The 461,373-nt window shown below is 66.6% G+C and carries 394 protein-coding genes, 2 tRNA genes, 2 pseudogenes and 1 riboswitch (2 of these 399 cut by a window edge); of the genes and pseudogenes, 161 read left to right on the top strand and 237 right to left on the bottom strand.

Annotated features, from left to right (window positions below; all coding sequences use genetic code 11):
- Both KV110_RS06440 and KV110_RS06435 read left to right on the top strand, forming a co-directional pair.
- On the top strand, window positions 1-840 hold the 3' portion of the coding sequence (locus KV110_RS06440) for an FAD-binding oxidoreductase (RefSeq protein WP_218478214.1). Its footprint begins 504 nt before the window's first position; the window shows 840 of its 1,344 coding nt (coding positions 505-1,344); its start codon lies off the left edge, out of view; the stop codon is at window positions 838-840.
- A gap of 37 nt (window positions 841-877) precedes the next feature.
- Window positions 878-1,171: pseudogene (locus KV110_RS06435) on the top strand (GNAT family N-acetyltransferase); the annotation flags it as partial.
- 66 nt (window positions 1,172-1,237) lie between these two features.
- Here the strand turns inward: KV110_RS06435 and KV110_RS06430 are convergent.
- The 4 genes from KV110_RS06430 to KV110_RS06415 form a co-directional block, all read right to left on the bottom strand.
- Entirely contained in the window at window positions 1,238-2,395 is a 1,158-nt protein-coding gene (locus tag KV110_RS06430) for an acyl-CoA dehydrogenase (RefSeq protein WP_218474275.1), read from the bottom strand.
- A 132-nt stretch (window positions 2,396-2,527) separates the two neighbouring features.
- Window positions 2,528-3,211 (bottom strand): TetR/AcrR family transcriptional regulator, encoded by a 684-nt coding sequence (locus KV110_RS06425; RefSeq protein WP_218474274.1) that lies wholly within the window; start codon window positions 3,209-3,211, stop codon window positions 2,528-2,530.
- 150 nt (window positions 3,212-3,361) lie between these two features.
- Entirely contained in the window at window positions 3,362-3,862 is a 501-nt protein-coding gene (gene purE, locus KV110_RS06420) for a 5-(carboxyamino)imidazole ribonucleotide mutase (RefSeq protein WP_218474272.1), read from the bottom strand.
- 18 nt (window positions 3,863-3,880) lie between these two features.
- Complete coding sequence (locus KV110_RS06415; protein ID WP_218474271.1) at window positions 3,881-5,104, bottom strand: 5-(carboxyamino)imidazole ribonucleotide synthase; 1,224 nt, start codon at window positions 5,102-5,104, stop codon at window positions 3,881-3,883.
- A 109-nt stretch (window positions 5,105-5,213) separates the two neighbouring features.
- On the opposite strand from KV110_RS06415, the gene KV110_RS06410 reads away from it, so the two are divergent.
- Window positions 5,214-5,753, top strand: coding sequence for a GtrA family protein (locus KV110_RS06410; RefSeq protein ID WP_218474269.1), 540 nt, complete (start codon window positions 5,214-5,216; stop codon window positions 5,751-5,753).
- 9 nt (window positions 5,754-5,762) lie between these two features.
- On the opposite strand, the gene KV110_RS06405 is transcribed toward KV110_RS06410, so the two are convergent.
- The 3 genes from KV110_RS06405 to KV110_RS06395 are packed head-to-tail and all read right to left on the bottom strand — an operon-like array spanning window position 5,763 to window position 8,314.
- Entirely contained in the window at window positions 5,763-7,070 is a 1,308-nt protein-coding gene (locus KV110_RS06405; RefSeq protein WP_218474267.1) for a sensor histidine kinase, read from the bottom strand.
- A gap of 1 nt (window position 7,071) precedes the next feature.
- Window positions 7,072-7,749: a response regulator transcription factor gene (locus KV110_RS06400; protein WP_150408010.1), complete on the bottom strand. Its 678-nt coding sequence runs from the start codon at window positions 7,747-7,749 to the stop codon at window positions 7,072-7,074.
- A gap of 16 nt (window positions 7,750-7,765) precedes the next feature.
- The gene (locus KV110_RS06395) at window positions 7,766-8,314 is read right to left on the bottom strand and encodes a PH domain-containing protein (RefSeq protein WP_218474265.1); all 549 of its coding nucleotides are present in this window, start codon (window positions 8,312-8,314) and stop codon (window positions 7,766-7,768) included.
- Window positions 8,315-8,497: 183 nt separating this feature from the next.
- Between KV110_RS06395 and KV110_RS06390 the strand changes: the two genes are divergently transcribed.
- Window positions 8,498-9,451, top strand: coding sequence for an acyl-ACP desaturase (locus tag KV110_RS06390; RefSeq protein ID WP_218474263.1), 954 nt, complete (start codon window positions 8,498-8,500; stop codon window positions 9,449-9,451).
- A gap of 94 nt (window positions 9,452-9,545) precedes the next feature.
- Here KV110_RS06390 and KV110_RS06385 read toward each other — a convergent pair whose 3' ends face one another.
- Window positions 9,546-10,346 (bottom strand): biotin--[acetyl-CoA-carboxylase] ligase, encoded by an 801-nt coding sequence (locus KV110_RS06385; protein WP_218474262.1) that lies wholly within the window; start codon window positions 10,344-10,346, stop codon window positions 9,546-9,548.
- A 29-nt stretch (window positions 10,347-10,375) separates the two neighbouring features.
- The gene (locus KV110_RS06380) at window positions 10,376-10,564 is read right to left on the bottom strand and encodes a hypothetical protein (protein ID WP_218474260.1); all 189 of its coding nucleotides are present in this window, start codon (window positions 10,562-10,564) and stop codon (window positions 10,376-10,378) included.
- A 206-nt stretch (window positions 10,565-10,770) separates the two neighbouring features.
- On the opposite strand from KV110_RS06380, the gene KV110_RS06375 reads away from it, so the two are divergent.
- The 3 genes from KV110_RS06375 (at window position 10,771) to KV110_RS06365 (ending at window position 13,528) form a co-directional block, all read left to right on the top strand.
- Window positions 10,771-12,411 carry an acyl-CoA carboxylase subunit beta gene (locus KV110_RS06375; protein ID WP_218474258.1) on the top strand — a complete coding sequence of 547 codons (1,641 nt, stop codon included), beginning with the start codon at window positions 10,771-10,773 and terminating at the stop codon, window positions 12,409-12,411.
- 170 nt (window positions 12,412-12,581) lie between these two features.
- Window positions 12,582-12,896: an acyl-CoA carboxylase subunit epsilon gene (locus tag KV110_RS06370; protein WP_425518152.1), complete on the top strand. Its 315-nt coding sequence runs from the start codon at window positions 12,582-12,584 to the stop codon at window positions 12,894-12,896.
- Window positions 12,893-13,528: a Maf family protein gene (locus KV110_RS06365; protein WP_218474254.1), complete on the top strand. Its 636-nt coding sequence runs from the start codon at window positions 12,893-12,895 to the stop codon at window positions 13,526-13,528. Before KV110_RS06370 ends, KV110_RS06365 begins: the two co-directional genes overlap by 4 nt.
- On the opposite strand, the gene KV110_RS06360 is transcribed toward KV110_RS06365, so the two are convergent.
- On the bottom strand, window positions 13,454-14,266 hold the full coding sequence (locus KV110_RS06360; protein WP_218474252.1) for a helix-turn-helix transcriptional regulator: 813 nt from the start codon (window positions 14,264-14,266) through the stop codon (window positions 13,454-13,456). The two genes, KV110_RS06365 and KV110_RS06360, sit on opposite strands and share 75 nt — an antisense overlap.
- A 166-nt stretch (window positions 14,267-14,432) precedes the next feature.
- Between KV110_RS06360 and KV110_RS06355 the strand changes: the two genes are divergently transcribed.
- From KV110_RS06355 to KV110_RS06345, 3 genes are all read left to right on the top strand, one after another.
- Window positions 14,433-15,398, top strand: coding sequence for a sulfurtransferase (locus KV110_RS06355; RefSeq protein ID WP_218474250.1), 966 nt, complete (start codon window positions 14,433-14,435; stop codon window positions 15,396-15,398).
- Window positions 15,399-15,558: 160 nt separating this feature from the next.
- Window positions 15,559-17,361, top strand: a complete 1,803-nt coding sequence (locus KV110_RS06350; protein WP_218474248.1) for an acetyl/propionyl/methylcrotonyl-CoA carboxylase subunit alpha — start codon at window positions 15,559-15,561, stop codon at window positions 17,359-17,361.
- A gap of 95 nt (window positions 17,362-17,456) precedes the next feature.
- Window positions 17,457-18,395: a patatin-like phospholipase family protein gene (locus KV110_RS06345; protein WP_246634371.1), complete on the top strand. Its 939-nt coding sequence runs from the start codon at window positions 17,457-17,459 to the stop codon at window positions 18,393-18,395.
- A gap of 16 nt (window positions 18,396-18,411) precedes the next feature.
- Here the strand turns inward: KV110_RS06345 and KV110_RS06340 are convergent, their stop codons facing one another.
- Window positions 18,412-20,232, bottom strand: a complete 1,821-nt coding sequence (locus KV110_RS06340; protein WP_218474244.1) for a serine/threonine-protein kinase — start codon at window positions 20,230-20,232, stop codon at window positions 18,412-18,414.
- Window positions 20,233-20,422: 190 nt separating this feature from the next.
- The gene (locus KV110_RS06335) at window positions 20,423-21,964 is read right to left on the bottom strand and encodes a protein kinase domain-containing protein (protein ID WP_218474242.1); all 1,542 of its coding nucleotides are present in this window, start codon (window positions 21,962-21,964) and stop codon (window positions 20,423-20,425) included.
- Window positions 21,965-21,994: 30 nt separating this feature from the next.
- Between KV110_RS06335 and KV110_RS06330 the strand changes: the two genes are divergently transcribed.
- Together KV110_RS06330 and KV110_RS06325 are read left to right on the top strand one after the other, a co-directional pair.
- Complete coding sequence (locus KV110_RS06330) at window positions 21,995-22,405, top strand: DUF1707 SHOCT-like domain-containing protein (RefSeq protein WP_218474240.1); 411 nt, start codon at window positions 21,995-21,997, stop codon at window positions 22,403-22,405.
- Window positions 22,405-22,746, top strand: coding sequence for a hypothetical protein (locus KV110_RS06325; RefSeq protein ID WP_218474238.1), 342 nt, complete (start codon window positions 22,405-22,407; stop codon window positions 22,744-22,746). Before KV110_RS06330 ends, KV110_RS06325 begins: the two co-directional genes overlap by 1 nt.
- 197 nt (window positions 22,747-22,943) lie before the next feature.
- Here KV110_RS06325 and lat read toward each other — a convergent pair whose 3' ends face one another.
- Together lat and KV110_RS06315 are read right to left on the bottom strand one after the other, a co-directional pair.
- The gene (lat, locus tag KV110_RS06320) at window positions 22,944-24,278 is read right to left on the bottom strand and encodes an L-lysine 6-transaminase (RefSeq protein ID WP_218474236.1); all 1,335 of its coding nucleotides are present in this window, start codon (window positions 24,276-24,278) and stop codon (window positions 22,944-22,946) included.
- Window positions 24,279-24,342: 64 nt separating this feature from the next.
- Complete coding sequence (locus KV110_RS06315) at window positions 24,343-24,795, bottom strand: Lrp/AsnC family transcriptional regulator (protein ID WP_150404358.1); 453 nt, start codon at window positions 24,793-24,795, stop codon at window positions 24,343-24,345.
- A 145-nt stretch (window positions 24,796-24,940) separates the two neighbouring features.
- On the opposite strand from KV110_RS06315, the gene amaB reads away from it, so the two are divergent.
- Window positions 24,941-26,473, top strand: coding sequence for an L-piperidine-6-carboxylate dehydrogenase (gene amaB / locus KV110_RS06310; protein ID WP_218478213.1), 1,533 nt, complete (start codon window positions 24,941-24,943; stop codon window positions 26,471-26,473).
- A gap of 66 nt (window positions 26,474-26,539) precedes the next feature.
- Here amaB and KV110_RS06305 read toward each other — a convergent pair whose 3' ends face one another.
- From KV110_RS06305 to KV110_RS06290, 4 genes are all read right to left on the bottom strand, one after another.
- Window positions 26,540-27,793 (bottom strand): cytochrome P450 family protein, encoded by a 1,254-nt coding sequence (locus KV110_RS06305; RefSeq protein WP_218474234.1) that lies wholly within the window; start codon window positions 27,791-27,793, stop codon window positions 26,540-26,542.
- Entirely contained in the window at window positions 27,790-29,178 is a 1,389-nt protein-coding gene (locus KV110_RS06300; RefSeq protein ID WP_218474233.1) for a hypothetical protein, read from the bottom strand. The genes KV110_RS06305 and KV110_RS06300 overlap by 4 nt, the downstream gene beginning before the upstream one ends.
- On the bottom strand, window positions 29,178-30,002 hold the full coding sequence (locus KV110_RS06295) for an acyl-CoA thioesterase (RefSeq protein ID WP_218474231.1): 825 nt from the start codon (window positions 30,000-30,002) through the stop codon (window positions 29,178-29,180). The genes KV110_RS06300 and KV110_RS06295 overlap by 1 nt, the downstream gene beginning before the upstream one ends.
- Window positions 30,003-30,445: 443 nt before the next feature.
- Window positions 30,446-32,173 (bottom strand): MDR family MFS transporter, encoded by a 1,728-nt coding sequence (locus tag KV110_RS06290; RefSeq protein WP_218474229.1) that lies wholly within the window; start codon window positions 32,171-32,173, stop codon window positions 30,446-30,448.
- Window positions 32,174-32,474: 301 nt separating this feature from the next.
- On the opposite strand from KV110_RS06290, the gene KV110_RS06285 reads away from it, so the two are divergent.
- Window positions 32,475-32,548, top strand: a tRNA-Met gene (locus KV110_RS06285).
- Window positions 32,549-32,712: 164 nt separating this feature from the next.
- Here the strand turns inward: KV110_RS06285 and KV110_RS06280 are convergent.
- Together KV110_RS06280 and KV110_RS06275 are read right to left on the bottom strand one after the other, a co-directional pair.
- Window positions 32,713-33,477, bottom strand: a complete 765-nt coding sequence (locus KV110_RS06280; protein WP_218474227.1) for a helix-turn-helix transcriptional regulator — start codon at window positions 33,475-33,477, stop codon at window positions 32,713-32,715.
- Between the two features lie 427 nt (window positions 33,478-33,904).
- On the bottom strand, window positions 33,905-37,378 hold the full coding sequence (locus KV110_RS06275; protein WP_218474225.1) for an indolepyruvate ferredoxin oxidoreductase family protein: 3,474 nt from the start codon (window positions 37,376-37,378) through the stop codon (window positions 33,905-33,907).
- A gap of 739 nt (window positions 37,379-38,117) precedes the next feature.
- Between KV110_RS06275 and KV110_RS06270 the strand changes: the two genes are divergently transcribed.
- Window positions 38,118-39,284, top strand: a complete 1,167-nt coding sequence (locus KV110_RS06270) for a lipase family protein (protein WP_423710055.1) — start codon at window positions 38,118-38,120, stop codon at window positions 39,282-39,284.
- A gap of 60 nt (window positions 39,285-39,344) precedes the next feature.
- Here the strand turns inward: KV110_RS06270 and KV110_RS06265 are convergent, their stop codons facing one another.
- Both KV110_RS06265 and KV110_RS06260 read right to left on the bottom strand, forming a co-directional pair.
- Window positions 39,345-40,181 carry an SDR family oxidoreductase gene (locus KV110_RS06265; protein WP_218474222.1) on the bottom strand — a complete coding sequence of 279 codons (837 nt, stop codon included), beginning with the start codon at window positions 40,179-40,181 and terminating at the stop codon, window positions 39,345-39,347.
- Window positions 40,178-41,125 (bottom strand): patatin-like phospholipase family protein, encoded by a 948-nt coding sequence (locus KV110_RS06260; protein ID WP_218474220.1) that lies wholly within the window; start codon window positions 41,123-41,125, stop codon window positions 40,178-40,180. The genes KV110_RS06265 and KV110_RS06260 overlap by 4 nt, the downstream gene beginning before the upstream one ends.
- Window positions 41,126-41,193: 68 nt before the next feature.
- Here KV110_RS06260 and KV110_RS06255 point away from each other — a divergent pair, with 68 nt between their 5' ends.
- The gene (locus tag KV110_RS06255; RefSeq protein ID WP_218474218.1) at window positions 41,194-41,820 is read left to right on the top strand and encodes a TetR/AcrR family transcriptional regulator; all 627 of its coding nucleotides are present in this window, start codon (window positions 41,194-41,196) and stop codon (window positions 41,818-41,820) included.
- 12 nt (window positions 41,821-41,832) lie between these two features.
- Here the strand turns inward: KV110_RS06255 and KV110_RS06250 are convergent, their stop codons facing one another.
- Window positions 41,833-42,378: a histidine phosphatase family protein gene (locus tag KV110_RS06250; protein WP_246634370.1), complete on the bottom strand. Its 546-nt coding sequence runs from the start codon at window positions 42,376-42,378 to the stop codon at window positions 41,833-41,835.
- Window positions 42,379-42,495: 117 nt separating this feature from the next.
- Here KV110_RS06250 and KV110_RS06245 point away from each other — a divergent pair, with 117 nt between their 5' ends.
- The 5 genes from KV110_RS06245 (at window position 42,496) to KV110_RS06225 (ending at window position 50,463) form a co-directional block, all read left to right on the top strand.
- The gene (locus tag KV110_RS06245) at window positions 42,496-47,121 is read left to right on the top strand and encodes an ATP-dependent helicase (protein WP_218474216.1); all 4,626 of its coding nucleotides are present in this window, start codon (window positions 42,496-42,498) and stop codon (window positions 47,119-47,121) included.
- A 72-nt stretch (window positions 47,122-47,193) separates the two neighbouring features.
- A complete protein-coding gene (locus tag KV110_RS06240) occupies window positions 47,194-47,988 on the top strand; it encodes a DNA-formamidopyrimidine glycosylase family protein (protein WP_218474214.1) in 795 nt (264 codons plus the stop codon).
- Between the two features lie 191 nt (window positions 47,989-48,179).
- Window positions 48,180-48,362: a hypothetical protein gene (locus KV110_RS06235; RefSeq protein ID WP_218474212.1), complete on the top strand. Its 183-nt coding sequence runs from the start codon at window positions 48,180-48,182 to the stop codon at window positions 48,360-48,362.
- Window positions 48,363-48,418: 56 nt separating this feature from the next.
- Window positions 48,419-49,780, top strand: coding sequence for a hydroxysqualene dehydroxylase HpnE (hpnE, locus tag KV110_RS06230; protein WP_218474210.1), 1,362 nt, complete (start codon window positions 48,419-48,421; stop codon window positions 49,778-49,780).
- 113 nt (window positions 49,781-49,893) lie between these two features.
- The gene (locus KV110_RS06225) at window positions 49,894-50,463 is read left to right on the top strand and encodes a TetR/AcrR family transcriptional regulator (protein ID WP_218478211.1); all 570 of its coding nucleotides are present in this window, start codon (window positions 49,894-49,896) and stop codon (window positions 50,461-50,463) included.
- 75 nt (window positions 50,464-50,538) lie between these two features.
- Here KV110_RS06225 and KV110_RS06220 read toward each other — a convergent pair whose 3' ends face one another.
- Complete coding sequence (locus tag KV110_RS06220) at window positions 50,539-52,305, bottom strand: glycerol-3-phosphate dehydrogenase/oxidase (protein ID WP_218474209.1); 1,767 nt, start codon at window positions 52,303-52,305, stop codon at window positions 50,539-50,541.
- A 282-nt stretch (window positions 52,306-52,587) separates the two neighbouring features.
- On the opposite strand from KV110_RS06220, the gene glpK reads away from it, so the two are divergent.
- Complete coding sequence (gene glpK, locus KV110_RS06215; RefSeq protein ID WP_218474207.1) at window positions 52,588-54,087, top strand: glycerol kinase GlpK; 1,500 nt, start codon at window positions 52,588-52,590, stop codon at window positions 54,085-54,087.
- A 184-nt stretch (window positions 54,088-54,271) separates the two neighbouring features.
- Here glpK and KV110_RS06210 read toward each other — a convergent pair whose 3' ends face one another.
- From KV110_RS06210 to KV110_RS06195, 4 genes are all read right to left on the bottom strand, one after another.
- Entirely contained in the window at window positions 54,272-55,450 is a 1,179-nt protein-coding gene (locus KV110_RS06210; RefSeq protein ID WP_218474205.1) for an aminotransferase-like domain-containing protein, read from the bottom strand.
- A gap of 59 nt (window positions 55,451-55,509) precedes the next feature.
- Window positions 55,510-56,517, bottom strand: a complete 1,008-nt coding sequence (locus tag KV110_RS06205) for a DUF8176 domain-containing protein (protein WP_218474203.1) — start codon at window positions 56,515-56,517, stop codon at window positions 55,510-55,512.
- 99 nt (window positions 56,518-56,616) lie between these two features.
- Window positions 56,617-57,660, bottom strand: a complete 1,044-nt coding sequence (locus KV110_RS06200) for a hypothetical protein (protein ID WP_246634369.1) — start codon at window positions 57,658-57,660, stop codon at window positions 56,617-56,619.
- A 251-nt stretch (window positions 57,661-57,911) separates the two neighbouring features.
- Window positions 57,912-59,315, bottom strand: coding sequence for an NAD(P)H-quinone dehydrogenase (locus KV110_RS06195; protein WP_218474201.1), 1,404 nt, complete (start codon window positions 59,313-59,315; stop codon window positions 57,912-57,914).
- 212 nt (window positions 59,316-59,527) lie between these two features.
- Here KV110_RS06195 and KV110_RS06190 point away from each other — a divergent pair, with 212 nt between their 5' ends.
- Window positions 59,528-60,001: a gamma-glutamylcyclotransferase family protein gene (locus KV110_RS06190; protein WP_218474199.1), complete on the top strand. Its 474-nt coding sequence runs from the start codon at window positions 59,528-59,530 to the stop codon at window positions 59,999-60,001.
- A gap of 83 nt (window positions 60,002-60,084) precedes the next feature.
- Here KV110_RS06190 and KV110_RS06185 read toward each other — a convergent pair whose 3' ends face one another.
- The 3 genes from KV110_RS06185 to KV110_RS06175 form a co-directional block, all read right to left on the bottom strand.
- Window positions 60,085-61,233 carry a M20 family metallopeptidase gene (locus KV110_RS06185; RefSeq protein WP_218478209.1) on the bottom strand — a complete coding sequence of 383 codons (1,149 nt, stop codon included), beginning with the start codon at window positions 61,231-61,233 and terminating at the stop codon, window positions 60,085-60,087.
- 125 nt (window positions 61,234-61,358) lie between these two features.
- Window positions 61,359-62,531 carry a M20 family metallopeptidase gene (locus KV110_RS06180; RefSeq protein WP_218478207.1) on the bottom strand — a complete coding sequence of 391 codons (1,173 nt, stop codon included), beginning with the start codon at window positions 62,529-62,531 and terminating at the stop codon, window positions 61,359-61,361.
- A 203-nt stretch (window positions 62,532-62,734) separates the two neighbouring features.
- Window positions 62,735-63,439, bottom strand: coding sequence for an enoyl-CoA hydratase-related protein (locus KV110_RS06175; protein WP_218474198.1), 705 nt, complete (start codon window positions 63,437-63,439; stop codon window positions 62,735-62,737).
- 392 nt (window positions 63,440-63,831) lie between these two features.
- On the opposite strand from KV110_RS06175, the gene KV110_RS06170 reads away from it, so the two are divergent.
- Genes KV110_RS06170 through KV110_RS06160 form a run of 3 tightly spaced genes read left to right on the top strand, consistent with a single transcriptional unit; the run spans window position 63,832 to window position 66,354 of the window.
- Window positions 63,832-64,611, top strand: a complete 780-nt coding sequence (locus KV110_RS06170) for a purine-nucleoside phosphorylase (RefSeq protein WP_218474196.1) — start codon at window positions 63,832-63,834, stop codon at window positions 64,609-64,611.
- A complete protein-coding gene (locus KV110_RS06165; protein ID WP_218474194.1) occupies window positions 64,612-66,108 on the top strand; it encodes a phospho-sugar mutase in 1,497 nt (498 codons plus the stop codon).
- 21 nt (window positions 66,109-66,129) lie between these two features.
- Window positions 66,130-66,354: a hypothetical protein gene (locus KV110_RS06160; RefSeq protein WP_218474192.1), complete on the top strand. Its 225-nt coding sequence runs from the start codon at window positions 66,130-66,132 to the stop codon at window positions 66,352-66,354.
- Between the two features lie 7 nt (window positions 66,355-66,361).
- Here KV110_RS06160 and upp read toward each other — a convergent pair whose 3' ends face one another.
- Window positions 66,362-66,985 carry a uracil phosphoribosyltransferase gene (gene upp / locus KV110_RS06155; protein WP_218474190.1) on the bottom strand — a complete coding sequence of 208 codons (624 nt, stop codon included), beginning with the start codon at window positions 66,983-66,985 and terminating at the stop codon, window positions 66,362-66,364.
- A 146-nt stretch (window positions 66,986-67,131) separates the two neighbouring features.
- Here upp and KV110_RS06150 point away from each other — a divergent pair, with 146 nt between their 5' ends.
- The 5 genes from KV110_RS06150 to KV110_RS06130 are packed head-to-tail and all read left to right on the top strand — an operon-like array spanning window position 67,132 to window position 70,557.
- Entirely contained in the window at window positions 67,132-67,455 is a 324-nt protein-coding gene (locus tag KV110_RS06150) for a DUF2563 family protein (protein ID WP_218474189.1), read from the top strand.
- 3 nt (window positions 67,456-67,458) lie between these two features.
- A complete protein-coding gene (locus KV110_RS06145; RefSeq protein ID WP_218474188.1) occupies window positions 67,459-68,586 on the top strand; it encodes a C40 family peptidase in 1,128 nt (375 codons plus the stop codon).
- The gene (locus KV110_RS06140; RefSeq protein ID WP_218474187.1) at window positions 68,583-68,936 is read left to right on the top strand and encodes a hypothetical protein; all 354 of its coding nucleotides are present in this window, start codon (window positions 68,583-68,585) and stop codon (window positions 68,934-68,936) included. The genes KV110_RS06145 and KV110_RS06140 overlap by 4 nt, the downstream gene beginning before the upstream one ends.
- Window positions 68,933-69,280 (top strand): YbaB/EbfC family nucleoid-associated protein, encoded by a 348-nt coding sequence (locus KV110_RS06135; protein ID WP_218474186.1) that lies wholly within the window; start codon window positions 68,933-68,935, stop codon window positions 69,278-69,280. The genes KV110_RS06140 and KV110_RS06135 overlap by 4 nt, the downstream gene beginning before the upstream one ends.
- Window positions 69,281-69,306: 26 nt before the next feature.
- Window positions 69,307-70,557 carry a primosomal protein gene (locus KV110_RS06130; RefSeq protein ID WP_218474185.1) on the top strand — a complete coding sequence of 417 codons (1,251 nt, stop codon included), beginning with the start codon at window positions 69,307-69,309 and terminating at the stop codon, window positions 70,555-70,557.
- Window positions 70,558-70,718: 161 nt separating this feature from the next.
- Here the strand turns inward: KV110_RS06130 and KV110_RS06125 are convergent, their stop codons facing one another.
- The 3 genes from KV110_RS06125 to KV110_RS06115 all read right to left on the bottom strand — a co-directional run bounded on the left by KV110_RS06125 (window position 70,719) and on the right by KV110_RS06115 (window position 74,424).
- A complete protein-coding gene (locus tag KV110_RS06125; RefSeq protein WP_218474184.1) occupies window positions 70,719-71,375 on the bottom strand; it encodes a hypothetical protein in 657 nt (218 codons plus the stop codon).
- Between the two features lie 341 nt (window positions 71,376-71,716).
- On the bottom strand, window positions 71,717-72,814 hold the full coding sequence (locus KV110_RS06120; protein ID WP_218474183.1) for an adenosine deaminase: 1,098 nt from the start codon (window positions 72,812-72,814) through the stop codon (window positions 71,717-71,719).
- A gap of 320 nt (window positions 72,815-73,134) precedes the next feature.
- Complete coding sequence (locus tag KV110_RS06115; RefSeq protein ID WP_218474182.1) at window positions 73,135-74,424, bottom strand: thymidine phosphorylase; 1,290 nt, start codon at window positions 74,422-74,424, stop codon at window positions 73,135-73,137.
- A gap of 99 nt (window positions 74,425-74,523) precedes the next feature.
- Here KV110_RS06115 and KV110_RS06110 point away from each other — a divergent pair, with 99 nt between their 5' ends.
- Window positions 74,524-74,793: a hypothetical protein gene (locus KV110_RS06110; RefSeq protein ID WP_218474181.1), complete on the top strand. Its 270-nt coding sequence runs from the start codon at window positions 74,524-74,526 to the stop codon at window positions 74,791-74,793.
- A gap of 10 nt (window positions 74,794-74,803) precedes the next feature.
- The gene (locus tag KV110_RS06105; RefSeq protein ID WP_218474180.1) at window positions 74,804-75,067 is read left to right on the top strand and encodes a hypothetical protein; all 264 of its coding nucleotides are present in this window, start codon (window positions 74,804-74,806) and stop codon (window positions 75,065-75,067) included.
- Between the two features lie 8 nt (window positions 75,068-75,075).
- Here the strand turns inward: KV110_RS06105 and KV110_RS06100 are convergent, their stop codons facing one another.
- Window positions 75,076-75,477: a cytidine deaminase gene (locus KV110_RS06100; RefSeq protein WP_218474179.1), complete on the bottom strand. Its 402-nt coding sequence runs from the start codon at window positions 75,475-75,477 to the stop codon at window positions 75,076-75,078.
- A gap of 278 nt (window positions 75,478-75,755) precedes the next feature.
- Here KV110_RS06100 and sdhC point away from each other — a divergent pair, with 278 nt between their 5' ends.
- The 7 genes from sdhC (at window position 75,756) to KV110_RS06065 (ending at window position 83,513) form a co-directional block, all read left to right on the top strand.
- Window positions 75,756-76,154 (top strand): succinate dehydrogenase, cytochrome b556 subunit, encoded by a 399-nt coding sequence (gene sdhC / locus KV110_RS06095; protein WP_218474178.1) that lies wholly within the window; start codon window positions 75,756-75,758, stop codon window positions 76,152-76,154.
- Window position 76,155: 1 nt separating this feature from the next.
- On the top strand, window positions 76,156-76,587 hold the full coding sequence (locus KV110_RS06090) for a succinate dehydrogenase hydrophobic membrane anchor subunit (RefSeq protein ID WP_218474176.1): 432 nt from the start codon (window positions 76,156-76,158) through the stop codon (window positions 76,585-76,587).
- Window positions 76,588-76,617: 30 nt separating this feature from the next.
- A complete protein-coding gene (gene sdhA / locus KV110_RS06085; protein WP_218478205.1) occupies window positions 76,618-78,369 on the top strand; it encodes a succinate dehydrogenase flavoprotein subunit in 1,752 nt (583 codons plus the stop codon).
- Window positions 78,370-78,473: 104 nt separating this feature from the next.
- Window positions 78,474-79,184, top strand: a complete 711-nt coding sequence (locus KV110_RS06080) for a succinate dehydrogenase iron-sulfur subunit (protein WP_246634694.1) — start codon at window positions 78,474-78,476, stop codon at window positions 79,182-79,184.
- A 217-nt stretch (window positions 79,185-79,401) separates the two neighbouring features.
- A complete protein-coding gene (locus KV110_RS06075) occupies window positions 79,402-80,454 on the top strand; it encodes a hypothetical protein (protein ID WP_218474172.1) in 1,053 nt (350 codons plus the stop codon).
- A gap of 222 nt (window positions 80,455-80,676) precedes the next feature.
- Complete coding sequence (locus KV110_RS06070) at window positions 80,677-81,780, top strand: alkaline phosphatase PhoX (protein ID WP_218474170.1); 1,104 nt, start codon at window positions 80,677-80,679, stop codon at window positions 81,778-81,780.
- Between the two features lie 230 nt (window positions 81,781-82,010).
- A complete protein-coding gene (locus tag KV110_RS06065) occupies window positions 82,011-83,513 on the top strand; it encodes an alpha/beta hydrolase (RefSeq protein ID WP_218474168.1) in 1,503 nt (500 codons plus the stop codon).
- Window positions 83,514-83,530: 17 nt separating this feature from the next.
- On the opposite strand, the gene KV110_RS06060 is transcribed toward KV110_RS06065, so the two are convergent.
- Both KV110_RS06060 and KV110_RS06055 read right to left on the bottom strand, forming a co-directional pair.
- Window positions 83,531-85,351 carry a hypothetical protein gene (locus KV110_RS06060; protein WP_246634368.1) on the bottom strand — a complete coding sequence of 607 codons (1,821 nt, stop codon included), beginning with the start codon at window positions 85,349-85,351 and terminating at the stop codon, window positions 83,531-83,533.
- A gap of 99 nt (window positions 85,352-85,450) precedes the next feature.
- Complete coding sequence (locus KV110_RS06055; RefSeq protein WP_218474166.1) at window positions 85,451-85,846, bottom strand: PPOX class F420-dependent oxidoreductase; 396 nt, start codon at window positions 85,844-85,846, stop codon at window positions 85,451-85,453.
- 180 nt (window positions 85,847-86,026) lie between these two features.
- Here KV110_RS06055 and KV110_RS06050 point away from each other — a divergent pair, with 180 nt between their 5' ends.
- Entirely contained in the window at window positions 86,027-86,809 is a 783-nt protein-coding gene (locus tag KV110_RS06050; RefSeq protein ID WP_218474165.1) for a hypothetical protein, read from the top strand.
- Window positions 86,810-86,844: 35 nt separating this feature from the next.
- A complete protein-coding gene (locus KV110_RS06045) occupies window positions 86,845-88,497 on the top strand; it encodes an alkaline phosphatase D family protein (RefSeq protein ID WP_218474164.1) in 1,653 nt (550 codons plus the stop codon).
- Between the two features lie 81 nt (window positions 88,498-88,578).
- Here KV110_RS06045 and KV110_RS06040 read toward each other — a convergent pair whose 3' ends face one another.
- Window positions 88,579-89,268 carry a DUF4386 domain-containing protein gene (locus KV110_RS06040; RefSeq protein ID WP_218474162.1) on the bottom strand — a complete coding sequence of 230 codons (690 nt, stop codon included), beginning with the start codon at window positions 89,266-89,268 and terminating at the stop codon, window positions 88,579-88,581.
- Window positions 89,269-89,378: 110 nt separating this feature from the next.
- Between KV110_RS06040 and KV110_RS06035 the strand changes: the two genes are divergently transcribed.
- Window positions 89,379-90,086, top strand: coding sequence for a TetR/AcrR family transcriptional regulator (locus KV110_RS06035; RefSeq protein WP_218474161.1), 708 nt, complete (start codon window positions 89,379-89,381; stop codon window positions 90,084-90,086).
- On the opposite strand, the gene KV110_RS06030 is transcribed toward KV110_RS06035, so the two are convergent.
- Together KV110_RS06030 and KV110_RS06025 are read right to left on the bottom strand one after the other, a co-directional pair.
- Window positions 90,083-90,841 (bottom strand): DUF6008 family protein, encoded by a 759-nt coding sequence (locus KV110_RS06030; protein WP_218474159.1) that lies wholly within the window; start codon window positions 90,839-90,841, stop codon window positions 90,083-90,085. The genes KV110_RS06035 and KV110_RS06030 overlap by 4 nt on opposite strands.
- A 192-nt stretch (window positions 90,842-91,033) precedes the next feature.
- A complete protein-coding gene (locus tag KV110_RS06025) occupies window positions 91,034-91,714 on the bottom strand; it encodes a JAB domain-containing protein (RefSeq protein WP_218474158.1) in 681 nt (226 codons plus the stop codon).
- Between the two features lie 162 nt (window positions 91,715-91,876).
- Between KV110_RS06025 and KV110_RS06020 the strand changes: the two genes are divergently transcribed.
- A complete protein-coding gene (locus KV110_RS06020; RefSeq protein ID WP_218474156.1) occupies window positions 91,877-93,403 on the top strand; it encodes an alpha/beta hydrolase in 1,527 nt (508 codons plus the stop codon).
- An 8-nt stretch (window positions 93,404-93,411) separates the two neighbouring features.
- On the opposite strand, the gene KV110_RS06015 is transcribed toward KV110_RS06020, so the two are convergent.
- Window positions 93,412-93,615, bottom strand: coding sequence for a type II toxin-antitoxin system VapB family antitoxin (locus tag KV110_RS06015; RefSeq protein ID WP_218474155.1), 204 nt, complete (start codon window positions 93,613-93,615; stop codon window positions 93,412-93,414).
- A 379-nt stretch (window positions 93,616-93,994) separates the two neighbouring features.
- On the opposite strand from KV110_RS06015, the gene KV110_RS06010 reads away from it, so the two are divergent.
- Entirely contained in the window at window positions 93,995-94,894 is a 900-nt protein-coding gene (locus KV110_RS06010; RefSeq protein WP_218474153.1) for a phenylalanine 4-monooxygenase, read from the top strand.
- 50 nt (window positions 94,895-94,944) lie between these two features.
- On the opposite strand, the gene KV110_RS06005 is transcribed toward KV110_RS06010, so the two are convergent.
- Both KV110_RS06005 and KV110_RS06000 read right to left on the bottom strand, forming a co-directional pair.
- Window positions 94,945-95,562 (bottom strand): acyl-CoA-like ligand-binding transcription factor, encoded by a 618-nt coding sequence (locus tag KV110_RS06005; RefSeq protein WP_218474151.1) that lies wholly within the window; start codon window positions 95,560-95,562, stop codon window positions 94,945-94,947.
- Window positions 95,552-97,102 carry an MFS transporter gene (locus KV110_RS06000; RefSeq protein WP_218474150.1) on the bottom strand — a complete coding sequence of 517 codons (1,551 nt, stop codon included), beginning with the start codon at window positions 97,100-97,102 and terminating at the stop codon, window positions 95,552-95,554. Before KV110_RS06000 ends, KV110_RS06005 begins: the two co-directional genes overlap by 11 nt.
- Before the next feature lie 162 nt (window positions 97,103-97,264).
- Between KV110_RS06000 and KV110_RS05995 the strand changes: the two genes are divergently transcribed.
- The 5 genes from KV110_RS05995 to KV110_RS05975 all read left to right on the top strand — a co-directional run bounded on the left by KV110_RS05995 (window position 97,265) and on the right by KV110_RS05975 (window position 102,132).
- Window positions 97,265-98,554 (top strand): D-alanyl-D-alanine carboxypeptidase family protein, encoded by a 1,290-nt coding sequence (locus KV110_RS05995; protein ID WP_218474148.1) that lies wholly within the window; start codon window positions 97,265-97,267, stop codon window positions 98,552-98,554.
- A 110-nt stretch (window positions 98,555-98,664) separates the two neighbouring features.
- Window positions 98,665-98,961, top strand: a complete 297-nt coding sequence (locus KV110_RS05990; protein ID WP_218474146.1) for a hypothetical protein — start codon at window positions 98,665-98,667, stop codon at window positions 98,959-98,961.
- 73 nt (window positions 98,962-99,034) lie between these two features.
- Window positions 99,035-100,321 (top strand): hypothetical protein, encoded by a 1,287-nt coding sequence (locus tag KV110_RS05985; RefSeq protein WP_218474144.1) that lies wholly within the window; start codon window positions 99,035-99,037, stop codon window positions 100,319-100,321.
- 28 nt (window positions 100,322-100,349) lie between these two features.
- Window positions 100,350-100,979: a hypothetical protein gene (locus tag KV110_RS05980; RefSeq protein ID WP_218474143.1), complete on the top strand. Its 630-nt coding sequence runs from the start codon at window positions 100,350-100,352 to the stop codon at window positions 100,977-100,979.
- Between the two features lie 10 nt (window positions 100,980-100,989).
- Window positions 100,990-102,132: an RDD family protein gene (locus KV110_RS05975; RefSeq protein WP_218474142.1), complete on the top strand. Its 1,143-nt coding sequence runs from the start codon at window positions 100,990-100,992 to the stop codon at window positions 102,130-102,132.
- Between the two features lie 21 nt (window positions 102,133-102,153).
- Here the strand turns inward: KV110_RS05975 and yhjD are convergent, their stop codons facing one another.
- Genes yhjD through KV110_RS05960 form a run of 3 tightly spaced genes read right to left on the bottom strand, consistent with a single transcriptional unit; the run spans window position 102,154 to window position 105,207 of the window.
- Complete coding sequence (gene yhjD, locus KV110_RS05970) at window positions 102,154-103,179, bottom strand: inner membrane protein YhjD (RefSeq protein WP_218474140.1); 1,026 nt, start codon at window positions 103,177-103,179, stop codon at window positions 102,154-102,156.
- A 41-nt stretch (window positions 103,180-103,220) separates the two neighbouring features.
- Window positions 103,221-104,252, bottom strand: a complete 1,032-nt coding sequence (trpS, locus tag KV110_RS05965; protein WP_218474138.1) for a tryptophan--tRNA ligase — start codon at window positions 104,250-104,252, stop codon at window positions 103,221-103,223.
- Window positions 104,253-104,274: 22 nt separating this feature from the next.
- Complete coding sequence (locus KV110_RS05960) at window positions 104,275-105,207, bottom strand: oxygenase MpaB family protein (RefSeq protein ID WP_218474137.1); 933 nt, start codon at window positions 105,205-105,207, stop codon at window positions 104,275-104,277.
- Window positions 105,208-105,483: 276 nt separating this feature from the next.
- Between KV110_RS05960 and KV110_RS05955 the strand changes: the two genes are divergently transcribed.
- Window positions 105,484-106,146: a TetR/AcrR family transcriptional regulator gene (locus tag KV110_RS05955; RefSeq protein ID WP_218474135.1), complete on the top strand. Its 663-nt coding sequence runs from the start codon at window positions 105,484-105,486 to the stop codon at window positions 106,144-106,146.
- Between the two features lie 10 nt (window positions 106,147-106,156).
- Here KV110_RS05955 and KV110_RS05950 read toward each other — a convergent pair whose 3' ends face one another.
- The 3 genes from KV110_RS05950 to KV110_RS05940 are packed head-to-tail and all read right to left on the bottom strand — an operon-like array spanning window position 106,157 to window position 107,843.
- A complete protein-coding gene (locus KV110_RS05950; RefSeq protein ID WP_218474133.1) occupies window positions 106,157-106,645 on the bottom strand; it encodes a barstar family protein in 489 nt (162 codons plus the stop codon).
- Window positions 106,645-107,127 (bottom strand): guanyl-specific ribonuclease, encoded by a 483-nt coding sequence (locus KV110_RS05945; protein ID WP_218474132.1) that lies wholly within the window; start codon window positions 107,125-107,127, stop codon window positions 106,645-106,647. Before KV110_RS05945 ends, KV110_RS05950 begins: the two co-directional genes overlap by 1 nt.
- Complete coding sequence (locus KV110_RS05940) at window positions 107,124-107,843, bottom strand: exodeoxyribonuclease III (protein WP_246634693.1); 720 nt, start codon at window positions 107,841-107,843, stop codon at window positions 107,124-107,126. The genes KV110_RS05945 and KV110_RS05940 overlap by 4 nt, the downstream gene beginning before the upstream one ends.
- A gap of 122 nt (window positions 107,844-107,965) precedes the next feature.
- Between KV110_RS05940 and KV110_RS05935 the strand changes: the two genes are divergently transcribed.
- Both KV110_RS05935 and KV110_RS05930 read left to right on the top strand, forming a co-directional pair.
- Window positions 107,966-108,874 carry an alpha/beta fold hydrolase gene (locus tag KV110_RS05935; protein ID WP_218474128.1) on the top strand — a complete coding sequence of 303 codons (909 nt, stop codon included), beginning with the start codon at window positions 107,966-107,968 and terminating at the stop codon, window positions 108,872-108,874.
- Between the two features lie 166 nt (window positions 108,875-109,040).
- On the top strand, window positions 109,041-109,535 hold the full coding sequence (locus tag KV110_RS05930; RefSeq protein ID WP_218474127.1) for a hypothetical protein: 495 nt from the start codon (window positions 109,041-109,043) through the stop codon (window positions 109,533-109,535).
- Window positions 109,536-109,542: 7 nt separating this feature from the next.
- Here the strand turns inward: KV110_RS05930 and KV110_RS05925 are convergent, their stop codons facing one another.
- The 6 genes from KV110_RS05925 to KV110_RS05900 form a co-directional block, all read right to left on the bottom strand.
- Window positions 109,543-110,403 (bottom strand): alpha/beta fold hydrolase, encoded by an 861-nt coding sequence (locus tag KV110_RS05925; RefSeq protein ID WP_218474125.1) that lies wholly within the window; start codon window positions 110,401-110,403, stop codon window positions 109,543-109,545.
- 122 nt (window positions 110,404-110,525) lie between these two features.
- Complete coding sequence (locus KV110_RS05920) at window positions 110,526-111,788, bottom strand: acyl-CoA dehydrogenase family protein (RefSeq protein WP_218474124.1); 1,263 nt, start codon at window positions 111,786-111,788, stop codon at window positions 110,526-110,528.
- Window positions 111,789-111,814: 26 nt separating this feature from the next.
- Window positions 111,815-112,693: an SDR family oxidoreductase gene (locus tag KV110_RS05915; protein WP_218474122.1), complete on the bottom strand. Its 879-nt coding sequence runs from the start codon at window positions 112,691-112,693 to the stop codon at window positions 111,815-111,817.
- Window positions 112,694-112,772: 79 nt separating this feature from the next.
- On the bottom strand, window positions 112,773-113,651 hold the full coding sequence (locus tag KV110_RS05910) for a MaoC/PaaZ C-terminal domain-containing protein (RefSeq protein WP_218474120.1): 879 nt from the start codon (window positions 113,649-113,651) through the stop codon (window positions 112,773-112,775).
- Window positions 113,652-113,688: 37 nt separating this feature from the next.
- Window positions 113,689-114,126, bottom strand: coding sequence for a type II toxin-antitoxin system Rv0910 family toxin (locus tag KV110_RS05905; protein ID WP_107654289.1), 438 nt, complete (start codon window positions 114,124-114,126; stop codon window positions 113,689-113,691).
- A 96-nt stretch (window positions 114,127-114,222) separates the two neighbouring features.
- Window positions 114,223-115,428 (bottom strand): lipid-transfer protein, encoded by a 1,206-nt coding sequence (locus KV110_RS05900; RefSeq protein ID WP_218474119.1) that lies wholly within the window; start codon window positions 115,426-115,428, stop codon window positions 114,223-114,225.
- A 395-nt stretch (window positions 115,429-115,823) separates the two neighbouring features.
- Between KV110_RS05900 and KV110_RS05895 the strand changes: the two genes are divergently transcribed.
- Together KV110_RS05895 and KV110_RS05890 are read left to right on the top strand one after the other, a co-directional pair.
- Window positions 115,824-117,476, top strand: a complete 1,653-nt coding sequence (locus tag KV110_RS05895; protein ID WP_246634367.1) for a purine-cytosine permease family protein — start codon at window positions 115,824-115,826, stop codon at window positions 117,474-117,476.
- Window positions 117,477-117,607: 131 nt separating this feature from the next.
- A complete protein-coding gene (locus tag KV110_RS05890) occupies window positions 117,608-118,768 on the top strand; it encodes a serine hydrolase domain-containing protein (protein ID WP_218474117.1) in 1,161 nt (386 codons plus the stop codon).
- A gap of 12 nt (window positions 118,769-118,780) precedes the next feature.
- Here KV110_RS05890 and KV110_RS05885 read toward each other — a convergent pair whose 3' ends face one another.
- From KV110_RS05885 to KV110_RS05875, 3 genes are all read right to left on the bottom strand, one after another.
- On the bottom strand, window positions 118,781-119,425 hold the full coding sequence (locus KV110_RS05885; protein ID WP_218474115.1) for a TetR/AcrR family transcriptional regulator: 645 nt from the start codon (window positions 119,423-119,425) through the stop codon (window positions 118,781-118,783).
- Window positions 119,426-119,477: 52 nt separating this feature from the next.
- On the bottom strand, window positions 119,478-120,644 hold the full coding sequence (locus KV110_RS05880; RefSeq protein WP_218478202.1) for an MFS transporter: 1,167 nt from the start codon (window positions 120,642-120,644) through the stop codon (window positions 119,478-119,480).
- 325 nt (window positions 120,645-120,969) lie between these two features.
- Window positions 120,970-121,971, bottom strand: a complete 1,002-nt coding sequence (locus KV110_RS05875; protein WP_218474113.1) for a helix-turn-helix domain-containing protein — start codon at window positions 121,969-121,971, stop codon at window positions 120,970-120,972.
- 123 nt (window positions 121,972-122,094) lie between these two features.
- Between KV110_RS05875 and KV110_RS05870 the strand changes: the two genes are divergently transcribed.
- Entirely contained in the window at window positions 122,095-123,006 is a 912-nt protein-coding gene (locus KV110_RS05870) for an NAD(P)-dependent oxidoreductase (protein ID WP_218474111.1), read from the top strand.
- Window positions 123,007-123,107: 101 nt separating this feature from the next.
- Here the strand turns inward: KV110_RS05870 and KV110_RS05865 are convergent, their stop codons facing one another.
- Window positions 123,108-124,325, bottom strand: a complete 1,218-nt coding sequence (locus tag KV110_RS05865) for an NADP-dependent isocitrate dehydrogenase (protein ID WP_218474109.1) — start codon at window positions 124,323-124,325, stop codon at window positions 123,108-123,110.
- Window positions 124,326-124,630: 305 nt separating this feature from the next.
- Entirely contained in the window at window positions 124,631-126,127 is a 1,497-nt protein-coding gene (locus KV110_RS05860; protein WP_246634366.1) for an MFS transporter, read from the bottom strand.
- Between the two features lie 133 nt (window positions 126,128-126,260).
- On the opposite strand from KV110_RS05860, the gene KV110_RS05855 reads away from it, so the two are divergent.
- The 3 genes from KV110_RS05855 to metX all read left to right on the top strand — a co-directional run bounded on the left by KV110_RS05855 (window position 126,261) and on the right by metX (window position 129,732).
- The gene (locus KV110_RS05855; protein ID WP_218474108.1) at window positions 126,261-126,983 is read left to right on the top strand and encodes a TetR family transcriptional regulator; all 723 of its coding nucleotides are present in this window, start codon (window positions 126,261-126,263) and stop codon (window positions 126,981-126,983) included.
- A 41-nt stretch (window positions 126,984-127,024) separates the two neighbouring features.
- Window positions 127,025-127,135, top strand: a riboswitch (SAM riboswitch).
- A gap of 93 nt (window positions 127,136-127,228) precedes the next feature.
- Window positions 127,229-128,575, top strand: a complete 1,347-nt coding sequence (locus KV110_RS05850) for a bifunctional o-acetylhomoserine/o-acetylserine sulfhydrylase (RefSeq protein WP_218474106.1) — start codon at window positions 127,229-127,231, stop codon at window positions 128,573-128,575.
- Window positions 128,576-128,613: 38 nt separating this feature from the next.
- On the top strand, window positions 128,614-129,732 hold the full coding sequence (gene metX / locus KV110_RS05845) for a homoserine O-acetyltransferase MetX (RefSeq protein ID WP_218478200.1): 1,119 nt from the start codon (window positions 128,614-128,616) through the stop codon (window positions 129,730-129,732).
- 107 nt (window positions 129,733-129,839) lie between these two features.
- Here the strand turns inward: metX and KV110_RS05840 are convergent, their stop codons facing one another.
- Complete coding sequence (locus tag KV110_RS05840; protein ID WP_218474105.1) at window positions 129,840-130,505, bottom strand: TetR/AcrR family transcriptional regulator; 666 nt, start codon at window positions 130,503-130,505, stop codon at window positions 129,840-129,842.
- A 161-nt stretch (window positions 130,506-130,666) separates the two neighbouring features.
- Here KV110_RS05840 and KV110_RS05835 point away from each other — a divergent pair, with 161 nt between their 5' ends.
- Window positions 130,667-131,620 carry an oxygenase MpaB family protein gene (locus KV110_RS05835; protein ID WP_218474103.1) on the top strand — a complete coding sequence of 318 codons (954 nt, stop codon included), beginning with the start codon at window positions 130,667-130,669 and terminating at the stop codon, window positions 131,618-131,620.
- 5 nt (window positions 131,621-131,625) lie between these two features.
- On the opposite strand, the gene KV110_RS05830 is transcribed toward KV110_RS05835, so the two are convergent.
- A complete protein-coding gene (locus KV110_RS05830) occupies window positions 131,626-132,003 on the bottom strand; it encodes a winged helix-turn-helix transcriptional regulator (RefSeq protein WP_218474102.1) in 378 nt (125 codons plus the stop codon).
- Between the two features lie 69 nt (window positions 132,004-132,072).
- Between KV110_RS05830 and KV110_RS05825 the strand changes: the two genes are divergently transcribed.
- Window positions 132,073-132,720: a nitroreductase family protein gene (locus KV110_RS05825; protein ID WP_218474100.1), complete on the top strand. Its 648-nt coding sequence runs from the start codon at window positions 132,073-132,075 to the stop codon at window positions 132,718-132,720.
- Between the two features lie 68 nt (window positions 132,721-132,788).
- On the opposite strand, the gene KV110_RS05820 is transcribed toward KV110_RS05825, so the two are convergent.
- Window positions 132,789-133,034: a DUF3017 domain-containing protein gene (locus KV110_RS05820; protein WP_246634692.1), complete on the bottom strand. Its 246-nt coding sequence runs from the start codon at window positions 133,032-133,034 to the stop codon at window positions 132,789-132,791.
- A 123-nt stretch (window positions 133,035-133,157) separates the two neighbouring features.
- Window positions 133,158-133,562, bottom strand: a complete 405-nt coding sequence (locus tag KV110_RS05815) for a RidA family protein (protein ID WP_218474097.1) — start codon at window positions 133,560-133,562, stop codon at window positions 133,158-133,160.
- A gap of 131 nt (window positions 133,563-133,693) precedes the next feature.
- Between KV110_RS05815 and KV110_RS05810 the strand changes: the two genes are divergently transcribed.
- The 3 genes from KV110_RS05810 to KV110_RS05800 all read left to right on the top strand — a co-directional run bounded on the left by KV110_RS05810 (window position 133,694) and on the right by KV110_RS05800 (window position 135,780).
- On the top strand, window positions 133,694-134,239 hold the full coding sequence (locus KV110_RS05810) for a carboxymuconolactone decarboxylase family protein (RefSeq protein WP_218474095.1): 546 nt from the start codon (window positions 133,694-133,696) through the stop codon (window positions 134,237-134,239).
- Window positions 134,240-134,321: 82 nt separating this feature from the next.
- Window positions 134,322-135,248: an SMP-30/gluconolactonase/LRE family protein gene (locus KV110_RS05805; protein ID WP_246634365.1), complete on the top strand. Its 927-nt coding sequence runs from the start codon at window positions 134,322-134,324 to the stop codon at window positions 135,246-135,248.
- Between the two features lie 67 nt (window positions 135,249-135,315).
- Window positions 135,316-135,780, top strand: coding sequence for a tRNA (cytidine(34)-2'-O)-methyltransferase (locus KV110_RS05800; protein WP_218474093.1), 465 nt, complete (start codon window positions 135,316-135,318; stop codon window positions 135,778-135,780).
- 81 nt (window positions 135,781-135,861) lie between these two features.
- Here the strand turns inward: KV110_RS05800 and KV110_RS05795 are convergent, their stop codons facing one another.
- The 3 genes from KV110_RS05795 to KV110_RS05785 all read right to left on the bottom strand — a co-directional run bounded on the left by KV110_RS05795 (window position 135,862) and on the right by KV110_RS05785 (window position 140,960).
- Window positions 135,862-136,905, bottom strand: coding sequence for a DUF4349 domain-containing protein (locus tag KV110_RS05795; RefSeq protein WP_246634364.1), 1,044 nt, complete (start codon window positions 136,903-136,905; stop codon window positions 135,862-135,864).
- A 93-nt stretch (window positions 136,906-136,998) separates the two neighbouring features.
- Window positions 136,999-140,484, bottom strand: coding sequence for an error-prone DNA polymerase (locus KV110_RS05790; RefSeq protein WP_218474091.1), 3,486 nt, complete (start codon window positions 140,482-140,484; stop codon window positions 136,999-137,001).
- Between the two features lie 20 nt (window positions 140,485-140,504).
- Complete coding sequence (locus KV110_RS05785) at window positions 140,505-140,960, bottom strand: hypothetical protein (RefSeq protein ID WP_218474089.1); 456 nt, start codon at window positions 140,958-140,960, stop codon at window positions 140,505-140,507.
- A 157-nt stretch (window positions 140,961-141,117) separates the two neighbouring features.
- On the opposite strand from KV110_RS05785, the gene KV110_RS05780 reads away from it, so the two are divergent.
- Window positions 141,118-142,098: an SDR family NAD(P)-dependent oxidoreductase gene (locus KV110_RS05780; protein WP_218474087.1), complete on the top strand. Its 981-nt coding sequence runs from the start codon at window positions 141,118-141,120 to the stop codon at window positions 142,096-142,098.
- A 137-nt stretch (window positions 142,099-142,235) separates the two neighbouring features.
- Here the strand turns inward: KV110_RS05780 and KV110_RS05775 are convergent, their stop codons facing one another.
- Together KV110_RS05775 and KV110_RS05770 are read right to left on the bottom strand one after the other, a co-directional pair.
- Entirely contained in the window at window positions 142,236-143,141 is a 906-nt protein-coding gene (locus KV110_RS05775) for a ferredoxin family protein (RefSeq protein ID WP_218474085.1), read from the bottom strand.
- Window positions 143,142-143,163: 22 nt separating this feature from the next.
- On the bottom strand, window positions 143,164-143,973 hold the full coding sequence (locus tag KV110_RS05770) for an alpha/beta fold hydrolase (protein WP_218474083.1): 810 nt from the start codon (window positions 143,971-143,973) through the stop codon (window positions 143,164-143,166).
- Between the two features lie 204 nt (window positions 143,974-144,177).
- On the opposite strand from KV110_RS05770, the gene KV110_RS05765 reads away from it, so the two are divergent.
- Window positions 144,178-144,879, top strand: coding sequence for a class I SAM-dependent DNA methyltransferase (locus tag KV110_RS05765; protein ID WP_218474081.1), 702 nt, complete (start codon window positions 144,178-144,180; stop codon window positions 144,877-144,879).
- On the opposite strand, the gene KV110_RS05760 is transcribed toward KV110_RS05765, so the two are convergent.
- Both KV110_RS05760 and KV110_RS05755 read right to left on the bottom strand, forming a co-directional pair.
- Entirely contained in the window at window positions 144,880-146,403 is a 1,524-nt protein-coding gene (locus KV110_RS05760) for a DNA polymerase Y family protein (protein WP_246634691.1), read from the bottom strand. It abuts the gene before it with no gap.
- A gap of 94 nt (window positions 146,404-146,497) precedes the next feature.
- Window positions 146,498-147,286, bottom strand: coding sequence for a hypothetical protein (locus tag KV110_RS05755; RefSeq protein WP_218474077.1), 789 nt, complete (start codon window positions 147,284-147,286; stop codon window positions 146,498-146,500).
- Between the two features lie 373 nt (window positions 147,287-147,659).
- Between KV110_RS05755 and KV110_RS05750 the strand changes: the two genes are divergently transcribed.
- Complete coding sequence (locus KV110_RS05750) at window positions 147,660-148,781, top strand: serine/threonine-protein kinase (RefSeq protein ID WP_218474076.1); 1,122 nt, start codon at window positions 147,660-147,662, stop codon at window positions 148,779-148,781.
- Window positions 148,782-148,795: 14 nt separating this feature from the next.
- Here KV110_RS05750 and KV110_RS05745 read toward each other — a convergent pair whose 3' ends face one another.
- Together KV110_RS05745 and KV110_RS05740 are read right to left on the bottom strand one after the other, a co-directional pair.
- Window positions 148,796-149,431 (bottom strand): response regulator, encoded by a 636-nt coding sequence (locus KV110_RS05745; protein WP_218478197.1) that lies wholly within the window; start codon window positions 149,429-149,431, stop codon window positions 148,796-148,798.
- Window positions 149,432-149,576: 145 nt separating this feature from the next.
- The gene (locus KV110_RS05740; RefSeq protein ID WP_246634689.1) at window positions 149,577-150,839 is read right to left on the bottom strand and encodes an ATP-binding protein; all 1,263 of its coding nucleotides are present in this window, start codon (window positions 150,837-150,839) and stop codon (window positions 149,577-149,579) included.
- Between the two features lie 279 nt (window positions 150,840-151,118).
- Here KV110_RS05740 and KV110_RS05735 point away from each other — a divergent pair, with 279 nt between their 5' ends.
- Complete coding sequence (locus KV110_RS05735; RefSeq protein WP_393537169.1) at window positions 151,119-152,792, top strand: PspC domain-containing protein; 1,674 nt, start codon at window positions 151,119-151,121, stop codon at window positions 152,790-152,792.
- Complete coding sequence (locus tag KV110_RS05730) at window positions 152,785-152,997, top strand: hypothetical protein (protein ID WP_218474074.1); 213 nt, start codon at window positions 152,785-152,787, stop codon at window positions 152,995-152,997. The genes KV110_RS05735 and KV110_RS05730 overlap by 8 nt, the downstream gene beginning before the upstream one ends.
- A gap of 62 nt (window positions 152,998-153,059) precedes the next feature.
- Here the strand turns inward: KV110_RS05730 and guaA are convergent, their stop codons facing one another.
- Window positions 153,060-154,634, bottom strand: coding sequence for a glutamine-hydrolyzing GMP synthase (gene guaA / locus KV110_RS05725; RefSeq protein WP_378737361.1), 1,575 nt, complete (start codon window positions 154,632-154,634; stop codon window positions 153,060-153,062).
- Window positions 154,635-154,763: 129 nt separating this feature from the next.
- Between guaA and KV110_RS05720 the strand changes: the two genes are divergently transcribed.
- A complete protein-coding gene (locus KV110_RS05720) occupies window positions 154,764-155,564 on the top strand; it encodes an alpha/beta fold hydrolase (protein ID WP_218474071.1) in 801 nt (266 codons plus the stop codon).
- A gap of 3 nt (window positions 155,565-155,567) precedes the next feature.
- On the opposite strand, the gene KV110_RS05715 is transcribed toward KV110_RS05720, so the two are convergent.
- Together KV110_RS05715 and guaB are read right to left on the bottom strand one after the other, a co-directional pair.
- Entirely contained in the window at window positions 155,568-156,722 is a 1,155-nt protein-coding gene (locus KV110_RS05715; protein WP_218474069.1) for a GuaB3 family IMP dehydrogenase-related protein, read from the bottom strand.
- 295 nt (window positions 156,723-157,017) lie between these two features.
- A complete protein-coding gene (guaB, locus tag KV110_RS05710) occupies window positions 157,018-158,562 on the bottom strand; it encodes an IMP dehydrogenase (RefSeq protein ID WP_218474067.1) in 1,545 nt (514 codons plus the stop codon).
- 226 nt (window positions 158,563-158,788) lie between these two features.
- Between guaB and KV110_RS05705 the strand changes: the two genes are divergently transcribed.
- Window positions 158,789-159,202, top strand: a complete 414-nt coding sequence (locus KV110_RS05705; RefSeq protein ID WP_022567296.1) for a DUF5319 domain-containing protein — start codon at window positions 158,789-158,791, stop codon at window positions 159,200-159,202.
- 193 nt (window positions 159,203-159,395) lie between these two features.
- Here KV110_RS05705 and KV110_RS05700 read toward each other — a convergent pair whose 3' ends face one another.
- The 3 genes from KV110_RS05700 to KV110_RS05690 all read right to left on the bottom strand — a co-directional run bounded on the left by KV110_RS05700 (window position 159,396) and on the right by KV110_RS05690 (window position 162,104).
- On the bottom strand, window positions 159,396-160,466 hold the full coding sequence (locus KV110_RS05700) for an anti-sigma-D factor RsdA (RefSeq protein ID WP_218474065.1): 1,071 nt from the start codon (window positions 160,464-160,466) through the stop codon (window positions 159,396-159,398).
- The gene (locus tag KV110_RS05695; RefSeq protein WP_218474064.1) at window positions 160,459-161,037 is read right to left on the bottom strand and encodes a sigma-70 family RNA polymerase sigma factor; all 579 of its coding nucleotides are present in this window, start codon (window positions 161,035-161,037) and stop codon (window positions 160,459-160,461) included. Before KV110_RS05695 ends, KV110_RS05700 begins: the two co-directional genes overlap by 8 nt.
- A 191-nt stretch (window positions 161,038-161,228) precedes the next feature.
- On the bottom strand, window positions 161,229-162,104 hold the full coding sequence (locus KV110_RS05690) for a hypothetical protein (RefSeq protein WP_218474062.1): 876 nt from the start codon (window positions 162,102-162,104) through the stop codon (window positions 161,229-161,231).
- A gap of 628 nt (window positions 162,105-162,732) precedes the next feature.
- Here KV110_RS05690 and KV110_RS05685 point away from each other — a divergent pair.
- The 3 genes from KV110_RS05685 (at window position 162,733) to KV110_RS05675 (ending at window position 164,217) form a co-directional block, all read left to right on the top strand.
- Entirely contained in the window at window positions 162,733-163,026 is a 294-nt protein-coding gene (locus KV110_RS05685) for a WhiB family transcriptional regulator (RefSeq protein WP_014981828.1), read from the top strand.
- Between the two features lie 362 nt (window positions 163,027-163,388).
- Window positions 163,389-163,964 carry a sigma-70 family RNA polymerase sigma factor gene (locus KV110_RS05680; protein ID WP_218474060.1) on the top strand — a complete coding sequence of 192 codons (576 nt, stop codon included), beginning with the start codon at window positions 163,389-163,391 and terminating at the stop codon, window positions 163,962-163,964.
- Between the two features lies 1 nt (window position 163,965).
- On the top strand, window positions 163,966-164,217 hold the full coding sequence (locus tag KV110_RS05675; protein WP_218474058.1) for an RskA family anti-sigma factor: 252 nt from the start codon (window positions 163,966-163,968) through the stop codon (window positions 164,215-164,217).
- A gap of 64 nt (window positions 164,218-164,281) precedes the next feature.
- Here the strand turns inward: KV110_RS05675 and groL are convergent, their stop codons facing one another.
- Together groL and groES are read right to left on the bottom strand one after the other, a co-directional pair.
- Window positions 164,282-165,892 carry a chaperonin GroEL gene (gene groL, locus KV110_RS05670; protein WP_218474056.1) on the bottom strand — a complete coding sequence of 537 codons (1,611 nt, stop codon included), beginning with the start codon at window positions 165,890-165,892 and terminating at the stop codon, window positions 164,282-164,284.
- A 175-nt stretch (window positions 165,893-166,067) separates the two neighbouring features.
- Window positions 166,068-166,367 carry a co-chaperone GroES gene (gene groES / locus KV110_RS05665; protein WP_014981824.1) on the bottom strand — a complete coding sequence of 100 codons (300 nt, stop codon included), beginning with the start codon at window positions 166,365-166,367 and terminating at the stop codon, window positions 166,068-166,070.
- A 755-nt stretch (window positions 166,368-167,122) separates the two neighbouring features.
- Here groES and KV110_RS05660 point away from each other — a divergent pair.
- Window positions 167,123-168,682, top strand: a complete 1,560-nt coding sequence (locus tag KV110_RS05660) for a DUF7159 family protein (protein WP_218474054.1) — start codon at window positions 167,123-167,125, stop codon at window positions 168,680-168,682.
- A 463-nt stretch (window positions 168,683-169,145) separates the two neighbouring features.
- Here KV110_RS05660 and tsaD read toward each other — a convergent pair whose 3' ends face one another.
- The 7 genes from tsaD to KV110_RS05625 form a co-directional block, all read right to left on the bottom strand.
- Window positions 169,146-170,189: a tRNA (adenosine(37)-N6)-threonylcarbamoyltransferase complex transferase subunit TsaD gene (gene tsaD / locus KV110_RS05655; protein ID WP_218474052.1), complete on the bottom strand. Its 1,044-nt coding sequence runs from the start codon at window positions 170,187-170,189 to the stop codon at window positions 169,146-169,148.
- Window positions 170,186-170,680, bottom strand: a complete 495-nt coding sequence (gene rimI, locus KV110_RS05650) for a ribosomal protein S18-alanine N-acetyltransferase (protein ID WP_218474050.1) — start codon at window positions 170,678-170,680, stop codon at window positions 170,186-170,188. The genes tsaD and rimI overlap by 4 nt, the downstream gene beginning before the upstream one ends.
- Before the next feature lie 4 nt (window positions 170,681-170,684).
- Window positions 170,685-171,413 (bottom strand): tRNA (adenosine(37)-N6)-threonylcarbamoyltransferase complex dimerization subunit type 1 TsaB, encoded by a 729-nt coding sequence (gene tsaB / locus KV110_RS05645; protein WP_218474049.1) that lies wholly within the window; start codon window positions 171,411-171,413, stop codon window positions 170,685-170,687.
- A gap of 55 nt (window positions 171,414-171,468) precedes the next feature.
- Window positions 171,469-171,894, bottom strand: a complete 426-nt coding sequence (tsaE, locus tag KV110_RS05640) for a tRNA (adenosine(37)-N6)-threonylcarbamoyltransferase complex ATPase subunit type 1 TsaE (RefSeq protein WP_218478196.1) — start codon at window positions 171,892-171,894, stop codon at window positions 171,469-171,471.
- Between the two features lie 13 nt (window positions 171,895-171,907).
- Window positions 171,908-172,996 carry an alpha/beta fold hydrolase gene (locus tag KV110_RS05635; protein WP_218474047.1) on the bottom strand — a complete coding sequence of 363 codons (1,089 nt, stop codon included), beginning with the start codon at window positions 172,994-172,996 and terminating at the stop codon, window positions 171,908-171,910.
- Window positions 172,993-174,168, bottom strand: coding sequence for an alanine racemase (gene alr / locus KV110_RS05630; RefSeq protein WP_393538158.1), 1,176 nt, complete (start codon window positions 174,166-174,168; stop codon window positions 172,993-172,995). The genes KV110_RS05635 and alr overlap by 4 nt, the downstream gene beginning before the upstream one ends.
- A 201-nt stretch (window positions 174,169-174,369) precedes the next feature.
- Window positions 174,370-175,836: an NAD(P)H-hydrate dehydratase gene (locus KV110_RS05625; RefSeq protein ID WP_218474045.1), complete on the bottom strand. Its 1,467-nt coding sequence runs from the start codon at window positions 175,834-175,836 to the stop codon at window positions 174,370-174,372.
- Window positions 175,837-175,948: 112 nt separating this feature from the next.
- Between KV110_RS05625 and KV110_RS05620 the strand changes: the two genes are divergently transcribed.
- Window positions 175,949-176,368: a cupredoxin domain-containing protein gene (locus KV110_RS05620; RefSeq protein ID WP_246634362.1), complete on the top strand. Its 420-nt coding sequence runs from the start codon at window positions 175,949-175,951 to the stop codon at window positions 176,366-176,368.
- A 220-nt stretch (window positions 176,369-176,588) separates the two neighbouring features.
- Here KV110_RS05620 and KV110_RS05615 read toward each other — a convergent pair whose 3' ends face one another.
- The gene (locus KV110_RS05615; protein ID WP_218474044.1) at window positions 176,589-177,080 is read right to left on the bottom strand and encodes a MarR family winged helix-turn-helix transcriptional regulator; all 492 of its coding nucleotides are present in this window, start codon (window positions 177,078-177,080) and stop codon (window positions 176,589-176,591) included.
- Between the two features lie 138 nt (window positions 177,081-177,218).
- On the opposite strand from KV110_RS05615, the gene KV110_RS05610 reads away from it, so the two are divergent.
- Window positions 177,219-178,427, top strand: a complete 1,209-nt coding sequence (locus tag KV110_RS05610) for an MFS transporter (protein WP_218474042.1) — start codon at window positions 177,219-177,221, stop codon at window positions 178,425-178,427.
- Here KV110_RS05610 and glmS read toward each other — a convergent pair.
- Entirely contained in the window at window positions 178,414-180,297 is a 1,884-nt protein-coding gene (gene glmS / locus KV110_RS05605; protein WP_218474040.1) for a glutamine--fructose-6-phosphate transaminase (isomerizing), read from the bottom strand. The genes KV110_RS05610 and glmS overlap by 14 nt on opposite strands.
- A 36-nt stretch (window positions 180,298-180,333) precedes the next feature.
- Between glmS and KV110_RS05600 the strand changes: the two genes are divergently transcribed.
- Complete coding sequence (locus tag KV110_RS05600) at window positions 180,334-181,191, top strand: dienelactone hydrolase family protein (RefSeq protein WP_218474038.1); 858 nt, start codon at window positions 180,334-180,336, stop codon at window positions 181,189-181,191.
- Between the two features lie 151 nt (window positions 181,192-181,342).
- Here the strand turns inward: KV110_RS05600 and KV110_RS05595 are convergent, their stop codons facing one another.
- The 5 genes from KV110_RS05595 to KV110_RS05575 form a co-directional block, all read right to left on the bottom strand.
- Window positions 181,343-181,690 carry a hypothetical protein gene (locus tag KV110_RS05595; protein WP_218474036.1) on the bottom strand — a complete coding sequence of 116 codons (348 nt, stop codon included), beginning with the start codon at window positions 181,688-181,690 and terminating at the stop codon, window positions 181,343-181,345.
- 149 nt (window positions 181,691-181,839) lie between these two features.
- Window positions 181,840-183,693 (bottom strand): NADH-quinone oxidoreductase subunit E, encoded by a 1,854-nt coding sequence (locus KV110_RS05590; RefSeq protein WP_218474035.1) that lies wholly within the window; start codon window positions 183,691-183,693, stop codon window positions 181,840-181,842.
- Between the two features lie 12 nt (window positions 183,694-183,705).
- Window positions 183,706-184,032 carry a hypothetical protein gene (locus KV110_RS05585; protein WP_218474033.1) on the bottom strand — a complete coding sequence of 109 codons (327 nt, stop codon included), beginning with the start codon at window positions 184,030-184,032 and terminating at the stop codon, window positions 183,706-183,708.
- 176 nt (window positions 184,033-184,208) lie between these two features.
- Window positions 184,209-184,517 (bottom strand): DUF6802 family protein, encoded by a 309-nt coding sequence (locus tag KV110_RS05580; protein ID WP_218474031.1) that lies wholly within the window; start codon window positions 184,515-184,517, stop codon window positions 184,209-184,211.
- A gap of 106 nt (window positions 184,518-184,623) precedes the next feature.
- Window positions 184,624-184,815, bottom strand: coding sequence for a PspC domain-containing protein (locus KV110_RS05575; RefSeq protein WP_218474029.1), 192 nt, complete (start codon window positions 184,813-184,815; stop codon window positions 184,624-184,626).
- A 188-nt stretch (window positions 184,816-185,003) separates the two neighbouring features.
- Here KV110_RS05575 and KV110_RS05570 point away from each other — a divergent pair, with 188 nt between their 5' ends.
- Complete coding sequence (locus KV110_RS05570) at window positions 185,004-186,659, top strand: ABC-F family ATP-binding cassette domain-containing protein (RefSeq protein WP_218474028.1); 1,656 nt, start codon at window positions 185,004-185,006, stop codon at window positions 186,657-186,659.
- 52 nt (window positions 186,660-186,711) lie between these two features.
- On the opposite strand, the gene glmM is transcribed toward KV110_RS05570, so the two are convergent.
- The 7 genes from glmM to KV110_RS05535 form a co-directional block, all read right to left on the bottom strand.
- Window positions 186,712-188,088: a phosphoglucosamine mutase gene (gene glmM / locus KV110_RS05565; protein WP_218474025.1), complete on the bottom strand. Its 1,377-nt coding sequence runs from the start codon at window positions 188,086-188,088 to the stop codon at window positions 186,712-186,714.
- Between the two features lie 217 nt (window positions 188,089-188,305).
- On the bottom strand, window positions 188,306-188,821 hold the full coding sequence (gene rpsI, locus KV110_RS05560; protein ID WP_218474023.1) for a 30S ribosomal protein S9: 516 nt from the start codon (window positions 188,819-188,821) through the stop codon (window positions 188,306-188,308).
- Window positions 188,818-189,261, bottom strand: coding sequence for a 50S ribosomal protein L13 (rplM, locus tag KV110_RS05555; RefSeq protein WP_218474021.1), 444 nt, complete (start codon window positions 189,259-189,261; stop codon window positions 188,818-188,820). Before rplM ends, rpsI begins: the two co-directional genes overlap by 4 nt.
- Before the next feature lie 159 nt (window positions 189,262-189,420).
- Window positions 189,421-191,229, bottom strand: coding sequence for a hypothetical protein (locus tag KV110_RS41340; RefSeq protein ID WP_393537185.1), 1,809 nt, complete (start codon window positions 191,227-191,229; stop codon window positions 189,421-189,423).
- A gap of 85 nt (window positions 191,230-191,314) precedes the next feature.
- Complete coding sequence (locus tag KV110_RS05545) at window positions 191,315-193,798, bottom strand: FHA domain-containing protein (RefSeq protein ID WP_218474019.1); 2,484 nt, start codon at window positions 193,796-193,798, stop codon at window positions 191,315-191,317.
- A gap of 235 nt (window positions 193,799-194,033) precedes the next feature.
- Window positions 194,034-195,056: a site-specific integrase gene (locus KV110_RS05540; RefSeq protein ID WP_218474017.1), complete on the bottom strand. Its 1,023-nt coding sequence runs from the start codon at window positions 195,054-195,056 to the stop codon at window positions 194,034-194,036.
- A gap of 298 nt (window positions 195,057-195,354) precedes the next feature.
- On the bottom strand, window positions 195,355-195,552 hold the full coding sequence (locus KV110_RS05535) for a helix-turn-helix transcriptional regulator (RefSeq protein WP_218478191.1): 198 nt from the start codon (window positions 195,550-195,552) through the stop codon (window positions 195,355-195,357).
- Between the two features lie 215 nt (window positions 195,553-195,767).
- Here KV110_RS05535 and KV110_RS05530 point away from each other — a divergent pair, with 215 nt between their 5' ends.
- Window positions 195,768-196,235 carry a DUF2637 domain-containing protein gene (locus KV110_RS05530; RefSeq protein ID WP_218474016.1) on the top strand — a complete coding sequence of 156 codons (468 nt, stop codon included), beginning with the start codon at window positions 195,768-195,770 and terminating at the stop codon, window positions 196,233-196,235.
- A gap of 220 nt (window positions 196,236-196,455) precedes the next feature.
- On the opposite strand, the gene KV110_RS05525 is transcribed toward KV110_RS05530, so the two are convergent.
- The 28 genes and pseudogenes from KV110_RS05525 to KV110_RS05395 all read right to left on the bottom strand — a co-directional run bounded on the left by KV110_RS05525 (window position 196,456) and on the right by KV110_RS05395 (window position 215,127).
- Entirely contained in the window at window positions 196,456-197,721 is a 1,266-nt protein-coding gene (locus tag KV110_RS05525) for an RNA ligase family protein (RefSeq protein ID WP_218474014.1), read from the bottom strand.
- 1 nt (window position 197,722) lies between these two features.
- Window positions 197,723-198,637: a phosphatase domain-containing protein gene (locus tag KV110_RS05520; protein ID WP_218474013.1), complete on the bottom strand. Its 915-nt coding sequence runs from the start codon at window positions 198,635-198,637 to the stop codon at window positions 197,723-197,725.
- Window positions 198,634-199,359, bottom strand: coding sequence for a cutinase family protein (locus tag KV110_RS05515; RefSeq protein ID WP_218474011.1), 726 nt, complete (start codon window positions 199,357-199,359; stop codon window positions 198,634-198,636). Before KV110_RS05515 ends, KV110_RS05520 begins: the two co-directional genes overlap by 4 nt.
- Window positions 199,360-199,513: 154 nt before the next feature.
- Window positions 199,514-199,849, bottom strand: coding sequence for a hypothetical protein (locus KV110_RS05510; protein ID WP_218474010.1), 336 nt, complete (start codon window positions 199,847-199,849; stop codon window positions 199,514-199,516).
- A gap of 195 nt (window positions 199,850-200,044) precedes the next feature.
- Entirely contained in the window at window positions 200,045-201,859 is a 1,815-nt protein-coding gene (locus tag KV110_RS05505; protein ID WP_218474008.1) for a DNA polymerase, read from the bottom strand.
- On the bottom strand, window positions 201,856-202,095 hold the full coding sequence (locus KV110_RS05500) for a hypothetical protein (protein ID WP_218474007.1): 240 nt from the start codon (window positions 202,093-202,095) through the stop codon (window positions 201,856-201,858). Before KV110_RS05500 ends, KV110_RS05505 begins: the two co-directional genes overlap by 4 nt.
- A 90-nt stretch (window positions 202,096-202,185) precedes the next feature.
- Entirely contained in the window at window positions 202,186-202,665 is a 480-nt protein-coding gene (locus tag KV110_RS05495; RefSeq protein ID WP_218474006.1) for a hypothetical protein, read from the bottom strand.
- Window positions 202,662-202,823 carry a hypothetical protein gene (locus KV110_RS05490; protein ID WP_218474004.1) on the bottom strand — a complete coding sequence of 54 codons (162 nt, stop codon included), beginning with the start codon at window positions 202,821-202,823 and terminating at the stop codon, window positions 202,662-202,664. The genes KV110_RS05495 and KV110_RS05490 overlap by 4 nt, the downstream gene beginning before the upstream one ends.
- Window positions 202,820-203,389: a hypothetical protein gene (locus KV110_RS05485; protein ID WP_218474002.1), complete on the bottom strand. Its 570-nt coding sequence runs from the start codon at window positions 203,387-203,389 to the stop codon at window positions 202,820-202,822. Before KV110_RS05485 ends, KV110_RS05490 begins: the two co-directional genes overlap by 4 nt.
- Entirely contained in the window at window positions 203,386-204,150 is a 765-nt protein-coding gene (locus tag KV110_RS05480) for a metallophosphoesterase (RefSeq protein WP_218474001.1), read from the bottom strand. The genes KV110_RS05485 and KV110_RS05480 overlap by 4 nt, the downstream gene beginning before the upstream one ends.
- Window positions 204,147-204,590, bottom strand: a complete 444-nt coding sequence (locus KV110_RS05475) for a hypothetical protein (RefSeq protein ID WP_218473999.1) — start codon at window positions 204,588-204,590, stop codon at window positions 204,147-204,149. Before KV110_RS05475 ends, KV110_RS05480 begins: the two co-directional genes overlap by 4 nt.
- Window positions 204,591-204,684: 94 nt before the next feature.
- Window positions 204,685-204,927: a glutaredoxin family protein gene (locus tag KV110_RS05470; RefSeq protein ID WP_246634360.1), complete on the bottom strand. Its 243-nt coding sequence runs from the start codon at window positions 204,925-204,927 to the stop codon at window positions 204,685-204,687.
- Between the two features lie 7 nt (window positions 204,928-204,934).
- A complete protein-coding gene (locus tag KV110_RS05465; RefSeq protein ID WP_218473998.1) occupies window positions 204,935-205,606 on the bottom strand; it encodes a toprim domain-containing protein in 672 nt (223 codons plus the stop codon).
- A gap of 34 nt (window positions 205,607-205,640) precedes the next feature.
- Window positions 205,641-205,820 (bottom strand): annotated as a pseudogene (locus tag KV110_RS42015) (CHC2 zinc finger domain-containing protein); the annotation flags it as partial.
- Complete coding sequence (locus tag KV110_RS05460; protein WP_218473996.1) at window positions 205,820-206,179, bottom strand: DUF6197 family protein; 360 nt, start codon at window positions 206,177-206,179, stop codon at window positions 205,820-205,822. The gene KV110_RS05460 and the pseudogene KV110_RS42015, both read right to left, overlap by 1 nt.
- 4 nt (window positions 206,180-206,183) lie before the next feature.
- Window positions 206,184-206,594, bottom strand: coding sequence for an endonuclease VII domain-containing protein (locus KV110_RS05455; protein WP_246634359.1), 411 nt, complete (start codon window positions 206,592-206,594; stop codon window positions 206,184-206,186).
- A gap of 16 nt (window positions 206,595-206,610) precedes the next feature.
- Window positions 206,611-207,363, bottom strand: a complete 753-nt coding sequence (locus KV110_RS05450; RefSeq protein ID WP_281427815.1) for an AAA family ATPase — start codon at window positions 207,361-207,363, stop codon at window positions 206,611-206,613.
- 123 nt (window positions 207,364-207,486) lie between these two features.
- Window positions 207,487-208,308, bottom strand: coding sequence for a RecB family exonuclease (locus tag KV110_RS05445; RefSeq protein ID WP_218473992.1), 822 nt, complete (start codon window positions 208,306-208,308; stop codon window positions 207,487-207,489).
- Window positions 208,309-208,338: 30 nt separating this feature from the next.
- A complete protein-coding gene (locus KV110_RS05440; protein ID WP_218473990.1) occupies window positions 208,339-208,617 on the bottom strand; it encodes a hypothetical protein in 279 nt (92 codons plus the stop codon).
- Window positions 208,618-208,636: 19 nt separating this feature from the next.
- A complete protein-coding gene (locus KV110_RS05435; RefSeq protein WP_218473989.1) occupies window positions 208,637-209,146 on the bottom strand; it encodes an XRE family transcriptional regulator in 510 nt (169 codons plus the stop codon).
- Between the two features lie 858 nt (window positions 209,147-210,004).
- Window positions 210,005-210,235, bottom strand: coding sequence for a hypothetical protein (locus KV110_RS05430; RefSeq protein ID WP_218473987.1), 231 nt, complete (start codon window positions 210,233-210,235; stop codon window positions 210,005-210,007).
- An 83-nt stretch (window positions 210,236-210,318) separates the two neighbouring features.
- Window positions 210,319-211,404: a DUF932 domain-containing protein gene (locus tag KV110_RS05425; protein ID WP_218473985.1), complete on the bottom strand. Its 1,086-nt coding sequence runs from the start codon at window positions 211,402-211,404 to the stop codon at window positions 210,319-210,321.
- A gap of 70 nt (window positions 211,405-211,474) precedes the next feature.
- Window positions 211,475-211,798 carry a hypothetical protein gene (locus KV110_RS05420; RefSeq protein ID WP_218473983.1) on the bottom strand — a complete coding sequence of 108 codons (324 nt, stop codon included), beginning with the start codon at window positions 211,796-211,798 and terminating at the stop codon, window positions 211,475-211,477.
- Between the two features lie 603 nt (window positions 211,799-212,401).
- Entirely contained in the window at window positions 212,402-212,680 is a 279-nt protein-coding gene (locus tag KV110_RS05415) for a hypothetical protein (protein WP_218473981.1), read from the bottom strand.
- Window positions 212,681-212,797: 117 nt separating this feature from the next.
- Entirely contained in the window at window positions 212,798-213,148 is a 351-nt protein-coding gene (locus tag KV110_RS05410; RefSeq protein ID WP_218473979.1) for a hypothetical protein, read from the bottom strand.
- A gap of 849 nt (window positions 213,149-213,997) precedes the next feature.
- Window positions 213,998-214,228 carry a hypothetical protein gene (locus KV110_RS05405; RefSeq protein WP_218473977.1) on the bottom strand — a complete coding sequence of 77 codons (231 nt, stop codon included), beginning with the start codon at window positions 214,226-214,228 and terminating at the stop codon, window positions 213,998-214,000.
- A gap of 211 nt (window positions 214,229-214,439) precedes the next feature.
- The gene (locus KV110_RS05400; RefSeq protein WP_218473975.1) at window positions 214,440-214,880 is read right to left on the bottom strand and encodes a hypothetical protein; all 441 of its coding nucleotides are present in this window, start codon (window positions 214,878-214,880) and stop codon (window positions 214,440-214,442) included.
- Between the two features lie 58 nt (window positions 214,881-214,938).
- On the bottom strand, window positions 214,939-215,127 hold the full coding sequence (locus KV110_RS05395; protein ID WP_218473973.1) for a hypothetical protein: 189 nt from the start codon (window positions 215,125-215,127) through the stop codon (window positions 214,939-214,941).
- Between the two features lie 761 nt (window positions 215,128-215,888).
- On the opposite strand from KV110_RS05395, the gene KV110_RS05390 reads away from it, so the two are divergent.
- From KV110_RS05390 to KV110_RS05265, 26 genes are all read left to right on the top strand, one after another.
- Entirely contained in the window at window positions 215,889-216,131 is a 243-nt protein-coding gene (locus tag KV110_RS05390) for an HNH endonuclease (protein ID WP_218478185.1), read from the top strand.
- Window positions 216,132-216,165: 34 nt separating this feature from the next.
- Window positions 216,166-216,588: a phage terminase small subunit gene (locus KV110_RS05385; RefSeq protein WP_218473972.1), complete on the top strand. Its 423-nt coding sequence runs from the start codon at window positions 216,166-216,168 to the stop codon at window positions 216,586-216,588.
- An 86-nt stretch (window positions 216,589-216,674) separates the two neighbouring features.
- Window positions 216,675-216,747, top strand: a tRNA-Asn gene (locus KV110_RS05380).
- Window positions 216,748-217,021: 274 nt separating this feature from the next.
- Window positions 217,022-217,735: a peptidoglycan recognition protein family protein gene (locus tag KV110_RS05375; protein WP_246634357.1), complete on the top strand. Its 714-nt coding sequence runs from the start codon at window positions 217,022-217,024 to the stop codon at window positions 217,733-217,735.
- Window positions 217,732-218,142, top strand: coding sequence for a phage upper tail fiber protein (locus KV110_RS05370; protein ID WP_218473970.1), 411 nt, complete (start codon window positions 217,732-217,734; stop codon window positions 218,140-218,142). Before KV110_RS05375 ends, KV110_RS05370 begins: the two co-directional genes overlap by 4 nt.
- An 8-nt stretch (window positions 218,143-218,150) precedes the next feature.
- Complete coding sequence (locus KV110_RS05365; RefSeq protein ID WP_218473968.1) at window positions 218,151-218,585, top strand: hypothetical protein; 435 nt, start codon at window positions 218,151-218,153, stop codon at window positions 218,583-218,585.
- Window positions 218,586-219,242: 657 nt separating this feature from the next.
- A complete protein-coding gene (locus tag KV110_RS05360; protein WP_246634685.1) occupies window positions 219,243-220,496 on the top strand; it encodes an SGNH/GDSL hydrolase family protein in 1,254 nt (417 codons plus the stop codon).
- A 17-nt stretch (window positions 220,497-220,513) separates the two neighbouring features.
- Window positions 220,514-222,190, top strand: a complete 1,677-nt coding sequence (locus tag KV110_RS05355; protein WP_218473965.1) for a hypothetical protein — start codon at window positions 220,514-220,516, stop codon at window positions 222,188-222,190.
- On the top strand, window positions 222,187-223,605 hold the full coding sequence (locus KV110_RS05350; protein ID WP_218478184.1) for a phage portal protein: 1,419 nt from the start codon (window positions 222,187-222,189) through the stop codon (window positions 223,603-223,605). Before KV110_RS05355 ends, KV110_RS05350 begins: the two co-directional genes overlap by 4 nt.
- Window positions 223,602-224,534 (top strand): VG15 protein, encoded by a 933-nt coding sequence (locus KV110_RS05345; protein ID WP_218473964.1) that lies wholly within the window; start codon window positions 223,602-223,604, stop codon window positions 224,532-224,534. The genes KV110_RS05350 and KV110_RS05345 overlap by 4 nt, the downstream gene beginning before the upstream one ends.
- A gap of 55 nt (window positions 224,535-224,589) precedes the next feature.
- Complete coding sequence (locus KV110_RS05340; RefSeq protein ID WP_218473962.1) at window positions 224,590-225,093, top strand: hypothetical protein; 504 nt, start codon at window positions 224,590-224,592, stop codon at window positions 225,091-225,093.
- A 15-nt stretch (window positions 225,094-225,108) separates the two neighbouring features.
- Window positions 225,109-226,107, top strand: coding sequence for a phage major capsid protein (locus KV110_RS05335; protein WP_218473961.1), 999 nt, complete (start codon window positions 225,109-225,111; stop codon window positions 226,105-226,107).
- Between the two features lie 147 nt (window positions 226,108-226,254).
- Window positions 226,255-226,665: a Gp19/Gp15/Gp42 family protein gene (locus tag KV110_RS05330; protein ID WP_218473959.1), complete on the top strand. Its 411-nt coding sequence runs from the start codon at window positions 226,255-226,257 to the stop codon at window positions 226,663-226,665.
- A complete protein-coding gene (locus KV110_RS05325; RefSeq protein ID WP_218473958.1) occupies window positions 226,662-227,021 on the top strand; it encodes a hypothetical protein in 360 nt (119 codons plus the stop codon). The genes KV110_RS05330 and KV110_RS05325 overlap by 4 nt, the downstream gene beginning before the upstream one ends.
- Window positions 227,021-227,347, top strand: a complete 327-nt coding sequence (locus KV110_RS05320) for a DUF5403 family protein (protein ID WP_218473956.1) — start codon at window positions 227,021-227,023, stop codon at window positions 227,345-227,347. The genes KV110_RS05325 and KV110_RS05320 overlap by 1 nt, the downstream gene beginning before the upstream one ends.
- Window positions 227,348-227,379: 32 nt before the next feature.
- Window positions 227,380-227,763, top strand: a complete 384-nt coding sequence (locus tag KV110_RS05315) for a hypothetical protein (protein ID WP_343224167.1) — start codon at window positions 227,380-227,382, stop codon at window positions 227,761-227,763.
- A 12-nt stretch (window positions 227,764-227,775) separates the two neighbouring features.
- Window positions 227,776-228,666 (top strand): phage tail tube protein, encoded by an 891-nt coding sequence (locus KV110_RS05310; protein WP_218473954.1) that lies wholly within the window; start codon window positions 227,776-227,778, stop codon window positions 228,664-228,666.
- Between the two features lie 91 nt (window positions 228,667-228,757).
- Window positions 228,758-229,117, top strand: a complete 360-nt coding sequence (locus KV110_RS05305; RefSeq protein ID WP_218473952.1) for a phage tail assembly protein — start codon at window positions 228,758-228,760, stop codon at window positions 229,115-229,117.
- A 388-nt stretch (window positions 229,118-229,505) separates the two neighbouring features.
- On the top strand, window positions 229,506-232,871 hold the full coding sequence (locus KV110_RS05300) for a hypothetical protein (protein WP_218473950.1): 3,366 nt from the start codon (window positions 229,506-229,508) through the stop codon (window positions 232,869-232,871).
- Window positions 232,872-232,900: 29 nt separating this feature from the next.
- Window positions 232,901-233,785 carry a phage tail family protein gene (locus KV110_RS05295; protein WP_246634355.1) on the top strand — a complete coding sequence of 295 codons (885 nt, stop codon included), beginning with the start codon at window positions 232,901-232,903 and terminating at the stop codon, window positions 233,783-233,785.
- Window positions 233,770-235,425 (top strand): Gp37-like protein, encoded by a 1,656-nt coding sequence (locus KV110_RS05290; RefSeq protein WP_246634354.1) that lies wholly within the window; start codon window positions 233,770-233,772, stop codon window positions 235,423-235,425. Before KV110_RS05295 ends, KV110_RS05290 begins: the two co-directional genes overlap by 16 nt.
- The gene (locus KV110_RS05285; RefSeq protein ID WP_218473949.1) at window positions 235,422-235,823 is read left to right on the top strand and encodes a phage gene 29 protein family protein; all 402 of its coding nucleotides are present in this window, start codon (window positions 235,422-235,424) and stop codon (window positions 235,821-235,823) included. The genes KV110_RS05290 and KV110_RS05285 overlap by 4 nt, the downstream gene beginning before the upstream one ends.
- A 7-nt stretch (window positions 235,824-235,830) precedes the next feature.
- The gene (locus KV110_RS05280; protein WP_218473947.1) at window positions 235,831-236,034 is read left to right on the top strand and encodes a hypothetical protein; all 204 of its coding nucleotides are present in this window, start codon (window positions 235,831-235,833) and stop codon (window positions 236,032-236,034) included.
- Window positions 236,031-236,399, top strand: a complete 369-nt coding sequence (locus KV110_RS05275; RefSeq protein ID WP_218473945.1) for a hypothetical protein — start codon at window positions 236,031-236,033, stop codon at window positions 236,397-236,399. Before KV110_RS05280 ends, KV110_RS05275 begins: the two co-directional genes overlap by 4 nt.
- An 11-nt stretch (window positions 236,400-236,410) precedes the next feature.
- Window positions 236,411-237,145, top strand: a complete 735-nt coding sequence (locus tag KV110_RS05270; RefSeq protein WP_218473943.1) for a hypothetical protein — start codon at window positions 236,411-236,413, stop codon at window positions 237,143-237,145.
- Complete coding sequence (locus KV110_RS05265) at window positions 237,142-238,008, top strand: hypothetical protein (RefSeq protein ID WP_218473941.1); 867 nt, start codon at window positions 237,142-237,144, stop codon at window positions 238,006-238,008. Before KV110_RS05270 ends, KV110_RS05265 begins: the two co-directional genes overlap by 4 nt.
- Here KV110_RS05265 and KV110_RS42010 read toward each other — a convergent pair.
- From KV110_RS42010 to KV110_RS05230, 8 genes are all read right to left on the bottom strand, one after another.
- Window positions 237,986-238,237, bottom strand: coding sequence for a DUF6374 family protein (locus KV110_RS42010; protein WP_357940895.1), 252 nt, complete (start codon window positions 238,235-238,237; stop codon window positions 237,986-237,988). The genes KV110_RS05265 and KV110_RS42010 overlap by 23 nt on opposite strands.
- Window positions 238,238-240,206: 1,969 nt before the next feature.
- On the bottom strand, window positions 240,207-241,463 hold the full coding sequence (locus KV110_RS05260; protein WP_218473939.1) for a hypothetical protein: 1,257 nt from the start codon (window positions 241,461-241,463) through the stop codon (window positions 240,207-240,209).
- A 33-nt stretch (window positions 241,464-241,496) separates the two neighbouring features.
- Window positions 241,497-242,012: a hypothetical protein gene (locus tag KV110_RS05255; RefSeq protein ID WP_218473937.1), complete on the bottom strand. Its 516-nt coding sequence runs from the start codon at window positions 242,010-242,012 to the stop codon at window positions 241,497-241,499.
- Between the two features lie 31 nt (window positions 242,013-242,043).
- Complete coding sequence (locus KV110_RS05250; RefSeq protein WP_218473935.1) at window positions 242,044-242,313, bottom strand: hypothetical protein; 270 nt, start codon at window positions 242,311-242,313, stop codon at window positions 242,044-242,046.
- Window positions 242,310-242,612: a hypothetical protein gene (locus tag KV110_RS05245; protein ID WP_218473933.1), complete on the bottom strand. Its 303-nt coding sequence runs from the start codon at window positions 242,610-242,612 to the stop codon at window positions 242,310-242,312. The genes KV110_RS05250 and KV110_RS05245 overlap by 4 nt, the downstream gene beginning before the upstream one ends.
- 118 nt (window positions 242,613-242,730) lie before the next feature.
- Window positions 242,731-243,084 (bottom strand): hypothetical protein, encoded by a 354-nt coding sequence (locus KV110_RS05240; protein ID WP_218473931.1) that lies wholly within the window; start codon window positions 243,082-243,084, stop codon window positions 242,731-242,733.
- Window positions 243,085-243,136: 52 nt separating this feature from the next.
- Window positions 243,137-243,364 (bottom strand): hypothetical protein, encoded by a 228-nt coding sequence (locus KV110_RS05235; RefSeq protein WP_218473929.1) that lies wholly within the window; start codon window positions 243,362-243,364, stop codon window positions 243,137-243,139.
- Window positions 243,364-243,576 carry a hypothetical protein gene (locus tag KV110_RS05230; protein ID WP_218473927.1) on the bottom strand — a complete coding sequence of 71 codons (213 nt, stop codon included), beginning with the start codon at window positions 243,574-243,576 and terminating at the stop codon, window positions 243,364-243,366. Before KV110_RS05230 ends, KV110_RS05235 begins: the two co-directional genes overlap by 1 nt.
- A gap of 933 nt (window positions 243,577-244,509) precedes the next feature.
- On the opposite strand from KV110_RS05230, the gene KV110_RS05225 reads away from it, so the two are divergent.
- From KV110_RS05225 to KV110_RS05210, 4 genes are all read left to right on the top strand, one after another.
- Window positions 244,510-245,787, top strand: coding sequence for an NsdA family TPR-like regulatory protein (locus KV110_RS05225; protein WP_218473925.1), 1,278 nt, complete (start codon window positions 244,510-244,512; stop codon window positions 245,785-245,787).
- 12 nt (window positions 245,788-245,799) lie between these two features.
- Window positions 245,800-246,270, top strand: coding sequence for an SAM-dependent methyltransferase (locus tag KV110_RS05220; RefSeq protein ID WP_218473923.1), 471 nt, complete (start codon window positions 245,800-245,802; stop codon window positions 246,268-246,270).
- Window positions 246,271-246,372: 102 nt separating this feature from the next.
- On the top strand, window positions 246,373-246,651 hold the full coding sequence (locus KV110_RS05215; RefSeq protein ID WP_218473921.1) for a recombinase family protein: 279 nt from the start codon (window positions 246,373-246,375) through the stop codon (window positions 246,649-246,651).
- Window positions 246,652-247,184: 533 nt separating this feature from the next.
- Window positions 247,185-248,633, top strand: a complete 1,449-nt coding sequence (locus KV110_RS05210) for a neutral zinc metallopeptidase (RefSeq protein WP_218473919.1) — start codon at window positions 247,185-247,187, stop codon at window positions 248,631-248,633.
- Between the two features lie 12 nt (window positions 248,634-248,645).
- Here the strand turns inward: KV110_RS05210 and KV110_RS05205 are convergent, their stop codons facing one another.
- A complete protein-coding gene (locus KV110_RS05205) occupies window positions 248,646-249,932 on the bottom strand; it encodes an FHA domain-containing protein (RefSeq protein ID WP_218473917.1) in 1,287 nt (428 codons plus the stop codon).
- Window positions 249,933-250,076: 144 nt separating this feature from the next.
- Between KV110_RS05205 and KV110_RS05200 the strand changes: the two genes are divergently transcribed.
- The 8 genes from KV110_RS05200 to KV110_RS05165 all read left to right on the top strand — a co-directional run bounded on the left by KV110_RS05200 (window position 250,077) and on the right by KV110_RS05165 (window position 259,067).
- Window positions 250,077-251,282 carry a DUF7373 family lipoprotein gene (locus KV110_RS05200; protein WP_218473915.1) on the top strand — a complete coding sequence of 402 codons (1,206 nt, stop codon included), beginning with the start codon at window positions 250,077-250,079 and terminating at the stop codon, window positions 251,280-251,282.
- 85 nt (window positions 251,283-251,367) lie between these two features.
- Window positions 251,368-252,579, top strand: coding sequence for a DUF7373 family lipoprotein (locus tag KV110_RS05195; RefSeq protein ID WP_218473913.1), 1,212 nt, complete (start codon window positions 251,368-251,370; stop codon window positions 252,577-252,579).
- Entirely contained in the window at window positions 252,576-253,799 is a 1,224-nt protein-coding gene (locus KV110_RS05190) for a DUF7373 family lipoprotein (protein WP_218473911.1), read from the top strand. The genes KV110_RS05195 and KV110_RS05190 overlap by 4 nt, the downstream gene beginning before the upstream one ends.
- A gap of 76 nt (window positions 253,800-253,875) precedes the next feature.
- On the top strand, window positions 253,876-255,420 hold the full coding sequence (locus tag KV110_RS05185; protein WP_218473909.1) for a serine/threonine-protein kinase: 1,545 nt from the start codon (window positions 253,876-253,878) through the stop codon (window positions 255,418-255,420).
- A 143-nt stretch (window positions 255,421-255,563) separates the two neighbouring features.
- Complete coding sequence (locus tag KV110_RS05180) at window positions 255,564-256,757, top strand: DUF7373 family lipoprotein (RefSeq protein WP_218473907.1); 1,194 nt, start codon at window positions 255,564-255,566, stop codon at window positions 256,755-256,757.
- 5 nt (window positions 256,758-256,762) lie between these two features.
- Window positions 256,763-258,022: a DUF7373 family lipoprotein gene (locus KV110_RS05175; RefSeq protein WP_218473904.1), complete on the top strand. Its 1,260-nt coding sequence runs from the start codon at window positions 256,763-256,765 to the stop codon at window positions 258,020-258,022.
- 384 nt (window positions 258,023-258,406) lie between these two features.
- Window positions 258,407-258,724 (top strand): WXG100 family type VII secretion target, encoded by a 318-nt coding sequence (locus KV110_RS05170; protein ID WP_218473902.1) that lies wholly within the window; start codon window positions 258,407-258,409, stop codon window positions 258,722-258,724.
- A gap of 40 nt (window positions 258,725-258,764) precedes the next feature.
- Window positions 258,765-259,067 (top strand): WXG100 family type VII secretion target, encoded by a 303-nt coding sequence (locus KV110_RS05165; RefSeq protein ID WP_218473899.1) that lies wholly within the window; start codon window positions 258,765-258,767, stop codon window positions 259,065-259,067.
- Window positions 259,068-259,142: 75 nt separating this feature from the next.
- On the opposite strand, the gene KV110_RS05160 is transcribed toward KV110_RS05165, so the two are convergent.
- Window positions 259,143-260,603, bottom strand: a complete 1,461-nt coding sequence (locus KV110_RS05160; protein WP_218473897.1) for a type VII secretion-associated protein — start codon at window positions 260,601-260,603, stop codon at window positions 259,143-259,145.
- Entirely contained in the window at window positions 260,603-264,634 is a 4,032-nt protein-coding gene (eccCa, locus tag KV110_RS05155) for a type VII secretion protein EccCa (protein ID WP_218473895.1), read from the bottom strand. Before eccCa (KV110_RS05155) ends, KV110_RS05160 begins: the two co-directional genes overlap by 1 nt.
- A gap of 277 nt (window positions 264,635-264,911) precedes the next feature.
- Here eccCa (KV110_RS05155) and eccD (KV110_RS05150) point away from each other — a divergent pair, with 277 nt between their 5' ends.
- The 3 genes from eccD (KV110_RS05150) (at window position 264,912) to KV110_RS05140 (ending at window position 268,736) form a co-directional block, all read left to right on the top strand.
- On the top strand, window positions 264,912-266,378 hold the full coding sequence (eccD, locus tag KV110_RS05150) for a type VII secretion integral membrane protein EccD (protein WP_218473892.1): 1,467 nt from the start codon (window positions 264,912-264,914) through the stop codon (window positions 266,376-266,378).
- A 17-nt stretch (window positions 266,379-266,395) separates the two neighbouring features.
- Entirely contained in the window at window positions 266,396-267,790 is a 1,395-nt protein-coding gene (mycP, locus tag KV110_RS05145; protein WP_246634352.1) for a type VII secretion-associated serine protease mycosin, read from the top strand.
- A 139-nt stretch (window positions 267,791-267,929) separates the two neighbouring features.
- Window positions 267,930-268,736, top strand: a complete 807-nt coding sequence (locus KV110_RS05140; RefSeq protein WP_218473890.1) for a potassium channel family protein — start codon at window positions 267,930-267,932, stop codon at window positions 268,734-268,736.
- A gap of 4 nt (window positions 268,737-268,740) precedes the next feature.
- Here KV110_RS05140 and eccB (KV110_RS05135) read toward each other — a convergent pair whose 3' ends face one another.
- A complete protein-coding gene (eccB, locus tag KV110_RS05135) occupies window positions 268,741-270,228 on the bottom strand; it encodes a type VII secretion protein EccB (RefSeq protein ID WP_218473888.1) in 1,488 nt (495 codons plus the stop codon).
- A gap of 111 nt (window positions 270,229-270,339) precedes the next feature.
- Here eccB (KV110_RS05135) and eccE (KV110_RS05130) point away from each other — a divergent pair, with 111 nt between their 5' ends.
- Window positions 270,340-271,992, top strand: coding sequence for a type VII secretion protein EccE (eccE, locus tag KV110_RS05130; RefSeq protein ID WP_218473886.1), 1,653 nt, complete (start codon window positions 270,340-270,342; stop codon window positions 271,990-271,992).
- Here the strand turns inward: eccE (KV110_RS05130) and KV110_RS05125 are convergent.
- The gene (locus KV110_RS05125) at window positions 271,989-272,549 is read right to left on the bottom strand and encodes an NADPH-dependent FMN reductase (protein ID WP_218473884.1); all 561 of its coding nucleotides are present in this window, start codon (window positions 272,547-272,549) and stop codon (window positions 271,989-271,991) included. The genes eccE (KV110_RS05130) and KV110_RS05125 overlap by 4 nt on opposite strands.
- Before the next feature lie 38 nt (window positions 272,550-272,587).
- Here KV110_RS05125 and KV110_RS05120 point away from each other — a divergent pair, with 38 nt between their 5' ends.
- Window positions 272,588-273,421 carry an NAD(P)H-binding protein gene (locus KV110_RS05120; protein ID WP_218473882.1) on the top strand — a complete coding sequence of 278 codons (834 nt, stop codon included), beginning with the start codon at window positions 272,588-272,590 and terminating at the stop codon, window positions 273,419-273,421.
- 106 nt (window positions 273,422-273,527) lie between these two features.
- Window positions 273,528-274,523: a GAF domain-containing protein gene (locus KV110_RS05115; RefSeq protein ID WP_218473880.1), complete on the top strand. Its 996-nt coding sequence runs from the start codon at window positions 273,528-273,530 to the stop codon at window positions 274,521-274,523.
- A 93-nt stretch (window positions 274,524-274,616) separates the two neighbouring features.
- On the opposite strand, the gene KV110_RS05110 is transcribed toward KV110_RS05115, so the two are convergent.
- Together KV110_RS05110 and KV110_RS05105 are read right to left on the bottom strand one after the other, a co-directional pair.
- Entirely contained in the window at window positions 274,617-275,633 is a 1,017-nt protein-coding gene (locus KV110_RS05110; protein ID WP_218473878.1) for an NAD-dependent epimerase/dehydratase family protein, read from the bottom strand.
- A gap of 32 nt (window positions 275,634-275,665) precedes the next feature.
- Window positions 275,666-276,475 (bottom strand): S-methyl-5'-thioadenosine phosphorylase, encoded by an 810-nt coding sequence (locus tag KV110_RS05105; protein ID WP_218473877.1) that lies wholly within the window; start codon window positions 276,473-276,475, stop codon window positions 275,666-275,668.
- A 156-nt stretch (window positions 276,476-276,631) separates the two neighbouring features.
- On the opposite strand from KV110_RS05105, the gene KV110_RS05100 reads away from it, so the two are divergent.
- Entirely contained in the window at window positions 276,632-276,955 is a 324-nt protein-coding gene (locus KV110_RS05100; RefSeq protein WP_218473875.1) for a metal-sensitive transcriptional regulator, read from the top strand.
- Between the two features lie 20 nt (window positions 276,956-276,975).
- Here KV110_RS05100 and KV110_RS05095 read toward each other — a convergent pair whose 3' ends face one another.
- The 5 genes from KV110_RS05095 to KV110_RS05075 all read right to left on the bottom strand — a co-directional run bounded on the left by KV110_RS05095 (window position 276,976) and on the right by KV110_RS05075 (window position 282,538).
- Window positions 276,976-277,890, bottom strand: a complete 915-nt coding sequence (locus tag KV110_RS05095; RefSeq protein ID WP_218473873.1) for a TAXI family TRAP transporter solute-binding subunit — start codon at window positions 277,888-277,890, stop codon at window positions 276,976-276,978.
- A 65-nt stretch (window positions 277,891-277,955) separates the two neighbouring features.
- Window positions 277,956-279,386, bottom strand: coding sequence for a sensor histidine kinase (locus KV110_RS05090; protein ID WP_218473871.1), 1,431 nt, complete (start codon window positions 279,384-279,386; stop codon window positions 277,956-277,958).
- A gap of 13 nt (window positions 279,387-279,399) precedes the next feature.
- The gene (locus tag KV110_RS05085) at window positions 279,400-280,059 is read right to left on the bottom strand and encodes a response regulator transcription factor (RefSeq protein WP_218473869.1); all 660 of its coding nucleotides are present in this window, start codon (window positions 280,057-280,059) and stop codon (window positions 279,400-279,402) included.
- Window positions 280,060-280,105: 46 nt separating this feature from the next.
- Window positions 280,106-281,584, bottom strand: a complete 1,479-nt coding sequence (locus KV110_RS05080; protein WP_218473867.1) for an MFS transporter — start codon at window positions 281,582-281,584, stop codon at window positions 280,106-280,108.
- Window positions 281,585-281,704: 120 nt separating this feature from the next.
- On the bottom strand, window positions 281,705-282,538 hold the full coding sequence (locus KV110_RS05075; protein ID WP_218473865.1) for an LLM class F420-dependent oxidoreductase: 834 nt from the start codon (window positions 282,536-282,538) through the stop codon (window positions 281,705-281,707).
- Between the two features lie 170 nt (window positions 282,539-282,708).
- On the opposite strand from KV110_RS05075, the gene KV110_RS05070 reads away from it, so the two are divergent.
- Complete coding sequence (locus KV110_RS05070; protein WP_218478179.1) at window positions 282,709-283,152, top strand: Hsp20/alpha crystallin family protein; 444 nt, start codon at window positions 282,709-282,711, stop codon at window positions 283,150-283,152.
- Between the two features lie 70 nt (window positions 283,153-283,222).
- Here KV110_RS05070 and truA read toward each other — a convergent pair whose 3' ends face one another.
- From truA to infA, 8 genes are all read right to left on the bottom strand, one after another.
- A complete protein-coding gene (gene truA / locus KV110_RS05065) occupies window positions 283,223-284,092 on the bottom strand; it encodes a tRNA pseudouridine(38-40) synthase TruA (protein WP_218478178.1) in 870 nt (289 codons plus the stop codon).
- A gap of 98 nt (window positions 284,093-284,190) precedes the next feature.
- Window positions 284,191-284,730, bottom strand: coding sequence for a 50S ribosomal protein L17 (gene rplQ / locus KV110_RS05060; RefSeq protein ID WP_218473864.1), 540 nt, complete (start codon window positions 284,728-284,730; stop codon window positions 284,191-284,193).
- A gap of 49 nt (window positions 284,731-284,779) precedes the next feature.
- On the bottom strand, window positions 284,780-285,838 hold the full coding sequence (locus KV110_RS05055) for a DNA-directed RNA polymerase subunit alpha (RefSeq protein ID WP_014981770.1): 1,059 nt from the start codon (window positions 285,836-285,838) through the stop codon (window positions 284,780-284,782).
- 150 nt (window positions 285,839-285,988) lie between these two features.
- Window positions 285,989-286,594: a 30S ribosomal protein S4 gene (rpsD, locus tag KV110_RS05050; RefSeq protein WP_218473862.1), complete on the bottom strand. Its 606-nt coding sequence runs from the start codon at window positions 286,592-286,594 to the stop codon at window positions 285,989-285,991.
- A gap of 20 nt (window positions 286,595-286,614) precedes the next feature.
- Window positions 286,615-287,028, bottom strand: a complete 414-nt coding sequence (gene rpsK, locus KV110_RS05045) for a 30S ribosomal protein S11 (RefSeq protein ID WP_040731638.1) — start codon at window positions 287,026-287,028, stop codon at window positions 286,615-286,617.
- Window positions 287,029-287,038: 10 nt separating this feature from the next.
- A complete protein-coding gene (gene rpsM, locus KV110_RS05040) occupies window positions 287,039-287,413 on the bottom strand; it encodes a 30S ribosomal protein S13 (RefSeq protein ID WP_218473860.1) in 375 nt (124 codons plus the stop codon).
- Between the two features lie 216 nt (window positions 287,414-287,629).
- Complete coding sequence (gene rpmJ, locus KV110_RS05035; protein ID WP_011207363.1) at window positions 287,630-287,743, bottom strand: 50S ribosomal protein L36; 114 nt, start codon at window positions 287,741-287,743, stop codon at window positions 287,630-287,632.
- Between the two features lie 306 nt (window positions 287,744-288,049).
- Entirely contained in the window at window positions 288,050-288,271 is a 222-nt protein-coding gene (infA, locus tag KV110_RS05030) for a translation initiation factor IF-1 (RefSeq protein ID WP_003418601.1), read from the bottom strand.
- Between the two features lie 315 nt (window positions 288,272-288,586).
- On the opposite strand from infA, the gene KV110_RS42000 reads away from it, so the two are divergent.
- Complete coding sequence (locus tag KV110_RS42000) at window positions 288,587-291,970, top strand: MinD/ParA family ATP-binding protein (RefSeq protein WP_246634351.1); 3,384 nt, start codon at window positions 288,587-288,589, stop codon at window positions 291,968-291,970.
- Window positions 291,971-292,184: 214 nt separating this feature from the next.
- Here the strand turns inward: KV110_RS42000 and KV110_RS05020 are convergent, their stop codons facing one another.
- Window positions 292,185-292,577: a DUF4254 domain-containing protein gene (locus tag KV110_RS05020; protein ID WP_218473858.1), complete on the bottom strand. Its 393-nt coding sequence runs from the start codon at window positions 292,575-292,577 to the stop codon at window positions 292,185-292,187.
- Window positions 292,578-292,855: 278 nt separating this feature from the next.
- Between KV110_RS05020 and KV110_RS05015 the strand changes: the two genes are divergently transcribed.
- Complete coding sequence (locus KV110_RS05015) at window positions 292,856-293,665, top strand: GntR family transcriptional regulator (RefSeq protein WP_218473856.1); 810 nt, start codon at window positions 292,856-292,858, stop codon at window positions 293,663-293,665.
- Window positions 293,662-294,228, top strand: a complete 567-nt coding sequence (locus KV110_RS05010) for a GNAT family N-acetyltransferase (protein WP_218473854.1) — start codon at window positions 293,662-293,664, stop codon at window positions 294,226-294,228. Before KV110_RS05015 ends, KV110_RS05010 begins: the two co-directional genes overlap by 4 nt.
- Window positions 294,229-294,292: 64 nt before the next feature.
- Here the strand turns inward: KV110_RS05010 and eccCa (KV110_RS05005) are convergent, their stop codons facing one another.
- Genes eccCa (KV110_RS05005) through eccD (KV110_RS04995) form a run of 3 tightly spaced genes read right to left on the bottom strand, consistent with a single transcriptional unit; the run spans window position 294,293 to window position 301,255 of the window.
- On the bottom strand, window positions 294,293-298,333 hold the full coding sequence (gene eccCa / locus KV110_RS05005) for a type VII secretion protein EccCa (protein ID WP_218473853.1): 4,041 nt from the start codon (window positions 298,331-298,333) through the stop codon (window positions 294,293-294,295).
- Between the two features lie 7 nt (window positions 298,334-298,340).
- On the bottom strand, window positions 298,341-299,783 hold the full coding sequence (gene mycP, locus KV110_RS05000; protein WP_218473851.1) for a type VII secretion-associated serine protease mycosin: 1,443 nt from the start codon (window positions 299,781-299,783) through the stop codon (window positions 298,341-298,343).
- On the bottom strand, window positions 299,780-301,255 hold the full coding sequence (gene eccD / locus KV110_RS04995; RefSeq protein ID WP_218473849.1) for a type VII secretion integral membrane protein EccD: 1,476 nt from the start codon (window positions 301,253-301,255) through the stop codon (window positions 299,780-299,782). The genes mycP (KV110_RS05000) and eccD (KV110_RS04995) overlap by 4 nt, the downstream gene beginning before the upstream one ends.
- 284 nt (window positions 301,256-301,539) lie before the next feature.
- Between eccD (KV110_RS04995) and eccA the strand changes: the two genes are divergently transcribed.
- On the top strand, window positions 301,540-303,363 hold the full coding sequence (gene eccA / locus KV110_RS04990; protein WP_218473847.1) for a type VII secretion AAA-ATPase EccA: 1,824 nt from the start codon (window positions 301,540-301,542) through the stop codon (window positions 303,361-303,363).
- A gap of 38 nt (window positions 303,364-303,401) precedes the next feature.
- On the opposite strand, the gene eccE (KV110_RS04985) is transcribed toward eccA, so the two are convergent.
- Entirely contained in the window at window positions 303,402-305,165 is a 1,764-nt protein-coding gene (gene eccE, locus KV110_RS04985) for a type VII secretion protein EccE (protein WP_246634350.1), read from the bottom strand.
- 313 nt (window positions 305,166-305,478) lie between these two features.
- On the opposite strand from eccE (KV110_RS04985), the gene eccB (KV110_RS04980) reads away from it, so the two are divergent.
- Window positions 305,479-306,972 carry a type VII secretion protein EccB gene (gene eccB / locus KV110_RS04980; protein WP_218473845.1) on the top strand — a complete coding sequence of 498 codons (1,494 nt, stop codon included), beginning with the start codon at window positions 305,479-305,481 and terminating at the stop codon, window positions 306,970-306,972.
- A gap of 72 nt (window positions 306,973-307,044) precedes the next feature.
- On the opposite strand, the gene KV110_RS04975 is transcribed toward eccB (KV110_RS04980), so the two are convergent.
- The 16 genes from KV110_RS04975 to KV110_RS04900 all read right to left on the bottom strand — a co-directional run bounded on the left by KV110_RS04975 (window position 307,045) and on the right by KV110_RS04900 (window position 353,661).
- Window positions 307,045-307,341, bottom strand: coding sequence for a WXG100 family type VII secretion target (locus KV110_RS04975; protein WP_218473844.1), 297 nt, complete (start codon window positions 307,339-307,341; stop codon window positions 307,045-307,047).
- A 43-nt stretch (window positions 307,342-307,384) separates the two neighbouring features.
- Entirely contained in the window at window positions 307,385-307,681 is a 297-nt protein-coding gene (locus KV110_RS04970) for a WXG100 family type VII secretion target (RefSeq protein WP_281427742.1), read from the bottom strand.
- Between the two features lie 99 nt (window positions 307,682-307,780).
- Window positions 307,781-308,563, bottom strand: a complete 783-nt coding sequence (locus KV110_RS04965) for an ESX secretion-associated protein EspG (RefSeq protein ID WP_343224194.1) — start codon at window positions 308,561-308,563, stop codon at window positions 307,781-307,783.
- 5 nt (window positions 308,564-308,568) lie between these two features.
- Window positions 308,569-309,549, bottom strand: coding sequence for a PPE domain-containing protein (locus KV110_RS04960; protein WP_218473838.1), 981 nt, complete (start codon window positions 309,547-309,549; stop codon window positions 308,569-308,571).
- Between the two features lie 25 nt (window positions 309,550-309,574).
- Entirely contained in the window at window positions 309,575-309,910 is a 336-nt protein-coding gene (locus tag KV110_RS04955; protein WP_218473836.1) for a PE family protein, read from the bottom strand.
- Between the two features lie 10 nt (window positions 309,911-309,920).
- Window positions 309,921-311,219 (bottom strand): hypothetical protein, encoded by a 1,299-nt coding sequence (locus KV110_RS04950; protein WP_218473834.1) that lies wholly within the window; start codon window positions 311,217-311,219, stop codon window positions 309,921-309,923.
- On the bottom strand, window positions 311,216-311,536 hold the full coding sequence (locus KV110_RS04945) for a hypothetical protein (protein WP_218473832.1): 321 nt from the start codon (window positions 311,534-311,536) through the stop codon (window positions 311,216-311,218). The genes KV110_RS04950 and KV110_RS04945 overlap by 4 nt, the downstream gene beginning before the upstream one ends.
- Window positions 311,537-311,673: 137 nt before the next feature.
- Window positions 311,674-311,973, bottom strand: coding sequence for a YbaB/EbfC family DNA-binding protein (locus KV110_RS04940; protein ID WP_218473830.1), 300 nt, complete (start codon window positions 311,971-311,973; stop codon window positions 311,674-311,676).
- Between the two features lie 16 nt (window positions 311,974-311,989).
- Window positions 311,990-312,367, bottom strand: a complete 378-nt coding sequence (locus tag KV110_RS04935) for a hypothetical protein (RefSeq protein ID WP_393537224.1) — start codon at window positions 312,365-312,367, stop codon at window positions 311,990-311,992.
- A 42-nt stretch (window positions 312,368-312,409) separates the two neighbouring features.
- Window positions 312,410-313,195 (bottom strand): ESX secretion-associated protein EspG, encoded by a 786-nt coding sequence (locus KV110_RS04930; protein WP_218473828.1) that lies wholly within the window; start codon window positions 313,193-313,195, stop codon window positions 312,410-312,412.
- Window positions 313,192-315,051: a hypothetical protein gene (locus KV110_RS04925; protein ID WP_218473826.1), complete on the bottom strand. Its 1,860-nt coding sequence runs from the start codon at window positions 315,049-315,051 to the stop codon at window positions 313,192-313,194. Before KV110_RS04925 ends, KV110_RS04930 begins: the two co-directional genes overlap by 4 nt.
- 321 nt (window positions 315,052-315,372) lie before the next feature.
- On the bottom strand, window positions 315,373-315,657 hold the full coding sequence (locus tag KV110_RS04920) for a hypothetical protein (protein ID WP_218473824.1): 285 nt from the start codon (window positions 315,655-315,657) through the stop codon (window positions 315,373-315,375).
- A gap of 20 nt (window positions 315,658-315,677) precedes the next feature.
- Complete coding sequence (locus KV110_RS04915) at window positions 315,678-351,464, bottom strand: sigma factor-like helix-turn-helix DNA-binding protein (RefSeq protein WP_218473823.1); 35,787 nt, start codon at window positions 351,462-351,464, stop codon at window positions 315,678-315,680.
- A 30-nt stretch (window positions 351,465-351,494) separates the two neighbouring features.
- On the bottom strand, window positions 351,495-352,025 hold the full coding sequence (locus tag KV110_RS04910) for a YbaB/EbfC family nucleoid-associated protein (RefSeq protein ID WP_218473821.1): 531 nt from the start codon (window positions 352,023-352,025) through the stop codon (window positions 351,495-351,497).
- A gap of 68 nt (window positions 352,026-352,093) precedes the next feature.
- Window positions 352,094-352,411: a hypothetical protein gene (locus tag KV110_RS04905; RefSeq protein WP_218473819.1), complete on the bottom strand. Its 318-nt coding sequence runs from the start codon at window positions 352,409-352,411 to the stop codon at window positions 352,094-352,096.
- Between the two features lie 20 nt (window positions 352,412-352,431).
- The gene (locus KV110_RS04900; RefSeq protein ID WP_218473817.1) at window positions 352,432-353,661 is read right to left on the bottom strand and encodes a hypothetical protein; all 1,230 of its coding nucleotides are present in this window, start codon (window positions 353,659-353,661) and stop codon (window positions 352,432-352,434) included.
- A gap of 212 nt (window positions 353,662-353,873) precedes the next feature.
- On the opposite strand from KV110_RS04900, the gene KV110_RS04895 reads away from it, so the two are divergent.
- Window positions 353,874-354,533: a response regulator transcription factor gene (locus KV110_RS04895; RefSeq protein ID WP_218473815.1), complete on the top strand. Its 660-nt coding sequence runs from the start codon at window positions 353,874-353,876 to the stop codon at window positions 354,531-354,533.
- Here the strand turns inward: KV110_RS04895 and KV110_RS04890 are convergent.
- From KV110_RS04890 to KV110_RS04820, 15 genes are all read right to left on the bottom strand, one after another.
- Window positions 354,512-354,718, bottom strand: coding sequence for a YbaB/EbfC family nucleoid-associated protein (locus KV110_RS04890; RefSeq protein ID WP_218473814.1), 207 nt, complete (start codon window positions 354,716-354,718; stop codon window positions 354,512-354,514). The two genes, KV110_RS04895 and KV110_RS04890, sit on opposite strands and share 22 nt — an antisense overlap.
- A 127-nt stretch (window positions 354,719-354,845) precedes the next feature.
- Complete coding sequence (locus KV110_RS04885) at window positions 354,846-356,597, bottom strand: hypothetical protein (protein WP_218473812.1); 1,752 nt, start codon at window positions 356,595-356,597, stop codon at window positions 354,846-354,848.
- Between the two features lie 151 nt (window positions 356,598-356,748).
- The gene (locus tag KV110_RS04880) at window positions 356,749-357,564 is read right to left on the bottom strand and encodes an ESX secretion-associated protein EspG (RefSeq protein ID WP_218473810.1); all 816 of its coding nucleotides are present in this window, start codon (window positions 357,562-357,564) and stop codon (window positions 356,749-356,751) included.
- Window positions 357,561-359,603 (bottom strand): PPE domain-containing protein, encoded by a 2,043-nt coding sequence (locus KV110_RS04875; RefSeq protein ID WP_218473808.1) that lies wholly within the window; start codon window positions 359,601-359,603, stop codon window positions 357,561-357,563. Before KV110_RS04875 ends, KV110_RS04880 begins: the two co-directional genes overlap by 4 nt.
- A 221-nt stretch (window positions 359,604-359,824) precedes the next feature.
- Window positions 359,825-360,802, bottom strand: coding sequence for an alpha/beta hydrolase (locus tag KV110_RS04870; protein WP_218473807.1), 978 nt, complete (start codon window positions 360,800-360,802; stop codon window positions 359,825-359,827).
- Between the two features lie 129 nt (window positions 360,803-360,931).
- Complete coding sequence (locus KV110_RS04865; RefSeq protein ID WP_218473805.1) at window positions 360,932-361,216, bottom strand: hypothetical protein; 285 nt, start codon at window positions 361,214-361,216, stop codon at window positions 360,932-360,934.
- Between the two features lie 37 nt (window positions 361,217-361,253).
- A complete protein-coding gene (locus tag KV110_RS04860) occupies window positions 361,254-371,903 on the bottom strand; it encodes a WXG100-like domain-containing protein (protein WP_218473804.1) in 10,650 nt (3,549 codons plus the stop codon).
- Window positions 371,904-371,919: 16 nt separating this feature from the next.
- On the bottom strand, window positions 371,920-372,429 hold the full coding sequence (locus KV110_RS04855) for a YbaB/EbfC family nucleoid-associated protein (protein ID WP_218473802.1): 510 nt from the start codon (window positions 372,427-372,429) through the stop codon (window positions 371,920-371,922).
- Window positions 372,430-372,448: 19 nt separating this feature from the next.
- Window positions 372,449-372,766 carry a hypothetical protein gene (locus KV110_RS04850; RefSeq protein ID WP_218473800.1) on the bottom strand — a complete coding sequence of 106 codons (318 nt, stop codon included), beginning with the start codon at window positions 372,764-372,766 and terminating at the stop codon, window positions 372,449-372,451.
- 142 nt (window positions 372,767-372,908) lie between these two features.
- A complete protein-coding gene (locus tag KV110_RS04845) occupies window positions 372,909-373,262 on the bottom strand; it encodes a YbaB/EbfC family DNA-binding protein (RefSeq protein WP_246634349.1) in 354 nt (117 codons plus the stop codon).
- A 4-nt stretch (window positions 373,263-373,266) separates the two neighbouring features.
- Window positions 373,267-375,267 (bottom strand): WXG100-like domain-containing protein, encoded by a 2,001-nt coding sequence (locus KV110_RS04840; protein ID WP_218473798.1) that lies wholly within the window; start codon window positions 375,265-375,267, stop codon window positions 373,267-373,269.
- A gap of 9 nt (window positions 375,268-375,276) precedes the next feature.
- Window positions 375,277-375,612, bottom strand: coding sequence for a WXG100 family type VII secretion target (locus KV110_RS04835; protein WP_218473797.1), 336 nt, complete (start codon window positions 375,610-375,612; stop codon window positions 375,277-375,279).
- A 75-nt stretch (window positions 375,613-375,687) separates the two neighbouring features.
- On the bottom strand, window positions 375,688-376,134 hold the full coding sequence (locus KV110_RS04830; protein ID WP_218473795.1) for a YbaB/EbfC family nucleoid-associated protein: 447 nt from the start codon (window positions 376,132-376,134) through the stop codon (window positions 375,688-375,690).
- Between the two features lie 47 nt (window positions 376,135-376,181).
- Window positions 376,182-376,523, bottom strand: coding sequence for a WXG100 family type VII secretion target (locus KV110_RS04825; RefSeq protein ID WP_218473793.1), 342 nt, complete (start codon window positions 376,521-376,523; stop codon window positions 376,182-376,184).
- 26 nt (window positions 376,524-376,549) lie between these two features.
- The gene (locus KV110_RS04820) at window positions 376,550-378,505 is read right to left on the bottom strand and encodes a WXG100-like domain-containing protein (RefSeq protein ID WP_218473791.1); all 1,956 of its coding nucleotides are present in this window, start codon (window positions 378,503-378,505) and stop codon (window positions 376,550-376,552) included.
- 182 nt (window positions 378,506-378,687) lie between these two features.
- On the opposite strand from KV110_RS04820, the gene dtd reads away from it, so the two are divergent.
- Window positions 378,688-379,131 (top strand): D-aminoacyl-tRNA deacylase, encoded by a 444-nt coding sequence (dtd, locus tag KV110_RS04815; protein WP_218473789.1) that lies wholly within the window; start codon window positions 378,688-378,690, stop codon window positions 379,129-379,131.
- A gap of 7 nt (window positions 379,132-379,138) precedes the next feature.
- Here the strand turns inward: dtd and KV110_RS04810 are convergent, their stop codons facing one another.
- From KV110_RS04810 to KV110_RS04800, 3 genes are read right to left on the bottom strand one after another with little or no spacing between them, the layout of a single operon-like run.
- The gene (locus tag KV110_RS04810; RefSeq protein ID WP_218473787.1) at window positions 379,139-380,359 is read right to left on the bottom strand and encodes a hypothetical protein; all 1,221 of its coding nucleotides are present in this window, start codon (window positions 380,357-380,359) and stop codon (window positions 379,139-379,141) included.
- Complete coding sequence (locus KV110_RS04805; protein WP_218473785.1) at window positions 380,353-381,189, bottom strand: ESX secretion-associated protein EspG; 837 nt, start codon at window positions 381,187-381,189, stop codon at window positions 380,353-380,355. The genes KV110_RS04810 and KV110_RS04805 overlap by 7 nt, the downstream gene beginning before the upstream one ends.
- Window positions 381,186-383,174, bottom strand: coding sequence for a WXG100 family type VII secretion target (locus tag KV110_RS04800; RefSeq protein ID WP_218473783.1), 1,989 nt, complete (start codon window positions 383,172-383,174; stop codon window positions 381,186-381,188). Before KV110_RS04800 ends, KV110_RS04805 begins: the two co-directional genes overlap by 4 nt.
- A 236-nt stretch (window positions 383,175-383,410) precedes the next feature.
- Between KV110_RS04800 and KV110_RS04795 the strand changes: the two genes are divergently transcribed.
- The 5 genes from KV110_RS04795 (at window position 383,411) to KV110_RS04775 (ending at window position 395,828) form a co-directional block, all read left to right on the top strand.
- A complete protein-coding gene (locus KV110_RS04795) occupies window positions 383,411-383,911 on the top strand; it encodes a YbaB/EbfC family nucleoid-associated protein (RefSeq protein WP_218473781.1) in 501 nt (166 codons plus the stop codon).
- 25 nt (window positions 383,912-383,936) lie between these two features.
- The gene (locus KV110_RS04790; protein WP_218473779.1) at window positions 383,937-393,038 is read left to right on the top strand and encodes an ADP-ribosyltransferase; all 9,102 of its coding nucleotides are present in this window, start codon (window positions 383,937-383,939) and stop codon (window positions 393,036-393,038) included.
- Window positions 393,039-393,052: 14 nt separating this feature from the next.
- Window positions 393,053-393,835, top strand: coding sequence for a hypothetical protein (locus KV110_RS04785; protein ID WP_218473777.1), 783 nt, complete (start codon window positions 393,053-393,055; stop codon window positions 393,833-393,835).
- Between the two features lie 35 nt (window positions 393,836-393,870).
- Window positions 393,871-394,191 (top strand): WXG100 family type VII secretion target, encoded by a 321-nt coding sequence (locus KV110_RS04780; RefSeq protein ID WP_218473775.1) that lies wholly within the window; start codon window positions 393,871-393,873, stop codon window positions 394,189-394,191.
- 113 nt (window positions 394,192-394,304) lie between these two features.
- Entirely contained in the window at window positions 394,305-395,828 is a 1,524-nt protein-coding gene (locus tag KV110_RS04775; RefSeq protein WP_246634348.1) for a hypothetical protein, read from the top strand.
- Window positions 395,829-395,832: 4 nt separating this feature from the next.
- Here the strand turns inward: KV110_RS04775 and KV110_RS04770 are convergent, their stop codons facing one another.
- Window positions 395,833-396,117, bottom strand: coding sequence for a PLD nuclease N-terminal domain-containing protein (locus KV110_RS04770; protein WP_218473773.1), 285 nt, complete (start codon window positions 396,115-396,117; stop codon window positions 395,833-395,835).
- Between the two features lie 292 nt (window positions 396,118-396,409).
- Here KV110_RS04770 and KV110_RS04765 point away from each other — a divergent pair, with 292 nt between their 5' ends.
- The 3 genes from KV110_RS04765 to KV110_RS04755 are packed head-to-tail and all read left to right on the top strand — an operon-like array spanning window position 396,410 to window position 398,130.
- The gene (locus tag KV110_RS04765; RefSeq protein WP_218473771.1) at window positions 396,410-396,868 is read left to right on the top strand and encodes a DNA-directed RNA polymerase subunit beta; all 459 of its coding nucleotides are present in this window, start codon (window positions 396,410-396,412) and stop codon (window positions 396,866-396,868) included.
- On the top strand, window positions 396,865-397,293 hold the full coding sequence (locus tag KV110_RS04760; protein WP_218473769.1) for a DUF4254 domain-containing protein: 429 nt from the start codon (window positions 396,865-396,867) through the stop codon (window positions 397,291-397,293). The genes KV110_RS04765 and KV110_RS04760 overlap by 4 nt, the downstream gene beginning before the upstream one ends.
- A 42-nt stretch (window positions 397,294-397,335) precedes the next feature.
- Window positions 397,336-398,130: a class I SAM-dependent methyltransferase gene (locus KV110_RS04755; RefSeq protein WP_218473768.1), complete on the top strand. Its 795-nt coding sequence runs from the start codon at window positions 397,336-397,338 to the stop codon at window positions 398,128-398,130.
- A gap of 619 nt (window positions 398,131-398,749) precedes the next feature.
- Here the strand turns inward: KV110_RS04755 and map are convergent.
- The 11 genes from map to KV110_RS04700 form a co-directional block, all read right to left on the bottom strand.
- Window positions 398,750-399,547: a type I methionyl aminopeptidase gene (map, locus tag KV110_RS04750; RefSeq protein WP_218473766.1), complete on the bottom strand. Its 798-nt coding sequence runs from the start codon at window positions 399,545-399,547 to the stop codon at window positions 398,750-398,752.
- 113 nt (window positions 399,548-399,660) lie between these two features.
- Entirely contained in the window at window positions 399,661-400,206 is a 546-nt protein-coding gene (locus tag KV110_RS04745) for an adenylate kinase (RefSeq protein WP_218473764.1), read from the bottom strand.
- Window positions 400,203-401,522, bottom strand: coding sequence for a preprotein translocase subunit SecY (gene secY / locus KV110_RS04740; RefSeq protein ID WP_218473762.1), 1,320 nt, complete (start codon window positions 401,520-401,522; stop codon window positions 400,203-400,205). Before secY ends, KV110_RS04745 begins: the two co-directional genes overlap by 4 nt.
- Before the next feature lie 181 nt (window positions 401,523-401,703).
- Window positions 401,704-402,147 (bottom strand): 50S ribosomal protein L15, encoded by a 444-nt coding sequence (gene rplO, locus KV110_RS04735; protein WP_014981722.1) that lies wholly within the window; start codon window positions 402,145-402,147, stop codon window positions 401,704-401,706.
- 1 nt (window position 402,148) lies between these two features.
- Entirely contained in the window at window positions 402,149-402,328 is a 180-nt protein-coding gene (rpmD, locus tag KV110_RS04730) for a 50S ribosomal protein L30 (RefSeq protein ID WP_218473760.1), read from the bottom strand.
- Complete coding sequence (gene rpsE / locus KV110_RS04725) at window positions 402,328-402,993, bottom strand: 30S ribosomal protein S5 (protein ID WP_218473758.1); 666 nt, start codon at window positions 402,991-402,993, stop codon at window positions 402,328-402,330. The genes rpmD and rpsE overlap by 1 nt, the downstream gene beginning before the upstream one ends.
- A 28-nt stretch (window positions 402,994-403,021) precedes the next feature.
- On the bottom strand, window positions 403,022-403,429 hold the full coding sequence (rplR, locus tag KV110_RS04720; protein ID WP_246634347.1) for a 50S ribosomal protein L18: 408 nt from the start codon (window positions 403,427-403,429) through the stop codon (window positions 403,022-403,024).
- A gap of 2 nt (window positions 403,430-403,431) precedes the next feature.
- Window positions 403,432-403,971: a 50S ribosomal protein L6 gene (rplF, locus tag KV110_RS04715; protein WP_218473757.1), complete on the bottom strand. Its 540-nt coding sequence runs from the start codon at window positions 403,969-403,971 to the stop codon at window positions 403,432-403,434.
- Between the two features lie 14 nt (window positions 403,972-403,985).
- Entirely contained in the window at window positions 403,986-404,384 is a 399-nt protein-coding gene (rpsH, locus tag KV110_RS04710; RefSeq protein ID WP_014981717.1) for a 30S ribosomal protein S8, read from the bottom strand.
- Window positions 404,385-404,668: 284 nt separating this feature from the next.
- On the bottom strand, window positions 404,669-405,040 hold the full coding sequence (locus KV110_RS04705; RefSeq protein WP_218473755.1) for a type II toxin-antitoxin system death-on-curing family toxin: 372 nt from the start codon (window positions 405,038-405,040) through the stop codon (window positions 404,669-404,671).
- Window positions 405,037-405,240: a CopG family transcriptional regulator gene (locus tag KV110_RS04700; protein ID WP_218473753.1), complete on the bottom strand. Its 204-nt coding sequence runs from the start codon at window positions 405,238-405,240 to the stop codon at window positions 405,037-405,039. Before KV110_RS04700 ends, KV110_RS04705 begins: the two co-directional genes overlap by 4 nt.
- Window positions 405,241-405,459: 219 nt before the next feature.
- On the opposite strand from KV110_RS04700, the gene KV110_RS04695 reads away from it, so the two are divergent.
- From KV110_RS04695 to KV110_RS04680, 4 genes are all read left to right on the top strand, one after another.
- Window positions 405,460-405,789 (top strand): colicin E3/pyocin S6 family cytotoxin, encoded by a 330-nt coding sequence (locus KV110_RS04695; RefSeq protein WP_218473752.1) that lies wholly within the window; start codon window positions 405,460-405,462, stop codon window positions 405,787-405,789.
- Between the two features lie 49 nt (window positions 405,790-405,838).
- Complete coding sequence (locus KV110_RS04690; protein WP_218473750.1) at window positions 405,839-406,069, top strand: DUF7683 domain-containing protein; 231 nt, start codon at window positions 405,839-405,841, stop codon at window positions 406,067-406,069.
- Between the two features lie 41 nt (window positions 406,070-406,110).
- Window positions 406,111-406,698 (top strand): YbaB/EbfC family nucleoid-associated protein, encoded by a 588-nt coding sequence (locus KV110_RS04685; RefSeq protein WP_218473748.1) that lies wholly within the window; start codon window positions 406,111-406,113, stop codon window positions 406,696-406,698.
- A gap of 113 nt (window positions 406,699-406,811) precedes the next feature.
- A complete protein-coding gene (locus tag KV110_RS04680) occupies window positions 406,812-407,009 on the top strand; it encodes a hypothetical protein (RefSeq protein WP_246634684.1) in 198 nt (65 codons plus the stop codon).
- Window positions 407,010-407,058: 49 nt separating this feature from the next.
- Here KV110_RS04680 and KV110_RS04675 read toward each other — a convergent pair whose 3' ends face one another.
- Window positions 407,059-407,637, bottom strand: a complete 579-nt coding sequence (locus KV110_RS04675; RefSeq protein ID WP_218473745.1) for a TetR/AcrR family transcriptional regulator — start codon at window positions 407,635-407,637, stop codon at window positions 407,059-407,061.
- Between the two features lie 87 nt (window positions 407,638-407,724).
- Here KV110_RS04675 and KV110_RS04670 point away from each other — a divergent pair, with 87 nt between their 5' ends.
- Window positions 407,725-408,126, top strand: a complete 402-nt coding sequence (locus KV110_RS04670; protein WP_218473742.1) for a nitroreductase family deazaflavin-dependent oxidoreductase — start codon at window positions 407,725-407,727, stop codon at window positions 408,124-408,126.
- 181 nt (window positions 408,127-408,307) lie between these two features.
- Here KV110_RS04670 and KV110_RS04665 read toward each other — a convergent pair whose 3' ends face one another.
- The 8 genes from KV110_RS04665 to rplN form a co-directional block, all read right to left on the bottom strand.
- A complete protein-coding gene (locus KV110_RS04665; protein ID WP_218473740.1) occupies window positions 408,308-408,721 on the bottom strand; it encodes a hypothetical protein in 414 nt (137 codons plus the stop codon).
- On the bottom strand, window positions 408,721-410,043 hold the full coding sequence (locus tag KV110_RS04660) for a polymorphic toxin type 24 domain-containing protein (protein ID WP_218473738.1): 1,323 nt from the start codon (window positions 410,041-410,043) through the stop codon (window positions 408,721-408,723). Before KV110_RS04660 ends, KV110_RS04665 begins: the two co-directional genes overlap by 1 nt.
- Window positions 410,040-410,342, bottom strand: a complete 303-nt coding sequence (locus KV110_RS04655; RefSeq protein ID WP_218473735.1) for a WXG100 family type VII secretion target — start codon at window positions 410,340-410,342, stop codon at window positions 410,040-410,042. The genes KV110_RS04660 and KV110_RS04655 overlap by 4 nt, the downstream gene beginning before the upstream one ends.
- Before the next feature lie 13 nt (window positions 410,343-410,355).
- Complete coding sequence (locus tag KV110_RS04650; RefSeq protein WP_218473733.1) at window positions 410,356-410,667, bottom strand: WXG100 family type VII secretion target; 312 nt, start codon at window positions 410,665-410,667, stop codon at window positions 410,356-410,358.
- A 207-nt stretch (window positions 410,668-410,874) separates the two neighbouring features.
- Window positions 410,875-411,060: a type Z 30S ribosomal protein S14 gene (locus KV110_RS04645; RefSeq protein WP_040731429.1), complete on the bottom strand. Its 186-nt coding sequence runs from the start codon at window positions 411,058-411,060 to the stop codon at window positions 410,875-410,877.
- A gap of 2 nt (window positions 411,061-411,062) precedes the next feature.
- On the bottom strand, window positions 411,063-411,623 hold the full coding sequence (rplE, locus tag KV110_RS04640) for a 50S ribosomal protein L5 (protein ID WP_218473730.1): 561 nt from the start codon (window positions 411,621-411,623) through the stop codon (window positions 411,063-411,065).
- A gap of 2 nt (window positions 411,624-411,625) precedes the next feature.
- The gene (gene rplX / locus KV110_RS04635) at window positions 411,626-411,943 is read right to left on the bottom strand and encodes a 50S ribosomal protein L24 (protein WP_107654147.1); all 318 of its coding nucleotides are present in this window, start codon (window positions 411,941-411,943) and stop codon (window positions 411,626-411,628) included.
- Between the two features lies 1 nt (window position 411,944).
- Window positions 411,945-412,313 (bottom strand): 50S ribosomal protein L14, encoded by a 369-nt coding sequence (gene rplN, locus KV110_RS04630; protein ID WP_107654146.1) that lies wholly within the window; start codon window positions 412,311-412,313, stop codon window positions 411,945-411,947.
- Window positions 412,314-412,640: 327 nt separating this feature from the next.
- Between rplN and KV110_RS04625 the strand changes: the two genes are divergently transcribed.
- Both KV110_RS04625 and KV110_RS04620 read left to right on the top strand, forming a co-directional pair.
- On the top strand, window positions 412,641-414,689 hold the full coding sequence (locus KV110_RS04625; protein WP_218473728.1) for a M13 family metallopeptidase: 2,049 nt from the start codon (window positions 412,641-412,643) through the stop codon (window positions 414,687-414,689).
- A gap of 96 nt (window positions 414,690-414,785) precedes the next feature.
- Window positions 414,786-416,825, top strand: coding sequence for a M13 family metallopeptidase (locus tag KV110_RS04620; RefSeq protein ID WP_246634346.1), 2,040 nt, complete (start codon window positions 414,786-414,788; stop codon window positions 416,823-416,825).
- Here KV110_RS04620 and KV110_RS04615 read toward each other — a convergent pair.
- On the bottom strand, window positions 416,807-417,496 hold the full coding sequence (locus KV110_RS04615; protein WP_218473723.1) for a TetR/AcrR family transcriptional regulator: 690 nt from the start codon (window positions 417,494-417,496) through the stop codon (window positions 416,807-416,809). The two genes, KV110_RS04620 and KV110_RS04615, sit on opposite strands and share 19 nt — an antisense overlap.
- 70 nt (window positions 417,497-417,566) lie before the next feature.
- Between KV110_RS04615 and KV110_RS04610 the strand changes: the two genes are divergently transcribed.
- The 3 genes from KV110_RS04610 to KV110_RS04600 all read left to right on the top strand — a co-directional run bounded on the left by KV110_RS04610 (window position 417,567) and on the right by KV110_RS04600 (window position 419,970).
- On the top strand, window positions 417,567-419,012 hold the full coding sequence (locus tag KV110_RS04610) for an MFS transporter (protein ID WP_218473721.1): 1,446 nt from the start codon (window positions 417,567-417,569) through the stop codon (window positions 419,010-419,012).
- A 49-nt stretch (window positions 419,013-419,061) separates the two neighbouring features.
- The gene (locus KV110_RS04605) at window positions 419,062-419,445 is read left to right on the top strand and encodes a cupin domain-containing protein (RefSeq protein WP_218473719.1); all 384 of its coding nucleotides are present in this window, start codon (window positions 419,062-419,064) and stop codon (window positions 419,443-419,445) included.
- An 81-nt stretch (window positions 419,446-419,526) separates the two neighbouring features.
- On the top strand, window positions 419,527-419,970 hold the full coding sequence (locus tag KV110_RS04600; RefSeq protein ID WP_218473717.1) for a nuclear transport factor 2 family protein: 444 nt from the start codon (window positions 419,527-419,529) through the stop codon (window positions 419,968-419,970).
- Window positions 419,971-420,001: 31 nt separating this feature from the next.
- Here the strand turns inward: KV110_RS04600 and KV110_RS04595 are convergent, their stop codons facing one another.
- From KV110_RS04595 to KV110_RS04585, 3 genes are all read right to left on the bottom strand, one after another.
- Window positions 420,002-421,108, bottom strand: a complete 1,107-nt coding sequence (locus tag KV110_RS04595) for an MAB_1171c family putative transporter (protein ID WP_218473715.1) — start codon at window positions 421,106-421,108, stop codon at window positions 420,002-420,004.
- Window positions 421,109-421,233: 125 nt separating this feature from the next.
- Window positions 421,234-422,295 (bottom strand): MAB_1171c family putative transporter, encoded by a 1,062-nt coding sequence (locus KV110_RS04590; RefSeq protein WP_218473713.1) that lies wholly within the window; start codon window positions 422,293-422,295, stop codon window positions 421,234-421,236.
- A 45-nt stretch (window positions 422,296-422,340) separates the two neighbouring features.
- A complete protein-coding gene (locus KV110_RS04585; protein WP_218473711.1) occupies window positions 422,341-423,432 on the bottom strand; it encodes an MAB_1171c family putative transporter in 1,092 nt (363 codons plus the stop codon).
- A 133-nt stretch (window positions 423,433-423,565) separates the two neighbouring features.
- Between KV110_RS04585 and KV110_RS04580 the strand changes: the two genes are divergently transcribed.
- Window positions 423,566-424,546: an ABC transporter substrate-binding protein gene (locus KV110_RS04580; RefSeq protein WP_246634345.1), complete on the top strand. Its 981-nt coding sequence runs from the start codon at window positions 423,566-423,568 to the stop codon at window positions 424,544-424,546.
- 24 nt (window positions 424,547-424,570) lie between these two features.
- Entirely contained in the window at window positions 424,571-425,950 is a 1,380-nt protein-coding gene (locus KV110_RS04575; protein ID WP_218473709.1) for a SagB family peptide dehydrogenase, read from the top strand.
- An 89-nt stretch (window positions 425,951-426,039) separates the two neighbouring features.
- On the opposite strand, the gene nbtC is transcribed toward KV110_RS04575, so the two are convergent.
- From nbtC to KV110_RS04540, 7 genes are all read right to left on the bottom strand, one after another.
- The gene (nbtC, locus tag KV110_RS04570) at window positions 426,040-430,374 is read right to left on the bottom strand and encodes a nocobactin polyketide synthase NbtC (protein WP_218473707.1); all 4,335 of its coding nucleotides are present in this window, start codon (window positions 430,372-430,374) and stop codon (window positions 426,040-426,042) included.
- Window positions 430,367-431,689 carry a beta-ketoacyl [acyl carrier protein] synthase domain-containing protein gene (locus KV110_RS04565; RefSeq protein ID WP_281427741.1) on the bottom strand — a complete coding sequence of 441 codons (1,323 nt, stop codon included), beginning with the start codon at window positions 431,687-431,689 and terminating at the stop codon, window positions 430,367-430,369. Before KV110_RS04565 ends, nbtC begins: the two co-directional genes overlap by 8 nt.
- Window positions 431,686-432,432: a thioesterase II family protein gene (locus KV110_RS04560; RefSeq protein WP_218478168.1), complete on the bottom strand. Its 747-nt coding sequence runs from the start codon at window positions 432,430-432,432 to the stop codon at window positions 431,686-431,688. Before KV110_RS04560 ends, KV110_RS04565 begins: the two co-directional genes overlap by 4 nt.
- Before the next feature lie 120 nt (window positions 432,433-432,552).
- Window positions 432,553-437,121: a non-ribosomal peptide synthetase gene (locus tag KV110_RS04555; RefSeq protein WP_218473702.1), complete on the bottom strand. Its 4,569-nt coding sequence runs from the start codon at window positions 437,119-437,121 to the stop codon at window positions 432,553-432,555.
- A 102-nt stretch (window positions 437,122-437,223) separates the two neighbouring features.
- Window positions 437,224-442,305 carry a non-ribosomal peptide synthetase gene (locus KV110_RS04550; protein ID WP_218473700.1) on the bottom strand — a complete coding sequence of 1,694 codons (5,082 nt, stop codon included), beginning with the start codon at window positions 442,303-442,305 and terminating at the stop codon, window positions 437,224-437,226.
- 71 nt (window positions 442,306-442,376) lie between these two features.
- The gene (locus tag KV110_RS04545) at window positions 442,377-443,312 is read right to left on the bottom strand and encodes a methionyl-tRNA formyltransferase (RefSeq protein ID WP_218473698.1); all 936 of its coding nucleotides are present in this window, start codon (window positions 443,310-443,312) and stop codon (window positions 442,377-442,379) included.
- A 72-nt stretch (window positions 443,313-443,384) separates the two neighbouring features.
- The gene (locus tag KV110_RS04540; protein ID WP_246634344.1) at window positions 443,385-444,671 is read right to left on the bottom strand and encodes a SidA/IucD/PvdA family monooxygenase; all 1,287 of its coding nucleotides are present in this window, start codon (window positions 444,669-444,671) and stop codon (window positions 443,385-443,387) included.
- Window positions 444,672-444,823: 152 nt separating this feature from the next.
- Between KV110_RS04540 and KV110_RS04535 the strand changes: the two genes are divergently transcribed.
- Together KV110_RS04535 and KV110_RS04530 are read left to right on the top strand one after the other, a co-directional pair.
- Window positions 444,824-445,294, top strand: a complete 471-nt coding sequence (locus KV110_RS04535) for an MTB12 C-terminal domain-containing protein (protein ID WP_218473694.1) — start codon at window positions 444,824-444,826, stop codon at window positions 445,292-445,294.
- A gap of 119 nt (window positions 445,295-445,413) precedes the next feature.
- Window positions 445,414-446,121, top strand: a complete 708-nt coding sequence (locus KV110_RS04530; RefSeq protein ID WP_218473692.1) for a siderophore-interacting protein — start codon at window positions 445,414-445,416, stop codon at window positions 446,119-446,121.
- Window positions 446,122-446,188: 67 nt separating this feature from the next.
- Here KV110_RS04530 and KV110_RS04525 read toward each other — a convergent pair whose 3' ends face one another.
- The 3 genes from KV110_RS04525 to KV110_RS04515 all read right to left on the bottom strand — a co-directional run bounded on the left by KV110_RS04525 (window position 446,189) and on the right by KV110_RS04515 (window position 450,489).
- Entirely contained in the window at window positions 446,189-447,925 is a 1,737-nt protein-coding gene (locus KV110_RS04525) for an ABC transporter ATP-binding protein (protein WP_218473690.1), read from the bottom strand.
- Window positions 447,922-449,769, bottom strand: coding sequence for an ABC transporter ATP-binding protein (locus KV110_RS04520; RefSeq protein ID WP_218473689.1), 1,848 nt, complete (start codon window positions 449,767-449,769; stop codon window positions 447,922-447,924). Before KV110_RS04520 ends, KV110_RS04525 begins: the two co-directional genes overlap by 4 nt.
- A gap of 108 nt (window positions 449,770-449,877) precedes the next feature.
- Complete coding sequence (locus KV110_RS04515; RefSeq protein ID WP_218473687.1) at window positions 449,878-450,489, bottom strand: maleylpyruvate isomerase N-terminal domain-containing protein; 612 nt, start codon at window positions 450,487-450,489, stop codon at window positions 449,878-449,880.
- A 258-nt stretch (window positions 450,490-450,747) separates the two neighbouring features.
- Here KV110_RS04515 and KV110_RS04510 point away from each other — a divergent pair, with 258 nt between their 5' ends.
- The 6 genes from KV110_RS04510 (at window position 450,748) to KV110_RS04485 (ending at window position 456,210) form a co-directional block, all read left to right on the top strand.
- Entirely contained in the window at window positions 450,748-450,900 is a 153-nt protein-coding gene (locus tag KV110_RS04510; RefSeq protein WP_218479562.1) for a hypothetical protein, read from the top strand.
- Window positions 450,901-450,938: 38 nt separating this feature from the next.
- Entirely contained in the window at window positions 450,939-451,391 is a 453-nt protein-coding gene (locus KV110_RS04505; protein WP_218473685.1) for a TIGR03667 family PPOX class F420-dependent oxidoreductase, read from the top strand.
- A 149-nt stretch (window positions 451,392-451,540) separates the two neighbouring features.
- The gene (locus KV110_RS04500) at window positions 451,541-452,470 is read left to right on the top strand and encodes an RluA family pseudouridine synthase (protein WP_218473684.1); all 930 of its coding nucleotides are present in this window, start codon (window positions 451,541-451,543) and stop codon (window positions 452,468-452,470) included.
- Between the two features lie 207 nt (window positions 452,471-452,677).
- Window positions 452,678-453,421 carry a CPBP family intramembrane glutamic endopeptidase gene (locus tag KV110_RS04495; protein ID WP_218473682.1) on the top strand — a complete coding sequence of 248 codons (744 nt, stop codon included), beginning with the start codon at window positions 452,678-452,680 and terminating at the stop codon, window positions 453,419-453,421.
- Window positions 453,422-453,440: 19 nt separating this feature from the next.
- Window positions 453,441-453,836: a VOC family protein gene (locus tag KV110_RS04490; protein WP_218473680.1), complete on the top strand. Its 396-nt coding sequence runs from the start codon at window positions 453,441-453,443 to the stop codon at window positions 453,834-453,836.
- A 124-nt stretch (window positions 453,837-453,960) separates the two neighbouring features.
- Complete coding sequence (locus tag KV110_RS04485) at window positions 453,961-456,210, top strand: hypothetical protein (RefSeq protein ID WP_218473678.1); 2,250 nt, start codon at window positions 453,961-453,963, stop codon at window positions 456,208-456,210.
- Between the two features lie 63 nt (window positions 456,211-456,273).
- Here KV110_RS04485 and KV110_RS04480 read toward each other — a convergent pair whose 3' ends face one another.
- The 4 genes from KV110_RS04480 to KV110_RS04465 all read right to left on the bottom strand — a co-directional run.
- Window positions 456,274-458,481, bottom strand: coding sequence for an MMPL family transporter (locus tag KV110_RS04480; RefSeq protein WP_218473676.1), 2,208 nt, complete (start codon window positions 458,479-458,481; stop codon window positions 456,274-456,276).
- A gap of 34 nt (window positions 458,482-458,515) precedes the next feature.
- Window positions 458,516-458,968 (bottom strand): EXLDI protein, encoded by a 453-nt coding sequence (locus KV110_RS04475; protein ID WP_218473674.1) that lies wholly within the window; start codon window positions 458,966-458,968, stop codon window positions 458,516-458,518.
- A gap of 262 nt (window positions 458,969-459,230) precedes the next feature.
- Window positions 459,231-460,439 carry an MFS transporter gene (locus KV110_RS04470; RefSeq protein ID WP_246634343.1) on the bottom strand — a complete coding sequence of 403 codons (1,209 nt, stop codon included), beginning with the start codon at window positions 460,437-460,439 and terminating at the stop codon, window positions 459,231-459,233.
- Window positions 460,440-460,819: 380 nt separating this feature from the next.
- A protein-coding gene (locus KV110_RS04465; RefSeq protein WP_218473672.1) for a phosphatase crosses the window boundary here: on the bottom strand, window positions 460,820-461,373 show its 3' portion. It continues 247 nt past the right edge of the window; only the last 554 of its 801 coding nucleotides appear in the window; its start codon lies off the right edge, out of view; the stop codon is at window positions 460,820-460,822.

The raw sequence follows: 461,373 nt of genomic DNA, 5'->3' as shown, positions 1-461,373 counted from the left end.
CGGCTCGGCGGGCCACGGCTCAAGGATTCGGCCGGGCTTTCGCTGACCAAACTGTTCGTCGGCAGCGAGGGCACGCTCGGCATCATCACCGAGCTGACGCTGCGCCTGCTGCCCGCGCAACCGCCGCAGAGCACGGTCGTCGCGACCTTCGCGACGTTGCCCGCCGCCATCGACGCGATCCTCGCGATCACCGGCGAATTACGGCCCTCCATGCTGGAATTCATGGATTCGGTGTCGATCAACGCGGTCGAGAACGAGCTGCGGATGGGGCTGGATCGCGGCGCGGCGGCACTGCTGGTCGCGCGGTCGGACGCGCCGGGCGAATACGCGCTGCGGGAAGCCGAAATCATGCTGGCGGCGTGCGAAAAGGCGGGCGCGACAGAGGTTTTCCACACCGAGGACCCCGAAGAAGGCGAAGCCTTCACCGCGGCAAGGCGATTCGCGATTCCGGCGGTGGAGAAGCTGGGTGCGCTGCTGCTCGAGGATGTCGGTGTCCCGCTGCCGCGACTCGGCGACCTGGTCACCGGTGTCGCCGAGATCGCGGCACGCAATGACGTGACCGTTTCGGTGATCGCGCACGCCGGGGACGGCAACACCCATCCGCTGATCGTGCACGACCCGAACGACGCCGCCATGACCGAGCGGGCGCACCGCGCCTTCGGCGAAATCATGGACCTGGCGATCGCGCTCGGCGGCACCATCACCGGCGAGCACGGTGTCGGCCGGCTGAAGAAGGCGTGGCTGCCCGATCAACTCGGCGCGGACGTGATGGCATTGACCCACCGGATCAAGGACGCGCTCGACCCGCACGGCATCCTCAACCCGGGCGCGATCCTGTGACCGCCCGCACGGAACATCCCGGACCGAGAAGGAGTTTCACCAGACCATGACCACCAGGATCGAGCACAACGTCGAGGACACCCGCTTCGAGATCTACATCGACGACACCCTCGCCGGCTACGCCGATTACGCCGAGCGCGCCGAACAGAAGATCCGCGATTTCCACCACACCATGACCTTCCCCGAATTCCGGGGCCGCGGCGTCGCCGCCGAAGTGGTCGAATACGCGCTGAAGGACTCCCGCGACGGCGGCTACTCCGTCATCCCGACCTGCTGGTACGTCGACAAGTACATCGCCGAACACCGCGAATACGCCGACCTGGTCTCCTGATCACCCGCCAAAACGGGTGCCCCGAGGCGAACCCCGGACCACCCGTTCGCGCGAAATTTCCGCGAGTCAGCGCAGCAGCGCGCGGGACATGACGACGCGCTGGATCTGGTTGGTGCCCTCGTAGATCTGGGTGATCTTGGCGTCGCGCATCATGCGCTCCACCGGGAAGTCGGTGGTGTAGCCCGCGCCACCGAACAGCTGGACGGCGTTGGTGGTCACCTCCATGGCGACATCCGAGGCGAAACACTTGGCGGCGGCCGAGATGAAGCCGAGGTTCTTCTCGCCGCGCTCGGCACGGGCAGCCGAGGTGTAGACCATGAGGCGGGCCGCCTCGATCTTCATCGCCATGTCGGCGAGCATGAACTGGGTGTTCTGGAAGTCGGCGATCGGCTTGCCGAACTGCTTGCGGTCCTTGGTGTAGGCGATGGCCGCGTCCAGTGCGCCCTGCGCGAGACCGACGGCCTGCGCGCCGATGGTCGGGCGGGTGTGGTCGAGGGTCTGCAGCGCGGTCTTGAAACCGGTGCCCGGCTCGCCGACGATGCGGTCACCCGGCACCCGGCAGTTCTCGAAATACAGCTCCGCCGTGGGCGATCCCTTGATGCCGAGCTTGTGCTCGAGCGGGCCGACCACGAAGCCCTCGTCGTCCTTGTGCACCAGGAAGGCCGAAATACCGTTGGCGCCCTTGTCCGCATCGGTCACCGCCATGACCGTGTACCAGGAAGACTTGCCGCCGTTGGTGATCCAGCACTTGGAGCCGTTGAGGATCCAGTCGTCGCCCTCCTGCTTCGCGCGGGTGCGCATGCTGGCGGCGTCGGAACCGGCCTCGCGCTCGGACAGCGCGTAGGAGGCCATTTCGCCGTTGACGATGTCGGCGAGCACCTGCTGCTTGAGCTCCTCGGAGCCGTTGAGGATCAGGCCCATGGTGCCGAGCTTGTTGACCGCGGGAATGAGCGAGGAGGAACCGCAGACGCGGGCGACCTCTTCGATCACGATGCAGGTGGCCACCGAGTCGGCGCCCTGGCCGCCGTAGGCCTCCGGCACGTGCACCGCGTTGAAGCCCGCGGCGTTGAGCGCGGTCAGCGCCTCGTCGGGGAAGCGGGAGTTACCGTCGACGTCCTTGGCGTGCGGCGCGATCTCCTTCTCCGCCAGACCGCGGATGGCCGCACGCAGTTCGTCGTGGAAGTCCTCGAGCTTGAACAGGTCGAAATCGGGGTTTCCCGCCATGGGGCTCACTCCTGGTCGTCGGTACATGTCGGCACTCAGTGCCACACCGTTCTTGAGTATACGCCCAGGAATGCCCGCTACATGCGGATACTTCCTGGCACTCAGTGTCAGATTGGTCGCACTTGACCTAGATCAAAGACTACCGAGTTTGCGTGCCACCAGATCGGCGACCTGCCGGGGTGGGGTATCCCGCGGAAACACCGCGACCACCAGTTCATCGGCGCCGGGACGCCGTCCGGTGCCGCGCGGAATCGCCGCGAGTTCCACGCGCAGATCGGCCGCACCGGCGTCGGACTCGCCGCGCACCATCCGGCGCAGCAGATAGTTGTGCGTCGCGGTGACCGCGGCGGTGTACTGCACCCGCGCCAGATCCGGCACCTCGGGCAATTGATCGCGCAGATAATCGGTGAACAGCCGCTCGTACCGGAACACCGTCACGATCTCCCGCTCGCGCAGCGCGGGCACCCGGCGCACCACCTGATACCGCCGCGCCGCGATCTCCCGCCACTGGGCGAACCGCTCGAACACCTGAACCACGGCTTCGCAGACCGTCTCCCACGGATCTGCCCGCGACCCCGCGAGAAACGCCGCCGCCTGCGCCAACTGCGACTCGTGATCGGCGAAGATCACATCCTCTTTCGACCGGAACTGCCGAAAGAATGTCCGCCGGGAAATCCCCGCCGCCTCCGCGATCTCGTCGACAGTCGTCGCCTCGTACCCCTTCTCGGCAAACAACCGCAACGCCTGATCGACAACTGTCAGCCGAAACTGCGTGTTGTCGTCCCCGCTGCGCGGGCGTGTGTCGCCAGTAGTCACCCGCCCACCGTAGCGAGACCCGCGAGCACTCCGGGCCAGCCCACGGCGATGCGTTCTCGCGCAGGTCGCACAGCGAGTTCATACGGTCCACAGGGCTTGTAGCCTCGGTGAACCGTACGGAGGCTCTGTGAGATCAACAGCGGCGGAGAGTTAGCCGAGGAGTTTGGTGCGCAGGGCGTTGTCCTTTTCCAGGACCATTTTCTCCAGGCCTGTCTGGAACTGTTCCATGCGGGTGCGCAGGGTGGGGTCGTGGGCGGCGAGGATGCGGACCGCCAGCAGGCCTGCGTTGCGGGCGCCGCCGATGGAAACGGTGGCGACGGGGACGCCGGCGGGCATTTGGACGATGGAGAGCAGGGAGTCCATGCCGTCGAGGTATTTGAGGGGGACGGGGACGCCGATGACCGGGAGGGCGGTGGCCGAGGCGACCATGCCGGGGAGGTGGGCGGCGCCGCCCGCGCCCGCGATGATGACCTGGAGGCCGCGGCCCGCGGCCTCGCGAGCGTAGTCGAGCATGCGCTGGGGGGTGCGGTGCGCCGAGACGACGCCGACCTCGAAGCGAATGCCGAACTCCGCCAGCGCTTCCGCGGCGGCTTCCATGGTCGGCCAGTCGGAGTCGCTGCCCATGATCAGGCCGACCTGTGGGTTACTCATTCCCGCGCCTCGCTTCGCTCACTGATGGGGATCCCATCCGTCGGTCCATACCGCGTGCGACATCCAATGCGCCGCCCGCTCAGCCTTTTCCCGCACCGCGGCGACCTCGTCACCGAGAATGTTGACGTGCCCGATCTTGCGGTCCCGGCGTTCACCCTTGCCGTACATGTGCACCTTGGCGTCGGGCATCCGCGCGAACAGGTGGTGCAGCCGCTCGTCCATCGACATCGCGGGCGCCTCGGCCGCGCCGAGAATATTGGCCATCACGGTGACGGGGGCCAGCGGACTGGTGTCGCCGAGCGGGTAGTCCAGGACAGCGCGCAGGTGCTGTTCGAACTGCCCGGTGCGGGCGCCGTCCATGCCCCAGTGCCCGGAGTTGTGCGGGCGCATCGCCAGCTCGTTCACCAGCAGCGTGCCGTCGTGGGTCTCGAACAGTTCCACCGCCATCGCGCCGACCACGCCGAGTTCCCTGGCCAGGTTCAGCGCCAGCGTCTCGGCTGCCGCGGCCAGATCGTCGTCGAGGTCCGGCGCGGGCGCGATCACCACGGCGCACTGACCGTTGCGCTGCACGGTCTGTACCACCGGCCAGGTCGCGGCCTGCCCGAACGGCGAGCGCGCCACCATCGCCGAGAGCTCACGCTTCAGATCCACCTTCGCCTCGACGAGCAGTTGCCCGCCGTGCGCGAGTTGTTCGGCCACGATCGCCGTGGCCTCGTCGGCCGACTCCGGCATCCAGACGCCGCGTCCGTCGTAACCGCCACGCACCGCCTTGAGCACGATCCGCCAGCCGTGCTCCTCGCCGAACCGCACCGCGTCGGCCACCGCGGCGACCGGCGCGAACGCGGGCACCGGCAGGCCGAGCTCGGACAGCTTGACGCGCATCGCCAGCTTGTCCTGCGCGAAGACCAGCGCACTCGGCGGCGGCTGCACGTTCACGCCCTCGGCGACCAGCGCCGCCAGATGCTCGGTCGGCACGCCCTCGTGGTCGAAGGTCAGCGCGTGCGACCCGATGGCGGCCTTACGCAGCGCCGTCAGATCGGTGTGACTACCGAGCACGACCTCGGGGCTGACCTGTGCGGCCGGGTCGTCGGGGTTCTCGGCGAGTACCCGTAGCCGCTGGCCGAGCGCGATGGCCGCCTGATGCGTCATGCGCGCTAGTTGACCGCCACCGATCATTGTGACGGTGGGCATAGCGGAAGGATCGAAGGAACGAGCGCTGCTCACGTCGGACAATATTGTCATGTCCGGCGCGAATGCCCCCAGGCGGGCGCGGCCAGCAGGCGTCCGTTCGACCCCGCGTGCGCTCGGACGAGCGCGGGCAGGCCGACCGCGTACCGGTACACTCGGCCGCGTGTCATTCGTCGACGACGTGGTGAGCGTCCTTCCCAAGCCTCTCGCGAGGATCGCGCTCCGGCATCGGGAACTGATCAAGTTCGCCATCGTCGGCGCGACCACATTTGTGATCGATAGCGGCATCTTCTACGCGCTGAAATGGACGGTACTTTCCGAGAAGCCGGTCACCGCGAAGATCATCTCGGGTGTCATCGCGGTTATCGCGTCCTACATCCTGAATCGCGAATGGTCGTTCCGGAACCGGGGTGGCCGGGAACGGCATCACGAGGCCTTGCTTTTCTTCGCGGTCAGCGGCGTCGGCGTGGTTCTCGCCTTTATCCCGCTGTGGATCTCGAGCTACGTCTTCGATCTGCGCCAGCCCGACGTGAGCTTCACCGTCGAGAACATCGCGGACTTCATCAGCGCCTTCGTCATCGGCAATTTGCTGCAGATGGCGTTCCGGTTCTGGGCGATGCGCCGCTGGGTGTTTCCCGATGAGATGAACGAAATCGCCGCCGAATTCGAAGACCTGGTCGAAGAGGAATTCGGCCGCAACTGAGCGCTTCGCTCAGCGCGGCTCCGCGACCACCGAATTCTGCGAGCGCGACGCGGACGAGCCGAGGAACACCGCGAACAGCGCGGGCCTGCGCCGCTGCAATTCGAGCCGCCCGCCGTCGGCCTCCACCAGCGCTCGGGCCAGCGCCAGCCCGACCCCGGTCGAGCCGCCCGCGGAGAAGCCGCGGTCGAAGATGTGCGGCGCGAGTTCGTCACGCACCCCGTCGCCTTCGTCGGCGACCTCCACACACACCAGGGGTTCCCGATCGACCCCGGGTCGCACGGTGCGCACCGACACCGTGCAGGTCCCGCCGCCGTGCATGAGCGCGTTGTCCACGAGCACCGCGACCGCCTCGCGCAGGCGCGATCCGGTGATCGGCGCCAGCAACGACTCGTCCCCGGTGAGCGTCAGCTCGCGGCCCGCCTCGCTGAACGGATGCGTCCACTCGGCCACGACACCGCGCAGTTCCTCCATCACCGGCACCGGATCGAGATCGGCGGCATCCTCGTCGCGGGAGGCGCGGACCAGGTCGTCGATCGCCTCGGTGAGCCGATCCACCTGCGCCATGGCCTCCTCGGCCTCGTGCACCACCTCGGGATCGGCGTGCGTGGACAGCTCGTCCAGCCGCAGCCGGACCGCGGTGAGCCGGCTGCGCAGTTGGTGTGAGACATCCGCCACCAGAGCGTGCTCGCGTTGCAGCCGACCGGCGATCTCGACGGTGGCCGAGTCGAGCACGTCGGAGACCCGATCGAGTTCGGAGATCCCGTGCCTGCGCGGATCCGGCCGGAAGTCGCCCATGGCCAGCCGGGCCGCCCTGGCCGCCACATCGCGCAGCGGATCGGCGACCCGGCGCGCGGTGATCACCGCGACCGATACCGCGGCCCCCAGCGAGGCGAGCACTGCCAGTGCCACCACGCCCACGGCCTGGCGCTGCCTGGCGTGCATCGGCGCGGCGGGCACCTCCAGGCGGAGTGAGCCTTTGGTGCCCATCGACAGTGACTCCACCAGCGGGTCGGAGACCTGATCCACGCCGACGTCCGCGCGTGAGGCGTTGTCGTGCGGGGCCGGATAGATGATGGTGAGCTTGCCGTCCTGCGGTAGCAGCGGTTCCACGGCTCGGGTGTCGAGTTCGCCGAGCACCATGCCGTCGCCGTGCTCCTGGACGATGATCGCGGCCGCGATCCGTTCGAGTTTGCTCTGTAGGTCGTCGCGGGTGATGTCCTCCACCCACAGCCAGGCCGTGTAGATCAGCGGCACCCCGAGCACCACCGTGGTGAGGGTCAACACGGTGAGCATGGACCGCAGGATTCTGCGTCGCACGTCAGTCGGTGTTCAGCCGGAATCCGACACCGCGCACGGTGACGATGCGCCGCTCGGCCATCGGGCCCTCGTCACCGATCTTGCGACGCAACCAGGACATGTGCATGTCCAGCGTCTTGGAGCCGCGCAGCTCGGCGTCGCCCCAGACCTCGCGCAGGATGGTCTCGCGCGGCACCACCTGGCCCGCGCGGTCGATCAGCACCTTCAGCAGCTCGTACTCCTTGTTGGCCAAGCCGATCTCGACGCCGTTCACCAGCACCCGCCGCGCGGCGGGCTCGAGCCGGATGCCGCCGACCTCCACCGTGTCATCGCCGATTCCGCTGCGCCGCAACAACGCTCGCACCCGGGCCAACAGCTCGGCGAGCCGGAACGGCTTACCGACGTAATCGTCGGCGCCCGCATCCAGCCCGACCACGAAATCGACCTCGTCGGTGCGCGCGGTGAGCATCAGCACGGCCAGATCGGCGCCGCGCGCCCGGACCTGACGACACACCTCCAGCCCGTCCATGCCCGGCAGGCCGAGGTCGAGGATGAGCAAATCGTGATGGCCCTCCAGGGCCCGCTCGAGCACGGCCGGACCGAACCGCTCGACGGTGACCGAGTAGCCCTCGCGCCCCAGTGCGCGCGACAACGGCGCGGCAATCGCCTCGTCGTCTTCTGCAAGCAGTACGGCCGTCATATGACCAGGTTAACGTTCATCGGTAGTCGCCGCGCTCGTCCCAGCGCTCGTCCCGGCCGTTACCGGCCTGTTCGACGTCGAAGACTTGGTGATAGAGCAACGCGTGCACCTGCTGCACGGCCGGGATGTCGTCGAACTCGAGCGGCTCCGAGGAGGACGACTCGATGATCAGCGTTCCGGTGCCGAGCATCCGGTCGAAGATCCCGTGCCGGAACTGCACGCTGGAAATGCGGCTCATCGGAATGTCGATGCCGGTGTGCGTGAGCACTCCCTGCCGGACCAGCACGCGGCGGTCGGTGATGATGAAATGCGTCGACTTCCAGCTGAGCATCGGTGCGACACAACGCCATCCGACGATGATCAGCCAGATGACGAGCACCGCGATCAGCAGTGCCGTCCGCGCGGTGCCATCGGGAGCTTTGCGCGAAGCGAGTCCCCCGGCGAAACCGGCGAGCGCGGTGCCGACAATCAGCGTCACGATCGGCCAGAACAGCATTTTCCAATGTGGATGACGATGAAGAATCAGCTGCTCTTCCGGCGCAAGCACGTCCTCCGGATAACCCATGGCCGGAACACTACCGCGTGAAGATGCCGAAATGCCTGACACCGAACCGCGTCGTGCTGCACAATCGTCTGCCTGCGTGTGTCGCAACCGCGCATGGAGTTCTCCGCTCGATCTGGCTCGACGCTGTAGTCCGTAAGCAGCTCTGCTCGTACAAAGTCGCCGAATACGACCGTGGAGGCATGTGTGACCAAGGATCTGACTCAGCTGGAAATCCTGACCGAACTCGAGCCGGTGGCCGAGCAGAATCTGAACCGGCACCTGGCGTTGGCGAAGGACTGGCACCCGCACGACTACATCCCGTGGGACCAGGGCCGCAATTTCGCCGCGATGGGCGGGCAGGACTGGGCGCCGGAGCAGTCGAAGCTGAGTGAGGTGGCCAAGATCGCGATGATCACCAACCTGCTCACCGAGGACAATCTGCCCTCCTACCATCGCGAGATCTCGGAGAACTTTTCCACTGACGGCGCGTGGCGTACCTGGGTGGGCCGCTGGACCGCCGAGGAGAACCGGCACGGCATCGTGATGCGCGACTACCTGGTCGTCACCCGCGGCGTCGATCCGGTCGCCCTCGAAGAGGCGCGGATGATCCACATGACCAATGGCGCGCACTCCCCCGACAACTGGGGCGGGTTCCTGGAAAACGTTGCCTACGTGACCTTCCAAGAGCTGGCCACCCGGGTTTCCCACCGCAACACGGGCCGGGTGTGCAACGATCCCGTCGCCGATCGCATGCTGCAGCGCATCGCCGCCGACGAGAATCTGCACATGATCTTCTATCGCACCCTGTGCGGTGCGGGCCTGGACCTGGCGCCGGATCAGGCGATGATGGCGATCACCAAGATCCTGACCCACTTCGTCATGCCGGGCGCGGGCATGCCCAACTTCCGCCGCAACAGCGTGATGATGGCCAAGCACGGCATCTACGACCTGCGCCAGCACCTGGAGGACGTGGTGGCGCCGGTGCTCAAGCAGTGGAACATCTTCGAGCGCACCGACTTCGGGCCGCGCGGCGAGCAGGCGCGTGAAGAGCTCGGCGTGTTCATCGAGAAGCTCGAGCAAGACGTGCTCAAATTCGAGGAACAGCGCGACCGGATGTTCGCCAGGGAAGCCGCTAAGGCAGCGCTGCAGCCCGCGTGAGTTGACAACAGCCGCATACGTTTTGACTTTCCGCACCGTGATTCACGAGTGACTACAGGTGCGGGAAATCAAAGCGTGTGCGGCTGAGGCGATTTCAGTATTCGGCGCGCAAGTGGGTTACATCACCCGCCGACACGGCACGGTCGCCGATCAGCAGACGTCCCGCGTCATCGATATCGGTGGCGATGCCGGTCAGCGTCTGACCGCCGGGAAGTTCGGCACGGACTTGCGCGCCGAGCGTGGCGCACCGCTCGCGGTAGGCGGCGGCCAGGTCGGCCGTCTTCCAGCCCGCGTCGCGCCACGCGGTGAAACGGCGGGCGAATTCGGTCAGCATCGCCTGCGCGAGCAGGGTGCGGTCGGTGACCGCCGCATCGGCCAGCGTGAGCGAAATAGCGTGCGGCACCGGCAGTTCCGTCTCGGTGAGGCTCACGTTCAGCCCCATCCCGACGACCACCGCCGGCACCTCGCCGCTCGCCGCGACCTCCGCCAGGATGCCCGCCACTTTGCGGCCATCGACCAGCACATCATTGGGCCACTTGAGGTTCGCGTGCACGCCCGCCGTCGCGCGCAGTGCGTCCACCACGGCGATGCCGGTGAGCAGCGGCAGCCAGCCGAGCACCGCGGGCTCGATCCCGGGCAAGCGCACCAGCACCGACATCGAGATCTGCGCCCGCGGCGGACTGACCCAGGTACGTGCGTGTCTCCCGCGCCCTTGCTCCTGCGCCTCTGCAAGGAGTACCGCGCGATCGGCGTCCGGATCGCCTGCTCGCGCGATCAGGTCCGCATTGGTGGACCCGGTCGACTCCACCACGTCGATGTGATGGAAGAACGACAGCTCGGGCGAATCGATGAGACTGCGCCGCAACTGCTCTGCATCCAAGGGGGGCCTGTGCACACCCGGCAGGCTACTCGGTGCCCGGTGCCTCAACCGACGAGGTCATACCCCATGATCGCCAGGTATACCGCCATCCGGTCCGCACCATCGGAATCCCCCTCGGTCGCCGTAGTCGTGAAATCCGGGTCGACGATCGTCGGCTCGGTCTCGGTCTGCTGCCAGCTCGTCCACGACGCCGCGGCAGCGTATTCCGCGACGGTCTTGCTCCATTCCCACATAACTGGGCCCTCCCCCTGAGCTCGAAAATTGGACTCTCCCAGAATAACTGGGCACCTATCCGCGGCGATACCGATTTTCTATGACCCGAACGCGCCGAACCACCTGGAATTTTTCGGGCAGAACATGATCTAGCTGCGCTTTTCTACCCGCCGGTAAGCCGTACTCGGTTAGAGCAATGCACTGCCACTCGTTACACTCCGGAGCCATGACGAGTGTCCAGCAGCAGTCCGCGCAAGATCCGGCGGGCGCCCCCGACATCCACACCACCGCCGGGAAGCTGGCTGACCTGCGGAATCGGCTGGAAGAGGCCAGGCACCCGATGGGTGAGGCCGCGGTCGACAAGGTGCACGCCAAGGGCAAGATGACGGCCCGCGAGCGCATCCTGGCCCTGCTGGACGAGGGCTCCTTCGTCGAACTCGACGCACTGGCGCGGCATCGCAGCGTGAATTTCGGTCTGGACAAGAATCGGCCGCTCGGCGACGGCGTGGTGACCGGGTACGGCACCATCGACGGCCGCGACATCTGCATCTTCAGCCAGGACGTCACCGTGTTCGGCGGCAGCCTCGGTGAGGTCTACGGCGAGAAGATCGTCAAGGTGATGGATCTGGCGCTGAAGACCGGCCGTCCGCTGGTCGGCATCAATGAGGGCGCCGGCGCGCGCATCCAGGAGGGTGTCGTCTCGCTCGGGCTCTACGGCGAGATCTTCCACCGCAACATCCAAGCCTCCGGCGTGATCCCGCAGATCTCGCTGATCATGGGTCCGGCCGCGGGCGGGCACGTGTACTCCCCCGCGCTCACCGACTTCGTGGTGATGGTCGACGGGACCAGCCAGATGTTCGTCACCGGACCCGACGTCATCAAGACGGTCACCGGCGAGGACGTCACCATGGAGGACCTCGGCGGCGCGCACACGCACATGGTGAAATCCGGTGTCGCGCACTACGTCGCCTCCGGTGAACAGGACGCGCTCGACTACGTCAAGGACCTGCTGTCCTACCTGCCCAGCAACAACCGCGCCGAGGCGCCGCGCTTCCCCGCTTCCGACCCGATCGATGGCGCCATCGAGGACTCGCTCACCGAGGAAGATCTCGAGCTGGACTCGATCATCCCGGACTCGCCGAACCAGCCGTACGACATGCACGAGGTGATCCGTCGCCTGCTCGACGACGACGAATTCCTCGAGGTGCAGGCCGAGCGCGCGATGAACATCATCATCGGCTTCGGCCGGATCGACGGCCGCAGCGTCGGCATCGTGGCCAACCAGCCGACCCAGTTCGCGGGTTGCCTCGACATCGACGCCTCGGAGAAGGCGGCCCGGTTCGTGCGTACCTGCGATGCGTTCAACATTCCGATCATCACCCTGGTCGACGTGCCCGGCTTCCTGCCCGGCACCGGCCAGGAATACAACGGCATCATCCGGCGTGGCGCGAAGCTGCTGTACGCCTACGGTGAGGCCACTGTGGGAAAAATCACGATCATCACCCGCAAGGCCTACGGCGGCGCTTACGACGTCATGGGTTCCAAGCACATGGGCGCCGATGTGAACCTGGCCTGGCCGACCGCGCAGATCGCGGTGATGGGTGCTTCCGGCGCCGTCGGGTTCGTTTACCGCAAGCAGTTGCAAGAGGCCGCGCAGAGCGGCGCCGACGTCGATGCGCTGCGTCTCGAGCTGCAGAACGAGTACGAGGACACCTTGGTCAACCCCTACATCGCCGCCGAGCGCGGCTATGTGGACGCGGTCATTCCGCCCTCGCACACCCGCGGCCAGATCGTCTCGGCGCTGCGCCTACTCGAGCGCAAGATGGTAACCCTGCCGCCGAAGAAGCACGGCAATATCCCGCTGTGATTCGGACCGCAACATGCGGCTCTGGACAAGCGATACCCTCGGGAGGCCGCGCACACTGGTTGCAGAGACGCAATGAGTGGATCCGAGGATGATCGCATCATCCATATGCTTATCTCGAATATGGGAACACGCCTGATCAGGCAAAGAGAGGATCTGGCACCGTGACGACCGTGGCAGAAGAAGATGTATTGACCGCCGCTGAACTGGACCTCATCGCCAACGAGGTCGAGCAGGCGGGCGACGCCGGTACGGCCGCGGACTCGGCCGCACCCGCAGCCGCCGAGCCGCTGTTTCGCGTCGTGAAGGGCAACCCGAGCGACGAGGAGCTGGCGGCGCTGGTCTGCGTGCTGTCCGCGGCCGCGAACAGCGGTGCGTCCGGCCCAACCGGCCCGGCGGACATGTGGGGCCGCCCCACGTTCATGCACCGGGGCACCTCCCCCTTCTCCCCCTACGCCTTCCCGCAGCTGTCGCACCTGCGCGGGTGACCAAGCTCGTTCTCGCCTCCGCGTCCCCCGCTCGCCGGGAAGTTCTCCGGTCGGCGGGCATCGATCCGATCGTCCGGGTCTCCGACGTCGACGAGGACGCGGTCGCGGCCGCGCTGCCCGACGGCACCCCACCCGAGGTTGTCGTCGTCGAGCTGGCCAAGGCCAAAGCCGCGGCGGTCGCCGCGACCATTCCCGACTTCGGCGCCGATTGTGTTGTCGTCGGCTGTGATTCGATGCTGCTGGTGGACGGCGAGTTGCAGGGCAAGCCGCACACCGCCGAGGTCGCCAGGGCCCGCTGGGGCGAAATGGCCGGGCGCAGCGCCGATCTGGTGACCGGGCACTGCGTCCTCCGGCTACAGGACGGCCGGATCACCGCCGAAGCCGTCGACTGCAGTTCCACCACAGTGCATTTCGCCAAGCCCGAACCGGATGAGTTGGACGCCTACATCGCCACCGGCGAGCCGCTGCAGGTGGCGGGCGCGTTCACCCTCGACGGTCTCGGCGGCTGGTTCGTCGACCGCATCGACGGCGATCCGTCGAGCGTGATCGGGATCGGGCTACCACTGCTGCGCCGACTGCTTGGCGACGTTGGGGTCGCCGTTACGCAGTTGTGGGGCCACACGCCCGGCTGAAGGCGGCGCGATCAGCGGCTCCGACGCGCTCGCGTCGCCGCCGACCGCGGGCACCGTGGCGACCTCGCGGGTCTCCGGCTCGCGACGCATCTCCTGCTCCCGCCGCGCCATCATCTCCAGCCGGACGACGCACAGTTCCGGCTCGACGAACGGATGCAGGCGCACGTTCACCTCGCCGCGCGCCCCGTTGCGGTCGAGCACCTCTTTGATCAGTCCCAGATGTACGCCACACACCACTTCGGAGTGCGTGCGCGCGAGTTCCCGCAGCGGGCAGGCGGTCAACCGGATCAGCGCCTGCTCACTGGTCTCGGAATTCGGATCGCGTTCCGGTGCGAAGCCGAGCTCCGAGAGCAGCGTCATGGTGACGTCTTTGGCGTCCTCCAGCGATTCGACCCGGTGGTCACCGGCGTCCAGCTTCGCGCCCCAGGCCCGGCCCGCCGCGATGGCCGCCTCGGAGCGCCTGCGCGGATCCGGCCCGAGCTGGTCGGCGAGTACCTGCGCTAGTTCTTGGTAGCCGACCGATCGCTGCACCGCGCTGTATCCGATGCGCGGACGACCGCGACCCCGCGGCGGTTGCTGAAATTGGCGCACCAGGGATTCCCTCGTGAGCACATCCAGATGAAACCGAACCGTGGTGACGTGTTGTCCGGTGATTCTGGCCAGTTCCTGGGCGTCGAGAGGCTCGCTGGCGCCACGTAGGATCGCGAGCAGTCGCCGCCGCGGCCAAGAATCGGACATAGCTCACCCCTCCTCCCGGGAGACTTTATCGGATGTAGGTGCAATTTATTCGCTACTTCAGCCGATTTGTGATCTGAAACGAGAGTCGTTAACGCCTCACACATACCATCGCTGTGAGACCCGAACCGCTGAAACCACCGTCTACCACGCGTGAAGGACCCACATCGTGCCCGCTGCTCCGGACCCACATCCCTCATTCGGTTCTTACGCACATCCTCACCGACTAGTAACCACGGAGTGGCTGTCGGCAAACATCGGCACGTCGGGACTCAAGATCGTCGAGTCCAACGAGGACATATTGCTCTATGACGTCGGGCATGTTCCTGGCGCTATCAAGATCGACTGGCGGGGCGATCTGAACGATCCGGTCACCCGTGACTACATCGACGGTGCCCGATTCACCGAGTTGATGCGCGCCAAGGGAATCGAGCGAGACGATACCGTGGTGATCTACGGTGACCGGGGCAACGCGCAGGCGGCGCACACATTGTGGGTTTTCACTTTGTTCGGACACGTTGATGTGCGGTTGCTGGACGGCGGCCGGGGCGCCTGGATTTCCGAGGAACGCGACACCACCTTCGACGTCCCGCCCATCACCCCGAGCGACTATCCCGCCGTCACCCGCGACGACAGCAGCGCGCGCGCGTTCCGCGAGGACGTGCTCGCCCACCTGGGCAAGCCGCTGATCGATGTGCGCTCGCCCGAGGAGTACTCCGGCGAGCTGGCCCACCCGTCGCCCGACCACCGCCCCCCATCGAATCGCTACGCGATGCTGACCCTCGAGCCGATCAACCCGGAGGACGCGGCGCTGCGCGGCGGGCACATCCCCACCGCGGTGAACATTCCGTGGACCGAGGCGTTCAACAACGACGGCCGGTTCCGCTCGCGCGCCGAACTGGACGCGGTCTACAAAGCCCTGGCCGCCGAGGACGACCTGGTGGTCTACAGCCGGGTCGGCGAGCGCTCCAGCCACACCTGGTTCGTGCTCACCTATCTGCTCGGGTTCGACACGGTGCGCAATTACGACGGTTCGTGGACCGAATGGGGCAATTCGGTGCGGATGCCGATCGCCAAGGGGACTGAACCCGGTGCTGCGCCCGTCGGTACCGGCCGCCGGGCTCGCGCCAAGTAGTCCACGCACGGCTTTCACCTCGCACCGGCCGAGTGTGATGCATGACCTACTGTCCAGTAGGAGTGGCCGAGTTCGGCGTCTGTTGGCAGACTGCCTACACTCGCCCGAGACGTAGTTTGTCGACCACGGGGCGACCAAAAGATTTCACACAGGAGGCTCAGTGCCCAGCCATGCCAGCGCACGGATCACCAAGGTACTCGTAGCTAACCGAGGCGAGATCGCCGTGCGCGTGATCCGGGCGGCCAAGGACGCCGGCATCGGCAGCGTCGCGGTCTACGCCGAGCCCGATGCCGAGGCGCCGTTCGTGAAGCTTGCCGACGAGGCGTTCGCGCTGGGCGGCCAGACTTCGGCCGAGTCGTACCTGGTGTTCGACAAGATCCTCGATGCCGCGGCCCGTTCCGGTGCCGATGCCATCCACCCCGGCTACGGATTCCTTTCCGAGAACGCCGACTTCGCCCAGGCGGTGCTGGACGCGGGACTGATCTGGATCGGGCCCTCGCCGCAGTCGATCCGCGATCTCGGTGACAAGGTCACCGCGCGTCACATCGCCGAGCGCGCCAAGGCGCCGATGGCCGCGGGCACCAAGGACCCGGTCAAGAACGCCGACGAGGTCGTCGCCTTCGCCAAGGAATACGGAGTGCCGGTCGCGATCAAGGCCGCCTTCGGTGGTGGCGGGCGTGGGATGAAGGTCGCCCACACCATCGAGGAGATCCCCGAGTTGTTCGACTCGGCCACCCGTGAGGCGGTCGCGGCGTTCGGTCGTGGGGAGTGCTTCGTCGAGCAGTACCTGGACAAGGCCCGCCACGTCGAGGCCCAGGTCATCGCCGACAAGCACGGCAACGTGGTGGTCGCAGGTACCCGCGACTGCTCGCTGCAGCGGCGTTTCCAGAAGCTGGTCGAGGAGGCCCCCGCGCCGTTCCTCTCCGATGAGGTGCGCGCGAAGATCCATGCCTCGGCCAAGGCGATCTGCCGTGAGGCCGGTTACTACGGTGCGGGCACGGTGGAGTACCTGGTCCAGGGTGAGACGGTGTCGTTCCTCGAGGTGAACACCCGCCTGCAGGTCGAGCACCCCGTCACCGAGGAAACCGCGGGCATCGACCTGGTGCGTCAGCAGTTCCGCATCGCCAACGGCGAGGAACTGACCATCACCGAGGACCCGACCCCCCGCGGGCACTCGTTCGAATTCCGCATCAACGGCGAGGACGCCGGACGTGGCTTCCTGCCCGCCCCCGGCCCCGTTTCGGTGTACAAGGAGCCCACCGGCCCCGGCGTGCGCGTGGATTCCGGTGTGGTGGCAGGCAGCGTGATCGGCGGACAGTTCGACTCGATGCTGGCCAAGCTGATCGTCACCGGCGAGAACCGCACCCAGGCACTCGAACGCGCCCGCCGCGCGCTGGCCGAGTTCGAGGTCGACGGGCTCGCCACGGTCATCCCGTTCCACCGGGCGATCGTCGAGGACCCCGCGTTCATCGGTGACGGCGAGAAGTTCGACGTCTACACCAAGTGGATCGAAAACGAGTGGAAGAACACCGTCGAGCCGTACACCGGCAGCGCACCGGCCGATGAGGACGAGGACCTGCCCCGGCAGAAGGTGGTCGTCGAGGTCGGCGGGCGTCGCGTCGAGGTGTCGCTGCCCGGCCAATTCAGCCTCGGTGGCGGTGCCGTCGCGGCCGCGGGCAACGGCGCCGGTGTGGTGCGCAAGAAGCCGAAGCCGCGCAAGCGTGGTGGCGCCGGTGCCGGTGCGGCCTCCGGTGACGCGGTCACCGCGCCGATGCAGGGCACCGTGGTGAAGGTGGCTGTCGAAGAAGGCCAGTCCGTCGAGGCGGGCGACCTGATCGTGGTGCTCGAGGCGATGAAGATGGAGAACCCGGTCAACGCGCACAAGGCGGGTGTGGTCACCGGGCTGGCCGTCGAGGCCGGTGCCGCGATCACCCAGGGCACGGTGCTCGCCGAGATCAAGTAAGGCCGTGGTAGTTCTCGCGTAAACGCAGGGCGAACACCGTTTCGAGCGGGCGCTGGACAATGACGTCCGCGCCCGCTCTGTCGTATCGTGGTCCGGTGACCAGTACGCCGAGCGTGTCCGCCGTCGCGGCGGTGATCCACGCCCGTCGCGCCGCGGGCAATCGCGCCGACGGGAACCGGCTGGTACTCGTCGTCGAGGGTGGCGGCAGCCGGGGCGTGTACTCCAGCGGCATGGTCTCGGCCATCGAGGAATTGGGTCTCGGCTCGGTATTCGATGCCGTCTACGGGACCTCCGCGGGGGCGATCAACGGCGCCTGGTTGCTGTGCGGCCGCGCGGTGGCAGGCATGCGTTCTTGGACCGACTCGGCGATCATGCGCCGCGCCATCGACCCGACTCGGCTATTGCGCGGGCGACCCGCCTTCGACTTGCACTACCTGGTGCACCAGGTCTACGACGGTATCGAGCCGATGGATTTCCCGGCGATCCTGGCCAACCCCACCACCTTTCACCCCATCGCCACCGACATCCGCACCGGCCGCGCGGTCGACCTGCACCCGCACATCGTCGACAAACGCACCCTGATGGGCGCGCTGCGCGCCTCCGCCGGCCTGCCCATCCTCGCCGGTCCACCGGTCCCGCTCGGCGGTTCGCACTACTTCGACGGCGGCCTCGCCGAAACCGTGCCCATCCGCACCGCGGCCCGCGACGGCGCCACCCACGCCCTCGTCCTGCGTACCCGCCGCATCGACGAACAGCGGCCGCCCGCGTCCCGCCTGCACCGCGTGGTCGGCGGTGGCTATCTGCGCGTCGCCGCTCCCGGCGCCTACCGCGCTTGGCTGCAACGCCCCCGCCAGCAGGCGATCGAAGACCGCGCCCTGGCCGATCTCGGCGACAGCGTCCTGCAGATCCACCCGCCCGCCGGTTCCCCCGATATCGACAGCGCCGCCCGCGACACCACCCTTCTCGCCGAAGCCCTCGATATCGGCCGCCGCGCGGTCCACACGGCGCTCTCCGACACGGCCCGCGTCGCCTGACCTGCGTCGGGGCGGGCTAATCCAGCTGGACGGCAACGCCGTTGGAGAGGACGAAGTCGTGTAGTTCGAGGTGGGTAGGGGTGCTGTCGGGGGGCACGTCGAAGACCAGTTGGGTGGTCGCGGACTCGCCGGGGGGCAATTCGAAGGAATAGCCGTAGCGCTGCTGGGCGACCTGCCACATGGTCGCGGTGGCGTTGTGGTCGAACGGGGTGCCCTGCGCGTCGAACAGGCGCTGACCGAGTGGGAGGAACCATTTCGACTCGTCGGAGATGTTGCGGACCGCGAGCGTGACGATCACGAACGAACCCGCCGCCGCTTGCAGACCGACCCTGGGCACGCCGGTATCGACATCGGTCACCACGAACTCGAACTTGCCGTCCCGCACCGGAGTTCCCGCGCCTGCTTGCACCGCCGGTTCGGGCCGATCCGGCGGTGGCGCCGGGTTCTCCTCGGCCATCGCCGTCGGCGGTGGCGCACCCGTCCCGCCCGAATCCCCCACCCTGCTGCCCGAGGCCAGCAGCGCGAGGCACCCCGCCGCCAGCATGAACGGCGTCAGAAAGACGAGGACCAAGGCCCCGATCACCTTGGACAACACGCCGCCGCGCTTACGCCTCCGCCGCACCGCGGGTACAACCGGCGGTCGCCGACGAGCCTGCGAATACTTCTGATACTTCGGCGGTTTCGCCGGTTTCGGAAACACTCGCCGCCCGTAGCCGACAGGGTAGGGCGACTGCGGGACCACCGGCCGGGACTGCACCACATCTGGACGCGCATGCCGCACCGCAGGATTCACCCGCGAAGCAACGACTCCCGGTTTCGACTGCGGCAGCACTTGTCTCGAAGGCGGCACGACCGGTACGTCGAGTCGGGTCTCTACCCGTGTAGGCGACGGGCTGGGTTCCGGTAGAAACTTCGTTGGCGCAGGCGATTTCGCTGCTCGGGTCGCCACCCGCGTTGGTGCCTGGCCGGACTCCGGCAATGCCGTGGTCGGCGTAGGTGGTTTCGCTGGGCGCGGTGGCGAGGCTGGTCGGGTGCCGATGGCGGCGTGGGCGGCGGTGGCGAAATCGCCTGCGGTGGAATAGCGATCGACGGGGGACTTGGCCATGGCGCGGGCGATGACGCCGTCCAGCGCGGGCGGGACCGCGGTGTTGCGGGCTGCGGCGCGGGGCGGATCGGTCATCAGGTGGGCGTGCATCTGCTGGGCGGGGTCGGTGTCGCCGTAGGGGCGGGCACCGGTCAAGCATTCGTAGAGGACGCAGCCGAGGGAGTACACGTCGGACCGGGCGTCCGCCTTGCCGGTGAATCGTTCCGGCGCCATGTAGGCCAAGGTGCCGATCGCCAGCCCGGTGGTGGTGACCGCGGTCTGCCCGATGCCGTGCGCGATGCCGAAGTCGATCAGATAAGCGAAGCCACTGGCGTGCACGACGATGTTGGACGGCTTGACGTCCCGGTGCACCAACCCGGCGCGATGCGCCACCTCGAGCGCCGCGGCGACCTGTCCGACGATACCGACAGCCGCAGCCGGACCCAATGCCGCGGCGGCAATCATGCTCGCCAGATCCTGACCTTCGACGAATTCCATATCGATGAACAGCCGCCCATCGATTTCCCCGAACCGATGGATCCGCGGGATATGCGGATCACGCAGCCTGGTCACCACTTCGGCTTCGCGTTCGAACCGCCTGCGATACCCCGCATCCGCCGCGAGCTCAGTCGGCAAGAGCTTCAACGCCACCCACCGCGCGCCCGCGCCGTCATAAGCCAGCCAGACCTGCCCCATCCCGCCCCTGCCGAGCAACCGCTCCAGCCGATACCCCCCGAATCGCACCTCCCCCATCGCGAACCTCCAGTCACCGTCGACTTGTCCAGGCTCGGCCCGACCACCCGCGGCATTACCGAAAAGCCCAGCTCACACCGCGAACACCACAGAGCCCAACCTCCTTCGCAGCCTAACCGCACCCCCCACCCCCGACCAGTGTGTCCTCAACAACACACCCACGAGCCGGGTGACTGGCACGGGAGGGGGCCTACTTATTGGGCTTGGCGGGCTTGTCCGGCTTATCGTGGCCATTTCCGTGGCCGGATTTGTCGTTGTCCTGCTTGGGTTTGTCGGATACCGGTGGGGTGGGGATCCAATTGGCCAGGCGACCTACGGTGGGGACGCATCGGAGGGGCGTGCCGTCTCGGGCGTGCGCGTTGGCGTCGACGGCGGGATCGCACGGCTGCCAGGCCACCGGGATGGTGGCGATCGGTGGTGCGGCGGCAGCCGGAGCGGGGGTCTGCGCGGGCTCGGCCCGAGGTGGACTCGTCGGCGCCGACGTAGGTGTGGGTGACGGTACAGCGGAGGTGGTGGTCGGCACGGATATGGGTGCGGCGGAATCTGTTTCGGAGCCGCCGGGCCGCCCTAGCCACAGCGCCACTCCTACCGCCGCGAACAGCGCGAACAGGGCAGCAACCGCAACCCGGGATCTTGTCTCGTGCGATGAACCCTGCGCTGAAGCCGCCCCGGTCGACTGTGCCGAAACGGCCGGTGCGCGAGGTCCCACTAGTCGACCGCCTATCTCGACATCCTGCGGTGTGCTCGCATGTGCCTGCGGGCGTGCGGTTTCCGGCCCCGGGGCTCCTGAACCGGCCCGCCCCGGGTCGGCAGCCGACCCGGGTCGTTCAATCGGTCGCGGTTCTCCTGATCGGATCGGCTGGGGCAGTACAGATGTCGCCCGCACCGTGGCCGCGGCGGTTTCCACCGTCGTCGCATCCCATCCGGTCACCGCGGCGTATGCGGCAGAGGCCAATTCGCCTGCGCTGGACCAGCGTTGGGCGGGATCCTTGGCCATGCCGCGGGCGATCACGGCATCCAATTCGGCTGGCACCTTGTGATTCAGATCGGCCGCTTTCGGCGGGTCGGTCATCAGGTGTGCGACCAGGGACTGTGTCGGGTCGGTGTCGCCGAACGGCCTTCGAGCGGTCAGGCATTCGTAGAGCACGCAGGCGAGGGCGTATTGGTCGGAGCGGGCGTCGCCGGAACCTTGGAAGCGCTCCGGCGCCATGTAGGCCAGGGTGCCGACCACGTGGCTGCTGGTGGTGATGGCGGGCTGATCGATCCGGTGGGCGGTACCGAAGTCGATCAGATGGACCAGGCCGCCAGGCCCGAGCATGATGTTGGACGGTTTGACGTCGCGATGCACCAACCCGGCGCGGTGGGCGGCGTCGAGCGCCGACGCGACCTGCACACAGATCCGCACCGCCCGCGCGGGCGACATCGGCCCCTCCTGCTGGAGCACCGCGCCGACATCGGTGCCCTCGATGAACTCCATGTCGAGGTAGAGGCGGCCGTCGAGCTCGCCGAACGCGTGGATCGGCACGAGGTGCGGACCGCGCACCTGGGCCGCCAGCCGCGCCTCCCTGGTGAACCGCTGCCGATACGTCGGGTCGGTCGCCCACATGACGGAAAGCACCTTGAGTGCGACATCCCGATCGGTGGCCGTGTCGTGCGCGAGCCATACCTGACCCGTTCCGCCGCTGCCGAGCAACCGATCGAGGCGATAGTGGCCGAACCACGTCTCACCCATGGCGTTGTACCTCCCGCTAGCCTTTTCCTCATGGAGGAGCTACCCGAAATTCGTATCGGCACCGCAGAGCGCGAGGAAGCGATGCGGCGACTGTCCGATCATTTCGCAGCCGGGCGGCTCAGCGTCGCGGAATTCGACGAGCGCAGCGCGGTGATCGCGGCGGCCGTCACGCGCGGCGATGTGGCAAAGGTTTTCACGGACCTGCCCGAACCGCTCGCCAAAGCCGCGGCGGCGCCTGCCAAATCGGAGTCCGGCTTCCTCTCGGAGTGGCCGGAACGGCTGATGGCAGCGATCCCGATTCTCGCGGTCATCCTGTTCTTCACCACCGGCAGCTGGCTGTGGTTCCTGGCGATTCCGCTGGTGGGCGCCTTGCTCTTCGGCGGAAGGCATGGCGGGCACGGGAACTGGCATGGGCACGGTCGCGGAGGGCGCAGGCACTGATGGAACCGATCGAAATCAACGCGGGCACTTGGTATCTGCGCGCGATGCGGGCCGACGACCGCATCGATGACCGCCCGGCACTGGCGGCGGGCGGCATCACCGACCCCGATTACGTCGCGCTGCGCGCCGCGGGCTGGGCGGACGCAACGCACTTTTCCTGGGCGGTCTGCGAACCGACAACCGCGGAGATGGTCGCCGAGGTCGGCGCGACCCCCGCCGACGACGGCACCGCCGAACTCACCGGCTGGGCACGCGAAGGATACGAACCCGCACTGGACGCAGGTCTGACGACTATCCGCAGATTCGTTACCGGCGCCTTGGGCCTGCACCCCGCCCCCTGACTCCCGTCAGCTCGGCAACCAACCCTTCCGCGCACGTTCTTGCGAGACGCGCGCACAATCGCCGGCAATCGCGCACGCAGCGCGACGATAGGTGCGCAGCGGTCGATACAGCGCGGCGCGCGACGGGCGGGTTCGCGGGGCGTCGCCGACATTCCGCCGCGATTCACAGCGGAATGCCGGAAACACTCCGTGCGGCACTACTCGAAGCCGGCGAGCACCCGGTCCAGCGCGTCGACCGCGGCATCCAACTCCGCGGTGGTGACGGTCAGCGGTGGCCGGAAGCGGATGCCCCGGTCGCCGGTGCCGAGGATCAGCACGTGCTCACGCTCGCGCAACGCGGTGAGCACGTCGTCGCGCAGCTGCGCCGAGGACACGGTGACCGCGCACATCAGCCCGCGACCGCGCGGCTCACTGATGCTGGGGTGCTGCGCGGCCAGCGTCTGCAGCCGCTCCAGCAGGTGCGCGCCGAGGGCCCTGGACCGTTCGATGAGCGAATCCTGCTCGAGCACCTCGAGGATGCGCCGGACGCGCACCATGTCGGTGAGGTTGCCGCCCCAGGTCGAGTTGATCCGGGAGTTGACCACGAAGACATTGTCGGGCACCTCGTCGACGCGCCCGCCCGCCATCACGCCGCACACCTGGGTCTTCTTGCCGAACGCGATGATGTCCGGCGCCAGCCCGAGTTGCTGGTAGGCCCACGTGGTTCCGGTCATGCCGACACCGGTCTGCACCTCGTCGAGCACGAACAGCGCATCGTTCTCGTGACAGAGCCGCTGCATCGCCTGCAGGAACTCCGGCCGCAGGTGCCGGTCGCCGCCCTCGCCCTGAATCGGTTCGGCGATGAAACACGCTATGTCGTGCGGGTTTTCGGCGAACGCGCGCCGAGCCTGGTCCAGCGCCTTGGCTTCCGCCTCGGCGATATCGTGGTCGTCGGACAGGAAGGGCGCGTCGATGCGCGGCCAGTCGAACTTGGGGAACCGGGCGGTCTTCACCGGGTCGGTGTTGGTCAGCGACATCGTGTAGCCGGTACGACCGTGGAACGCGCCGGTCAGGTGCAGCACCTTGGTGCCGAGCTCCGGTGCGCGGCCGTTGCTTTCGTTGTGCCTGCTCTTCCAGTCGAACGCGATCTTGAGCGCGTTCTCCACGGCGAGCCCGCCGCCGTCGATGAAGAACAGGTGCGGTAGCCGCGGGTCGCCGAGCACCCGAACGAACGTCTCGACGAACCGCGCCATTTCCACGGTGTAGATGTCGGAGTTGCTCGGCTTGTTGAGCGCGGCGGTCACCAGCTCGTCACGGAAGGTGGCGTCCTCGGCCAGCGCGGGGTGGTTCATCCCCAATGCGTTGGACGCGAAGAAGCCGAACATGTCCAGGTAGGCGCTGCCGTCGCGTTCGTCGACGAGCTTGCACCCGCGGGATTGTCGTAGGTCCAGCACCAAATCGAAGCCATCGGCAAGGATGCTGGCCGACAAGATCTCGTGCACCCGGGCGGCGGGGGTGACCGCCGGGCGGGTGCGTTCCAGTTCGATGGTCACGCCACCGAGGGTACGCAAAATTTACGGTATCTGTACAGGAAAGCGGATTAATTACACGTAACGGCTACCTGTCATAGAATGTCTGCAAGATGATGGTGCTTCGGGTCCTGACGTTGGCGGTCGCTCTGATCTCCTGCAGCAGCTGCTCGAGGTGCCGCGGCGAGGCCACCCGGACCAACAGCATGTAGCTCTCGTCGCCTGCCACCGAGTGGCACGCCTCGATCCCGGGGATGTGCTGCAACACTGCCGGAGCGTCATCGGGCTGCGACGGGTCGAGAGGAGTGATCGCGACGAATGCCGACAACAGCTGGCCGAGCGCCTCGGGGTCGACGTGCGCCGTATATCCGCGGATCACCCCGCGCGCTTCCAGCCTGCGCACCCGCGACTGCACGGCGGACACCGACAGGCTCGCCTTCTCGGCCAGGTTCGACAACGTGGCGCGTCCATCGGCCATCAATTCCCGAATCAGCAGGCGATCAATGTCGTCGAGCGCAGGTCGTGCAGGTGTATCCGCCATCAGCGAAGGCTAACCCAGGCGACCCGGCTCGTGGCAGAAACCTCACCCCGATCCTCCCAAGACATGGGACAACTACGCCGCAATGCGGCCGAAAGGTACGGCGGAGCAACAGATGACAGATGTACAGAGCGCTACCGAGTCGCGGATGCGCGAGGCCGCACTCGGCGATCAGACCACCCGGGAACTGGCGGAGCGCGCGGCAGCGGTGCTGCGCGGACTCGGCGTCGAATCCCCCGAACCCGGCGACCTGCCCGCCCGCAGTCCGATCACCGGTGGGCAGCTCATGACCCTGCGTTCCAGCTCGCTGGACGAGGTCGATGCCGCGATCGAGCGGGCGGCCACGGCGTTCGGCGCCTGGCGCACGGTGCCCGCACCGGTCCGCGCCGCGGTGGTGCGCAGGCTGGCCGAGCTGCTCACCACGCACAAGAGTGAGCTGGCCGAGCTGGTGACGCTGGAGGCGGGCAAGATCGGCACCGAGGCCGCGGGCGAGGTGCAGGAGATGATCGACGTCTGCGAGTTCGCGATCGGTCTCTCCCGGCAGCTGTACGGACAGACGATGCCCTCGGAGCGGCCTGGGCACCGGCTGATGGAGACGTGGCATCCGCTCGGCGTCGTCGGCGTCATCTCGGCATTCAACTTCCCGGTGGCCGTGTGGGCGTGGAACACGGCGATCGCGCTGGTCTGCGGCGACACGGTGGTGTGGAAGCCGTCGGAGACGACGCCGCTGACCGCGCTGGCCTGCCATACCCTGCTGCGCCGCGCCGCGACCGACGTCGGCGCGGATCCCGAAGTGCACCAACTGGTTCAGGGCGCGTCCGAGGTCGGCTCGCGGCTGGTGGACGACGAGCGGGTGGCGCTGGTGAGTGCGACCGGCTCGGTGCGGATGGGCCGGATCGTCGCGCCGCGGGTGGCCGAGCGGTTCGGGCGCTGCCTGCTGGAGCTGGGCGGCAACAACGGCGCGATCGTCACGCCCTCAGCGGATTTGGAGCTGGCGGCACGCGGCATCGTGTTCGCCGCGGCGGGCACGGCCGGGCAGCGGTGTACCACGCTGCGGCGGCTGATCGCGCACGCCGACGTGGTCGGGCCGCTGATCGAACGGATCGAGAGCGCGTATCAGCAACTGCGGGTCGGCAATCCGCTCGAAGACGGGGTGCTGGTCGGCCCGCTGATCGACGGGCGGGCCTATGCCGGTATGCGGGCCGCACTGGACAAGGCGCTCGCCGATGGCGGCGAATTGATCTGCGGCGGTGAGCGAGTCGACGGCTTCGGCGACGACGCGTTCTACGTGCGCCCGGCGATCGTGCGGATGCCAGCACAGACGGCGGTGGTGCGCGAAGAGACGTTCGCGCCGATCCTGTACGTGCTGACCTATCACGACTACGACAGCGCGATCGCCCTGCACAACGAGGTACCGCAAGGCCTTTCGTCGGCGGTCTTCACCACCGACCAACGGGAGGCCGAACGCTTCCTCGCCGCGGACGGCTCCGACTGCGGCATCGCCAACGTCAATATCGGTACCTCCGGCGCCGAGATCGGCGGCGCGTTCGGCGGCGAGAAGCAGACCGGTGGCGGCCGCGAATCCGGTTCGGATTCCTGGAAGGCGTACATGCGCCGGGCCACCAATACGATCAACTACTCCGCCGAACTGCCACTGGCTCAAGGCATCAAGTTCGGCTGAGCCCGCTAGCGCCCAGGTCAGCCGGTCTACATCGGCCGACTGATCTGGGCCATGAGCTACCCGCGGTCAGTCGAGCACGGTCGGCAATGTTTGCAGACCGCGCAGGAACGTACTCGGTCGCCACTGCACGTCTCCGGCCATTTTCATGTTCGGATAGCGGGCCAGGATCTTCTCGAACGCGACCTTGGCCTCCAGGCGCGCCAGCGGCGCACCCACGCAGTAGTGGATACCGTGCCCGAAGGCGAGGTGTCCGCCCTTGCTCTTGCCGGTCTGCCCGATCTCGATGGTGTCCGGGTGCTCGAACTGGCTCGGGTCGTGGTCGGCCGCGGCCAGCGACACCGACACCAGTTCCTCGGCCGGAATCTCGATGCCCGCCAACGTGACCGGCTCGGCGGTGTACCGCAGGGTGGCCAGATGGACGGGTCCCTCGTACCGGAGGAACTCCTCGATCGCCGCGGGAATCCGCTCCGGCGACCGAGTGAGGTCCTCGTACAGCACCCGATCGCGCAGCATCGCGAAGAGGCCGTTGCCGATGAGGTTCACCGTGGTTTCGTGACCCGCCACCAGGATCAGGAACAACATCGCGATGAGTTCCCGGTCGCTGAGCTTGTCGCCCTCATGGTTCGCCATGATCAGCTGGGACAGCAGATCTTCGCCGAGGTCCTTCGAACGCTCCGCGACCAGCCCGATCAGATAGGTGGCCAGCTCGACACTCGCGGCGCCGCGCTCGGCCGCGGTGGCGTAGAACGGCGAATTCGCCGCCGCCTCCTGATCTTCGGCGTTCTCGGCCGACGACGAAGTCATCGTGGTCGACAGTTCACGGAACCGCGCCCGATCGGCTTCCGGTACTCCGAACAGTTCACAAATGACCGTCATCGGGATCGGGAGTGCGTAATCGGCGATCAAGTCCACCTCGGACTTGCCTGCCATGTCGTCGAGCAACTGATCCGCCAGCGCATCGATCCGCGGATGCAGCAGTTCCACGGTTCGCGCGGTGAACCCCTTGGTGACGAGTCTGCGCAGGCGGGTGTGGTCCGGCGGATCGGAACTGAGCATGTGTTCCCACAGATCCTGGCTCACCGAGGTGTAGCTGTCGCCCGGCCGCAGCCGCGTCGTGATCGGTGCGAGTCCCGCCGCGCTCTTCTTGATCCGATCGTCGGCGAGCACCTCACGGGCGAGCCGGTAGTCGACGACCAGCCAGGCGGTCAGGCCGTTGGGTAGCAGGACATGATGGATCGGGCCCTGTTTGCGCAGTTCGTCGTACACCGGGTGCGGGTCGTAGACGAATTCGGTGCCTAGTTTGAGCAGCGGCTTGGTCATGAGAACTCCCTGGCTGTCTTGCTGGTGATGCCGCCGCCAGTGCTGATCTGGAGCGGTTTCATTCCCCAGGCCTCGGCGACCAGTCGTGCCAAGAAGCCCAGTTCGTCATCGGTGTGCGCCATCTCGGGTTTGATGCTCTCCAGGACCCACTGGATCTTCCCGTCGAACTCCGACAACCAGGTCGCCAGCGCGATCGGTTGGGCAGCGGCCTGCGCCCTGTCGATGCCCTGGAATACGCCGCGCATCACGAACATCGTCGGCTGCGCGCCCTGGCGCATCACCGTCGGCAGGAAGGGGTCGAGGACGCCCATGTTGGAGCACATGCCGACGGTGATGGGCGGGGTGTCGACGAGTCGTTCGACCACGCCCTCGGGCAGCACGTCGATCAACTCGGGCGGCATGTTCCGTGGGCGGGAGATCCCGCCCGAACCGACCGCGTGGACCGAACCGAATCCGGCCTTGCTTGCCGCCCGCAGCGGCGCCAGATCGAGCCGGTCCAGCCACTCCCGCTGCACCACAATCGGCACGCGGGCAAAGGAATTCGAATCGATCTGGTCCTGTTCCCGCAGGATCCGCACGGCGGTCATCAACACCAACGGGTCGTCTTCGCCGACCAGGCCGCAGTGCCGCAGCAGATCGGCGACCAGTGCCAGGTACAAGGTGTTCGGCGTACCGCCGCGCTGTGCGGCGATGTCCTTCCACTGCGCCGCATCGAAGGTCGCGATCACCGAGCCCTCCCGCCAGCCCAGCGGTGTCGGCTCGGGCGCGGACCCACGGCCGGACAACGCCTTTCGCAGCGCCGCCCGATGGGATGGATCCTTGGCCGCCCGGCGTGCCTCCGAAACCGCCTCGCGCGCAACGGCGACACCGCGGCGCAGGCCGTCCTGCAGATCGGCGCGGACATCGACGACGTCGTCGAGGCCCTCCGTCGTGGCGAGTTCCGGCTGGACCAGGCCGATGGCCGCCATCAGCCCCGCGTGCCCGTCGGCGATGGCGTGCGAGGCGACGCAGGAGCAGACCATGCCGCCGGACCGGGTCGGCACCGCCGACAGCCGCCACCCGTAACCGCGTTCGGGATCGAGCGGATACTGAGCTTGGTCGTTCGCCCACGCCAGCGCGTCGGCGTCGTCGATCGCGGCGTGCTCCAGACTCAACGGAAGCGCCGTGTCCGCGAGTACCCAGCGCCATCGGGCGAACGGCACCCGAGGGCGGTGCACCCGCCGCATGAACGGGCCGGATCGCAGCGTCGCGTACATCTCGCTCAGCTGGTCGTCGGTGAGCCGGTTCGCCATGATCGTGACGGTCTGGCTGATAACCGGCGCGCCGTAGCCGTGGTGCAGGCGCAGGAATGCCTTGTCGGTGAGACCGACATACACCGGGGCCATCAGGAGGCCGCCCGTTCGATCAGACCGGTGCCGTAACCGGGTTCGGCCAACCGCAACATGCGTTCCTGGGCGACCATCGCCACCAATTCGCCGTTGCGACTGAATATCCGCCCCTGGGTGAACGCCCGGCCGCCCTCGGCCGAGGGCGATATCTCGTCGTACAGCAGCCAATCGTCCACTCGGTACGGCCGCATGAACCAGATCGAATAGTCCAGCGCGGCGGTCTGGATGGCGATGCCGGGATGCAGCGCGACGGCGGCGCCGAGCAGCGTCATATCGCTGGCGTAGGTCAGCGCGCAACTGTGCGTCACGGCGTCATCGGGCAATTCGTGGGTGTAGCGCAGCCAAACCTGTTGGTGCGCTCCGCCGGTCGCACGGTCGGGCACCCGGCGGATATCCCAGCCTTCCCATTCGTTGCCCGCGTCGCCGTGCCCGATCCGGACCAACTCTTCGGGGTCGGGCGCGGCTGGGCACGCGTCGGCATGCCGTACACCGCGATCGCCGATGTGGAACGAGGCGACCATCAGGAAGGTTTCCCGGCCGTGCTGCAGCGCCCTGATCCGGCGAACAACGAAGGACCGGCCGTGCTTCACGGTGTCCACCAGATAGTCGATGGGAATCTCGGGGGTGGTCGACCGGACGAAGTATCCGTGTATCGAATGGACGATGAAGTTGGCCGGCATCCCGGACGACCCCGCCGCCAGGGCGCGCGCCGCAACTTCGCCACCGAATGTCCGAACCAGCGCGGTGCGGTGTCGCAACTTGCCACGAAAGAAGTTCGTGTCGATCTGCTCCACCGCCATTGCGTCGAGTAACTCAACCATGGGCCAAACCTTCTCTTCAGCGATCCCAGAAAGTGCCTGCAACGCACCACAGGTGGTCTACGTTCGAACCATCACGTGACGCGTTGTAACAGATACAGTGAACCTCTAGTTAACGCGTTTCAAGGTGCTGTAATTCATTTCACAAGCAGGCAGGACGTCTTTACGAAAAACAATCATTCGGCAATTAGGCGAAACGCCCATATGTGCCCATGATCAGGAGAAACGTGGCCGTTACGCCGGTCCCGAATTGTCAGTTTCGGGTGCCGCCAGGACGCATATCCGGAACCTTCTAATCGCGCGAATCGGGCACCATCGGGTGCGATTTACCCTTTCACCAAGAGTTCATTGGATGCCCTTGACCGCGCCTCGCCGATCAATTAATCGACAGTTAACAATCCGAAGCACAGATCGTAAAATATCCGGTTGCCGAACTATCGGTTGCCCTACTCCGGGACAATTCCGTCCGCATTCCGGTCCGCTGCCACCGATGCCTCGAATCCGTCGGATTCCCGCAGCGGGATCTCCTTCCAGAACAGCACCATGACCAACGCGATCAGCGCGATCCCGGCGGCCGTGAGATACACCGTCGACATGGCATCGGCAAAGCCGGTCTGCAACGGTTCGGCGAGCGTCGGATTCAGCTGCTGTATCACCGAAGAGTCATCGAGCACCTTCTGGACCGCCGCCGAGTCGTGATGGATCAGGCCCTGCGCGAAGGCGACGTCGACCGGATTACCGCTGTGCAAGCCCGCCACCACGGCCTGCTGGTATGCCGGGTGAGTCGAGGCCGCCTCGATCGCGGCGGACACCTTGGTCGGCAACAGGCCGAACAATGTCGAGAGCAGCGCCGCGACCCCCAGCGTCCCGCCGACCTGGCGGAAGAAGGTGGCGGCCGCGCTCGAGACGCCCATGTCCTTGGGTGCGGCGGCGTTCTGGATGGCCAAGGTGATGGGCTGCAACAGATTTCCCAGCCCGACGCCGGTGATGGCCATGAAGATCATGGTTCGCCACAGCGGCGTTTCCGGTGTCAGATAGTGGAACAGGAACAAGCCGACGGCCACCGTGGCCGTTCCGATAATCGGAAACGCCCGATAACGACCGGTCCGCGAGATGAGCCGGTTGGACACGATCGAACCCACCATCAGGCCACCGACCATCGGCAGCAGTTGCAAGCCCGCCGCGATCGGACTGGCGCCGCGAACCACCTGGAGATACTGCGGAACGAGGATGATGCCGCCGAACAGCGCCGCACCGACCACCATCGCGATCGCGACGCCGAGCGCGAATGTCCGATTCCGGAACAGCCGCAACGGGATCAGCGCCGCGTCACCCATCCTGGCTTCGATGCCGACGAACGCGATCAGTCCGGCCGCACCGATCAGATAGCACGCCCCCGCGCCCGGGCTGGTCCACCCCCAGCTGCGGCCTTGCTCGGCCACGATCAGCACCGGCGTGATGCCGGTCGCGAAGGCCGCGGTGCCGAGCCAGTCGACCGGAACGCGGGCCGGGTTGCTTCGCGGCAGTTTGACCACGCGGTACACCACCACCAACGCGATCAGGCCGACCGGAACGTTGACCAAGAACACCCATCGCCACCCGGTGATCCCGAAAATGGTGTGCTGACTGGCGAACAGGCCACCGAGCACCGGGCCGATCACACTGGCCATCGCCCATGTCGCGAGGAAGTGCCCCTGGTACTTCGCTCTTTCCCGAGGACTCACGATGTCACCGAGGATGGCCGAGGCCAGCGACATCAACCCGCCCGCGCCGACACCTTGGATGGCACGGAACACCGCCAACTGATACATCGACTGCGCCACCGTGCACAACAGCGATCCGCCGACGAATATCACAATCGCGGCGAGCAGAAAGGGCCTGCGGCCGTACATATCCGACAATTTGCCGTACAACGGCGTTGTCAATGTCGCCGTGATCAAATACGCCGTGGTGACCCACGCCTGCAATGAGTAACCGGATAGATCGTCGGCGATGGTCCGGACGGAAGTCGCCGTGATCGTCTGATCCAGCGCCGCCATGAACATGCCGAGCACCAGGCCACTCAGGATGATCAAGACCTGGCGATGGGTGAATCCGCCCTGATTGCCCGGTTGTCCGGCGGGCGAAGGCGTGGCTACCGGATCGTTTCGATGTCCGCGGTTGGTCAGCGCCATCAGTAACTCCTGAAATCAGAAAGAAATCACGCATCAGTTATGAACTGCGGTCATCTCATCCCCGGACCGCGGCGACATCCGCCCACGAACTCAGCAGTACGAAACAGCAACGATAAACCTCGGTCACGATTCGGGAAACGCGGAGTGATGTCTATCTCGATCCATTGATGATGTGACTGCCATCACTCGTTGCGACGAGGCGCTGCCACCGCGTGGTCTGTCCGACCGGCCCGCCGCACGACTCGCCCTACCAGGCGTTTTCGCATCCAGGCACTCGGTGTGTAAGGTTGGAGACACCCGACGCGGGGTGGAGCAGCTCGGTAGCTCGCTGGGCTCATAACCCAGAGGTCGCAGGTTCAAATCCTGTCCCCGCTACTACGAGAACGGCCCGGAACACACAGTTCCGGGCCGTTCTCATTTCTTCCCGCGGGAGTATCGTGGCCGAGCTCAGTATCCCTGCTCCCGCCCTAGCATCCGCTGTAGCAGAACAACTCTCGGCTCGACATCAGGAAGCCGATTCATTTGCCCGACGCCACCGGTCACCCGCGCAACGTGACGAGCGGAGGAGTCGGGTCGGCGCGGTGCTCCGATCTGACCAGTTCGGCTCGGCTGACCACGCCCAAGGTGTCGTACAAATTTCGTATGCGTCGATACATCGATCGTTCCGAAAGGTAGTGCAGCCGCGCGATCTCGGCGACGGTCATCGACGTGCGCAGCATTCGCAACAGCTGCGCGTCGAACTCGTCCAACGCGCCTCGGCCGCCCTGCGCGCCGGGCGGCGGGTTCTCTCTGGTGGTGGGCGCCATGCGTATTCGCGTGGGTCCCCGCCGTGGACTGTGCGTGTCACTTTTGGTGCCGGTGTCGCGCATCGCCGGGTGCCGATTCTCGCGAACCGAACGCACGTGGTCCAGTAGTTGCGCGTGCAGGATCTCGGTTTGCCGCTCGATGGATATCGCGATGTTGACAACGAAGTTGGCACCGGATCGAATCGCGAAATAGGTCGCGTGGCCGGTGACGTCGTTGGTGACCGCGACGATCAGCCCCATGGCGTGCGTTGTCCGGATCGACCGCAGGCTGTCGGCCTGATGCTCGGTGTTGACCGGAAGCACGATCGGCGCACCGTCGACGTCGTCGCGTGCGGTGAGTTCGTCGTAGTCGGCGAACTCCAGCCGGAAGGCCGGAGCGAACAGGCTCCTGCACGGTCCGTTCGTCGGATCCAGATAGTCGCGCAGACTCGGATGCACGAATGCGTTGGGCTTGGCCATCTGTTCGATGCCCCGGCTCAGTTGTTGTACAGCGTTCAAGGAGTCCCCCCTTGCTTCGATCGGCGCACCCGCGACCACACCTGATCCGGGATGCCGCGCCGTGCGGTCTCGTCAAGCCATATCGAGCGCCGATGGAGCCGCGGCCCCTCCCCAGTCCCCTCAGTGGCCCGCTTCGGCCGCTGATTCCCGGCGCCCGATTTCTCCCTTCTGTCCCTGGCTACCTGTTTGGACGCACGAACCGCCCGATCGGTTCCATATCGAAGACAACAGTTTTGAATCGAAGACAACAGTTTTGAGAGGGTCCGCTACCAGCCGTCGGCAGTCGTAACCAGGCGCGCCGAACCCCCTGCCCGCCAATAAGAAAGCGGCCCGGAACCGATGGTTCCGGGCCGCTTCCCATGTGCCTGGGAGCGGGCCTAGACGCTCGACCAGGCGCGCGGACTACTGCCCAGACCGCGCTTGTCCACTACACCTGCGGCGGATCGATGCCGAGGTCGCGCAGGCTGTTTCGGTAGAGCTCCACATTGGCGAGTTTGATGTCCTCGTAGCCACGCACGGTGTCGGCGAGGGCGGCGGCCTGGACCGCGCGGTCGTAGTTTGCCTCGTCGAGAGTGTTCGCGAGCTCCGTCACCATCTCGGTGTAGTGCGCGAGCAGGGCGCGCTCTACGCGGCGGACGTGTGCGTAGCCGAAGGGATCGAACTTGGTGCCGCGCAGCCGCTTTCCCTTGGCCAGCAACCGCAGGGAGATGTGTCCGCGCGGTCCGATGCCGATCTTCTTCTTGCGGCCCATGGCGCGCAGGACCGGCGGGTGCAGCTTGTAGGTGAGGTTCGACCCTTCCGGCAGCTGGGCGCTGACTTCGTCCAGGAACGCCGGGTCGGTCAAGCGGCGGGCCACCTCGTACTCGTCCTTATAGGCGGTGAACTTGTACAGGCCGCGGGCCACCTGCTCGCTGAATTCCGTGCGGCCGGTGACCTTCTGCTGCGCGTCCCAAATGCGTTGCACGGTCGACACATAGTCACGAGCGATCCGAACGCCCTGGAAGCCGATCAACTCCGCGGCACGCAGTTCGACGAGCCGCCTGGTCTCCCCGGTAGCGGTCAGGCCGTCGAAAAGATCTGCGGGAACCTCGGTTTCGGCGCGCTTGGGCCGCGGACGGCCGGTGGCGGCGGCGAAGTCGTCCGGGCTGGCGACCGCGACCCGGCCCCAGCGGAACGCCGCGATATTGGCGTCCACGGCAACACCGTTGATCTCGATGGCCTCCTCGATCGCCGCGGCGGGCAGGCGGAGGCCGCCGAGTTGATAGGCGGCGCCGACCATCAGGAAGTTGGCGGCCGCGGTGTTGCCGAACAGCACCTCGGCGGCGCCGAGCGCGTCGAAGGAGCGCACCGCACGCGACGCCTGCTCGAGCCGGGACAGCAGCGCGGGTGTCTCCGGATACTCGACGGCCTTGTCGTACACCATGTCCCCGGTCGGGGTCTTGCTGGTGGACGCGACCGACAGCGTGGTCGCCTTCGAGCCGTAGGCCAGGTTCTTGTTGTCGGTGGCGGTGAGCAGATCGAAGGCCACGATGCAGTCCGCCGAACCCGGGGTCAGCCGGTTCGCGGGCTCCAGTTCGCCCTGCACGAACCGCAGGTGCGAGACGACCGGCCCGGCCTTCTGGCTCAGGCCGATCTGGTCCAGGCTGGCCACGTCGTAGCCCGCGCGCAGCGCGGCGGTCGCCAGCACCTGGTTCACGGTGACGATGCCCGTGCCGCCGATGCCGGCCAGGAAGACGTTCTGCGTCGTCGTTGGCGCGGGCTGCCGCAGGTCGGGTAGCACCGGCGGCGCGGGACGCTGCATTGCCTTGCGCTTCTTGGCCTTCCCCGGCTCCGGCAACTCCACCGTGACGAAGGACGGGCAGTCGCCGTCCATGCAGGTGTAGTCGGTGTTGCAGGAGGTCTGATCGATGCGGGTCTTACGGCCGAATTCGGTGTCCACCGGCTGCACCGACAGGCAGTTGCTCTTGACGCCGCAGTCACCGCAGCCCTCGCAGACCGCCTCGTTGATCACGACCCGGGTCCGGCGGACCGGCAGGGTGCCGCGCTTGCGCTGGCGGCGCGCGTCGGCAGCGCAGTGCTGGTCGTAGATGAGGACGGTGACGCCGGGGATCTCACGCAGGGTGCGCTGTGCCTCGTCGAGCCGATCACGGTGCCACAGCCGGGTACCGGGGGCGAGATCGCGCTTGCGGTATTTCTTCGGGTCGTCGGCGCAGATAATGATCTGCGCGACACCCTCGGTGCTGAGCTTGTGGGTCAGCATCGGCACGGCGAGCGCGCCTTCGGCGTCCTGCGCGCCCGTCATCGCGACGACGTCGTTGTAGAGCAGCTTGTAGGTGATGTTCACCCCGGCGGCGACACACGCCTGCACGGCGAGCTGACCGGAGTGGAAATACGTTCCGTCACCGATGTTCTGGAACAGGTGCGGCACATCGGTGAACGGCGCCTGACCGATCCACTGCGCGCCTTCGCCACCCATCTGGGTCAGCCCGGTGACCTTGCTGTCCTCCCGGCCCGACATGGTCACCATGGTGTGGCAACCGATGCCGCCGCCGGCCAGTGAACCCTCCGGCACCGCGGTGGAGCGGTTGTGCGGGCAGCCGCTGCAGAAGTAGGCGGCGCGCTTGGCGGGCAGCACCGCGAGCGAGAGCGGTTGCGGCAAGGGCCGTTTCATGTCCAGGTAGCCGTCGAGGGCGCGCCGCAGCGGCTTGGTGATCCGACCTGTGGTGAGTTCGCCGTCCTGAGCGAACAGTGGGCGACCGGTCGCGTCGCGCTTGCCGATGATCTCGGGGGCGTCGGCGATGCCGTACAGGATCTCCCGGATCTGCGTCTCGATGAAAGCGGTCTTGTCTTCGACCACCACGAGGCGGGTCAGGCCCTTGGCGAACTGCTGAACACGTTCGGGCGCAATGGGATACGGCATGCCGATGCGCAGCAGCCGGACACCGGCGCGGAGCAGCGCGTCGTCATCGACACCGAGATCGATCAGGGCCTGCCGGACGGCATCGAAAGTGGTGCCGGTGGCGGCGATTCCGATGGTTGCCTTGGCCGGGTTCAGCTCGATGACGTCGAGCTCGTTGAGCGTGCTGTACGCCTTGACGACTTCCCACCGCGGCCCGTACAGGTCCGCCTCGGCGATCACGCTGTCCGTCGGCGCCGCCATCGGGCGCTGCAGGTAGCGGAAGGGCCTGCCCTCCCAGTTGATCTCGGGAACGACAATGTCGATGTCACCCACAGCGCCGTCGACCGTCCAGGCGCCGTCGGCGACATCGGCCACGATCTTCAATGCGACCAGGCAGCCCGAGGCACGGGACAGCGCGACACCGTGCAGGCCCATGGTGATGATCTCGCGGGCATTGCGCGGGAACAGAACCGGGATGTTCATCGCGGCCAGCGAGCGCTCGCTCACCGCGGGCACCGTCGAGGACTTCGAGGCCGGGTCGTCACCGACCAGCAGCAGCACACCGCCGTTGGCGTTCGCGCCGTACATGTTGGCGTGCCGCAACGCGTCCGTCGCGCGGTCCAAACCTGGTCCCTTGCCGTACCACACACCGACGACGCCATCGTGCGTCGCGGCTCCGGCGGGCAGATCGGCCTGGCTCCCCCACACCGAGGTCGCGGCGAGTTCTTCGTTCAGCCCGGGGACGAAGGAAATATCGTGCTCGGCAAGCACGTTGGGCATACCGGCCAGCATCTTGTCGACGCCGCCGAGCGGACTGCCCTGATACCCCGACACGAAGGTGCCGACCCGCCGCCCGGCGCGCAGGTCGCGCACGTGCTGTTCCACCAACTGACGCGCGATCGCTTGGACCCCGGTAAGGACAACGGTGCCTGCACCGACCCGGTAGCGGTCGGCAAGGTCATAAGGCGCCGGAATCAGATCGTGATCGGCGAGCTCGGTCATACATCCACCCGTCCGGTCGGCACCGATCGGGCGCCTCCCTAGTTGAGCACTTGATGCCGATATCCTGTCCTTGAAGTGCTGAATGAACAATAGTGAGTCAAAAAATTGAGCAGACTGCGCAATTTCATCGAGTGTGAATGGGCACACACCATGCACCATGCAAGGTCAACTGTGACCCCCACCACCCACCGCCCTCAACGTTGCGCGCCGTCCGAACGGGACATCCCGGCGGCATACGCCGAGTAGCGCCCCCCATGTCCCACTCGGCAGATGCCCCATGCCGGGCCCTGGACAAGGCGCCCGGCGGTGCGGCCCCGCCATGCACCGCGGGGTGTCCGCTGGTCGGGCGAACGTCGAGAGCTATCCGCCATGGCGTGCCACGCACCGGTTGACATGGGGGCTCCGGCAGTGGGCCTTGGGCAATTGCATAGGTGTTTGGTTGTGAATTGTCCAATATGCCGGACCCGGTTGCGCGTCGCGAGGGGCGCGGCGCTACCTTCGCTCCGGATGGTGCCGCCGCTTTTGCGGCTACCCGCAGTTGTGTGAGCCGAAAGGTGGTGTGCCGGTCCGACCTTCGGTTCGGCTGCGGGTTCCTGCTATCCGTCCGTGGTGAACGACGATGTTCGCCGCGGTTACCCATGCAGTGGTGGTCCGTCCGAGTTGCCGAGGCGTTGTCGGGGTCGGTGAGTCGGTAACGGCCGAGATTCGAAGGAAACCCGTGCACAGAGTTCCATTCAGGATCGCGATCCTGTTGTTGAGCGTCGTCTCGGTCGGGCTGTTGGGCCTGCCCGCGAACGCTCAACCGCTCTATCCCACTCCGGATCCAGATGTGTTCTACGCGCCGCCCGCCGATCTGGCAGCATTACAGCCCGGCGACGTCGTCCGCACCCGCAAGATCGACACTGGCCCCTATGTGGGAACCACGGGCTGGCAGGTGGCGTTCCGTTCCACCAACTCGATGGGCAACCCGGTCATGGGGGTGACCACGGTGCTGCTGCCGAACGGCGTGCGGAACCCACCGCTGGTCTCCTACCAGGCGTTGATCAATTCCCTTGGCACCCAGTGCAACCCGTCCCGGTCGCTGTTCAACGGCGAGTTGCAGGATGCCGTCGGCGCCATGCTGCCGATCGGGCGCGGCTGGGCGGTTTCGCTGCCCGACTACCTCGGCCCCACCGCCGCCTACGGTGCGGCCCGGCTCAGCGGCATGATGACGTTGGACAGCGTCCGTGCCGTGCGTAAGGTCGCCGACCTCGGTCTCGCCGAGTCTCCCGTCGCACTGGCTGGCTACTCCGGCGGCGGCATGGCCACCGCGTGGGCGGCCGCGCTACAGCCCACCTACGCACCAGAACTGAAGCTCGCCGCCGCGGTCGCCGGCGGTATCCCCGCCGATCTGGAAGAGATGGCGCTGGCGCTCGGCTTCGAGCCGCACCCCGGGTTCGGGCTCGCGTTCGCCGCCGCCATGGGCCTCGAGCGCGAATATCCCGACAAGCTGCCGATTTCGGATCAGCTCAACGAAAACGGCCTGTGGTTCCGCGAATTCACGCACGATGCCTGCCGCCGGTTCCTGCTCTTCCATGGCGCCTTCCGCAGCGCCGAGCAAATGGCCGCGTCGAAGAGCCTGATGGACAACCCGGAGGCGCGGGCCATCCTGCGGGAGAACAGCTTGCGCAACTACCCCGGCATCCCGACCGTCCCCACCTACCTCTGGCAGGGCCGCTTCGATACCCTGACCTTCTTCCCCCCGGTGGCCGAGGTAGCCGAACGTTACTGCCGCGCAGGCGCGCCGGTCGAATTCCGCGCCTACGACATCGCCGAACACATGACCACCGCCGTCGCGGGCTTCGCCGATGCGTGGAACTACGTGGAAGCCCGCTTCCGCGGCGAACCCGCACCGACCACCTGCTGACAGCAGACGGACCAATGGCCCCGGAGTTCGACTCCGGGGCCATTTTCCGTCCACCAGGGTTCAGCTGATGGAGCGGACTTGCTCCTCGTACTCGGCGCGGGTCTTTTCGTCCTCGGGATGCAGGGCGCGGTCGCCGTCGAAGAGCCTGCGTACCAGGCGGACCGCGCGTTCGGGGGCGGCGGCCAACGCCAGGTCGATGGGACCGAGATAGCTGGGGACGGCGACTTCGCCCTTCCGGGTGGTGCAGGTGCGCAGAATGGCGGCGGCGACGTCTTCGGGGTCGACGGTGGGCATGCCGTGGCCGAGGGTCAGGCCGGAGGAGAGCCGGGTGCGCACGGCCGAAGGCATGACGCAGCTGACACTGATGCCCTGCGGGGCGAACTCCAAACGCGTTGCGGCGGACAGGCCTACGGCGGCGAACTTGCTCGCGTTGTAGACGGCCAGGCCGGGGACCGGGATCTTGCCTGCCAGCGAGGCAACGTTGATGATGTGCCCGCGACCCCGCTCGATCATGCCGGGGGCGACCGCGCGCATGCCGTTGATGAGGCCCCAGACATTGATGTCCATCGTCGCCTGCCCCACCACATCCGGCTCGTCGAGGAACGGGCCCGCGGGCATGACACCGGCATTGTTGACGAGGATGTCGACGTGTCCGAGATCGGCGATCACCTTGTCCCACTGGCCACGTGAGCGCACGTCGAGCTCGTAGGAGGTGGCACCGATTGCGGCCGCGGCGGTTTCGGCCGCGATGGTGTCGACATCGGCGATCACCACCTCGGATCCCTTGGACGCGAACAGTTCCGCGGTGGACTGCCCGATGCCGCGTCCCGCCCCGGTGACCAGGACGCGAGCGCCGGTCAGCTCGATATCGGGATAACCGTGACCGAGAATTCTCATGCGAAGGCTCCTTGTTCGAGCGCACGGCGAGTGCTGCGCAGACTGTGCTGGAAGGTATCGAGGCGGCGGCGGCCGTCCATGAAGTTGGCGCCCATCACCGCGAGGTCGTCGGCGGTGGCGTCGAGGCGAAGGACCTTGGTGCCGGTCGCGCGCAGCTGGGCGATCTCGGCATCGAGCTCGGCGCTCATCCGGTTTCGCAGTTGCCGTTCGAGGAAATGCCCCGGACCGGTCGCGGGGATCTTCCCGGTCGAGGCCATCGGTGCGAGCACGACGAGCTCGTCCAACTGCTGCGGGATGAGCAGGTCCACCGATGCGGTCGAACCGGCGCCGCCGTCGATGAAGCGGCGGCCCGCAAGGGATACCGGGGGGAACCACCCGGGCACCGCCCACGACGCGCGCAGGGCCGCACCGAGCGGCACGGTCGGCGCATCCGGCGAACCGAACGGAACCCGTTCTCCCGTCGCGTAATCCATGCTCACCAGCCAAGTAGCGGGGTGCGCGACCCAGGAACGTCCAGGGTTCAGTCGCTCGGCGAGCTGCTGTAGCCAGCTCGCGTCACCACTGCCGACCGGCATCAGTCCGCTGCCCGCGGTGAGCAGAGCTTGACCGGAGCCGGTGCGGCGCAGCGGCAATCGGAAGGAACCCAGTCGCGGCCGCGGGATCGGCGGCAGCCGCCCGGGGCCGGACCGCAGGTGCGCCAGCAGGATCGGATTCGTGGACGTGCCGTCCTGCATGGCGACCAACTCGTCCACCGAAATGCCGCTGCCGAGCATGGTCACCAGTTCCGCACCCGCCGACGTCCCGATCAGCACGTCGGCCTCGCGTGGATCCCAGTCCAGCGCGTCCCGCACCGCGGCCAGCGCCGCGACGATCCACGCGGCGCCGAGCGTGCCACCGCAGCCGATGGCCAGGCCGCGTCGCTGCGACCCGTTGTTGTTACCCATGGTTCCAAACACTAGCAGAATCCAAATACCAGCGGTATCCGAAATCTGACGGTACGTAGAATCACGGCATGGCACGTCTGACCCGGTCCGAGAGCCAGGCCCGCACCCGCGCTGACCTGATCGCCACGGCACGCGACCTCTTCCTGGCCGACGGCTACGCGAGCACCAGTTTGGAACGGGTCGCCGAGGAGGCGGGCTATTCGAAGGGCGCCGTTTACTCGAACTTCCGCACCAAGAAGGAGTTGGGCCTCGAGGTAATCGAACTCATTCACGCGACCAAGTTCCAAGAGGTCACCGACTTGCTCGCCGCGGGTGACAGCTTCGACGAACAGCTCGAACGCTTCCAGGAGTGGGCCGAGCGGACCGTCGGCGACGTCGGCTGGACCATGCTCGAATTCGAATTCGCCACCGTCTCCCGCGACGATCCCGCATTGCAGGCCGCGCTGGTGTCCAGCCTCGGCGTGGTGCGCGGAGCGGTCGCGGCGCAGGTGCAGACGCTGGCCGACACGATGGGCATCGAGCTGCCGGTGCCCGCCGAGGACGCCGCGACGGCGATCCTCAGCATGGGCATCGGCCTTGGCATGCAACGCGCCATCGACCCGTCCATCCCGGCCCGGCTGATCACCGATGCCGTGCGCCTGCTCGTCACCCTCGGCACGGGACCGCTGGCCGCGCACAGCTCCGGCACGCCGTGAAGTGCGCGGCGGTCACGCCGTGAAGTGCAAGGTCCACTCGCCGCGGTAGTGCAACCGGGTGACGCTGCCCGGCGGAATGTCGATCCGCCAGAACGATTTCGGCGGCGCGTCCAGGGTCACCAGCAGGGCCGCGCGGATGACGGCTGGGTGGGTGACGGCGATGGTGGACTTACCCTCCGAGGCTATCTCGGCCATCCAATACCTGGTCCGTTCGATCACATCCACCACGGATTCGCCGCCGTGGCCGCGGAACTTCGGGTCGGTGAGCCACGCGTACAGCTCGTCTTGCGGCACGGACATCAGCGCACCGCCGCGCCAAGCGCCCGCGTCGAGGTCACGTAGTCGGGTGTCCTCCTCGCCGGGCAGCCCTAACAGCGCCGCGGTCTCCACCGTCCGGCGCTCAGGTCCGGTGAGCACCCGGGGAGCGGCAAGCGGCGTGCAGCCAGAGATGGCGCGGCGGCCTGCTTCGGTCAGCGATTCGTCGACTGGAAAACGTGCCTTCCGCATCGCCTCGGTCATGCCATGGCTGACCAGGTCGAGTCTGAGCACCTTTTGCACGCTCGAAGCGTACGGCTATGCGCATGTCACTGTTCCTGCTCTCCGGGAATTGAGGCCAGATTCAGGTGCGGTCGGTGACGCCGCCGGGTTGTCGGTGCCCGGGTGCACACTGAACCCATGGCCCAGTTCTCCACCGCTACCCAGGAGTGGTTCGACGGTGCGTTCCCCGCGCCGACCGCCGCTCAGCTCGGCGCGTGGGCGGCGATCGCGGCGGGCGAGCACACCCTGGTGATCGCGCCGACCGGGTCCGGCAAGACGTTGTCGGCGTTCCTCTGGGCGATCGATCAGCTGGCCACCCGCGAGAAATCGACGGAGCGGGCGGGCACCTCGGTGTTGTATGTGTCACCGCTCAAAGCGCTCGCGGTGGACGTGGAGCGCAATCTACGGGCGCCCCTGGTGGGTGTGACGCAGACCGCCAAGCGGCTCGGACTGGATCCGCCCGCGATCACCGTCGGCGTCCGGTCCGGGGATACCAGTGCGTCCGATCGCCGATCGATGCAACGCACGCCGCCGGACATTCTGATCACCACACCCGAGTCGCTGTTCCTCATGCTCACCTCCGCGGCCAAGGAGACGCTGCGCAATGTGGGCACGGTGATCGTGGACGAGGTGCACGCGATCGCCGGATCCAAGCGCGGCGCGCATCTGGCGCTTTCGCTGGCTCGGCTCGATCAGTTGACGTCGGCGTCGGGTAGCGACTCGATGAGGGGTGGTGGTCGGGCGACGGGTGAGCCTGACCGGCCTGCGCAACGGGTCGGCTTGTCGGCGACTGTCCGGCCGCCGGACGAGGTCGGCCGGTTCCTGGTGGGCAACGCACCGATCACCATCGTCTCGCCGCCCGCGCCGAAGACCTTCGACCTGTCGGTCCGAGTGCCGGTGGCGGACATGACCGAACCCGGTGAGTCCGATCAGCCCGGCTCGATCTGGCCGCATGTGGACGAAGCCATCGTGGATCTGGTGCTGGAGCACCGTTCTTCGATCGTGTTCGCGAATTCGCGCAGGTTGGCCGAACGGCTCACCGCACGGCTCAATGAAACCTATGCGGCGCGGCTCGGTGAACCGGTGGAGACCGAGCACAAGCCGCCCGCCCAGCTCGGCCCGTCGACCGAGGTGATTCATGGCGCGGGCCCGCTGCTGGCCAGGGCGCACCACGGTTCGGTGAGCAAGGAGCAGCGCGCGCTCATCGAGGACGACCTGAAAAGCGGGCGGCTGCGCTGCGTCGTCGCGACGAGCAGTCTCGAACTCGGCATCGACATGGGCGCAGTCGATCTGGTGGTGCAGGTAGAGGCACCTCCCTCGGTGGCGAGCGGTCTACAGCGGATCGGACGGGCCGGGCACCAGGTCGGCGAGATCTCGCGCGGCGTGCTGTTCCCCAAGCACCGGACCGATGTCATCCACTGCGCGGTGGCCTCACAGCGAATGACCGCCGGACAGATCGAGGCCATTCAGATTCCCGCGCATCCGCTCGACATCCTGGCCCAGCAGACCGTGGCCGCGTGTGCGCTCGAACCGATCGACGTCGACGCCTGGTTCGAGATCGTCCGCGGCACCGGCAGTTACGCGACGCTGCCCCGTTCGGCGTACGAGTCGGTGCTCGACCTGCTGGCCGGACGGTATCCGTCGGACGAGTTCGCCGAGCTGCGACCGCGACTGGTGTGGGACCGGGACGCGGGCACGCTCACCGGACGCCCCGGCGCGCAGCGACTGGCGGTGACCTCGGGTGGCGCCATCCCGGACCGCGGCCTGTTCGCGGTGTACATGGTCGGCGAGAAGGCCTCGCGGGTGGGCGAACTCGATGAGGAGATGGTGTACGAGTCGCGTGTCGGCGACGTGTTCGCACTGGGCGCGACGAGCTGGCGGATCGAGGAGATCACCTTCGACCGAGTGCTGGTGACACCCGCCTTCGGGCAACCGGGACGGCTCCCCTTCTGGCACGGCGACGGATTGGGGCGTCCCGCCGAACTCGGTGGGGCGCTGGGCGAATTCGTGCGGAAGGCCGGTCAGCACCCGGAGAATCTGGAAAAGCTCACCGCGGCAGCCGGTCTGGACACCTTCGCGACCGCGAACCTCGGCACGCTGCTGGACGAGCAGCGCACCGCGACCGGGCAGCTGCCCACCGACAAAACACTGGTGGTGGAGCGGTTCCGGGATGAGCTCGGCGACTGGCGGCTGGTGCTGCATTCGCCGTACGGACTACCGGTGCACGCGCCGTGGGCGTTGGCCATCGGGGCACGGCTGCGCGAACGGTTCGGCGTCGACGCCGCGCCCAATGCCTCCGACGACGGCATCGTGGTGCGTTTGCCGGACACCACCGACGATCCGCCCGGCGCGGAGTTGTTCGTCTTCGAGCCCGACGAGATCGATGACATCGTCACCGAACAGGTCGGCGGTTCCTCGCTTTTCGCCTCCCGCTTCCGCGAGTGCGCCGCGCGAGCCCTGCTGCTACCCCGCCGCGATCCCGGCAAGCGCGCCCCGCTGTGGCAGCAGCGGCAACGGTCGGCGCAACTGCTCGATGTGGCGCGCAAGTTCCCCGACTTCCCAATTCTGCTGGAGACGGTGCGCGAATGCTTGCGCGACGTCTACGATCTGCCGTCGCTGCGCGACCTGCTCGGCCGGGTGGCACGGCGCCAACTGCGGCTGGTGGAGGTGGAGACGGCGACCCCATCGCCGTTCGCGAACGCTCTGCTGTTCGACTACATCGGCCAGTTCATGTACGACGGCGACAGCCCGCTGGCCGAACGCCGCGCGGCCGCACTATCGCTCGACTCGGGCCTGCTCGCCGAACTGCTCGGCCGGGTGGAACTGCGCGAGCTGTTGGACGCCTCGGTCCTGGAGCTGACCGAGCGGGAGTTGCAGCGGCTCACCCCCGAACGCCATGCCCGTGACGCCGAAGGACTGGCCGATCTGCTGCGCCTACTCGGGCCGCTCACCGCCGCCGAAGCCGCCGAACGCTGCGTCGACGATCCGCAGGAATGGTTCGCCGAGCTGGTGAAAGCACGCCGCGCCCTGGAGGTTTCGTTCGCGGGCCGCAGCTGGTGGGTGGCCGTGGAGGATGCGTCCCGGCTGCGCGACGCACTCGGCGTGCCGCTGCCGATCGGCACCCCCGCGGCATTCATCGAACCGGTCGCCGACCCGCTCGGCGATCTGGTCGGCCGGTACGCCCGCTCGCACGGACCGTTCAGCACCGAGGCGGTGGCCGCCCGGTTCGGCCTCGGGACCGCCGTCGTCACCACCGCACTGCACCGGCTCAGCAGCGAAAAACGCATCGTGGAAGGCGAATTCACGCCCGGTGCGGCCGGTTCGGAATGGTGCGACGCGCAGGTGCTGCGCCGACTACGCCGCCGCTCGCTGGCAGCGGCAAGACACGAGGTCGAGCCGGTCTCGACCGCCACCTTCGGCCGCTTCCTGCCGTCCTGGCAGCACATCGGCACCGGCGAGCTGCGCGGAGTCGACGGTGTCGCCACGGTGGTGGAACAGCTCGCCGGTGTGCCGGTCCCGGCCTCGGCCTGGGAATCGCTCGTCCTGCCCGCCCGCGTCCGCGACTACTCCCCCGCGATGCTCGACGAACTGATGGCCACCGGCGAAGTCACCTGGTCCGGCCACGGCTCGATCACCGCCAAGGACGGTTGGATCGCCCTCCATCTGACCGACCAAGCCCCCTTCACTCTCGCGCCGCCCGACGACATCGAACTGTCCGAGGTGCAGTTGCGACTGCTCACCACCCTCGGCGCATCCCTCGCACCCCCGGTGCCGTCCCCCGCCATAGAGCAGGCACCCGGCGACGCCACGCCACCCGTGCCGGTGATGCACGGCGGAGGTGCCTTCTTCTTTCGGCAACTGTCCGATGCGACCGGGCTGCTCGACGACAGCGCGGTGGCGGCGGCACTGTGGGAGTTGGTCTGGGCCGGAATGGTTTCGGGGGATACCTTCGCACCGGTCCGGGCACTGCTGACGGGCACGACGCGGACGACGACCGCCCATCGAACGCCACGACGGGCCCCGCGCGGGCGGGCTTATCTGCCGCGGCCGAGCATGCCGACCCGGTCCGGCCCGCCCGCGGTGGCCGGACGGTGGTCGCTGTTGCCGGAGCGAGTGTCGGACAACACCGTTCGCGCGCATGCGACCGCGGACATGCTGCTGGAGCGGTACGGCGTGCTCACCAGGGGGTCGGTGCAGAACGAGGGGGTGCCGGGCGGATTCGCGCTGATGTATCGGGTACTGACCGAGTTCGAGGACCGCGGGCGCTGCCGCCGCGGGTATTTCGTCGACTCACTCGGCGGCGCGCAATTCTCCACCACCGATGTGGTCGATCGGCTGCGGTCGTTCGACACCGAGCGCAGCCGTCCCGGCCAGACCAGGAAGCAGACCGGGCAAGCACTCGCACTGGCGGCCTGCGATCCGGCCAATCCGTATGGGGCGGCACTGGCCTGGCCGAAGGGTGACGGCGACGGTGGACATCGACCCGGCCGTAAGGCAGGTGCACTCGTCGTGCTCGTCGAGGGTGATCTCGTGCTCTACCTGGAACGCGGCGGCAAGACTTTGCTCACGTTCACCGAGGACCCCACCGCCCGCCAGTCCGCTGCTCGCGCGCTGGCCGACCTCGTGCACCACCGCCGGGTCGACTCCCTGGTCATCGACCGCGTCGACGGCGAAACCGTGCACGGCAACACCTTTGCGGGCTTCCTCACCGAGGCGGGCTTCTCGGCGACTCCCCGCGGCCTCCGCCTCCGGAGCCGCCCATGAGTGGCCCCGATCGGACAAACCACAGACCGGCCGGGCCCGCCGGCGGCGACAGCGACCACCGAGGGCACCGACATGCCCGAGGGTGACACCGTCTACCTCGCCGCGGCCCGGCTGCGCGCGGCGCTGGCGGGTAAGACATTGACCGGCAGCGACTTCCGGGTGCCGCGGTATGCGACCGTGGATCTGCGGGACCAGGTCGTGGACAGCGTCGGCAGCTACGGGAAGCATCTGTTCATCCGAACCCCGACGGTGAGCATCCATACCCACCTCAAGATGGAAGGTACCTGGCGCGTCTTCCACTGCGGGCAGCGCTGGACCAAACCCCGCGTCACCGCCCGGCTGGTGCTGCGCACGGATGAGGTGGAGGCCGTAGGGTTTTCGCTCGGCAAGGTCGAGGTGCTGCGGATCGGCGACGAGCACACCGTCATCGACCACCTCGGCCCGGACCTGCTCGGCCCGAATTGGGATGTGACCGAGGCGGTGCGGCGGCTGGAACGATATCCGGAGCAGCCGATCGGCGTCGCGTTGCTGGATCAGCGGAACCTGGCCGGTATCGGCAATGTCTATCGAAGCGAGATCTGCTTTCTGCGCCGGGTCCACCCGGCCACCCCGGTCGGCGACGTGCCAGACCTGCTCGCGCTGGTGAACGAGGCGCACCGGGTGCTGACCCAGGCCGTGCAGGCGCCACCGCGGCGTGAGCTGGTCTACGGCCGCACCCGCCGCTCCTGCCAGCGATGCGGCACGCCCATTGCGTCGCAGCTGCTCGGCGAGCCCGCGCCCGCCTCGGACCGGATCGCCTACCGCGAGCGCGGCATCTACTTCTGCCCCCGCTGCCAGCCCGACCCGCGGCGCGCGGACGAAGGCTGATCGAAAAATCTGCCGCAACACCCAGCCCACCGGTTCGCGGCATCGAATCACCTGTGCAACCGAACCAATCGCTCGGCGTGGCCCCGGGCTATCGACCAACCATCACTGTAATTTGCCACTCAGTTGCTAATGATCGGCGCGCTCGGCACGACTATATCCGTGGCAGTCACGACACAGCACAGGAGCAGGCCATGACGACGGTATCGAGATCGGGCAGACGATTGCTCCTCGCGATTGCCAGCCGCCTCTTCTTCGCCGCGCTGGCCACCCTGGCCACCGTGCTCTTCAGTTACCTTCTGCTGCACCCGAACTCGGACGCGGGCACACCGCAGCAGCCACAGCCGCCGATCACCTCGGTGTCGCCTCGCCCTTGACGTACCGCGCCCACCCCACCTAACTTACAAGTTGTAAGTTAATCAGGGAGTGTGGCATGAACGATCCACGGCAATACGTGGTCATCGGCGGCGGACTCGCGGGCCTCGCGGCCGCGGTCTGGCTGGCCGAAGCAGGCAAGCAGGTCACCCTGCTGGAGCGGCGCGGCAGGCTCGGCGGCCGCACCCACGCCATGAAGGTCGATGCGGCCGACGACCTCCCGGACAACGGCCAGCACGTGATCGCCAGCGGCTACGAGCACCTGTTCCGGTACCTCACCAGCATCGGCACCCGCCAGTACGTCGCTTTTCCGCACCATGCGACGTTGCGCTGGCCGGACGGCCGCAGCGTCACCATGAGCACCAAGGGTCTCGGCGCACTGCGCACGCTCGCCGGTGCCCACCCCGACGCCAATCTGCTCGAGCGGGCGCGCGCCACCATCGCCACCCTCCGGCTCGGCTGGCAATGCCTGCACCAACCCGCCGACCTGCCCGATCTGACCACCGAGCAATGGTTCAACCGCATCGGCATGCCCGCGAAAGCCCGTGAGGCACTGTGGGATTGGCTGGCGCTCGGGGTCGCCGCCGAGCCGGTGCAGCAGGAGTCGGCCAAGGTGCTCGCCGATGTCATGGCCACCGGTATCCGCCTCGGCATCAAGCACCGGCGGCCGGCCACCATCGGATATCCCACCACCGACCTCGACACGCTGTACATCACCGGTGCGCTGAAAGTCTTCGCGGAGCACGGGGTCAAGGTTCAGCATCGCGCGGTGGCCCGGCGGATCAATATCGCCGACGGCCGGGTCACCGGCGTGGCACTGGCGGACGGCACCACCGTTCCCGCCGACGCCGTGGTGTGCGCCGTCCCCAACTCCAACGTCAACGGCCTGCTCGACGACCTGCCCGAGCATGCCGAGATCTACGCGGCCGCGGACAAATTGGGTTACACACCGATCGTCAGCACCAACCTGTATCTGGACCGCCCGCTGGGCACCACCGCCGAGTTCGAGGCATTGATCGGCGGCACCGGCGTGATCGACGAGGTCTTCGACCGCCAGCGAATGACCGGCCGCAAGACCGACCAGGCCTGGCTGTACTGCCTGACCACCAGCGGCGCCTACGAACAGATCCACAAGACCAACGAGGAGATCGTCGCCGAGCAGATGGCACTGCTGCGCCGCTACTATCCCGCCGCCAAGGAGGCGACAGTGGTGCAGGGCCACGTGGTTCGGATGCCGAAGGCGACGTTCTCACAGGTCGTCGGCACGCACGCGTTGCGCCCCGATCAGCAGACGTCGGTGCCGACGCTGGTGCTGGCGGGCGACTGGACCGCCACCGACTGGTCGGCAACCATGGAAAGCGCAGTACAGAGCGCGGCCAGGGCGGTCGACCTGCTGCTTGCGCTACCGTCGGTGCCGTGACCACGGATCGCGCCACGTCCGATTACGTCGCCGACCCCCTGACCGGCAAGCCGCTGGCAGCCGAGCCGCCGACCACCGAGTCCCCGGCCGACCAGCCGACGCCGAAGCGCCGGATGTCGGCCGCCGACCGACGGGCCCAGTTGCTGGATGTCGCACGCGACATCGTGGCCGCCGACGGTTTCGGCGCGGTCACCATCGATCGGGTGGCGCGCGAGTCGCAGGTGGCCCGCGCCCTGGTATATCAGCAGTTCAGCGACCTGTCCGGGCTGATGACTGCGCTGTTGGACCGGGAGTCGGCGATCGCGCTGGCGGGGGTCAGCAGCGTCGACTGGTCCGACACCGTCGACGTCGACCAGGTCGGGCGAGGCATCCTCGCGTACCTGCATGCGGCACCGACCAGTTGGCGAATCATCCTCAGCCCACCCGACGGCGGGCCGCCCGATTTGCGTAACCGACTCGAGCTCGGCCGGGCCTACGCCCGCGCCATCGGCGCCAGGCACCTGTCCCGCTACGCAGGCGTCACCGTCGATCCGGACGGGCCGACCGAGCGCATCCTGCTCGCGGCGATGGAGGAACTGGCCCGGCTCCATCTCACCGATCCCGACACCTACCCGGACGACATGGTGCTCCGCTATCTGCGCTCACTCGTCAGCTGGGCAATCCGCCTGGAAGCACCCCACTGACCGGCGACGGTACCATCGCGTTGCCGCCGCCAGCGGTCGGCCTTTCCTGAGTACCAGCGTGATTCGGGTTCGGCGCTACCGGTTCGACTGTCGCAGTGCACTGTTCACTGCGCCGTCCGCCGGAACCGGCTCCAGAATCTCGGGACGAGGTTCGGGAGCGGCGATGCGAAGGGCGTCGGCGGAAGCGTCGTCGGGCTGAGTTTGGGAACGGATCTCGGCTTCGACGCGGGCGCGGTAAGTCGTTACCTCGCGTTCGATTTCGGCCTCGTCCCAGCCGAGGATCGGGGCGACCAGCTCGGCCACCTGCTGGGCGCTGTCGGCACCGCGGTCGGGATACTCGATGGAGATGCGGGTGCGGCGGGCCAGGATGTCGTCCAGGTGCAGCGCGCCTTCGGCGGCGGCCGCGTAAACGGCCTCCACTTGCAGGTACGACGGTGCCTCGGTAATGGGTTGCAGCAGTTCGGGTTTGCCGTCCGCCAGCGCCATCACCTCGTCGATCAGCGAGCCGTATCGATCGAGCAGGTGCTTGATCCGGTACGGGTGCACGCCGTATTCCTCGGCCAGCTGCACCGTCTGATTCACCAGCGCGAAGTAGCCGTCGGCGCCGAGCAGCGGCACCTTTTCGGTGATCGACGGCGAGACCCGGGCCGGAATATCCTGTGCCGCTTCGTCGACCGCGTCGTAGGCCATCACCCGATAGGTGGTGTACTTGCCGCCCGCGATGCCGACCAGGCCCGGCGCGACCCGGGCAACGGCATGTTCGCGGGATAGCTTGGAGGTCTCGTCGCTCTCGCCCGCAAGCAGCGGCCGCAATCCCGCGTACACACCGTCGATATCGTCGTGGGTGAGCGGGGTGACCAGCACCTCGTTGACCCGGTCGAGCAGGTAGTCGATATCGGCCTTGGTCGCCGCGGGGTGCGCCAGATCCAGGTTCCAGTCGGTGTCGGTGGTGCCGACGATCCAGTGGGTGCCCCACGGGATGATGAACAGCACCGAGGTCGGGGTGCGCAGGATGATCGCGGCGTCGCTGACGATGCGGTCGCGCGGCACCACGATGTGCACGCCCTTGGAGGCCCGCACATGGAAGCGGCCGCGCTGGTGGGCCAGCGCCTGCACCTCGTCGGTCCACACGCCGGTCGCGTTGATCACCACGTGCGCTCGGATATCGGCGGTTCGGCCGTCCTCGCTGTCGCGCACCTGCACGCCGACCACCCGGTCGGACTCGCGCAGGAACCCGACCACCTGCGTGGAGGTGCGGATCACCGCGCCGTAGTGCGCGGCCGTGCGGGCCACGGTCATCGTGTGCCTGGCGTCGTCGACGACCGTGTCGTAGTAGCTGACGCCGCCGATCAGCGAGCTGCGTTTCAGGCCGGGAGCCAGCCGCAGCGCCCCCATCCGGGAGAGATGCCGTTGTCCAGGAACGGATTTGGCGCCGCCCATGGTGTCGTAGAGCACCAGCCCCGCCGCGACATACGGACGTTCCCACGCTCGGTGGGTGAGCGGATAGAGGAAGCGCAACGGCTTCACCAGGTGCGGGGCCAGCGTGGAGAGCGCGAGCTCGCGCTCCCGCAGCGCCTCGCGCACCAGGCCGAACTCCAGCTGCTCCAGATAGCGCAGGCCGCCGTGGAACATCTTCGACGACCGGCTCGAGGTGCCGGAGGCGAGGTCACGCGCCTCGACCAGCGCGACCTTCAGCCCGCGGGTGGCCGCGTCGAGCGCGATGCCTGCGCCGACCACGCCGCCGCCGATGACGACCACATCGAAGTGGTCCTTGCCGAACCGCTCCCAGGCCGCTCTGCGCTGCTCCGGACCGAGGAACTGGAACTCCGGTTTCTTGGTCATGCTCGACTCCTCCAACCGCGCCGGTTGTCGACGACTTGTGGTCTTTCTCGGGCATTCGTTCGAGCTGCTCGTCTACAGGCTATGCCAGTGCAGAGGGATCTCCTCGACCATGGCATGGCTCGTGTCGCCGAGCGCTACTTGTCGGTAACCAATGCCAACACTAATCCTCCGGCGCGCGGACGGCGATGTGATGCCCGACCACCCGTGGCCGCGCAGATAACGAAGGGACCCGCGAGGGCCGCAATCGGACACAGCGCGTGCGGCGTTTAGTAACCTGCACGAATGCGTCGCTATGTGGCCGCCATCGACCAAGGCACGACCTCGAGTCGTTGCATCGTCTTCGATCGGCAGGGGCGCGTCGTCGGCGTGGCCCAGCGCGAACACGAACAGATTTTCCCACGCCGGGGCTGGGTCGAGCACGATGCCGAAACCATCTGGAAGAACACCGAATTCGTGCTGGGCGAGGTGCTGAAGCAGCAAAAGCTCAGCGGCGACGACATCGCCGCGGTCGGGGTGACCAACCAGCGCGAGACCACGGTGGTGTGGGATCGCGCCAGCGGCAAGCCGATTCACCACGCCATCGTGTGGCAGGACACCCGCACCGACCGGCTGACCACCGAACTCGGTGGCGACATCGGCCCGACGCGCTACCAGGAGCGCACCGGGCTGCCGCTGTCCACCTACTTCGCCGGGCCCAAACTGCGCTGGATCCTGGACAATGTCGACGGTGCGCGCAAACGCGCCGAGGCGGGCGAGCTGTGCTTCGGCACCATGGACAGCTGGGTGCTGTGGAACCTCACCGGCGAGCACATCACCGACGTGACCAATGCCTCGCGCACCATGCTGATGGATCTGAATACCCGGCAATGGGATTCGGAGATCTGCGCGGAATTCGGTGTGCCGGAGTCGATGCTGCCCGAGATCCGCAGCTCCTCCGAGGTGTACGCGGAAATCACCTCGGGTCCGCTGAAGGGGATTCCGGTCGCGGGCATTCTCGGCGACCAGCAGGCCGCCACCTTCGGCCAAGCCTGCCTGTCCCCCGGTGAAGCGAAGAACACCTACGGCACCGGCAATTTCATGCTGCTCAACACCGGCACCACGCCGGTGGTCAGCAAGCACGGGCTGCTCACCACCGTCTGCTATCAGCTCGGCGACGAGCCTGCCGTGTATGCCCTGGAGGGTTCGATCGCGGTCACCGGCTCACTGGTGCAATGGTTCCGGGACAATCTCGGCATCATCTCCTCGGCGGACGAGATCGAGCCGCTGGCCAGCAGTGTCGAGGACAACGGCGGCGCCTACATCGTGCCCGCCTTCTCCGGGCTGTTCGCGCCGCGCTGGCGGCCGGACGCACGCGGCGTCATCGCCGGGCTCACCCGGTATGTGAACAAGGCCCACCTGGCGCGAGCGGTGCTGGAGTCCACCGCTTTTCAGACCTACGAGGTGGTCGAGGCCATGCGCGCCGACGCCGAATCCGAGCAGATGGACCTGGAACTGACCACCCTGAAGGTGGACGGCGGCATGGTCGGCAACGACCTGCTCATGCAATTCCAATCCGACATCCTCGACGTGCCCGTGGTACGTCCGGTGGTCAACGAGACCACCGCGCTCGGCGCCGCCTACGCCGCCGGGCTCGCGGTCGACTACTGGTCCGGCACCGACGAGATCCGGGAGAACTGGGCCGCCGACAAGACCTGGCAGCCGACGATGTCCGACGCGGATCGCGACGAGCACCTGAAGGCATGGAACAAGGCCGTCGAACGCACCTACAACTGGGCCGACTGACCCGCCACCGGGGATGCCTCGAACTGCGCTCGCTCCGGCGGAGGGTACGTGTGGGCAGGTCACGAACTACCTGCAGCCGGGTGTCAACGACGGCTGATGCGTCGTCCGCGGCTGGCGGGACGCAGTCCGCGTGCCGGAGATGCGTAGTCCGCGGGCGCCGGTCGCCGCGGGTGCACCTGACCCTTCACTCCCCCGCAGCACGGGCCAATCGGTCCACTGCCGCGGTCAGGGTTGCGGCGTCGGAGGTGGTGAAGCACAGGCGCATCGAGTGCCGGTAGTCGCCGTCGACGGCGAACGCCGAGCCGGGCACGTAGGCGACTCCCGCCGCGAGCGCACCGGGTAGCAGGAGTTCGGTGTCGGTGCCGTCGGTGAAATCGACCCAGACGAACATGCCGCCGGTGGCGTCGGTACAGCGCACCCGGTCGCCGAAACGGGTACGCAGCTCGTGCACAAGGGTTTTGGCGCGCTCGCCGTAGGCATGGCGGACGGAGTCGACATGGCTGGTCAGCCAGGTTTCGTCGGCGAGCAGCTCGGTCGCGATCTGCTGGGTGAGCGCCGAACCACACAGGTCAGCACCCTGTTTCAGCAATTCCACGGCACGGCAGACGGGATCGGGTGCCACCATCCAGCCCACTCGCAGGGTCGGCGAGATGATCTTCGAGGCACTGGAGAGCCGGATTACGTTGGGCGAGTATGTCGCCACCGGTTCCGGGGCCGGACGGTCGAACCACAGTTCACCGTACGGATCGTCCTCGATCACCCAGAACCCATGGGCGGCAGCGAGTTCGGCGAGCTCCCGGCGACGCGCCGGGCTCTGCGTCACCCCGCCCGGATTGTGGAAGTTGCTCACCGTATGCACCAGGGCGGGCCGCTCACCGCGCGCCAGCAGATCCTTCAGCACGTCGACGCGCATGCCCGCGCCGTCCAGCGGCACCGCGACGATGCGCGCGCCCGCGGCCCGGAAGACTTGCAGCGCACCGACATACGCCGGATCCTCAACCACCACCAGCGCGCCCGGCTCCAGCAGTACCTCGGCCAGCAGCGACAGCGCCTGCTGCGAACCGTGCGTCACGAACACCTCGGCGACGTCGACCGCACGCCCGAGCCGCACCGACTCCCGGTCCGCCAGCACCGCGCGCAGCGGTGCCCAGCCGGGCGATTCGGTGTACTGCAGACATCCGGTTCCGCGCAACGCGTTGTCGGCCGCCACGGCCAATCGCTCGCGCGGCATCAGCTCGGCGTCCGGCAGCCCACCGGCCAGGCCGATCACCTCCGGCCGCGCGGTGAGTTTCAACAGGTCACGGATCGCCGAGCTGCGCAGGCCACCGAGTTTGCCCGCCAGCGGCGGAAGGGTCGCCGACATGCCTTCACTTTTTCATACTGCGACCAATATATGAAACCGATATCCCAGAATATGAGACGTCAGCGATCGTTGATGGAATACAACAACTGCTTGCCGTCCCGCTCCACGGTGGTAATGATCTGCTTGTAGAGCCGTTTTGTCCCGTCGGGCCGGAACTCTTGCAGGTCGACCTCGTACGACCCCGGCGTCACTTCGAGGATCCGCAGGCAGTGCAGGGTGCCGACGGGGATTTCCTCATCGATGCCCTTCTGGATGTTCGCCGCGGTGGACACATTGAACGCGTCGTCGGCCACGAACCTCCTGGCGCGCTCACCGCTGCGCTCGACGTAGAAGGCGTACTGGAAGCCGAGGATCGCGGCGGGCCCGCTGGCGGTGTCGCCGCTGCCGTTGCCGATGGCGACCTTGCCGTCCTTGGTGGCCGGACAGCTCAGCGCCGCGGTGGTCGCGGCGGGCGGTGCCGGATTGTCGCCGCCGTTGTTCCTGGACACCATGATGACGGTCACCGTCAGCCCGACCAGGATGACGACGGCCAGAATGCCCGCGATCACATTGCGGCCCTTGTGCGAACCGGACCGCTGCGGCGGCGCGGCGACCGGAGCGGTGGGCGCCAGTCGCTGCGCGATCGGATCGTCCGCCCAGGACAGTCCCGACGCGGCCAGCGGCGGCGGTTTGGGCACGCTGCCGGTGTCCGTCGGGCGGGTCCACCACGAGTCCTTGTCGGCGTCGGCGGGCGCGGCCTGCTCACCGGACGGCACGCGTGGCTGCGCCGGTCCCGGCCGCGCGGCGGACGGCCCCGGGAAGACCGTCGCATCGGGTGCCCGGTACTGGGCGGCCGGCGGCGGTGTCGGCTCCGGTTCGGCCGCGGGCCGCCACACCAGCTCCGGATGGTCGGCCGTCTGCTCCGGCACCGGCCAGCGCGGGCCGGTATCACCCATCGGCGGACCGAATTCCGAGACGGGCGGACCGAATTCTGAGACCGGCGGGCCGAATTCGCCCACCGGGGGGCCGAAATCCGACGCGGACTGGTCGTCGGATTCGTTCTCCCTACGATCACCCTCGGAGTTCACACCCAATCCTTTCCCCAGGACACACGTGTGGGGCGGTCGCGAACGACCGCCCCACCCGTCGAAAAAGCTCCAGCCGGTGTCAGTAAGCTCCAGCCGGTGTCAGTACTGGAGTGAACCACCCCACTGGGTGGTGACACCGCCTACTTCGACAGTCTGCGGAGCGAGGTCGCCCGGCTGAAGCGGAAGCTTAACCTGTGCCGCCGCTTCGAGTGCCGCGGCACCGCCCGGCTGTTCCTTGATCCAGTTCTCGACCGCCGCCTTGGCCAGATTGGCCTGGGTGGTGTCGAAGACGGAGATCGTCTTGTTGTCGGCCAGGCCGACGCCACCGGTATAGGTGGTGACCTTGACGGTGTTGGTGTCGACGTATTCGACCGACACACCGGCCTCACCCTGACCGGCGGGCGTGCGGTAGCCGATGGTGCCGACGTAACCCGACTCGTTGTTGAAGTGGTGGGTGTTGGCCACATAGCCGGGCAACAGCGCGCCACCGTCGATGTTCGCACCGATTTCCTGGTGCGGGCCGGTCATTTCGACGACCGGAGCCGGCGGAGCGGCCTGCAGCTGCGGGGCCTGCCAGCGCGGTTGCTGCTGCGGCTGGACCAAGGTCTCCGGCTGCGCCTGGGTGTTCTCGTCTCCCGGCGTGGTCTGCGTGCTTGGCGGCGTGGTGCCGGGCTGGGCGGGCTGCTGATCGCCCGGCTGCTGCTGGCCCCCCGGCTGCTGCTCGCCGGGCTGCTGCTCGCCGGCGGGCGCGTCCGGCATGGACGCGGGCTGATCCGACTGACCAGGCACCGGCAGCGGCGCGACGCGCGGGGTGGTGACACCCGGCTGAGTCGGCTGAGCCAGCTTCGGATCCTTCGGCGGATTCGGCATGACCTGGTCGGGGTCCGGCGTGGTGACGCCCGGCTGGCTCGGCGTCTGCGGCACGGTCGGCTTGTTCGGATCCGGCTTCGTGGTTTCCGGACTCGGCGGCGCCTCGTTCACCCCGGGCTGCGACGGAGCCGGAGTGGGCGGTGTTGGAGGTGGTGTGGTCGGCTGAGCCCCCGCCGGTGCCGCGAAGAGAGTGGCCACAGCGGCCGCGGTGGCCAGTGGCAACGAGGAACTCGCCATCGCTCGCTGCGCCCGACTCGGCTTACGATGTTTCACTTTTCGCATTCCCTTTCCCGGGTGCGACCTGATTCGGTCGCACACAGTTGTCTCTGTCGAGACGCCCGGTCGTCGAACGACGCGAAGGTCATTCGACGTTTCGACTGGGAAAAGATCCATCCCCCCGAACACCGAACCACGCGACCGCCCGCCGATCGCATCTCTGCGGGAAGTGAACCATATGTAGGCCTGATGGGCAATGTGAATGAAACTCTTCCGGCAGCACGAACCTCACTGAACCGCAAGACCATTCAATCCAGGTCGTCGTGCCGCATCAACTGACGTGCCGCTTCGGTCACCGAGCCGGTCAGCGACGGGTACACCGAGAAGGTTTGCGCCAGGTCGTTGACGGTCAGGTTGTTCTGCACCGCAAGGGCGATCGGCAAAATGAGCTCCGACGCGATCGGGGCCACCACGACGCCGCCGATCACCACGCCGGTGGCGGGGCGGCAGAAGATTTTCACGAAACCCCTGCGCAGGCCCGACATCTTGGCTCGCGGGTTGGTATTGAGCGGCAACATCACCGTGCGCGCGGGCGTCTCGCCGTTGTCGATCGCGGTCTGGCTCACGCCGACGGTGGCGATCTCCGGGCGGGTGAACACCGCGGACGCGACCGTCTTCAGCCGGATCGGGCTGACGCCCTCGCCGAGCGCGTGGTACATCGCGATGCGGCCCTGCATCGCGGCCACCGAGGCCAGCGGCAGCAGGCCGGTGCAGTCGCCCGCCGCGTAGATGCCGGGCACGGAGGTCCGCGAGACCCGGTCCACCCGCAGGTAACCGCCGCGGTCGAGCTCGATACCGACCCGCTCCAAGCCGAGACCATCGGTATTGGGCGTCGAACCGACAGTCATCAGGGCATGCGACCCGGCGACGGTCCGGCCGTCGGACAGCTTGACGACAACACCCTCTGCGGTGCGCTCCACCGCGTCGGCGCGGGCATGCTTCACCAGCTCGACACCGCGCTCGGCCAGCGCGTCCTCCAGCACGAGGGCCGCGTCGGCGTCCTCGCCGGGCAGCACCCGGTCGCGACTGGAGACCAGCCGTACCCGCACACCCATTTCGGTGTAGGCGGAGACGAATTCGGCGCCGGTGACACCGGAACCGACCACCACCAGGGTCTCCGGCAGCTCCTCCAGGTCGTAGAGCTGGCGCCAGTTCAGGATGCGCTCACCGTCCGGCTCGGCACCGGGCAACACGCGCGGGCTCGCACCAGTGGCGATCAACACAACCTCGGCCTCGATGGTCGTCTCGGTGCCGTCGGCCAGCTTGGCCAGCACCTGATGCGCGGCAAGGCCGCTGGACGCGTCGGTCAGCTCCGCGCGACCGGCCAGCACGGTCACCCCGACGGTCTGCAACTTGGACCTGATGTCGGAGGACTGCGCCAACGCCAGCGCCTTGACGCGGCCGTTCACCTCGGCCAGTTGCACGGTCGCCTGGTTCGGATCGAGCGTGATCCCGAGATCACGGGCGCGGCGCAGGTCGGTGCGCACGCCGGTCGAGGCGATGAAGGTCTTCGAAGGGACACAATCCCAGAGCACACAAGCCCCGCCGATGCCGTCGCTATCGATCAGCGTCACCGACGCACCGTGCTGGGCCGCCACCAGCGCCGCCTCGTAACCGGCCGGTCCGCCACCGATGATCGCTATGCGGGTCATTGATACCTCCGCTCTTGGTTGCGCACCGGGATCTCCGGTACCTGTCAACGTTATCGGGCGAGGCACGCCCACCCGCCGCCCGGCCACCACCCCCCACGGAATCGCTACGCGATGCGGGTCCAGAGGGTCGCCGCGCCCGGAACGCGCCACCGGAATACCGCATCTGGCCGGGATAGAGTCGATCCCGGGATGTTATTGGCTACCCTTTGCTGGTGCCGATCTACGCCGCCTATGGGTCCAACATGGACTCAACCCAGATGCTCGAGCGCTGTCCGCACTCGCCTATGTCCGGAACGGGCTGGTTGGAGGGCTGGCGGCTCACTTTCGCCGGCGACGACATCGGCTGGGAAGGACCGCTGGCGACGGTGGTCGAGGAGCCCGGCTCGCGGGTCTTCGTCGTGCTCTACGACGTGTCGCCGGAAGACGAGCAGCGACTGGACCGCTGGGAGGGCTCGGACTTCGGCATCCACAAGAAGATCCGGCTGCGCGTCACCCGCAGTGAGAGCACCGCCGATCCGACGCTGGCCTGGCTGTATGTGCTCGATGCCTACGAGGGCGGGTTGCCCTCGGCGCGCTATATCGGCGTGATCGCCGATGCGGCCGAAAAGGCCGGTGCGCCAGAGGATTACGTACACTCCCTGCGAACCCGCAACAGCCGCAATGTCGGGCCGGGGAACTTCGGCTGACAAACGAACGACGTGGCCGACCCGAGGGTCGACCACGTCGCAAGCGCTCTGAGCGGCCTCGCGCATTCGCGCTCGCAAGCGCTCTAAGCGTTCAGCACGATATTGGTCAGCACCCGCACGCCCACCGCGAGCGCACGCTCGTCGAGGTCGAAGGTCGGCTGGTGCAGATCCAGCTGCTCGCCGTGTCCGGACCAGACACCAAGCCGCGCCATCGCGCCCGGCACCTCTTCCAGGTACCACGAGAAGTCTTCGCCGCCACCGGATTGCATGGTGTCGGCCAGCGCGTCCGGGCCGAGCTTGCGGATCGCGTCCTCGAACATCCTGGTCGACTGTTCGTCGTTGACCACCGGCGGCACGCCGCGACGGTAGTTCAGCTGATACCGCACACCGGTCGGAGCGAGCAGGCCGTCGACGATCTCGCGCACCATCGGCTCCAGCAGCGACCAGGTCGCGTGATCGCCGGTGCGGACGGTGCCGGTGAGCATGCCGGTCTGCGGAATCGCGTTGGGCGCCTTGCCCGCACTCACCGCACCCCACACCATCACGGTGCTGGTACGCGGGTCGATGCGACGACTCAGCAAGCCGGGCAGGCCGGTGATCACGGTCCCGATGGCGTAGACCAGGTCGCTGGTGAGATGCGGACGGGAGGTGTGCCCGCCCGGCGAGTCGAGGACCAGTTCGACCGTGTCGGCAGCCGAGGTGATCGCGCCGACGCGGATGCCGACCCGGCCCACCTCCAGCCGCGGGTCGCAGTGCAGTGCGAAGATCCGCTCCACACCCTCCATCGCGCCGGTGGCGACCACGTCGATCGCACCGCCCGGCATGACCTCCTCGGCGGGCTGGAACACCAGCCGCACACCGACCGGCAGTTCGGGCACCTCGGCCAGCGCGAGCGCGGTGCCGAGCAGGATGGTGGTGTGCGCGTCGTGGCCGCACGCGTGCGAGACACCGGGCACGGTGGACGCGAAGCTCAGACCGGTGAACTCCTGCAGCGGCAGCGCGTCCATGTCGGCGCGCAAGCCGATGCGCGGCCCCTCCGGTCCGATGTCACAGATGAGGCCGGTGCCGCCGGGCAGTGGCTGCGGGGTCAGGCCCGCCTTGCTCAACCAGGACGAGATGAACTCGGTGGTGGCGAACTCGGTGCGAGAAAGTTCCGGGTTGGCGTGGATGTGCCGACGCCACTGGACGAGGTCGGCCGCGTGTTCGGCCAGCCAGCCCTCGACCGATCCCAATCCCGTTCCCACGGTGTTCCCCGTTCCCACGGTGTCCGACAATGCGACGATGTCCGGGCCCTCCGCGAGTGCGCACGCACCCGCTTCCGTGCCGGTCGCCCGCTCCGCCGAACGGCCGATAGTGCTCACCGAAAGTCCTCCTGTCGTTGAACGAGCCGTTGCAACAACCTGTCCCTTTGTTCTTCATCGCTGGCAGCGGTGATCGCGGTACGCGCGAGTGCCAGCGCGCCATCGACCACCGCACGATCCGCCGAGGCGTTGACACTCGCCGCGGCGAAGTCTGGCTGGTGCGTCACCGCACCTCCGGCATCAATGCCGATAACCGGGTGGATGCCCGGAATGACGTTGGTGACGTTGCCCATGTCCGTACTCCCGAGCGGCCGCTGTGCCTCGAGCTCGGGTGCGATCGGCACTCGCCCCAATCCGGTTATCTGCTCGCGATAGGCAAACAGTAACGCCGGATCGGGTGTCAGCTCGGTATATGTCGGCGCGACAGTCCGTATTTCGTGGGTGCAGCCGGTCGCAAGGGCACCCGCCTCGAAACACGCCGACGCTCGTCGCATCAGATTGTCGAGAGATGCGGAGTCGACTGCGCGTAGGTAATACAGCAGTTCCGCACGTCCGGGCACGATGTTCGGGGCTACGCCACCATCGCCGACTATACCGTGAAGTTGCTGGCCAGGCTGGAGATGCTGCCGTAGCAACCCAAGAGCTACCTGACTGACGGTGACCGCGTCGCCCGCGTTGCGACCCAGTTCCGGGGCGGCGCTGGCGTGCGCCTCGCGGCCGTGGAAGACGATCGACAGGTCGGCCATCGCCAGCGACCGCGCGCCGACGATGTCGAGCGGGCCGGGGTGCACCATCATCGCCATCGCCACGTCGTCGAAGATTCCGCGTTCCAGCATCAGCACCTTGCCGCCGCCGCTCTCCTCGGCCGGGGTGCCGAGCACGAGCACGGTCAGTCCCATGGCGTCGGCGACCTCGGCGAGGCCGAGCGCGGTGCCGACGGCCGAGGCGGCAATGATGTTGTGCCCGCAGGCGTGCCCCATGCCGGGCAGTGCGTCGTATTCGGCGCAGATGCCGACGGTGAGCGGGCCGCTGCCGAAGCTGGCGCGGAACGCGGTCGGCAGCTCGGCCACGCCCGTTTCGATCTCGAAGCCACGCTCGGCGAGCGGCGCGATGGTCTTGGCGACGCTGCGGGTTTCCTCGAAAGCGAGCTCCGGCTCGGCGTGGATGGAGTGCGAAAGGTCGATCAGCTCGTCGCAGGCGGCCTTGATCGCCGCGTCCGACAGCTGCATGGCATCAGTGCGCGCGACGTCATAGTCGTTGCGCGATTCCTGGTGCCCGCTGCGCGGTGGTGGCATGGCACACAGTGTTGCACTCTGTCGCACACCGAGCGCAGCCCATATCTCTTCGGGCAACCACCTCCAGTGGCATACCCGCCGCGTACTACGCGATATTTCCGCAGTTCAGCGCGTCGCCGCAGCTGTCGATAAGGAGATTATCCGGCCGCGAAAGCGAGGTTTTCCGCAGTCGTCCGCACGGCCAGACCGGCCAGCGCGTTGGCGTGCAGTGCGCGCTTGATGACCGGCAGGTTGGGCTTGCGGTTGCTCGCCAGTGCCGCGGCCCTGGCCACGGCGGTCGCCAGCAATGTTTCCGCGTCGGCCTTGGCGTCGACGATGCCCGCGGCGATCGCCTCGTCGGCCGGGTAGCGGTAGCCGGTGGTCATCGCCTGCACGCAGACCTGGTTGGACAGCCGCTCGGTCAGCAGTGCGTTCATGCCGATGGTGAACGGCATGCCGAGGTGCACCTCGGGCAGGCAGTAGAAGCCGCGGTCGGCGCGCATCACCCGGAAATCGTGCGAGGTGGCCAGCATCGCGCCCGCACCGAAGGCGTGCCCGTTGATCGCGGCGACCGTCGGCATCGGGAACTGCAGCAACCGGGTGTAGAGCGAGTGCACGCGGTCCAGGTAGCCGTGCATCTTGTCCAGGTTGCCGAACAGCCAGTCGGTGTCGAGGCCGTTGCTGTAGAACTTCCCGGTCGCCACGGTGACCAGCGCGGCGGGCCCTTCGGAGCTCTCCACCTTGTCCAGCAGACCGTGGAACTCATCGATCCAGTCCGGGTGGAAGCGATTCTCGCTGTCCGTCTGTCCCTCGTTTCCGAGGTGGACGACGAACACTTCCCCTTCACGTTCCAGATACGGCATGCGTGCAGAATATCCGGACCGCGCCGATACCCCTACTCGTGGGTAGCAATCCCCGATCGAGGTGCGCGGCCGCCATGTCGCGCATTGTCGACGACCAGTGCGACCGCCAGCGCGCGGTGGATGGGCGTGGCGGACAATCAGCCGAACTCCGCCGGGTGCGATACGGCCCGAGCACATGGCCCGGCACATGGCGAGCAGCCGAATCGACTGGCCCGCACCGGATTGGCTGTCGCGGCCCGCTGGCCGCGGCGGTCGGGCGGCACGAGTCGCCGTTGGCCGCCACCGCCATGGTGTCCGCGATGCACTGAACAGCCCGCCCGGTCGAGCGTGCCGACCTGCGAGTTGGCCGACCACACCGCCACGGCGCTTCCGACGGGACTATCGTGGCGATCATGCTTGCCGAACAGGCCGCCGAGGCGATCGCCGAACGTACTGGAGTGCCGCGTCACCGGGTTGCGGTGGTGCTCGGCTCGGGCTGGCAGGAGGCGGCCGCGGAGATCGGTACGCCGGTCGCGTCGGTGCCGATGCCGGAGTTACCGGGGTTCGGCACGCCGAGCGCGCAGGGGCACGGCGGCATGGTCCATTCGGTCGCCGTCGGTGACACACCCACCCTGCTGTTGATGGGCCGCCAGCACCTGTACGAGGGCTACCAGCCCGCCGATGTGGTGCACCCGGTCGCCGCGGCCGTCGCGGCGGGCGCCGAGATCGTGCTGCTGACCAATGCCGCGGGCGGTATCCGGGATGGCCTCGCCGTCGGCGAGCCGGTGCTGATCAACGACCACCTGAACCTCACCGGCCGCACCCCGCTGACCGGGGCGACCTTCGTCGACCTGGTCGATGCCTGGGATCCCGAATTGCGCGCCCTGGCAAAGGAAATCGACCCCGGCCTGACCGAGGGCGTGTACGCGGGCCTGACCGGGCCGCAGTACGAGACACCGGCCGAGATCCGGATGCTGCGGACCATGGGCGCCGATCTGGTCGGCATGTCCACGGTGCTGGAGGCGATCGCTTGTCGCGCGCTAGGCGCTCGGGTGCTCGGCATCTCGCTGGTCACCAACCTGGCCGCGGGTGTCACCGGCGCGCATCTGTCGCATGCCGAGGTGCTCGCCGAAGGTCATGCCGCCGCACCGCGATTGGGCAAGCTGCTGCGCGGCGTGCTGGAACGGGTGTAGATGCTGCGCTTCGGCACCGCCGGCCTGCGCGGCCCGCTGCAAGACGGCCCAGACGGCATGAACGTGGCGACGGTGACCAGGGCCACCGCCGGAATCGTTGACTGGTTGCGCGGGCGCTGTCTCGGCGGCGGCGCGGTGGTCGTCGGTCGCGACGCGCGGCACGGCTCCGCCGAATTCGCCACGGCGACGGCGGAAATCTTTGCCGCCGCGGGTTTTCCGGTGACGCTGCTGCCCCGCCCATTGCCGACGCCGGTGGTCGCGTACGCGGTCCGTGAGCTCGGCGCGGTGGCCGGTGTGCAGATCACCGCGTCCCACAATCCGGCCACCGACAACGGATACAAGGTCTACCTCGATGGCGGTTCGCAGCTGCTGGCCCCCGCCGACACCGAGATCGAACGCTGCATCGAGGCCGTCGCCGAACCGGTCGCCCGCACGCCGGTCACCCCCGCGGACGACGACCTGGTGCAGCGCTATCTGAACCGAGTGTCCTCGCTGCCCTCGGTGATCGGCGGCCCCGGCGCGCGCGCCGCCATCCGGATCGCGCTGACGCCGCTGCACGGCGTCGGCGGCGACCTGGTCGTGAAGGCGCTCGCCGCGGCGGGATTCACCGACGTACACGTGGTCGAGGAGCAGTTCGAGCCCGACCCTGACTTCCCCACCGTCGCGTTCCCGAACCCGGAGGAGCCGGGCGCGACCGACCTGCTGCTGGCCTTGGCCACCCGGGTCGGCGCCGACGTGGCGATCGCGCTCGATCCCGACGCGGACCGCTGCGCCGTGGGGATCCCGTTACCGGACAACACCTGGCGGATGCTGCGCGGGGACGAGACCGGCGTGCTGCTCGGCGACTGCGTGTTGCGCACCGCACCGCCGGACGCGCTGGTGGCCACCACGATCGTGTCGTCGCGGCTGCTGTCCGCGCTCGCCGCCGCGCGCGGTGCCCGTTACGCGGAAACCCTCACCGGTTTCAAATGGCTGGCCCGCGCGGGCGACGGCCTGGTCTACGCCTACGAAGAGGCGATCGGCCACTGCGTCGACCCGGCCACGGTCCGCGACAAGGACGGCATCTCGGCCGCGGTGCTCACCGCCGACCTGGTCGCCCGGCTGAAGTCGGCGGGCCGCACGCTGACCGACGAACTCGATGCGTACGCGGTCGAATTCGGGCTGCACACCACCGATCAGGTGTCGCTGCGGCTGGACTCCGCGGCGGCCGCCGCGGACGTGGTGGCCCGGCTGCGCGCGAATCCGCCGGACGAGATCGCGGGCGAGCCGGTCAAGTACACCGACCAGCTCCAGGTGCGCGGCCGAATGCGCACCGACGCACTCATTTTCGAGGGCGCCACCGCGCGCATCGTGGTCCGCCCGTCCGGCACCGAGCCGAAACTCAAGTGCTATCTCGAGGTGCTGACACCGGTCGCCGCGCCCGCCGACCTGCCCGCCGCCAGGACAACTGCGGGACAACGTCTTTCCGCATTGCGCGAATACTGCCAGGGGCTGTGACCGCCCAGGCATCATCATGTAATGACGGCGATGCACTGTACTCACTGCGGCAGCGAGGCCATGATGCCCGGCTTCATCGAGGATTCCGGCGACAGTTCACGCGGCCACGCCCGCTGGGTGGAGGGTCCGCTGGAAATCGGCTTCTGGGGTGCGAAGCGGGCCGGCCGCGCGCACTGGCTGGTCGATGCCTTTCGATGTAAGGACTGCTTCCACCTGGAGCTGTTCACCCGGGCGCAGGATCAGTGAGGTCCGCTCAGCGCGGCCCGAACTGGCGATCACCCGCGTCGCCGAGACCGGGGACGATGTAGGCGTTCTCGTTCAAGCCCGCGTCGATCGCGGCCGTGATCAGCCGCACCGGGTGGCCCGAATCGGCCAGTGCCGCGACCCCTTCGGGAGCGGCGACGACGCAGACCGCGGTGATGTCGGTGGCGCCGCGGGCGACGAGAAGTTCCAGGGTATGGCGCATCGAGCCGCCGGTCGCCAGCATCGGGTCGAGCACGTAGACCGGTAACCCGGCCAGGTCGTCGGGCAGCGACTCCATGTACGGGACCGGCTGGTGGGAGTCCTCGTCGCGGGCGATGCCGACGAAGCCGATCCTGGCGTCGGGGATCAGCTCGGCGGCAACGTCGACCATGCCGAGGCCCGCCCGGAGGACCGGAACCAGCAGCGGCGGCTGCGCCAGGCGCGAACCCTCGGCGAGGGCGACCGGTGTCGCGATCTCGAAATGCCGCACCGGCGCACCGCGCAGCGCCTCGTAGATGAGGATCCTGGTGAGATCGCGTAATGCGGTGCGGAAGGCGGAGTTGTCGGTCCGCGCGTCTCGCATCGTGGTCAGCAGAGCGGCGGCGAGTGGATGGTCCACGGTGTGAGTGCGCATGAGGGAACGATAAAGTCACCAGTGGGTCCGCCGCCGAAGCTCCACCCGAAAGTTTTTTCGCATCGGTGGAACCGATCGGGAAGAGCGCGCGTCGAACCAAGTGAATGACGTACTCTGCCTGGGAACAACAGATGGGGGAAGCTCTGATGCGGAAGATGTCGGCGGATACCGAGGGCATCGCAGCCTACGGCGCGACCGCCCATGTGATGGCCGGGGAAATGGCTACGGCCGGCGCGAGCGCGGTGGCGGCCGAGCCCGCCCTGCTCGGTCCGATCATGGGACTGATCGGCGGGGATTTCCTGGCCGCGTACGCCGCCGCGCACGCCGGACACGTCGCCTCGATCGGCCAGCTGTCCGCGGTGCTTGCCAGCATGGGCGGCGCGGCAACCGGCGCGGCAACCGTGCTCACCGAGACCGACGCGAACAACGCGGGATCGCTGCAGAGCGTGGTCGCCGAACTGGACGGGTGAGCCGTGATCGATATCAACGCGTTGGCCAAACCCATTTTCGACCTGCTCGCCAGCTTCGGCTCGGGCGTGCTGCCGACCGGCGGGCCCGCCGACGCACTACGCAGCACCTCGAGCGTCGTCGACCAGATCCAGCAGATGGGTCGCGACAGCATCAACGGCATGAACTCGGCATGGGACGGCCAGGCCGCCGACGCCGCCACCGCGAAGGCGCTGCGGGTGCAAACCTCAGCGGCCACCATCTCCGACCGCGGCAACGACATGGCAACCGTGGTGAACCAGGCCGCCGCCGAGGTCGAGTCGGGCCAGAAGGACCTCACCGGCATCGCCCAGTCGTTCGTGAACACCGCGGCGAGCGCGGGCCCCGCACTGGCCACGCCCGCGGGCCTGACGATGATCGTCGGCTCCGCGATCGACCACCTCGGCCAGGCGCTCAACGTCGTCGGCCGGGTGCGGAACGAACTCGGTACGCACACCGCATCGATGACCGAGCTGACCCCACCGCCACCGACACCGGCACTCGCCGGGTCGCCCGCCACCACGGCCGCCGGTACGCAGCAGTTCGTGTCGACCGCGACCAGCGCGCTCAGCGGTGCGGGTCAAATGGCGAGCAGCTTGATGAGCACGGCAATGCCCTCGCTACAGACAGCGTCGATGCCGAGCGTCACCTCCGGCGCCCCGTCCACGACGGGCACCCCGAGACCGGACACCGGTTCGTCCGGCATGTCGAGCGACGGCAAGGGCGTGAAGATCACCCTGCCCGACGGCAGCACGGTGGAGGCACCCAACGAGAAGGCGGCGACCGCGGTCCGCTCGGCGATCAGCGCGGTCGGCACGCCGTACGTGTGGGGCGGCAACACTCCCGGCGCCGGACTGGACTGCAGCGGGCTGACCAAGTTCGCCTACGGCGAGGCAGGCGTGGAGATTCCCCGACTGGCCGCCGAGCAGGCCACCGGCAGTCCGGTCTCCCCCGGCGACCTGATGCCGGGCGATCTGGCCATCTGGGACGGCCACGTCGCGATGGTGATCGGCAACGGACAATTCGTCGAGGCAGGCGACCCGGTCCAGATCAGCTCGATTCGAACGGAGAATTCAGGGATGGGCTTCTACGGCTTCTATAGGCCGACGTCATGACGAATCCGCAGCAGCCACCGACGGTTCCCAACGTCACGGTTGCGGCCAGCACCAATCGGTCGGGCACGATTTCGGTGCGGGCCACCGATCAGGGCATGCCGGTGGAGATCAAGTTCGAGCGCAGCGAATACCGTTACGGCGCACAAACTCTCGCGAACGAGATCCTGCGGCTCACCAAACGCTCCACCGTTGCCGCGAAGGCGCGCCGCCGCGAACTGCTGGCCGAGGCGGGCATGCCCGCCGACATCCTGGACCGACTCGGCCTACCCACCCGCCAGGCCGCGGTGGACGAGCTGGACCGGATCGACGACGCGGACACGGGACCGACGACCTGGATGAGGCCGGTATGAGCGCTGAGATGGATGCTCTGGTCGCTAACGCGACGCAGAAGCTGGAGGCGCTCGAGGCCGCGCTGTACGGCCTCAAGCAGGTGCGGGGGCGGCACACCACCGATGACGGCACGGTCACCGTCGAGGTCGACAGCGACGGCGCACTCGTCGCGCTGAGCCTCGCCGAGACGGTCACTTCGCTGCCACCCGCCGAGGTCGGACAGCTGATCGTCTGGGCGTGCAGGCAGGCCGCCGAGGACGCGGGCAGCCAGCGCTCGAAGGTCGTTGCGACACTGAACGAGTCATTCGTTCCCGCCGCGAACGAGGCCCAAGGAACCGTTGGGGGCGGGCCGGATAGTGCCTGACGCGGAAGGTAGATAGGCTTCCGCTCATGGCTTCTGGAGACATCGTCCCGATCGAGCTCGGCCTGACCGACGGCGATCTCGTCACCCTGTGGGCACCGCGCTGGCGCGACGGTGACGACGAGTGGGAGGCGTTCCTCGGACACGAGGACTCCCTCTACGGTTTCGAGTCCGTCGCGGAGCTGGCCGCCTTCATTCGGACCAACTCCGACAACGACCTCGTCGAGCATCCCGCATGGAAGGTCGTCGCGGGCCTGTCGGCGGTCGAACTGGAGCCCGAGGAGAACTTCTCCTTCGATCTGGTCGCGGTGCCCGAGCTGGCCGCGGGCGAGCCCGACGTGGACACCATCGCCGAGCTGGAAGACACGCTCAGCATGGTCCGCAACATCGGTGAGGTGTGCGAGCTCGAGACGGTGACCAAGTTCTTCGGGTCGCATCCGGTGCTCGGCGCACTCCCCAGCGGGGTGAGCGCGTTCGTCGGCCGGGACGGCGAGGAACTCTGGGACCAGATCGGCGCCGCCATCGCCAAGGGCTGGGACAGCGTTCTCGACGCCATCGACTCGGTCGTGCAGACCCCCGATGTCGACGCGGAAGCCGTCGCCGTCGCCGAGGCCGAACTGCTGGCCGCCGAGGAGAACGTCGTCGATGCCGACGACGCCGCGGACAACGAGGAAGACGAGTTCGAACCCGTCGACCTCGACGCGGACGACGAGGACGAAGAAGACGAGGACGAGTCGTTCTGGCACGAGGTCGGCATCGACCCGGTCAAGATCATCACCTCCGACGGCACCTACTTCACGCTGCGCTGCTACCTCGACGACGAGCCGATCTTCCTCGGCTCCGACAACGCGATCACGGTGTTCCCCTCCGAGCGCGCGCTGGCCAGATACCTCGCCGACGACCACGAGCACGACCTCGCCCGGGTGAGCACCTTCACCGACGTGCAGACGGCCGCGGTGGACGGTTCGCTCGAGGTCGAGGTCACCGACGAAAACGTCTACGTGCTGCCCGGCCTCGCCGACGACCTGGCCGAAGGACCGGAGGCCGTCGACATCGAACAGCTGGACCTGGCCGTCGAACTGTTCACCGACGCCGCCGACTACGCCGGCGACGACGCCGTGGAACAGGCATTGGCCCCGTCGAACCCGCTCGGCTGGTACGTCTCGTACCTGCTCAACCCGGACCCGACCCGTTTGGCCCCCAACCCGCCGTTCACCGCCGAGGCGCAGTCCTGGCGGGATCTGGAGCGCAACTTCGAGTCCAGGCTCAACCCGCAGTAGGTCGGGGACAGCGGCTACGCGATTGCGGAGCCGGTCCGGACGGACTCGGCCGACGCCGACGCCGACGGAAGTGTGGCGTTCCGCTTGCCGCGCACCGAGCGTCCTTGCCGTCCTTCGGGGTACTGGTGGCGGCACCCAGTCCGGACCGGAGACAGGGTGCGTCAGCGCAAGCGGATCCAGATCTGTTCCGCGCGGCCGAGCAGGCGGTCGTCGGAACCGTAGATGGCGGTGGACGAGAAGGATTTGCGGCCTTGCTCACCGTGGTTCTCGCCGATGACCACGCACTGCTCGCCGACCTCGGGGAGGTCGTGCACCGCGGCGGTCATCGAGCCGAGGAGGGCGGGGCGGTCGAACATCTCGGGGAGCGACCAGCCGCCGGGGCAGTCCATCGCGGCCCACAGGACGGCGGCGCCCAGCGGAAGCGAGTCATCGGGGGTCCACGGTGCGGCCACCCGACCGTCGCCGACCGACCCGGCCTCGATGCGCAGACCGTCCGTGCGGGCACTGCCGCAGACGAAACAGGACGCGAACATCTCGTTGCTCTGATACGAGCTCGCCGCAGCCGCTGCGGTCGCGAACGGCACGGATCGTGGTGCGTCCCGGTCGAATTCGCCCGCACTGGATTCGGCAACCAAGGTATCGCCGTCGTACAGCTGCCCGGCCCGCACCTCGAGCGGCGTGTCCAGCGGCGTCGGACTGCGCAGGATCACCGTAACCGCGTCGGCCTCATGCTGCTCCGCGAGCAATCCGCCCACATAGCCGCCATTGCCGGAACTGGGCGGGCCATTGAACCGACTGGGAATCCGCAACGTCACCATGCTCAGCCACGCTAGCGAACCGGCGACCTGACACCCCCAGGTGGTCACTGCGCCCAGGCCCCTCCACTCATCTCACAGAGCGTCCCACGCCTCACAGCGCATGTAACCCTGGGAGGCGTATGAACGCTCTGTGAGATCGACAAGGAGTTGGCCACCCGCACGCACCCCGCGCGTGTAGTGGTGCCGCGTGCGAGACAGCCTGCTGCGCACGAATTCCAGCGATTTCGTGCGCTGCTCGAGGAAAAGTGCGCGGTGGTTGCGCCCATCTGGCCGACAGGCGAACCGGGCTCCCGTCACCTCGGACGGGACGCCCGGCTCGCTGAACCTGTTGCGGCCGTTGACTAACCGAGCAGCACCGCGTAGCCGGGCTTGATGATGTTGTCGATGATGCGCAGTCGCTCCGGGAACGGGATGAACGCCGACTTCATCGCGTTGATGGTGAAGCGCTCCAGATCACTCCAGCCGTAGCCGAAGGTGTCTACCAGTTTGAGCATTTCCTGGCTCATGCTGGTATCGCTCATCAAGCGGTTGTCGGTGTTGACCGTGACGCGGAAGCGCAGCCGGGCCAGCAGGTCGAACGGGTGCTTGTCCAGCGAGGGCACCGCGCCGGTCTGCACATTGGACGACGGACAGAGCTCGAGCGGAATGCGCATGTCACGCACGTAGTTCGCGACGAGTCCGAGGCGCGCGTCCTCGATCGCACCGGGCACACTGATGTCGTCGGTGATGCGCACACCGTGGCCGAGCCGATCGCAGCCGCAGAAGGCGAGCGCCTCGTGGATCGACGGCAACCCGAATGCCTCGCCCGCGTGAATCGTGAAGTGCGCGCTATTGGCTCGCATGTATTCGAAGGCATCCAGATGCCTGCTCGGCGGGTATCCCGCCTCCGCACCCGCGATGTCGAAGCCGCCGACGCCGCGGTCGCGGAAGCGCACGGCGAGTTCGGCGATCTCGCGTGAGCGTGCCGCGTGCCGCATGGCGGTGAGCAGGCAGGTCACCACGATGGGCCGCCCCGCCGCCGCGGCAGCCGCCGCGCCCTCGCGGAACCCCTCGAGGGTGTGCTCGACGACCTCGTCGAGCGTCAGTCCGCGTTCCAGGTGCTGTTCGGGAGCGAACCGCACCTCGGCGTACACCACCCCGTCGGCGGACAGGTCTTCCGCGCATTCGCGGGCAACCCGGCGCAGGCCCTCGGGCGTCTGCATGACGGCGACGGTGTGCGCGAAGGTTTCCAGATACAGTTCCAGCGATCCGCTGTCGGCCGCGTCCCGGAACCAGGCGGCCAGCGTCGCCTCGTCGGTGGCGGGTAGGTCCGCATAGTCGCATTCGGCGGCCAGCTCCAGCACCGTCGCAGGCCGTAGACCACCGTCGAGGTGGTCGTGCAGCAGCGCTTTTGGCGCTTGTCGGATCGAGGCAAGGGTCAATGCGGTCGGTCCAGTCATGTAACGACGGTAGCCGCACGGCAGCGGAACGGCACCCTACTGCCCAAGTGGCAACCATCTCGTTGCCCAGCCAACCCGCCCCGGCCCACAACCGGACACCCACCGCCCCACCGCACACACTGGCTCACCTGCAGTTACTGCGATTGATGCGATACCGAACACAGCCAGGTCCACGTACCGAGCAGTCGGCATGCAGCGCACACCACATCAACTCGCGCGCACCACTCCCTCAGGAATCGTGATGCTCGGATCGGCGACGAGCGGTCGTTCCGGATCGGGTGTTTTGCGCGGCAAGCCAATTCACTGGCCGAATAGGCAGGTCAGGCGTCGATGCGGCCGAGTATCAGTGGCGTGGCGGGCTTTTCGGTGGACTCGCCGATGGCGAAGGCATCTTGCAAAGCGGCATAGGCACCGGGGAAAGCTTCCGGGGTGTCGGTGTGCAAGGTGAGCAACGGCTGGCCGGTGGTGACGGAATCACCTGGCTTGGCGTGCATTTCGATGCCAGCGCCGGCTTGGACCGGATCGCCTTGACGGGCCCGGCCCGCACCCAGGCGCCAGGCGGCGATGCCGACGCCCATGGCGTCGAGACGGGTCAGCACACCGGACCGCTCGGCTCGCACGACCTCGGTGTGTTTCGCCGTGGGCAGCGGCGCGTCCGGGTTGCCGCCTTGAGCGTGGACCATCGCGCGCCACTGGTCCATCGCGCGGCCGTCGGCGAGCACATCGGCGGGATCGATATCGAGCCCGGCGAGGGCGACCATCTCGCGGGCGAGGGTGACGGTCAGCTCCACGATGTCGGCGGGCCCACCGCCCGCCAGCACCTCGACCGACTCGGCGACTTCCATGGCGTTGCCCGCGGTGCGGCCGAGCGGGGTGTCCATCGCGGTCAGCAGCGCCACCGTCCTGACCCCGGCGTCGGTGCCCAATTCGACCATGGCCGTGGCCAATTCGCGGGCGCCGTCGAGGGTCTTCAGGAACGCGCCCGCGCCGACCTTCACATCGAGCACCAGGGCCGCGGTGCCCTCGGCGATCTTCTTGCTCATGATCGAGCTGGCGATCAGCGGGATGGATTCGACCGTTCCGGTGACGTCGCGCAGCGCGTAGAGCCGCTTGTCCGCGGGTGCGAGATCGGCGCCCGCCGCGCAGATCACCGCGCCGATCGCGGGATCGGCGAGTATCTCCCGCATGCGCGGTACCGAAACGTCGGCCTGCCAGCCCGGGATGGCCTCGAGCTTGTCGAGCGTGCCGCCCGTGTGCCCGAGCCCGCGCCCGGACAGTTGCGGGACCGCGGCACCGCAGGCTGCGACCAGCGGCGCCAACGGCAGTGTGATCTTGTCACCGACCCCGCCGGTCGAATGCTTGTCGACGGTCGGGCGCGGCAGACCGGTGAAATCCATCCGACTGCCCGACGCGATCATGGCGTTGGTCCAGCGCGCGGTCTCCCGCCGCGTCATCCCACGCCACACGATCGCCATCGCCAGCGCCGACATCTGCTCGTCGGCCACCGCCCCGCGGGTGAATCCATCGACCACCCAGTCGATCTGCGCGTCCGACAGCTCGCCGCCGTCCCGCTTGGTCGTGATGATCGAAACCGCGTCCAGTGCCGTCACATTCGCCAGTCTGGCATGAGATGCCGTCCGGGTCTGGTTCTTGTCGGTGGTCTTCGATAGCCTCGCCGCATCAATCGTTCGAGGGGCTAGGGGGAAGCAATGACATCCGCACACATCGACCGCCGCGTGGCGAAGCTCGAGACGCGCGTGGCCGACATCGAGGAGCACTACAGCGAGTCTCAGCTCAGGTTGACGCGACGAGTCACCGGACTGGAAATTTGGGCACGCCGCTCCACCGACCAGGGAAACGGCATTGGCCGAAGCCTGACCCTCATCATGGAAAGACTCGGGATTCCGCCAACCGATATCGCCGAAGTCGCCATGCCGACCGAGGCCGATATCGACGCGGCGCTCGACGCCGATTGCTGAGGCGCCGACCATGACATCCGCACACATCGACCGCCGCATCGGCAAGCTCGAGACACGCGTTACCGACATCGAGGAAAGCCACAGCGAGACGCTCTACCAGCTCACCAGGGCCGGTGCCTGCTGCCGGATCGAAACCGGCCGCCTGATAGATGGTGTGAACCAGCTAGGGCGAGGCATGGCTCTGATCATGGAGCGCCTGGAGATTCCCCCGATCCAGTTCCCACCGGTCTCCCGCGCCACCGAGGCCGAGATCGACGCGGCACTCGAAGCCTGAGCGCGCGCTCACACCTGCCCGGCGGTCAAGTTGTCCGGGCCGAAGGCGTCCGGCAGCAGGACGCGTAGCGGGACGGGCCCGTCCCGGTGATCGACCAAGAGGTCGGGCCCACCGTGTTCGTACAGCAATTGTCGGCAGCGCCCGCAGGGCATCAGGATTTCGCCGCGGGAATCGGTCACCGCGATGGCCAGCAAGCGCCCGCCCCCACCGGAATGCAAGTTACCGACGAGTACGCATTCGGCGCAGAGGGTCAAACCATATGAGACATTTTCCACATTGCACCCGCTCACAATGCGACCATCGGCACTGAGAGCCGCCGCGCCGACCGGAAACCGCGAGTACGGCACATAGGCATTGCGCATGACTTGAATTGCGTTGTCACGCAGGGATTTCCAGTCGATTTGCGACATCGGGAACCTCTTCGGAAGCGGGCCGGACTTGGCCGTGCGAGGGCCGCGGAGGAACCCTTCACGCATCAAGAAAGGCAAACCTAACCGGCCCGACTGTAGCGCAACGCACGGCACGCCGAATTAGTTCCGGCAAACCTAGAGGATTAGAGTCCAGAACAGATCGGTTCAGGTTCCCGGCAGCGGGCCGCGGCGCAGCCACCTGGGCATTTGCCCCCAAACGCAGCCGGCACAGGATCAATGAACCGGGTCCATCAACGACGTTGGAGGCACCGCACTCTATGACCACGATAGAAGCTCCGGCCCAGCCGAAGCGGAAGACGCTGTACCGAGGCGACCCCGGAATGTGGTCCTGGGCGCTGCACCGGATCACCGGTGTCACCATCTTCTTCTTCCTCTTCGTGCACGTCTTGGATACCGCGTTGGTCCGGGTCAGTCCGGACACCTACAACCGTGCCATCGAGACCTACAAATCCCCCATCGTCGCGTTGATGGAAATGGGCCTCGTTGTCTGCGTGCTTTTCCACGCGCTCAACGGCGTCCGGGTGATCCTGGTCGACTTCTGGGCCAAAGGCCCTAAGTACCAGCGCGTGATGCTCTGGGTCGTCCTCGCGGTTGTCATCGTGCTGGCGGCGCCCGCGATCGGTCGCATGTTCTTCTACCTGTTCACGGAGCACTGATATGACCGCACCCGTTCTCGGTAAGTCGTACGACCGGCCCGCCAGCCTGGATTCGCCGCGTTCGCCGCGGGCCAGGGCCAGCAACAACTTCGAGAAGTACGCCTGGCTGTTCATGCGCTTCTCCGGCCTGCTGCTGATCGTCCTCGTGCTCGGCCACATGTCGATCATGCTGCTGCTCGACGGCGGCGTGAAGCGGCTCAACTTCGGCTTCGTCGCAGGCCGCTGGGCCAGCCCGTTCTGGCAGCTGTGGGACCTGAGCATGCTCTGGCTCGCCCAGCTGCACGGCGGCAACGGCCTGCGCACGGTGATCGCGGACTACTCGCGCAAGGACTCGACACGATTCTGGCTGAACACGCTGCTGGCCATCTCGATGATCCTGATCTTGGCCGTCGGCACCTACGTCATCTTCACCTTCGACCCCAACATCAGTTAGGAACAGGCCACTCCGATGAGTGAATCGCGGATTCAGGAGCATCGCTACGATGTCGTGATCGTCGGTGCCGGTGGCGCCGGCATGCGCGCGGCGATCGAGGCAGGGCCCCGGGCGCGCACCGCCGTCCTGACCAAGCTCTACCCGACCCGCAGCCACACCGGCGCGGCGCAGGGCGGCATGTGCGCCGCGCTGGCGAATGTCGAAGAAGACAACTGGGAATGGCACACCTTCGACACCGTCAAGGGTGGCGACTACCTGGTCGACCAGGACGCCGCGGAGATCATGGCCAAGGAGGCCATCGACGCGGTGATGGACCTGGAGAAGATGGGTCTGCCGTTCAACCGGACCCCCGAAGGCAAGATCGACCAGCGCCGTTTCGGCGGGCACACCCGCGACCACGGCAAGGCTCCGGTCCGCCGCGCGTGTTACGCCGCCGACCGCACCGGCCACATGATCCTGCAGACGCTGTACCAGAACTGCGTCAAGCACGACGTGGAGTTCTTCAACGAGTTCTACGTGCTCGACCTGGTGATGAGCGACACCGACCGCGGTCAGGTCGCGACCGGCGTGGTCGCCTACGAGTTGGCCACCGGTGACCTGCACGTCTTCCACGCCAAGTCGATCGTGTTCGCCACCGGCGGCTCGGGCCGGATGTACAAGACCACCTCGAACGCGCACACGCTGACCGGTGACGGCATGGCGATCGTGTTCCGCAAGGGTCTGCCGCTGGAGGACATGGAGTTCCACCAGTTCCATCCCACAGGTCTGGCCGGTCTCGGCATCCTCATCTCGGAGGCCGTGCGCGGCGAGGGCGGCATCCTGCGCAATGCCAGCGGCGAGCGGTTCATGGAGCGCTACGCGCCCACCATCAAGGACCTCGCGCCGCGCGACATCGTCGCCCGCTCGATGGTCCTCGAGGTGCTGGAGGGCCGCGGCGCCGGTCCGAACAAGGACTACGTCTACATCGACGTGACCCACCTCGGCGCGGACGTGCTCGAAGAGAAGCTGCCCGACATCACCGAGTTCGCCCGCACCTACCTGGGCGTGGACCCGGTGACCGAGCTGGTGCCGGTCATGCCGACCTGCCACTACGTGATGGGTGGTATCCCGACCAAGATCCGCGGCGAGGTGCTGCGCAACAACACCGACGTGGTGCCCGGCCTGTACGCGGCCGGTGAGTGCGCGTGCGTCTCGGTGCACGGCTCCAACCGCCTCGGCACCAACTCGCTGTTGGACATCAACGTGTTCGGCCGTCGTGCGGGCATCGCCGCGGCGGAGTACGCGCACCGCACCGAGTTCGTGGAGATGCCGGAGCAGCCTGCCCGGATGGTGCAGGACTGGCTGGCGCTGATCCTGTCCGATCACGGCAACGAGCGGGTCGCCGACATCCGCACCGAACTGCAGTACACGATGGACATGAATGCCGCCGTGTTCCGCACCGAGGACACCCTCAAGCAGGCGCTCACCGACATCCACGTGCTCAAGGAGCGCTACAGCCGGATCACGGTGCAGGACAAGGGCAAACGCTACAACAGCGATCTGCTCGAGGCCGTCGAGCTCGGCTTCCTGCTGGAACTGGCCGAAGTCACCGTTGTCGGTGCGCTCAACCGCAAGGAATCGCGCGGCGGCCACGCTCGCGAGGACTACCCGGACCGCGACGACGTGAACTTCATGCGGCACACGATGGCCTACAAGGAGAGCCCGGATCTCATCTCGGATATCCGCCTCGACTTCAAGCCGGTGGTGCAGACCCGTTACGAGCCGATGGAGCGTAAGTACTGATGACTGTGCATACCCACCCCGGCGGCTCCGCCGCCTCACCGTCCCCCGGCGTACTCGAGAAGACACCCCCGGCCAAGCCCGCCCCGGTCCCCGAGGGCTCGGTGATGATCACCGTCAAGGTCGCCCGGTTCAATCCGGAGGACGAGAAGGGCGCGCACTGGGAGTCGTTCCAGGTACCGGTCCTGCCGACCGACCGCTTCCTCAACGTGCTCATCTACATCAAGTCCTACCTGGACGGCACGCTCACCTTCCGCCGCTCCTGCGCGCACGGCGTGTGCGGGTCGGACGCCATGCGGATCAACGGGGTGAACCGGCTGGCCTGCAAGGTGCTGATGAAGGACATGCTGCCCAAGGGCGGCAAGTCGATCACGATCACCGTCGAGCCGATCCGCGGCCTGCCCGTGGAGAAGGACCTCGTGGTGAACATGGAGCCGTTCTTCGACGCGTTCCGCGCGGTGAAGCCCTACCTGATGACCTCGGGTAACGAGCCGACCCGCGAGCGCATCCAGAGCCAGGCCGACCGCGCCCGCTTCGATGACACCACCAAGTGCATCCTCTGCGCCTGCTGCACCACCTCCTGCCCCGTGTACTGGAGCGACGGCAGCTACTTCGGCCCCGCCGCCATCGTCAACGCGCACCGCTTCATCTTCGACAGCCGCGACGAAGGCGCCCGCGAACGCCTCGACATCCTCAACGACGTCGAGGGAGTCTGGCGCTGCCGCACCACCTTCAACTGCACCGACGCCTGCCCCCGCGGCATCGAAGTAACCAAAGCCATCCAGGAAGTCAAGCGCGCATTGCTCTTCGCCCGCTGAAGTCCCCCGGCTTCGATCTGACCAAGCACGACGCGAAGGCCGCCTCCATCGAAAGATGAAGGCGGCTTTCGTTGTTCGATCGCCTCGAAGATGTCCGGGTCGGCCCTCTGCTGCCATGGTCGGCAGGTGCGCAGGTCCCCGATCGTGATCCCCAGTCACGCAACGGATCTGGCACATGCTGTCGCACACCGCTAGGGTTCTGCATTATCAAGTGCGCATGTTAGGCCGCCGATTCGACCTACGGGGAAATATGGTGCTCTACGCGAAATCTCTTCGACCCCAGCGACGGACAGCGCCGCTGACACCGTCCAGGCTGTTCACTGCGCTGTTCGCGGTCGCCGTGCTGACGGGAATCGGAGCGCAACCGGCTGTTGCTGATCCCGTCTCGGATGCTGTGCCGCCCGGTATGGAGGCCAGTTTCGTGGTCTTCGATCGCGTAACCGGCGACTCGCGTGTGCAATTCGATGCGCACAAGCAGTACCGGTCCGCGTCGGTGGTCAAACTGCTGATTGCCCTCGACTATCTGGAATCGCACGACCCGCAGAACTTGCCCGCCGACGATGTGCCACGGCTGCAGGCGATGTTGCGTTCCAGTGACGACGACGCCGCGAGCTACCTGTGGGTTCTGGGTGGGTGGGACAAGATCGTCGAGCGAATGGTGGCGAAGCTCGGCCTGACCGACACCGCACCGCCCGCATCGCGCGGAATGTGGGGCTATACCGCGATCAGTGCGGCCGACGTGGTGACTGTCTACCGCTATATCCTCGATACGGCGAGCCCGTCGGTGCGCCAATTCATGGTGAGCAATTTGCGCGCGTCGACCAAGTGCGCCCAGGACGGGTTCGACCAGTCCTTCGGTATTCCGCGCGCAGTCGACCGGCCGTGGGCCGTCAAACAGGGGTGGTCCGGGTTCGGCGCCGCTCCGGACCCGGGCAAGGAATGCATACCCGGGAACCCGAAACCACGAATTCCGCGCGAAATGATCGACGCCGCCGCAGCTGGCCCAATCACCCTGGGCCCGGACGGAATCCGCGAGAACCCGTCTTCCAGGCAAGGCACACCATCCCCCGATGGGCCGCCTATCGACCTCACGAAACGAGCCATGCACACGACCGGATCCGTCGGCGCAGACGACAACAGGATCATTGTTGTGCTGACACTCGAGCCGACGGGAACGCCTTGGGACGTCTCGGCTCAGCGCATCACGTTACTGACCAAGGCGGTCGACCTCGCAAACTCGGGCGCGGCATCCGGATCGGGCACCGGATAGCCGCCTTGGCGGGTGCTCTCCTGAATGCACTCGGAAGTGCTTGCACACCAACCCAATTTCGAGTGAACAGCTCAACCGTGCCCGGCACTTTCCGAGATCTGGCTTACCGCAAACGGTTAAACTTCCACTGACGCATCGTGGCGTGATCGCACAACCGGCTCGCTGCCGGAGCCGTATCAACCTGTGTTGGAGGGTGTTGTGGATCGGCGTAACTTCCTGCGCGTGAGCGTAGTTGGTGGGGTTGCCGCGTTCGGCGGTGCGTCATGGCTCGAGGCGTTCAGTGCCGGTGCCGTGCCGGGTGAGTCGCCGTATGGACCGCTGGCGACGCGGCCGGACGCCAACGGGGTGTTCCTGCCGAAGGGCTTCACCAGTCGGATCGTCGCTCGGTCGGGGCAACAGGTGGCGGGCTACACCTGGCATCCCGCGCCCGATGGTGGCGCCTGTTTCGCCGACGGCTCGGGGTGGATTTACGTGTCCAACAGCGAGATCGACCGCACCGGCGGGGTCGGTGCGATCAAGTTCGCTGCGGATGGGTCCATCACCGGTGCGCATCGCACGCTGTCCGGCACCAATCGGAACTGCGCTGGTGGCGCCACTCCATGGAACACTTGGCTGTCCTGCGAAGAGGTGGACAAGGGGGCGGTATTCGAAACCGACCCGTGGGGCGTCAAACCTGCCGTCCGTCGGCCTGCGATGGGATTGTTCACCCATGAGGCGTGTGCGGTCGATCCGGACCGCAGGGTCGTGTACATGACCGAGGACCGGCGCGACGGCCGGTTCTATCGATTCGTTCCGTCGTCCTGGCCCGATCTGGCAGCAGGCCAACTCGAAGTTCTCGTCGAGACCAACGGCAGCCTCAGCTGGCAGGCAATCCCGGATCCGTCGGCATCGTCCACGCCTACTCGGCTACAGGTGCCCGGCTCAAAGGTCTTCAACGGCGGAGAGGGCTGCTACTACGCCGACGGTACGTGCTGGTTCACTACCAAGGGCGACAACAAGGTCTGGGCATATGACGCTGCGAGCAACCAGCTTTCGCTCACCTACGAACCCGGCAACGGTGCGCCGCTGTCGGGCGTCGACAACGTGACCGGCGCGTCCAATGGCGACCTCTTCGTCGCCGAGGACGGCGGCGACATGCAGATCTGCATCATCGCGGACGGCGCGGTCGCGCCGTTTCTACAGGTAGACAGGTCGGGCAGGTCCGAGATCGCCGGGCCCGCGTTCAACCCGGCAGGTGAGCGGTTCTACTTCTCCTCCCAGCGCGGCACCACGGGTTCGAGCAGCGACGGCATCACCTACGAGGTAACCGGCCCCTTCCGGCACTGACCACTCGGTGTCGCATGCCCGAGATCTGTAGTGGCGTGCTCGGCTGGTCACGCATCCACTAGGCCGGACCGACCACGCTGAGCCCGGTTCGAATTCGGTGACGATCCACGATGTCGATCGCGGCGCGCACTCATCCAGCGGCCCCGCGGCGACGAATATCGTCTGGCGCAACTGGTTCGGTGCGTCGTGCAGGAGGAACAGCAGCTCACCAAATCAATGGGAGTAACCGAATGTTCAGCTGGACCAGCGGAAACACCCGATCACCGCGCGCTTCGGCTCGGCTCGGGGTCGTCGCCGCAGTGCTCCTCGTGGCCGGTGGTGGCCACTCCCACGCCGCACCGAGCCCGACGTTGGACCGGTACTACAAGCAGTCACTCGCGTGGGAATCATGTGACGGCTACGCGGGCGGCGCGGGTTTGGGTGCCGCGGGGATCGAGTGCGCGCGGGTGACGGTGCCCATCGACTACGACAGGCCCGACGGAGCGACCGCTCGGATCGCGATCTCGCGGCTACGGGCAACTGGTGAGCGGGTCGCCTCGGTGCTCACCAACCCGGGCGGGCCGGGTGGACCCGGCCTTGGCCTACCTCGCCAGCTGGCCGAAAAGTCGGCTTTGGCCGAACGATTCGATGTCATCGGCATCGACGTGCGCGGTCTCGGCGCGTCGACACCGAAGGTCGAGTGCCTGACCGAGGAGGAATTTCAGGCAGAACGGCAAGACCTCGATGTCGACATGTCGTCCGCTGGTATCGCACAGACCGAGCTGGAGTTCGCGAACTACGCCGCGAAGTGTGTGCAACGCACCGGCCTCGAACTGCTCGGCCATGTCGGCACCAGAGAGGTCGCGCGCGATTTCGATGTGATCCGGGCCGTGCTCGGTGACGAGAAGCTGACCTATTTCGGCGGTTCCTATGGCAGCAAACTCGGTGCGACGATCGCGGAAACGTTCCCGGACCGAGTGCGCGCGATGGTCCTCGACGCGGCCCTGGATCCTACGGCGGATGTACTCGATCCGATGCGCGCCGCGGTAGGTTTCCAGCAGGCATTCGACGCCTACGCAGTGGACTGTGCCAAGGACAGCAGTTGCCCACTCGGCGAGGACGCGAATGCCGGACTGCGGAAGCTGATCACTCCGTTGATAGACCGTCCGGCCGCGACGAATGACCCACGCGGACTCGGATATCCCGACGCACTCACCGCGGTGACCGCTTTGCTGTACAACGCGGAACTCTGGCCCGTGCTCACCCAGGGGTTGGTTGAGCTCGCGCGGGGACGCGGCGACACATTGCTGACCATCGCGGACAAGGTGAACGGCGTCGTCGATCGGGATCTGCACCAGGCAGTGCTCTGCCTCGACGGGGTACGGTCCACCGATCGCGCCGCCGCCGCCGAGACCGACCGCCGAGTCCGCGCGGCGGCACCGGCTTTCGACGACGGCCGCGCCACCGGCCTGGCGCCGCTGGGGGTCTGCGCCTTCTGGCCGGTACCGCCTACCTCCCAGCCGCATGTGCCCGTAGCGCCCGGCCTGCCGAAGACCGTGGTCGTTGCGACGACCGGAGATCCGGCCACTCCGTATACGGGCGGGCGCAACCTGGCCCGATTCCTGGACGCCGCACTGATCACCTACAAAGGGTTCCAGCACGGCGCGGCGTTGCAAGGTGTGTCGTGTGTCGACGGACCGATACTGAAGTATCTGATCGACCTGGAGCCGCCGGCGGACATCACCTGCGGGTAGCGGACACCGGTGCCCAGCTAGTTGTCATAGGAGGCAACGCCGACCGGGCCGGAGCCGATGCAGACGACGAGACCTTCGGTGCGCGAGGAGATTCGGAGCGCCGAGCCACTACCTACCAATCGAACGAAGACCGTGTTGAGGCCTTGCCGGACCGGAGCGGCCACCGTTTTGCCGTGCTCGAAAGCGACTGCCAGCTGGCCGTCTCGGTTGGCGAGGTAGTTGAGCTGGGCGGTCCATTCGTGCTCGAACATGGGACCGTCGAGATCGATGGGAACCGGGTCGCCGCCGTGGATCCGATAGCCGCAGTGCGGGTCCGGGGCGGGAATGATGCGGCGGTTCCACCAGACCTGCGCCTCGACAATGGCACCGGTGTCGGTGATCATGCGCAGGTGCGGGGTCGAGTCGGCGAACGTGCCCGGCGCGGTAATGGGTGAAAAGACTTGGCTGGCAAGGTTTTGCGGGTAAGCCAGCGGGTTGAGGACGTCCCACGGAACCTCCTGCTCCAGCAATGGCACACCATCCCAGTGCTCGAGCGCCGACTTCACGTTCGCGACATAGGTTTTGGTCGGGCTCGGGCTCCAGGAACGGACAAATGTGTAGGTGGAGCACAGGCTGCTCACGACGAACAGCACCATCAGCGGAATCGCGGCGCGCGGACCGAGCAGCAGGCGTTGCGTGTGCTCGCGCGGGCTCGCCCGCAGTATCAACGCACCGACGACGGACAATGTCACGCCGAAATCGGCGAAGTAGCGCAGCGACTGCATGAGTTCGGCCGCGGTGTTCGGACCACCACGCACCAATGCCACGGGCACCTGCATCAGCAGCACATAGACAGCGGCGAACAACCAGACCGGCCACACGCTGCGCCGCGCGTAAACCGACAGTGCCACAACCGAAATCAGGATGATCCACGCCGCAGCCACCGCCGCACCGGGCGGATCGGCCCACGGCGCGGCGGGCAACCACCGCTCCCACCGCCACGGCCCGCCGACCAGCGCGGGCACCATGCCGAGCGATGTCGCGTTGGGCAGCCAGTCACGCATGCCCAGCGGGTTGTTGTGCACCCCGGAAACGCCGACCACCGTGAGATAGCCCGCGAGCCAGCACAGCAGCACCAGCCCCGAGCCCACCCAGAGCCGCGCGCCACGCCGTGCCACCACGCGAATGGCGGAGTGCCGCCCGTCGACATGATGTGGTCGCCCGTCGACATAATGCGCAAGCACCGCGACGGCGAACGCGACGAACGGGATGATCACCGACTTCTCGAAGAACAACAGCGCGATCACGAGCACGACGGTCCCGGACACGGCATACCGCCGCCGCCCACTGCGAACCAAGAGCAGTGCGTCCCCGATGACCCAGGCAAGCGCGAATTGCAGCGGCAGTGCGTTCAACGCCGCTGACCACCAGGCGAATGCCGGAAGCGTCACCGGCGAGAACAGGAAGAAGGTGAGCGGGACGAGCAGCGTCCACCGGGCGCCGAGCAGCACGAACAACACACGCAGCACCGACAACGACACCGCGAGTTGCCAAACCAGCAGCGTCAGCACCGGACCCGCCCACGCGAGCGGGGCCACCTCGGTCACCACCCATGCGGTGACGAAGGCGAGCGGCATGAAATGCCCGTCGTGGTCGTGCAACAGCAGGTCCGTGGAAAACAGCGGATACCTGCCTGCCCGGCCGACCAGGATGAGGTCGTCCCAGTAGAAGTAGCCGCTGCCCGCTACCCAACCTCGAAGCGCCAGTTGCAGCAGGATCAAGCACGCCGCCGCGACGATGACGGGCGACGCGCTCCCGAAGCGACCCCGGGTTCCGCCACCGAGCCGATGAATGGGCACACACGTCGACCGTGCAACCGAAGCGGTGTCCATGCCGACCCACCCTAGTGACGGGCCGATCGGGCTCAGGTGCGACGCCGGTACCGCGCGTCGCCGGTGTCAGGCCGCGTATCCGGTCGCTTTGTCGACCGTGACCCGAACGACGACCCGGATCTGCCCCGGTTCGGGTTCCGCGTGGTCCTTGCCGTCGTACTTCCACGACAGCCGGTGGGCGACACGAAGGTCGATATCGGGAGTGATCGTTGCCCTGCCGCGCAGTTCGACGTAGTTCTCGCCGTCGGCGGCGTCGAGCACGGTGACGCTCACCCGGGCGTCGCGCAGCATATTGCGATGCTTCAGCCTGCCCTCCAGGGTGGAGAACAGCAGGTCGTCGCCGTCCCTGAGGACCCACATCGCCGAGGTCTGCGGACTGCCGTCGGCGTTGATCGTGGCAAGCACCGCATAGTTCTTGCCGTCGAGCAGGGCAATGGTGCCTTCGCTGAGCGTGATTCCCATGTCTTGGACAGTAGCGAGGTAGCAGACGCCCAGCTCGGCGCCGTCTCGATAGCGATTTGCCATCAACAGCGAAAAGTAGCCGGTAAGTTGATCTTGTACGTGCTCGCCAGGTTGCCGGACATATCGTCAGCCACGCCACGACAATCCATCGTGCGTGGCCCGTGAGGAAGGCGCTCACCCATGTACGTGCTCCGAACGGCGATCGCCGCCACCATGCTGACCTGCCCCACACTGGTCGCCGCGGCCGCGATGTCGAGTGCACCGACCGGCACCGCGCCGCCCACCGGCCCCGCCGCCCAGCATGCGACCTCGGCCGCCGCGAATACTCATGGCGCAGCTACCAACTCCAGTCGCGCCGTACTCGGCACCCTGCTGTACCCGGCCGCCGTCAACGTCGCGGGACCGCTCGGCACCGGCGGCGCGGCACTCGGCCTCGGTATGGCCAGCCTCATCGTCACCGGTAGCGCGGCACTCGGCACCGGCAGCACCGCCGCCGCCCCGTGGGCCGCGCTGCTCGGCACCGGCAGCGCGGCCGCGGGCACCGGCAGCGCCACCCTCGCACCCCTCGGAGTCACCCTCGGCACCGGTGCCTCATTACTCGGCGCAGGCAGCGCCGCCGCCGGCGCTTCGGGCAGCGTCGCCACCGGCGGGCTCGGCACCCCCCTCGCCGCACTCGGCGCAGGTAGCGCCGCACTCGGCTCCGGCAGCGCAAGCCTCGCGGGCGCAGGCGCCGCGGCCGCCCCCTTCGCCGCGATGGCAGGCACCGGCAGCGCCATGCTCGGCTCCGGCAGCGTCGCCGCCGCCCCCTTCGGCGTCGCCCTCGGCGCCGGAGTCGCCGCGGGCATCGCCACCGGCAGCGCCGCAGCCGCCTCGCTCAGCGCCGCATCCCCGGTCGCAGGCGACATCACTGCCGACCCGCCCGAGACGGAATACCAACCCCTGAACCTGGGCCCCGCCAGCTGACCAGCCCGGGCCCTGCTGTCGATATACCCTGACGTATGGATCTGTCTCGTCGACAGCTGTTGAGATTCGCGGGTGCCGGGTCGGCTGCGGTGCTGGTGGGGGCTTCGGCGGCGAGTAGCGGGGTGTTCCGGGTGCCGCGGTGGTCCGAGGATCCGTTCAGTTTGGGGGTGGCTTCCGGGGATCCGACTGGGGACGGGGTGGTGTTGTGGACGCGGTTGGCGCCGGATCCGTTCGCGCCGGATGGGCTCGGTGGGATGCCTCTGCGGCCGGTGAGTGTGGAGTACGAAGTCGCGCATGACGAGGGCTTTCGGCAGGTGGTGGCGCGCGGGAGTGCGGTCGCGACAAGGGAATTGGCGCATAGCGTGCATCCGGAGGTCGGTGGATTGGCGCCGGATCGGTGGTATTTCTATCGGTTTCGGGCGGGGTCGGTGATTTCACCGGTGGGGCGGACGCGCACGGCTCCGCTGCCGGGGCAGCCGACCGCGCGGATGCGGTTCGCCTTCGCTTCGTGCCAGTCCTGGAATTCGGGCTACTACACCGCCTACGAGCACATGAGTGCCGAAGACCTTGACCTGGTTGTGCATCTGGGTGACTACATCTATGAGCGCGGCTGGAATCGGGGGCGCGTTGGGATGGCGCCGGAACCGCAGTTCCAGGCCGAGGCGATGGATCTGGCCGGGTACCGGCTGCGCTATGCGCAGGCCAAAGCCGAGCAGCCGCTGCGGGCCGCGCATGCCGCATTCCCCTGGCTGGTCACCATGGACGATCACGAGATCGACAACAACTGGGCGGGCGACTCACCCGGGCTCGGGTTCGATATCTATCGCATTCCGGCGGTGTTCCGCCGCCGCAGGGCCGCCGCCTTCCAGGCGATGTACGAACACCAACCGCTGCGTATAGAGCAAATGCCGACCGGGTCGGCAATGCACTTGCACCGCCGCTACGGGTACGGCGACCTGGCCGAGATCACGATGATCGACACCCGCCAGTACCGCAGCAAGCAGGCTTGCGGCGACGGCAACACCGTCATCGACTGCACCGATCGATTCGCCGCCGATCGCACGATTCTTGGTGCGCGGCAACGGGATTGGCTGATCGACGGGTTCGCCAACTCCCCCGCCCGCTGGCAGATCATCGGTAACCAGGTATCGATGGCCCAGGCCGACCAGGACGCCGGCCCGGTCACCGCGGTGGGCACGGATTCCTGGGACGGATACGTGGCAGACCGCAACACGGTGCTCGGCGCGGCCGCCGACCGCGGCGTGCGCAACCTCGTCGTGATCACCGGAGACCGGCACCAGAACCAGGCCGCCGATCTGCGCACCGACTACGCCGATCCCGAATCACCCGTCGTGGCATCGGAATTCATCGGCACATCGATCTCCAGCGGCGGCGACGGGGTCGACATGCACGACTCCGGCCGCAACCTGCTCGCCGCCAACCCCGACCTCAAATTCTTCAATGCCCAACGCGGCTACGTCCGCGTCGAACTCGATCACAACCTGTGGCGCAACGACTTCCGGGTTGTGCCCTACATCCGAACGCCCGGCGCACCCATTCACACCCGCGCCAGTTTCGTTGTTCAAGACCGGATCCCCGGCGTCACCGAGACCTCCCACCCCGACAAGGCGACCCCACTCCCCGCCCCCGCCACAACGGCCGACTCACCGAACAACGGCCCCCGGTAACGGGTTTCATGATCAACGGCACATGATTGCGATGTTTCGCGAGTAGCGGCACTGTCATGTGCCGTTGATCAAGACTTCCCCTCAGGTCGTGATGGCGTGGGTGGGGGCGGGCGACTGCTTGAAACCCTTGATGATCAGGTACAGCGCGAGACCGACCTCCCACGCGAACACCGGTAGCGCGGCGATCGAGCCCCACGCCGAAAGCTGTTCGTAGCGCCCGAAAAGGACGGCGGTCGCCGAAACGCAGATGAGCGGGCCGCCGATGAGACCGAGGACGGCGATGGGCCGCGGCACCAGCTGGGAGCGGTACATCAAGATGGCGAGCAACAAACTATTGGCACCCAGGATGAAATTGGGTCCAATCAGGAACGTCCAGTCGTGCATGGCGACAAGGGATCTGCCCACGGTGATCAATGCTGGGTTGTCGGTTCCCGCGAGGTCCTGTCGCAACGTCACTATCGACAGCACGCTGACGATCCCGACAGCGATGACGGCGGCTTCCAGCAACCGACCACACAGGTAGCCGAGCGCCAAATTCTTGCCGTGCCGTTCGAGGACGGGGTACAGCGTGGTCGCTGTGCCGACGACGGCGACAACGAGGATGAGCTCGAAGAGACCGCCCGTCAGCACGCGCCCGTCGGCCCCGGCGCCGATGATGTAACTCGCGTCGTCCAGAACCGGCCGGTACAGCGCCAGCCCCGCCACCGCGGTGACCTCCGTGAGCAGGAAGAGCGCACCTGCGATCACCGCCGTCGTCCTCGTTGAGCTCATGGGAGTCCTCCTCATCGCACCGAGGTGTACGTCGTACACCTCGCTGACCGAAAGACTAGGGTGTACGTTGTACACCAGTCAAGAGGGAAACAAAGAGCAGAAGGCGATCGATGGCTGACCGGGACAAGGCCCGCACCCCGCTGAACAAAGACCGGGTACTGCGTGCGGCCATCGCCCTCGCCGACGACGCTGGTATCGACTCCCTCAGCATGCGCAACCTCGCCCAGCAACTCGGCGTCGTTCCGATGGCTCTCTATAAACACGTGGCGAACAAGGACGAACTACTCGACGGCGTCGTCGACGTCCTCGTGGCGGAGATCGACCCGCCGGATTCAGACCTCGACTGGAAACCGGCGGTCCGGCAGCGCATCCTCGCTGCGCGACGAACCCTCCAGCGGCACCCGTGGGCCTCGCGCGTGATCGAATCCCGCCCCGCGCCGACGCCCGCGGTACTGGCATATTTGGAGTCGATCATCAGGATGTTCCGGGCAGGCGGCTTCTCGGTCGACCTCACCCATCACGTGATGCACGCGCTGGGCAGCCGCATATTCGGCTTCACCCAGGAGCTGTTCGACAATTCCGCCAACCCGGACCCGCAGGCGCAAGCCGCCGCGCTGCAACACCTTTCAGCCGAGTACCCGCACATCGCGGAGATCGCCGTCCGAGCGGATCACGACGATCAGTCGATCGTCGGCCCGGGCTGCGACGATCAGTTCGAGTTCGAATTCGCCCTCGATCTGCTCTTGGACGGGTTCGAACGCCTGTGGCGGCAGGGATGGAGTTCCGCCGATCCAGGCCACCACAGGACGGCGAATTAGCCGACGGGCACCGGCGTCCCAGCGGACCCTGCCCCCTCGGCCTGCACCGATTCCGGTTGCCCGGCCGAGCCGGTCGCCGGTGCTCCGAAGGTCGCTTCGATGGTGGCCCGCTCCCGCCACAAGTGGAACAACGCCATGGCGAAGATCGTCGTGCCGATCACATTGGCGAAGAAGTGCCACCAGACCCGGTAGGTCCACAGTCCTGGGCCGGGGTCGAGCAGCCCGAACCAGGTGGACAACCCGAAGGCCTTCGCGCCCAACAGCACCGAGACCGTCAGGGCGATGTGCTCGATGCCGTGGATGCCCTGCATCAACACGCCCATCCGCCCCCACTTGCGCGCCTTGCTCTCCAGGGCGCGATGGGTGATCAGCGCGACGCCGACCAAGCCGGCGAGGAAGTGAAAATTGCCGACCAGGTGCAGGATCTCCATGCCCAGCGTCGGCTTCGAGGTATCGACCTGGCCGAACCCGTTGGCCAGACCAGTGCCCCACGGGGTCATCCAGGCCGGCGCGTTCGAATGCGCTATCCAGTAACCGGCTTGCGCGATGTGCTCTTGGAAATGGCCGATCTGCGCGATCACCCCCAAGGCGATGACACCGAGACTGGTCCGGTACATCCATGGCCGCACCTGCCCCCGGATGGCGAAGGCCAAAACCGCTACCGCGGCCCACATCACCACCATCCAGGCCACCATCAGGACCGCCCCCGCGATCTCCCAGCCGGCCGCGCTCGCGCCGTGATGCATATTTTCCATGTGAACCGCCCGTCACTTCACCCATATCAACTGGGGTTCGATGAATGATAATTCAAGGCAACGAATCATGTTGCGCTAACGGATTATTCGCCGACATCACGGCACCAGCGTTGTGACGGACCACAATCGGCACGGTGCCGACTTCGGTCACACCACCCCGGCGGGTCCGACGGCATCGACCCGAGCGTTCGGTCAGTGGTTGCCGACGATGGCCGGGGCGCTGGACCAGGCCTCGCCCGCGACCACCACGTGGTCGAGGAAGCGGAGGCCGACGGTGCGGGCGGCTTCGGCGAGCAGGGTGGTGGCGCGACGGTCGTCGAGGCTAGGGGTGGGGTCTCCGGAGGGGTGATTGTGCACGACGGCGAAGGCGCGGCCGTCGTGGCGCAGGACGGTGTTCAGGATTTCCCGGACCGGTACCGCCACCTGGTCCACCGCGCCCTCGGCGACGAATACCTTCTGCCGCAACTGGTTCTGCGCGTCGCACACCAGGACGAGCAGCCGCTCGACGCGGTCGCCGGTGAACAGTGGGCGAGCGACGGCGGCGACATCGGCCGCGCCGCCGAGGCGGATCGGGGTGGCGGTGTCGCCGCGGGCCCGGGAGCCGAGGTGGAAGGCAGCGATGAGGGCCGCGGCCTTCGCCACCCCGACGCCGGCGCGGCGGGACAGTTCCTCGGGGCGTGCCGCGGCCAGCCCGGTCAGCCCGCCGTGTTCGACGAGTAGTTCCACCGCCAGGTCCAGCGCGCTCGCGCCGGGCCTGCCGTGTCGTAGCAGCAAGGCCAGCAGTTCGACATCGCTGAGCGCGTGTGGACCGAGGGCGAGCAGACGCTCGCGCGGCCGTTGCTCGACGGGTACATCGATAAGAGAGACCGGCATCGTTCCACCCCTTGGTCACGGCGACAGTGTCACGCAGTGTGCCAGGCCCTACCGACATGTTGCCCGCGAACGCGGGGCCGCCCGAGTTGTCCGATCCTGCCGATTGCGGATCGGCGACCGTCGGGCACACTGAGTGCGTCGATCGAGTACAGGGGCACATGAATGGTCAAACCGCGCAAGGGAACCGCGGCAATCCGGCATGCCGTTCTGTTGGCCGCGGTGATCGCCGCGGGCATGCTGGTGACGGCGTGCGACAAGGCCGAGGAGCCCGCCCCGCCACCGGTCCCGAACCTGGATCGGTACTACCAGCAAAAGCTGAGCTGGGGTTCGTGCGAGGGCTACCAGGGTGGTGGCGAGCTCACCGCGGCCGGAATCGAATGTGCGCGGGTGACAGTGCCGATCGACTACGGAAAGCCCGACGGCGACACCGCTCGGATCGCGATCTCCCGGCTGCGCGCGCAGGGCACGCGGGTGGCGGCGCTGCTGACGAACCCGGGCGGACCGGGTGTGCCGGGGCTGACCATGCCGCTCGCGCTGGCGAAAACGCCGGTGGCCGAACGTTTCGACGTGATCGGGATGGACGTGCGCGGGCTCGGCGCCTCGACCCCGCGCGTCAGCTGCCGCACAGCCACCGAATACGAGACGGATCGCTTCGTACTCGGCCGGACCGATCCGCTCGCGGAGATCGACCAGATCGAGCAGGACAACGAGGATTACGCCAACTCATGCGCGCAGCGGACCGGACTCGCGCTGCTCGGGCACGTCGGCACCGGTGACGTCGCCCGCGACATGGATGTCATCCGGGCCGCGCTGGGCGAGCAGAAGCTGACGTACTTCGGCGGGTCCTACGGCACACGCCTCGGTTCGACCTATGCCGAACTGTTTCCGGATCGAGTGCGCGCGATGGTCCTGGACGCTCCCGTCGATCCGACGACGAATATGGGCGACGAGGTGATCACCGCGGCCGGTTTCCAGCAGGCGTTCGACGCCTACGCCGCCGACTGCGCCAAGGCACCGGACTGCCCGCTTGGCACCGACCCGAAGAAGGCCAACGACGTCTACCGCGCGCTGGTACTCCCCCTCATCGAACATCCGATCATCACGCCCGATCGCCGCGGGCTGGACTACAACGCCGCGACGACCGCGACCATTTCCGCGCTCTACCATCCCGATTCCTGGCCCGCGCTCACCAAGGGCTTGACCGAACTCACCAAGGGAAACGGCGAAGCGCTGCTCGGCGAGGCGGGCGCTTACCAGGAGGTCTCCTCCGACGACGTGCACCGCGCGGTGCTGTGCCTGGAGGAGGTCCGGGTGACCGACCGCGCCGTGGCGGCCGATATCGATCACCGATCCCGCGCCGCCGCACCCGCTTTCGACGATGGCCTGATCAATGCCGAGGCGCCCCTCGGCACCTGCGCGTTCTGGCCGGTCCCGCCGACCGCGCAACCGCATGTGCCCACGGCGGTGGGCCTGCCCGAGCTGGTGGTCGTCGCGGTGACCGGCGATCCGGCGACGCCATACGCCGGTGGTGTCAACCTCGCCAAAGCCCTTGGCGCCGCGTTGATCACCTACGAGGGCACGCAGCACGGCGCCGCGTTGGAGGGCATCGCCTGCGTCGACGAGCCGGTACTGAAGTACCTGATCGATCTGACACCACCGGCCGAGGGCCTGCGGTGCTCGAAACCCTGAGCCGCTGACTAGCCGTCGACGACCACGACCTCGGCGGCCGGGAGACTGAACAATGCGGTGGCGGCCAGCTTTTCGAGATGATGCAGCTGGCGTTCGTGCACGACGATCCGGCGCAGTGCCTCGTTGATGGTGGCATTGCTCGTCGAGGTCCCCATGATGGCGGCCGCGGCGGCGAGCAACTTCTGGTCGAGATCGATCCGCACGGATTTCATGCGTCCTCCTTCGTACATTCGCCATTTTGCGCTGTCCGGCCCGCTCATGTCTGGCAAATCAAGCACAGTCACCGAAATTCGCGGCGCGAGCACCGAGAATTTCACGGCTGCACCGGGTTCGGCGGCCAAGCTGGCCCGAGGCAGCAGCGCATACCGGGCGCCGTCCGGACTCTCCGCACACACTCGGCATCGTGTGGTGTCGGACGAAAGGGCGGCTCGCGCACCTACCGCGAGGCCACCGGGAGCCACTGGTCAGCTCGTCGCCGGAATACGCGGTCCGATGCCGGTAATTCCGCACCGAAGCGCGACCAGCTATGCAGTTTGCCAAGCTGGACGGGCTTTTGTTGTCGGACGGCCCGAGCGGTGCTTGCATCGAGGTATGTTCACCGAAGCTCAGCTGTACTCGCCGGTGACCCGGTCCGGCGATGGCGATGTCACCGTCCACCTGAGCGACGAGCACCCCGGCGTGCACGACTCGGATTACCGGGCCCGCCGCAATGCCATCGCCGCGCTGGCGCTCGATTACGCCCCAGGCAAACCCGTTCCGCAGATCGCCTACACCGACGAGGAACAGGAGGTGTGGCGGATCGCGTCGGCCGAACTCGCCCGCAAGCACCGCACCTACGCCTGCGCCGAAGTGCTGGCGGCCTCGGCACGGCTCGCGCTGCCCAAGGACCACATCCCCCAGTTGGACGAGGTCTCGGCCGCACTGGTGCCGCTCAGCGGATTCCGCTACGCCCCCGCCGCCGGGCTGGTGCCGCTGCGGGAGTTCTTCGGCTCGTTCGCGGACCGCACCTTCCACTCAACCCAGTACATTCGGCATCATTCCGCGCCGCTGTACACCCCGGAGCCCGATGCCATCCACGAGATCATCGGCCACGCCAACCAGATCGCGAGCCCGCGCTTCGCCGCCATCTACGAGGCGGTCGGTGCGGCCGTAGGACGGCTGGAGACCGAATCCGCGCTGAAATTCCTCGCGAATGTCTTCTGGTTCTCGATGGAGTTCGGGGTGGTCCGGGAAGACGGCGAAGTGCGTTGTTACGGTGCCGGATTGCTGTCGTCCTACGGTGAGATCGAGGAATTCCGGCATGCCGATCTACGGCCGCTCGACGTCGCCGCGATGGGCACCGCGGTCTACGACATCACGCACTACCAGCCGATTTTGTACTGCGCCGAGTCGGTTGCCGAGATCGAGGACGTGATCGGCGGATTCTTCTCCACGATGGACGACGACACTCCGGAACGGCTGCGCCATTCGAGTGCGGCTGGGGCCCAGTAGGTTTCCCGCAGGCCGGAACCCCGGCGAGAGAGCCGCTTGAACGCGCAGCCTCACTCGCCGGGCTTGTCCTGCCCGATCGGCAACCCCGCTTCCAGCAGATCCAGCATCCGGCCGACGTTTTCGACATTCAGCGGCGTAATTCTCGCGACCGCGAGCCCCGCGCCCGTCAACGCGCCGGCCAGTACCCGGATATCGAAATCATCGGCGGTGCCCTGGACTCGTTCGGCCATCATGGTGGACACCATGTCGATGTTGCGTTCCATTTCCAGTCCGATGGCCGACCGCAGCTCGGGCACGTGATAGATCAGCGCCTGCCGTTCCTGCTCGAAGGCCTGCGCCGACGCGGGCAGTTGCTCGAAGACCTCCACCATCGCGTTGCGGAAAGCGGCCAGCGGCGTGACGTCGGGCGGCTGCGCTCGGACCGCCTCGATCAGCACCGGGTCGAGGTCATCGGCGAGCACCAGCTGTTCCTTGGTCGGGAAGTAGCGAAAGAAGGTGCTCGGCGACACCTCGGCGGCCGCCGCGATCTGCTCGACGGTGGTCTCGCTGTAGCCCTGCTCGCGGAACAGCCGGAACGCTTCCAGTCGAATCGTCCGGCGAGTCCGCTCCTTCTTCCGCTCCCGCAGGCCACGCACCGCTGGCTCTTCGCCGGACAATTCAACTGACATGTGTCGATTCTGACGTATCCGTGCCAGGTCCGACATCCAGCCGCTCCCGAGCTTCAGCAGCGCTGACTTCGACCGGCTGCTTCGATCGGACGAAGGCGACGGCGACCGCGGCCGACAACGCGCAAAGGATCGCGCAGACCCAGAGCATCGCGGCCATGCCGCCGACGAAAGCGTTCTGCACCTGGTGCAGGACCGTGGAGTCGCCCAGTTCGTGCGCCACCGCCACCCCGGCGTTCACTCCGTCGGAGACCGGTTCCCGGTTCAACGAGCCGAGTTCCGAGCGGTAGCGGGTGGACAGCACCGTGCCCAGGATCGCGACACCGATGGTGCCACCCGCCTGCCGCAGCGCTTGGATCAACGCGGAACCGGAACCGGAACGTTCCGCGGTGAGTTCGCCCATTGCCAGGCCCATGGCCGTCGGCATGGCCAGCCCCATGCCGGCGCCGAGCAGGGTCGTCCACAGCGCGGTGAAACCGTAGCCGCTGTCCACCGTGGTCATCGCGCCGAGCGCGAGCGCACCCGCCAGCAGCGCGAATCCCACACCGAGCATTGCCCTGGCGCCGAGCTTCGGCAGTGCCAGGTCGACCAGCCTGCTGCCGACGACCAGCCCGCCGATCAGTGGTAGCAGCCGCAGCCCGCTGCCCAGTGCGTCTACGCCGAGAACGGCCTGGAAATACTGCGGCGCGGTGAAGAACATGCCGAACATCGCGAAGTTGACGATGATGGAAAGGGCAGTGCCCCAGCGGAATCCGGTGGTCTCGAACAGCGTGAGGTCGACGAGCGGATGCGCCGTCCTTCGCTGCCAGAGCACGAACACGCCGAGCAGCAGCACCCCGGCCGCGACTGCCGACCAAGCCGGTCCATTGTCCCAACCGTGCTCGCCGATCCGAATGAACCCGTAGGTGAGACCGAGCATGCCGACGACCGACAACAGCACACTCGGTACGTCCACGCGAAATCGGTTCTCGCTGCGCGATTCCGGAACCAGGGCGAGCACGGCCAGCGCGCCGATGATCACCATCGGCACGTTGATCAGGAACACCGACCCCCACCAGAAGTTCCGCAACAGCCAGCCGCCGACGATGGGCCCCAGCGGCAGTCCGATCGCCGTCGAGGTGATCCAGATGGTGAGCGCGCGCTGCCGCGCGGCCGGCTCCGGAAACAGTGACGGCAGCACCGACATGGACAGCGGCATCATCGCGGCGGCCGCGACGCCGAGCACCACCCGTGCGGCGATCAGCTGACCCGCCGAGGCGGCGAAGGCGCAGGCAACGGACGCGCCACCGAACACGAGCAGCGCCGCGAGCAGAAACTTCTTGCGGCCGTATCGGTCGCCGAGCGCACCGGCGGGCAGCATCACGGCGGCCAGGGCGAGCGTGTACGCGCTGCTGAACCATTGCAGCGCAGCGGTATTCGCATTCAGATCGACAGCCAGCGTTGGCAGCGCCACGGTGAGCACCGTGACGTCTAGCCCGATGGTCAGCATCGCGACCGACAGCGCGCCGAGCGCAAGCCAGCGGCGGGTCGAGTCTGCCTTCATGATCCCTCCCGAAATGATAGATACTACTTTTTGATAGTAACTCTCATTTAATAGGAGCTGTCAATACTCGGCACCCGATGATCCGAGTCACGACGCGCTCAGGGGGCCATCCGCGGTCTGGCGACGGACCTCATCCCGCGGAACCCTTTAAGCTCGCGAACGATGAAGATCCGGGACTCGCGCCGCCGCGCCACGCTTCGCCTCGGTTCCGCGCTGGCCGCCCTGGCCGTGCTCGCGGGCTCGACCGCCGTTCCGTCGTTCGCCGCGCCACCCAGCACGACACCGACGCCGTTCACCACGCCGAACACCGACACCTGCCCGCAGAAGACGCGCCCGCCCGCGCCGATCGACCTGTCCGAGGTGCCGGCACCGGGCCAGCCGACACCCAACGCGCTGCCGATTCCCACGCCGCCCGTCGGCGGCAGCAGGCTCGGCGAATGCGGCCTGGTACTGCCCAAGGGGGCGCCTGCCGTGCCACAGGACATTTCGGCGACCTCATGGCAGCTCTCGGACCTGGACACGGGCGAGGTGCTCGCGGCCAAGGATCCGCACGGCCGCTACCGGCCCGCCAGCACCATCAAGGTGCTGCTCGCCACGATCGCGCTGCGCACCCTGGATCTGAACAAGGTGATCGTCGGCACGCAGGACGACGCGAATGCCGACGGCACCCGGGTCGGTATCGGTCCCGGCGGCCGCTATACCAACCGGCAGCTGATGCAGGGCCTGATCATGGCATCCGGCAACGACGCGGCGCACGCCATCGCCACCCAGCTCGGCGGCGAAGCGGCCACCGTCGCGAAGATGAACGAGCTCGCGAAGTCGTTGGGCGCCTTGGACACTCGCACGGCGACCCCGTCCGGGCTGGACGGTCCCGGCATGAGCAGCTCGGCTTACGACCTGTCGGTGCTGTTCCGCGAGGCCATGACGATTCCGCTGTTCGCCGAGCTCATCCACACCGAGCAGGTGGACTTCCCCGGTTATCCCGGGAACCCGGAGATCCCGGGCGACAAGGACCATCCCGGCTTCCCCATCGGCAATGACAACCATCTGCTCTACGACTACGCGGGCGCCATCGGCGGCAAGACCGGGTTCACCGACGACGCCAGGCAGACCTTCGTCGCCGCCGCCGAACGCAACGGCCGCCGTCTCGTCGTCACCCTCCTCAAAGCCGACGTGCGCCCACTGCGCCCCACCGACCAGGCGGCGCGCCTACTCGACTACGGCTTCGCCCTCCCCCGCGGCACCTCGGTCGGCCGACTCCCCGACACCGACCGGAAGCAACCCAAAAACGGTGCCGCCCTTGCCGCCCCACCGCCCAGCGACGCCGACCAGCAATCCCAGCCACTCGCCGACGACAACCACGACGACAACCGGGCTGTCTGGATCGTCGGCGGCGCGATCCTGGTCCTCGCTCTCCTCCTCGGCGCCCGCCGGATCAACCGGCGACAGTAGCTCTCGCGGAATATCCGCGGGGATGGAACCGATGCCTGCGCCGCTGCGTCTATGGAGGTATCAGTAGTTCTGTCGACCGGGCTCGATTGCGTGCGAAGGGGTGCATTGGCGTGGCCGGGATTCTTGGCGTGGACATCGAGCTGTTGGGCAAGACGGTCCGGTCGCTGCGTAGCGCCGAGCAGGTACTGAATGACGCGATGCAGGCGATGTCCAGCGCAGGCCACGGCGATATCGGTACGCAGGTGCTCAACGACGCGGCCGACAGCTTCCAACGCCGGTGGCGTTTCGGGATCGAGCGGATCGGCCAAGCGGCCAAGGTCACCGCGGACGGTGTGGCCAAGTGCCATGACGCCTACCAGGGCGTCGACAACACGCTCGCCACAGTGCTCGAGCAGGCCACGCCATGAGCGAGCGCAGCGAGCGAATGGTGTCACAGTGCGCATCGCGCATGCCGGAGCCGAGCGCCAGCGAGGTGCAGGCATGAGCGAGAACCCTTACCCCAACCTCGGTTTCAACCCGGTCCCCGGCGCGCCCACCGATGTGAGCGGGCTGCGCGTACAGATCGACACCGCGGCGGACGCGGTCCGGGAGACCAACGAACTGCTGTCCCGGCTGCGCAACAGCAACGACAGTGCGTGGGTGGGGGACGCGGGCGATGCCTTCCGCGCGGACTTCGACGCCACCCTGGCCCAAGATCTCGGCTACGCGCAGCGATCGCTCGAACGCGCTGTCGCCCTGCTCGATGGGTGGCACACCGATCTCGTCGGCTACCAGGACATTGCCAAAGGACTCGAAGCCGAGGCCGCGGACGCGAAAGGACGGCACAGCCAGGCCGTCGCGGCTTTGCAACGGGCCCAGGCCAACCCGGACCTCGGCCTGGCGCACGTGATGTTCACCGACCAAGGTGAACTCCAGGCCGCGCAATCCCGCCTCGACGCGGCGGCCGCCAAGGTCCGATCGGCAAGCGCCGCGGTCGACGACTCGCAGGCGAAGATCGATTCCGTCCTTCAGCGCGCCCGCGACCTCGCGAGCCAGCACGACCGCACAGCTCGCCGGATCGCTGCCGAATTGGACGCCGCCGCAAAAGATTTCGCACCCCGTCCGCCGGACAAGAGCATCTGGGATCGCATAGCGGACGCGGTCGCGGCCGTGGGTAAGTGGATCGATGAGCACCGTGAGGGAGTCCACCAGGCGCTCTCGATCATTGCCGCGGTCGGCAGCCTGGTCGCTCTTGTGACGCCGCCGCCTTTCGACATCATCGGTTTCACGTTCGCCGCGGCCGCCACCGCCGGACTCTTGGCACTCGACTTGTCCGATCCGACGATCCGTGCGGGTCTGCAGAATGGGGAGCTGGATGCGTGGAAGACGGTGGGGCTGGACTCATTAGGATTCGCGCCCGTCGGGGGTGCCGGAATCGCGGCCGGGAAAGTTGGCGGGGGCCTGCTGCGCGGTAGTGAGGCTCTCGCGGATGGCGCTCATGCCGCCCAATCGCTGGGTGCGGTCGAGCGCATCGGCGGGTCCGTCTACAACGCGGTCACCCATGAGCCTTTGCTGACGTCCAAGATAGCCGGAAAAATCCCCGGTGTTTCGACCATTGTCGATGCGTTGAACTTGGACAACGCCACTCGCAACGTATTTCAGCTGACCGGGCTGGCCGGGCGGAACGCCGAGGTCGCCACCGCCGAGGCTGTCGACCTGTTCGCCCGTTCCGGCAAGGTGGTTCATTCGATTCTGAATCCCGTTGCGTCGCAGGTATCGGATCACTGACATGACGACAACTGGAGCACCGGCATCCTTGTCGCTCGCGATCGATATCCCGGATGGCTACATCGGGCTCCCGCGCGACGATATCGATCGTGCGATAACACGAACGGAAGCTACCTTCGCTCAGGTCGGCCCTGGCCCCGTGAGTTCGGCAGCACCTGGGGTGCTCCAGGCGTTGCGGGTGCTACTCGCCCGGATCACGCGGCTGAACGCGGCGTATTGCGGTCTCGGCCGACATTCGGCTTCGGATGGTCAGTTGATTTCATCGAACCTGATCGTCTCGTTGAACGAGTACGGCGAACGCAGGAATCCCCGCCTGACCTTGGCGGAGCTGCTGACCAGACGATGCGGCGGCGGCGAGACTTTCAAGAATATCGAGCTGGTCGAAGTATCAGGAAAACCCGTGCTGATGCTGGACAGAGTGCGAACCCTCCCAACGCCCGACCTTCCCGGTCGAACGCCCGATCTCGATCAGCAGATTTATCAGCTCGAGGCTGTTGTTCCTTCCTCGGATGGCTCCGCGATCGCGGTCATCGAATTCTCTACGACGTTCGTCGAATACGGGGAGGAATTTCTGCCGATGATCATCGCAATGGCGTCCTCGGTGCACATCACGACCTCGGCCCCCCGGTCCGATACTCCGTCCTCGCTGGATCTGTGAGCCGATGATCATGGCCAATGATGTTGTCGCGCCGTTGCCCGCCAAATCCTGCCCGGCGACGAGGCTCGCCATGCGGAAGGGCGTTCTGGTCCGCTGGCTCCTCTTCTTGGTCGGCCTCGCATGCTTTCCCCTCACCGTGGTGTTGATCGATATCAAAGACCGGGTCGGCTCGAACCTTTCGACGGTCGTTTCGCTCGGTATCAATCTTGCTGCCGCCGCTATGACGGTAGGGCTGATCTTGGGTGGCGTACTCCTGTGGACCAACCGGCGGAGACGGAAGGCGCTGAAGCGGTACCCCTGGTTGCCCTGGCCGGTGAAGTACCTCTCCACCGGCCGCTATGAATGGGTACAACTCCTCGATCAGCATCGCCGACCGGTATCGACGCTCATCTTGAGCACCTGGCCCAGAGATATCGGAAAGCTGGTGAACCACAAGACCTCCGAGATCTGGTTCGCCGGTGATCCGATGAAGTACGGTGTTGTCTCTCGACCCGGGGGCGGCGATCTGCGTTACGCCTACCGCTCCAGGTCCAGAACTCCTCCCCAATTCACTTTCCGGACAACCGATTCGAGCACCGAGCTGGATACGAGCACATCGTCGCGGCCGGAGTACCAACTGACCCGGGAGCGCGGACACACCTCGATGAAGCCGGTAGGCGAATCGCAGGGCAAGCAGAAGCGGCACGGCGCGAAAGACGATGCCCGGTACCCGTCACCACGCACGCTTCGCCGCACCCTCGCCTTCATCGTCGATTGGGTTGTCCATGTGGGGTGTGGAGTCGGTGCGGCGCTCGCCATCGGCCCCGGGTTCTCGCCAGCCGCCATTGCACGACACGATTGGCAGCAGCTGGACGTGAATCCGGTTGCCGCGGTTGGTTTCTTCCTGGTCGCGTCCGCAGTCGACCGTGTCGTGATGCAGGCCATCTTCCACACCACCGTGGGCAAGGCGCTGTTCGGTTTGGTTGTCATTCGTCCGCAAGACGGCACGTACCCGTCATTCGGTCGCCTCCTGGCGGTGTGGCTCTTCGATCTGTACCTGCCGATCGGCGTCGTCGGAGGTGGAACCGGCCCGGACGAGCTCGGCGACTACTTCCTACCCGCCGTACGGCGGCGAGACGTGACGCGCGGTCGGACAGCCGAGACGTCGATGTAAGGGCTTGCCGGTGGTCGCGGCTCAGCGGCGGGGGCGGCGCAGCCCGGAAAGGGCAAGGGCGGCTAGGGCGCCCGCGCCGAAGAAGGTGGCGCCCGCGCCGACGGAGAATTCGCGGACGGTGGTACGCGGGGCGATGACCGCGGCCGGGGGTGCCGGAATGTCTGCTTCGCGCTCGTTGTCCGAGGCGGTGGCGGCCCATGCGGTGGCGAACAGGATGATGCGGTAGGTGATGTAGCTGAAGACCATCAGGCCGATGATCGAGCCGAACGCGGCGCCGGCGGGGCTGGACAGCACGGTCTGCAGGTAGATTGATGCGACGAACTTGAACACCTCGAAAACCACGGCGGCCAGCGCCGCGGCCTTGGCCGCACTGGCCAGGGTGACCGGTTCCCGCGGCAGCCGCGCGATGATCCAGGCGAACACCGCCCAGGAGGCGAGGAAGCCGAGGAAGATCGACACCAGCGCCAGCAAGAACCGGGCGCCGGGCAGGTCCGAAAGGCCGAGGCTGATCAGCAGCCGAGCGCCGAGCGTGCTCGACGCCAATGCGGAAAGCCCGAGCGAGACAACGAAGGCCAAGCCGAGGCCGACCAGCGCGCCGAGATCGGACAGCTTGGCCAGAAACCAATTCTGTTCCTGGGTCTTCTGCTCCCACTGCTCGGTCAATGCCGCGCGCAGGTTGGCCATCCAACCGAGCCCGGTATAGAACCCGGTCAGCAAGCCGAGCACGCCGACCGTGCCGCGGGACTCGACCGCCTTGTCGACCAGCTCGTTCAGTTGTTCACCCAGCGAGCCTGGAATGTTGTCGACGATCTTGGTCTGCACCTCGCCGAGCAGCTCCGGGTTGCTCGACAGCACGAAACCCGCGACCGCGAAGGCGACCATCAGCAGCGGAAACAGCGAAAGCACCGTGAAATACGTGATGCCCGCCGCGTAGTAGTCGCCGCGCTGACGTTGATACCGCCCGCCCGCGCGGACCAGGTGGTCCAGCCACGGCAGCGCCTGGATCCGTCGTTCGATCCCGGCCTTGATGTTGTCGATCACCTGCACCAGTTCGCCCCCTTCAGGAGAGATCTCGCAGGTTCCGACCGTTAGCGGGCCAGCAGGCCCATTCGGTCGTATACCTGTGCGAGGGTGTTGCCGGCGATCTCTCGCGCGCGCTCGGCACCGGCGGCGAGGATACGGTCGAGTTCGCCCTGATCCGACAAATACTCTTGCACCTTCGCCTGCAATGGCGTGACAAATTCCACCAGCGCGTCGGCCACATCGGATTTCAGGTCGCCGTAGCCCTTGCCCGCGTAGTCCTGTTCGAGCGTCACGATCGGGTTGCCGGACAGCGAGCTCAGGATCACCAGCAGATTGCTCACCCCCGGCTTCTGCTCCGGGTCGTAGCGAATCTCGCGCTCGGTGTCGGTGACGGCCGAGCGGATCTTCTTGGCGGTCACCTTCGGATCGTCGAGCAGGTTGATCAGGCCCGCGTCGGTGGACGCCGACTTGCTCATCTTCGAGGTCGGATCCTGCAGGTCGTAGATCTTGGCGGTGCCCTTGACGATGTGCGCCTCCGGCACCACGAACGTCTTCTTGAACCGGGTGTTGAAGCGCTGCGCCAGGTTTCGGGTCAACTCCAGGTGCTGACGCTGGTCCTCGCCGACGGGCACCTGGTGGGCGCGGTAGAGCAGGATGTCGGCCGCCATCAGGACGGGGTAGGTGAACAGGCCGACGGAGGCGTTCTCCGCGCCCTGCTTGACCGACTTGTCCTTGAACTGGGTCATCCGGCTGGCCTCGCCGAACCCGGTGATGCTGCTGAGCACCCAGGCCAGCTCGGCATGCTCGGGTACCTGGCTCTGCACGAACAGCGTCGACTTCTTCGGGTCGATGCCGAGCGCGAGCAGCTGTGCGGCGGCGGCCTTGGTCTTGGCCCGCAGTTGCTTCGGGTCCTGCGGCACGGTGATCGCATGCAGATTCGGGATGAAGTACAGCGAGTCGTAGTCGTCCTGCATGGTCACCCAGTACTGCAGCGCCCCAAGGTAGTTACCGAGGTGGAACGAGGTACCGGTGGGCTGGATCCCGGACAGGACCCGCTGCTTGCGTTCAGCGGCCGGGGTTTCTGCAGGAACGGACATACCCCGAATCTTTCCATGCGCATCAAGCGGAATTTCGCTGCACCCAGTTCCGCGGGTCGACCCCCGGCATACTCGGCCGCCCGGTGCCGACGAGTTGGCGTTCCCGCTGGGAAACGAGCTTGTAGACCGGGGCACTCGGTCCGGCCAAAGTGCCGCGCAACACCGGCGGCACCAGCGGCGGCGCGACATGCGCGGTCCGCACGGCCTGAGCCAGCGCCCGGTAGGCCACCTGTTCGGCCCGCCCCCAACCCATCCCGTACATCTGCCGGATCCGCGGTGGCAGGCTGCCCTGCACCAGCAGGAAGAACGCGGAGGTGACCTGCTGCAACGGCATCCGCTGCGGATACGGCACCCGCTGCCCCGCCAGATAGGAGCCGACCAGCCGCGCCTCGTCGGTGAGGAACAGCTCATCGGAGGCGAGGTAGGTGGCGAAGGACGCGCGGAACTCCGGGTAGCTGCCCGGCGCCGCCGCTCTGGGCATGCCGAAGAGCTCAGCCCAACGCACGTAATCCTGGTAGAGGCCCTCGCGTTCGCCGTCGGTCATGGTGCGGACCAGCAGGTCATACATCACTTCGGCGGAGTCGAAGGTGAACGCCATCGTCATGTACATCAGGTGCGGATCGAGCGCGGAGTAACCGGTGCCTGCCGGATGCCGTTGGCCCGCATCTTCGGGCAGGGCGCCGCGCACCTTTGCATGCTTCTTCGTGGTGAACGCGAGCGCGCGGTCCGCCTCGTCCTTGCTGCCGAGGAAGACGGCCTCGAACAGGTGGCCGGTGAGTGCGAGCCGGGTGTAGGGCGTCATCCGATGCTCGGTGTTCTCCGCGGTACCGACGTAGAGCAGCGGATGCACCGCCCCGACGACCAGGGCCCGCTGGCCGTAGGTCAGGCCGACCGCACGCTTGCTCATCACCCGCCTGGCCATGGAACGGTCGCTGAAGTAGCCGGGCTGCGACATTTCTGCCTCCTCATCGAGAGCATCTGGCAACAGCATCCGCCAGATTCGAGATTCTGGCAATACTCTCTGCCAGAATTGACGCGTGCCAGAATCAGAACTGTGACTGCATCGCGTAGCGATTCTTTGGGGGGTGGTGGCCGGGCGACGGGTGGGCCTGCATCGCGTAGCGATTCCGTGGGGGGTGGTGGCCGGGCGACGGGTGGGCCTGCATCGCGTAGCGATTCCGTGGGGGGTGGTGGCCGGGCGACGGGTGGGCCTGCATCGCGTAGCGATTCCGTGAGGGGTGGTGGCCGGGCGACGGGTGGGCCTGCGTCGCGGACCTATGGCGGCATTTCCGCGGACGAGCGCCGGGCGCAGCGGCGCGCGGCGCTGTTGGAGGCGGCGCTGGAGATCATCGGCACCCAGGGGCTCGCCAAGCTGACCGTCTCCGGCCTGTGTGCCAAGGCCGGACTCAACGAGCGGTACTACTACGAGAGCTTCGACAGTCGCGACGCCGTGCTGACGGCGCTCATCGACACGATCGCCGAGGAACTCGCGATCGCGATCGTCGCGGCGGTGGGTACCGCCCCGAAGGATTCGCGGGGCACGGCACGGGCCGCGATCGCCGCGGGCATCCATCTGCTCACCGATGACCCGCGCAAGGCCAAGGTCGCGCTGGTCGCGGGCATGGCTACGCCGGAGTTGCGGGCCCGCACCACCGAAACAGTCCGGGTGTTCGCGCGGATGGTCGCGGCCGAGGGCATCGACTTCTACGGGATCGACGACCCGCAATCGGATCCGGCGATCGACTTCCGGGCCAACTATCTGGTCGGCGGGCTGGTGCAGACGCTGACGGCCTGGCTACAGGGCGAGCTTCCGCTCACCCGCGACGAGCTGATCGAGCACACGACCGATGTATTCGTCTTGCTAGGTGAGGATTTGGCGCGCCGGTTGGGGTGAGCTGGTTCCCTCAGAGTTCCAGTGAAACATCCTGCAAGCCGGTCGATTCGCCTTGCAGCACAACACGGAACGGGATGCCCTTGCGTGACCAGTACTCGGCACAGTCGCGCATTGCCGCCGCGAACCACTCCCGTTCGGTCGGCTCGTCGGCCAGCAGTCGGGCCGAATCGCGAACCACGAGAATGTATCCGGTGCCGTCGCCGACGAAATCGTCCAGGTCCCGCAGGCATTCGTCGAAGGCGTCCTTGTTCTCGCCGAAGTAGTACGGAAACTGCAGTGCGGCGGCCACTTCGTCGAACACCCGCTTGACTGTCTGCATCTTCGCGCCGCGCAATTCGCGCACCTGGTAGCCGGACGGCGCGCGGTAACGCAGGCCGCTCAACTCGGCCGCGTCGACAGTGGCCGCGCCGACCGCCGGGGCGGCGGCGAGCCGCTGTGCGCTGGCGTCGGATTCGACTGGGCGAGCAAGAAACTGTGACAACGTGACGGACTCGGTCATCAGCGCATCCTCGTGAAGGTCTCGTAGTGGTCCCCGGTGTACCAGGCGGTTCCGTCGCTGCCGGTGACGATGCGCTCGGCATCGCGAGATCGGCCGCGCGGCTTGGGATTCACGTCCCACTCCTGGTAGGTGATCGGCTTGCCCGCGGCATCTTTGGCGGGCAGCGTGGCTTCGCGATTCATCCAGCGATCGCCGCCCTTGGTGCCGGGGGCGTTCGCCGAATCGGGCCAGCGGCCCGCATCGATTTCGCGCAAGGTGGTGTAGGCGCGGTCCGGGACGCCCGGCGCGCGACTGGTCGGCGCGGCGGCGTCCGGCGGCCGTTGCTGGGTTGCGGCGGGCGCGCTGTTGGTGGTGCGGGTGGTAGGGGCCGTGCCGGTGTCGTTGCCCTCGCCACGCAATCCGAGGACAACGGCCACGACCAGCGCCAGCACCGCCGCACCGACCACGGCGAGCGTGCGAATTGCCTTCGGCGACAGGTTCATCGGTACTGGACCGTGACCGGGGCGTGGTCGGACCAGCGCTGGTCGTAGGCGGCGGCGCGTTCCACCACGGCCTGCTTGGCGCGTGCCGCGAGATCGCCGCGGGCCAGCTGATAGTCGATGCGCCAGCCGGTGTCGTTGTCGAACGCGCGCCCGCGGTAGGACCACCAGCTGTACGGGCCGTCGACGCCCGGGTGCAGCTTGCGCACCACGTCGACATAGCCCGCGGCGAGCAGTTGATCGATCCAGGCCCGCTCGTCCGGCAGGAATCCGGCCGACTTCAGGTTGCCCTTCCAGTTCTTCAGGTCGCGCTCGGTGTGCGCGATGTTCCAGTCACCGCTCACCACGAAATCGCCCGTGTGGGCGATGAGGTAAGCGCCGAGTTCGGCCAGGTAGCGGTACTTTTCGTCCTGGCGAGGGGTGCCGGCGTCACCGGAGTGCACGTAGACGCTGGCCACGGTGACCTCGTCGAAGTCGGCCTCGAGATAGCGGCCGGACGCGCCGAACTCGCTGCTGCCGAACCCGATTCGCACCGCACTCGGCTCCCGCCTGGACAGGATCGCGACACCGGCCCGGCCCTTGGACTCCGGCTCGGCGTGCGCCAGCCACCACCCATCGGCCAGCGCCGGTGCCAGCGCCGCTCTGGTCTGCTCGTCGGTGGCCCGCGTCTCCTGGACGCAGACGATGTCGGCCTCGGTGGCGGCGAGCCAGGCCAGCATGCCTTTGCCCGTAGCCGCGCGGACGCCGTTTACGTTCACAGTCGAAATGATGTAGGCCACCGGACGACCGTACAATGCTGGTCAGATGAATTCCTTCGGACACTGCCGTCCAGGAAGGGGTGATGACGATGTCGTCTGACACCTCCAAGTCCCCGGCCGCCGCCAGCGCCGCTCGCCCGCCAGTCACCTCGAAGCCCAAGCCGGCCATGCCCAAGGCCGTCAAGGCATTGCACATGGGCTCGGGCGACCCGCTGCTGCTGTTGCACGGCTTCATGATGTCGCCGCACTGCTGGGAGCAGACCGCGACGCGGCTGGCGAGTCAGTGCGAGGTGTACGCGCCCGCCTTCGCGGGCCACTGGGGTGGTGAACTCGCGGACGGCTGGTCGGTCGACGTGCACTCGCTGGCCGACCGCATCGAGGATCAGCTCGACGAGCTCGGCTGGCGCACCTGCCACATCGCGGGCAACTCGCTCGGCGGGTGGGTCGGTGTCGAACTCGCCCGGCGCGGGCGGGCTCGCACGCTCACGCTGATCGCGCCGGCGGGCGGCTGGCACATTCCGTCGCTCACCCAGCTGCGCGTGAGCCTGAAGTTCCTGTCCCTGATTCCGGTCGTCGAAATCGGCAAGCGGCTGGGCGGTTTCGCGGTCAACAATCCGATCGCCCAGCGGTTCGCGTTGCTCGCGCTGAGCAAGAACGCGTCCGCGGTCTCCCGCCGCGACACCGCCGCCGCCATCATGGCCGCACTGCACTGCCCGTCCATGCTCCCGTTCATCGTCGGCAGCATCCGCGGCCCCGAGCAAGAAGACCTGTCCACCCTGCAAACCCCGGTCCGCCTGCTGCTGTCCGAATACGACCGCGTCATTCCCAATCGCGTCTACGCCCGCCGCTACCTGAAGGAACTCCCCGACTCCGCCGACCGCATCGTCGTCCACGGCGTCGGACACGTCCCCATGCTCGAGGCACCCGACCGCATAGCCACCCTCATCGCCGAACACGTCTACGCCAGCCGCAACCGCCTCCGGGCGGTGTGAGGCACCGGATATCCACAGGTCAGGAAGTTATCCCCAAATCCGCGCGAGGCCTCGAACGCGGTCTCCCGGACGCCTACTGTTTCGAGGCATGGGGAGTACACAGGTAGACCGCGCAGTGCACCAACTTCGCAGCGATGTCGACGGGCTCTACGAACTGACCAGCAGAATGGACCGGGAGGCCAAGAAAACGGACAGCGTAGTTCGCGACATCGACCTACGGCTGCGCCGGCTGGAAAAGACGTCCGGACGGCAGTTCGGTCTGCTGATCGCCACCCAGCGACAACACGGGCACCGCTTGGATCGCGTGGAATCCATCCTGGAAAACGTTGCGGTACAGGTGAATCAGCTGAGCACCCAGATGAACGAACTGGCACCACTACCAGCGCAGTTCAGCCAGCTCGCAGCACGGGTGAACCAACTCGAAACACGGTTCGACAAGCTCGAAACACGGTTCGACCAACTCGAAGCACGGATCGACAAGCTCGAAACACGGTTCGATCGGCTCGAAACACGGTTCGACCAGCTCGAAACGCGGGTCGGTCAGCTCGAAGGCCGGATGACTCTGCTGGAAGCAGCCGTGAACCAGAACTCTAGGACCCTCGATGTAGTGGTTGAACTGCTGAGGAAACAGCAGTCGGGTGCTCGAGGGGATGAGGGCTAGCCAGGGTTCAGGAGGCGACGTCGGAATGCTGGTCGGCGGTTCGGTCGGGAAATTGCAGGAGTAGTTGGCAGACCTTGTCTGGGACATCCAGTTGAGGGCAGTGGCCGACGCCGGGGAGGATGACCAATTCGCTGTCCGGCAGCAGGGCGTGCAGGGCTCGGGCGGCGGATACGGGAATGATGCGGTCCTCGGTGCCGTGCACGATGAGGACGGGGCAGGTGATGGTGAGATCGATATGGCCGGAAGGGTGTTCACGGGCGTAGCGGACGGCGTCGCGGCCACGTGCCGCGACGGCACGCATGTCTGGGATGGAACGGACTGCGGTGCTGAGGAATTCGGGGTCGGCGACGATGCCGGGGCCGTAGACCAGCAGGGCGGCCGCGCGGCGTACACCCCAGCGCACCAGCGAAGTCGGAATAGGTAGGAGGCCGACCAGGCGGAAGAAGAATCGGTATTCCCGCAGACGTCCGACGCGGGCCAGCCAGTGCCGCGCCAACAGCGGCTCGTCGAGGGCGACCACGGCGGCGACCTCACCTGCCGGATGCCTGGCGGCGGCGTGCAGTGCGGTTGCCGCACCGAGGGAGTTGCCGACTAGGGTCAGCGGGCCGTGCTCGGCGATGATCGCATCGACGAAGGCGTCGAACTGCGGCGTCATCGAGCCGGGCCCGCGCCGGTCGGCCAAGCCGAAGCCGGGGAGGTCGACGGCGAAGGCGGTGCGGCCAGCGGCCGCGAGAGCGGCAAGGACTCCGCGCCAGGTATCGGCGCTGTCGGCGTAGCCGTGCAGCAGCAGAATCGGGCCGCCGGACCCCGAGACGGACAGCACCCGGGTATTGACGTCGTGGTAGCGCGCGGTGGTTTCGGTGATCATCGACCGGTGGCCCTTCGCGAGCGGCACCGTGACAGGTGCGCAGGACTATCGGCGTTTCCGATTGCGGAACAGGAGATCCCGGGCGCGCACGCCGTTGTAGCGCACCCGGGCTCCGTATGCGATTAAGCCAGCAGCCCCTTGGCGATGTGGGTCACCTGGATCTCGTTGCTGCCCGCGTAGATCATCAACGACTTGGCATCGCGCGCAAGCTGTTCCACGCGGTACTCGGTCATGTACCCGTTGCCGCCGAACAGCTGCACCGCCTCCATGGCGACCTCGGTGGCCGCCTCGGACGCGTACAACTTCATCGCCGACGCCTCGGCGAGTGTCGGCGGCTTGCCCGCGCGCCCGCGCTCCAGCGTGTTGAACACCATGTTCTGCACGTTGATTCGCGCGATCTCCATCTTGGCCAGCTTGAGCTGGACGAGCTGGAAGCGGCCGATCTCCTGGCCCCAGAGCTTGCGATTCTTGGCGTAATCCAGGCAGAGCCGGTGACATTCGTTGATGATGCCCAGCGCCATGAAGGCCACCCCGACGCGCTCGGCGGTGAAGCTGGAGCGGGCGCTCTCCCTGCCGTCGCCGCCCTTGTGCTCCTCGGTCTCGCCGAGCAGCCGGTCCTTGCCGAGGCGGACATTGTCGAAGAACAGTTCACCGGTGGGCGAGGCGTGCAGTCCCATCTTCTTGAACGGCTTGCCCTGGGTGAGCCCCTCCATGCCCTTGTCGAGGACGAAGGTGAGCACCTTGCGCTCGCGCTTGTCACCGCCGTCGCCCTCGTCGAGCTTGGCGTAGACGATCATCACATCGGCGAACGGCCCGTTGGTGATGAAGGTCTTCTGACCGTTCAGCAGGTAGTCGTCGCCGTCCCGCCGGACGTAGGTCTTCATGCCGCCGAACGCGTCGGAGCCCGAGTCGGGCTCGGTGATCGCCCACGCCGCGACCTTCTGCATGGTCACGATGTCGGCGAGCCAACGCTCCTTCTGCGCCAACGTGCCGCGCGACATGATGGTCGTGGCGCCGAGTCCGATGCTGACACCCATCGCGGTGACCAAACCCATGCAGACGCCGGACAATTCGCCGATCAGCACCGCCATCAGCGATTCCTGCCCGGCGAACGGGCTACCGCCGGAAGACTTTTCCTTCTTCCGCTCCGGCAGCGGCTCACCCGCGGCGGCCGCCTCCTCTTTTGACCGCTGCTTGGCGAGCAGTTTCTGCACCGCTTCGCCGCCCATGGCGTCGATCCCGAACTCGCTGAACAGTTTCCGGATGATCGGGTACGGCGACAGTTCACCGCTGTCCAGCGCATCCAGGTTGGGCCGGATTTCCTTGTCGATGAAGGTCCGCACGGCATCGCGGATCAGCACATCGGTCTCGGACCATTCGAACATCGTTGTTCTCCTTCAGTTCCGCGAGCTCAGGGCAACCGTGCGGAGATGTCGTCGATCAACCACGGTCCCTCGGTCTCGATCGTCTTCACATCGTGCCAACCGGCCAGTTCGGAGATGGCCCCGCCCTGCACCGCGAACACCTTGCCGGTGATCGGGCACTTGTCCGAGGCGAGGTAGGCCACCAGCGGCGAGATATTGGCCGGGCTGAACGCGTCGAATTCACCATCGGCGACCTCGTCGGCTTCGGCCGCCATCATGGCGCCCATGCCCGGCGTGGCCAGGGTGAGCCGGGTGCGCGCGATCGGCGCGATGGCGTTGACCCGCACGCCGTAGCGAGCCAGCTCGTCGGCGGCGACCAGGGTGAGCGCGGCAATCCCCGCCTTGGCCGCGCCGTAGTTGGCCTGGCCCGCGTTCGGCACGGTGGTTCCCGAGGCGGACGCGGTATTGATCACCGCGGCGTTCGGCTGGTTGCCCGCCTTGCTCTGGTCTTTCCAGTAGGCGGCGGCGTGGTGCAGCACGGCGGCATGGCCCTTGAGGTGCACGGCGATCACCGCATCCCACTGCGCCTCGTCCATGCCCGCGATGAACGCATCGCGCAGGATGCCCGCGTTGTTGACCACGATGTCGAGCCCGCCGAGCTCGGCGATCGCCTGGTCGATCACGTTCTTCGCGCCGTCCCAGGTGGCGATGTTCGCGGTGTTGGCGACCGCTTTGCCGCCCGCCGCGATGATCTCGTTGGCAACCTCTTGGGCGGGGGTGGTGTCGGTTCCCTCGCCCTCGTTGCTGCCGCCGAGGTCGTTGACGACCACGGCCGCGCCCTCCCGCGCGAACAGCAAGGCGTGCTCGCGGCCGATGCCGCGACCGGCGCCGGTGATGACGGCTACCCGGCCTTCGAGTGCACCCATCGATGTCTCCTCTTCCTGACGTTTGTGCTGAACATTGCGACCCGAGCCGGGACGACGCGCTACGACGTCCCGGCTGAGCTCAATCGGCGATCTCGGCGAGTCCGTCGCTGAGGACCACGTCCTCGCCGCGCACGGTTTCGAAGGCGTAGGTCGTGACACCGTCGGCCGAGCCGACCCGCCAGATGCGCGTCTCCAGATCGTCACCGGGGAAGACCATCTTGGCGAAGCGCACCGTAAACCGCTTGAGCCGGTTGACATCCGACCCGGCGACTTCGGTGAGCACGGCCCAGGACGCGAACGCCATGGTGCACAGCCCGTGCGCGATGATGCCGGGCAGCCCGGCATCCTTGGCGACCTGATCGTCCAGGTGCAGCGGCACCGGATCACCGGAAGCCGGTGAGTATCGGAAGGTTTGGTCGTCGTCGACGTGCTGCGGCACGACGGCGACCGGGTCCTGTGCCCGCAGGCTCTCGTCGAACTTGTGCGCGGGCGCCGCGCTGCCGACCGACTTGCCCGCATCGATATTGCGGAAGAACGCGGTCAGGTACTGCTCGTTGACCAGCTCCCCTTCCTCGGTCTTGCATTCGATGAGGATGGTGATGGTGGTGCCGTTGGACCGGCTGGTGTAACCGATCGCCTTGGCCCGCGAGACCAGCTTGTCGCCGGGCCGGATCGCCCGGTGGAAGTGGAAGTCCTGCTCGCCGTGCACCACTCGGCCGAAGATGTCCATCGGCGCGACATCGATCACCGGCATCATCATGGCCTCGAAGACCGGGACGATGGCAAAGACCGGCGAGGCCACCTTGCCCGCGAGGTGCGCCTCGATCGGATCATTGGTCGCCGCGGCGTATTCGGCGATCCGTTCGCCGGTGACCTCGAAACGCTCGTCGTCACACCAGATTTCGAGACCGGCGTCGTCGAATTCGACCAGCCGTGCCGTAGTAGTCTCCGCAGTCATGCTGTGTCCTCTCCGGCATGAGCATCGAGCCCGGCTCTCATGCCGAGGCCAGCGCGTCGAGCTGCTCGAGGGACTTGTCCAGCTGCTTGAGACCGTCCTTCTCGACCGCCTTGCCGAGCGCACCCTTGATCAGCGCGCCCTCGAAGTCACCGGACACCAGGATGGTGCTGCCACCGTCGCCCTTGGGCTGGATGTCGAAGGTGAATTCGGTCTTCACTCCGGCCATGCCGGTGCCGCCGAGGGTGAGCTTGGTCGGCTGCTGCACCGAAACGACGGTCCACTCCAGCTTGTTCGCCATGCCGAGCATGACGATCTTGGCGACCAGCTTCGAGCCCTCGGTCAGCACGGCTGGCGGCTCCTCCATGAAGCGCTCGTGGATGGTGAACCACTTGTCCCAGGTGTTGGGATCGGAGACGACCGTCCACAGCGCCTCGGGGGTGGCGTTGACGTCCTTGGTGGCTTCGATGTGTCCCATGATTGACTCCTCGTCGAGTTTCGTTGTGCGAGTTCAGCGCTGTGCTGGATTGACGCTTCGCGAGCTCAGCGCTGGGTTGGATGACGCTTCGCGAGCTCAGCGTTCTGCGCGCTGGTAGGCGGTCACGACGGCGGCGCCGCCGAGCCCGATGTTGTGCTGCAGGCAGGCGGTGACGTTGTCGACCTGCCGCTTGTCGGCGGTGCCACGCAGCTGCCAGGTGAGTTCGGAGCACTGCGCCAGACCCGTCGCGCCGAGCGGATGCCCTTTGGAGATCAGGCCGCCGGACGGGTTCACCACCCACTTGCCGCCGTAGGTGGTCAGGTTGTCGTCGACCAGCTTTCCGGCTTCACCCTCGCCGCAGAGGCCGAGCGCCTCGTAGGTCAGCAGTTCGTTGGCCGAGAAGCAGTCGTGCAGCTCGATGGCCTGGAAGTCTTCCGGACCGAGACCGGACTGCCGGTAAACCTGCTGCGCGGCTTGGACGGTCATGTCGTAGCCGACCAGGTTCTTGGCGGTGTTGTCGAAGGTGGACTGGAAGTCGGTGGTCATTGCCTGTCCGACGATCTCCACCGCCTGCGCGGCCAGGTTGTGCTTGTCCACGAACGCCTCGCTGGCCAGGATGACCGCGCCGGAACCGTCGGAGGTCGGCGAGCACTGCAGCTTGGTGAGCGGGTCGTAGATCATCCGCGAGCCGAGGATGTCGTCCATCGAATACTCGTCCTGGAACTGCGAATACGGGTTGTTCACCGAGTGCTTGTGGTTCTTGTAGCCGATCTTGGCGAAGTGCTCCGCGGTGGTGCCGTACAGCTTCATGTGCTCGCGGCCCGCCGCCCCGAACATCCACGGTGCCACCGGGAACAGCACCTCGGAGATCTCGGCGAGCGCCATGATGTGCCTGGCCATCGGCTGCTCGCGATCGTCCCAGGTGGAACCCAGCGAGCCCGGCTGCATCTTCTCGAAGCCGAGTGCCAGTGCGCAGTCGGCCAGTCCGCCCCGGATCGACTGTGCCGCAAGGTAGAGCGCGGTCGAGCCGGTGGAACAGTTGTTGTTGACGTTGACCACCGGGATGCCGGTCATGCCGAGCTCGTAGACCGCGCGCTGGCCGGAGGTGGATTCGCCGTAGACGTAACCGACGTAGGCCTGTTCCACCAGGCCGTAGGCGATGCCCGCGTCGGCGAGCGCCTTGGTCCCCGACTCCCGAGCCATGTCCGGGTAGTCCCAATCGGTGCCGTCTTCGTTCTTGCGGCGGCCCGGCTTCTCGAACTTCGTCATGCCGACGCCGACGACGTAGACCTTGTTCGCCATCGAACTCCTCAGATAGTGCCTGCTCCGGCGCGCCGCGCCGGTGCTGTCCGCAGCGCGGGCAGCGGTGGCTGATCCGTCCGGATCGACCTGAAACAAACATACAGAGATGTATGTAAGTACGCAAGGTTGTCACCGTTACCCGGGGTTGCGCCTATCGAATAGCCAGCTCGTCGCCGACACCCGAAGACATACCGCCGAGGGGGTATGTATCGCCAGTTCGCGCTGGTAGACAGCGGGTTGCCAGGACGCCAGGACGCAACGAAATCCTTTGCTGTGACGCGGCTCACCCCCGGTAATGACGTAACAGCCGCGTAATCGTTCGGAAATTGCCCGTCCACAACCGTGTACGACCGTCGAACAGTTGTTGTTGTTCAGGCGGGGATGAGGAGTAAAACGTGGTCGAGCTAGAGACCCGATCGTCGAATTCTGACGGGATCGCCGCAGCCAAAGAAACACTCGAGGACTACACGCTGCGGTTCGCGCCACGGAGCTACCGGAAATGGAGCCCGGCGGTCGTCGGGATCTCCGCCCTCGGCGGCATCGCCTACCTGGCCGACTTCGCCATCGGCGCGAACATCGGCATCGCGCACGGCACCGGAAACGCGCTGCTTGGCATCGGGTTCTTCGCGATTGTCGTCATGCTGACCGGATTTCCGCTCGCCTACTACGCGGCGCGCTACAACCTCGACCTCGACTTGATCACGCGCGGTAGCGGTTTCGGTTACTACGGCTCGGTGCTCACCAATGTGGTGTTCGCGTCGTTCACGTTTATCTTCTTCGCGCTGGAAGGGTCGATCATGGCCCAGGGGCTGGAATTGGGGCTGAACATACCCCTGTGGCTCGGCTATCTCGCCTCGACGCTGATCATCTTCCCGCTGGTCATCTACGGCATGAACACGCTGGCCAAGTTGCAGGTATGGACGACGCCGCTGTGGCTGCTGCTGATGGTGCTGCCGTTCGGGTTCCTGTTGGTGCGCCACCCGGATTCGGTGTCGTCGTTCTTCGCCTACGGCGGCGAAAATGGTTCCGGGGTAAGCGTTTCCGGCACCCTGCTGGCCGCCGGTGTGTGCCTGTCGTTGATCGCGCAGATCGCCGAGCAGATCGATTACCTGCGCTTCATGCCGCCGCGCACGCCGGAGAACGCGCGCAAGTGGTGGACCTGGATGCTGCTGGCCGGCCCCGGCTGGGTGGTGTTCGGCGCGCTCAAGCAGGTAGTCGGCCTGTTCCTTGCCGTGTATCTGATCGCGAATCTGCCTGCCGCGCAGGGCATCGCCAACCAGCCGGTGCACCAGTTCCTGGAGATCTACCGCGATATGGTTCCGGGCTGGCTGGCCATGACGCTGGCCGTCGTGCTGGTCGTGATCAGCCAGATCAAGATCAATGTCACCAATGCGTACTCGGGGTCGCTCGCTTGGACGAATTCCTATACCCGGGTGACCAAGTCGTACCCCGGTCGGCTGATCTTCCTGGCCGTGAACCTGGTGATCGCGCTGATCCTGATGGAAGCCAACATGTTCGACTTCCTCAACAACATTCTGGGCTTCTACGCCAACTGCGGCATCGCCTGGATCGTCACCGTGGCAACGGATATCGCGGTCAACAAGTACCTGCTGAAGATCTCGCCGAAGCAGCCGGAGTTCCGGCGCGGCATGCTCTACGACTTCAATCCCGTCGGCCTGGTCGGCTTCGGCCTCTCGGCGGTGCTGTCGATCATGACATTCTTCGGCATCTTCGGTGATCTACTGAAGCCGTACTCCCCGATCGTCGCGCTGGTGGTCGCGTTCGTCGCCACCCCGCTCACCGCCATCGCCACCAAGGGCAAGTACTACCTGCGCCGCAGCGACGACGGCATCGACCTGCCGATGTTCGACGAGCACGGCAACCCCTCCGGCGAGACGCTGACCTGCCACGTCACCGGCCTGGAATTCGAACGCCCGGACATGATCGCCTCGGCCATCCCCGGCCCAGCGGGCGAAATCCAATACATCAGCTCCCTCGCCCTCTCCACCGACAAACCCGGCGATCACCTCCTGCCCCGACAGCACTGATCTCGCTGGCGAAAGGGACATGACCGAGGCAAACGTCCTCGGTCATGTCCCTTTCGTCGACAATGGTGGGAGGAGAGCGGTTAACCTGGGGGGACGGATCTCACGCGGGGGGTTTGATGTTGTTGCGGCGGTTGGGGATTGCATTCGTTTCGGCCGTCGTGCTGATCGGGTCGGCGGGGGCGGGTGCCGTGGCGGCTCCGGCGGTTGCGGAGCGTGTCGGGCTGCAGCGGGCCATGGAGGAGCTGATCGCGGCCGGTGCGGCCGGGGTCCAAGTGCGGGTGCACGACCAGCACGGCGGGTGGACGGGTAGCGCCGGAGTGGCGGAGTTGGGCCGTCCGGAGCCGGTGCCGGTGGACGGGCGGTTCCGGATCGGCAGCATCACCAAAACCTTTGTGGCGACGGTGCTCCTGCAGTTGGTCGGCGAGGGTCGGCTCGGGCTGGAAGATCCGGTGGCCCGGCACTTGCCTCAGTTCGGCCTTGACCCGCGCATCACCGTGCGAATGGTGTTGCAACACACCAGCGGCCTGTTCTCGTACACCGGCGAATTGCGGCCCGACGGGACCATCGAAACCGGGATTCTGCCGGAGTCGGGCAGGGCATCCGTGGACGCGTTTTATCGTGACTACCAGCCCGATGAACTGATTCGGTTCGCACTGACCAAGCCGGCCCGGTTCGAGCCGGGCACCGATTGGTCGTACTCCAACACGAACTATCAACTGGCCGGAATGCTGATCGAAAAGCTCACCGGACTGCCGTACGGCCTGCAGATCTACAGCCGCATCGTGGTGCCGCTCGGCCTGTGGGAGACCCTCGTGCCAGGGACTTGGCCGGAGATCATCGGGCCGCACGCCCACGGCTATCTGGTGTACGAGGAGAACGGCGCACAGCTGACTGCCGACCTGACCCGCCAAAATCCCTCGTGGGCAGGGGCCGCGGGCGAAATGATCTCTTCAACGCGAGATCTCGACACCTTCGTCGGCGCCCTGTTCGGCGGCCGACTCCTCGCGCCGCCCCTGCTCGCCGAGATGCGGACGACCAGGCCGATGGCGCCCGGCATGGATTACGGTCTCGGATTGCTGCGACAGGAGTTCGGCCCGGAGTGCGTCGGCATCGGTCACAACGGAAACGTCCCGGGCTATTACTCGGAGGCGTACAGCACGATCGATGGCACCAGACGCTTCGAGATGTCGGTGACCACGGGAACCGTCCTACGCTGGGACGACTTCGAGGGCTTCGCCGAGCTTTTCGCGAAAGCGAACGCCGTTGTCACCCAAGGCCTGTGCGGCGAATAGCCGCCCGCCCGCTCACTCCGCCGCGCGAACGTCGGCAAGCGCGGCCTCGGCGATGTTGTGCAAGTGCGCGGTCGCGCGACGCCAACGGCGTTGCGCCCGTTCGTTGTCCGGGTCGATGAAGTTGGAGACCAGGATGCCGCGCAGCGCGTCCATCGCGGTGTAGATGAAGTCGCGGGCCTCCTTGCGGCGGATCTCGTCCGGCACGAACCGGGCGACGGCCATCAGGACGGCGTTGTTCACGAACGGCTCGACCTTCTCCATCGCCGCGGCCAGCACCGGATCGGTCCGACCGGCCACCCACAGTTCGACAGTCGCGATGAACAGCGGACCCTGGTGCAGCTCCCACAGGAAATCCAGCGCCGCGCCGACCGGATCGTTGCCGCGTTCGACCTTGGCCATCTCCCGCATCGCGGTCTCCGCGCGCAGTTGCGCCAGGTGACTGATCGCGGCAACCACCAGGTCGGTCTTGGATCCGAAGTGGTGCACCTGTGCGCCACGGGTGACCCCGGCCCGTTCGGCGACCCGCGGCGTCGTCGTCCCCGCGTACCCGTACTCGACCAGACAGTCGATGGTCGCGTCGAGCAGCCGGGTGCGCATCTCGGTGCTGCGCTGTTCCTGGGTGCGGCGCTGCGGTTTCGCGACTTCGATCCTGGCCATCCGGCGATTCTACACTTACATACAGTTCTGTATGTTCAGCCCGAAGCGCGCGTCAGGCCAGGAGCGCCGCAGCCGCGACGAGGCGAGCGTCCCGGCGGGCCGCCCAGACGGTGATCGCGAACAGCAGCACGCCGACAACGGCCAGGCCCGCGCCGACCATGGCGGGCGCGGTATAGCCTAGCCCGGCGGCGATCACGGCGCCGCCGAGCCACGCGCCCGCGGCGTTGGCGATGTTCAACGCGGCGTGGTTCAGCGCGGCGGCCAGCGTCTGCGCCTCGTGCGCCACGTCCATCAGCCGAGTCTGCAGTCCTGGTGCCAGCGACGCGCCGGTCGCGCCGACCAGGAATGCCCCGATCGCGGCGGTGTACGGATTGTGCGCCGCCGCAACGAATACGGCGAGGATGACGGCCATGCCGATCATCGCGGCGTAGATCGCCCGGTCCACGCCGCGATCGGCCAGCACACCGCCGACGATGTTGCCGACCACCATGCCGACACCGAACAGCATCAGCACCACCGGAACCAGGCCGGGCGACATCCCGGCGACACCGGTGAGCGTGGTGGTGATGTAGGTGTACACGGCGAACATGCCGCCGAAGCCGATCGCGCCGACCAGCAGGGTCAGCAGCACCTGGGGTCGGCGCAGTGCGCCGAGCTCGGTCATCGGATTGGTCATCGTGATGCCGGTGAGTTCGGGCACGTACCTGATCAGGGCGGCTACCGTCGCAAGCCCGATGATCGCGACAACGACGTAGGCGTCGCGCCAGCCGAGATGCTGGCCCAGCCAAGTCGCGCTGGGAACGCCGACGACATTGGCGGCGCTCAACCCGAGCATAACCGCGGCAACCGCCTTCGCGCGCTGCCCCACCGGGGCCAGCGTGGCGGCGGCCAGCGAGGCGACGCCGAAGTACGCGCCGTGCGGCAGGCCGGAGACGAACCGCGCGAGCACCAGCGTGCCGAAGGTCGGCGCGAGCACGGTCGCCGCGTTGCCCAGGGTGAACGCGGCCATCAGGGCGATGAGCAGTTTCTTGCGGGAGACCCGCGCGGACAGGGCGGCGATGACCGGCGCGCCGATCACCACACCGAGCGCGTACGCGGACACCGCATGTCCCGCGGTCGGCTCGGAGACGCCCATCGCGCGGGCGATATCCGGCAGCAAACCCATGGTGACGAATTCTGTTGTGCCGATGCCGAATCCGCCGAGCGCCAGCGCGAGCATGGCCGGGACATGCCAGCTCGTCCGCTCAGCCTCGGGGCGTGCGGGAACCTGGGTGGCGAGTGGGGTGGTCACATGTTCATGAAACGCCTCTCCGACCGGTTTCGCTTCCCGAGTAAACGTGAGTTGAGACACCATGCCGTAAAGAAAACGTGCAGGTCAGAATGTAAAAACGCGCAATCTGGACGCACCAGCCATGCGACCTGGCAATTTCCGTTTGGAAACAACGGCGTACCCCGCAACGACCCGAGCACCTGAACCACCGGATGTGGCCAGCGTCATCCGGCTGCGGATTCGCTTCCAGCTCCGAAACATTCACCGGGCTGACTCAGGCGGCGGGCGGCGCCTCGCGCTGTTCGAAGGTGCGGCGATACTCGACGGGCGTGACACCCACGACGGCGGCGAAGTGGCGGCGCAGGTTGGCGGCGGTGCCGAGGCCGCACAGCCGACTGATCCGGTCGATGCCGAAGTCGGTGGACTCCAGCAGCGTTTGCGCGCGGGCCAGGCGTTGGGTCAGCAACCACTGCTTCGGCGTGGCGCCGATCGATTGCCGCAGTCGCCGGTGGAAGGTGCGCGGACTCATGGCGGCGCGGGCGGCGAGCAACTCGACGGTGAGTGGCTCATCGAGGTGGGCGGCGGCCCATTCCAGTGTGGGGCCGAGATCGGCCTCGGCTCTTGCCTGGACCGACAGATCGACGAACTGGGCCTGATCGCCCGCACGATGCGGCGGGACCACCAGTCGCCTGGCCAGCCGGTTGGCGACGGCGGCGCCGAAATCGCGGCGCACCAGGTGCAGTGACAGATCGAGCGCCGCGGTCATCCCCGCGCTGGTGAGAATGTCACCGTCATCGACATAGAGCGCCGTGCCGTCGATCTCGACGGCGGGATAGCGGCGGGCCAGGATGGCCGCGTGCTCCCAGTGCGTGGCGATCCGGCGCCCGTCCAAGATGCCCGCCGCGGCGAGCACGAACGCGCCGGTGCACAGCGCGACCATCCGCGCTCCCCTGTGCTTCGCCTCGATGAGCACGTCGAGCAGCTCTTGGGGCACCTCGCGGTCGGCGGCGACGCAGTCGTAGGCGACCGAGGGTACGAACACGGTATCGGCCGACACCAGCTCGGCCACACCATATTCGGCGCGCAGGTACGCACCGTGCCCGATGGACGACTCGGTCACCTCGGGCAGCACCGAGCAGATCCGCAGCTCGTACCAGGGATCGGCGAGATCCGGTTGGGGAGTGCCGAAGATCGAGGCGACCACGCCCAGCTCGTAGAGGTCCCAGGGATGCATGGCTCCCGGCGTGACGGCGATGGCGATGGTGCGGCCGGTCATGCCTGCCAGCATATGGCAGGAAACGTTCGCCGATGGTCAGTCCTGCCACTCGTGCGCAGCGATCGGAGTGCGAAGACTGATCTTCGGGCGCCCACCTACCGAACTCGACCTACGGAGGAATGTATGACCAGCGACCACACAGCAGCATCAGCTGGACAACGCACGCCGGTGACAGTGCTCGGACTCGGGACCATGGGCGCGGCGATCGCGGAGGTGTATTTGCGCGGCGGCTACCCGACGACGGTGTGGAATCGTTCGCCGGACAGAGCACCACAGCTGGACGAGTTGGGCGCTGTTCGTGCTGACTCGCTCGCCGAAGCGCTGACCGCGAGCGCGCTGACCGTCGTCTCGATCGCCGACACCGCCGGCGTTGCGGCGCTGCTCGAATCCGTCCCCGAAGCGCTGGCCGGGCGCACCGTGCTGAATGTTTCGACCGGCCGCCCCGCCGAGGCACGCGAGCTCGCGAGCTGGATGGCCACGCGGCAAGGCCGGTTCTTGGACGGCGGAATCCTCGGCATGCCCGCGACATTGGGCACGCCCGACGCCCTGCTCCCGTACAGCGGGTCGCCAGCGGCGCAGGCCGAGCACGGCGCGACGATCGCGGAATTGGGAACGGCGAAGTATCTAGGGACCGACGCCGGAGTTGCGGCCAAGCACGATATGGCAGTGCTGGCGGGCATGTACGGCCTGTTCAGCGGTTTCTTCCAGGCCACGGCGATGATCGGCGGCGAACACACCACGGCACGCGATTTCACCGCCACGTTCCTGGTGCCGTGGTTACGCGAACTGCTCGACGTGCTGCCGACCCTCGCCACCGATCTGGACTCCGGCGATTTCGCACCCACCTTCGTCGGTCTCGCGGACATTTCGACCGTGCTGCGGATGCTCCGCACCGCCAGTCGCGACCAGGGCATTCGCACCGACCTGCTCGACCCGCTGCAGCACTTGTTCGAAGCGGGTATCGAACGCGGTCACGGATCGGACAACCTCACGCGGGCCATCTCGGAGCTGCGCGAGAGCCCGGTCTCCGCCTGACCCGGAAAACAGTCCGGGCACCCGTACCACCAGGTGGTGCGGGTGCCCGTATGTTCACACCCGGCGCCGGATTCTCTATCCAGCGCCGGGATATTCACCGGTCAGCGCAGGGCGCGGGCCAGGTTGGCGTCGAGCGCGCCGAGGAATTCCTCGGTGCTCAGGTAGCCCTGGTCGCCGCCGACGAGCGAGGCCAGGTCCTTGGTCATCTGACCGCCCTCGACGGTCTTGATGACGACATCCTCGAGGGTCTGCGCGAAGCCGATGACCTCGGGGGTGTTGTCCAGCTTGCCGCGGTGCTCGAGCCCGCGCGTCCAGGCGAAGATCGACGCGATCGGGTTGGTCGAGGTCGGCTTGCCCTGCTGGTGCTGGCGGTAGTGCCGGGTGACGGTGCCGTGCGCGGCCTCCGCCTCGCAGGTCTTGCCGTCCGGGGTCAGCAGCACCGACGTCATCAGGCCGAGCGAACCGAAGCCCTGTGCGACGGTGTCGGACTGGACGTCGCCGTCGTAGTTCTTACAGGCCCAGACGTAGCCGCCCTCCCACTTCATCGAGGAGGCGACCATGTCGTCGATCAGGCGGTGCTCGTAGGTCAGGCCCGCCGCGTCGAACTGGGTCTTGAATTCGGCGTCGAAGACATCCTGGAAGGTGTCCTTGAACATGCCGTCGTAGGCCTTGAGGATGGTGTTCTTCGTCGAGAGATACACCGGGTAGTTCTGCTGCAGGCCGTAATTGAACGAGGCCCGCGCGAAATCGATGATCGAGTCCTTGAAGTTGTACATCCCCATGACGACGCCGCCGTCCTCGGGCATCTTCACGACCTCGTGCTGGATCGGCTCGCTGCCGTCCTCCGGCGTGAAGGTCACGGTGACCGTGCCCGCCTGATACACCTTGAAATCGGTGGCGCGGTACTGGTCACCGAACGCGTGCCTGCCGATGATGATCGGCTTGGTCCAGCCGGGCACCAGGCGCGGAACGTTGGAGATGATGATCGGCGCACGGAAGATGGTGCCGCCCAGGATGTTGCGGATGGTGCCGTTCGGCGACCGCCACATCTTCTTCAGGCCGAATTCCTTGACGCGTGCCTCGTCCGGGGTGATCGTGGCGCACTTGACGCCGACACCGTGGCGCTTGATCGCCTCGGCCGCGTCGATGGTGACCTGGTCGTCTGTCTTGTCCCGGTATTCGATGCCCAGGTCGTAGTACTCGAGGTTCACATCGAGATACGGATGGATCAGCTTGTCCTTGATGAACTGCCAGATGATCCGGGTCATCTCGTCGCCGTCGAGTTCGACGACGGTACCTTCAACCTTGATTTTGGACATGGATCTTCGTGTCCTCCTAGGATGGTGCCCTCATTGCACGGCCAGGTGAACACGCTTGTGAGCGGACCCCAGCTGTTCCAACAGACAACGTATATGCCCCGCGTTGTCCGCGAGACGTGTGGTCAAACAAGACAAGCGTACTGCTGCCGACGATCGTGGTGTGCGGGCAGCCCCCCGAGTGAGAAACCCCACGAACTTACTGACTGGTAGATCATTGTGCAATTCGCAGGTCGCCGCCACAACGACCGCGGTCCGCGTACCGCAACCCTGGCGATACGCGGACCGGGAGGTCGCCCCTTCGATACTCAGACCCCGACGTGCACCGGGCGCGCCCCGTCCTCGGAACCCTCGATCAGGTTCTCCGGCCGGTCGCGGATCATCAGCGCGATCACCGGCACGGCGGCGAGGAAGAACCCGGCGCCGACATAGAACGCCACGTCATAGCTGTGGATCGAGGCGCGGGCGATCAGGTTGTCGATCGTCGGATGGCTCTCCGCGTAGGACTTGGCCGTCTGCACCGAGATGGTGGTCAGCAGGGCCGTGCCGACCGCGCCGCCGACCTGCTGCGCCGCGTTGAGCAGCGCACTGGCCACGCCCGAATCCGCTTCCTCCACCTGATGCAGCGCGACGGTCTGCATGCCGACGAACAGCGGACCCATCCCGAGCGCGATCAGCACCTGCGCGGGCAGCACGCTGGTCGCGAAGCCGTCGCCGTAGTCCAGCTGGGCCAGCCACACCAGACCGAGTACGCCCAGTACCGCACCGGCCACCATCAGCGGGCGCGGGCCGATCTTCGGCAGCAGCGCGCTGGTGATGCCAGCGGAGATCGCGATACCGGCCGGGAACGGCAGGAACGCGAAGCCCGCCTTCAGCGAGGAGTAGCCGAGGGTGATCTGGAAGTAGTAGCTGAGGAACAGGAACATCGCGAACATGGCGATCGGCACGAGCAGCGCGGCGAGGAATGCGCCGCCACGGTTGATCTCACCGGGAATGTGCAGGGGTAGCAGCGGATTGGCCGAGCGCCGTTCGATCGCGACGAACGCGATCAGCAGCGCGGTGCCGAGAACCAGCAGGCCGATGGTGCTGCCCGCGAGCCAGCCGTCGTCGGCGGCCCGGCTGAAGCCGTACACGATCGCGATCAGGCCGAGCGTCACGGTGACCGCGCCCGGCACGTCGTAGCCGCCGGTGCGCGGGGCAGGCACGTCCTTGACTACCCACGCCAGCGCGCCGAGCACAGCGAGCAGCGCGATCGGAGTGTTCACCAGCAGGCACCAGCGCCACGAGGCGTACTCGGTGAGCGCGCCGCCCGCGATCAGGCCCAGCGCGGCGCCACCGGCGGAGATGCCAGCGAACACGCCGAATGCCGTTGCCCGTTCACCGGGTTCGGTGAAGGTCACCGACAGCAGCGACAGCGCCGCTGGGGCGAGCAACGCCGCGAACGCGCCTTGTAGCGCACGCCCGGCGAACATCTCCGCACCGTTCTGCGCGAGACCGGCAAGTGCCGACGCGGCGGCGAAACCGATCAGGCCGATGACGAAGATCCGCCGTCGCCCGAGGTAGTCGGCCAGTCGGCCGCCGAGCAGCAGGAGGCCGCCGAAGATCAGTGTGTACGCCGTCAGCATCCACTGCTTGTTGCCCTCGCTGATCCCGAGGTCATGCTGCGCGAACGGCAGCGAGATGGTCACGATGGTGGCGTCGAGAACCACCATGAGCTGGGCCAACGCGATCACCGCCAGGGCGAACCAGCGGGCCGAACCGCCCTGTTTTCCAGGAGCGTCTGCCGCTTTCGCAGTCTCGGTCACCTTTTTCTCCTCTTCATCCGACACAAGTCGCCATCCTGACATCTCGCGACATTTGTCGTCAAGCGCAAAATGTCGCTCTACGACATTTGGCGCTTGGCGACAGTAAACGTGGGGTTGCGCTAGGGTGATGGCCATGCTCGAGTCACCGACGCCTACGGGCGCGAGTGCCGCAGCGGAGAACCCTGCGAGCGCATCGACACCTGCGGGACCACCCCCCGGCCTGCGTGAACGCAAGAAGCAGCAGACCAGACTGCGGATCATCGAGGTCGGCCTGAACCTCTGTGACACACAGGGATTCGACGCGACGACGGTCGAACAGATCGCCAACGCCGCCGACGTCTCGCCCCGCACCATCAACCGGTACTTCGACAGCAAGGAAGACATCGTCCTCGGTCCGATCCGGGACTTCAGCATCGCCGTTGCCGAGGCACTGCGCGGCCTGCCGATCACCGGCAACGAGCTGGCATCGCTACGCGAAGCGTTCCTGCGGGTCATCGACAAGGCCGCGCTCGCCCCGACCGAGGCACCCGTGTCCTTCCAGCAGTTCCAGCAGATGCAGCGGATCCTGCGCAGTAGCCAGGCGGTCAGCGCGCGCAGTCTCGAGCACGCCGACCGGCAGAACACTGCGATCGCCGAAGTGCTCGCCGAACGGCTCGGCACCGAGCCGGACGCCCTGCCGGTGCGCTTGATCCTCGGCGTCTGGCAGCTGGTCGGACATCTCGGCATGGAACGCTCGGACGCCCTGTTCGACGACGACCTCACGGCGGCGGCCGCGGCCGGACGCCAGACCTTCGTCTCGACATTCGACGAGTTCATGCGCGTCTGCTGCGTGGGGCTGACTACCGAAAACGGATGAGATTTCGGCAGGCGACCGACCGCCGGTTATGATGCCCGTCAGGTCATGAGTGCCAGCGCCAAGCCCCGGCTCGCTGGTCGGCAACCCTCCAGCAGCGGTGGGGTGCTCCGGGTGATGACCGGGCTCTCGAAGGTCGAGAGCAAGCGCGCTTTCCAGGAGGTTCCCGAAATGTGTTGTTGTCCTTCGCCCACATCCCGATGACCCGTTAGTTCTGGCGAACAACCTTTTCTTTGGAGCAAAACCACATGAGTGACTCCACTCTGCCCGCGGCCGACCCCATCCTCGCGGCCGATCCGGCCCAGTGGTCTTTCGAGACCAAGCAGGTCCACGCGGGACAGGCACCCGACAGCAGCACCGGTGCCAGGGCCCTGCCCATCTACCAGACCACCTCGTACGCCTTCCGCGACACCGAGCACGCCGCGGCGCTGTTCGGGCTCGCCGAGCCGGGCAATATCTACACCCGGATCACGAATCCCACCCAGGACGTGGTGGAGCAGCGGGTCGCCGCGCTCGAAGGCGGTGTCGCCGCGCTGCTGCTGGCCTCGGGCCAGGCCGCGGAGACCTTCGCGATCCTGAACCTGGCCGCGGCCGGCGATCACATCGTGTCCAGCCCGCACCTCTACGGCGGCACCTACAACCTCTTCCACTACTCGTTGCCCAAGCTCGGCATCGAGGTGTCCTTTGTCGACGACCCCGACGACCTGGAACAGTGGCGCGCCGCGATCCGGCCGAACACCAAGGCGTTCTACGGCGAGACCATCGCCAACCCGAGCAGCGCCATCTTCGACATCCCCGGCATCGCCGCCGTCGCGCACGAGGCCGGGCTGCCGCTGATCGTGGACAACACCGTCGCGACCCCGTACCTGATCCAGCCGCTGGCGCACGGTGCCGACATCGTCGTGCACTCGGCGACCAAATACCTCGGCGGGCACGGCTCGGCGGTGGCCGGGGTGATCGTCGACGGCGGCAATTTCGACTGGACCGTGACCGATGCGCAGGGACAGCCGCGCTTCCCCGGCTTCACCACCCCGGACCCGAGCTACCACGGCGCGGTGTTCGCCGACCTCGGCGCACCCGCCTTCGCGCTCAAGGCGCGCGTGCAACTGCTGCGCGACCTGGGCTCCGCGGTGTCGCCGTTCAACGCGTTCCTGATCAGCCAGGGCATCGAGACGCTGAGCCTGCGGGTCGAGCGGCACGTCGCCAATGCCAAGGCGGTGGCCGAATTCCTGACCACCCACCCGGACGTGGAATCGGTCAGCTACGCGGGCCTGCCGTCGTCGCCGTGGTACGAACGCGGGCAGCGACTCGCACCGAAGGGCGCGGGCGCGATCGTGGCCTTCGAGCTGCGTGGCGGCGTCGACGCGGGCAAGAAGTTCGTGGACGGATTAGTCCTGCACAGCCATGTGGCTAACATCGGTGATGTGCGCTCCCTCGTGATTCACCCCGCGTCGACCACACATTCGCAGCTGACGCCGGACGAGCAACTCGTCGCGGGCGTCACTCCGGGCCTGGTCCGCCTTGCGGTGGGCATCGAGGGAATCGATGACATCCTCGCCGATCTGCGTGCCGGTTTCGCGGCGGCGGCGACGTGAAGGTGAGTAGCGAACCGAGTCACGCCCGTTCGTCCGGGGTGGCCCTGCCGCCCCCGGACGGGCGGCTCGGCATCATCCCGATCGGTGACGTGCAGTTGGAGAGCGGCGCGGTCATCCCGCAGGTCCACCTCGCCGTGCAGCGCTGGGGAGAGCTCTCCCCCACGTTGGACAATGTGGTGCTGGTCGAGCACGCGCTGACCGGCGACTCACACGTGGTCGGCCACCCCGATGACATCCATCCGCTGCCGGGGTGGTGGGACGGCATGGTCGGACCCGGCTGTCCGCTCGACACCGACGAGTGGTGTGTGATCGCGACGAACGTGCTCGGCGGCTGCAAGGGCAGCACCGGGCCGTCGACCCTCGCGCCCGACGGAAAGCCTTGGGGTGCACGGTTTCCGGAGATCTCCATCCGCGATCAGGTGGCCGCCGAGGCCGCGCTGATGGACCTGCTCGGCATCGAGCGGCTGGCCGCCGTGGTCGGCGGGTCGATGGGCGGCATGCGGGTGCTGGAGTGGATGGTCGGCATGCCGGACCGGGTCGGCTCGGCGCTGGTGCTCGCCGTCGGCGCCCGCGCCACCGCCGACCAGATCGGCACCCAGACCACCCAGATCGCGGCGATCAAGGCCGATCCGGACTGGCAGGGCGGCGATTACCACGACACCGACCGGGCCCCGATGACCGGCATGGGCATCGCCCGGCGCATCGCGCACCTGACCTATCGCACCGAGGACGAGCTCGATCATCGCTTCGAGAACAGCGCGCAGGGCGCGGAGGATCCGTGGCGCGGCGGCCGGTACGCGGTGCAGAGCTACCTGGACCACCAGGCCGAAAAGCTTTGCAGCCGTTTCGATCCGGCCACCTACGTGCTGCTGACCGAGGCGATGAACCGGCACGACATCGGCCGAGGGCGCGGCGGAGTGCGGGCCGCGCTCGCCGCGACACCGGTGCCGTGCGTGGTCGGCGGCGTCGACTCCGACCGGCTGTACCCGCTGCGCACGCAGCAGGAACTCGCCGACGGACTGCCGGGCTGCGACGGACTGGAAATCGTGCATTCCCGCGACGGCCACGACGGATTCCTCACCGAGGCCGCCGCGGTATCGAAGCTGCTCACCGAAACGATGCGACTGGCTCAGCAGAGCCGTCAGCCCGCCAACTGAATCCGCGCCGGGCGGGGATCTACCGCGCACCGATTTGCGTGGTGCGCTGGTAGTTGCTAGCGATTTCGTGCGCACGGTGATGATTCGCGCGCTGCAGTCGGACTGCGTTACGCCGCAGGAGGTTTCGGGGCAGGCGTGCCGACCAGTAGGCCGACGATGGCGTGGACGAAGCCCTGGAGGCGTTCGCGGGGGTACTCGTCCGGTTCGCTGACCGCCAACCGGCCGAGCATCTCGGCGACCTGCAGCAGCGAATTAGTGAGCAGCGCGGAATCCACTCCTGCCCAACGGGGTTCGAGTGCGGTACCCATCCGGACCAGCGCTTCGGCCTGGTCGAAGATGCCCGCTCGGGAATTCCGCAATGCCTCACGGTATTCGTCGGGGGCGTTGCCCGGCCCGGCGAGGATCAGTCGCCAGCGGGTCGGATTCTCCAGTGCCACACCGACGAACGCTTCGACGGTGGCCGAGGCCGCGACGACCGGGTCGGCGCCCATCAGGTCGGTCGGCAGGGTCGCGGCCACCTGTTCCAGACCGCGCTCGCGTTCCCGTTCCAGCAGCGCGGCGACCAGGTCGGCGCGGGTCTTGAAGACGGTGTAGAGCACCGGCTTACCCACGCCCGCCTCCTTGGCGACCGCCTCCATGCTCAGTTCGTGCAGTTCCATCCGGCTCAGCACCGCGAAGGCGGCGTCGAGCAGTTGGGCCCGCCGCTGTTCCGGAGGTAGGCGTGGCGCGTAGCGCCGTCGCGGCCGATCCGGCGCGGTGCGCGATGTCGTCACTGGCTCACCTCCATGCGGTCCATCCTGACAGCATCCGGCCTGGACCGGCGAATCCTTACGCGCACAAATGCTACGCACCCGTTGTATTCACTGTCTGCAATTGCTACGGTTGCGTTGTATTAATCCCCGATGCCGGGGCGATCACCGCAAAGGAGCACGTGATGCAGTTCGATCCGACCACCCTGCGCCGGGACGACTACGGGTTCTTCGGCCCCGATTCACCGAGTTGGAAGGTCTGGACCGCACCCACCGCGGTCATCGGGTTCCAGCGAGCGGTGGTGCTCGAGCACTTCGACCCGTTCCTCACCGCGGCCGTAGCCGACTCGCGCGGCATCTACAGCGACCCGCGCAAGCGCCTCGACCACACCTTCGCCTACTTCCTGATCGCCGCGATCGCCGACGGGCGCACCGCCATCCAGGCGGCCGAGCATCTCATGCGGATCCACGCGCCGATGACCGGCATCGAACCGATCAGCGGAAACCGCTACAGCGCGAACAGCCCCGAGACCCAGCTGTGGATCCACATCACCGGCTGGCATTCGGTACTCAAGGCATACGAGGTGTTCGGTCCGGGCCCGCTGACGCCGGAGGAGGAGACGCGATACTGGCACGAATGCGCGATCGCCGCCGAGCTGCAGACCTGCAAGCCGGAGGACGTACCGCGCTCACGTGCCGAGGTGCGCGAGTACTTCGCCGAGGTTCGGCCGCGCCTGTGCACCTCCGAGCGGGCCGAGGAAGGCATGCACCACCTGCTGTGGACCTCACCGCGCAACGGCGCCGGGCTCTCGTATGCCGTTGGCAGCAGGCTACTTTCACTGGCCTCGGTCGCGACGCTGCCGAAGTGGATGCGCAAGCTCGGCCGGTTCGACCGCCCCGGCATCGTTGATCTCGCGATCCGGCTGCCCGCGAAGGTGCTGGTCTGGGGGTTCACCAGATTCAACTCGTTCGGACTGCTACTCGCCGCCCCGTTCATCGCGCCGTTGGCAGGCCAGATCTTGAAGCAGCACATCAACGCGGAGCCGCCCGCCAAGCTCGAGACGATCACCCCGACCGAGGCACGCGCCTTGTACAGCAGCCGATCCGGTCGTCCCACACTGGTCGCCGAACCGGCCTGAGACCTTCAACGGGCCGCTGAGCGACGCGCTTCCTCGATGAGATTTATGTTGGATTCTATCCAATCCCGCAGGGCCGCAATGGGTGTGCGCAGACTGTGGCCGAGGTCGGTGAGGGTGTACTCGACCCGCGGCGGCACGGTGGGATGCACTGTGCGGGTGAGGAATCCGTCGGTTTCCAGCTGACGGAGGGTCTGCGTCAGCATCTTCTGCGAGATGCCATCGATGCGTTTGCGTAGCTCGGTGTAGCGCATGGTCCCGTCGGCCAGGGCGTCGACGATCAGCACCGTCCACTTGCCCGCGATGTGGTCGAGCACCTGACGGGTGGGACATTTGGCCGAGTAGATGTCGGCGGGCAGGCCGGAGCCCTCGATGAGCGTGCGCACCTCTGCGAGTGTAACGCACCAAAAAGTGCCTTCTTCCTATTGGGGTGCCACTCTCCGATAGTAAGAATTATGGAAACACAGACACTTTCGGTCCCCGCCGCGATCCGCGCCCGCCGCACCACCCGCCATTTCCGGCCCGAATCCGTGGCACCGGAGTTGGTCGACGAACTGCTGGAGCTGGCGGTGCAGGCGCCGAGCGCCTGGAATATGCAGGACCGCTCGATCGTCGTCGTCACCAGCGAAGCCGGACGGCAAGCGCTGTCGGAGGCCGCGTTCGGCCAGCCACAGCCGGTGGAAGCTCCGGTCGTCCTGGTCTTCGTGGCCGATCCGCTGGCCTGGCAGGACAGCAATGCCGACATCGCCGCACTGGCCCGGCGCAATGGTGCGTGGAATGACGAGTTCACCGCGATGTTCGATTCGCGCAGCGAATTCCATTCACTACGGGAGCGCGGCCTGCTCCGGGAGAACGCCATCAAGAACGCGATGATCGCGGCCACCTACGTCATGCTCGCCGCCACCAGCCTCGGCCTGGCCTCGGCCCCGATGAACGGCTGGGACCCCGAGCTGGTCAAGCAGGCCATCGGCGTCGGTGATCGGGACGAGCTCGCCATCGCGGTCATGGTGGCCGTCGGCTACAGCGACACCATCCCGCCGCATCCCGGCCGCAGGTCCCGTGCGCACACGGTTTTCCTGGAGCGGTATGCCACAACGCACTGAACCCGTTGCGCGCCAACGCACTCCGCGAGTTCGCGCGCACGAAGTCGGATGGGAGCGGGCGGGAGTGACTATCCGACGCCGAGGGTGTTGATGGTCGCGGCGATGAACACAATGGCGGAGCCGAGCAGCGTCAGCGCGCCCACATCGAAGGGCTTGCTGCGCACCGCGAGGAGTCCGACGCGGGCGGTCGGCAGGCACAGTCGGAACGCCGCGGCCAGCAAGGTCGCCCCGCCGAAGAACAGCGCACCGCGGCGCCACCGGTCCTGCGCGACGAACACGATCGCCACCAGGATGACCAGCGCCACGAGCACCATCGGCAGGTGCTGGCGCAGGAACTGGCCGCCCACACTGCCGGCCCGCTGGTCCGCGGTGGAGGTCTCGGCATCGGTCACCCCCCGATTCTGACAGACGCCGCGCAGCCCGCGCTGTCGACGGGCTCAGTCGACGACGGCGACGCCCTCGACCTCGATGAGGTGCTCCGGGGTGAACAAGGCAGCCACGCCGACGAGGGTGACCGCGGTTTCCGGGAACTCATAGTGCGCGCGGGCGGCGGCACCGCCCGCACCGAGTGCCTCGAATTTCGACGGGTCCCAATCCACCACATAGAACCGAACACTGACGAGGTCGGCGGGCTTGCCGCCCGCTGCCTCCAGTGCGCGGCCCAGGTTGATCATGGCCTGGGTTGTCTGGGCGGTCAGACCCCCGTCGACGACTCGCCCTGACGCGTCGGTGCCGACCTGGCCGGAGATGTGAATGATCCTGTTGCCGGTCGCCGAGGTCGCGTGCGCGAAGCCCGGTGCGGGCGGCTGCGAGTCTGCCGGGTTGTGCGATGTACTGCCCATCCGCGCATCCTAATCGCAGACCGTGGATCAGGCTGCCTGCGGCACAAGCGGTTTCGATGTTGCGGGAAAACTCTACTACAGGCCGTAGTTTCAATGTAGAGTCGGATCATCCGACACAGGAGGGCGGGGTAATGCGAGCGTTGACACGGATTCGGCACTATCTGCAGGCAGTGCGGCAGGCGAAGCGGAACCGGTCCGATCTGGTCGGCTGGCTCGTCCGGCGACCACAGATCCTGTTCAGCACAATCATTTACGAGACGGCACTGATATTCAGCAACCGGCTGGACCCGAAGCTCAAAGAACTGGCCGAACTGAAAACCGCGGGCCTGGTGAACTGCGAGTTCTGTCTGGACATCGGCTCTGCGCTGGCGAAGTCGGCCGGCCTCACCGAGCAACAGCTGCTCGACCTGCCGCGCTTCCGAACCAGCGACGCCTATACCGACCTGCAAAAACTCGTCATCGCCTTTGCCGAAGCGATGTCAAGCACACCCGCGGTCGACCTCGACGACCTACGCGCCGAACTGCTGACCCACCTCTCCAAAGCCCAACTCGCCGAACTGGCGGCCACCATCGCCTGGGAAAACCAACGCTCCCGCCTCAACCAGGGTCTCGGCGTCCGTCCGACCGGCATGGCCGAGGGCGGCGTGTGCGCGCTGCCGGAGCGTCCGGCGAATTAGCTTGGTTCGGGACACCGCGACGTTGCCGCGCCCACGGTTTTGCGGTGTCGACCTCGACGGTGCGGCAACCTAGGCTGCGCGGATGGGGATGTTGGGCAAGCGAATTCGAGTGTTGTGCGTCGCGGTGGCGCTGGTGGCGGGGGCCGGTGCCGCCGCGGTGCCCGCGCACGGCGCACCGGGCTGCGGCGGGTGGCAGGTCGACACCCTGGTTCAGGGGCTGGAGGAACTGGAGAACCTCGAACCCGACGGCCGTGGCGGGTTCTACTTGACCGGCAGTTCGAAGGTGTACCACGTGGATCCCGCAGGGCAGGTCCGCACGGTGCTCGAAGGCATGAACGTTCCGCGCGGCTTGCAGCTCGCCGGGTCGAGTCTGTACGTCATCGCCGGTGGATTGTGGCAACTGGACACCGCGACCGATCGGCTGACATCGGTGTCCACCTTCGGCGGCAACGGTTTGCTCCGGCTGCCCGATGGTGATCTGCTGACCACCTGGGTCGGCACCGAGGGCGGCCCGTCCCAGGGTGTGACCCGCTATCGGCACGACACCGGAACCATCGTGCCCAACTGGTCCCCGGTGCCGCGTTCAGAAGGTCTTGCGCTGAGCCCTGATCACCGTGCCGTGTACACCGACGACCTGTTCACCGGCCAGATCATCCGCATCCCCCTGGACACCCCCGACCGGTGGACGGTCGTCGCGACCGTGCCCGGCCTATTCCCCGGTGTCGACGACCTGACCATGTCGCAGGCCGGAACCCTCTACGTCGCAGCCCATATGGCGGGCGAGATCCACCGCGTCGACCCGAACACCGGCGCGACCTGCGTCATCGCGTCCGGCCTCGCGAGCGGTTGGACCGGCCCGAGTTCGGTCCGCATCGCCCCCGACGGCAACACCTGGGCCCTCTACACCACCCTCTTCGACGGCACCCTCCGCCGCCTCCGACCGCCCGCCGACGTCGACCTCACACCGGTACGAATCCCGGTGAAGCTTCCCCCGCACCTCGATCGGTGACGACACAACCGAGCTGCGCGCAACCTCGGTAGCCGAGGTTCCGGCCCCCATGACAAGCTGGTGCGTTGTGTTCCGTCTGATGTTTCATGAGCCCGCGATCCCCGGCAATACCGGCAATGCGATCCGGTTGGTCGCCGGGACCGGGTGTGAGCTGCATCTGGTCGAGCCGTTGGGGTTCGACCTTTCGGAAGCCAAGTTGCGCCGGGCCGGATTGGATTACCACGATCTGGCCTCGGTGACGGTGCACAAGGATCTCGCGGCGGCGTGGGAGGCGGTGCGTCCGGAACGGGTTTTCGCGTTCACCACGCAGGCCAGCACCCACTACACCGCGGTGGACTACCACGAAGGCGACGTGCTGCTCTTCGGCACCGAACCAACCGGACTGCCCGCCGCGGTGCTCGACGACCCGCACGTCACCACCCACCTGCGCATCCCCATGCTCCCCGGCCGCCGCTCGATGAACCTCTCCAACGCCGCCGCCGTCACCGTCTACGAAGCCTGGCGCCAGCTCGGCTTCCCCGGCGGAGTGTGATCGCCGCGCACGCATTCGCGGGCCGCGCACGGAATTGCCAGCAGCATCGCGCGCGGCGCGGCAAGTGGCGCGCGACGACTTTTACGGCTGTTCGGTTTTGTCGCCCGGACGGTTGTCGGGGCTCTTCTCTTCGGTCGCCGTGCTGCCAGCGGGTTCGGTAACCTTCGCCGTCCCAGCGTCTTTCGAGGCACCTTCGGTGGTGCCGGACACCGGTGTCGATGTCGCGGGAGCCGCCGCGCCACGCTTGCCCCGGCGCAGCAGCAGCCGGACGAGGCCCCAGACCGCGGCGGCCAGCACCACCAGGAAGCCGAGCCACGGCAGCGCCTTGCCGGTGAACACGACGGCGTCCTTCAGCCACTCCACCAGCGAGTCCCAGCCCGCGACGATCCCCTCCCAGAAGCTGTCGGCGCGGTCCTCCTCGGCCTTCGTGGTCTCGGTGGTGATGTCGATAGTGAGGGTGGACAGCGCGACGTCGTCGTCGAGGTGACGCTTCTGCGCGGTCAGGCTGTCGAGTTCGCCCTGCCGGCTGGACAGCGCCTGCTCGGCGTTGATCAGGTCGGCGGTGTTCGTGGCGCTCGCGATGAGTCCGCGCAACCGGTCGACGGAGGCTTGCAGCGCCTTGATCCTGGCGTCCAGGTCTTCCCACTGCATCGTCACGTCGTCCCGATTGGTGCTCACCCGGGTGATGCGGCCGATGCCGCCGAGTCCGTCGATGAACGCGTCGACCTTGTCGGCGGGCACCCGGACGGTGAGGGTGGCGCTGGGATCGGTGTCGTCGGTGCCCGGCTGTTCGGTCCGGCTGTCGATCCGGCCACCGACCTCGCGCACCCGGTCGGCGATCTCGGCCGCCGCCTCGATCGGCTTGCCCGCGGTGATCTCGACGCTGCCGGTGACGACTTCCTTACGCGCCGTGACCGTTTCACTGCCGGTGTTGTCCTTGCGCATGGGGCCCTGCTGGTCGCGCAGGCCCGGCGGCGCGGACGCGGGCGCAGGTGCGGGCGCCACGGTGGCGTAGGACGTCGGCTTGTCCGGTGGCGTGGCCCTCTTCGCGTCGTCGTCGGCACCGCAGCCGACGAGCAGGGTCAGACCGAGCAGACCGACGCACAGCACAGCAAGCTTCCGCATGATTCGCACAGTAGCCCCTTCAACTGCGCGAACAGCCCGACATAACGGTTCTCTAGAGCCCTTCTAACACTTCTTTAAAACTGTGGGCGGCCGTCAGCGGAAGTCGCGCGATTTCGAATCGACGCGCAGGTCCAGGCGTTGCAGATGTTCGGCGACGACGCTGACCGCGCCCTCGGCGTTCTGCACACGGCCGCGGATCAGCAGCGCGGGTGCGCTCTGCGCGAGGCGGCGATAGCGGGTCCACAGCCCGACCGAGCAGACGATGTTCACCATGCCGGTTTCGTCTTCCAGATTGAGGAAGGTGACGCCCGCGGCCGTGGCGGGACGTTGGCGGTGGGTTACCGCGCCGCCCACCAGCACTCGCGAGCCGTCGGGCACCGCGAGCAGACCGGCGGCGGGGAGGACGCCGAGAGCGTCGAGCCGCGGGCGCAGGAACTGGGTGGGATAGCTGCCCGGGGAGACGCCGGTGGCCCAGACGTCGGCGGCGGCCAGTTCGAGATCGCTCATGCCGGGCAGGACGGGCGCGGTGGTGGCGGCGCCGGTGCCGGGCAGGCGGTCCTGGCGCTCGCCCGCGGCGGCGCCCGCGGCCCACAGGGCTTCGCGGCGGGAGTGGCCGAGGCTACCGAGGGCACCGGCGGTAGCGAGCGATTCCGCTTGGGCGACAGTGAGTTCCACCCGGCCGGTCAGGTCGAGGAAGGAGGTGTATGGCCCCTGATCCCTGGCCGCGACGATCTTTTCGGCGAGATCGGTGCCGATGTGCCGGATCGATGCCAAGCCGAGCCGCACCTCGGTGCCCTCGTGCTCGAGGGTGGGTTCGGCACGGCTGGCATTGATGTCGGGGCCGTGCACCCGCACGCCGTGTCTGCGGGCGTCGGCGACCAGGGATTGCGGGGAGTAGAAACCCATCGGCTGGGCGCGCAGCAGACCGGCGCAGAACGCCGCCGGGTAGTGCAGCTTGAACCACGCCGAATAGAACACGATCGAGGCGAAGCTCTGCGAATGACTTTCCGGGAAGCCGAAATTCGCGAAGGCATAGAGCTTTTCGTAGATGCGGTCGGCGACCTCGCCGGTGATGCCGTGCAGGTCCCGCATGCCTTGGTAAAGGCGCTCTTTGAGGCGTTCCATGCGTTCCGGGGACCGCTTGGAACCCATGGCACGGCGCAGCTGATCGGCCTCGGCGGCGGTGAAGCCCGCGACGTCGACGGCCATCTGCATGAGCTGCTCCTGAAACAGCGGCACGCCGAGCGTGCGTTCCAGCGCGTTCTCCAACGCCGGGTGGTCGTACTCCCATTTCTCGAGCTTGTTGCGGCGCCGGATATAGGGATGCACCGAACCGCCTTGGATGGGCCCTGGTCGGATCAGCGCCACCTCCACCACCAGGTCATAGAACTCCCGCGGTTTCAACCGGGGCAGCGTGGCCATCTGCGCCCGCGACTCCACCTGGAACACACCCACCGAGTCGGCCCGCGAAAGCATCTCGTAGACACCGGCTTCGCGCAGATCGAGCTTGTGCAGCTCGACGACCTCGCCGGTGTGCTCGCGCACCAGATCGATCATGTAGTGCAGCGCGGAGAGCATGCCGAGGCCGAGCAGGTCGAACTTCACCAGCTCGATGGCCGCGCAATCGTCCTTGTCCCACTGCAGCACGCTGCGGCCGGGCATCCGCGCCCATTCCACCGGACAGACGTCGGCGATGGGGCGGTCACAGATCACCATGCCACCGGAGTGGATACCGAGATGCCTTGGCAAGCCTTCGATTTCGGATGCCAGCTGCAGCACCTCGGCGGGAATGTCGGTGCCGGTCTCGGCGCCGACACCGGTCCATCGGCTCACCTGTTTGCTCCACGCGTCCTGCTGACCGGGCGAAAAGCCCAGTGCGCGTGCGGCATCGCGCACCGCGGACTTGCCACGGTAGGTGATCACATTGGCCACCTGGGCGGCGTACGCGCGACCGTACTTGGTGTAGACGTGCTGGATGGCCTCCTCGCGGCGATCGGATTCGATGTCGACGTCGATATCGGGCGGTCCGTCGCGCGCGGGCGAGAGGAAGCGTTCGAACAGCAGGTTGTTGGTGACCGGGTCGACGTTGGTGATGCCGATCGCGTAGCAGACGGCCGAGTTGGCCGCCGAACCCCGGCCCTGGCACAGGATGTCGTTGTCTCGGCAGAAGGCGACGATGTCGTGCACCACCAGGAAGTAACCGGGGAATTCCAGTTCGTCGATCACCGCGAGCTCGTGCTCGATCTGCTGGTACGCCTGCGGGTTTCGCTCCGGTGGCCCGTAGCGGGCGGCGGCGCCGGCGAGGGCGATTTCGCGCAGCCAGGACTTCTCGTCGTGTCCGGCGGGCACGTCGAACGGCGGTAGCTTCGGCGCGATCAACTTCAGATCGAAGGCACATTCCCGGGCCAGCGCGACCGCGTTGTCCACCGCCTGCGGGCAATCCGCGAACAGCCGCGCCATCTCCGCGCCGGAACGCAGGTGCGCGCCGCCGGTGGGGGCCAGCCAACCGGCGATCTCGTCCAAACTCTGCCTGGCCCTGATCGCCGCGAGCGCCATGGCGCGGCGACGCTGGCCAGGCGCGGCGAAATGCGCTCCGGTGGTGGCGAGTACGGGCAGGCCGAGCCGATCGGCCAAGGCGATGAGGTGGGCGTTGCGTTCGTCGTCCTCCGGGATGCCGTGGTGGGTGAGTTCCACGCTCACCCGGTCGGCGCCGAACCGCTCCGTCAGGTCGCGCAACGCGGCCTCGGCCCGCACGAGACGGCTACTGCCCGAACGCAAGTCGTGTTCGAGCGCTTGACGTAGGTGTCCCTTCCGACAGCCGGTGAGGATCTGCCACTGCCCGTCGGCCGCCGCGGTGAGCGCATCGAGGTCATAGCGGAGAATGCCCTTCTCCCCCGCGGCCAGGTGCGCGGCCGCGATCTCCCGCGACAGTCGGCGGTAACCCTCCTGACCGCGGGCCAGGATCAGTAGGTGCGGTCCGGCCGGATCCGGCGAACCGGTGCGCGGCATGGAATCCGGCGCGTCGGCGTGACCGTTGCGCAGCTGGGCAGCCGAATCTCCTTGCTGCCCAGCGAACTCCGGTTTCTCGGGGCTTTCCGCAGCGAGAGCGTCCATCGCTGCCGAACCGGTGCGCTGCCCGGCCGCACGGCGCGAGCGCCTCCTGGTAGCCGGAGCTCCTTCAGCAGGCTGAGTACCAAGCGACAGTTCGGCGCCGAAGACCGTCGGCATCCCCAATTCTCTGGCCGCTTCCGCGAAGCGCACGGTGCCGTAGAAGCCGTCGTGATCGGTGAGCGCGATCGCCTCCAGCCCCAGCCGCACGGCCTCCTCCACCAGCTCCTCCGGCTGGCTCGCGCCGTCCAGGAAGCTGTAGGCCGAGTGCGCGTGCAGCTCCGCGTACGGCACCGTCGGCCCGTCGGCGGGTGGCGCGGTTTCGGCCAGGTACTCGCCGCGCTTGCGCGACCAGGCCGGGCTGTCGCCGCCGTCGCCGGGGTACATCGCGTCCGGATCGGTCCGGCCGGGGCGCCCCGACAGCACCCGCTCCAGCTCCGCCCAGGTAGGCGGCCCATTGCTCCATCCCATCGCCCATCACCTCCTCGGGCTCAGTTGCTCGGCAGGGGTTGCGTCGAGCCTTCGGTGAGCGCCGTTTCGACCTGGTCGAGCCGGGTGCGGATGAGGGCGCCGTAGGCGTCGTTGGCAAGCACGTCGAGGTGGCCACGGGCGATGGCGAGCTGCATGCGGGCGGCCTCGAAGTCGCCGACTCGGCGATGGCTGTCGGCCAGGTTGAGGTACAGCGACGGGAGGAAGCTGCGTAGTCCTTCGTCGAGCGGGATGCCGGGGCCGAACACCGCGGCGAGCGCCCGCCGATCCCAGAGCAGCGCGTCGGCGGCGGCGTCCTGCAGATCGGCGAGGTGATGCGCAATCACGCAGCGGTGCAAGGGATCACCGCCCTCACCGATCTCGTCCCACAACTTCTCCAGCGCCTGTCGCGCCGCCGCTTGGTCCCCGCCACCGAGCCGCACCGCGGCAAAGATGTCCGCCATCCGATCGTCCGCCATGCGCCGAGTATCGCACATATGTTCGATCGATTTCGAGAGGTTGTTCGACCCGTGTTCACCACCTCGACCCCGGCCCCGGAAAGTGACCAGTGCCACTTGGCGAGTAAACTTACTTCAGAGTAAGTTCATGCCAACCGAACCCTGCAAAGGAGCAGCGATGACCGACGCATCCGCTGACGCCGCCGGCCCGCGCGAAACCCGGCGCAGCCGTCGCAACCGCGACATTGCCGGGCGGCATGTCCTTATCACCGGCGCCTCCTCCGGCATCGGCAAGGCGGCGGCGATCGCCGTGGCCGGCAAGGGCGCCACCGTGTTCCTGCTCGCGCGCCGCGCCGACGAACTCGCGAGCGTGGTCGAGGAGATCAGGGCCGGGGGCGGCATCGCCTACGGATACCAGTGTGACGTCACCGATTCCGACTCGGTGGACCACGCCGTGAAGACCATTCTCGACGAGCACGGCCACGTCGACATGCTGGTGAACAACGCGGGCCGATCCATCCGCCGCGCCATCCACCGCTCCACCGACCGGCTGCACGACTTCGAACGCACCATGGCGGTCAATTACTTCGGCGCGCTGCGGATGACGCTCGCCCTGTTGCCGCAGATGCGGGAGCGCAAGTTCGGCCACATCGTCAATATCAGCAGCGCGGGCGTGCAGGTGGCGACGCCGCGCTTCGCCGCCTATCTGGCCAGCAAGGCCGCGCTGGACAAGTTCGCCGAGGTGGCCTCGGTCGAGACGATGGCCGACGGCGTCACCTTCACCACCATCCACATGCCGCTGGTGCGCACCCCGATGATCACCCCGAGCGGCGCCCAGGGACCGTCCGAATCCCCCGAGTGGGCGGCCGCGACAATCGTGCGCGCGCTGACCGAACGCCCCAAGCGCATCGACGTGCCCCTCGGCACCTTCGCCGAATACGGCGCCCTACTCACCCCCAAGTTCCGCGACCGCATCCTGCACCGCTACTACCGCGCCCTACCGGACTCACCCGCCGCCAAGGGCGAACCGGTGCAAAACACCGAAGACCCCACGGAACTCATCGCCCAACCCCAGCCCCGCCCCCGCTCAGCCGCCCGCCGCGTCACCGGCACCGCCCTCCGCCGCGCCGCCCGCTGGGTCCCCGGCACCCATTGGTAAACCGCCCAACGGGACACGGCTGCGCCATCGGCCGAGTAGACCCTCCGTGATGTCCCACTCGGCGTATGCCGCTGGCAGCGAACGGGACGCGGGGGCGGCGTTGGTCGTGGGCGCTCCGTGCTGTCCCGCTCGGGCGGTCAGCTGGGTAGGGGGTGGATGGTATCGAGGGTTAGGGCTTTTATGGGTTTGGGGGTGGCGTTGCAGCTGGCCTGGCGGGCGGGGTAGGCGAGGGGGCAGGCGGTTACGCGCCAGCGGCGGCCGTCGCGGTGGGTGACGATGGCGGCGCCTGCGAGGGTCGGGTCGGTGGGGTTGGTGTCGGGGGCGACGGTTAGAGCGTCGGTGGGGGCGGAAATGTGTTCGCGTACCGCTAGTTCCGCGATTTGCTCGATCGGCGAGTAGCAGCTGCGGCCGCGCAGGCCGGTCATCGAGACCTCGCCGCGGCGGGCGGCTTCGACCATCTCTTCGGCGGCCGCGGTGTCGAGTCTGCCGTAGGTGAGGCCGGACGGCAGCAGCACCAGGGCAGGCGCGAAACGGTGGCCGCCGGTGTGCGAGCACTCCCACACTTGCCCAGGGTATTTCGTTGCGAGTTCGGCGGCGATCGGTCGGCCGAGCAGCGCGCAGCACTGGTCGCGTTTACCGTGCGCGCAGACCAGGACCAGCGGATCATGCACTGGCACACCGATTCCCGGCGGCGGGCCGTTCAATAGATGCAGGTCGAGATCGAGCAGCTGCTTCAGGTCGGTGATCTCGAAACGCTCACACCAGGAGCCCTCTGGACGCGAACTGGCGATCAAAACCGTTCGGGTGCCGGTGAATTCGTTGCGACCCGGGCGGCGGATCAGTGTCGGGCGCACCCGCGCGGCGGCGGTCCGAGCCGCCAGCTCGGGCGTGATCTCCGGCCCCAGCACCTCGTCGCCGATCACATCACGACCCCACGCCCCCGGCTGCTCGACACACAACCAGCCGGTCACATGGGTGGCAGTGCCCGGCAACGGAATATCCGTCGCCGCAGCGGAACACAACATCCCCTCGAACCCACTCATGACCGCACCTCGCACCATTCCGTCACGCGCAAGGCGCGGAGCCGACCGCCGCGTCCCCGTGCACGGCCGGTGCGGTGCCCGCCGCCAGGAATGGGTGGACGGCGGCGGCGAACTGCCGGTAGCGGTCGCGGTGGATGCTGTGGCCGCAGGCGAAGGCGGTGACCGTGCAGTCGGGGATGGCGGCGTGCATGAGCGCCACCTTGTCCAGGTCGACCATGCCGCCAGGGCCGCCGCGCAGCACCAGCGTCGGTGCGGTGATGTCGGGGAGCCGGTCCCACCACTCCGGGTTCGGCTTGCGGAACTGTTCCAGCGCCGTCCTGGTCATGGACCGGTCGAAGGCGAGCACCGCGCGCGGATGCCGGACCAGGCTGCTGGTGGCGTGCCAGAGTTCCGGCACGGTCGGGAAGCGGCGGGTCAGCCGCAGTTCTTCGGCGCCGGACTGCAATGGCAGCGGACATTCCTCGATGACCAGGCGACGTACCAGCTCCGGCCGCTCCTGCGCGACGCAGGAGACCGCGTAGCCGCCCAGCGAGTGGCCGACCAGATCGACCGCGGGCAGTTCGAGCCGTTCGCACAGCTTCAGCACGTCAGCGCCGAACTCGGCGAACCGGTACGAATCGGTATGCGAGCTGCGCCCGTGTCCACGCAGATCGGGAATGATCACCCGGCGCCCCGCCTGCACCAGGGTCCGCGCGAACCGATCCCAGGTGTGTCCGTCCCCGCCCATGCCGTGCACCAGGACCACAGGCACGTCGGTACCCGTGCGCGCCCCCGAATCCCGGTAGGCGATCCGCACGTCACCGAACGCAACTCGGGTCACTGTGAGATCCACGATCTCCGAGAATACTGGGGCCCTCACGCACCGGCCGGTTGGTTGTCACGCGGATCACGTGAGCCGGGCACCACACCCCGCGTCCGCGCGACACTGCTCGAGCTCACGATTCGGCAAGGACCACGCCACCGCACCGGTCTCCGCGCAACCGTGGCCGACGGAAATCGGCTGGCGAATCCTGTTGTGCCGCGACATACTCCGCGCATGCCATCATTCGCGGACTACGACCGCCGCAACTATCGCACCGTCGATGTGGCCACCGGATACGACGGATGGGCACCGACGTACGAGCAAACCGTCATGGACGAGATGGATCTCGCACTGCTGGCGCGGCTGCGACGCCCGGCCTGGTCGCGGGTGCGGCGCGCCGCCGACCTGGGCTGCGGGACGGGGCGAACCGGGGCTTGGCTGCGTGCGCAGGGGGTTTCCCGGATCGACGGGGTCGATGTGAGCGCGGGGATGCTGAAGCGGGCCGAGGAGCGCGGGGCACACAGCACACTCACCCAGGCGGACGTGCGCGACACCGGACTGGCCGCCGGGGCCTACGACCTGGTGATCGCTTCGCTGATCGATGAGCATCTGCCCGAGTTGGCGCCGTTCTACGCCGAGGCGTGGCGGCTGGCCGCGCCCGGCGCGCTGTGCGTTCTGGTCAGCTTTCACCCGCAATTCATGATGATGACCGGGATGCCGACGCACTACACGCCGGCCGAGGGCGAGCCGGTGGCGATCAGCACGCACCTGCACCTGCTCAGTGAGCATGTGACGGCGGCACTGGACGCGGGCTGGATACTCGCCGAGCTCACCGAGATGCTGATCGACGACAGCTGGCTCAACGCCAAGCCGAAGTGGGCGGAATTGCGCGGACAGCCCTTCACGATGGCGACGGTGTGGTCGCGGCCTGCCTGATCAGTCGTAAAGTCCCTCGGCGCGCCAGGTCTCGTCGTAGTAGACGAGCAGTAGGACCCGGACGTCGGCTGGCTCGCCGTCCAGCTGGACCTGCGCGCGGGCGGTGAAAGTGGTTGCGGTGTCGTCTTTTTCGGTCGACTCCGGCACCCACCAGCGTTCGTCCACCGGCCACGGGCCTGCCCATCCGGTCAATCGCCACTGCTTACTGCCCCAGTGCAAGCGGGATGGATCGGCACTGAACAGGGCGCGTTCGGTGACCAGAATCGGGGTGCCGTCGGCGGCTTCCAAGCGCACCGGCGGCCGGTTCAGCAGGAGCAGGGCGGGAGCCGGCTCGGGCAGTCTGCCCGGCCACGGCAAGGCCGGGTCGGCGGCGGGCACCGGTTCGTCGCCAAGCGCGACCATCGTGATGCGCTCGGCGGGCCCGCGCCCGCCGCTGAGCACGCCGATCCGCACCGCTTCGCCGCCGAGCAGACCCTGCACCCGGATCAGTGCGCGCCGGGCCCGCTCGTCCTCCTCGCCGACGCCGCCCCACAGCCCGAGCTGCAACGCACCCGCCGCCACCACCTCGACGGGCGCCAGCCGCAGCAGGGTGATCGGCGCGGTGGGCCGGTCGCGCCGGGTGAGCCAGCCGTCAAGCTGCCAGCGCACCCGGTCCGCGGTATCGTCCGGAGTCAGCGGTTCCGCGCACCGCCAGATCCGCGAAAGCTCCTCCCCCGCATCGGTTTCCGCGAATATCGATAATCGGGTACAGGCCAGCCCGGCGCTGGATAGTTCGGCATGCAACTGGGTGGCGAGCATGCGGCCCGCGAAGGCGGCCGCATCGACCCGCTCGATCGGCGGGTCGCAGCGGTACTGCACCGTCAGATCCCTGGGCGGCTGCCGCGCGGCGGGCGGGCGCTCGGGTTGCGCTCGCGCACAGCGGTGCGCCAGCACGGCATCGGCACCGAAGCGCGAGGCGACCTCGGCGGGCGACAGTGCGGCGAAATCGCCGATCCGGCGTAAGCCCAAGCGGTGCAACAGATCCACCAGATCGGCGCGCTCCGGCGCGGCCAGGCTCGGCTCGACCGCCAGCTCGCGCACCGGCATCGGCGCGAGAAACCGCGCCCCCGCCCCGGCGGGCACGATCGCACCGCGCCGGGCGGCGATCACCGCCGTGGACAACTCGTCGGCGATGCCGATCTGCGCCTCCACCCCGGCGGCCGCCGCCGCGTCGACGAGCCGTTCGGCCGCTTCCTCCTCGGAACCGAAAAACCGGGCGGCACCACGGGCCCCGAGCACCAACAGTCCGGGCCGCAGCACCTCCACCCCCGGCACCGTCGCGTCGACGGCCGCGACCACCGGCTCGAACAGCCGCGCGTCCCGATCCGGATCCGCCTGTGCGAGAAACAGATCCGGACACCGCCCTTGCGCCTCCCGCCGCTTCAGCCCGCGCCGCACCCCGTCGGCCCGCGCGATCGCCGAACAAGCGATCACCCGGTTCGCGAAGAGCACCGCCACCGGCTGAGTCGCGGGCAACCGCGCCATCGCGGCGGCGGCCACCGCGGGCCAATCCGGACACCACAACGCCAGAACCCGTGCCGCCCCTTTCCCTTTGCCGGGGAGAATCACGGTGCTCCGGTCACGATGCCGCCTCCCTGGCATCGGCCGGTGCGGCGGCGCGGGTAACCGCTTCGCGCCGTACCCATTCGACGCGGCCGGAGTCCGAACGCAGGTCGAGGCGGCCGCGGCGGGGTTGGCCCGCCTTGCCCCGTACTTCGACCTCGAGGCCGAGCGAGCGCAGGCGGCCGCGGCCGTGCCCGAGGCCCGCGTAACCGGCGATGCGGGCATCGAGCTGCAGGGCGGCGCCGGGCCAGCGGCCGTCGGTGACCACGAGAGTGGCGCCCTTGTTGCGGGCGCGGGCGGCGATCACCCTGGTGCGAGCGGGTGCGACGGCGGCGCCGCCGAGGCCGAGCACGACCAGGTCGAGCCCGTCGAGCAATACCGCGGCCACCTCCACCGGATCCGGACCTGGATCGGCGATCACGGCCAGCCGCTCCAGCTGGGCACCCATCTCCACCGCGGCGAGCAGGCCGAGCCGGGGCACGCCGACCACTGCGGCATGCCCGCCGTCCCCGGTCACCGCGGCGAGCAGCCCGGCGAGCAGCGACCGCGCCCCCGTGTAGGCCACGACGGACCCCTTGGGCAGGCCACCGCCCGGCAACAGCTCCGCGAGCGCGGGCGGCACCACAAGCGACTCCCGGCTCAGTTCGGTGTCGCGCGGCATCCGCTCGGCCGCCGCCGCGCCGCGACCGGGTATCGCCGCCATCTTTCTGCGCAGCTCAGCCAGGGTCGGCGGACTCTCCCGCGCTACCTCGAGCGACGTTGCATGCGGTTGTGCCCCCTCCTGCGATTTCGCATCCGAACCCATCTCTACCACCTACTTCCCACGATGGACCGGAGAGCAGCACCGATTCAGCTATCGATTCATATCGAATATACGTTCGATACAAGCTCAGTAGAAACCGACCCCCGAGTTCCGTCAAGAGCCCATTCAGATGGCCGCCATTTCGCGAGCGAATCGTGATGCGGCGCGGATCACGGCCGCGGCGGTGGCGCTCCCACGCACCCGCGCCTGGCATTCGAATGCGGCACCCTGAGCCGGACCGCCCGGCCGGGGACGGGCTCCCCACTGCGGAATGACATCTCGCGGCACCCCTTCGGCCCGTTCGCGTCAGCGAAACCCCGTACGCCGCCCCCGCGAATCAGGCCAGCTAACCCCATTTTCCGCTACCCTCGCACCCGTGACCGAACGCGCTCGTCCCATTGTCGGCCCGGACTATCTTGTTGCCGGCCGCTACCGTCTGCAGTCGAAGGCGGGTGGCGGTGGCATGGGCGCGGTGTGGCTCGCGCACGACCGGCTGCTCGACCGGGATGTCGCCATCAAGCAGGTCATCTCGACGGTCGGACTCGACGAAGAAGAGGCCAACGAGATCCGCAACCAGATCATCCACGAGGGCCGGGTCGCGGCCAAGCTCTCGCACGAGCACGCGATCGCCGTGTACGACGTGGTGCTGGAGGCGGGCGAGCCCTGGCTGGTGATGGAGCACTTACCTTCCCGCAGCGTGGCCAAGGCACTCGCGCTGGTCGACAGCCTGCCCCCGATCGAGGTGGCGCAGATCGGCGCGCAGGTCGCCGACGCGCTGGCCACCGCGCACGCGGCGGGCATCGTGCACCGCGATATCAAACCGGGCAATATCCTTGTCGCCGACCGTGGTCCGATCGTCGGCATGGCCAAGCTCAGCGACTTCGGCATCTCACGCGGGGCGGGTGAGCACTCCGACGAGCCCGACGGCGTGATCACCGGCACCCCGGCCTACCTGCCGCCGGAGGTGGCGCGCGGCGCGCAGCCGACCAAGGCCAGCGATGTGTTCTCCCTCGGCGCGACGCTGTACACGGCGATCGAGGGGCAACCGCCGTTCGGTCTCGACGAGGACAGCGATGTGCTGGTGCATCGCGCGGCGATGGCGCAGATCATTCCGCCGACGCGCAGCGGGATGCTCACCGAGGCGCTGCTGCACATGATGGAACCCGCACCGCAGCGGCGGCCGACGATGGCCGAGGCCAGGGACGAAATCCTCACCGCGGCTTTCGGTCCCGGCACCGGACCCTACATTCTGGGTGCGCCGGTGCGCACCGAGGACGGCACGATTCCGGCGTGGGCGGCGCGTAATTCGGCGTCGGGGCTGCGCAGTCCGCACTCGACCCCGCTGCCTCGACCGCACCGCGCCCCGGCGGGCGCCGCGGCGGCCCCAGCCCCGCAGCGGACCAAGCCACCGCAGGCGAGCAACGCGCCGCTGGCGATCGCCGTCGGCCTGCTGATCGGCCTGATCATCATCATCGCGATCATCATCGCGGTGATGTAAGCCCGGCAGCGCGATCAGTCGATGCGGCGGCGGTGGGCCCAGCGGGTCAGCGCGTTGCGGTTGGACTGCTGGGTTTTGCGCAGCACGTTGGACGCGTGGGTTTCCACGGTTTTCACCGAGATGAACAGGGTTTCGGCGATTTCGCGGTAGGTGTAGCCGCGGGCGAGCAGCCGCAGCACCTCGAGTTCGCGCGGGGTCAGCGAATCCAGTTCCGGGTCCAGCGGCGGCTCCGGCACCTGCGACTTGCCGGTGAACGAATCGAGCACGAACCCGGCGAGGCGCGGACTGAACACCGCGTCGCCTGCCGACACCCGGCGGATGCCGTCGGCCAGTTCGGAGCCCGAAATCGTCTTGGTCACATAGCCTCTGGCACCCGCCCGGATCACCGCGATCACATCCTCGGCGGCATCGGACACGCTCAACGCCAGGCACACCGGCCCGTCCTCGATGCCCGCGAGCACCGCGACACCGCCACCGTCGGGCATGTGCACATCGAGCAGCACCACATCGGGACGCGTTGCCTTGATGCCCGCGATCGCCTCGGCCACCCCGCCGGCTTCGCCGACGACTTCCATGTCGGTCTCGCGACTCAACTCCGCCCGCACACCGGACCGGAACACTGCGTGATCATCAACGAGAAAGACCCGCACAGCCACCTGTTTTCTCCTCACCTGGCGGTGGATCGATCCACCCTGACCCGCGGGCGACCCACCGGGCTACCCGCACCCACATCGGTACCACATGCGGGCACGAGTCGACCGAACTCACTGAAAAACACCGGTCACGAAACCTGGGTCACTGCCCGGGATGCACCGGCTGACGCACCTGCTCCGGGTTGGCGGCTGCCGCGGTCACCGTATCCGGCTCCTCATCCTCTGGACCACCGGAGTCCGTGCGCGGCATGGTGATTCGCACCTCGGTGCCGCGGCCGGGATTGGACAGGATCTCCACCTGGCCGCCGCGGCGTTCGATCCGGCCACGAATGGATTTCGCCAGGCCCTGCCGGTCCTGCGGCACGGCGGCGGTGTCGAAACCGGCGCCGCGGTCGCGGATAAAGATGCTCACCTGGTGCGGTTCGGTCTCGGCGAACAGGTCGATCTCCGGGACTCCCGCGTGTTTGGCGGCGTTGACCAACGCCTCCCTGCTGGCGCCGAGCAGCGCGGTGAAATGCTCCTTCGGCAGGCCGGATCCGGTATCTCCGATGTCCATCGACACGTCGCCGACGGTCACCGGGGTCACCTTCACACCGTGCTGGTCTTCCACCTCGCCCGCGATGGTGCGCAGCGCGGCGGCCAGACTCGATTGCGCGGGACCGGAATCCTCGAACAACCACTTGCGCAGTTCCCGCTCCTGGCTGCGGGCCAGCCGCACCACCTCCTGCGGGTCGTCGGCCTGGCGCTGGATAAGGGCCAGCGTCTGCAGCACCGAATCGTGCAGGTGCGAGGCGATCTCCTCACGTTCCTCGTTGCGGATGCGAGCGGACCGCTCGGCGTTCAGCGCCCGCATCATGCGCAGCCACAGCGGCACTGTCAGCAACCCCGCCCCGACCAGCGTGACGGCCACCGCGATCAGCGCGGACCCGAGCGAGCTCAGATCGATCCTGGCCAGCACCACCACGCCGAGCCCGGCCACGATCAGCGTGCCGCCGGCGACGATGCGCGCCCACGTCACCACCGAGGGGCGGGCGGGCAGGCCGAGCAGCGACCGAGGGCCATCGGCGTCGTACTCCCGCCACACCAGCGCCGCACCGATGGCCACCACGACGATGGGCCCGATCACACTCGCCGCGGTCCCGCTGAACAGCCAGGACACGCCGACGGCCAGGCCGAGCCCGAGCAAGGCGAGCCCGGTCGCCTGGCGCCGTTCGGATCCGGACGGCTTCACGACATCGGAGCCACCCGGCGTGAAGATCCACAACAATCCATAGGCGACGATGCCCGCCCCGGCCGCGGACAGCAGCACGAACGCCATCCGCACCTTGAACACGTCGACCCCGAGGTGATCGGCGATACCGCCCGCCACCCCGCCGACGATCCGCCCGCCCGAGCGCCGCGCCATCCGCGCATACGGCGGCCGCCCGGGGTCGAACACCGGCGCCGGGCCGAAACCACGCGTGGTGTCGAATCCCCGCGTGGCATCCAACCCCCGAGTGTCGAACGAGGGCGCAGACGGGTACATGTATTCGATAGTGGCACGACCCGGCGACAGCTAGCTATCCGGAATCACCCTGATCTTGCGCTGTTCGGTCGGCGGCCGCCTCGGACCGGGCGGGTCCAAAAGGATCAGGAAAATCTTCAGGGTTCTCCCCGATGCGCGGATGTGCTGGTCAGGCACAGTATGGGAACCATGACGAAAACGAGCTTCGGGGATCAGCTCCAGCAGATGTGGCGCACGCGTCCGGTGCGGTTGCCTCGGCAGGGGCCGATCGCGGGCGTGGCGGCCGGGTTCGCGCAGCGGTACAACGTCGATCCGGTGCTGGTTCGGGTGGCGTTCGTGGTGGCCGCCATCTTCGGCGGGTCCGGCGTCGTGCTCTACCTGCTGGCGTGGCTGCTGTTCAGTGCCTCCGGTGACCAGGCTTCGGCGGCCGAGTCACTGGTCGGCAAGGGACACAGTTCGCAGTCGCAGACCAAGACGATCGTGTTGATCGTCGCGCTCGCCATCGCGGTGAGCACGATGGGTCCGGTCGGGGCCGGTCTCGGCGGCTCGGGTCTGATCAGCATGGCTTTGATGCTGGCTGGCTGGTGGATGCTGCACCTGCGCAATCCGGAGCCACCGCCGGGCAGCACCAGTGAGTTCAGCGGGTTCATCGCGGACGGCGGGATCATGGCGACCGGCTACCCCGGCGCGGTCTTCCCGCAGGGTGCGCAGCGGCCCGCAGGCGATATCTATGTGCCACCGACCAGCGTGTACACGCCGTACACGAAGCTGCCGGACGCCTATGTCCCGCAGCCACCGGTCGCGCCGAGCGACGCCGAAGTCGTACCGCCACAACAGGATTCCGGTTCGACGGCCGCCGACGCGGACACCGTCCTGTTGCCCAAGGGGGATACCGCAGACCAGAGCCCGGCTGACCGGGATAACCCGGTACGGCCCGAAAACGGTGACGCCCCAGACGAATACAGCGCGGCCCACACCGTCTTGCTCGACAAGGGCGCCACCGAGGTGCTCGACACGCGCGCCACCGGACCGCAGAGCCCAGCGCGACTCGACAGCCGCGCCACGTCCGGCCCAGCCGACACCGTGTCGCTCAGCAAGGACACCGGACGGGGCAACACCCCGCAATCTCCTTCCGGCACCGGCCCGTCCGCCGCACTGGCGCACCCCGCCACCTTCAACCGTCCGACCCCACCGTCCTGGGATCCGCTCGGCGTAGCTCCGCTCGCCTGGGACCTGCCCGAACCGACCCCGGTCCGCACCGTCGTCGCGCCCACGCCGAAGCGCAGGCGCTCCCGGCTGACCCCGGTGGTCATCGGTCTGGCCATCCTCGCCGCCGCGGGTGCGGGCGCGATGGCGGGCTCGGGTGTCGAGTGGATGACGCCAGGCCGGATCGCGGCGGTCGCGCTGGCGGTGATCGGCCTCGGCCTGGTGCTCGGCGCATTCCTGCGCCGCGGTTACGGCCTCCTGGTACTGACCGCTCCGCTGGCCGGTTTCGTCCTGCTCGCCTCGGCGATCGGTCCGATCGACTTCGACCGCGGCGCGATGGGCGAGCACGCCTGGACTCCGACCTCGGTCGATCAGTTGGACGCGCAATACACGGTGAACATGGGCGCGGGCACACTCGACCTGCGGCAGTTGAACCTTACCGACAGCCGCACCGTCGATATCGACGTCCGGATGGGCGACGTCCAGGTGTGGTTGCCCGCGGACATGACGGTGACCACCCATTGCACTGCGACCATGGGTGAGGCCAAGTGTGTCGAAGGGCTCAGCGGACCGAACAGACCCAATGGACCCGTATTGGATTTGAACGTCGATGTCCGAGCCGGCAGCGCGGAGGTGCACCGTGGCTGACAAATCCGAACAGACCGAGTCCCGTCGCGGCCCCTCCGCCTCGCTGCTCATCGTCGGCCTGCTGGCACTCGGCGTGAGTGTGTGGGCCTTCATCGGCCCCGAGTCGTGGCCGACGACCAGCGCGCTCCCGATCGGCTGGATCGTGGTGCTCGCCGCCATCATCATCGGCATCGTGCTGGTGGTCTCCCCGCGCAAACACCGCTGATCGACCGAACAAGAATGGCCCGTCCGCGCGGACGGGCCATTCTTGTTCGCTCTGTCAGGGATTCACTCCCACTCGATGGTGCCCGGCGGCTTGCTCGTCACATCGAGGACGACCCGGTTGACCTCCGCCACCTCGTTGGTGATCCGAGTGGAGATCCGCTCGAGCACCTCGTAGGGCAGCCGGGTCCAGTCGGCGGTCATCGCGTCCTCACTGGAGACCGGGCGCAACACGATCGGGTGGCCGTAGGTGCGGCCGTCGCCCTGCACGCCGACGCTGCGCACGTCCGCCAGCAGCACCACCGGGCACTGCCAGATCTGCCGATCCAGCCCGGCCGCGGTGAGCTCCTCGCGCGCGATGGCGTCGGCCTGACGCAGCGTGGCCAGCCGATCCTCGGTGACCTCGCCGACGATCCGGATGGCAAGGCCGGGCCCGGGGAACGGCTGGCGGGCGACGAGTTCCTCGGGCAGCCCGAGCTCGCGGCCGACGGCCCGCACCTCGTCCTTGAACAGCAGGCGCAGCGGCTCGACCAGTTCGAATTCCAGGTCGTCCGGCAGGCCGCCGACGTTGTGATGGCTCTTGATGTTCGCGGTGCCGCTGCCGCCGCCGGATTCGACGACGTCCGGGTAGAGCGTGCCCTGCACCAGGAATTCCACCTTCGGCGCCGCGCCGCCACCCTGCTCGATCACGACCTCGGAGACCGCGTCCTCGAAGGACCGGATGAATTCGCGTCCGATGGTCTTGCGCTTCTCCTCGGGGTCGGTGACGCCCTTCAGCTCGCCGAGGAACTTCTCGACCGCGTCGACGGTCACCAGCTTGGCACCGGTCGCGGCGACGAAGTCCTGCTGTACCTGCTCGCGCTCTCCGGCCCGCAACAGGCCGTGGTCGACGAACACGCAGGTCAGCCGATCCCCGATGGCCCGCTGCACCAGCGCGGCGGCGACCGCGGAGTCGACGCCACCGGACAGCCCGCAGATCGCGTGCCCGTCGCCGATCTGCTCACGCACCGAGGTGATCAGCGACTCGGCGATATTGGCCGGGGTCCAGGTGGCACGGATGCCCGCGATCTCGTGCAGGAAGCGGCTGAGCACCTGCTGTCCGTGCGGCGAGTGCAGCACCTCGGGGTGGTACTGCACGCCGGCCAGGCGGCGCGCCCGGTCCTCGAACGCGGCGACCGGCGCACCCGCGGTGGTGCCGGTGACTTCGAAGCCCTCCGGCGCGTCGGTGACCGCGTCGCCATGGCTCATCCACACCGGCTGGATGGTGGGCAGCCCGCCGTGCAGCACGCCGCCATCGATGTTCAATTCGGTGCGGCCGTATTCGCGGGTGCCGGTGTGCGAGACCGTGCCGCCCAGCGCCTGCGCCATCGCCTGGAAGCCGTAGCAGATGCCGAAGACAGGTATGCCGAGATCGAACAGCCGCGCGTCCAATTGCGGTGCGCCGTCGGCATACACGCTGGACGGGCCGCCGGACAGGATCACAGCGAGCGGCTGCTTCTCGGCGATCTCCTCGACCGTGGTGGTGTGCGGAATCACCTCGGAGAAAACACTCGATTCACGGACCCGCCGGGCGATCAGCTGGGCGTACTGTGCGCCGAAGTCGACGACGAGGACCGGTCTCTGTGTTTCTGCCACCCGCACAGTTTAGTGAGCGGACTTTGCGAGCGAACCATCGGCACAGCAGCACCGAGGAGCCCAGCTCCAGCAAGCAAAGAGGCGAGCCAGCAAATCGCCCCACTCGGCCACGCACCGCTGGTTATCCTCGTGCTCGTGCCATTCGCCCGCGCGATCGACGCCGACATCCACTACGAGGACAGCGGCGGGAGCGGCCCGGTGGTGCTGCTAGCACACGAATTCTTCATGGACCGGACGATGTTCGCGGCTCAGATGGCCGCGCTGGCACCGGAATTCCGGATCGTCTCGTGGGACGCGCGCGGGCATGGACGCACCCGAGACGAGGGTCTGCCGTTCACCTATTGGACCGCGGCCCGCGATGCGCTGACCGTGCTGGACCACCTCGGCGCCGAGCGGGCCGTGGTCGGCGGCACCGCGCAAGGCGGCTTCACCGCGCTGCGCACGGCGCTCATCGCGCCGGAACGGGTGTCGGCGTTGATCCTGATCAGCACCGAAGCCAATGGCCCGACACCCGAGCAATCCGACGCCACCCAGCAGTTCCTGGAGAAGTGGTACGACGACGGCTCCCGCCAGCAGGCAGCAAACCAGTTGGCGTCCTGGCTGATCGGCGACGACAACTGGCACCGCACGATCTGGACCACCCGCTGGCTGCTGCGCGACTGCCGCACCATCGAGGTCGCGGCGGGGTGTCTGCTCAGCCGGGACTCGGTGCTGGAGCGGTTGTCCGAAATCACCTGTCCCGCCTTGGTGATTCACGCCACCGACAGCGGCATCCCGCCGGACCGGGCCAAGCAGCTGACGCAGGGACTCACCGCCTCGACCTACGTCGAAATCGCCGGTGCCCGGCTCGCGGTCACCATGACGCACCCGGAGCCGGTGAACACCGCGATCCGGCAGTTCCTGCGCGAGCGGGTCATTCCCTCCCACGCGCGGTGAAACTCACGCGCGGACGCTGAGCCCGACCTTCTGGAACTCCTTGAGATCGGAGTAGCCCGCCTTCGCCATCGAACGGCGCAGGCCGCCAACCAGATTCAGCGAGCCGAACGGGTCGTCCGAGGGACCGAACAGCACCTGCTCCAGGCTCGGGCGCACCGAGTCACCGGTGCCCTCCTCCAGCTCCCATTCGACACCGAGCAGCGAACCGCGCGGCACCGAGGGGTGCGCGGCGGCCGACGGCCAGTACCAGCCTCGGCCGGGCGCCTCGGCGGCCAGCGCCAGCGGCACACCGAGCATCGCGGCATCGGCACCACAGGCGATGGCCTTGGCGAGTTGACCCGAGGTCTCGATATCGCCGTCCGCGATGACGTGCACGTAGCGACCGCCGGTCTCGTCCAGGTAATCGCGGCGCGCCGCGGCGGCGTCGGCGATGGCGGTGGCCATCGGCACCCCGATGCCGAGCACCTCGCGGGTGGTGGTCGCGCCGGGGAAGGAGCCGTAGCCGACGATGACACCGGCCGCGCCGGTACGCATCAGGTGCAGCGCGGTCCGGTGATCGCTGACCCCGCCCGCGACCACGGGCACGTCGAGCTCGGCGATGAAGGTCTTGAGGTTCAACGGCTCACCGTCGCCGACATGCTCGGCGGAAATGATGGTGCCGTGCACGACGAGCAGGTCGATACCGGCCTGCACCAGCGCGGGCGTCAGCGCGCGGGCGTTCTGCGGGCTCACCCGCACCGCGACGGTCACGCCGGCCGCACGCACCTGCGCGACGGCGGCAGCGAGCAGCTCCGGCTGCATGGGGGCGGCGTGCAGTTCCTGCAGCAGCGAGACGGCCCGCTCGTAGCCGCCCTTGCCGACGAGTTCGAGCAACTGGTCGATCTTCGCGGCCACGTCGGCATGCCTGGCCCACAGGCCTTCACCGTTGATGACACCGAGCCCGCCGAGCCGTCCGAGCTCGATGGCGAACTCCGGCGACACCAGCGCGTCCGTCGGGTGCGTCAGGAACGGGATCTCGAAGCGGTAGGCGTCGAGCTGCCAGGACAGCGACACCTGCTTCGACGAGCGGGTCCGGCGCGAGGGAACGATGTCGACATCGTCCAGCTCATAGGTACGCCGGGCGGTCCGGCCCATGCCGATCTCGACCATGTCGCGCACGCGAATTCTCCTTGTCTAATTTGCAGCGCCTGCGGCGCTGCGTGTTCGCGGCTGTGTCCAATGTGCCGCGCCTTCGGGCACGGCGTGTTCGCGGCCCCGGATGTCTCGCGGCTCAGCGAACGGCGCTCGCGAAACTCGCACCTCCGGCGGCCGCCTTGTGGGCGACCGAGCGAGGCTCAGGCTCGCAGCTTTGTTCAACGCCCGCTCTGCCGACACAGCCTTTCGGTAACAACACAGCCGCAGCAAGCTCAATCATGCACCGACCGACCGGTTCAGTACACGAACATCAAGCGGGCTAGCCGCGACCAGTGTAGTTAGGGGCCTCGACGGTCATCGTGATGTCGTGCGGGTGGCTCTCCTTGAGCCCGGCCGCGGTGATCTGCACGAATTGTGCCTCTTGCAGATGCGCGATGGACTGCGAGCCGGTGTAGCCCATGGCCGCGCGCAGGCCGCCGACGAGCTGGTGGATGACCTGGTTGACCGGTCCGCGGAACGGCACCCTGCCCTCGATGCCCTCGGGCACCAGCTTGTCCTCGGCCAGCACGTCGTCCTGGAAGTAGCGGTCCTTCGAGAAGGACTTGGCCTGCCCACGTCCCTGCATCGCGCCGAGCGATCCCATGCCGCGGTAGCTCTTGAACTGCTTGCCGCCCACCAGGATCAGCTCACCCGGCGATTCGGCGGTGCCTGCGAGCAGCGAGCCGAGCATCACGGTGGACGCGCCCGCGGCGATCGCCTTGGCGATATCGCCGGAGAACTGGATGCCACCGTCGGCGATCACCGGGACACCGGCGGGCTTGCACGCGGCAACGGCCTCGAGGATGGCGGTGATCTGCGGCGCGCCGACACCGGCGACCACGCGGGTGGTGCAGATGGAGCCGGGACCGACGCCGACCTTCACCGCGTCCGCACCCGCCTCGACCAGCGCGGCGGCACCGGCCCGGGTGGCCACATTGCCGCCGACGATCTGGATCCGGTCGCCGACCTCGGCCTTGATCTTGGTGACCATCTGCAGCACCTGCGCCTGATGACCGTGCGCGGTGTCCACGATGAGCACGTCCACCCCCGCGTCGGACAACGTCATGGCCCGTGACCAGGCGTCGTCGCCGACGCCGACGGCGGCGCCGACCAGCAGGCGGCCGTCGCGGTCCTTGGTGGCGTTCGGGTACTGATCGGTCTTGACGAAGTCCTTGACGGTGATCAGACCGCGGAGCCTGCCGTTGCCGTCGACGATCGGCAGCTTCTCGATCTTGTGCCTGCGCAGCAGGCCGAGCGCGGCTTCCGCGGTCACGCCTTCCTGAGCGGTGATCAGCGGCGCCTTGGTCATCACCTCTTCGACCCTGCGGTTCTGGTCGACCTCGAAGCGCATGTCGCGGTTGGTGATGATGCCCACAAGGGAACCGGTCTCGTCTACCACCGGCAAGCCGGAGATGCGGAAGCGGGCGCACATGGCGTCGACCTCGGCGAGGGTGTCCGACGGTCGACAGGTCACCGGATCGGTCACCATGCCCGCCTCGGACCGCTTCACGGTCTCCACCTGGGCGGCCTGGTCGGCGCCGGACAGGTTGCGGTGCAGCACGCCCATGCCGCCGGCCCTGGCCATGGAGATGGCCATCCTGGCCTCGGTCACCGTGTCCATCGCCGAACTGACCAGCGGGGTCCGCAGGCGGATCTCCCTGGTCAACTGGCTCGAGGTTTCCACCGAACTGGGGATGAGATCCGAGGCGGCGGGCAGCAACAGCACATCGTCGAATGTGAGGCCGAGCATGGCGATCTTGTTCGGATCGTCACCACCCGTAGGAGGGCGTACAGCGGTGCGTTCGCCCGGTACGGGATTACTCATTCGGATCGACCCCTCCTGGACGTCGACAGCGACCGGCGCCGGGGTCACCGGCGTCGCACGCAGCTGATGGGATGGACTGGTGGCTCCGGGAATCGTGTCGGGTACTCGCCCGGGGCCTGACACCATGGTATCTGTCCCGCTAACTCACCGGCGAAGTGAGCCCACCGGCGAAACTTGCGGCCTACATAGCTGGCGCAGACCACCCTGTTCTGCGTACCGTGGGGATGTGCGTGACCATCTACCACCTGGCTTGCCGCCGGATCCGTTCGCCGGAGATCCCTCCGACCCGTCCGCCGCGCTCGACGCCATCGAGCCCGGTGAGCCGCTGGATCCCCATGAGCGCCTTGCGGTCGAGGAAGATCTCGCCGATCTCGCGGTCTACGAGGCACTACTAGCGCACCGCGGTATCCGCGGACTCGTGGTCAGCTGCGAAGACTGTCGGCAGGACCACTACCACGACTGGGACATGTTGCGCGCCAACCTGCTTCAACTGTTGGTGGACGGCACCGTGCGCCCGCACGAGCCCGCCTATGATCCGACGCCGGAAGCGTACGTCACCTGGGATTACTGCCGGGGATACGCGGACGCCTCGATGAACGAGGCCTTCCACGGCGACGGATTCGACGGATTCGACAACTGAGGCTCGTCCCGAACCGCTGACGCGGCCCCCTCAGGCGGTCGCGTGTCGTGTTGTGACCTTCGACGCACCCGCGGATTTCCGACGCACCCGCGCAGCGCGTTGGTGACACCCCTACAGACAGAAAACCGACCGCCGGTTGGCAATCGGTTCATGTCTGGTGTGCGGTTTTCTTGTCGGTTGCTGGTACCGCTGGCTAGCTGGTGTTCCCCGCGGCGCCGGACCCGGTGGGTACGACGAACGTGGTGCCCGGATTGCCTTGTGTCGGTACCCGGCTCGGGGTCGCCGCGCCGCCGTTGTCACCGGTCGGCTCGACCACCGTTGGCTTGGACACGGTGGTCGGCGCCGGGGGTTCGGTGGTCGGCTCGGCCGTCGGCGGCGGTGTGGTCACCGGCGGTTGGGTCGGCCGGTCGTTCGGCGTGGTCGGATCGACGGGGTCGGTCGGCCGATCGGACGGCTCACCGGGCTTGGTCTGCTCCACCGGCGGCTTGGTGGTGTCACCGATGACCGGCGGAATCGGCTTCGGCGTCGCGCTGGTGCTGCCCGACGGATCGGACGGCTTCGAGGTGCCCTGATCCAGCTGATCGGCCAAGTCGCCGTGGCCCATGGCGCGCAGTCGATCGACGAGCCGCTTCCACTCCACCATCAGCTTGTCGTGCTTCTCCGGGCTGTCGACCTGCGCGGCGTTCACCTTCGCCTGCTCGAGGCGCTCCTTGGCCAGCACCGGATTCTGGGCGATCAGCTTCCCCGCTTCGTCCAGATCGGTATTGGCACGTTGCACCACGGTGGTCTGCGCCTGCTCGCTGAACACGACCTCTTTGACCCGCCAGAGCGGATCGCCGGGCTCGGAGTTGTACGAGAATGCCGTCATACCGCCGAAGACCAGGGCGAGTGCCGCCGCGGTCCCGGCGATCGGGCGAACCAGCCTTAGTCGGTTGCTGCTATGCGCTCCGATCCGCGCCTGGCGGGCGCCGATCTCCTGGTTGACCGCGGCGACGATCGCGTCCAGATCCGGCGCCGCGGTCATCGGCGGCGCGATGAGTTCGGCCCGCCAGTCCGCGAGCATGGTCGCGAGCTGATATTCCTCCGCGCTGTCGGTCCGTACCGGGCCATCGCTTGCGATGGCGTCGATCAACGCATCGTCGCGGCGTACCGCGGCGATATCGACCGGGCCGGTGTCTCCGGACGCGTCGGCGTAGGGACCGCTGTTTCGCGATCCAAGCCGCGCTTTCCAGTCACCCCGACCGCGCTCGCCATCCCTAGCCATACATTTCACCTGCCCTCGCCACTTGAGACTTGAGTTTCGCGAGTGCCCTGTGCTGGGCCACCCGTATCGCCCCCGCCGTACTGCCCACGGCGACTGCGGTTTCTTCGGCTGACAAACCCATGACCAATCGCAGGATCAAGATCTCTCGATGTTTTTCGGGGAGTGTCGCGAGCAGACGGTTCATCTGCCTGCTCGTCTCCGATTCGAGAGCTCGTTGTTCCGGACCATGGTCGGTGGATATGACATCTGGTACTTCGGCCATTGCCTCCGCCTTGTTACGGGCGGCATTGCGATGAGCGTCGGCGACCTTGTGCGAAGCGATTCCGTAAACGAAGGCCATGAAGGGCCTGCCCTGGTCTTGATACCTGGGCAAGGCGGTCATCACGGCCAAACAGACCTCCTGCGCAACGTCATCCGCGGAGAGCTGCCCACGCTCCGCGGCTCCGATCCGCGCGCGGCAATAACGCACCACTAGCGGGCGGATCATCTCCAGTACCTGAGCTAAAGCGGATCTGTCGCCCTGCGCAGCCGCAGTGACGGCGAGGTCCAACTCTTCGCCCGTATTCGTCATCGTCAGAGAGATTCCTGGCGTTACAAGTGGCACGGTCGGTGATGACCAGTGCTTCCGCCGAAGTGGCGGAACGGATCTAACAATAGCGATACAGCGAGCGGAACAAGCCAACACGGTCGTCCTGGGAACGACAGGCCCCGTCCAACCTGATGTAGCCCGACTTAACGCCGAGCGGCGGCGAGGCAGTCCACTCAGACCGCCGTCATCGGCCGGAACCGCCCGCCACGTCGGACGATAGCCGCGGCGCAGGCGTCCGCCTCCGCCGCCGCACCCTCGACGGCCAGGCCCGCGCGCAGCATCGCGGTCGCCCACCGCAACGGCAGCAGGCCGTGTTCGCGGCACTGTTCGGCGACCTGCTCGGCCATTGCGCGGGACCGGTCGTGCTCGCCCGCCGCCGCGGCCGCCGCGGCGACCAACAGTCGGGACTTGACCAGATGCCGCACCGAAGGGCCGCGCTCGGCAAGCTCGAGCGCCGCCGCCGCGTAGGTCTCGGCGGGCCCGAGTACGCCTGCGGCGAGGGCGGTTTCGGCGCAGACCCACTGCCTGCGGATGGCAGGCCGCCAGCCGATCTCGGCGTCCGGCACCACGGCCTCGCAACGGCGCAGCAGCCGCCGGGCCAGCGCGGGCTGTCCGACGCCGAGCGCGTCGGCGGCCAGGCCGGTCAGTGCGTCACAGATGGCGTCGCTGCGCGCGAAGGGGTAGCCGGGGTGCCCGGAAGCGGGGCCGACCGCACCGTCTCCCATCGACCTCGTCGTGATGAGGGCGGCGGCACGCCCATCCAAGGCCGACGCGCGGGCGTGCCAGCCGAGTTGGCGTAGCAGTGAACCTTCGGTGCTGGCGGCCAGTGCGAGCAGCACCGGATCGGTGCTGCGGACGCGGACAATGCGCAATTCGGCGCGGGCCGCAGCAAAACGACCCTGGCCGCCGAGAATCACCGCCCGATACCAGGAACCCAGCGCATCGGGGGCGGTCGGCAACTGGGCAGCGGCGTAACCCGGGCGCGCGCCGAACGCGCTCTCGGCGAGTATCTCGAGTCGGGGATCTTCGGTCGGAGCAGGCGCGAACACGGCCGAACTCTATCTCGGACCCCAGCGAGGAGATGGCCGGGAGAAAGACCAGACCCGACCAACTGGCAACCGCACAGCATTTCTGCTGACTATGCGATGTTTCCATCAGGTAAATCTCGTCCCGGCAATCCCCGAGCGCTCGCGATCGGAATTCACACGCGTTTCGCGCAATTTACCTCAGCGCCCTGTTTGCGCCATCTGTGATCTGCTCGCCCCACATGCCACTGTGCGTCGCTGTGACCACCCACACCGGTAGCCCGGCAGGCTCTGATCGGAACCTTCGCCCCAAAATGGCCTGCTACCAGCGGAAATACGTCCCGATCCGGCGCAGGGGCGAGCCATCGGCCTCTGGTCAACCGATCAGTATCGCCGGAACCAATGCGAAAAGTAAACAGCTCAGAGGTTAAATTTCGCAGCCTAAGATTTGGGAAACTGCTGCGCCGAACTATTGACGGAATTTCGCGGCTGGACCTAACGTAGCTCATCGCCACGGTCGGCGCCGCGCGAAATTGCAGCGACCGCAACGGGCGAGCACAGGGGCACCCGCCGACACAGCGCCGTGGCCTACCACACTTCGCAGAACAACTGCTCGACAACGCTGACGAGCTCGCACCACGAGGAGTTCACCATGCCCATGCCGACCCACCTCCCCGGACCGAACGCCGACGTCTGGGATTGGCAGATGCGAGGGTCCTGCCGCGGGCAGGACTCCGCCGTGTTCTTCCATCCCGACGGCGAACGTGGCCGAGCCCGTACCGCGCGAGAGATGCGCGCCAAAGAGATCTGCCGGGCCTGCCCGGTACTGATGCAGTGCCGCAGCCACGCCCTCAAAGTCAGCGAGCCTTACGGCATCTGGGGCGGCATGTCCGAGACCGAACGCGAGATGCACGCCCGCCGCAATAGGCGCCGAATGGCCGTTTAATTGAAATTCTTCCCATCCATGGGGCCCGGCGCGCCGAATCCCTAGCAAACAACCGGCAGGCGATACGCGGTCACCACCGCCCCGTCTGCGGCGGTGACCACCCGTCGCCGCACATCCTGTGGAGCCCTGCGTATTGCGTTGACTATCGGCGTGTCACGGCGTGTCTTTGGTAGAGACACCCGGCGTGTCGAAAGTTTTCCGCAAAGTCGCTGGGCCACAGGCGCTTTGCCGACACCCCAGCCGAAGGGAGGTCATAGCGGCACGCTACGGTAGTGACCGATGACACAGAATGGAGCGTTGTGACAACGCGGCAGCCGGCCGCAGAGGGCGACTCGTTCCGAAGAGAAGCCTTCCCACCCGGTGTGGATTCTGCGGTTACGGCCCGCGCCGCCGAAAGCATCGAACTCGCCGCCCTGCTACATCGGTGCGGCGAGGCCGACCAGGAAGCCTTTGCCGAGCTATACGACCGGACGTCCGCGCGCGTCTTCGGTCTGGTGCTGCGCGTCCTACACGACCCCGGATACGCGGAGGAGACGACGCAGGAGGTCTACCTGCAGATCTGGCGCACCGCAGCCACTTTCGACGCCGACAAGGGGTCGGCCGTGACGTGGCTGATGACGCTCGCCCACCGCCGGGCCGTCGATCGGGTTCGCGCCGAGCAGGCACACACCCAACGCGAAGTCGCCTACGGAATAAGGGTTCTCGGTAACGAATTCGATGAAGTAACCGAAGAGGTAGAGCGAAGGCTCGAACAACAGGCCGTCCTCGAAGGGCTCGCGACCTTGACCGATACCCAGCGAGAGGCCATCTCGCTCGCCTACTACGGCGGGCGAACCTACGCGGAGGTCGCGCACTACCTCGGCGTAGGGTTACCGACCGTTAAGTCCCGAATTCGGGACGGATTGACACGACTCAAAAGAAGTTTGGGGGTGACGTGAGATGAACGAACGCCAGGTCGATCTCGCGCACACCGTCGCGCTCGGATCGATCGACGACGTAGACCACCATGAGGTGCAGGAACTGCTCGACACCGAAGACCCCGCGCTACGTGCGGAGTTCATGAGGGAGATAAGGCAGACGAGGGAGGCGCTCGCCGCGCTCGCCACCGTGACGGCGACCGAGCCGCCCGCGAGCCTGCGCACCCAACTGCTCGCCGCCATCGCCGCTGAGCAACCCCCCGTAGCTTCCTGAGCTAGGAAAAACGAAGGCCCCCGGACTCGACGTCCGAGGGCCTTCTCTGGTTTCCGAGCCCAGCTCAGTGGCTGTGACCGTGGTGGCTGTGGTCGGGCGCCTCTTCGGCGGGCTTCTCCACAATCGCACTCTCGGTGGTGAGGATCATCCGCGCCACCGACGCCGCGTTCACGACGGCCGAGCGGGTCACCTTCACCGGGTCGACGACACCGTCGGTCAGCAGGTCACCGTAGGTGAGGGTGGCGGCGTTGAAGCCTTCCTTGCCCTCGGCGACCTTGCTGACCACCACGGAGCCGTCCACGCCCGCGTTGGTGGCGATCCAGAACAGCGGCGCCGACAGTGCGGTCCGCACCACGTCGACGCCGACCGCCTCGTCGCCGGACAGCGAGTCGCGCAGCTCGATCAGCTTGGCGGACGCCTGCACCAGCGCGGAGCCACCGCCGGGCACGATGCCCTCCTCGACGGCGGCCTTCGCCGCGCTCACCGCGTCCTCGACCCGGTACTTGCGCTCCTTGAGCGCGGTCTCGGTGGCCGCGCCGACCTTGATCACCGCGACGCCACCGGCCAGCTTCGCCAGCCGCTCCTCGAGCTTCTCGCGATCCCAGTCGGAGTCGGTGGCCTCGATCTCGCGCCGCAGCTGCGCGCCACGGGCCGCGATGTCCTCGGCGGTGCCTGCACCGTCGATGATCGTGGTGTCGTCCTTGCTGACGACCACCCGACGCGCCTTGCCCAGCGCGTCCAGGCCCGCCTCGCGCAGCGTGATGCCCAGGTCCGGGTTGATCACGGTGCCCGCGGTGACCACGGCCAGGTCGTCCAGGAACGCCTTGCGACGGTCACCGAAGAACGGCGCCTTCACCGCGACGGCCTTGATCGTCTTGCGGATCGAGTTGACCACCAGCGTGGACAGCGCCTCGCCCTCGACGTCCTCGGCGATGATCAGCACCGGCTTGCCGGATTCGGCGATCTTCTCCAGCAGCGGCAGGAAGTCCGGCAGCGAGCTGATCTTCTCGCGGTGCAGCAGGATGTACGCATCCTCCAGCACGGCCTGCTGGCTGTCGGTGTCGGTGACGAAGTAGGGCGAGAGGTAGCCCTTGTCGAACTGCACGCCCTCGGTGACCACGAGCTCGGTCTGCAGCGTCGAGGATTCCTCGACGGTGACGACGCCGTCCTTGCCGACGGTGGTCAGCGCCTTGCCGACCATCTCGCCGATCTCCTCGTCGCGCGAGGAGACGGTGGCGACCTGGGCGATCGCCTTCTCGCCGGACACCGGGGTGGCCGCGGCGAGCAGCGCCTCGGAGACCGCGTCGGCGGCCTTGGCGATGCCGAGGCCGAGTGAGATCGGATTCGCGCCGGCGGCAACGTTCTTCAGGCCAGCGCGGACCATTGCCTGGGCCAGCACGGTCGCGGTGGTCGTGCCGTCACCCGCGACGTCGTTGGTCTTGGTGGCGACGCTCTTGACCAGCTGCGCGCCGAGGTTCTCGAAGGGATCTTCCAGGTCGATATCGCGCGCGATGGTGACACCGTCGTTGGTCACGGTCGGGCCGCCGAAGGCCTTCGCGAGCACGACGTGGCGGCCGCGCGGGCCGAGGGTGACCTTGACGGCGTCGGCGAGCTTGTCGACTCCGCGTTCCAGAGCCCGACGAGCCTTCTCGTCGAACTCGATCTGCTTTGCCATAAGTCCTATTCCTTGGATTCCAGGCTGGAAACGACATTGCCCCGGTCCCCGCTCAGGGGAACCGGGGCAGTGTCGTTACGACTCGATCCCGGCTATCGCCGGGGAGCGCGGCCACGTGAGTGCGAAACCCACGTTGTGCTCCCGGCTTTCGCCGGGACGACCGCGCGGAGCGCGGTCACTTGGTGACGACGGCCAGCACGTCGCGCGCCGACAGGATGAGGTATTCCTCGCCCTGGTACTTGATCTCGGTGCCGCCGTACTTGCTGTAGATGACGGTGTCACCCTCCTTGACGTCGACCGGGATGCGGTCACCCTTGTCGGTGACGCGTCCTTCGCCGACGGCGATGACGGTGCCCTCCTGCGGCTTTTCCTTCGCCGTGTCGGGGATGACCAGGCCGGAGGCCGTCGTCGTCTCGGCCTCGTTGGCCTGGACGAGGATCTTGTCCTCGAGCGGCTTGATGTTCACGCTCGCCACGTTGAGCCCTCCACTTTCAGGGGATGTCGTCCGGAACTGTTGTTCCGGACCATCGGTATTGGTCGCGATGTGACCCTGCGCATAGCCCCGTCGTCGCGGGTGCCGGGACCCCTGCCCAGTAGTCGAACTGCCTGGCACAAGACAGCCGCTCGGCCGGACGAAAGCCCGGCCCGCGCACATCACCAGTGCCGACTAGCACTCTATACATGAGAGTGCCAGCGCTCAAGGCCGGGATGTGCCAATTTCAGATCGCCACGAACGCCAGTGGTGCCCGACACGCCCAACGCACGCCCGGAGGGGTTTTCAAGAGATCGGGAAAACTGTAACGTTCGGATAACGGATTGTGACACTATTGACGACGGTCGCTGTCCGACCGCTGTGTTCGTCACGAACCAGTGCAGTCGGAGACCAGGGGTTGTCACAGAACGTACGTCGTCACAACGCTCGGCATCACCGAAGAACTCAGCGTGATCCGAACACCCGGCGTCATCGAACACCCAGCGTCAGAGCACACACCAGCGTCACAGAACAACGTCTCATCGAGAAGCTGCACCAGAGAGCTAGCCACACGTGATCCATCGCCGGGTCCCCGCGACCATCCGGACAACGGGCCCGACCGGGTTTCGAGGCCGGATCGTGCGTCGACCCAAGGCGATTCGGCAGTCCATTCGAGATGGTCGGCGACACAGAGCGCTTTGCGAGAGCGAAGGCTCGAGGCCGCACATGACCATCCGCTCGAAGGGAGGTGAATGAACATGCGAACATCCCTCGGCATCTCGGCCGGGTCCGAGGTCGTGTGCTCGGCGCTTGTCGCCACCGCGTCGAACGGCGCGCAGAGCTTCGACTACCGCGTCGTATCCGCCGACGCGGCCCACTCCGACCTCGGCGACCTCGTCGCGTCCTCGATCGAGCTGATGACCAACCAGCTACCGACCACGCAGCTGACGCACGACGTGAGCTACCCCGTCGGCGCCCGCTTCGCCGGCGCGCAGCCGCGCAACCTCGAATCGCCCACGAGTCGCCCGCCCACCAGCGTCGCCGTCGCCTACCGCAGCAAGGAACAGGCGCAGGCGATCCGCGCGGCCACCGGCAAACAGCGGGAACTGCGACTGGTCCCGGAAGGCACCGCGGCGCTCACCTACCTGCGGCACACCGGCCTGCTCGACCGCTACGACACCGTCGCCATCGTCGACCTCGGCGCGACCGGACTCAGCGTCACCGTCGCCGACCAGGCCGACGGCACCGTGCTCCGGTCCGAGCGCACCATCGCGATCAGCGGCAACGCCATCGACGACCTCATCTATCACCACCTGGTCGACCTGCACTACGCCCGGCGCGGCACCCGCCCCAACCGCGGCATGCTGACCAACCGCGGCCGCGCGGCCAAGGAACACCTGTCCATCGCGCCCGCCGTCACCATCGACCACGTCGCGGGCCAACCGCTCAAACTGACCAGGGCCGATTTCGAGGAGCTGATCGCCGATCTGCTGCGCGAGACAGCCGTGTTCGCCGCGGCGGTATTCGCCAGGGCGCCGAAATTCCCGGAAGCGGTGACGGTGATCGGCGGCGGCGCCAACATTCCCGCCGTCGTCGACACCCTCGGTGCCCAGCTGGATATTCCGGTGTTCACCGTGGAAGACCCGGACGCTGTGATCGCGAAAGGCGCCGCGCTGGTTGCCGATTCGGTGCAGCCGTCGGTGTTCCCGGTGGCCGCGCTCGGCACCGACGCGCCGGTCGGCACGTTCACCAAGGTGGTCGGCACGCTGGCCGGGGCGATCGTGGTGGTCGGGCTGATCATCGGCTACGGCGTAAAGACATTCGCGCCCACCTCGGACGACGAGGTCTCCCCCGCGGGCACCACGAGCAGTGCGTCGCAAATGCCGCCGCCGCCGACGAACCCCGTGCCGCCGACCGGAGCGGGCACCTCGACCAGCGGACGGAACCAGGAGAGCACCAATCGCCCGCCCGGCGGCAGTCTCCCGTCGATCACCCAGGACCGCGGTCAACCGTCGACCACCCCCGCACCGACACCGGCCACCCCGCCGACCCAGCCCACCCTGCGCCCGGACCCGAACCTCCCGGTGATCCCGTTCCCGGAGCTGCTCGGCCCGCTGTTCGGCAATTCCGTCGGCCCGCAAGCAGGTTCGTCCGGCCAGGACAAGGACAAGCCCGGCACCCAGCCCCCGAAGCCAGGCCAGAAACCCACGCCGACCCAGGCCCCCGCCCAGTCCCACCTCCCGATCCCACCCCGCCACAATTCGGGCGCGTTGCTTCCCGGTGGAACAAATTCCGACCCGACCGGCGAATCCGACTGACCGCCCGGCGAACTTGCTGACGTCCCAACCTCGGCTGAGGTCCCACCGTCGACCGCTCAGCAGCGGCACAGCGCCAACGAACGCGTAGCAGCAGCCCGCGCCCGTGCGGAGCGCACCCTCTGTGGCAGCCGTACAAGAGGTGCGCTGTGGCGCACACGACCAGACTCCGTTCATGCCGAGGCCGAACGCAGATCCTGTGAGTCCCGTTCGCCGCCAACGGCATACGCCGAACCGGACATGATGGAGCGCCTACTCGCGCCATGTAGCAGCCGTGCCAGCTGACATGGGCATACGTAGCGCACACCCTCTGTGACGACTGCGCACCCGATGTACTGCATGTGCAGCCCGGAGAACGGGTACGCCGACGGCATATGGGGCGATGGCGGATGCGAGCTAGCTCAGGGTTGGGGGCGGGTGTGCACGGTCCGGAGTCGGGTCCGAACTCGACCGGGTGCCTGGGTGTTCAGCTGACTCGGCTGATCGAGACGGGCAGGCCAGGGTCGGTGGCGACCGTCAGCGGGGAAGGTTTCGCGCCGCCTGCGATGACGTGGGCGCCGAGGGCGGCGATCATTACGCCGTTGTCGGTGCACAGCCGGGGCTTGGGTACCCGGAGGGTCAAACCGGCTGCGGCGCAGCGCTCTTCGGCCATCGATCGGATTCGGGAGTTGGCGGTGGCACCGCCGCCGAGCACCAGGGTGTCCACGCCGACGTCCTGAGCCGCACGCACCGCCTTCATGGTGAGCACGTCGGCGACCGCCTCCTGGAAGGACGCCGCGATGTCGGGGATAGGCAGGTCCTCGGCGGTCAGGCCGCTGCGCTGCGCGGACTCGACATAGCGGGCGACGGCCGTCTTGAGACCGGAGAAGGAGAAGTCGTAGCGCGCGTCCCGCGGCCCGGTCATGCCGCGCGGGAACGCGATCGCGCGCGAATCCCCCTTGGCCGCGGCGGCATCCAGCGCGGGGCCGCCGGGAAACCCGAGCCCGAGCAGCCGCGCCACCTTGTCGAAAGCCTCGCCCGCCGCATCGTCGACGGTGCTGCCCAACTCGACGATCGGCTCCGCCAGATCGGTGACGTGCAACAGATGGGTGTGCCCACCGGAAACGAGCAGCGCGACGCACGGCGGCATCGGGCCGTGCTCCAGGGTGTCCACCGCCACGTGCCCGCCGAGATGATTCAGCGCGTAGAACGGCACATCCCACGCCGCCGCATAGGCTTTCGCGGCCGCGACACCGACCAGCAGCGCACCGGCCAGACCGGGGCCGATGGTTACCGACAGAGCATCCGGCTTGGCGATGCCCGCCGCCGCGAGCGCGCGGCGCATGGCGGGCACGATCGCCTCCAGGTGCGCGCGCGACGCGATTTCGGGTACCACGCCACCGAACCGCGCGTGCTGGTCGACGCTGGAGGCAACCTCGTCGGCGAGCAGTTCGCAGCTGCCGTCGGCGTGCCTGCGCACGATGCCGACTCCGGTTTCGTCGCAGGAACTTTCGATGCCCATGATGATCACGAGAGGACCTCGTCCGGGAGAGGCAGCGCGCTCAGCGCGGGCCTGCGCATGGTGTAGGCGTCCGCGCCGCTGGGATGGTAGTAGTTCTTGCGCAACCCGATGATGTGGAAGCCGTGCTTGGCGTACAGCGCGATCGCGGGCGTGTTGTCGGTGCGCACCTCGAGAAACACCGGTCCACCCCGTTTGCCCGCCTCGTCGAGCAGCGCCTCCAGCAACAGCGTGCCGATGCCCGCGCGCAGGCAGGTGGGGTCGACACCGATGGTGTGCACCTCGGCCTCGGGGTGTTCGTCATCACCCAGCAGCGCGACACCGGCGTAGCCGACCATTCGCCCGTCGTCGGCGCGGGCGGTGATGTAGCGATTGTGCGGCGCGGCGAGCTCCGACTGGAACGCCACGGCGTGCCATGGATCATCCTCGGGAAACAGCAGTTGCTCGAGCTCGACGCAGCGCTCGATGTCGGCCGTGACCATCGGCTCGATTCGGATACTCACCGGCTCACGCTCCCGTCCGGTCGAGGGCGCGGTAGCTCTTTTCGACGGCATCGGGCCTGCGCAGGTACAGCGGCACCAGCGCGTCCGGCACCGTGCGCGCGAGCACTTCGGCCGCGGCCGCCTGGGCCAGCCCGGCGGGCGACGGCGTTTCCACCGGCAGCACGGGCAGGTCGAAGAAATCGACATGCGAGGCGGATCCGGCGATTACCGTGGCCTGCGCCATATCGACATCGCTCGGCTTGGCCACGTCCGGTCCCGCGATGCGCACGCCGTCGCGGTAGCGCGCCCAGTAGACCTCGCGGCGGCGCGCGTCGGTGACCACGAGCAGTTCACTACCCGGCGTGAGGTCGGATACCGCGTCGGCGGCGATCGCGTCGAGACTGCACACGCCGTACACCGGAATGCCCAGCGCGTCACCGAACGCCGCAGCGGTTGCCATGCCGACGCGCAACCCGGTGAACGGGCCCGGCCCGATGCCGACCACGATCGCGGCGATGTCGGTCCTGGAACGGCCTGCCTCGGTGAGACATTCGAGGATCTGCGGGGTGAGCACCTCGGCGTGCGCGCGCGGATCGACCCGCACTCGCGAGGCGACGGTGCGCGTGGTGGCAGTGCCGTTCCGCGCGACCGGCAAGCCGTCGCCGACGGCGGTGGCCACGCCCGCGGCCTGCTCCACTTCCACCAATCCCGCTGTCACGGCGGGTGTCGCGGTGTCGACACTTAATACCAGCATGATTGACCCAACGATACCGGTTGGTAGCTGCCGTCGGTGCGGAGCTACCTGGTAGTTAATCCACCCATTCCCATTCGGCGGTGCGCACCTCCGAATCGGGTTCGCGCGACAGCAGCACCCGCAGATGGCGATCGGTCAGGTGTTCCACCACCCCGCGGCCCCACTCCACCACGACCACCGCTTGATGCAGATCCGTGTCCAGGTCGAGGGCGTCCAGCTCGTCCAGGTCGCCACCGAGCCGGTAGGCGTCCACGTGCACCAGCGGCACCGCGCCGTCGCGCTCGCCGGCCCGATGCTGGCGGGCGATGATGAACGTCGGCGAGCTGACCCGGCCCTGCACGCCAAGCCCTGCGGCGATGCCCCTGGTGAGCGCGGTCTTGCCCGCGCCGAGCGGACCGTCGAGCACGACGAGATCACCGGCGCCGAGCCCGGCGGCGAGCTCGCGGCCGAGTGCCTCGGTGTCGGCGACGGTGGGCAGCATCCGCTGCTGCCGCTCAGCCACTGGTCACCTCCGAGGCGGGTGCTTGGGTGGGTTCGATCACGCCGGTGCGCGCGAGCAATCGGTCGAGCGCGTCGTTGACGATATCCGGGAACTGCAGGTGCGGCATGTGCGCGGCGCCCTCGAAGCGGATCAGCTCACTGTTCGGCAGCTGCCTGGCCAGCGCGCGGGAATTGCGGAACGGGATAACCAGATCGTGCGTGCCGCCGATCACCAGCGCGGGCAGGTGCGCCAGGGTGGGCAGTGCGGCCGATTCATCGTGCAGCTCGATGGCTTTCAGGAACTTCACGACGGTCTCGACCGGCGTCCGGTCGATCATCATGGTGGTGAACCGGGACAGGGTGGGGCTCACCGGGCCGTGAAACGAGCTGACGTGCAGGATCGGCGAGATCAGCTGCCGCGCGGTGGTTCGTCCCGCCTGGGCCAGCGCGGGCGCGGCGAGCACAGCCATCCGGACCCGATCGATCACGGGATTACGCAGTAGTTGAGTGATGCCCGTGGCAGTGACCTCGGCGGCGGCCGTGGCGAACAGCGCTATCCCGATCACGCGGGCCGCGAACAGATCCGGGAACTGTGCCGCGGCGGCGAGCACCGCCATGCCGCCCAGCGAATGGCCGACCAGCACCACCCGGCCCGTCGGCGCGCTCGCCGTGATCACCGCGGCGAGGTCGCGGCCGAGTTGGGCGACGGTGCAGCTGTCCGTCTCCGGCGTGCCGGAGCGGCCGTGGCCGCGCAGGTCGAACAGGACCAGGCGCGCGCTTGCGCCCCAACGCTTTTCGAGGTCGCGGCGCTGAAAGTGGAAGGACTCCATGGTGTTGCAGAAACCGTGCACGAAGATCACGGTGACCGGCGCGTCCTCGGGGCCGCATTCGCGGGTGGCCAGGCGCACATCGTCGTCGGTGAGCACCGCGCCGGAGCGGTCCTGATCGATGAGATCGAAGTTCTCGTCCCGGTATTCGTCGCGGCGGGCGGGCCAGAGCACGCGGGCGCCGGCGCGGCGCAGGGCATGCACCCCGGCCATGGCGCCGACCACGCCCGCGGTGGCGAGGCCGCCACGGACCGCGGTGACCCGCCTGCGTCTCATCCGGCACCGCCTACGTAGCGGCGGACCGCTCTGCCGCGCGGCGAGCAGACCACCTCGTAGTGGATGGTGTCGAGCCGGTCCGCCCAGTCCTGGGCGCGGGGTTCGTCCGGACCAGAGCCGAACAAAATCGCCGGGTCGCCCGCGCGGACGTCGGCGGCGTTGTCGCCGAGGTCGACGACGAACTGGTCCATGCAGACCCGGCCGACGTTGGGGCGGCGCGCTCCGCCGAGCCATACGTCGAATCGTCCACTCAGCGAACGGAATACACCGTCGGCATAGCCTGCCGGGATGAGCGCGACCGTGGTGTCGTGCGGGGCGATCCAGGTGTGGCCGTACGAGACGCCTTCGCCCGCGGCCACCTGCTTGACCAGGGCGACGCGAGCTTGGAAGGTCATCGCCGGGCGCAGTCCGAAGTCGTCGATGTCGGGGACCGGGGTGAGCCCGTAGACCGCGATGCCGGGCCGGACCATGTCGAAGGCGAGGTCGGGACGGGTCAGCGTGGCGGGCGAGTTGGACAGGTGCACCAGCTCCGGTTCCAGGCCGTGCTCCTTGGCGGTGGCGATCGCTTCCAGGAAGCGGGCGCGCTGCACGTCGTTGGTCGGATGCTCGGGTTCGTCGGCGCAGGCGAGATGGGAGAAAATCGCCCGGAAGCGCACCGCCTGCTCGTCGACCAGGGTCCGCAGCGCAGCGAGTGCCTGCGGATATTCGATCGGCGTGAGACCGTTGCGGTGCAGACCGGTATCCACCTTGAGGCTGATCGTCGCGGTGCGGCCGGTGCTCCTGGCCGCCGCCTCCACCGCCCGCAGCTGGGCGAGCGAGGAGACGCCGATCTCGATGTCGGCGGTGAGTGCGGCGGCGTAATCGGCGTCGGAGTTGTTGAGCCAGGTCAGGATCGGCGCGGTGATCCCGGCCTCGCGCAGCAGCACGGCCTCGGGGATCGTGGTGACACCCAGCTCGGCGGCCCCCGCGGCCAGCGCCGCCTTGCCGACCTCGACGGCACCGTGGTTGTAGCCGTCCGCTTTGACCACCGCCATCACCGCGGCGTCGCCCGCGTGTTCCCGCAGGATCCGCACGTTGTGGGCGATGGCGGCCAAATCGACGACCGTCTCCACTTGCGCCTTCACGCTAGCCCCGCCTCTCCGGGTATTCGGGCCAGACCCAGGTGCCACGATAGTGGCGTCGGCGGTCGGCCGTGCCGCGGTGGGCTGCGAGTCAGCCCGTACCCGACGAGTTACCCATGTGCTGTCGAAGTCAGTTGTTACCTTCGCTGAAGTCTATTGGCGGGGCGATGTCGTGGTGGCAGCGCGTTGACGCGGCGGTGTCCCGCGACACAGCTCGGCGGGCGAGCACATAACCCGATCGACGGATCCGAATCAGAAGTCGCGACGGGCGAGTGCGCGAAGCGTGCGGATGGCGGGGCGGATGTGGTCGAGCAGCGGAGTCGCGGAGATGGGGGCGGCCTCGGGGTGGTCTTCGTGGGCGGCCAGGTTCGCCGCGAGCGAGTGCGCCCGCGCGGCGGCCGCGGCGGCCAAGGCCGGGGCGTGACCCGCAGCCAGGAGGGCGCCGACGATGCCGGACAGCACATCGCCCGCCCCCGCGGTGGCGGCCCAGGACGCGCCCGCTTCGTTGACGAGTACCGGTGCACCGGGGGTGGCGACGAGGGTCGCGCGGCCCTTCAGCAGGACGGTGAGCCGCCAGTCCTCGGCGAGGGAGCGGACCGCCGCTACCCGGTCCGGGCCGACCTCCGCTCCGGTGAGCCGGGCGAATTCGCCCGCGTGCGGGGTCAATACGGTCGGTGCCGAGCGGCCGCGCACCAGGTCGGGATCGGCGGCGAGCATGGTGAGCCCGTCCGCGTCCACGACGACGGGCAGGTCGGTGGCGAGGATCTCGACGAGCCGTTTGCGCGCGTCGGCGTCGGTGCCCGAGCCGGGGCCGAACACCCAGGCCTGGACGCGGCCTACCTCCGAGACATGCTCGGTGGCAATGACTTCGGGGAAGTGGGCGAGCACATCTGCAGCGCCGGTTCCGGCGTATCGAACCATGCCCGAGGTGGCCGCGACAGCCGCGCCGGTGCACAGCACCGCCGCACCCGGATAGTCGGCGCTCCCCGCGCAGACGCCGGTGACGCCCTGGGTGTACTTGTCGTCGGCGGCGTTCGGCACCGGCCAGTCCGCGCCGATCGAAGAGGGTTCCAGTGCGGCCAGATTCGGCTCCGGCAGCTGTAACCCGATGGGCACCAGCTCGATTCGACCGCAGTGCGGCGCGGCGAGTGCGTGCACGGGCTTGTACGCGCCGAACGCGACGGTGACATCCGCGCGGACAGCGGGCCCGGTGATCGCGCCGGTGTCCGGATCGACACCACTCGGCAAATCGGCGGCAACGATCGGGACTTCCAGTGCCGCAACGAGTTCGGCGGCATTCGGGCGTAACGCGCCGCGGCCGGAAATGCCGACGATGCCATCGATCACCAAGTCGGGATCCCCGATGTCCTCGCGCCCGCCGCCCGCCTCGCGCACGCGGCCGCCCGCCTTGCGCAGCGCCGCAAGCCCTTTCGCGTGGGCACGAGCCGGGTTGAGCAGCACCGCGGTCACCGCGACTCCACGGCGGCGCAGCATCGACCCGGCCCACAGCGCGTCACCACCGTTGTCGCCGGATCCGACGAGCAGGGTCACCGAGCGTCCCGCGACACCTCCGGTGCGCGCCCGCAGCTCGCCCGCGACGACGGTGGCCAGCCCGTATGCCGCACGCTGCATGGGGACGCCGTCCGGGACACGGGTGAACAGCTCGGCCTCGGCCGCGCGCACTTCGTCGGCGGTGAAATAACCCCGCTGCGTGGACATGGGCGATCCTCCACTGGGTTGCTCGGTACTGCTTGTCCGTCGCCGCCGGGCTCGCGTCGGCGCCGATGACGCCGCGCAGGCCCGCAACGACAGCAGACTACGCTTGGCCATCATGCCAATGGTCAAACGCCGTGCCAGGTCCATGTCGGTCGTCGCCGGGTTCGCGCTGGCAGCCGCGCTGCTGGCCGGCTGCGGTGGCGGTGACTCCGGGCCCGCGGCGACGACCACGAAGCGCCCGACGACCCCGACCTCCCAGCCCGCGGGCGACCCCAAGCCCGCCGCCGTCACCGTCGATGTCAGCGACATGAAGTTCTCCCCCGCCGAAGTCACCATCAAAACCGGCGACATCATCACCTGGCACTTCAGCGACAAGGCCCCGCACAACGTGCAAGGCATCGGCGACAAGGCCATGGGCCTCAACAGCCCCATCATCGACAAGGGCGACTGGAGCTACACCTTCACCGTCCCCGGCACCTACCGCTACCTCTGCTCCCTCCACCCGGAGATGCGCGGCACCATCACCGTCCAGTAGCAACCCGCCCAACGGCACCGAGAAAGCACACCGCCAAGTCCGTCCCGCCGCTAAGCGACGGCCTACCCGAACGGGACATCGCAGCGGCAAAGTGCGCGAAGGGACTCAGTGACGTCCCACTCGACCGCTAGACCGGGCCGGTAAGCGACGGCCGTTTACGCGAACGGGACACCGCGGCGGCGAAGCACGAGAAGGGGACTCGGTGGCGTCCCGCTCGGTGTTAGACCGGGCGGTATTGGCGGGTGCGGGGGCTGCGGGCCGAGGTGGTGTTGAGGGCTTCTACCGCGGCTACCAAGGGGGCCAGTTCCGGGTCGGCGGCGGCTTGGCCGAGGGCGCTGGAGAGGGCGGCGTCGTGGGTGGGGCGGGCCTGTTCCAGCAGAGTCAGGCCGGGCGGGGTGACGTCGGTGTAGATGCCGCGGCGGTCGTCGGGGCATAGGTAGCGCTGGAGGAGGCCGCGGTCTTCCATCCGGGTGACCAGACGGGTTGTTGCGCTCTGGCTCAGGACCACGGCTTCGGCGACCTGGTTCATCCGTAGGTGGCCGCCGGGTCCGTCGTGCTGACGGCTGAGCACGACCAGCAGCGAGTATTCGCGGACGCTCAAATCGTGGCCGGATTGCAGGGCCCGTTCGATGTGCGCCTCGATCCGATCGTGCAGCAGTGACAGTGCGTACCAGCCATCGGCCAGGCCGGTCAGCGCGGCATCCGCGGTCATGGCGTTCCTTCCGCGTAGGGATTGTCCTTCCAGGATAGATGACCAGCGCAATAGCCCGCTCTTGCAATTATCACGCGTCTGCAATTATTGTGGACGCCCGTAAGGCTCAGGCGCAACATTAACGTGGAGGCTCCCCTCATGCCGCTCGCACTCCTCGCCCTGACACTCGGGGCATTCGGAATCGGCACCACCGAATTCGTCGTCGTCGGATTACTCCCCGACATCGCCGACACCTACGCGGTATCCATCCCCACCGCGGGCATGCTGGTCACCGGGTACGCGCTCGGCGTTGTAGTCGGTGCGCCGCTGATGACCGGGCTCGGCACCCGGATCTCCCGCAAGCGGATGCTCCTCGGCATGCTGCTGCTCCTGGTGGCGGGCAACGTATTGTCCGCTGTCGCACCCACTTTCGGGTTGATGCTGACCGGCCGGATCGTGGCCTCGCTGGCCCATGGCGCGTTCTTCGGCATCGGCGCGGTCGTCGCGGGGACCGTGGTGAGCCCGGATCGGCGCGCCGGTGCGATCGCGATCATGTTCACCGGGCTTACCGTCGCCACCATGGTCGGCGTGCCGTTCGGCACCCTGCTCGGCCAGCAGTTCGGCTGGCGGCTCACCTTCCTGATCGTCGCGCTGGTCGGCCTGATCGGCCTGATCGGTGTCGCACTGCTGGTGCCCGAGCAGCCCGCACCGCAGGACGCCCGGCTACGCACCGAACTGGCCGTTTTCCGGAACCCGCAGGTGCTGCTCGCGATGGCGATGACCGTGCTCGGCTTCGGCGGCGTGTTCGCGGCGATCACCTATCTCGCGCCGATGATGACCGAGGTCACCGGTTTCGCCGACAGCTCGGTCACCTGGCTGCTCGTGCTGTTCGGCCTCGGCTTCTTCGCGGGCAACCTGATCGGCGGCAAGTTCGCCGACCGCCACCTGATGCCGATGCTCTACCTCAGCCTCGGCGGCCTCGCCGTGGTGCTGGCCCTGTTCACCCTCACCGCACACAACAAGGTCACCGCAGCGATCACCGTCGTCCTCATCGGCGCCCTCGGCTTCGCCACCGTCCCACCCCTGCAAAAGCGCGTCCTCGACCAAGCCGCCGGCGCACCGACACTGGCCTCCGCCGTCAACATCGGCGCCTTCAACCTCGGCAACGCCATCGCCGCCTGGCTAGGCGGGGCAGTCATCGCCGCAGGCTTCGGCTACACCGCCCCCAACTGGGTCGGCGTAGCCCTGGTCGCCTTAGCCCTAGCCCTAGCCGCCTGGTCCGGCACCCTCGAACGCCGCTCCCCCACCCAAACCCCACGTCCCGCTCGCCAGCTCAGCGTGCCCCGGTCGGGGGCTATTCGACGGTGACGGACTTGGCGAGGTTGCGGGGCTTGTCTACGTCGTAGCCGCGGGCTTGGGCTACTTCGGCGGCGAAGATTTGGAGGGGGACGGTGGAGAGTAGGGGTTGGAAGAGGGTGGGGGCGGAGGGGATTTCGATGAGGTCGTCGGCGAACGGGCGGACGGTGTCGTCGCCTTCCTCGGCGATCACGATGGTGCGCGCACCGCGGGCCTGGATCTCACGAATGTTGCTCAGCAGCTTGGAGTGCAGCACCGCGCGGCCCTTGGGGGACGGCATCACCACGATCACCGGCAGGCCCTCCTCGATCAGCGCGATCGGACCGTGCTTGAGCTCGCCCGCCGCGAAGCCCTCGGCATGCATGTACGCCAGCTCCTTGAGCTTGAGCGCACCCTCCAGCGCCACCGGATAACCGACGTGGCGGCCGAGGAACAGGACCGTCTGGACATGTGCCAACTCGCGTGCGATGGCGCGCACCTGCGGACCGGTCTCGAGCACCCGTGCCACCAGCTTCGGCATCGCCTCGAGCTCGGCGAACTCGCGGGCCACCTCGTCCGGGTACTTGGTGCCACGCGCCTGCGCCAGGGCGAGGCCGACCAGATAGTTCGCGGTCACCTGCGCCAGGAACGCCTTGGTGGAGGCGACGCCGATCTCCGGACCGGTCCTGGTGTAGAGCACGGCGTCGGACTCACGCGGAATCTGCGCGCCATTGGTATTGCAGATCGCCAGGACCCGCGCCTTCTGCTCCTTGGCGTGGCGCACCGCCTCGAGCGTGTCGGCGGTCTCCCCCGACTGGGAAATCGCCACCACCAACGTGGAACGATCCAAAACCGGGTCGCGGTAACGGAATTCGCTGGCCAGCTCGACCTCGACGGGCAGCCTGGTCCAGTGCTCGATCGCGTACTTGGCGAGCAGGCCCGCATGGTAGGAACTGCCGCAGGCGACGACGAAGACCTTGTCGAAGTCGCGCAGTTCCTGATCGGCGAGCCGCTGCTCGTCCAGCACGATCCGGCCCGCACCGTCCTGGTCGTGGCTGAAGTGTCCGATCAAGGTGTCCGCCACACCGGCGGGCTGCTCCTCGATCTCCTTGAGCATGAAGTAGTCGTGGCCGCCCTTTTCCGCAGCGGCAAGATCCCAGTCGATGGTGAACGGGCGGGTCCGCGCCGCCGCGTCGTTGCCGGCGAAATCGGTGACCGTGTAGTTGTCCGCGGTGATCACCACGGCTTGGTCCTGCCCGAGCTCGACGGCCTCGCGGGTGTGCTCGATGAACGCGGTGACGTCCGAGGCGATAAACATCTCGCCCTTGCCGACGCCGACCACCAGCGGCGTCGAGCGACGCGCCGCGACGATCATGTCCGGGTGATCGGCATGGGTGAAGACCAGCGTGAACGCCCCCTCCAGCCGACGAAGCACCGCGAGCGCACTTGCCGCGAAGTCGCCCGCCGTCGGCCCCTCGGCGTAGGCGCGAGCCACCAGATGCACGGCGACCTCGGTGTCGGTGTCGCTGCTCAGCTCGACGCCCGCGTCCTCCAACTCGCGGCGCAGCGGGGCGAAGTTCTCGATGATCCCGTTGTGCACCACCGCGACCTTGCCGCTGTGATCGCGGTGCGGGTGCGCGTTGCGGTCGGTCGGCGCGCCGTGCGTCGCCCACCGGGTGTGCCCCATTCCGGTCATGCCCGCGAAGCTCGCCACACCGATTTCGGCGAGTTCGGCCTCCAGATTGGCCAGCTTGCCCGCCTTGCGCTCCACTGCAAGCGCGCCCGCGCCGTCGACGATCGCCACACCGGCGGAGTCGTAGCCGCGATATTCCATGCGGCGCAACGCGTCAACGACAACGCCGAGCGCGTCCCGGTATCCGACGTACCCCACGATTCCGCACATGGCTCACCAGAGTACTTATCGGATAACGTTCTCGTCGTGTCGGCGTCTGTGAAATCGCTCCTGAGCACCCTGACCAGCCGCGGCCCCCATCGGGTGCTGCGCGGCAATTTGGCGATCGCGGGCCAGCCGGGGGTGGTGTTCACGCCCGAATCGGGGCTCAACCTGCCCGCCGTCGCGTTCGGGCACGGCTGGCTGACCGGCGCCGCCAACTATCGCGGCCTACTCGAGCACCTCGCATCGTGGGGCATCGTGGTCGCCGCACCCGACACCGAGCGCGGCCCGATCCCGTCACACCTCGGCCTGGCCACCGACCTGCTCACCACCTTGGACATCTGCACAGGTGTTCGCCTCGGTGACGGCGCGATCAGCGTGCACCCCGACCGGCTCGCACTGGTCGGCCACGGCATGGGTGCGGGCGCCGCCGTCATCGCCGCGACCCAGCGGCAGGTCGCCGCGGTCGCAGCGCTGTTCCCGGCACCGACCGCGCCGTCCGCCGAAACCCTCGCCCCCGACCTCGACACGCCCGCGCTGATCCTGGCAGGCGCCACCGACCTCGCCTCCGTCAGCTCCAACGCCATCCCACTCGCCACCGCATGGGGCGGCCCGAGCGTGTTCCGCGCCATCGACAGCGCCTCGCACAACGGCATCATCGAGGGTCGCCGCGTGCTTGCCGCCGTCGGCGCGGGCAAGCACGAATCCAAGACCGCCCGCACCACCCGCGCCCTGCTCGCCGGCTACCTACTCGCCACCGTGACCGGCGACAAGACCTACCGACTCTTCGCCGACCCGGCCGCAGACATCCCACACACGGTGGTCATCGATCCCGAAGCCAAGGAAGAGACACCGGCACCAAAGTTGAAGATCGGCCAGCTCGCAGGCCTGCTCCGCCGATAACGACGCAACTCCGCCCAGCGCCACCCCGCTGACACGCCGACCTGCTCCCAGACCCGCTACGACGGCGCACAGTGACCGGTCCCTGGGTAGAACAGCCCGTCTGCGAGGTTGCGCAACGGCCGACCGTCTAGACGCGAGAGCCGCCGGGCGGCTAGATCAGCCAGGTTTCGCGTTGGTAGAAGGCGGCTTCTTCGTCTTCCTGGTCGATAGGGAGGACGTCGCGGTTTGCTTTGCGGGCGGCTATCGAGCGGGCGATGGCTTCGCGTTGTTCGCGGGCTTCGGTTTCGAGGCGCTCTTTTTCTTCCGCCTCGGCACGCGCCCTTTCGAGTTCTGCGGCGTGGGTTGACCAGAACTCGCGCATCTCCGCGGCGGACTGGTCGGCGAGTTCGCGGCTGGTGTCCGCGGTTCTCCGGTTGATCTGCTCGAGTTCGTCCAACAGCAGTGACGAGCGGCGGCGGCATTCCTCCGCGGCGCGCTCGATCTCCTCGGCGTAACTCACGATGTCGATTCTCTCCGATCCGCATGTGCTGCGCTGGAACATCAGTCCGCGGCCGCACCCCGCCGCTCCACCCCACCGCGAACTGCGCTCATTCCACCGCTGCCTCGTCCGCAGTGCTCGGCCACTATCTCCCGAGCGCCGCGGCGTGCTCACAGCGGGCCCGCCTCGGCCAGGTCGCCCAGCGGACCTGCTTCGGCCAATTCCGCACCGCTGTCGAACGGTGCGTCCGGATTTTGTTCGCCCGGCATGCGTTTGGGCATGTGCTCGCCATCTTCCTCGCGCCGCATCTTCGGCGGCGCACCGGTCGGTCCGGCCGATTGGCCGGTGTTCTCCTCGGCGGCACGGGGCCTTTCGGCCGGGTCTTGCTTCTCCGGTGCGGTCGGCGCCGGGTCCGTAGGTTGTTTCGGAGCGTCGCTGGGTGCCGCAGGCGTCGCGTCGTCCTTCGGCTCGTTTGCGGTGATCACCGGTAGCCCGTTCTCGTCCAGTCGCAGGCTGAACTCTTGCGGCTTCCCGTCGCCTTCGGACATCATCAGCGTCAACTGACCGTCCGGTCCCATCTCGAATTTCAGATGCTTACCGGCAAGGTCGAATTCGGCCGCGGGCGTGCCGTCCTTCGGGTCGTCCGATGTGCCGTCGCCGTCCTTGTCGGCCTGCGTCGGATCGACGATTTCCTCGACCAACTTCATCGCATCGTCGACGCCATCCTTGATGAGCCCGGTCAGCGAGCTGATCCCCGCCTCGACCGCCTGGCCGATCCCGGTGGCCAACGGCGACAGCTGATTCGCGACCTGACTCAGGGCGGGCAAGCCCTCCAACGACGACGTATTCGGCACAGGCGCGGTCGGGACCGTCGGTGTAGACGGCACGGTCGGCGTCGACGGCGATGGCGTGGTGGGCGTCGATGTGGATGGAGTAGCCGGTGTCGACGGCGTAGCCGGCGAAGTGCCCGCCGGAGCGGTGGGCGTCGAGGGCGCCGCCGGTGCGGAAGGCGTTGCCGGAGCAGAAGGCGCCGGTGCAGAAGGCGTCGCGGGCGTCGCCGGTGCCGTAGGCGAACTCGGCGAAGTGCCCGCCGGAGCCGTAGGTGTCGACGGATCGCCAGGCTGCACGGGCACCTCACCGTCCTGCGGCGTCCCGTTGTTCTTCGGCTGCTCCTGCACCGGAACCCCCGCCGGCCGCGGATACGGCGCAACCGAAACCTGGCCCAGCGCAGTGATGATCGGCTCGTAGACCTGCTTGACCGCCCCATCGGTCAGGTCGCACGCCTCGGTGAACTTCTGCACTTTGGCGAGATAGTCGGGCTTGAATACGTTGTCCAGCCAATGCTGACAACGCGCCTGGACATGCTGCTGATAATCCGATCCCGGCAGAATCCCCAGAACATTGTTCGCGGTCCAGGCGTCGGCTCCGCCGGTCAGATCCGGAAAGATCCGACCGAGCTTGCTGAGCAAGCTATCGTCTTGCCAACCATTACTGACCGCGATACTCGCGCCGGAAATGATGTCATCGATGTCTTCCGGCGTCTTTTCGGCAATCTTGACGGCTACACCGTTCTCCAGGATGTAGCGCACCACTTCGGCCTTGATCTTCACCGCGGACCGCAACCCGTCCCCCGCCGCGGCAATCGCTCGCCAAGCCTCCCCCGCGGCTTTCCAATCCACCCCCGCCCGGTCGACCTGCTGCGCCACCATGGTGGTGGCCGCCTCGGCCGCCGCACCTTGCCAAACTCCCGAGAGCGCCTTCGCCTGTCCGCGCTGCACGTCCAGCTGAGTGCCCGCGTCCTGCAGCACAATCTGGAGCTTCGCGGCGAGAGTGCGCAGTTTGTCCTCGTTCAGTCCGTTCTGCTCGTAGAAACGCTTGTGCAGCTGCTCATAGGTCGACACCCCGGCGACCGCACCGAATGCCCGCTTGAACCGTGGCTCGAACTTTTCGAAGTAAAGCAGGCTCCGCGATCCGATATCCAAATACTCTCGCACCGAAGCAGCCGCGGGGACATCGAAAGTCATCGCCGCTCCCCCTTATGCCTTACTACCATCGCCGAGCTTCGCGATATCGAACGACGTCTCTTGATCGGTGTTCGAGTACTTCACCACCGAAGCCCCCACCACGTCACCGGTCGCCAGCGTCGCTTCCGACCAGTTCCCCAGCCACTTATAGATCGTCTCCAGCCCGGTCTGAATCTTGCGGCCGTGATCAGCGTAGTTCTCGCCCGCATCGGCGGGGCCGAACATGTTGTCGGCCACGTCCTTTGCGCGGTTCCGGACCGCCTGCCCGGATGCGCTCAATTCGTTGGCGAGCCGCCCCAACTCCCCGGTCTCGACGCCGACCAACTCGGATCCGGCCACGCGATCGCCTCCACCCTACCTCGTACGATGTCCCGGACTCAGGTCGGCGCCGGGTGTCCCCATACTTCCTTCGACGCGGCACGATGACGTTCGGTTCCATCGAATCCGGCCCGAGGCCGTACGCGGGCGAAATCCCCTGGGCGAGCCCGGCCGGTACAACCGGCCTGCCGGGCGATCTATCTGCCGATCTTCCCGTGATCGGTGCGAACCCACTCCGAAGTCCCATCCGGATGCCGGTGGAACTCCCACGCGGCGTAGTCGCCGTCTTTTTCGACGACCGTCACATGGTCGGCGAGACCGTCGTGGTCGTAGTCGGTCCAGACCTGCATGGCGTCTTCACCGGTGGTGGTGATCGTGTCGAGGGTGCCGTCACCGTCGATGTCCTGGGTGGGGTGGTGCAGTTCGATCGCACCCAGGCCGTCCAGTGACGAGGACGCGTCGATACCGGGTAGATCCAGACCCGGCAGTTCGCCCGAGGTGATCATTACTCCTCCTCAGCAGGACTCGTGGTGCCGTTCGTGCGGTGGACGCGCGAACAACCCTTTCGCTCCATCCTGACATCCTCAGGTGTCCTGCGCAGCCCCCTTGGCCTCACTTCTTCGGCATGAGCAGCCACAGCACCAGGTACAGGATGAACTGCGGGCCGGGCAGCAGGCAGGAAACCACGAAAAGCAGGCGTACGACATTGGCGTTCCAGCCGAGGTATTCGGCGATGCCGCCACAGACTCCGGCGATCCACTTGTCGTGCGTGGAGCGGGCGAAACGGCGGGTGGGTGCGGTCATGGTCTTCCCTCTCTGGTGGTGATCTCTTCGAACTCCACTTTGCCGATCCGGGACCGACGGCGCATCGCTCCGGCGACCGATCCCGACCCTGATTTCCGCGGGCACGAGCTCAGGGTGCAACCCCGAGAGCGATCGCCCGAGCCGACCGGGTGCGGGGTGCGCTGCCCGAACACGGCACACTTAGGACAGTGAGCACTACTCTGCATGCGCGCGGCCTGTCCGCAGGCCACGGCGAACGCACCCTGTTCACCGACCTGGATCTCACCCTTGCCCCGGGTGACGTGATCGGCCTGGTCGGCGCGAACGGCGCGGGCAAGTCGACACTGCTGCGCATGCTGGCCGACCGAAGCACACCGACCGGCAGCATCACGCTGAGCCCGCCCGATTCCACCATCGGCTACCTGGCGCAGGAACCCGAACGGGTGCCCGGCGAGACGGTACTCCAATTCCTCGGTCGCCGAACAGGCGTGGCCGCCGCTCAGTCGGCAATGGATGCCGCGGCAGAGCGTCTCGCAGACGGCGTCGATGACGACTATTCACCAGCACTGGAGCGCTGGTTAGCACTAGGCGGCGCTGACCTGGACCAGCGCGCCGAACAGACGGCAGCTGATCTCGGCCTGATCGACAGCCTGCCCAACGGCCTCGACACCCCGATGACCGGCCTGTCCGGCGGCCAGGCGGCACGGGCGGGGCTGGCCTCGGTGTTGTTGTCGCGCTTCGACATCCTGCTGCTGGACGAGCCGACCAACGATCTGGACCTGGACGGCCTGGCCCGGCTGGAGCAGTTCGTCACCGGCATCCGGGTACCGCTGGTGGTGATCAGCCACGACCGAGAGTTCCTGGCGCGCACCGTGAATCGGATCGTCGAGCTGGATCTGGCACAGCAGCAGGTCGGCACCTACGACGGCGGCTACGAGGCGTACCTGATGGAACGCGAAATCGCCCGCCAGCACGCGCGCGAGGCCTACGAGGAGTTCGCCGACACCAAGGCGGGCCTGGAGGCGCGGGCACAGATGCAACGCAACTGGCTCGAACACGGTGTCCGCAACGCCCGCCGCAAGGCGCGTGACCCGAAGAAGATCGACTCGGACAAGGCGGGCCGCAAGATGCGTGCCGAATCCACCGAGAAGCAGGCCGCCAAGGCCCGCCAGACGCAACGGCGCATCGAACGCCTGGACGTGGTCGAGGAGCCGCGCAAGGAGTGGGAGCTGCGGATGACCATCGGTGCCGCGCCGCGCAGCGGATCGGTAGTGGCCACATTGTCCGATGCCACTGTCATGCGGGGTGATTTCACCCTCGGCCCGGTCACCGTCCAGGTCGACTATGCCGACCGGATCGTGTTGACCGGCGCGAACGGCTCTGGCAAATCGACGCTGCTCGCGCTGCTGCTCGGAAAGCTGCCGCCGGACACCGGAACCGCCATGCTCGGCTCCGGCGTCGAGATCGGCGAGGTCGATCAGGCCCGCGGCTTGTTTCGTGGAACCACCTCGCTGGCTGATACTTTCGGCGCGCAGCTGCCGGACTGGCCGGACGCCGAAGTGCGCACCCTGCTCGCCAAGTTCGGACTGCGCGGCTCACATGCGTTGCGCGCCTGCGAAACCCTGTCCCCCGGCGAACGCACCCGCGCCGCCCTCGCCCTGCTCCAGGCTCGCGGCGTCAACCTGCTCGTCCTGGACGAGCCGACCAACCATCTCGACCTGCCCGCCATCGAACAACTCGAGCAGGCCGTCGAATCCTTCACCGGCACACTGCTGCTGGTCACCCACGACCGCCGCATGCTCGATACCGTCCAGGCCACTCGTCGCTGGCAGATGGATTTCGGCAAGCTCACCGAAACCACCTGACGAACGGCACGGCCTGCTCGGCGTCGGCCACAGTCAGGCAGCCTGGCGCCGATCAGACCGAGGCGACGCGCTTGGCGAGATCGTCGGCGAGCTGACGCGCCTGAGCGGGATCGGTGGCCTCGACCATCACCCGGACCAACTGTTCGGTACCGCTGGGGCGCAACAGGACTCGACCAGAGTCACCGAGAATGCGTTCGGCTTCCAGGACGGCATCGCGAACCTCCGGCGCCGCGGCGACCAAAGCTTTGTCGCTGACCGGCACATTCACCAAAACCTGTGGCACGGTGCGCATTACCGCGCCCAGATCGGCGAGCGTACGCCGAGTCCTCGACATCCGAGCCATCAGTTTCAAGCCGGTCAGGATGCCGTCGCCGGTGGTGCCGAACTTCGGGAAGATGACGTGACCGGACTGTTCACCACCCAGTGTGAAGCCGCCGCGGCGAATTTCCTCCAGCACGTAGCGGTCGCCGACGGCGGTGGTGCGCAGCGCGATTCCGGCCTCGCGCATGGCGATGTGCAGGCCGAGGTTGCTCATCACGGTGCCGACCACGGTGTTCTTCGCCAGCTCGCCCGCCTCGTGCAGATCGAGGGCGAGGATCGCCAGGATGACGTCACCGTCGACGATCTTGCCGTCGGCGTCGACCGCGAGACACCGGTCGGCGTCGCCGTCGAGGGCGAGGCCGAGATCGGCGCCGTGCTCCCGCACCGCCAGCTGCACCTGATCCAAATGTGTTGAGCCGCAACCATCATTGATGTTGAGGCCGTCCGGCTCGGCATTGATGGCGATTACCGTGGCACCCGCTTCGCGGAAAGCGGCGGGACCGACCTCGGCGGCCGCGCCGTGCGCGCAGTCGAGCACCACGGTCAGCCCGGACAGATCCTGCCCGGTGGCCTCCACCAGGTGCTCGACGTATCGCTCATGGGTGCCCGCGACGCTGTACTGGTCCGGAATGACGAGCCCGTGGTCACGCGCGCCGGACGCGTTGACGACCCGCCCGATACCCGCACCGGTCGGTCGCAGCGGCACGTCCTCCGCGAGCAGCGCCTCGATGCGGTCTTCGATGGCGTCGTCGAGCTTGTGCCCGCCCGCGGCGAAGATCTTGATGCCGTTGTCCGGCATGGGATTATGCGAGGCGGAGATCATCACGCCGAAGCAGGCGTCGTAGAGCCCGGTGAGGTAGGCGACGGCGGGGGTCGGCAGCACGCCGACCTGCAGCACGTTCACCCCGGCCGCGGTCAGCCCCGCGGTCACCGCGGCTTCGAGCATCTCGCCACTGGCCCGCGGATCGCGGCCGACGACCGCGAGGGGACGCTCCTTGCCACTACTCAAGATCTGTGCGGCCGCACCCGAAACCCGTAGCGCCAGTTCCGGACTCAATGACTCGTTGGCAAGCCCGCGGATTCCGTCGGTGCCGAACAAACGTCCCATACCTCAGCCCCTCATCGGTGGATACAGCGCGAGAGCAGGCGACCAGCCGATGCTGGAAGCCTGCTCTCGGATAGCTGCCGCGCCGACCATACAGTGTTGGATTCAGCGGTGGCGGCGAGCTCTGCGTGGTTACGCAAGCTGCCGCCGCCGAGCCCGACACCACCGCGCGCCCCAGCACCTCCAGGGTGCCGGATGGCGGCGGTCGACGATGCCAAAATCAGCGCTTCGAGTACTGCGGCGCCTTACGGGCCTTCTTCAGACCGTACTTCTTACGCTCGACGGCACGCGGGTCACGCGTCAGGAAGCCGGCCCGCTTCAGGGCGGGGCGGTCGTCCGGGGTGACCTCGATCAGCGCGCGGGCGATGGCCAGACGCAGGGCGCCCGCCTGTCCCGACGGGCCGCCGCCGTGCAGCAGGGCGACGATGTCGAAGGACTCGGCCCGCTCGACGGTCACCAGCGGCGACTTGACCAGCTGCTGGTGCACCTTGTTCGGGAAGTAGTCCTCGATGGTGCGGCCGTTGAGCACGAAGTTGCCCGAGCCCGGCACCATGCGCACGCGGACGACGGCTTCCTTACGACGGCCGACGGTCTGCACCGGGCGGTCGATCAGAACCGGGGCGAAGGTCTCCGCGGCGACCTCGGCCTCTTCGTAGCCTTCGCCGTCCTCGACAACCTCGGCGACGTCGAATTCCTCGACGACGGGTTCGGCGTTGAATTCCTCGGGAGCGGTCACTGGGCCACCTGCTTGATCTCGAACGGAATGGGCTGCTGAGCGGCGTGCGGGTGGTTCGGGCCTGCGTAGACCTTCAGCTTGCCCGCGATCGCGTTGCCGAGCTTGTTCTTCGGGATCATGCCCTTGACGGCCTTCTCCACGAGCCGGTCCGGACGGCTCTCCAACACCTGACCGACAGTGCGCGACTTGAGGCCGCCCGGGTGCCCGCTGTGGTGGTGGATCAGCTTGTCCGCCTTCTTGTTGCCGCTGATGGCAACCTTGTCGGCGTTGATGATGATGACGAAGTCGCCACCATCGAAGTTCGGTGCGTAGGTCGGCTTGGTCTTGCCGCGCAGCAGGTTCGCTGCTTGAACGGCGAGACGGCCGAGGACTACGTCAGTGGCGTCGATGACGTACCACTTACGGGTCACGTCACCCGCCTTGGGGCTGTACGTAGGCACAGTGCTTCCCTGTCTGTCGTCGGTGTTGCCGGCCAGGCATGTGGTCGAAGCTCCCGGCGGCCGGTGGAGACCCGGGGTTCGATTGCACAACCGGTTGCCCGGTCATCCGCACGCCAACGAGCCACGATACCAGTCCGCAATGGGCGAACCGAAATCGCCTCAGATCTCGATCGGCGGCCCCGGATCGATGGCACCGCGCGGGCCGGGCAGCAGATAGCGCAGGGTGTCGATGCCCGGCTGTTCGCAATCCGGGTCGACGATCCCGCGGTCGTTTCGTGCGCCGCCCGCCGCGTGTCCGCGCGCCGACGAGATGCCAGGCCGGACCTCGTTGGTCACGTATGGCGTCAACGGGCACGCGATCGGTTCCGCAGCCGAGGCGGACGGTCCCGGTGCGGCCGCCAATGTCACCTCGGCCGCGGTCAGCTCGACCCGGTCACCGCCGGTCGGCAGCGCGACCGCGGCCAGCGCCATCGCGCCGACGACCGTGTGCGCCCCGAACAGATTGTCCTTCATCTTGTTCCATAATTTGCCCTTGCGCGGCCGGTCCTCGTCGTCTTCCGACTCGGCGCCTGGTTCCCGCCATTGCCCGTGGCGGCCCGGCTCGGGGTCGGACTGCGGGGCTTGATACGACCGCGCGCCGGGCGGCACCGGACCGGGCAGTGGACCACCTTGCGGCGGACCACCGGGACCGACCGGCGGCCGAGCACCCTGGTCGCCGGAGGGCTGACCCGGTGGCCGGGTGAACCGGCTACCCAGCTCGGCAAGATTCGGCGGCAGCCCGCGCGGCACCTCGTCGTGGGTGATCCGGGTGGTCTGCTCCTCGGCCTGCGTCGGATAGCCGGGACCGTACTGCACGGGTGGCACCGGCCGTGACGCATCCATATGGGGTTGCGGAAGGTCCGTTCGGCGCTGGGAAGACTCCGCTTGGCGCTGCGCCGATTCGGCCTGCCGATGCGCGGCACCGGCCTGACGTTGCCCGGGAGCGGCCTGCGGCGGTGCGGATTCGGCCCGGTAGTGCCCGGCCGGGTCGCGATACTGCGGCCCGGGATCCTGATATTGCGTGGGGTCCACCCGCGGTTGCGCTGGCTCGGCATGCCGACCGGCGGGTTGCGGCTCACTCGATTCGGTATCGGTCACCAGCAGGTGCGCCGCCCCGAGCACGAGCGCGTGCATCGGATGATCGGCGACCTGCAACCGGTGACCGAGATGGTTCTGGAAGGCCAGCCGCAGCGCGTCGTTGAAGCACACATTGCCCGACAGCAGCACCGTCGAGGTGTCCGCACCGATCGAGCGGGCCGCGGCCATCACCTCGATCACCACGTTGTCCGCCGACCGGGCATCCCGCATCGACTCCACGGTCACCGGCACATCGACCGACTCGGTCGGCTGCTCGTCGTCGCCGTGCACCGCGACCACCAGCACGGTCCGGCCATCGGAGTACACCCCCGTCGCGCCGATGCCGTGCGGTCTGGCCTGATCCGGCGGATGAACCAACCCCAGCGCACGCACATACCCCGACAGCGCGACACTCTCCGGCAGCGGCTCGACGGTCACGTCGAGCTGTTCCACCAGCGCGGCGTACACCTCGACCTTTTCGTCCGGCCAGCCGTCCGGGAACGGCAGCGCCACCAGGTCCGGCTTGCCGCGTAGATGCTTGCCGATGGCAGCGAGCGGGTTGTACATCCGCGCCCGGAACACCAATTCGGCAGGCCAGGTCGCCCCGGCCACCACGATCTGTGGGTGGCCGAGGATGTCACGCACATCGGCGATCGCCATGCCCAGGTCCGGCCGCTGCCGGTCCACGCCCGCGGTATGCAACCGACCCGACGAATCCGCCAGCAGATACGCCGGCGGCGTCCACATGCCCTCCACCTGAACCGGGCGGATGGGTGTGCCTCCACCACCCGCCGCCACGGACACCACATCCCATCCGAGATGTACTGCCCCTACTCGCACCGTCACAGGCATAAGTGTGCCTGGTGCGCGGCCGAGATGCTTGTTGTTGTCCGGAGCCCCCGGTAGTAGCCGGAAAATGGCGACCCGCCGAGCCGCATCACGCGACCGACTTCTTCAGTCGCAGCCGCCGCCAGGTGATGATGGCGAGCACCAGCGTGATCAACAGCAGCATCCCGATATCCAATGCCCAGATGCCCGGCGTGTGCTGCCACAACGTATCCGGCTGCGCGTTGAGGAACACCTCACGAATGTTCACCGTCGATGCCCCGGCGGCGTAACCCCAGCGGGCCGGGAACAACCAGGACACCTGCTCGAGCACCACCCGGCCGGTGACCGGGATCAACCCGCCCGCCATCACCAGCTGGCACATGATGGCGACCACGAGCAACGGCATCACCTGCTCGTTCGACTTCGCCAGCGACGAAAGCAGCAGTCCGACAACGACGCAGCACACCGCGGTCAACGCGATGTCGAGATACAGCTCCGCACTGCCGGAGGCCAGCACCGCACCCTCGCCGGGCCGCTTCTTGCCCGCCAGCACGATGCCGACCAGCACCGCCGACTGCAGCAGCGCGGTGCTGCTGAACACCGCGACCTTCGCCAGCAGATACGCCGACGGCAGCAGTCCGACCGCGCGTTCGCGCTGGAAAATGGTGCGCTCGCCGACCAGGTCGCGCACGGTGAGCGTGGAGCCCATGAAGCAGGCGCCGAGGATCAGGACCACCAGCAGCTGCTGAGTCTCCCCGCCACCCGTCGGCACAAAGGTGCCGTCGGGCAACGCCTTCAACGCGCCCCGCTGGAAACCGTCCTTACCAGGCACGACCAGGGACAGCGCGCCGAGGATGAACGGCATCACGATGAGGAACGAGAGGTAGCCGCGGTCGGCCAGGATCAGCCGGATCTGCCTGCGGGACAGCGTCGAGAACTGTTTGCCGCCACTGGATTGCGGCGGCGAGCCCGCCGGGCCGTATTGCTGCGGCGGCGGAGGTGGCGGCGGCGGCGCGAACGCCTGCCTCGATCGATAGGCGGCGAACGCCTGATCCGGATTGGCGGCGACGTTGGCGAAGATCTCGGCCCAGTCGCTGGTGCCGAGCGCCGCGCCGACACCGGCCGGGTTGCCGCAGTAGGCGGTCTTGCCGCCGGGCGCGAGCAACAGCACCTGGTCACACATGTCCAAATGCGCCACCGAGTGGGTCACCACGATCACCACGCGGCCCGCGTCGGCCAGCTCGCGCAGCATCACCATCACCTGCCGGTCCAGCGCCGGATCGAGACCGGAGGTCGGCTCGTCCAGGATCAGCAATGACGGACCGGTGAGCAGCTCGAGCGCCACCGAGGCCCGCTTGCGCTGACCGCCGGAGAGCCGGTCCACCCTGGTGTCCGCGTGCTCGGTGAGGGAAAGTTCTTTCAGCACACCGTCGATCACGGCCTGCCGATCGGCCTTACTGTTGTCCGGCGGCAGTCGCAGCTCGGCCGCGTAACCGAGCGCCTGGCGCACGGTGAGCTGCCGGTGCAGCACGTCGTCCTGCGGCACCATGCCGATCCGGGAGCGCAACGCCTCGTACTCGGCGTGCAGATTGCGGCCCTCGAAGGTGACCACGCCGCCGGACGGTCGGGTGGTGCCCGCGATCAACCGGGACAGCGTCGACTTGCCCGCACCGGACGGGCCGATCAGCGCGGTCAGCGTGCCCCGGCTGGCCTGCATGTTGACATCGACGAGCAGCTGCTTGTTGCCCTCGACGGTGAACCCGACCCCGTGCACCGCGAGGCCCTGCTCGGCCACCGGCTTCTGCCGCAGCACCAAAGTGCCTTGCTGCACGACGAAGTCGATGTTGCCGATGGTGATGATGTCGCGTTCGCGCAGCACCGCCCGCTGCTGGCGGTGGCCGTTGACGAAGGTGCCGTTCGCCGAGCCGAGGTCCTCGATGGTCAGCCCCTCGGTGGCGGCGACGAGGCGCGCGTGCTTGCGCGAGGCCAGCGGATCGTTGACGACGATCTGATTGTCGGTGGTGCGGCCGATCGCCAGGCCGCCCGCGGGCAACCGATCGGCCCTGGCGATCGGCGCGGTCGAGGCCCTGGCCCGCACCGGTGGCGTGCTCGAGGTGTCGGCCCGGGTGGTCATGTTGATGTTGATCGGCGGCGGCGCGTCCTGCGGCGGCGGATACGCCGGGCGCTGGAACTGCTGGCCGGGCCGCGGCCCCGCGATCGGCGGCTGACCCGCCATCGCCTGCTGCGGCGGCCGCATCGACGGGCGCTGCGGGGGTTGCGGATTCGCGGGCAAGAGGTGTAGCAGCGGCCCGCTGATCGCGTCGCCGAGCCGCACCTGCGTCGGCCGGTCGATGGACACCGGTTGGGCCAGTCGGCGCGCGTCCACGAACACGCCGTTGGTGCTCCCGTTATCGCTGAGCACCCATGCGCTACCCTGCCAAGCGAGCGTCGCATGGACCCGGGATACGAGCGGGCTGTCGACGAACAGCGTCACCTCCGGCGCACGACCCATGGTGACCTGCTGGCTCGAATCGAAGACTCGTTCGTTTCCATCATGGCGCACGGTGATGGTCTGCGCCCCCGGTGAAGACATGCAGCGGATAGTATCAGCGAAGGTGTATCCGCTGGTCAGAGCCGATTCCCGCCCCTTCCGGGAAGTGCCCCGAAAGCCGTGCCTACCAGCGCTTTCGAGGTGCGTACGCTTCCCGGAATGCCCTCCCGAGTCCGGGAACATCCCTTGGAAAGTGACGGTGAAAGTACCGATTCCCTTCCCGGTTGTTCCTAGCTCCGACAGTGTCAGACCACAGCCACACGCAGCGTCGGATCTCTCAGGCTGCCAGCAACACCCGCTCCGACAAAAGCTCTACGGGCGCAAGAAACTCCAGCACTTCCGCGTTGTCCACAGCTTCATGCACGTACCCGTTGGGATCGATGTAATGCCGGGTAACCATGCTCGACCCCTCTGCGTGGCCTAGCTGAGCGCCCGCACGCCTGGAATCACCGGTCCGGCCCATTACCTCAGTCGCCACTGTGTCCCGCAGGTTTCCGAACTGAAGCCACGACAAGGCTGTACCGGCTCGCAGACGATCCAGTGCCGCGTCCGCCGTTGTCGGCGCGATGATGCCGCTGTTCCGCCCGCCGTTTCGAGCACGAAACACCAGGGTCTCAGTACTGGGCGGCTGGCACACCGCTTTCCACTCCCTGAGTATCGCTGTGAGCCAGTTAGGCAGCACGATGTAGTACGCCTTCCCCCTCTTGCGGTTAGGTTGCCTGTAAGGCGGTTTACCCGCCACTTTTACGATCGTGGCACCGATGTAGGCAATGCCGCACTCATCGGTCAAGTCCAGGTCACACCACCTCAACGCAAGCCCCTCCGACGTGCGTACACCTGTACCGAGGAGGGTCAAGACGAACGGCATGAGCCACCGAGCGGCACGGGGATTTCGCCTGTGCACCACGAGCATTCGGTATAGACAGCCCCGCTCATCAGTGGTTACCGCCCGCTGCTGCCCTGGCTTCTTCTTCGGACGCTCGATCAGCTTGATAGGCGAGACATCGAACAGTTTCTGCCGGGTCAGGAGCTTGAACAGCCTGCTCAGTACTGTGTAGTGCAGCGTTGCTACGCCTGGTTGATCCTCGAAAACATCCCAAAGGTAGTCAGTCAAGAAGCCGGGGTCTCCAGCTTCTGCTATGGACAGGTTGCCCATTTCGGTTTCAAGACGTATCGCATCCGGCTTCGTTCTCCACGTTTCCTCGGTGTCGGACTGGTATATAGCCTGCCGGTAGAGCCCGAGTGTCTTCTCTTTGATTTCGCCGCTCTCCACACGCTTCTCGGTCTCTTCGATCAGCATCTCAAAAGCCCGGCTCATCTTGTCGGTCGTCGCAAGCTTGGTAGTGCTTCGACTCGAGCGACGTCGGTTAGATCCCTTGCGTCGGTTGCGGTCCCATGCTTCCCAAAAGCGTTCCAAGCACTCTTTCTGTGTACGACCGGAGCCGGACGAGCGTGTGTAAGTACCGTTGAATCGCCGGTGCCGCACCTCGTTGATATGCCACTGGCCATCAGCACCTTTGACCGGAACTGGCTTCTTCTCTGGCTCGGCCCCCGGAACCATTGCTATACGAGGCAATCGTTTACACGCCTTCTTGTTCTCAGCCCGCCACGTCGTCTCCGAACTGCTGAATCTGCCAGGTCAAGACGTCGCAGGCACGGTAGCGGCATCGGCCGCGGCCGACTTTCGTGAAGGGTGGCCCCTTCTTCTCAGATGCCCAGTTAGCGAGAGTCTTGACTGCGAATCCCAGTCGGTCAGCGACTTGTTGGCGGGTTAGCCATTCTTCTTTTTCGGACAGTTCGGAACCTTCCGTGAGGGTTTCAGTGGTTGTCTATAGCCAACTCCGTTGCTCCGGGTTAGCTGATTCGGGAAGCCGTCTCGCGGCTGCAATTTCGTGCGTTGACGCCGGACGCCGAAGTCCATACGGTCGAGTCCGACAAGCAATAAAGAGCCCCCCACCGGACTGGTACTCCGATGAGGGGCGATACACCAAGTTGAGGTTGGTGCAACACGATGCTATCTCGTGCGTTCTCGCGCGTCTCCGAGGTGACCCCGGTCCAGGCAGCGACGGCCGGAACCGTCGCGGTCGGCGGGTTCTCGTTCCTGGTCTCCTACACCGAGTTGTCTTGGCTCGCGGCGCATTACCACACCCCGCACCCGTGGTCGTTTCCGTTGATCGTGGATGGTCTGGTGATCGTGTCCACGATCGCGGCTACCGCGATGCGGCGACATGCTTGGTACGCGTGGGTGCTGCTCGGTGTCGGTGCACTCCTGTCGGTCGTAGGCAACGGTCTGGCCGCCTACCTGTCGGCCGGCTCGTGGGTCGCGGTCGGTATTTCTGCTGTGCCTCCGCTCGTGCTGCTCGCGGTAACCCACCTGACGATGGTGATGCGCGACCAGGCCGACGCGCCCGGGGGCGAAGCGGTTGACCAGTCGGCCGCGGAGTTCGATATCTCCGAGTTGGAGCTTGTTCCGGCTTAGCTGCGCCCGGCCGGTACCCCCTGGACGACCTCCCGAGAGCTGAGCTCTCCGGGGGTTACCGGTCGTGCGGTGATATCTTCGATTTCGTCGCTGTCTCATTCACACGTCGCAGCGGCCGACGTCGGGAGCTTCGGCTCCCGGCACTTTTTCGAGACTGAGAGTCGTCTCGGATACGTGGTTGCGGGGGTCCGGCACGACGGCCCCCCGCATTCCGCTTCTTCTACGCCGCTGCGGCTTGTGTCGATTCCATATCCGGGATTCCTTGGTTGTTCATATCGGTCTCATGTTCGTAGAACCGGGGTGCCTTGGCTTTGTAGAGGTCTGGTGTCAGCCCTTCGACGCGGACCACCACGCCCTCATCGACCGTCGTACCGGGGTCGAGCGGGACCGCGTTCGGGTGTCCCTCGTCGTAGTATCGGCGGTCCATCCAATCATCGACCTGGAAATTCTCGGCATATCCAGCCCATAGCAGCGGTGCGGGGTTGAGTCCGAGGCTGTGGCAGAACTCTTCGAGTTGCGGCCATGCGAGATCGGTCATCCGCCCTTCTGGGTTCACCATCGCGACGCGATAGACGTATAGCCTGGCGTGCCCCTTCGGGATGTCGTAGGTGTATCCCTTCTGGATGGGAGAGAGGTCAGAAGTCCAGCCGATTAGTTCGCCGTAAATCACGTGCCCGGCTGGGATCAGGCCGTCGAGCTTCTTGCCCTCGGTGGTCCAGATGTCCATGCCGTAGTGGTGGATCTGGTCGGGGTCATTGATGTCTTTGATGACCCGCCGCGATCCGTAGACGTTGTCGTAGGCGGTCTGCTGAACCGTGACGCCGAGGCGCTTAGCGAGCCGTTCTCGCCAGGGGAGCTTGCGCTCAACGAGGGTCCGCCCAACTCTGATCGACGTGCCGTGAAGCTTCTGCGTGACGTAGACGAAGTCATCGGGTTCGATCGCGTGTTGGTGTCGCCAGTACTGGTTGGTGTCGAGATGTTGCGGAAAGTACTTGTCGGCAATGCGTCGTGGCTTCGGCGCCAGGTTGCCTTTGGTGCTCGCGGTCCGTAGTGGCCTCACCTCGTACTTGCGGCAGATTTCGACGTTGTTCAGCGTGTCGAAGGTGTCGCCGTCGCGAAGCTCGTCCGGATCAATGCCGGTGAATGCCAGGCTTGTCAATGGCATGAACATGGCGTCGCTTCGGTGCCCGCCGAACTTCAACGCCTTGACCCTGCGGTTGTCTTCGAGGTATCCGGTGGATGTCGGATCCTCGTTGAGATCGGCGTTGCGATACAGGTTGTTCGCTGAGGCGTAGGCGTGGCTGAGCTGTGTTTCGGCGGGAAAGAACACGCCGAGATCGCCTACCTGCCAGCCTTTTTGGGCGATGGCTTGGTGCCCGTAGAGGGGCAGGCCGACGATGCGGTCCTTGTCCTTCAGCGAAAGGACAGCCTTCACCGAAGTGACCACGGCTGAGTAGTTCTCGTTCTTGGGGGTGTCGAAACGCAAGCTAGAAGTTCCCTTCCTGGACCTGAAATGTCTTGAGCCCCAGCCGTCGCCACATAGCGACAACGGAGTTGCGGTCGTCAAAGACACCGAGCACGTTGTAGTTGTGCCGGATGTGTTTGTTGAAGATTTCGAGCTTCACGATGTGGTCGGGCCGGTTGTCGTCGTCGGCTCTCATGAGGGTCAGGTCGGAGTAGATCTGCTGACGGTGCAGCCACGCCAGCGAGGCGTCCAGGCAGACGGCCTTGCGGCCTGACACGATGATCATGACGGGAGAACCTGACGGCGTTTCGTCCGTGGACAGCATCTGGTAGACGTGACGGACGGTGTGGTCGACCGCGTCTTCTCCTACTCGGCTGAAATCGTAGGGATCGCGCCCGTGCATGTGGGCGAGCGTGCCGTCCAAATCGAAAATCCACGCTTCGGGCTTCGTGATGTCCGGTACGTACCGTTCGAGATCGGCCACGGTCCGCGGTGTGACCGGTTGCCACTGGGCGACTGGAAACCGTTTGGCTATATCGAGGATTCGCCCGTGCGGAACGTAGCGTTGCGCGGCTCGTTGCCGCGCCCGGTTTCGCTCGATACAGGTCTCGGCATCGGTCCGGAAGTCGACGCATCGGAAGTCGGCTCCGTGCTCGCGGGCCAGATCCGCCCAGTTTCGGGCGACTCGCAGGCGCAGGTTGGTGTCGTCAACGATTACCGAGATTTCCCGGTCGAGCAGGCTTGCCGCCATGGCGTTTTGCGCCACGGTAACGGCGCACTCTTGCGCGTCGGTGAGGATGCCTTCGCCGTTGAACAGCATCTTGCGGAGGTCATCTCGATTGACCCGCGCTCGGTTCGGTTGTTCTGCAATCCAGTTGAGCGCATAGGTGGTTTTCCCGCTGCCTGGATAGCCGCGAGTGATGACTAGTTCGGTCAATAGCCGAACTCCTCGTTCAGGGCTTCGGCCAGTCGCTGTGCGTGGCCCTCGAACACGTATGCGTCGGTGTGGCGGCCGTCGAACAGGTACGCCCGTGCTTGGCGAGCTGCGCCGAACCAGGTCCGATGGTTTTCGATCGACCACCACCGCTGGAGCTGCCTACTGCTCGCGGTCTCGATGAGAGATTGGCCCCATCGGATGAATCCGTCCAGACTCGCCATGTTCCAGTACGCGGACAGGTCCGCGATCGAACGCAGCGCCGACCCTTCGGGTAGCGCGGTGATTGGGTCGCCTTCGGCGGCGACGTGCCAGGCTGGAATGCCGGTGATGTGCCGTTGTCCGGTGATGCCGTAGCCGCCGGGGTCCAGGCCGACCAGGTCTATCCCCGCCGGCCGGGCTGGGTCCGCGATCAGCGCGACACCGAGCACTTCCAGGTCGGTGTGCATTCCGCGGCCGATCTCGTCGGCCACGTCTCCGGCGATGCCCGCGCCTTGGCTGTAGCCAGCGAGAACGACGAGATTCGGCGTGGCCCTGATGGCGTTGATGAGCGCTTCACGTCCGGCGCGGACGGAGTCGGCGTAGGTGACCCGGTTGCCGTAGTCGGCGGGGTAGTCGATCCAGCGCGCCCGGAACTTGGCCGGGTCCAGGTGGGACGCGAATGCGTTAGTGACGCCCTCCCCGTTTGGGTTCCAGGTGCCGCCCATGATCAGGACATCGATCATTCGCCGCTCCCGCAGTGGCTAGCGGTGGTGGAGGAGTCACACGGGGAGGCCGGTACACCCGACTCGTAGGCTGTCGTCGCGGTTGCGACCTCGTTGTTGGATGAACTCGCGGTGCTGGTTCGGTAGGAGGTCCGCTTCTTGTTGTTGCGGTAGGTCAATGCAGTCCCTTCGAGTTCTCAAGTGCCAGTTCGGTATCGGCGAGCTGACCGGTAAGAGCGTCTTTCTCGATGTCGAGTCGTTCGGCTTCGTCCAGGGCTTCACGGAACCGGCGAATCAACGCCGGGAGTCCGGAGTGGACGATGGCTATGAATTCGGCGTCGGCTTGGTTGGCGAATGACACGATGGGTGACTTCTGGTCCTGGCCTTCGACAGACCAGACTTCCCAGACACCGAGTCCTTCGTCTTCGGAGGCCGCCCATGCGGCCTGGTCGGCATCGGTGGTCTTGGCCCACGCTTGGTAGAGCCGGTCCAGGAACTCGTCATCGTCCACTGTGCTGCCAATCGCAATCGAGCGCCGCTGACTTCGCGCTGGTGTTGGCGGCGACTACACAGAAGACCGTCCTGCCGTCCTGGAGCCGGACGGTTCGTACCTCTGTTCCGACCGTGCCCGCCCTGGAGGGATCGCACGCGGACAAAACCAGAACGCCGAAAGCCAGAAGACCAACGGCCACAATCTTTTTCATAGTCAAGCTGCTTTCGTCATGTATCCGTGTCCCCACGAGGGGCCGTAAACGTCGGCGTCGGTGTCGATCAGGACGCCTTCGAGTTCCATCCGTAGATGGCGTGCGATCTCCCGTGCGCCGTACTCGGCGTGCTCGGCCGGCACCGAGGCGATTACCTCGTCATGCACGGGTAACCGCAGGTAGGGTGTGAATCCGGCGTTGTCCAACGCGAGAAGACCGCGGCAGGTCACATCTCGGCTGGTGCTCTGGATCATGTAGTTGAGCGCCGAGTATGGGCGTGAGCGGTCGACCGGCAGGCGTCGACCTGTTCGGGTGGTGATGTATCCCTGTTGGACAGCGATTTTCGACAGCCGCTTCGCGAAGACAGCCACCTGTGGATAGGTTCGGGCGAAGGCCGCGAACACCTGCTTGGCAGTCGCCATATCGATATCGGCTTTTTCGGCGAGGGTTGAAGCACCGCCGCCGTAGACCTGCAAGAAATTGGTTGTCTTGCCGACTTGGCGGACGACACCTGCCGCCTCGGCGGTGAGTTGGTGAAGGTCCGCGCCTTCAGCGAATGCCTGCCGCATAGTCGGATCACCAGACAGCGCGGCGAGTACCCGAAGTTCTTGCGCCGCATAGTCAACGCTGACGATCGAGCGGCCCGGCTCGGCGATAAAGCACCGCCGGATCGTCGGGTCTCCGGAGGGCAACGTTTGAGCCGGGATGGTCGAGATCGACATTCGAGCGGTGCGGGCACGAAGCGGATGGATCGAGGGATGCACCCGGTCTCCGGGATCGCGGCCTTCCAGGAACGATTGCAGCCATGTCTTTCGCCACTTCCGCGCCTTCTTGGCCTCGGTAACTGCGGCGACCAGATGCCCGACGCTGCCCAACTCGGGGACATCTTCGGCAAGGTTGCCCAACAGAACCTTGTCGACTTTCCGCTTGCCTGTCGGTGTCCGTTCGGGGATCTGGACTCCAAGTTCCCAGAGCACTTCGGCGACCTCCTCGGTGGCGTTCACCGAGTGGATTCCGAAGAACGCCAACGCGTGAAGCGTCGCCTCTTCCTCTTGTGCCCTCAGCTCGTCGGCGAGCTGTTCTGTGTAGGTGACATCGAGCAAGAACCCGGTTCGCTCCATCGCGGAGCACACCCGGGCTACCTCGTGTTCGTAGGCGATCAGGTGCCGGGATTCGCTGGGCACCAAGGGCTCTACCGCGCTGTGGAGCCGCATCGTGAATACGGGGTCCATCCCGGCGTAGAGCAGATATTCGGGGTCGTCTACGACCTCGGGGACGGCCCATATCTTGTCTTTGCTGGTCTTGTACCGCGTCGCTAGTTTGGCGGGTAGCCCCTTGACCTCCTCGCCTGCGTTGGGGTCGACGTAGCGCTTCACCAACGCTTCGAGCGAGTGGCCGGTGCCGCCTTCCTCTTCGCCGCGCGGGTCCACCAGGTGGGCGAGGATCCGCGTATCGGCCACCCTGGGCCACAGTTGCACCGATGGCACCGCGAGGTGGTGTTCGAGCACCTGGATATCGAAACTGGCGTTCTGAATGATCGGGTGGCTGAGGCTGAGGACGGCTTTTCGTGCGACCTCGAGGAACCGGGCGCCGTTCTCCACGACCAGCACCCAGCCTTCGCGTTCGGTGCCGAATTGCACTGTGCGGAGCCGGTATCCGGCGCTGTAGATGTCTAGGCCGGTGGTTTCGGTGTCGAGCCCGATCCGGCGTCGATTGTTGGCGTCGATCCAGTCAGAGAACTGAGTGAGGTCGGCGTCTGTCTCAGGGATTCGGATAGAGACGGCTTCGCCGCAGAGCCTGTAGTGAAGTTCTCTCACGCCACCTCGGGGTAATAGATGCGCCGGACGATGCGGCTGATGTTGGGTTCGCCGACGCCGTACATCTCCGCCAGCTCCGCGTGACTGAGCTTGGCGTTGTCTGCCAGACGACGGATCCATCGGACATCGTTGTGCGACAACTTTTTCCGGTTGTCGTACTTGGCCTTCAGTGCTTCGTTCTCGGTCTCCAGTTCCTCGATCCGGCGATACAAGAAGGCGGTATCAGCAGTGGCCATGGTGCGGTGCTCCCGTTCTCGGTTTCGGTTCCAGGACGAAAAGGGGCGGCTCCCAATACGAGAGCCGCCCTCGGGTGTTGTTAGGTCAGATCAGCGAAGCCACTGCTTTTCGCACTGGTCGGGTGTGCTGGCCGGAGCGGGGCACATGAATGCCGACCACGGCTTACCGTCCTTCTTGGCTACGCCGGACTTGAAGACCATCTCGCCGTGCTTGCACTGGCGCCCTTCGCCGCCGGGTGCCTGCTGATGAGCGGGTTTGGCCGCCGGAGCGGGACGTGCAGCTGGCTGTGTGCCCTGTGGCGCGGGCTTGCCGGGTGCGAGGCCAGCGAAATGTGCTGCCGCTTCCTGTGACAGCTTCATCAGGGCTCGGGAATCCCTCACCAGCTGTTCGGCTTCGGCGACACTGTCGGCGTGGTGCACGATCCACGGAGCATCGAAGTCTCGGCCGCCCTTGAGCGTGACGACCACCTTGCCGTCACGGCGAGTCGGGCCGGGCTTGGCCGCGGCCGTACTCTCAGGTTCGGTCGGGGCGTCAGCGGTCGTTGCGTTGTCAAACGGGTCGTTGGTCAAGCTGCACTCCTCTTTCCGCAGTACATTTCGATGTCGTCGTCGGACCAGTTGTCCAGCAGCGCCGGTTTCTGGTCGAAATGGATGTCCGGATGCGCCCAGCCCCGGTACATCTCGATGGATCCGTTGCCGTTCAGCGCGGGGTCCAGGATGTCTTTCACTCGTTGCCCTTCGATGCGGTCTGCGCCGCTGCGTTGGAGACCACGCGCCGCGCGCCTGGTCCGTCGCCGTACTCGGCTCGTTTCACTCGTGCCTGGCGGTTCATTTCTTCGGTGACTGCGATGACGCCGCGCTTGACGGCGTTGTAGTCGATGCCTTTTTGCTTCTCGCCGAACCGCTTTCGGATCGCGTCGGCGTACTGGGGGTTCTTCGCGCGGATCACTTCCATTGCGGCAGTGAGGTCATCGAGTAGTTCGGCCCACCGCAATTGGCCGTCGAGCGCTTTCCGCACGTCGTCGGTTGAGTACTGCACGTTGGTCGCGAATCGGATGTTCTTCTCGGCCTCAGCTGAGGCGATCTTGTGCCCGTGCTGCACGAGCAGCCGATAGGACAGGTAGTCGTCGGATCCGACGATTTTGGTTTGAACTGATTTGCTGGTCAGGATCCACAGCCATAGTTCTTGTCCGAGGTCTTCGGCGTCGATGACGCCGGGCCATTCACGTACTACCGCGCTCGCGGCGCGACCGATGAGGTTTTGAACCTTCTTCGTATCGAGCAATTCCCTCATACCTGCCACACCCGGCCGTCGACCGTGAACTTGTTAGCGGTGATCGGGATGGCTTCGGGCCTGACGTGGTTGCCGTCGACCGTGAGAATCCCGAAACCCATCTGCCAGTTCGCGGTTGCGCCTTTCAGGTACTGGGCCTGCTTCATGTCCATGAGGTGTCCGACCTCGAACCCGGTGTTGATTCGTTCCTGTGCGCCGTATCCGGTCGTGTGCGGCACCGCTGCCAGCCGATGTGTGTGTCCCATGGCGACGGAGGTTCCGAAGCGGCGCACCGCGTTTAGCGCAGTCTTGCCGGATTCCTGGCTGAGCCGGATTCCGCCGCGGTGCCCGTGGGTGGTTACCCAGCCCGGCGCTACGTGATAGAACTCCGGGAGCATAGAAACGCCAAACCGGTTGAAGTCCAACAGTTCCGGCAAATCGAAAGCCCCGGACTCTGCGAGTGCCGGGGCGTATTTGCTCAGGTATTCTCTTGGTCTCAGATCGTGGTTTCCCTCGTGTACGCCGATCGGTCCTTCGTAGACCTCCCGGAGGGGGGCGAGGAATCGGCGTTTAGCCTGTTCGCAGTCCTCCAGGACGCTGCCCTCGAACTCCGCGGCCGTCCCCTTCGACCAGCGCGACGGCTGAGGGAAGTCCATCAAATCGCCGATGTGGACTACTTCATCCGGTTGCGTATCCGCGATGTACCGGATGACGGCCTTCACCGCTCTCCGGTGGTCGTAGGGGATCTGGGTATCGGAGATGATGACGATTCGGCGCGTCAAGCAATCACCTCGGTGAAGGGCGCGTAGTCGTTATCAGCACCATCGGTCTCGAAACGCTCATGTAGTGAACCGGTGCGCCCGTACGAGGTTCGGAAGGTGATGCCGTCGACCTTGACAACGCCGTCGCCGTCGATGTCGGTGACTTCTACGTCATCGGGTACGTCTTCGATTCGGTCCCATATCCGTGCGACGCGACGCGAGCCGTCCCCGGGCGGCGCTGGGCTGTCCGATCCGATCCGACGTAGTTCACGGGTGATGAACCACAGTGCCTTGTTCAGATCCTGACCGATGTCGCCCTTGTTGTTTCCATCCATGCGGCACGACCGGCCGATGTACTGAACTGCTTGTGCGGCATTGGGAGTCAGGTTCTCCGTGATGTCGATCATCTCGGCCCCGTTGCTGAAACCCTGGTAGTAAGACGGGTCAACCTTGCTATTCAAACTGTTTATACACCTTCCCAGTCTTCGAAAAACTCATCAGCACAGTCACATTCATCTGAACCGCAACCCCAGCCGTCGAAGTCACGCTGATCGTCTAGTCCGTCTTCGATTTCATTTGATCCGTCCACTCTCGGATCTTCTCCTCTCGCGCACCTGTCCAATGGTCGGCACGCTCCATCACCACGACAACGGGCACTTCCTGTGCCCCGAGGTGGAATTTCAAGTACTCGAACGCTTGTGGGTCTTCGGTGATATCGACTTCGGTGAAGTCAACTCCCTGTTTGATCAGCGCTCGTTTGGTGTACGCACACGGTTGGCAGCTCGGCCTCGTGTACACCGTGACCTCAATCGGCCTCAATTCCCAGTCTTTCTTTGAATGCTTCTGGTCCTTCCGCGAGGATCAGCGAGTTGACGTCTTCACCCTCTGGGAGGTAGATGACCTTGGCGTTCGGAAGGTGTTTCGCGGTAGCTGCTGCGAACTTCCGGCCTGCCTTGTCCCCATCTGCGGGGATAAGCGCGGTCTCGTAGCCGAGCAGTGCGTCCCGGAACCAAGGTTGCCAAGCGTTCGAACCCGGAAATCCGGTGGTCGGCAGCCCGATCCGGTGCGCCGCAATGGCGTCGAGTTCGCCTTCGGCCAACACCACGAACCGGGATGGAACCAGTAGATCGGCCGTGTTGTACAGCCGGGGCCGGTCTCCAGCCAGTGTCATGTACTTGCCATGACCGCTGTGTTCGCAATCCTCTGCGATGCAACGGAATCGGATCGACACCACTGATAGACGACCGTCCGCCGCCGTCCTCAGATAAGGGATTGCGAGAAACCCTGCGTAGTCCTCATGCCCAGGGAGCGGATCGGCCACGTACCCGAGCAGGAACGGGTCCAGTCCCTGTCTGTCCAGATCCGTCAGTCCGCGATTGGCCGAATACTCTTCGGCTGGGCTTCCTCGGAACGCTCTCGCGTACAGCGTCGTCGCGTCCTGGAGATAGGTCCGCTGCGAGGCGCTTAGCCTCTGCAAAACTGATGCCCTCCTCTTGGTGTCTGATGATGTCGATCGCGTCGCCGGAGGTGCCGCACGCGAAGCAGTTGAATCGGTTGTGCTCGAAGGAGATCGACGCGGAAGGTCGCGATTCTCCGTGGAACGGGCACAAGCACTTGTTGTAGGTTTGCCGGTCCTCCGGCGGGATCCAGTCCGGGTAGTACCGCTGGATAGCCGCGATGATCGCGGTCATTACGCCAGGTTCTCGATAGCCTGCTCGAACGCCTCGATGACTACGTCGGGGTTGGGTGCCGAGTCGTTGACCCGATAGACATCGGAGAAGTCACCATCGGCATCAGGGAGCAGACCCAGTCGCAGCATGGACAACCGCACAGCGTCAGCCTCCGGAGAATTCTGATAGGCGCGTTTCGTCCCAAACTTTCGGTCTTCATCGATGGCGACGGCGAAGCCGCGCAGCCCGGTACGGGCAGCATGTATAGCTCCCAGCGAGCAGTAGCAGCCGCTTTCGTGGTTGTAGAGCACTCCCCGCCCGAGCCCGGCTTTGTTGATCAGGCCGAGGGCGATAGTCAGGTTTTCGGCGACAGGGCGCAATTGATCATCCTTCGTGGTTTGGCACCACCCGACGCCCGATCACTCGAAGCGCGGGCGGATCGGTGAGGTAGGCGACAACACGCTGTGCTGCTGCCACGTCGTCTCGTAGATGTCCGAGGACATCGCGGTTACAGCTCTTACACAGCAGCCCGCGGACCTCGCCGGAGGAATGCGAGTGGTCAACCGCCAGACGTTTCCGAGCGCCGGTCGCTCGTCGGCAGATGAAGCATGTCCCCGCTTGGTGGGCGAGCAATTGCTCGTACTCGGCAGCCGTGATGCCGTAGGTGGCTTCGATGTGCCTGCTGTGACTGGTCTTTCGGAGTTTCGACCGGCGTGCGCGGTGATGCGTCGCGCATCTCGGCCCGGGGTGTGGAGTCGGGCGGCGGGTCGTGATCAGTTCTGCCGTGCAGTCCACGCACGGCTTCACCGGTTTACGCGGCACGGAGGTCGCGGACGGTCATGGTGTCGCCGATCCACTCAAGTTCGGCGAAGTCCGCGCCCGATGGGTCCGCGCGGCCTGCGCGGTTCTTGACCGTCGACACCCCGAGCACGTCCCCGCCGAACTCTCTGATCGGCCTGAACAGGGTCAGCACGAGTTCGGGAACTCTTGTGATCTGTCCTTTGACCCCGCTGAGGGGAATCGGCTTTTCGGCGTCCACATATGGCCCGGTGACGTGATGTAGACACACGACGCACGCGCCGGTTTGGCGTGCCATTCCGTGTAGGTAGTCGGTGAGGGCTTCCAGCCCGGCGAACGGATCCTCGCCGCTTGCTTCGGTCGATACGTTCGTGATGTTGTCGATGACCACCAACTGCGGGTAGTGACCGTAGACCTCGTCGTACGCCAGCGTCGCGCGTTCGATGTCATCCAGGGTCGGGGACGCTTCGTAGACCAAACGGATCGGAACCTTGGTCAGTAGGTCGGAGACCATGCCGAGGTCTCCGGCAAGTACTCGTTTGGCTGCATCCTCGTGGCGCCATCCGGTGAGAACGCTTACCGAGCGCGTGAGCTGGGTGAACGCGTCGCTGTCCGCGCTGAAATAGAGGGTCGGCACCTTGGACCGCAGAGCGAGCGTGAGAGTAAACAGGCTTTTGCCGGTGCCAGGGCCGGCGGCGACGAGGACGAGCTGTCCGCGCAGGAATTCCGCGCCTCGCTCGGCTAGGGCTTTGAAGACCGTTGGCAGCGGCTTGCCTGCCGCACCTCGGATGGTCTGGGATTGGAGCAGGGTGTAAACGTCGGTACCTCCTGTTCAGGGCACAAAAAAAAGCCCCGGGACGCTTGTCCGGGGGCGTACTGGTTGTTCAGGTCACATGGAGAATTCGCACGAGGATGCGACCGAGCAGAACCGGCACTTCGACGGTTCCGGATCCGGGGTGAAGCGTTCGGCTTCGATGTTCTCGGCTAGCTGGTGGAACTCTTCAGTGACTCGCTCCACCGACCAGTCGGTGAGGTCGTAGTCGAAGGTCGGCTTGCCGGTTCTCGCCATCCAGTAGTCCCCTACCGAGGGAGGCTCGATCTCGTACTTGACCGCTAGCGCTGCGCTGTAGGTGCCGAGCTGGAAGTCATCGCCGGGTTGGTTGCCGCTCTTGTTGTCTCGCACCCGGATGCGGCCGGTGACCTGGTCCACGATCACTGCGTCAATGAAGCCGCGGACTGTGACGCCGCCCAGATCGACAACGAAACCCAACTCGATCCCTGGCTCACCATCTGGATCTATCCAGATGACTTCGTTCGGATGCCGCTCGTACCAGGCCGGGTATCGCTCGACTTGTTCGAGCCCGAGCCCGTACCGGCGCTCGATATCCTGCGGCCCCGCGTACGGCCCCGACCGGAACCAGTAAGTGAGATTCGGTGTCTCGCTGCACATCTCGTTGGTCTCGCGGACGTAGGACTCTCGGAACACTTCTTGCATCTCGGCAACGGTCATTGTTCGGCCGGATCGTTCGTAAGCCTCCGCGGCTTCGTGGAACGCAGTGCCTTGAGATAACCACGCGGCGGGCCGCTGCCAGACCCTCTCGATCCTTTCCAGGTAGTAGCCGTAAGGGCATCGGTTGTATGTCTTGTGCTGAGAAACAGAAAGAGGCCGCCCGGTACCGGGCGGCCTCTCGTCTGTGGTCGAACCGTTCATCCGGTTCCCACCATGTCTACTCCTATTTGGTTATGCTGCGCTTTCCTTGACCCCGTCGATCCGATAGCAGGACATGAGCGCTTGCCCGAACATGAACTGCGGCAACCTTTCCGTTCGCTCGGACAACAACTTTGTTCTGCGTACCTTGATGAAATCCGCAACCGGATCATAATTTTCGTCATCCAAGGGCAACGCCAAACTCCGATGGACGAACAGCAAGACGGTACCAGCGGTTACCTCGAGAAAAGCCTGCACCCACGGCAGGTTATTCACTACGACAAGTGAATCGTGGCGCAGCAGATCAAGCAAGTTCGTCCATCCCCTTCGCTTACGGGTCCTTCGGCGGAAACACCCAAATCTTCTTCCCGTTGGATGTCAGCCGAGTGTGCTCGTTTAGCCTGATGAGGAGTTTCGCACCATCACGCTGTTCGCGCGGACGGTAGGCGAAGCCGCCGGCCGGGGAAACACCCGGGGTAGGAGGGAGTTCGGGATCGAATTCGAGTACGACCTCGTACTTGCGAAGCATGTCGTACCAGGACCGAAGCCTTGACTTCTTCTCAGCCGACATGCCCTCGCCGCCGGTCGCCATGAACTCCCCGTGATCCCGCATCCGCCGGTACGGCGGCGTCCGCTGCATCGCGGAGGGAACCTTCCAGGGAAACTCTTCCCCCACCATCCTTCGCGGCGTCTTCGGTAGTGCTATTCCGTGACGGGCCGCGAACTGCTGAACGTACTGCCGAGACTTTCCACAGCGTCTAGCGATTTCGGCGAACCCTACGCCTTCATCTACCAGCGCCTTGACCGCCTCGGCCGACAATCCGTCAATGACTGTATTCATTTGTTGGTCCTTCTCGGCCCCCGACTTGTCCGCTGTCACAACAGACTAGTTGACAGTGTCTCCGGGCATATGTCAACTACGTCATCCCCGCACCCCCTCCCCTTCGACCCCAACCCGTCCTTACGGTATCGAACACACGTTCGACAGTCTAACGATGTGATCCGAGTCTCCGTTAAAAGCCGTTTAAAAGTCAACCTGACGGGGTAAACAGTCCAGTTCGCTTAGGGTCGACGGAATGCCTTCTCGCACACTCTGATCTGCGGAAACCTTCGCCCGCCGCCCGTTTGGAACTGCCTCAAACCTCTACCGCCCCAGCATCAATCCGCCACATCTCCGTTCGGCAATCCGGCCCTGATGCTGCGCCGAGTTGTTTCTCCTCGGCCCAAACCTTCACAGACGCACTATCGTTGAACGATCGCGAGGAACAACCAGACCGGAGCCCACAGCCCGCACGAGACCAAGGTAAGTGCGAAGTGCAGCGGGTGGTTGCATCTCCGGCGCGGCGTCGCGGTGACGTGCTGCACCACCACCGGTTGCCGCGGACTGCCATAGACCGGATTCGGCTGTTGCGGCCCCCGGCCCGGCCACACCCCGGGTCCAGCCGGATACTGTTGCTGATACTGGGAATTCTGGTTGACGTGCGGATACGAAGATCCGTATGGCGCCGACTGTGGGTTCTCCGGCAGGTAGGGAGCGCTCCTCTGGACCGAGGCCGGCGCGGGGCCGGTGCCCAGGTATGGACCTGGTCCGGCCGGAAACGGCTTGGTCTGCGGATACTGGGGCGAATCACCCGGTGAGGGCGGGTAAGCGGTCACAGGAACCGACACTACGGTCGAATTCCTGTGCCCGCCATCAGTTCTAGCGCAACCACTCGTCAGGCGGATGCCCACCATGAGAGAGATAGCCGTCTAGAGCGTCCATCGCTTCGATCGCCCGTTGGTACAGAGCAGTCATTTGGTCGTCGTATCGTTGGTACTCGGTCGCAGAGTGCTCTTTGTCGTCATCTGAGTTGAACTCTTCCGCGAGGTGTTCGGATTCTGCGACGGCCGCACGGAACTCGGCTAGCAGTTGGTTCGGATTTGCCCGCATCGTGTTCCCCTTCTCGGTAACTCGGATACAAAGCGGCTCCCGGTCGCTAAGGACGACCGGGAGCCACAAGCGCGCTGAAGCCTTTAAGCGCACACCAACACTCGGTTCAGCATGTCGAGCGCTTCCGCGTCCGCTTCCCCGGTCTTGCCGGTTATCGCGTTGGTCATGTTGCGTTCGGCCCGCGAGGTTTCCCCGCGCACGGTAGAACCATGGTGGTTGTAGGTGTTGACCGACTGGAGAACCCCGAACGCCGTGCCGCGCCAGGGCGCGGCCCTCATGTCGGTGTTGTACATGGTGGTCAATGCGTCGCGCTTGTTCTCCGCAAGTGTTCGCCCGCGCCCCTTCTCCTCCGGCACGGGTGCCCAAACCTTCAGAAACTCAGAGAACTGGCGATCAGTGACCGTCGTAGCGCACAGCTCGGCCACATCGGCGGCGAACCGGTCGGCAGACTCCACGACGATTCCCAACGCTTGCCGAGCGTCACTGATCTTGCTGAGTGAGTTCTTAGTTCGTTTGAACTTGAACCGCATTCCGGTACCGCGTGCTTCGTTCAACGCCCAGCAGTGCGTGTTGTCGCAAACCACGATCGTTTGCACAGCGGAAAACTGCGTTGCGACCGTGCCATCGTGCGACGAGCTAGCAAGCACAGACGACCGGAAGCTGACGCCCTCCGGGGTCGTCACGTTGTCTGGCCGCTCAAGCTGTACCCAAGCCTGAGCGCCACCTTTCAACAGTCCGGCCGAGCCGATCCCGAGCGAATCGGTGGTGACAGCGAGGCCGTCCGGGGTGATCAGGCTCGCGAGATTATCGAGCAACCATTCTTTGAACTGGTGAATCCGGTAGCTCTCCTTGAAGACACCCAGCAACGCGCCGGTGTCGGACCGATAGATCACCTTGCGGGAATCGTCGGTGATCGTGCGAATCATCGTGCCGTTATCGCTGATGTTCGTGAAGGTCTCGATTGTGCCGGGCACGTCGTAGCGGAGCGGCGCTGCTTGCGCCTCCCAGTCAAATAGACGCGCTACAACATCGGCCACCGGTACGAATCCTGTGTAATGGTTTGACTGGACGCCCTGGTCGGACTTGCGGTAGTGCCATGCCTTGCCGCGCTTGTCCGTATGGCCGATCAGCGTGAAGTTGTTCAACCATTCTATTGTTTCTTTGGTCATGAGTTGTACCTTTCTGTTTTGAACGAGCGAACCACCCCCGAACGGCATTGTTCGGGGGTCGCTCTCCTGCTCAAACCCAGAGCGATTCAAGTTCTTTCAGATGGCGCGCGACCGAGACAGCGTCAGCACTGGGCACCCGAACCGAAACCAAGACCTCTCCAGTCTCGAAGACGTTGAATACGCCTTTCCGGTGTTTGCCGAATCTGGCTGTTGTGCTGGATACGTCGGAAATTTCGGCTTCCAAAATCTCTTGCAGTTCCGAAACGACTGCCGCTCGCCTAGCTTGCAGTTGGTTGTGGGTCTCCAGTGCCGCGCTCAGCGCTTCGCGATAGCGAGGAATCAACCGACTTTCGACCTCGCGCGCTATCGCGTCGTATCCTCGATCGGCGCGCACGGTGATCCTGTAGTCCCCGACCGTAGCCCCCTGGGGGATGTATCTATATTCGGCCCCAAAACTTCCGCCTATGCGTATCCGAGCGCGCTTTCGCTCCGACGCAAATTTATCTATCGTAAGCCAGAGCAGCATATTGTCCGGTCCCGAGAGGCGCACGGGTTCTCTTTCAGTTGGGTCGTAGTTGTCCACTACCCATTCACCCGTAAGGTGTTCTGCTACCTTTCTGGCCACTCGTTCATGATTGTCTTGACATGTGCAGTCGCACACGATTATCTCCTTTTGTTTGAACTTCAAGAAAGGCCACGGGATTCCCGTGGCCCAATTTGAGGCTCAACCCCCGACAGCTCGCACCTTGGTCTTTCCAGTCGGGTCATTCCTTTCGTGCGATCCGTGCGCGTCGCAATATGCTGTCGATACGAACCGGCGACACCCGTTGTGCTCCCAATCAGCCCACCACGTGGCAGGCTGCAAGCACCCCGACCCCGAACACCCGACAACACCGCCGGGCAGCGTTCGGAAATGCTTGCGGGTTGACGCGGTGACGCCCCTACCCACGGTCCTCGCCTTTACCGGATGCCGAGTTCCAAGTGATACGCACGGTCTTCACATCGAACCCCATTCGCTTTGCTCTTCGGCGCATTCCGCTTGGAAATGGAAGAGTCCACGTTCGATGATTCCGTGGACATTGTGGCCGCGTCGCCGGGCCAGGTGCGCGAGATTACCCACGAAATCACTCGCAACCTCCTCGAAAACCTCGCCCTCTGACAAGCTGTTCTGGGAAAGTTGACCCGTCCCAATCCCGAACCTTTCGAGAGCCGCCGACACCGACTGAGTGTAGGTTTCGATCCCGATTTCGGCCCACCTTGCCCGTCTCTCGTTCATTACTTCCTCCCTGTACAATTTGTCTCATACCTTTCTTCGATTGGACATCAACAATGCCCCGGCCAGTGAGCGGCCGGGACAAGGTTCAGGCTCAATCCTTTGATTCGACTCAAACCTTCACCGACGGGCTATCTCAGCCCGCCAGATTTCAGAGGTCAGCCGATTGGCGAGCTTCCCTGCTGTCTCGGAGAATTCGGGATCTTTCCCGTGCTTCTCTTTGTACAAGAGGGCTTCTCGAATGGCTCTCGCCATGTGGGTGGACATCCGGGTCATGCTGCTGGCCTTGATGAACGCAGCTGTTTCCTTGACGTCGCTCCAGTTCAGAAAGACATCGGAGCCTTCGGGGTACGGCGAGTACCGTTCCGGATTCACGCCCCGCTCTGCGAGGATGTGAAAGTACAGGTTGACCGAATTTCCGATCACCTGCGATTCGTGTTCCGATTCGCATGTCAGTGTGACGAACTGCATGGGCATTCCCTTCTCTAGTCCGTCCCCGCGCTGGTTTGAACCGGCCATTCCGGGCGTGAGCCCGGCATTGAAGTCCTAGCCCCATCCGTGCCGCGTAAGCGGCAAGGAATTTGGGTTTGACTTACGGGGTGGCACGCTGTTCTAGTCGTGCCGTATTTACGCCCGTCCGTTGATACCCGGGGACAAGTCCACCCAGGTATCCGTTTCGGGCATAGGCCCCACACTATGAAGTTCTCAAAGGACGTTTGATTGCCGCGTACGTAGCGCGGATGAACCGCGTAGCGCGCCGTGCAATCGAGAGAGTTTGAATGTCTGGCCGCTGGCCTGACATGAATGACGTTACGTGCACCCCGGGTGCATGTCAACACCTGGCTGCATTCTTCTTGGAATTGCCCTGACGGCCGTTTTAAGCGTCGAAAATGGTCGAAGGGAGGTGGTTGCCGCTGCGAGCGGTTTCGATCGCTCAGCGTTGCGTCTGGGCCGTGTTATCGGCGTTTGCCGTGTGAGAACCGAAGGGGCACAACTTGTTTCGATGACTCTCCGTTTGGCCGGTTGCCCGCCGGTTAGCCACACCAGCTCGCCGACTGGTCCGCGGGAACGCAAAACACCCGGTCAGAGGACTGACCGGGTGGTTGCTAGGAATTATTCAGTTGTGAGGGGTGTATTGGGTGTGGCGGGCATTCGCTCGCAGGCGTGCACGATCCCACGCACGCCGCACCGTGCCGTTATCTGCGTGCTGCACAGCCGATTCGATCTCGCGGCGCACCGCAGCGCTGGGGAATCTGCCGCGTCGCTGAGCCGAAATGAACTGCTCTAGCAGCTCGGCTAGCCTCCGTTCGGCCGGAGGCACTACGCGCGGTCCGCCGTAATGAGCACTAGCAACGCTTCGCACGTCGACTCGTCCGCGACCGCGACGGCAGCGACGTATGCGGACCGGTGCGCGTCCAGCACTTTGACGGGGTCGCCGTGCTGGCGGGCGCGGCTGTAGGCGCGATACAGCCCGTACAGGGCATACGTCGGCCCCTTGTCGAGCGTGACAGTTGGGTGTTCGGCGTGCAGAGGCAGGATGATTGCAGTCATTCGGGTCCGTCCTATTCTGATAGGTGGTCCCGGCGCGCTAAGGACGCGCCGGGGCCGTTTAGAGAGGCTGGTTAGCCGCTGATCAGGCACTCATCCGACACACAACCCGCGTCGGTCGACGGGTCGCATACACATTCGCCCGCCTCACACGCGAAGCACATGTACAGCTGCCCCGGGCAGTGCGGATAGTCGACGTGCCGCAGAGCCGTAATCACTGGCACTCGATTTCGACCATGCCGAGCGCTGCCCGCGCGCCGGGGTTTCCGATCTCGCCCAGACAGTGAAATCCCCAGTAGCCCGGGGCAACCCGCATAGGCTCCCCGTACGGGCCGACGACGTAGGCGTCTACGCCGCAGATCTGATTGCCGTCCACCCGGCAGTCGAACACCGCCGCGTCCTCCGGCACCGTAGGCACCGTTTCGGACGCGGGAAGTTCGGCGAACAGGTCGGGCACCGTATCGCCATTCGGCAAGTACAGCGTTGATTTGGTCAGCCACCCGAGCGGGAAGGGTGGCGCGGTGGCCGCCGGGTAAGTGTCGGAATCGTCGTCGCTGACCTGCCGACCGGCCCAGACGATAGCGACCATGGACAGAACGGCGAACAGGACGGTTGCGCCGATTACGACGCGGATGATGCGAGATGCGTTGTGCATCTTGGGATCTCCCTAGGTAGGGGTACACCGGAATGCGGCGCACCCTGTAGCAGTCGGGTTAGAGCTTGTGGCTCTCGCCGGTCAGGAGACCGAGTACGTACCCGGTCTCGTACGCGGCGTAGTCGCGCTGCTCCTGGAAGGTCGGGCGCATGGTTCGGTACTTGCCTACTGCGTGCCACTCGCCGAGCAGGTGGAACTGCTCGGATCGGGTCAGCGTGGCTAGCGGGCTGGTCTGTGTCTCATTCACAGCACCGAACTTACGTGCACCCTCGGTGCATGTCAACACGAATCCGGCTGTGACGCATGTCATATCGGCAACCCTGGACCTCCCGATGATCGAACCGCTACGGTCGCGCGTCGCGTCGTCCGCGCGTTCCCCCCAGGGGGTACCTCCCCCCGGCCCCGGATGGCACCGGCTCGTCACTGCGGCTGCCCGTTCCTGTACGGGTTTCGAAGTTCGCTACCGGCTAGCTACGTCGAATAACCCCAGCTCGGAAAGAAACTTTTCGTGAGCTGCGCCACTAGACGCCGTACGAATGCCGGTTTTCGGAAAATTGGTCACCTACTTACTAGTGAGGGGTAGGAGAGAGGGACGTAGTCCCGAACGACGACCCCGAACGTCGTCCGATCGACCGACCCGAGCCGGTATGAAGCCGGTTCGGCCGGACCGGTCGACCGCCCCTCCAAGGGCGGTCCCGAACCGATCGAAACGGCCTTCCAGGGCCGTTCCCCGACCGAGCCGATCGGCTCGGAAGCTTTCGGCTTCCTCACGCCGCCAAGGGAATGCCGAGCCGAAGGCTCGGCCCGGCCGGTCAGCGGCCGGAGGTAGGCCGCTGCCGGTAGAGAGGGTTATTCAGTGTTTGGTTTGTCTGTACAACAGTGGCTCGACATCGCGAAGGTGGTTATCTCCATCGCCGTACTGGTCTTGCCGCTGCTGGTGTGAGTTGGTCTACGTCCGACCGGCGTAACGAACTGCCGGCCGACTGGCCCGCACGGCGGGCCGCGGTCATGCGGCGCGACGGCCAGCTGTGTCAGCTGGGATTGCGCGGGTGTTTGCACAAGGCTTCCGAGGTCGATCACATACGCCCGGGAGGCGATCACTCCCTGAGCAATCTTCGCGCCGTGTGCACACCGTGTCATGGCCGGAAATCCGCCGCCGAGGGCGCAGCGGCGAGCGTTGCGCGTCGGCGCGAGTTGAGAACCCGGAGGTTTCGCCCTGCCGAACGTCACCCTGGGTCGCTATGTCATTGACGGGACAGGAGCCCGTCAGACCCAGGAGGTCAATGTGGGCGCTCGTGGCCCTGTCCCTAAAAGGTCCGATCAGAGAGTCCGGCGCAATAGGCCGGACGGACCGGTCGACACCGTAGCCGCGGTGGGTGTGGTGTCGATTCCGGATCTGGATCTTGCTGGCCCTCACGGGCTCGTGATGGATCTGTACGAGTCGCTTCGGCACTCGGCGCAGGCCGAGTACTACGAAGCCTCGGACTGGGAGATGGCCCGTCTCACCATGCATTTCCTCGACGGCCTACTCAAGTCGCCGAGAGTGAACGGCCAGGTCCTCTCGGTGGTCCAGTCGATGCTCAATGACTTGCTGGTGACCGAGGGCGCCAGGCGCAGAGTGCGCCTGGAGGTCGAGCGCAACGGCAACGAGGCCGAAGTGGTCGATATCGCAGAGATGTTCCGTCAGCGGATGCGGGCGGGAAGTTAGGGCGGTTGACTGTCTGGTCACTGCCCAGAGCGCGGTTCCGCGCTCCGGCTCCGGAGGTAGGTGTCCCTCCGGAGCTGTTCTGTCTTTGATGTCTAGCTCAACCGGCAGAGCAGCGGGACGTTACTCCGCACGATCCTGGTTCGAATCCAGGGATATCAGCAATGGGAAAACGGCCGTGCCGCAAGGAAGCCCAGTACCCGACCCCGCGATAGCCACGCGGCATACAAGGTGAGGCGCTGGGGACGTTAGGTGCCCCCAGCAACAGACGTACCCGCTCCGAGGGGGACAAATTTCGGGGTGTCGTCGGCCCGGACAGATACGGGCATTAACCATCTTTCGGCCTTCGGCCACTTAACGATCTATTTCGATTGGATTCTGCATGTCTTGGACCGGTGATCCGGTGTGGCTCGCTGATGTCCTCCGCGCGGAGGGCTTGCGGGTCATCGAGCACGAAGGCTGGCGGGGTCGAGGACACGACGACTTCCGCGATATTCGCGGCGTCATCTGTCATCACACCGCCGGAGGCGGCAGTCAGGACTGGCGCATTGTCCAGTTTGGCCGCCCGGACCTGAAAGGCCCACTGGCACAGCTGGTTTTGGAGCGCGACGGCACATTCCGAGTGATCGCGGTGGGCGTCTGCTGGCACGCGGGGCGGGGCAGCTGGGACGGCTGGCCGACCGACAACGCGAACTATCACACGATCGGCATCGAGGCCGTATCACGCGGTGATGGTAGCGACTGGACCCCCGAACAGCTGGACGCCTACAAGCGCGGCTGCGCGGCGATCCTTCGCCGAATCGGCAGGGACGCAAGCGATTGCGCCGCTCATCGCGAGTACAGCTCCGAAGGCAAGATCGACCCGGCCGGCATCGACATGGGCGCATTCCGCCGTGATGTCCAGGCATTCATTGACAGGGAGGACGCGCCGTTGAGCGCAGCAGAGGTCAAACACATCGAAGACTTCATCGTCGGCTACGTCGGCCCGATCGGCAGTGATGTCAAGGACATCCGCGAACAGCTGGCCGGTGAAGGTGCCCGCGACGCAGGCGAGTACCCCGGCTGGAAGCAGCTCGGAGACAAGACCATGGTCGATGCACTCGCTGAGGTACTGCGACGACTCGACGCGCTGGAGAAGCACGCCGCGTGACGATCATCGCTGACCGCATTATCGACATCGGGCACGCCCGAGCGGTCCGGCAGATCGCGTTCACGGCCCGCGATATCCGAAGGGATCACACCGGGTCGGGCATCGTCGTTCGATACAACCACCTGGTCGAGATTCTGCCTGATGGAAGTTTCACGTCGCCGGATCTCGACCCCGGCCCTGCCCTGGTGACTATCGGCAACCAGAGCTATCCGATCCTCGTGCCGGATACCGGCGGCACCGTGCCGTTGTGGGACCTCATTGATGCTCACCTGCCACTGCCGCCTGCCACGGGTCTTAACGACTACGTCCGCAATGCAGGTGGTGTCGATCGCATCGTGTGGATGACCGAAACCGAATTCACGGCCCTGCCAGCACGCGACCCGAACACCACCTACCTCACTTACTAGGAGTCTCGTTGGCTGGCGAAGTCACCAAGATCTACGGACGGCTGACGCGGTCCTTGTTTGCAGGCGAAGTCAATCTGAACAGCCACCCGGTCAAGATCGCTCTGTGCAGCTCGGCCTACGTGCCCGATCAGGACGTACACCAGTACTTCGCGCATGTTGCCAGCGAGGCAACCGGCCCGGGTTACACAGCTGGCGGACAGACGGTTACGAATCTGACGTGGACCTATGACCCGGCGTCGAACACGATCACCGTCGACTTCGATGACCCGTCGTGGCCGAACTCGACCATCACGGCCAAATGGGCTGTGATCTATGTCGACAACGGCACACCGAACAAGCCACTGATGGCATACGGCGATCTGGGCGGCAACATCTCGTCCACGAACTCGACGTTCACGACGAAAGTGAATGCCGCTGGGCTGCTTACCTTCACGGTCGCCTAACCGATGCCGATCCGTCGTCGCGGTGTAGAGCCGTACCGGATCGTGCGCGGTCGCGACAACCAACACGCGACCCGCGTGTGGCTCGGAGACCGGCTGCTGTGGAACGGAACCCGTTCTGTGCTGGTGGAACTCGGACTCGCTCAGGCGGTCGGCTCAGCACTCCCGATCATCGCGACAGCCGGGCCGAGCGTGCAGCTAAAGGTAGCGACAGGCTCAGCCAACGCTCACCCATTGGCGCCCAGCGTCGCACCGGTCGTACACCTCAACACAGCCACCGCGGCGGGCGCGAGCAGCCCGCTCGAATCGGCGGCAGGTGCTTCCGTACCGCTCACCGCAGGTACAGCTAGCGCCGGGGCATTCCCATTCGTCGCACATATCTCAGCCGACGTGGTGGTGAACCTCGAACTCTCCCGGGGTATCGCGACGACTTCGCCCCTAGTGCCTGTGGCCGGTGCCGCCGTGGAAGTCACCACGGCTGTTGGTGCGGCGCGGGCATACGCGCTCGAAGGTGCAGTGTCCGTCGTCAGCGACATAGCGGTCGCGCCCGGCACCGCACAGGCGTTCCCCATCACTGCTGTGGTCGGTCCGACTGTCCCGTACCCATCCGAATCGTTGTATCCGTCCGAAACCCTCTATCCCGGAGCGTAATTGCCCTACGTGAAGCAGGCGTGGGAGAACGATCCCCCGTCGAAGACTACGCCGCTTTCCGCGGCTCGCATGAATCACATCGAGGACGGCATCGCGGGCGCATACGCGGCTGAGAAGACTCGAATCATTCCCTACTGCAACGGCGGAATGGACCAGACCGTCGCGACTACGCCGATCACGGTCAACACCCAGGCCGGGTTTCGTACCTCAGTGCGATTGCCGGTCACCTCCACTCGATGGCGAGTACGAGCACGCAACTACGGGATGACCGGCGCTGCGAGAGCAGCATTGACCGGCAAAGGCATCCGGCTCGGCGAAGCCGCGCGAACCACCTCCGGCAACGGAACGACATCCCGCACGGGCGGTTTCGTCGGCAACACTGCATTCAACATCGTGTCTGCCGACTTCCCGATCCCCGGTGACGGCAGTTTCTACACCTCCAATTGGGTTACAGATCCCCTCCAGCAGCTTCAGGCCGATCGCGAATACCTACTCGCTATCGCCTACACGGTGGCCTCGGCTACGAACGTCGGCTTGACCATCGGCGAGTGCTTCTACTGGTCGTCCGCCGCCTCAGCGTTGGACCCCTCGACCAGTGCCGGTTCCACTATCCCGGCGGGTATCCCCTTGGACCTGATCATCGAGTACGAGACCGTCACCACCCGATCGGCATGGCTCTATATCGGCGACAGCATCGCAGAAGGCGTCATGGGTTCGCGCGGCACTGGCAGCTCTACTGTTGTGCCGCAGCCGATTTGGCGGAACTACCCGAATCAGTGGGCGGCTCGCAACGGTGCCTTGGTCGTGAACATGTCCATGGCGGGGATGATGACCTCCCAGTACCTTCCGGCGAACTTTCCGCAGTTCTTTTCGCGGATGGATCTTGCCGCCGCGCAGCTCGACGGCGCGATCATCGCCACTGGTAGCAACGACTTCACAACCGGCGGCCGGTCGCTGGCTCAATACCAGACAGACATTGCGGCACTGATGGCGCAGGTGAGAGCAACGATCGGCGAGAAGCCAATTTACCTCGGTGCCACGATTCCACGATCAACCACGGGTAACGCGAATCGCATCGCTGCCAACGATTGGCTTGCGAGCTTGCCTTACGGAGCAGCGGGTTTCGTGGACTTCGACGCAGCGATGCGTACTCAAGTCGATGCGACGGCGCTACCAGCCGATCTTACGTGCGACACCATTCATCCTTCGTTCAAAGGGGTTGAGCTGATGGCCGCGACCCTTGGTCGTTCTCTGCCAACCTAATTCAAGAAAGGAGGCGGGTGGAGTACCCCACGGAACTCCTTCCCGCCCCACCCCACATCTACGGCCCGACGTGGCGTAAGTATCCGACCGGGCAATGGTTCCTCCCCGAGAAAACCTTGGGTTGGCAGGTCCTCGCGTGGTTGTTTGAGTACGTTCTGACTCCTGGCGGCCCGAACGCCGGTACACCATTCATGCCGACCGATGAGCAGATCCGTTTCATCGTGTGGTGGTACGCGGTCGACGCGGACGGCCGATTCATATATCGGTCGGGCGTTCTCCGAAGACTCAAGGGGTGGGGCAAAGACCCCGTAAGCGCCGCATTGGCGTTGGTCGAACTGTGCGGACCGGTCGCCTTTTCGCATTGGGACGCCAACGACGAGCCGGTCGGTAAGAAGCGGCACGCAGCATGGATCCAGTGCGCGGCAGTTAGTTTGGATCAGACCCGCAACACGTTCAGCTTGTTTCCGGCGATGGCGTCGAAGCGGCTCAAGGAAGAATTCAAACTCGATATCAACAAGACCGTCATCTATTCAGCAGACGGCGGAATCATCGAAGGCGTCACATCCTCGCCGCTGAGCCTCGAAGGCAAGCGCCCGACATTCGTGATCCTCAACGAAGTTCAATGGTGGGTCGAAGCGAACAACGGCCACCGTATGGCCGAGGTCATCGCGGGAAACGTCGACAAGGCAAGCTATGGCAGTTGCCGGGCGCTGAGTATCTGCAACGCGCACGTTCCCGGCGAAGATTCGGTAGGCGAACGTGATCACGACGCCTACATGGATGTGTTGTCGGGTCGGGCAATTGACACCGGACTGCTCTACGACGCGGTTGAAGCGCCGGCCGAGACTCCCCTGTCCGAGATCCCGTCCCCGGTAGAAGATCCCGAAGGCTACGCGGCAGGCGTCGCCCAGCTGCGAGCCGGGCTGGAGGTAGCCCGCGGTGACGCGGTCTGGCTCGATTTGGATGTCATTATCGCGTCGATGCTGGACCGGCGACGCCCGGTCAGCGAGAGCCGCCGCAAGTTCCTGAATCAGGTCAACGCGTCGGAAGACTCGTGGATCGCTCCGCATGAGTGGGACCGGCTTCACGGTGTCGTGCAACTCCAGGCGAATGACCGCATCACGTTGGGCTTCGACGGCTCCAAGAGCAACGACCACACGGCCTTGGTCGCGTGCCGGATCGAGGACGGTGCGGTGTTTCTGCTCAACGTCTGGGATCCGACCGACCACCCCCACGGGGAAGTGCCCCGAGACGATGTCGACGCGGCCGTGCGAAGTGCGTTCGAACGATACGACGTAGTTGGAATGCGCGCTGACGTACGGGAATTCGAAGCGTATGTCGACATCTGGTCTCGCGACTATCGCCGCAAGATCAAGGTCAACGCGACACCCGGTCATCCGATCGCGTTCGACATGCGCGGACAACAGAAGCGTTTCGCGCTCGACTGCGAACGCTTCCTAGACGCGGTGCTGGAGAAGGAAGTCATCCACGACGGCAACCGCGTTCTGCGCCAACACATTTTGAACGCTCGTCGGCACCCGACGACGTACGACGCAATCAGCATCCGCAAGGCCAGCAAAGACAGCAGCCGCAAAATCGACGCCGCCGTCTGCGCCGTGCTCGCGTTCGGTGCACGACAGGACTTTTTGATGAGCAAGAAGAACCGAGGTCGGGGGGCGGTGATCCTGGCCTGACAACGACAGACGAACACGTCAACCACCTCACTAACGCGCTCTCGGCCGCCACACCGGATCTCAAGGAGTCCGCCGAGTACGCCGAAAGCAAGTACCGGCTCAAGACCCTCGGTATGGCGACACCGCCAGAGATGGCCCGGCTCCGCATGGACATCGGTTGGCCAGCCTTGTATCTACGGGCACTCGAACAACGCCTTGACCTGGAGGACTTCCGTCTTTCTGGCAAAGACGAGGGTCTGGACGACATCCGGCAGTGGTGGCAGGACAACGACCTCGATGAGGAATCGTGTCTCGGCCACATGGACGCTCTGACCTACGGGCGTTCCTACATCACCGTTGCCGCCCCAGGTGAACACGACGATCAGGACTCTCCAATCATTCGGTTGGAGTCCCCCTTGAGCATGTACGCGGAGATGGACCCGCGCACTCGCAAGGTGACCCGCGCATTACGGATCTACCAGGCAAGGGAAGCCACTGGAGAGCCAGAGCGGGCAACCCTGCTCCTCCCGAACGAGACACTGTTGCTGGTTCGCGCCCAGGGCGCTGCGTCGCAATGGGCGACAGAACAACGGATCCCGCACAACCTCGGCGAAGTGCCAGTTGTGCCGATCGTGCATGGCGCCAAGCTATCCAACCGCTACGGCATGTCGGTGTTGACACCGGAGATCCGCGCAGTGACTGACGCTGCCGCGAGGCTGATGATGAATCTTCAGGCCGCTGAGGAACTGATGGCGGTTCCGCTTCGGCTGGTGTTCGGTGTCGAGAAGTCGGAGATCGCTCCGAACGGCTCGAAGGCCGAGCTGGAAGAGATGTACTACGGCCGGTTGGCGGCATTCGCCAACGAGGCCGGCTCGGCGTTCCAGTTCAGCGCGGCTGATCTGAGGAACTTCACCGATGTCATGGGCGAACTCAGCCGACAGTTCGCCAGCTACACCGGTCTCCCCCCGCAGTACCTTGCGTACAACTCCGATAACCCCGCGAGCGCGGAAGCGATCCAGGCATCGGAGATCCGGTTGGTAAAGACGGTCGAACGGATCGCCCGCCAATTCGGCGGATCGTGGGAAGCCGCGATGCGCCTGGCCATGCGGGTGATGAAAAAGGATGTGCCCGAGGACTTCCGCCGCCTCGAAGCAGTCTGGCGCGACCCGAGCACTCCGACGCTGGCCTCCAAGGCAGACGCCTACACGAAGTTGGCGACGGCTAAGTCCGCGGACGGTCGTCCGATCGTGCCGGTGGAGATGGTTCGAATCGAACTCGGATACACCGACGAACAGCGCGCCCAGATGGATGAGTGGGATGAGAAGTCCTCAACGAGCCAGCTGACGAAAATGCTTGCGGCTCCGCCGATGCCCGCTGGTCAACCTGCACGTCCCGGCGCGGCCGGCACCGGAGCGCCGAAACAGGCTGCCGCGTGAACCTGGACGAGTACGCCGAGCAGCAACGCCAGATCGACGTCCAAACCGCGGCAACCGTCTATTTGATGACCAGGCAGTACCAGAGCACTGACATGTCAGTGCTGGATTGGGAGCTGTTGCTCCGGTTGCTGTATCCCACGATCGAACGGGCGCGGCGACAGTCGGCGGAGCTGGCGCGGCGGTTCTACGATTTCCAGCGCGCCGAGCATCTGCCGGGCGCGTCGCGTCACGACGTGCAGCTGCCCGGTTACAGCCTCGATTGGTTCCGCGAAGACTTGGAGCCCGAGCGACGGAAGATGTCCCAGGAGGACGCGCCCGGCTCGGCCGTCGACGCTGTGACGCTCCGAACCCTGAAGGTAGTCGAAGGCGCAGGACGCCGAACGATCATCGACGCGGTCGAAACCGACCCGGGCACAGACGAAATCGAACCTCAGTCCGAAAAGCCGGAAGCTCCACCACGCGAGACCGAACCCGAGGGCTCATCTGCTCCCGAGTCGGGCGTCACACCCCGGCCAACCGAGCGAAGCCGGAAACGGGTGCCCGGGTGGGCGCGTGTCACCACGAGCGCGGAGCCGTGCGGATTCTGCCAAATGATGGTCAGCCGAGGACCGACCTACGGATCCGCCTCGAACGCCGGGTTCCACGGAACCGATGAGCTAGCAATCCAACTGTTCGGCGAAGGTCGAGACAAAGAGATGCGTCTGATGATGCGGAAATGGCACACCGGTTGCCGGTGCAAGGTCGTTCCCGTTTTCGATCGCAAGAACTGGCCTGGCCGCGAGAAGTATCTTGCGGCGAAGAAGCTTTGGGGCGATACGACGGACGGTAAGTCCGGTCGAGATGCGGTGAACGCATTTCGACGCGCAGTAGAAGCCGGATATCAGCGGCTCAAAAAAGACGGCTCGGAACAACTTCCTGACGCTGCCTGATTCTTTCTGACTACCGCACTCCAGGCGAGTGCGTCTTGTGTGCCCAGGAGGCATTTTGTCAACCGAAAACCCTGCCCAGGACAACTCTGTCCAAGATCAGGGTGCAAGCCCTCAGAACACCAATCAGGCCGATATTCCGGACTGGGTGAAGAAGGAGCTTGCCGACGTTCGCGCCGAAGCTGCGCGGTACCGCATCGAAAAGAACGATGCGTTGAACACCGCGTTGACTGCCGCTCAGGCGGCTGTTGCCGAGCAGCTGAACACCGCGAATGCCGAAAAGCAGGCTGCGGCCGATCAGGCTGCTGCGGCATCTGCCGATCTTCTCAAGCTTCGTACCGCACTGGCGGCTGGCGTTCCTGGCGAACGCGCCGAGCAGTTCGCGAGCTTGCTTCAGGGTTCTAACGCTGAGGAATTGCAGGCCCACGCCGAGACCGTCAAGACGCTACTCGGCTCCCCCGTCTCCGCTTCTGCGACCGACCCGACCCAGGGAATGGGCGGCGCGTCAGTCGAATCCGCTGCCGATGTCTTCGGCGCGATTCTGCGGAACAACATTCGATAAGGATTTTCCGCCTCCATGGCACAGATCAACGAACTTGCTCCGAATACTGCTACCAATCACCAGGGCCGTCTGGCTTATGTCCCAGATAACCTGTTGCCGAAGACGATCACCGGTCCGATTTTTCAGAAGGCTCAGGAATCCTCGCTCGCTCTGCGGCTGGGTTCGCCTATTCCGGTGACTTTCGGTGAGACCGTTATCCCGGTCACCACCAAGCGACCGGAGGTCGGTCAAGTCGGCACCGGTACCAGCAACGCTCAGCGAGAGGGTGGCGTTAAGCCGATCTCGGGTACCGCCTGGTCGAGCAAGAGCTTCCAGCCGATCAAGATTGCCACGATCGTGACGTTCAGCGAGGAGTTCGCGAAGACGAATCCGCAGGGCTTCTACGATCAGATCCGCACTGATCTCGCGTTTGCGATCGGCCGCGGCATCGACCTGGCGGTGTTCCACGGCAAGCAGCCTCTTACCGGTACAGCGCTCCAGGGCATCGACACCACCAACGTCATCGCGAACACCACAAACGTGGTCAAGTTCCTGGTGTCGCCGGGCACGGTGTACGAAGACCTCCTCGCGGGCTATGACCTGGTCGCGAACAACCCAGACTTCGAGTTCAACGGCTGGGCCGTTGACCCACGATTCCGCTCGACGTTGGTCAAAGAGGCCGCGGCGCGAGACATGTCGGGTAAGACGCTCAACCCGGGCGCTATCGACTTGTCCGCGCAGGTCTCCGACGTGTTGGGCTTCCCGGCGTACTACGGCCGCGCGGTCTCCGGTCAGCTGGGTGCGGCGACTGATACCGGCCTCCGTGTGATCGGCGGCGACTTCTCCCAGCTGCGAATCGGTTTCGCCGATTCGATCCGCTACAAGTTCACCGACACCGCCTCCATCTCGGACGGCACGAACACCGTGAACCTGTGGCAGACCAACCAGGCCGCGTTGCTGGTCGAGGTGACCTTCGGGTGGGTGCTCGGCGACAAGCAGGCGTTCGTCAAGTTCGACAACGTCACCGCCACCTAATTCGAATTCGACAGTCCGGGAGCACATTTCAGTGCTCCGGCTGGGAGGACATTCACATGCTTTTGAAGCATCCACTCGGTTCGTACGTCGAAGTCGATGACGAGTACGGCGAACAGTTGAAGTTTTCGGGTTTCCAGGAGGTGACCAGTGGCACGAGCCGTACCGGCGGACGTAGCAAGTCGCCTCGGAAGGCCCCTGACGCCGGACGAGTCGACGCAGGCGGCGACACTCCTTAACGACGCCGAGCTACTGATCAGGTCCAGGATCAAGAACCTGGACGAACTGATCACCGCCGGCCAGATCGACCCTGGCATTGTCGTGATGGTCGAAGCGAACGCAGTCATGCGGGTTGTCCGCAACCCAGAGGCGATGACCGGCGAAGTCGACGGCTCGTACTCCTACCAACTCAACTGGAAAGAAGCGACCGGCCGACTGGAGATCATGGACTACGAATGGTCGCTGCTCGGTGTGACCGAACGGGTCTTCCTGATCCACCCTCGGCTGCCGTGGCCACCGCTGGGCGCAAGGCCCGAGCCGCAGTTCTGGCGGGACGTATGAGCCTGCTCAACAAGGCAAATGAGTCCGTGATCGTCTACCCCGAAGAGGTCGTGACCGACGCAGACGGCAACACCCGAACACGCCCGGCGAAGGCCGGATTCCCGGCGCTGGCGATGATTCGCAGCGCCGCGCAATCCGGCACCAGTGCACGCAGAACCGAGCAAGACAACGAGGGCTATGAGTCCGAACAGTTGTTCAAGCTGAGGTTCCCCCGGGGATTCAACAACAACCGCCCGCTCGGCGCTCAAACGCAGATCGAATGGAACGGCGTTCGGTGGGCTCTATTCGGAGACGCGGTGCCCTTCAACGGATCTCGGCGAACGGCTCACCTTGCCTACATGATCAGGAGGTTCTGATGGGCATCGAGATGTCTCAGCGGCAGATGAACCGACTCATCTCGCACCTGCCCGGCGTGATCAAGGCCGTCTCCGACCAAGCGCACACCGTGGCCGACATAGCTAGGGCGAAACTCGCCGAGCATCGCCACGACGGGCACTCCACGGTGACAGTCACTCACGGGGAGGTCGACGCGTTCGTCAACCTCGATGACTCGCGCGGCGTGAAGGCCGCTGCGGCAATCGAATACGGCCATGTCACCAAAGAAGGCAAGCACGTTCCGGGCCTCTACGTCCTCACCGACGCGGCTGGGCTGGAACGACGACTTCCACATAAGGCGCGATGACAGCACGGCGAATGCCGCGTGTCCAAGCTGTAGTGCTCCCGATCCTGCGGGCCGCGTTGCCCACGACCGTCAAAATCGGTACCTGGGTTGAGGATCTGGATTACCGAACGTTTCCGATGATCAACATCAGGAGCCTGGGCGGATTCCGGAACCTGGATAGGCCCGAGGATCTATCGCTACCGGTGGTCGAGATGACCGCGTACACAGTGGACGGTCTCATCGAAACCGAAGACCTGTACCAGGACGCTCTTTCGGCACTGTACGACGCGGCGAAGAGTCAAACCGTCACTGAGCACGGATATCTGAACTCCGTGTTCGAAACCATGGGCGCCACGCAATTTTCGTCCCTGTACATGGACAGCTGGCGCGTTCAGGGACTTATCCGGCTCGGCCTTCGGCCGCCGCGCAAATCTTAGGAGCTTATCTCTATGGCGTTGAACGACGCTGCCGTCATCACACCCGGTGCGGGCTACATCTATGTCGCGAACCCGGGCACTCTGCCCCCGACTCCGGCGGCGCTCAAGACGCTGGATCCGTTGCTGTTCGGCGCGCAGCACATCACGCTGACCATGACCGGCACTCCGACCGCCGGTAAGTGGACGATCAAGTCCGCGGCTGCCGAGACTCCTGTTGATGTGCCCTTCGACGCTTCCGGCCCGAAGATCGCTGAGTTGGTTGCTTCGCTGCCATCTATCGGCGCGGGCAACGTCACTTACGTCTCCGGTGGACCGCTGCTCAGTACGCCGGTCGTGCTGGCCTTCGCTGGCAAGCTCCAGGGCAAGACGGTCCCGCTGACCATCGTCTCGACCGGCCTGTCAGGTGGCACCACTCCGGCCGTCAGTTCGGTGACCTCGACTGCGCCTAACGGCTGGTCGATCGTGGGCCACACCAGCTTGGAGAACCTGCCCGAGTTGGCCTATGAGGGCGGCGACACCGAAACAAAGGGCACCTGGCAGCGCAAGGCGCTGCGTGAGGTCGAGAAGGAAGCGATCTCCGACCACATGACGGTGCAAATTCAGCAGTTCGACAGTTCGAGCCTGAAGCTGTACTACGGCAAGAACAACTCGACCACGGCGGGCGTGTTCGGCGTTAAAGGCGGATCCGCACCGGTCAACGAAAAGGCCATTCTCACAATCATTGTCGACGGTGACGTGCGGCTCGGGCACTACGTGCCACGATCGAATGTCCGCCGCGATGAAGCTATCAAGCTCTCCGGCGAGGACTTCGCCACGCTGCCTATCCGCGCGACCTTCTTGCAGCTCGGCTCCCAGGATCTCTACTCGTGGATCAACGAGGACTTGTTCCCCGTCGAACCCTGACGCTCGGGGGTGCGGCCTCCTTGGCGGGCCGCCGCACCCTTCGTTTCTTCTTTGCCCGCCTCATTCTTGCTGATTCCCCGAAAGGCCCGCCATGGCTAACATCTTCACCCTCGCATCGCTCCGCGAGGAGATCGAGAACGAATTCGCCCCCGTCGCAATCCCTTTGGCTGACGGCTCCACCGTTGTTCTGCGGAACTTGCTGCGCCTGGACAAGAAGGACCGGGACAAGGTTCAGGTCCATCTCAAGTCGATGAAGGTCGAAGCCGAGGACGACGATGCCGACCTTGAGCCTGTCCTGACTTCGATGCGCGAGGTGATCAAGCTCGCCGCCGAGACCGGCGGTGTGAAGCTGCTCCGCGAGATCGGTGATGACGAGCTGCTGTTGCAGCGCGTGTTCCAGCGCTGGATGGAGGCCACCCAGCCGGGGGAAGCCTCGAACTCGCCGGCCTGATCGACAGGCACGGCGAGGAACTTCTCGCAGATTTCCAGCACTTCTACCGTCTGGACCTCATCGACGTTCTTCGTCCCGGGTCCGGGCTCAGTCCGCGGCGCGCCCTGGCGCTGCTGATGCATCTACCGCCAGAGGCCGCCTTCGTCGCGGCGTGGCGCGGCGGTCCGCAATACCGGGGATGGAACGAGGACCGCTATCTGGCGGTCGCTCAGGTCAACGCGATCCGTGAACTCACTTGGGCGTATATCGCCGCTCACGCGAAGCGCCGTCCCGCACCGCCTGAGCCAATTCCGACGCCTGACTCCGAGAAGCAGCGTCCCAAGAAATCAAACCAGTTTTCCGAGTTGATGAGCCGAGCCAAGGCCGTCCGCTCCGGGTAGGAGGACGCATGGCCGGGCCGGGCGGCAAGGTAGTCGACAAGATCTCGGTCCGGGTGGTTCCGAACACCGAGAACTTCCGCAAGAGCCTCGATAAGTACCTCGAGCGCATGGAACGCACCCTTCGGGTTCGGGTCAAGGTCGTCGCCGATACCAGCGACTTCGAACGCGAGATCCGCAACGCAGCGCGCAGGGCACAGACCGGTGCCGGAGGCTCCAGCGGCGACGGGGCGAGCCGAGTTCCGAGGGCTACCCGCCCTACGCGTCTCCCGGTCGACATCGACCTAGACAACCTCGCGGTCGAGCGGATGCAACGCGAGCTTCGTCGTCTCGCGCGCCAGGCCGAAGCCCGGATCCCGGCACACGTGGACGCGGAGAGGTTTCGTCGCGAGCTACAACGGATGGTCTCAGAGGCCGAGGGCGCCACGCGTATGCAGTTCGGCGCGGACATGGACCCCGACGCGCGAGCGCGTCTGCGTCGAGACATCGAAGCCCAGATCGAGCAGGTACGCCGGTACGGGCGCGAGTGGGAACGCGAGACCGAACGCGCCGGGCGCGGGATCGAACGAAACCGCCAGCAGATGAACAGGTTCGGCCGCGAGGTCGACAACTCGATCAACAACTCGTTCAACACGACGATCACCAAGATTCGTCGCGGAATGTTCACCCTCGGCCGGATCCTGGCCTTGGTCGCGGCGCTGGCTTCTCCTGCGCTGGGTTTGGTTGTGGGCCTGATGGGTTCGCTTCCGGCCTTCGCCGGAATGTTCGGTGCGGCTGCTGCGGCCATCATGCTCGGCAAAGACGGCATCAAGGCCGCCGCAAGGGAATTGGCTCCCGAAGTCGATGCCCTGAAAGCGGCGCTGTCGCAGGAGTGGAAAGAGAAGCTGACGCCGATCATGCGCCAGCTCAAGCCGCTGTTCGGTCCGTTGACCGAGGGCCTGAAAGGCGTTGTCGGCGGTCTGACCGAGATGGCTCAGGGCTTTGTCGATGTGGTCACTTCGACGCGCGGCATAACTCAGGTGAACACCATCTTGAGTCAAACCAGCAAGTTCTTCACCGACTTGCGCCCTGCCGTTTCCAACTTCACTCAGGGCTTTATGAACATGGCCGAGTCGGGTTCCCAGAACTTCGGGAAACTGTCTGGCTCGCTCAATAAATTCACGGCCGACTTTCAGCAGATGACAGAACGGCTGACCCAAGGCGAGGGCGGAAACAATCCGTTCGACCGCATGTTCACCGGATTGTCTGCGACTTTTGATGGCCTCGGCGTGATGTTCAACAAGCTGTTCGAGGCCGGTGTAAATGCGATGGCCAGTCTCGGCAAGCCACTCGGCGAGTTTTTCGCATCATTCGGCGAATTCTTCTTGAAAACAGAGCCACTTTTCTCGTCGTTTTCCGCGAATATCCTGAAAGTGCTGACGGCATTGATGGATAATTTGGGGCCAATTCTTCAGAAAATGACTCCATCATTAACCAAATTGATGGACTTGATCGGCAGTGGGCTCGCTAAGGCTTTCGAACTATTAGGCCAATTTCTGACCCCTGTAGCAGCCTCACTGAATTCAGCCTTGCTCGGTGGCTTTGCCGCCCTGGATCCAATTCTCCCCCGGCTCTCGGCTTCCCTTGGTCAGATAGCCGGATCACTGGGAAATGCTGTCGCTCAGGCGATTGACAAATTGGCTCCGATATTGCCCGACATTGTGAAGTCGATCGGCGACCTGGCCGTGGTTTTGGCGAATGGTATAGCCCAGGCGATTCCGATAATTTTGCCGCTGTTCGTGCAATTGGTCGGCGTGTTCGCTGAATTTCTGACGAACCTCACTCCCCTGCTGCCCGAATTGGTGAAGTTCGCCGAGGTTTGGGTTAAAGAAATGGTTCGCCTGCTTCCCGAGCTGACGCCATTATTTGAGCAATTGATCAGCCAGGTATTACCGAAACTGCTCGATATAGTGGTGGCGATCCTGCCATTCGTGATTCAGTTTCTCGATTGGTTCACTCGCGCGCTGCCGTATCTCAGCGGATTTGCGAGTGTAATTCTTACCGTGGTCGTACCGGCCATTCAGTTTCTGCTGACCACCGTTTCGACTGTGTTAGACGCGATCAAGACGATCGTTTCCACGGGCCTCGATGCCGTGGCGACCACTTTCCGAACCTGGAAGGCAATATTCACCGGCGACTGGGAAGCCGCCTGGACCACGATAACCGATTTTCTGGCGCGCACGCTGGAACGGTGGCTTACCTTCCTGATGGATGCGGCCGACAACTTCACGGCGTGGTTCCGTGACCTGCCACAGAAGGCCAAGGATGCACTCGGCGACGTAGGCAGTTATCTGGTCGAATCCGGCAAGGCGCTGCTCCGCGGCTTCATTACCGGCATGTCGGCCGTCGTCCCCGAAATGCTGTCGACAGCGCGCAATGCCCTCGGCGCCCTACGAGATCTGTTCCCGTTCAGCCCGGCCAAGGAAGGCCCGTTCGCGGGTCAAGGCTGGGTGCTGTATTCCGGCCAATCGGTCGGTGAAGCGTTCGCCCAAGGTCTCACCGATCAGCAAAAGAAGATCGTGGACTCTGCGACACAACTGATGCAGGCAGCCAAAGAAGTCTTCGGTGACACCGGACAACTCGGTCTGATCATCATCGTCGGCGCTGTCGACAACGCCAGCAAGCAAATCGCGGAGACCGCGACCCAGGCCGAGAAGAACGCCAAGAATGCTTTGGCTAACACGCCGAAGCTGGACGATGCGACCAAGCGGGAAGTCAAGGAACTCGAACTTCAGGCCGACCGGCTGCGGATTCGAATCAAAGAACTCCGCCAGCAAGCCGACCAAGAGCCGAACAAGGCGCGGGCCAAGGAACTCAAAGACGAGGCGAAGGCGCTTCAACTCCAGGTCGATCAGCTGCGGCTGAAAGCCAAGGAAAAGAAGAACGGCATCACCGACTCCGGTCTGGATGTCCAGGCAGTGGAAAACCGGACGCAAGAAACTCTGGCGGCCGTCGACGCTGCTACCGCGCGCATGAAGCCGAAGGGCAAGGAGCTCGCGCTCGCGTTGAACGACGGCGTTGAAGACGGCCTACAGACCCTTCAGAAGACGCTACGCGCTGCGGCCGACCAAATCGGCGAGGCGTTCGGTGTCGATGACATCGGCGACAAATGGGACGAAGCCGCTGAGAAGGCGAAGTTCAACGACATTCCCAAGAACTTCTTGGAGTCGACACGAGACACGTTTCTGTCTGACCTCGGAATCGGCAACCGCGGCTTTATCGGTCAGCTGTTCGAGCAAGGTCCAAAAATCGTTTACAACGTCAATTCGATTGACGAGGTCAACGCGAATGAGCGCAACCGGCAGACCCGGGAGAAAGCGCAGTATATCGGGAGATAGCAATCGAAACAGTTGTCGAGCTGGAGGGCGTGAACGGAGAATGGTTCACGCTCGCTGGCCCCGACGCCGGGGATAAAGGCGTCTACCTCGGGACTTCACTAGACGGAATATACGACCCGCCCGTGCGAACGGTGTGGGAGGAACCGGCGAACCTGCCGGGTGCTCGGTACCTGGCACACAAGATCATGCGCCGAGACATCGTGTTCGGTGTCGAGATCCTGAACGATCCAGAGCCCGGCCGGACATGGCTGGATCGCGACAGCGCGTGGCGTAAAGCCTGGTCGTTCGAGCGGGATTGCAAGCTGTGGGTGACCACCGATTCCGGCCGGCGCTACCTCTCGATCCGACTGGGGGAATCACCGCTGGTCGACATGTCGACCGACCCGACGCTGAACCCGGTCAACCTCACGTTGATGACGGTCATCGCCGGAGACCCGTTCTGGTACGGCGAAGAAAGCGTTTATGAATGGGTTCTCGACCGCGACCTGACGACCACGCCCCTCATCAAGGACGGAGACATCAATCCGGCCGCGGTGACCCACGGGTTCGACATCGCTGAGCTCAATCCGACCGATCAACCCGTCTGGCCGATGTGGCTGGTGTCGGCACCGTCGCGCGTCGTACTGCCGGACTTCTCCTGGCACAACGACGATCTCGCCGCCCGGCGAATCGTCATGCCGAGCCTCGTAGAGGGCGAGGACATCGAGGTCGATGTAGACCCCCGGTCCCCGCAGATCGTGTCTTGGTCGGGCTCCCAGGTATGGGCACGGATGGCTGGTGTGCGGTTCCGCCATCCGATCCCGCCCTACACACGCAACGCCCAGCTGCCCGTCACCATCGCACAAGCCCCGGTCGGCGCGAAGATCCAGCTCCGTCTCAAAAGGCCGTGGAGCCGCCCGTGGGGGCTCTGGTGAAGTCAACCATTGTCGACCTCAACGAGGTTCACCGGCAGATCCAAGCCCGCAAGGCGCAGTGGGTCCAGGATCGGCTTCGCAAAGCACTGATCCGGATCTGGGACGGCGACATGCGCCTGTTCGGTGAAGTAGTCGGCGAATTGGCCCACGGGTTCACCTTTGTCGAGAACGACACCGGCACCGCCTACCTCAAGCTGTCCCTGTCGCACTACATCGCGAAATGGATCATCAACCATCGCGGGCGCGAGAAGAAGAACGTGATCGTGACGTTCGACAAACAGGGCGCACGTTGGTCCGGCGCCATGGACAACTACAAGGTTGTCAAAGAGAAAGACGGCCGGACATACCTCGAAGTTTCATTTCTCCACGATTATGAACACCTCAAGCACCTGATCATATTTTCGAATCCGTGGCTCCCCCCGGAACTACAATTCCCGAAGATATGGGCAGTGTTCGGGCCTGCACGGTGGAGTTTGTGCATAACCCTCCTTTTCGCCGTCATGAGAAAAGAAGGATCGTGGTGGTCACTTCCCGACGATCCGCTCGACCCGTCGAAATGGTTCAACCTTGACCAGACAACATGGTCAATGGTTGTTAAGCCGTTCTCGATTCTCAACGACCGATCCGTCTTTGCACTGGTGTTCTCCCGGTTCAAACCGTTCCACGATGTCGCGAAGCAGATTCTTCAGGACGGTCAACTCCACGTCGAAGCACGTCGATATCTGCCCGGCGATCCGCCTCCGTGGCCGGGGGCAAAATTGAAGCCGGGATGCCTCGTATTCGGTATCGAAGACAAAAGCGCCTGGACGAACGGTACGAGCTTTGATGGCGATCTGATCAATGGCCTGGCCCGCATGGTTACCTCGATCGGATCCGATGGCCTCACCGAAAACCGCGATGTCGTCGCGAACCCGAACTTCCCCGATGAGTACTACGATCCGGCTTTCCGCGGCACCATGGCCGAGGCTCCTTGGGTTGTGTTCGAAGAGTCTCCGTATACGGGCATCGAGTCATCTGAGTTTATCTATTACGAGGCTACCGATACGAAAGTCGTAATCGGTGGACATTCCGCCCCTGGCGTGAACGAGGCCCTGGGGGCAACGATTATCGCGGTCGCTGGGTTCCTCGGGTCGTTGATCACCCAATCACAAATCGGCTCCGCCGTGGAGATGATACTCCGGCCTTTATACACCGATGTCGTAGCCGCATTTCAATCGTGGCAGGACGTACCCCGGGCACAAGAATTGGGTTGGACCCACTATTACGAGCGGTGGGGATCGGGAAGCGGCGATCGCGCCTATACCTTGGCGGCTTTGGTGGCTCTCCGTGCTGGCCTCTGGGCATCGCGCCGGAGAACTGCCCATTCGGTCAAGATCGCTGATTCGGTGCCATACAGATTGGGTGATCAAGGCCAAGGAGATTTTTGGCTCGGCGATCGAGTCGGCACGACGGTTCTGGGGATGCCGGAAAACCTGGTGTACGTCGAACGTGTCACCAAGATTTCGTATGAGTACACCTCGGATGGGCCGTCTGGCTGGCAAATAGATATCGGCCATCGTGAGCCAGAAGACCCGATGATGGCCGCGTTCGATCAGCTACGAGACATTCTGTCAGCACTACAGCAGCTAGGGGTTGTGTGAGCATCGGCATTCCGAGCCAAGACAACTGTGATGCGGATAGCCCGGAAGAACATGCACTCTGGGCTCTGATCCATCTTCCGAACGTCGGCGGTGCGCCGATGGTGACCCACCCGGACATCCTGCGGGGATGGTCGAAACATCTGTACGAACTCGGGTTTCGGCATCATCCGGAACTCCAGGTGAAGAAGTTCCAGAAGCCTGCGGCCGGTCCGCAGTCGCAGTGGAATGCGTCGACGGCCTGGGTGCCGATCGACGCACCCGCACCCGATACCCGGGTTATCCCCGATATCGGGTCACTGACTGCCGCTGAGAATGCGGCGATGATCGCCCAGTACCGGGCGGCTGGAATGATCCCGGACCCAACTCCGGACCGGGATCACGCTATCGAATTGAAGTGAGGTTGGAATGGCTGAGACTTTTGCACGCGTCCCGGAGCCCGCGCTGATCCGCGGCCTGTTGGTCGCGGTGTCGGCGATCGTGGCTGTCGTCGCTGGCAAGGCGGTTGATACCGCGTGGGTGGACTTCGCGACGCAGGGTTATGCCCTGGTGTCGCCGCTGTTGGCGGGTCTGTGGATTCGGCCGGCTGTGACGCCCGTAGAGAAGGCGTGACCTCGGGAGGAATCCTCGAAACGGTCGCAACGGTCATCGGCTCCGGCACTGCCGGGGCCGGTGTGACCGCCTGGTTCAACCGCAGGCAGGCGAAAGCCGCCGCAGGGAAGACCGAGGCGGAGGGCGGAATGGTGGACGCGGAGGCGGCCCGGATCATCGCAGACACGGCGGTCGTTCTGGTCGCTCCGCTGCGTTCACAGGTGGAAGCGCTGACCTCACGAGTAGCGGTCCTCGAATCCGAGAACCTGAACACGAAGTCACTGCTGAAGATCGCGCTCGACCACATCGAGGAACTACACGAATGGATCAGGGAAAACGTCCCGGGCCGACGCCCGCCACGTCGCCCAACCTCTCTACCTAGGTAAGGAAACGTCACATGACGGCTCCAGGCGCTAGCCCGCCTGACGGGGCGTACGTCATCGGGTCGAAGTTCTCCCGCGACATCACACGCGAGTCGGTGTTGCCGACCATCACCGGTGCGGCACGCATCAAATACAACGCCGCCGCAGGCGAATTCGGCGGCATCAAAGACAACCTCGCGGAACTGGCCGACACGGTTCGCGACGGCCAGGCCGACATGGGTAACCGTCTGGATCTGCTCGAATCTGTTTCCGGATATCAGTCACTGTTCATGGGGAACTCTTGGAATGTCCTCGGGGGCAAGTGGGTGACACTCCCGTTCGATGAACAGCTCGGCCCGAGCAAGGGAGCTGAGAAGTTCCTCAATGGAATCCGCTTCAAGTCAAAGGGCCTGTGGCGCAGCGATGCTCACGTAACCTTCGCTCCCGCACCTGCCGATTGGGGCGGCGGGGCTACCCCCGCCGCGGTGCTCGTAGAAGTCAAGCAGGTCGGCGACAACAAGACCTTCACCGCGCATGAGTACGACATCGTGATTACCCAACTCGGTGCGGAGACAGCGGCTTTCAGCCATACGTTCGTGATCCCCGCCGACGACGCCTACTACGTGACGGTCTCGGTCTATCACCCGAAGAACTCCGCCACCGTCTACGGCGGGACGCTCCGCTCGGCGTTGAGCGTCAACCGCTGGGACCTGGGGACCGACAACCCGGTCGTGAAACCGACCGTGCCCAACGGGGGAACACTGGGATGACGACTCCGCACCTCCCCGCCCCGGATGGCGCGTACGTCATCGGCGAGAAGTTCGCCCGCGAGCACACACCCGGGAACGTCAAAGACACCATCGCCAACCCGGCCCGTGCCGGCCTCGGCCAAGCGGTCGACGGATGGGGGCTGTTCCGCCAGAAACAGGCCGTGACATGGGCTGACCACTACGACGGTCAGAACTCACTGCGTAACCGTGCGGACCTGATCAAGGAAGCTTCCGGTCACTGCTCAGCGTTCATGGGCTACAACTGGGATGTACCGCCGTCGAAATGGGTTGTGGCGCCTTTCGATACCGCCCTCGGCCCCTCGAAACGAGCCGTGGTCGATCCAGCTACGAACGGAATCGTGTTGAGGGCGGGCGGGTTGTGGCGCGTGGATGTCCACGCGACCATGTCGGGCTACACATTGAACCAAACGATTATCCCGATCATTTCCCCGCCGTACTTCACGGTGGTGACGACCTACAACCCGATTCTGCCGCAGTACACCATCGAGGTCATCAACTCGAACGGCACGCTGTACACGGCCCGCCGGTTCCACGCGATGGCGAACATGTCGTTCGAGCAGTCGGGACTGCTCGGGGTGAACTTCCCTCAGAGCAGCGCGTTTTCGCACACTTTCGTACTCGACCACATGCCAGCTGAAGACGACCCGGCCGCCCCAAGCCACTGGAAGACAGTTCGACTGGGCATCGCGTACTCGCCGGTCAACAACGGCACGTTCAGCTCCGCGTACTGCTCGATCCGCGGCGGTACCCGGCTGTCATCCATGATCGTGTCCCGTTGGTCACGCGACGTACAGAACATCAACTACAAGCCCGAGGTCCCTAATGGTGGAACCCTCGGATAGACGATTGCCCCTGGCAGCCTTTCGCGCTGCCAGGGGCTTCGCCGTCTTCGAACCCACTAGGGTCGGGCGTCAACTCCATGAAGACTCGAAGCCCTTCGCCGATCTTCCCCGCCGCGTGCTCCAGCTGCTCCGGCGGCAAGTACTTCCCGAACGCTGCCGCGTCAAGCAGCTGGTCACGGACGTTTTCCAGGTTCATTTTCGCCCAGTCGCGACGAGAGAGTTGAGGCATGTGCCGACGATACCTCGAGTCGAACCTATGTTCGACAGGGGTTCGACAACTCAAAATACCTCGGCGAGCGCTTGCAGGACCGCCGGCCGTTCCGCACCAGGAACGTCCTTCAGTGCCTCACGGAGGATCCTGATCTTGTTCTTGGTAACGACAACCTTGGCAACCGCAGTTGCTACGGCTGCGGTTGCACCGCTCACAGCCGCAATGACTGTGATAGCGAGTGTGTATTGGTCCACTGATGTTTTGCCTCTCTGGGAATTCTGGTCGAGAGGCAAATGGACGGCCTTAGCTCGACCAGTACGAAATGCTTCGTCTGGTGAACCAAGGTCCGACCTACCGGCGCGGCGGGATCTTGAATGGGTTGGTAGCCCTTGAGCCCGTTCCATCTCCTGCTTGTTCGTGGGGTTATCTCTCGGAACATCCTGCCGCCCGATTGGCGCCGGGCGGAGACTGCGGGTGCCACGAGCTGCGCCGGTAGCAGCGGTGGGGAGCAATCCCCCCTACCCCGTTTGTATTCCGGCGAGGAGGGACACGTCCAGCGCTGAGATTACTCAGCCGATATCAAGATCGCAAAGCCCTTCGATGCCCACGTTTCGGCGTCCAGGATCGCCCTTCTGGCACTGCCGGACGTCGATCAGCCCGGAAGGGTAGAGGTGAGCGGGCAGGCCACTCCGCCGCTTCGCAAACCGTGATTAGGTCAAGAGCCACTTGGCAATTCAGGTTTGTCGACATCCCGGCGGCGGATCGGAGGCAGTTCAGGGCGCGCATCCTTGTGCATCCGTCCGAGTGCCCGGATGATCGCAGGCCGGTCCTTCGGGTCCGTCCCCCGGAGGGCGTAGAAGAAGATGCATCCTCGGACGAGAGCGGCAACCGTGGTCGGTATGCCCACACCGAGAGCGACTGTGGCCCAGTCCATTCAGATCCTGCTCCTCTCGCTGATCGAGAGAGGGGGCACGGGGGCAGCCTCAGCTCGACCAGATCGAAATCTGGTTGAACCAAGGTCCAGCCCCGGCTAGGCGGATCTTGTCGTCAGTAAAGGTGGAACAGATCGCAGGAACGGATTCTTCAGCGCGATTCACTGAGCCGGTCAGCGGTCACGCCCCCGCACGGGCGGGAGGATCTTAAACGAAGGGCCAAACGCTGGCCGCGGAGGCGATAGTACTCAGCCAGCCGCCTACCGGCAACAAAGTGCTAAATCGTCTCGGAGACAACCCCTCTCACCTGGGAGGGAGTGGAGGTGAGCGAGGGCAGGGTTACCCCGTTACCGCGAGGGCAACGGGTAGCCCGAGCGCACGCCTGGTCGGTCGTATCGGATCGCTTCGGTTAGGCCACACACGCCGGGCATTACTCGGCCGTGTCGGGACTGGGATGTTCCGAGCGGCCGGTCTGACTGCCACGTCAGCCCCGTCCGAGTCCGCCTTTACCGGGTGACCGCTCGTGATCGGAATAGGTTGCTGCGGCCCCTCTGACGGGCGACGGCAACGCGGGCTAGGCGATCCACCCGTAGGGATCTCCCGGGCGCACGGAGTGAAGGAAGGGGGCGGCGCACCGAGAACTGACCTATCCGCCCGTGCCGGAACGGCGGGTCGCGATAGGTACTAGCCGGGGCCGCGGTGAACGCGCGAGCCGATGGGCTCAGCGCAGTAGAACGAGCGTCACGCTCGAAGACCGGGCGGCCGGCTGGAAGGGAAAGCGGGGTGGCGTCCGTTGGTGGACGCGAGCCTGAAAAGGCTAGACTTGTGCACGATCCAAGGTCCTGTCTTGGGTCCGAACCCCGGGGTGTTACCAGCACCGCCGGGGTTCACTATTCGGTTGGAGCACCGACCTTACGCGCGGCCAACTGTGCCGCGCAACCTAGTGCAGGACAAGCGGTTTCGCTTTCGACGTACTACTCATATGAATACGAAGTGAGTCGGCTCGGCCGTCGTCGATCGGTTCCTTCGGATCGGGCTCGGCCTGTATCTCGGCATCATTGTGTGCGTGGCCCGATTTCGGGCGTGCGTGGGTCTCTGCCCTGCCCTGTACCGCCACGCTCGACGCCCGGCGCGTAACCCGGCTTCGTCTCTACCGCCGCTGTCGGCGGGTGGGCTTGACCTAACGCAAGCAGTTTCTTGACTTCTGGTGAGATGCCTTGCAGCTGGGCTTGTTCCAATGCCTTTGCCCGTTCCTGGGCGGCTTCGCGAGCCTTGTCGGCGGCTTCACGCTCGGCCCGCGCCTTGTCTGCCGCTTCACGTTCCACGCTGGCAGCCTGATTCAGCTCCGGGGTAGATCGTTCCCCGATCTCGACTGTTTCTCGCTCCTGGGGCCGAGCAGGCACCGGGAACGGGAACTCCCGTGCCGCGAGACGGGCGGCGTCACGCTCCACTTGTTCAACCAGGGCCGCTTTAGCAGCTTCGGGTGACCCCCGTTCCGGAGTGGTCTTCTCGGGTGCTTTCCCAGCGGATGGGACCGGGCCGGTCTTCAAGCGCTCTTGAAATTCTCTTACCGTCTTCTCGGCAGCTTCACGCGAAACGCGCTCGCGCTCAGTCTCGGGTGCTTCACGAGTCTTAGCCCTTTCGTCCCGCTCTTGTGCCTGCTGTGCGCGTTCAGCTTGTATGCGTTGTGGAGCTTCAGCTCGGCCACGCTCAGCGCTTTGGCTGAACTTTTGCACCGCCTGGAACTTGCCCTTTACCTCACGCGCTTTCGCGAGCGTGACTTGCTTCTCCCGGCGCTTTTGAAGGTCTACACCTTTTTGTTCACGCGCTTGCTGTGCAACCCCTGGCAATTCGAGTTGTCGTGCATCTTTCTCGCGAGCAATCCCCTTTGCGAACACGTCACGAGCCTGTTCCCGAGTCAGCTCGACTTGAATTACTCGGGCTCCGAATTCTTTGCGTAACTCGTTTAGACCCCTTTCGTATGCCGCCGACACTTTCTCACCGGCGACGGTCCGAATCGTCAGCGTCTCTATCTCGCGTGACGCCAGCAGTTCGCGGTCTTTTGCCAGTTCTCGAAGATCGTTCTTGCTGCCGACCTGGCCGGACTTATCGTCGAGGGCGTGAACCTTGCCCAACTCGTCAGCCCTAGCCTTGTCAAATTTCCTAGGGCCAAACGAGGTGGTGTACGGGGCCGGATGACTGACGTACCCTTTTTCTTGGTCATGAAATACTTCTTCGGTACCGTTCTCGAAGATTCTTCCACGTTCAGGCGGATTGAATTCCTCGCGAATCTTGTCGTACTCATCGGGCATGACCGCCCCCCTGGATGTGAACTTCCGAGCGAGTTATGTGCCCTTGGCTGACGCTGCGTATTCTTCCGCGAACTCTCGCATCATCTCGACCATGCCGGAGAACATTCCACCATCGGCCGGGTCATAGTCTTTGATCATGAGACTCATCAACCCGTAAGCAGTGTCGCCTTCGGTATCGAATCCGTATTCCAGCATCGGGTTCACATCGTCGTAGAAACTGTTCTCGCGGCCGAACCATTCGTAGTCTTCCCAGTGTGCGCCTGCGAACCTGATGAAGCATTCACCGAGAAAGCATATGAACGCATCGGCTATGTCCGCGTTCCCTGGCGTCATTGCGGTAGCCATATCCGGAAATAGATCAGCGACAGCGGCGTCAATCTTTCCTAATTCGGGATCACCTTCGGGCCACGGCTCCGCAGGAATCTCACGAATGCCCGCGCGGTCCATGAACTTCTGGGCTTGTCTCTTGCGGCGTTCAGGGTCGACCCATTTACCCCACGCGGTCTGCTCGACACCCAGATCCATACTCAGCTGTTCGTCGTCACCCACGTCTACCCCTTTCCTGTTGTGGTGTAAGCCTTTAGTGTTCCATGCCTATCGGCTCGCTTTGGGACACGATACGGAACAGGAACCGGGCATCGGGCCACTCGACCAAGAACGTGTGATCATCGAACCAAGTCATCGGATACTTGGCATTGACGAAGATGTTGGCGGAGGTTTCCAGATGCTCGGCACAGTGGTCCAGCGTGCCCGTGGTGAGCGCGGGACCGCGCCCGAGCCCTTCGACCTCCGGCACCATCTCCAGCCTGTAGGGGTCGGCCGCCGGGTCGGGCATCTGACTCGTGCTCATCGCTGGTCTTTGCCGTTGGCGGGCTCGGGACGCTGAGCACTAATGAATCGCTCACGCGCGACGGTCAGCCTGTCGAACTCCGGGCCGGACTGGGGTTCTCCCGCTTCCTCCCACACCGTAGCGGCACACCGGAATTCGGCTCTGGTCTCCTTGTACTCATCTGATCCCACATGCTCGGGGGAGACTGGCCGCAATTCGACTACGGTATCGGCGCGGTTGTCGTCGGCGTTGGTGCTGGTGTTCGTGCTCCGGTCGGTTAGCCAGTTCTCCAGATCATCCAGCGATCCCGAAGCCACCACGGTCTTAGGTCCGTGAGGTATGAACAATTCCCATCCGTAAGGCTGACGCGCTAGCGCATACCCGAAGCGGCCTGCCTGGATAAGCACTCGCTGATGCTGTTCCTCGAATTTCGACATCTCACACCCCCGGCTTCGGCTCGGGCTGGCCGACGGGTGCGTCTTGGTGCCGTGAGTCTGAATCGCTGCCTTTGACCAACCGCACGCCGCGCATTCGCTCGGGGAAGAGACGTTGAGCGTTCGCCACCATCAATTCCACTATGTCGAGCACGTTTTCGTCGGCCACTCCTACTACGGCGTACTCACGACCGGTGTATGGCTGGTGGGCGGTGCGGATGCCGATGAAGCGCATAACCATGCACTCAAGAACCTGGTCGCCGAGCGGCATCAACACTTTGCCGGAATTGATCCCTTGGATCATCAGCACCTCCGCACGATCGATTGGTGTTTCTGTCAGGCGTGATTCGTGCGACACGGACAGTGCCCTCTCTGCTCAAATATGGTGGTGCGGTTCGCGTCTGAGTCCGTCATGGTCGTGGCCCCTCGTACAGTCGTTCGTTCGGCAAGCGCGCTAAACCTGTGGTCTCTCCGGGGACGACGTCCACCGCGTCGAAATACGGCTTCTCGCGCTGCTCCTGGACGAAACACAGTGCGGAGGTGAGGCAGGCAGCGAAGTCGAGTGGTTCACCCGCCAAGGTGACGCGTAGGTGCACGTCGGGTTCTTCCGGATGCGGAGACACCGCCTTGCCCGCCATCACAGTTTCCGCTCGGCCTCGGGCGTGGAATTCTGTTCGGTCAGCCAGTTTTCGAGATGATCCAGCCCGCCCGACTTCACCGGTTCCTTACTGCCTTGGCTGATCAACGACCATCCGTAGGGCGGACGATTGTTGCGCTTCAACCCGTATCCGGCGCGGGCGGCTTGCACGGTCACGCGCTGCCGCAGTTCCTCGAACGTCCCCACGGTCACGCCCCTGGCTTCTTGTGCGTCTGCGTAACGTCCTCGGGCAGGAATTCGGCGGAGTCATCGATCACCCGTGTGCCGATCCATGGGCAGTGACCGGGGACCGTGCCGTCGTGCGGGGCGATCCTGCCGTTGAGCAGAGGGACCAGGCCAGTACAGAAGATGGAAGGGCAGCGGACCTTGATCAGTTCACCGGTCGGACTCCACTCTCCGACCGCGCAAGCTGACAGCTTGATCCACGGGCCACACCCGCATCCACATCCGCAGTCAGCCACGATGCACCGCCAACGATCGCGAATCTCGATCGATCCCGGTGCACCCGAGGATCGCGTCCACGACAACACGGCCTGAGGGGCGAAAAGTGTTGCGTGGTAGTTCTATCCACCGCCTACTACCGCCTCCGGGTTCGCCGGTCGGTGACGGCAACGCGATAGCTCCCTCACGGACTATCAGGACATTGAGCCGGAACAGATTCTTGAACACCTGTGTGTCGTCGTCGGGGACATCCGGGCGAATCAGGAAGGTCCACCGGTTGGAACCAACATGCGCCACGATCGGGCCGACCGCGACGCCCTTACGCTGCATGTATTGGAGCAGAACGCTTCCCAACGATCCGGGCATCGTTACCGCGCCGGTACTCCCGGCAAGGAAGGTGATCCGCCCAGAGCCGGGTGGGTCGATGTTGGCGGCCAGTCCGCACACCAGGCGGTAGTAGACGCATCGAGAGACTGGAGTATCCCCAAACGAAATGTTCTTCATCGGCCTAGGCCCCCTGCTCAGTGGATTAGGTGGCCCGGCCCCCAGGCGGTTTGAGGGGTGAGGGTGACTCGGTCCGACCTCGAGGCACCTACCGGGCACACATCCAGACAAGCAGCCAAAGCCCGGGAGATATACGGATTCATGTCCACAACGTGTCCACAAAACGGTTAGATCGAGGGCATGGACACCCCCGACAGGATCCTTGGGGCGCAGCTCCAAGCGGCCCGCCAAGCCGCTGGGGTGTCCCTACGCGGGTTGGCGGGCCAAGTCCCGTTCAGCAAGTCCATCCTCAACTACTACGAGTCCGGAGAGCGCACACTCACGGCCGATGTCATAGCGTGTTACGAAAAGCGTTTCGGTCAGATCCGAGACCCTGTCACTACGCTCGTGAACCTCGGAAGGGCTGATGTGGAACGGCGCTCTTTCCTACGTGTCGGATACTCCACAGCCATCAGCGCATCCGTGTTGCTCCCGGGCTGGCTCGATCCGGCAATGCCCGCCTCATCGCAGCGGAAGTCCGGAATCCGACAGGTAGGCGCAGCGGATGTCACAGCCGTACGGGACGTTATGGTCTTGTTCTCCCAGATGGATCAACGCCTGGGCGGAGGGCACGGTCGGACGGCGCTTGCTCAATACCTCACCAACGAGGTGACGAGCTTCCTGAAGGGTTCCTTCGCGAGCGCGGCCGTGCGACGCGACATGTTCGCCGCAGCGGGCGAGATGGCCTATCTGGTCGGGTGGATGGCGTTCGACAACGACGAACACTCCGTCGCCCAACGGTTCTTCTCCGCGTCGACCAGGCTTGCAGCCGAAGCAAATGACGCCCCGCTGGCTGGTCATGTTCTACGGGCGATGGCACATCAGGCTGTCGATCTGGGTCACCCTCAGCAAGGTCTACAGCTCGCCGAAGCATCAGTCGACGGCGCTCGCTACCAAGACGCGTGTCCTCGTGAGCGGGCGCTACTCAAGGTCGTACACGCCAAGGCATTGAGCGCGGCGGGACGGGCCACGGAATCCGCGAAAGCACTTCTGAAGGCAGAACAAGATCTAGCGGCGGCGTCCAGTTCGGACCCGGAGCCAGCGCGTGTGTTCTTCTTCTCCGAAGCGAGCCTCGCACACGAAACAGCCTGCTCATTGCGTGACGCGGGCAACCTGACTGGAGCCGCGGATCAGTTTCAACTCAGCGTCCGCAAGCGCCAGGCCAGGACGTTTACGCGAACTCACGCGGTGACGCTCGGCTACCTTGGCAACGTGCAGGCTCAGAGCGGAGACCTCGAACAGGCTTGCGCCACATGGAAGTCAGCGCTTAACGCAATGGTCGGCGTCCAGTCGGGTCGCACCCGTAACGTTGCCCGCGAGATACGCGCAACTGTGGCGCCCTACCTCGGTCGACCGATCGCCGATATACAAGAGATTGACGAGCAGGCCGCAGACTATCTAGCGGCAATCGGAAATTAGAACAGGGGTTGTATGGCTGACGAAGTGTTCGAAGTGGTCCCGGTTGCCCACGTGATTGGTGGCCGCAGCGAACCTACGGACGATCACTGGGGAGGCACCGAAGCGATCATTCGCATTGATGACTCCCGGTTCACCGAAGAGTCGGTACAGGGGCTGGAGGCGTTCAGCCATCTTGAGATCGTGTTCCGGTTCCACCTCACGGATCAAGCGGATCTGCACTTCGGTGCGCGAAGCGCCCGCGACAATCCTGAGTGGCCGAAGGTCGGCATCTTCGGCCATAGGAATATGCGGCGGCTCAACTGGCTGGGGGTCTCCCGCACTCGACTGCTTCGGGTCGACGGCCTGGACCTCCACGTTGCCGAACTGGATGCCGTGGACGGAACACCCGTGCTGGACATCAAGCCGTGGTTTGCGGAGTTCGGTCCACGCGGAGAAGTCCGGCAAGCTTCATGGTCTGTCGAGATGCTGAAGGACTATTTCTAGCGGCCGGTTGCGGCAGAGCCGCCTATGCGGGTCACAGGGGTGACAACGGCTCTGCGCGCACGAGTGACCCTATCCGGTTGTCGCTGTAGCTACCCTGGGTCCATGATCTACGGCTACGCCCGCGCCGCCCATCCTTGGGACCTCACCGTCGAAGTGGTCTCCCTCCGTCGCTCCGGTTGCGATGAGGTGTTCCACGATGCCTACACCGAGGACGATCCGCGCGAAGACTGGGCGCACCTGATCGAGCGCGTGCAACCGGGAGACACAATCCGGTTCGTGGAGTTCGATCGGGTAGCCCGCGACCCCGACGAGGCAGGGTTCATCCTGGACGGCTTGACCGAACTCGGCGTGCACTCTGAGTTCCTGGTCGGACGGTACTGAGCCGGCCGAGAACGCAAACAACCCCCGGAGCGAACTCCGGGGGTTGTCTCTTACGAGGGACCATCGCGTCGTGTGACCTTCGCCACTTGACCGGCGTAGCGGCTCGGTAGCTGACTTCGAAAAGTCAACGGCGTGTCGCGATCATGACACGCCGATGGAGATGTGAAGCCGCAGTGCGAACCCAAGGGCTTCGATCTTCGCTCGGGTATGGGACGTAGCTCTCCGGATCGGGAAAGTGACGGGAAAGTGACGATTTGAGCCAGGTTTCGGCACGGAGGCCCCCTGCTGACCAGGGGTTAGACCCTCGCTATGGAATACAGCGGATACTATTCCATCACCCGGACATCGGCGGTGCCCCCGACGCGCCTTTGCCCCGATCCGGCGACCGATGTGAACGCGATACCGGCCTATCAGGTCGCCCCTGCCCGGGAGGCCCCCATCGAGGACAAAGAACACACCGCGACGGAAGCGCCGAACACCGAGCCGGTCAAACTAATTGGTACAGCAGACCCGGGAGACCACGAGGGGGAGCCTTGCCGAAAGCCCGTGCGACGGCGATCATTACCGCCGCGCTGATCGTTGTGCTGCTGGTCGCGGGCTGTACCCGAATGGTGGACGGCCGGGCCGTCTCGATCTACGACGACCCGTTCAAGGTGGCGGGCCTGCCCACCACCAGCGGGCCCAGCGGACCGCGCGACGGTGTCCAGGACAGTTCGCTCACCGCCATCAATGGGGACGGCGGCCCCGAGGACACCTTGGCGCTCAACGCCGTCGACGACATCCAAACCTATTGGCGCAGCGAATTCGGCAAGGAATTCCAGAGCGCCGATTTCCAGCCGGTCGACAAACTCGTCTCCTGGAGTGCCGAGGCGCCGCGCAGCGAGTCACTCGAATTCTGCAAGGAGACCACCTTTCACCTGGTGAACGCCGCCTACTGCCGATTGGACAACTCCATCGGCTGGGACAGGTCCGTGCTGCTGCCCGCCATGTCGAAAACCTTCGGCAAAATGGCGGTGGTCATGGTGCTCGCGCACGAATACGGGCACGCGGTGCAGACCATGGCCAAGCTCGTCGGCAGCAAGGATCCGGTGATCGTCAAGGAGCAGCAGGCCGATTGCTTCGCCGGCGCGTTCATGCGCTCGGTCGCCGAGGGTAAATCCAAGCACTTCACCATCAACACCTCCGACGGCCTCAATACCGTCCTCGCCGCCACGGTGGCCATCCGCGATTCCGACCCCGACGATCCGGAAAGCGTGCACGGCTCCGCCTTCGAGCGGGTCACCGCGGTGCAGGTCGGCTTCACCGACGGCCCGAAGGGTTGCAAGGGCATTGATATCGATGAGGTCAATCAGCGGCGCGGCAATCTGCCGAAGGACTTCACCGGCGACCCCGGACGCGGCGAGTACGCGATCAGCAAGGAAAACCTGATCGAGCTCAGCAAGGCCCTCGCCGCCCTGCTGCCCACCAAGCCGTTGCCGACCTACGACTACTCCGGCGCCAAGATCGCCTGCCGCAGCGGCGCCGGCACCGAGCCGGTCAGTTATTGCCCCGACAAGAACACCATTGGCACCGACATTCCCGCCCTCGCCCAGCGCGGCGCCTCCAACTGGGACGTCGACGATCCGCTGCCATTGAAGGTGACCGGCGATTACAACGGCTATGTCGTCTTCATTTCCCGCTACACCCTCGCGGTGCAGCAGAACCACGGCCAGCAACTCCTCGGACCCAAGGCCGGACTGCGGGCGGCCTGCCTGTCCGGCGTGGTCACCGGCAAGCTCGCAACGCCGAACCGGCCCGCCTCGCAAGGCGATATCGGTCTTGCCGCAGGCGATCTCGACGAGGCGGTGTCCGGGTTGCTCACCGACGGACTGGCGGCCAGCGACGCGGAGGGCCAGACCGTCCCGAGCGGCTTCGCCAGGGTGGACGCGTTCCGGGCTGGCGTATTGCACGGCGAGAACACCTGCATGTCGCGGTATTCCTGAGCCGCAACGGGTTCAGCGGCCGAACGGTGGCGGGGCCGCGTGCTCGAAGCGGAGCACGCGATTGCCGAGCATCACCTCGGTGCCCGGGACCAGCACCATGGATTGGTTGGGGGCCAGGCGAATCCAGTCGCGGTAGCCGGGCAGCCGGGTACGGGTGCCGTTGGTCGAGCCCCGATCCACCACTGTCACATCCCAATTCAACAGGTGGATCTCGGCGTGGGCCCGGGACATGCCGCCGGAAGAGTCGTCCACCCGCAGCGGGACGAGACCGCGCTGCGCGGCATCGGAATGTTCTGGGTCGCGGCCGATCACGGCGTCCGCGGCGAGGACGTAGGTCATGCCGTCGTCGAGGATCAGCATGCCGAGCGGTGGGCGGACCACCTCGATCAGCGGCTGAGTCTGGTCCACCGGCATGCCGCATACCGTGCAGAAGGCCGAGCGCGGATCGCTGGGATGCGCTCGGGCGCACTTGAATCCCATCACCTTGACGGTGAGCGCCGTGGCCTTCGCCGTCGCTTCCAACCGGCGCTGCAGGTCCGGGTCCGGCGGCGGTGTCGGGGTGGTGCCGCTCAATTGGGTCTGCGCGTGCTGCGGATCCTGCGCCGTGTCCGGACCGTGCGCGGCGGTCGTGGCCCGACTTCCGGTGTGCGGCTGCTGTTCCGGCGGCGGATCGTGGTCGATGCGCGCGGTCGGCACCGGCGCCTCATCGTCGCGCCGGTGCGTCCCGCCGCGTACGGCCACGCCCGCAGGCGCCCAGGTGCGCGCGCCGTCGGACCAGACGATCGCACCGCCTGCCTGCACGATGCCTTCGACCAGCCAGCCGATGCCGCGCTGCACGGGCAGTTCGGGGATGCGCCCCTTCGCGTCATCGACGAACAACGCGACCGCACGCGGCGGCACACCCGCCACCCGGTCGACGGTGAACGCCGCGTCACTGCCCCGATAACGCTCGATCGTTCCGTCCCCGGCCAGCACCGCCGTCACCGCACCGTGCAGAAATATCGCCACCCCACCGTTTTCCGCGGCGGAGAGAATGCCGAAGTCGATCGGCTCGCCTGGACTGATCTGCTCGGCGTGCTTCATCAGCCATCGCGTGGCCTGCCGCGCCACCAGCGCCCCCGGCCCGTTGGGCTCGTGCTCGGTCGCCTCGCGAACCAATTCGGCCAGCGATTCCAACGCCAGCGCGGCAGGCGAATCCGGTGTCGGCCTGTCCTGCCCGCGATGCCCGACAATTACGACCGCCCCCGCGACCCGCGCCACCGCATGAGTACCGAAGACCACCTCGACCTGCCGATCCATCAAAGGTATCGGCCTCTGACGAGGGTGCGGTGCAGGGTGATCGCCACACCGACAAGGGTATGGCAATCCCACCGACTATCGACCCCCTCCCCTGCGTCCGTCCGGTAACTTCAGTGACAGCAGGTGGAGGAAACGAGGGCCGTCATGTTTCGGGCATCGCGCATCGCGCTCGCCGCGTCGTGTATCGCAATGGCCGGTCTGCTGACCGGATGCGGCGGCGTGCGGGGCACGGCTACCGCGGGCGAAGTGGACGTACGCCAACTGGAAGTCGGCACCTATCCGGTCGACCGGCACCAGTACGACCAGTACCCCGGCGACAAGGCCGCGTTACTCGAGGGCATGCGGATGTCCGACGCGGTGGTCCCGACCGTGCAGATCGATCCGTCCCTCGACGTCGGCCGGGGCAGCACCGTGGTGGCCGGTGCCGAGCACGCGCTCGATTTCGTCGCGAAGGTCTCCAAGTCGGTTTTCGACAACCGGAAGTTGATCACCGGTTACGCCGCGAGTGGTGCCGATAAGCCCGATCCGCCCGGCCAGACCAACCCGGCACCCGACGCCACCGCGGTCACCAACGCGTTGTTCCGCTTCCCGGACCAGGCGGCCGCGAAACTCGCCGCCCGCGAGCTGGAAGACGTCGACATCGCGGTCTCGGCGGAGAACCAAAAACTTTCGTCGACCAAGTACCCCGATGCCTATATCCATTGGCGCCCAGGCGTTCCCACCGTCGGCGCCTTCATGGCGCACAAGGAATTCGTCATCTCGTTGTTCATCCAGCGGCCGAACCCCGACAGCGCCGACCTGGTGAGCTGGGTCGAGAAGTCGCTGGCCGCGCAGCTCGCCCAGCTGGACAAGTTCCAGGCGACGCCGCAGGACAAGATCGAAGACCTGAAGGTCGATCCCGAGGGCCTGCTCGCCCGCGTCGCCGTCGCCGACCGCAAGGGCCGCACCCCCGACACCGCCACCTTCGCCGTCTTCGGCGCCAACCACATGGTGCATCGCGCCGAGGACGAAGCCGCGCACTTGCGACTGGTCCAGGACGCGGGCGTCGACCGCCAGGCCATCGCCGACGACAGTTACGTCGCCCGCACCCGCGACACCGCCGCCGCCCAGCGGCTGGCCCAGGGCCTGATGGAAAGCGAAGGCGCCCGCTACGATCCGCTCGACGCGCCGCGGGACGTTCCCGGTGCCAAGTGCCTGCAGCTCAACAGCAAGGGCGATCCCGAGCGGGAGTACCGGTTCCGGTGCTACGTCACGTACAAGCGGTATGTGGGTGTCGTGACCAGCGACAAAGAACCCGATGTCCGGCAAAAGGTGGCTGCCGAGTACGCGCTGCTGGCGAACAGTCTGTGAGATTGGACCCGAAAGTTGTGGTCCGGTGCCGAGTCCCGGGGTGACGTAGGATTCCGCGGGAACCACAGCCGTTAGGGGAGGGACGTTGCAGCGCAGCGCGAAGCCGACGCCGCTCCGGACGGCCTTTGCCGCGAGCGTGACGGCGGCACTGGTGGTTGTCGGCGGCGCGTGCGGTTCGGACGAGCGGACGGACGCCCCGGCCCCTTCGGTCGATCTCAGCCTGCTCGACGTGGGAAATTACGATACGAAACCGCGCCAACTGGGCACGGCGAAGAACCTCGAACAGGCCAGGATGATCGAGGCGGAGCGGCTGGGCAATTTCGTGCCCGCGCCGCTGGACATAGATCCCAGGTTCGTGCACGGCAATGCGTTCGTAGCAACGGTGTTCATCGAGCCGAAGTACTCCCTCGGCAAGATCATGGCCGTGGACCGGTTCGCCGAGGCCGCACCGGACTTCGTCGCGGGCTTCCAGAGCTACGGCCGCACCGAGAAAGACGCCCGTGGCATCGATTTGATGAACGCGGTGATGATCTTTCCGGACGAGCAGAAGGCCGCGGCCGCCGCCGCGGCGCTGGAGCGGGTCGACTACGAAGCCAGCGATCGAAACACTTCCGTCGCGATACCGAAGTACCCTGCGGCGCACGCCCATTGGCAGCCGCACCAGCAGTCCATCGGATCGTGGTACGCCACCGGCAAATTCGTCGTTTATACGTGGATCTATGACTACCTGAAGATCTACATCGAAAAGGTCGACCTACCCGCACTGGTGGCGCTGGTGGAGAAGAGCCTCGACACGGTGGTTCCGTCCATCGCCGAGTTCAGTCCAACCCCGCCCGACCAGCTGATGACCCTGCCGATCGACATGGACGGCATGCTCGAGCGCACCATCGCGCGACCGAAGGAAGATGCCTGGTTGAACCCGCCCGGCGCGTACCACGGCCGCACCGCGCTCCATTTCGTCAACAATCCGGCCGACACTGCCCGGGACATCGAGAAAGCGGGCGTCGATCGGTACGCGACGAACGGAGTCGATCTCTATCGAGCCCGCGATGCCGCCGCGGCGTCGACACTGCAGAAAGACATCGGCGGTCTCTCGAAGCGGTTCAAGCGCGCCGAATCTCCGGCGAATCTGCCCGCGGCCGACTGCCAGGAGTACATCGGCCGAGGGAACTTGGCGATCCGCTTCTACTGCTCGGTGGCCTACGGCCGCTACGCCGCGTTCTCGGCGTCGCACCAGTTGCTGGATGCCCAACAGCGGATCTCCGCCGAGTACACCGTGCTGGTGAATGCCCGATGAAACGCGCGTTCGTCCTACCCATCGTCGCCTTGCTGGCCGTCGGTCTCACCGCCTGCGGCTCGAGCGTGTCCGGGACCGCACAACCGGCCGAGGTCGATATTCGCAAGCTCGATACCGGTTCCTACCCCACCGAGCCGCTCAATGCGCACGACGACGACTACCAACCCGATTTCACCAGCATGCCGCACGTCGCCGCCATGCGGTTGGCGGACTATGTGGTACCCGCCTACGAAATAGACCCGCACCTGAAATATGCCCAGCTGCCCTTCGAGATCACCCGCGGACTCTTGCCCGCCGAGCTGGGAAACGAAGGCGACATGAAGCCGGTCGCCGAGCGGAACAAATTGCTGTTCGGCTTGCGGACAACCGGTTTCGATAAGAAGACCTCACTCATCACGGCTGGGTGGCCGAGCAAGATAGCGAAGAACTCGACGACCATCTCGACAATCGTCATGCAGTTTCCCGACACGGAGCGAGCGGTCGCGGCCGCGGCCGAGTTCTACGACGCCGATTTCGCCACCTACCGGGATCAGAACCAGCCGGTGCCGCTATCGAAGTACCCCGCCGCCCACGCACATTGGCGTCCGGGCTCGTCATTTCTGCGCGTCACCCTCGCACACGGGCCCTACGTCGTCGCCTTTCTCGTCTCTACCAACGGACCAGACCTGAACGCGCTGACCGCACTGGCCGAAAAGTCGTACGACACCCAGCTTCCCGTGCTGGACCAGCTGAAACCGGTCACCGAAGAAGAGCTGTATCAGCTGCCGTGGGATCCCGACCAGCTTCTGAGTCGCGCGTTGAACCCCAACAAATTCGAACGACCGGACATCGGCAGTCAAGCGCTCTACCGAGTACGCGGCATTGTGCAGCACGCCGATGACCTGAGCGTCGCAACACCGCGCTTCCGCGCGATGAATGCGGACCGGTTCGCCGTTTCCGACGGCACTATCGTGGCCCGCACATCCGACTCGGCGGCGGCGAAGCGGATTGTCGCCGAACGCCTTATGCCCGCGCCGGTATCGCACGATACCGATCCGCCCCCGAACGTTCCGGATTCGGCCTGCGTCGAGAACAAGCGCGATCCACTCGACTTCGGCATCAAACGATTCACCTGTGCCGTCGCTTACCGGCAGTTCGCCGGATTCGTGACCGGAAACCAGTTGCTCGACGTGCACCAACGGGCCGCCGCGCAGTACGCAATCTTCGCGAACAGTCGGTAATGCGACGCAACTCGCCCACCTCGAACAGTCCAGTATGCTGCCGCGTGGGGACGACGGACTCAGGAGATTGTGGATCATGGCGATAAGCCCCGGCACCATCGTGGGCGGGTACCGCATACAGCGGGTGCTCGGTGCCGGCGGCATGGGGACGGTCTACCTGGCCAAACATCCGAGTCTGCCGCGGATGGACGCGTTGAAGGTGCTCAGTGGCGAACTGAGCAACGACCACGAGTTCCGCACCCGCTTCGAACGCGAAGCCAATCTCGCTGCCGGCCTTGACCATCCGAACATCGTCTCGGTGTACAACCGCGGCGAAGAAGACGGACGACTGTGGATCGCCATGCAGTATGTCGACGGCACCGACGCCGCCGCGGAACTGGCTCGCGATCGTCATTCGATGAATCCGCTACGCGCCCTGCGTATTACCACCGAAGTCGGCAAAGGCCTCGACTACGCGCACCGAAAAGGCTTGCTGCACCGCGACGTCAAGCCCGCCAATTTCCTGCTCTCCTCCACCGAGGGCGACGACGAACGCGTCCTGCTCACCGATTTCGGCGTGGCCAAGTCCAACGACGACACCACCGAACTCACTCAGACCGGCAGCTTCGTCGCCACCATCGCCTACGCCCCGCCTGAGCAACTCGTCGGCGGTCATCTCGATCACCGGGCCGACATCTACAGCCTGGCCTGCGCCTTCTTCAAGCTCCTCACCGGCAGGAATCCCTACCCGGCAACGCAACCCGCGCTGGTGATGATGGGCCACCTACACGAGCCGCCGCCGCTGGCCACCGCGGTCGATCCCGGCCTGCCGCAGGCCATCGACCACGTCTTCGCCAGGGCAATGGCGAAGAATCCCACCGAACGTTTCAACACCTGCCGCGAATTCACGGATGCGGCCGCGAGCGCGCTCACCCCGGGCCACAACCCCGTGCGGACCAATACCTCGCCGACCTATCCCGTTCAGGTCTTCGATCCACGGCCGAATACCGATCCCCGCGTGGGGATCTCGTCGCCACACCCGGTGGCGCCCGCGGCATCCGGCTCCCGCAAACGCTGGGTCGTCGGGGCTGGTGTCGGCGCGGTAGTGGTCGCCCTCGCGGCGGGTCTCGGGATCTGGGCACTCGGTGCCAACGAATCCTCCGGCACCGACACCCCGACGGCCAGTGCTACCGCCGCCGCGAGCTCCGTGCCGTCGATAGAGCAGGCCCGATTCGCCAATCCGGCCTTCCGCGGAAAGACCGTCACCGTGGTGGACGTGCCACGGAACAAGCAGCTGGCGATCTTCCTCGGCGGCACCGAGCAGACGAAGTTCTTCGAAGACCTGGGTTTTGTCTACAACCTCAACTACCTCAGGCAGGGTGATGAACCGTCGCTGCGCGCGCTGCCCTCGGCGGGCTCGCTGGAGGTCGCGGCAGACAGCTACGTCCTCGCGGTGCGCAGCGACGAGGACGCAGGCGGCGGCGGGCTGCGCGGCCTGCCCTATCAGGTCGCGGGTACCCGGGCCACCGTCATCCCCGTCGACGATCCCGAAGTTGTAGCCGCCCTGCGCAATTGGACTCCTGCCTCGGACCAGATACTGCTCGACAAGCTGGTCCCGCTCTTACAGAAGCGGGTGAGGTAGGCCGAACGGTCTCGCGGGCCGTCGGCCCCGGGTGCTATGTTGCCGACTGCGATACGTCGCCGCCGCGGGCCTGACCAGCGGGTGAACGTATGCCCGGGGGATCCGTGGCTCGTCCTCCTGCTTGCCGGTCGATGGAGGGGACGATGCGGAAATCTTTGCGGACACTGGCCGCCGCGCTAGCCGTGCTGTCGGTGAGCACGGCCGGATGCGGATCGGACTCCGCAGCATCGGATTCCACGCCGCTGGTCGATATCGGTCAGCTCGACGTCGGCAGCTACGCGACGACACCGCGGGAGATCGGCAAGCCCGGACTCGACCGTGCGCGACTCACCGAGGGCCAGCGCCTCGCGAGCTTTGTCCCGTTGCCGATGGACATCGACCCCCGGTTCACCATCCAGTCCGGCTCCGATACCAACGCAATCCGGGGATTCATCGAAACCGTATATACCATCGGGATTTCCGGTGACAGCTTCCGGACGAATACACCGGGCTTCACCGCGGGTTTCTATAGCCTCGGGTATTCCGAGCACGATATTTTGATCGCCACCAGCCTCGAGAACACCGTGCTGTTGTTTTCCGACCAGCAGGCCGCCACGCTGGCCGCAGCTGCTCTCGCACAGACCGTCGCCGCGGAAAAGGGGCTGAGTGAACCGGTTGACATCAGCAAACATCGAGACGCGCTCGCATCCTGGAAACCAGGGACGCAGGAGCTGTACTCGTTCCAGGCCAGCGGGCAGTACGTCATCTACACCGCGATCAAGGATGCAGCCAAAAAGGCGGTCGGCACCGTCGACCTTCCTGCCATGGTCGAGCTCGCGGAAAAGAGCCTCGATGCGATCGCGACCCGGCTGCGTGCGTTCCGCCCTACGCCGCCGGACAAGTTGACGGACGTCCCACTCGACCACGACGGTATGTTCGGCCGCTCACTTCCGCGGCCGAACGAAGACGCTTGGCGCAACCCGCCCGGCCTCTACGACGCCGACGGCGCGCTCCATCTGTCCAATGATCCGGTGCGCGACAAGAAGCTGTTCGGCGAAGCCGGTGTCGACTGGATGGCGAACTACGCGGGTCATCTCTACCGTGCTGCGAATCCCGAAGGCGCACAAGATATTCGGGACAGCCACGGCGCGCTGAGCCGGATTTATCGCCGAATAGACGCACCGAAGAATCTTCCCGACGCGCGCTGCCGTGAGCTTCGCGTGAAGAATCTGTTCGTCCCCAGATTTCATTGCGTAGTGTCCTTCGACCGCTATACGGGGGAGGTGTGGTCGCATCAGCTGATCGATGTACACCAACGAATCTCGGCGCAGTACGCGATTCTGGCGAAGGCGAAGTGAGCAACATGGTCACCAGAAGCACGCGCCTCGCCGCAGCCGCCGTCGCGCTGCTCGCCATCGCCGGGTGCGGTTCGTCCGTGACCGGCGCAGCGAAGCCGGGCGAGATAGATGTGCGCACCCTCGATGTCGGTAAGTACTCCACAGAACCGCTGAACTCCTTCTTCGACTATTCCCACTCGCTGCGCAGAGGGACCGCACTGGCCGTCTCGCGCCTGGCCGACCACGTAGTGACCGGCATCGATATCGACCCCGAACTGCGCTACGGCACCGGCGTTCAGGAGATCACCAAACCCGACGACGTCAAGAATGCCCTGGCAGAGCCGAGCGTCTCGATCGCGGCGCGGAACCAGCTACTGTTCGGATTTGCCTCCGGCAGTAGCGATTTCCTGCCGGAGCCCGCCGTCGCCGTGCCACCGGACTCGACACTCAGCACGGTGACCGTCCTGCAGTTTCCGGATTCCGCGGCCGCCGAGCGGGCAGCGACCGAATTCGAAGACGTCGATTTCGCCGTGGCCCCGGACCAGAACGTGCGCGTGCAGCTTGCGAAATACCCACGGGCGCATTCTCATTGGCGACCCGGAACACCGACGATCGGTTCGGTCATCGCGCACGGCAATTATGTGGTCAACATTTTCATCTCCACTGCCCAGCCGGACCTCGCCGACCTGACCGCCCTTGTCGAGAAGGTCTACGCAGCACAACTGCCGTTGCTCGACACACTCCCGCCGCTTTCGGCCGAACAGGTCCTGCGCTTGGATATCGACCCCGAGGACGTGCTGCGCCGAGTCCTCAATCCGGCACAGCTCGCTGTCCCCGCCGTCGGCGGGCTCGCGACATATGAACTGCGAGGATTCCTGCACTGGCAGACCGACCGCGCGGCGGCGCGGATTCGCTACGCCGACGGCGAACGTTTCGTCTTCTCGGACGCTTACTCGGCGACGACAAACAGCTACACCAGAGGAATTGCACAGAGCTTCGGCAAGGGAATTACTCCGAACCTCGAGGGCGCCATCCTTATCCGATCACGGGACGCCACCTCGGCACAGGCGCTCTGGTCGACGATTCTCGAGGCACCGGACACCGGCCAGGCGCCATTGAACGTGCCGGACGGGAAATGCGCTGAGCGGCCGACAACCAGATACGTCAAAGACTTCGTTTGCGCCGTCCGGTATCGAAACTACGTCGGCTATGTGTGGAGCACCCAACTGTTGGACGCCCAGCAACGTGCCGCCGCGCAGTACGCACTGCTCGCCAACAGCCAGTAGCGCACTCCTGCCGAGACCACCCGCTTTCCTAGCGATATGCCTGCGATCTGCTGTAGCGGCAGCCATAGTGGTTGGGTAAGGTATACGCAGCCAGCCCACTCGCCAATCAAGACATCAGCGAGCAGGGGGAAGGAGGGGAGCCGAGCGCTGGCGTTGCAAGCATGCCAAGATAACCACGTCCGTGCCTGACGAGCGGCCCACAGTCGGCCCCGACAGCACGCACGAGCACGGCAAAGGATGCTGGGGTCTGATCTCCGTTGGGGGAGATCCAAATTTTCTCGAGTCGGATGGAACCGATCAGACCTAGCGAGCGTCCAATCAGATGTACAGGCCAACTGGGGGCTTCTGCCGTTGGCCGAGACGGGAAACCGAGAAGGAGCCGAAATGGCAGGACAGCTCGAAGCGAGTGAGACCCTCATCGCGGAGTTCGCAAAAAATTGCCGGGATCGTCACAACGCCCTGCAGAACTCGATCACCGCGCTGAACGCGAAGTCCGATGACACCACCGCGACCTGGAAGGGCCAGGCCCGGGCCGCGTTCGACTCGCTCATGGACAACTACTTCGCCCAGGCGCGCAAGCTGAACGACACGCTGGACCAGACTGCGGACAAGCTGACCAAGGCCGGTCAGGCATTCGCGGCTCAGGACGAGCAGTTTGCCCAGCAGGTGACACAGCAGGCTTCCAGCCTGAACCTCCCCTGATCGATCAGCCGAATCACCAGATACCAAGGAGGAGCTCCAGATGGTAGCAAATGACCCAAGCACAATTTCCTCTAACTTCGGCGCGGTCGAGGCGGGCGCCCAGTCCATCGTGCAGGAAGCCCGGAACATCACGAGCATGCTCGAAGATTTCCACAAGCAGGTCACCGACTTCGTGACCAATCACTGGAAGGGTGACGCCAACGAAGCGTTCGCCCAGCTCCAGTCGCAGTGGAACACCAGCGTTACCCAGCTGAACGCCACGCTGGAGACCGCCGGTCGGGCCGTCAGCACCGGCAACTCGGATCTGCAGAGCACCGATACCAGCCTCGCAGGCCTTTTCTGAGATCCTGTCTCGGCAATTCGGGCCCCCGGCGACTTCGCCGGGGGCCCGAATTATGTGATGCTGCCGCACCGTGATTCACGGAATCACGCGGACCGAACTGCCGAATTTCTCGCACGTCACCGACAAAGACTGCCAATTGTCGCCCGCGTACTGACAACCGACGCTGACCTGAATTCCGTGCTCTACCAGCACATGCCAGCGGACGGTTGATCCGTCGCCTGGACGTTCGGTATAGGCCAGGGTGGAGCGGCCACCGTAGACGACGTCGCGTTTCAGCTCGCTCATCACGCCCACGGGGCGTTGATTGATCTGCGCCTCCAGCTTTGCCGCGACCTGTTCGTAGCCTGCGCCTGCGGCGACCGGCGTTTGCGTCACTGTGACGCGTAGGCGGGCGCCGTCGTCCGGGGACAGATCGATCCGAGACCTGTTGTTGGGATCGGGCGTCGAGGTGAGGTGCCAGCCGTCCGGAACTTGGAATCGGACGCGGCCGACCGTTTCCGGGCCCGCGGTGGCGGTAGTGGTCGGAGTGGCGGTTGTGGTCGGTTCAGCGACAGCGCTGCTCGGCACCGATGGGGTGGTCGGCGCGGCGGCCGGGCTGTCGCCGGATCGGTTCAGGAACACGACGGCACCGACGACAGCCGCCGCCACCACGACCAGCGCGGCGACGGCCACGCCCACATAGCGGGTGCCGTCGCGGCCGGACTGCTGGGCGGCGGCGCGTTCGCGCAGCGGCTGCATCCATTCGCTCTGCGGCAGGGTGGCCGGTGAATCCGGCTGGTGGATCGGCTCCGTCTGGCGGCCGCGAATAAGGTCGGGACCGGTGAGCGTCCGCAACGCGACGCCCGCGCCGCAGCGCTGCTGAACGACCGCGCGGAGCAGGTCGAGTTTCGCCGGGTCGGTGACGCCGACGGTTTGCGCCAGGTCGGCGGGTTGCCCGTCGAGCACCCGGTCGATCAGGGCGCACAGGTCGGTGCGGCCACGCGACTCCGGCAGTATCTCGTCGAGCGCGAGAGTTGGCTCGTGCTCACAGGATTCGATATGCACGCCCTGATGGCTGCGGATGACCGCGGTGGCGGTGCTGGTGAGCGCGCCGAACTCCAGCACCAGCGTGCGGCGGCTGTGGCTGGTGCCCTCGTCCGACGCGACGGCACGTACGGCAAGCTCCTCGAACGCGACCTCTCCGGTGAAGCGACGAGCCGCCTGCTCCAGCACTGTCCGGCGGGCCGCACCCCATTCGGTCGGACAGATCACCGTGATCCGGTCGCACGGTGCGGCGACCCGAAGGTTCTCCAGCACGGCGGCGAAGACTGCGACCAGCGCCTCGACGACGGACGGAACACGCGGCAGCAACGCGACCGCCTCGGCGGGCACGTACTGCACCGCCGAACTCACCTGGGACGGCGGCGTCAGCGACTCCCCGACCACCAGATCGAAGCCGTTGCTGCCCAACACGATCGAAGGCGGCACATCCCAGTGCGTTGTCGCGCCACGCGCCCAGATGCGCGTTTCGGTGACCACCAGTTCGACGGTGGACATCAGGACTGCGGCATCCAGGCCGTCTGAATCAGACCCTCACCGTTGCGGGTGACGTAGGTGCCGCGGCCGGGCGGCATCGGGCTCGGTCGGGTCGTACCCATCAGCGCACCTTCTTCCCGGCTGCAGCTCATGATCAGACCGGCCGATCCGAGGTCCTTCATCCTGGCCAGCGTGGCCTCGAACATGGCGCGACCAGCGCCACCGGAGCGCCGGGCGATGATCAGATGGAAGCCGAGGTCTCGGGCGTGCGGCAGGTGTTCCAGCAACGCCTGGACCGGATTGCCGCTTGACGTCGCCACCAGGTCGTAGTCATCGACGATGACATACAGCTCGGGACCGCTCCACCAGGACCGATCGCGCAACTGCTGCGGCGTCACGTCCGTTCCCGGCGTCCGCTTGTCGACGTACGCGGCGAGATCGGCCATGTTCTGGGTGAATTGGGGTGCTGTCGAGCCGTAACCGGCGAGGTATCCCTCCGGCACCGTGCCGAGCATCGAACGCCGGTAGTCGCCCATGATGATCCGCGCCTGGTCGGGAGTATTCGACGCGGCGATGCCCTCGATGATGGAGCGCAGCAGCGTCGTCTTGCCCGACTCGGTATCGCCGATGATGATGAAATGCGGGCTCTCGACGAAGTCGAGGTAGACCGGAGCCAACTCGGATTCGTTGATACCGATCGGGATTCGCAGGCACTTCGCCGACTGGTCGACCTGGGCCGGCCAGTTGCCTGCCAGGTAGAGCAGCTGCTCGCGCGGCAGCTGTTCGGGCAGCATGCGCACCGGCGGCGCCGGGCGACCGGGGGTCAGCCTGGCGATGGCCGCCACCGCATCGCCAACGGCCTGGCCGATATCGGTCGGATCCGAGCTGCCGTCGATGCGCGGCAGGCCGGTCAGCATGTGCAGGCACTCCGGCGTCATACCGCGGCCAGGGCGGCCCTGCGGGACCATCGCGGCGAACTTGCGGCCGAGGTCGGAATCCATCGGGTCACCGAGGCGCAGTTCGATTCTGGTGGCGATCTGATCCTTCAGCGCGGGCCGCGCCTCCGCCCACCGGTTCAGTGCGATCACGATGTGCACACCGTACGACAGACCCTGCACGGCGAGGTTCATGATCACCTGCTCGAGCAGCTCGAAGTCCTGGCGAATGGAGCTGAAGCCGTCGACCACCAGGAACACGTCACCGAACGGATCCTCGTGCGCACCGGTCGCGGCCGGGCTGCTGGACGGGTCCACCGCGCGGAGCCTGCGGAACTCGGCCATCGACTCGATGCCGAGCTGCCGGAACCGCGCCTCGCGCTGCCGCACGATCGTGGTCATCTCGGCAACGGTGCGCCGGACCTGATCGGCGTCCAAACGACTTGCGACGGAACCGACATGCGGCAGTCCCTGCAGACTCATCAGCGTGCCGCCACCGAAGTCGAGGCAGTAGAACTGCACCTGTTCGGCGGTGTGCGTCAGCGACATCGCCATGATCAACGTGCGCAGCGCGGTCGACTTGCCGGACTGCGGGCCGCCGACGATCGCCACATTGCCGCGGGCACCGGACAGATCGACCACCATCGGGTCACGCCGCTGGTCGTACGGGCGGTCGACGATGCCGATCGGCGCGCGCAGCGTGGCCACCGCGGAGTACTCGCCGGTGAGGATCGAGCGCGGGATGAGCTGGTCGAGCGTCGGCGCCTCGTCCAGCGGTGGCAGCCAGATCTCGTGCGCGGGACGGCCGTGGCCGTTGATCCGGGAGACCAGCATGGTCAGGTTGGAGACCTGCTCGCTGTCGTCGCCCTGCTGGTCGGTCAGGCTGGGTTCGGCAGGCAGCGGAACTCGGTCGACCGCACGGAAATCCACGTGGGTGGCGGTGAACGGCCGTGCCTTGATGTCGATCTCGCCGGACTGGGTGGCGACGGTCATGTCGCGCTGCGAGCCGCCGCCGACGTACGGGCCGGAGACATAGGAGGCCTGGAACCGGACGATCTCGCCGGAGTCCGACTTCAGGTAGCCGCCGCCGGGGTTGTTCGGCAGGTTGTACGCGTCGGGCACGCCGAGCACCTGGCGGGATTCGTTGGCGGAGAAGGTCTTCAGGCCGATCCGGTAGGACAGGTGGCTCTCCAGTCCCTTCAGCTTGCCCTCTTCGAGGCGCTGCGAGGCGAGCAGCAGGTGCACGTGCAGCGAGCGGCCGAGTCGGCCGATCATCACGAACAGTTCCGCGAAATCCGGGTGCTTGGTGAGCAGTTCGGAGAACTCGTCGAGCACCACGAACAGCGCGGGCAGCGGGTCGAGATCGGCGCCCGCCGCGCGGGCCTTCTCGTATTCGGAGACATTGGCGAAGTTGCCAGCGGCGCGCAGCACCTCCTGGCGGCGGTTCATCTCACCTTCCAGCGCGTCCTTCATGCGGTCGACGAGGTCGGCTTCTTCCTCGAGGTTGGTGATGACGGCGGCAACGTGCGGGACGCTGTCGAGTCCGAGGAACGTCGCACCACCCTTGAAGTCGACGAGCACCAGGTTGAGCTGGTCGGGCGAATGGGTAGCGAGCAGGCTGAGCACCAGCGTGCGCAGGAACTCGGACTTACCGGAACCGGTGGCACCGATACACAGGCCGTGCGGGCCCATGCCGTTCTCGGCGGCTTCCTTGATATCGAGTTCGACCGGAAGTCCGTCGGCGCCGACACCGAACGGCACCCGCAGCCGCTCCCGGCCGTACCGCGGCCGCCACGCATGCTCGGGGTTGAACGTGCCGATGTCGCCGAGTCCCATCAGCTGACTCCACGTCGAAATGACCTCGGAGTCATCGGTTTCCACGTCACTGCTGCGCTGGGTGGCCGCGCGATACGGCGCGAGCCTGCGGGCCACCTGCTGCGCCTGTTGCGGGCTGATCCGGTCGATCAGCGCGAACCGTTCCTGGTTGCCGGTCGCGCCACGGCCGACGCACTCGCCGTTCTCCACGATCATCTTGATGCCGCGCGACACCGCCAACCGCGGTGCGTACCCGCACAGGTCGATGATGGTGACACCCTCGTAGCCGGATTCGCGCAGCTGATCGTCCTCGGCCTCGAGCAGGCCGCCGTCGACGATGATGACGATGTGCACCATGTTCGCGTTGGCGGGCTGGTTGCGCGAGTACCGGACCCGGTTGCCGAGCAGCGGCTGCAGGCCGGCCATGGCTTCCCGGATCGAGCCGTAGAACATGCGCTGGGTGCCGATGCCGTCCTGGGCGTCGGGGTGCTGGGTGTGCGGGAGCCATTTCGTCCACTCCCATTCCCGGGCGGTGTCCGGGCCGCAGACCACCGCGACAAGTACCTGGTCCGGCGCCTGGAACATGCACAGCTGCAACAGCATCGCGCGGGTCATGTCCCTGGCCTCGACCCGGTCGCCGTCCAGCGCGATGGTCGCGAAGCCCTTGACCGCGATCGCGGTCGGCAGGTCGGGCACGGTCGAGTGCGCGCGCACGAAGCGGCGCAGCGAGACGGCCGCGATCGGCTCCAGCTCTTCCACCGGACCGGTCTCCGGCGCGACCAGCCGGGTCGCCAGCCGCTGACCGCCGATGCCGATGCGGGCGTGGCAGAAGTCCTTGTCGCCGGCCCGGCGCTCCCACATGCGACTGGTGCCCGCGAGCATCCAGATCAGGCCCGGCTCGGGGTGGCTCCATTCGACCGAGGCACGCTGCTGCTTGGCGGTCTCGTCGACGTCCCGGCGCACCTGGTCCAGATAGCGCAGATAGTCCTTGCGATCCTCGTTCGCCTCAGCGGCTTTGGCCCCCTTGCCGCCGCCCTGGCCCGCGAACATGCCGACCATCGAGAACATCATCATGAGCGGGAACATCATGGTCATCGGGTTCGACGCGATGCCACTGCCCTGGGTGAACAGCAGCGCCATCATGCCGACCATGCCGATGATCATCACGACCGGCATCAGCTTCATCAGCAGATTGCCGGGTGTCACCCGGGGAATCTCGGGCGGCGGCTGCAGCGTCACCTCACCGCCGGGCGAGCGCGGCATCTCGCGCCGCGCGCGCCGCTGGAACCGGACAGTACTCATTCTTGCGCCTCGCTGACGCTCGGCCTCGGAATGCGCACGCCACGGCGGCACATGATTCGCTCGCTTCGCTCCCTCATCGGCGAGAATCCCCCTCTTCGACAGCTGTGATTCTGGCGCCCGATGGAGGCGGCAGCCGAGTTTCGGCCTCAGTGTAGAGCCCACAGCCGACATGTCGTACAGTTCGACCAGCATTCTGCTGCCCGGACCGTGGGTTCGCAAACTCGACACCGGCTCTCGGGTTTGCGAAAATACGAGGTAGAAGACCGTTGGGGGAAGCTTGACGCACGCGCGACTCGACCACATCGATGAAAATTCCGCGCACGGCATAGTCCGTGCACCGGATCTCGCCCGGGTGACCATTCTTGCCAAACACACCCAGGTAGATATGGCAATTCCGGTCGACGTGCCAGTCGCCTTGGTGATTCCCAGCGTCGTCGACATGGTCGCACAGCACAGCCGCACCAATGATTTCGACAACGAGGGTGAGCGCTTCGAGCCCGCCGAGTGGGTGCTGGCGCGGATCGGTCATCCGCCGTTCTCCAATTCGCTGAGCCTCGGCGAGCACGGTGTTCGCGACGGCGAGCTGCTCATGTTGGAGAGTGCCTCGCACACCGCTCCCACGCCGCTGTTCGACGACATCATGTACAACGTCGCGATCGCCGACACCGACCATTATCGCAGCTGGACCCCGAAGGTCGCGCGGATCACCGGTTCGGTACTCGCCGCGATCACCATGCTCGTCGGCTGTCTCGGCCTGCTGCTCTCCCCCGACGCGGTGCCGCACTGGGTCAGCGGCTCGGTCGCGCTGGCCGTGACGATCCTGCTGGTGGTCGCCGCCATGGTGCTCAGCAGGATGTACGGCGACAGCTCGACGGCGCTGGTGCTCGGCGGCTGCGCGCTGCCACCCGCGTTCACCGCGGGCATGCTGTATGTACCCGACCATTACGGCTGGGCACACATTCTGCTCGGCTCCGTATTGGTCGGGGCCGCCGCGGTTTTGGCGTGGCGGGTCAGCGGCGTCGGGCTCGCGCTGTTCATCGGCGCGGCCACCCTCGCCATATACGCGGTGCCCGCCGCCATGGTCGGGCTACTCACCGCGCAGCCGGAACGTGCGATCGGCGCTGGCGCCGCGGCGCTCGGACTCGCCGGTCTCGCACTCGCACCGCGGATCTCGATGCTGCTGGCCAAACTGCCACTGCCGCCGGTGCCATCGCCCGGTACCCCGATCGACCCGACCGAAGACGATCCCGACGACCACCGCGCACTGCCCACCATGGAAGCGCTGCGGGTGAAGTCCGAGCGGGCCCGCATGTACCTGGCCGGTCTGGTCGCCGCGACCACCCTGGTCACCGTCGTCGGCGCGCTCGCCGCCACCGACCCGAAGGCCGACGGTCCGTACTGGCAAGGCATCGCCCTCGCACTGGTCTGCGCGGCGGTGCTGATGTTCCGCAGCCGCACCTACGCGGGCGCCGAGCAAGCCGTCGTGCTCATCGCGGGCGGCGCGGGCATCGTGCTGATCATGTTGGTAGGCGCCGGTTTCGCGATGGACCAGCCGCTCGCGGTCTTCGGCACCGCGATGGTCATCCTGATCGCCGCACTGATCCTCGGCCTCATCATCCCCAACCAGTCCGCGACCCCGCCCATGCGCCGCGGCGTCGAACTGCTCGAGTACGCATTCGTGGCTGCCGTTCTCCCCCTGGTGTTCTGGGTGGTCAGCCTCTACTCCCTCGTCCGCGGGCTGTGAACGCGAGCTTGCGCGTCGTGGCGGCAGCCGTCGCGTTGGGTGTGAGCGCCGCACTTGGGCTCGGACTCGACCACGGTGTCGCCTACGCGGACCGTCCTCCGCCCGTGAACCCGGGTTTGCTACCGCCGGGCGACCCGGCGGTGCCGCCGGACAAAACCGAGCAGAAGTCCAACACAGCGTGTGTGAGCACTCAGCAGGGTGGCGAAGGTCCAGCGATTCCGCCGCCACAGCGTGCCCTGGATCTGCCTCGCGCCTGGGAATTCTCGCGCGGTGCTGGGCAAGTGATCGCGGTCATCGACACCGGGGTTTCGCCGCATCCACGGCTTCCCGACCTCGAGGCAGGCGGCGACTACGTGGCCGAGGGCGGCGACGGCACCAGCGACTGTGACGCGCACGGCACCGTCGTCGCGGGCATTGTTGCCGCTAAACCGGTTGAGGGTCAGGGCTTTTCGGGTGTAGCACCGGATGCCCGAGTCATCTCTATCCGGCAGACCAGCAAAATGTTCCAGATGGCGGGCAGATCGCGGGAGCAGCGGCCCGAGGATCAGCCGGACGGATACGGCAATATCGACGCATTGGCGTCCGCGGTCCGCCGTGCGGCGGATCGGGGGGCGACGGTCATCAATATCTCGCTGGTCTTGTGCATATCAGGTTCCTACAACCCCGCCGACGGGCCGCTCGGTGCCGCATTGCGGTATGCCACGCTCGAGCGAAACGCCGTCGTGGTAGTCGCGGCAGGTAACAAAGAACAGGGATGCCAGGCGGGCAACCCTGGCATCGATCCACTCAAACCCAACGACGACCTGTGGAAGAACCTGACCACCAACGTCACCCCCGCACGTTACGACGACTATGTCCTCACCGTGGGATCCATCGACCGGAATGGGCAACCATCGGCGTTCTCTGTGCCAGGACCGTGGCTGGGTGTGGCAGCGCCCGGTGAGGACATCGTGTCGCTCGATGCGCGCGGCACCGGCACCATCAACGGGTTCGTCAACCAACAAAATGGCGTTACTCCCTTGAAGGGCACCAGTTTCGCCGCGCCGTATGTCGCCGGGGTGGTCGCCTTGGTACGTGCCCGCTTCCCGGAACTGAGTGCGCTGGAAGTGATCAAGCGCATCGAAGCCACCGCGCACGCGCCCGCCGAAGGATGGAACCCCTATGTCGGCTACGGCGCAGTGGACCCGGTCGCCGCGTTGACCAATGAAATAGCGCCCACGCTGCCGCCGAAGCAGCCGACCAGCCCGCACAGCATGCAACTCGCGGTTCCCGCGCCACCTGTACCGCCGGATCACCGAGCCCGCAATATCGCTCTCATCGGCAGCGGCACCGTCGCACTATTGCTCATCCTCGGCATGCTCGCGTCCTTCCCGATCCGCCGCCGATTCGGCGTTTCCGCCGACGACATGTGAACGAAGGGCTACAGGGGGTTCCTCGCCAAGCAGCGGATACGACTCTGGTCGGACCGAGTCCCGACCAAGAGGCATGTAGCGTCTGCACGGCAGGCTGCGGTACATAGGGTGCCCCACACGATCGACGCAGGTAGTTCCCATGGCACAACTAGAACAAGCAACCGGCAATACGGCTGACACGCGGCGGCCGAGTCGCCGCGAGGCATGGGAGCGGGCGACCGGCGGGCCGATGGTGGCGCTCGCCATTCTCTTCCTCGGCGTCTACGCCTGGTTCGTGCTCGATACCGCCGCCTCGCCGCAGTTGGATGCCTGGCTCGGCCGGATCGACGTGGCGATCTGGGCCGTGTTCGTGGCCGACTTCCTGATCCGGCTCGGATTATCCACGCGCCGTTGGGAATTCCTGCGCACCCATCCGATGGAATTACTGATCGTGCTCATCCCGCCGTTCCGGCCGCTGCGGCTGGTGCGGGCGGCGGTGCTGGTGCTCGGCACCCTCAATCGGCACACCTTGACCCACCGGGCCCGGCTTTCGGTGTTCGTCGGCAGCAGTTCGGTGCTGGTGCTGTTCCTGTGCAGCCTGGCCTTCTTCGACGCCGAATACGGCGCGGAAGGTACCAAGGTGCTGAATTTCGGCGATGCCCTGTGGTGGTCGGCGGTGTCGGTGACCACGGTCGGCTACGGCGACGTCTACCCGGTTACCACGGAAGGCAGGCTGATCTCCCTGGTCCTGATGACCTTCGGCATCGGCCTGATCTCCTTCGCCATCGGCACCACGACCAGCTGGGTCATCGACCAGCTGAAGACCGTCGAGGAGAATGCCGACCGCACCGACCGGGAGATCGGTGTGCTGGTCGAGGAGGTCCGTTCATTGCGCGCCGAGGTCGCCGCGCTACATGCGACGGACAACCCCGGCACCCCCAATGTCATTGGCGCGGAAGGCCGGTAGCCGATTACTTCGCCGCCACTGGTTGTTTGGCGGGGTTCGGATCTGGCGCTATGCCGTCGTGGGCGACCATGGCTTCCTCGCGTCCCATGGTGGGCCCACCGGCGAGCAACCCGACGATGGGCCACGGGGCGGACTCGGGAGTGACGCCCGACTCCTTGTCCATGCCAAGGGCTTTCGCCGCTTCATCGTTCTTGATGCCGTAGCGGACGCCGGTATCGGAGACGTAGAACATGCTGTCCTTACGGCGGCTGTCCGGTTCGATGCCGGTTGTTTGGACGAAGGCGCCGGAGCCCGGTTTGAAGTAGACCGAGTCGACGTTGTCGCCCTTGCCGTCGGCCTGCGCGAGCGGAACCAGCTTGGCACTGCTCGGCATCGGCAGGTCGCTGGCGTCGATCACGGACAATTCCGCGCGCACGGCGACGTCGGAATTGCCTGCCGTCCCGGCGATCGGCTTCCACGACAAGCAACTCACCGGACGAGAGTTGGCCTGAACGATCGTCGGCGCGGTGACCGGATAGGAATCGACCTTCAATGTCTTCGTAGGCGGAGCTTGGTTCGCTTCGAAATCGCCGATCGTCGCGCCGTGGTCCGGATTTCGCTGCGAAGCGCGAATGATATCCGCGGTCAGCGGATTGACGGGCTGCAGTCCATCGCGCAGGATCACGAAATTGCGGTCGGCTTTGCCGGAACCCTGGACCACTGTGCCGATCTTCAGATTGTTGATCGAGTAATTGGGCGGTATCCCGCCCGGGTCATCGATCTTCGGCGGCACGATCGGAGTCACCTCGGGGATAGCGTTCAGCAGCCCCTCGCTGATCGGCCGCGGCGTCGCGCCACGGATATTCAACGGGCCGGTGACTTTCGGGTCGTTCATGTCCACCCGGGCGCGCGTGTTGTTCCACACCAGGTAAGCCGATTCCTTACCCTTCACCAGCAGCGCCTTGTCGTTGCCCATCGTCGACGCCTTGTCGCTGAGATCGAGGTCGCCGATCAATACGGAGGTAGTGCGATCATCGCTGCCGTCCGTTTTCAGCGAATCGCAGACGGTCCAGGTCCGCCCCTTGCCCGCCTTGTCGAAATTCAGCGCACCGGGCGCACCGGGAATGCCGATCAGTTGGCCGCGCGCTTTCTTGCCGAGTTCGGATTCCTTGACGATCGCGGGCTTCGACGCGTCACCCGCGGCCAGCCGGGCCGAGGCGAGGTTCAGCGTGGGATGGACAACGTCATCGAGCCGTACGTAGACGGCGCCGGATTCCTTACCGATCAGGATCTTGGCGCTGCCGATTTTGTCCTGCGGGCGCAGTAGCGCGAGAATGCCGCAGCCTGCGAGGACGACAAGGGCCAGCACCAGCCCGGCCGCGTAGGCACGTGACTGTGAGCGCATCGGGTCGTGCAGCATCCGCACATCCCGGCGGACCAGGGCATGCTCCATCCGACGAACCAGAAAGCGGTAGCCGCTCACCTGCCACCGAGTGGTGGGTTTTGAAGGCATTATTCCTCCCCCGAACAGTGCTCACGTTCGCGCAACACAGTACAGTTCCCGAGGACTCTTGTTCAGCTCGGCCACTATTATGGGCCGACACCGGGTACTTGGGGGACGACGATGGCGGAACCTGCCGGGGCGGGACCACGCCCGCTTCTTGGGCGAATCTCGCTGCAGAATCTGCTGATTGCGCAGGTCATCGGGTTTATCGCGGGGGTGGCCGCGTTACTCGCCGGATTGCAGGCACTGCCCGCGCTCGGCGTGGGCATCGTCGTCGCGCTGATTCCGCTGATCCCGATCGCCAAACGCACGGTACTCGACTGGATTGCCACCTGGTGGCGCTACCTCACCACACGGCATTACGAGATCGGCCAGACCGTCGACTACCGCGGCACCGACGGACGCTCGCTCGGACTGTACTGGGACGGCAGCCGGGTGGTCACCGTGGTCGAAGTACTCGCCGCGCCCGGCGGGCTGACCAGGATCGCCCGCAATACCGTGCACGCCTCCCATTTGCTTCCGCTGCCGGAACTGGCGAAGTGCCTGAACCAGCACGACATTCTGCTCAGCGGCATCGACATCATCAGCCACGGACACCGCAGCAGGTCCGGCACACCGGCGGGCAAGATCTACGAATCGCTGCTCGGGCCGCTGCCCGCCACCGCGCACCGCACCGTGTGGTTGGCGATCAGCTTCGACGCGGTCGCCTGCCCGGAGGCCGCGGCCAGGCGCGGCGGCGGTGCGGCGGGTGCCTCGCGCGCGGTGACCATCGCGACCCAGCGCATCATGCGTGCGCTCGAGGACGCCGACTGCAACGCCCGCATCCTCACCGCGCCGGAAATCCGCAAGGCGGTCCTGCAGATCACCAGCGGCTTCGATCCACGCACCCTCGAACATCGTTGGCGCTACGCCGAAGTCGGCAACAGCGTGAACATCGGCATGGCGGTGGACCCGAAGCGGCTCGGCTCGGACCTGCTCGCCCAGCTGTGGGTGGCTCCCTCGCGCGGCACCACGGTGGCGGTGCGATTGCGGCCGGGCAGCTCGGCGGAATCGGTGAGCATCGGCGCCGCCTGGCGACTGACCGCGCGGGAGCTGCCGGAACGAAGCAAACTCACCGGCATGGTTTCGATGAACGGGCGGCACCGCGACGGGCTGCTCGCACACCTGCCGCTCGCCGTTCCCGGCGTGGACTCCACCGTCCCGATGAGCGAGTACCCGATCGATGTGATCGACGCGCTGCACCTGCCCTCCTCCGGCTGTGGTCAGCTGATCGGCTCGGACGACGAGGGCAACGGCGTCGCGGTCCGCATCGTCGGCACCGGCATCTCGACCGTGTACGTGGCCGGAGAACTTTATCTCGCACAACAATTGGTGTTCCGTGCGCTGGCGGTCGGCGAACGAGTCCTGATCCGCACCGACCGGGCGCACGCCTGGGAGAACCTGGTCACCACCATCGGCAATCCCGAGCGACTGACCCTCGCCGTCGAAACCCACCAGTCCGATGCTGGTTTCACCGCGACCGTGGTGGACGGCGTCCTCGCCCCCGCCCCACACGCGGGCGTCACCACCATCTACGTCACCGGCGACCCGATGGGCTGGCCCGCAACCCGCCCCGACCTGTCCATCCACCAGCCCGCAGCCATCGGCAACCACGTCATCCTGCGCACCGGCACCGCCCAGGTCGACCTCACCCTCGTCTCCATCCCGCGCGAAGCCACCTACATCGGCCACCCCCGCGGCCGCCGCGGCGCCATGGCCGCAAGCCCCGGCTAGCCGGGGTAGGGGTCGGTGGCGCGCGCGGTGCGCAGCGTTCTTGCCCACCAGGCCAGCTGGCCGAGCATGCGGGCGGCGGCGTCGATGGCGGCGCCGTCTCGGGTTTCGCCTGCGGCGTCGAATTGCTTTTTGGCCTGGTGGAAGCTGACGGTTTCGCGGATCGAGACCATGTGGATCTCGGCCACCACCTGACGCAATTGCTCCACGGCGCGCAGGCCGCCGGAGAGGCCGCCGTAGGAGACGAAACCGATCGGCTTGGCGCGCCATTCGCGTTTGGCGGTGTCGAAGGCGGTCTTCAGCGCGGCGGGATACCCGTGGTTGTATTCGGAGGTGATCGCCACGAACGCGTCCGCCGCGGCCAATCGGGCTCGGTAGGCCGCTGCCTCCGGGGTCTCGGTGAGGTCGGTCGGTAGGTGGGTGTCGGCCAAATCTATGACGCCCGTGTCGAATTCACTATGCGCGCGTAATGTGCGCAGGAACCAGTCGGCGACCACCGGAGCGAACCGCTCCGGACGCACACTGGCCACAATGACCTCGAGCCGCAACTGAGTGTCCACCGAGTGAGCATAATGCGGGTCGGTCCGAAGGAGATGAAATGATCTTGGTAACCGGCGCTACCGGCAATATCGGCGGCGAACTGGTGACAACGCTGAGCGAGGCGGGCGAGCAGGTGCGCGCGCTGGTGCGCGACCCATCGACGGCCACGCTGCCCGCCGGTGTCGAAGCGGTGACCGGCGATCTGAACCGACCGGAGACCATGGCCGACGCCCTCGACGGCGCACACGCACTGTTCCTGCTGCCGGGCTACGACAACCAGGCCGATCTGCTGGATCGCGCGAAAAAGGCCGGGGTACAACGGGTTGCGCTGCTGTCGAGCGCCTCGGCGGCACTGCGGAACCTGGACAACGCCGTATCCCGCTACATGACCCTGTCCGAGCGGGCGGTACGCGAATCCGAACTGGCGTGGACGTTCCTGCGGCCGCGATCGTTCATGTCGAACGCGCTGCGCTGGCTCCCCCAGCTCGCCGTCGGCGACGTGGTGCGGGTGCAGTTCCCCGATGTCCGGGTCGGCGCGATCGATCCCGCCGATATCGCCGCCGTCGCCGCGAAGGCACTCACCGACGGCGACCTCGACGGCCGGATCCTCGAACTGACCGGCCCGCAGGCGCTGCTGCCCGCCGACCAGATCGCCGTCCTCGCCGCGATATCGGACCGGCCGCTGGTCGCCGAGGGACTCACCACCGAGGAGACCAAGGCCGAGCTCGCAGCAACCATGCCGCAGCACTACGTCGACGCCTTTCTGAGCTTTTTCGCCGACGGCACGCTGGACGAGGCGACGCTGTACCCGACCGTGCGAGAGGTCACCGGCCGCGCTCCGCGCACCTTCGAGCAGTGGGCGCGGGCGCACGCCGCCGCCTTCGCCCGCTGATCAGGTAAGCAGGACCCCTTTCCCAGCCACACAGCCGGGTCAGGCACGATATGCACTGGCTATCAGCCTGACCGTGGCATAGTGTTCGACTCGGGGAGGGGGATTTGTGATACTCGGACGCTGGCTGCTGATCGAGACGCTCGGTCACGTCGACACCTGGTCACTGCTCGCGGTCGGAACGGCGCCGCGGGAGTGGAAGTCGTTCCAGCGCGCGGTCTCCCCGCGGTTGCAGCCGCTCGTCGCCGCGGCCTACACCAGCGGCTCGATCATCGACCAAGAGCTGCCGCAGTCCCGGCACAACTGGTCGGGCCAGCGCATCCTGGCGGTGCCGCTACGCGGTCCGGACAACCGTGTGCACGCCGTCCGCCTCTGGGTCGGCACCGGTGCACCGCCGCCGCCGGTCGGCGTCGCCACGTTCGCCGTCGACGCCCGCGCCCGACGGATCGAGGCACTCCCGCACGACCTCGGGCCGCATTTCGAACACGAGCGCATCGTGTGGATCGGCGCGGAATCGTTCGAGCTGATCGAACGATTCGACGGCGCCCTCGATCTCGTCGCCACCCTGGCCAGATCCGCGCCCGGCGACCGGTGGCTCGACACGGCGACGGTGCGCGCCCGCACCGGTCCGCGCACGCTGCTGCTGGCCGCCCGCAACCCCGATGAGAACCGATATCGGTGGCTCGGCCTGGCCGTCGATGTCACCGAGAGCGTTGCGCCCCAACGTAAATCGTTCGAGGCGGCGACGCTGGACCTACTGCGCGGCGCACAGCCCAACCTCTATCTCGCCATCGTCGACCTCGCCCAGGTGCGGCTGATCCGCTGGGTCACCGAACCCGTGCCCGGACTGCGCTGGGGCCGCGGCACCGACGAGCGCACCGTGCCGCATCCGACCGACCGGGACCGAATCATCGCTGCCCGCAACGACCTTCGATCCGGTACCGAGCGCGTGACGCTGACCGGAGTACGGCTGGCCACCGACGCGGGCGACTGGCTCGTCGCCGACCTGGAGGCCTCACCGCTGCCCGGCGGGACCACCGGCGCGCCGACACCCGAATTCGCCTTGGTCCAACTGGATATCGTCGAGCGTCCGCACGCCGGTTGACTCCGACTACGGCCCGATCCCGAAAGGCGAACCGCGTTCGACTCGCACCCGATCAGGGTTACGCCGCAAAGGCGACCTCCAGCCGAGGTCGCCTCAGCCGCCCGCCGTGACCTGCGCCGGACTCGGAGCGACCTCGGCCAGCCCCTGGGCGGGCGGCACCGTCGCGGTGAAACCCAGTGTCCGCCTGGCACGTTCGGTATCGGCGACAAAATGCCGCACATCGCCGATCCGGTACTGCCCGGTGACCACCGGCGCGTGACCACCGCGCGCCTTGGCCATGATCGAGGCGACCTCCCACAACGTGATCGGCCGTCCGGAGCCGATATTCAGCGGAACGAAACCCGGCAGCGCCCGCTCGATCGCCGCGAGCACGGCCGCCGCGGCATCGCGCACATGCACGAAATCCCGCACCTGCCCGCCGTCTTCGAAGACGTGCGGAGCTCGTCCCTCGTCCAGCGCGGCGCGCACCTGTCCCACCATGCCCGCTCGCGCGCCTACGCCGTAGACCTGGTGCATCCGCAGCGCGGTCACCGCGCCACCGACGTGCAAACCCCAAGCGAAGGCATAGTTTTCCTGCGCTACCTTGCTCGCGCCGTAGCTTCCGCGCGGGCGCAGCGGCGCGTCCTCACCGACCGGTTCCCAGGTCAGCACCTCGCCGGTGCGCGGAGCCCGATGATCGAACATGCCGCGATCCAGATCCGCCCGCCTGCGCAGCCCGGGAAAGAACGGCCCACCGCGCACGCTGCGATAACGACCTTCGCCGTACACGGTGATCGACGACGCGAGCACCAGGCGACGCACCTTGGCCCGCTCCATCGCGCCGAGCAGCGCCGCGGTGCCCAGATCGTTGTGTGTCGCGAAGTCGGCCGGGCCCGCACCCGTGGTGACCGCGGCGAGATGACAGACGACGTCGATACCCGCCAGCAGCGGCTCGACGGCGTCGGCGTCCCGCACGTCCACCCGTGCAACGCCCGCAGGCGGCTCCGCGTCCGCACCGTGCACAGCGTCGAGCATCAGATCGAGCCCGACCACCTCGTGTCCCGCGGCAGCCACGGCCTTGCTCACGTGTGTTCCGAGAAAACCGGCCGCGCCGGTGACCAGCACTCTCATTCACCGCACCCTTGTTCGGCACCCCGCATGGGTCAGGGTAGCTCGAAAGGCAGCGACACTCCGGTATGGACGCGGCACCGATCGCAGGTGTCGGTCTCGGTGACCGCGGCCACCGAGCGGCGGATCAGCTCCTTGAACGGCGCCAGGTTGCGTTTGAACTCGGCGAAGACGTCGATCGCGTGCACGCCGGCACCCTCCTCCAGGCCCGCGTCCAGGTCGGTCACCAAAGCGACTGCGGCGTAGCACATCTCGAGCTCCCTGGCGAGCACGGCCTCGGGGTGCCCGGTCATGTTCACCAGGTCCCAGCCCTGCCCGGCGAACCAGCGGCTCTCGGCCCTGGTGGAGAACCGCGGACCCTGCACGACGACCATCGTGCCCGCGCCCTTCATCGGCAGCGCGTCGTTCGCGGACTTGATCGTGGCGGTGCGCAGGTCGTCGCAGTACGGGTCGGCGAACGAAACGTGCACGCCACCGCCGTCGAAGTAGGTCTGCGGGCGTCCGGAGGTGCGATCCACCAGTTGGTCCGGCACCGCAACGGTGCCGGGGCCCCAGTCTCCGCGCAGGCTGCCCACCGCGCACGGCGCGAACACCCGGCGCACCCCCAGTGACCGCAGCGCCCACAGGTTGGCCCGGTACGGCAGGGTGTGCGGGGCGAACTCGTGGCTCTTGCCGTGCCGCGGCACGAAGGCGACCGGACGGCCCTCGACCTCACCGACCGCGATCGGCGCACTCGGCGCACCGTAGGGAGTCTCCACCTCGACGTGCGTCGCCTCGTTGTCGAAGAAATCGTAGAAGCCGCTGCCGCCGATGACGGCAAGCGCGGGCCTGGCATGCGAACTCATGCACCAATTCTCCCGTCCCGCCGCCCCTGATGATCAACGGGTACCGAAACTCCCGGCGATCAGGCGCTGAACTGACAAGTCCGCGGGAAAACTGTACCCTAGGGGGGTATAAATTCCGGTCCGCCCGCAGACCGGCAGCCAGCGAGGAGACACCCGGTGACACCCACTGCCCATGACCACGCCGCGCACGATCATGCCGCGCACGGCTATATCACCGCAAAGGACGACTACCTCAAGCGCCTTCGCCGCATCGAGGGTCAGGCGCGCGGGCTGCAGCGGATGGTGGAGGAAGAGAAGTACTGCATCGACATCCTCACCCAGGTCTCCGCGATGACCAAGGCCCTGCAGGCGGTGGCGATGGGATTGCTCGAAGACCACATCAGCCATTGCGTGGTGGACGCCGCGGTAGCGGGCGGGCCCGAGGCCGAAGCCAAGATCAAAGAGGCCACCGACGCCATCGCCCGCCTGGTCCGCTCCTGATCGCCCGTAAAAGAGGGCGGCTAGCCGTGCCAGCGGCGGTAGACGTCGGCGGCGCCTGGATGCAGCGGGACCGGAGCGGTGCCGATGAGCGAGCGGCCGTCCAGGAATTGGGTGCCCGCGGCCTCGGTGGGTACCAGCGAATCGGCTTTGTAGACCAATAGTTCGACGATCGATGCGGCGGTCTCCGGTGGCATGGATGCGGCGGCGAGCAGGAGATTCGCCACGCCGATGGTGTGTACGGCGACGCCACCGGGATAGGCGTCGGCCGGGATCTCCACCCGGTCGTACACCGGACCGAACCGCTCCCGCATGGGCACGGCCAGCTCACCCATATCCACCAGCCGCATGCGCTGGGGCACCTCGAGCACGCTGGTCGGCACGCCACCGGCCCAGAGCAGCGCGTCCGCCGCACCGGACAACAACGCCGCCACCGCCTCGCGTAGCGGCCGATGCGAAATCTCCACGTCTTGTTCAGGAACAAGCCCGGCCACCCGCAGGATCCGGTAGCCGGTCACCGCGGCCCCGGAACCGGCGGCGCCCAAGTTCACTCGGGTCCCCCGCAACTCCGCGACACTCCCGATGCGACTGTCCGAACGCACCACGAGTTGCAAGTAGTTCTCGTACACCCGGCCGAGCGCGAGCACCCGATCGGTCGTATCACCCACCGAATCCGACAGTGCCAGCGCCGCGTCTACCTCGCCGTGCGCCAGCATCGCCAGATTCTCCTGCGACCCCGACGTCGTCACCCGCTCGATCCGCACATCCCCCGTCTTCGCCGCGGCGGCCGACAGCAGTCCCGCGAATGCGTGGTAGAAACCGCCGACCTCCCCCGAGGCCAGCCGCACCAGCGGCCCGCCCCCACTCGGTCCGCACCCGGCGAGACCCGCCGCAGCCGCCATCCCGGTCAGCGCGAGGAACCCCCGCCGTCCCATCATCGCCACCTCCGACCGACCCGAGGCGGCGCCGACTACCCCCCGCCTCGACCAGCTCCACCGATCCGTCATCCGCGCACCGCCGCGGGCAGCCGGATCCGGACGGCAAGGCCGTGCGGGTGGATCGGTTCGACGGTGAGCGTGCCGCCGCGGGCTTGCGCGAGGGCGGCGGCAATGGGCAGGCCGAGACCGGAGCCGCCGCTGACGGCGGTCGAGCCGCGGAAGAACCGGGTGGTGAGACGATCGATCTCGTCGGCGCGCACGCCGGTGCCGTTGTCCTGGACGGTGACGGTGACCCAGTCCGGCTCGGCGGTCACGGTGACCACGGTCCGCGCGCCGGACCCGGCGTAGCGGGACGAATTGCTCAGCGGCACATCCAGTATCTGCGCGAGCACATCGGCCGAGACGGCGACGTCGGCGTGCGCGGTCGACGGCGTGATGCGCAATTCCTGCCCCGCCGACTCGTAGGCCGAGCACCACGCGTCATAGCGGTCGGCAACCACTTGAACTGCGTCGCAGTGGTTCTCGGCCTCGGCTAGGCGCGCCGCGTCGAAGGCGGCGGGGGTTTCGGCGACGGCGAGGGTGAGCAGGCCGTCCAGCAGCGCGGTCAACCGTTCGACTTCGGCGCTGGCGCCACGGAAGGTGTTGGCCGCGCTGCCCGGTATCGCGGGCTCCAGCGAGTCGAGCCGAATCGTCAAAGCTGCCAGCGGGTTCCGCATAGCGTGCGCGGTGTCGGCGACGAGCTGCCGTTGCGCGTCCACCGAATCGGCGACGGCAACGGCCATCGCGTCGAAAGATTCCGCGACCGCCCGCATTTCGGGTGGACCACCGTGCCGCCGCGCGATCGACGCGGGATGCTTCGCGGTCACCGGCTCGGCGCGCGGCTTGGGCAGTGTCGCGGTGAGATCGGCGACCGCGTGCGAGAGGGCCGCGAGCGGCCGCAGCACCCAGCGGCTCAACGTCAGTGCGAGCAAGGTGAACAGCGCCATCGCTATCGCGCCGCCGAGCACGATCAACGCCCAGGTCCGCGCGATGTCGGCGCGCGCACGGGCGGTCGATGCCTGGATCACCACCGCGCCGTTGACCTGCACACCGGTGCCGACCGGCCGCGCGATGAGCATGGTCGACGCACCCCACGGTGTCAGCTGCCGCACCGCCTGCGGACGCTGATTGCGCCGCGCCGCGGCCACCGCGCCACGGATACCCGGATCAGCGAGGCTCGCACCGCCATTGGCGGTTGTCGCTCCCTTGGCGTCGACCACGAGCACGTCCTCGCCGTAGAGCTCGTGATAGCGGACCACCTCGTCGGACAGCGCGCGACTGTCTCCGGTCGCCGAAGCCGCGGCGGCGAGATTCGCGAACCGATCCGCATCGCCGGACCGGTCGAGCACCAGCTGCTGGGTCCGGCTCGTCGCGACCGTCAGCGACAGCGGAACCGCGAACGCAAGGACCGCGATCGCGGCGAAAACGGTCAGCGCGATGAGTAGGCGGCGCCGCATGGCACGTCCCTGGTCACTGCCCCCACCGGTACCCGTATCCGCGAATAGTCGTGATCAGTCCCGGCCGCTTCAGCTTGGCGCGCAACCCGGTCATGTGCACGTCCAGCGATCGTGACACCGCGACGAACGCGTCGCCCCAGATCCGGTCCATCAGCTGCTGGCGGCTCACCGCGGCGCCCGGCCGCTCGACCAGCGCCTCTACCAATTCGAATTCCTTCTGCGTCAACGTGATCGGCTCGCCGCCCACCTCGACCACGCGTGCCTGTAGATCCACCCGCACGTCTCCGGTTTCCACCACCGCCTGCGCGGGTTGCGCCGCGGCGGCCGCGCGCCGGGTGACGGTCTCCAGCCGGGCCATCAATTCCGCGATGCGGGGCGGTTTCACCAGATAGTCGTCGGCGCCACCGCGCAATCCCCGGACGATCGAACGCTCGTCGCTGCGGGCGGTCAAGATGAGTACCGGCACCTGACTCACTTCGCGCAACTGCCGAAGCACGTGCAGCCCGTCGCCGTCGGGCAAGCCGAGATCGAGGATCACCGCGTCGTAACCACGGTGCGACGTAAGGAGATCCGCGCCGCGTCGTTTGCGCTCCGCTCGGTAGCCCCGAGCGTTGAGCGCCTCCACCAGCGCGTCGCCAACGCCGTCGTCATCTTCGACCACCGCAAGCCGCACGCGCCGATCCTCCCATAACGGGTGGATCGGCGCGTGTGCCGGGCTATCAGTCACGCACAGTGGCCAACGGACGGTCCGGCTCGGCCACCCCGGCGTCGACCCCAGTATCGGCGTCGGAGGCGGCGGAGAGCTCGGCTTCGATGGTCGACGAAGTCGAGGTCTCCCGCATGAAGAAGTACGTGGTCAGCGAGATGGCGATACACCCGGCGACGTACCAGAAGTACACCGATTCGTGGCCTGCCTTCTTCAGTGCCAGCGCGATCGTTTCCGCGGTGCCGCCGAAGATGGCGACGGTCAGCGCGTAGGGCAGCCCGACGCCGAGCGCGCGGATCTTGGTCGGGAACAGCTCGGCCTTCACGATGGCGTTGATCGAGGTGTAGCCGGTGATGATGACCAGCGCACTCATCATCAGTGCCCACGCGGCGATCGGGTTCTTGGTGTTACCGAGGACCGTCATGATCGGCACGGTCAGCAGCGTGCCCGCGACACCGAAGAAGATGAGCAGCTTGCGCCGCCCGATCCGGTCGGACAACGCACCCGCCAGCGGCTGGAAGATCACGAACACCAGCAGCGCGACGAAGTTGATCCAGGCGACGGTGCCCTTGGAGATGCCGGAGGTGTTGATCATGAACTTCTGCATGTAGGTCGTGTAGGTGTAGAACGCGACCGTTCCACCCAGCGTCAGACCCATCACCAGCAGGCATTCCCGCGGGTACTGCAGCAGCATCCGCAGCGAACCACGGGCGGGCGGCGGCTTGGGCTCGCCCCGCTTCGCGGCGGCGGCTTCGGCGGCCTTGTCCTTGCCGAGCTGGTGCGCGTGTTCGGAAATCCCGTCGCCGATGAAGACGCGGTTTTCCGGGTCCGCGGCTGCGGCCTTGAACTGCTCCGACTCGTCCATGCTGCGCCGCAGCCACATCACGACAAGCGCGCCACCCGCACCGATCACGAACGGAATGCGCCAGCCCCAGTTGTTCATTTCCGCACTGGTGAGGAACTGCTGCAGGACGATCTGCACGCCGAGTGCGACGAGCTGACCCGCGACCAGGGTCACGTACTGGAAGCTCGAGTAGAACCCGCGCTTGCCGGTGGAGGCCACCTCGGACAAATACGTTGCGCTGGTGGCATATTCGCCACCGACCGAGAGTCCTTGCAGCAGCCGGGCCAGCAACAGCAGGATCGGTGCCGCGATGCCGATCGTCTGATAGCCGGGGGTAACGGCGATCAGCAGCGAGCCACCGGCCATCACCGTCACCGACAGGGTCAGCGCGGAACGACGCCCGTACTTGTCGGCGTAGCGGCCGAGCATCCAGCCGCCGATCGGGCGCATGAGGAAGCCGACCGCGAAAACCGCTGCGGTGGACAGCAACTGCGCGGTCGGGTCATCGGCGGGAAAGAACGTTTTCGCGAAGTAAACGCTGAAAGCGGCATAGACATACCAGTCGTACCACTCGACGAGGTTACCGATGGATCCGCGAAGCACGTTCGCGACGACCCGGCGCTCACTCGCGGGCTGTGTCGTAGTCACAAGATCTCCTTCTTCGACGCGTCAGCGCGTCAGCTGAGATCGAGTGTGTCTGTAGTCACAAGCCCGACGGAACCGTCGGAGACCCTTTCTAACGTTCCCTTAGGACGATGCTTCCCGGCTTCAGCCGCGGAGGTTCAGCAGCGGGGCCAGGATGCGCAGATCGGCAAGGTAGTCGTCGCCGAGAGCCTGGACCGCCACGTGGTTGCCACCAGCGTCCAGGTGCGCGGTGAGCTGTGCGGCGACCTGCTCGGGCGTGCCGTGCGCGACGACGGCGTCGAGGACCCGGTCGCTGGCGGGCAGGGCGAGTTCGTCGTCGGTGAAGCCGAGCCTGCGCAGGTTCGACACGTAGTTCGTCAGACCAAGGTAGAACCCGGCCTTGTCCGCCGCGACCGAACGCGCTTGCCGCGCATCGTCGTTCAGCACGACCTTGTGTTCGGTCGCGAGCAACGCGTCCGGTCCGACCGTCGCGCGGGCCTGCGCGGTGTGCGTGGCGGGCACGAAATAGGGCAGCGCACCGGCGGACCGCGCCGCGGCCAGCTCCAGTACCCGGGGACCGAGCGCGGCCACCGCCCGGCGCGCCACCGGAACCTGCGCGGCGTCCAACTCGTCCAGGTACTCGACGAGGGCGTCGTAGGGCTTGCGGTACGCGCCGGTGTGCTCCGGATGGCCCGCGCCGATCCCGAGCAGGAAACGCCCCGGGAATCGCGCCTCGATCCGGTGGAACGATTCCGCGACCTCCTTGACGGGCGCGGCCCAGATGTTCACGATGCTGGTCGCCACCGTGATGGACTCGGTCGCCTCGAGCAACGGCTCGACGGTCGACAGATCCGCGGGCGGCGAGGCGCCGAGCCATAGCGCGCCGTAGCCCAATTCCTCCAACTCGCGTGCGTCCTGCGGGCTGAACCCGAAGTACTCCCGCCATACACCGAACCGTCCGAGCGCATCGAATGTCATGACACTGCGAACCTTCGTGCGGCGACCGGTATTCCGGGCGAAGTCACGGCGGAAAATCCGCCCGAAGGTATTAGCACTCTCGACCCGAGAGTGCTAAATTTGTTGGTGCACAGCTACCGGCGCCTACCGCGGTGGCAGGCGTCGCCACTAGTGAAATGGAGGTGATTGCTGTGCTGAGGTTCGATCCATTCCATGACATCGACACCGTCGCGCGCCAGCTGCTCGGCGAAGCCGTTGGATCCGCACGCGCGCCGCGATTCATGCCCATGGATCTGTTCAAGGCGGGTGACCACTACGTGCTCAACGCCGACCTCCCCGGGGTCGATCCCGGCTCGGTCGACGTCAGCGTCGACAACGGCACCCTGACACTGCGCGCGCAGCGCAGCGCGCCCAGCGAGGAAGGCGTCCAATGGATTGCCTCCGAGCGCTTCAGCGGCAACTACCTGCGCCAGGTGAGCCTCGGTGACAACGTCGACGCCGAAAAGATCAGCGCCGCATACAACAACGGCGTGCTGTCCGTGACGATCCCGATCGCCGAACGGGCCAAGCCGCGCCGCATCGAAATCTCCGGTGGATCATCCCAGAAGACGATCGAAGCCGGATCATCCAACTGAAGCGATCGCTCCCGCGCTGCACCCGACCGCGTGTCGGACAGCGCGGGAGCACTTCGCCGAGAACGAGAGTTCAGCCTCCGCAACATCCTTCGCCGACCGGCACGGTACGCACTTCCCTGGTCTGCGCATTACGAGCAGCAAGGTCCGCGTCGGCCGGATAGTCGACGGCGATCAGGCTCAAACCGTGCGCGGGGGCCACGGTGACCGAGCTGGAGCGTTCGGTGTCGTTCAGCAGGCTGCCGACCCACTCCGGGGTGCGTCGGCCCTCCCCCACGGCCAGGACGGCACCGACCAAGCTGCGGACCATGGACCAGCAGAAAGCGTCCGCGCTGACATAGGCGGTGAGCAGATCACCATCGCGCTCCCAGTCGAAACGCTGGAGTTCGCGCACGGTCGTCGCGCCCTCCCTGCGACGACAAAAGGCCGCGAAGTTGTGCAAGCCCAACAGCTTTCGCGATGCCGCGCGCATAGCGTCGATATCGACGTCGTGGCGGCAGGCGACGATGCTGCGCGCCTGCAACGGCTCGGCACCGTAGCGGGCGGTGGTCAGCCGGTACACATAGTGACGGCGAATCGCCGAGAAGCGGGCGTCGAATTCGGGCGGAGCGACGCGAACGTCCTTGATCCGCACATCCTTCGGCAAGAAGCGCGCCATCCGATGCACTACCTTGCCCGCGTCGACCTCGGCAGCCGTATCGAAGTGGGCGACTTGCCCTTCGGCATGCACGCCCGCGTCGGTGCGGCCCGCGACGGTCAGCTGAACCGGTTCGCGGAACACCTTGCTCAGCGAGTCCTCCAGCACGCCCTGCACGGTGCGCAACCCGGGCTGGCGCGCCCATCCGGTGAAATCCGTTCCGTCGTAACTGATGTCGAGCCGGACCCGGACCGACGCGCGGGCGGGCGCGGACGCCGCCGCAGCCGTCTGCTCAGCTGAACCCACCGAATCCTCCACCGTCACAACCCATCTCCTGGTCAACGAACAAACCCGCCGACCCGCATAGCGGGCGGCGGGCTCGTTCACGAACTCCGACGCGAACGTCAGGCCTTGGCTTCGTCGGCCTTTTCGTCGGCAGCCGGGGCCTCGACCTCGGCGGTCTCGGCAACGGCCTCGTCAGCGGAGCCTTCCGGCGCCTCTGCCTCGACAACCTCGGCGGCGGGGGCCTCTTCGGTCTTCTTGGACGCGGCAACACGGCGAGCGCGATCGGCCTCGTTGGTCACGGTCTTCTCGCGAACCAGCTCGATGATCGCCATCGGCGCGTTGTCACCCTTGCGGGGCAGCGTCTTGGTGATGCGGGTGTAGCCACCTTCGCGACCCTCGAACGAGGGGCCGATCGTGGCGAAAAGCTCGTGCACGACGTCCTTGTTACGGATCACCTTGAGCACCTCGCGACGGTCGGCAAGGGTGCCGCCCTTCGCCTTGGTGACCAGCTTCTCCGCGTAGGGGCGCAGCGCCTTGGCCTTGGCCTCGGTGGTCGAAATACGACCGTGCTCGAAGAGCGCCGTCGCCAGATTGGCGAAGATCGCCTTCTGGTGCGACGCCGACCCGCCGAAGCGAGCACCCTTCTTGGGCTTGGGCATTGTTTGTTCTCCTTGTGTGAGGCCGTGCCGGGGTGCCTACCCCAGCGGCCTAGAGCTGTTCGGTCTCGGCGTAGTCCTGCTCGCCACCGTCGGTGTCACTGAACGTGCCGCTGTCGCTCCACGTACCAGTGCTCGCGTCGTAACCCACCACAGAAGAAGGATCGAACGACGCCGGGCTGTCCTTCAGCGAGAGGCCGAGCGCGTGCAGCTTGACCTTCACCTCGTCGATGGACTTCTGGCCGAAGTTGCGGATGTCCAGCAGGTCCGACTCGGTGCGGGCGACGAGCTCGCCCACGGTGTGCACACCCTCGCGCTTGAGGCAGTTGTAGGACCGGACGGTGAGGTCCAGGTCCTCGATCGGCAGACCGAACGAGGCGATGTGGTCCGCCTCGGCCGGCGAAGGGCCGATCTCGATGCCTTCGGCTTCGACGTTCAGCTCACGGGCCAGGCCGAAGAGCTCGACCAGGGTCTTGCCCGCCGAGGCGAGCGCGTCCCGCGCGCTGATGGAGTTCTTGGTCTCCACGTCCAGGATGAGACGGTCGAAGTCGGTGCGCTGCTCGACACGGGTGGCCTCGACCTTGTAGGTCACCTTGAGCACCGGCGAGTAGATCGAATCCACCGGGATCCGGCCGATTTCCGCGCCGGACGCCTTGTTCTGCACGGCCGGGACGTAGCCGCGACCGCGCTCGACGACGAGCTCGATCTCCAGCTTGCCCTTGTCGTTCAGGGTGGCGATGTGCATGTCCGGGTTGTGCACCACGACGCCGGTCGGCGGCACGATGTCACCAGCGGTGACGGTGCCGGGGCCCTGCTTGCGCACGTACATCGTGACCGGCTCGTCCTCCTCCGAGGACACGACCAGACCCTTGAGGTTCAGGATGATGTCGGTGACATCTTCCTTCACGCCGGGGACGGTGGTGAACTCGTGCAGCACGCCGTCGATACGAATGCTCGTGACCGCGGCCCCCGGGATCGAGGACAGCAGGGTACGCCGGAGCGAGTTGCCCAGGGTGTAACCGAAGCCCGGCTCGAGCGGTTCGATGGTGAACTTCGACCGGTTCTCGGCGACGACCTCTTCGGTCAGCGTCGGACGCTGTGAAATCAGCATTTAGGATCATCCTCCTGTTTGGGCGCCCGCTATTTGACGCCTCGTTTAAGGGGTTGTGCATGATCGCCCGGTTCGGGGCGATCACGCACCAGTAGCAGCGTTGAGCTGTGCGCGATTCCGTCCCGGGTAACCAGGACGGCACGCCGCGCGTTACTTCGAGTAGTACTCGACGATCAGCTGTTCCTGCAGTGGCACATCGATCTGAGCGCGTTCCGGCTGCTGGTGCACCAGGATCCGGAGACGGCCGGGGATGACCTGCAGCCAGCCGGGGACCGGACGGTCGCCGACGGTCTCGCGCGCCACCTGGAACGGCAGCGTGCTCAGCGACTTCTCCTTGACATCGATGATGTCGTACTGGGTCACCTGGAAGCTCGGAACGTTGACGCTCCGGTTGTTCACCAGGAAGTGGCCGTGGCTGACCAGCTGGCGAGCCTGGCGACGGGTACGCGCGAGACCCGCGCGGTACACGACGTTGTCCAGACGGCACTCCAGCAGGCGAAGCAGGTTGTCACCGGTCTTGCCCTTGAGGCGGTTGGCCTCTTCGTAGTACCGGCGGAACTGCTTCTCCATGACGCCGTAGGAGAAGCGAGCCTTCTGCTTCTCCTGCAGCTGGAGCAGGTACTCGCTCTCCTTGATCCGCGCGCGGCCGTGCTGGCCGGGCGGGTAGGGGCGACGTTCGAACGCCTGGTCACCGCCGACGAGGTCGACGCGCAGACGACGCGACTTGCGGGTGATGGGGCCTGTATAACGAGCCATTTTTCGCTATTCCTTTCCCGCTAGACTCGACGCCGCTTGGGCGGACGGCAGCCGTTGTGCGGCTGCGGGGTGACATCGGAGATCGTGCCCACTTCCAGGCCTGCGGCCTGCAGCGAACGGATCGCGGTCTCGCGGCCCGAACCCGGGCCCTTGACGAACACGTCGACCTTCTTGACGCCGTTCTCCTGCGCCTTGCGGGCAGCGTTCTCGGCGGCGAGCTGCGCGGCGAACGGGGTCGACTTGCGCGAACCCTTGAAGCCGACGTGGCCCGACGACGCCCAGGAGATGACGTTGCCGGCCGGGTCGGTGATCGACACGATGGTGTTGTTGAACGTGCTCTTGATGTGTGCGTGGCCGTGCGGGACGTTCTTCTTTTCCCGGCGACGCGACTTCTGGGTCTTCTTGGGGCCGGAGGCCCTGGACTTCGGAGGCATCGGTTATCCCCTACTTCTTCTTGCCGGCGACGGTGCGCTTCGGGCCCTTGCGGGTGCGCGCGTTGGTCTTGGTGCGCTGACCACGCACGGGCAGCCCACGACGGTGGCGCAGACCCTGGTAGCAGCCGATCTCGATCTTGCGACGGATGTCGGCCTGCACCTCGCGGCGCAGGTCACCTTCGACCTTGAGCTCGGGCGAGCTCTCGATGTAGTCACGCAGCTGCGTCACCTGATCGTCGCTGAGGTCCTTGCTGCGCAGGTCCGGGCTGATGCCGGTGGCCGCGAGGATCTCCTTGGAGCGGGTACGGCCGACGCCGTAGATGTAGGTCAGCGCGATCTCCATGCGCTTTTCGCGCGGGAGATCAACGCCCATGAGACGTGCCATGTGGCAGGTTCCTTAACTGTGGCGGAGGTCTGCTCCCTGTCCGTCCCCTCGTCTTGGTGGGGCACCGGCCTCCGTACCGGTGGTAGGCACACACGCCCCCGGGCGAACCCGGAATTTCCGCAGCGTGCGGCTGGAGCTGGGAGTTCTTCTTTATTTGTGGCCAAGCCGATCAGTGATCGGTGCCCGGCTGGTGATCGTGGGGTCGCCCCCGCTTGATCAGCCCTGGCGCTGCTTGTGGCGCAGGTTGTCGCAGATCACCATGACCCGACCGTGACGGCGGATCACCTTGCACTTCTCGCAGATCTTCTTGACGCTCGGCTGAACCTTCACGTCCGTCCAATCTTGTTGTGGTTCACACGGGTGTGAACACAGTTTTTCCCCAGCCGATTCGCTGGGGAAGTCTGTTGTGCCGCTCTGTCGAGCGACGGTCCTTCGGTCCCGCCCTCACGGGCGAGTGTCGCTCTCGCGAGCGACGGCTCTTCGGTCTCGCCCCAAGGGGCGAGATTCCGCCCTAACGATCCCCGTGCGGGGGTCCGGGGGCGAAGCCCGCCGGGCGGGGTGTGGGGGTTGCACCCCCACAAAACACCAAGTAGTCGCATCGGCTCGCGCTCTCCGCGAGCAGAGATATCCCAGCGACTACTTGTAGCGGTAAACGATCCGGCCGCGCGACAGGTCGTAGGGAGACAGCTCGACGACCACACGGTCCTCGGGGAGGATACGAATGTAGTGCTGCCGCATCTTCCCGCTGATGTGCGCGAGAACCTTGTGACCGTTCTCGAGCTCGATCCGGAACATCGCATTGGGCAGCGGCTCGACAACTCGACCCTCGACCTCGATGGCCCCGTCTTTCTTCGCCATGTCCTCCGCGATCCCGGTTACGCTCAACCTGGTTTGTTTGGCTTGTTTCTGCTTACATGGACCAGTCGGTCGAACCTGACCGATGACACGCAAACAGTCGGCGCATAGGTGCACCGCCGCTCCAGCTTACCGGTAGCCTCCGGTTCCGGCAAAAATGCCCCCTGTCAGCAGCGGCCGCCGGTACTCTTTTCGCGCCGATCAGAGCAGGAAATTCGGACCCGCGACCCCCTGGCCTCCTGCCCCGCTGCGGTCTCCGGACGTCGCGTAAACTGACCGCTGTCCAGGTATGAGGGTCGAGCAGAGCTAGGGGGATGCGTGAGCCGTAATAATGACGGCCTCCCCATGCTGCCGCCGTGGCTATCGGAGAGCGAAGTCACACAGGTCGGCTACGAAGCGCCGGTACAGAACCTTCCTCCTGACGAACTGATCGAAGAAGGGCCGAGTCGCAGACGCGGTCGATTCAAGAACCGGGCAGCAGCCGAAGGCGAACGCTCCGAAGCGGCGAGCGCACGCCCGGAGAAGCGCCGCAAAGGCTGGCGCCGCGACAAGAACGACGAGCAGCCCGCCGCGGAGCAGCAGCCGAACCAGGTCGGTCGCGCACCCGAATCCGCCACCCGCGGGCCGGAAGTGCCGCAGCGGGAACCGGAACTTCGCGCGCCGCAGCCGGATCCGCGCGCACCTCGAGCCCCGCAACCCGATTCCCCGGACAACGGCGCGTGGCGGCAGCCAGGCCCCGAATCGCCCGCCCCACCGAGCCAGGACGACGCGTGGCAGGCCGGGCCACCGCAGCGTGCCGAAGGACCGGCCCTCGGTCTGCCCACCCGGAACCCAGGCCCGCCGCCCCCGGCATTCCAACCGCTGGGCAGGCGAGCCGATGCCGAAGCGCCGGTGTCGAACGATGCGACCGTGCGCCACCAAGCCGCCAGGCCGGATCTACCACCACCGCCCGCGATTCCGGAGGCACCGCCGTCCGCGTCCACCGGCATGCCTGCCGCTCCGGCCGAGCGTTCGGCGCCTGCCGCGCCCGAGCCCGACGGCCCGCCGCCGTGGCTGGCCGGACCAAGGCCCGAACAAGGGACGGCCGCTCCGGCAGACTCGCCCCGTCGGCCGCCATTGCCCGAACCCCCGGCGCCACAGGGGAACCCGCCGGGCGGACGATCGGCAATGCCGCCCGCCGAGGCTGCTCCGTCGGCCCGGCTCGACGAGCCGACGGCACCGCCGCGCGGTGTGGACGGTCCGCCGCCCTGGCTGGCCCCCTCCGACCTCGGGGCAGCCCGTAGCGCACCGGAGCAGGCCGAACGGCCCAGCAGGCGCGGACCGGAACTTCCGCCTCCCCCAGGCGAATTCGCCGCACCTAGTGGTCAGACGGCGACCGAGGCCGGATCCGACGAACCGGCAGACACCGGACCGACCGACGCCGGACCAGTTGGCGCACCTACCGGCGAGGCACCGAGCACGCCGGATTCGCAGACAAGCGGAGCCGGATCGGCTGACCCACGCCGCACGCCCGCACCTGGCGACGCACCAACTCCCGAGGATGTGCCAGGCCAGAGCCGCACACCGAGCGGCGATATCTCCGCGACGGCCGACCACCCCGGCACGGCAACCCCGGAACACGGGATCGCGCCGCAGAACCGAGATCGCGTGCCGGGTGCCGAGCAGTCCGGTGCGGAACACGGTTCCGGCACAACGACACCCGGTCTGCCGCCGCAGCGGCAACCGAGCCCGGGACCCGCCGATGGTTCGGCACCTGCGGGTCCGACGGCGCCGGAGCACGGACAGCGGCCGCCCGGCGGCGCGCAAACGCCGAGCACGGCGGGCTCGCCGGTATCCGGGCCACTCGGTGCGCCGCAAACGGATCGACCGCACGATCCCGCCGCCACACCACAGGCACCCGCGGCCGAGTACCCGGGTCCGAACGGGACGGGCGGGCCGCGACTTCCCGGCTGGCAGGCGGAAACCGAGCAGCCCGACCCTGTTCGACAGGCACCCGGCTGGGTGACTTCATCGGGCGCGAGCACCGGTCCGGCCAGGCCGGTCACCGGACGGCACCGGCTACCCGCCGACACCGCGACGCAGCCGGGACCTGAAGGGCAACCGAAGCCGCCGACCGAGCAGCAACACACCCCTGTCGGACCGGTCCAACAGGGCGGACCCGCCGGTGGACAGGCGCCGGGCCCCGAGCAACCACGACCGCAAGCACCCGGCGAGCAATGGCGCGCTCCGGCCGCCCAGGCGCCAACAGGGGAATTCACCGGCCACACACCGCCGGTCAGCCGACAGGCACCGGTCAGTGCTCCGCCTGGACCGCAGGCACCGGGCGAGCAATGGCGCCATACCGCGCCGACAAGCGAAACCCCGGGCCCGGCAGCACCATTCGCCGGTGGCCAAGCGCCGGGCAGCGAGCATTCCGGACCGCAGGCACCCCAGCAATGGCGCAGTACCCCGCCGGTAAGCGAAACCGAGGGACAGGCAGCACCATTCGCCGGTGGACAGGCGCCGAGTAACGAGCAGATCGGGCCGCCGCGACCGGGCGAGCCGTGGCACAACCCGGTTGGACCGGCATCCGCTGGCCACACACCGCCGTTCGCCGGTGGGCAGGCACCAGGTAGTGAACAGCACGGGCCGCAGGGACCCGGCGGTTTCGTGGGTGGCCAGGCACCGGGACCGCAGGCCGGGCAGTGGGGCCAGCCGCAGGGCCGTCCGCAGCATCCTGGAACACCCGGTGTACCACCGCAGTACCCGCCGGGTGTGCAGTATCAGCAAGGACCGCCGCCGTCACTGGACGATGTGCCGATGCGGCGAGCCAAGAAGTCGCCGGGCAGTGGTTGGCGCAAGGCCGTGCACCACGTGTCGGGTGGCGCGATCAATCCGGGGCTGTCCGCCGAGGAGCGGCGGCTGCAGGAGTTGGTCGCCCGGATCAGGCAACCGGTGCGCGGCGACTACCGGATCGCGGTGCTCTCGCTGAAGGGTGGCGTCGGAAAGACCACCACGACAATGGGTATCGGGTCGATCTTCGCGTCGATCCGCGGTGACCGGGTGATCGCCGTTGACGCCAACCCCGACTTCGGCACGCTGTCCCAGCGGGTGCCGTTGCAGACCAGGTCCACCGTGCGCGACCTGCTGCTCGATCCGTCGATCCAGCGCTACTCGGACGTGCGCAGGCACACCTCGCAAGCCACCAGCCGACTGGAAGTGCTTGCCAGCGAACGCGATCCGGCTGCCTCGGAGGCGTTCAGCGAGGACGAGTACCGCGCGGTGGCGCGCATCTTGCAGCGGTTCTACAACATCATCCTCACCGACTGCGGCACCGGACTCATGCACTCGGCGATGTCGGGCGTGCTCGATCTGGCCCACTCGCTGGTGCTGATCTCCTCCCCCGCGATCGACGGCGCCCGCAGCGCCGCAGCGACTTTGGACTGGCTGTCGCTGCACGGACACGACCACCTGGTGCGCAACGCGGTAGTGGTGATCAACTCACCACGCGCGGGTTCCCCCAATGTCGGCATCCTGCAACTGCGGGAGTACTTCCTGTCCCGCTGCCGCGCCGTGCACATCATTCCTTTCGACACGCACATGTCCGAGGGCGCCGAAATCGACCTGCACCGCCTGCACAAGCAGACCAAGCGCGCCTACGTCGAACTCGCCGCCACCATCGCCGACGATTTCGCCACCGACCACCGCCGCTACCACCCCTGAAACACCCCGCGTCACACCGTCACGTGACACGGGCGGATGGGGTCTTCGAGGCGTACTCACAGAGCGTCCATACGCTTCACAGGGACTACAGCGTCTGTGAAACGTATGGACCGTCTGTGTGACCTCACACTCGAGCGACCTCGCACCCCGGCTGCTTCGGCCGGGCGGGGGCGAAACTGGTTCGCGGGCTACAAGTTCGAGCCGCAGCGGGCAGCTACCACTCGGGGAGACGACGTCGGCCCGCGAGGATGTCGCGGACGAGATCGTCGTAGGCGTCGGCGAGCTCGGCAAGGTGATGCCAAGCGCCGTGCAATCTTTCGTCGTGCGCGTCCAGGGTCATCAGGGCGTGGTGCGCGCGCACCGAGGACTCGGCGAGGCGGTCGATGACCGCGCCGACGGTTTCGGTGTGCAGGGTCGCACCGAGCCGGTGCTGGGGCACACTGCGCGCGACCCAGTCATCGATGGCCATCACCAATTCGACTCTGCGGCGCTCGATTTCGAGGACCACCAGCGGATCGGTGTCCACCGAGCCGCCACGGCCGACCAGTCGCCGCTCGTGCAGCACCGCGAGATCGCGGGCGAACCAGAGCAGCGGACCACCGACCACGCGGTGCCCACGACACGCCCGAACAAGTAGATCCGAAGTGGGAAGCAGCCCAGGACCTTGGGACTGCACCACCGAATCGGCACACCGCAGTGTGCCAGGGAGAGCCATTACGACCGTTGTATCCGAACCTGCCACGTTGCCTCGCCGTCATCGCCGCACAACACCGGATCAGGACGTTCATTACAATAAACCTCTGAAGGCACCTGTCAAGCGTTACCGGGCCGTAGGAAGTCACGAAGAGTACACTTCGTTACCTGCACGACCAACCGAGGAGCAAGATGGCGGACGGTCCGACATATCACCGGATCGCAGACCTCCTCCGCGAGGAGATCCGCGCAGGCAAGTGGAAACCGGGTGATCGGTTGCCCAGCCACACGGAACTGGCAGAGCACATGCAGGTATCGCTTACTACGGCTCGCAACGCGATTCAGGTCCTGGTCACCGAAAATCTCGTCTATACAGCTACTTCCCGCGGCACCATCGTGCGAAACCAGGAAGTTCTGGAATCGGTAGTCACCGACCATATTCGACACGACCGGCCGAAGACCGCGCACGATATCTTCGAGGAAATCGCGCGCGCCGCGCATCGGGTGCCGTCCAAAGAGTTCAGTGCGCGAATGGAGCCCGCGGGCCCGGAAGTCGCATTCTGGCTCGGCGTGCCGGAGGATGCCTGGGTGCTGGCTCGGACGGTCGTTCAGTATCTCGACAACGAGCCGTGGTCGTGGGAGGTCAGCTTCTATCCGCGAGACCTGGCCGAGGCCACCGGAATCGACTCGCCGCACGATATTCCGGAGGGCACGACCCGTCGGCTCGCCGATCGCGGCCAGGCCGAGACCGCGCACCGCGACACCCTGACGGCCCGGCCCGCCACCGCCGAAGAGGCCACCGTGCTCGGCGTGGCCACCGGCACTATTCTGCTGGACCACTTGCGGATCGGCGCCAACCACGAGCGGGTCACCCGGGCCACCCGGCACCGCTCCATCGCCGCGAGCAACCGACTCGCCTACCACCTCGGCGACGCCGAAGGAATGGCGGTCATCGGCAACACCCTCGGCGTGTCGTACGGGCCAGGTATCTCGTTGCCATGAGTACCGTGCTCCGCCAAGCGACAATTGGCGATCTCGGCGTGATCTGTCGGCTCCGCGTGCAACGCACGGCGTGGCTGACCGCACGCGGCTCCGACCAGTGGACGGTGGCCGGTCGCGGGCTACCCATCGAGATCTTCGCCAGGGGGGTCGGCCGCTCCCTCGACGCGGGTGAGACCTGGATCGCCGAGGTCGCGGGCGAGCCAGCGGGCACGATCACCGTCAATCATCGCGCCGACCCCGGCCTCTGGTCGCCGTGGGAGCTGACCGACGCGGTAATCGTGCACTACATGATCGTCGACCTACGCTTCGCGGGCCAGCGCCTCGGCCGCCGACTACTCGAGCACGCGGCAATGCTTGCCCGCCAACAGGAACGCGACTGGGTCCGACTAGACGCTTGGACCACGAACGCAGAATTACACGACTATTACCGCAGGGCCGGTTTCCACCTCGCCCGCATCGCCGGGCCGGTAGCAACCGGCCCTTCTCGTGCCCTCTTCGAACGCCGCACCGACAGCTGGGATTTCGAGACCGCCCAACACGAGATCTCCTGGGCACGTGGGTAACTCACCGGTACCGGCTGGTCCCGACCCGCCCACGCCACACCGTGACGCCTGACGACGCGGTCGCTTACAGCGGCGGCAGATAGGCGATCTGCACCATCTCCTGCCCGCGGGAACGGGAGACCAGCGTGCCGCGCCCCGGCGGCAGTTTCGACGGGCGGACATCACCGATGATCTTGCCTTCGTCCCTCGGCCCACTGCCGATCAGCGTGTCCACCGACATGTTCTTCATGCCGCCGAGCACGTGATCGTAGAGGGCGCGCGAGACGCCGCCGGTGCGCCGGGTGACGATCAGGTGCAGGCCGATATCCCTTGCCTGCGGCAGGTATTCGAGCAGGGCGACCAGCGGGTTGGTGCCGGTTACCACCATGTCGTAGTCGTCGACCAGCACGAAGATCTCCGGCCCGGTCCACCAACTGCGCTCCCGCAGTTCCTGTGGGGTGATGTCGGAGCCGGGGATGCGCTTGGACATGAACCTGGCCAGCTCGGCCATCATCGGGCCCGAGGTCTGCGACGAGGTCGAGTAGCCGGCGAGCCGATCGGGGTCCACCACGCCGAGCATGGTGCGCCGGTAGTCGATCAGGATGATCTTGGCCTGCTCCGGCGTCGAGTTCTCCGCGATGCCCATGGCGATATTGCGCAGGAACGTCGTCTTGCCGCACTCGACGTCGGCGAAGAACATGAAATGCGGTTCGGCGTCGAAATCCAGGACGAACGGCTCCAATTCGTCCTCGCCGAGGCCGACAACAACCTTGCCGGGGCCGAGTTGGACGCCGTACCCGCGCGCGATCTCCAGTACATCGTCGCGCTCGATCTTCTGCGGCAGCATGCGCACCTCGGGTGCCTGTCTGCCGCGGTACAGCTCGGCGAGCTGAGTCTTCGCCGACGCCACCCCGTCGATCACGGTGTGCGGGTCGGAGTCGGAATCCAGTCGCGGCAGCGCGATGAGCATGTGCAGCTCGTCCGGGGTCAGACCGCGCCCAGGGCGGCCGACCGGCACGAGAGCCGCGGTGCGCCTGCCCATTTCAGAGTCCGTCGGGTCGCCGAGGCGCAACTCCAACCGGGTGCCGATCTGGTCCTTGACCGCGGGCCGGATCTCCATCCACCGGGCGGCCGCGATGATCAAGTGGATACCGTACGAAAGACCCTGCGCGGCAATCGCGTTGATCTGCGGTTCGAGCGTGTCGAACTCCTCGCGCAACGCCGCGTAACCGTCGATCACCAGGAACACGTCGCCGAATTGGTCGGCGGCCAGCGGATCGTTTGCCGCGGCTTCGGTCCCATTGATGAGCCTGGCCTCCAGCTGGGCGTACTTACGCCGCCGGAAGTCCACCATGGATTCGATGCCGAGCTCGGTGAATCGCTCCTCGCGCTGGCGCAGCAGCGTGGTGAGCTCGGCGAGGGTGCGCCGCACCCGGTCACTATCCAGTCGGCCCGCGACCGAGCCGACGTGCGGGATGCCGTTCAGGCTCGACAGGCTGCCACCACCGAAGTCGAGACAGTAGAACTGCACCTGTTCGGGCGTGTGGGTGGCCGCGGCCGCCATCACGATGGTGCGCAGCGTCATCGACTTGCCGGACTGCGGGCCGCCGACGACCGCGATATTGCCTTGGGCACCGGCCAATTGGATGGTGAGCACGTCGCGGCGCTGCTCGTACGGCTTGTCGATGACACCGATCGGCATCCAGAGCTGTCCGTGCCGGTTCACCGGCGAACGCCAATCCGGGTCGGGCAGCAGCATATCCACGGTCGGCGACTCGTCCAGCGGCGGCAGCCACACCTCGTGTGCCGGACGGCCGTGTCCGGTAAGGCGTTTCACCACGACCTCGAGCAGCGTCTCCGGGATGCCCTCGTCCGCGCTGGGTGGCGGCGGCAGATCGGGCAGCGCCGGACGCGCCGGTTCCGGCAGCACGGGCCGCTCGGGCATTTCGACCGGGGCCGCGGTGAACACCGTCGGCGCCTGGCCGCCGACGAACCGGCCGTCCACCTGCCTGCCACCGCTCGGCGAAACGTAGGGGCCGGAGACGTAGGTCGCGTTGAAGCGCAACGGATCGTCGGCGTCGCTCTTGAGGTAGCCGGAGCCAGGGATGGCAGGTAGGTGGTAGGCGTCGGTGATACCGAGCACGGCGCGAGATTCGTTGGCGGAGAAGGTACGCAGGCCGATCCGGTAGGAGAGGTGCGAGTCAAGGCCGCGCAACTTGTTCTCTTCGAGGCGCTGCGAGGCCAGCAACAGGTGCACGTGCAGCGACCGGCCGAGGCGGCCGATCATCACGAACAGGTCCGCGAAATCCGGTTTCTGCGAGAGCAGTTCGGAGAACTCGTCGACGATCACGAACAGCGCGGGCAGCGGGTCGAGCGCCGCACCCGCGGCGCGGGCCTTCTCGTAATCGGTGACGTTGGCGAAGTTGCCGGACGAGCGCAGCAGCTCCTGGCGGCGGTTCATTTCACCGGCAAGCGCGTCACGCATGCGGTCCACCATCGAGAGCTCTTCCTCGAGGTTGGTGATGACCGCCGCGACGTGCGGCAGCGGATCGAGACCGAGGAAGGTGGCGCCACCCTTGAAGTCGACGAGCACCAGGTTCAGCGCGTCCGGCGAGTGCGTGGTCACCATGGAAAGCACCAGCGTGCGCAGGAACTCCGACTTACCCGAACCCGTTGCGCCGATGCACAATCCGTGCGGACCCATGCCGAACTCGGCGGATTCCTTGATGTCGATCTCGACCGGGGTGCCGTCCGGGGTGACACCGATGGGCACCCTTAGCCGTTCGCGCGCGGTGCGCGGGCGCCAGACCTTGGTCGGATCGATCTGCGCTGCGTCGGGGATCTTCAGCAGCGCCATCAGGCCGGGGTCGGACCGGGTGTCGTCGCCGAGGCTGACGATCTGCGCCGCGGTGGCGATCCGGAAGCGGGCCAGCCCGCGGGCGAACGACTCGGCCTCGGCGATGCTGATGTCGTCGGCGGTGGCGAACTTTTCGACGCCGGTGGCGCTGCGCGCGCTGACTTCGCCGCCGTTGACCACCAATTGCAGGCCGCGCCGGGCGGCCAACCCGTTCTCCGGCGAGGTGAGGTCGAGCACGGTCACCGAATCCAGGCCGGACTCGCTGATCAGCCGCTCGGTGCCGTTGACGTATCCGTCATCGATGACGACGACCAGGTGCAGCCTGCCCTGGGTCGGCTGCGGGTTGCGCATGAACCGGCCGCGTTCGAGCAATTCCGAGGCCAGCGCGGTCTCCAGCTCGCCGAGCGAGCCGTACATCATTCTGGCCGAACCCATGCCGTCGCGAACATTCGGATGTTGCAGGTGCGGTAGCCATTTCGCCCAGCTCCAGGCGGGCCCGTCGGGGTCGGCGCAGACGATGGCGACCGCGACGTGGTCGGGGCCGTGAAAGGCGGTGAGCTCCATCAGCATCGAGCGCACCAGCTTCCGCGACTCGGCGGGGTCACCGTCGATGTTGATAGCCGGGAAGGCGCGCAGCGACACCGCGGTCGGCAGCTGGTGCACCACCGAGTGGGTACGCACGAAGCGGCGCAAGGCGACCGTGGAGACCGGTTCCAGGTCTTCCAACGGGCCGGTTTCGGGCCTGGCCAGCTTGGTGGCGAGCCGATGGCTGCCGACGCCGACCCGCACGTGGCCGAAGTCCGGATCGTTGGGGCGGCGCTCCCACATTCGCCGGGTGCCGACCACCGAGGGCAGGTCGACCGGTTCCGGGTGGCTCCAGGCCAGCGCCTCCAGCTGCTTGATGCCGGTGCGGCGCACCTCTTTTCGCATCTGGTCGAGGTAGCGGAAGTAGTCCTTGCGTTCCTCGTTGAGCTCGGCGGCGCCCTTGGGGCCCGCGCCGCGCATGCCCATCATCATGCCGGCCATCGACATGAGCATCATCATCGGGAACATCATGGCGAACGGGTTGGCGAGCAGGTTGCGACCCATCATCACCATGAACCCGATCATGCCGACGATGGCGACGACCATGATCACCGGCATCAGCTTGATCATCAGCGGAGCGGGCAGCGGGCGCTGGATCTCCGGCGGTGCGTTCAGCGCCACCTCGCCGCCCGGTGCGCGCGGCGGGGCGATCCGGGGGCGGCGCACGAAACCTTCGGTAACCATGGGTCCTCTATCGATCTGTTGCGTCAAAATCGAGGTCGTCGACGGGCTCGCCCCGGTTCCGCCGGAACGGGACCGCGATGGCTCCGCCGATGGCCAGCGCCGCAAGGCAAGTGATGGAACCGATGACCGCGACCTTGCGCGGCAGTGGGTCCGGTCCTGGCGGCACCACCGGCGCCGCGATGGTGTGCGGGCTGTCGGCGCCCGCGCTCGGCGGGCGCTCGGGCAGCTGCGCGGTGAGCGCGGCGACCGGGTCGATCAGCCCGGCGCCGATCTGGTCGTCGTGGCCGGGGCCTGGCGCGTGCGCGGTCCTGGTGATCCGGTCCATCACCTGTGCGGCGGTGAGTTCCGGGAAGCGCGCACGGATGAGCGCGGCCAGTCCCGCCACGTACGGCGCGGCGAAACTCGTTCCCTCGATGGGCCGGACGCCCTCGTCGGTCTGCACGCCGTCGACCAGCCCGGTGCCACCGGGCTTGGTGTCGAGCGAGGTGATCTGCCTGCCGATGGCGGCAACGCCGACCCACGGCCCGTGCAGCGAAAGCTGCGAGGGTGCGCCGTCGGGATCGATGGAGCCCACGGCGAGCACGTACGGCGTGAACCACGCCGGGCTGGCCACGGTCGCTACCGAACCCCAGCCGGTGCCTTCGTTCTGGGTCTTGCACGGGCCGTCCTGCTGCAGGTTGCCCGCGGCAGCCACCACGACGACGTTGTGGTCGTAGGCGTACTTCACCGCGGCACCGAGCGCGCCGTCGGCCGTGTCGGTTCCCGCTGCGCTGCACGCGACTTCGGAGATGTTGATGACGGTGGCGCCCATGTCGACAGCCCGGACCACCGCGCCGGCCAGGGTGAGCACATTGCCGTAGCCGGAGCTGACGATCGTGCCGGGCGGCGGCTGCCCCGCATAGGACTTGCCCTTCACCTCGTAGGCCAGGCTCAGCTGGCGGATGGTGAGGATCTCCGCGTCCGGCGCGACACCGACGAACGCGTCGTCCGGACTCGGCCGGGCCGCGATGATGCCCGCGACGATCGTGCCGTGCCCGTCGCAGTCGACGGTGCCGTCGGTGTCGGAGACGTAGTCACCGCCGGTTTGCAACGCGGGCAGCCGGGGGTGCCGGTTCACCCCGGTATCTATCACCGCGACCTTCTGCCCGGCCCCACGGCTGAACTGCCAGGCCGCAGGCAGGTCGAGCACCCGCTGCGGCAGCGGCGGTTCGGCCGGATTGCCGCGGGTGAGAATCGGTTCGGCGCACACCAGCTTCTGTTCGGTCGGCTCCAGCGGCGCGGGCCGTCCGCTGAGCTCAAGCGCGATACCGAGCGCACCGGGATCGATCACCGGCGGGCCGATCGCGGCCGCGGTGGCCGGCGAGCCGAACAGGGACACACCGAGAATCCAGGCGGCGCAGGCGATTCCCGCGCCGCGCCGCAAGCCGGGTCGGCTGGCCCGACCGGTCATATGTTCCTGGCCATCGAATACACGCCCATCAACCAGAGCACCAGTGGGATCACCGCGCAGATCAGCAGATATTCCACGATCTCCATTAGCCGCCTGGTCACCGGCGTCACTTCGAGATGCGGTCCGATCACACCGAAGCCGACCGCCGCGGTCGCCAAGCCGAGCAGCAGCGCCGCCGACAACAGCGCGGACTCTTCGTCGCCGAGCGCGAGCCCGGTGATCAACCCGATGAGGATCGCGCAGCCGCCCGCGATCAGCGTCGCCGCCTGCACCAGGTCGGCGAACGAACGGCCGCGCGTGCAGAGGATCACCGCGGCGATCACCGCCAGCGTGATGCCCTGCCACTTGGCCTCGCCGAACGGGTCGGCCGCGCCGAGCGCGCCGATCACCGCCGCGACGGAACATCCGATGAGCAGCCCGGTTTGGTAGCGGTTGGCCGCACGCGCCCGCTCACCGAGCCCGGCGGCCGAGGGCAGCGCGGTGGCGCCGATGGCGCCGATGCCCTCGATCGTCGGCCGTGGTTCGTGGTCGGCCGGGTCGATCGCCGCGCCCGCGGTCGGCACCGGCGGCACCGGAAGGCGGGCGAGCACCGCGGCCAGCCGCGGCACCATCGAGATCAGAATGATCGCCGCGACCAGCACCGCGGCGGAGATCTTCGGCAGATCGGAGTCCCAGATCATCCGCACCGCCGCGGAAATGCCGCCGAACAGCGCGATGGTGACCGTCGCGGCGCACAGCGTCGACCCGGTCGCGGTGGCCCGGTAGAGCAGTACCGCCGCCACCAGCAGGACCGAAAAGCCGAGCAGCAGATGCGGACTGCCGAGATCCCGCGGCACGAACAGCACCGCGCTGCCGAAGAACAACAGCTGCGCGCACAGCGACAGCCAGGTCGCCGTCAGCTGGTCGAAGTATTTGCGCGACGCGATCGCCGCCGCCACCGCCGCCGCGATCGCGACACCGAGGGTCAGGAAGGGCGCGGCCAGATTGCCGGACTCCGAACGTTCGCGGAACAGCAGCATCAGGGTGAGCAGCACCGCCGACACCGCGGCGACCAAGCCGGTCCATCGCGCGGCGGCCGGTGACCAACCGCGGAAGTCGACGGTGGTCAGCCGGGATACCGCGTCGATGACGTCATCGAACAGCGCGGGCGTCTCTTTCGCGGTCACCGACCGCAGCACGAGCAGTTCGCCGTCGTAGACATCGGCCTCGCCGAGGGTGCGGCTCGGCGGGATGGCGTCGCGGCCGAGCCGGGCCAGGGTCCAGTGCTCGGTCTGCAACGGCGTTCCGCCGTCGTCGCTTTCGACCACATCCGGGTTACGGGAGGCGATCAGGGCGACCAGATCGCCGATGAACGTGGCAATGGGCACCGTGGCGGGCAGACCGACATCGAGCTGGGTATTCCCCCCAATGACGGACACTCGGCACAGCTCGGGCTCGGCGGCCGCCAAGCCGCTACTCAACGACTCGGTCACCTGGTGAACGACCCCAATCTAGCCACTAGCCTCAGCAACCTACCTGTCGAACCGATGCACGACATCGTCGCACGTGGCGGTCAGTTGACGCACGTTGCGACTTACCGACAACAAAACCTAATCTATCGGACAGACCGTGCATGCGCGATCGCTATTCCGTGGACCTCTGCCTTCGCTCCGCTGTGCGCAGGCTGAAGCCGGACTTCGTCCGGCTATGCCCGTTAAGCTGGTCGGAAGATGAACGCAGGCAATTGCTCACACGTAGATCTCAGGGACTGACTGCAATGACGACCGGCAACCGCCAAGCCCAGCGCGCCTTCGACGCCGGAGTCCTATCGCTGGGGCTGACCATCGATGGTCAGGAATCCGCGCGCGATCTGGAGTACGCGAAGCTGGCATTCCAACGGGCCACCGAATGGGACCCCACCATGTGCGATGCGTGGCTCGGCCGCGCCGCGGCAGGCGAGGTGACCCGCGACGTCCTCTACAACCTCTACAAGACCAGCGGGACTTCCTTGTTCCGTGAGCAACGCAGGCTCGGATTGCCGTCGCGCGCCCTGGCCGGACGCTTTCTCGCCGGGTTGTACATCGATTACCCGCTGGCCAGCCACACCGAGATCTGGCTGGCCCAGGCGGCGCAGCTGATCCAGGACAAGGAGTACGACGAGGCCGAGAAGGTGCTCGACGAGCTGGCCGCGCATCGGCGATCCATGCTGTCGGACCCCGACCGCGAGGCCGACGATCGGATCAGCGCGTATATCCGTGGCGTGCTGCACTTCACGACGCAGCGCTGGCCGGATGTGATGGCCGTGCTGGCCGGTTCGGCCGAGTGGGACGACCCGTATCTGGCGGCGGGTGCGCATGTGATGGTCGGCTCGGCCTGCGCGCAACTCGGCCTGTTCGGCGAGGCGATCCGCCGGATGGAGCAGGCCGAGCAGGGCCCGATCCCGGCGGCCAGGACGACGGCCATGTTCTGCCGCGGTCTGTGCCTGCGCGAAACCGGCCACGAGGACGACGCGCAGGCGCTGTTCGAGAAGGTGTATTCGCAGGCGCCGGATTTCACCGCGAACACCACCGCGATGCGCGATCGCACCTATCGAATCACGGTGACCACCAAGGAATCCATCGACTCCCGCACCGACCGGTGGGACCCGGCGACCGCGCCGTCGACCGACGCGATCGAGCAGGCCGAGAGCGAGGACCGGGCCAAGCGGATCCTCACCGAGGCGCGCGCCGAGCTGGAGAAGCAGGTCGGCCTCGCCAACGTCAAGACGCAGGTGGCCAAGCTGCAGGCGACCGCGCAGCTGGCGAAGATCCGGGCCGAAAAGGGCATGGCGAATGTGTCGCGCGGCAACCACCTCGCCTTCACCGGGCCGCCCGGCACCGGTAAGACCACCATCGCGCGGGTGGTCGCCAAGATCTATTGCGGCGTCGGCCTGCTCAAGACCGACAAGGTCGTCGAGGCCAAGCGGATGGATTTTGTCGGCCAGCACCTCGGCAGCACCGCGATCAAGACCGACAAGCTGATCGACACCGCGATGGACGGCGTGCTGTTCATCGACGAGGCCTACACGCTGATCCAAACCGGTCTGCAAGGCGGCGACGCGTTCGGCCGCGAAGCGGTGGACACCCTGCTGGCCAGGATGGAGAACGACCGCGACCGCCTGGTGGTGATCATCGCGGGCTACGACGGCGAGATCGACCGGCTGCTCGCCTCCAACGACGGTCTGGCCTCCCGGTTCGCCAAGCGCCTGCAATTCCCCTCCTACACCCCGGTCGAGCTCGGCCAGATCGGCCAGCTCATCGCGAAGTCGCGCGACTCCGAAATGTCGGATGAGGCAATGCAATTGCTGATCCAGGCGTGCGAAGGGCTGTACCAGTCCGAGCGCGTCGATCAGAGCGGGCAGAAGCGGCGCGGCATCGATCTGGCCGGTAACGGCCGGTTCGTCCGCAACGTGATCGAATCCGCCGAGGAGGAACGCGAATTCCGGTTGGCCAACGACGATTCGCTGGACCTGACCGCCATCGACGAATCGGTCCTGATGCGGATCGAGGCGCCGGATATGCAGGCCGCGCTCAGCGGCATCCTCGCCACCCTGGGCAACTAGCGCACCGAAAGCCGAAGGGCCGGAAGGAATTCCGGCCCTCAGCGGGCGGCGGCCAGCGATTCGCCGATGTACCACATCTCGTCGGGCGTGGTCACCATGTTGACGGTGGCGCTGGCCGTCGACGTGCGGACCGTGATCAGATTCGGCGACGCCGGGTCCTGGACGAGCACCACGTCGGCGGCGAATTGGCCCGGCGGGTCGTGCGGGTCACGAACGTGCACGATGGTCGCGCCACCGGTGAGGGTGGTCGGTGCGATGCCGTCGAACACCACCACGGTCGCGAGGGAGCCGATGATGCCAGGCTGCGGGCTGACCGGCGCCGGATGCAGGCTGGCGCCCGCGAACCGGGGCGCGAGCGAAAGGGAGTGCGGCGAAGCGACATTGGCGACCATCGAGTGCCAGGCTTCGGGCCGGTCGGTGTGCACAACGGTGTGCGCGCCGAGCGCGATGGCCCGCAGGATCACCTGCTGGGCCAGGTCCAGCTTGCCGATCACCTCGAGATGCCGAGTGCCGTCACCGATCAGCGGCACCGCGATCCCCTGCCCGATGTCGTCGGCGCCGATCAGCTGACCGCAGCCCGCGGTGGGCACGGCGATCCCGCGTAGCGCCGAGAGCGGGCCACGGTAGTCGCTCGCACTCCCGGCCTCGCCGCGGCCCGCGCGCAGCGGCAGACAGTCCAGCAGGGCCCGGTATTGCCTGCCCGGCAGTGGCCGCAGCCCCGGCACGGGCGGCTCGTCCGGCTCGTAGGCGGTGTCGAATCGAACCAGGGCGGCCAAGGTGACCGGTGGCTCCGCGGATTCATGGGCCCGGCCCGGTTTCCGCTCGCCCGGCCGCAGCCGGACGGTCACCGTGGTGCCGAGACTCGGCGTCGCCCAGATGTCGGCGAAGCCGCGCTCACCGATCAGCTCGGGGCCGATCTCGTAACTGGTGAGGTACAGCATGTCGTCGTGCACCAGCGAGATCGGCGTCTCGACGAACTCCTCCAGTGGAATACCCCGGGTCAGTCTGCGCGCCGCGGTGTTCATTTCCGCCGCGGTCAGCACCGAGGCCGAGATATCGCGCGCGGCAAGCCGATTGGCCACCCGGCGGGTCGCGATGGTCGCGGTGCGCAGCGCGCCGGTGCCACCGCCGCCGCGGTTGTCCACCGCCTCGGCGTTGGCCAGCGGGTCCAGGCGAAGCACCAGCCACACCGTGCGGTGCGCGATGGCGGGCAACGGCCCGATGATCCGGTCGTAGAGCTGGGCGACCTGGCCACCACCCGCGGTCCGCGCGCCGGTGCTGATCACATCGACCGAGGCCAGGCTGATGTCGAATTGCTCGAGGCACTTGGCGACCTCGATGAGCGGCAGCACCTGGTCGGTGCTCAGCGAGCCACGGCGCAGCAGGGTCAGCGCGTCCGGCGGCGGGTCGATGCGAATCATCGTGGTCAGCAGCTCGCCATCCCAGCGCACGCCGTAGCTACCGCCCTCCGGCAGTGGCACGTCGATTGCGTCCGGGCCGGTGACCAGCGGCCCCGGCTTGGTCCGCCGCCAGCGGAAGGCGATGCCTCTGGCGACCAGCCCGGCCAGATTGCGCGGATCCCGCTTGCGCACCGGCGCCGCCCCGAGGATCAACACCACCGCGCCCGCGGTGATGATCCCCCACAGCGGCGCGTCCAACGCGGTGGCGATCCAGGCGGCCAGGGCCGCGAGCAGGGCGAGCGGAACCATCAACCGCAGCGGCATCTGGCGGAAGAGCCAGAACTCGGGGTCGTGCAGCGCCGTGTTCTCGGGTGGTTCCGGTTCGTTCACAGCCTCGTTCACGCTTGTTCGCCTCGAAATCCGGCGGCCGGAGTAGCCCGGCGCCTTGGGTCCGTCACGGCTCACAGTACCGTGCGGCAACACTATTCGCGGCGGGTGCGCGGTTCGGTGAGCGGCGCCCGATTGACACCGGGGGCTGGGCCGATACGGTTGATTCCGAACCGCTCTTCCTGGCGGTACCCGTCATGTCGCCTTCCTGACGGTCCATCGGCTCGGCGCATGCCCGGACCGCTGCGGCCCGGATGCGACTTGCGACAGAATGACGGAGGAGGGGTCCGCGGATGCGACGGACGAAGATCGTGACGATGGAGAGCACGTGCCTGCTCAGCTGACCACCAAGGCCCAGGTCAACGGATACCGTTTCCTGCTGCGCCGGCTCGACCACGCGCTGGTCCGCCGCGACGTGCGAATGCTGCACGACCCCATGCGTTCGCAGTCGCGCTCGATGTTCGTCGGCCTGGTGCTCGGCATTCTGGTGGTGGCGGGTTGCGCGATCCTGGCGTTCCTGCGCCCGCAGGGCTCGGTCGGCGAATCGAAGATCGTCATGGGTAAGGAGAGCGGCGCGCTGTATGTCGTCGTGCAGGACGACTCGGGAAAGACCACGTTGCATCCGACGCTGAACCTGGCCTCGGCGCGGCTGATCAGCGGCAGCGCCGAGAAGCCGAATTCGGTGAAGGACAGCAAACTTGCCTCGCTGCCGCGCGGCCCGATGCTCGGCATCCCAGGTGCTCCGTCCGCGCTGCCCGGTTCCAATCAGGGCAATCGATCGGACTGGTCGCTGTGTGAGACGGTGCAGCTGTCCAGCACCGGCAGCGCGGCCTCCGCCAGCGGGGTGACCACCACCGTGTTCACCGGCCGACCCGAGCTGAACGAACGCATTCGGCGCACCGGCGCGGACGAGGCCATGCTGGTGCACCGGCAGGGCAAGACCTACCTGATCTACGACGGCAAGCGCGCGGAGCTCGATCCGGCGAACTCGGTGATGTCGCGGGCGATGGGTCTCGGTACGGCACGGCCTCGTCCGATCGGGCCTTCGTTGCTGAACGCCGCGACCGCGGTGCCGCCGCTGGCCCCGCCGGACATCCCGCAGGCGGGCCAGCCGGGCCCCGGCCGCCTGTCCGACGTGCCGATCGGCGGCGTCATCGCGGTGGGTGGTGTCGGCCGCGAGGATCGGTCCGAGCTGTATGTGGTGCTGGCCGACGGGGTGCAACGGATCAGTGATTTCGCGGCACAGGTGCTGCGGACCGCGAATTCGCAGGGCATGCGCGAGATCAAGGCGGTCGCGCCGGACGTACTCACCAATATGCCGGTGCTGCACCAGCTTCCGCTCGACCACTTTCCCGCGGTCACGCCGAAGATCCTGTCCGCCGAGGATGCCCCGGTCGGCTGCATCTCCTGGGCGAAGACCCAGCAGAGCGGCGGCGTCGCCGACGGACCGACCGATCGCGCCACCGTGAGCCTGCTCGCTGGCACCAGACTGCCGCTGGCCGACTCGTCCAAGCCGGTCACACTGTCCAGCTCCGACGGCAGCGGCGACCGGGTGGACAACGCCTACATCCCGCCGACCACCGGTGAATTCGTGCGGATCACCGGGACGGAGCCGGGCAGTCCCCGCCGCGGCAGCCTGTTCTATGTGGCGGACAACGGCATTCGCTATGGCATTCCGGACGCGGAGACCGCGCAGCTGCTCGGGCTCGGCAATGCGCCCCGGCTGGCCCCCTGGGCCATTGTGGGACAACTGGTTCCGGGTCCGACACTGTCCAAGAAGGACGCGCTGGTCAGCTACGACACCCTGCCGCAAGGCCGGTAACCCACCAACGACCACGGCCGGCCGGAACAGTATGTTCCGGCCGGCCGTGGTGTTCAGTCGATTCGACTCGACTCAGGCGCCGAAGCCGTCACCGATGGTCTGGTCGGTATGGAACGCGCGCTGCAGCGAGTTGTCCACCTCGGTGGCGATCCGCTGCAGGATCTCGTTGGTGTCCGAGAACTGGGTGTCCCAAGACTTCTTGACATCCATGAATGCCGAGAAAGAGGCGTTGTTTTCCCACGCCGTCTGCAACTTGTTCGTCGCGGCCGGGAAGTCCACCTCTACCTGCTGCATCAGCGTGCCGTGGTAGGTCTTCAGGCTCTCGTACAGACCGAGCATCGTGGCCTTGTCATAGAGCATGTCTGTCATATTTCTACCTTTGTTCGAAGTGTGAGGTCGGCGATTGCCGCTGCTAGATCTTGAGGCCGCCGAAGTCGTTGTTGGAGTCCATCGCACGCAGCTTCTCGGCACCGACACCGACCTTCTGGCCCATGTCGTCGAGCAGCGCCTTGAGACGACGCGCCTCGCCGTCCCACGCGATGGCGGCGTCGTTGAACGCCTGCGACGCCTCGCCCTTCCAGCCCTTGGCGGCCGCTTGGACCTCGTCCTGGATCTTGTCGATGGTCGTGCGGATGGCCATCACGACCTCGCCCATGTCACTCGCTGCTTGATCAGCGGCAGCACTATTACTTACACCACTACCCGACATGCTATTTGCACCTTCCTTCTGGAAAATTACTGTGCCAGAAGGTGATGCCCATGGAGGCATCACCCGAGTTCGAGATAACTGCTGTGTTCACCGTCCGGATTACTGCGGCAGCCACCTCCCCCCGGGCAGCGTTTCGACCAAGCCCGAAATCGCTTGCGCGATACGGTGATCGGTGCCCGGTGTGACCGTGGACCAAAGCTGCTGGTCCTGGGCGATACCGGGCGAGGCGACGATGCGTCCCCGTCCGGTGTCGTATATGGCGACCGCGCCTGGCGGTCGGGTTGTCACGCCGTCGACGTGGGTGCAGACCACGATCTCGGCGTAGGCATGGCAGGACGCGAAGGCGAGCCCGTACCCGGCGGCATCCCGGTCGGCGACGCCGAGGGCGTACACCGCGTCCGCGAAGTCCGAGGAGGTGGTCGCCCCCGCGAGCCGTTCGCTCAGCGCCTCCGCGGGTGCGCTGAAATTGGCGACATCCGCGGGCTGCGCCCGGCCAAGCACTTCGAGCACCGGCCGCGCCAGCGCGGCGCCGGAGCCGTCGGACCAGACGGTGCGGATATCGAAGTCGTCCCCGGTGCGCACGGCGAGCGCGTGCTGGCTGCCCCGGCGCGCAAGGCAGACCCGAATCGGCTTGTCACCGGTAAAAATTCGGGCAACCAGCTCCTGCTCGGGTTGGGCGAGCGTGTGCAGCGCGAGACTCAGTTCGGCGTCGACCTCGCCGTAGGCATCGATGACGCCCTCGGCGATCAGGCTCGACATCGCCGCCCGCTGCGCCTCGGCCCATTCGTCGAACGAGTCCTGTTGCGGGCCGACCGCGAGTACCAGGGGCAAGGTCTGCACGCCGAGTTGGTCGGCAACGGCGAGCAACCCGTCGTTGGTCATGGTTGTCACGTGCCACCTCCCGTCGCGGACTGGCCGGTCGATTCCGGCTGGTCGGGCGCGCCGAGCACGGCGGGCGCGGAGACGATGCCGAGATCGGGATTGAACTCGGCGGTCGACGCCACACCGGCACGGGAGGACTGGTATTCCTCCTCCTGCGCGCCTGCCGCGGCGGGCGCCATCGCTCCCGGCGGCACCATGGACGGTGATGTCACCGGGGTGGTCGTCGGAACCTGCTGTGGCGCAACGGTCTCGGTAACCTGCGCCGACTGCGCCACGACCGGTGCCCGGTAGGCGGACAGGGTGCGCGGCACCGAGATCGGCCCGATCGGTCCCGGCATGCCCATCCCGGACATGCTCGCGGGCATGGTCGCGGAATTCGCCGGACCCCGCGGCGTGCTCGCCTGCTCGGCTTCCAGCGCCGCGCCCGACGCGACCGTCGGCGGCAACTCGTGCTGCCACGGTGCGGCGAGCGGTTCGGTGGCCGCCTCGTAGGTGCGCATCACCCGGGAGGCGGCCGCCTTGGCCAGGTCGGTCTCGGCATCGGTTTGCGCGGCAACGGCTTTGATCGGCGCGCCGAGCGACCCACTGACCGCTTCCAGCGCGCGCTGCGCCTGCTGGATGGCGGCGACATCGAGCGCGTTCGGCATTGTCAGCTGGGCGAGTTGATATGCCGCGGCCTGCTTTTCGGCATGCACGGCGTTCTCTCCCGCCGCCCGCGCCGCGTCGGTCAGCCAGTCGCGAAGGACCGAAATACGGTCCAGCACAGGGCGACTCGTGCCAGATTCCCACGCACCGTGCAGCGAGGCGACGATCTGGTCGTATTCGATCACCGCGGCACCGAAGGCGGCGGCCAGCTTGGCCCAGGTGGCCCCGGCCTCCGCCATCGGTATTGCGCCGGGCCCGGTGGACAGCTCGCGGGTGAGCCGGTCCGGCTCCCGCGCCTCCCAGACCACCCCGGTGAAACCGGGGACCGGTGGTTCGATCATGGCTGCTCCGTGTGCGTCACCCGCGTCAGGCCACACCGGCGCCGCCGCCGAACGAATCGGCGTTGTCGCCTTCCGCGCGGTCGAACTGACGGGCCTGCGACCGGAACGTCGCGGCCAGCTTACGCAGTTCCAGCGCGCCCGCCGCGGCGCTTTCGGCGTAGGACGCCGCGACCTCGTTCATCGTCTGCGCGGCCCGCTGCGACACCTCATCCGCGCCAGCGGGCGCGATCTTCAGCGAGACCTCACCCGCCCGCAGCTCGTTCTCCAGCCGCTCGGCCAGTCCGTCGAGCCGCATGGCGGCGTCCCTGGTGGCCGCCGGATCGAACCGCACACCGTTGAATTCCGCACCAGTGCTTGCCATGGTGACCTCCTCAGAGGGTCAGTTCCTTGTCGGGCGGTGGTTCGGAGACCTGCTCGGTCGCGCCGACCACCGGCAGCGAGACCCCCTCGATGTTGCCGACGACCTCGTCGCCGTGTTGTCCGGTGACCAGATGGCTGGACACACTGCTCACATCATCCGCACGCGCACCGGCCGCGGCACCCGCCGCCCCCGCGAGCGGCATCATGCCCGGCGTGGCCGCGCCCGGGCTCACCGTCGACCGCATGGCCGTGGCTTCCGTTGCGGGCCCGCCGGTTCCGACGCCACCGAGACCAGGCATCGGGCCGACGCCAGCGGCCTTGGTGCCGGCCCACGGGGCCAACGGAGTCGGCGCGGGCGCGACGCCGGGACCGCCACCGATGCTGCCGATGCTGCCGCCGGGCCCCCCGGCACCGACGCCCTTGCCGGGATCGCCACCCGCGAGTGCTTCGCGCGCCCGGTCCTCTTTCGCCTTGGCGTCGGTGACGGGATCCACCTTCGGCGCGAGCAATGGAGCCAGCTGGCTCACACTCTGTGTTCCGGTCTGCACCATGCCCATCAGCGGCTGGACCAGCTGCATCAGCTGCTGGATACCCTCCATGGAGTTCACCCCGGTGGGCGCGGCGGTGATCTTCTTCTTCTGACCGACCGCGGTCATGCTCGCCGAGTGCCCGGTCATCTCGACCCTGGTCTTGGCGACCACCGCGGTCGCCTCGGCCAGGCTCTCCGCGGTCTGCGCGACCAGGAACCACTGACCGCCGGGCGAAGCGAGCAGCGGGGACGCCGCGATCATCGTGGCCATGTATTTGGCGATGACCGCACCGAGCAGCGCGCCGCCGACGGCGACCGAGCCCGCGGCATTGCCGAGCACCGCCTTCTCCTGCATGCCCTGGGTTGCCAGGTCGGCGCCGTCGGCCGCGGCCTGTCCCGCCTTCTCGGCGGCCTGCGCCGCGGCCATGCCCTGCCACAGCTGCATCGCCATCTGTAATGCGCTGGTACCCATCTGCATCGCGGTCTGCAGTGCCTGGGTGACCCCGCTCAGCGCCTGGGTCGGATCAATGCCGGGACCGGACGTCGAGCCGAGCACGCCGGTACCGAAGCTGCTCGCCAGATCGGTGAACGGCCGCATGAGCGCGCTCAGGTCGATGACCGGCATCGGCGGCATGCCGGGCATCGGCGGCACCGCGGAGAGGTCGGGCAGCTGCGGCAGCCCCATGTCCTTGAGGATGTCGTTGACCGGCCGATCGATCATCGGCGCGAGCGAGCTGCCGCGCAGCAGCTCGACAATCGACTGGTCCAGCGGCGAGCTCATGTCAGAGTCTGTGTCGCGGCGCTGAATTCGGCGCCCTGCGCCAGCTCGGACGCCTGGTAGGCCGCAGCGCCCTGGTGTGCGGTCAGCGCGGTGGCGGCGTGCACGCCGGCCAGTTCGAAGACGGATGCCACATGGTTGCCCTGGGCATACGCGAACGCCGCCAGGAAGTCCTGGCCGATCAGGCCGAAGACGGGCACAGCCGCCGCGATGGTCGCGGTCTGATCGAATGCGCCCGCGGTGGCGACGCTCGTCGCCATGGCGGCCGAGGCGTCCCCGTAGGCGCGAATCGCACTAAGAGTTGCTACGAGTTCGCTCATCGAAATCCCCGATCCTGTAATGCAATTGACCAACTGTGGTGAAGATACCAACCGATTTGCGGTGTTCGGAAGGCGGTTTGCAGAAACTTAAGGTTCCGCTGATGTAAAGATGATGAGTTTTCGTAAACATGAGGTGTCTAATCCGCGACCTCCTCGTTGAAGGCGGTGATCAGCTCGGCGCGCTCGGTGAACGCCCGGCGTGCCGCCGCGGCGGCCGTCGATACCAGCGTGTTCTCGAAGTCGGCCGCGCTGAGCCGGGAAATCCCAGAAGTGAACTCGAGATTCAGCAACGCGCCGTTGCCGTCGACCTCCGCCGTGATCGAGCCGTCCGGTGCGGTCTCTCGGGCACGGACACCGGCCATGTTGTCGGCGAGATCGCGGACGCGATACAACCGCCGTTGCACGCTCGCCATCAGTTCGTCCATGGTCTCGTACATGCGCTTCAGTTCCTCCCTAGACCGAGCGCAGCCAACTTCGTGGCTCCGTCTCGTATTCTTCCTCCTCCACGATCTCTTGGCGAGCCACTTGTTCTGGGGTCGGCAACCCCATCAGCGCGAGCGCGTCGGAGGAAAGGCCCGCCGCTTCGAATTCGGCCCTGCGGGCGAGTCCGGCACGGTTGGCCGCATGTTTGCACAGCCGCAGCACCTCGGCGGCCAGCTCCTGCGGATCCCGCTTCAGCTCGGCATCATCGATAGAAATGCCCAGCGGCAGGCCTTGTTCGGTGGTTCGGACGGTGATCGCACCGGTGCGCGAGGCCGCGGTCCACTCGACCATCGCCGGTGGCGGCTGCTCGGTTTGCGCTTGTTCGGTGTCTTCTCGTTCAGGATCCATAGTGGTCACCCCTACTGCACACGAAGTCGATCCCGGTCCGGTTCATAGTCGTTCGTCCTTGATTGCCCGCACCACCGCGGCGATCCTGGTATTGATCAACCCGATCAGCCGCTTGCGGTCGACCGGCGACGCGACCGGCGGGTGCTGGTCATCGATGACGTACCGGCCGTCATCGACCAGATCGCGCCAATCCAGCTCGTGCCGGGTGATGCCGCGTGGACCGAACAGCGAACGGCCCTGCACGATATGGATCGTCCCGATCTTGGTGGCGGGTGCGTTCATGAAGCTCGACGACCGCTCCGAGACCGAATCTTCGAACGAGTCGTGCACCGCCGACGTGCCGAAGGAGTAGTCGAGCTCCGCCGCGTCCCCCGGCGGTGTCAGCACGAACTCGGTCAGCTTGCCCGCGGGTGTGTCCGGCAGCCGCTCGACCACGGCGTCGGCCAACCGCAGCGGATCGCACTCGGTGATCGTGTAACCGCCGCTGTGCCAAAACGTTCGACCCGGCAGGCAGGTGACCACAAACCCCTTGTCGCCGCGCCGGACCGCGTTCATCCGCACCAGGGCATCGGGTGTGCGCGGCGCTCGGCCGTCCCACCCGTGCACCTCGATCCGCACGTCCGGCTCGACAAGGGCCTCGAGCATGTCACTGATGGCCGGGTCGAGTTGCAGCCGCAGCCGGTCCTTGACCGCGATCACCTCGGTCTCGAAGGCCTCGGGGTCGGTCGTGTCGCTCTGGAAGTAGAACGGGTACGGCAACCCGCCGAGCTTCAATCCCTGCCACAGGACATAGAACTCGAGGTCGGTGAGCTTCCAGGTCCGGTTCATTTCTCGACGACGGGCTTGGCCACCACCGGCGGATCACCGAGGGCCTCTTCGAGATGTTCGGTGGAATCGAGGTAGTCGGCGCGCTTGTGTTCCCGGTTCTGCTGACCACCCGCGCCGGCGCCTGCGGGCCCCATGCCGCCGGGCATGCCGGGCTGTCCGGCCACCGCACCCGCGAGGCCGGCTCGGCCGAGCGCGTCGGTGGCCAGCGATGCCCTCGGGAACAGCTTCGCGGCAACCGCATTCGGATCGAGTTTCGGTCCCGGCCCCGGACCGCCGGCGCTACCCGGCCCAGGCCCGGGGCCCGCACCCTTGCCCGCCGCGTTCTTGAGGTCGGCCATCGCGGGCGAAAGCCCGGTCAGCGCACCGGGCAGACCGGCAAGACCCTCCGTCGAATTCTTCAGCGCGTCCTGCATCGCCTGTTGGCCTTGCTGTAGGCCCTGCTGCAATGCCTGCTGGGCCTTGTCCGCTGCCTGCCTGGCCGCATCCTGCGCCTGCTGCCTGGCCTGGTCGGCGGCGCGCTGCGCGGCATCCTTCGCCGCCTGTTGCCGCTGCGCCTCGAGGTCCTTTGCCCGCTGCTTCGCCTCTTGGTCGGCCCGCCGCTGCATGTCTTCCTGCAACCTGCGCTGCTGGTCCGTCAATCCGGTGCCGGGGCCGGGAACGCCAGGTCCTGGAACTCCCGGGCCAGGGGTGCCGGGGCCGGGACCGCCCGGACCGCCGTTCACCCGGTTATTGGGATCCTGGCCGTTCGTCGGCTGCAGGGTGGAAACCCCGTCGGGCAGTAGCGGAATCGCGCTGGCCGCCGCGGGAACGCCGGGGTAGAACCAGTTGTTGTACGCCGTCCTCGCCTTCTGCTCGGCGGCGAATTCCTTTTGGATCTGCGCCGAGTCCGGGTTTTGCGCCGGCGGCTTGTCCGGCATTTCGTAGAGTGTGTAGGCGGTCCAGAGGGCCGAGTCCATCAGATTGGTCTTGACCTTGCTCATCGCCTGGGTCAGCACCTCACCACTGTTGGTGTACGTGCCGACCGCCCGCCCAGCGCTCTCCGCGCCGTGACCTTGCCAGCGCGGCGAACCCACGAGTGCGTTGATTCTTTCGCGGTAGTTCGAGAAGCCGCCCTGCAGCTGCAGGCTCATGCGTTCCCAGTTGACCGCGGTGGTGACCAGGTCGGCGGGCTTCTGCAACAACGACTGCCCGAGCTTGTAGAAGGCTTCGTAACCGAGCGCTGAACCGTCGGAGGTAGTCACCGTGACGCCCGCGCTCACCACGCCCTGGGGCGCCTTGTCCCCGGTGGCCGGCTTCATCCCCGCCAAGTCGGGCGGTAGCCCCTTGTATTTGTTGTTCGGGTCGCCACTGGGGCCACTGACCGGCACACCGGGCCATTGGTCGATCATGGTCTTCGGATTGACCGGGCTCGGCTCCTGTTTGACATGCGCGACGTTCTCGCCTGCCTTACTCCGGTCCACCATGCCGGAGAATGCCTTGCCCACGTTGTGCTGATTGATATCGCCCGCGCTGGCCTTGTCGGCGCCGGTGGCCTTTCGGCCCGCGAGCAAGAAGGCCTCACCGAAATCGGTGAGGATCTGCTTGTGCTCCTTCAAGATATCGGTTTGCAGCTTGCCACCGAGCTTGCTGAATTCCTGATTCAGTCGGACGCTGGCCGGCATGTAATCGCCGAAGCCGGTGATCTGGGTGACCTCGCCGACCCTGGCGAGCACGGTGTTGATGACCGACACCATGTCCGCGGCGTACCCGGCCGCTTCGGCTGCCACATCGTCGTCGAGTCGGAAAGTACGGCCCGCCGCGGCGCTGCGCAGCTGTTTGGCCTGTGCCCCGAAATCTGGCTGTCCCGGCTTCGCCATCGGTCAACTCCTGCCTAGCCTGCCGCCGCAGCGCGGCGTTCGACCCACTCCGATCCATCCTGGCATGACGCCCGAAGAACCCGCAGGCATCCGGAGCGGACTTGACGTTCGCTTAAGGTGCCGTACTGCTCTCATCAGACCCGATCATCCCATGGACGGCTTGAACTTTCAGTGCCGCGACGTGAACCACCGGCGCGTTCGCCGCCCGGTTCGGCAGTCGCGTGCCGCGTCTCCGCGATCGACCAACCCTCCCTGCCACAAATGATATTCAAACAATGCCGTCGGCGAGACCCCCTGGAACCAGGGGCATCCGGGGGTGGACTATTGATTCCGCTTGCGGGCGTTGTGCTCGGCGATCAAGCGCTCCAGGTCCGCCTGGCGGGCATCGGCATTGGAGCCGTCCAGTTGACCAGCGAAGGCGGCGCGGGCCGCGGCGACGAGGTCGTCGGTGACCGCGGGATATGCCCGCGCGATGGCGATGAGGGCGGCGTCGGTTTCCATATCGAGTCCGGTTTCCGAACGCAGGCCGCCACCGGTCGTCACCGAGGTGAGTTCGGCTTCGAAGTTGCGGCGTAGTTCGTCATCGGTGGGGTATCGGCTGCGCACCGTGAGTCCTCCATTCGTGGTTATCGATCATCGGCCTGGCCGGTGCCGGTTTCCCGGCGCCTGCGTTCGGCAGCCTCGCGCACGTCGCGCATGAACCGTTCATACAGTAGGTGCTGGGCCGGGGTGGCGCGGTCGCCGTGGAAGATCACCGCGGCGCCGGATTCGGGGTACGCCTCCTTCAGGTTCAGCGATCCGTCCTTGGTGAAGCTGTACCCGGTGAGCTGGGCTTCCAGCCAGTCCGAGAAGTCCGGGACACCCGCGGGATGCTGCTGCTCGTACAGCTCGATCAGCGCGCTCAGCGCGGCAAGCCGGTCGGCCCGCATCGAGGCGGAGTCGACGAAGAATCCGGTGGTGTTGTGCACCGCGTGCAGGGATTCGTGCACGATCGTGCTGCGCACCGGTTGATCGGGCAGACCCGCGAGGAAGCCCCGTGCGATCGCCTCGGCCACCGTCTGCCGGTACAGCTCGGGATTGATGGCGTACCGCTCGTTCAAGGTGATCGACAGCGTTCCCACCACCTGGTCGTCGGGCGCGACAATCGCGCGGGTCGTGCCGAGCGTGCCGTCGTCCAATGGCGCGAATCCGACCAGCCGGACCGCCATCTCGGGATGCCGTTCGAGCATTTCCCGCAGCGTCGCCTCGAATTCACGGACGACCGGCAAAGATACACCGGGGGTGTCGAATCCGAAACCGACGATGCGCGCATCCGCGAGTCCCGCTTGCAGCGCACGCCTGGCGTCCAGGTGCGCGCCCTCGTCCCCGATCGGGTCCGGCGCGATATCCACGCTCTTGCGGTGCCATCGGCCCGCCTGCTCGACCAGGACGTCGTGCAGAACCTGCTCCCCCGCGGTGACATCGGCGCGTTTGCCCATGACCGCCGCGAACGATTCGCGCAACGCGCGGCGGACATGGAACGCCCCGGCGTCGTCGAAGCTGCCCGGCCGGAATTCGGTCGTCAACCATCGCGTGAACGCCGCATCGGTCATCGGCCCGACGTGTGCGGTGTAGTGCTCGTGCAATGCGGGCATCGCGTAGACCTCGGCGCGCCAGCGCCCGGCGTAGACCATCGCGTCGCCGAACTCGCGCAGCACGGCGTGGTACAGCGGCCCAGCCGGTTGGCCCGCCTCGGCGGCCACCGCCGCGTTCAGCACGATCATCTCCGTGTACAACGCCCCGCCGAGTTCGACGTGCTCCAGTCCGATCACCGCCTGGACGGCCCGGTCCGTTTCGAGAATGGAGGCACCACGCAGCTCGATCTCCGGATGCGCCGTCAGGGCGTCGTGTATTGCCTGCGCGTACTCCCTGACGCGGCCGAGTTCCAGTCCGGGAGTATCGAATCCAACGACTTCCAGCCCGTGATTCTCGCGCAGCGCGGCGGCCAATTCCGCGATCGTCGCGTATCGGCCTGCGTCCCACGGGGATTCCGGCAGCGGCCCGGTGTCTTCGCGCGGCGCTTCCGCATCGGGGCCGTGCTCGCCGACCTGCCGCTGTTCGAGTTCGTGCGGCTTGGCAGCGACATTTCTCGAGATGGATGCGGACGGTCCCCCCTCGCCCGGTTCGTCGATCGACCCGGCCCGGCGGCTCGCATCGGCCTCGCGCGCCAGCAGCGCCAGCCGGTCGTGCAGCACCCGCTGCGGCTCGGTGGCCTGGTCACCGTGCAGGAAGACCGCGGCCGCCGCCTCGGCGTACGCCTCGGGCAGATTGAGCAGCCCTCGATCATCGAAGCTGTAGCTGCTGAGTCCGTCGCGCAGCCACCGATGGAACTCGGCGGTGTCGACTTCGAAGCGGTCCCTGCCGTACGCCTCGATCAGGTCCCGCATCGCCGCCGCATTGTCCAGTCGCGCACCGACGACGGAGACGTCGAACTCGGACAGGTAGACGTTGTGCAGGCCATGGAACATCTCGTGCACGAGCATGGTGTAGGCAGGCGGGTCGACCGGGCCGACCAGGTGTCCGGATGCCACCGCTTCGGCAACCGCGTTGCGGAAGTACTCCGGATTGATCGCGTACCGCTCGTTCAGCGTGATCGAGTAGCTATAGGGCTTGCCACCGGGTTCGAAGTGCAGTCGGGTTTGCGCGAACGCACTGTCGATCAGCGGAGCGATTCTGATGGCGCCGATATCGATTCCCGGATACGCGCCCTGCACGTCCCGGACCGCCGCCGCGAACTGCCGCACCATGTCGAGGTGGACGCCGGGGAGATCGAGGCCGAAATGCATGATGCCGAACTCCTCGAACAGCGCGTCACCGATCGCTTTCCGGTCAGCTGCCCTGGAGGGATCGACGCCGATCGGCAGGCTCGGGTCGTATGGGTTCTTGCCGTGCCAGATCTCGGCCTGTTCGACCAATACCCGGTGTAGCACTTGTTCCGCCGGGGTGGCGATGGAGCGGTCGTTGACCACCGCTTCGAACGCGCCCACCAACGCCTGCCGCGGATCGTAATCCCGCTTGGCGTCGAAGTAACCGTCGAATTCCCGCTCCAGCCAGCGGCGGAACGCCGACTCCGCCTGCGGCCCATGGGTTTCGGTGAAGTGCGCGCGCAGCGCAGGCAGTGCCTCGACCTCGGCACGCCAGCGACCGGCAATGACCATCGCGTCGCCGAAACCGCGCACGGTCGCGTTGTAGATGGTCCCTTCCGGGAGGGTCGCATCGGTGGCCAGCCGCTCATTGAGCACGAGCCACGCGGTGTGCAGCGCGCCGGGCGGCAGTTCCTCGCTGAACCCTGGCAGAGCGAGCGTGTCCCGAGTCAGCTCCTTGATGGCGACGCCACGCAGATCCAGCTGTGGATGTGCGGCGCGCATGTCGAGGACCGCGTGACCGAACTCCACCAGGTTCTTCCCGACCAGCCCCGGCGTATCGAATCCGGTGACACCGAGGCCGACGTGCTCCATCAGCGTCGCGACGATCTCGGCGTCACCGAATTCGCCTGTCGCGTTGTTGATTCGGCGCTCTTGCGCGTCGGGCCCCGCTTCTTCCGGTCGATCTTGCGAGCTGGACTTCGCCTCGTTCTCGTGCCCGCCCAACCCCGTCATGTGCTCGTAGAGTGCGCGCTGGCCGTCGGTGGCGCGGTCCCCGTACAAGACGACGGCGGCGCCCGCCTCCGCGTAGGCCTCGAGCAGTTCGAGATCGGCGGGGCGGCGGAAGAAGCTGTAGTCGGTGAGCTCAGCGACCAACCACGCCTCGAAGGCCCCTTGGTCCACCGGGCCCGGATGCGTTTCGCCGTACTTGTTCATCAACGCTTCGAGGGCGCTGTCGCGGACCTGCCCGACCTCCCAGGAGGAGATGCCTCGCGCGTTGTGCAGGGCATGCATCATTTCGTGCACGATCACCGAGTACGTCGGCCGTTCGGGCAAGGCGACCGCGAAGCCGGTCCGCACCCCCTCGGACACGTACTGGCGCAACAGTTCCGGATTGATCGCGAACCGTTCGCTCAGGACAATGACCGACTCGTATCCCGGCGCACGCATTCTCGGCATGGGGCGGGTAAAGGCAATGCCGTGTTCGCCGACGTCCAACGGTTCGATCCGGATGCCGCTCACGACGATATCGGGGTGTAGCGCGAGGATATCGCGAATTCCGTCGGCGAACTCGCGGGCCACACCGAGATCGACCAGCGGGAGGTCGAACCCGGAGACCGAGATACCGAGCTCGGCACGCAACGCCTCGGCGATTTCGGTCCTGGCCCGCACCAGTTCGGCGCGCTCCCCGGCGGCGACGGCGTGTGGCTCCTTGCCCGCCCATTTCTCGGACTGCTCGACGAGCACGTCGTAGAGGACTTTCATCCCCGGTGTGGCCGCGGTGCGGTCGAGCGTGACCGCGACAAAGGAATCCTGCAATGCCTTGCGGGGATCGAGCGTGCCGGAGTCGTCGAAGATCTTCGCGTCGAACTGCGTACGCAACCAGTCGTGGAAGCCGGAAGTATCAGTTACGCCGAGCTTTTCGCTGTAGTACCGCAGCAATTCCGGCATAGCGTGCACCTCGGCGCGCCACCGGCCGGTGAACACCATCGCGTCGCCGAATTCCCGCACCACCGCCTCGTACACTCGGCCGGTCGGCGCCGACGCCTCGTGCATCAGCTCATAGCTCAGCGCGATCCGCGCTGTGACTACCCCATTGTTGTCGACACCGAGCAGCGCGGCGGCGTCGCGCGATTGCCATTTGATGTCGAGCCCGCGCACCGGAACATGCGGGTGCGCCGCCATCAGGTCGTGCACCGCCTGGGCGAATTCGCGTTCCCGAGCAGCGTGAGCGGAACCGAAGACATGCGCGGCGATCCCGTGCCTGCGCTCGAGTTGCTGCCCGATATCCCGCGCGCTCGGCGGTTCGCTCTTCGCACCCCAACCCCAACGACGTTGCGCGGGCGGTGGTCCTTCTTCCGGCAGCGCCGACCGCCCCTCGAGCAGGGTCGACCGCCCTTCCCGGAGAGCCGACCGCCGCGCGCCGGGCTCCGGCTCGGGCCCGGCCATCCGGTGCGCGATGCCGCCGCCGTGCGCCTCGCGCGCCAGCCGCTGCAGTCGATCGTGCAGCACCCGCTGCGGTTCGCTCGCCTGATCGCCGCGCAGGAACACCGCGGCCGCCGCCTCGGCGTACGCCTCGGACAGATCGAGCTTCTGGTTCCCCTCGAAGCTGTAGGAGGTCAACCCGTCACGCAGCCACTGGTGGAACTCGTCCGTGCTGACTTCGCCGCGATCCCTGCCGTACGCCTCGATCAACGCACCGAGTGCGGCGGTGTACTCGCGCCGCTGGCCCTCCGGGGTGAGGTCGGACACGGACAGCGAGACGTTGTGCAATCCGTGGAACATCTCGTGCACGACGATGGCGTACGCCGGGCGATCGGCCGGACCGACCAGGTGGCCGTGGGTCACCGCGTCGGTGAGCTCGTTGTGGAAAAGCTCCGGATTGATCGCGTAGCGCTCGTTCAGCGTGACCGAGAGCGTGTAGGTCTTGCCGCCCCGGCCGAATCCCATTTCGGTTTGCGCGAAGGTGTCTTCGATCAGCGGCCCGATCCTGATGGCACGGAGATCGATTTCCGGATACACGGCCCGCACGTCGCGCACCGCCGCCGCGAAGTCGCGCACTATGTCGAGGTGGACACCCGGTGAGTCGAGGCCGAAGTGCTCGATACCGAGTTCCTCGCGCAGTGCGTCGCCGATCGCGGTTCGCTCGGCTACCCGCGCCGGATCCTCGACCGGCAGACTCGGATCCTGCGGGTCCTTGCCGTGCCAGAGCTCGGCCTGTTCGATCAGCAGACGATGGAGCACCTGGTCTGCCGGAGTCGCGGAGTAGCGCTCGTTGGCCACCGCTTGGAACGACGCGACCAGTGCCTTGCGCGGGTCGAAGGCGCCCTGGGCGTCGAAGCACCCGGCGAATTCTTGCTCCAGCCAGCGGGTGAACGCGGGCTCCTGCAGCGGCCCATGGGTTTCCGCGTAGTGCTGCCGGAGCGCGGGCAGCGCCGCCACCTCGGCGCGCCAGCGGCCGGAGATGACCATCGCGTCGCCGTACGCGAGCACGACCGCGTCGTAAACGGTCCATTCCGGCAGGTTCGGGTCGGTGGCCAGCCGCTCGCTGAGCACGATCAATTCCGCGTACACGGCACCAGGGGCCAGGTCATCGGAGTAACCAGGGACGGCCAACGAATCCCCGGCCAGCTGCTCGACGGCGACACCATGCAGATCCAGCTGGGGATACTCGGCGCGCATCTCGAGAATCGCGTGGCCGAGCTCCACCATGTTCTTTCCGACGATGCCGGGAGTGTCGAACCCCGCCACGCCGAGATCGACGGTCTCCATCAGTCGCGCGACGGCCTCCGCATCACCGGATCCACTTGTCGCCCTGTTGATTCGACGGGTCGGCGGGTCGGGAACCGTTTCCTGCGTGATGATTTCGCCGAGTCGCAGCATGGTCCGCCGCCGCAGTGATCTGACGGCGGTGTGCGTGCGATCCATCGCGGCCGAGATGGCGACGATCTGCTTGCCTTCCAGCATCGACAGGCGAGCGTATTGCCGCTCCGTCTCGGGGAGTTGGTCGATAGCGCGCCGCAAGACCTCCGGCGACTGCCGAGTCGTCCGCTCCACCAACGCGGTCGCATCGGCGAGGCTCATCCGCTCTTCACCGCGCAGCACCTCGGCCAGCCGCCGAACCGCGTCCTTCTGCAGGTTGTTCACCGCGTCTTCGGTCTTCTTCATGGCCGTCGCGACCTCGGCGGCAGTGTGCTCCTTCACGATCCGCAGCCGGATCACCCGCCGGTGCTCGTAGTCGAGTTGCTCCAGCGCGCGGCGGAATTCCGCGGGCCGGTCACGGTGGGTGGCACGCACCAGTGCCAGATCCGCACCACCCGGCCGGGCGGGCAGCGTCTCGCCGGAGAGCAATGTGGCCAGCGCCTGTACCGCCCTGCGCTGCGATCCGACCACCGAATTCTCGGTGCGGCCGAGCGCTTCGGCGATCTCGGCCACCGACTGCCCGCGCAGGAACCGCGGCTCCGCGACCTCCCGCTGCTTGCGCGGTAGCTCCTCGATGGCGCGGCGCAACCGGTCCGGGTTCTGCTCGGCCGCTTCGCGAACCGTCAGCAGATCGGTCGCGGCGACGCCACGCCTACCGCCGGAAGACGCTGTGTCCGTTGGCGTCACCGCGGCTTCGGGGCGCGCGCCGAGCAATTCGGCCAGTTTGCGTACCGCGCGGCGTTCCTGCGCCTCCACCGCCGCGGTGCCCTTGCCCATTTCCCGGGCAGCCTGCTCGACCGTGAGCCCGCGATCGAATCGGAGCTCGATCAGGCGTTGCTGATCGGGTGTCAGGCGCGCGGCCGCTTGCTGCGCGGCCGTCCGGTTGTCGCGGAATGCCGCCTCGACCCGCTGCAGTGCCTCGGTACTCGAGAACCGCTCGACACCGGTCAGCAATTCGGCGAGCCGGTGCACGGCACGAGATTTCACCAAGGCGAGCTGGGGTGCGCTGCGGTTCATCTCGGCGCCGACCTCATGCAGCGACCTGCCCTGTTCGTAGTGCAGCTCGGCGAATTGCCGTTGCACTCCCGGCAATTGGGCGATCGCGCGGCGCAGGGCCGCCTGATCGGTGCGCTGCGCCTCGACCACGACCCGCTCGTTCGGGGGTAGGTTCGTACCCCGCTCGGTGACAATGTGTCCCGCCAGTTCCCGAACCGCGGCGCGCTGCAATTGCTCGACCATCTCCGGCGGCAGATGTACCGCCGCGGCGATCTCCGTGGTGGAGCGTCCCTCCCAGAACCGCAGCACGATCACCTTGCGCTGGCTGCCGCCCATCTTCTGCAGCGCGAGCTGGATCTCGGAACGGGTGGCGGTGGCCAACGCCTGACTGTGCGGGTTGGACTCGATCAGTTTCTCGGCATGCCGCAGCGCCGCCTGAGTGGACTGCTGGAACCGGGTGAGCCTGGCATCCTGCGGCCCCGGCGAGTGCGCATCGCCGGCACCCTTGTTCGAGCGCGTCGGCAGTCCGTCCGGCACGGCGCCTGGCTCCGCGCGCGCCGGCGGCACCGCTCCCGGCTCGACACTCGGCGGAGTCAGCGCGACCAGGTGGTCGTAGAGCGCGCGCTGACCGGTGCTCGCCCGGTCGCCGAGCACGATCACGGCGGCACCCGCGTCGGCGTAGGCCTCGGGCACATTGAGGACATCGCTGCGGTGGAAGCTGTAGTCGTTGAGCTCGGTACGCAACCATTGCGTGAACTTCGCCTTGTCGACCGGGCCCGGGTGGGTCTCGCTGTACTTGTCGAGCAGCGCGTTCATGACGGCGTCCTGCGCCGCCCGCACACCGGCGGCGGAGTTCTCGAAACCGGTGCCGATGTGGACGACGTGGATCATCTCGTGCACGATCGCGCTGTACACCGGCCGATCGGGCAACGCGGTCTGGAAGCCGATGTGCACGTCCTCGGCCAGGTATTGCCGGAACAGCTCCGGGTTGACCGCGAACCGCTCGTTCAGCACGATCTCGGGCGCGTACTGGGACCGGCCGTTGCCGTAGGCAACTCGCGTCTCGGCGAAGACGTTCTCGTTCGCCAACGGCGCGATGCGGACCCTGCGCACATCGATGTCCGGGTGCAGAGCAATGACCTCACGGATCGCCGTGTCGATCTGTCGCACGGTATCGAGCGAGACCCCGGGCAGTTCGAGTCCGACGCCCTCGATACCGAACTCCCGGTCGAGCGTGTCGGCGATGTCGAGCCGATCCATGATGTGCTCGACGCCCTCTTCGGGCGCGACGATGTAAGGGTCTTCCCCTGCCCACTTCTCGGCCTGTTCGACCAGCACGTCGTGCAGGATCTGCTGTCCCGCGGTCAGCGCCGACGGGTCGCGCTTCGCGGTGACGAATGATTCCACCAGCGCGGTGCGCGGATCGAGGGCGCCGGTCCGGTCGAAGCTGCCCGCCTCGAATTCCCCGCGCAGCCACCGTTGGAAGCCTGGCTCGTCCAGTCGCCCATGGGTTTGCGCGTAATGCTGGCGCAGTTCGGTCAGCGCGTGCACCTCGGCACGCCAGCGCCCGGTGTACACCAGCGCGGTGCCGAATTCGCGCACTACCGCGTCGTAGACGCGGCCCGGCGGCAGCGACGGATCGCGGGCGAGCGCTTCGCTCAGTGCGATCGACTTCGTGAACACCGGCGCGCCGGAAAGCACCTCGTCCCGGAAGCCGAGTACCGCTTCGGCATCCGTTTCCGTCGGCCTGATGTCGAGCTCGCGCAGCGCTACCTGCGGATGCGCTTCCATCAGGTCGTGCACCGCTTGCGCGAACTCGCGGACCCGATTCAGGTCGGCGCGGCCGAAACGCTTCAGCTCGATGCCGTGCGTGTCGTCGAGCACCTTGGCCAGCTCTCGCCAGTCCGCGGCATCCTTTGCGACCCAACGGCGTTCCGCCGCGGGCGGGCCGTGGCCCGGTGGTTCGCCTTCCCCGGGACGTGCGCCGATCCGCGACTCCGGCCGGTCGGCACCGGCCGCACCGGACGATTCGCTGCCGTCGACGAGCGGATGTTCGGCCCGGCCGTCGGGGTGGAAGACGATGCCGTAGACACCGGCGACGTCCGCGGGGCGCGCACCCCACGGGTACGCGTATTCGTAGACGACGCCGGCGATCTTCTCGTGCACCATGACCTCGCCGTCGGGCGCGCGGTACACCACCATCGCATGCGCGCCGACTTCTCCTGTCGCACCGCGGAATTCGACCGCACCGAGCACGGTGTCACCGGTATCGCGCACGTGCGTGGCCAGCGCGTCCAGCGACGCAAATCCGCCGCGATGCCAGTCCGCGCCGGCCGCGGCCGCGTATTCTTCGGCGCTCACGCCGCGGGCCCGCACTTCCGCGGTCTCGGCCATCGGTCGGATTCCGCTGTTTCCGGTGACTTTCCTACCGAACGACAAGGATTCCGGCGCACAGTTTTTCGGCCCGTCCGCTGTCACGTGCGTCCGCGCGACGAGTCCATCCGGTCGTTCGAAGGCCTTCGCGCCCACTTCAGCACTGTCGCGGGTCAGCGCCGCGAATTCAGTCCACCGAAGCTGTGGCACCGATCGAGACTCTGGTGCGGCAACGGGTTCGGCGCGGGTATGAATCGGCGTTCCGCTGTTTTGCGGAGGCGAGCCCGCCCGGCGCGGCGGGGGTGGGTCGCCGAAGGCAACCTGCTTCGGTGCGCCCGAGCCGGATTCGCCTCGGCTCGACGGCGGAGTCGACAAGTCGACCACGCCACGTCCGCCGCGCGGCGACCAATCACGCACACCACGCCCGGCTCGCGGTTTGGTTGGCGGGTGTTCTGCGACAAGGTATTCGGCGATCCGATGCAATGCCGAGCGCTCGAAATCGCGCACCGCGTGCTCGGTGGTCCGCAGTGCCGCGGCGACGTCGGCGACGGACTTACCGTCTCCCCAGTACCGGAGCAGCACGACCTTCCGCTGATTCCCGTGCAGCAGGTCGACCGCGTTCTTGATATCCGCCCTGGTGGACTTGGCCAGTGACCGAGCGAGCGGGCTGGAGGCGTCAGGCCGCTCGGCGACGCGGACAGCTTCCCGAATGGTGTCCCGGAACTTCTCGAATCGGTGCTCGGCCACCACGCTCTTGGCAATGGCCTGCAACCAGTGGTCGACCCTGCGTTCCCCGATCGACCGAATGTTTTCCGCCGCACGTGCGAAGGTCTTCGCGGTCAGCGCCTCGGCGACGCGTCGATCGGGCACCTCCCCCGCCACCTGCTCGCCGATCTTGTTCTCGTGCAGTTCGCGAAGCAAGGCGAACGCTCGCGCGTCGCCCGCTTGCGCCGCCCGTGCCGTAGCGGGGAACGCCATGTCCGTGAGGTTCTTCAGCCCGTTGCGATACGCCTCCCGGACGGCCCCGTTGGTCGGCCTCGACCCGCTGCTGCGGCCTATCTCACCCGCCGCCTCCGGGATCGAACGTCCCTCCAGCACAACAAGTTCCACGATCCGACGTTGCCCATCGGCGAGCTGGGAGATCGCCCGTTCGACCCGGATCGGGTCCTGTGCCCGCGCGATGTCGATCAATGTCCGCCGCTGCGGCGTGGTGAACGACGTTGTGTCGGTAGCAATGCGGCCGACGGGTTCGCCGAGTCCGGGCAGCCGGTCCGCAAGGCGGCGCGCCGTTTGGTAGCGCAAGCTCTCGACCGTCTGAATGGACCGGTTCGTCTGCTCCGCGATCCGCTCGACAGTCTGCCCGTCCAGGAAGTGCCGCGTGCCGAAGTCGTGGAACGCGCCAGGCAGCCGATCGATCGCGGCGACCAGTGCTTTCCGGTTGTGCTGCAAGGCATCCTCGACCACGCGGATCGGCGAAACCCCGGCCGGGCGGGCGCCCATCTCGGCGGGCGCCGCGAGCAGGTCGGTCAGCTTGCGCACCGTGCGACCGCGCAGCAGCCACACGGCGGCCTCGCTCTTACCGGTCCGCTCCACGATCTGGGCGGTCGTCAGGCCTTCCTCGAAGTGCCAGCCGTAGAACTCGCGCTGCTCGGCGCTGAGGTGGTCGAGGGCTTCGCGCAGCGCGGCGGACTTGTCCCGATGGGCTTGCTCGAGCGCGACGATCAACGTATTCGGTGCCGGGCGTCCACTGAATTCCCGTGCCCCGGTGAGCAGGTCGGCGACGTGCTCGAACGCCGAGATCCGCTCCCCACGCAGGTGAGCGGGGCTCCGGCCGGTGGCACCCGCGATGTCCTTGATGGTCTTGTTCTCGAACAACAGCTGCTCGGCGAGCTGACGCCTGCGATTGGGCAGCTCCCCGATCGCCCGCAGCGCCTGCTCCCGGTTCTCGACCAACGCGGCCCTGATCAGCTGCTCGTTCGGCGACATCCGGCGGGCCGGTGGCGTGGCGGCGGAATCGGCTCGGTTCTCCGCGTGCGGATCGACTGGCCGGGCTTCCGCGCCGTCGCCGCGCTCGGCCCGATGCTCTACCAGGCGCAACAGCCGGTCGTACAACACCCGCTCCGCATCGGTCGCCCGTTCCGGGTGGAATACCACGGCGACGCCCGCTTCGGAATACGCCTCGGGCAGGTTGAGCATGCCGTCTTTGTCGAAGCTGTACCCGCTGAGCTCGCCGGCCAGCCACTCGTACACATTGCGCCAATTGCCCTGACCACGAACTTCGTAGAACTTGTCGACCAGTTCGCCGAACGCGCCCCGGTAATCCACCACATGTGCCTCGGCGAAATCCCGCAATCCGGCCGCGTACTGCACGGCGTGGAACGCTTCGTGCGTGATGTCGACCCGCACCGGATTGTCGGGCGGGCCGCTCATGAAGCCTTCGGCCGCGAGGCGCTCGAGCCGCTGCCGGTGCAGTTCCGGGTTGATCGCGTAGCGCTCGTTCAGCGTGATCGTCTTCGTGTAGACGGAACCGTCGTCCTTGACGTCATGGACGGAGCTGGCGAACGTCCCATCCGGCAGTGGCCCGACCTGGATCTCCGCCAGGTCGATCTCGGGATGCCGCGCGATCATGTCGCGCACGGTGGCGACGAACTCCCGAGCGGTGTCCAGGGGTACCCCGGGGATATCGAGTCCGGTCGCCGTGATGCTGTGGTCCTTGTCGAGCCGGGCACCGAGCTCGGCCCTGGCCCGCTGGTCGATCGGATCATGGACCAGCGGCACCAGGGGGCTGTGCGCGCTTCGGCCGTGCCAGATGTCGGCCTGCTCGACCAATACGTCGTAGAGCACGCGCTGGCCCGGGGTGGCGGTGTTGCCGGTGCCCGCGACGGCGGCGAACGAACGCACCAGCGCCTCACGCACATTGAGCGTTCCCGAACGCTCGAGAATGTCGGTGCCGAATTCCGCCATCAACCATCGCGTGAATTCCGGCTCACGGACGGGTCCGACATTGCTCTCGTAATACCTGCGCAATTCCGGCAGCGCGGAAACCTCCGCGCGCCACCGGCCCTCGTACACCATCGCGTCGCCCAACGCCTCGACGACGGTGTTGTACACCAGGCCGTCGGGCAGATGTTCGGCAGCGGCCAGCCGCTCGCTCAGGATGATGCCCTCGGTGAACAGCGGTGATTCGGGACCGCGTCCGGATCCGCCCAGCACCGTCTCGACGTTCTTCTCGATGTCCCAGACGTCGATCCTGCGCAGGTCCAGTTGGTGCGCGTCGACAACATCGTGCACCGCCTGCGCGTATTCGCGAAGCCGCGCGAGATCCACACCGGCACGGTCGAATCCGATGACGGCAAGTCCGGTCCGCTCGGCAAGACCCGCGGCGAGTTCCGGCGCGGTCCGATACTGCTTCGCGTCCCAGGCAGATATCGGGTCCGGCGCGGTATGCGCTCCGGAGTCGACCGCGGGTCGGTCCCCGGACTCTGCCAAGCCGCCCGGGTGCTCTGCCGCCGAACGCCGCGGTACCTCAGGCGAATCCGATCCGGCTGCGGCGGGTTTGTCGGCCCGAGCTTCGGGCCGTGCGTCGCCGTCGCGTCCGTGCGCTTCGCCGGGCCGCGCCTCGTCGATGGCGGTCCCGGACGTGCGATCGGCATCGAACACCGTCTCCGTGCGGGCCTGGCGGTGGAAGTCGTAGCGCTGGAAGTCCTCGGCCGGGACCAGGCCATCCTTCTCGACGAGTCGGCGCACCGCGCGATCGTTGGACTCGGCGGACGGCCAGTAGTGGCCACTGCCGTCGTCCATGGCGACCAGGCGACCACTCGGTACCTCCATCGACCCGGCGGCGGCCACCCGCTCACCCGCGAGGAACGTCGAATGGTGGCGTCGGCGCACCGCGTCTTGGGTCTCGGCGTAGAGATTGACGCTTTCGTCGATCACGAACATCACCCGACGCGAATCCGGATCGGCGCCCGCGACCTGGGACGAGTCGAACAGCTTCCCGTCCTTCGCCTGATAGAGCCTGCCGTCGGGCCCGACGACCAGCCGATACGCTTCCCGCTCGGCCGGGGTCAGGTACTCGACGCGCTCCATCAGCGACCGGCTCGGGTCGTTCTCGCCGTAATACTCTTCGCGCAGTGCGTGATCCGCAGGCAGGGCGGGTTCGGTGCGCGCGGGCGGGATCTGCTCGGGCGCGAGATCGCGCGGCACCGAGCGCCACAGGCCATCGGTGTCCTGCCAGAAGGTGACCTCGGCTCCCCGCCACGGCCCGGATTCGACCACCGCCCGCCAGGTGTCGGGTGATGACTCGTTGTACGTCAGTCGCACCACGTCGGTCGAATCGACTCGGGCGGACAGGTAGTGGATCTGCGCGCCCGGCCGAGTGAGTGCGTCGCGCAGCTCGGGATGCCGATCCAGCGCACTGGTCAGCACATTGTCATGACCGATGCCCTCCCAGTCGATGATGATCGCGCGCGGCCGTTCGCCATCGACCAGTCCGACTCGCGAGGTCAACGCGTGACCGCCCGCGTCGGCGATGTAGCCGCGTGCGACGGCATCGAGCTGGCCTTCGAACTCGAAATTCGGGCTTTCCCAAGCGAATTCCAGCTCCGGCCGACCAGGTTGGCACACCTCGTCCGGAGTTGGGTGTCCGCCGACCCGCTCGACCGGTCCCGGACGCGGGGCATCCGGCTCGCCACCCGCGCCGGAGCGCGGGTCGAAACTCATCCGCTGTTCCGGACTGCCGCCCTGGCCTTCCTCGGGGAACGTCGGGAAGAAGCCGCTGGTCGGGTCGTCCTTCATCAGTGCGTCCAGCCGCGCGGTCAGGCTGTCCATGTCACTGTTCCCGCCGCGTGCCCGCCGCTCCTGCTCGGCCTTGGCCTCGCTCACCAGCAGTGCGTGGGCGACCCGCTCGCCGTCGGTCGCGGCGTGGCCATTGTGCGTCACCGCCGCGTACGCCTCCGGCAAGAGTTCGACCGGGTTGAGGACACCGTCGGAGTCGAAGCTGTACTTGCTGAACTGGGTGTGCACCCAATCCATGAACGCGCCCATGTCATCGGACTTGAATTCCATCCGGTAGTGATGGAACAGCTCGTACAGCAGTTCATTACGGGCGCCGTGGGCTCCGGCGTTGTCGACCGCGTGCCCGAACTCGTGCACGATCAGCCCGTACACCGGACGGTCGGCGGGACCGACGGTGAAGCCGTCCGCCACTCGCTTGGCCCACATCCGCTCGAGCAATTCGGGCCGAATCGCGTAGCGCGAGTTCAGCGTGATCGAGTGGGTGTATATGCGACCGTTGTCCACCCGGATCTCGGTCAGCGCGGGCATCAACAGCTCCAGCGGCGCGATGCGCACCTCACGCAGATCGACATAGGGATGCTCGGCGAACCCGCGATCGATCGCCCTGGCGTATTCGAGCGCGGTCCGCACATCCAGCCGCGGATTGTCGAACCCGACCGCGGTGACCCCATGCTTCGCGGCCAGTGCCTCGCCTACTTCGCGCGCACTCTGGTAATCCGCTGAGTCCCAATCGGTTTCGGGCGTCGAACGATCCGCCACCGAGTCGGCCTGGTCCTCGGCCCGATCCCGATGCTCCCCCGGCTCCGACGCGTGGTCGCGAACCCCGCTCTCGTCCGGATGGTGCGCGCGTCCGCCGGGCCCTTCCGGTCCTTCGGCGAGCTGCCGCAACAACCTGTCATAAAGCACCTGCTGTGCGTCCGTCGCGGCGTCGCCGTGGAAGACCACCGCGACACCCGCCTCGCTGTAGGCCTCGCCCATGTCGAGCACACCGCGCTCGTCGAAGCTGTAGCCGGTGAGCTCGTCGCGCAGCCATTCCTCGAAGTTTTTCGCGGGCGCCCGATCCCGTACCTCGTCGTACTTGGCGATGAGCTCGCGCAGCGCCCCTTCGCGGTCGGCGCGCAGCTCGTCGGGTGTGCTGCGCAACCCGGCGGCGTTCTGCAACGCGTGGAACGCTTCGTGCGTGACGTCGGTCTGTATCGGGTTGCCCGCATCGCCGACCAGGAACTTCCTGGCGACGGCATCGGCCATCTCGCGCGCGTGCAGTTCCGGGTTGATCGCGAATCGCTCGTTCAACGCGATCCACTTGGTGGTGATCGTGCCGTCGCCGTGCTGCCGCCACGCGGTTTGGGCGTAGACCTCCTCCGACATCGGGATGATCATGATCTGACGGGGGTCGATCTCGGGGAACCGCTCCATCATCTGGCGCAGCGTCTCGTCGAACTCACGCACCGTCTCGGCCCGCACGCCCGGGATGTCCAGCCCGACCGGCTCGATGCCGAGATCTTCGCGCAGCCGCTCGCCGATCTCCACCCGCGCCTGCAGATCCACCGGATCCTCGGCCCGCGTGACATGCGGGTTGTACGCGCCTTGGTCATGCCACAATTCGGCCTGATCGACCAGGACCTCGTGCAGCACCTCCTCACCCTTGGTCGGGTAAGGCCGGTCCCCTTCGACGGCGGCGAACGACTGCACCAGCGCCTCGCGCACATCGAGCGCCCTCGTGTCGGTAAAGCAGCTGGCGTCGAACTGACGCTCCAGCCACTCGGTGAACGCGGGCTCGCGGGCGGGCCCGTGGTTCTCCTCGAAGTACCTACGCAACTCCGGCAGTGCCGCCGTCTCGGCGCGCCACCGTCCGGCGTACACCATCGCCTCGGCGAACGCCTCGACGGCGGTGCTGTACACCCGCCCCTCCGGCAGATTCGGCGCCGCGAGCAGCTGCCTGCGCAGGCCGATCGTTTCGGTGAGCAGCCGCGCGTTCGGCCCCTCACCGTCGATGCCCATCAACACGGAGATGTCGGATTCCATTCGCTTGACCGCGATCTCGCGCACCGTCACCTCGGGATAGGCGACGAGCATGTCGTGCATGGCCTGGACGTACTCGCGCACGTTGTCGAGCACGAGCGGCGATCCGTCGAAGCCTTTGTGGTCGATGCCGTGGTTATCGGTAAAGGCGTCGAGGAGTTCCCGCGTGGTGGCGTAGTCGTCAGCGGCCCAATCGGCGAGCTCGCGGTTCGGTTCCGCGTGCTCGGGTGGGACCGAATCCGATTCCCTGCCCTGGATTCCGCGCTCGCCCGGCTCTGGACGCACCTCGGGTGCGTGCCCGGTCTGCTCGGCGAGCAGCCGCATCATCCGGTTGTACAGCACCTGCTGCGCGTCGGTTGCCCGCTCCGGGTGGAACACCATGGCGACGCCCGCCTCGGCGTATGCCTCGAGTGGATTGAGTTGGCCGCGCCGGTCGAAGCTGTAACCGCTGAGCTCGTCGCGCAGCCACTGGTGGAAGTCCTTCCCCTGGACCCGGCCTCGGACTGTGTCATACCGCTCGAGCAGTTCGTTGGTGACCGCCTCCAGTTCGGCCTTCAAGATCTCGGGGGTGTTCCGCAATCCGGCGGCATGTTGCAGCACGTGGAACGATTCGTGCGTCAGGTCGGTGCGGATCGGGTTGTCCGGCGGGCCTTCCATGAAGCCGCGCTCGGCGTCCTCGATCATGCTCTTCCGGTGCAGTTCGGGGTTGACCGCGTATCGCTCGTTGATGGCGATCCATTCGGTGATCACTCGCCCGTCGCGAATCGCCCAGCGGGTGCTCGCGTAGGTGCTCTCCGGCATCGGTAGGACGAGGATGCTGCCCGGTTCGATGTCGGGATACCGCTCGACCAGGGAGCGCAGCGTCGCGTCGACTTCCCGGACGGCACCGAGATCGACGCCCGGCAGCTCGAGTTCGACCGACTCGAGCCGCAGATCCTCGCGCAGGCGAGCGCTGATCTGCGCCTTCGCTTCCCGCACCGCAGGCGCGTCGACCTGCCCGACGCGCGGATTGTCCGCGCCGTGACCGCGCCACAACTCGGCCTGCTCGACCAGCACGTCATGCAGAATCCGGGCACCGACGGGGACATCCGGCTTTCCGCTGGCGACCAGCGCGAACGATTTCACCAATGCGTCGCGCACATCGAACCGTCCGGACCGATCGAACGAACCAGGGTCGAACTGCTCGCGCTGCCAGTCGCCGAAGGATCCGCCCGACGGCCCGATGTTCTGCTCGTAATAGCGGCGCAGCGCGGGCAGCGCCTCGGCCTCGCCGCGCCATCGTCCGGCGTACACCATCGCCTCGGCGTACGCCTTGGCGGCGTGGCCGCGCACCATTCCCGCGGGTGCATGCTCTTGGGTGAGCAGCCCTTTGTTCAAGGCAATCGATTCGGTGAACATCCGCGCACCGGGGGAAGTCCGTCCGTCGGCGCTCTCGATGCCGAGCACCACCTCGGACTGCGGCCCCAGCAAGAACTCGACCCCGATTCGGCGCACCTCGGTGTGCGGGTACGCCACCAGCATGTCGTGCATCGCCTGGGTGTACTCGCGGACGCGATCGACCACGAGCCCGGGACTGTCGAATCCGTCGAGCGGGATGCCATGAGCCTCGGTGAACGACTCGGCGAGTTCTTTTGTGCTCGAATAGTCTTTGGACTTCCACTCCCGTACGGGGTCCCACTCACGCGGCGGTAGGTGCGCGTCGCCGTCTCCGGTGCCGACCCGCCGGTCCTCGCTTCCGCGGGTGCCCGGCTCAGCCGCTTCGGCCAACGGGTTCGAACGGGCAGTGGATTCGCTTGGGGTGCCAGTGGTTTCGGCCGCCGTGCGCTCGTGCGGGAGCACCACCGCGGTGACGATCCGGCCGTCCTCGACGGTGAACCTGCCGTGCAGTTCGGTCAGCGGTGGGCCGTCGTGGGTCGCGCCATCGACGAGCAGCTCGGCACGGAACGTTCCCCGGGAAACGTCGAAGGTGATCAGCGCTTCCCGGAAACCCAGGAAACGACCCGTCAGCGGGTACCACGCCTTGTACACACTTTCCTTGGCCGAGAACAGCACTCGATCCCAATGCACCCCGCTGGGCAGGGTGGGGTCGGCCAACCAGTGCTGCTCTTGCGGCAGCGCCCGCTGCGTCACCGCGTCGGGATGCATCGGCGCGTTGTATTCCACGTCGACGCCGAGGGATCGGACGTCCTGCTTGTCGGCGACCACGGCAAGGTAGTAATCGCGGGTGTGCGAGATGCTGCCGACCACATGCTCGGGCCACAGCGGTTCCCCCTTGGTGCCCTTGAGAATCGGGAACTCGACGATGCCGAGCTGTTCCAGCGCCCGGCGCGCGACCGTACGCCCGTTGCTGAACTGACGTTCGGTGCGCTCCCCCTTGTCCGCGATCAGTTCCCGCTCCGCGGGCAACAAGGTCGCGGCCGGATCGTGCCCGATACTCTCCGCGACACGCGCCTCGGGCAGCATCCGCGCAACCGCGGCACCCGGCCGGTCCGGCGGCAGGCCCGCCCCATTCGCCCGGTGTTCGACGCCACCCTCGGACTCGTTGGCGCGCTCGGCCTTGGCCAGCTCCGCGTTCAGTCGGTGGTAACTATCGGCACCGCCGACCAGTGCGTCCAGTTCGGTCAGCCGCTCGGCGACCTCAACCGCTCGCTCGTATCTCGACGGGTCGGGTATCGCCTCGGGTCCGCGTCGCTCGAAGAACGCCATCGGGTCTTCGCGAACGCTTCGGCGCTGGGCCAGGTCCGGTCCGAGGATGTCGCCGAGTTCGGCGCGCAGGGTGTCCCGCTCGCCACGAAGTTGCTCCAATGTCGGTGAGCCGGGAACCAGCTCCGCCGGAGACAGCTCGTGTACCTCGGCCAAACCCTCGATCAGCTCGCGTGCCTGATCACGCTGCACCCGAAGCTGTTCCGGATCGACCGAGCGGGTGACCTCCGGCTCCTGCACCCTGGTCGGCGCATCGGCGGGGCGTCGCGCGGCCGCATTCGAGTGCTCCGGTGTGCCACCCGGCGACCTGGCGGCTGAGTCGCTTGCCGACAACACCGCATCGACACTTTCGGTTCTGACCACCGCGGCCTCGCCGAACTGCGACGTCAGCCGCTCGTGCAGTTCGCGCAGCGCTTCACGGGCCCGGTCCCCGGCGAAACCGAATTCGGCGTTTTCCAGGCGCACCTTCGGGCCATGTGCCTCTTCGCCCACCTTGACGGTGACCCGACCGGGCGCGGCATCCCCGACCGGGTTGAGTGTCAATGTGATCGACACCGCGCCGGGTTCGCGTGTCTCGCCGGTGACGCTCACCCAGAAGTGGTCGCCGTAGCCCGCGAAAAGCTTGCTGCTGTCGACCCGTCCAGCGATCACGTCGGCAAGCGCGGGCGCTGCCCGATCGGTGCGCCACAGCAAGCCTTGGAACTCGCCGTTCCGGCCGGCCGCCGAAAGATCGGCGCCGAGGCCGATCAGCGTGGAACGGGACTGCGCGAGGAACTTGTGCTCCGCGGCCGAGCCGAGGAAGTCGCGGCTGTAGGAATTGACCTCGACCACGACGCCGTTGTCGATCTCCACCAGCCCGAACCCGGTCACCTCGACCTTCCGGTCGTATGTGCCGTGCAGAGCCCCATGGGTGTCGTGCGACGAGTGCCGGAAGTCCGACGGGCCGGTCGTCACGAAAGCGTCACCCCGAGCGGCGCTGTTGTAGAACGCCCCGCCCGGACCGAGAACCTTCCCGTCAGAGTTCACCTGAAGCTGGTGGTGCTTGCTCGGCCTGCCGTGCCACCGGTCATACATCCCGGGATCGTCCGGCATCGTCGTCGCGTAGCCGTCTCGATTCCGCTCGACGGTATCCGACTGCCGCCCAGCAGGTTCGGCGTCCCGCAGGGATTCCCCGGCACCGCGCTCGCCTTCGGGATTCACCGCGGCGAACTCGTCGCGACGCTGCCGGAGGTCGGCGACGATGGCCTCGGCGAATTCGCCGAGTTGGACGGTCCTGTCGTTACGGCCGGTCAGTTCCAGTGGGCGCGTGCCGCCTCGGAAATCCTGGTCCCAGAATGGGTAGACGGTGAGTTCGGCGGTTTCCTCGCCGAATCGGACCGGGACGATGGAGCCCTCGAGTTCGACCCGGAGCCCGTGTAGTCGGCCATGGTTGATGCGGGCCGCGTGGCGCAGTCCGGCCTCGATATTGTTCGCCGCCACGTCGTGGCTGGCGCCGAGCGGGTCGAGGGGCGCGAGCGCCTTGGCCAGTTGCGGAATTCGACGGGAGTCGACGGCGATCGCCACTTCATCCGGAACATGCACCGGCACATGCCGAATCGGTTCGATCGCGGAGCGGAGCCAGGCCGGCGGCCGATTCGCCTCGGACAGCTCGAACACCTGATCGCCGACGGTGCCCCGGAGCGTCCGATCGCCGCGGGTGCCGCTTTCCTCCAGCGTGACGATGACCTCGCCGACCGGTCGCTCCAGCGCCGTCGCGACGCGATCGGCGACCTCTAGCCCGGCGGTGTCCACCTTGTCGGCCGGCCAGTCGGACAGTCGCTCGCTCACCCAATCCCAGGCGCGGCCACTCGCGCCCAGTTGCTCACCCTCGGTGCGCGGCCCGGTTTCGGTACCGCGAACCACCAGCTCCGAATGCCGAACCAGGTTCGTGCCGGGTTCGTCGGCCCGGATGGAAGGTTCTTGTGCGGCTTCGGTTCCCGTCTGCTCCTCGCCGATCGGACGCGCCGCCTCATCGGACCGAGTCGATGGACGGTCCGTCCCCGGTTGCTCCGCGTTGGCTGCCGCACGCTGAGCGTCGAGGACGGCAGCCCGCTCCTCCGGCGACAGCATCTCCAGCACGTCGTCGGTCAAGAACGCCGCCGGATCGGGCTCGGGCTCGCGGACAACCTCGGACTTGGTCTCGGGAGCCGCCTCGCGTTGCGCCTCGAGCATGGCCGCTCGCTCCTGCGGCGACAGCATTTCCAGGACGTCCTCGGTCAAGAACGCGGCCGGATCAGGTTCGGGGCGTTCGGCCGGGCGCGCGCCGGTTTCGGCGGGCTTTTCCTGGATCGTGAACCAGACGGTCTTGCGGAACTCGCCGGACTCGTGCACGACGACACCGGCGTCATCGGAGAGCTGATTGCGGAATCCGGTGCCGCGCCCGGACTCCGCCTCCACACCCGCCTCGCGTTCCCGCGGAAGCTGCGCGCTGTGATCGGAAATCCCGACTCGGATCGTCCGATGCGGGGCCTGCCCGCTCACGACCGCCTCGAACAACCCGTCGGTGCGGGCGTGCCGCGGCACGTTGCCGACCAGCTCGGAAGTCAACAGCACCGCGTTGTCGACCTGGTCCGGATCGGACCAGTCGCGCATCAGATCCCGGACCGCCTGCCGCGATTCGGCGCCCGCGGTCGACTCCCCCTCGATGATCGGGACCGTGGCCCGACGCACCGGCTCCTGGCCCGCAACCGCATCCGGAGCCCGGGCGGGATTGGCCGGATCGGAATCCTGCTGGCGCGGTGTCTCGTCAGACGAGGCGCCGATACGAAGCTGATCGTCCGGCGTCCGGATGTTGCGGTCGCCGACGCCCTCGACGACCTGACCGTCCTTCCAGACGATGGCCCAGGTCTGCGCGGTCTCGTCGCGGGAGCCCCCGGTCAGTTCGGCCAACGACAGCACGCGGCCGTCATTGGTGCGGAACCATTCCCGGCCTTGCTGGTCGGTGCCGAGGTAGATCACTTCCTTGGCATCGACCAGGAATCGCGATGCACCCGCGGCGTTTTCGCCCAGATACTGCACCGTGTAGCTGTGTGCGCCGATATCGTGCCCGTTGCGGGTGGTTCTGCGCTCGAGCACCCAGGCCGTCGGACCGCGTCCGTGCTTGCCAAGGCCCACCTGCTTCATTCCGTCGATCAGGTTTCCTTGCGCGGAGGCCGTCGCGTCGGCGTGGAATCCCTCCAGCTGCGCCCCATTCAGGTGCGGGCGGGTCTCGCCCCAGGTCGTTCCGGCCGCGTTGCCCGGCCGGACCCGCGGCAGCGTCGCCACCGTGCCCTGCTGATCGATGAGCCGTCCGATCGATTCCGGCACACAGTTGTTCGGAATGAGATGGGCTTCCAGCTGAGCGATGTCCTCGGCGGTCCGCAGCACCTCGGCACGCAGCTCGGCGTGTATCTCGGCCAGCTCGGCAGGGTTGCGCAGCCCCATCTCGGGGAGCTTGCCTCCGGTGAAGTCGCTGTAGACCTTGGCGATGTCTTCCGGCTTCATCCCGGCCAGGTCGACACCGGCGAGCCGCAGCCAATCCCGCAGGGGCGCCGGGATTTCCGGTAGGTTCAGCGTCCGGTTGAGCAGGTCGGCGCGGAACCGGTCGACATCACCGAGCACCCGCGAGATATGCGCGGGCGCGTCGGCGTGATGCACGGGCAGATCGCCCTCGGCAATGCGCGGATCCCAAGTCGCCAACTCGGGCCGGGCGCGCAGGTCGGCGACCATCGAGTCGATCTTGGCCGCGGACTTCGGGCTCGCCGTCTTCAACGCTTCGATCTGCTTGTACAGCCCGTCCAGCGTGCCGTCCGGGTTGGCCCGCAACGCCTCCGGATCGATTTTCAGCTGGTGCAGCAGGTCCTGTAGCTCGTGGAACCGCCCGACCTCGATGCCGGTCCTGGCTTGATCGGCCAGCGCCTCGATCTGCAGCGCCCGCAGGCCGTTCTCGGCCCGCAACCGGGAAAGGGTGTCGTTCAACCGATGTGGCGCCAGGTCCGTGCGCTCGAGACCAAGTCGGGTAACCGCCTCGAGCAAGCGCGGGACGCTTCGCTGCGTCGGCGCCATGCCCGCGGCAGGCGGCTCCACCCGATCCGGGACCACGCGCCAGGGACCGTCGCCCTCGCGAACCGTCGTCGCGTTCAGTGTGCGGCCACCGACCTCGCCGGAGAAATGGCGCACCTCGGGCGCAGGCAGGGTGACCACGTGCACCTGGCCGGTCCGGTCGGCCCAGACCATGTGGTATTCGACCTGCACGGCACCGCGGGTGACCGCCTCGGCGAGGCGGGCGTTGGCGGGGTCGGCCAGCGTATCGGCAAGCAGGCGATCGTGTTTCGATCCGTTGTCGACGATCAGCAGCCGCTCCGGCGGGCCCGCCACCCGGCCGACGTGCGCGGGCTTGTTCGGGTCGAGCGGCACCCCGCCCTGCGACTCGATCCATTCCGCGCCCGCGCGACCCGCCATGGTGTCGGCGAGTGTGTTGAATTGCTCGTCGATCGGGCGGTATTCGGCGGCCTGCCGTTCGAAGGCGGAGACCGCCTCGGCGAACGCGCGCTCCTCGGCATGCAGCGCCGCCAGCGTCGAGTTCAGGTTCTCCGGACGCAGCTCGGCCCGGTCGAGGCCGAAAATCCCGGCCCAGTCGGCGAATTGCTGCCGGACCTGGTCCCGGCGCAGCTGGTTCTCGAATACCCGGACCACTTCCGGGTCCTGGTTGAACTTCAGGTCCCACCAGCGGCGGGTGCCCGCGGAGTTGTTGGCAACCCGCTTCTCGGTGTCGAGGCGCTCGAAATCCTTGCCCTGCTCGCGCGCGATCTCCTTGGCGAAGCGCTCCAACGGGTTCGGGTTGGTTTCGCTGTGCTGCCCGAGGTAGCCGAGGTGCGCGTCTTCCTGGTGATACAGCAGCGCCGAGTCGCGCAACGCCTCGATGGCGCCGACATGGCGCAGCGCCCGGTAGTGCGCCCGGTCCAACGCTCGCTGCACCGCCTCGGGGCTGAGGTCGGTCAGCTCCTCGCCGACCTTGCGACTCGCCTCGTGCAGTGCCTCTCCCGCCTGCTGCCGTCGCACGCCGGCATCCCACAGCTGCTGGCCTTCTCGAGCCAGCTCAGCGCGAACCGCGGCGTCGGGCTCATGCGTGCGCGCGCCCTCGACCGGGGCCACCACGTCACGCTCGGTACCGGCACGTTCCCCGGCGGCCGGTGCGGCGACCTCGGGTCGCTGCTGCTCGCTCGGCGGATCGAAGCGCCCCTCCAGGCCGAGTCGCTTCATCTCGGCGTCGAACTGCTTCAGCTGTTCTTTGTCGATATCGCGCCAGTACTTGTACTCGTTCCCGGCCTGATCCAGCACCGGCGGGAGGTTGTACGACTTCTCTCCCGCGGTGCCCATCACGAAGTGGAAGAACTTCTCGCGATTGGCACTGTTGAACTTCAACACCTGCAACGCGAAGAACGCCGGATCCCACGTCACATCCACCGCAGGCAGCTGCAGCCCGGCCTCGACGCCGCTGCCGACCTGCCCGTACAACTCGGCATTCTGACCCGAACCGAGTGGATGCTGCGGAATCTGCTCGTGCCCACGGTCGCGCAGCCGATCCCACAGCTGGCCCAACCGAGATCGGGCGGGTTGCGCCTGCGCCTGTTCCGGTACCCGCGGCGCGTCCAATAGCTGTGCGGGCTCGATGCGCCAACCGCCCGCGCCATCGGGCGTGAGGACGACCGGCACCAGTTCGTCGCCTACCCGGAGGTCCATTCGGAGGTTCTCGTCGGCCCGGGCCGTGACCGGCCCCGGCTGGGTCTCGGCCACCTGTGCCGCATCGGCGAGTTTCGCGACTGTCGCCGCACGCTCCAGGACTTCGGCGCGCAACCGGTCGATGGTGTCCTCGATCCGGCTCGGCTGCAGCTGGTCCTGCGGTACCTCGAGCAGCCGCGCCCAGGTATCCCGCACCGCGGCAATGCGGTTCGACAGGTCGATGTCCGAGGCGTGCGGGAGCCGACGCACCGCGGTCGCCAGCGCCTCGACCGCGCCCGCCCGCAGCACGGTCCGGTGGCGCTGTTCGGCGATGGTCTCGGCCAGCCGGTCCGGCACGAGCTCCGCGCGGGGGACATCGAGGTGGCGGGCCAATTCGTCGCGTACCGACACCATCGACTCGGGCCGCGGTTCCGGGTGCGTGGCACCGGAAGTCCGGGCCTCGGGATGCGTGCCGAGCCGCGTGCCGTCGGCGTTCGCCAGTCGATCGCTCGGATACCGTTCGCCCGCTTCCAACGGCCGGTAGTCCGCGGGGAACCGCATCGGGTTCGGCTCACCCGCCGGATGCGGTTCCAGGAAGCCGCGGGCCAAGGCCATCCGCGCGACATCGGACAACTCGCGCAGCGGTTCGCGCACCACCCGCAACGCATCACCCAGGTCGAGCCGCTGGGCGAGTTCCTGCACGTAGCGACGATCGCCGACCCGCTGTCGAGCCGGTGGACTGCTATCGGAATGCGAGGCGATCTCCTCGAAGTGCTTGATCACCTCGCGTAGCGGATCGCCGACGCGGCCCGCGCCGGTGTCCTGGCCGATGCGCAGATTCGCGTCCGGCGGCGGCGCGTGCGGATCGCCGCCCTCGATATGCACGGATTGTCCGTCGTGCCAGACAGCCGCCCAAATCTCCCTGGTCTCCTGGCGGGAGGCACCGGCCAGTTCGGCCATCGACTTCACCTGACCGTCCCCGGTCAGGAACCATTCGCGGCCTTGCGCGTCGATGCCGAGGTAGACCACTTCCTGACCGTGGGCCAGGAATCGGTGCATGCCGCCCGCGTTTTCGCCGAGGTACTGCACAGGGTAGGAGTGCCCGCCGACGCCGTGGGCGTCGACAGTGGCCCGCCGTTCCAGCACCCACGCGGTAGCGCCACGGCCGTTGCGGTCCAGCCCGCGCTGGATCATTCCTTCGGCCAACCGGCCGTGACCCGAGGATGCCGCGTCCGAGACGAATCCCTCGACCTGCGCGCCATTGAGATGCGGTTCGGTCTCGGCCCAGGTCCGTCCGGACAGGCGGCCAGGATGGACTTCGGGCACGGTCACCAGCGGACGACCCTGTAGGTCGTTGACCTGGTGCAGCGATTCGGGCACACAATTGTTGTAGGTGATCAGATCGGCCAGTTCGGCGATCGCGACCGCGTCCTCACGAACCGCGGCCCGCAGTTCACCGAGCACTTCGGCCAGCTGCTCGCGGGTCTGGATACCCTGCTCGTGCAGCTTCCCCGCGACGACGTCGCTGTAGATCTTCGCCACCTGTTCCGGCGTCTTGCCGGTCAGGTCGACGCCGGTCAGCCGCAGCCAATCACTGTCGGGTCTGGGGACTTCCGCGAGGTCGACCGGGCGGTCGCGCAGATCGGCACGGAACCGTTCGGCGTCGCCGATCACCCGCTCGATGTGCGCGGGTGCGTCCGAGCGGTGCACCGGCATATCGCCCTCGGCGATGCGTGGATCCCATTCGGAGAATCCCGGACGCTCCCGCAGCTCCTTGACCAGACCGTCGATCGTCGCGGCCGACTTGGGATCCGCCTTCTTCAGTTCCTCGATCTTCGGACGCAGCTGGTCGAGCGTCTTGACCGGGTCGGTCCGCAACGCGACGGGATCGGCCTTCAGCTTGTGCAGCAGATCCTGGAGATCCTGGAACCGGGCGATGTCCTGCCTGGTACTGATCTGATCGGCGATCGCCTCGATTCGCAAGGCCCGCAAGCCGTTTTCGGCGCGCAGTTGGGACAGCGTTCGTGCCAATCGGCCGGGCGCGAGATCCGCCGGAGTGAGGTGGAGCCGATCGACTACCTGGGCCAGCCGGGCCGCGCTGCGCGGCGTCGCCATCGCGGCGGGCGTGGGCGCGGGCTGCGCCGGATCGTGAATGACCCGCCACGCACCCGAGCCGTCGCCGACCGCCGTCACCCGCAGCGTGCGGCCCTCGACAGTACCCGAGAAGTGCCGCACCTCAGGCGATTCCAGCACCACCGCGTGCACCTCGCCCGCGCGGTCCGCCCAGACGGTGTGGTACTCGACCTGTACATCACCACGCGTGATCGCCTCGGCAAGACGGGCGTTGGCCGGGTCGGCCAGCGTATCGGCAAGCAGCCGATCGTGTTTCGATCCGTTGTCGACGATCAGCAGCCGCTCCGGCGGGCCCGCCACCCGGCCGACGTTGTGCGGATTGCGCGCGTCCAGCGGCTCGCCGTGCTGCGACCGAATCCATTCCGCGCCCGCGTCCTGCGCCATCTTCTCGGCTAGGCCGTCGAATCGGTCGGCGGCGGAACGATATTCGCGTGCCTGCGCCTGGAACTCGTCCACCGCCCTGGAGAAGTTGCGCTCCTCGCCGAGCAGGCCGAGAACGGTCCGGTCCAGGTTCGACGGGTGCACCTCGGCCCGATCGAGGCCGAAGATCTGGCTCCAGTCGGAGAGTTCGAGGCGCACCTGGTCGCGGCGCACGACGTTCTCGAACATCTTGACCACGCCGGGTTCGCGGTTGTAGTTCAGATCCCACCAGCGGCGGGTGCCCGCGGAATTGTTGGCGACCCGCTTCTCGGTATCGAGCCGCTCGAAGTCCTTGCCCTGCTGCTGGGCGATCTCCTTGGCGAAGCGCTCCATCGGGTTAGGGTTGGTGGCGCTGTGCTCGTCGATGTAGCGGACGAATCTGTTCTCGCGGTCGAATCGCAGGGCCGCTTCCCGCATGGCCTCCACCGCGCCCACGTGGCGCAGCGCCCGATAGCGCGCCTGCTCCAACGCCCGCTGCACCGTTTCCGGGTTCAGATCGGTCAGCTCGACACCGATCTTGCGGCCCGCCTGATACAGCGCCTCGCCCTCGCGCTGACGCGCCAACCCGGCGTCCCAGAGCTGCTGACCCTCCCGCGCGAGATCCGCGCGCACCCCCGGCTCGGGCTGGTGCGTCTGCGCACCCTCCACCGGTGCGGGCACGTCGCGTTCGGCGCCGGGCCGCTCGCCTGCCACCGGAGGCGAGGCCACCGCGGGCCGTTCCTCGGCGGGCGGGTTGAAACGGGTGTCCAGCCCGAGCCGCTTCATCTCGGCGTCGAACTTCTTCAGCTGTTCTTGGTCGATATCGCGCCAGTACTCGTACTCGCGACCAGTACGGTCCAGCAGCGGCGGCGGGTTGTGCACCTTGTCGCCGACCGTGCTCATGACCAGGTGGAAGAACCGCTCGCGGTTACCGCTGTTGAACTTCAGCACCTGCAACGCGAAGAACGCCGGATCCCAGGTGGTATCCACCGCAGGCAGGTGCAGGCCCGCCTCGACCCCACTGCCGACCTGACCGTACAGATCGGCGTTCTGACCCGAACCGAGCGGATGCTGCGGAATCTGCTCGTGCCCACGGTTTTTCAACCGTTCCACCAGTTCCCGCAGCTTCGACTTGGTAGCGGCTGGGTCCGATTCGGTCACGCGGGGCGCGGGCAGTCGGTCGGCGGGCTCCACCCGCCAGCCGCCGCTGCTGTCGGGTACCAGTCGCAACGGCAATTTCTTGCCGTGCACGTCCAGATCGACGCGCAGTGGTGCGTCCGGCCGTGTGGTCCCGCTCTGCTGCACCGCGTCGGCGAGGTGGGTGATCGCGGCCGCCCGGTCCAGCGTCTCTTGGCGCAACCGCGCGAGGGTGTCGGCGTAGCGACTCGGCTGCAGCTCCGGCTCGCGCACACCGAGCAACCGCGCCCAGGTATCCCGTTCGGCGGCAATGCGATTGCTGAGATCCATATCGGAGGCATGCGGCAGTCTGCGCACCGCGTTATCGAGCGCCTCGACCGCGCCCGCCCGCAACAGCGTCCGATAACGCTGATCGACGACCGTCTCGGCCAGCTTGCCCGGAGCCACCTCCTCGGCACGCAGATCCAGCCTGCGAGTCAACCCGTCCCGGACCGTGTCCATCGACTCCGGACGCGGTATCGGATCCGGTCGTACCGAACCCTGTGCGCCCGGCCCGTTTCCGATCGCTTCCGGAGCGGCCGCGGCCATCCGGTCGACCGGATGGTACTCACCATCGCCGAGCGGGCGGTGGTCGTCGAGCCGCATCTGGCGCGGCTCCGCGCCAGATGCTGGCGGTTCGAGGAAGCCGCGGGCCAGCGCCTTGCGCCCGACATCGCTCAACTCGCGTAACGGATCACGCGCGTTGACCAGCACGTCGCGCATGCCGAGCTCGTCGGTCAGCGCCCGCGCGTACTCGCGATCACCGGCCCGCGCCGGTGGATCGCTGCCGGACCAGACCTCCGCCTGCTCGAACGCGCGTTCCGCCTCGCGCATCGGGTCGCGCCGTGCCTCGCCCACCGGGTCCTGGCCGACACGCAGCTTCGATTCCGGTTGCGGCGCATGCTGATCGCCTGCGGGCAGGTGTACGACCTCACCGTCGTGCCACACCACCGCCCAGGTCTGCGCGGTCTCCTTTCGTGACCCACCGGTCAGCCGGGCCAGCGACTGGCGGACCCCGTTCTCGTCGAAAACGAGCTCGCGGCCCTTGGCGTCCCGGCCCGCATAGATGACCGTCTTGCCGTCCACCTCGAGTACGTGTGCGCCGGAACTCGTTCGCCCCAGGTAGGTGGCGGACCAGGAGTGCCCACCGATCTCGTGGCCGTCGACGGTCACCCGCCGATCCACCACCCACGCCGTCGCCCCGCGACCGTTCTCGGTCAGCCCGCGCGCCATCAACCCCTCGATGATGTGCCCGTGCGCCGTCCCGGTCGCGTCGGTGGTGAATCCGTCGAGGCGGGCCCCATTCAGCCGCGGTTCCACTTCGCGGAATGGCAGACCCGCCCGGTTCTTCGGATTCGGCTGCGGCGGGTCGACCACCGGCCCCTGATGGTTCGTCACCTGGTTGAGCGAACGTGGTACGCAGTTGTTCTCGTACTGCTCCAGCGTGAAACGCCGCACCGAGGGCGGCTTGTGGCCACCCCGCTTGGTGATCTCGATCTGCAGCCGCTGTTCGCCCGGCGCCCCGGTGACCTTGCCGGTGACCTCCACCCCGCCGAGGGCGAGATCGTGGTCGCCGCGGTAGTTGCGGGTCGCCTGCCGGACCAGCTTGGTGACCGCGCGCTCGGCCTCGGCGATCCGCGCCTCCGGCCAGCCATTCAGGATTTCCCGCACCCGGCTGCGAGTGGGTCCGAGATACTGCAGGCCGTAGTTCAGCTGTTGCCCGAAGCGCCGAGTCTGCTCGGGTCGAGGCACGATCGGTGCCTGTTCGTGCAGGAATGGACGGGTCAACTCGCGGCGGCCGGTCAGCTTGGCGATCGGCCCGCGCTCGGCCCGCTCGCCGGTCAAATGCGGCCGGTTGGCATCCCAGTTGTAGATCTTCTTGGCCTGGTCGTGTGCCTGTTCCCAGCTGAGTTTCGGGTTCTTGGCCATCAGCGTGCTCTCGAGCAGCGCGGACTCGAGCCCGATTCGGTCCTGGCGCAACGGATTTCCGTCGGCCATCCGGTTCCACAGTTCGGCGACGTCGGCGATCCGTTCCACGTGCCCGCTGCGCATCCACAGGTCGCGGACCTGCCGCAGGTTAGCGATGACCTCCTCGCGCGGGCGCGGCGTGCCATCCGGATCGAGCAACCAGGTGGAGCCGTCGGGATGCTTCGGCAGGCGCGAGCCGTCGGGATCGCGGACCCACGGTTCCTTGCCGCCGTTTCGGTCCCAAGCCTTCGCGTCGCCGCCGGAGTAGCGGTTCGGATCGCGCAGCGCGTTGTCGGCGATCTTCTTGATCAGGGCATCGTCGTTGTGCAGCCGATCGCGTTCGTACCGCTCGTATTCGGCGTTCGTCCAGCGCTGCAGGTCCGCGTATTCGCGACCCTCGTTGCGCCAGCGTTCGGCGAGCGAGCTCGGGATCTCGACGCTTTCCACCGGCCGCGGCGGGATCTCCCGCGACGGGCCGATGTGCGGGGACACCGGCACCGTTCGCCTGGTGCCGGGTGTCTGCTCCTTCTGCAGCGGTTCCGGATGCCGCTGCGCGGGTTCGAACCACGGGTAGGTCCGGGTATTACGCAACGGCGGCGCGATGGCGTGGATCCATTCGCGGTTGCGCAGGTTCGGAATCCACTCGCTGATCTTCACCAGGCCCGAGGCGACGTGCGGGTGGTCGCGCAGGAACTCCGGCGACAGTCGCGGCGTGATCGGCTCGAACTTGGTGTGAGCGGGCAACCACTTGGTGGCGGCGAGCACGCCCTTGCCGATCCACGGGCGGTTCTGCACGAACTCGAGCGTCCACGGATGGCGAGCGGACTGGCCGATGATGCGGTGGGCGATGATGTAGTAGTGGAACGGGTAGACCCCGATGTTGTCCTGATAGATGCCGGGTTGATCGGTGCCCGCGAAATCCTTTGGGGCGAAAGGCGCGTGCTTCGCGGTCAGTACCTCGGGCGTCTGCCCGTGCGGGACCTGATCGAACAGCAGCCCGGACTGCCCGATCGTCTGCGTCAGCGAGTACTTCACCCAGTACGGCGGCAGCGCGTCCTCGAACTTGGCAGGGTACTTTCCGAGCTTCGCGTTGCCGGTGCCCTCCCGGTACTGTTCCAGGCCTGCCGTCGGGTGCGGATCGCCCTCGGTGACTCGCGCGAACTGTATGTCGAACGGCGTCTTGCCCGACTTCGCCACCGCGAGCATCCGGTCGGTCTGATGCCCGAACACCTGCTCCAACGCGTGGTAGTAGCCGCGCGGATTGGCATCGGTGCCGACCACGATGAGCCGAGCGGGCCCGGCCGAGCCGTCCGCGCCGATGTGCGGCGGCACGAGTCCGACGCGCTCCGAAAGCGGCAGCGCCCCTAGTTCGTCCAGTGACCGCAGCATGGTGCGGCGGCGGGTGAGGTCGCGCCCTTCCGCATCCACCCTGCCCAATTCATCGGCGATCGCCCGCAGCTCCCGGACCTGCTTGGCCTCCGGCGAGAGCTCCTTGCGAGTCGAGCCTGGCGATTCGGTTTCGCGGCCGCGCTCGACCTCGCGCACCGGGTCCTCGCGATAGCGCGGGCTCAGCTGTTCGGGGTCCGCCACCCGGAACTCCTCGGCCACCCGCTTGCGGGCGGCCAGCGCCTCCGCGAGCCGTCCCTCGAGCGTCTCGCGTGTCGTGCGTGCGGCGTCGTGCTGTTCGGCCAACTTGCCGTGCGAGGCTTCCAGCGTGCGGATCTCGCCGCGGATCTCGGAGATACCGCGCTGGGCGGCCTCGATCATTTCGTGCCGCTCGCGAGCGGCGAACGGGATACCGGCCATCCGGTCCTCGATGGCGCGCATGCCGGTCTGCACGAGGTTTTCGTCGGCCCGCAGCTCCGCGAGCTTGCGTTCCAACGCCCGCATGGCGGGCAACGGCTCGCGCTCGACAATGCCCGCGGCAGCGGTCTCCCGCTCCAGCGACTCGATCGCGTCGATCCGCTCCAGGTCGGCGCGCAGCGGTGCGACGCGCTCCGGATCACCGAGCCGCTCGCCCAACTGCTCGACCAGCCGATTCTCGCGGGCGCGCAGATTTCGCTCGGCCTGATCCAGCTGCGCCACCTCGCGGTCGAGCACGGTGGTGCGCAATTGATCAGCGCGCTCACGCGCCGACGCTGCCTGTCCGTCGAAGGTTTGCGCCTGCTCGTCCAGCCGCTGTGCCCGCTCGTCGAACGTTCGCGCTTGCTCGTCTCGACCCCGCGTACGCTCGATTTCCGCTGCCGTACGGGCGGTTTCGGCTTCGGTCCGCAGATTCTCGGCCTCGGCGCGGGCACGCATCTCCTCGCCGATCGTCGTTTGCAGTTCGCGCATCAACTGCCGGGATTCGCGGTGCGGCTCCGGCGCGGCACCGCGCTCCGGCGTCGCGCCAACGCGTTCACCGCCTGCCAGGACCATCGGTTCACGTCCGCTGCTGACGACCTGACCGTCGCTGTAGAGGATCGCGGAGGTCCGTGTGGCGTTCTCCCTCGACCCACCCGCCAGCTCGGCCAGTGAGTACGGACCGCGCTCGGGGGCAGCGTTGTCGATGAGCCATTCCCGGCCTTGCCGGTCGGTGTAGAGATAGCTGAAGTGCCTGTTTTTGACCTCGTATTGCCGTACGCCCGCGGAGTTTTCACCGAGATAGGTGACGGGAAAGGTGTGCACGCCGACGCCCTGCTCGTTAGGGGTGGCGCGCTCCTCGACGATCCATGCGGTGGCGCCGGGCTCATACTTGCTCAGCGTGTCGAGTATCAGGGCGTGGCCAGGCCCCCCGTCCTTGCCGAGGTAAACCTCTGGGATCGCCCCGCGCAGCAGCGGTTCCACCTCCGCCCACGGGACCCCGGCCCGATTGACGAGCTCCTGCGACGGCATATCGGCGACATCGCCCTGCTTCTCGCGCAGCTGCCGAATGGAGTCGAGGACACAGTGATTGAGCGCCGCTTCGGTTTGCGTCCGAATGCCGTCGGCGATCAGCGTGAATACGGCGGCCGGGCTGTCCGGAATCAGGTCCGTGAACGTCTCGGGCTGCCGGACGTGATCCCGCGACACACCGTCACCGCGACGCGGCTCGACGTCGGTGCCGCGCCGCTCGAGCTCGGCTGCACGGTGCGCCTCGGGCTCCGGACGCGTCGGCCTGGCCTCGACATCGGTCGGCTTGCCCTCGGGCGCCACCGCGGCGCCACGCGGCTCCTGATTCGCGGGACGCGATTCGGGCTCGGCAATGCGCGGCTCCGCGGTGCGCGCCCGGGAACCGTCGAAGTGCCCACCATCGGCGCGCTCCGGCTTGCCATCGAAGACACCGACCCGTGCGGGCTTGTGCTCCTGGACACTGTTATTCGTGGTGCGGTCGGTGCTGCCCGGCTCGACGACGCGTGGCACGCCCTTGTCGGCATTGGCGGGTGGCGGCACAGCGGGTGTCTCGCGGCTCGGGGCAGTGGGATCCGGCTGGGTGGGCCGATCCGGCTGGGTAGGCCTGGCGTCACGCTCCGAGACCGGCGGGAGGTTGGCACCCTTGTCCCCTGCCGCGCCCCGATCCGGCTGTGCCACAGTAAGTTCCGAGGCCGGTTTGGTTGCCTCGGGCAGCCGGTCGCGACCCGGCACGGGGGAATCGTCGGAGCGGGAACGCGAATTGTCCAGCGGCGCATCGTCGCCGCGCTTGCTCGGCTCGACCGGAGCGTCTGTCGGCTTGGTGCCGCTCTCCTTGGTACCCGCCGTGTTGTCCACGGGTCGCTCGGCCCCATTCGCCACGTCGGTGGGTCTGGTGCCTGTGCCGCGGTCCTCCGCCTGTCCGACAACGCGGGAGTCCTGGTCGAGGTTGCCTTGCGAGGGGGACTGCTGAGTCGGCTGGGCTGCCGGGGCCGGTGCGCTCTGTTGCCCCGCGGCGATACTGGCGCTACCCGCGGCGGTATTGATCGTGGGGCTGACACCGGCGCGGCCGGGATTGGCCACGGGACTGTTGGATTGCCCACCGGTCGAGGTGCCGCGCTGCGCGACACCTCGTTCCGACGACCCGGTGCTTCGTTCCGCGGGGAGGTTGGACCGGCCTTCCTGCGGGGGCGGCGCAGCCTGTGGCCGAGCACCCGAATCCGCTGCCTTCGTTCCGGAATCAGCTGAGCGGGAGCCGCTTTCGGCGTTTGTCGGCGCGCTGGCAGTGGGCTGTGCCGACGTGGTGGTTTCCGTGCGGGCCGACGAGTTGGCGAAGTCCTGTTCGAGTTTCTGGAGCTCGGCCAAGCGCTCGGCGCGCGACATCTCGTACCGGACGCCGTTGCTATCGGTCGAGTAGACGCGGGGAGCGTCTTTCAACTGTTGCGCACGCTGGAAGGTTTCCTCGTAACGCGCCCGCTCCACCGGGTCTTGCACCCGGTCGGGATGGCTGGCCCGCATGAGCCGGTCGGCAACCGGTGCGGCAGCCTCCTTCGCCGCCTGCTCCGAGCCGTCGAACGCCCCGCCAGGCCTGGAATGGGCGCCGTCCGAGATGGCCAGCCCCGTGCCGGGAGCGGCGCCCATGCCATGGTTGCGCATGGCGCCGAGCCCGCCCATGCCGATGCCCGCGCCGAGCATCTCCCAGTGGAACGTCTTGTCGACTTCGCTCCAGCTCTTGCCCTCGACGGCCATCTGCCAGCCCATACCCGACGCCCACATCGCCGGAACACCGGCGGCGCCACCCGCGCCCGCGGCGAGCGCGCGCTGGAACTTCGGCGACAGCCGAGATCCGTTGGCGTGGAACCGCTCACCGATTTTTCGGCCGATCGGCGCACCCAGCGCACCGCCCGCCGCCCAGTCGACGGCGGTGCGTGCGGTCTGCATGAGGTCGATGGAGCCGTGACCCGAAAGCGCCTGCGCGGTCTGGACCGCGAGATCGAGGGTCGTGCCGTGCGCCGCGCCACGGGCGCCACCAGCGAGGGCGGTTCTGGCCAGGCCCGCCTTGCCGGTCTTCTGCAATGCCCACTGGTCCAGCTTTTTCAGCGGGTTTCTCGTCGCGGCCTGGGTGCCTGCCCGCTTCAGACCGATCTTCTTGACGTACGGCATCACCAAGTTCTTCGTGGTGAGCCGCGCGGCCTCCCGCTCGAGCCTGCGCAGGCCTTCCTTGCCGAGGATCCCCATCCCGATCCGGCCGAGGGCCGCCGCAATTCCGGCGCCGATGGCGCCGTAAGGCCAGCCCTGGATCAGCAGCATGATGATCGTTCGGGCGGTCGCCGCGGCGAAGTAGGCCGAGATGGCCTGCGAGCCTTCGATCGACTTGCCACCGCCGGACACGTATTCGCCGAGATCGACCAGGCCTTCGCCATTCTTGCGAATCGTGAAGTCGCCGCCGAAATACTTGTCGAGCTCCTGGCTTATGTTCTGTACGCCGTCGCCCTCCGGGTACGCCTTCTCGATCTGGCGGAGCAGGATGTTGAGATCGTTCTCCAGATCCAGCAGCTGCTTGCCGACGTTCTCCAGCTCGTCGCCCAGGTCGTACATGGCGTCCGGATCGCCGTCCGGATACGCCATGCCGAAGTTGAGGGTGGTCAGGATCCAGGGCGGAATCCAACTCCAGATAGAGGTGAGCCAGGTCATCAGCGGCCTGTCATAGCGGCAACTCCGGGCCTACCAACCGGATTCGGCGACATCGGAGCCCGAACGATCCTGACGCTCGTGGTCGAACGGCACGACATCGGTGAATTCCATGGTTCCGTCCACGCTCTCGTCGTCCACCGCTTGCGCGCGGGAGCGGGCACGCGGCGGCGCCAGCGAGACCTCCGGCAGTGTGGGCAGCATTTCCTCCACGTCGGGCAGGCCCTGCACGATCTCCGACATCTTCGGCAGTCGCGCCTGCTCGTCGCGCAACTCCTGGATCATCGCTTTGGTCTGCCGTTCCACCTGCCCGGCCGCATCCTGCGCTGCGGCGGTCACCGCGGCGGCGAGTTCCTTCGGCGTCAAATCGCTGATGTCTTCGGTGAATCGGGTCTCGATCACCACGCCCCGTGCGTTGACGACGACAGCGACCTTCTTGCCGGCCGCGTACGCGGTCGCCGTGAGCAGCGCCTGCTTCTGCTGTGACCGCACCATCGACTTGATGCTGGTATGGATCGAATCCATCAGCTCGGCCAGCTGCGCGTTCGCTGGTTCGTACGCCATCAACCTCTCCTAACCCTCACCCCCGACACCTCGACTCGGCGATGCCGACCGTCAGCTACCTCGACCCGCTATTCGAAGGTGACGCCCAGCTTGTTCGCGAGTTCCATGTCCTGCAGCAATTCCGCGCTGGTCAGCATCCCCTCGCCGTACTGGAGCAGCCGCGCGATCTGGGACTGGATGACGGATTTGAGGTTCTCGTAGGAGGCGACGTAGCCGTTCTCGCTTTCGAAACTCTTGCCGAAGTCGTCGGTGCCCCACTTGCCGTAACCGGCGGCGTGTGCCCGTTCCATTGCGGCGAGGATCTGTTCCAGCTTCCAGATCACCTCATGCGCGTGCGTGCCGGTCTTGTGCACACCCTGCGTACTCGCCTCTACCCTGCCTGCCATTACGACCTCCAGTCCTTCGGCTACAACGCAATTCGATCATCGCACAAATACCAACCGTCCAGTAGGTGAACGTTCGGTGGGTAATGCCGCTCCACCGTAGCCCCGGACGGCGCCAGCAATCCAGCGGCGGACAGCTGTCGAAGCGCACCGTCCAGATCCCGCTGCGCGCCCACGGCATCCCGCACTACCTCCCTGGTCACCGCGCCGCGCTCGGCCGCGGACAGCAGCCGCGCCAGCGCTGCTCGGTGCCGTGGCCCCGGGCGCTGCCACAGCAGCCGCACCGCGGTTTCCACCACGGCGCCCGGGCTCCAGATCGGCGGCAAGGCCGCACCGCACTGCGGCACCGAAGGCGACTCGCCGCCGTACCAGCGGCCGCCTTCCCACCAGAAGCAAAAGGACAGCAGACCGACCGCCGCGCGGGGGTTCAGCACCGTGTTGGTCACCCAACCGGGCGCGCCCGCATAGAGATTCGGTAAGTCGATGCCGCCGTTGTACGCGGCGTTCAGCGTCGGCGCGTTCCACACGCCGCCGGAGAGCACCGCCCGGTCGCCCGGCAGCGCGTACAACGAGGAGCCGCTGCTCGCGTTCCGCGCACTCTCGAACCAAGCCGTGTCCGGCACGATCCGCGGCCCCGGATCGGCGGCAACCGCCTCGTAGACCGCGGAAAGAGTGGCCCACCTCGCCCATATTTCGGGGCAGGCGGGCAGGTCCTCGGTGATCGGGGTCGGCTGGATGCCGCGAGTCCGATCGGCTCGGGCGGCGACCTCGGCACGGCGCGGACTGCGTGACTGCCGGTCGCGGTGGCCGATATACGCCGCGAGCCACACCGGTAGGCGCGGGCGCGGATACGCCGCCACGTCGGCGCGATACGCCTCGGGCCGGAACAACTGATCGCCGGGGAACGGCTCGTCACCGTAGTCGTAGTCGATTTCGGGCGCACCGAACGCGTTCACCCGCACCAGCAATCGCCACCACGGTCCGCCCACGGCGGTCAGCGACTCGGCCCGGTGCGCACGGGCCAGCGTGAGCAGCGCAGGCGGCGCCTCGATCCTGGTCACCCTGGTTCCGTCGGTGCAGATGATGCGCGCCGACTCGGCGGACACCGTCAGCGCGAACGCCGCGTCCACCCGCCGCAGTCCTGGCCTGCCTAGTGCGGCGACCCCCGCGACGAGACGGGCCAGCGGCGACCGGGTACCCGCGACGGCGAGTTCGCTTACGCCGGTGGCGTCTTCGAAGTTCTCGTCGCTCATCAGGTGCCGTTCTTGTTGCCGAGAGACCGGTGCTGCGCAGTCTTTTTTCGATAGTGACACGCGCACAAGGGCACCGAGCCCCATACCGGGGACAAGAAGCTCAAGGGACTGTTAAGAATCTGAAATGCTATTTCCGACCTGCTGACGGCTGGTCATCCCCGGTAAATGCGAAACCGCGCGCACCGGACCTCGCGATTTGCGAGGATCGGCGCGTGCGGCTTGCGGTGGTCGAAGACGATGACGGCGTGGGAGACGCCCTGGTCGCGGCGCTGACCGCCCGGGGCTACCACGTCGACCGTAAACGCCGCGGCGCCGAGTTGCTCGCCTCGTATCACGACTATGACGCGGTGATCCTCGATCTCGGCCTGCCCGATATCGATGGGCTGGAGGTGCTTCGGCGGTTACGGCAGGTCAGCTCGGTGCCCGTGCTGATCCTCACGGCGCGCGGTGGCGAGCACACCATCGTGACCGCGCTGCGCGGTGGCGCCGACGACTACCTGGTGAAGCCGCCGCGCATCGCGGAGCTGGCCGCGCGCCTGGAGACGGTGACCCGCCGGGCCGGGCCGCGGGAGCCGACACCGGTGGACGTGGTCACCGAGGACGTCCGGGTCGATCTGGTTGCCCACCAGGTGGTGGTGGCGGGTAGCGAAATACCGTTGACCCCCAAGGAATTCCAGCTCGTGCAGATCCTGGTGGAACGGCCCGGTACGGCGGTGAGTCGCCAGCAGATGATGGACCGCATCTGGGGCGACTCCTCGGCGGCGGTATCGCGGGTGCTCGACGTGCACATGGCGGGCCTGCGCGCCAAACTGGGTCGGCCCGGCCTGATCGTCACGATCCGCGGCTTCGGCTACCGGTGGGGGGCCGCTTGAAGTTTCAGCGCCGCCTGGGCGTTCTGCGCCGCCTCGGTCAGCGCTTGCGCGAGCGTGTCGTAGTCGACCAGCTCTCCGCCGAGCTCGATATGGGTGTCGATCACGATCCCGTCCGCGTCGACGGTCACCCGCACTCGATCGCCGAGTGCCGAACCGGTCGCCGTCCGCTCGGAATGACCCGCCATATCGAATCCTCTTAACCCGCCGATGAATACGATTCGATAATGGCGCTGCGGGTGCGGCGAATGTAGCCGGAAGACGAATACTTAGCAGTCGCTTAAGGATATCCCCTGCGCCGCCGGGACCGGTGCGTCACGCATTCACCGAACCCTGCCGTTGCTGGAAACGCTGCTCGAAATCCGCGATATACACCGACGGCGCCACGGACGACGAAGACTGTTCCAGCACACCGTCATCGGCGATATAGAAGATCGCTCGACCGATCGAGATCTCGCCGGGCTCGGTCGGCACGAACACCATCCAGCCCACGCTGATCCGATCGGCCCGCAGCTTCTCCAACGGGTATCCGCTGGTGTCCATCTCCTGGTCGAGAATGTACTGACGCACCCGCTCGATCGCCTCCGCCTGCGGCATCGGCTCCGGCAGCGTCAGTGTCACGCCGGCCAGGGTGAGCTGGTACAGGGCGCTGTCGATGTCGAAGGTGCCGTCGTCACCGAAGACATCGACCAGGGTGTCGCGGGTAACGACGCCGACCTCCGCCGCCGAGACCAGTGTGGCCACCGCCTCGCGCTGGCGATCCGTCGGTTGTTCCGCGAGCAGCCCGGTCACCACGTCGACCACCGTGTCGGCGGTCCAGACGCCGGGCACCGCCTCGGCCAGCTGGTCCGAGGTCGGCGATTCGCCGCGATACCAGCGGCCGCCCTCCCACCAGTAGCAGAACGACAGAAGTCCGCTCGCCGCACGGGGATTCAGCACCGGGTTGGCCACCCACTCGGGCGCACCGGCGAACAGCGCGGGCATCGGCGCGCCCTCGTTGTAGGTGGCGTGTAGCTCGGGCGCGTTCCACACTCCACCCGACAGCACGGCCCGACCGCCGGGCAGCGTGTACAGCGTCGAGCCGCTGCGCTTGGCGCCCTCGAACCAGCCCAGCGCGGGCAGCACCCGTGGTCCCCACTGCGATCCGGCGGCGACGAACGCCGCGGCGATCACTGCCCAGCGCGCCGACATCAGCGGGAACGCCGGAAACTCGTGCTGCGACAACACAGCTCGCACGCCCGCCGCGCGATCGGCTCGTGCTTGCGCGGCGGCCAGCTGCGCGGGCCGCGACTGGCGTTCGCCGTGGCCGACGTAGGCCGCCAGCCACACCGGCAGGGTCTGCCGCGGATATGCCTCGAGGTCGGCGCGATATACCTCGGCCGGGAAGAGCTGGTCCTCCGGGAACGGCTCGTCGCCGTAGTCGTAGTCGACCTCGATCTCGCCGGAACTGGTCAGCGTCATCAGCAGCCGCCACCATGGGCCGTCGCTCAGCCGCGCGGACACGTCCCGGTGTTCCCTGGCCAGTTCGAGGATCTCGGGGGTCGGCTGTGCCTGCACCGAGCGCTGGTCGTCGTCGGAGTACTCGACAAACGCGGTCTCCGCGCTGGTCGTCAGAGCGAATACCGCCTCCAACCGCCGCCAGCCCTGCGGGCCCAACGCCGCCAGCTCCCTGGCCATCTGGTGACCGAGCTGTTTCGCGCGCTCGGCGACGTCCGCCGCCGGGGGCTGCTCTAGCAGGGTGAAGCCGACATCGGGTTCTTCACCGGACTCCGCGAAGGCGTTCACGAACTCGCGCATGAACGCCTCGCTGTCGGCGTCGGTCGGCGCGTCCTCGGCGGATTCGTCCGTACCCGGCTCGTCCGTCGCGCTCTCGTCCGACAGCGAGGTCATGAACTCCCGCATAAAGGCCTGGGCCTTGGCATCTTCGGGCGAGGGTGTCGAGTCGTCCGGCTGGCCCGCGGGTTGGTCGTCGGTCGCGGCCGACGGGTCGTTCGCCGGTCCGGCATGTTCCGCGGCCGACTCGTCTCCTGGCCGGCGGTCAGCAGCCTCGTCGCCTGGTGTGGTCACGTCGCAGCAATCTCCTCATCCATGCACCGAGACCCGATGCCCGAGCTGTCCTACCGCCCCATACTGGCACAGCGGCGGGGCGGGCGACCGCTGAACAAAACGCTACGAAGCGACGGGAACGACAAGCCCGCTCGCACGGCCGGACCTCGGGTTACCAGCGTCCGCGCTCCGGCAAACCATCCGGTTCCCAGTGCGTTTCCATCCGTTCCAGAATCATCTCGATCGCGTCGTCGACCATTCTGCGCAGCCGTTCCGGCCCGACACCGATGGCCACCGGAGCGTTGTCGACCTTGATGATGTACCGGCCGTCATCGGGCAGGTCCCGCCACATCAGGATCTCCTGCAAGATGCCGCGCGGACCGAACTTCGACCGACCCTGGTGGATGGTGATCGCGCCGGTGCTCGTCGCGGGTATGTCGAAGAACTGCTGGCTGCGCTGGGCCGAGGAATCGCGGGAGTAGTCCAAGGCGACCGAACCCGCCGTGTCGTAGTCGCCGTCGTCGTGCCGGTTGACCACGATCGGAACGTTTTTCAGGCGACCGGCCTTGTCCGACTGCGGCAACGCCGCGAGCGCCGCCTCGGCCAGGCCGTGCGGTCCGCAGTCGGTGATGACGAAACCGCCGCTGTGCCAGATCGTTTCGCCGGGCAGCTGGGTCATCAGGTAACCGCGCGAACCGGCCCGGACCGCGCGCACCCTGGTCCGCTTCTCCGGGTTGTTCATGTCCTGCTCGTTCCACCCGTATCCGACCACGGACACTTCGGGCCGCAAGAAGGTCTCCAGCACCTCGTGAAAGGAACTGTCCAGGGTGCGCCGCAACCGCTCCCAGGTCTGGAACGATTCACGTTCGTAATCGTCGAGACGCACGGTGCGAGCGGTGTACATGAACGGCGCGGGGAGATGGGTATTCGAATAGCGTTCCCACAGCGCGTCGAACTCGTCGTCGGTGAACGTCCAGGTCTGCGTCACGTCTCGGTCACCGGGTTATCGGTCTGCGGCAGACGCAATTCCGGCAAGCCGAGTTCCGCGGCGAATTCGCCGCCCGCGGCGGTCGACGCCTGCGGAACCTCGGCTGTCGAGGCAGCGCGGACCGCGGCTTCGGGCACGCTTCCGTCGCCTATGCCCGGAATCCCCAGTGCCCCTGGAGTTCCCGACGCGAACGCGTTGGGGACGCCCGCCGCCCACGGGGCCTGCGGCGCGCCGTTGCCTGGCTCGCCGGGGCCGAACGGGAACGCCGCGGCGAGCGGCTGGGGGACGCCGGACATGGTGGGGATCGACGGAAGTTCCGCGCGCGGAAAGAGTCTCAGCAGGGGATTGGTTTCTTCTTCCTTGTCCTTGCCGTCCTTCTCGTCTTTGTCCTTCTCGTCCTTGTCTTTGTCGTCCTTATCGTCTTTGTCTTTGTCGTCGGCGTCGCCCGGCTGGCCGTCGTGCTCGCCGGGTTGCTGGCCGTCGGGGATCTGCAGCTGCTGTTGCTGAGCCGCGGCCAGCTCGGCGGCATGCATCTGCGTGGCGGCTTCCACCGCGCCCTGGATGCCGGTGCTCAGCGCCTGCACGCCCGAGGAGAGGGCGTTGGTGAGCGGGCCGATCATGTCCTGACCGCTCGACGCGGCCGCGGGGAGGGTCGATGGTTTGCCATCGCCGGTACCCGGCTTCTGCGGGTCCTTGTCTTCCTTCGGCCCGGACTTCTCTTCCGACGCCGGCTTCGGTTCGACCTCGGGCTTGACTTGTTGTTTGGAAACCGCTTCCACGAGCTTCGAGGGGTCCTGCGTGGTCTGACCCGCGGGCACGCCCGCCTTCGGGCCGGGTCCGCCGGGTCCAGGACCGCCCGGGCCGCCGCCGGTGGGCTGCTGCTGCTGCTTGGCGGGTTGCTGCTGGGCGGGCTGTTGTTGACCAGGCTGCTGTTGGCCAGGTTGTTGTTGACCGGGCTGCTGCTGACCGGGCTGTTGTTGGCCCGGTTGCTGCTGGCCGGGTTGTTGCTGACCAGGCTGCTGGCCGGGCGGCTGTTTAGGAGTGAGGTCGTAGTTCGGGTCGGGAAGAACGGGGAAAGCCTGGGTGGTGTCGGTCATGCCCCGCGCGTACGTATCCCGGTACTTGTCGCGGTACTCGTTCAACTGGCTTTCCGACAGGCCTTGGTGCGAGTACGGCATCGCAGACACCGTCGCGCTCAGCCACTGCGAGGTGTAGGTGAGGTAATTGCCGACCACTTGCATGCGCATCGCCAACTGCTGGACGACGGCTCCGTATCGCTGGACCGCGCCGACCGCCTTGTCCGCGCCGGGGCTGCGCCAGTTGTCGACCGTGACCTTCTGCAGATGCTGCTCGAGCTTGTAGGACTCGCCGACGAGCCGCTCCGACAGGGTCTTCCAGACGGCACCGGCCCGGAACGCCGCCTCCGGTTTAGAGCTCTCCCTGAGCGAGACCAGCTGTGGCCCCATCATGCTCTTCGGGGCTTCCAGCCCGACGTCGATGGGCTCGGTGTCCTTGATCGACGCGGGCATCGTGGGCTTTTCGGCGGGCATGGTCGACGTCTTGTTTTTGTTGTAGTCCGGCGCGCTGTACTTGATGTCGTTGCCGGACGGTGCGGTGTCGACCTGGCCGAGCCTCGGGATGGTTTCCTTGAATTTCGCCTTGGAGTCGGCGTCCTGGTTCGCGTACGCGAGTCCCGCGGTCTTGAACAGGTCCCCCAGATCGGTCAGCGCCTTGATGTGCTGATCGAGTTTGTCGTTCAGGTCACGCGACTTCTTCTTGAACGCCTCGGTCAGGTTCAAGCCGCTGAACAGCGGGCTCAGGCGCTCCATCGTCTCGATGTGCTCGGTGTTGATGATCTTTTGATAGCCCCTGAGCTCACGAATCATGTCCGAGCATGCCTTCGCGCAGCCATGGGCAACACCGGTATCAACCTTGACGATGTCTCCATTGCCCTTTTGCTGCGCCCGCAGCTCGGACCATGGCGAGTCATTTCCCACGTTGAACGCTCCTCCTGACGTTCCCCACCCGCGCTCGGCCACCACCTCGCATGATGCGCATTCGAGTGGCGCCTAAGAGGATTCAACCGAACGAGAGCTCCGGGCGCAATCCACAATCATTATGGGCTCACGGCGACATCATCGACCCTGGAACGGCGCGGACGCACACCCGATATCGGGTGTGCACACCCCTTTCCCGCGCGACCCGGCCGCTGCGCGGGGCCCGCGACTGCCGCTACGAGCCCGCGAAAATTAACTACTTCTTAGGCTGAGCGCGAGCCTCGGGTGGCGGACCGGGTTGCCACGTCGGCGACGAACTGTTCGACGGCGGTGAGCGCGGCGCGGGCTTCGGGTAGTAGGCGGTGACCGACCTGGAAGACGTGGAACATGCCGGGCCACAACTGGACCTCGCAGTGTCCGCCTGCCGCGCGCTGCGCCTCGCCGAATCGTTCGGCGTCGGCGCTCAGCATCTCGCTGGCGCCGGCTTGCAGCAACATCGGGGGCAGGTCCGCGCCGACGCCACTCAGGACGTCCAGTCGTGGATCGTCGAAATGGGTTGTGCCGGTGTAGAGCCCGGTCATCTTGCTGGCCAGGCTCAGCGACATGAAGGAATCCCACACCTGCGCGCGACGCGCGGCGGCCAGCGCCCAGGTCGCGTCGACCAGCGGCGAGAACGCGACGATCGCGGCGGGCTGGGCGATGCCGAGCGCACGCAGCTGCACCGCCAAACCGAGCGACATGTGGCCGCCTGCCGAGTCCCCCATCAGCACAATGTCTTCGGCGGCGTGGCCGTGCTCGAGCAACCACAGGTAGCCGTTGAGCACGTCGTCGTGCGCGGCCGGGAATCGGTGCTTCGGAGCCAACCGGTACCGCAGGGTGAAGGCGGGGCGATCCAGCCGCCGCACCAGTTCCGACACCAGGCCACGATGCGTGGTCGGGCTGCAACCGACGTAACCGCTGCCGTGCAGGTAGTAGATGATCGGGGTGCCGGGGCGTGGCGGTTCGCCGACCCACTCGCCGACCGTCCGGCCGCGCGGCCCCGGCTCGTCGACGACCCGATGCGGCAGCTTGCGGTCGAACCAGAGCCTGCAGGAAGCAGCCAGGCCGAGCCGGGCGGCGGCCACCCCGAACCGGTTCGGCGGCAGCACCGAACCCAGGGGACGCAATGTCGCGTTCAACGCGAAGATCGCGCCTCGACTGGGCACCGACACGCCGGTAAAGCCTCGATCGCCATTGACCATCCGTCAATTGAACCCAGCGAGGAGGGGTGCTAGCAATAGCAAGCAGGCCTTTTCGTCAAACAGCACATGCCGTCGCGTCGTTTGTTGGAAACCTGGCCGGTCGTGTGGTCGGCGTTTCCGCGTCGGGGGTCAGCGGGTGGTGCCGCGGCGGTTGATTTCGGCGATTTTGCGGGCGGTGGCCGCTTTGACAGCCGCCGCGTTCGAGCCGTCCAGTTGTCCTGCGAATGCGCGGCGGGCGGCGGTGATCAGGTGATCGGGGACCTCGGGGTAGGCACGGGCGATCGCGAGCAGGGCGTTCTCGGTTTCCGTATCCAGGCCGCTCTCGGTGAACAGGCCGTCACCGCCGCGCACCGAGGCGAGCAGCTCCTCGAAATTGCTCCGTAGTTCGTCGTCGTTCGGGAAGTCCTCGCGCATCGTTCCTCCTCGATTTCCGCCATTGTCCGTGCGGCCGTCATCCGGCGAAGATCCGGGTACGCCGGTCGGGGTCGGCCAGCACGTCCCGAATCAGCAGGCCCAGGTCTATGTCGGGCAGGACGGACCGGTAGCGCACGTCGCAGACGACGCTTCCCGCCACGGTGAGCAGGAAGCGGGTGGTCGCTTCGTCGAACCGCTGCCATTCGGCGCCGACATGCGCCGCGTCCAAGTCGATGACCCGATCGCCCGCACGCACCATCAACCGCCCGCCATCCCGGTAGAACACCACCGGTAGCTCGCCCAACTCGCCGAACACCCCACCCAACGAGCCCAGACCCGACGGGTGGGCGCGCAGCACTCCGGTCACTGGGTCGAAGTCGGCGAACCCGCTGAAGCCGGTGTGTGATCGCACGACAATGCTTGCGCTACTGCGCGTTCCGATTGTTGAAGACCCGTTGCCGTTGCCGTAGGCCGACGCTCGTGGAAAGGCACGTGACGTCCGCCCCGGGGCGGGTGGCGGTGCCATCGGCGGCATCATTTGCCCGGGACCAGCGTTTTGCCGCCCATCCCCCGATCCCGGTGTAGTCACCCCCGGCCCGCCGGACCCGCCATCCAGCGATCCGGCCAGCGCCACCGGCGTGTGGTGATCTCCAGGCGGAGCCGATTCCGAGGGTGCATGCGAATGGTCCGATACCCCTGGAGCATTCGGCCCCGACAACGCCGAACCACCGGCCGACTCCTCCCATCGCCGTGCGAGCGGCGTATCCAGCAGACCAGGAGAGTTCGCCGAATTCACATCAGGCAGATGCGGCAGTTGGAGCGAGCTCGGCGGCACCGCATGGCTCGGCAGCACTGGCGAACCTGGTTGCGAATCCGGCAATGCTGGAAGCTCCTGCGCAGCGGCTGAATTCGGACGCTCTGGTTGACCAGGCCACTCGGGCGTCGGCACGCCCGATGCACCAGGCATCTCCGCGAGATCCCGCAACGGCTGCGATGGATCAGGAAGGCGCGGCACCGTCGAGTCCGAGAACTGCGACATCCCCGGCACGTTCGGTGTCACCGGAAGGTGCGGCAGCTCAGGCGGAACCGGTGTCTCCGGTGGGCGCGGAGACTCCGGCGACGCGGGAGAGCCCGGTTGCTCGGGTACCTCCGGAAGCATCGACGGTTGCGGCCATTCCGGCGGTACCGGAAGATTCGGCACGTCGGACGGCGGCTTCGGTACCGGCAACTCCGTAAAGCTGGGTGGTAGCGGGGATTCCGGGAGGTGCGGTCGGTCCGGGATCGCTGGCTGGACCGGCAGCCCAGGTGGCGGTGAGAGCTCCGGCGTTGGCAGTTCAGGCGGGACCGGCAACTCCGGTGTCGGCAGCTCGGGCGGAGTCGGCAGCTCTGGCGGAACCGGCAGCTCTGGCGGAACCGGCAGCTCAGGCGGGACCGGTAGCTCAGGCGGAACCGGCAGCTCAGGCGGAACCGGCAGCTCAGGCGGAACCGGCAGCTCGGGGGTCGGCAGCTCGGGTGGTGTTGGCAGCTCCGGAAGGGTCGGTACCTCGGGCAGCTGCGGTTGCTCTGGAAGGATCGGTGGCTCAGCGGGTTTCGGCGACTCCGACGGCCGCGGAGGTACTTGGGGGGTTGGCGGCTTCGGCATTTCGGGCATCGCCGGAGGCGTGGGCGGCCTGGGTTGACTCGGCACGGTCGGCGGGTGCTGCGGCGGGACCGGGGGCGGCTGAGGCGGCTCGGGCGGAACCGGGGGCTGGGGAGGTTGGGGAACGACCGGTGGGAACAGGGTGATGTTCGGCAGCTCGAAGTCGTAGGGGTGCGGCGGATGCGGAATATGCGACCGCCAGATGGGACGCGACGACTCCCCTACCGGTTCATCATCCCCGTCGGTCGTCCGTGAGTCGGGTGGTTCCTGCCCACCATCATCGCCCTGCCGCGCTGGCGGGCCCTGCACACCATCGTCTCCCGCTTGATGCGGTGCCGACGCGGGCGGTGCCTGCTCACCATCATCCCGTTGGCGGGCAGCAGTGGCCTTCGGCTTCTGCTCGGCTGAGCCATTTTCCCGGGCCGCGGGATCTTGTGAATTCTGATTGCCACCCTCTTCCTGCGGTAGCGACCTGTCGGCTTCGGACGGCCCCGTTCGAGAAGACTCAGGCTGCGAACCCGATTGCGGCGGAGCAAGTTCCGGACGTGCACCAGACGCGTCTGATCCGTCCTCGTCCAGGCCGGTGGGGTGGCGCGGCTTGTCCGTCCCCGCAGACTCATCGGGCTGCTGTCCCGGTGCCTGCTCTGGTGGCCAGACTCGAACGTCACCTTCCGCCCTGTTGTGGGGAGCGCGCGGCGGGGCCGAAGCACGGTGCTGGGTCGGAGGTTCCTCTTGATCCAGCAGGCGCTTGGCCTCGTCGGCGCGGCGTTGCGCCGCATGTTGTGCCTCCGCGTACCGCTCGTCGCTGCGGCGCTGCGCCTCGTCGAACTGAGTGTCGGTGTGCCGCTGGGACTCCGCGTGCCGTTCAGCGATCCGTTGTTGCAGCGCATCGAAATCGGCTTCGGTTCGCTGCTGTGAGTCCTGATGTTGCTCAGCTATGTCGCGGCGGGACGCATCGAAGCTGGCCTCGGTTTCCTCCGATGACCGCCACGCCTCCGCGATACGACGTTCAACCGCGCGCTGCGCCTCCGCGTATCGCTCATCGATCCGGCGCTGCGCTTCATCGAATCGAGTGTCGGTGTGCCGCTGCGACTCCGCGTGGCGCTCAGCGATTCGGCGTTGCAGCGCATCGAAATCGGCCTCCGTCCGGTCCGACGACCGCCGCGCCTCTTCGATACGGCGCTCAACGGCCCGCTGCGCCTCCGCGTATCGCTCATCGATCCGACGCTGCGCTTCATCGAACTCAGCGTCGGTGTCTCGCTGCGAGTCCTGATGCCGTTCGGCGTTCCGGCGTTGCAGTGCATCGAATTCGGCGTCGGCCCGCTGCTGTGCCTGTACGAGTTGACGGACCGGGTCCAGATCGGTGGCGTCGGCGCGCACCGGCTTTTCGGCGCGATTGTGGATCGGCCCGTCCGGACCGAAGTCGGTGCGCAGGTGGGTGATTCGGCCGTCCGGACTGTAGGTGATCTCCACGTAGCTGACGACGACGTCGGAACGGTCGAGCAGAGGTGCCAGCCAGGGGTGTTCGGCGGCGAGGTCGGCGCGGACCTGGTCCGGCGCGTTCCAGCCGACCACGACGATGCGGGGCGGGTCGCCATCGACCGCGCCGACTCGGTTGCTGCCGCCCACCGGACGGGCGCCTTGTTCTGCGAGTGCTTCGCGCTCCATGGCCAACGCGACCATTTCGTCCAGGAAGGCCACTTTGGCTTCGGCCTGATTGACGGCGACGGCCGCTTCTTCCAGCGCCGCGACCCGCGCCTGGTAGTCCGCCATTTCGTTGCCGTGCGGGGTTTGCCGCACCGTCTTCGTCGCCAAAGCGTCGATGGTGCCTTCGAGTGTCTCCTCGGTCAGCCCGGTCTCGTCGACGGGCAAACCGCGCATGGCCGCCTCGCGTACCTCGCGCGCTCTGGCCAATTCCGCAACGGCGGCGGCATTTTCGGCGGCCAGCCGATCGGTCACCTGCCGAGCCAGGTCCGCGTCGACGCCGTTCCGCGGCGGCTCCTCGGGGCTGCCCGCGGGATCCGGCGGCGTCTTCGTTCCGTCGCCGTCGTCGCCGGTCGGCTCGGGCTTTCCGCCGCTGTCCGAGTCCGGAGGATCGGGCCGGGGCGGGGCGGCTCCGAGCGACGGATCATCGGGCGGCGCGGTATTCCCGTTCTCCTCCGGCTGCTGTGCGGCGTCGAGGGCGGCGGCCCGGTCGGTGAGATCGATCAGTGCGTCGAGGTCGGCGCCGCGGCGGGTGACCTCTTCGCGCAGCGCGGCCTGCACTTCGGCCAGTTGGGCGGGGGTGAGGCGTTCTTTCTTGTCGATCTTCCCGTCGCGGTAGACCTCGTAGACCTTCGCCCAGCGCTTGGCGTCGGCTTCGGTGAGATCGACGCCGACGGTCCTGGCCCAATCACGGCTGGCCCCAAGGTCGTCCGGATCGGGTGGCGTGTCGTGCCGGGCGAGCAGACCCTCGCCGTCCAGTGCGTCGGTGAGGTCGCCGACATCGCCGACCAAGTCGAGCAGATGCGCGATCGCCTTGTCGTGCACCGGCAATTCGACATCGGCGACCCGAGGATCGATCGCCTGGTCGCCACGGGACACCGGATCGAACGGGTCGAGACCGTTGATCGTCCGGTAGTACTCGGCGAGTGCGTCGGCGAGGTTCGCGCGCTCGTGCGGTCTGCGCGCCAGTTTCCCGATGGCCTTGGCGAGCTTCTTCGGATCGAGAGCCTCGGTGTTCGGCACCCGGTGCGCCAGATCCTTGGTGAACTTCAGCGGGTACAGGTCCTTCGGGAACCGCCCCGGTCGTTCGCCGACGCCGAGCCGCTCGGCCAGCCGGTCCCGCGCGGCCAGGACGACGTCGGCATCGGTGCCTTGCAACAGTTTCGCGTAGGCGACCAGGTCCTCGACCGCCTGGAGGCGGCGCGCCTTGCCGAGCTTCGGATCCAGCAGCGCCTCCGCTACCCGTTCGGGGGTCAGCGGCACCTCGTCCAGTCCGAGCCGATTCGCCAGCTGCGAGCGCGCGTCGTCGTGCGCGTGGAAGTCATCGATATCCCATGCGGTGCGGGCATAGTCGATGACCGCCTCGATCTGGGCCGCCCGAATGGCGTTCTCGTGCCGTAGTTGCCGCAGGCGCTCCGGCGAATCCCGATCCTCGCTCGGCACCGCGAGCCGATCCGCGAGCTCTTGCCTGGCCGTCTCGATCTCGCTGCGGGACAGCCGTTCCGGCTCCGCTTCGCGGGGCCGGACGCCGCCGTTGTGCTGCGGATCCGGGATGGCGCGCCACGGCCCGTCCTCGTCACGCACCGCCGTCACGTCCAGCGTGCGTCCCTCGACCTCCTCGCGAATGTGACGCACCTGCAACGGATCTGTCTCGCCGATCCGCACGGTCCCGTCCGGTTGCACGTGCGCGACCCGGTGCACAACATCGACCAGCCCCGTGTTCACCGCTTCGGCGAGGTCCCGATGCTCGGCCAACGCGTCGGCGAGCACCCGCTCGTGGTCGAGATGTCCGTCGATCACCACCAGCCGCGGCCGCTCGCCCGGTTCACCGGGGACCAATCCGAGCCCGTCCACGTCGGGAAAGACGAAGCCACCATCGGACTCGACCGACGCACGCAGCGCCATATCGGCCACGATCCCGGTGAGCTCGTCCACCTCGCCGTCGGTGCGCAGGTAGCGGTGGACTTCGTCGCGGAAATCCGCGAGTTCGGCGGCGCGATCGCGGATGTCGTGCAACTGCTCGGTCAGCGTCTCGGTCGCGCGCTGGTCCAGCCCCGCCAGATCGACGCCGAGCAATTGCGCCCAAACCGACCGTTCGTCCTTGAGCTGGTCGCGGCGCAGCGCGTTCTCGAAGTAGATCGGAATGCCCTCGTCCAGCCCTGGCTGGTCGGTGTAGGTGAGATCGCCCCAGTCCCGGCCCGGTTCGCCGCCGTTGTTGACGCCTTCCCAGTCCAGCATGCTGGTGGGGCGGTCGTTGGCGCGGACTACCTCGCGCAGGAACCGGCTCATCGGGTCGGAGTCGAAGAAGTTGACCTGTTCGCTGTAGGGGATGCGCTGGTTCTCGAAGTTGTAGCGCCGCGCGGCTTCGACCAGTCCGGCCAGAGCTCCGATGCGACGAGCCTGCTGATACTCCAGCACGCGCAACGCATGCCGGACATCGTCCAGGGTGACGGTGTCGGGCAGATCGACGCCGAGGCGTCTGGCTTCGGCCTTCAGCACGTCGGACAGATCCGCGCGACGGCCCGCCGCGTCGGTCAGCTCGTCCATCAATTCGCGGAACACGCCCGTCGTATTCGGGTGCACGCGAGGCAGTTCGGGGCTTTCCGGTGGCGGGGCGGTTTCGCCGGTCTCGTTCTCCTTCGCGCGCCGGTCTTCTTCGGCGGCTTCGCGCCGCAAGTCCTCGAGTTCCACTCCGAGTTCCTTGCGCACCAGCTCCGGGTCCGCCTCGTCCAGCCAGTAGCGGTACTCCTCGCCGTCGCGAGTGCGCGGCACCGAGTAGTGGCCGGTCTGGTCTGGAATCCGGCTGGTCAGGTGGTTCAGGAACGGGATGAGCTCGCGGTTCTTCCACATGGTCGCGCCCTCTTTGAGGATGCGCACGGGGCTGAACTTGGTTTGCAGCACGTCGCCCTGATCGGTGTGCTTGATCAGCGGCACACCGGCCTGATGGCTGAGCATCGATTGACCGGCGCTGTCCACCCCCGATCCCGATGGGTACTTCGGGACGAGGCCTTGGTATCCGGCGCGAATCATGTCGAGGAGACGGCGCAGGCGCGACGGCGGCTCGGACTGCGCGGCCGGTTCCGGCTCCGGCTTGGTCGAGGCGGCCGCGTCCGGCTCGGCCTGGTTGGCGTCGGGTTCGTTGGGCACGGGCTCGTGTGGCTGGCGCAGTCCGATCTGCCAGCGGCCCGTATTGTCGGCGCGCAACCACAGCGGCAGCTGTTCACCGTCCACGTCGAGGAAATGCGGACGGGTCTCGCCGGGCTCGGCGAAACGCGGCCTCGGCCCGGCGTTCGGCTCCGGTTCGGGTTGGCGTTGCGGCTCTGGTTCCGGGCCGCGCGCTTCCGGTTTGCCGGTCGACTCTTCGCCAGGGGGGTGACGCGATTCAGACGGATCTGGCTGTGCGCCTATACCTTCCGGTTTGCCGCTCGATTTATCGCCGGGAGCTCGGGTCGGCTCCGGGTCGGGTGAGCCTTCTTCCGGCGGCGGGCCTTCCGCATCCTCGTGGCGGCGGCTCGGCGTGCCGCTGTTGTCGTCACCGACGGATTCCGGTCGGGGCGAGGGCTTTTCGGGACGCGACGAGCCCGGGTCCGCATTGGGTGGCAGGCCGATGATGACATCGTCCGGACGACTGGAGGATTCCGCGTCGCCCTTGGCCTCCCGCATCAGCAGGTCGTGCAGCACGGTCGCGGGCTCCGAGGCCTTGCCCTCGGTGCCATCGGGTCGAAGTTCGCCGTGCCTGCCGTTCAGCTGAACATCCAGGTACGCGTCGGCGAGGGCTTCGGGCAGATTGAGATTGCCGTGCCGGTCGAAGCTGTAGCCGCTGAGCTTGTTCAGCCACACGCTGTACTCGTCCGGATCCACGTGGCCGTAGGTTTCCCGGTAATGATTCAGCAGCGCGTCCTCGACCTGGCTGCGAGCGCGCATGCCGCCCGCGAAGTCAAGCGCGTGGCCGAGTTCGTGCAGGATCGTCGCGTACACCGGGCGCGCTGCGGCGCCGGGTGGGGCGTGCCGCACCTGTTCGGCACGCAGCTTGGAGGAGCGCATCGCATCCGGGTTGGTGGCCACGTCGGCGTTCAGCGTGATCGCGCTGGTGTGATACGAGTAGATGTCGTTCGGATCGATGTCGTAGTGGGCCCGCGCGTAGACCGGCGCGCCGGTTTCCGGGTTGGGCGCGAGCGGCAGGATACGCAGGCGGCGCAGGTCGATCTCGGGGTTCTCGGATAGCTTTTCATCGACGGCTCGCGCGAACTCGCGCAGCACGTCCGCCGGAACGTCCGGGTTGTCGAACCCGACGATTTCCTCGAACCCGTACCGCTGCTTCAGTATCCGCTCGATCTCGGCGGCATCCCGGCGCGTCCATTCGTCATCGATCCGTGGCGTCGCGTCCTCGGGCGAACGATCAGCGGGTCCATCTGGGTCGCCGCCGCGCTCACCCTCCATGGCCGCGGACCGGTCCGACCAGTCCTCGGCTGCCGCGGCGAGCCGGTCGGTCGCGCGGCTTTCCGGACGGTTCGCGCCGAACCTGTTGTCGCCCATTCCCGGTCGTGGCGTCGTGCGCGAGGCCGCATCGCGCCCGCCCGTATCGCTGGGGTGCAACGGGAAGGCCAGCACGTTTTCCGGTGGGAGGGGCGTGCCTGGCTGGTCGGGGCGACGGCTGGCTTGGGCATCGTCGGGCCGCGACCGCGTGGACTCGGCCGCTCCACGATCCTGCTCCGCCCGACCGCGATCCTGCTCCGCCCCTCCACGATCCTGCTCCGCCCCTCCACGATCCTGCTCTGCCCCTCCACGATCCTGCTCGACCTGACCGCGATCCTGCTCGGTCCGATCGCGGTCCGAGTCAGCGCCATCGCGATCCTGCTCAGCCCGACCGCTATCCGGCTCGGCGCGACCGTAATCCTGCTCAACCCGACCGCGGTCTGGCGCAGCCTGACCATGATCCGGTTCGGCGACACCGAGGACCGGTCGCATACGGGAGCCGTCGTCCGCCACCCTTGCTGTGCCAGAGCGTGTTTCGGTGCGTGCATCGGCGACGCTGCTGTGTGGTTCGGCGACGATGGCGTTGTCGCCGAGACCGGTCCTGGTGTCCGCGGCACCGGCTCGCGACGCATCGGCGCGGAAGTTGGCGGCGGGGCGGCTTTCCGGAGTACCGGCGCGCGGCTCGGCGGTTCTGGGTTCGGCGCCGAGTTGTGAACGTGCGGGTGCGTCGGCGGTGGGCTGTGGGCGCGTGGGGGGCTGGGCATCGGGGCGTGCGGTGGACGATGGTGCACCACTGCGTGCCTCAGCACCGTTGCGTACTTCGGGACTGGTCCGCGGCTCGGCGCCGACGCGTGCGTCGGAGCCGAGGTGAGCGGGGCCGGTACCGGTGTGCGTGGGGCCGGGCACAGCTGGCGCCTGCTGCCCGGAGCGGTCGCCGATCGCTGGCGTTCCGTCGTTTCCGGTTTCCGGCGTCGTCGTCCCGTGATCCGTACCGTTGACCGGCGTATCGGTGGGATCGACTCCGTTGAGTGGGGTCTGCGCGGGTTGTACCTGAGTACTTCCCGGCCGGTCACCGGTGGCCATCCCGTCTGCATCGGTCGCAGCCGGATGTGGTTGCTGTGCGGCGCTATCCGAAGGGGAAGCGGTAACTACTCCGCCACTGTTGTCGGAACCCGCGTGCATCTCCTGGCCCACCGCGGGCCGAGCGGATGACCCGTCACCGGCCGATGGCGCGTGGTTCGTACCGCTAGGTGCGGGCTCGGCGTGAACTCCGGCGTCGACACCCGCGACCGGCATCTTGGCGGGCTCCGCCGACGGGGCTCCCGCGCGATTGTCCGTAGCCGATCCGTCAACTGTGTTGTCCGAATCCTGGGCGGAGTTCGAATCCACATGCCCGGCAGGGTCGTTCGCGCCGACAACGGGCTCTCCAGTCGGCCGCGCACCGCTGTCCGAACCCGCGGGTGCGTCGGCGTCACCGGCGGCGGGGTGAACAGCCGAACTATCTCCCGCACCACGGCCGTTGGCTGAACCATCGTCCCCGCCACGGCCGTTGGCCGAACCATCGTCCGCGACACGACCACTCGTCGAATCATCTCCTGCGACGCGGCCATTCACTGAATCGTCGCCCGCCACATGCCCGTTCACCGACGTATCGGCGACAGAGCGGCCATTCACGGAACCATCACCCGCACCGCGACCGGCAGTCGGCCCGTCTCCAGTGCCCGGTCCTGCGGCCACCCGGTTACCCGGACCCCCATTTCGCGCCGAATTGTCTCCACCACCACCCGGCGGTGTTCCGGCGGGCGAATGTCCGCCGGGTGGACCACTATTCGGGTCCGCCGGGCCGCCGGGCGGCCGATACCAATCGGGATGCCGGTTGCGATAGAAGCTGTCGGCCGTCGCCCGGTTCGCTCCTGACATGGCGCCGTTCGTCGCTCCCGCGGTGAGCATGCGCCAATCGAACTGGTCTTTGATGTTCAGGCCGTCCCAGGCTTTGCCCCAATCCCAGTTGCCGTCGCCCTGATACGCGGCGATCATGAGCTGCGCGCCGATACTGCCCGCGAAGCCGCCGACCGCACCGGCCGTGCCGGCAACGGTGCCGGTGATCGCGCCGGTGACCGCGGGCCGAATCCTGGGTTGCCCGTCGTCGCCCACCACTCTGCCGAGCCGTCGGCCGAGCCGTTCGCCGATCGGACTGGCCACCCCCGCACCGGCAGCGGAACTGATCGCGGTGATGCCGACCTGCGTCCAGTCGATGTTCTTCCGATGTCCGGCCTGCCGCTGGTACTCCTGGATGCCGAGGTCTTGTCCGGTGCCGATCACCGTATCGATCGCCACATGCCGGACCAGAAAGGTGGCCAGCCGCCTGCCGAGCACCCTCGACAGCAGCTGCACGACTCGATTCATCAAGCGCGCGGCGATCCACCGAACGGTCGCTCTGGTGCCGATGATGGCCAGCGCCTCGGTAGCGGGCGCGGTCGGCGGGAAGAGCCACGCGATCGCGATCTCCAACGCGAGCAAGGCGATCGAGGTGATCACCATCAATTGCGCGTACTCGATCTCGGTGCCGACGCCGTCCGCCGCCTCGGCAAGGCTCTCGAAGTCCTTGGCCAGCAAGTCCAGTGACTGGTCGCCGTTGCGATAAACGTCGAGATCGGCGAGCATCGCCTCGACCCCGGCGCCCTGCGGATACGCGTCGCGGGTCGCCTCCTTGGCGGCATCGATATCCGCCAGGATCTTGCGCAATTCCGTTGCGGCGGTGCGCCAGTCACCGGCCAGACCGCGCATCCCGTCCGGGTCGCCCTCCGGGTACTCGGACCCGGCGACGACCTCCAGCAGCCACTGCAGGGCGCCTGGAACCTCAACCATCAGTGGTTACCCTCGATCACCAGCTGGATTGGGTGACTCCGCGGCCGAGATCCGGGGTGTATGCCTCCACATTGCTGAATTCCCGAGCGGCGCTGTCCTTGTCGGCAGCGTCCTGGCGTTCCGCCGATCCCGGCGGCGCGAGCGACACCTCGGGCTCGACCGGCTGCTGGGCGGAGAAATCCGGCATGCCCTCGATCAGGTCCGACACCCGCGGCAATCGCGCGCGCCGCTCGTGCAGCGGCGCCATCAGCTCCTGGGTCTTGCGGGCAACCTCGGCGCACGCCTGCTGCGCCGCCGCCGTCACCGCCTCGGCGATCTCGGTGAAGTTCAACTCCTCGATACGTGGACCGAACTTCGTGTCGATGATGGTGCCGTCGGCGTTCACCGTCACCGTCACCCGCTTACGCACCGTCGCACTCGCGGTGAGCTGGGCCCGCTCCTGCTGGAGCCGGGCGATCGAGCGGAACTGCTGCTGCACTTCCTCCCACACCGAGGCGAGTTCGGTCTTCGCGTATTCGTTTGTCATGCCCTCGTCCGGTCCCGGATCACCGGTAGCCCGCGGCGTTGCCGGTATCCATCGTCTTCAGCATGCCCGCCGACTTGACCTGCCCCTTTTCGAAGTTGTCGAAGCTGGTCGCCGCGTTCTGTACGTTCTTGGTCGCGTGCTCACGTCCGGTGCCATAGCCGTTCTCGCCGTTGTAGAACCGGTGGCCGATCTTGTCGTCACCCCACGGCCTGCCCCGCCCCGCCAGCGAGATCTCCAACGTGGACAGCACACTGTTGAGGCGATCACGCACATGTGCGGTCTTGTTCTGTGCTGCCTTGCGCAAGAGATCCGGACTGTTCTCGACGTTCGGCGCCATCGCTTCGCTCCTCTGTGCTCTAGCGGTCACTCCGCACCTGCACACCCGTGCCTATCGACACTGACAGCCGTTGGCGACGTGTTCGTGGCCCGAACATGAACGGACAGTGCCGCCGCAGTTACCACACAGCGCCCCCCAGGGGTCACCAGCCGGTGTCGGTCACCCCGGACCGTGCCTGGTCGTCGACCTCGGCGAACGCGGCCGCGCCGCAGTCGAATACACCTTCCTCGGCAATTCCGGCCGACCACAGCGGATGTTCGGGCAGCTGATCGGTCAGGTCTGGCATACCGTCGACAAACTCGTGCAGCCGCGGCATCCGCGCACGTTGAGCAAGTAAGGGCGCCATCAAGACTCGGGCCTGACGGGCCGCGTCGGCAGCCGCGAGGCGCGCCGCCTCCGTAACCGCCTTGGCGAGCTCTCGGTAGTCGAGATCCGCCACATTGGCACCGAACTTCGTCTCCAGCACCACACCTTCGACATCGACCAGCACCGTCACCCGCTTACCGCGAACCGTCGCCCGGCCACTGATTCGGCTTCGCTGCTGCCGAATTCGGCTGATCGTGTCCATCTGCTGCTCGAATTCCGCTAACACGGTGGCCAATTCGGCCTTCGGGCGGTCGTTCGTCATATGGTCTCCGTCCGGTTGTCGGCTCGCATTCGGGTTTCGGCCCGGACTCGGGTTCTGGCTGCGGCCGAGGTGCCGGTTCGGTGGCGAGGGGCGGTTGCCAGACGGTGTCGGCGGGTGCTGCCGCAGCCTGGTACTCCGGGATAGGTGGAAGCCCGAAATAGCGCGGTGTGTAGGGGATTTGCGACGTGGCGTCCGGTGCCGTCGGGCGGTCGGGCGGCGTGCCCTCGGAAGGCGCCCCGCCCGCCGGTGCCGCGATCTCCGACCGCACCGACTGATCGGGTGTCTGCTCCGGCAGTCCCGCACCGCTTGCCTGGCTCGGGATTCGTCGGTGACTGTCCGGCGGCGTCTCCGTATACGACTGGCCCAGGTCCGCGGCCTGCGCTGTCTCCCGTCGCGGTGCTGAACGATCCATCCGCTGTTCGGGCTTCGGCCCGGACTCGGCGGTCTGCGCCGTCGGCTTCGGTTCCGCCGTAACATTTTTCGGCGTTTCCGGCGTCAGGCCGAGTTCCCTTTCGAAGGCGTCGGCCTGTTCGTGCAGTCGGCGGGAAGCCGTGTCGAGCCGTTCGTTTGTTCGTGTCTCGATGGCATCCAGTCCGGCCATGGCGTTGCGCTGCACCTCATCGAACCGGGCCCCGAAATCACCCGCTGCGGGCTTCGGCGAACCCGGTCGCGGCTCCGCCACCATCGACCGTGGCCCACCGGTCTCGGCGGTGGGCTCCGCCACCACCGGCCGAAGTTCACCGGCGGTGGGCTCCGGGACCACCGACCGCGGCGGCTCACCGACACCGGCGGTGCGTTCTGTGGCGACGTGCCGAGATTCCCCGCTCTGTGCGCGGCCTTCGGCACCGTCTTGCCGCTCCGCGCTGTGCTGCCCTACCGGCGCACTACCGTCACCGCTGCCCGGCGCAGCGAACCGCCCCGGCTCCGGTACCGGGAATCGCGCACTCACCGGGTGTCGAATGGACATGCCGTGCCGAAATCCCTTGCTTCCGCCGGTCAGTCCGCCCATCGCCGCGCCGCTGGTGAGCAGGCGGGGATCCCACGTCCAACCATTGGCGAGACCGCCGACGCCCCACGCGCCCAGCGCGCCCACCATGCCCGCGCTCATGCCGACCACCGCGCCCCTGGCGGCACCGGACCACGCTCCCGCGGGCAATGGCACCTTCGCCGCGGCTTTGGCGAACAACCCGCCCGCGGGCCCGCCGATCGCACCGGCTGCCGCCGCGGTGTAGGCGGTTGTGGCGATCCGGTTCCAGTCGATGTCCTTGCGGTGCCCCGCGGCGACCTGTCCGGCCTGGATGGCGAAGTCCTGGCTCACCCCAAGTGCCGTGCTGAGCACAACATTCTTGGCGGTGAATCGGGCGACCGCGGCGATGCCGAGTTCGGCGGCGTACCTCGCGATCGCGCTCACCGCTCGCTCACCGAGCAGCCGGACCGCGACTCTGGTGAGTCCGATCGCCGCCGCCTCGACCAGCGGTGCGGTCGGCGGGAACAGCCAGGCCGCGGCGATCTCGACCGCGAGCATCGCGATCGAGGTGATGACCAGGATCTTGGTGTACTCGATCTCGGTACCCAGCGCGTCCGCCGAATCCGCTACCTGAGTGAGGATTTCGGCCAGGCGTTCGATGGAGGCGTCGCCGTGTTCGAGCTTCTTCAGCGCCGTCCGCACGGCGTCGACGCCCGCTCCCCACGGGTAGGCGGCGACTGTCGCGTTCGATGCGGCCGCCAAGTCCGGTAGCAAGTCGCGCAGTTGGGCGCTCGCTGTCCGCCAGGCTTCGGCGATCTCCCACATTTTGTCTTCGTCGCCGTCCGGCCAGTCCGAACCGGCGACCCAGCCGAGCCATTCCAGCTCGCCGGGAATGCTGATCGACAACTCGTCCCGCTAACCGCGGAGGCGCTTGCCCGACGCGATGTCCTGCCGCTCGAGCAGGTCCGCCGACCTGTACTGCCCGGCTGCGTACGAGCCGAGCGTGCTGGCGACGTTCTGCATGCCGGTCTTCAGATTCTGGTGCGCTGCAAGGTATCCGGCGTCGCCGTCGGCGAAGGTACTGCCGTAGCCGTCACCACCCCAGGCCGCACCCCGTTCGGCCAACGCGGACTCCAGGTCGTCGAGAATGCGGTGCACTCGCCTGCGCAACTCCCCCATGTCGCCTGCGACACGGCGCAACTGCCCCGGCGTCACCTCGACCCTGCCCGCCATGCCATCCCTTCCATTCATCGACCGAGATCCGACAATGGCATGCGGGGGCTCCGGCGACCACTGTCCGGAGCCGGAATTTACGATGTCCTGACGTCACCAATCTTGGTCGGCCACAACCGAACGTGGGCGAACAGGGCCATCGGGGGACGGCGCAGCAGCGGGTGGCGTGCGTGGTGCGTGCGCGTCGAGATCCGGGGCGCCTTCTACCAGGTCGGACAGCTTGGGCAGCCGGGCCTTGTGTGCACGCAGTGGCTGCAGGAGATCATGTCCCTGCCGTTCGACATCGGCGGCGGCGGCCTGGACGGCCTCGGTCATGGCGGTGGCGATCTCCTCGAAGGTCAGATCGCCGATATCGTCGGCAAATCGAGTGTCGATCAGAATGCCGTTCGCGTTCACGGTCACCTGTATCCGCTTGTCGCACACCGACGCTGTGCCGGTCAGCTGCATGCGTTGTTGCTGTATCGCGGCGATGCCGGTCAACTGCTGCTGCAGGGCGTCCATCATCATCGCCGCGTCGGCCTTCAGCCGTTCATTTGTCATCGCAGCCTCCGGCTTGTCCCTGTCGATGCCCGTTCCCGGCCCTGCGCTCACACTTTGGTCCGAGGTGCTCGACGCCGCCCGAAGCCGGTGCTGCTGTCCGCTTCCTGGCCGGCCAGATGATCTGCCGCTTGCTCCTGTCCGCTCGCCACGTCGCCGAAGGTCTTCGCCATGTTTTCGGTGCCCTTGGTCAGGTTGTCGCGTGCGGCGAGGTAGCCCTTCTCGCCGTCGGCGAACTTGTCGCCGAAGCTGTCGTTGCCCCAAGCAGGGCCTGCCGCGGCCAATGATGCCTGCAACTTCTGCAACGCTCCATCGATCCGCTCTTGAATCAGCGCCGCCTGTTTCGCCGCCTTCCGTAGCTGCTCGGGATCGACCGCCACTTCTTCCGCCATCACCGCTCCTTCCTGGTTGGTGCCGCTCAGCGGCTGTCCGCGTTCAGCCGCAACGCCACATCGACATCCGGGGTCTGCTCGGTGGGTTCGGGTTCGGGTTCGGGCTCGGGCGGCAGCCAGTCCGGTGCGGCGGGCGCGGTCGGTGCCTCGAACCCCGCAGGCATCGGCCCCCAATCGACGATCAGCTTGGGCCGGGTCTTCGACTTCAAATCTTTTCCCGGAGCGAGGAATGGCTTCGAGCTTTCGTCTCGACCGCCGTGCTGCGGTGAACCGTCACCGCCCGACGATGGGGGACGTGAACCGGCGTGCGGTACCGGCGTATTCGATCCCACGCCAGCTGCCGATGCACCGCTCGGGGTCTGGGGCGTCGGACGAGCGGCAGGCTGCTCCAGTGGCCCGCTCGGCCGCGAAACCGCTGAATTCGGTTGCTGGCTCGCGTTACTCGGCGCCTGCGCAACTGGGCTTGGCCCAGCTTGCTGCGGTGTCGCGCCGCCCGCGTTGGCAGCTGGTGCGCTCGTGGACCCGTGACTGCCCGGGGCGGTCGGATTCCACCCGCCGTCCACCGAGGAAGACCAGGAGGTCGGCGGCTCGGTGCCGCCACTGCCACGAGTCCCCGGCTGGGCTTCCTCCCCGCCTGACCCGGTCCGCGCCGTGACGAACGAACCGTCGGAATCGCGCGTCGACACGTACGAACCGGAATCCGAATTACGGGCCGACCCATGCGAATCCGAAGCACGCGGCGATACATGCGATGCCGAATCCGTTTCCCGCGCCGTCACAAAGCTCCGACTGTCGGAGCTGCGCGAGCCCACCGACGAATGCCCGTCACCAGCCGCCGCGGTGTGTACCCCGGCACCGGGCGGCACCGATGCGGATCCGTCACCCGCCCGCGAATTATCGATCGCAGCAACGGGTCTCGTGGCCAGCGGCGCCGCCGCCTTCGTCGGTTTGTCCGCCCACGCGAACCGCCGGATATCGGTCTTCGACACCGTGTTCATCGAAAACCCGCCCCGCGCACCGCCGACCAACCCACCTCTGGCCATACCGCCGACCCAACCCGCGGGCGACGAGAACGACGACCACGATCCGGTGGCCGCACCGACAGCCACGTTGCCCATCACCGAACTCACCACGCCCGCAGACGCCCCGATGAACGCACCACGCATAGTGGACCCGCCCCACACCCCCGCGATCTGCTTCCCGAACGCCTTGTCCAGCCCGAAACCCAGATACCGCGCGAACTCCCGCGACGGCAGCGTGCCGGCGAGCGAGGCGAGTGCCGAGATCCCGAACTGCCGACCGTCGAAGTTCCGGCGATGGCCAGCGGCCATCTGTCCGAGCTGCACGCTCGCGTCCAATGCCATCGAGGTGAGCCCGGATTCGAGGAACTTGACGCCGTAGACACCCCAGCCCTTGGCGGTAGGCAGCACGAACCTGCGCTGCTGTGCCACCGACTTGAAGAAGTAGCGTTTTTCGGTGGCGGCCCCCAGCCGCTTTGCCAGGTTTTGGATTTGGGCGGCCAACCGGTCTTCCAGCACTCGGAGGAAGGATCGGGTGGTCGTGATGGCCGCGGCTTCGGCGGCGGGCGCGGTCGGCGGAAACACCCACGCCCACAGGATTTCCAGCGCCAGCCACACCAGTGACACGATGATGGTGAGCTTGGTGGCTTCCAACTCGGTGCCGGTGTCGAAGGTGGAGTTCGAGATCGTCTCGAACAGCCCGGCCAGCGTTTCCAAAGATTGGTCACCGGTGCGCAATTCATCGAACTTCGCGCCCATCGCCGCCCGGCCCGCACCGGCCGGGTAAGCCGCCATGGTCGCGTTCTTCGCGCCGTCGATCTCCGGCAGCAGCGATCTCAGTTCGGTCGCCGCGTGCTGCCACGCGGCGGCGATCTCCCACATCCTGGTCTCGTCGCCATCCGGCCAGGTCGAGCCCGCTACCCAGCCGAGCCAGCGCAGTTCCTCGGGGAGGTACAGCCCCATTCGATCCACCGTTCGCCCGCCGCCAGGACCCCCACGACACCGCACCGTAGTGAACTCTCGGTGTCGCCGAATGTAATTCGGGGTTCGGATCGATCACTCCGGGATCAATGAACGATCATCGCCTCGGCGTTCGGCCGGACCGCGCGGCGGGGTCGGCACCCGGCACGGCATGATCGACCGCTGTGCGCATCCTGCTACAGCGAGTGACCTCGGCCAAGGTGACGGTCGGCGACGAGATCGTCGGCCGTATCGACCCTGCGGCGCACGGCGCACCGCACGGTCTGCTCGCCTTGGTCGGCGTGACACATGGGGACACCGAGGCGATGGCGCGGGCGCTCGCGGACAAGGTATGGCGGCTGCGCATCCTGGACGGCGAACGCTCGGCCGCCGACCTCGACGCCCCGGTCCTGGTGGTCAGTCAGTTCACCCTCTACGCCGACACCGCCAAGGGCAGGCGCCCGTCCTGGTCGGCCGCCGCCCCTGGTGCTGTCGCCGAACCTCTGGTGGACGTCTTCACCGCCGCCATGCGCGACCTCGGCGCCACCGTGGCCACCGGCAAGTTCGGCGCGCACATGCATATCGCCCTGGTCAACGACGGTCCGGTGACGCTGCTGCTCGAAGGCTGACGACCGGCTACTTCCCGACACCGGCCAGCAACAGCTGGTAATAGCCGTCGTCGAGCGCACCGTGCGGATCATTGCCGAGCAGTTCCGCAAAGGCGGTGCGGGTGGCCGTCCCCGCCTCGGCGGCCACCAGCAGTTCGGCAATGTCGCGCCCGCACGCTGTCGTCGACCGCTCCGACAGGACCGCGGTGACCACGTCCACCACGGCTGCCGACGTCCACACCTCGGGCACCGCAGGGGCGATCTCGGCGATGTCGGGCGAGGCACCGTGCCACCAACCCGCGCCGTCCCACCAGTAGCAGAACGACAGCAAGCCCTTCGCCGCCCGCTGATTCAGCACCGGATCGGCAAGCCAATCCGGTGCTCCCGCATAGAGGTCGGGCAATTGGGCGCCGCCGTTGTAAGCGGCTTCGAGCGCGGGTGCGTCCCAGGTCCCGCCCGACAGGACGGCGCGTCCACCGGGCAGCAGCACCAGAGTGCTGCCGCCGCCGCTGTTTCCCTCGAACCACCCGAGCGCAGGCAGGATTCGTGGTCCCCACTCCGATCCCGTCGCGACATGCGCCGCCGCGATCAGTGCCCATCGCGCCCACAGCCCGGGCAGGCCCGGTAAGCCACTGGCAGGCAAAGCTTTTCGAGCATCCCCCTGCGCCGCCCGGCCCGGATCACGCCGTTGTGCACCCCCGTGGCCGATATAGGCGGCCAACCACACCGGGAGCCGCTGCCGCGGAAACGCCAGCAGGTCTGCCCGATACGCCTCCGGCTCGAAAAGCTGGTCCTCCGGAAACGGTTCTTCGCCATGGTCGTACTCGACCTGCCAGGCATCGGACGGCCTCGCACGCACCAGCATTCGCCACCACGGCCCGTCCGCCGACTGAGCGGACAGCCTGCGCTGCTGGTGCGCCAGCTCGACCGCCTCGGCCGACGGCTCGACCGCAACCGCATTGCCCTGGACGTCCGTGAAATAGGCGACCACGATCCCGCCGCCCACCGACAGCGTGAACAGCGCATCGAGCTGCTGCCAACCCGGCGGAGCGACGGCGGTGAATTCCCGCACGATCCGCTGAATCAGCTCCGCCGACCGTGCCGCGGTATCGACAGGCTCATCCACCGGAGGCTCCGCACGATCGTTCCACAGGCCCTCGTCGGCATCGAAGGCGAACGCGATGTCCGGCGGCGCTGCGGCGAGCCCTCCCCTCGGCCCGGCGGGACCTTCCGCTTTGCTGTTCACCATGCCGCCCCGGCGTGCCGGAATCCGCCTTGGGGCAGGGCGTCCCCGGTCTCCCAGTGGGTCTCCAGCCGGTCGACCACGACGTCGATCGAGTCATCGACCAACCTCGCCAGACGCTTGGCACCGATACCCACCGCGACCGGCGCGCCGTCGAGCGGGATCACGTAGCGACCGTCGTCGGTCAGATCCCGCCACAGCAGCAACTGTTCGAGGACGCCACGCGGGCCGAACTTCGAATAACCCTGCCGGATCGAGATCACGCCGGTGGTGGTGGCCTGCGCGCTGAGAAACCGCAGACTGCGGGCTCCGGCGGTTTCCTCCCCGTCATCGGCGATCAACGGTCTACCGAGCCCGAACAGTTGCTCGGGCTTCGCCTCCTCGGTCACGATGGCCACGGACGGGAGCCGACCGGCCGCGACTGCGGGCAGGGTGGCCACCACCGCGGTGGCCAGATCACGTGGCTCACACTCGGTCACCGTGAAACCGCCGCTGTGCTGGATGGTCTCGCCGGGAAGCTGAGTCAGGACGTATGCCTGCGCGCCCGCGCGGGCGGCGTGCACCCAGAGCCGTTTCGCCGGATTCTCCATCTCGTCGTCACACCAGCCGAACGCCGTCACCACGACGTCCGGGCGCGCCACCGTGTCCAACACACCGTCGAACGAGCGGTCCATGGTGGCGCGCAACCGCTCCCAGGTCTGGTACTTCGCCCGCTCGTAGTCGGAGTCGTACTCGATGCGGCACTTATAGACGAACGGTTCGGGCAGCGGCGCGTCGGTGTGCCGCTCCCACAACACCTTGAACTCCAAGTCGGTGAAGCTCCATGTCGCGGTCATTGGTCGATCACCGGTCGAACCGCGGCGACGGGCATGCCGAGGTCTTCCTCGAAATGCAAGGGTGAATCGAGGAATTTGGCGCGCTTGTGGCCCTGCTGACCCTGTTGGCCCTGTCCGGCGCCCGCCGCGCCGGGAGTACCCGGGGGGCCGCCGGGCGGCATGCCGGGGCCGAACGGGATGTTCGGCCCGAGGGCCTGCCCGGTGCCAGCCGGAATCGACGCTCGCGGAAAGAGTTTCGAGGACGGATCGGTCCCTTTAGGGGCCCCGGGGGTATCTGGTCCGGGGCCGGGGCCACCACCGAGTGCGTTGGGGTCGGGCAGGCCCGCTGCCTGCATCTGGGCCGCTGCGGCTTGCAGCAGCGGATTCACCAGCTGCGTCGCGTCTTTCGCCGCGTTGAGCAGCGTGCTCAGCAACTCGTTACCGGGCATGTTAGGTAGGCCCGGAGTTGTGTGCGCCGGGTCGCCCGCGCGCGGCTGCTCGCCGGGAACCTTCGGCACACTTGGTTCGGTGGGCTTGGGCGACTTCTTCGAACCCCCTTGCTCCGGGTTCGGCTTGGGCGGTACGGCCGGGCCGGGGCCAGGGCCCGCGCCTTGCTTCTTGGATTCGCCCGATCCGCCGCCGGGTCCGGGACCGCCGCCCTGCGAGCCGGAACCGCCGCCCTTCTTGTCACCGCTTTCCGAGCCGGACCCACCGCCTTTCTTGTCACCGCTTTCCGAACCGGAGCCGCCGCCTTTCTTGTCGCCGGATCCCGAGCCGGAACCGGATCCAGAACCGGTACCGCCCTCCTTGCCGCCGTTGGTCGGGTCGTACTTCTTCCCGTTCTTGGCGTCTTCGAAGCCTTGTTTGTAGCCGTCGGCGTAGCTGCCGGTGGGTCCGGTCTTGCCGTTCTTGGCGTCCTCGAAGCCCTGCTTGTACCCGTCCTTGTAGTCCCCGGTCTTGTTGCCGTCCTTATTTCCGTCCTTGTTGCCGTCTTTGTTGTCTTCATTTGTGCCGTCTTTGTTTTCGTTTTTACCGTCGCCCTTGATGCCGGTGACCGTGCTGTACGGGTCGGCAAGCATCGGGAACGCCGCGTCGGTGTTTTTCAACCCGGTGACGTAGTGCTCCTTGAACTTTCGGCGTACCTCGTCGAGACGGCTATTGCTGCAAACTTCATTGGGGCCTGGCATCCATGGCTTCGTTGTGCTCAACCACTGCGCGGTGTACCCGAGGTTCTCCCCGACCGTGTTCACGTTCTTGCTCAGCGCCAGCACCGACGAGCGATACTTTTCCACCGCTTTGGTGGCCGCCTCCGCACCCTGCCCTTGCCAACTGGACGCTGTTACCTTCGTCAGTTTGCTCTGTAGGGCGGTCACCGCGGTATCGACCTCGACGGCCATCCATTGCCAGACCGAGGCGGCATCCGCGGCAGGCTGGGCGTTGATCGCGGCCCCGAACGACCGGTAGTCCTCGAAATCCTTACTGTCCGCGGCCTCGGGTTCGATGGGGTTGGACTTGTCCGTACCGCTCCCGCTGGATGAGTTGTCCCCGAGAAACGCAGGCGGAGAGGACTTGGTGCTCGACAGCGGGTCTGTCGACTTCTTGTTGTCGGTTGACGGCGCTTTGGCGCCCGGCGACATGTTCAGCGCGTCGAGCGCCGCAATTCTGGTTGCCGAATCATTGTCGGTACCAACGTATTTCTTTCCCGCGTCCCGAAATGTTTCGGCCATGGTGGTGAGGACATTGATGTGGGCGTCCAACCGGCCGTTGAGTTCTGAAGCTTTGGTGCCGAACTTGCTGGCCAGTGCGGATCCGGAGGCGAAGTTGCCGAAGCCGGTCAGTGTGGTCAAGTTATTGGACTTGATCAGGCCCTGCAGTCCCTTGAAACGGCTGATCAAATCCGTGCAGGCATTCGCGCAGTCGATCGCGGCCTTGTCTTCGAACTTGAGGAAGCCGTCCGCTACCTGTTGCTTCAGCTCGGGCCATGGCGAGTCGGGTTTGTGCGCCACTCATCCTCCAGATCCTCTGTACCGCTGCCGATTCACTTGGCATGGAAGCTCGACCGAATGAATAGTAGGTGGCACGCGCGAGACTTCGGCTCCCATCCGCTCACCGGCGCATCATCGAAACATCATCGGGTGATCACGGCGTCGCCGGATAGCCGATCATTCGGCAACTTTCGCGGTATCAATGGAATGCCCCATCCATGGTGTCTCGTATTTTTCCGCAGCAGAAGGGATTTCCTATGCCGAACGAAACGGCGAAGGCGGATCTGGCGGATCTGCTGGACACCGTGCAGGTCCAGATCCAGTCGCTGGCCACCGCGCACCAGCAGCGGGCGCTGCTCACCGCCACCGTCACGGCGTGCGAGAAGCGCATCCAGGTGACCGTCAATGCCGACGGCGTGCTGATCGAGACTCGCTTCGCCGACGACATCTCCGATCTCAGCTACGACGAAATCGCCTCGGCCATGACCGAAGCGGTGCGGTCCGCCGCGACGCAGGTGAAAGCCAAGGCAGAGGAGCTTTTCGAACCGTTGCAAAAGACACGGTCGCGGCTGCCGAGCCTGTCCGACATCGTGCCCGGCCTGCCGGAACTGCGCGAGTTGCTGCCGCAGCCGCAGCAGGCACCAACCACCGCGCCGGGCTCCATCGAGCGTCAAATAGCCGCGCAGGCACCGGAATTCAACGAGACCGCACACCCTCGCGGCCGCGGTCGGTCCGCGATAGCCGACGACAGCTGGTGACCACGCAGACGACACGGGCACACCGATGACCATCACGATGCCGCCGTGGCTGGAGTGGCTCAGCTTCCTGGCGGGCTCCGAATGGCCGCAGGGCGATGAAGACCAGATGTTCGCTCTGGCCGAGGACTGGAAGCGCGCGGGCACCGAACTGCTCACGATCATCCCGGATCTGCGCGGCGCCGCCAGCACCACCCTGGCGTCCTACACCGGCGACGGCGCCGACGTGATGAAGGCCGACTTCGACACCTTCTTCGCCGGTGACCACTCGATCGAAGCACTGGCCAAGAGCCTCACCGACCTCGGCAAATACGCGAAGAACTGCGGCACGCAGATCGAGTACTCGAAGCTGCAGATCATCACCACCCTGGCCATCACCGCCGCCGAAATCGCCTGGGCGCTTTCCACGTTGTTCGGTTCAGCCGCCGTGCCCGCGATCCAGGCCACCGGGCAAGTGGTCTGCCGGAGCATCGCCCGGCAATTGCTGACCAAGATCGTGTCGTTCGCGGGGAAGTTCACCTCGCAGACGTTCCTCAAGAAGCTCGGCATCACCATCGTCGCGGAGACCATCATCGGCTTCGCGCAGGAATTCGGCATTCAGGCCGGGCAGGTCGGCGCCGGCCATCGGGACAATATCGACTGGAAGCAAGTCGGCATCGCCGCCGCGACCTCGGCGGCCGGTGCGGCAGTGGCGTTTCCGGTCGGTCACGGCGCGGGATTGCTGCTCAACAAGAAGTTCGGTCCGGCGACGAGCATGAAGGGCGCCGTGGCGCGGGCGCTGGGCGCCGCCATCCCGGCCGGGTTGGCCGGTGTCGGTGGCGGATTCGTGATGGGCGGACTGCTCACCGGCGAATGGGAGTTCGATCCGCGAATGCTGGGCGGCGCGATCGGCGGCGCTCTGTCCGGCGGTGTATCCGGCGCAACCGACTACAAGAACACGCTTAATGCGTCCGCCGGGTCCGGCGGCAACAATTCCCGTCCGCCCAGCCTGCTCGGTTCCGACGGCTCCAGTTCCCGGCCTACCAGCGTGCTCGGTTCCGACAGTGGGACGAATACACCGGGCTCGAGCCGTCCGAGCAGTATCAACGGCGACGCCAGACCGTCGAGCCCGACCGGCTCGGAGCATTCCGAGACAAGCACGACGACAACGCAATCCAATGAATCCACGTCGAACGGCTCTACCTCGACCACGAACGAGTCCGGCCCGGCCGCCCACACGCCGACCGGGTCGACCACGCCGTCGGCCGGGTCCGGCGGTTCGACCACCCACCTGGACTCGACACATCTGAATGCCGGGTCGTCCGGCGAAACCGCGCTCAGCGGAGGGCACGAGGGCGCTTCGTCCCCTGGGCCAGCGGCAACTCCCAACAACGCCGACCCGGTCCGGGGCAACACCGCGACGCACGCTGATACTCGACCCACGACACCCGACACCCGGCCGACGAACAGCGCGACCGAGACCAAGTCCAGCACCCCACCGCGGACCGGTACCCCCTCCGCCGCTTCGGAATCCACCAACAAGTCCGGCGCCTCACCGCAACGCGCAGGCACCGCTGAGACGCGCGCCGACGCACACCCCGCGACCCCGATGAAGGCCGAATCGACCGGCGTCGCTCCGACACCGGCTCGCGCCGCCACCGAGGCGAACCTCAGCGCGGCCACTCCCGAGACAGTGGTCGCCCACCTCACAGGCGAGCCCAGTGCAGCCGAACCGACCGGCATGGATCGATCCACCCCAGACGGGGCAAATGAACTCACACTGCCCCGCACACTCGATCCAGGTCCAGCCCCGTCCGTCGCCCCGGTCTTGCCCGGCTCCGGCTCTTCGCTGCCGACGAATGTCCCGACCGACACCAACCAGGCCAATTCCACGCCTACCAATGCGGGAGACGCGCGGCCGAATCCGACAGACGTCAAGGCACCGGCCAAGGCTACCGCGACCACCCTCACCCCCTCCCCGTCCGAACAGATCACCCGCCCGAAGGCAAGCCTGATCGGCGACGGCTCGACCCCCCGAACGAGTACCGCCCCCGCCGACCGGCCCGGCGCTTCGAAACTCCCACGAGAACTCCAAGACACCAGCACACCGATCCCGGTCGCGATGACGCAGGACCCCACTACCGGCAAGCCTGCCCGCCCCGAGCCCGCCACTCGGCCGTCGACGCCGAAGGAACCGGCCGCACCGCACCACGCCACCGAGCAGCACAGCACCGCCGCGCCGCCCGACCACGGATACCGCACCTTCGCCGACGACGGCGAGGGTGAGCGGTACGGCGAGCAGACTCTCGGTCGGCCGATCCGAGATGCGTTGCCCCCCGACCAGTTCCACGCGGTACGCAGATATACCGAGGTGTCTTTCCCGAATGCCATTCTGCGTAGTGACAACACTTTCTTGCACACGCTGGCCTGGGATTCCTATATCAACGGGCATTTGGCGGGGTTGAACGGCGGACAGCTGCCCACTGTCCAACGGCTGGTGGAGCTCGCTCAGTCGCGCCCGGACCAGCTGTACTTCATCGATCCGATACTCCGGCATCCCCGGCCGGATGCCCGTCTGCAGGAGATCGCGTTCAACGCCACGACCTTCGGCAGAATGTGGCAGAACTTCGATGTGCGGCCGCCGAACCGGCCGATGCCCCCCACCATCGATGAAGTCGTCAATTATTGGGAATCCGATATCCGCGCCGCAGTGGATCAGCGCCTCACCTTGCTCGATTCTGCTGTCGCACAACCTCTCCCGCAGGCGGTGCGGACCATCCGCGGCCTGCACGACGCGCGCTTCCTGAATGCTCACGACGGCAACCAACTCGGTGACCGCACCGATCTCAGCCTGCTCGAGCACACCATTCAGCAGGATCCGGCCTACCTGTCGACCAGCCTGGGCAACAACCTCACGGTCGTCGACGGCAAACCGTTCAAGATTCGGATGGAAATCGACATCCCGAAAGGCGAACATGCCCTCTGGATGGGGCCGAAGAGCGCATACCCCGACCAGCGTGAGTTGATCCTGCCTCGGGGCACCCGGTACGAAATCACCGCGGTCGAAAACGTCGCGGGCAATAGCAAGCATCCCGGCGTCGAAACCCTCATCAAAGCCCGAGTGATCCCGGTCAACACGCCCGATCCCATATCGACTCGAACGGCACCGGACCTGGCGGGTGGGGCCGCGGACAATGTGAAGCAGCTCAACGGAATCCAACCGCCCGATGGACAGTGGAAATCCATGCCGGGCGAAGGTGACTGCCTATTCCACGCGCTGTCGGAAGTGATGGGCCTCGGCCCCGAAGGACACGTGGATCTGCGTGGGCGGCTCGCGATCGAACTGAATCTGAACCGCGAGCACTACCTCGACGACTTCCGCGCCCGCCTCGAAACCGAGCGCCCCGGCCGGTGGGATGACCGGCACGTCGCGGACGAATACGACCGACAGCTCGCCAGCTTGCTCGCCGAGGGCGAATACCGCTATGCGGCAGGGAATTTTCTGCTGCCCGTCGCCGCGCGCGTGCTCGGACTCAATCTCACCGTGCTGCATCCCGATGGTCGTATCAGCAAGTTGCACGAGGGCTTCGCGGACCAACCCGTCGGCGTCCTCTATCGAGAAAACACCAATGGCGGGCACTACCACGTCGCCGTACATCCCGACGGCACACCGGCGACCGTGTCGCGCGATCACCCGATCCACACACCGGCTACCGATTCCCCTGCCCGACTCGCAGGCGGCGGCGCTACCCATTCCTCTCTCCTGGCGCCTGATCCTGGTTCCCAGCACGTTGATTCGGACACCGCGCACGCCGCGACCATGCCGCCGGACGCACCCGCGGTCCTGCACTTCGCAACCAACGAAGACGGACAGTTCTACGGCGAAAACACCCTCGGCCCGATCCGAGACAGCTTGTCGCCAACGGAATTCGGCGAAGCTTATCGCTATACGGTCGACTCGTGGATCAATCATCCGCTGCGCACCGGTGACATCCACCAGTGGGTGAAAGACCTGACCGACGATCGGAATCACTACCACACACTGTTGAGTCTCACCGACGAGCCGTCGGCTGTTCGGCTGTACGAGATCCGTGCGGAGGCGAACGCCGGCAAGCGGAATCCGCTGACCGAAGCCCAAAACCGGAGCGTCGAGGTGATGCTTTCGGACGGCAACCCGGACCGCCGCATAGACCAGGCCAAGAAGAACGCGGAAAAGTACGAGGACCTGACCCAGTGGCTCGACGGTCACCCACCCACCACCGAAAACCTGACCGCACACCGGGATACGCTCGACCGAGCACTCGGCCGTAATCTGCCCGAACCCGTCGAGGTCGTGCGCGGCGTGACCAGCGCCAAATACATGCGCGTCGGTGACGGGATTCTCGGTGCGGGCGACCCACTTTCGCTGAAGGGCACCATCCAGATCGAGAGCGGCTACCTGTCGACCAGTCTGGGGGCCACCCCACCCAGCGGCTTCCACGGCGCCATCCGCCTCGAGCTCGAACTACCGAACGAATCCACCGGCCTCTGGATGGGATCGCGCAGCGCCTACCCCGAAGAGCGCGAGCTGATTCTGCCCCGCGGCACCCGCTACCTCATTACCGATGTCATCAAGAACCCATCCGGCGACCGCTATAACGGAGTGGAGTACCTCCTCAAGGGACGAGTCCAGCCCACCATCCCACCCGTCGGCTACACACCACCGACAGCCGCCCGCGCCGTTCCACCGCCATCGGTAGCCGCCACACCTACCGCCGGCGGGCCGACCGCGGGCGCGGCACCGTCCGGGACACCGGATCTCGCGGGCGGCGCCACCAACCCGGCGACGACCCGCACCGATCGCGTCACCGAAAACCTCTCATACCCAACGGAACCCGCACCCGCGCGGGTGACCGAGACGAGCCCTGAAACAGTCAGCGAGCACATCAACGACATCCGTCCACCCGAGGGCCGCTGGAAATCCATGCCGGGCGAGGGCGATTGCCTATTCCACGCACTCTCCGAAACCATGGGCCTCGGCCCTGACGGGCATCTCGACCTACGCGCCCGACTCGCCAGCGAACTCGAGCTCAACCGCGAACACTATCTCGCCGACTTCCGCCAACGGCTCGACGCCGAACAACCCGGGCAGTGGAACGACGACCAGCGCGTGAGCGCCGAATACCACCGGCAGGTCGAAAGCCTGCTCGGCGAAGGCGTATACCGTTCCGCGGCGGGCAATTTCCTGCTGCCCGTCGCAGCACGCGTCCTCGAACTCAACCTGGTGGTGCTGCATCCAGACGGCAGCGTCACCACATTGCGCCACGGCTTCCCCGACCAACCCGTCGGCGTCCTCTTTCGCGAAGACACCAACGGCGGTCACTACCACGTCGCCGTCCACCCCGACGGCACACCGGCCACCGTGCCACCCAACCATTCGATCACTGCGATCGAGGCCAACTCCACCTCCTCACTCACGGGCGGCTCCAGGCTGCTGGATGGCCCCGAAAATGACGTGCTAGCAGGCATATTCGACGAATCACCCGGACGCGTCGAATCACTGCTGGACACACCGGGCGATCCTGGATTACGCCACCTGTTCGGCGGCCCCGCACGGTCCGGACTACTCGAGCGACCGGACACTTACGGCGCCGACCTGCTGCAGCAGCTGGCAGTCGAAATGCCCGGCCAAACCCAGCCGACCCGCTCGTCGTTTTCCGAGCAGGGGCTCGAGCCGGCGCCGCTAGCAGTGCACCAGCAGCTGATGAATCTTTCGGACCAGGACAAGAAGGTGCTGCTGCGCCCGATCCCGGTCCCCATCAACGTCCCCGACAGCGGGCTCATCATTGTCGATCATTCCGGCGCGTCCATCACGGTGCAGCCCACGTCGTCCTTTCATGCGGCGCTGATAGGCGTCGGTACACCCAATGAGCGCTTCCTCGTCAAGTCGAACAACCAGTGGGTGCCATTACACCCGGATCTCCTGACCAACTTCACTTTCCAGAGCCCCGACGGAAAGACCGGGACACTGTCCTGGAATGGCAAAGGCGGCGGACTCCGCTTCATCTCCCCGAGCGATCCGGGAAAGGTAGTGCGCATGCCCAACGGCGCTGCCATCGTGGTGACCCCGGGCCCCGGCACATCACACTGGATCAAATACCCGAAGGACGCCAAGGGGCATTGGGTCAGAACCCCGGCCGATACGCTGCCGATGCCGAAGGCGGTCAGCCGTTACCATGATGAACTGTTCAGACCCGACGGACAGCCGCGGCCCGAGGATGTAGCGCAAGGCAAGCTCGGCGACTGCTACCTGCTCGCCGACCTGAAAAGCCTGGCCGCCAACCGGCCGTCGGCAATCCGAGAAATCATTCACGACTACCGCGACGGCACCGTCGGGGTCCGTTTCTTCGTCGACGGCGCACCGGAATGGGTGCGTGTCACCAAGCAGATCTACGTCGACCCGGCGACCAACGAAGGCTATTTCGCCGGCCACCGCCCCGGTGCGCCGCTGTGGCCCGCGCTGATCGAGAAGGCGTACGTGGTGCGATTCGGCGGGATCAATGGCTATCACGGCATTGTCGGTGGCGTAGCGGGTATCACAGCCGAACACTTGGGCAAGGATTTTCATCGGCCGGACGGCGGTTGGCTGCGCCAGCCGGTACGCAGCATCGATGACTCGGACTTCCTGCACCCGATGCGATTCTCCGCCGAGGTGCTGCACGCCCAGATCGGTGGCGATCCCGAGTTCGTCCACAAACTGCTCGGCGCACGCGCCGACTGGGAACAGGCGCTGGAAACCAAGCGCAACGAGAAAATCGCGGACCTGGTCAAACAGCACGGCTATGACGAGGCCGCTGGTCGACCCATATGGCTCGACTTCTTGAAAGACGAAGATCTCGCTTCACCCAAGGGATTCGGAGAATTCGTCACAAGCCGTTTCCCGGCCGAATGGAGCACCGAGCGGGCAAAGCTCGACGACTACATGAAATCCGCCTTCGGCTCGGAGAACCATCTGCGGAAGCTGACCGGCTCCCCCGCCTTGCCGCGAGCGATCGCCGAACAGATCGACTACGCACTGGCCCGCGGCGACTTGGTGGTGCTCGGTACGCGTTCGTTCGGGGACTTGCAAGAGGACACGACACTGGTCCCCGGCCTCGTCGGTAACCACGCCTATCCCGTCGTTGGCATCGAGCGCGATGGGCTCGGGCAGCCCGTCCGGGTGGTTCTGGAGAATCCCTGGAACCACAATGACGGGACCGACCCGGTAACCGGTGCGCGGGTCTTCCGCCAACCGGCACCCGGTATCGAATACCGCACCGACGGGCAGGCCACCGAAAGCCGACTGCGGCGTGGGCCAGGAGTCCTCGCGGTCGATCTCGAGCATCTGCCGAAGTTCGGCACGCTCTCCCTCAGCGGCGCGGGGGCATACGCCCTGCACGGTTCGGGAAAACCCACCGCCGCCGCACCGGGCACCCCCGTTGCGGCCGTTCCTGGGTCGATCCGCACGCCATCGGAGCTCGCGGGCGTCAATGGCCGGACGACGGCCGAATCATCCTCGCACCCCACAGCATCCACGACTGTCCGGAGCACCGGCGAAACTCCGCCGCTCGCAGCGGAATCCACGAGAGCCCGGACCGCAGAGACCGGCGGTGGACTCGACCGGGCAGGACAGGCCGAGCACGTCGACGGAATCCGTCCGCCGGAAGGTCGCTGGAAATCCATGCCCGGCGACGGCGACTGCCTGTTCCATGCACTGTCCGAAACCATGGGCCTCGGCCCCGACGGACACCTCGACCTACGCGCCCGACTCGCCATCGAACTCAACCTCAACAGTGAGCACTACCTTGCCGACTTCCGCCGACAGCTCGACGCCGAGCAGCCGGGCCGCTGGAACGACGACCGCCGCGTCACCGCCGAATACCACCGGCAACTCGAAAGCCTGCTGGGCGAGGGCGAATACCGACACGAGGCAGGCAACTTCCTGCTCCCGCTCGCCGCACGAGCTCTCCAGCTGAACCTGGTCGTGCTCTACCCGGACGAGAAGATCAGGATGCTGCACCACGGCTTCCCGGACCAACCCGTCGGCGTCCTCTATCGCGAAGACACCAACGGCGGCCACTACCACGTCGCCGTCCGCCCAGACGGCACACCGGCCACCGTGGCGACCGACCACCCGATCCACTCGACGGCAACCGACTCGACCGCACCACTCACCGGCGGCGCCACCGACCCGACGTCCCCTGCCGCACCCGAGGTCGTTCGCTTCGCCTCCAACAACGCCGGGGAGCACTATGGCGAAAGCGTCCTCGGCCCGATCCGAGACAGCCTGCCGGCCCCCGCATTTGCCGAAGCCCACCGCTATACCGTGAATTCTTGGATCAATTTCCCGCTGCGCAACGGTGACATCCACCAGTGGGTAGCCGATCTGAGCAACGACCGAGTTCGCTACGACACGCTGTTCCGGCTGACCAACAGTCCGCCCACCGCACACGGGCTGCACACGGTGTTGGCCGATGTCACCGCGGGACGACGGGCACCGTTGACGTTCGAGGAAAACCAGGCGGTCCTCGACATGCTCCGCGACCCGGCCCCCGACCGCCGAATCGAGTTGGCCAGAGCCAACGCGGAAACGCATTGGTCGGTGTCGGAGTGGATCGGCGGCACCCTCACCGCCGAAAACCTGAACACCCACGCGCTGTGGCTCGATCAAGCGGTCGGCCGTGACCTGCCCGCCCCGCTGGAAGTCGTTCGCGGCATGCGGGACATCTCGTTTCTGCGCGTCGGCGGCGCGCCATTGGGCACCGGGGACCCCCGTTCGCTGCGCGGGACCGTCCAGATCGAGTCCGGCTTCATGTCCACCAGCCTGGGTGCCACCCCACCGGGTCATTTCGACGGCCCCATCCGCATGGAGCTCGAGCTACCGCCCGCAGCCACCGGCCTCTGGATGGGACCGCGCAGTGCGTACCCGGACCAGCGCGAACTGATCCTCCCGCGCGGCACCCGCTACCTCATCACCGACGTCGTCGAAAACCCGCAGGGCGCCCGCTACACCGGAGTGCGGTACCTCGTCCGAGGACGAGTCGAACTCAGGATCGCACCCGTCGTCTACATACCGCCCGCGACCGCAACGACCAGCACCACGCCGTCGACAGCCGGACCCGCACCGAAATGAAAGAATCGAGCCCGATGAGTAATAGCTCCGTATCCGGCACCTTTGCGAAGTGGACCCGCCTGCCGGTCGTCTACCTCCCGGTCACGCTGCACGGCACCCTGATCGGATATCTCTGGGCGTCGCCGACCGGGAACGCGGCAGGCTTCGAACGTCGCCTCGCGGTCGCGGGCGACAACCTGACCTGTCTGTTCACCTGGGAACGCCGGCTGAACGAGGCGGCAGCGGCCGGCCTCACTCCGTCCGCCGCCATCGAACGCTGGATCGGCGAGCCGGAGGACCCGGACGGCGGTGGGATCGCCGCCGACGCCACCCCCACGGCGGCCGCGAGCCTCGAAGCGATCTGGAATGAACTGAACCCGGACGGCCCGCCGTTGGGTCCGGGTCCGATCATCCAGGACGGCATGTTCCCGGACGGCACGCCCGCGGACCGGACGCAAGGATGGGGTCCGCTGGTCAGTGCGCCCGCGCCGCCGAACTATCCGACGGAAACGACGGCCGCCGTGCAGTTCCTGCCGATCGTCAAGAACAACACGATGCTCGGCTACCTGTGGGCGTCGGTCACCGGCGACGCGGCCGACTACCTTCCGCTGGTCGCGGCGGGTGCGGACGGGAAGCTCGCCGCCGGGTTGTGGCGGATGCGGCTCGGCGACGCGTATGCCGCCGGATTGTCCGCGACGGACGCGCTGCGGCATGCCAGAACCTATCCGCACGACTCGTTCGCCGGGGTCGTCGACCCTCGCGCCGAGCTGCATACCGCCCCGGATCTGGCAGCCATCCGTGATCTCGCCGAACACTGACCCGACTCGGCAACACCGGCACCAAGGAGCGCATCATGGCTGACAACATCGAAGTCGATACCCGCGGTTTCCGATCGGCGGCAACAGATTTCGAAGCATGCACACACAAGGTCGAGAGCATTCTGAAAAACCTGCGCACCTCGGCCGACGGCCGGGGCGCCTGCTGGGGCGACGACAAGACCGGTGAACAGTTCGCGAACGGTGAGAAGGGCTACCTGGCCGGCCGGGACAACCTCTATGCCTCGCTACAGAACAACATCGACCGCTTCACCGAGCAGACGCGGGAATTACGCAAAGCCGCAAAGGCTTTCGAGATTGCCGAAGACAACAGCACCCGTTCGCTGAAACCCCGCTGACGGACCGATCCGGCGGGAGATCGAAAAAGATTCAGGTGCGCCGCTCCGGCAACCGTGACAGACTCGGAGCCCAGAAGGTGCGGCGTCTCGGTGCCGCTCGTCGGCGGAGGATCATGCTGGAAACGAGGGACGCGATGGATCTGGACGCGCTGGAGCGTCAGGTCGCCGCGGATCGGTATGCGGCGCTCGACCGTTCGGTCGAGGCCGACCTTCGGCTGGCCACCTCACTCGGTGAACTCGCGAAGGCATTTATCGCCACCAAGACCAACGGGTCGGTACGGGACCGCACCCGGGACGCCCTCGCCCCCGCCGAGGAGGCGGTCGGCATCCGGCTCCGTCTGCTCGCCACCGGGCAGGTGTTGAACGCACGCCTGGCGGGCGAGCTGAACGAGGCCCTCAGGTCGGTCGAACTCGCGGCCAGGCACAGCGGCCGCAGGGAACTGGCGACCACCACTATCCGGCGCGCGTGTGACGCCTATCGGCAACTGGCGCGAATCCATCCCGAGGTCGCGGGGCTGTGCGCCGACGGCCTGTCCAAGTGCGGCGTGTGGCTGGGACGTCTCGACCAGGACGCCGCGGTGGCGGCGACCGAGGAGGCGGCACGGATTCGCAGCGCGCTGGCCGCGGCGAATCCGGAGCTCTCCGGCAAATACCTGGCGAGCCTGAGCACGTTGCTGCGGACGCTGATGGTCGGCCGGTCCCGCAAGCAGGCCCTCTCGATGTATCGGGAGCGGTATTCCGCGTTCACCTCGACGAGCATGTCGATCCGATTGCGCGCCTGCGGGATTCAAGATCTCGACCTCACCCCCAAGTCGTACAAGGCGCTCGCCGAGCTGGGTTGCCGCACCCTGGAGCAGGCCGGACGGCTGACCCAGCAGCAGATCCTGTTCAAGTCCTCGGGCGATCTGTCGACCGTCGAGGAGATCAACTGGAAGCTGGCCCTTGTCGGCCTGCGGCCGCTGCTACCCGGCGCGGAGCCCGACCCGCCGTCGATGCCGGTGCAGATCGGTACCAGCTTCGGCGCGCTGAGCGTGTACTGCCCGGTCCCGGACGCGATCGCGCAGATCCGCGCGGCGATCATCGGCGCCTACGCGACCGACGACGCCTATCCGCTGGATCGCGCCAGCTACCTCGGCGAACACGACGAGCATTGGAAGATCACCGACGCCGAGGTGAATACGGCGGAGAAGCTCGGCGACGACGTGGTGCTGATCGATCAGCCGTACGGCGGCTGGGTGACGGTGATGAGCCTGCACTGGGAGCTGACGCCGGTCGGGAAACATCCGCTGGCGATGCGTCTTTCCCAAGATTGGCCGGTCGCCGCGATCACCGTGACCGAACACGTCGCCTACGAGCTGTGCTGGTACGAACACGGGGCGGCGACCCAGTACGCCGCACTCGGCCGTCCGGCCGGACAGGCGCCGCTGGACAAACCGCTGGCGCCCCTGGACTTCAAGATGCTCGCCGATTTGAACGCCGACCGCGCGACCGAGACCAAACTGCGCGCCGCGTTCGGCAACACCCAGATGTTCGCCAACCTGACCTATCTGCCGGCCAGTGGCCTGCGGCAGATCAGCGCGACCACCCCGCTCGCCGAGCACGGTGATCGCGTGCTGTTCTTCCGGACCACCCCCTGAGCCGTCACCCGGCGGAGTTCGAGTGCACCACCGGCTGGATGGTCGAGTTGCGGCCCCAGATGAACCACACCAGCGGGCCGAGGAACGGGAACGCGAGCATGAGCAGCACCCAGATCGCCTTACCGGCCGCCGCATAGTTGCTGGACCGTAGCGCGCTGACCACACCGGCGATGAACAAGATGACGCCGCCGAGCACGACGGCGATGGTGAGCACACCGAGGGCGATCGAGCCCGCCGTTTCAGCGGTACTGGCCAGGGCTGGCGCGGAAGCGAGAGCAATCGTTGTCATACCGACGAGCGTATGGACCCCGCTCCGCCGCCGCATCGGTGATTAACCCTGAACTTGCTGGCCTGTACATACGCCGTCAGGTGTACACCTCGCGGATGACCCATACCGCACCCACCGGTAACCGGCGGCTAGGCGAACTTCTCGAGAACTAATTGAACGGAACGTTTATCCCGATCCATGGGGTGCTCTACTGAAGCTCACGCCCGAAACGGTGTCGTAGGTCACCCTCAGTGCCTAGGACGCACCGGCTCGGGCGGCTTCACCAGACACACGATGCTAGTCGAGGCTCCCCATGGACCAACTGGCGTTGGCGGAAACACCAGCCGCCCGATGCGCCTACTACCGACATACCTGCGACCTCCCCGCCGGATTTCATCCGGAGATCGGCCGGATCATCGTCCGCGCCGGATTCGTCGGCGCGATCACGATGCCTGCCACGCTGGGTCAGCAGGTCCATGACGATTTGATACATCATCGAAATCCCTTGGGGCCGGTAATCTCTCATGTGCGGTCGAAACGATGGACCTTCCTGGTCCGGCCCGATCTGCCCGACGACGTGCGCCTGTTCGCCGAACTGTTCCGGCTCAACGTATCGATCGTGCCGACCGGCGGCGAGATAGCGCTGCCGTCGCCGGCCGACGCCCATGCCGGGTATCGCGAGTGGATTATCGCCCCGGAGAACGGGTTTCGACCATCCGGGGCGTCCATCGTGGACACCGTTCGCTCGTGCCGGAATCTGGGGTTGCGATGACGACGGGACAGCTTCCCGCCAAACATCAAGTGCTGCAAGCCTGCCGGGGTGAACACCCGGAGGGAAACCCGCTGCTGCGGTGCGCGCACGAGCTGACCACGTTGCACGAGCGACGACTCGGCGCCTGCCGCGAGGTGGCCGACGAAATCGACGCGCGCCGTGCGAGTTTGGTGCGTGACATCGACCGCTGGATCACCGTGCAGCTGCCGCCCGCGCACGGTGCCGCGCATGTGCACACCGAAACCGTCGGGGCCGTGATCGACCGCCTCGCGCAGTTCACCGCCAACGCCTACGCGGCACTGGCGAGTGCCTCCGAGTGGGATCTGTGGGACGCGTGGCAGCGCCTGGCGGAACTGGCCGTCGGCTACGACGATCTGGCCGCCGAGGTATGCGCTGGCGTGCGGCGCTTGCCCGGCGCGTCGTAAATAACGCACGCACGGGCGGTGCCCGGACTTAGGGTGGGGCGCATGGGGAATACGACTGATCGAGAAGCGAGCAAGCGTGCCCTTCATGCCCGACGGGCAACCTCCTTCGGCGCCCACGCGACCGACTACGCCGAGCACCGGCCCGACTACCCCTTGGCGGCCATCCGCTGGGCGCTGGAGCCCATACCGACCATCCCGGCGCCGGTCGTCCTCGACCTCGGTGCCGGCACCGGCAAGCTGACCGAGGGCCTGCTGGCCGCGGGTGCCACCGTGATCGCGGTCGAACCCGACGACGGGATGCGCGTCGAGCTGATGCGGCGGCTGCCCGGGGTCCGCGCGTACGAGGGGACCGCGGAGGAGATTCCGCTGGCCGCCGGATCGGTGGACGCCATTGTGGCCGGGCAGGCGTTCCACTGGTTCGATCAGAACCGTGCCTTTCCGGAGTTCGCCCGGGTGTTACGGAAAGGCGGGATTTTCGCGGCCCTGTGGAACACCGACGATATGCGGGTCGAGTGGGTCGCCGAATTGGCCCGGGTCGCCAGGTCGGATGCCTCGGCTCCGCCGCCGGAGCCGGGCGGGACGATGCTGCCCGAGCATCCGCTGTTCGAGGTCTTCGAACGGGCAGAGTTCCCGCACGCGCAACGGCGGACCGCGGATTCCCTTGCCGCGACCATCGGAACGCACTCGCACACCCTGGTGGTGTCGCCACAGCAGCGAGCCGAGGTGCTGCGCCGCATCACCGATTACCTGCACACCAGGCCAGAGACGGCCGAGGGCGAATTCGACTTGCCCCTGGTGACTTTGGTGCTTCGCGCCGCCCTGCGCGCCGCCGACTGAATCTCGCACAGCACAACCCTGCGATGAGTGCACTCATCGCAGGGTTTTTTCGTCGGCGACGATTGTCACTCGCAAGCTACCTGCCGCAACGGAATTCGCACGCCAGAGCCATTTTCCCGCGGCCACGCAGCGCAGGCCGAGAGTGGCGAGAACGCGAACCGCGTGGCGCGGCAAGCAGATTCGAGTAGTCGCCTACTCGCGTCCGCGGCACTCGCCCCGACATACGCTGACGGCATCGTTCAGGTAACCGAGAAATCAGGCAAATAAACGTCGACTGATTTCGACACCGGGCAGCGCGGCTCGGGCACACAACGTCACGGTCAGGCGCCGCGGGCGCAAGGAACGACGACACCGATCCAGCGATGCGGCTGGGTATCGTCCATCATTCGGTTGCCGGCGCATAGTGCCGGACCGGAGCACGAGGCGAGATCGTCCAGAACGGTTCACCGTTCTGGCGTCGGTGCGGTTCGACTCCTCGCCACGCAGCGTCACAGACCCACAGCGTCGCGGATAGTGTTGCGCCGCTTGATCTCCGTGCAGAGGGGTCGGCACGGGATCAACGGCGCGTAGCGTAGGCACAGCAAGTCCGGCGCAGTGTTCGACACTGTGCGCTGGGCACCTACTCCGGGCGCAGGGTGAGGATGCGGGGGCCGTCTTCGGTGACGGCGACCGTGTGCTCCCAGTGCGCGGCACGGGTGCCGTCGACGGTGACGACGGTCCAGTCGTCGTCGAGCACCTGTGTTTGCGTCGTGCCAAGGGTCAACATCGGCTCGATCGCAAGTACCGACCCCACAACGAGTTTCGGTCCCTTGCCCGGGTCGCCTTCGTTGGCCAGGAACGGATCGAGGTGCATTTCGCGGCCGATGGCGTGGCCACCGTAGCCGTCGACGATGCCGTACGCGCGACCGTGCTCCCGCTCGGCCGCGCGGGTGCCGAGCTCGATGGCGTGCGAGACGTCGGAGAGCCGATTACCGGGCAGCATGGCCGCGATACCGGCCTCCATCGACAGCTTGGTCGCCTCGCTGAGCAGCCGGTCGGCTTCGATGATGTTGCCGACGCCGAATGTCCACGCCGAATCACCGTGCCAGCCATCGAGAATGGCGCCACAGTCGATGGAGACCAGGTCGCCCTCGGTCAAGATCTCGTCGGCGGTCGGAATCCCGTGCACCACACGGTCGTTCACCGACGAGCAGATCGAGCCGGGGAAACCGTGGTAGCCCTTGAAGGACGGCACCGCACCCGCGTCCCGGATGAGCTGCTCGGCGACCTCGTCGAGCTCCAGGGTGGAAACCCCTGGCTTGGCGGCAGCGCGTACGGCGACCAACGCACGGCCGACGATCGCGCCCGCCGCCGCCATGGCGTCGAGTTCGCCCGCCGTGCGGAACGGCACGACCTTCTTCTTGCGTTTGAAGACCATCCGGCCTCAGCGCTCCATCGTGCGCGGCAGCATTGCCCCGATGCGGGCCAGCAATGTCCCGGCGCCCGCCATCGATGTCCTGGCGCCTGCCATCAATGTCCTGGCGCCTGCCATCAATGTCCCAGCGCCCGCAGTGCGCGGGCGTTGACCTCGTCGACCTCGCCGACGCCGTCCACCGAGACGACCAGTCCGTCGTAGTGCTCCAGCAGCGGCTCGGTCTCCTCGCGGTACACCCGGAGCCGGTTGCGGATCACGTCTTCGTTGTCGTCGGCGCGGCCGCGAGCGAGCATCCGCTCCACGACCGTGTCCTCGGCCACCACGAAACACAGCACCGCGTCGAGCTTGGTGTCCATGTCCTTGAGGATCTTCTCCAGCGCGTCGGCCTGATCGACCGTGCGCGGGTAGCCGTCCAGCACAAAGCCGTTCGCGGCGTCGGGCTCGTTGACGCGGGCCTCGACCATGCGGTTGGTTACTTCGCTCGGCACCAGATCGCCTGCGTCCATGTACTTCTGCGCTTCGCGGCCGAGCAGGGTCTGCTGGCTGATGTTCGCGCGGAACAGATCCCCGGTGGAGATGTGCGGGACGCCCAGTTTTTCCGACAAGAGGACGGCCTGGGTGCCCTTGCCGGCACCCGGCGGACCGAGCAGTACAACTCTCACTTGAGGAACCCTTCGTAATTACGATTCATCAGCTGACTTTCGATCTGCTTCACCGTGTCCAGGCCGACACTCACCATGATCAGCACCGCGGTGCCGCCGAACGGGAGGTTCTGGGCACCGCCGGACGAACCGATATCGAGGAACAGATTCGGCAGCACAGCAACGAGGCCGAGGTAGATCGAGCCGGGGAGGGTGATGCGGCTCAGTACGTAGTTGAGGTAGTCCGCGGTGGGCTTGCCGGGGCGGTAGCCCGGGATGAAGCCGCCGAACTTCTTCATCTCGTCCGCGCGTTCCTCCGGGTTGAAGGTGATCGCGACGTAGAAGTAGGTGAAGAACACGATCAGACCGAAGTAGATCGCGATGTAGACCGGGTTACCCGGGTTGACCAGGTATTTCGCGATGATCTCCTGCCACCAACTCGGGTTGGGGTTGTTCTGCGAGGAGGTCAGCTGGGAAACCAGGTTCGGCAGGTACAGCAGCGAGGACGCGAAGATGACCGGGATGACGCCCGCCTGGTTCACCTTCAGCGGCAGGTAGGTCGAGGAGCCGCCGTACATCTTGCGGCCGACCACGCGCTTGGCGTACTGGACCGGGATGCGGCGCTGACCCTGCTCGACGAAGACCACGGCGATGATGATCGCCAGCGCGGCGACACACACCAGGCCGAACACCAGTCCGCCACGGCTGTCCAGGATCGACTTGCCCTCGGTCGGGATGCGCGCGGCGATACCGGCGAAGATCAGCAGCGACATGCCGTTACCGACGCCGCGTTCGGTGATCTGCTCACCGAACCACATGACCAGCGCGGCACCGGCGGTCATCACCAGCACGATGATGATCATCGCGAAGATGCCGTTGTCGGCGATGATGTCCTGCTGGCATTGCAACAGCTGGCCGCGCGACGCGAGCGCGACGAGACCGGTGGCCTGCAGGACCGCGAGCGCGATCGACAGGTACCTGGTGTACTGCGTCATCTTGGTCTGGCCGGATTGGCCTTCCTTGCGCAGTTCCTCGAACCGCGGGATGACGACGGTCAGCAGCTGGATGATGATGCTCGCGGTGATGTACGGCATGATGCCGATCGCGAACACCGACAGCTGTAGCAGCGCTCCGCCGGAGAACAGGTTGATCAGCTGGTAGATACCGGCGTCTTCACCACCGGATACTTCCTTGATGCATTCCTGGACGGCCTTGTAATCGACACCAGGGGACGGCAGCGACGCACCCAGCCGGTACAGCGCGATCAACCCCAGCGTGAAGAGAATCTTCCGCCGTAAGTCCGGAGTCCGGAAGGCCGATACGAAGGCGGAAAGCACAGATCCTCCTGGCGAACGACATGGTCAGGACATGGATATTTCAAGCAATACCCCAGATCCGGCGAACCGGCATCTGGGGACGCTGAAAACCATGACGAGGCTTGGCAGACAACAACTTGAACTCTAACAGTGGCACCGGACGAGCTTTCACTCGTCCGGTGCCACTGATTGCAGAGTACCGTCAGCCCAGCTCGGTGACAGTGCCACCGGCCGCGGTGATCTTTTCCTTGGCCGCGCCGGTGACCTTGTCGACGGTCACCTGGACCGCGACACCGATCTCGCCGTCGCCGAGGACCTTGACCAGCTGGTTCTTGCGAACCGCGCCGGCGGCAACGAGCTCGGCCTTGCCGATCTCGCCACCCTCGGGGAACAGCTTGGCGATGGCACCGACGTTCACGACCTGGTATTCCGTGCGGAACCGGTTCGTGAAGCCCTTGAGCTTGGGCAGCCGCATGTGCAGCGGCATCTGCCCACCCTCGAAGGCGGCCGGGACGTTCTTGCGTGCCTTGGTGCCCTTGGTACCACGGCCCGCGGTCTTACCCTTGGAACCCTCACCACGGCCGACCCGAGTCTTCTCGGTCTTGGCACCGGGCGCGGGACGCAGGTGATGCAACTTGATGGTCATGTCAGACCTCCTCAACTGTCACGAGGTGGCGCACGACGTTGATGAGTCCCCGGTTCTGCGGGTTGTCCTCACGAACCACGGTCTGCCGAATCTTGCGCAGACCGAGCGTGCGCAAGCTCTCACGCTGGTTCTTCTTGGCGCCGATCGTGCTCTTGATCTGGGTCACCTTGAGATCTGCCATTACCTGGCACCTCCCGCAGCCTGGGCGCGCGCACGCAGCATGCCCGCAGGGGCAACGTCCTCGAGCGGCAGGCCACGGCGAGCCGCGACCTCTTCCGGACGCTGCAGCATCTTGAGTGCCGCAACCGTCGCGTGCACGACGTTGATGGCGTTGTCACTACCGAGCGACTTCGCCAGGATGTCATGAATACCAGCGCATTCCAGCACGGCACGAGCCGCACCACCGGCGATCACACCGGTACCAGGGCTGGCCGGGCGCAGCATGACGACACCGGCCGCCGCCTCACCCTGAACCGGGTGGACGATGGTGCTGCCGATCATCGGGACGCGGAAGAAGCTCTTGCGGGCCTCTTCGACACCCTTCTGGATGGCCGCGGGAACTTCCTTGGCCTTGCCGTAGCCGACGCCGACCAGACCGTTGCCGTCACCGACGATCACCAGGGCGGTGAAGCTGAAGCGACGACCACCCTTCACGACCTTGGAGACGCGGTTGATCGCGACGACGCGCTCGAGCTGGTTCTTCTCAGCCTGCTGGTCGCGGCGATCGCCGCCACCACGGCGGTCGCGACCGCCGCCGCGGCCGTCCCGGTTGTCGCCGCCACCAGCGGCGCCATTCTGCTGTCCGGCGGGTCCGTTGCCGCCGTCACGCCGTTGACGTCCCGGCATCAGACGTTCCTTCCGTTGTTCTTGATCATCAGAATTTCAACCCGCCTTCGCGAGCGGCATCGGCCAGCGCCGCGATGCGGCCGTGGTAGTCGTGACCACCACGGTCGAACACGACCGCCTCGATACCGGCAGCCTTGGCACGCTCGGCCAGCAGTGCGCCGACCTTCTTGCTCTTGGCCGACTTGTCGCCGTCCAGCGCGCGCACATCGGCCTCGATCGAGGACGCGGCGGCGATGGTCTTGCCCAGCGAGTCGTCGACCAACTGTGCGTGCAGGTGCCGCGAGGAGCGGTTGACCACCAGGCGCGGACGCTCGGTGGTGCCTGCGACCTTCTTGCGAAGACGGAAGTGACGGCGGGTCTTCGACAGCCGACGCGTCGTCGACACGTCCTTGCCACGCGGCTTGCGCTTGGCGATCTGGTTTTCGGTTTGCGCCATGATCACTTACCCGTCTTTCCGACCTTGCGGCGAACGACCTCGCCGGCGTAGCGGATGCCCTTGCCCTTGTACGGGTCGGGCTTACGCAGTCCGTGGATCACAGCGGAGATCTGACCGACCGCCTGCTTGTCGATTCCGGACACGGAGAACTTGGTGGGCGATTCCACCGCGAAGGTGATGCCCTCCGGCGCCTCGATCGGCACCGGGTGGCTGTAGCCAAGAGCGAACTCCAGGTTCGAGCCCTTGGCCTGCACGCGGTAACCGACGCCGAAGATTTCCATCTTCTTCTCGTAGCCCTTGGTCACGCCTTCGACCATGTTGGCGACCAGGGTGCGGGTCAGGCCGTGCAGCGAACGGTTCTGCCGCTCGTCGTTCGGGCGAACGACCTCGAGCTGGCCGTCCTCGCCCTTGACGATGGTGATCGGCTCGGCGACGGTGTGCGACAGGGTGCCCTTGGGACCCTTCACCGACACGTGCTGGCCGTCGATGGTGATCTCGACACCGGCCGGGATTGCGATGGGCTTCTTGCCAATACGCGACATTTGTCTACCTCCCCTTACCAGACGTAGGCGAGGACTTCCCCGCCTACACCTTGCTTGGCCGCCTGGCGATCGGTGAGCAGACCGGTCGACGTGGAGATGATCGCCACGCCGAGGCCGCCCAGGACCTTGGGCAGGTTGGTGGACTTCGCGTACACACGCAGACCCGGCTTCGAGACGCGGCGCAGGCCCTGCAGGCTGCGCTCACGGCTGGGGCCGTACTTGAGGTCGACGACGAGGCTCTTGCCCACGGTCGCGTCCTCGGTCCGGTAATCGGCGATGTAACCCTCGCGCTTGAGGATCTCGGCGATGTTCGCCTTGAGCTTCGAGTGCGGAGCCTTCACCTGATCGTGGTACGCCGAGTTGGCGTTGCGCAGACGCGTCAAGAAGTCTGCGATCGGATCAGTCATGGTCATGGTTAGACCTCGACACCTTTCTCGCCGCGGTTCCCATACAACGTGGGCATACACATGGCATGCCAACCGTGGGCCTACAGCAATGGGGCTGGTCCGGCCGACACTTGCCGACCGGATTGAGTTCTCATACGAGTTCTCGGTGCCAGGGCGGGCCGCGGGCCGATGCAGTCACTGCACACAGACCTGCGGACACAGATGTGCCCAGGCAACCGGTCTAGTGTAGACAACGCCCAGCTTGGGGCAAAATCGGGGTCGGGCCGCTCGCCGCGAGGGGGTTACCGACGCTACTTCAAAGCCCGCAATCGCGCGCTGATGTCTCGAACATCCTCGATGGAGCCTTTGGCGACTTCCACGACCAATGCTTCCGCGCCGTCGACATCGAGGGGCAAAGTCACTCCGTTCAGACCCAGAAACACCACTGCCGCGATCCATGCCGTGCGCTTCTTGCCATCAACGAACGGGTGATTGAAGGTCAGGGATTGCATCAGCGCAGAAGCCTTGTCGAACAGATCCCCGTACGCCTCCTGCCCGAACATTCCCGAAGATGGGCGGTGAACCGCAGAGTCGAGGAGACCGATATCCCGTACCTGCACTGGTCCACCGAACGCGACCTCGGCGATGTGCAGCACATCCTCGAGGTCGAGGTACTCAGTCACTTGAGCCGCTCCATGAGTTCGGCCCAACGAGTCACCTCACTGGCAGCGAGCGCGCGCACCCGGTCGCGGTGAGCGTGTCGAGCCAAGTACTCCTGCACAGCCTTGTTGATCAGCGCATTCATACTCACCCCCTCGGCGGCGGCCTGGTCACGGAGCAAGTTGTTCGTCTCATCGTCGGTGCGATAGTTGATCGTCGTCATGACTCCGACCATACTCTCGATGGCCCCATAATGGCCCCACTCCGCAGAAGCGCCATCGCGGGGCCGGACATCCGTCGCGAGTTGTTAAGCAGCCTTGGTGGGATCAAACGTGCAGATGGGTCTGGATCACCACGGTGACTCGCGCTATCAACTCGTCTAGTTCCTCCGAAGCCTGCCGCCGCCGTCGCGGCCGGAGTCACCGTCGCTGCCGGTGCGGCAGTGATCGGGGTGGCGACTGAACTGCAACCGCTGCTCGAAGCCAACCCGACCCAGTTCAATGCCAGCACCAATACAGGTGGAAACAGCCACAACTACGTGCCGCCACCGAAAGGTGGGCTGCCTGGGTTTCCGAAAGCACGGCCGGTCAAGAAGGTCGGGCCACGGTACAGACAGCGGTGGGAAGCCAACGACGGCAATCTCTACGCGTGGGACTACCAACACGGTGCCGTCGAGAAGTACAGCAAGAACGGCAAGCACCTGGGCGAGTACGACGCCAATTCGGGTACACGGAATAAACCACCGGAGGCCGGTCGTAAGCCGGGACGGTGAGTAATGTGACCGCTGACAAAAGCGATTCGCCACAAAACCTGGAGATAATTTGAACTACCTAGAAGCCCACGACAAAAAGACCGGAACGTTGGTCGTCGAGTACCCGCTACACGGTTTAGAGCTTCCAACCCTGAAGAAGATGCTAGGCATCGAAGAAGGCATAGAAATATACGGCTACGATGTCTCTCCAGAGCAGGCCATAGAGCTGGGAAAATATATACGCGAGCCATTTACGGTGGACGAGAAATGCGACTACCAAGTCGGTTTCTATCGCGAGTAGTGCGGTAGCCCGTCCGAACAGGCCGAAATTCAGGAGTCATCGTGGATTACTTGGACCAGTGGAACGAAGAGCAGCGCCTCGTAGCAACCGAATGGCGTAGCAAAAATGAAGCTGTGCAACGCTCTCTCGCGCAGATCGCGGTCCGTGCCGGATCACGCAACGGCGAGCTGAGCGCCACGGTCGACGGCCACGGCAACGTCACCGACCTTCGCCTCACGCCGCAGGCATTGCGGCTTGGTGAGGTTCAACTGCGGCGGCTACTCCTCGAGGCGATTCAGAGTGCCCAGTCCGACGCACGGAGGCAAGCCGAAGCCGCTGTGCGTCCGTACACCGACGATCCCGCCCATGCCGACGCAGTGACCTTCATCCGGAAGATATTGGGCGGCGACGCGCCTCTGGTCGGGTCGATGGCTGGGTACGTGCTCGCCAGCCTCGGCCGGAAAACCGATCGACGCCGGGCTCATTGCGCAGGACACCCACTGGCAATCTTGCAGCATATTGAACGCCACAACCGCGCAATACGCCTGCAGCAGGTGTCCTGCCGACCATCAGGTCCGCACATACGCGATCCAGCAACCTCCAGAGGACATCTCAGCGAACGTCACGTGACCTCTACTGCACAGAGATAGAGCTGCGCACACTAGTTGGGTACTCCCGACTGGCGTAACACTTCGAACGCAAGTCACGGTGTACCGACCGAAACATCTGAAACACCGTCGAGGAGGAATTGCGGGTGAACGTCATGGTCGAAATGACTGCCCTGACTCTGAACCGCCCCACCGCCGAGGCCGACGCCATCGAACGCGCCGCCTGGTACAAGGCCAAGGCCGATCTGCACACGTACCTTGCCGAACAAGGCGGCTCCGACGCTGCGCGGGAAACCGCCCTGGCACTCAGCGCGCACCAGCGCTCGCTGGAACTGCTGGGCCAGCAGAACTGAGCTATCGACACCCTGCTGCCGTAAGCCATCAGCCGCCGCCCCTGCGGAATCAGACGTCCAGATGAGTCTTGATCGTCGGGGCGACTCGCGTGATCAATTCATCCAGACTTTCCGAGGCGATGGGCTCTACCCGCAAGATGTAGCGCAGGTAGGCGATGCCGAGGAGTTGGGCCATCGCCAGGTCGATCCGCAATTCCGCATCCGAGCCAGGTAGGGCTGCCGCGAGCTGGGCGTATATCTGCCCCTGGATGAACTGGCGGACCAGGTTGGCCGACTCCTCGTGGGTTGCGGCGCCGCGCAGGATTGCCAGCAGCGGGGCACGGGTTTCCGGTCGGTCCCACGCTTCGAAGAACACGCGTGTCAGTCGCTCCGCTGTTTCGCTCGGGTCGCCATCGGTGATGCGTGCTGCGATCTCCGCCGGCTCGAACGGCCAACCCATGGTGGCGCGGAACAGGTCGGCTTTGCTGCCGAAATAGTGCCTGATCAGCGCGGGATCGACGCCAGCGGCCGCGGCGATCTCGCGCACGGTCGTCTTGTCGTACCCGGCTTCGGCGAATCTGCGGCGTGCCGTCGCCAGCAGCACTTCCCGGGTATCGGTCTTGCCCGGACGTCGTCCAATCGGAGGCATGATGCCAGAAACTCTACAACCGTTGATTTTCTGCTGGGCGTCGCGATACGCTGAACGCAGTAATTCCACAAGTGAGGAGTTCTTGAGATGCCTGCTCCACGATGGGTCGCACACGTCAACCGGGTCGGCCTCAACCGGCTCACCAGGTTCATCGCCCCCTGGGCCCCGGGATGGGCGGTAGTGATCCATCGTGGACGTAAGTCCGGTCGGATCTTCCGAACCCCACTCTGGGCCTTCCGGCGCGGCGACCGCTACGTGATCGCGCTGACGTACGGCCCCGAATCCGATTGGGTGCGAAACGTTCTCGCCGCAGGCGGATGTCAACTCCAGTCCAGGCGACGCCACTACGAAGTCGACAACCCCCACGTGTACCGCGACGAGAGCGCCGCCGACATGCCACTGTTCATCCGCTTCATGCTCCGCCGAGTGCTCGCAGCCCCGGACTTCCTCAGCGTCGATATTCAGCGTGAAGTGGAATCCGTGGTCTGAAGCCTCGCGTCGCCACCCGTCAGCGACTTCGTCGCCCATCGAAGGAGTTCACCCGCCGCAGCCGATTCGCCCGCTCTGTCGTCGAAGCTACGATGAGTTCATACAGACGGTAGGCGATGTAGTCGACATCGGGGTCAGTCAGATTATGCGTTCACTCGTATGGGCACCGAGCTCGCGGCACCTACTGTTGCATGAGTTCGCGCAGATTCTGCAGTCCAATTTCCGCATCGGGCGACATTAACGTTTTGTCGATCGACATCGCCTTACTGAGAACTGGAAACTCGCCAAAATTGTCGAGCTCGCTCAGCATATATGCCGTGTAGTCTATATCTGAATCTTTGCTACGCCGCCCTAATTCATTCAGTACCGCAAGGAGTCCACTTTCTCCACCGTACCGAGCGAGCTGCTCTGCCGCGTCGACACGCATGGTCACGATTTCGTCTTCTACCATGATTTGTTCGAGCCTATCGCGAGCACTACGCTGATCGATATACCGACCGAGCTCAGGAATGGCACTGACCCGGGTCGCATTATCGCTACTCCTGGAATTGGCCAATATCTTCGACAATTCTGTTCCGGAGTCTTCGATTTCCACTATGGGATCTCCTCGGGTAGCGCGGGCCTGACATTGTTGCGATCGGTCCTGGCGAAGATCTCTCCCGTATCCGGCTTCACGTACTTCTGAATGTCAACGACGTGCGGCGTCGGGATAGTTTGACCTGTCGCTTTATTGAAATGCGAGTCGCCGGTCAAGTCTACACGTTTGGTCGCCACACCATCACTGTCGTAGAAAGAGTAATTCGTGATGTTTCCATCAGCATCACGTTTGACGAGATATCCGTTCTGCGGCCCACCCTTGGTCGGCAAGTTTCCACCGGTCCAAGTCTGTGCCCTGTCCAGTTCGTTCTTGAGGGAAGCTTTGGGAGCCTTTCCGGCGTCATCGCCTTTCTTGCGTAGTCGCTCGTGCAGGTCTTTGACGGCCTGTTTGGCTTTGGCCATCGCGGCCTTGGCGTCGTCGGCCAAGCCCTTGAGCTGCAGGGCTTTACGGGCGCGCCAGGCGGTGACGGCCGCTTTGATCTTTTCGGCCCATCTTCGTGCGGAGTCGGCGGCTTTGGCGCCGGCGATTACGCCGCCGACGCCAGTTAGGCATGAGGCTATGACGATGACCGCCACGTTGATGGCGGCTTCCGCGATGATGGATTCTATGAATCCCTTGACCTCGTCGCGGAGCTCTTGGATCGCATTCTTGTAGTCGGTGCAAGATTTGCTGATCTGTTTGCACGTGTCGAGTAGGGCTCCGATGGAGGTTTCCAGGGTTTTCAGGTCCTCCCGGACCTGCACTGCATCCCTGGACGTGACGCCATCGAAAAGGCTTGCCGCAATGGTGATCTTGTCTTTGGCGTTGGTGTTCTGGTAGATCGTGCCGAGGCGATCCCAGGCGTCGGCCGCCTTGGCGAGGGTGTCGGTATTGCCGTCTGAGAGGGGGCAATTGATGGCGTCTAGTACTTCGATGGACGCTTGGGTCAGGCCCTGTGGGGTTCCGCCCGCGGCTGACGCGGGGAGGGCGTAGGGCCCGAAGGTCACTGTTGATGCCTTGTCCTGCGGTCTGTCCGGCTGCGCTGTTCCCTTCAGGGCGGCATCGGACTTGGCGTGTTCGAAACCGATGTCGTTGAGAGCGGTGCCGTATGCGCGAAGGGTCGAAAAGGTCTGGTCGAAGAATGACACGGCTTCGCGGGCCGACTCGTCGTACGAGGCTGCCCATGCGCGGCCGTCTTCGTCTCGGCCTGCCATCTGTCCGCAGCTGTTGAGTTCGCCGAAGACGTATTTGAAGCTGTCGTTCAGTGCGGCGGCGGCGTCGAAGCAGTTGATGGCGGCCTGGTAGTAGACCTTCGGGTCGACCTCGAGTTTGTCGCTCATACGCCGAGAATCCGTAGGGCCTGGGATCCGGCGGTGGTATAGCTTTCGTGCGCCTTCTTCAGGGCATCCTGGAGAGCCGCGAGGCCGTCTTGCATATCGGTAACCCCGGCCACCCATTCCCGGTGCGCCTCGCTATAGGCAACCGCCGCGCCGCCGACCCACACGCCCTCGACTTCTTTGGCTTTCGCCTCGAGTTCCGCCAGACGATCGGCAACGGCCGCTTTGTAGGCGCGCATGCGTGCGGCCAACTCCTCGAGCTTGTCGAGTTCGACCGAGAATGCTGGTGTATCGGCAGTCATGGGATCGGCCTGTTCAGGGTAGGTCCAGGGAGCTGACGCCCGAGGCGAACGACTGGTCGGTCGCGCGGAGCGTCTCGGCAGTCACTCCCAGCTTTTCTGCCAGCTCGAACAACGCATCCCACACCTGGTCCGCTCCCTCGTGGAACTCATCCCACGCGGCAGTGAAAACGCTCGCGTTGTTCCCCGCCCAGCTGTCGATCGTCACCTTCGTGTCGGTTACCAGCGACGCGTACCCGGACTTCAACTCGTCCGCGATCTGGTAGGCCATGCGCCCCAACGCTTTCACCTCTTCGGGCTCAACCGATAGCGACGATGGATCTCCCATGGCCCACTCCTCTCGATGGCGACCCCCTGTTCCTTGTATGACGCACCAGACGTCGCCCCGGTTCCGCTGGATTCCGCGCCCGACAAGCCCTCGGCGAAATCACCATCGAAACAAGCGCGAATCAACGCGCAAAGGCACGGCCTCACAGGAGGCCGTGCCTTTGTACGGTATTTCGCTTACGCGAGTGCACTCACGAAGAGCGCAAGCTCACCAGGAGCTCTTGTGCACGCCCGGCAGCTCGCCGCGGTGCGCCATCTCGCGAAGGCAGACGCGGCAGAGGCCGAACTTGCGGTAGACGGCGTGCGGACGACCGCAACGCTGGCAGCGGGTGTAGGCGCGGACAGCGAACTTCGGCTTGGCTTCGGCCTTGATTCGCAGTGCTTTCTTGGCCATCGTCAGTTCTCCTTGAACGGGAAGCCGAGGTGCTTGAGCAGGGCGCGGCCCTCTTCGTTGTTCGTCGCGGTGGTCACGACGGTGATGTCCATACCGCGCGGGCGGTCGATGGAGTCCACGTCGATCTCGTGGAACATCGACTGCTCGCTGAGGCCGAACGTGTAGTTGCCGTTGCCGTCGAACTGCTTCGGCGACAGGCCGCGGAAGTCGCGGATACGGGGCAGCGCGATGGAGACCAGGCGGTCGAGGAACTCCCACATGCGATCGCCACGCAGCGTGACCTTCGCACCGATGGGCATGCCCTCACGCAGCTTGAACTGCGCGATCGACTTGGTCGCCTTGCGGATCTCCGGCTTCTGACCGGTGATCAGCTCGAGGTCCTTGACGGCGCCGTTGATCAGCTTCGCGTCCCGGGCGGCGTCGCCGACACCCATGTTCACGACAACCTTGACCACGCCGGGGATCTGCATCACGTTGGCGTAGTTGAACTCGCTGTTCAGCGCGTCCTTGATCTCGGCACGGTAGCGCGCCTTCAGACGCGGCTGGTTTTCAGTGGTAGTCATGCTCAGATGTCCTTCCCGTTGTTACGGGAGATCCGGACCCGCTTGCCGCTCTCCTCATCGGTCCGGTAGCCGACGCGGGTCGGCTTGCCATCGGAGTCGACGATCATCACGTTGGACACGTGGATCGGAGCTTCCTGGGTCACGATGCCGCCCGAAGAGGCGCCGCGCTGGTTGGCGGAGTTCGCGACGTGCTTCTTGATCCGGTTCACGCCCTCGACCAGGATCCGGTTGCGTTCCGGGTAGGCCTGAATGACCTTGCCCTTCGCGCCCTTGTCCTTACCCGAGATGACGAGCACGGTGTCGCCCTTGTGCACCTTCATGTCAGAGCACCTCCGGGGCCAGCGAAACGATCTTCATGAACTTCTTCTCACGCAGTTCGCGCCCGACCGGGCCGAAGATGCGGGTGCCACGCGGGTCGTTGTCCGCCTTGATCAGCACGGCCGCGTTCTCGTCGAACTTGATGTAGGAACCATCCGGGCGACGGCGCTCCTTGGTGGTGCGCACGATGACGGCCTTGACGACCTCACCCTTCTTGACGTTGCCACCGGGGACAGCGTCCTTCACGGTGGCGACGATGATGTCGCCGATACCGGCATAGCGACGTGACGAACCACCGAGAACGCGGATGCAGAGAATTTCCTTCGCACCCGTGTTGTCGGCGACGCGCAGTCGCGACTCCTGCTGAATCACTTCAGCTCCTCCTTGACCTGGACGTATACGCACGCCGGATTGCCGACCCGACGGGCATGGTCAGTTGCCCTCCGGACGCGCGCCTGCCAGCGATTTCTTCGGCCTGAGTGTGCAACTCGAGAACCAACCACTGGGGGTTCGCTGCCGGATTGCGGGCATAGCTCCCGCAGGCAACCGGTCTAGTGTAGGTGAATTCGCAGGTCGGCCCAAATCCGGGTCATGTTTGCGACCGGCGTCACTGCTGGCGAGTCGTTTCGCGCCGCTACCCTCGGATCGAGCAAGATCAAAAGGAGATACACCGTTCGGCTCGACCGTACCGAAAAGGGGATGCTTTTGAGCTCGTCCGCCCGCCTCGATCGCCGCGCTTTCTTGCTCGCACTCGGGGCGGTGCCCGCCGCCGCGGCGCTGGCCTCCTGCTCCCAGCAGTCCCAGGTATCGGAAGTCCGCCTGGCCGGCGTCGACATGGCGGGCGCGAACCCGGCGATCCGACCGCAGGACGACCTCTACCGACACGTCAACGGCACCTGGCTGCAGCAGTATCGGCTGCCGCCGGACAAGTCGACCTTCGGGTCCTTCGACGAGGCCAACGACCGCACCGAGCAGCAGTTGCGCGGCATTGTCGAAGGCATCCGAGATCCGCGGCCCGGCTCGACGGAGCAGCAGATCCGCGATCTCTACGACGCCACGCTCGATCGCGACGAGATCGAGCGGCTCGGCATGACGCCGATCGGCGATCTGTTCGCCGCGATCGACGGCGCGGCGACCAAGCCGGATCTGGCGCGCCTGATGGGCGCGCTGCCGATCGCGGGTCTGATCAGGCTCCAGGTCGTGGTCGACCAGCGGAACTCCGGCAATTACATCGCCATGATCAGCCAGTCGGGCATCGACGCCAACCTGGACGAGCAGTACTACCGCGACCCCGAGTACGCCCAGCAGCTCGCGGCCTATCGGACCTATCTGGAACGCATTGCCGCGAGCGCGGGCGCCACCGACCCCGCGGCCACCGCGCAGCGGGTGCTCGATCTGGAGACCCGGATCGCCGCTGGACACTGGGACAGCGTCCGCGACCGAGACCCCGACACCACCTACAACCTGCTCAACTGGGCCGAATTGGCGAAGCTCGCACCGCAATTCGACTGGGATCCCTGGCTGGCGGGCAACACCGACCGGCCGAAACAGCTCTTCGAGAGCCTGGTGGTCCGGCAGCCGTCGTTCGTCACGGCCGCGGGCCAGCTGTGGGCCGACGTCGATATCGCCCAGTGGCGGGAGTACCTGCGCGTCAGCGTCGTCAAGGGGTTCGCGCCCTACCTGCCCAAGGCCGTCGCGGACGCGGCGTTCGACTTCGTCGACAAGGCGCTGCAGGGCCGCGATCAGCGGCAGGAGCCGTGGAAGGACGGGCTCGCGACGGTCAATCAGTATCTCGGCGAACCGTTCGGCAAACTGTATGTGGCCGAGCACTTTCCGTCGCAAGCCAAGGACCGCGCCAAAGCCCTGGTCGCCGATCTGATGGCCGCCTACCGGCAGGACTTCACCAATTCCTCGTGGATGTCGCCGCCGACCAGAACGGCCGCCCTCGAAAAACTGGACAAAATCGTCGCCAAGATCGGCTACCCGGACAGTTGGATCGACTACTCCGGGGTAAAGATCACCCGGGGCAAGCTGATCGAATCCGTGCGCGCCGCCCGTGCTTTCGAAGAGGCGCGCGCCTTCGGCAAGCTCGGCACGCCGGTCGACCGCGCCGAGTGGGGCTTCCCGCCGCAGACGGTGAACGCCATGTACGACCCGACCGCCAACCAGATCACCTTCCCCGCCGCCATCCTGCAGGCGCCGTTCTTCGACGCCGATGCCGAACCCGGGGTCAACTTCGGCGGCATCGGGGCGGTGATCGGCCACGAAATCGGGCACGGCTTCGATGATCAGGGCGCCAAGTACGACGGCGACGGCAACCGGCGCGACTGGTGGACCGCCGAGGACACGGCCGCGTTCGAGGCCAAGACGAAACAACTCATCGAGCAGTACAACGCGCTGGTGCCCGAGGGTCTGGATCCGAGTAAGCACGTCAACGGCGCGCTGACCGTCGGCGAGAACCTCGCGGATCTGCGCGGGCTGCAGATCGCACTGGCCGCATGCCGCGCCGCCGCCGAGCGGGACGGTAAACAACCGAACCTGGCGACCGTGTTCCTGTCCTGGGCCAGGATCTGGCGGCAGCAGGCGACCAAGCAGACCAAGGAGCTGCTGCTCGCCAGGGACGTACACGCGCCCAACGAGTTTCGCGCCAATCAGGTGGTCCGCAATATCGCCGAGTTCTACCCCACCTTCGGCGTCGTGGCCGGGGACAAGCTCTTCCTGGCACCGGACCAACGCGTCACGCTCTGAGACGGGCAGCAGGCGAACGCTGACGGCGGGTAGCCTCGGGCGAACAAATCGCGCCTGACGAGGATGCGGCGGGGCCGCATCGGGAGAGGAATCCTCGTGACACGTCTCGGACAGCTGGACCGTCGTGCATTCTTGATCGCGCTCGGGGCGGTTCCGGCCGCCGCCGTGTTGGTTTCCTGCTCGAACGACACGACCGAGACGCCCAAGACGCTCACCGGAGTCGATATGGGCGGTGCGGACGAGGCGATCCGACCGCAGGACGACCTGTACCGGCATGTCAACGGGAAGTGGCTGCGCGAGTACCAGTTGCCGCCGGACAAGACCTCCTTCGGCTCGACCAGTGAGGCGTTCGAACGCACTCAGCAGCAGCTGCGCGAGATCGTCGAGGGCATCAAGGATCCGAAGGCGGGGTCCGAGGAGCAGCAGATCCGCGACCTGTACGACGCCCGGGTGGACTGGGACGAGATCGAACGACTGGGGATGACCCCGTTGGCCGGTCTGTTCGCCAAGGTGGACGGCGCGGCGACCAAGGCCGACTTGGCGAAGGTAATGGCCGAGTTGCCGATCGGTGGCCTGATCGGCCTCGGTATCGGCACGGATCGGAAGAACTCGAACGCCTATATCCCCTCGGTCGGGCAGTCCGGACTCGGGCTCGGCGAGCAGTACTACCGGAAACCGGAACACGCCGAAGTGCTCGCGCAGTATCGGGTCTTCCTCGAACGCATCGCCGCGGGCGCCGGCTTCGCCGATCCCGCGGGCATGGCGCAGCGCGTGTTCGATCTGGAGAAACGCATCGCGCCCGCGCATTGGGACAACGTGCGCAACCGTGATGCCGACGCCACGTACAACGTATACAGCTGGACCGATATGGTCGCTCTCGCACCGGGATTCGATTGGGACCCGTGGCTGGCCGGGAACACCGACCGCCCGCGTGAACTGTTCGCGACAATGGTGGTCGGCCAGCCGTCCTTCATCACGGCGGCGGGCCAGTTGTGGACCGAGGTCGACATCCCCACGTGGCGTGACTATTTGAAGCTGAGCGTGCTCCGGGAGTTCGCCCCATACCTGCCCAAGGTCATCAACGACGCGAACTTCGAGTTCAAGGGCAGGGTGCTCAACGGTCAGGAAGAGCGGCCGGAGCGGTGGAAGTACGGCGTCGGAATCGTCGACGAGAAGCTCGGTGAGCAACTCGGAAAAGTGTACGTGGAGAAGTACTTTCCGCCCGAGGCCAAGCAGCGCGCGAAGGAAATGCTCGACGATGTGATCGCCGCGTACCGGGAAAACTTCACCAACTCGACCTGGATGTCCCCGGCGACCAGGGAAGCGTCCCTCGCGAAACTCGACAAGATCGATCCCAAGATCGGCTACCCGGACAAGTGGGTCGACTACTCGAAGCTGAAGATCACCAGGGGCAAGCTGATCGAATCGCTGCTCGCCATCAACGATTTCGAGGTCAAGCGCGCGTTCGCCCGACTCGGTGGTCCGGTCGACAAGTCCGAATGGGGAATGTCGCCGCAAACGGTGAACGCCTATTACTCGGCGAGCTCGAATCAGATCGTCTTCCCCGCCGCTTACCTCCAGCCGCCGTTCTTCGACAAGGATGCCCAGGCCGCAGTCAATTTCGGTGCGGTCGGGGCGACCATCGGCCATGAGATCGGCCACGGCTTCGATGACCAGGGTTCGAAATATGACGGCGACGGCAATCGCCGCGACTGGTGGACCCCCGAGGACCGCGCCGCGTTCGACGCCAAGGCCAAGCAGCTCATCGATCAGTACAACGCACTGGTGCCGGAGGGTCTCGACCCGAGCCAGCACGTCAACGGCGAGCTCACCGTCGGCGAGAACCTTGCCGACCTGCGTGGACTCCAGATCACGTTGGCCGCCTTCCGCATCGCGGAAAAACGGCGCGGCATCGACAACCCCGACTACCGGACCATGTTCCTGTCCTGGGCCCGCAGCTGGCGCGAGAAGCAAACCAAGGAACTGACCGTCCGCTACCTCGCCAGTGACACCCACTCCCCCAACGAATTCCGTTGCAACCAGGTGGTCCGCAACCTGGCGGAGTTCTACAACACCTTCGGTGTCAAAGAAAGCGACAAGCTCTTCATGCCCGCGGATCAGCGCGTCACGTTCTGAGCTGAGCGGGTCGGTTGGTCCAACAGACCATCGATCAGGGCACGGAGACCGTAGTCATAGGTGTCCTCGGCCGTGAGGGCGATGTAGCGCGGGCCGAGGGCGGCCAGGCGCGGCAGGGTTTCGGCGTCCAAGTCGGCGAAGACCTGCTCGCGATAGGTGGGGCGGTCCTCGGCGGCGCGGCGCGCGGATTTGCTGCGGATGACGAGATCGCCCGCGGTGTAGGCCCAGATGGTGCGGTAGGCGTGGGCGGCCCGGTCCAGGGTGAGGCCGGCCACGACGCAACCATCGATGATGGTTTCGCTGAACCATAGGGCCGAGACGCCCAAGAGGTCGTCGGCCGTAATGATCTCGACGACCCATGGGCGGGCGGCGAGGACGTCGCGCATCGCCGTGGCCGCGATGCGGATGCGTGCCTTTGGGTCGTCCGGAAGATCCGGCCAGACGAACTGGTCGGCGTAGTCGTTGAGCAGCAGGCGGAGCAGGTCTTCTTTGTCGCGGACGTGGTGATAGAGCGCCATCGGCGTGCAGCTCAGCTCGGTCGCGAGACGCCGCATGGTCAGCTTTGCTACCCCATCCGCTTCGAGCACCGCGTTGGCGGCCGCGACGATCTCCGCGCGGGAGATGCGTGGCGGCCTGCCGGTGCGTTTGGGCTGCGGCGACGGGGTGGGCATGAGGTCCATCATGGCCCATTGCCGAACGGAGGTGTGGACACGGGGACGACCATGCGGTTAGTTTGTATACATGTATAAAAACTCTGCTGTGCGGCCGCGCGCCGCCTTGACCGCGGTGGCGGTGGCTCAGTTCATGGTGGCGCTGGATATCGCGGTGGTGAACGTCGCGCTGCCCTCGATTCGGGCGGATCTGGGGTTCGCGCCGCTCGACCTGGTGTGGGTGGTGCACATCTACGCGTTGACCTTCGGCGGGTTTCTGCTGCTCGGCGGTAAGGCGTGTGATGTATTCGGGCAGCGCAGGCTTCTCGTCGGCGGCTTGGTCGTTTTCGGAATCGCCTCGCTGGCGGGGGGTTTCGCGCAGGAGCCGTGGCAGTTGGTGGCGTCGAGGGCAATTCAGGGAGTTGCGGCGGCGGCCGTCGCTCCGGCCACACTGTCCACGTTGACCACCGTGTTCGCCGAAGGGCCTGCGCGAGTACGGGCACTTGGTGTCTGGAGCGCGGTGAATGCGACGGGCGGCGCACTGGGAGTATTGATCGGCGGGTTGCTCACCGAGTACGCGAACTGGCGCTGGGTGATGCTGATCAATGTGCCGATCGTGGCGATCGCGGTGGGTGCGGCCGTCATCGGCGTGCCCGCTGTGCGGCCGGAAATCAGACGTCACCGAGTCGATGCACTGGGCGCCGTATTGGCCACCGCCGGAATAGGTTTGCTGGTAGTCGGCGTAGTGCGGACCGATCACTACGGCTGGGCATCGGGCGTCACCGGCGGCATGCTGGGTGCGGGTGCGGCGCTGCTCGTCGCCTTCGTCGCGGTGGAAGCGCGGGTGGCCGAATCACCGCTCGTACGTCTCGGACTCTTCCGCAACCGTTGGGTGGCTGGTGCGAACCTGTTCGTATTCCTCGCCAGCGCAGGGCAATTCACCGCGTTCTATCTGATCGGGCTCTACATGCAGCAGGTGCTGCTGATGAGCGCGGGCGCGACCGGCGCCGCGTTCCTGCCGTTCTCGCTCGGCGCGGTCGCCGGGACGGTGGTCGCGACCCGGGTCGGTGCCCGCCGCTCCCCCAAGACGGCACTCGTCGGCGGTGGACTCGTCACCACGGTCGGCATCGGCTGGTTCGCCCTCATCAGCCCCGACGGCAGCTTCCTCGTCGATGTCCTCGGCCCGTGCCTGGTCGGCGGTTTCGGCCTCGGCCTGTGCCTGGCTCCGGTGGCCGCCGCGGCGACCATGGGCGTCGCACCCGGTGAGGCGGGCATGGCCTCCGGCGTCTTCAACAGTTTCCGCCAGCTCGGCGGCAGCGTCGGCGTCGCCGCGCTGGCGACCGTAGCGGCGGCGCGGACCGGCGACAGCGCCAACCCGACCGCCCTCAACGACGGTTACGCACTCGGCCTCGGTTGCGCCGCACTGCTTTTCGCCGCAGCGACCATCGTCGCCGCCGCGGTGCTCCCCTCGACCCGACGGGCTGCCCCGACCACCACACCGAAATCACCGGAACCCGCGGAGCTTTCCGCAGCATAAACAGCTAGCCCCGAACAGCTTTCCGATGTAGTCCGATGAAAGGAACATGATGACCCTCGTACCGATCGACCTGTTCGCCCGTGGACTCCACTTCCGCCCGGACGGTGACGTCCGAGCGGGCGAGCGCCGGATGAGCGCGGGTGACGGCTGGCAACTCGCCGCCTTCCACGTCGAAACCGATGCCGACGTGCACGCCGATCACTGGGAGATGCACCCGTCCGCGGCAGAAGCGGTCTGCTGCCTGTCCGGCGCGGTGCGCCTGTACCTGCGCCCCGAGCACTCCGGCGAGCAGGAGCCGATGGTCCGGCTGACCGCGGGCACGGCCTACGTGGTGCCACGAGGTCGTTGGCACCGCATCGAACTCGACGAACCCGCCGACCTCATGTCCATCGGCGTCCGGGGCGGCACCAGCCGAGAGCCCGTGGCGCGCTGACCTCGGGCGGATTTCCCCGTCGGCGATGCGCCGTCCGATTACCGCCGGTCTCGGCCGCCGGTCGCTGGGCAAACTGAGCGCATGACGCTCCCCACCACCGACCCGATGACCGTGCTGACCGGAATGTACGCGGCCGAAGCCGAGTACCTGGCGGCAGGCGGTCCCGGCAGCGCCTCGTTCGACCTGCTCGCCCCCTTCTTCGCAACCGACGTGGCCCTGCACCAGGCCGCCGGTCTGCCCTACGGCGGAGCCTGGCGCGGCCACGAAGGCATGGAACAGTTCTTCCGCACCATGGCGCAGACCTGGGCATCCTTCGAACTCCTCGAGCAGGAGTTCCTGGCGACCGGCGAGACCACCGTGGTGCACACCCGAGTCCGCGCCCGTGCCCGCGCTACCGGCCGCGAACTCACTTTCCCTATCCTGCAAACGATTACGATCATCGACGGCCGAATCTCCGAGGTGCATCCGTTCTATTGGGACACGGCGGCCATCGCCAGTGCCTGCATTGCGTCGGGGGTCGGCTAAGGCACTGTGGTTCTCGAAGCAGTGCCCCGCATCAGTTTCCGCAGCTGACCCGCGCCGCTGCCACAGTGGCGCGGGCATGTGGCCAGACGCGGGACAAGGCGAGCAGATTGCGCAGTTCGGCGCCGCGATCCTCGGCAGGAGGCTGAATTGCGGCGCGGGAGCACGCGCTTGGGGCAACCACCGAGGTGCCGAGCCGTTTCAGCTCAGCGGCTTCGGCGATCCGCAAGGCGTAGGCGCTGATGCTGTCGGTGTGAGTCGAGCCGGTATCAGGGGCGAACTGCCGCAGATGCAGGAGAGCATCGCCGATTTCGACAGTCATCCGGTACAGCCGAGAGGTGGAGCTCTGGCGATCGGCGCGCTCGACATGCAAAACCACCTCCGGGACAGCGCCGGTGAGGTCCCGCCACAGTGGTCGAAGACGGCGGCAGTGCCTGCCCGCCTCGTCCAAACCGGCCCGGACGATCAGGGCGCTGATCAGTGGGACCGCGACCAATCCGGCCAGCAGAATCATGGCGACGAGGGATCCGACAGCCCATGCCGCCCCCGGGGTTCCGGACGCGACGCCGGATGGGTTGCGCAACGCGTAGACCGAGCACGCGGCGCAGTACAGGCCCAGAAAGAACAGAGTTGAATAGATCAGCTTCTCTCGCGGAGACGCAGCGGCGGTGCGGAGTTCACCGATACATGCGTACATGAGCAGCGTCCCGATCCAGACGACCACCACACCGATCGCTATCCACAGAATTCGCTCCCAGTCGAACACTCTGTGCAACCTCAGCCCTGCTTCGTCGGCCAGCGCGCAGACCAGAACGAGGATTCCGACCGCCGCCGCGAACGCGTCGTAGCCACGCTGGCGGCTGCGTGCCGTCTTCGAATCGGCTCCGGCAAGCAGCACGACGAATCCGTAGCAGCTCGACAGCGCGAGCATGCCGACACCCAGGAACAGCCGCTGACCGAGGTCGGGACGGCTCAGCCCGGTGGCGAGCGCGTACGCGATGACGGAACCGATATTCCAGCGCAACGCGCGGTTGATCAGGTGGTCGACCGGAGAGTCGTTGACGAGCAGCCAGCGACCGACTGTGATCAAGCCGACGAATAGGACGGCGGCGGCCGTGAGCACCGGAGGCGCGGAATGCATCCCGTAAACGATATGTCCCCTCCGACCGCATAGCGAACCACAGGACAGGGTGTGGGATCGGCGCGTGGAACCGACATAGCTTGCGCGAGTTTGTCGGCGTCACCTACCGAACAAGGCGCTTCGGGCTAGACAGTTTTCCCCATCGCTGCCGCAGCTCGGGCACGGGGCCATTCGCGGGACAAGGCGAGCAGATTACGCAGTTCGGTGCTGCGGTCGTCGGCTGGCGGCCGAATTGTGCTGCGCGTGTGGTGGGTTCGACTCGGCGGGGTACCGAGTCGCTTCAGCTCGGCGGCTTCGGCGATCCGCTGGGCGTAGGCGTGGATGGTGTCCGTCCGAGTCGAGCCGTCGTCAGGCGCGAACTGCCGCAGATGCATAAGGGCGTCGCCGATTTCGACGGTCATCCGATACAGGCGGGACGCGGATGCCCGCCCGTCGGTGCGCTCGTACCTCAGGACCACCTCGGGTACCGCAGCGGTGAGGTCCTTCCACAGCGGTTGCAACCGACGGCATGCCCGACCGTTTCGGTCCCAACCGGTACGGACCATGATCGCGATCACCAAGGGGACAGCGATCAACGCGGCAAGCAGCACAAAGCTTGCAGTAGACAGCACGATCCACGGGATTCCGGAGTTCTGGGGCGTGGTTCCGCAGATCGCACGCACGGTCATGATGATCGCGGAGAGCACCCAGTGCAGAGCGACTATGAGCAACGCCGAGTACGCCACTTTTTCGTGTGTCGTGGCGCCTGCGGTCCGCAATTCTCGGACACATGCTCGAGTGATCAGCAAACCCGAGACCAAAACCGGCAGCCCCCAAGCTACCCAGACGGCGGTGACCAGCTCCATTGGTCCGACCAGGACCGCTAGGGCAGTCACGGCGGCGACGGAATCGTACCTGCGTTGCCGCCGCGGAGCAGCCTCCGCAGCGCCTCCGTTGAGCAGCCAGGTAAAGCCGTAAAGACTGGCACAGGCCAGCGCGCTGCAGCCGAGATACAGCCGTTGCGCGGCCTCGGCCCAGCCGATCGCCGCTGCCGCCCCATACAGCGCCAGCGCGCCGACGTACCACGTCAACGCGCGGTTGATGGCGCGGTCAGCGGCGGTGTCGTCGACGAGAATCCAGCGACCGACGACGATCGCCAGGGCGAGGGCAATGACCGGTAGCACGGTCCAAGACGGTATGGCGCTCATCGCCGTCGACAGTAGAGCCGCAGCCCATTTGCCGACCAATCCGGACTAGGAAGCTCGAATGTCCTGCTGGACGCGCGTCCGGGCGGCCGGCCAGACCCGAGCCAAGGCCAGAAGCGTACGAAGCTCCGCGGAGCGATCGGGTGGGCGCGGCACGGCCCAGGCACCTGGCTTCGAGGCCGGGAGCGCACCCCGAACCTTCGCGTGGCCTGCCCGCGCCATCATCTGCGCGTAGCGCTTGGCGCCGTCGCCGAACATCGGGCGGACCCCGGTTTCCTGCATGTACGGCCGCAATTGCAACATCGCGTCCCAGATCTCGACAGTCATCCGGTACCGCCGGTACGCGGAATCATCGCGCGCCGAGTCATCGTGCGGCAGCACGACTTCCGGCACCGCTGCGGTGAGGTCGTGCCACATCGGGCCGAGGCGGCGACAGTGCCGACTCGCGCGATCCCATCCCACGCGTGTGAGCAGCACGTTGACCATCGGGATCGAAATCAGCAGGGTGACAAGGAAGAAGCTGGCGAACGTGACAGTTACCCACACCACGCCCGGTTCGGTCGGCGGCACCCCCGCGACTGTCCGGACGACGGAGATGGCGGAACCCACGGTCCAGTAGATCGAGAGGACGAGCAGGGCGAGGTCCAGCATCATCTCTCTGGTCGTCAGGTCTCCCGTCCGCAAGTCTCGGGCACAGACACGCAGGATCATCAATCCCGAAATTGTCGTGAAGACTCCGGAACCCGCCCACACCGCACTGGACCAATCGAACGGCAGCAGGTAGTTCCTGGCGGGTTCGGCCAGCAGCAGGGTACCGGCCGCGACCGCCGCCAGCGTGTCGTACCGGCTTTGCCTGCGGCGCCCCTGATATCGGGCCTTCCCCTCGAACAACAGTCGCGCGAACCCGTACGCGGCGGCACCCGCCATCAACCCGCAGCACATGAAGAGTTGCCGAGCCAGATTCGGGAAACCTGCTGCCGACACGATGCCGTGCACCAGGAACCCGCAGATCTCCCAACTCCACAGGCGATTGACCACGCGATCCAGATTCGTGTCGCTCACCAGCCACCACCGTCCGGCGGTGACGATCGCCCCGAACGCCGCGATCGCCAGCACAAGGGAACCAGGTACGGAGTTCATCGCTGACGACCCTAACCGCCCTGCCGGGGCGGACCATTGTCGGCGTTAGGTAGGTTAGCCTTGGCTGACTTATGCTGAGTCGGGCTCGACAGAACCGGATCGAGGGCGTTCCTCGACGAAGGAGGATGCAACGATGACAACGGTTCGGACCCGACGTGGCCTGGTGCGCGTGGCAATGGCGGCAATGGCGGGCGCGCTCGCACTCGGCATCGCCGGTTGCGGGGCGAGCACTGACGGCGGCGATTCCGGCGGCGAGGCGATCACCATCACCCACGCCCGCGGCGAGACCACCATCCAGGGCACCCCGAAAAAGGTTGTCACGCTCGGCAATCAGTGGCTCGACACCGCGCTGGCCCTGGACACGGTTCCGGTCGCCTACATCGACAATGCCGCGATCGCGTCCACCTCGGTGCCGCCGTGGCAGCCGGACAAGCTGGGTTCGTCCAAGGCGATCACCAGCAGCGCGACCCTCTCCGAGGAGGTCGCCGCACTGGAGCCCGATCTGATCCTGGCCGACCCGTTCATCGCGGATCAGAAGACCTACGACACCCTGTCTCGCATCGCGCCCACCGTGCCCGGCCTGACCAAGGACATGGTCAGCAAGTGGCAGGACCAGGTCACCACGCTCGGCAAGATCCTCGGCAAGCAGGATGCCGCGAACAAGGTGATCGCGGGTGTCGACAGCAAGATCGCCGGAATCGTCGCGGCCAATCCCGGCCTGAAGGGCAAGACCTTTGCCAGCACCTGGCTCGGCAGCATGTCGCAGTTGATGGTGCTCACCGATCCGAACGACGGCTCGTCCCGCGTCTTCGCGCAACTGGGCATGACCATTCCGCAGAACCTGATGGACCAGCCCTCCGTTCAAGGCCGTCTGGCGCTCTCGACCGAGCGGGTCGACCAACTCACCGCCGATCTGCTGCTGGCAGGCGCTGGTCCCGGCATGGACGAGAAGTACCGCCAGCTCCCGGGATACGCCGATCTGCCCGCGGTGCGGAAGAACACCGTGGTGTTCCTGAACACGCTGGATATCACGGCGGTGAACCAGCCGACCGCGCTGTCGGTGCCGTACATCCTCGACAAGCTGACCCCGGCGCTGGTCGCGGTCGCGAAGTAGCTAGCTAGCAGAGAGTTTTCGGTCGTGCCAACGCTCACCTTCTCGGATCAGACTCGGCTCGCACTGCGCGCCGGGGCCACATGTGTGACCACCCCCGCCGGTGCGATCCTGCTCAATCCGCCGAACAACCAGAAGCTGCCCGGGCTGACCAAGGGACAACTGCTCGCCCTCAAGACCCTCAACCAGCGTTCCGCGACGCTCGCCGAGCTGTCCCAGGCGGCGGGCGAGGACGACGTGACCGATCTGGTGGAGCGGCTCGCCACCGAGGGCTGGTTGGCGGTGACGGTGCGCGACGGCGGACGCGACCTCTACAGCGTGCAGCCGTTCGGGCGGCCGCGCCCCCGGCCGGACAACAGGCCGATCTGGTCGGCGACACTGTCGAAGTTCGCGGTGCTGCATCGCGATTCGGACGGATTCGTCCTGGAGCATCCGCTCTCGTGGTGCGATGTGCGCATCCACGACCCACGGCTGCTGGCGCTGCTCGACGGTCCGGGCGCGGCCGACAGCAACCTGCCGATCGCGGTGAAAACGCAATTCGCCGACGATCTGTTCCGGTGCGGATTCCTCGTCGCTGACACCGACGCCGATGATCACGACTTCACCACCCGCAGTTGGAGCGCACCGGATCTGTGGTTCCACCGGCGCAGCACCCTGGGCGAGCGCATCGTCACGTGGGAACATTTCGGCCCGACCAAGTGGGCGAAGGGACAGTTCCCGCAGCCGCCCGCACGCAAGGCGGCCTATCCGGGCGAGCCGATCGCGCTACCGACGCCGGATCTGAGCGCACTGCGCGAGACCGATCCGACGCTGACCGCCGTGCTCGAGGACCGGATCTCCACTCGCGAGTTCGACGACACCGCCCCGATCACGGTGGCACAACTGGGTGAATTGCTGTACCGCACGGCGCGCATCAGGAGCACTCGCTCCGAGGTGGCGGGCGAGGAACTGGTGTCCAAGCCTTATCCAAGCGGCGGCAGCGTCTACGAACTCGAGCTCTATCCGGTGGTGCGCCATGTCGCCGGGCTCGCGCCGGGCATGTACCACTACGACTCGCACGAGCATGTGCTGCGCCCGGTGGCCGCCGCGGACAGCCCGGCGGTGGCGAAGCTGGTGAAGTCCACTTCGGCGACCTTGTCCGAAGGCGCGCAGCCGCAGGTGCTGCTCGTCATGGGGGCCCGCACGGGCCGCGTCATGTGGACCTATGAGCAGGTCTCCTACGCCGTCGTACTCAAACACGTCGGGGTGCTGATGCAAACGATCTACCTCGCGGCGACCGCCATGGGGCTCGGCGCATGCGCTCAAGGATTCGGCGACACCGAGGCATTCGTCACCGCCACCGGCGTAGACGAACTCGAGGAATGCAGCGTCGGCAGCATCATCATCGGGTCTCCGGCGCCGCGCTGAGCGGCGGTTCGACGGTAGTGCGGTAGGTGATCGGCCTGCGCCACCCGACTGCCATGGGCACCGGGTGGCGCAGGTAACCCGCCGTTGCCTCAGCTGTCCCGGCCGCGTACGGCGACGAAGACTCGCTGATCGAGCATGGCGACCGGGTGGTCGGCCTCGGGCAGCACCAGTTCGGGCGTGAGACCGGCCGCTGCCAGTTCATTCCGCCATTCGTGCTCGGTGAGGAAGATCCGGTCGGTACCCGCGCGCACATCGGTCAAACCGGCGTGCGGCTGATCCTCGCGCGGTGACATCAGGAAGTGCACGGAGGTCAGTTGCTCGCAGTGCGCGTGACAGGTCTCGATGATCACCACCGCGCCGCCGGGATTCAGCAGATCGTGCAGCTGCCCGAGGGTTACCGCGATGTCGTAGGCGTTGTGCAGCACATTCGCGGCGATCACGATGTCGTAGCGCGGCTGATTACCCAGATCCGCGTTCATATCGACGATGCCGTATCGCATCCACGGATAGTGGGCGAACCGTTGTTTCGCGGCGGCGAGGAAGAAGGTGGACACGTCGGTGAAGTGGTACTCCACCGGCAGTCCGGACAGCGCCGCCGTGACATCGTCGGTGGTGCCGCCGATTCCGGCGCCCAGCTCGAGCACCCGCACCGGCGACCGGTCACCGCGCAGTCCGTCGACCAGATCGGCGACCGCCCGGCCCGCGGCGAGATTCAGGTAGCGGCTGCTGATGTTGTCCCGGTAGGCGGCCTCGGCCGTGGCCATATCCCCGTTGGGGAACAGCAGTTCCTGAACCTGCATCGCGCCCTGGGCAAGTTCGGTCAGTTTGTCGTCGGTGGCTTGCAGGAAAGTCGCGAGCGGACGCGAATAGCCGAGGTCGGCACAGACTTCGACCAGACTCCGCCGGGTCGGCGCCGGTACCGGTCGCACATACCGGTAGCCGCGCTCGACATCACCCTCGACACCGCCGTCGGAGGCCAGCGCCTGCAACCACTGCCGCAGCAGCCATCGATGCCGCGGGGCGAATCGCATCCTGGTCGCGATGTCATCCACGCTGCGAATCTCGGTGTCGGACAGGAACGGTTGCAGCGCGGCCAGCATGGCGCGCAATCCGAACAGATCCATGTCACGCCGCGCGGACCGGAATCGGTCGACGTCGAGATCACTCGGAACAGCGTGGCGGGCAGCCTCTTTCGCTCGGTTGATGCGCTCGGCGACACTCGCCGTCACGCCCGAGGGCAGGCTCCGCACCGCCGGGGCCGACCGGGTCGGTGGCGCCGCCTCGGTGACGACCACCTGCGGCGTCGCACCACCGGTCGCGTCCCGGACGATCCTGACCACGTCATCGAGTGCGGCGCCACCGATGAGATCGGCCACCGGCAGCTCGGCGCCGAATTCGCTGTGGACACGTCTGCGCAGTTCCAGCGCCTGGAGGGAGTCCAGGCCAAGGGCGACAAGCGATCTCGTGCTGTCGATGGTGTCGATATCGTCGGCACCGAGGATTTCGGCGAGTAGCCGCACCATGCGGTCGGGCAGATCGACGGCGCGCACCGTGGCGCCGCCGACCACGGGGGCGGGTTCGGCGACCGGGAGTGCGGCGGCAGCCGGTGTTTCCAACCCGGACAGGAGGGGGTTGTACCCGAAGGCGCTGAGCACAGTGCGTCCGCGAGCCCAATCCATGGCGGCGACAACGGCATTGCCGCGAAGACCGCCGAGGCCGAGCGCGATGGCATCCGACGAAGCCATCGGGAGATAGCCCACCTCGGCCAGTTTCACGATGTCGGCGTTACCGCTGCCTTCGAAGACGGCCCACTGGCCCCACTGCACCGATACGCACCGCAGACCATCGGCGAGATGCTGCCGCGCGATGGCGTCGACCATCCGATTCGCGGCGGCGTAAACGACCGTGCCACGTCCACCGAGGGTGGCGGCGAGGGAGGAACACAGGACGATTTCGCAGCCATCGGCTCTGGTCAGCGCATCGAGGATGTTCGTGATGCCGACGACCTTCCCGGACAGGGCCTGTTCGACCTGACCATGGGTGATCTCGGTGAGTTCGAGTTCGCCGATGACCGAATTGTCCGCCGCCGCATGGATGATGAGGTGCGCGGGCGTGTCCCGGAGTCGGTCGGCCAGCTGCGCGACGGACGCCTTGTCACCGATATCGCTGGCAATGACGGTGATCTCGGCCGATCCGAGCGCGCGAAGCTCGCGCAGTCGTCGCGCGACCGCGTCCGATTCCCCCGACCTGCTCACCAGTGTCACGCAGCGCGCACCGTGGCGTACCACGTGCTCGCAGAATTCCAGTCCCAGACTTCCGGTGCCGCCGGTGATGACGACATTTTCCGGCGTCGACGGACCGCTCAGCAGCGCTGTGTGGTCCGCTTCGACGAGTCGCTTGGCGTAAAGGTTGCCTTCGCGCAGAGCGAGTTCGGACTCCTCGGCGGTATGCACCGCGGTGACGATCGAGGAGACGGCCTGCGCGGTCGCCTGGTCCGGCGCGAGATCCAGATGACGGAACGCGACACCCGGGTACTCGGCACTCGCCGAACGGAATCCGGCGCTCGCGGCGGCGTGCACCGGATGCGGCGGCGCGTCCCCGGGGACGACCGCCTCACCACCGACGGTGAGCAGCCAGTACTCGGTCACTCCCGCATCGGGTTTGAACCACCAGCGGCGCGCACCGAGGAACTCCGCGACCTCCGCGACCGCGGCCGAACCGTCCAGATCGGGCATGGCGGGTAGTAGGACCAAGACGGTGTCGACCTCCCGGTCGCCGCTGGCCGCTTCGATATCGAGCCGTCGCCCGCCCAAGCCCTGGGTCGACGCGTAATCGACGAGGGCGGTGGCGAGTTCGGCACTGCGACCGGTGTGGTCGACAATGCCGAGTGCCCGCGGCGCGGTCATCGAACGCCGCGTCAGCCGGACCCAATCCTCAACGAGCAGTTGCGGTTTCGCGGTGGCGCTGGCCGTAGCGACCGGTTCCGGCCTGGCGGCGGCGACCACTCCCGGACGCGCGGCGGTGGACCTGGCGCGCCCGTGGGTGACATCGTGCGGAAGCCACAGCGGCACCTCGTTCATCCGCACATTCGGGAAGTCCGACAGCGGAAGCCGCGCGGGGGCATTGGCGTCGACGCGAAGGCTCTCCCATGGATAGTTCAGATCGTTGACGGCGAGAACCGCGAGATTTCTGGTGAATTCGCTCAGATCGGTCGCCGTCCGGCTCGACGTACCGCGCACCACAGTGCCGCGGTCGGCCGCGTATTCGGCGAGGCTCTCCTCGACGGCCAGCTGCAACGTCGGATGTTCGGCGAGTTCGACGAAGGTGTCGACCTCCCGCGCGACCGCGCCCGCGATGGCCCGGTCGAATCGAACGGGGTTGCGCAGATTCCAGAACCAGTACTCGTCGACCGGGCGGTCGACGGGGATGATGTCGCCGAGAGTCGCACCGACACAGTCGATCTCGGACTCGAGGAACCGGGTGTTGGCCAGCCTGCTGTGCACGGCATCGCGGATAACGTCGCGGAACTCGTTGAGCAGACTGGTATGCGCCGGGTAGCGAACCCGAATCACCCGGGCGAACCGGCCGCGATCGGCGAACACATCCACGACGGCCTGCACGGTGTCCCGGTCGCCGGAGATCCCGACCATCCGCGGCGAGTTCACCACCGACACCTGAGCCCAACCGGACTGACGCGCCAGCAGGTCCTCGCATTCGTCCCGGTCGGCGGCGACGACCGCCATGGCGTACCGATCGGAGGCGATCTTGTCGACCGCCCGCGCCCTGGTGCCGACGACGACGATCGCGTCGGCAAGGGTCATCTTTCCGGCCAGGTAGGCGGCGGCGATCTCGCCTTGGCTGTGTCCGACGGTGACGGCGGCTTCGACGCCGACCGAACGCCACATCGCGCCGAGGCCGACCATCTGCATGAACAGTGCGGGCTGGACGATCGTCGCGTTGTCGTCGGCCACCGCGTCGGCGTCGAGCAGGTAGGACAGCGGGGATGCGCCGAACAGGTCGTGGAAGATCGCGTCGCAGCGATCGACCTCGGCGCGGAAGGCCGCCACCTGGTCGTAAAAGAGTTTGCCCATACCGGGGCGCTGGCTCCCCTGGCCGGGCAGCACGTAAGCGAGCCGACGCGCCGCGGCGGGTTCGGTGGTGCGGACCACCGCGGGATGATCGTGCCCGTCGCGGACCGCCGTTAGCGCCGCGACGAGGTCGTCGCGGCCGGTCACTACCAGCAGGGCGCGGTGCCGACGAGCGACCCGGGTGCGAAACAGCATGTCCGCCACGCGATCCGGGGTAACCGCGGAGCGCGCCTCCAGGTAGGCGAGGATGGCCGCGGCCTCGGCCCGCAATGTCGCGGGGGCATCCGCTGACAGCAGGACCGGAATCGATCCGTCGGGCAGGCGATAGCTAGACATCGTCGTTCTCCTCGCGAACGGGCATCTCGAGAATCGCGTGCGCGTTGGAACCCGCCGCACCGAACGACGACACCGCGCCGTAGCGCATGCCGTTCTTCGGTTCCCACGGCTGAAGTTCCGTGGCCAGCCGCAAACTCGATCGGTCCCAATCCACGCGGGTGGTCGGGTTGTCGGCGAACAGAGTCGCTGGAATCTGGCCATGCCTGCCCGCGAGCAATAGTTTGATCAGACCCAACATTCCGGCGGCCGCTTGTGCGTGACCGGCATTGGATTTCACCGAACCGAGCAGCGGTGCCGAACCCGCGGCACCGTAGGTATTTTGGAGGGCGCGGAGCTCGACCGGATCGCCCGCGCGAGTGGCCGTGCCGTGTCCCTCGATCATGCCGACATCCGCCGGATCGATCCCCGATTTCGCGATGGTCTTGCGGATCAACCGCTCCTGAGCGTCGGTGCGCGGCACCAGGATCGGCTTGCCCTTGCCGTTGTGGTTGTGGTGCGAGGCGAGCAGGCGGCCGTGGATCCGATGACCGAGTCGACGTGCGCGCGACTCGCGTTCGACGATGACGATGCCGGCGCCCTCACCCCACAGCGTGCCGGTGGCGTCATCGGAGTAGGACCGGCAGTGACCGTCGTTCGACAGCGCGTTGTGCTTGGCGAATTCGTAGAAGACCCCCGGCGCGCCCATCACACAGACAGCACCCGCCAGCGCCCATTCGCAGTCTCCGTCGCGCACGGCGGCGGCGGCGAGATGCACTGCGGTCAGGGACGAGGCGCACGCGGCGTCGACGGTCATCGACGGGCCGGTCAACCCGAGACCATGCGACACACGGCCCGCGACACTCAGCAATCCGTAACCGATGACCCGAACGCCGTTGTATTCGTTCACTTCCGCGCCCGGCGGGCCGTACTCCGTCGGAGAACAACCGATGAAACAGCCGGCGTCCTCGCCCGCGAGCGCACCCGGATTCAATCCCGTGTTCTCCAGCGCCCGCCACGCGACGCGCAGCGCGACCCGCTGCTGCGGATCGGTGGCAATGGCCTCGCGCGGGCTGATCCAGAAAAAGGCCGGGTCGAATTCGGCCGCGTTGTCGATGAATCCACCCGCATCACAGACGGTGCCCCAGTCGTCGAGTCTCGATAACGACAGCAGCTCATCGATCGGCCAGCCGCGGTCGCGCGGAAATGGACCGAGCAACTCCTTCGACGCCGCGAGCGCGGACCAGAATGATCCCGGGCTGTCGATTCCGCCCGGCGCCTCGACGGCCATACCGGCAATGACGATGTGGTCGACGCCGTGCGCCGTGGCAGCTGTCACCGCCGCGCATCCTTGGCGAGCAGTTCCGCCATCGCTTCGACGTGGTTGTTCAGATAGAAATGCCCACCCTCGAACATCGTGACCTCGACATCGTCGCCGTGCTGGTGCCATCCGTGCAGATCCGCCATCGAAACGATGGGATCCCGATCGCCGCCGATCGCGTGGATCCTGGTGCCGACCCGCACATTCGCCGGGCACCGGTACGCCTCGGAGGCCTTGTGATCGGCCTTGATGGCGGGCAGCGACATCCGCATGATCTCCCGGCTCGCGAGCACATCGGAATTGATGCCCTCGAGCATGATCAGGTGGTCGAGCAACTCGTCGTCGTCTTCCGGTGTCGGCGTGCGATATTCGGCCCGCGACGGAGCCACCGCCGCCGACACCGTGAGCTGGCGCACGTCGACACCCGCCGCGAGCGCGAGCCGGACGAATTCGAAGGAAACGAGCGCGCCCATGCTGTGCCCGAACGCGATAATCGGCTCGTCGCGGTTGTATTCGGACATACGGAATTCCCCGAATGCGCCGGCGGCGATGTCCTGAAGTGAGGTGAGCGCCGGTTCTTTGGCGCGATCCTGCCGCCCTGGATACTGGAAGATGATGACGTCGTAATGCGCACTGAACGCTTTGGAGAGCGCACGATATGCGGAGGCGCCCGCACCGGCGTGCGGAAAGATCAACAGCGGCAGCCGCCCGGGGGAATCCGGCTTGTGAAACTTCCTTATCCACCCCGGTTTGTGCTGCATAGTGCTACTCACTTTCGAAACTCCCGCCGACAACTAGAGCGGAAGCTGGTCCGCGACTGTGCGATACACGATCCACCGCAGATATCGGCCAAATCTTAGGTAAGGCTACCATAAGCCAGCTCACCGGTGATCCGCTGCCGTCACCAGCACCGCGACGCTGCGATCCCAGAGTCCGGCGAGGTGGTCGATCTCGTCCGCGGTGAACAAGGCATCGCTCCAGCGCCAGCTGGTGACCAACTGCGACCCCTCCGCCGCGGAACGCACCATGGCAACAACATCGAGGGCATAGCGCAGCGGCAGATCAGGTTCCGGAACCATCGCCATGGCCTCGGCGAAGGCCGGATCCGTGAGCACCGACCACGCCGACTCGCCGGGCCCCATCAGGTCGACGCGGCCCAGATAGTTGAATTCGACCTGGGGTTCGGGCGCATCGACCAATTCCGCGACCCCGGCCACCTGCTGCAGCACCCCGAAGTCGAGGCCCTGCTCAGGTATCGACGCAATATGTGCCGCAACGGAATCCAGCAACGCACGACCCACATTCGGATCGTCTTCCGCACGTGCCACATCGAGGGCGGGCATATCGGCGCCGAGCCGGACCGGAAAGACGGTCGTGAACCAGCCGACGGTGCTCGACGTGTCGGCGCCTGCCACCGCATCGGCCCGGCCATGGCTCTCCAGCGCGATGAGCGCGCCCGCGGTGTCATTGATACCGCGCTCACGCTGCCACGACAGCAACGTCAGCGTCAGGGCCGCCAACAGGAACTCTCGGACGCCGTCCGCCTTGGACAACGCGCTCAGAATGCGCGCGGTCGTCGGGACGGGTGTCGGCGACTCGGTGACCCGCAGCGACGCCCAGGTATCGATAGCCGGATCCGGTTTACGCCGACCGATGGCGGGATCCTGGCCGCTCACCTGCGCGGCCCAGTAGTCACGCTGCGCCAACACCTCGGGGTCGGCAGCGCGTTGCCGGATGAGCCGAGACCACGTGCCGTAGGAGGTGAACTCGGCCATTACCTTCGGTGCTATGCCGGAGCGCACCTGTTCCCATGCCTCGGCCAGATCGGCGATCAGAATGCGCCAAGAGACCACGTCCACGGCCAGATGGTGGATCGTCAGGAACAGCGCGTCGCCATCGGGCGCACCGCGGAACCACACCGCTCGGACCATGTTCCCGACGCGCGGATCGATCTCATCGATCGCCGACCGGACCGCGGGTGCCAGCTGCGCGGTGAACCCATCCCCTACCGGGTCGACGTCGATCTGTGACAGCACATCCGTTGCCCGGACGCTGCCGGGCACCCGCAACGCCAGGCGAGAACCGTCCGGGGTATCGACCAGTTGTGCGCGCAGCATGTCATGTCCATCGAGCACCGCTTGCAGCAAGATCTCGAGCTCCGCACGCGAAATGCCCTGGGGCATGGCGAGCAGGACACTCTGCGTGAAACGGCGATAGTTCCCGTGTTCGTAGGTCCACGACACGATCGGCAGCGGCGGCACTTCGGCGTTGCCGTCGTCGGACACCAATGCTGTTTCGGCAACTCCTCGTTCGATCGCACCGGCGAGGTCGCGAACCGTCGGTGCTGCCAACACCATTCGTACCGAGATCGCGAGACCTTGGCGACGTGCCTTGTTCACCAAGGAGATCGCGACGATGCTGTCCATGCCGAAGGCAAAGAAATCGTCGTCGAGGCCGGGCGCGCGGCCGTCGAACACCTCGGTGAGCACGCTCGTGAGCACACGTTCGGTCTCGGTGGTCGGCTCCGTGGGAGCCGACGCGCCCGCGCCGGTGAGCGAGTGCTCGGCGAGCACGCCGAGTTCGCGCACATCGAGTTTGCCGTTGGCGTTCACCGGAAGTCCCGGCAGCACAAGCAGCCGCGCGGGAATCATATACGCGGGCAGGCGATCCGCGAGCGCGGGCCGTAGCGCGGCCGGAACGGCTGGCCGGCCCGGTTCGGATACCACGAAGCCGACCAGAGTCACCGCGTCGCCGCGGCGCACCACGGTCGCCGCCGCGGCGGCGATGCCAGGCAGCGTCCGCATGGCCGTTTCGACCTCACCGATCTCGATGCGATACCCGCGAATCTTCACCTGATCGTCGGCGCGGCCGAGATATTCGAGGTTGCCGCCGGGTAGGCGGCGCACCAGATCACCGGTGCGGTACATCCGCCCGCCTTCGGCGGAAGGGTCGGCGACGAAACGCCCCGCGGTTCCGGCGGCGCGTCCGACATAGCCGCGGGCCACTTGCGGACCGGCGAGATACAACTCACCGACCACCCCGGCCAGGACCGGACGGAGCCGGGAATCCAGCACATACGCCGAGGTTCCCGCCGTCGGCCGACCGATCGTCGGCGTAGCGAGACCAGCGCCGTGCGGTGCGGTGACATCGGCGACGACCGCTTCGACGGTCGTCTCGGTCGGGCCGTAGCAGTTGTGTACCGCGACATCGGTCAAGGCGCGCAGCCGATCCCACAGCTGGGTGTCGATGGCCTCGCCGCCGAGCGCGAGCACGGCGGGCGGGCGGTCGAGCAGTCCGGCGGCCACCAACTGACGAAACATCGACGGCGTCGTGTCGATCATGTCGATGCCGTGCAGGGCCATTCCGTCCACCAGGCGCTGCGCATCGCGCATGGCCGCGTCGTCGAACAGGTGGATCTGATGGCCGTCGAGCAGTCCGACCATCGGCTGCCACGAGGCGTCGAAACTCAGTGACCAGGCATGCGCGATCCGCAGCGGGCGCCCGAGCCGCGCCACCGCGGGCCGGTACACCCGTTCCCGATGGTCGGCGAAGTAGGAGACAAGGGCGGCATGGGAATTGACCACGCCCTTGGGTTCGCCGGTCGAGCCGGAGGTGAAGATGAGGTAGGCGCTGTTCGCCGGATTCCGTGCGACGGCGGGCAACTCGGCGACGGCCCGGTCGGTGCTGCCGGGATCGTCGAGGTTCAGCACGAGCGCCGGGTCGAGATCGGCACCGTAGCCGTCGCAGACCAGCACCAGCTTCGGACGCGCCTGCCGCAGAATGGAATCGATGCGGGCCGCGGGTAGCGCGGTATCGACGGGCACATAGGCGGCGCCCGCCGCGAGGGTCGCCAGGACCGCTACGATCGCGCGTTCATCTCGCGGCAGATAAAGCGCGACAACATCTTCCGGCCCGACACCGCGGGCCAGCAGTGCTCCGGCCAATCCCTGCGCTCGCTCGAACAATTCCAGGTAGGTGAGCGTCGCGGTATCCGTCGTCAGCGCGACCGCGTCCGGGGCGGTCCGCACCTGGCGCTCGAACAGCTCGAAAATCGTTGCCGCTCGGTCCAGGTCGGGCAGTTCGGGAGTGGTTTCGAGCTCGCGTGCCGCCACCATGGCCGTTTCCGGCAGCACGTCCAGGTCGTCGCTGCGCAGATCCGCCGACTCGGGCAGTCGCCGCAGGATGGCCAGCATTGCCGCGCCGATATCGTCCGGCAGGTACGGCACCGATTCCAGGACCGCCTCGACCACGACAGTCAGCTCGTCACCGTGCGCGTACGAGACCACGGTGAGCGGATAGTGCGTCAGGTTCTTGGCCATCAACGGCCGGAAGGTGACCCCGCCGACGGTATCGACCTCGAGGGCGTCCTCCATCGGCGCGTTCTGGAAGACGAACATGGTGTCGAACAGTGAGCTGTGTCCGGCCGCGCGCTGCACCGACGACAGGCTCAGATAACCGGCGTCCCGCATGGCCGCCGATTCCCGTTGCAGGCGAGCACATTCGGCGGCGACCGGCGCCGCCGGATCCACCAGGAAGACCACCGGAATGGTGTTCAGGAACAGGCCGACCATGCGTTCCACGCCGGTGATCTGCTCCGGACGACCGGTGACGATGGTCCCGTAGACGACATCGCGTCGATCGGTGAGCCGGGACAACAGCAACGTCCAGGCGAACTGCACCGCCGAGTTCAGTGTCAACCCATGTCGTCGCGTCCAATCGCGCAGGCGTGCGGTGTCGTCCGCGCCAAGATCGAAGCGGGTGACCTCGGCCTGCGCGGTCGGTGCCGCCACGCTGGCCAGCCCCGTGCCGCCGTCGGCGATCATCAGCGGTCCGCTCAGTCCGGCCAATTGCTCGCCCCACCAACGCAATGCCGCCGACATGTCCCTGGCACCCAGCCAGCCGATGTAGTCCCGGTAAGGCCGCACCGGCGGCAGCGCCGCCGCCGATCCCCCGGCCAGGTACAGGGCGCGCAGCTCACCGAACAGCAGCCCGAGCGACCAGCCGTCCAGCAGAATGTGGTGGATCGTCATGATCAACCGCCGGCGTTCGGTGCCGTCCTCGGCGGGCGGCAGGGTCACCAGCGTGGCGCGCAGCGACGGTCCCCGCCCGAGGTCGAAACGACGTGCCAACTCCTCGGCTTCGACCTGGTCCAGATCCGCCTCCCTGGCGGCGCGTTCGGTCCACGGCAGTTCGACCCGGCCCGGCACGATCTGCACCGGCTTGGGTACGTCGCGATCCCAGAACACCGCGCGCAAATTCGGGTGCCGCCGCAGCAACGTCTCGAGGCAACGACGCAGCAGCGCGGCGTCCAGCGGACCATCGATATCGATGACGAACGGGATCGTGTACACATCCGGTCCGTCACCGGTCAGCTGGGACAGGGAGAACAGACCCTCCTGTAATGGGCTGAGCGCCAGCACATCCTCGATCTCCGCGACGGCCTCACTCATCTTGTTCTCCTGCCTCACTGCTATCTCGCCGCATCATCGACCGCCCCCTGCTTCCCGGGCCACCACAGCGGCGCACTCGAATCCCCTACCGCGTCGTCGCGCTCAACGTTGCGCCGCCCAGGAACTCTGGAGGGCGGCCAGTGCGTCCGCATCCAGCCCGGACGCCGCCATCGGGGCATGCTGTTGCTCGTCCACGGCGTCGTCCGGTGCCTCGGCCGGTGGATTCGCGATGATCTCGTCCACCGCCGCGGCCAGTTCCGCGATCGTGAAGTACTCGAACACCATCTGTGGGCTCAACGGCAGCCCGGCCTCCGCTGCCCGGGCCGCCCACTTGATGGCGATGACGCTGTCACCACCGAGGCCGAAGAAGCCGTCCTCCCGGCCGATCTCGGTGATCTCGAGCAGTTCCGCCAGAATCGCCGCCAAGGTGCGCTCGGTATCGGTCTGCGGCGCAACATATCCGGATTCCACCGCCGCCTCGGCACGACGGACGGCCGAGCGACCGGTATCCCAGCCTTCGGGCAGGACGTCGAGCGCGCCGAAGGATCGATCCGGCTGTTCGGCGAAGGCCTGCAACACCCCCACCAGCACATCGGCGAAGATCTGACCGGTCTCGGCCTCGTACAGTTCCGGATTGACCACCACGCGCGCGACGAGATCACCGTTGGTGTCCACCGAGTAGTCGAGATGGAAATCCATGAACGAGACGTCGTAGTACCCGGCGATACCGCTCAACATGGTCGAACCGTCCGCCGTGAACGGCACCGGCGCCGGACGATGCCGGAAGTGCATCATCACCTGGAACAACGGATTTCGCGACAATGAGCGAGCCGGATTCAGCGTCTCCACCAGACGCTCGAACGGCACGCCCTGATGGCTGATCGCGTCGAGCGCCGCGCTGCGCACGCGCTCGAGCATGGTGCGCGGGGTCGGATCACCGGTCACGTTGTGCCGCATCACCACCACGTTGGCGAACAGACCGACGAGTTCGTCGGTGGTCTGGCCGATCCGGTTGGCCACCGCGGCGCCGATCGCGACATCCTCTATACCGCTGAGAATATTGACGACCGCGGCGCTGACCGCCTGGCACAGCATGAATTCGGTCGCGCCGACCTCGTCTGCCCTGGCACGCAACGCATTCCAGGTCGCGGCGGGCAGCACGCGGGCTGCACTGAGGCCGTTGCGCCCGAGTACCGCCGGGCGCGGATGGTCATGCGCGACCGCGATCTCGTCGGGCAGCCCGTCGAGCGTCTTGCGCCAGTAATCCAGCTGCGCTTGGCCGTAGGCACTGACCTCACGGTTGGCGTCGCGGTCGAATATCTCCCGCTGCCAGATCGCGAAATCGGCGAACTGAATGGGCAATTCGGACCATCCCGGCGCGGTTCCGCGCAGCCGGGCGCGATAGGCGACGGTCAGATCGTCGAGAAAGATCTGACAGGACCGCATATCGGCGATGATGTGGTGCATCAGGATGGACAGCACGTGGGTCTGTGGACCGAGTTCGAGCAGCCGCAGCCGGACCATCGGCTCGGCTGCGAGGTCGAACACGTAATCCCAGTCCGCGGCCAATTCTTCGGCCAGCCTGGCGTCGATATCGTCGGCGGCACTGATATCGGTGAGCGGAACCGGCACCGGCGCGGCCGGAGCCACCAACTGATACGGGGCGCCCTCGTACTCCGGGAAGGAGGTCCGCAGCGACTCGTGCCGAGCGACCACATCATCGATGGCGGTGCGCAGCGCGGCCACGTCGAGCGGTCCGTCGAAGCGGACCGGGTAGCTGACGTTCTCACCATCGATCGAGCCCTCCAGCCGCCGCTGGAGCCAGTAGACGCGCTGGGAGTAGGACAGGGGAATCCGTTCCGGCCGGTCCCGGCGCACCAGTTCCGGTTTCGCCGAACGTGATTCGACGACCGGTGCGGGCTCGACGGTCTCGGAATCGTCGAAGCTGTCGATCTCATCGAGGTCGATCTCGAACTCATCGCGGAAGGCGGCGACCAGATGCGCGGCCAGCGCGGTGACGGTCGGCTTGTCGAACGGCACCCGCATGTCGATATCGATGCCGAATTCGGCACGGATCATGGTGATCAGCCGCGCCGCGAGCAGCGAATGGCCGCCGAGTTCGAAGAACGAATCGTCGGCGCCGATCCGTTCGCGAGTGAACAGGGTGGCGAACAAGCCGGCGATACGGACCTCGGTCGGCGTCCGCGGCTCCCGGTACGCGCGCTCGGCGAACGCGGGCGCGGGCAGTGCTCGCTTGTCCAGTTTGCCGTGCGCGGTGAGCGGCACCGCATCGATCACGGCGAACGCGGAAGGAACCATGTACTCCGGCAGCGTCGCCGCGACGTGCGCGCGAATCCCGGTCAGGTCGACCTCCATGCCCGGCGCGGGGACGATATACGCGGCAAGCACCGGACCCAGCATCTCGTGCTCGGTCACGATCACCACACAGTGTGCGGCCGAGGGATGGTCGGTGACGGTGGCCTCGACCTCACCGAGTTCGATCCGGTGGCCACGCACCTTGACCTGTTCGTCGGCGCGGCCGATGAACTCGATGTCGCCGGCGTCATCGCGACGCGCCAGGTCGCCGGTGCGGTAGAGCCGCCCACCAGGCAGGAACGGATCGGCGACGAAACGTTCCGCGGTCAGGCCGGGCCGGTTCAGATAGCCGCGGGCCAGCTGGCGTCCGCCGAGGTAGATCTCGCCGATGACACCGGAGGGCACCAGCTGCATGGCGTCGTCGAGCAGGTAGAGGTAGACGTTGCGATTCGGCGAGCCGATCGACACGATCCCGGTGCCTTGCGGGCCGTCGATCTCCCGGTGCGCCGAACACACCACCGCCTCGGTGGGGCCGTAGTGGTTGCGCAGCTCGGCGTCGAACTGCGCGGCGAACCGGTCGGCCACCTCGCCGGGCAGCGCCTCGCCACCGACCGGAACGCGGCGCAGGGTGCGCCAGTCGTTCACCTCCGGCAGCACGAGGAACGTGGCCAGCATGGACGGCACCATGTGCAGCACCGTCACGCCGTGGCGCGTAACCAGATCCGCGACGTACGGGATGTCGCGGTAAGCGTTCGGCTTCGGAATCACCACGCGCGCACCGGCGGTCAAGGTGACGAAGATGTCGAGCAGCGATGCGTCGAAACTCACCGAGGTCGACTGCAGCACCCGGTCCTGTGGGGTGAGATCCCACTCCGCGTTGAAGCCCGACAGGTGTTCGGCGATCGCATCATGCGGCACCGGAACGCCTTTCGGCTTACCGGTGGAGCCGGAGGTGTAGATCACGTAGGCGATGTTCGACGGATGCAATGCCATGGTGCGGTCGGCGTCGACCGGGTTGTGGTCCGGAAGTGCCGCCGCTTCCTGTTCGGCCGCGACCACCGCCGCCACATCCAAAGTCAGGGCGGGAGCGGCATCATCGAGCAGGTACTCGGTGCGCTCGCTCGGGTAGGCGGGGTCGATGGGCAGGTAGGCCGCGCCCGCCTTCTGCACGGCCAGGACCGCGATCACGAATTCGACCGAGGTCGCCATGCGTAGCGCGACGAGGTCCTCGGGTCCGACACCCGCCCGGATCAGCCAGTGCGCCAACCGGTTCGCGCGCTCGTTGAGGGCGCGATAGGACAGTTCGACCGCATCGGAGACCAGCGCGATGTGCTCAGGAGTCGCGCCGACCTGCCGCTCGAACATCCCGATCATGGTGGTCGGCTGCTCGTCGACGAGGGCGCCGTGGGAGATCGCGAGCACGTCTTTCCGGCCGGTCTCGCCGAGCAGGTCGAGGTCGCGGATCGGCCCCTCGGGATCGCGGAGTGCGCTGTCGAGCAGCTGCACATAATGGTCGAGCAGTTGTGCGGCGCGCGCAGGTTCGAGTTCGTCGACCTGGTAGGTGGCCTCCACCCTGGCGCCCGCGCCGTCCTGGACAACCATCAGGCCGAGTGGTTCCGCCGCGACTACGCTGCCGAGCGCGAGCTCGCTCGCATCGATTCCGGGTAGGTCGAAGCCATTGGCCTGGCCGCGCACGCTGAAACTGACCTGGACCAGTTGCTCCATCGCATCGCTGCCTGCCACCCGCTCCGGACTGACCGCTTGGATCACCCGATCGACGCCGATGTCCTGATGGGCGAAGGCGGCAAGCACGGTCTCCCGCGTCCGGCCGAGCAGTGTGCTGAAGGCTTCTCGGCCGCGCGGCATCGCGCGGATCAGCAATGCGTTGCCGAAGTATCCGATCAGCGCCTCCGCATCCCTGCCGCGCCGGTTGGTCACCGGCACGGAGACCAGGAAATCCGTTGCGGTGGTGTAGCGGTGGATCAGTGCTTGGAAACCCGCGAGCAGCACCATGTATGGGGTCGCAGACTGCGCTCGGGCGGTGGCGGCCACCAATTCCATCAGCTCCGGCGGCAGCTGACGCACCACCCGGTCGGCGTTCTTGGAGTTCGCTCCGCCCGCGCGCCGACTCGGCAGTTCCAGCCGCTCCGGCAGCGGGGTCAGTGCGGCACGCCAGAACTCGAGGCCGTCGCTGTCCTCGGCCGCGGACCGACTCGGCACCTCGGATCGACCCGGCACCTCGACATCGACATACTGCGCAGTTAGCTGGGGCAGGGTGTTCTCACCACGGTAGGCCGCATTGAGTTCGGTGAAGAACACCGGCCACGAATCGTCGTCCCAGCCGATGTGATGGACCACGAGGATGAGCACATAAGACTGTTCGCCGACCCGGATAAGCGACGGCCGCAACGGCAGATCGGCGGACAGGTCGAAGGGACGGGCGAATTCGCGCCGAGCCAGCACCTCGACCCGCCGGTGCCGGACGGCTTCCGCCAGCTCGGTGAGATCGTGGTGCTGCCAGCTGATCGCGGCATCGTCGCGCGAGACCTGGTACGGCTCGCCGTCGTCGCCGACGTGGTAGGTGGTACGCAGGACCTCGTGCCTGGCGACGACGGTCGCGAACGCGGCCTGCAACCGCTCCGGATCGTCGAGTCCATCGAGCCGGTAGGCCACGCAAACGTTCAGTGTGGTGTCGCCCGGATCCAGCTGCTGGACGAACCACATCCGCCGCTGGGCCGCCGACAGCGCGCTCGGCTCGCCGGTGCGCCTGGCGGGCGCCGCCTGCGCCTGCGGCGATGCCTGCACACCCTGTTCACGCAGACGTCTCTCCAACAACTGCTTGCGGCGCTCGAGGATGTCGTCTGCCATGTCTATCCTTTGAATCGTTTGCGGGGCTTGATGTCCGGACCTGCCGGACGGGCGGTGGTCGAGCGATCAGCTCACCCGTCGGTGAGATAACCACCGCGCGCGAAGAATTCGGCACCGTCGTGTTCGACACCAAGCGAGTCGCGCACCCGGGTCAGCACCAGCGCGTGGTTACCGCCGCGATGGGCGTCGGCGCCCGTCACGACCGCGCCGCCGCCCTCTTGCACGATGACCCGACCCGGCGTTCCGCCGTAGCGTGCCGCGGAGACCCGCGCCGACAGCACCTCGATGCGCTCGCCGCGGTAGTGGGTGAACGCCCGGGGATACGGTGCGGACAACGCACGGACGAAACGCTCCAGATCCTGCGCCGACCACGTCCAATCGATCCGACTGTCCCGCTCGGAGCGCTTGTGGAAGTAGGTGCGTTCGGCCTTGTTCTGCGGCCGCCACACCGCGGTACCGGAAGCCAGCGCGGCCAGCGCCTCGTTGATCGCGTCGGGAATCAGCTCCATCCCGCGCAGCACCAGCTCGGTGCCGGTATCGGTGGGGCCGATGGGAATCGAGCGCTGCACGATGATGTCGCCGGTGTCGAGTTCGGCGTCCATCCGATGCACGGTCAGGCCGGTTTCGGCGGCCCCGCTGATCAGCGCCCAGAGCACCGGCGAGAAACCGGTGAACTTCGGCAACAGCGAATCGTGCAGGTTCAGCGTGCCGTGCGGCGGCAGGTTGTACAGCTCCGCGGGCATCCAGGTGTACCAGCTGTTCACCACGATGACGTCCGGTTCGGCCCGCTTGACCAGGTCGATGGTCTCGGTGTCGGCCCGGTCGGTCAGGTGCACCGGAATTCCGTGTTCGCGCGCCAATTCCTCGACCGAATCGGAAAAGATCGCCTTGTAAGAGCTTTCGCTCGCCGGATGGGTGACCGCGAGCACCACCTCGTGTTCCGAGTCGATCAGGGCCTGCAGGGTTTTCCGTCCCCAAGTCTGGAAACCGAACGACACGATGCGCATGAACCGAGAACCTTTCCTAGCAAATAGGAGGTTAGCCTAACCTACGGTTGCCGGTCTACAGTGTCGACCGCGTCACTCGACGGACAACGCCGAACTCCGCTGGCTCGCCGCGGCCTTGCGGACCGACGAGGTCTGCAGCACCCGATCCGACAGTGCGCCGAGGCAACTGAGATTCGGGAATCCTGGCCCCTGGGTCAGTGCCGCCAGATTCGGTAGGTACAGCTTGCTGTCCAGACCCGAAACCGCCAGGTCGTAGCCGATCGATGCCTCGATCCTTGCCTGCGTCAACTCGCCGCCGACCGCGAGTTCGAGCAGGTCCGCCGCGTTCGCGTCGAACAGATCGAGGAACCACAACGGCCGCCCGCCGGTGGCGTCGATCACCAGATCGACGGCATGCACCTGATCGGGCCGCAACTCATTGCGCAGCGTCAGCGCGACCGCGCCGTCCTGATCCGCCACCCGGACCACGCGACCTTGGATGTGATGTACGCGATTGTCGACGAGCAGACTCTCCTGCACCCGGACCGAGAACACCCCGCGGTCGGTACGCCTGATGACATCCTTTCGCTCGTCCATACTCAGCGCTCCCCACTTGATGGGATCGCTGAAAAGCGAGTTCTCGAAATAACTCTCGCCGCGGGTATAGATCGTCGCCATCGGCGAGATCACCGAAATCGACAGCATGCCGTGGCGGATCAGCTCATCCAATGCCGACCCCGCCGTCTCGCCGCCGCCGATCACCGCGACCCGGGAGGCGACCGGAAGACTGCGCTTGCCCGCCAGGTCCCAGAAGTCGGCGATGCTGAGCACCTTGGGGTGTTTGGCCAGCGCCTTCTCGCTGCGGCCCGGCCCGGTGATCATCAGCCCGTCGGCCTCGAGTTCGGTCCGGTGACCATCGGCACCGACTGCGGTGACCTGCCAGCCCTCGGCCGAGGCCGCGATGGACCGCACTGTGCCGTAGACGACTTCGAGATCGATCGCGCGAGCGACCCACTGCAGGTACTTCGCCCAGACATGATGTTGCGGACTCGGCCTGCCTCGGTCGATCCACTCGGCGTAGGTGCCCTGGTCGACCAGGAACGACGTCCAGCTGTACGCCGTCATGGCCTCGTTGATGGCCCGGTTGTGCCCGCGGGCCCAGGTGGAGTGATACGGGAAGCCGACATCCTTCTCCGGACTGGTGCCGAGCCGGTGCTGCCCGTCGGTCCAACCACCGCTCGGCAGCCAATTGCCGCCCACCGCCTGAGCTTCCACTGCCACGACGCGCGGTGCGGGCAGGCCCAATTCGCGCAGTACACGCGCCTTGGCCGCCACTGCCAAGGCCTTCGGTCCGGCACCGACTACGACAAGGCTTCCCACGACTTCTCCCACTCTCGACTCGCGTCGCATTTGTGGGCACGCCCACTTCCAGCAAACCCCTGCGTTATGTTTGCATAGGCTTACCTTACAGTGAAGGCGCGCGCTCGACTCGACCATGGGTGAGCGCACACCCGAATGATTGGAATGAACAGATGATCGGAATCAGCCGAAAGACCCTTGGCGCCATCGCGGTTGCCGCCTCGGTCCTGACCGGCACCCTCGGTACCGTCGCCACCACCACGGTCACCCAGGCCGCCCCGCTCGTCGCCCCACTACACGCCAGCGCGCCGAGCACCGGCGAGCTGCGCGCCAAGGTGGCCATCCTCTTCAACACGGGCGCGGCCCGCTCGGCCAGGGCCGCCGAACTGGAGAACGGCGAGGCCGGCCTGGCCGCCTTCGATCGCGCCGCCGCGCTGATCGCGATCGCGCCGCCGAGCTGGCGCTGGGACGTCGTCGGCCCGGTGACCGTGGACGGCGACCTGCTCAACGCCCGGTTGCTCACCTCGACCGAGGGCTACGAGCCGTGGTACTTCGATCTGTCGTGGCGGCAGGTCGGCGGCACCTGGAAGCTGACCCAGGAGTCGGTCTGCACCATCGGCAACTTCGTCGGTTCGGGCTGCTGATCCCGATTTCCCCAGTGCGACAGCCGAAGTGCCCCGCGTGATGCGGGGCACTTCGGCGTTTCGGAGCGAATGCTAGCTACGACGTGACCGTCAAGTATTCTTAGGCTAACCTCAGTTGCATGAGCAGAGGATTCAGCGGCGTCGTAGTCAAGGCATGGGGCGGCACGGACTACCGGCTCACCGTGACATCGACCGAAGCGGTCACCGACAACTTCGTGCGACTCGGTTTCGACGCCGGCGGGCTGCTGGCCGATCACCGCATCCACCCCACCCAGTGGATTCGCGTGTGGATGCCCCAGGAGGGCAGCGACAAGCTGCATCACCGGGCATTCACCCTGGTCGATCCCGATCCCGAGGGGAATCGGTTCTCGATGGAATTCGCGCTGCACCACGGTCCGGCCGCGGATTGGGCGAGGAAGGCCTCGGTCGGCGACCCGCTCGACGCCAGCGTGCTCGGCTCGAAATTCGCGCTGCCGGAGACCGCGCCGAGCGAATACATCGTCTTCGGTGACACCGCCTCGCTGCCCGCGATCAACTCGCTCCTCGACGCTATCGGCGATGTCCCGGCCCGAGTCTGGCTGGAATGGCAGTACGAGTCGGACACGACCCTGCCCATCCGCAACAAGCCGCACCACCAGGTGACCTGGTTGCAGCGGGTGGACAACGGCCGGGCACTGCGCGAGCAGGCGCAAGAGATCACCTGCGCGCCGGACGCATTCGGCTGGGTCGCCTGTGATTTCGCGACCACCCGCGCCATCGCGAAGACCCTCAAGTCCAAGCACGGGCTGCCGAAGTCCGCGCTCAAGGCCCAGGCCTACTGGAAGTAGGCCGGTGCCATGGACCGAGCGCCGCCCGCTACCTGGGTAGTGGGCGGCGCTCGGGTATCGAGGCTCGTCAGACCGCGGCGGGTTCCAGTCGCCAGCCCGCCGCGCGGGACCGCTCGTTCCAGAAGTCGGCGTAGCGACCCCCTAGTTCCAGCAGTTCAGCGTGCGTACCACGCTCGATGATCTGCCCGCCGTCGAGGAACAGGATTTGATCGGCGTGCGCGATGGTGGCCAGTCGATGCGCGACGACGATCACCGTCTTGCCCTTGGTGACTTCGTGCACACCACGCACCACCACCGCCTCGCTGTGTGGGTCGAGCGCGCTGGTCGCTTCGTCGAGCAACACGATCGGCGCGTCCTTGAGCAGGGCGCGTGCGACCGAAACACGTTGCCGCTCACCACCGGACAGTGCGGCGCCGCCCTCGCCGACCAGCGTGGCCAACCCGTCGGGCAGTCGCTCGACGATTTCGTCGACCCGGGCAGCCTGCGCGGCGCGCCACACCTCGGCATCGGTCGCGTCCGGCTTGCCGATCCTGATGTTGTCGGCCACCGAACGGTCGAAGAGGTAGACATTCTGGAAAACCAAGGTGAGTTGGTTCAGCAGTGTCTCCGAAGGTTGGTCGCGCACATCGTGTTCGCCGACCATGATGCGGCCGGAATCGACATCGTAGAACCGGGCGGCCAGCCGCAGCAGGGTGGTTTTCCCCGCGCCGCTTGCTCCGACAATCGCGGTCGTAGTGCCCGGCGGCACGCTGAAGCTCACCGCACTGATCACCGGTTCGCCCGGCCGGTAGCCGAAACTCACGTTGTCGAAGACCACCGCGGGTACACCGGGGAGCACGGGTGAATCTGCCTCCGGCAGTACAGGTTCGGCCAACAGATCACTGACCCGCCCGACCGCGTTTGCCGCTGCGCGCAGCCCATTGCTCAGCTGGGCCGCCTGATTGAGCGGTTCGATGAAGCGCGCGCTGACCGCGATCAGCGCGATCGCCGCGGCCGCCGAGATCGACCCGCCCGTGACCTGTCCGATCACGACGTAAGTGAGCACCAGGAATACCGCCTGCACCGACAGCGCGAAGACGATCAATCCGGGGACAGCGGTGAATACCATCCGCGCCGTGACCGAACGCTGCCGATGCAGCGCCGCGTCCAACGCCCGATTGCCCGCGCCGACCGCCCCGAAAGCCCGCAACACCGGTTGCGCCTTGGCAAATTCGAGGACCCGGGAGTCGGCCTCCGCCGCCACGGCATGGGCCTGTTCGTCGGCTCGGCGGTACGCGCGCGCGGCCAGCCCGTTCACCAGGAACAGCACCGGTGCCGCGAGCAGCATCGCCAGCGAGATGCGCCAGTCGATGAACAACATCCCGACCGCGACACCGAGCGGAACCACGATGCCGTTGAGCACCTTGGCCAGCAAATACGCCACGGCGCCCTGGATTTCGCGGACATTCTCCACCGCCATCCGCGACAACGGCCCGGCACTGTGAGTTTCGAACCAGCCGAGCGGCAAAGCGTTGAGGTGGTCACCGATTCCGGTCTGCAGACCGCGCTGCATACCGACGGCGATCCGCAGACCGACGGCGGTCTGCAGGTAACCGAAGATCGCCATGGCCGCGACGGCGCCCGTCATCAGCAGCGCCCAGGTCCACGCCCGGCCGAGATCGTCGTCGAACAACGACTCGAGCACGGGAACGAGCAGCAGATACGCGGCGGACTGACTCAGCGCCTGGGCGATGATCACCGCCAGCAACGTGGGGATGAGTCCGGCGTTTTCGGCCGGAACGAGGCCGAGTAGTTTGCGGATCATCGAGTCTCCTCGCTTTCGATAAGCGCGACCGTGTCCAGCGCCGCCTCGTTGATTTCCCAGAGCCGCTGATAGGTGCCCCCCGCATCGCGCAGGCTATGGTGGTTGCCCTGTTCGACCAGGGTTCCGTTCTCCAGCACCAGGATTCGGTCTACCCCGGTGATGGTGTGCAGGCGGTGCGCGATCACCAGGACGGTCCGTCCGGCGACCAGCGCCGCCAGCGCGTCCTGCACCGCCGCCTCGGACTCGGGATCGGCGAAGGCGGTGGCTTCGTCCAGCACGAGGACCGGGCTGTCGGCGAGCAGCGCGCGGGCGATCGAGAGCCGCTGCGCCTCCCCGCCGGAAAAGATTGCGTCAGTGCCGATCTCGGAGTCGTAACCGCGGGGCAGCGACATGATCCGGTCGTGGATCTGCGCGGCGCGCGCGGCGCGTTCCAATGCGGCGTCGGTGGCGTCCGCTCTTGCCATACTGAGGTTGTCGCGGATGGATCCCCGGATCAGGCGGACGTCCTGAAAGACGAAACCGACTGTGCGGTACAGCTCTTCGGTCGAGTAGTCGCGAATATCGCGATCACCGATGGTGATCCGCCCGCCGGTCACGTCGTAGAAGCGGGGCAGCAGTTTGGCAAGCGTGGATTTGCCGGAGCCGCTCGGGCCGACCAGCGCGGTGATGGTTCCCGGCGCGAGTTCGAGGTCGATGCCGCGCAGCACCTGATGGTCATCGCGGTAGCCGAAGGTGACCGATTCGAAGCGAACTACGCCCGCCTGCTCCGCGATCCCCGATTCCGCCGCCGTCCCGGCCGCCAGTTCTGGAGTCTGCTGCAATTCGTGCAGGCGCAGCGCGGCGGCGCCCGCCGCGCGCAACGCCTGGCCGCTGTAGCCGAGACCGAGCAGCGAACCGCCCAGACCGAGTCCGACGAGCAGGAACGGCAGCACATCCAGTGGCGCGACCCAGTCGGCGCCGACCGCCCCGAGTCCGGCCAGCACGATCACCAGCATCACGAAGACCGGCGTGATGACGATGTCGGACACCGCCTGCAGCCGAATCATCGGCGTCTTCCACTGGGCGAAGGCGCGAGCTTGAGCATCCACCGCCTCTTGGTATTCGGTGTGCGCCTTGCCCGCCTGACCGAAGGCGCGCACCACCTGGATGCCGTCGACGAATTCGACGGTGCTCTGCTGAACCCGATGCTCCCACCTGGTGTATATCGCCAGCCGGTCGCGACTGCCCTGATCCATCATCCTGCTGAGCGCGATGGCATAGACCACCAGTGGAATCAGCAGCACCACGGTGAGACGCCAGTCGACAGAGAACAGGTAGCCGAGGGTGACCAGCGGGACGACGAGCGCTCCGACGAACTCGAGCCTGGCGTGTGCGACGAGGTAGTGCAACGCCTCGACATCGTCCTGGAGGTACTTCTTCACTTCGCTGGAGTTGCGCTCACCGAACCAACCGAGCGGCACCCTGGTCAGCTTGGCCGCGAGTGCTCGACGGACGGTCAGCTGGTAGCCAGCGTCCAGCAGGTGGGACCAGGTCAGCGCCAGCGCCTGCAGCAGGCCGCGCACCAAGAGCACGATCATCGCCGCCGACACCAGCCGCCACACCCGATCGGCGTCGAACTGGTCGGCGAGCAGCTCGCGACAGGCCTCGACGATCAGCACGAACGGCACGACGGCGCACACCGAGGCGACGGCCATGATGAGGCTCGCGAGCGCCAGTGTCCGCCGCACCGGCGCCAGAATCTCCTTGCGCGCCAGTGCTTCCTGTTGTTTGCGTGCCTTCTGCGCCGCTTTTGGCGGTCGGTTGCCCGTCTCCGCCGCCGGCAATGGCGCGACCTCCACCGTCATACCTTGTTGCCTCTCGCCATGCTGGGATGCCCACCGAATCGGGCCCATCCTCACACAGAACGAGCCGCGAAGGTAGGTTAGCCTAAGTTAAGCGAGAGTGGGCCTCGGTCACCGCATCACCGGCAGCACCGCGACGGTGCCACGTCCGGTCGCGGCCTCGATGAACTCGATCGGGTCGGGTACGGCAGCCAGGATCTGCGCCGTGTAGCGGAGCGCGGGTTCAGGTACGGGCGGTCCGCCGACGGCCGCTATCAGGTCGAGCAGATGCACGGTGAGGTCGACGATCGCCACCTCGACCAGCGCCAGGCAAGTCACGGTACCCAGGTGCGGATGCGGCAGGACGGTGTCGGGGCGGAGGTCGCCGAGCTCGGCAAGTGCCCGCGGGCCGTCCTCGGCGAAACGGCGCAGTAAGGTCTCGGTCTCGATCGTCTCCGCGGCCCCGGCGGCTTGTTCGGCAATGTCGTCGGCCGCGGTATGGGCCAACCCGCCGGGACTATTGAAGACGCGCAGGATCTCGGCTCCGGTCGAGACCATCGCAGGGCCCTCCGCCCTGCGATCGCGCATCGTGTCCATTTCCGCCACATCCGGGGCCACGTGCGCGAACAGTGCGCGCACCGACCAACCGGGCAGCCGCGTAGGTGTCGCCCATTGTTCCGCTGTCAGCGCTGCGCCGCGCTCCGCCCATGAGCGCCAAAGTACTTCCAGCATCTCGGTGTTCATTCGGCCTCCTTCAGAAATGCTCGTGTTTTATCGTCGAATCGTTTGTCGCGCTGTGGACTTGTTCCGGACATCTGCGAAAACGGTTCAGGGCTTGATGCTTTCAATTTCCCCTCCGGTTGGGGAATGCTCCGTGAACGACCACTCAACCAGGCCCGATAGCGCGGGCGCATGGCTAGTTTTCAACCATACGGAAGCACTTCGACGGAAGTAACGAATATGTTTGTCACACAGATCATTTCCACATTTTCGTATTGTTCGGTGGACCCGGGTGAACTGACACCGGAGCAGGCCCATCGCGCCATGCAGGTGCATTTGAACTGCGACGTGGACGTGTGCCGGGCGCGCCGCCGGGCGCGGCGAACCCTGGTCGAGGCGCGGCGGATGGTTCTCGATGAGCGGGCCATTCCCTAGATCGGAATCCTTCCGGCGTGCGGGGTGTTGTTCCCCACATGACCACTACGGCATCCGATCGATCCGCTGCGCCCGTCGTCGACCCCGGCACCCCCTTCGGTGCCAAGGTCATCGAGCGCCTCGACAGGGAACACGTGATCTGGCTGACCACCGTCGGCGCCACCGGCACACCGCAACCCAACCCGGTCTGGTTCCAGTGGCGCGACGACGAGTTCCTCCTGTTCAGCAAGCCCGATCAGGCCAAGCTGCGCAATCTCGTCCGCAATCCACGCGTCTCGCTGAACTTCAACAGCACCGATTGGGGCGGCGATGTAGTCATCTTCACCGGTACCGCTCGCATCGATGACGCGCCCGCCTCTCCTGACGAAATCGCCACGTATACAACGAAATACACCCAGGGCCTCAAAGACATCTCGATGACCGCCGAGCAGTTCTTCGCCGAGTACTCGGCGGTAGTCCGAATCCGCCCGGATCGCCTGCGCGGGTTCTGAACCGCCCCCGCACTGGCAGGGCGCCACCCCGGGCAGTCGCGGCGTGCGTCGCGAGCCCTGCCGCTTGGCATCGCGGCGCCCGCTGGCGGGAAGGTGCCGACGCGGGGCGCTCAGCCCGGGGAAATAGCCGACGACTAGGGTCGATGCCGATGAGAAGGCGGCAGAAATCGCCGTTGCCGAAGCGGCACGGCCTAGACCCGGCCCGGCTCCGGCTGCCGGAGGACGGCGACTGGGGGACGATTCGCGACCACCTGGTCGAGCGGCTGCCGAGGGTCGACCCGACGCGCATCGACGAACTGCTGCGCGACGGCGGCATCGTCGATCTGGACGGCCCGATCGCGCCGGACGCGCCGTACGTGCCAGGCGGCGCGGTGTGGTTCCACCGCGATCTGCCCGTCGAAACGATGGTGCCGTTCGACATCACCATCGTGCATCGCGACGACGATCTACTGGTCGTGGACAAGCCGCACTTTCTCGCGACCATCCCGCGTGGCCAGCACATTCTGCAGACCGCGCTGGTGCGGCTGCGCCGGGAACTGGAGCTGCCGGAGCTGATTCCGGCGCATCGGCTGGACCGGGCGACGGCGGGGCTGGTGCTCTTCATCATCAATCCGGCGCGACGCGGCGCGTATCAGACGATGTTCCACAAGCGCACGGTTCGTAAGGAATACGAGGCGATCGCGCCGTTCGATCCCGGGCTGACGCTGCCGCGCGTCGTGCGCAGCCGGATCATCAAAGAGAAGCATGTGCTGGCGGCGCAGGAGGTCGACGGCGAACCCAATGCCGAGACGTCGATCGAGCTGCTCGAACACCGCGACGGACTCGGCCGGTATCGGTTGCGCCCGCTGACCGGTCGGACCCATCAGCTGCGGCTGCACATGAACAGTCTCGGCATCCCGATTCTCGGCGACGACTTCTATCCGGTGCTCACCGACAAGCCGGTCGACGATTTCACCCGTCCGCTGCAACTGCTCGCCGCGTCGCTCGAGTTCATCGATCCGATCAGCGACGAGCCGCGCCGCTTCGATACCACCCGTGAGCTGCAGGCCTGGACGGATCCGGCCGGGTGGACCGGCTGACGGCACTGGAGTCAGCCGGCCCATGCGCCCGCCGTGGTGGCTCAGGCCACGTCGGGCGCGGCTCCTGCAACTGAAACGAGTTCTAGTCAGAGTAACCTGCGCGGTGCGATGTGACATCGAGACCGATATATCGGCGGGATTCGGGTAGGCCGCTATCAAATGACCAATCGAATAGCAGCCGTGACCGCCGTCCGTACACTGGGCGGGATGCTCGCACAGGACCTCGCGGAAGCGGCTCCGCACCGCCATAAATTGCATGCTTATGTCGACGTGGCCGTGGTTGTCGTTGTCCTGGCAGGCACCAATCTGATCGCCCACTTCACCACCGCGTGGGCCAGCATCGTGACCGTGCCGGTGGCCGCCGTTGTGCTGCTGGCGCTGATGCGCCGCCGCGGGCTGCACTGGCACGAGCTGGGCCTCTCGCCCCGGCACTGGCGGCGCGGGACGCTCTACGCGCTTGGCGCCGTCGGCATTGTGATCGCGGCCGTCGCCATCGGCGCGGCACTGCCGATCACCCGCCCGTTCTTCCTGGCCGACCGCTATGCCACCATCTCCGGCGCGCTGGTCGCGTCGATGATCGTGATCCCGCTGCAGACCGTGATTCCCGAGGAACTGGCGTTCCGCGGCGTGCTGCACGGCACGCTCGATCGGGTCTATGGCGTCCGTGGCGTCTTCTTCGCGGGATCACTGTTGTTCGGCCTCTGGCATGTCGCCTCCTCGCTCGGCCTGACCAGCAGCAACCGTGGTCTCGCCGGCTTCGTCGGTGGCGGCCTGGCCGGACAGCTCGTCGGCGTCCTGCTCGCCGTGCTCGCCACGGCGGCGGCAGGTGTCGTCTTCACCTGGCTGCGCCGCCGCAGCGGCAGCCTGCTCGCCCCGATCGCGCTGCACTGGTCGGTCAACGGGGCGGGTGCGCTGGCCGCCGCCATCGTTTGGCATACGACTCTGACTTGAGTCGACTATATTCAGATAGGTGCCTCTTGGACATCTAGGGATCAACGTCGCCGACCTCACTACGGCCCGTGCGTATTACGACGAACTGATGCCGCTGCTCGACTACGAGCCGCATCTGCAGGACGACACCCAGTTCGCCTATCGCCCCGCACTGGGCAAAGTCGGCACCTACCTCTTCTTTTATCCCGCCGAATCCCCCGGTTACGCGCGCACGCGGCCCGGCCTCCAACACCTCGCTTTTATGCTCCGCACCCGTGCCGCGGTCGATCGGGTCCACTCCTGGGCCGCCGCGCATGGGGCCGAAATCGTGCACAGCCCACAGGAATTCCCGCAATATCCGCCGCCGTATTACGCCACGTTCTGGACCGGGCCGGACGGCGTGTTGCTCGAAGCGGTGTGTCACAAGAACGCCTGAGATATTCGCACTGGTTTTCGAGCGTCGGCATTGACCTTGGCCGGTGGTCGGTTTAGCCTCATTGCGATCACACATACGTTCGAGCAAGTAGGTCTGCTGACGATCTGCTCCGGGAAGGCTCGCGATGCGCGACGAACAATCGACCGGTAGTTCCGAGATCGCCGCGTTGGCGCAGCAAGTGGAGACGGCTCGCGGGAAATTGCCGCTGCAGCACGACTCCGCGCTGTTCGAGGTGTTGTCCGAGGGCGAGATCGTCGCGGAACGTGAACTCGCGGAATGGGTTCGGGCGCAGCGGCGGAAACAGCGGCGCCGGGCGATCGAAGCGGAACTGGCCGCCGAGGAGCGAGACCGGCGGAGTGCGAAGAGCATTCGCCGAGCCGACGAGGCGGACGCGCGCTGGCATCGCCGGGCGCTGGCCGCGCGGCGGCGGGTGTCGAGCGAGGACGCGCGGCTGGCGCAGCTGTATCGGCGCGCGGAGTGGTCGTCCCGCGCGCTGATCGCGGTGGTCGTGCTCGGCATGGTGTGGGCCGGGGTGAATGTGCAGCACAACCTGGTGCCGAGCGGCGACATGTCCGACCCGCTGTACTGGTTGAGCTACGGGATCGAGGCGATGATCTCGATTCCGATCATCACCATCATGGTCGCCGCGACCACGGCGGCCCGCTGGGGTCGCGAACTTCCGCGCGGCAAGGTGGTGTTCTTCGAGGTCGCGCTGCTCGGGACCACCGTCGCACTGAACGCGGGGCCGCACCTGGCGTCGGGTTCCTTCGGACGTGCCGCGGAATACTCGATCGCACCCGTCATGGTCGGGGTGGTGATCTGGTTGCACGCTTGGGTTTCGGCGCGCTATGCGCTGCTCATCGACGGGGCCCCGGTGGTGGATCGCGAGGCGACGGTGGTTCGGCATCGAGTCAGCGATGATCCGCGGGTCGGGCTCATTGATGCGCCGGACGATCGCCGATGGCTGGTCAGTGGAGTCGACCGGTATGAGGAACCGACCGCCGGTCGGTTGGTCGGCGCGGTTGCCGAGAACGGCGGGGTGACCGGAAGCGGGGGCGGGCTCACGGACACTGGTCCGCTCGTCCCGAAGGAGCCTGCCACACCGGTGACCAATGGGCATGCGGTGCGGTCGTTCTCGGCCGACGCTGCGCGCCCGCTGCCCCACTCGGTCGATGAGCCTGCCGTGCACAACGTTCCGTCGACCAATGGACAGGGCAGCCACAACGCGCCATTGTCCAACGGCTATGCGGACCACATGCCATCGTCGACCAATGGCCATGCCGTGCAAGGCGTTCCGGCCGATAATCATCGCGACATCGCGGACAAGCAACCGCCGGTCGATATGGAGTCTCGCGCCAATGGCCAGGTCGTGGCACCGTTCTCGGCCGTCAACGGCCACCAGCTGCCCGCCGATCCGCGTGACTCGTACTCCGCCTGGCCAACCGAGAACGCCTCATCGGCCACCGGCTCCGCCGCCCAACCCGACTCGGCAAGTCCTCGCCCGGACACGCCGGAATCCGACACCGCCGCGTCGAATCCCACCTCCCCCGACAACAGTCACCGCTCGACAACCAACGGCCACGCGGTGACGAACGGTCACGCCGTCACCGACAGCGGCCGGACCGCGCCGGTGAACGGCCAGCCGGTCACATCGATCAACCGCACCACACCCACCAATGGGGACGCCGCACACACCAACGGCCATGCCGTCGACGGCCGAGTGGTGTCGACCAATGGGCGTGGCACGCCCAATGGACATGCCATGCAGTTGTTTCCGATAAACGATGCGCCACGCGAACCCGCCGATTCCGGCACCGGCAAGACCGCAGCCCCCGACACCACCACGGACGCGCCCCGCGGCGACGACTCAGAAGAGCCTCACCCTGGTGACCCCATTCGCAAGGCCGCCGCAACGATCGCCGACACTGTCGCCCAGGCGATCTCGGGTGAGACCGTTTCTCGCCCCACCACCAGCCGCCGAAAGTCGGCCGCCCCCAGCATCACCGAGGCCGACATCGAACAACTCGTCTTCGATGAGGCGGTCGAGCCGCCGCATCCCCCGGTGCGCGCGGAGCGGACCAGTGTTGTCGTCCGCGCCGCTGCCGATGCGGACGTCGAACCTGAAGGCTTGGACGCCGAGCTCGACGAGGACGAGATCGACGAGGACAACGAAATCTCCGCTCTCGCACACGAAATCGCCCGTCGGCGGCTGTCAAATCTCACCGTCGAACAGCTCGCGGAGATTCTGCTCCTCGCCGACGAGTCCTGGCCGACGCCCGGCATCGCCAACGAAGTCGGTGTCCCCCGCGCCGCCGTCGCCCGCGCCCTCGAAGCGGCACTCAAGGTCGGCAGGCCGTACGCGATCAGCGGCTGACGTTCGCGAGGAACGACAAGGGCTGCCCGCCGAAGTGATCGGAGGACAGCTCTTGTCGTTTACTTACTTGCGTCGCTCACCGGTATTCGACCAACCGCTACCGGGTGCGGCAAGCGTGCGATCGTCGCCGGAGGTGTAATCGGGCTCGCCGAACCCGTTCGACTCGGACGACCCACCGGACTTCCGATCCCCGTGCCCCGGCCACCACGCCCGATGCCCGAGCAGCGCCGTCAGCGCCGGAGTGAAGAACATCGCCATCACGAAGGCGGCGATACCGATGCCGACCGAGATGGCAAAGCCCATCTGCGAAAGAACGTTGTTGCCCGCCAACATCATCGAAGCGAACGTTCCGGCGAGGATCACGCCTGCCGCCGCGATCGTCGGACCGGTGTGCTGCAGGCCGAGCGCCGCCGCCTGTCTCGGGTCGCGGCCCTCGCGAGCCTCCTCCCGCAATCGCGCGACCATCAGGATGTTGTAGTCCGTGCCGAGCGCGACCACGAACAGGTACATGATCACCGGCAGCGTGAAGATCAAGCCGGAATTGCCCTGCATGTGCTGGAACACCAGCACGGCGGCGCCGAGCGTGGCGGCGAACCCGAGGAACACCGAGGCCATCAGGTACCACGGCGCGACCAGGCTGCGCAGCAGCAGGGCCAGCACGATCATGATCAGGATCGCCGCTACCGGGAACACGATGGCGTAGTCGTGGTTCATCGCGTCCTGGAAGTCGACGAAGACGGCCGTCATACCGCCGACGGCCGCGGTCGTCCCGGCCGGTGCCGCGGCGTGCGCCGCGTCCCGCAAGGGACTACGGACCGTCTCGATCGCGTCATCCGATTCGGGTGCGGCGGCGAGCGTCACCTGGAAGTTGGCGGTCGCCTTGTCTTCGGACAACAGCGGCTCCGCCACCTGGCCGACCCCCGGTACCTCGGCCAACGCGGACCGGTAGGCCGTGAGCTGGTCGCTGGTCAGCGCGCCACCGTCCGAGCGAAGCAGCACATCCGACGGCTGGGTGGCGCCTGCGGGCATGCCCTTGAGCAATTCCTTGTTGTAGATCACCGATTCGGAGGTGTCGGAAGTCGATCCGCCGGTCAGATCGAAGGTCGGATGGAATCCGAACGCGAAGATGCCCAGTGCGACGAGCACACCACCCGACACCGCGGCGAACGCGCCGGGTCGCCGCCCGAGCGCGGCACCCATCGCGGTGAACCGTGCCCCCTTCGGCTCGGCCTGCCATGCCTTCGACGGCCAGAACACCTTGGTACCCAACAGCGATACCACGGCGGGCACCAGCGTGAGCCCCGCGAGCAGCGCCACAGCGACAGCGATCGCCAGCGCGGGTCCGAGCGCACGGAACATGCCGAGGGTGGACAACGTCAGCGCCATGAACGCGATGATCACCGCGCCGGCCGCGGAGGTGATCGCCTCGCCGACCCGGGCGACGGCATTGACCATGGCGGTCTTCGGATCGTCCCCGGCGCGCAACCGTTCCCGGTAGCGGAACATCAGGAACAGGATGTAGTCGGTGCCGACACCGAACAGCACCACCAGCAGGATGGAGTTCACCGAACTGTCCACTTGGAGGTCGAAGGCCTTGGCCACCATGGCGATCAGGCCGTTGACGACACTGGAGATCGCGCCGATGACGACGATCGGCAGCAACGCGATCACCGGGCTACGGAAGATGATCAGCAACAGCACCAGGATCAAGATGATCGTGGCGGCGCCGATGATGGCCATGCCCTTCTCGCTGGACTCCACCTGATCCAGCATCTGCGCGGCCTGGCCGGTGATGCCCGCCTTCAGGTCGGTGCCATGCACCTGTTTCTTCAGTTCGTCACGCAGCGCCTTGACCGCGTCGCCCTGCGTCATGTCGCCCGCACTGGTCACCTTCGTCATCTGCACGGCAATGATCTGGATGAGCCGGTTCTCCGAGGGCGGGACCGGCTGTAATGCCGTCACGTCCTTGATGTTCGCGGCGCTGAGCTTCGAGCCGATCGCGGCTACCGCGGCCGAATCCCCGGTACTCAACTCGGCGCCGTCGGCACGGGCGAAGACGATGATCGCCGCGGGTGCGGCGCTTTGCGGAAAGGCCTGCTGCTGCATATCGAGTGCCTGGATGGACTCGTAATGCGAAGGTAGGAATTCGGATTGGTCGGTGGTCGATTTGAGTTCCGGCGCCGCAGCGACCACGCCGACGATGATGAGCAGCCACAGGCCGATCACCTTCCACGGATGGTGCACGACCACGCGCCCGAGTCGAGCAAACATGTGGGACAGTTCCTTTCAGTATCCGAGCAGCAGCTCAGATGTCGAGATCCTCGATGGGCGGCTGCTCGGTCACGTCGACGAGCGTGCGGTAGATCTTGGCCGGAACCCGATCCCGCAACTCCTCGACCGAATCCACCACCTCCAGTGTGGAATCACCCCAGCTCGATTCGTCGAGTTCGAGCACATTGCGCCAGTTCTTCTTCTTCCATTCCCTGGCCCAGTCGGCCATCACCGAGAAGTCGGTCCACTCCGCCACCCGCCGATGCACCACATACTTGCCCTTCCGGCTCAAATAGACCCGGACCACCTCGACCCCGGCCTTGGTGACCTGCGGCGACTCTCCCACTAGGCGTCCGGCAAACCGCTGCACCCGCGTACCCCCCGGCCCCAGCTTCACCACCACCTCGCCGAACTCCCCGGAATCCCCCTTCTCGAGATCCACAACCGCCGCACCGGCATCCACCGTCTGCCCCGCTTCGCTACCCATGATGACTCCCATCAATACGTGAATGCGCATACGCGCATAGATCTACCAGCGACGGAACCCCTCATTCGTTCCCGTCGCCCCGAGCAGATCTTCAGTTGTCCAATGACCCGGTCCGCCGTTCCCAGCACCCCGTCCGGAGTCACTATAAGTAGATGTATACGTATAACGCAAGTGCTGTCTGCACTCGCACCAATTGCCGAGCCGGGAGCCACACTCGACGTTCGGTGCGGTGACGCCAGCCTTGGGGCTTGACGCGAAGGCCTCAGGCCCCGACTTGGCTAACTGCAGCAGGCTTCTCGACGGCGAGGCGGCGGCGTTCGCGGATGCCGACGAGTAGGGCCAGGCCGAGGCCGAGGGTTAGGCCGAGGGCTGCTGCGGCGGTGAAACCCGCGGCGAAGCCGCCTGCGTCGATGGCAATGCCAGCCATGGAGCTGCCGATGCCGTTGCCGAGGGTGAGGGCGGCGCTGTGCCAGCCGATGGCCTCGCCGCGACCGCCTTCGGGGACGATGCGGCTCATTTGATCGATGGAGGCGGTAATTGTTGGGGCGCAGAAGATTCCGGCGAGGAGGCCGGTGATGGCGAGGGAGATCGGACCGACGGCGAAGGCCATCGGGATGGTGACGGCGCCGAGGGCGGCGAGCAGGACGTAGGTGGAGATGGAGCGGTGTAGCGCGCCGTAGACGAGACCGCCGACCACCGAGCCGAACCCCCAGACAGCCAGCACGACGCCGAGCCATTGTTGTGCGCCGAACTCGCGCATGGCGGAGACGAAGGTCAGTTCGGAGGCGGCGAGGAGCGAGATGGCCGCGCTCGCGCCGACGCAGAGGGCGACGAATTCGATGCCGAACCAGGCGCGGCGCGGGACGGCGGGGGCAGCCGGGCGGCCTGCGGCCTGGGCGGAGCGCAGCGGCGGATTCCGGATCCACATGAGGATGCCCGCGAGTACCAAAGTCCATTGCACGCAGAGCAATACGATCGTGGTGGACCAGAGGCTGGCGGCGGCGACGCCGAGGATCGGCCCGACCATGAAGGCCATCTCGACCGACACCGCTTCCAGCGCGAGCGCCGGTTGCCGGTTCTCCTCTGTCGTCGCCGCGATGACCGCTTGCCGGACCACGGTGAAGATCGGGACGTCGAAGAGTCCGGCGACCGCGGCGAGGATCAGCAGCGGGACATAGTCGACGAACGGCGCGATCGACCAGCACACCGCGCCGACCAGGATGGACGGCATGATGGTGCGGCGCAGCCCGAATCGATCGAGCAACCTCCCGCGCCACGGGCCGCTCAGCGCGATGCAGACGGTGGCGACCGTGCTCAGCACACCGGCTTGCAAGTAAGAGCCGTGCAATGTCTGCACGACATGCAGCGCGAGGAGCACCGCCCCGGCGAAGAACGGAATGCGCACCAGCGCCCCGAGCAGTAGTACGTTGCGCACCGCCGCGCTCGACAAAACCACCCGATAGGACCGCACAAAGCGAGCTTGTCACGCCCTACCGACAAGCCGCCACCGATTTATCCCATGAATTTCTCTCGCGACCCATCACCCAACAAGCAAGTGCGCCTTCGACTTCCACGCCTGCCGCCGATGCCCGTCACAGCCGTCTTGCGGTCCCGCTGGTAACTGCACACCCTTCCCGCCTCCTGCCTCAGCCACACATCCGTTGCGTCGGCTGCACACCCGCTACACCCGGTGTGCAGCCCACACAAAAGGTGTGCGCCCGGCGCGGTCCGCTTGTGAACTGCACACCCTTTGCTTCAGCCGCACACCCGCTGCGTCAGCCGCACGCCTGCGATACGGCGTGCTCAGCCACACAATGAGGCAATTGTTCATGCCGCTCGAGGGCGGGCGGGTCAGGCGTTGAGGGCGGCGCGGTTCAGTAGGTAGTCGGTGAGGGGTTCGTAGTATTCGGGGAACACCCCGTCGTCGAGGGGGACGGTGACGGCGACTTTGCCTTCGGCGTGGCCGGCGAACAGGGCGGGGTCGTTGGAGTCGGCGAAGCCGACGGTGTCGATGCCTGCTTCGCCTGCGGCACCGGCCCAGCCGTGGTCGGCGATGACCAGGTCGGGCCAGAGGTCGGGGCCGTCGCGCAGTTCCGACAGCATTGCCTGCATGGGGTGCGGGTCGTGCGTGTGCTTCAGCCTGCCGTCGGCGCGGAGCGCGGCAACGCCTGAGGTGTAGGCGATTTCGCGCATCCTCGGCCCACTGTCCGTGCGGACCTGGTACGACCATCCGGCGGCGGGGGTGAGCACCGCACATCCGGCGGCACGCAAAGCATCTTCGACAGCTCGATAGACACCCATGAGCGGTCCCGGGTGTCCGGTCGCCAGGATCACCGTTTCCCGTTCGCGGGCCGCACGGCCGATCCGGTCGCCCATCGCGTCGAGCGCGTCAATGGTCAATTCGG

The sequence above is a fragment of the Nocardia iowensis genome (genome assembly GCF_019222765.1).
Lineage (GTDB): Bacteria > Actinomycetota > Actinomycetes > Mycobacteriales > Mycobacteriaceae > Nocardia > Nocardia iowensis.
The sequence above is the reverse complement of the archived record's forward strand: the minus strand, read 5'-3'. Positions and strand labels throughout refer to the sequence as shown.

Coding starts and splice junctions, on each gene's coding strand:
- KV110_RS04820 (WP_218473791.1), bottom strand. CDS start 378,505: ATGGGGCTGTACCTCCCCGAGGAACTGCGCTGGCTCGGCTGGGTAGCG.
- KV110_RS05095 (WP_218473873.1), bottom strand. CDS start 277,890: ATGATGGGACGGCGGGGGTTCCTCGCGCTGACCGGGATGGCGGCTGCG.
- KV110_RS04935 (WP_393537224.1), bottom strand. CDS start 312,367: ATGGATCCTGAACGAGAAGACACCGAACAAGCGCAAACCGAGCAGCCG.
- KV110_RS05685 (WP_014981828.1), top strand. CDS start 162,733: ATGCCCATGCCGACCCACCTCCCCGGACCGAACGCCGACGTCTGGGAT.
- KV110_RS04600 (WP_218473717.1), top strand. CDS start 419,527: ATGACGCTCCCCACCACCGACCCGATGACCGTGCTGACCGGAATGTAC.
- glmM (WP_218474025.1), bottom strand. CDS start 188,088: ATGGGACGTTTGTTCGGCACCGACGGAATCCGCGGGCTTGCCAACGAG.
- KV110_RS04605 (WP_218473719.1), top strand. CDS start 419,062: ATGACCCTCGTACCGATCGACCTGTTCGCCCGTGGACTCCACTTCCGC.
- KV110_RS05790 (WP_218474091.1), bottom strand. CDS start 140,484: ATGGGATGGAGCAATGGGCCGCCTACCTGGGCGGAGCTGGAGCGGGTG.
- upp (WP_218474190.1), bottom strand. CDS start 66,985: ATGCGCACTCACACCGTGGACCATCCACTCGCCGCCGCTCTGCTGACC.
- KV110_RS06165 (WP_218474194.1), top strand. CDS start 64,612: ATGCTGCGCTTCGGCACCGCCGGCCTGCGCGGCCCGCTGCAAGACGGC.
- KV110_RS06045 (WP_218474164.1), top strand. CDS start 86,845: ATGGATCTGTCTCGTCGACAGCTGTTGAGATTCGCGGGTGCCGGGTCG.
- KV110_RS05105 (WP_218473877.1), bottom strand. CDS start 276,475: ATGAGTTCGCATGCCAGGCCCGCGCTTGCCGTCATCGGCGGCAGCGGC.
- KV110_RS04505 (WP_218473685.1), top strand. CDS start 450,939: ATGACCACTACGGCATCCGATCGATCCGCTGCGCCCGTCGTCGACCCC.
- KV110_RS04865 (WP_218473805.1), bottom strand. CDS start 361,216: ATGCGCGAGGACTTCCCGAACGACGACGAACTACGGAGCAATTTCGAG.
- KV110_RS04760 (WP_218473769.1), top strand. CDS start 396,865: ATGACGACGGGACAGCTTCCCGCCAAACATCAAGTGCTGCAAGCCTGC.
- KV110_RS06305 (WP_218474234.1), bottom strand. CDS start 27,793: ATGACCAAGCCGCTGCTCAAACTAGGCACCGAATTCGTCTACGACCCG.
- KV110_RS04595 (WP_218473715.1), bottom strand. CDS start 421,108: ATGCATTCCGCGCCTCCGGTGCTCACGGCCGCCGCCGTCCTATTCGTC.
- KV110_RS06020 (WP_218474156.1), top strand. CDS start 91,877: ATGGTCAAACCGCGCAAGGGAACCGCGGCAATCCGGCATGCCGTTCTG.
- KV110_RS06075 (WP_218474172.1), top strand. CDS start 79,402: ATGTTAGGCCGCCGATTCGACCTACGGGGAAATATGGTGCTCTACGCG.
- KV110_RS04525 (WP_218473690.1), bottom strand. CDS start 447,925: ATGATCCGCAAACTACTCGGCCTCGTTCCGGCCGAAAACGCCGGACTC.
- KV110_RS05390 (WP_218478185.1), top strand. CDS start 215,889: ATGCGGCGCGACGGCCAGCTGTGTCAGCTGGGATTGCGCGGGTGTTTG.
- KV110_RS04530 (WP_218473692.1), top strand. CDS start 445,414: ATGAGCAGAGGATTCAGCGGCGTCGTAGTCAAGGCATGGGGCGGCACG.
- KV110_RS06260 (WP_218474220.1), bottom strand. CDS start 41,125: ATGGGTAACAACAACGGGTCGCAGCGACGCGGCCTGGCCATCGGCTGC.
- KV110_RS06100 (WP_218474179.1), bottom strand. CDS start 75,477: ATGTCGCAAATCGACTGGAAATCCCTGCGTGACAACGCAATTCAAGTC.
- KV110_RS04585 (WP_218473711.1), bottom strand. CDS start 423,432: ATGAACTCCGTACCTGGTTCCCTTGTGCTGGCGATCGCGGCGTTCGGG.
- KV110_RS04825 (WP_218473793.1), bottom strand. CDS start 376,523: ATGGCGGAAGAAGTGGCGGTCGATCCCGAGCAGCTACGGAAGGCGGCG.
- KV110_RS04670 (WP_218473742.1), top strand. CDS start 407,725: ATGCCTGCTCCACGATGGGTCGCACACGTCAACCGGGTCGGCCTCAAC.
- KV110_RS04905 (WP_218473819.1), bottom strand. CDS start 352,411: ATGGCAGGCAGGGTAGAGGCGAGTACGCAGGGTGTGCACAAGACCGGC.
- eccB (WP_218473888.1), bottom strand. CDS start 270,228: ATGCCTTCAAAACCCACCACTCGGTGGCAGGTGAGCGGCTACCGCTTT.
- KV110_RS05875 (WP_218474113.1), bottom strand. CDS start 121,971: ATGACCGGCCGCACCATCGCCATCGCCGTCACGCCGGGAGCCATGCAT.
- KV110_RS05920 (WP_218474124.1), bottom strand. CDS start 111,788: ATGTTCGAATGGTCCGAGACCGATGTGCTGATCCGCGATGCCGTGCGG.
- KV110_RS04515 (WP_218473687.1), bottom strand. CDS start 450,489: ATGAACACCGAGATGCTGGAAGTACTTTGGCGCTCATGGGCGGAGCGC.
- KV110_RS05485 (WP_218474002.1), bottom strand. CDS start 203,389: ATGAGGGAATTGCTCGATACGAAGAAGGTTCAAAACCTCATCGGTCGC.
- KV110_RS06300 (WP_218474233.1), bottom strand. CDS start 29,178: ATGGCCCCGGTGTATGTCGGTCTCACCGACAAGGCATTCCTGCGCCTG.
- KV110_RS05795 (WP_246634364.1), bottom strand. CDS start 136,905: ATGCGGAAGCTTGCTGTGCTGTGCGTCGGTCTGCTCGGTCTGACCCTG.
- rplF (WP_218473757.1), bottom strand. CDS start 403,971: ATGTCGCGTATTGGCAAGAAGCCCATCGCAATCCCGGCCGGTGTCGAG.
- KV110_RS05765 (WP_218474081.1), top strand. CDS start 144,178: ATGCCATCATTCGCGGACTACGACCGCCGCAACTATCGCACCGTCGAT.
- KV110_RS05545 (WP_218474019.1), bottom strand. CDS start 193,798: ATGTCTTCACCGGGGGCGCAGACCATCACCGTGCGCCATGATGGAAAC.
- KV110_RS05590 (WP_218474035.1), bottom strand. CDS start 183,693: ATGACTTTCGATGTCCCCGCGGCTGCTTCGGTGCGAGAGTATTTGGAT.
- KV110_RS05055 (WP_014981770.1), bottom strand. CDS start 285,838: ATGCTGATTTCACAGCGTCCGACGCTGACCGAAGAGGTCGTCGCCGAG.
- nbtC (WP_218473707.1), bottom strand. CDS start 430,374: ATGTCTAGCTATCGCCTGCCCGACGGATCGATTCCGGTCCTGCTGTCA.
- trpS (WP_218474138.1), bottom strand. CDS start 104,252: ATGTCCGTTCCTGCAGAAACCCCGGCCGCTGAACGCAAGCAGCGGGTC.
- KV110_RS04680 (WP_246634684.1), top strand. CDS start 406,812: ATGGTCGAAATGACTGCCCTGACTCTGAACCGCCCCACCGCCGAGGCC.
- KV110_RS05905 (WP_107654289.1), bottom strand. CDS start 114,126: ATGGGACACATCGAAGCCACCAAGGACGTCAACGCCACCCCCGAGGCG.
- KV110_RS06415 (WP_218474271.1), bottom strand. CDS start 5,104: ATGACAATATTGTCCGACGTGAGCAGCGCTCGTTCCTTCGATCCTTCC.
- KV110_RS04945 (WP_218473832.1), bottom strand. CDS start 311,536: ATGAGCGAACTCGTAGCAACTCTTAGTGCGATTCGCGCCTACGGGGAC.
- KV110_RS04810 (WP_218473787.1), bottom strand. CDS start 380,359: ATGGTGAACAGCAAAGCGGAAGGTCCCGCCGGGCCGAGGGGAGGGCTC.
- KV110_RS05540 (WP_218474017.1), bottom strand. CDS start 195,056: ATGCTGATCGAAGAGACCGAGAAGCGTGTGGAGAGCGGCGAAATCAAA.
- KV110_RS04770 (WP_218473773.1), bottom strand. CDS start 396,117: ATGACAACGATTGCTCTCGCTTCCGCGCCAGCCCTGGCCAGTACCGCT.
- infA (WP_003418601.1), bottom strand. CDS start 288,271: ATGGCGAAGAAAGACGGGGCCATCGAGGTCGAGGGTCGAGTTGTCGAG.
- KV110_RS05950 (WP_218474133.1), bottom strand. CDS start 106,645: ATGACCGAGTCCGTCACGTTGTCACAGTTTCTTGCTCGCCCAGTCGAA.
- KV110_RS05995 (WP_218474148.1), top strand. CDS start 97,265: ATGAAGATCCGGGACTCGCGCCGCCGCGCCACGCTTCGCCTCGGTTCC.
- KV110_RS06005 (WP_218474151.1), bottom strand. CDS start 95,562: ATGTCAGTTGAATTGTCCGGCGAAGAGCCAGCGGTGCGTGGCCTGCGG.
- KV110_RS05960 (WP_218474137.1), bottom strand. CDS start 105,207: ATGTCGCAGCCCGGCTACTTCAGCGACCGTTCCATGGCCAGGCGGGTG.
- KV110_RS04960 (WP_218473838.1), bottom strand. CDS start 309,549: ATGATCGAACCACCGGTCCCCGGTTTCACCGGGGTGGTCTGGGAGGCG.
- KV110_RS05260 (WP_218473939.1), bottom strand. CDS start 241,463: ATGCCCGATGAGTACGACAAGATTCGCGAGGAATTCAATCCGCCTGAA.
- KV110_RS04480 (WP_218473676.1), bottom strand. CDS start 458,481: ATGTTTGCTCGACTCGGGCGCGTGGTCGTGCACCATCCGTGGAAGGTG.
- KV110_RS04955 (WP_218473836.1), bottom strand. CDS start 309,910: ATGGCAAGCACTGGTGCGGAATTCAACGGTGTGCGGTTCGATCCGGCG.
- KV110_RS04755 (WP_218473768.1), top strand. CDS start 397,336: ATGGGGAATACGACTGATCGAGAAGCGAGCAAGCGTGCCCTTCATGCC.
- KV110_RS04645 (WP_040731429.1), bottom strand. CDS start 411,060: ATGGCCAAGAAAGCACTGCGAATCAAGGCCGAAGCCAAGCCGAAGTTC.
- KV110_RS05400 (WP_218473975.1), bottom strand. CDS start 214,880: ATGCACAACGCATCTCGCATCATCCGCGTCGTAATCGGCGCAACCGTC.
- KV110_RS05835 (WP_218474103.1), top strand. CDS start 130,667: ATGCAGTTCGATCCGACCACCCTGCGCCGGGACGACTACGGGTTCTTC.
- KV110_RS06430 (WP_218474275.1), bottom strand. CDS start 2,395: ATGGCGGGAAACCCCGATTTCGACCTGTTCAAGCTCGAGGACTTCCAC.
- KV110_RS05280 (WP_218473947.1), top strand. CDS start 235,831: ATGGCTGAGACTTTTGCACGCGTCCCGGAGCCCGCGCTGATCCGCGGC.
- KV110_RS06340 (WP_218474244.1), bottom strand. CDS start 20,232: ATGGGGGAGGTGCGATTCGGGGGGTATCGGCTGGAGCGGTTGCTCGGC.
- KV110_RS05200 (WP_218473915.1), top strand. CDS start 250,077: ATGTTTCGGGCATCGCGCATCGCGCTCGCCGCGTCGTGTATCGCAATG.
- KV110_RS05985 (WP_218474144.1), top strand. CDS start 99,035: ATGAGCGAGAACCCTTACCCCAACCTCGGTTTCAACCCGGTCCCCGGC.
- KV110_RS06130 (WP_218474185.1), top strand. CDS start 69,307: ATGGCTTCTGGAGACATCGTCCCGATCGAGCTCGGCCTGACCGACGGC.
- KV110_RS06395 (WP_218474265.1), bottom strand. CDS start 8,314: ATGGGTTATCCGGAGGACGTGCTTGCGCCGGAAGAGCAGCTGATTCTT.
- KV110_RS05625 (WP_218474045.1), bottom strand. CDS start 175,836: ATGTCCACGCAGCGGGGTTATTTCACCGCCGACGAAGTGCGCGCGGCC.
- KV110_RS06135 (WP_218474186.1), top strand. CDS start 68,933: ATGAGCGCTGAGATGGATGCTCTGGTCGCTAACGCGACGCAGAAGCTG.
- KV110_RS05425 (WP_218473985.1), bottom strand. CDS start 211,404: ATGACCAAAGAAACAATAGAATGGTTGAACAACTTCACGCTGATCGGC.
- KV110_RS05880 (WP_218478202.1), bottom strand. CDS start 120,644: ATGCTCGCGCTGGCGCTCGGCGGATTCGGCATCGGCACAACAGAATTC.
- KV110_RS05235 (WP_218473929.1), bottom strand. CDS start 243,364: ATGGCGGGCAAGGCGGTGTCTCCGCATCCGGAAGAACCCGACGTGCAC.
- KV110_RS04915 (WP_218473823.1), bottom strand. CDS start 351,464: ATGACCTGGCTCACCTCTATCTGGAGTTGGATTCCGCCCTGGATCCTG.
- KV110_RS06380 (WP_218474260.1), bottom strand. CDS start 10,564: ATGTGGGAATGGAGCAAGACCGTCGCGGAATACGCTGCCGCGGCGTCG.
- KV110_RS04950 (WP_218473834.1), bottom strand. CDS start 311,219: ATGAGCTCGCCGCTGGACCAGTCGATTGTCGAGCTGCTGCGCGGCAGC.
- KV110_RS04650 (WP_218473733.1), bottom strand. CDS start 410,667: ATGGGAGATCCATCGTCGCTATCGGTTGAGCCCGAAGAGGTGAAAGCG.
- KV110_RS06240 (WP_218474214.1), top strand. CDS start 47,194: ATGCCCGAGGGTGACACCGTCTACCTCGCCGCGGCCCGGCTGCGCGCG.
- KV110_RS06360 (WP_218474252.1), bottom strand. CDS start 14,266: ATGTCCGATTCTTGGCCGCGGCGGCGACTGCTCGCGATCCTACGTGGC.
- purE (WP_218474272.1), bottom strand. CDS start 3,862: ATGAGTAACCCACAGGTCGGCCTGATCATGGGCAGCGACTCCGACTGG.
- KV110_RS05780 (WP_218474087.1), top strand. CDS start 141,118: ATGACCGACGCATCCGCTGACGCCGCCGGCCCGCGCGAAACCCGGCGC.
- KV110_RS06175 (WP_218474198.1), bottom strand. CDS start 63,439: ATGCCGTATCTGGAACGTGAAGGGGAAGTGTTCGTCGTCCACCTCGGA.
- KV110_RS05320 (WP_218473956.1), top strand. CDS start 227,021: ATGGGCATCGAGATGTCTCAGCGGCAGATGAACCGACTCATCTCGCAC.
- KV110_RS06170 (WP_218474196.1), top strand. CDS start 63,832: ATGCTTGCCGAACAGGCCGCCGAGGCGATCGCCGAACGTACTGGAGTG.
- KV110_RS05405 (WP_218473977.1), bottom strand. CDS start 214,228: ATGACTGCAATCATCCTGCCTCTGCACGCCGAACACCCAACTGTCACG.
- KV110_RS04475 (WP_218473674.1), bottom strand. CDS start 458,968: ATGGGTAGCGAAGCGGGGCAGACGGTGGATGCCGGTGCGGCGGTTGTG.
- KV110_RS06210 (WP_218474205.1), bottom strand. CDS start 55,450: ATGTCGGCGACCCTTCCGCCGCTGGCGGGCAAACTCGGTGGCCTGCGC.
- KV110_RS05755 (WP_218474077.1), bottom strand. CDS start 147,286: ATGGGTTCGGATGCGAAATCGCAGGAGGGGGCACAACCGCATGCAACG.
- KV110_RS05215 (WP_218473921.1), top strand. CDS start 246,373: ATGATCTACGGCTACGCCCGCGCCGCCCATCCTTGGGACCTCACCGTC.
- hpnE (WP_218474210.1), top strand. CDS start 48,419: ATGAACGATCCACGGCAATACGTGGTCATCGGCGGCGGACTCGCGGGC.
- KV110_RS04855 (WP_218473802.1), bottom strand. CDS start 372,429: ATGACAAACGAATACGCGAAGACCGAACTCGCCTCGGTGTGGGAGGAA.
- KV110_RS04660 (WP_218473738.1), bottom strand. CDS start 410,043: ATGAGCGACAAACTCGAGGTCGACCCGAAGGTCTACTACCAGGCCGCC.
- KV110_RS05575 (WP_218474029.1), bottom strand. CDS start 184,815: ATGACCGCACCCACCCGCCGTTTCGCCCGCTCCACGCACGACAAGTGG.
- KV110_RS05140 (WP_218473890.1), top strand. CDS start 267,930: ATGGCACAACTAGAACAAGCAACCGGCAATACGGCTGACACGCGGCGG.
- KV110_RS05010 (WP_218473854.1), top strand. CDS start 293,662: ATGAGTACCGTGCTCCGCCAAGCGACAATTGGCGATCTCGGCGTGATC.
- KV110_RS05945 (WP_218474132.1), bottom strand. CDS start 107,127: ATGAACCTGTCGCCGAAGGCAATTCGCACGCTCGCCGTGGTCGGTGCG.
- KV110_RS04655 (WP_218473735.1), bottom strand. CDS start 410,342: ATGACTGCCGATACACCAGCATTCTCGGTCGAACTCGACAAGCTCGAG.
- KV110_RS05205 (WP_218473917.1), bottom strand. CDS start 249,932: ATGGATCGGCAGGTCGAGGTGGTCTTCGGTACTCATGCGGTGGCGCGG.
- KV110_RS06315 (WP_150404358.1), bottom strand. CDS start 24,795: ATGGCGGATACACCTGCACGACCTGCGCTCGACGACATTGATCGCCTG.
- KV110_RS04835 (WP_218473797.1), bottom strand. CDS start 375,612: ATGAATGGAAGGGATGGCATGGCGGGCAGGGTCGAGGTGACGCCGGGG.
- KV110_RS42010 (WP_357940895.1), bottom strand. CDS start 238,237: ATGCCTCAACTCTCTCGTCGCGACTGGGCGAAAATGAACCTGGAAAAC.
- KV110_RS06105 (WP_218474180.1), top strand. CDS start 74,804: ATGACATCCGCACACATCGACCGCCGCATCGGCAAGCTCGAGACACGC.
- KV110_RS04910 (WP_218473821.1), bottom strand. CDS start 352,025: ATGGCGTACGAACCAGCGAACGCGCAGCTGGCCGAGCTGATGGATTCG.
- KV110_RS05435 (WP_218473989.1), bottom strand. CDS start 209,146: ATGAATACAGTCATTGACGGATTGTCGGCCGAGGCGGTCAAGGCGCTG.
- KV110_RS06335 (WP_218474242.1), bottom strand. CDS start 21,964: ATGGGTGAGACGTGGTTCGGCCACTATCGCCTCGATCGGTTGCTCGGC.
- KV110_RS06080 (WP_246634694.1), top strand. CDS start 78,474: ATGATCACCGTCAAGGTCGCCCGGTTCAATCCGGAGGACGAGAAGGGC.
- KV110_RS06040 (WP_218474162.1), bottom strand. CDS start 89,268: ATGAGCTCAACGAGGACGACGGCGGTGATCGCAGGTGCGCTCTTCCTG.
- KV110_RS06245 (WP_218474216.1), top strand. CDS start 42,496: ATGGCCCAGTTCTCCACCGCTACCCAGGAGTGGTTCGACGGTGCGTTC.
- KV110_RS05850 (WP_218474106.1), top strand. CDS start 127,229: ATGAGTGACTCCACTCTGCCCGCGGCCGACCCCATCCTCGCGGCCGAT.
- KV110_RS05815 (WP_218474097.1), bottom strand. CDS start 133,562: ATGGGCAGTACATCGCACAACCCGGCAGACTCGCAGCCGCCCGCACCG.
- KV110_RS05805 (WP_246634365.1), top strand. CDS start 134,322: ATGGGGATGTTGGGCAAGCGAATTCGAGTGTTGTGCGTCGCGGTGGCG.
- KV110_RS05855 (WP_218474108.1), top strand. CDS start 126,261: ATGCTCGAGTCACCGACGCCTACGGGCGCGAGTGCCGCAGCGGAGAAC.
- KV110_RS05620 (WP_246634362.1), top strand. CDS start 175,949: ATGCCAATGGTCAAACGCCGTGCCAGGTCCATGTCGGTCGTCGCCGGG.
- KV110_RS05160 (WP_218473897.1), bottom strand. CDS start 260,603: ATGTCCACCGTCGAACTGGTGGTCACCGAAACGCGCATCTGGGCGCGT.
- KV110_RS06150 (WP_218474189.1), top strand. CDS start 67,132: ATGCGGAAGATGTCGGCGGATACCGAGGGCATCGCAGCCTACGGCGCG.
- KV110_RS04775 (WP_246634348.1), top strand. CDS start 394,305: ATGCTGGAAACGAGGGACGCGATGGATCTGGACGCGCTGGAGCGTCAG.
- KV110_RS06090 (WP_218474176.1), top strand. CDS start 76,156: ATGACCGCACCCGTTCTCGGTAAGTCGTACGACCGGCCCGCCAGCCTG.
- KV110_RS06000 (WP_218474150.1), bottom strand. CDS start 97,102: ATGAAGGCAGACTCGACCCGCCGCTGGCTTGCGCTCGGCGCGCTGTCG.
- KV110_RS06180 (WP_218478207.1), bottom strand. CDS start 62,531: ATGCAGCTGTCGGACGCGGCGATCAAGGCCGCCTGCGACGAGCTGATC.
- groL (WP_218474056.1), bottom strand. CDS start 165,892: ATGGCAAAGCAGATCGAGTTCGACGAGAAGGCTCGTCGGGCTCTGGAA.
- KV110_RS05580 (WP_218474031.1), bottom strand. CDS start 184,517: ATGATCACCTCGGGCGAACTGCCGGGTCTGGATCTACCCGGTATCGAC.
- KV110_RS04965 (WP_343224194.1), bottom strand. CDS start 308,563: ATGACCAACGACGGGTTGCTCGCCGTTGCCGACCAACTCGGCGTGCAG.
- KV110_RS05865 (WP_218474109.1), bottom strand. CDS start 124,325: ATGTCCAAAATCAAGGTTGAAGGTACCGTCGTCGAACTCGACGGCGAC.
- rplR (WP_246634347.1), bottom strand. CDS start 403,429: ATGGCGCAAACCGAAAACCAGATCGCCAAGCGCAAGCCGCGTGGCAAG.
- KV110_RS05305 (WP_218473952.1), top strand. CDS start 228,758: ATGGCTAACATCTTCACCCTCGCATCGCTCCGCGAGGAGATCGAGAAC.
- KV110_RS04610 (WP_218473721.1), top strand. CDS start 417,567: ATGTATAAAAACTCTGCTGTGCGGCCGCGCGCCGCCTTGACCGCGGTG.
- KV110_RS06055 (WP_218474166.1), bottom strand. CDS start 85,846: ATGGGAATCACGCTCAGCGAAGGCACCATTGCCCTGCTCGACGGCAAG.
- KV110_RS06325 (WP_218474238.1), top strand. CDS start 22,405: ATGGAACCGATCGAAATCAACGCGGGCACTTGGTATCTGCGCGCGATG.
- KV110_RS04970 (WP_281427742.1), bottom strand. CDS start 307,681: ATGTCGGGTAGTGGTGTAAGTAATAGTGCTGCCGCTGATCAAGCAGCG.
- KV110_RS04560 (WP_218478168.1), bottom strand. CDS start 432,432: ATGCAGCACAAACCGGGGTGGATAAGGAAGTTTCACAAGCCGGATTCC.
- eccA (WP_218473847.1), top strand. CDS start 301,540: ATGACGACCGGCAACCGCCAAGCCCAGCGCGCCTTCGACGCCGGAGTC.
- KV110_RS05335 (WP_218473961.1), top strand. CDS start 225,109: ATGGCACAGATCAACGAACTTGCTCCGAATACTGCTACCAATCACCAG.
- KV110_RS04485 (WP_218473678.1), top strand. CDS start 453,961: ATGCGCGACGAACAATCGACCGGTAGTTCCGAGATCGCCGCGTTGGCG.
- KV110_RS04590 (WP_218473713.1), bottom strand. CDS start 422,295: ATGAGCGCCATACCGTCTTGGACCGTGCTACCGGTCATTGCCCTCGCC.
- KV110_RS06255 (WP_218474218.1), top strand. CDS start 41,194: ATGGCACGTCTGACCCGGTCCGAGAGCCAGGCCCGCACCCGCGCTGAC.
- rpsE (WP_218473758.1), bottom strand. CDS start 402,993: ATGCCGGGACGTCAACGGCGTGACGGCGGCAACGGACCCGCCGGACAG.
- KV110_RS05310 (WP_218473954.1), top strand. CDS start 227,776: ATGGCGTTGAACGACGCTGCCGTCATCACACCCGGTGCGGGCTACATC.
- KV110_RS06030 (WP_218474159.1), bottom strand. CDS start 90,841: ATGGAAAATATGCATCACGGCGCGAGCGCGGCCGGCTGGGAGATCGCG.
- KV110_RS05870 (WP_218474111.1), top strand. CDS start 122,095: ATGACCAGCGACCACACAGCAGCATCAGCTGGACAACGCACGCCGGTG.
- KV110_RS04550 (WP_218473700.1), bottom strand. CDS start 442,305: ATGGCAGACGACATCCTCGAGCGCCGCAAGCAGTTGTTGGAGAGACGT.
- rplE (WP_218473730.1), bottom strand. CDS start 411,623: ATGACTACCACTGAAAACCAGCCGCGTCTGAAGGCGCGCTACCGTGCC.
- KV110_RS04675 (WP_218473745.1), bottom strand. CDS start 407,637: ATGCCTCCGATTGGACGACGTCCGGGCAAGACCGATACCCGGGAAGTG.
- rplQ (WP_218473864.1), bottom strand. CDS start 284,730: ATGCCCAAGCCCAAGAAGGGTGCTCGCTTCGGCGGGTCGGCGTCGCAC.
- KV110_RS05635 (WP_218474047.1), bottom strand. CDS start 172,996: ATGAGACGCAGGCGGGTCACCGCGGTCCGTGGCGGCCTCGCCACCGCG.
- KV110_RS04625 (WP_218473728.1), top strand. CDS start 412,641: ATGCTTTTGAGCTCGTCCGCCCGCCTCGATCGCCGCGCTTTCTTGCTC.
- KV110_RS04795 (WP_218473781.1), top strand. CDS start 383,411: ATGCCGAACGAAACGGCGAAGGCGGATCTGGCGGATCTGCTGGACACC.
- eccCa (WP_218473895.1), bottom strand. CDS start 264,634: ATGAGTACTGTCCGGTTCCAGCGGCGCGCGCGGCGCGAGATGCCGCGC.
- KV110_RS04940 (WP_218473830.1), bottom strand. CDS start 311,973: ATGTACGAGACCATGGACGAACTGATGGCGAGCGTGCAACGGCGGTTG.
- KV110_RS06035 (WP_218474161.1), top strand. CDS start 89,379: ATGGCTGACCGGGACAAGGCCCGCACCCCGCTGAACAAAGACCGGGTA.
- KV110_RS05300 (WP_218473950.1), top strand. CDS start 229,506: ATGGCCGGGCCGGGCGGCAAGGTAGTCGACAAGATCTCGGTCCGGGTG.
- KV110_RS04700 (WP_218473753.1), bottom strand. CDS start 405,240: ATGACGACGATCAACTATCGCACCGACGATGAGACGAACAACTTGCTC.
- KV110_RS06235 (WP_218474212.1), top strand. CDS start 48,180: ATGACGACGGTATCGAGATCGGGCAGACGATTGCTCCTCGCGATTGCC.
- KV110_RS05075 (WP_218473865.1), bottom strand. CDS start 282,538: ATGACATTCGATGCGCTCGGACGGTTCGGTGTATGGCGGGAGTACTTC.
- KV110_RS04890 (WP_218473814.1), bottom strand. CDS start 354,718: ATGGCGGGTCATTCCGAGCGGACGGCGACCGGTTCGGCACTCGGCGAT.
- KV110_RS05675 (WP_218474058.1), top strand. CDS start 163,966: ATGAACGAACGCCAGGTCGATCTCGCGCACACCGTCGCGCTCGGATCG.
- KV110_RS06400 (WP_150408010.1), bottom strand. CDS start 7,749: ATGACGGCCGTACTGCTTGCAGAAGACGACGAGGCGATTGCCGCGCCG.
- KV110_RS04900 (WP_218473817.1), bottom strand. CDS start 353,661: ATGAGCGACGAGAACTTCGAAGACGCCACCGGCGTAAGCGAACTCGCC.
- KV110_RS06265 (WP_218474222.1), bottom strand. CDS start 40,181: ATGAGAATTCTCGGTCACGGTTATCCCGATATCGAGCTGACCGGCGCT.
- KV110_RS04830 (WP_218473795.1), bottom strand. CDS start 376,134: ATGACAAATGAACGGCTGAAGGCCGACGCGGCGATGATGATGGACGCC.
- KV110_RS05925 (WP_218474125.1), bottom strand. CDS start 110,403: ATGATCACCGAAACCACCGCGCGCTACCACGACGTCAATACCCGGGTG.
- KV110_RS05410 (WP_218473979.1), bottom strand. CDS start 213,148: ATGCAGTTCGTCACACTGACATGCGAATCGGAACACGAATCGCAGGTG.
- KV110_RS06050 (WP_218474165.1), top strand. CDS start 86,027: ATGTACGTGCTCCGAACGGCGATCGCCGCCACCATGCTGACCTGCCCC.
- KV110_RS05910 (WP_218474120.1), bottom strand. CDS start 113,651: ATGACTGCGGAGACTACTACGGCACGGCTGGTCGAATTCGACGACGCC.
- KV110_RS05180 (WP_218473907.1), top strand. CDS start 255,564: ATGCGGAAATCTTTGCGGACACTGGCCGCCGCGCTAGCCGTGCTGTCG.
- rpsH (WP_014981717.1), bottom strand. CDS start 404,384: ATGACCATGACTGATCCGATCGCAGACTTCTTGACGCGTCTGCGCAAC.
- KV110_RS04615 (WP_218473723.1), bottom strand. CDS start 417,496: ATGCCCACCCCGTCGCCGCAGCCCAAACGCACCGGCAGGCCGCCACGC.
- map (WP_218473766.1), bottom strand. CDS start 399,547: ATGGTCTTCAAACGCAAGAAGAAGGTCGTGCCGTTCCGCACGGCGGGC.
- KV110_RS05810 (WP_218474095.1), top strand. CDS start 133,694: ATGCGAGCGTTGACACGGATTCGGCACTATCTGCAGGCAGTGCGGCAG.
- KV110_RS41340 (WP_393537185.1), bottom strand. CDS start 191,229: ATGCCTGTGACGGTGCGAGTAGGGGCAGTACATCTCGGATGGGATGTG.
- KV110_RS05220 (WP_218473923.1), top strand. CDS start 245,800: ATGGCTGACGAAGTGTTCGAAGTGGTCCCGGTTGCCCACGTGATTGGT.
- KV110_RS06140 (WP_218474187.1), top strand. CDS start 68,583: ATGACGAATCCGCAGCAGCCACCGACGGTTCCCAACGTCACGGTTGCG.
- KV110_RS04520 (WP_218473689.1), bottom strand. CDS start 449,769: ATGACGGTGGAGGTCGCGCCATTGCCGGCGGCGGAGACGGGCAACCGA.
- eccCa (WP_218473853.1), bottom strand. CDS start 298,333: ATGGTTACCGAAGGTTTCGTGCGCCGCCCCCGGATCGCCCCGCCGCGC.
- KV110_RS04860 (WP_218473804.1), bottom strand. CDS start 371,903: ATGGTTGAGGTTCCAGGCGCCCTGCAGTGGCTGCTGGAGGTCGTCGCC.
- KV110_RS06010 (WP_218474153.1), top strand. CDS start 93,995: ATGTTCACCGAAGCTCAGCTGTACTCGCCGGTGACCCGGTCCGGCGAT.
- KV110_RS04975 (WP_218473844.1), bottom strand. CDS start 307,341: ATGACAGACATGCTCTATGACAAGGCCACGATGCTCGGTCTGTACGAG.
- KV110_RS05415 (WP_218473981.1), bottom strand. CDS start 212,680: ATGAACGAGAGACGGGCAAGGTGGGCCGAAATCGGGATCGAAACCTAC.
- KV110_RS05825 (WP_218474100.1), top strand. CDS start 132,073: ATGGAAACACAGACACTTTCGGTCCCCGCCGCGATCCGCGCCCGCCGC.
- KV110_RS04500 (WP_218473684.1), top strand. CDS start 451,541: ATGAGAAGGCGGCAGAAATCGCCGTTGCCGAAGCGGCACGGCCTAGAC.
- KV110_RS04555 (WP_218473702.1), bottom strand. CDS start 437,121: ATGAGTGAGGCCGTCGCGGAGATCGAGGATGTGCTGGCGCTCAGCCCA.
- KV110_RS05930 (WP_218474127.1), top strand. CDS start 109,041: ATGGACCGGGAGGCCAAGAAAACGGACAGCGTAGTTCGCGACATCGAC.
- sdhC (WP_218474178.1), top strand. CDS start 75,756: ATGACCACGATAGAAGCTCCGGCCCAGCCGAAGCGGAAGACGCTGTAC.
- KV110_RS06225 (WP_218478211.1), top strand. CDS start 49,894: ATGTCGGCCGCCGACCGACGGGCCCAGTTGCTGGATGTCGCACGCGAC.
- KV110_RS05110 (WP_218473878.1), bottom strand. CDS start 275,633: ATGAGAGTGCTGGTCACCGGCGCGGCCGGTTTTCTCGGAACACACGTG.
- KV110_RS06375 (WP_218474258.1), top strand. CDS start 10,771: ATGACGAGTGTCCAGCAGCAGTCCGCGCAAGATCCGGCGGGCGCCCCC.
- KV110_RS04925 (WP_218473826.1), bottom strand. CDS start 315,051: ATGGCGAAGCCGGGACAGCCAGATTTCGGGGCACAGGCCAAACAGCTG.
- KV110_RS05775 (WP_218474085.1), bottom strand. CDS start 143,141: ATGAGTGGGTTCGAGGGGATGTTGTGTTCCGCTGCGGCGACGGATATT.
- KV110_RS05530 (WP_218474016.1), top strand. CDS start 195,768: ATGCTATCTCGTGCGTTCTCGCGCGTCTCCGAGGTGACCCCGGTCCAG.
- KV110_RS04495 (WP_218473682.1), top strand. CDS start 452,678: ATGCTCGCACAGGACCTCGCGGAAGCGGCTCCGCACCGCCATAAATTG.
- rpsM (WP_218473860.1), bottom strand. CDS start 287,413: ATGGCACGTCTCATGGGCGTTGATCTCCCGCGCGAAAAGCGCATGGAG.
- KV110_RS05445 (WP_218473992.1), bottom strand. CDS start 208,308: ATGAACGGTTCGACCACAGACGAGAGGCCGCCCGGTACCGGGCGGCCT.
- rplX (WP_107654147.1), bottom strand. CDS start 411,943: ATGAAGGTGCACAAGGGCGACACCGTGCTCGTCATCTCGGGTAAGGAC.
- glpK (WP_218474207.1), top strand. CDS start 52,588: ATGCGTCGCTATGTGGCCGCCATCGACCAAGGCACGACCTCGAGTCGT.
- glmS (WP_218474040.1), bottom strand. CDS start 180,297: ATGTGCGGAATCGTGGGGTACGTCGGATACCGGGACGCGCTCGGCGTT.
- KV110_RS05430 (WP_218473987.1), bottom strand. CDS start 210,235: ATGCGGGCAAATCCGAACCAACTGCTAGCCGAGTTCCGTGCGGCCGTC.
- KV110_RS05120 (WP_218473882.1), top strand. CDS start 272,588: ATGATCTTGGTAACCGGCGCTACCGGCAATATCGGCGGCGAACTGGTG.
- KV110_RS04930 (WP_218473828.1), bottom strand. CDS start 313,195: ATGAACCGGACCTGGAAGCTCACCGACCTCGAGTTCTATGTCCTGTGG.
- KV110_RS05975 (WP_218474142.1), top strand. CDS start 100,990: ATGGCCAATGATGTTGTCGCGCCGTTGCCCGCCAAATCCTGCCCGGCG.
- amaB (WP_218478213.1), top strand. CDS start 24,941: ATGCGCGAGGCCGCACTCGGCGATCAGACCACCCGGGAACTGGCGGAG.
- mycP (WP_218473851.1), bottom strand. CDS start 299,783: ATGACCGGTCGGGCCAGCCGACCCGGCTTGCGGCGCGGCGCGGGAATC.
- KV110_RS05175 (WP_218473904.1), top strand. CDS start 256,763: ATGGTCACCAGAAGCACGCGCCTCGCCGCAGCCGCCGTCGCGCTGCTC.
- KV110_RS05740 (WP_246634689.1), bottom strand. CDS start 150,839: ATGGCGCGGCGCTCGGGCGGGCGGATCGTCGGCGGGGTGGCGGGCGGT.
- KV110_RS06065 (WP_218474168.1), top strand. CDS start 82,011: ATGTTCAGCTGGACCAGCGGAAACACCCGATCACCGCGCGCTTCGGCT.
- KV110_RS05610 (WP_218474042.1), top strand. CDS start 177,219: ATGCCGCTCGCACTCCTCGCCCTGACACTCGGGGCATTCGGAATCGGC.
- KV110_RS04850 (WP_218473800.1), bottom strand. CDS start 372,766: ATGGCGCCGAACGTCGAGAACAGTCCGGATCTCTTGCGCAAGGCAGCA.
- KV110_RS05500 (WP_218474007.1), bottom strand. CDS start 202,095: ATGGCCACTGCTGATACCGCCTTCTTGTATCGCCGGATCGAGGAACTG.
- KV110_RS05820 (WP_246634692.1), bottom strand. CDS start 133,034: ATGGTGCTCGTGGCGCTGGTCATCCTGGTGGCGATCGTGTTCGTCGCG.
- KV110_RS05015 (WP_218473856.1), top strand. CDS start 292,856: ATGGCGGACGGTCCGACATATCACCGGATCGCAGACCTCCTCCGCGAG.
- tsaE (WP_218478196.1), bottom strand. CDS start 171,894: ATGCTGCCCACCGTCGCCGACACCGAGGCACTCGGCCGCGAGCTCGCC.
- tsaB (WP_218474049.1), bottom strand. CDS start 171,413: ATGCTGGTATTAAGTGTCGACACCGCGACACCCGCCGTGACAGCGGGA.
- KV110_RS05615 (WP_218474044.1), bottom strand. CDS start 177,080: ATGACCGCGGATGCCGCGCTGACCGGCCTGGCCGATGGCTGGTACGCA.
- KV110_RS06330 (WP_218474240.1), top strand. CDS start 21,995: ATGGAGGAGCTACCCGAAATTCGTATCGGCACCGCAGAGCGCGAGGAA.
- KV110_RS04790 (WP_218473779.1), top strand. CDS start 383,937: ATGACCATCACGATGCCGCCGTGGCTGGAGTGGCTCAGCTTCCTGGCG.
- KV110_RS05735 (WP_393537169.1), top strand. CDS start 151,119: ATGGGAACCATGACGAAAACGAGCTTCGGGGATCAGCTCCAGCAGATG.
- guaB (WP_218474067.1), bottom strand. CDS start 158,562: ATGAGTAATCCCGTACCGGGCGAACGCACCGCTGTACGCCCTCCTACG.
- KV110_RS05915 (WP_218474122.1), bottom strand. CDS start 112,693: ATGGGTGCACTCGAAGGCCGGGTAGCCGTCATCACCGGCGCCGGTCGC.
- KV110_RS05760 (WP_246634691.1), bottom strand. CDS start 146,403: ATGGCGCGGTTGCCCGCGACTCAGCCGGTGGCGGTGCTCTTCGCGAAC.
- KV110_RS06015 (WP_218474155.1), bottom strand. CDS start 93,615: ATGAAATCCGTGCGGATCGATCTCGACCAGAAGTTGCTCGCCGCCGCG.
- KV110_RS05935 (WP_218474128.1), top strand. CDS start 107,966: ATGACGATGTCGTCTGACACCTCCAAGTCCCCGGCCGCCGCCAGCGCC.
- KV110_RS04785 (WP_218473777.1), top strand. CDS start 393,053: ATGAGTAATAGCTCCGTATCCGGCACCTTTGCGAAGTGGACCCGCCTG.
- KV110_RS04870 (WP_218473807.1), bottom strand. CDS start 360,802: ATGGTCAATGGCGATCGAGGCTTTACCGGCGTGTCGGTGCCCAGTCGA.
- KV110_RS05660 (WP_218474054.1), top strand. CDS start 167,123: ATGCGAACATCCCTCGGCATCTCGGCCGGGTCCGAGGTCGTGTGCTCG.
- KV110_RS05885 (WP_218474115.1), bottom strand. CDS start 119,425: ATGGCCAGGATCGAAGTCGCGAAACCGCAGCGCCGCACCCAGGAACAG.
- KV110_RS06220 (WP_218474209.1), bottom strand. CDS start 52,305: ATGACCAAGAAACCGGAGTTCCAGTTCCTCGGTCCGGAGCAGCGCAGA.
- KV110_RS05700 (WP_218474065.1), bottom strand. CDS start 160,466: ATGGCTAGGGATGGCGAGCGCGGTCGGGGTGACTGGAAAGCGCGGCTT.
- KV110_RS05940 (WP_246634693.1), bottom strand. CDS start 107,843: ATGCTGGCCTGGCTCGCCGCCACCGAGGCCGACATCGTCTGCGTCCAG.
- KV110_RS05185 (WP_218473909.1), top strand. CDS start 253,876: ATGGCGATAAGCCCCGGCACCATCGTGGGCGGGTACCGCATACAGCGG.
- rplO (WP_014981722.1), bottom strand. CDS start 402,147: ATGACCATCAAGTTGCATCACCTGCGTCCCGCGCCCGGTGCCAAGACC.
- KV110_RS04805 (WP_218473785.1), bottom strand. CDS start 381,189: ATGACCGCGACATGGAGCTTCACCGACTTGGAGTTCAAGGTGTTGTGG.
- rpmD (WP_218473760.1), bottom strand. CDS start 402,328: ATGGCAGATCTCAAGGTGACCCAGATCAAGAGCACGATCGGCGCCAAG.
- KV110_RS06195 (WP_218474201.1), bottom strand. CDS start 59,315: ATGACCCGCATAGCGATCATCGGTGGCGGACCGGCCGGTTACGAGGCG.
- KV110_RS05165 (WP_218473899.1), top strand. CDS start 258,765: ATGGTAGCAAATGACCCAAGCACAATTTCCTCTAACTTCGGCGCGGTC.
- KV110_RS06110 (WP_218474181.1), top strand. CDS start 74,524: ATGACATCCGCACACATCGACCGCCGCGTGGCGAAGCTCGAGACGCGC.
- KV110_RS06290 (WP_218474229.1), bottom strand. CDS start 32,173: ATGGCGCTGACCAACCGCGGACATCGAAACGATCCGGTAGCCACGCCT.
- KV110_RS06275 (WP_218474225.1), bottom strand. CDS start 37,378: ATGACCGAGCTCGCCGATCACGATCTGATTCCGGCGCCTTATGACCTT.
- KV110_RS05515 (WP_218474011.1), bottom strand. CDS start 199,359: ATGATCGATGTCCTGATCATGGGCGGCACCTGGAACCCAAACGGGGAG.
- KV110_RS06160 (WP_218474192.1), top strand. CDS start 66,130: ATGACGGCGATGCACTGTACTCACTGCGGCAGCGAGGCCATGATGCCC.
- KV110_RS05190 (WP_218473911.1), top strand. CDS start 252,576: ATGAAACGCGCGTTCGTCCTACCCATCGTCGCCTTGCTGGCCGTCGGT.
- KV110_RS06025 (WP_218474158.1), bottom strand. CDS start 91,714: ATGCCGGTCTCTCTTATCGATGTACCCGTCGAGCAACGGCCGCGCGAG.
- KV110_RS06120 (WP_218474183.1), bottom strand. CDS start 72,814: ATGACTGGACCGACCGCATTGACCCTTGCCTCGATCCGACAAGCGCCA.
- eccE (WP_218473886.1), top strand. CDS start 270,340: ATGGCGGAACCTGCCGGGGCGGGACCACGCCCGCTTCTTGGGCGAATC.
- KV110_RS04780 (WP_218473775.1), top strand. CDS start 393,871: ATGGCTGACAACATCGAAGTCGATACCCGCGGTTTCCGATCGGCGGCA.
- KV110_RS04580 (WP_246634345.1), top strand. CDS start 423,566: ATGACAACGGTTCGGACCCGACGTGGCCTGGTGCGCGTGGCAATGGCG.
- KV110_RS05250 (WP_218473935.1), bottom strand. CDS start 242,313: ATGAGCACGAGTCAGATGCCCGACCCGGCGGCCGACCCCTACAGGCTG.
- KV110_RS05170 (WP_218473902.1), top strand. CDS start 258,407: ATGGCAGGACAGCTCGAAGCGAGTGAGACCCTCATCGCGGAGTTCGCA.
- KV110_RS05695 (WP_218474064.1), bottom strand. CDS start 161,037: ATGACGAATACGGGCGAAGAGTTGGACCTCGCCGTCACTGCGGCTGCG.
- rpsK (WP_040731638.1), bottom strand. CDS start 287,028: ATGCCTCCGAAGTCCAGGGCCTCCGGCCCCAAGAAGACCCAGAAGTCG.
- KV110_RS04545 (WP_218473698.1), bottom strand. CDS start 443,312: ATGCGCATCGTGTCGTTCGGTTTCCAGACTTGGGGACGGAAAACCCTG.
- KV110_RS05325 (WP_218473958.1), top strand. CDS start 226,662: ATGAGCCTGCTCAACAAGGCAAATGAGTCCGTGATCGTCTACCCCGAA.
- KV110_RS05090 (WP_218473871.1), bottom strand. CDS start 279,386: ATGCGGCGCCGCCTACTCATCGCGCTGACCGTTTTCGCCGCGATCGCG.
- KV110_RS05900 (WP_218474119.1), bottom strand. CDS start 115,428: ATGGCGAACAAGGTCTACGTCGTCGGCGTCGGCATGACGAAGTTCGAG.
- KV110_RS05270 (WP_218473943.1), top strand. CDS start 236,411: ATGACGGCTCCAGGCGCTAGCCCGCCTGACGGGGCGTACGTCATCGGG.
- KV110_RS04765 (WP_218473771.1), top strand. CDS start 396,410: ATGGACCAACTGGCGTTGGCGGAAACACCAGCCGCCCGATGCGCCTAC.
- KV110_RS05265 (WP_218473941.1), top strand. CDS start 237,142: ATGACGACTCCGCACCTCCCCGCCCCGGATGGCGCGTACGTCATCGGC.
- KV110_RS04535 (WP_218473694.1), top strand. CDS start 444,824: ATGATCGGAATCAGCCGAAAGACCCTTGGCGCCATCGCGGTTGCCGCC.
- KV110_RS05785 (WP_218474089.1), bottom strand. CDS start 140,960: ATGGCGGACGATCGGATGGCGGACATCTTTGCCGCGGTGCGGCTCGGT.
- KV110_RS05225 (WP_218473925.1), top strand. CDS start 244,510: ATGGACACCCCCGACAGGATCCTTGGGGCGCAGCTCCAAGCGGCCCGC.
- KV110_RS06295 (WP_218474231.1), bottom strand. CDS start 30,002: ATGGTTGAGTTACTCGACGCAATGGCGGTGGAGCAGATCGACACGAAC.
- rpsD (WP_218473862.1), bottom strand. CDS start 286,594: ATGGCTCGTTATACAGGCCCCATCACCCGCAAGTCGCGTCGTCTGCGC.
- KV110_RS06125 (WP_218474184.1), bottom strand. CDS start 71,375: ATGGTGACGTTGCGGATTCCCAGTCGGTTCAATGGCCCGCCCAGTTCC.